Origin of the sequence: Rhodococcus erythropolis R138, assembly GCF_000696675.2 — a bacterium.
GTDB classification, from domain to species: domain Bacteria; phylum Actinomycetota; class Actinomycetes; order Mycobacteriales; family Mycobacteriaceae; genus Rhodococcus_F; species Rhodococcus_F erythropolis.
On the sequence record NZ_CP007255.1, the window covers coordinates 573,871 to 1,035,243 of the forward strand.

At 62.2% G+C, this 461,373-nt stretch carries 425 protein-coding genes, 3 tRNA genes and 2 pseudogenes (1 of these 430 only partly in view); 204 read left to right on the forward strand and 226 right to left on the reverse strand.

The window, feature by feature from the left end; all coding sequences use genetic code 11:
• Window positions 1-60 precede the first annotated feature (60 nt).
• Window positions 61-957 carry an oxygenase MpaB family protein gene (locus H351_RS02630; protein ID WP_021342356.1) on the forward strand — a complete coding sequence of 299 codons (897 nt, stop codon included), beginning with the start codon at window positions 61-63 and terminating at the stop codon, window positions 955-957.
• A 182-nt stretch (window positions 958-1,139) separates the two neighbouring features.
• Here the strand turns inward: H351_RS02630 and H351_RS02635 are convergent, their stop codons facing one another.
• Window positions 1,140-1,604 (reverse strand): GNAT family N-acetyltransferase, encoded by a 465-nt coding sequence (locus H351_RS02635; RefSeq protein WP_029254126.1) that lies wholly within the window; start codon window positions 1,602-1,604, stop codon window positions 1,140-1,142.
• A 150-nt stretch (window positions 1,605-1,754) separates the two neighbouring features.
• Here H351_RS02635 and H351_RS02640 point away from each other — a divergent pair, with 150 nt between their 5' ends.
• The gene (locus tag H351_RS02640; RefSeq protein ID WP_029254125.1) at window positions 1,755-2,330 is read left to right on the forward strand and encodes a hypothetical protein; all 576 of its coding nucleotides are present in this window, start codon (window positions 1,755-1,757) and stop codon (window positions 2,328-2,330) included.
• Between the two features lie 10 nt (window positions 2,331-2,340).
• On the opposite strand, the gene H351_RS02645 is transcribed toward H351_RS02640, so the two are convergent.
• From H351_RS02645 to H351_RS02655, 3 genes are read right to left on the reverse strand one after another with little or no spacing between them, the layout of a single operon-like run.
• Window positions 2,341-3,276, reverse strand: a complete 936-nt coding sequence (locus tag H351_RS02645) for a tyrosine-protein phosphatase (RefSeq protein WP_029254124.1) — start codon at window positions 3,274-3,276, stop codon at window positions 2,341-2,343.
• 51 nt (window positions 3,277-3,327) lie between these two features.
• Window positions 3,328-4,491 carry an Rv3169 family protein gene (locus H351_RS02650; protein ID WP_029254123.1) on the reverse strand — a complete coding sequence of 388 codons (1,164 nt, stop codon included), beginning with the start codon at window positions 4,489-4,491 and terminating at the stop codon, window positions 3,328-3,330.
• Window positions 4,488-5,711, reverse strand: coding sequence for a phosphotransferase family protein (locus H351_RS02655; protein WP_037120046.1), 1,224 nt, complete (start codon window positions 5,709-5,711; stop codon window positions 4,488-4,490). The genes H351_RS02650 and H351_RS02655 overlap by 4 nt, the downstream gene beginning before the upstream one ends.
• 124 nt (window positions 5,712-5,835) lie before the next feature.
• On the opposite strand from H351_RS02655, the gene H351_RS02660 reads away from it, so the two are divergent.
• The gene (locus H351_RS02660) at window positions 5,836-6,459 is read left to right on the forward strand and encodes a TetR/AcrR family transcriptional regulator (RefSeq protein ID WP_029254121.1); all 624 of its coding nucleotides are present in this window, start codon (window positions 5,836-5,838) and stop codon (window positions 6,457-6,459) included.
• A 30-nt stretch (window positions 6,460-6,489) separates the two neighbouring features.
• On the forward strand, window positions 6,490-6,966 hold the full coding sequence (rraA, locus tag H351_RS02665) for a ribonuclease E activity regulator RraA (RefSeq protein WP_003943552.1): 477 nt from the start codon (window positions 6,490-6,492) through the stop codon (window positions 6,964-6,966).
• A gap of 15 nt (window positions 6,967-6,981) precedes the next feature.
• Here rraA and H351_RS02670 read toward each other — a convergent pair whose 3' ends face one another.
• Complete coding sequence (locus H351_RS02670; protein ID WP_003943569.1) at window positions 6,982-7,209, reverse strand: RNA-binding S4 domain-containing protein; 228 nt, start codon at window positions 7,207-7,209, stop codon at window positions 6,982-6,984.
• Window positions 7,210-7,297: 88 nt separating this feature from the next.
• Here H351_RS02670 and lysX point away from each other — a divergent pair, with 88 nt between their 5' ends.
• The 4 genes from lysX to H351_RS02690 all read left to right on the forward strand — a co-directional run bounded on the left by lysX (window position 7,298) and on the right by H351_RS02690 (window position 13,651).
• Window positions 7,298-10,654, forward strand: a complete 3,357-nt coding sequence (gene lysX / locus H351_RS02675; RefSeq protein ID WP_019746266.1) for a bifunctional lysylphosphatidylglycerol synthetase/lysine--tRNA ligase LysX — start codon at window positions 7,298-7,300, stop codon at window positions 10,652-10,654.
• Window positions 10,655-10,667: 13 nt separating this feature from the next.
• Entirely contained in the window at window positions 10,668-11,558 is an 891-nt protein-coding gene (locus H351_RS02680; protein WP_020968026.1) for an alpha/beta fold hydrolase, read from the forward strand.
• A 78-nt stretch (window positions 11,559-11,636) separates the two neighbouring features.
• Window positions 11,637-13,046, forward strand: a complete 1,410-nt coding sequence (locus H351_RS02685) for a GGDEF domain-containing protein (RefSeq protein WP_029254120.1) — start codon at window positions 11,637-11,639, stop codon at window positions 13,044-13,046.
• Between the two features lie 5 nt (window positions 13,047-13,051).
• Window positions 13,052-13,651 (forward strand): histidine phosphatase family protein, encoded by a 600-nt coding sequence (locus tag H351_RS02690; protein ID WP_029254119.1) that lies wholly within the window; start codon window positions 13,052-13,054, stop codon window positions 13,649-13,651.
• Here H351_RS02690 and H351_RS02695 read toward each other — a convergent pair whose 3' ends face one another.
• The 6 genes from H351_RS02695 to H351_RS02720 all read right to left on the reverse strand — a co-directional run bounded on the left by H351_RS02695 (window position 13,652) and on the right by H351_RS02720 (window position 21,268).
• Complete coding sequence (locus H351_RS02695; RefSeq protein ID WP_021332638.1) at window positions 13,652-14,641, reverse strand: ABC transporter ATP-binding protein; 990 nt, start codon at window positions 14,639-14,641, stop codon at window positions 13,652-13,654.
• Window positions 14,641-15,738, reverse strand: coding sequence for an ABC transporter ATP-binding protein (locus H351_RS02700; RefSeq protein ID WP_020905655.1), 1,098 nt, complete (start codon window positions 15,736-15,738; stop codon window positions 14,641-14,643). Before H351_RS02700 ends, H351_RS02695 begins: the two co-directional genes overlap by 1 nt.
• On the reverse strand, window positions 15,735-16,829 hold the full coding sequence (locus H351_RS02705) for an ABC transporter permease (RefSeq protein WP_020968023.1): 1,095 nt from the start codon (window positions 16,827-16,829) through the stop codon (window positions 15,735-15,737). The genes H351_RS02700 and H351_RS02705 overlap by 4 nt, the downstream gene beginning before the upstream one ends.
• Window positions 16,822-17,778, reverse strand: a complete 957-nt coding sequence (locus H351_RS02710; protein ID WP_019746259.1) for an ABC transporter permease — start codon at window positions 17,776-17,778, stop codon at window positions 16,822-16,824. The genes H351_RS02705 and H351_RS02710 overlap by 8 nt, the downstream gene beginning before the upstream one ends.
• 92 nt (window positions 17,779-17,870) lie before the next feature.
• Window positions 17,871-19,490, reverse strand: a complete 1,620-nt coding sequence (locus H351_RS02715) for an ABC transporter substrate-binding protein (protein ID WP_020968021.1) — start codon at window positions 19,488-19,490, stop codon at window positions 17,871-17,873.
• A 182-nt stretch (window positions 19,491-19,672) separates the two neighbouring features.
• Window positions 19,673-21,268, reverse strand: coding sequence for a Na+/H+ antiporter (locus tag H351_RS02720; protein WP_020905652.1), 1,596 nt, complete (start codon window positions 21,266-21,268; stop codon window positions 19,673-19,675).
• Between the two features lie 26 nt (window positions 21,269-21,294).
• On the opposite strand from H351_RS02720, the gene H351_RS02725 reads away from it, so the two are divergent.
• Together H351_RS02725 and H351_RS02730 are read left to right on the forward strand one after the other, a co-directional pair.
• Entirely contained in the window at window positions 21,295-21,615 is a 321-nt protein-coding gene (locus H351_RS02725) for a UBP-type zinc finger domain-containing protein (RefSeq protein ID WP_029256849.1), read from the forward strand.
• Window positions 21,616-21,907: 292 nt separating this feature from the next.
• On the forward strand, window positions 21,908-24,220 hold the full coding sequence (locus H351_RS02730) for a transketolase-like TK C-terminal-containing protein (RefSeq protein ID WP_029256848.1): 2,313 nt from the start codon (window positions 21,908-21,910) through the stop codon (window positions 24,218-24,220).
• Between the two features lie 73 nt (window positions 24,221-24,293).
• Here H351_RS02730 and H351_RS02735 read toward each other — a convergent pair whose 3' ends face one another.
• A complete protein-coding gene (locus tag H351_RS02735) occupies window positions 24,294-25,913 on the reverse strand; it encodes an ABC transporter substrate-binding protein (RefSeq protein ID WP_029256847.1) in 1,620 nt (539 codons plus the stop codon).
• Window positions 25,914-26,274: 361 nt separating this feature from the next.
• Between H351_RS02735 and H351_RS02740 the strand changes: the two genes are divergently transcribed.
• A complete protein-coding gene (locus tag H351_RS02740) occupies window positions 26,275-27,177 on the forward strand; it encodes an SDR family NAD(P)-dependent oxidoreductase (RefSeq protein WP_029256846.1) in 903 nt (300 codons plus the stop codon).
• A gap of 1 nt (window position 27,178) precedes the next feature.
• Here the strand turns inward: H351_RS02740 and H351_RS02745 are convergent, their stop codons facing one another.
• Together H351_RS02745 and H351_RS02750 are read right to left on the reverse strand one after the other, a co-directional pair.
• A complete protein-coding gene (locus H351_RS02745) occupies window positions 27,179-27,904 on the reverse strand; it encodes a single stranded DNA-binding domain-containing protein (protein WP_029256845.1) in 726 nt (241 codons plus the stop codon).
• Window positions 27,905-28,054: 150 nt separating this feature from the next.
• The gene (locus H351_RS02750; RefSeq protein ID WP_020968016.1) at window positions 28,055-28,927 is read right to left on the reverse strand and encodes a hypothetical protein; all 873 of its coding nucleotides are present in this window, start codon (window positions 28,925-28,927) and stop codon (window positions 28,055-28,057) included.
• Between the two features lie 212 nt (window positions 28,928-29,139).
• Here H351_RS02750 and H351_RS02755 point away from each other — a divergent pair, with 212 nt between their 5' ends.
• The gene (locus H351_RS02755; RefSeq protein ID WP_029256844.1) at window positions 29,140-29,700 is read left to right on the forward strand and encodes a DUF732 domain-containing protein; all 561 of its coding nucleotides are present in this window, start codon (window positions 29,140-29,142) and stop codon (window positions 29,698-29,700) included.
• Here H351_RS02755 and H351_RS02760 read toward each other — a convergent pair whose 3' ends face one another.
• The 3 genes from H351_RS02760 to gltB all read right to left on the reverse strand — a co-directional run bounded on the left by H351_RS02760 (window position 29,701) and on the right by gltB (window position 36,824).
• Entirely contained in the window at window positions 29,701-30,597 is an 897-nt protein-coding gene (locus H351_RS02760) for a cutinase family protein (RefSeq protein ID WP_020905644.1), read from the reverse strand.
• A gap of 184 nt (window positions 30,598-30,781) precedes the next feature.
• Window positions 30,782-32,233 (reverse strand): glutamate synthase subunit beta, encoded by a 1,452-nt coding sequence (locus tag H351_RS02765; protein ID WP_020968013.1) that lies wholly within the window; start codon window positions 32,231-32,233, stop codon window positions 30,782-30,784.
• Window positions 32,226-36,824, reverse strand: coding sequence for a glutamate synthase large subunit (gene gltB, locus H351_RS02770; protein WP_020968012.1), 4,599 nt, complete (start codon window positions 36,822-36,824; stop codon window positions 32,226-32,228). The genes H351_RS02765 and gltB overlap by 8 nt, the downstream gene beginning before the upstream one ends.
• A 556-nt stretch (window positions 36,825-37,380) precedes the next feature.
• Between gltB and H351_RS02775 the strand changes: the two genes are divergently transcribed.
• Both H351_RS02775 and H351_RS02780 read left to right on the forward strand, forming a co-directional pair.
• Window positions 37,381-38,820, forward strand: a complete 1,440-nt coding sequence (locus tag H351_RS02775; RefSeq protein ID WP_029256843.1) for a phytoene desaturase family protein — start codon at window positions 37,381-37,383, stop codon at window positions 38,818-38,820.
• 683 nt (window positions 38,821-39,503) lie between these two features.
• Window positions 39,504-40,112, forward strand: coding sequence for a CPBP family intramembrane glutamic endopeptidase (locus tag H351_RS02780; protein WP_144440091.1), 609 nt, complete (start codon window positions 39,504-39,506; stop codon window positions 40,110-40,112).
• A gap of 30 nt (window positions 40,113-40,142) precedes the next feature.
• On the opposite strand, the gene H351_RS02785 is transcribed toward H351_RS02780, so the two are convergent.
• Window positions 40,143-41,165: a DUF4192 family protein gene (locus tag H351_RS02785; protein WP_144440092.1), complete on the reverse strand. Its 1,023-nt coding sequence runs from the start codon at window positions 41,163-41,165 to the stop codon at window positions 40,143-40,145.
• A 760-nt stretch (window positions 41,166-41,925) separates the two neighbouring features.
• Between H351_RS02785 and H351_RS31840 the strand changes: the two genes are divergently transcribed.
• Window positions 41,926-42,444, forward strand: a complete 519-nt coding sequence (locus H351_RS31840) for a hypothetical protein (RefSeq protein ID WP_144440093.1) — start codon at window positions 41,926-41,928, stop codon at window positions 42,442-42,444.
• Here the strand turns inward: H351_RS31840 and H351_RS32905 are convergent.
• From H351_RS32905 to H351_RS32750, 3 genes are all read right to left on the reverse strand, one after another.
• A complete protein-coding gene (locus H351_RS32905; RefSeq protein WP_144440124.1) occupies window positions 42,329-42,859 on the reverse strand; it encodes a Fic family protein in 531 nt (176 codons plus the stop codon). The genes H351_RS31840 and H351_RS32905 overlap by 116 nt on opposite strands.
• Window positions 42,860-43,303: 444 nt before the next feature.
• A complete protein-coding gene (locus H351_RS02805) occupies window positions 43,304-43,489 on the reverse strand; it encodes a hypothetical protein (protein ID WP_029256841.1) in 186 nt (61 codons plus the stop codon).
• Window positions 43,490-43,578: 89 nt separating this feature from the next.
• The gene (locus H351_RS32750; protein ID WP_256520213.1) at window positions 43,579-43,713 is read right to left on the reverse strand and encodes a hypothetical protein; all 135 of its coding nucleotides are present in this window, start codon (window positions 43,711-43,713) and stop codon (window positions 43,579-43,581) included.
• Window positions 43,714-43,944: 231 nt separating this feature from the next.
• Here H351_RS32750 and H351_RS02810 point away from each other — a divergent pair, with 231 nt between their 5' ends.
• Complete coding sequence (locus H351_RS02810; RefSeq protein WP_029256840.1) at window positions 43,945-45,174, forward strand: hypothetical protein; 1,230 nt, start codon at window positions 43,945-43,947, stop codon at window positions 45,172-45,174.
• Between the two features lie 1,647 nt (window positions 45,175-46,821).
• On the opposite strand, the gene H351_RS02815 is transcribed toward H351_RS02810, so the two are convergent.
• Window positions 46,822-47,208: a hypothetical protein gene (locus H351_RS02815; protein ID WP_051636614.1), complete on the reverse strand. Its 387-nt coding sequence runs from the start codon at window positions 47,206-47,208 to the stop codon at window positions 46,822-46,824.
• Between the two features lie 1,094 nt (window positions 47,209-48,302).
• Window positions 48,303-48,635 carry a hypothetical protein gene (locus H351_RS02820; RefSeq protein WP_029256838.1) on the reverse strand — a complete coding sequence of 111 codons (333 nt, stop codon included), beginning with the start codon at window positions 48,633-48,635 and terminating at the stop codon, window positions 48,303-48,305.
• Window positions 48,636-48,805: 170 nt separating this feature from the next.
• Between H351_RS02820 and H351_RS02825 the strand changes: the two genes are divergently transcribed.
• Window positions 48,806-50,482, forward strand: coding sequence for a DUF262 domain-containing protein (locus tag H351_RS02825; protein WP_029256837.1), 1,677 nt, complete (start codon window positions 48,806-48,808; stop codon window positions 50,480-50,482).
• A gap of 315 nt (window positions 50,483-50,797) precedes the next feature.
• On the opposite strand, the gene H351_RS02830 is transcribed toward H351_RS02825, so the two are convergent.
• The 9 genes from H351_RS02830 to H351_RS02865 all read right to left on the reverse strand — a co-directional run bounded on the left by H351_RS02830 (window position 50,798) and on the right by H351_RS02865 (window position 66,289).
• Window positions 50,798-51,457, reverse strand: coding sequence for a hypothetical protein (locus H351_RS02830; RefSeq protein ID WP_029256836.1), 660 nt, complete (start codon window positions 51,455-51,457; stop codon window positions 50,798-50,800).
• 26 nt (window positions 51,458-51,483) lie between these two features.
• A complete protein-coding gene (locus tag H351_RS32910; RefSeq protein ID WP_144440095.1) occupies window positions 51,484-51,771 on the reverse strand; it encodes a DUF2510 domain-containing protein in 288 nt (95 codons plus the stop codon).
• A 316-nt stretch (window positions 51,772-52,087) separates the two neighbouring features.
• The gene (locus tag H351_RS02835) at window positions 52,088-52,834 is read right to left on the reverse strand and encodes a hypothetical protein (protein WP_144440096.1); all 747 of its coding nucleotides are present in this window, start codon (window positions 52,832-52,834) and stop codon (window positions 52,088-52,090) included.
• A gap of 462 nt (window positions 52,835-53,296) precedes the next feature.
• Window positions 53,297-55,444 (reverse strand): BREX system Lon protease-like protein BrxL, encoded by a 2,148-nt coding sequence (gene brxL / locus H351_RS02840; protein WP_029256834.1) that lies wholly within the window; start codon window positions 55,442-55,444, stop codon window positions 53,297-53,299.
• Window positions 55,444-57,948 carry a BREX-1 system phosphatase PglZ type A gene (pglZ, locus tag H351_RS02845; RefSeq protein ID WP_029256833.1) on the reverse strand — a complete coding sequence of 835 codons (2,505 nt, stop codon included), beginning with the start codon at window positions 57,946-57,948 and terminating at the stop codon, window positions 55,444-55,446. Before pglZ ends, brxL begins: the two co-directional genes overlap by 1 nt.
• A 49-nt stretch (window positions 57,949-57,997) precedes the next feature.
• Entirely contained in the window at window positions 57,998-61,474 is a 3,477-nt protein-coding gene (gene pglX, locus H351_RS02850) for a BREX-1 system adenine-specific DNA-methyltransferase PglX (protein WP_029256832.1), read from the reverse strand.
• A 38-nt stretch (window positions 61,475-61,512) separates the two neighbouring features.
• Window positions 61,513-65,034, reverse strand: a complete 3,522-nt coding sequence (gene brxC, locus H351_RS02855) for a BREX system P-loop protein BrxC (RefSeq protein ID WP_029256831.1) — start codon at window positions 65,032-65,034, stop codon at window positions 61,513-61,515.
• Window positions 65,031-65,660, reverse strand: coding sequence for a DUF1788 domain-containing protein (locus H351_RS02860; RefSeq protein WP_029256830.1), 630 nt, complete (start codon window positions 65,658-65,660; stop codon window positions 65,031-65,033). Before H351_RS02860 ends, brxC begins: the two co-directional genes overlap by 4 nt.
• The gene (locus H351_RS02865) at window positions 65,657-66,289 is read right to left on the reverse strand and encodes a DUF1819 family protein (protein ID WP_037119987.1); all 633 of its coding nucleotides are present in this window, start codon (window positions 66,287-66,289) and stop codon (window positions 65,657-65,659) included. The genes H351_RS02860 and H351_RS02865 overlap by 4 nt, the downstream gene beginning before the upstream one ends.
• Window positions 66,290-66,923: 634 nt before the next feature.
• On the opposite strand from H351_RS02865, the gene H351_RS02870 reads away from it, so the two are divergent.
• Complete coding sequence (locus H351_RS02870; RefSeq protein ID WP_029256828.1) at window positions 66,924-67,265, forward strand: hypothetical protein; 342 nt, start codon at window positions 66,924-66,926, stop codon at window positions 67,263-67,265.
• Between the two features lie 53 nt (window positions 67,266-67,318).
• On the opposite strand, the gene H351_RS02875 is transcribed toward H351_RS02870, so the two are convergent.
• Window positions 67,319-67,404, reverse strand: a tRNA-Leu gene (locus H351_RS02875).
• 254 nt (window positions 67,405-67,658) lie between these two features.
• Here H351_RS02875 and H351_RS02880 point away from each other — a divergent pair.
• The 7 genes from H351_RS02880 (at window position 67,659) to pknB (ending at window position 77,353) form a co-directional block, all read left to right on the forward strand.
• Window positions 67,659-69,086, forward strand: a complete 1,428-nt coding sequence (locus H351_RS02880) for a DUF3662 and FHA domain-containing protein (protein ID WP_029256827.1) — start codon at window positions 67,659-67,661, stop codon at window positions 69,084-69,086.
• Between the two features lie 186 nt (window positions 69,087-69,272).
• Entirely contained in the window at window positions 69,273-69,737 is a 465-nt protein-coding gene (locus tag H351_RS02885) for an FHA domain-containing protein FhaB/FipA (protein WP_003943418.1), read from the forward strand.
• Window positions 69,734-71,155, forward strand: coding sequence for a PP2C family protein-serine/threonine phosphatase (locus tag H351_RS02890; RefSeq protein ID WP_029256826.1), 1,422 nt, complete (start codon window positions 69,734-69,736; stop codon window positions 71,153-71,155). Before H351_RS02885 ends, H351_RS02890 begins: the two co-directional genes overlap by 4 nt.
• Window positions 71,155-72,606, forward strand: coding sequence for an FtsW/RodA/SpoVE family cell cycle protein (locus H351_RS02895; RefSeq protein WP_007735775.1), 1,452 nt, complete (start codon window positions 71,155-71,157; stop codon window positions 72,604-72,606). Before H351_RS02890 ends, H351_RS02895 begins: the two co-directional genes overlap by 1 nt.
• The gene (locus tag H351_RS02900) at window positions 72,603-74,069 is read left to right on the forward strand and encodes a peptidoglycan D,D-transpeptidase FtsI family protein (protein WP_007735774.1); all 1,467 of its coding nucleotides are present in this window, start codon (window positions 72,603-72,605) and stop codon (window positions 74,067-74,069) included. Before H351_RS02895 ends, H351_RS02900 begins: the two co-directional genes overlap by 4 nt.
• A gap of 3 nt (window positions 74,070-74,072) precedes the next feature.
• A complete protein-coding gene (locus H351_RS02905; protein WP_019746232.1) occupies window positions 74,073-75,431 on the forward strand; it encodes a protein kinase domain-containing protein in 1,359 nt (452 codons plus the stop codon).
• Window positions 75,428-77,353 carry a Stk1 family PASTA domain-containing Ser/Thr kinase gene (gene pknB, locus H351_RS02910; RefSeq protein WP_019746231.1) on the forward strand — a complete coding sequence of 642 codons (1,926 nt, stop codon included), beginning with the start codon at window positions 75,428-75,430 and terminating at the stop codon, window positions 77,351-77,353. Before H351_RS02905 ends, pknB begins: the two co-directional genes overlap by 4 nt.
• A 57-nt stretch (window positions 77,354-77,410) precedes the next feature.
• On the opposite strand, the gene H351_RS02915 is transcribed toward pknB, so the two are convergent.
• Window positions 77,411-78,076 (reverse strand): aminodeoxychorismate/anthranilate synthase component II, encoded by a 666-nt coding sequence (locus tag H351_RS02915; RefSeq protein WP_003942537.1) that lies wholly within the window; start codon window positions 78,074-78,076, stop codon window positions 77,411-77,413.
• Window positions 78,077-78,098: 22 nt separating this feature from the next.
• Window positions 78,099-78,812, reverse strand: coding sequence for a DUF881 domain-containing protein (locus tag H351_RS02920; RefSeq protein ID WP_020905624.1), 714 nt, complete (start codon window positions 78,810-78,812; stop codon window positions 78,099-78,101).
• Between the two features lie 102 nt (window positions 78,813-78,914).
• On the opposite strand from H351_RS02920, the gene crgA reads away from it, so the two are divergent.
• A complete protein-coding gene (gene crgA, locus H351_RS02925; protein WP_019746229.1) occupies window positions 78,915-79,178 on the forward strand; it encodes a cell division protein CrgA in 264 nt (87 codons plus the stop codon).
• Window positions 79,179-79,285: 107 nt separating this feature from the next.
• The gene (locus tag H351_RS02930; RefSeq protein WP_029256825.1) at window positions 79,286-79,777 is read left to right on the forward strand and encodes a PH domain-containing protein; all 492 of its coding nucleotides are present in this window, start codon (window positions 79,286-79,288) and stop codon (window positions 79,775-79,777) included.
• Between the two features lie 8 nt (window positions 79,778-79,785).
• Here H351_RS02930 and H351_RS02935 read toward each other — a convergent pair whose 3' ends face one another.
• Window positions 79,786-80,634: a TauD/TfdA family dioxygenase gene (locus tag H351_RS02935; RefSeq protein WP_029256824.1), complete on the reverse strand. Its 849-nt coding sequence runs from the start codon at window positions 80,632-80,634 to the stop codon at window positions 79,786-79,788.
• A 106-nt stretch (window positions 80,635-80,740) separates the two neighbouring features.
• Entirely contained in the window at window positions 80,741-82,108 is a 1,368-nt protein-coding gene (locus tag H351_RS02940; RefSeq protein WP_024487653.1) for an FAD-binding oxidoreductase, read from the reverse strand.
• A gap of 126 nt (window positions 82,109-82,234) precedes the next feature.
• Here H351_RS02940 and H351_RS02945 point away from each other — a divergent pair, with 126 nt between their 5' ends.
• Complete coding sequence (locus H351_RS02945) at window positions 82,235-84,100, forward strand: helix-turn-helix domain-containing protein (protein ID WP_029256823.1); 1,866 nt, start codon at window positions 82,235-82,237, stop codon at window positions 84,098-84,100.
• Here H351_RS02945 and H351_RS02950 read toward each other — a convergent pair.
• A complete protein-coding gene (locus tag H351_RS02950) occupies window positions 84,091-85,434 on the reverse strand; it encodes an MFS transporter (RefSeq protein WP_029256822.1) in 1,344 nt (447 codons plus the stop codon). The two genes, H351_RS02945 and H351_RS02950, sit on opposite strands and share 10 nt — an antisense overlap.
• 304 nt (window positions 85,435-85,738) lie before the next feature.
• Between H351_RS02950 and H351_RS02955 the strand changes: the two genes are divergently transcribed.
• A complete protein-coding gene (locus H351_RS02955; RefSeq protein WP_029256821.1) occupies window positions 85,739-86,266 on the forward strand; it encodes a lipoprotein LpqH in 528 nt (175 codons plus the stop codon).
• Window positions 86,267-86,297: 31 nt separating this feature from the next.
• Here H351_RS02955 and H351_RS02960 read toward each other — a convergent pair whose 3' ends face one another.
• Both H351_RS02960 and H351_RS02965 read right to left on the reverse strand, forming a co-directional pair.
• Window positions 86,298-87,242, reverse strand: a complete 945-nt coding sequence (locus H351_RS02960) for a rhomboid family intramembrane serine protease (RefSeq protein ID WP_029256820.1) — start codon at window positions 87,240-87,242, stop codon at window positions 86,298-86,300.
• Window positions 87,243-87,259: 17 nt separating this feature from the next.
• On the reverse strand, window positions 87,260-87,787 hold the full coding sequence (locus H351_RS02965; protein ID WP_007729190.1) for a peptidylprolyl isomerase: 528 nt from the start codon (window positions 87,785-87,787) through the stop codon (window positions 87,260-87,262).
• A 90-nt stretch (window positions 87,788-87,877) separates the two neighbouring features.
• On the opposite strand from H351_RS02965, the gene H351_RS02970 reads away from it, so the two are divergent.
• A complete protein-coding gene (locus H351_RS02970; RefSeq protein ID WP_019746221.1) occupies window positions 87,878-88,330 on the forward strand; it encodes a hypothetical protein in 453 nt (150 codons plus the stop codon).
• Between the two features lie 57 nt (window positions 88,331-88,387).
• Here H351_RS02970 and H351_RS02975 read toward each other — a convergent pair whose 3' ends face one another.
• From H351_RS02975 to dnaA, 16 genes are all read right to left on the reverse strand, one after another.
• Window positions 88,388-89,665, reverse strand: a complete 1,278-nt coding sequence (locus tag H351_RS02975; RefSeq protein ID WP_029256819.1) for a lipase family protein — start codon at window positions 89,663-89,665, stop codon at window positions 88,388-88,390.
• A 127-nt stretch (window positions 89,666-89,792) separates the two neighbouring features.
• On the reverse strand, window positions 89,793-91,457 hold the full coding sequence (locus H351_RS02980) for an alpha/beta hydrolase (RefSeq protein ID WP_020905614.1): 1,665 nt from the start codon (window positions 91,455-91,457) through the stop codon (window positions 89,793-89,795).
• Window positions 91,458-91,519: 62 nt separating this feature from the next.
• The gene (locus tag H351_RS02985) at window positions 91,520-92,629 is read right to left on the reverse strand and encodes a baeRF11 domain-containing protein (RefSeq protein WP_003942559.1); all 1,110 of its coding nucleotides are present in this window, start codon (window positions 92,627-92,629) and stop codon (window positions 91,520-91,522) included.
• A gap of 262 nt (window positions 92,630-92,891) precedes the next feature.
• Window positions 92,892-92,964: transfer RNA gene (locus H351_RS02990), tRNA-Ala, on the reverse strand.
• Between the two features lie 176 nt (window positions 92,965-93,140).
• Window positions 93,141-93,214, reverse strand: a tRNA-Ile gene (locus H351_RS02995).
• 75 nt (window positions 93,215-93,289) lie between these two features.
• Window positions 93,290-94,690 carry a DUF3566 domain-containing protein gene (locus H351_RS03000; RefSeq protein WP_029256818.1) on the reverse strand — a complete coding sequence of 467 codons (1,401 nt, stop codon included), beginning with the start codon at window positions 94,688-94,690 and terminating at the stop codon, window positions 93,290-93,292.
• A complete protein-coding gene (gene gyrA, locus H351_RS03005) occupies window positions 94,690-97,221 on the reverse strand; it encodes a DNA gyrase subunit A (protein ID WP_019746215.1) in 2,532 nt (843 codons plus the stop codon). The genes H351_RS03000 and gyrA overlap by 1 nt, the downstream gene beginning before the upstream one ends.
• A gap of 86 nt (window positions 97,222-97,307) precedes the next feature.
• Window positions 97,308-99,344: a DNA topoisomerase (ATP-hydrolyzing) subunit B gene (gyrB, locus tag H351_RS03010; RefSeq protein ID WP_003942515.1), complete on the reverse strand. Its 2,037-nt coding sequence runs from the start codon at window positions 99,342-99,344 to the stop codon at window positions 97,308-97,310.
• Between the two features lie 197 nt (window positions 99,345-99,541).
• Window positions 99,542-100,465 carry an alpha/beta fold hydrolase gene (locus H351_RS03015; protein ID WP_029256817.1) on the reverse strand — a complete coding sequence of 308 codons (924 nt, stop codon included), beginning with the start codon at window positions 100,463-100,465 and terminating at the stop codon, window positions 99,542-99,544.
• A 26-nt stretch (window positions 100,466-100,491) separates the two neighbouring features.
• Window positions 100,492-101,613, reverse strand: a complete 1,122-nt coding sequence (locus H351_RS03020) for a PDR/VanB family oxidoreductase (RefSeq protein WP_029256816.1) — start codon at window positions 101,611-101,613, stop codon at window positions 100,492-100,494.
• Window positions 101,613-102,524 carry a metal-dependent hydrolase gene (locus tag H351_RS03025; RefSeq protein ID WP_007729174.1) on the reverse strand — a complete coding sequence of 304 codons (912 nt, stop codon included), beginning with the start codon at window positions 102,522-102,524 and terminating at the stop codon, window positions 101,613-101,615. Before H351_RS03025 ends, H351_RS03020 begins: the two co-directional genes overlap by 1 nt.
• A gap of 124 nt (window positions 102,525-102,648) precedes the next feature.
• Window positions 102,649-103,194: a DUF721 family protein gene (locus tag H351_RS03030; protein WP_003942471.1), complete on the reverse strand. Its 546-nt coding sequence runs from the start codon at window positions 103,192-103,194 to the stop codon at window positions 102,649-102,651.
• Window positions 103,187-104,416, reverse strand: a complete 1,230-nt coding sequence (recF, locus tag H351_RS03035; protein ID WP_020905610.1) for a DNA replication/repair protein RecF — start codon at window positions 104,414-104,416, stop codon at window positions 103,187-103,189. The genes H351_RS03030 and recF overlap by 8 nt, the downstream gene beginning before the upstream one ends.
• Window positions 104,417-105,325, reverse strand: coding sequence for a phosphogluconate dehydrogenase (NAD(+)-dependent, decarboxylating) (gnd, locus tag H351_RS03040; protein WP_029256815.1), 909 nt, complete (start codon window positions 105,323-105,325; stop codon window positions 104,417-104,419).
• A gap of 44 nt (window positions 105,326-105,369) precedes the next feature.
• Window positions 105,370-106,554 (reverse strand): DNA polymerase III subunit beta, encoded by a 1,185-nt coding sequence (dnaN, locus tag H351_RS03045; RefSeq protein WP_007729165.1) that lies wholly within the window; start codon window positions 106,552-106,554, stop codon window positions 105,370-105,372.
• A gap of 585 nt (window positions 106,555-107,139) precedes the next feature.
• The gene (gene dnaA / locus H351_RS03050) at window positions 107,140-108,702 is read right to left on the reverse strand and encodes a chromosomal replication initiator protein DnaA (RefSeq protein WP_003942491.1); all 1,563 of its coding nucleotides are present in this window, start codon (window positions 108,700-108,702) and stop codon (window positions 107,140-107,142) included.
• A 780-nt stretch (window positions 108,703-109,482) separates the two neighbouring features.
• On the opposite strand from dnaA, the gene rpmH reads away from it, so the two are divergent.
• The 11 genes from rpmH to H351_RS03100 all read left to right on the forward strand — a co-directional run bounded on the left by rpmH (window position 109,483) and on the right by H351_RS03100 (window position 118,199).
• Complete coding sequence (gene rpmH / locus H351_RS31330; protein WP_003942540.1) at window positions 109,483-109,626, forward strand: 50S ribosomal protein L34; 144 nt, start codon at window positions 109,483-109,485, stop codon at window positions 109,624-109,626.
• Window positions 109,627-109,652: 26 nt separating this feature from the next.
• Complete coding sequence (rnpA, locus tag H351_RS03055) at window positions 109,653-110,033, forward strand: ribonuclease P protein component (protein WP_019746209.1); 381 nt, start codon at window positions 109,653-109,655, stop codon at window positions 110,031-110,033.
• Complete coding sequence (gene yidD, locus H351_RS31335; RefSeq protein WP_007729147.1) at window positions 110,030-110,410, forward strand: membrane protein insertion efficiency factor YidD; 381 nt, start codon at window positions 110,030-110,032, stop codon at window positions 110,408-110,410. The genes rnpA and yidD overlap by 4 nt, the downstream gene beginning before the upstream one ends.
• Window positions 110,411-110,414: 4 nt before the next feature.
• Window positions 110,415-111,521: a membrane protein insertase YidC gene (gene yidC, locus H351_RS03060; RefSeq protein ID WP_019746208.1), complete on the forward strand. Its 1,107-nt coding sequence runs from the start codon at window positions 110,415-110,417 to the stop codon at window positions 111,519-111,521.
• 20 nt (window positions 111,522-111,541) lie between these two features.
• The gene (locus tag H351_RS03065) at window positions 111,542-112,105 is read left to right on the forward strand and encodes a Jag family protein (protein WP_003942504.1); all 564 of its coding nucleotides are present in this window, start codon (window positions 111,542-111,544) and stop codon (window positions 112,103-112,105) included.
• 122 nt (window positions 112,106-112,227) lie between these two features.
• Entirely contained in the window at window positions 112,228-112,554 is a 327-nt protein-coding gene (locus H351_RS03070) for a hypothetical protein (RefSeq protein ID WP_020971491.1), read from the forward strand.
• Window positions 112,555-112,810: 256 nt separating this feature from the next.
• Window positions 112,811-113,296 carry a DUF6301 family protein gene (locus H351_RS03075; protein ID WP_029256814.1) on the forward strand — a complete coding sequence of 162 codons (486 nt, stop codon included), beginning with the start codon at window positions 112,811-112,813 and terminating at the stop codon, window positions 113,294-113,296.
• A 1,155-nt stretch (window positions 113,297-114,451) separates the two neighbouring features.
• Window positions 114,452-115,132: a 16S rRNA (guanine(527)-N(7))-methyltransferase RsmG gene (gene rsmG, locus H351_RS03085; protein WP_019746204.1), complete on the forward strand. Its 681-nt coding sequence runs from the start codon at window positions 114,452-114,454 to the stop codon at window positions 115,130-115,132.
• A gap of 81 nt (window positions 115,133-115,213) precedes the next feature.
• Window positions 115,214-116,218: a ParA family protein gene (locus tag H351_RS03090; RefSeq protein WP_020909862.1), complete on the forward strand. Its 1,005-nt coding sequence runs from the start codon at window positions 115,214-115,216 to the stop codon at window positions 116,216-116,218.
• A gap of 1 nt (window position 116,219) precedes the next feature.
• Entirely contained in the window at window positions 116,220-117,260 is a 1,041-nt protein-coding gene (locus tag H351_RS03095) for a ParB/RepB/Spo0J family partition protein (RefSeq protein ID WP_029256812.1), read from the forward strand.
• Window positions 117,261-117,515: 255 nt separating this feature from the next.
• Window positions 117,516-118,199, forward strand: a complete 684-nt coding sequence (locus H351_RS03100) for a hypothetical protein (RefSeq protein WP_029256811.1) — start codon at window positions 117,516-117,518, stop codon at window positions 118,197-118,199.
• 20 nt (window positions 118,200-118,219) lie between these two features.
• Here the strand turns inward: H351_RS03100 and H351_RS03105 are convergent, their stop codons facing one another.
• The 4 genes from H351_RS03105 to nox all read right to left on the reverse strand — a co-directional run bounded on the left by H351_RS03105 (window position 118,220) and on the right by nox (window position 122,251).
• On the reverse strand, window positions 118,220-119,410 hold the full coding sequence (locus H351_RS03105) for an N-acetylmuramoyl-L-alanine amidase (protein ID WP_020909860.1): 1,191 nt from the start codon (window positions 119,408-119,410) through the stop codon (window positions 118,220-118,222).
• Window positions 119,411-119,538: 128 nt separating this feature from the next.
• The gene (gene trxA / locus H351_RS03110; RefSeq protein ID WP_003942530.1) at window positions 119,539-119,862 is read right to left on the reverse strand and encodes a thioredoxin; all 324 of its coding nucleotides are present in this window, start codon (window positions 119,860-119,862) and stop codon (window positions 119,539-119,541) included.
• A 38-nt stretch (window positions 119,863-119,900) separates the two neighbouring features.
• Window positions 119,901-120,908 (reverse strand): thioredoxin-disulfide reductase, encoded by a 1,008-nt coding sequence (gene trxB, locus H351_RS03115; protein ID WP_029256810.1) that lies wholly within the window; start codon window positions 120,906-120,908, stop codon window positions 119,901-119,903.
• 131 nt (window positions 120,909-121,039) lie between these two features.
• The gene (nox, locus tag H351_RS03120; RefSeq protein ID WP_029256809.1) at window positions 121,040-122,251 is read right to left on the reverse strand and encodes a 4,4'-dithiodibutanoate disulfide reductase; all 1,212 of its coding nucleotides are present in this window, start codon (window positions 122,249-122,251) and stop codon (window positions 121,040-121,042) included.
• Window positions 122,252-122,349: 98 nt separating this feature from the next.
• On the opposite strand from nox, the gene H351_RS03125 reads away from it, so the two are divergent.
• Entirely contained in the window at window positions 122,350-122,916 is a 567-nt protein-coding gene (locus tag H351_RS03125; RefSeq protein ID WP_020909857.1) for a helix-turn-helix domain-containing protein, read from the forward strand.
• Window positions 122,917-122,927: 11 nt separating this feature from the next.
• Here H351_RS03125 and H351_RS03130 read toward each other — a convergent pair whose 3' ends face one another.
• From H351_RS03130 to H351_RS03150, 5 genes are read right to left on the reverse strand one after another with little or no spacing between them, the layout of a single operon-like run.
• Window positions 122,928-123,644, reverse strand: a complete 717-nt coding sequence (locus H351_RS03130; protein WP_029256808.1) for a hypothetical protein — start codon at window positions 123,642-123,644, stop codon at window positions 122,928-122,930.
• Window positions 123,645-123,697: 53 nt separating this feature from the next.
• Window positions 123,698-124,324 carry an RNA polymerase sigma factor SigM gene (gene sigM, locus H351_RS03135; protein WP_019746195.1) on the reverse strand — a complete coding sequence of 209 codons (627 nt, stop codon included), beginning with the start codon at window positions 124,322-124,324 and terminating at the stop codon, window positions 123,698-123,700.
• Window positions 124,325-124,371: 47 nt separating this feature from the next.
• On the reverse strand, window positions 124,372-128,367 hold the full coding sequence (locus H351_RS03140; RefSeq protein ID WP_029256807.1) for a lipid II flippase MurJ: 3,996 nt from the start codon (window positions 128,365-128,367) through the stop codon (window positions 124,372-124,374).
• Entirely contained in the window at window positions 128,364-130,718 is a 2,355-nt protein-coding gene (locus tag H351_RS03145; RefSeq protein ID WP_020909854.1) for a DUF6049 family protein, read from the reverse strand. The genes H351_RS03140 and H351_RS03145 overlap by 4 nt, the downstream gene beginning before the upstream one ends.
• Entirely contained in the window at window positions 130,715-131,302 is a 588-nt protein-coding gene (locus tag H351_RS03150; protein ID WP_019746192.1) for an NUDIX hydrolase, read from the reverse strand. Before H351_RS03150 ends, H351_RS03145 begins: the two co-directional genes overlap by 4 nt.
• Window positions 131,303-131,413: 111 nt before the next feature.
• Between H351_RS03150 and H351_RS03155 the strand changes: the two genes are divergently transcribed.
• Window positions 131,414-132,865, forward strand: a complete 1,452-nt coding sequence (locus H351_RS03155; RefSeq protein ID WP_029256806.1) for a CCA tRNA nucleotidyltransferase — start codon at window positions 131,414-131,416, stop codon at window positions 132,863-132,865.
• Here the strand turns inward: H351_RS03155 and H351_RS03160 are convergent.
• Genes H351_RS03160 through H351_RS03175 form a run of 4 tightly spaced genes read right to left on the reverse strand, consistent with a single transcriptional unit; the run spans window position 132,849 to window position 137,420 of the window.
• Window positions 132,849-134,156 carry an MFS transporter gene (locus H351_RS03160; protein ID WP_029256805.1) on the reverse strand — a complete coding sequence of 436 codons (1,308 nt, stop codon included), beginning with the start codon at window positions 134,154-134,156 and terminating at the stop codon, window positions 132,849-132,851. The genes H351_RS03155 and H351_RS03160 overlap by 17 nt on opposite strands.
• Before the next feature lie 23 nt (window positions 134,157-134,179).
• Window positions 134,180-135,817, reverse strand: coding sequence for an acyl-CoA dehydrogenase family protein (locus H351_RS03165; RefSeq protein ID WP_029256804.1), 1,638 nt, complete (start codon window positions 135,815-135,817; stop codon window positions 134,180-134,182).
• Window positions 135,801-136,424 (reverse strand): TetR/AcrR family transcriptional regulator, encoded by a 624-nt coding sequence (locus H351_RS03170; protein ID WP_019746188.1) that lies wholly within the window; start codon window positions 136,422-136,424, stop codon window positions 135,801-135,803. The genes H351_RS03165 and H351_RS03170 overlap by 17 nt, the downstream gene beginning before the upstream one ends.
• A gap of 54 nt (window positions 136,425-136,478) precedes the next feature.
• On the reverse strand, window positions 136,479-137,420 hold the full coding sequence (locus tag H351_RS03175; RefSeq protein WP_029256803.1) for an NAD-dependent epimerase/dehydratase family protein: 942 nt from the start codon (window positions 137,418-137,420) through the stop codon (window positions 136,479-136,481).
• A 134-nt stretch (window positions 137,421-137,554) separates the two neighbouring features.
• On the opposite strand from H351_RS03175, the gene H351_RS03180 reads away from it, so the two are divergent.
• Both H351_RS03180 and H351_RS03185 read left to right on the forward strand, forming a co-directional pair.
• Window positions 137,555-138,250 (forward strand): TetR/AcrR family transcriptional regulator, encoded by a 696-nt coding sequence (locus H351_RS03180; RefSeq protein ID WP_020971476.1) that lies wholly within the window; start codon window positions 137,555-137,557, stop codon window positions 138,248-138,250.
• Window positions 138,251-138,303: 53 nt separating this feature from the next.
• A complete protein-coding gene (locus tag H351_RS03185; RefSeq protein WP_020909845.1) occupies window positions 138,304-138,909 on the forward strand; it encodes a YqgE/AlgH family protein in 606 nt (201 codons plus the stop codon).
• A gap of 266 nt (window positions 138,910-139,175) precedes the next feature.
• Here H351_RS03185 and H351_RS03195 read toward each other — a convergent pair whose 3' ends face one another.
• Window positions 139,176-140,156: a bile acid:sodium symporter family protein gene (locus H351_RS03195; protein WP_003942582.1), complete on the reverse strand. Its 981-nt coding sequence runs from the start codon at window positions 140,154-140,156 to the stop codon at window positions 139,176-139,178.
• A gap of 4 nt (window positions 140,157-140,160) precedes the next feature.
• A complete protein-coding gene (locus H351_RS03200) occupies window positions 140,161-141,330 on the reverse strand; it encodes an MFS transporter (RefSeq protein ID WP_029256802.1) in 1,170 nt (389 codons plus the stop codon).
• Between the two features lie 162 nt (window positions 141,331-141,492).
• Here H351_RS03200 and H351_RS03205 point away from each other — a divergent pair, with 162 nt between their 5' ends.
• Entirely contained in the window at window positions 141,493-142,188 is a 696-nt protein-coding gene (locus H351_RS03205) for a FadR/GntR family transcriptional regulator (protein ID WP_020909842.1), read from the forward strand.
• On the opposite strand, the gene H351_RS03210 is transcribed toward H351_RS03205, so the two are convergent.
• Both H351_RS03210 and H351_RS03215 read right to left on the reverse strand, forming a co-directional pair.
• Entirely contained in the window at window positions 142,157-143,116 is a 960-nt protein-coding gene (locus H351_RS03210) for a DUF1648 domain-containing protein (protein ID WP_029256801.1), read from the reverse strand. The genes H351_RS03205 and H351_RS03210 overlap by 32 nt on opposite strands.
• 5 nt (window positions 143,117-143,121) lie before the next feature.
• Complete coding sequence (locus tag H351_RS03215) at window positions 143,122-143,616, reverse strand: SdpI family protein (RefSeq protein WP_029256800.1); 495 nt, start codon at window positions 143,614-143,616, stop codon at window positions 143,122-143,124.
• Between the two features lie 101 nt (window positions 143,617-143,717).
• On the opposite strand from H351_RS03215, the gene leuS reads away from it, so the two are divergent.
• The 8 genes from leuS (at window position 143,718) to H351_RS03255 (ending at window position 153,399) form a co-directional block, all read left to right on the forward strand.
• Window positions 143,718-146,564 (forward strand): leucine--tRNA ligase, encoded by a 2,847-nt coding sequence (leuS, locus tag H351_RS03220; protein WP_029256799.1) that lies wholly within the window; start codon window positions 143,718-143,720, stop codon window positions 146,562-146,564.
• 279 nt (window positions 146,565-146,843) lie between these two features.
• Window positions 146,844-148,349, forward strand: coding sequence for an MFS transporter (locus H351_RS03225; RefSeq protein ID WP_029256798.1), 1,506 nt, complete (start codon window positions 146,844-146,846; stop codon window positions 148,347-148,349).
• Between the two features lie 63 nt (window positions 148,350-148,412).
• The gene (locus H351_RS03230; RefSeq protein ID WP_029256797.1) at window positions 148,413-149,093 is read left to right on the forward strand and encodes a hypothetical protein; all 681 of its coding nucleotides are present in this window, start codon (window positions 148,413-148,415) and stop codon (window positions 149,091-149,093) included.
• 65 nt (window positions 149,094-149,158) lie between these two features.
• Window positions 149,159-149,533 (forward strand): nuclear transport factor 2 family protein, encoded by a 375-nt coding sequence (locus tag H351_RS03235; RefSeq protein ID WP_003942502.1) that lies wholly within the window; start codon window positions 149,159-149,161, stop codon window positions 149,531-149,533.
• Between the two features lies 1 nt (window position 149,534).
• On the forward strand, window positions 149,535-150,491 hold the full coding sequence (locus H351_RS03240; RefSeq protein ID WP_029256796.1) for an alpha/beta fold hydrolase: 957 nt from the start codon (window positions 149,535-149,537) through the stop codon (window positions 150,489-150,491).
• Between the two features lie 33 nt (window positions 150,492-150,524).
• Window positions 150,525-151,481 carry an SMP-30/gluconolactonase/LRE family protein gene (locus tag H351_RS03245; RefSeq protein ID WP_029256795.1) on the forward strand — a complete coding sequence of 319 codons (957 nt, stop codon included), beginning with the start codon at window positions 150,525-150,527 and terminating at the stop codon, window positions 151,479-151,481.
• A 68-nt stretch (window positions 151,482-151,549) separates the two neighbouring features.
• The gene (locus H351_RS03250) at window positions 151,550-152,608 is read left to right on the forward strand and encodes a Dyp-type peroxidase (protein WP_044480584.1); all 1,059 of its coding nucleotides are present in this window, start codon (window positions 151,550-151,552) and stop codon (window positions 152,606-152,608) included.
• Entirely contained in the window at window positions 152,605-153,399 is a 795-nt protein-coding gene (locus H351_RS03255) for a family 1 encapsulin nanocompartment shell protein (RefSeq protein WP_020909834.1), read from the forward strand. The genes H351_RS03250 and H351_RS03255 overlap by 4 nt, the downstream gene beginning before the upstream one ends.
• On the opposite strand, the gene H351_RS03260 is transcribed toward H351_RS03255, so the two are convergent.
• From H351_RS03260 to H351_RS03270, 3 genes are read right to left on the reverse strand one after another with little or no spacing between them, the layout of a single operon-like run.
• Window positions 153,388-153,714 carry an SCO6045 C-terminal-like domain-containing protein gene (locus H351_RS03260; RefSeq protein WP_029256794.1) on the reverse strand — a complete coding sequence of 109 codons (327 nt, stop codon included), beginning with the start codon at window positions 153,712-153,714 and terminating at the stop codon, window positions 153,388-153,390. The two genes, H351_RS03255 and H351_RS03260, sit on opposite strands and share 12 nt — an antisense overlap.
• On the reverse strand, window positions 153,711-154,535 hold the full coding sequence (locus H351_RS03265; RefSeq protein ID WP_029256793.1) for an MbnB/TglH/ChrH family RiPP precursor modification enzyme: 825 nt from the start codon (window positions 154,533-154,535) through the stop codon (window positions 153,711-153,713). Before H351_RS03265 ends, H351_RS03260 begins: the two co-directional genes overlap by 4 nt.
• A 46-nt stretch (window positions 154,536-154,581) precedes the next feature.
• A complete protein-coding gene (locus tag H351_RS03270; protein ID WP_020971454.1) occupies window positions 154,582-155,052 on the reverse strand; it encodes an Lrp/AsnC family transcriptional regulator in 471 nt (156 codons plus the stop codon).
• A gap of 154 nt (window positions 155,053-155,206) precedes the next feature.
• On the opposite strand from H351_RS03270, the gene pdhA reads away from it, so the two are divergent.
• From pdhA to H351_RS03295, 5 genes are read left to right on the forward strand one after another with little or no spacing between them, the layout of a single operon-like run.
• Window positions 155,207-156,334: a pyruvate dehydrogenase (acetyl-transferring) E1 component subunit alpha gene (pdhA, locus tag H351_RS03275; protein ID WP_029256792.1), complete on the forward strand. Its 1,128-nt coding sequence runs from the start codon at window positions 155,207-155,209 to the stop codon at window positions 156,332-156,334.
• A gap of 2 nt (window positions 156,335-156,336) precedes the next feature.
• Entirely contained in the window at window positions 156,337-157,341 is a 1,005-nt protein-coding gene (locus H351_RS03280; protein WP_019746166.1) for an alpha-ketoacid dehydrogenase subunit beta, read from the forward strand.
• Window positions 157,338-158,561 carry a dihydrolipoamide acetyltransferase family protein gene (locus H351_RS03285; RefSeq protein ID WP_029256791.1) on the forward strand — a complete coding sequence of 408 codons (1,224 nt, stop codon included), beginning with the start codon at window positions 157,338-157,340 and terminating at the stop codon, window positions 158,559-158,561. Before H351_RS03280 ends, H351_RS03285 begins: the two co-directional genes overlap by 4 nt.
• Window positions 158,561-159,970, forward strand: coding sequence for a dihydrolipoyl dehydrogenase (gene lpdA, locus H351_RS03290; RefSeq protein WP_144440097.1), 1,410 nt, complete (start codon window positions 158,561-158,563; stop codon window positions 159,968-159,970). Before H351_RS03285 ends, lpdA begins: the two co-directional genes overlap by 1 nt.
• A 24-nt stretch (window positions 159,971-159,994) precedes the next feature.
• Window positions 159,995-161,101, forward strand: coding sequence for a Glu/Leu/Phe/Val dehydrogenase family protein (locus H351_RS03295; protein WP_029256789.1), 1,107 nt, complete (start codon window positions 159,995-159,997; stop codon window positions 161,099-161,101).
• Here the strand turns inward: H351_RS03295 and H351_RS03300 are convergent.
• The 4 genes from H351_RS03300 to H351_RS03315 all read right to left on the reverse strand — a co-directional run bounded on the left by H351_RS03300 (window position 161,030) and on the right by H351_RS03315 (window position 164,451).
• Window positions 161,030-161,938: a TIGR04222 domain-containing membrane protein gene (locus tag H351_RS03300; protein WP_029256788.1), complete on the reverse strand. Its 909-nt coding sequence runs from the start codon at window positions 161,936-161,938 to the stop codon at window positions 161,030-161,032. The two genes, H351_RS03295 and H351_RS03300, sit on opposite strands and share 72 nt — an antisense overlap.
• Window positions 161,935-162,849, reverse strand: a complete 915-nt coding sequence (locus H351_RS03305) for a TIGR04222 domain-containing membrane protein (protein WP_244891426.1) — start codon at window positions 162,847-162,849, stop codon at window positions 161,935-161,937. The genes H351_RS03300 and H351_RS03305 overlap by 4 nt, the downstream gene beginning before the upstream one ends.
• 5 nt (window positions 162,850-162,854) lie before the next feature.
• Complete coding sequence (locus tag H351_RS03310) at window positions 162,855-163,634, reverse strand: TIGR04222 domain-containing membrane protein (RefSeq protein ID WP_029256786.1); 780 nt, start codon at window positions 163,632-163,634, stop codon at window positions 162,855-162,857.
• A 139-nt stretch (window positions 163,635-163,773) separates the two neighbouring features.
• A complete protein-coding gene (locus tag H351_RS03315; protein ID WP_029256785.1) occupies window positions 163,774-164,451 on the reverse strand; it encodes an SDR family oxidoreductase in 678 nt (225 codons plus the stop codon).
• 77 nt (window positions 164,452-164,528) lie between these two features.
• On the opposite strand from H351_RS03315, the gene H351_RS03320 reads away from it, so the two are divergent.
• From H351_RS03320 to H351_RS03335, 4 genes are all read left to right on the forward strand, one after another.
• Window positions 164,529-165,455 carry a metal ABC transporter substrate-binding protein gene (locus H351_RS03320; protein WP_029256784.1) on the forward strand — a complete coding sequence of 309 codons (927 nt, stop codon included), beginning with the start codon at window positions 164,529-164,531 and terminating at the stop codon, window positions 165,453-165,455.
• Complete coding sequence (locus H351_RS03325) at window positions 165,452-166,183, forward strand: metal ABC transporter ATP-binding protein (RefSeq protein ID WP_019746157.1); 732 nt, start codon at window positions 165,452-165,454, stop codon at window positions 166,181-166,183. Before H351_RS03320 ends, H351_RS03325 begins: the two co-directional genes overlap by 4 nt.
• Window positions 166,184-166,186: 3 nt before the next feature.
• The gene (locus tag H351_RS03330) at window positions 166,187-167,065 is read left to right on the forward strand and encodes a metal ABC transporter permease (RefSeq protein ID WP_029256783.1); all 879 of its coding nucleotides are present in this window, start codon (window positions 166,187-166,189) and stop codon (window positions 167,063-167,065) included.
• Between the two features lie 149 nt (window positions 167,066-167,214).
• Window positions 167,215-168,747 (forward strand): GGDEF domain-containing protein, encoded by a 1,533-nt coding sequence (locus H351_RS03335; RefSeq protein WP_029256782.1) that lies wholly within the window; start codon window positions 167,215-167,217, stop codon window positions 168,745-168,747.
• Here H351_RS03335 and H351_RS03340 read toward each other — a convergent pair.
• Together H351_RS03340 and H351_RS03345 are read right to left on the reverse strand one after the other, a co-directional pair.
• Entirely contained in the window at window positions 168,744-169,496 is a 753-nt protein-coding gene (locus H351_RS03340; RefSeq protein WP_029256781.1) for a cyclase family protein, read from the reverse strand. The genes H351_RS03335 and H351_RS03340 overlap by 4 nt on opposite strands.
• Window positions 169,497-169,640: 144 nt before the next feature.
• On the reverse strand, window positions 169,641-170,051 hold the full coding sequence (locus tag H351_RS03345) for a TIGR03668 family PPOX class F420-dependent oxidoreductase (RefSeq protein WP_029256780.1): 411 nt from the start codon (window positions 170,049-170,051) through the stop codon (window positions 169,641-169,643).
• Window positions 170,052-170,111: 60 nt separating this feature from the next.
• On the opposite strand from H351_RS03345, the gene H351_RS03350 reads away from it, so the two are divergent.
• Window positions 170,112-171,113 (forward strand): PHP domain-containing protein, encoded by a 1,002-nt coding sequence (locus H351_RS03350; protein ID WP_029256779.1) that lies wholly within the window; start codon window positions 170,112-170,114, stop codon window positions 171,111-171,113.
• A 49-nt stretch (window positions 171,114-171,162) separates the two neighbouring features.
• Here the strand turns inward: H351_RS03350 and H351_RS03355 are convergent, their stop codons facing one another.
• From H351_RS03355 to H351_RS03365, 3 genes are all read right to left on the reverse strand, one after another.
• Window positions 171,163-172,524, reverse strand: coding sequence for an HNH endonuclease signature motif containing protein (locus H351_RS03355; RefSeq protein ID WP_029256778.1), 1,362 nt, complete (start codon window positions 172,522-172,524; stop codon window positions 171,163-171,165).
• Window positions 172,525-172,643: 119 nt separating this feature from the next.
• A complete protein-coding gene (locus H351_RS03360; RefSeq protein ID WP_029256777.1) occupies window positions 172,644-173,555 on the reverse strand; it encodes a cation efflux transmembrane domain-containing protein in 912 nt (303 codons plus the stop codon).
• Window positions 173,556-173,627: 72 nt separating this feature from the next.
• On the reverse strand, window positions 173,628-174,326 hold the full coding sequence (locus H351_RS03365; RefSeq protein WP_021342252.1) for a haloacid dehalogenase type II: 699 nt from the start codon (window positions 174,324-174,326) through the stop codon (window positions 173,628-173,630).
• Between the two features lie 110 nt (window positions 174,327-174,436).
• Between H351_RS03365 and ggh the strand changes: the two genes are divergently transcribed.
• The 3 genes from ggh to H351_RS03380 all read left to right on the forward strand — a co-directional run bounded on the left by ggh (window position 174,437) and on the right by H351_RS03380 (window position 183,175).
• Window positions 174,437-175,774, forward strand: a complete 1,338-nt coding sequence (gene ggh / locus H351_RS03370) for a glucosylglycerate hydrolase (RefSeq protein ID WP_019746148.1) — start codon at window positions 174,437-174,439, stop codon at window positions 175,772-175,774.
• 107 nt (window positions 175,775-175,881) lie between these two features.
• Window positions 175,882-176,577, forward strand: a complete 696-nt coding sequence (locus tag H351_RS03375; RefSeq protein WP_370334015.1) for a glycoside hydrolase family 25 protein — start codon at window positions 175,882-175,884, stop codon at window positions 176,575-176,577.
• A gap of 979 nt (window positions 176,578-177,556) precedes the next feature.
• Window positions 177,557-183,175 (forward strand): isopeptide-forming domain-containing fimbrial protein, encoded by a 5,619-nt coding sequence (locus H351_RS03380; RefSeq protein ID WP_244891427.1) that lies wholly within the window; start codon window positions 177,557-177,559, stop codon window positions 183,173-183,175.
• Window positions 183,176-183,254: 79 nt separating this feature from the next.
• Here H351_RS03380 and H351_RS03385 read toward each other — a convergent pair whose 3' ends face one another.
• Window positions 183,255-185,336, reverse strand: coding sequence for a PhoX family protein (locus tag H351_RS03385; protein WP_029256776.1), 2,082 nt, complete (start codon window positions 185,334-185,336; stop codon window positions 183,255-183,257).
• Between the two features lie 234 nt (window positions 185,337-185,570).
• On the opposite strand from H351_RS03385, the gene H351_RS03390 reads away from it, so the two are divergent.
• The 7 genes from H351_RS03390 (at window position 185,571) to H351_RS03420 (ending at window position 191,056) form a co-directional block, all read left to right on the forward strand.
• Window positions 185,571-185,807, forward strand: coding sequence for a hypothetical protein (locus H351_RS03390; protein WP_029256775.1), 237 nt, complete (start codon window positions 185,571-185,573; stop codon window positions 185,805-185,807).
• Window positions 185,804-186,742 carry an ABC transporter ATP-binding protein gene (locus H351_RS03395; protein ID WP_029256774.1) on the forward strand — a complete coding sequence of 313 codons (939 nt, stop codon included), beginning with the start codon at window positions 185,804-185,806 and terminating at the stop codon, window positions 186,740-186,742. The genes H351_RS03390 and H351_RS03395 overlap by 4 nt, the downstream gene beginning before the upstream one ends.
• The gene (locus H351_RS03400; RefSeq protein WP_021334418.1) at window positions 186,739-187,530 is read left to right on the forward strand and encodes an ABC transporter permease; all 792 of its coding nucleotides are present in this window, start codon (window positions 186,739-186,741) and stop codon (window positions 187,528-187,530) included. Before H351_RS03395 ends, H351_RS03400 begins: the two co-directional genes overlap by 4 nt.
• Window positions 187,531-187,551: 21 nt before the next feature.
• The gene (locus H351_RS03405) at window positions 187,552-188,694 is read left to right on the forward strand and encodes a sensor histidine kinase (protein WP_029256773.1); all 1,143 of its coding nucleotides are present in this window, start codon (window positions 187,552-187,554) and stop codon (window positions 188,692-188,694) included.
• Window positions 188,691-189,305 carry a response regulator transcription factor gene (locus H351_RS03410; RefSeq protein WP_019746140.1) on the forward strand — a complete coding sequence of 205 codons (615 nt, stop codon included), beginning with the start codon at window positions 188,691-188,693 and terminating at the stop codon, window positions 189,303-189,305. Before H351_RS03405 ends, H351_RS03410 begins: the two co-directional genes overlap by 4 nt.
• Window positions 189,306-189,458: 153 nt before the next feature.
• The gene (locus H351_RS03415; RefSeq protein ID WP_021346141.1) at window positions 189,459-189,866 is read left to right on the forward strand and encodes a YciI family protein; all 408 of its coding nucleotides are present in this window, start codon (window positions 189,459-189,461) and stop codon (window positions 189,864-189,866) included.
• Window positions 189,867-189,874: 8 nt separating this feature from the next.
• On the forward strand, window positions 189,875-191,056 hold the full coding sequence (locus tag H351_RS03420) for an RNA polymerase sigma factor (protein WP_029256772.1): 1,182 nt from the start codon (window positions 189,875-189,877) through the stop codon (window positions 191,054-191,056).
• Here H351_RS03420 and H351_RS03425 read toward each other — a convergent pair.
• The 11 genes from H351_RS03425 to H351_RS03475 all read right to left on the reverse strand — a co-directional run bounded on the left by H351_RS03425 (window position 191,042) and on the right by H351_RS03475 (window position 203,257).
• The gene (locus H351_RS03425; RefSeq protein WP_020909781.1) at window positions 191,042-191,788 is read right to left on the reverse strand and encodes an amino acid ABC transporter ATP-binding protein; all 747 of its coding nucleotides are present in this window, start codon (window positions 191,786-191,788) and stop codon (window positions 191,042-191,044) included. The two genes, H351_RS03420 and H351_RS03425, sit on opposite strands and share 15 nt — an antisense overlap.
• A 4-nt stretch (window positions 191,789-191,792) precedes the next feature.
• On the reverse strand, window positions 191,793-193,610 hold the full coding sequence (locus tag H351_RS03430) for an ABC transporter substrate-binding protein/permease (protein ID WP_020971432.1): 1,818 nt from the start codon (window positions 193,608-193,610) through the stop codon (window positions 191,793-191,795).
• A 151-nt stretch (window positions 193,611-193,761) separates the two neighbouring features.
• Window positions 193,762-194,703 (reverse strand): SMP-30/gluconolactonase/LRE family protein, encoded by a 942-nt coding sequence (locus H351_RS03435; RefSeq protein WP_029256771.1) that lies wholly within the window; start codon window positions 194,701-194,703, stop codon window positions 193,762-193,764.
• Window positions 194,704-194,734: 31 nt separating this feature from the next.
• Entirely contained in the window at window positions 194,735-195,934 is a 1,200-nt protein-coding gene (locus H351_RS03440) for a GTP-binding protein (protein WP_029256770.1), read from the reverse strand.
• 98 nt (window positions 195,935-196,032) lie between these two features.
• Complete coding sequence (gene nthB, locus H351_RS03445; RefSeq protein WP_019746133.1) at window positions 196,033-196,671, reverse strand: nitrile hydratase subunit beta; 639 nt, start codon at window positions 196,669-196,671, stop codon at window positions 196,033-196,035.
• Window positions 196,672-196,697: 26 nt separating this feature from the next.
• Window positions 196,698-197,321 carry a nitrile hydratase subunit alpha gene (nthA, locus tag H351_RS03450; RefSeq protein ID WP_029256769.1) on the reverse strand — a complete coding sequence of 208 codons (624 nt, stop codon included), beginning with the start codon at window positions 197,319-197,321 and terminating at the stop codon, window positions 196,698-196,700.
• A gap of 73 nt (window positions 197,322-197,394) precedes the next feature.
• Window positions 197,395-198,960, reverse strand: a complete 1,566-nt coding sequence (locus H351_RS03455; protein ID WP_029256768.1) for an amidase — start codon at window positions 198,958-198,960, stop codon at window positions 197,395-197,397.
• 114 nt (window positions 198,961-199,074) lie between these two features.
• The gene (locus H351_RS03460) at window positions 199,075-200,481 is read right to left on the reverse strand and encodes a substrate-binding protein (protein ID WP_029256767.1); all 1,407 of its coding nucleotides are present in this window, start codon (window positions 200,479-200,481) and stop codon (window positions 199,075-199,077) included.
• 45 nt (window positions 200,482-200,526) lie between these two features.
• Entirely contained in the window at window positions 200,527-200,895 is a 369-nt protein-coding gene (locus H351_RS03465; RefSeq protein WP_020909773.1) for an ArsR/SmtB family transcription factor, read from the reverse strand.
• A 115-nt stretch (window positions 200,896-201,010) separates the two neighbouring features.
• On the reverse strand, window positions 201,011-202,072 hold the full coding sequence (oxdA, locus tag H351_RS03470) for an aliphatic aldoxime dehydratase (protein ID WP_020971427.1): 1,062 nt from the start codon (window positions 202,070-202,072) through the stop codon (window positions 201,011-201,013).
• Window positions 202,073-202,276: 204 nt separating this feature from the next.
• Complete coding sequence (locus tag H351_RS03475) at window positions 202,277-203,257, reverse strand: helix-turn-helix domain-containing protein (RefSeq protein WP_021346131.1); 981 nt, start codon at window positions 203,255-203,257, stop codon at window positions 202,277-202,279.
• A 175-nt stretch (window positions 203,258-203,432) separates the two neighbouring features.
• Here H351_RS03475 and H351_RS03480 point away from each other — a divergent pair, with 175 nt between their 5' ends.
• Genes H351_RS03480 through H351_RS03490 form a run of 3 tightly spaced genes read left to right on the forward strand, consistent with a single transcriptional unit; the run spans window position 203,433 to window position 207,312 of the window.
• Window positions 203,433-204,068, forward strand: coding sequence for a TetR/AcrR family transcriptional regulator C-terminal domain-containing protein (locus H351_RS03480; RefSeq protein WP_007735239.1), 636 nt, complete (start codon window positions 203,433-203,435; stop codon window positions 204,066-204,068).
• Window positions 204,069-204,104: 36 nt separating this feature from the next.
• A complete protein-coding gene (locus tag H351_RS03485) occupies window positions 204,105-205,610 on the forward strand; it encodes a class I adenylate-forming enzyme family protein (RefSeq protein WP_029256766.1) in 1,506 nt (501 codons plus the stop codon).
• A gap of 10 nt (window positions 205,611-205,620) precedes the next feature.
• On the forward strand, window positions 205,621-207,312 hold the full coding sequence (locus H351_RS03490; protein WP_029256765.1) for an acyl-CoA dehydrogenase family protein: 1,692 nt from the start codon (window positions 205,621-205,623) through the stop codon (window positions 207,310-207,312).
• Here the strand turns inward: H351_RS03490 and H351_RS03495 are convergent.
• Window positions 207,309-208,187, reverse strand: coding sequence for a LysR family transcriptional regulator (locus H351_RS03495; protein ID WP_029256764.1), 879 nt, complete (start codon window positions 208,185-208,187; stop codon window positions 207,309-207,311). The genes H351_RS03490 and H351_RS03495 overlap by 4 nt on opposite strands.
• 146 nt (window positions 208,188-208,333) lie before the next feature.
• Here H351_RS03495 and H351_RS03500 point away from each other — a divergent pair, with 146 nt between their 5' ends.
• From H351_RS03500 to H351_RS03510, 3 genes are read left to right on the forward strand one after another with little or no spacing between them, the layout of a single operon-like run.
• The gene (locus H351_RS03500) at window positions 208,334-209,704 is read left to right on the forward strand and encodes an MFS transporter (RefSeq protein ID WP_029256763.1); all 1,371 of its coding nucleotides are present in this window, start codon (window positions 208,334-208,336) and stop codon (window positions 209,702-209,704) included.
• Window positions 209,704-211,419 carry an acyl-CoA dehydrogenase family protein gene (locus tag H351_RS03505; protein WP_029256762.1) on the forward strand — a complete coding sequence of 572 codons (1,716 nt, stop codon included), beginning with the start codon at window positions 209,704-209,706 and terminating at the stop codon, window positions 211,417-211,419. Before H351_RS03500 ends, H351_RS03505 begins: the two co-directional genes overlap by 1 nt.
• Window positions 211,416-212,645 carry a CaiB/BaiF CoA transferase family protein gene (locus H351_RS03510; protein ID WP_029256761.1) on the forward strand — a complete coding sequence of 410 codons (1,230 nt, stop codon included), beginning with the start codon at window positions 211,416-211,418 and terminating at the stop codon, window positions 212,643-212,645. The genes H351_RS03505 and H351_RS03510 overlap by 4 nt, the downstream gene beginning before the upstream one ends.
• Here H351_RS03510 and H351_RS03515 read toward each other — a convergent pair.
• On the reverse strand, window positions 212,567-213,361 hold the full coding sequence (locus H351_RS03515) for an LLM class F420-dependent oxidoreductase (protein ID WP_020971420.1): 795 nt from the start codon (window positions 213,359-213,361) through the stop codon (window positions 212,567-212,569). The genes H351_RS03510 and H351_RS03515 overlap by 79 nt on opposite strands.
• Window positions 213,362-213,698: 337 nt before the next feature.
• On the opposite strand from H351_RS03515, the gene H351_RS03520 reads away from it, so the two are divergent.
• Both H351_RS03520 and H351_RS03525 read left to right on the forward strand, forming a co-directional pair.
• Window positions 213,699-214,307 (forward strand): ClpP family protease, encoded by a 609-nt coding sequence (locus H351_RS03520; RefSeq protein WP_020909763.1) that lies wholly within the window; start codon window positions 213,699-213,701, stop codon window positions 214,305-214,307.
• Between the two features lie 4 nt (window positions 214,308-214,311).
• Window positions 214,312-214,899 carry an ATP-dependent Clp protease proteolytic subunit gene (locus H351_RS03525; protein ID WP_003945993.1) on the forward strand — a complete coding sequence of 196 codons (588 nt, stop codon included), beginning with the start codon at window positions 214,312-214,314 and terminating at the stop codon, window positions 214,897-214,899.
• Here H351_RS03525 and H351_RS03530 read toward each other — a convergent pair whose 3' ends face one another.
• Genes H351_RS03530 through H351_RS03540 form a run of 3 tightly spaced genes read right to left on the reverse strand, consistent with a single transcriptional unit; the run spans window position 214,900 to window position 216,645 of the window.
• The gene (locus tag H351_RS03530; protein ID WP_003946041.1) at window positions 214,900-215,268 is read right to left on the reverse strand and encodes a helix-turn-helix domain-containing protein; all 369 of its coding nucleotides are present in this window, start codon (window positions 215,266-215,268) and stop codon (window positions 214,900-214,902) included.
• 58 nt (window positions 215,269-215,326) lie between these two features.
• On the reverse strand, window positions 215,327-215,824 hold the full coding sequence (locus tag H351_RS03535; RefSeq protein WP_019746117.1) for a TIGR04338 family metallohydrolase: 498 nt from the start codon (window positions 215,822-215,824) through the stop codon (window positions 215,327-215,329).
• Window positions 215,821-216,645, reverse strand: coding sequence for a DUF2786 domain-containing protein (locus H351_RS03540; protein WP_029256760.1), 825 nt, complete (start codon window positions 216,643-216,645; stop codon window positions 215,821-215,823). Before H351_RS03540 ends, H351_RS03535 begins: the two co-directional genes overlap by 4 nt.
• A gap of 114 nt (window positions 216,646-216,759) precedes the next feature.
• Here H351_RS03540 and H351_RS03545 point away from each other — a divergent pair, with 114 nt between their 5' ends.
• The 6 genes from H351_RS03545 to H351_RS03570 all read left to right on the forward strand — a co-directional run bounded on the left by H351_RS03545 (window position 216,760) and on the right by H351_RS03570 (window position 223,862).
• Window positions 216,760-217,833, forward strand: a complete 1,074-nt coding sequence (locus H351_RS03545) for an ABC transporter ATP-binding protein (protein WP_003946073.1) — start codon at window positions 216,760-216,762, stop codon at window positions 217,831-217,833.
• Between the two features lie 170 nt (window positions 217,834-218,003).
• A complete protein-coding gene (locus H351_RS03550; protein WP_003946022.1) occupies window positions 218,004-219,293 on the forward strand; it encodes an ABC transporter substrate-binding protein in 1,290 nt (429 codons plus the stop codon).
• Between the two features lie 20 nt (window positions 219,294-219,313).
• On the forward strand, window positions 219,314-220,495 hold the full coding sequence (locus H351_RS03555; protein WP_029256759.1) for a carbohydrate ABC transporter permease: 1,182 nt from the start codon (window positions 219,314-219,316) through the stop codon (window positions 220,493-220,495).
• Window positions 220,492-221,328, forward strand: a complete 837-nt coding sequence (locus tag H351_RS03560; RefSeq protein WP_019746113.1) for a carbohydrate ABC transporter permease — start codon at window positions 220,492-220,494, stop codon at window positions 221,326-221,328. Before H351_RS03555 ends, H351_RS03560 begins: the two co-directional genes overlap by 4 nt.
• A 22-nt stretch (window positions 221,329-221,350) precedes the next feature.
• Window positions 221,351-221,560, forward strand: coding sequence for a hypothetical protein (locus tag H351_RS03565; protein WP_019746112.1), 210 nt, complete (start codon window positions 221,351-221,353; stop codon window positions 221,558-221,560).
• Between the two features lie 112 nt (window positions 221,561-221,672).
• A complete protein-coding gene (locus H351_RS03570) occupies window positions 221,673-223,862 on the forward strand; it encodes a transglycosylase domain-containing protein (RefSeq protein WP_019746111.1) in 2,190 nt (729 codons plus the stop codon).
• Window positions 223,863-223,886: 24 nt separating this feature from the next.
• Here H351_RS03570 and H351_RS03575 read toward each other — a convergent pair whose 3' ends face one another.
• Complete coding sequence (locus H351_RS03575; protein ID WP_029256758.1) at window positions 223,887-225,185, reverse strand: T3SS (YopN, CesT) and YbjN peptide-binding chaperone 1; 1,299 nt, start codon at window positions 225,183-225,185, stop codon at window positions 223,887-223,889.
• Between the two features lie 142 nt (window positions 225,186-225,327).
• Complete coding sequence (locus tag H351_RS03580; protein ID WP_029256757.1) at window positions 225,328-226,386, reverse strand: SDR family oxidoreductase; 1,059 nt, start codon at window positions 226,384-226,386, stop codon at window positions 225,328-225,330.
• A 91-nt stretch (window positions 226,387-226,477) separates the two neighbouring features.
• On the opposite strand from H351_RS03580, the gene H351_RS03585 reads away from it, so the two are divergent.
• Both H351_RS03585 and H351_RS03590 read left to right on the forward strand, forming a co-directional pair.
• Entirely contained in the window at window positions 226,478-226,789 is a 312-nt protein-coding gene (locus tag H351_RS03585) for an ArsR/SmtB family transcription factor (RefSeq protein ID WP_007735219.1), read from the forward strand.
• Window positions 226,790-226,939: 150 nt separating this feature from the next.
• Window positions 226,940-228,331 (forward strand): amidase, encoded by a 1,392-nt coding sequence (locus H351_RS03590; RefSeq protein ID WP_029256756.1) that lies wholly within the window; start codon window positions 226,940-226,942, stop codon window positions 228,329-228,331.
• On the opposite strand, the gene H351_RS03595 is transcribed toward H351_RS03590, so the two are convergent.
• On the reverse strand, window positions 228,323-229,054 hold the full coding sequence (locus H351_RS03595) for an MBL fold metallo-hydrolase (protein WP_003946042.1): 732 nt from the start codon (window positions 229,052-229,054) through the stop codon (window positions 228,323-228,325). The two genes, H351_RS03590 and H351_RS03595, sit on opposite strands and share 9 nt — an antisense overlap.
• A 96-nt stretch (window positions 229,055-229,150) precedes the next feature.
• Here H351_RS03595 and H351_RS03600 point away from each other — a divergent pair, with 96 nt between their 5' ends.
• Window positions 229,151-229,696: an ATP-binding protein gene (locus H351_RS03600; RefSeq protein ID WP_029256755.1), complete on the forward strand. Its 546-nt coding sequence runs from the start codon at window positions 229,151-229,153 to the stop codon at window positions 229,694-229,696.
• Here H351_RS03600 and H351_RS03605 read toward each other — a convergent pair.
• From H351_RS03605 to H351_RS03615, 3 genes are read right to left on the reverse strand one after another with little or no spacing between them, the layout of a single operon-like run.
• Window positions 229,664-230,323 carry an enoyl-CoA hydratase-related protein gene (locus tag H351_RS03605; RefSeq protein WP_029256754.1) on the reverse strand — a complete coding sequence of 220 codons (660 nt, stop codon included), beginning with the start codon at window positions 230,321-230,323 and terminating at the stop codon, window positions 229,664-229,666. The genes H351_RS03600 and H351_RS03605 overlap by 33 nt on opposite strands.
• A complete protein-coding gene (locus tag H351_RS03610) occupies window positions 230,320-230,979 on the reverse strand; it encodes a TetR/AcrR family transcriptional regulator (RefSeq protein ID WP_029256753.1) in 660 nt (219 codons plus the stop codon). Before H351_RS03610 ends, H351_RS03605 begins: the two co-directional genes overlap by 4 nt.
• Before the next feature lie 43 nt (window positions 230,980-231,022).
• Window positions 231,023-232,210 (reverse strand): CaiB/BaiF CoA transferase family protein, encoded by a 1,188-nt coding sequence (locus tag H351_RS03615; RefSeq protein ID WP_020971408.1) that lies wholly within the window; start codon window positions 232,208-232,210, stop codon window positions 231,023-231,025.
• Window positions 232,211-232,492: 282 nt separating this feature from the next.
• Between H351_RS03615 and H351_RS03620 the strand changes: the two genes are divergently transcribed.
• The 3 genes from H351_RS03620 (at window position 232,493) to H351_RS03630 (ending at window position 236,936) form a co-directional block, all read left to right on the forward strand.
• The gene (locus H351_RS03620; RefSeq protein ID WP_007735213.1) at window positions 232,493-233,608 is read left to right on the forward strand and encodes an XdhC family protein; all 1,116 of its coding nucleotides are present in this window, start codon (window positions 232,493-232,495) and stop codon (window positions 233,606-233,608) included.
• Between the two features lie 102 nt (window positions 233,609-233,710).
• Window positions 233,711-235,354 (forward strand): PucR family transcriptional regulator, encoded by a 1,644-nt coding sequence (locus H351_RS03625; RefSeq protein ID WP_003945987.1) that lies wholly within the window; start codon window positions 233,711-233,713, stop codon window positions 235,352-235,354.
• 148 nt (window positions 235,355-235,502) lie between these two features.
• On the forward strand, window positions 235,503-236,936 hold the full coding sequence (locus tag H351_RS03630; protein WP_029256752.1) for a uracil-xanthine permease family protein: 1,434 nt from the start codon (window positions 235,503-235,505) through the stop codon (window positions 236,934-236,936).
• Between the two features lie 96 nt (window positions 236,937-237,032).
• Here the strand turns inward: H351_RS03630 and H351_RS03635 are convergent, their stop codons facing one another.
• From H351_RS03635 to upp, 4 genes are all read right to left on the reverse strand, one after another.
• A complete protein-coding gene (locus tag H351_RS03635; RefSeq protein WP_020909751.1) occupies window positions 237,033-238,544 on the reverse strand; it encodes a carboxyl transferase domain-containing protein in 1,512 nt (503 codons plus the stop codon).
• Window positions 238,541-239,767, reverse strand: coding sequence for a CaiB/BaiF CoA transferase family protein (locus H351_RS03640; protein WP_020909750.1), 1,227 nt, complete (start codon window positions 239,765-239,767; stop codon window positions 238,541-238,543). The genes H351_RS03635 and H351_RS03640 overlap by 4 nt, the downstream gene beginning before the upstream one ends.
• 289 nt (window positions 239,768-240,056) lie before the next feature.
• Window positions 240,057-241,754 (reverse strand): PucR family transcriptional regulator, encoded by a 1,698-nt coding sequence (locus H351_RS03645; protein ID WP_003946020.1) that lies wholly within the window; start codon window positions 241,752-241,754, stop codon window positions 240,057-240,059.
• A 92-nt stretch (window positions 241,755-241,846) separates the two neighbouring features.
• A complete protein-coding gene (upp, locus tag H351_RS03650; protein WP_019746096.1) occupies window positions 241,847-242,470 on the reverse strand; it encodes a uracil phosphoribosyltransferase in 624 nt (207 codons plus the stop codon).
• 223 nt (window positions 242,471-242,693) lie between these two features.
• On the opposite strand from upp, the gene bar reads away from it, so the two are divergent.
• The 11 genes from bar (at window position 242,694) to H351_RS03705 (ending at window position 258,411) form a co-directional block, all read left to right on the forward strand.
• On the forward strand, window positions 242,694-243,803 hold the full coding sequence (gene bar / locus H351_RS03655; RefSeq protein ID WP_003946033.1) for a barbiturase: 1,110 nt from the start codon (window positions 242,694-242,696) through the stop codon (window positions 243,801-243,803).
• A 137-nt stretch (window positions 243,804-243,940) separates the two neighbouring features.
• Window positions 243,941-245,419 carry an amidase gene (locus tag H351_RS03660; RefSeq protein WP_029256751.1) on the forward strand — a complete coding sequence of 493 codons (1,479 nt, stop codon included), beginning with the start codon at window positions 243,941-243,943 and terminating at the stop codon, window positions 245,417-245,419.
• 41 nt (window positions 245,420-245,460) lie between these two features.
• The gene (locus H351_RS03665; protein ID WP_059016318.1) at window positions 245,461-246,684 is read left to right on the forward strand and encodes an aminotransferase family protein; all 1,224 of its coding nucleotides are present in this window, start codon (window positions 245,461-245,463) and stop codon (window positions 246,682-246,684) included.
• Between the two features lie 292 nt (window positions 246,685-246,976).
• Window positions 246,977-248,416, forward strand: coding sequence for a uracil-xanthine permease family protein (locus H351_RS03670; protein WP_020909747.1), 1,440 nt, complete (start codon window positions 246,977-246,979; stop codon window positions 248,414-248,416).
• Between the two features lie 89 nt (window positions 248,417-248,505).
• A complete protein-coding gene (locus H351_RS03675) occupies window positions 248,506-249,408 on the forward strand; it encodes an FAD binding domain-containing protein (protein ID WP_019746091.1) in 903 nt (300 codons plus the stop codon).
• A gap of 2 nt (window positions 249,409-249,410) precedes the next feature.
• Window positions 249,411-250,055 carry a (2Fe-2S)-binding protein gene (locus H351_RS03680; protein WP_029256750.1) on the forward strand — a complete coding sequence of 215 codons (645 nt, stop codon included), beginning with the start codon at window positions 249,411-249,413 and terminating at the stop codon, window positions 250,053-250,055.
• On the forward strand, window positions 250,052-252,574 hold the full coding sequence (cutA, locus tag H351_RS03685) for an aerobic carbon-monoxide dehydrogenase large subunit (protein WP_019746089.1): 2,523 nt from the start codon (window positions 250,052-250,054) through the stop codon (window positions 252,572-252,574). Before H351_RS03680 ends, cutA begins: the two co-directional genes overlap by 4 nt.
• Complete coding sequence (locus H351_RS03690) at window positions 252,571-253,242, forward strand: SRPBCC family protein (RefSeq protein WP_029256749.1); 672 nt, start codon at window positions 252,571-252,573, stop codon at window positions 253,240-253,242. The genes cutA and H351_RS03690 overlap by 4 nt, the downstream gene beginning before the upstream one ends.
• A 281-nt stretch (window positions 253,243-253,523) precedes the next feature.
• Entirely contained in the window at window positions 253,524-255,623 is a 2,100-nt protein-coding gene (locus H351_RS03695; protein ID WP_019746087.1) for a hydantoinase/oxoprolinase family protein, read from the forward strand.
• Window positions 255,623-257,563 (forward strand): hydantoinase B/oxoprolinase family protein, encoded by a 1,941-nt coding sequence (locus H351_RS03700; RefSeq protein WP_003946069.1) that lies wholly within the window; start codon window positions 255,623-255,625, stop codon window positions 257,561-257,563. The genes H351_RS03695 and H351_RS03700 overlap by 1 nt, the downstream gene beginning before the upstream one ends.
• A 14-nt stretch (window positions 257,564-257,577) precedes the next feature.
• A complete protein-coding gene (locus H351_RS03705) occupies window positions 257,578-258,411 on the forward strand; it encodes an NmrA family NAD(P)-binding protein (protein ID WP_029256748.1) in 834 nt (277 codons plus the stop codon).
• 6 nt (window positions 258,412-258,417) lie between these two features.
• On the opposite strand, the gene H351_RS03710 is transcribed toward H351_RS03705, so the two are convergent.
• From H351_RS03710 to H351_RS03730, 5 genes are read right to left on the reverse strand one after another with little or no spacing between them, the layout of a single operon-like run.
• Entirely contained in the window at window positions 258,418-259,428 is a 1,011-nt protein-coding gene (locus tag H351_RS03710; RefSeq protein ID WP_020909742.1) for a YdcF family protein, read from the reverse strand.
• Between the two features lie 25 nt (window positions 259,429-259,453).
• Window positions 259,454-260,260, reverse strand: a complete 807-nt coding sequence (locus H351_RS03715; RefSeq protein ID WP_029256747.1) for an ABC transporter ATP-binding protein — start codon at window positions 260,258-260,260, stop codon at window positions 259,454-259,456.
• Window positions 260,260-261,042, reverse strand: coding sequence for an ABC transporter permease (locus tag H351_RS03720; RefSeq protein ID WP_153212942.1), 783 nt, complete (start codon window positions 261,040-261,042; stop codon window positions 260,260-260,262). The genes H351_RS03715 and H351_RS03720 overlap by 1 nt, the downstream gene beginning before the upstream one ends.
• A gap of 2 nt (window positions 261,043-261,044) precedes the next feature.
• Entirely contained in the window at window positions 261,045-261,827 is a 783-nt protein-coding gene (locus H351_RS03725; RefSeq protein WP_020971398.1) for an ABC transporter permease, read from the reverse strand.
• A 10-nt stretch (window positions 261,828-261,837) separates the two neighbouring features.
• Window positions 261,838-262,842 carry an ABC transporter substrate-binding protein gene (locus tag H351_RS03730; protein ID WP_029256745.1) on the reverse strand — a complete coding sequence of 335 codons (1,005 nt, stop codon included), beginning with the start codon at window positions 262,840-262,842 and terminating at the stop codon, window positions 261,838-261,840.
• A gap of 195 nt (window positions 262,843-263,037) precedes the next feature.
• Here H351_RS03730 and H351_RS03735 point away from each other — a divergent pair, with 195 nt between their 5' ends.
• From H351_RS03735 to H351_RS03745, 3 genes are read left to right on the forward strand one after another with little or no spacing between them, the layout of a single operon-like run.
• Window positions 263,038-263,820: an IclR family transcriptional regulator gene (locus tag H351_RS03735; RefSeq protein WP_019746079.1), complete on the forward strand. Its 783-nt coding sequence runs from the start codon at window positions 263,038-263,040 to the stop codon at window positions 263,818-263,820.
• The gene (locus H351_RS03740) at window positions 263,817-264,629 is read left to right on the forward strand and encodes an alpha/beta fold hydrolase (RefSeq protein ID WP_019746078.1); all 813 of its coding nucleotides are present in this window, start codon (window positions 263,817-263,819) and stop codon (window positions 264,627-264,629) included. The genes H351_RS03735 and H351_RS03740 overlap by 4 nt, the downstream gene beginning before the upstream one ends.
• A gap of 42 nt (window positions 264,630-264,671) precedes the next feature.
• Window positions 264,672-265,058 carry a RidA family protein gene (locus tag H351_RS03745; protein WP_003946047.1) on the forward strand — a complete coding sequence of 129 codons (387 nt, stop codon included), beginning with the start codon at window positions 264,672-264,674 and terminating at the stop codon, window positions 265,056-265,058.
• Between the two features lie 13 nt (window positions 265,059-265,071).
• Here the strand turns inward: H351_RS03745 and H351_RS03750 are convergent, their stop codons facing one another.
• The 9 genes from H351_RS03750 to H351_RS03790 form a co-directional block, all read right to left on the reverse strand.
• Window positions 265,072-266,322: a reverse transcriptase family protein gene (locus H351_RS03750; RefSeq protein WP_029256744.1), complete on the reverse strand. Its 1,251-nt coding sequence runs from the start codon at window positions 266,320-266,322 to the stop codon at window positions 265,072-265,074.
• Window positions 266,323-266,562: 240 nt separating this feature from the next.
• Window positions 266,563-267,504 carry an ABC transporter substrate-binding protein gene (locus H351_RS03755; RefSeq protein WP_019746076.1) on the reverse strand — a complete coding sequence of 314 codons (942 nt, stop codon included), beginning with the start codon at window positions 267,502-267,504 and terminating at the stop codon, window positions 266,563-266,565.
• Between the two features lie 42 nt (window positions 267,505-267,546).
• Window positions 267,547-268,254, reverse strand: coding sequence for a class II aldolase/adducin family protein (locus H351_RS03760; protein WP_029256743.1), 708 nt, complete (start codon window positions 268,252-268,254; stop codon window positions 267,547-267,549).
• Entirely contained in the window at window positions 268,251-269,405 is a 1,155-nt protein-coding gene (locus tag H351_RS03765) for an LLM class flavin-dependent oxidoreductase (RefSeq protein ID WP_003946051.1), read from the reverse strand. Before H351_RS03765 ends, H351_RS03760 begins: the two co-directional genes overlap by 4 nt.
• Window positions 269,402-270,511, reverse strand: a complete 1,110-nt coding sequence (locus tag H351_RS03770; RefSeq protein ID WP_019746074.1) for an LLM class flavin-dependent oxidoreductase — start codon at window positions 270,509-270,511, stop codon at window positions 269,402-269,404. The genes H351_RS03765 and H351_RS03770 overlap by 4 nt, the downstream gene beginning before the upstream one ends.
• Entirely contained in the window at window positions 270,508-271,551 is a 1,044-nt protein-coding gene (locus H351_RS03775; protein ID WP_029256742.1) for an ABC transporter substrate-binding protein, read from the reverse strand. Before H351_RS03775 ends, H351_RS03770 begins: the two co-directional genes overlap by 4 nt.
• Window positions 271,535-272,377, reverse strand: a complete 843-nt coding sequence (locus tag H351_RS03780; protein ID WP_029256741.1) for an ABC transporter ATP-binding protein — start codon at window positions 272,375-272,377, stop codon at window positions 271,535-271,537. Before H351_RS03780 ends, H351_RS03775 begins: the two co-directional genes overlap by 17 nt.
• Window positions 272,374-273,231, reverse strand: coding sequence for an ABC transporter permease (locus H351_RS03785; RefSeq protein WP_020971388.1), 858 nt, complete (start codon window positions 273,229-273,231; stop codon window positions 272,374-272,376). The genes H351_RS03780 and H351_RS03785 overlap by 4 nt, the downstream gene beginning before the upstream one ends.
• 4 nt (window positions 273,232-273,235) lie before the next feature.
• The gene (locus tag H351_RS03790) at window positions 273,236-274,288 is read right to left on the reverse strand and encodes an NrtA/SsuA/CpmA family ABC transporter substrate-binding protein (RefSeq protein ID WP_019746070.1); all 1,053 of its coding nucleotides are present in this window, start codon (window positions 274,286-274,288) and stop codon (window positions 273,236-273,238) included.
• 247 nt (window positions 274,289-274,535) lie between these two features.
• Between H351_RS03790 and H351_RS03795 the strand changes: the two genes are divergently transcribed.
• The 4 genes from H351_RS03795 (at window position 274,536) to H351_RS03810 (ending at window position 277,984) form a co-directional block, all read left to right on the forward strand.
• Window positions 274,536-275,285, forward strand: a complete 750-nt coding sequence (locus H351_RS03795; RefSeq protein ID WP_020971387.1) for an IclR family transcriptional regulator — start codon at window positions 274,536-274,538, stop codon at window positions 275,283-275,285.
• A gap of 117 nt (window positions 275,286-275,402) precedes the next feature.
• A complete protein-coding gene (locus tag H351_RS03800) occupies window positions 275,403-275,873 on the forward strand; it encodes an NfeD family protein (protein ID WP_029256740.1) in 471 nt (156 codons plus the stop codon).
• Entirely contained in the window at window positions 275,870-276,685 is an 816-nt protein-coding gene (locus H351_RS03805) for a slipin family protein (protein WP_020971385.1), read from the forward strand. Before H351_RS03800 ends, H351_RS03805 begins: the two co-directional genes overlap by 4 nt.
• Before the next feature lie 60 nt (window positions 276,686-276,745).
• Complete coding sequence (locus H351_RS03810; RefSeq protein WP_029256739.1) at window positions 276,746-277,984, forward strand: HNH endonuclease signature motif containing protein; 1,239 nt, start codon at window positions 276,746-276,748, stop codon at window positions 277,982-277,984.
• Window positions 277,985-278,064: 80 nt separating this feature from the next.
• Here H351_RS03810 and H351_RS03815 read toward each other — a convergent pair whose 3' ends face one another.
• Complete coding sequence (locus tag H351_RS03815; protein ID WP_021334672.1) at window positions 278,065-278,772, reverse strand: pyridoxamine 5'-phosphate oxidase family protein; 708 nt, start codon at window positions 278,770-278,772, stop codon at window positions 278,065-278,067.
• Window positions 278,773-278,869: 97 nt separating this feature from the next.
• Here H351_RS03815 and pdxR point away from each other — a divergent pair, with 97 nt between their 5' ends.
• Entirely contained in the window at window positions 278,870-280,255 is a 1,386-nt protein-coding gene (gene pdxR / locus H351_RS03820) for a MocR-like pyridoxine biosynthesis transcription factor PdxR (RefSeq protein WP_029256738.1), read from the forward strand.
• Between the two features lie 59 nt (window positions 280,256-280,314).
• Complete coding sequence (locus H351_RS03825; protein ID WP_029256737.1) at window positions 280,315-282,432, forward strand: oxidoreductase; 2,118 nt, start codon at window positions 280,315-280,317, stop codon at window positions 282,430-282,432.
• Between the two features lie 8 nt (window positions 282,433-282,440).
• Here the strand turns inward: H351_RS03825 and H351_RS03830 are convergent, their stop codons facing one another.
• The 6 genes from H351_RS03830 to H351_RS03855 form a co-directional block, all read right to left on the reverse strand.
• The gene (locus H351_RS03830; RefSeq protein ID WP_229756703.1) at window positions 282,441-283,499 is read right to left on the reverse strand and encodes an isopenicillin N synthase family dioxygenase; all 1,059 of its coding nucleotides are present in this window, start codon (window positions 283,497-283,499) and stop codon (window positions 282,441-282,443) included.
• Window positions 283,500-283,643: 144 nt separating this feature from the next.
• Window positions 283,644-284,747 carry an inositol-3-phosphate synthase gene (locus H351_RS03835; RefSeq protein ID WP_003945979.1) on the reverse strand — a complete coding sequence of 368 codons (1,104 nt, stop codon included), beginning with the start codon at window positions 284,745-284,747 and terminating at the stop codon, window positions 283,644-283,646.
• On the reverse strand, window positions 284,740-285,303 hold the full coding sequence (locus H351_RS03840) for a PadR family transcriptional regulator (RefSeq protein ID WP_003946014.1): 564 nt from the start codon (window positions 285,301-285,303) through the stop codon (window positions 284,740-284,742). Before H351_RS03840 ends, H351_RS03835 begins: the two co-directional genes overlap by 8 nt.
• Window positions 285,304-285,419: 116 nt before the next feature.
• Window positions 285,420-286,190 carry a DUF1707 SHOCT-like domain-containing protein gene (locus tag H351_RS03845; protein ID WP_029256735.1) on the reverse strand — a complete coding sequence of 257 codons (771 nt, stop codon included), beginning with the start codon at window positions 286,188-286,190 and terminating at the stop codon, window positions 285,420-285,422.
• 9 nt (window positions 286,191-286,199) lie between these two features.
• Window positions 286,200-287,021 carry a DUF1707 SHOCT-like domain-containing protein gene (locus H351_RS03850; RefSeq protein WP_029256734.1) on the reverse strand — a complete coding sequence of 274 codons (822 nt, stop codon included), beginning with the start codon at window positions 287,019-287,021 and terminating at the stop codon, window positions 286,200-286,202.
• A gap of 9 nt (window positions 287,022-287,030) precedes the next feature.
• Window positions 287,031-287,870, reverse strand: a complete 840-nt coding sequence (locus H351_RS03855; RefSeq protein ID WP_029256733.1) for a DUF1707 SHOCT-like domain-containing protein — start codon at window positions 287,868-287,870, stop codon at window positions 287,031-287,033.
• Between the two features lie 128 nt (window positions 287,871-287,998).
• Between H351_RS03855 and H351_RS03860 the strand changes: the two genes are divergently transcribed.
• The 3 genes from H351_RS03860 to H351_RS03870 all read left to right on the forward strand — a co-directional run bounded on the left by H351_RS03860 (window position 287,999) and on the right by H351_RS03870 (window position 292,745).
• Window positions 287,999-288,418, forward strand: coding sequence for a DUF5318 family protein (locus H351_RS03860; RefSeq protein ID WP_042448217.1), 420 nt, complete (start codon window positions 287,999-288,001; stop codon window positions 288,416-288,418).
• Between the two features lie 562 nt (window positions 288,419-288,980).
• A complete protein-coding gene (locus tag H351_RS03865) occupies window positions 288,981-291,128 on the forward strand; it encodes a transglycosylase domain-containing protein (RefSeq protein ID WP_019746057.1) in 2,148 nt (715 codons plus the stop codon).
• A 39-nt stretch (window positions 291,129-291,167) separates the two neighbouring features.
• A complete protein-coding gene (locus H351_RS03870; RefSeq protein ID WP_029256732.1) occupies window positions 291,168-292,745 on the forward strand; it encodes a glycosyltransferase family 87 protein in 1,578 nt (525 codons plus the stop codon).
• A 2-nt stretch (window positions 292,746-292,747) separates the two neighbouring features.
• On the opposite strand, the gene H351_RS03875 is transcribed toward H351_RS03870, so the two are convergent.
• A complete protein-coding gene (locus H351_RS03875; protein ID WP_020909716.1) occupies window positions 292,748-293,047 on the reverse strand; it encodes a helix-turn-helix transcriptional regulator in 300 nt (99 codons plus the stop codon).
• Window positions 293,048-293,234: 187 nt separating this feature from the next.
• Here H351_RS03875 and H351_RS03880 point away from each other — a divergent pair, with 187 nt between their 5' ends.
• Window positions 293,235-297,077, forward strand: a complete 3,843-nt coding sequence (locus H351_RS03880; protein WP_029256730.1) for an nSTAND1 domain-containing NTPase — start codon at window positions 293,235-293,237, stop codon at window positions 297,075-297,077.
• 6 nt (window positions 297,078-297,083) lie between these two features.
• Here the strand turns inward: H351_RS03880 and H351_RS03885 are convergent, their stop codons facing one another.
• From H351_RS03885 to H351_RS03895, 3 genes are read right to left on the reverse strand one after another with little or no spacing between them, the layout of a single operon-like run.
• On the reverse strand, window positions 297,084-297,863 hold the full coding sequence (locus H351_RS03885) for a DUF4190 domain-containing protein (protein WP_029256729.1): 780 nt from the start codon (window positions 297,861-297,863) through the stop codon (window positions 297,084-297,086).
• Window positions 297,864-297,908: 45 nt separating this feature from the next.
• Entirely contained in the window at window positions 297,909-298,493 is a 585-nt protein-coding gene (locus tag H351_RS03890) for a GNAT family N-acetyltransferase (protein ID WP_029256728.1), read from the reverse strand.
• On the reverse strand, window positions 298,493-299,848 hold the full coding sequence (locus H351_RS03895) for a glycosyltransferase family 87 protein (protein WP_029256727.1): 1,356 nt from the start codon (window positions 299,846-299,848) through the stop codon (window positions 298,493-298,495). The genes H351_RS03890 and H351_RS03895 overlap by 1 nt, the downstream gene beginning before the upstream one ends.
• Before the next feature lie 210 nt (window positions 299,849-300,058).
• Between H351_RS03895 and rpsF the strand changes: the two genes are divergently transcribed.
• The 5 genes from rpsF (at window position 300,059) to dnaB (ending at window position 303,606) form a co-directional block, all read left to right on the forward strand.
• Window positions 300,059-300,346, forward strand: a complete 288-nt coding sequence (rpsF, locus tag H351_RS03900) for a 30S ribosomal protein S6 (protein ID WP_003941237.1) — start codon at window positions 300,059-300,061, stop codon at window positions 300,344-300,346.
• Window positions 300,347-300,410: 64 nt separating this feature from the next.
• Complete coding sequence (locus H351_RS03905; RefSeq protein ID WP_003941248.1) at window positions 300,411-300,935, forward strand: single-stranded DNA-binding protein; 525 nt, start codon at window positions 300,411-300,413, stop codon at window positions 300,933-300,935.
• A 39-nt stretch (window positions 300,936-300,974) separates the two neighbouring features.
• Window positions 300,975-301,217, forward strand: coding sequence for a 30S ribosomal protein S18 (gene rpsR, locus H351_RS03910; RefSeq protein ID WP_003941245.1), 243 nt, complete (start codon window positions 300,975-300,977; stop codon window positions 301,215-301,217).
• Window positions 301,218-301,235: 18 nt separating this feature from the next.
• Window positions 301,236-301,691, forward strand: a complete 456-nt coding sequence (rplI, locus tag H351_RS03915; RefSeq protein WP_007735531.1) for a 50S ribosomal protein L9 — start codon at window positions 301,236-301,238, stop codon at window positions 301,689-301,691.
• A gap of 508 nt (window positions 301,692-302,199) precedes the next feature.
• Window positions 302,200-303,606, forward strand: a complete 1,407-nt coding sequence (gene dnaB, locus H351_RS03920) for a replicative DNA helicase (protein WP_019746049.1) — start codon at window positions 302,200-302,202, stop codon at window positions 303,604-303,606.
• A 713-nt stretch (window positions 303,607-304,319) separates the two neighbouring features.
• On the opposite strand, the gene H351_RS03925 is transcribed toward dnaB, so the two are convergent.
• From H351_RS03925 to H351_RS03955, 8 genes are all read right to left on the reverse strand, one after another.
• Window positions 304,320-305,216, reverse strand: coding sequence for an SDR family oxidoreductase (locus H351_RS03925; RefSeq protein ID WP_029256726.1), 897 nt, complete (start codon window positions 305,214-305,216; stop codon window positions 304,320-304,322).
• Between the two features lie 90 nt (window positions 305,217-305,306).
• Entirely contained in the window at window positions 305,307-305,453 is a 147-nt protein-coding gene (locus H351_RS32065) for a hypothetical protein (RefSeq protein ID WP_153212849.1), read from the reverse strand.
• 65 nt (window positions 305,454-305,518) lie between these two features.
• On the reverse strand, window positions 305,519-305,764 hold the full coding sequence (locus H351_RS03930; protein ID WP_029256725.1) for a hypothetical protein: 246 nt from the start codon (window positions 305,762-305,764) through the stop codon (window positions 305,519-305,521).
• Window positions 305,761-307,269, reverse strand: coding sequence for a YhjD/YihY/BrkB family envelope integrity protein (locus H351_RS03935; RefSeq protein WP_029256724.1), 1,509 nt, complete (start codon window positions 307,267-307,269; stop codon window positions 305,761-305,763). The genes H351_RS03930 and H351_RS03935 overlap by 4 nt, the downstream gene beginning before the upstream one ends.
• 51 nt (window positions 307,270-307,320) lie before the next feature.
• A complete protein-coding gene (locus H351_RS03940) occupies window positions 307,321-308,334 on the reverse strand; it encodes an FUSC family protein (protein WP_029256723.1) in 1,014 nt (337 codons plus the stop codon).
• Window positions 308,335-308,412: 78 nt separating this feature from the next.
• The gene (locus H351_RS03945) at window positions 308,413-310,533 is read right to left on the reverse strand and encodes a xanthine dehydrogenase family protein molybdopterin-binding subunit (RefSeq protein ID WP_029256722.1); all 2,121 of its coding nucleotides are present in this window, start codon (window positions 310,531-310,533) and stop codon (window positions 308,413-308,415) included.
• The gene (locus H351_RS03950) at window positions 310,533-311,525 is read right to left on the reverse strand and encodes an FAD binding domain-containing protein (RefSeq protein ID WP_024488117.1); all 993 of its coding nucleotides are present in this window, start codon (window positions 311,523-311,525) and stop codon (window positions 310,533-310,535) included. The genes H351_RS03945 and H351_RS03950 overlap by 1 nt, the downstream gene beginning before the upstream one ends.
• Window positions 311,522-312,043: a 2Fe-2S iron-sulfur cluster-binding protein gene (locus H351_RS03955; protein WP_019749532.1), complete on the reverse strand. Its 522-nt coding sequence runs from the start codon at window positions 312,041-312,043 to the stop codon at window positions 311,522-311,524. The genes H351_RS03950 and H351_RS03955 overlap by 4 nt, the downstream gene beginning before the upstream one ends.
• Window positions 312,044-312,362: 319 nt before the next feature.
• On the opposite strand from H351_RS03955, the gene H351_RS03960 reads away from it, so the two are divergent.
• Window positions 312,363-314,162, forward strand: coding sequence for an alkyl/aryl-sulfatase (locus tag H351_RS03960; protein WP_029256720.1), 1,800 nt, complete (start codon window positions 312,363-312,365; stop codon window positions 314,160-314,162).
• Between the two features lie 502 nt (window positions 314,163-314,664).
• Here the strand turns inward: H351_RS03960 and H351_RS03965 are convergent.
• A complete protein-coding gene (locus H351_RS03965; RefSeq protein WP_276328033.1) occupies window positions 314,665-315,483 on the reverse strand; it encodes a MurR/RpiR family transcriptional regulator in 819 nt (272 codons plus the stop codon).
• 39 nt (window positions 315,484-315,522) lie between these two features.
• Complete coding sequence (locus H351_RS03970; RefSeq protein WP_029256718.1) at window positions 315,523-315,834, reverse strand: hypothetical protein; 312 nt, start codon at window positions 315,832-315,834, stop codon at window positions 315,523-315,525.
• 70 nt (window positions 315,835-315,904) lie between these two features.
• On the opposite strand from H351_RS03970, the gene H351_RS03975 reads away from it, so the two are divergent.
• Together H351_RS03975 and H351_RS03980 are read left to right on the forward strand one after the other, a co-directional pair.
• On the forward strand, window positions 315,905-317,320 hold the full coding sequence (locus H351_RS03975; protein ID WP_051636527.1) for an MFS transporter: 1,416 nt from the start codon (window positions 315,905-315,907) through the stop codon (window positions 317,318-317,320).
• 33 nt (window positions 317,321-317,353) lie between these two features.
• Window positions 317,354-318,592: a metal-dependent hydrolase family protein gene (locus tag H351_RS03980; RefSeq protein WP_029256716.1), complete on the forward strand. Its 1,239-nt coding sequence runs from the start codon at window positions 317,354-317,356 to the stop codon at window positions 318,590-318,592.
• Window positions 318,593-318,732: 140 nt separating this feature from the next.
• On the opposite strand, the pseudogene H351_RS03985 reads toward H351_RS03980, so the two are convergent.
• Both H351_RS03985 and H351_RS31340 read right to left on the reverse strand, forming a co-directional pair.
• Window positions 318,733-319,092 (reverse strand): annotated as a pseudogene (locus tag H351_RS03985) (alpha/beta hydrolase fold domain-containing protein); the annotation flags it as partial.
• Between the two features lie 137 nt (window positions 319,093-319,229).
• Complete coding sequence (locus H351_RS31340) at window positions 319,230-319,742, reverse strand: MerR family transcriptional regulator (RefSeq protein WP_081051188.1); 513 nt, start codon at window positions 319,740-319,742, stop codon at window positions 319,230-319,232.
• A gap of 226 nt (window positions 319,743-319,968) precedes the next feature.
• Between H351_RS31340 and H351_RS03995 the strand changes: the two genes are divergently transcribed.
• From H351_RS03995 to H351_RS04025, 8 genes are all read left to right on the forward strand, one after another.
• Window positions 319,969-320,217, forward strand: a complete 249-nt coding sequence (locus H351_RS03995; protein WP_029256714.1) for a hypothetical protein — start codon at window positions 319,969-319,971, stop codon at window positions 320,215-320,217.
• Between the two features lie 59 nt (window positions 320,218-320,276).
• The gene (locus tag H351_RS31860) at window positions 320,277-320,468 is read left to right on the forward strand and encodes a hypothetical protein (RefSeq protein ID WP_144440098.1); all 192 of its coding nucleotides are present in this window, start codon (window positions 320,277-320,279) and stop codon (window positions 320,466-320,468) included.
• A 353-nt stretch (window positions 320,469-320,821) separates the two neighbouring features.
• Window positions 320,822-321,010 carry a hypothetical protein gene (locus H351_RS04000; RefSeq protein WP_029256713.1) on the forward strand — a complete coding sequence of 63 codons (189 nt, stop codon included), beginning with the start codon at window positions 320,822-320,824 and terminating at the stop codon, window positions 321,008-321,010.
• 46 nt (window positions 321,011-321,056) lie between these two features.
• Window positions 321,057-321,644 (forward strand): type 1 glutamine amidotransferase domain-containing protein, encoded by a 588-nt coding sequence (locus H351_RS04005; RefSeq protein WP_029256712.1) that lies wholly within the window; start codon window positions 321,057-321,059, stop codon window positions 321,642-321,644.
• 14 nt (window positions 321,645-321,658) lie between these two features.
• Window positions 321,659-321,886 (forward strand): DUF6480 family protein, encoded by a 228-nt coding sequence (locus H351_RS04010; RefSeq protein WP_029256711.1) that lies wholly within the window; start codon window positions 321,659-321,661, stop codon window positions 321,884-321,886.
• Window positions 321,887-322,041: 155 nt separating this feature from the next.
• Window positions 322,042-322,197, forward strand: coding sequence for a DUF6131 family protein (locus H351_RS32195; RefSeq protein ID WP_099698487.1), 156 nt, complete (start codon window positions 322,042-322,044; stop codon window positions 322,195-322,197).
• A 123-nt stretch (window positions 322,198-322,320) separates the two neighbouring features.
• A complete protein-coding gene (locus H351_RS04020; protein WP_029256710.1) occupies window positions 322,321-322,950 on the forward strand; it encodes a hypothetical protein in 630 nt (209 codons plus the stop codon).
• A 203-nt stretch (window positions 322,951-323,153) separates the two neighbouring features.
• Window positions 323,154-323,528: a hypothetical protein gene (locus tag H351_RS04025; protein ID WP_029256709.1), complete on the forward strand. Its 375-nt coding sequence runs from the start codon at window positions 323,154-323,156 to the stop codon at window positions 323,526-323,528.
• Here the strand turns inward: H351_RS04025 and H351_RS04030 are convergent.
• Window positions 323,507-323,806 carry a MerR family transcriptional regulator gene (locus tag H351_RS04030; protein WP_051636526.1) on the reverse strand — a complete coding sequence of 100 codons (300 nt, stop codon included), beginning with the start codon at window positions 323,804-323,806 and terminating at the stop codon, window positions 323,507-323,509. The two genes, H351_RS04025 and H351_RS04030, sit on opposite strands and share 22 nt — an antisense overlap.
• A 375-nt stretch (window positions 323,807-324,181) precedes the next feature.
• Between H351_RS04030 and H351_RS32070 the strand changes: the two genes are divergently transcribed.
• Together H351_RS32070 and H351_RS04035 are read left to right on the forward strand one after the other, a co-directional pair.
• Window positions 324,182-324,319, forward strand: a complete 138-nt coding sequence (locus H351_RS32070) for a hypothetical protein (protein WP_156423136.1) — start codon at window positions 324,182-324,184, stop codon at window positions 324,317-324,319.
• A gap of 133 nt (window positions 324,320-324,452) precedes the next feature.
• Window positions 324,453-325,244, forward strand: a complete 792-nt coding sequence (locus H351_RS04035) for a SigB/SigF/SigG family RNA polymerase sigma factor (RefSeq protein WP_029256707.1) — start codon at window positions 324,453-324,455, stop codon at window positions 325,242-325,244.
• Between the two features lie 140 nt (window positions 325,245-325,384).
• Here the strand turns inward: H351_RS04035 and H351_RS04040 are convergent, their stop codons facing one another.
• Together H351_RS04040 and H351_RS04045 are read right to left on the reverse strand one after the other, a co-directional pair.
• Window positions 325,385-325,813, reverse strand: coding sequence for an ATP-binding protein (locus H351_RS04040; RefSeq protein ID WP_051636525.1), 429 nt, complete (start codon window positions 325,811-325,813; stop codon window positions 325,385-325,387).
• 134 nt (window positions 325,814-325,947) lie between these two features.
• The gene (locus tag H351_RS04045) at window positions 325,948-326,655 is read right to left on the reverse strand and encodes a PAS domain-containing protein (RefSeq protein ID WP_244891429.1); all 708 of its coding nucleotides are present in this window, start codon (window positions 326,653-326,655) and stop codon (window positions 325,948-325,950) included.
• A gap of 187 nt (window positions 326,656-326,842) precedes the next feature.
• On the opposite strand from H351_RS04045, the gene H351_RS04050 reads away from it, so the two are divergent.
• Entirely contained in the window at window positions 326,843-327,286 is a 444-nt protein-coding gene (locus H351_RS04050) for a low affinity iron permease family protein (RefSeq protein WP_029256705.1), read from the forward strand.
• A 104-nt stretch (window positions 327,287-327,390) separates the two neighbouring features.
• Here H351_RS04050 and H351_RS04055 read toward each other — a convergent pair whose 3' ends face one another.
• Entirely contained in the window at window positions 327,391-328,851 is a 1,461-nt protein-coding gene (locus H351_RS04055; RefSeq protein WP_029256704.1) for an aminotransferase class I/II-fold pyridoxal phosphate-dependent enzyme, read from the reverse strand.
• 341 nt (window positions 328,852-329,192) lie between these two features.
• Between H351_RS04055 and H351_RS04060 the strand changes: the two genes are divergently transcribed.
• The gene (locus H351_RS04060) at window positions 329,193-330,065 is read left to right on the forward strand and encodes a hypothetical protein (protein WP_029256703.1); all 873 of its coding nucleotides are present in this window, start codon (window positions 329,193-329,195) and stop codon (window positions 330,063-330,065) included.
• A 71-nt stretch (window positions 330,066-330,136) separates the two neighbouring features.
• Entirely contained in the window at window positions 330,137-330,757 is a 621-nt protein-coding gene (locus H351_RS04065; protein ID WP_244891430.1) for a hypothetical protein, read from the forward strand.
• Between the two features lie 103 nt (window positions 330,758-330,860).
• On the opposite strand, the gene H351_RS04070 is transcribed toward H351_RS04065, so the two are convergent.
• From H351_RS04070 to H351_RS04080, 3 genes are all read right to left on the reverse strand, one after another.
• A complete protein-coding gene (locus H351_RS04070; RefSeq protein WP_029256701.1) occupies window positions 330,861-331,211 on the reverse strand; it encodes a hypothetical protein in 351 nt (116 codons plus the stop codon).
• Window positions 331,212-331,391: 180 nt separating this feature from the next.
• Entirely contained in the window at window positions 331,392-331,853 is a 462-nt protein-coding gene (locus tag H351_RS04075; protein ID WP_029256700.1) for an Hsp20/alpha crystallin family protein, read from the reverse strand.
• 628 nt (window positions 331,854-332,481) lie between these two features.
• Window positions 332,482-333,447, reverse strand: a complete 966-nt coding sequence (locus H351_RS04080) for a DUF8129 domain-containing protein (RefSeq protein ID WP_029256699.1) — start codon at window positions 333,445-333,447, stop codon at window positions 332,482-332,484.
• Window positions 333,448-333,822: 375 nt separating this feature from the next.
• On the opposite strand from H351_RS04080, the gene H351_RS04085 reads away from it, so the two are divergent.
• Complete coding sequence (locus tag H351_RS04085; protein ID WP_309599333.1) at window positions 333,823-334,170, forward strand: hypothetical protein; 348 nt, start codon at window positions 333,823-333,825, stop codon at window positions 334,168-334,170.
• Here H351_RS04085 and H351_RS04090 read toward each other — a convergent pair.
• From H351_RS04090 to H351_RS04130, 9 genes are all read right to left on the reverse strand, one after another.
• Window positions 334,158-334,430 carry a hypothetical protein gene (locus H351_RS04090; protein ID WP_051636523.1) on the reverse strand — a complete coding sequence of 91 codons (273 nt, stop codon included), beginning with the start codon at window positions 334,428-334,430 and terminating at the stop codon, window positions 334,158-334,160. The genes H351_RS04085 and H351_RS04090 overlap by 13 nt on opposite strands.
• 122 nt (window positions 334,431-334,552) lie before the next feature.
• Window positions 334,553-335,065: a helix-turn-helix domain-containing protein gene (locus tag H351_RS04095; protein ID WP_051636522.1), complete on the reverse strand. Its 513-nt coding sequence runs from the start codon at window positions 335,063-335,065 to the stop codon at window positions 334,553-334,555.
• Between the two features lie 55 nt (window positions 335,066-335,120).
• Window positions 335,121-335,549: an Rv0361 family membrane protein gene (locus H351_RS04100; protein WP_139148462.1), complete on the reverse strand. Its 429-nt coding sequence runs from the start codon at window positions 335,547-335,549 to the stop codon at window positions 335,121-335,123.
• Between the two features lie 54 nt (window positions 335,550-335,603).
• Window positions 335,604-335,783, reverse strand: coding sequence for a hypothetical protein (locus H351_RS04105; RefSeq protein ID WP_029256695.1), 180 nt, complete (start codon window positions 335,781-335,783; stop codon window positions 335,604-335,606).
• Between the two features lie 192 nt (window positions 335,784-335,975).
• Window positions 335,976-336,368, reverse strand: coding sequence for a limonene-1,2-epoxide hydrolase family protein (locus H351_RS04110; RefSeq protein WP_244891431.1), 393 nt, complete (start codon window positions 336,366-336,368; stop codon window positions 335,976-335,978).
• A gap of 44 nt (window positions 336,369-336,412) precedes the next feature.
• Window positions 336,413-337,549, reverse strand: a complete 1,137-nt coding sequence (locus H351_RS04115; protein ID WP_029256693.1) for a PDR/VanB family oxidoreductase — start codon at window positions 337,547-337,549, stop codon at window positions 336,413-336,415.
• On the reverse strand, window positions 337,546-338,451 hold the full coding sequence (locus H351_RS04120) for a metal-dependent hydrolase (protein ID WP_021333229.1): 906 nt from the start codon (window positions 338,449-338,451) through the stop codon (window positions 337,546-337,548). Before H351_RS04120 ends, H351_RS04115 begins: the two co-directional genes overlap by 4 nt.
• Before the next feature lie 78 nt (window positions 338,452-338,529).
• Window positions 338,530-339,183, reverse strand: a complete 654-nt coding sequence (locus H351_RS04125) for a TetR/AcrR family transcriptional regulator (RefSeq protein WP_029256692.1) — start codon at window positions 339,181-339,183, stop codon at window positions 338,530-338,532.
• A 226-nt stretch (window positions 339,184-339,409) separates the two neighbouring features.
• Window positions 339,410-340,030 (reverse strand): TetR/AcrR family transcriptional regulator, encoded by a 621-nt coding sequence (locus H351_RS04130; RefSeq protein WP_051636520.1) that lies wholly within the window; start codon window positions 340,028-340,030, stop codon window positions 339,410-339,412.
• A gap of 169 nt (window positions 340,031-340,199) precedes the next feature.
• On the opposite strand from H351_RS04130, the gene H351_RS04135 reads away from it, so the two are divergent.
• Both H351_RS04135 and H351_RS04140 read left to right on the forward strand, forming a co-directional pair.
• Entirely contained in the window at window positions 340,200-341,213 is a 1,014-nt protein-coding gene (locus H351_RS04135) for an AurF N-oxygenase family protein (RefSeq protein WP_029256690.1), read from the forward strand.
• A 78-nt stretch (window positions 341,214-341,291) separates the two neighbouring features.
• Complete coding sequence (locus H351_RS04140; protein WP_153212861.1) at window positions 341,292-342,545, forward strand: MCE family protein; 1,254 nt, start codon at window positions 341,292-341,294, stop codon at window positions 342,543-342,545.
• A gap of 562 nt (window positions 342,546-343,107) precedes the next feature.
• On the opposite strand, the gene H351_RS04145 is transcribed toward H351_RS04140, so the two are convergent.
• On the reverse strand, window positions 343,108-344,121 hold the full coding sequence (locus H351_RS04145) for a GlxA family transcriptional regulator (protein ID WP_021346086.1): 1,014 nt from the start codon (window positions 344,119-344,121) through the stop codon (window positions 343,108-343,110).
• A gap of 149 nt (window positions 344,122-344,270) precedes the next feature.
• Between H351_RS04145 and H351_RS04150 the strand changes: the two genes are divergently transcribed.
• Entirely contained in the window at window positions 344,271-344,906 is a 636-nt protein-coding gene (locus H351_RS04150; protein ID WP_174531781.1) for an isochorismatase family protein, read from the forward strand.
• Window positions 344,907-345,323: 417 nt separating this feature from the next.
• Here the strand turns inward: H351_RS04150 and H351_RS04155 are convergent, their stop codons facing one another.
• The 6 genes from H351_RS04155 to H351_RS04180 form a co-directional block, all read right to left on the reverse strand.
• Window positions 345,324-346,307 (reverse strand): NAD(P)H-dependent flavin oxidoreductase, encoded by a 984-nt coding sequence (locus tag H351_RS04155; RefSeq protein WP_029256687.1) that lies wholly within the window; start codon window positions 346,305-346,307, stop codon window positions 345,324-345,326.
• A gap of 80 nt (window positions 346,308-346,387) precedes the next feature.
• Entirely contained in the window at window positions 346,388-347,524 is a 1,137-nt protein-coding gene (locus tag H351_RS04160) for a CaiB/BaiF CoA transferase family protein (RefSeq protein ID WP_029256686.1), read from the reverse strand.
• Window positions 347,521-348,618, reverse strand: coding sequence for a hypothetical protein (locus H351_RS04165; RefSeq protein ID WP_029256685.1), 1,098 nt, complete (start codon window positions 348,616-348,618; stop codon window positions 347,521-347,523). Before H351_RS04165 ends, H351_RS04160 begins: the two co-directional genes overlap by 4 nt.
• A gap of 50 nt (window positions 348,619-348,668) precedes the next feature.
• On the reverse strand, window positions 348,669-349,625 hold the full coding sequence (locus H351_RS04170; protein WP_029256684.1) for an ABC transporter substrate-binding protein: 957 nt from the start codon (window positions 349,623-349,625) through the stop codon (window positions 348,669-348,671).
• A 60-nt stretch (window positions 349,626-349,685) separates the two neighbouring features.
• Window positions 349,686-350,459, reverse strand: a complete 774-nt coding sequence (locus H351_RS04175; RefSeq protein WP_037120648.1) for an ABC transporter ATP-binding protein — start codon at window positions 350,457-350,459, stop codon at window positions 349,686-349,688.
• Between the two features lie 11 nt (window positions 350,460-350,470).
• Window positions 350,471-351,343: an ABC transporter permease gene (locus H351_RS04180; protein ID WP_029256682.1), complete on the reverse strand. Its 873-nt coding sequence runs from the start codon at window positions 351,341-351,343 to the stop codon at window positions 350,471-350,473.
• Between the two features lie 234 nt (window positions 351,344-351,577).
• Between H351_RS04180 and H351_RS04185 the strand changes: the two genes are divergently transcribed.
• From H351_RS04185 to H351_RS04195, 3 genes are all read left to right on the forward strand, one after another.
• The gene (locus H351_RS04185) at window positions 351,578-352,468 is read left to right on the forward strand and encodes a LysR family transcriptional regulator (RefSeq protein ID WP_029256681.1); all 891 of its coding nucleotides are present in this window, start codon (window positions 351,578-351,580) and stop codon (window positions 352,466-352,468) included.
• Window positions 352,465-353,391, forward strand: coding sequence for a LysR family transcriptional regulator (locus H351_RS04190; protein ID WP_029256680.1), 927 nt, complete (start codon window positions 352,465-352,467; stop codon window positions 353,389-353,391). Before H351_RS04185 ends, H351_RS04190 begins: the two co-directional genes overlap by 4 nt.
• Before the next feature lie 185 nt (window positions 353,392-353,576).
• Window positions 353,577-354,437 (forward strand): alpha/beta hydrolase family protein, encoded by an 861-nt coding sequence (locus H351_RS04195; RefSeq protein WP_029256679.1) that lies wholly within the window; start codon window positions 353,577-353,579, stop codon window positions 354,435-354,437.
• Window positions 354,438-354,500: 63 nt separating this feature from the next.
• Here H351_RS04195 and H351_RS04200 read toward each other — a convergent pair whose 3' ends face one another.
• On the reverse strand, window positions 354,501-354,989 hold the full coding sequence (locus tag H351_RS04200; RefSeq protein WP_029256678.1) for a hypothetical protein: 489 nt from the start codon (window positions 354,987-354,989) through the stop codon (window positions 354,501-354,503).
• Between the two features lie 68 nt (window positions 354,990-355,057).
• Window positions 355,058-355,957, reverse strand: coding sequence for a LysR family transcriptional regulator (locus H351_RS04205; RefSeq protein ID WP_029256677.1), 900 nt, complete (start codon window positions 355,955-355,957; stop codon window positions 355,058-355,060).
• A 119-nt stretch (window positions 355,958-356,076) separates the two neighbouring features.
• Here H351_RS04205 and H351_RS04210 point away from each other — a divergent pair, with 119 nt between their 5' ends.
• Together H351_RS04210 and H351_RS04215 are read left to right on the forward strand one after the other, a co-directional pair.
• Window positions 356,077-357,303, forward strand: a complete 1,227-nt coding sequence (locus H351_RS04210; protein ID WP_029256676.1) for an MFS transporter — start codon at window positions 356,077-356,079, stop codon at window positions 357,301-357,303.
• Window positions 357,304-357,342: 39 nt separating this feature from the next.
• On the forward strand, window positions 357,343-358,779 hold the full coding sequence (locus H351_RS04215; RefSeq protein WP_029256675.1) for an amidase: 1,437 nt from the start codon (window positions 357,343-357,345) through the stop codon (window positions 358,777-358,779).
• 26 nt (window positions 358,780-358,805) lie between these two features.
• On the opposite strand, the gene H351_RS32915 is transcribed toward H351_RS04215, so the two are convergent.
• From H351_RS32915 to H351_RS04225, 3 genes are all read right to left on the reverse strand, one after another.
• Window positions 358,806-359,123, reverse strand: coding sequence for a DUF202 domain-containing protein (locus H351_RS32915; RefSeq protein WP_078377326.1), 318 nt, complete (start codon window positions 359,121-359,123; stop codon window positions 358,806-358,808).
• Window positions 359,120-359,458: a YidH family protein gene (locus H351_RS04220; protein ID WP_244891433.1), complete on the reverse strand. Its 339-nt coding sequence runs from the start codon at window positions 359,456-359,458 to the stop codon at window positions 359,120-359,122. The genes H351_RS32915 and H351_RS04220 overlap by 4 nt, the downstream gene beginning before the upstream one ends.
• An 86-nt stretch (window positions 359,459-359,544) precedes the next feature.
• Complete coding sequence (locus H351_RS04225; protein ID WP_051636519.1) at window positions 359,545-360,957, reverse strand: pyridoxal phosphate-dependent decarboxylase family protein; 1,413 nt, start codon at window positions 360,955-360,957, stop codon at window positions 359,545-359,547.
• A 195-nt stretch (window positions 360,958-361,152) separates the two neighbouring features.
• On the opposite strand from H351_RS04225, the gene H351_RS04230 reads away from it, so the two are divergent.
• Window positions 361,153-361,785 (forward strand): TetR/AcrR family transcriptional regulator, encoded by a 633-nt coding sequence (locus tag H351_RS04230; RefSeq protein WP_020909688.1) that lies wholly within the window; start codon window positions 361,153-361,155, stop codon window positions 361,783-361,785.
• 38 nt (window positions 361,786-361,823) lie between these two features.
• Here H351_RS04230 and H351_RS04235 read toward each other — a convergent pair whose 3' ends face one another.
• Complete coding sequence (locus H351_RS04235; protein WP_051636612.1) at window positions 361,824-362,897, reverse strand: Lrp/AsnC family transcriptional regulator; 1,074 nt, start codon at window positions 362,895-362,897, stop codon at window positions 361,824-361,826.
• Between the two features lie 165 nt (window positions 362,898-363,062).
• Here H351_RS04235 and H351_RS04240 point away from each other — a divergent pair, with 165 nt between their 5' ends.
• From H351_RS04240 to H351_RS04275, 8 genes and pseudogenes are all read left to right on the forward strand, one after another.
• Complete coding sequence (locus tag H351_RS04240) at window positions 363,063-364,280, forward strand: M20 metallopeptidase family protein (RefSeq protein WP_029256671.1); 1,218 nt, start codon at window positions 363,063-363,065, stop codon at window positions 364,278-364,280.
• Entirely contained in the window at window positions 364,277-365,629 is a 1,353-nt protein-coding gene (locus H351_RS04245; RefSeq protein ID WP_020909685.1) for an MFS transporter, read from the forward strand. Before H351_RS04240 ends, H351_RS04245 begins: the two co-directional genes overlap by 4 nt.
• Before the next feature lie 46 nt (window positions 365,630-365,675).
• The gene (locus H351_RS04250; protein ID WP_019746000.1) at window positions 365,676-366,923 is read left to right on the forward strand and encodes a CaiB/BaiF CoA transferase family protein; all 1,248 of its coding nucleotides are present in this window, start codon (window positions 365,676-365,678) and stop codon (window positions 366,921-366,923) included.
• A pseudogene (locus H351_RS04255) lies at window positions 366,880-368,387 on the forward strand (carboxyl transferase domain-containing protein). Before H351_RS04250 ends, H351_RS04255 begins: the two are co-directional and overlap by 44 nt.
• 79 nt (window positions 368,388-368,466) lie before the next feature.
• Complete coding sequence (locus H351_RS04260; protein ID WP_029256669.1) at window positions 368,467-369,945, forward strand: amidase; 1,479 nt, start codon at window positions 368,467-368,469, stop codon at window positions 369,943-369,945.
• A 20-nt stretch (window positions 369,946-369,965) separates the two neighbouring features.
• Window positions 369,966-370,484: a MarR family winged helix-turn-helix transcriptional regulator gene (locus tag H351_RS04265; RefSeq protein ID WP_003943230.1), complete on the forward strand. Its 519-nt coding sequence runs from the start codon at window positions 369,966-369,968 to the stop codon at window positions 370,482-370,484.
• Between the two features lie 121 nt (window positions 370,485-370,605).
• Window positions 370,606-371,106, forward strand: coding sequence for a hypothetical protein (locus H351_RS04270; protein WP_029256668.1), 501 nt, complete (start codon window positions 370,606-370,608; stop codon window positions 371,104-371,106).
• 10 nt (window positions 371,107-371,116) lie between these two features.
• Window positions 371,117-372,028: an NmrA family NAD(P)-binding protein gene (locus H351_RS04275; RefSeq protein WP_244891434.1), complete on the forward strand. Its 912-nt coding sequence runs from the start codon at window positions 371,117-371,119 to the stop codon at window positions 372,026-372,028.
• 42 nt (window positions 372,029-372,070) lie between these two features.
• Here H351_RS04275 and H351_RS04280 read toward each other — a convergent pair whose 3' ends face one another.
• Entirely contained in the window at window positions 372,071-372,316 is a 246-nt protein-coding gene (locus tag H351_RS04280) for a DUF3253 domain-containing protein (RefSeq protein ID WP_007735598.1), read from the reverse strand.
• A gap of 108 nt (window positions 372,317-372,424) precedes the next feature.
• On the opposite strand from H351_RS04280, the gene H351_RS04285 reads away from it, so the two are divergent.
• Entirely contained in the window at window positions 372,425-373,051 is a 627-nt protein-coding gene (locus tag H351_RS04285; RefSeq protein WP_029256666.1) for a class I SAM-dependent methyltransferase, read from the forward strand.
• A 128-nt stretch (window positions 373,052-373,179) separates the two neighbouring features.
• A complete protein-coding gene (locus H351_RS04290) occupies window positions 373,180-373,647 on the forward strand; it encodes a hypothetical protein (protein ID WP_029256665.1) in 468 nt (155 codons plus the stop codon).
• Window positions 373,648-373,666: 19 nt separating this feature from the next.
• On the opposite strand, the gene H351_RS04295 is transcribed toward H351_RS04290, so the two are convergent.
• The 3 genes from H351_RS04295 to H351_RS04305 all read right to left on the reverse strand — a co-directional run bounded on the left by H351_RS04295 (window position 373,667) and on the right by H351_RS04305 (window position 375,807).
• On the reverse strand, window positions 373,667-374,104 hold the full coding sequence (locus tag H351_RS04295) for an SRPBCC family protein (RefSeq protein ID WP_029256664.1): 438 nt from the start codon (window positions 374,102-374,104) through the stop codon (window positions 373,667-373,669).
• Window positions 374,105-374,200: 96 nt separating this feature from the next.
• The gene (locus H351_RS04300) at window positions 374,201-374,890 is read right to left on the reverse strand and encodes a hypothetical protein (RefSeq protein ID WP_029256663.1); all 690 of its coding nucleotides are present in this window, start codon (window positions 374,888-374,890) and stop codon (window positions 374,201-374,203) included.
• Window positions 374,887-375,807 carry a LysR family transcriptional regulator gene (locus H351_RS04305; protein WP_029256662.1) on the reverse strand — a complete coding sequence of 307 codons (921 nt, stop codon included), beginning with the start codon at window positions 375,805-375,807 and terminating at the stop codon, window positions 374,887-374,889. The genes H351_RS04300 and H351_RS04305 overlap by 4 nt, the downstream gene beginning before the upstream one ends.
• Window positions 375,808-375,902: 95 nt before the next feature.
• On the opposite strand from H351_RS04305, the gene H351_RS04310 reads away from it, so the two are divergent.
• Genes H351_RS04310 through H351_RS04320 form a run of 3 tightly spaced genes read left to right on the forward strand, consistent with a single transcriptional unit; the run spans window position 375,903 to window position 378,880 of the window.
• Window positions 375,903-377,105, forward strand: coding sequence for a YbfB/YjiJ family MFS transporter (locus H351_RS04310; protein ID WP_029256661.1), 1,203 nt, complete (start codon window positions 375,903-375,905; stop codon window positions 377,103-377,105).
• Window positions 377,106-377,150: 45 nt separating this feature from the next.
• Window positions 377,151-378,179, forward strand: a complete 1,029-nt coding sequence (locus tag H351_RS04315; RefSeq protein ID WP_029256660.1) for an NAD(P)H-dependent flavin oxidoreductase — start codon at window positions 377,151-377,153, stop codon at window positions 378,177-378,179.
• On the forward strand, window positions 378,176-378,880 hold the full coding sequence (locus H351_RS04320) for a hypothetical protein (RefSeq protein WP_021333260.1): 705 nt from the start codon (window positions 378,176-378,178) through the stop codon (window positions 378,878-378,880). The genes H351_RS04315 and H351_RS04320 overlap by 4 nt, the downstream gene beginning before the upstream one ends.
• Window positions 378,881-378,898: 18 nt before the next feature.
• Here H351_RS04320 and H351_RS04325 read toward each other — a convergent pair whose 3' ends face one another.
• From H351_RS04325 to H351_RS04335, 3 genes are all read right to left on the reverse strand, one after another.
• Window positions 378,899-379,234, reverse strand: coding sequence for a hypothetical protein (locus H351_RS04325; protein ID WP_244891435.1), 336 nt, complete (start codon window positions 379,232-379,234; stop codon window positions 378,899-378,901).
• A 35-nt stretch (window positions 379,235-379,269) separates the two neighbouring features.
• Window positions 379,270-381,105 (reverse strand): acyl-CoA dehydrogenase, encoded by a 1,836-nt coding sequence (locus H351_RS04330; protein ID WP_020909669.1) that lies wholly within the window; start codon window positions 381,103-381,105, stop codon window positions 379,270-379,272.
• A gap of 397 nt (window positions 381,106-381,502) precedes the next feature.
• The gene (locus H351_RS04335; protein WP_029256658.1) at window positions 381,503-382,525 is read right to left on the reverse strand and encodes a zinc-dependent alcohol dehydrogenase family protein; all 1,023 of its coding nucleotides are present in this window, start codon (window positions 382,523-382,525) and stop codon (window positions 381,503-381,505) included.
• A 134-nt stretch (window positions 382,526-382,659) separates the two neighbouring features.
• Here H351_RS04335 and H351_RS04340 point away from each other — a divergent pair, with 134 nt between their 5' ends.
• A complete protein-coding gene (locus tag H351_RS04340) occupies window positions 382,660-383,556 on the forward strand; it encodes a helix-turn-helix transcriptional regulator (protein ID WP_029256657.1) in 897 nt (298 codons plus the stop codon).
• Window positions 383,557-383,583: 27 nt separating this feature from the next.
• On the opposite strand, the gene H351_RS04345 is transcribed toward H351_RS04340, so the two are convergent.
• A complete protein-coding gene (locus H351_RS04345; protein WP_037120637.1) occupies window positions 383,584-384,792 on the reverse strand; it encodes an MFS transporter in 1,209 nt (402 codons plus the stop codon).
• Between the two features lie 178 nt (window positions 384,793-384,970).
• On the opposite strand from H351_RS04345, the gene H351_RS04350 reads away from it, so the two are divergent.
• Complete coding sequence (locus tag H351_RS04350; protein ID WP_029256655.1) at window positions 384,971-386,056, forward strand: PQQ-dependent sugar dehydrogenase; 1,086 nt, start codon at window positions 384,971-384,973, stop codon at window positions 386,054-386,056.
• A gap of 109 nt (window positions 386,057-386,165) precedes the next feature.
• A complete protein-coding gene (locus tag H351_RS04355; protein WP_029256654.1) occupies window positions 386,166-386,570 on the forward strand; it encodes a DUF4259 domain-containing protein in 405 nt (134 codons plus the stop codon).
• A gap of 25 nt (window positions 386,571-386,595) precedes the next feature.
• On the opposite strand, the gene H351_RS04360 is transcribed toward H351_RS04355, so the two are convergent.
• Window positions 386,596-387,279, reverse strand: coding sequence for an SDR family oxidoreductase (locus H351_RS04360; protein ID WP_029256653.1), 684 nt, complete (start codon window positions 387,277-387,279; stop codon window positions 386,596-386,598).
• Window positions 387,280-387,356: 77 nt separating this feature from the next.
• Here H351_RS04360 and H351_RS04365 point away from each other — a divergent pair, with 77 nt between their 5' ends.
• The 3 genes from H351_RS04365 to H351_RS04375 all read left to right on the forward strand — a co-directional run bounded on the left by H351_RS04365 (window position 387,357) and on the right by H351_RS04375 (window position 389,705).
• Window positions 387,357-387,938, forward strand: a complete 582-nt coding sequence (locus H351_RS04365; protein WP_218959798.1) for a TetR/AcrR family transcriptional regulator — start codon at window positions 387,357-387,359, stop codon at window positions 387,936-387,938.
• Between the two features lie 128 nt (window positions 387,939-388,066).
• Entirely contained in the window at window positions 388,067-388,948 is an 882-nt protein-coding gene (locus tag H351_RS04370) for an MBL fold metallo-hydrolase (protein WP_029256651.1), read from the forward strand.
• 52 nt (window positions 388,949-389,000) lie between these two features.
• Window positions 389,001-389,705 carry an SDR family NAD(P)-dependent oxidoreductase gene (locus H351_RS04375; protein WP_029256650.1) on the forward strand — a complete coding sequence of 235 codons (705 nt, stop codon included), beginning with the start codon at window positions 389,001-389,003 and terminating at the stop codon, window positions 389,703-389,705.
• A gap of 49 nt (window positions 389,706-389,754) precedes the next feature.
• Here the strand turns inward: H351_RS04375 and H351_RS04380 are convergent, their stop codons facing one another.
• Together H351_RS04380 and H351_RS04385 are read right to left on the reverse strand one after the other, a co-directional pair.
• The gene (locus H351_RS04380) at window positions 389,755-390,132 is read right to left on the reverse strand and encodes a hypothetical protein (RefSeq protein WP_020971303.1); all 378 of its coding nucleotides are present in this window, start codon (window positions 390,130-390,132) and stop codon (window positions 389,755-389,757) included.
• Between the two features lie 25 nt (window positions 390,133-390,157).
• The gene (locus tag H351_RS04385) at window positions 390,158-391,528 is read right to left on the reverse strand and encodes an APC family permease (protein WP_420876483.1); all 1,371 of its coding nucleotides are present in this window, start codon (window positions 391,526-391,528) and stop codon (window positions 390,158-390,160) included.
• A gap of 155 nt (window positions 391,529-391,683) precedes the next feature.
• On the opposite strand from H351_RS04385, the gene H351_RS04390 reads away from it, so the two are divergent.
• Complete coding sequence (locus H351_RS04390; RefSeq protein ID WP_020909659.1) at window positions 391,684-392,355, forward strand: DNA alkylation repair protein; 672 nt, start codon at window positions 391,684-391,686, stop codon at window positions 392,353-392,355.
• A gap of 5 nt (window positions 392,356-392,360) precedes the next feature.
• Here H351_RS04390 and H351_RS04395 read toward each other — a convergent pair whose 3' ends face one another.
• Window positions 392,361-393,305 carry a GlxA family transcriptional regulator gene (locus H351_RS04395; protein WP_019745972.1) on the reverse strand — a complete coding sequence of 315 codons (945 nt, stop codon included), beginning with the start codon at window positions 393,303-393,305 and terminating at the stop codon, window positions 392,361-392,363.
• A gap of 205 nt (window positions 393,306-393,510) precedes the next feature.
• Between H351_RS04395 and H351_RS04400 the strand changes: the two genes are divergently transcribed.
• From H351_RS04400 to H351_RS04425, 6 genes are all read left to right on the forward strand, one after another.
• A complete protein-coding gene (locus H351_RS04400) occupies window positions 393,511-394,185 on the forward strand; it encodes a DJ-1/PfpI family protein (RefSeq protein WP_029256648.1) in 675 nt (224 codons plus the stop codon).
• A gap of 34 nt (window positions 394,186-394,219) precedes the next feature.
• Window positions 394,220-394,690: a DUF2269 family protein gene (locus H351_RS04405; RefSeq protein WP_029256647.1), complete on the forward strand. Its 471-nt coding sequence runs from the start codon at window positions 394,220-394,222 to the stop codon at window positions 394,688-394,690.
• Window positions 394,691-394,772: 82 nt separating this feature from the next.
• The gene (locus H351_RS04410) at window positions 394,773-395,438 is read left to right on the forward strand and encodes a HEAT repeat domain-containing protein (RefSeq protein ID WP_029256646.1); all 666 of its coding nucleotides are present in this window, start codon (window positions 394,773-394,775) and stop codon (window positions 395,436-395,438) included.
• 13 nt (window positions 395,439-395,451) lie between these two features.
• Window positions 395,452-396,486: a MerR family transcriptional regulator gene (locus H351_RS04415; RefSeq protein WP_029256645.1), complete on the forward strand. Its 1,035-nt coding sequence runs from the start codon at window positions 395,452-395,454 to the stop codon at window positions 396,484-396,486.
• Window positions 396,487-396,680: 194 nt separating this feature from the next.
• A complete protein-coding gene (locus H351_RS04420; RefSeq protein ID WP_029256644.1) occupies window positions 396,681-397,175 on the forward strand; it encodes a hypothetical protein in 495 nt (164 codons plus the stop codon).
• A gap of 132 nt (window positions 397,176-397,307) precedes the next feature.
• Window positions 397,308-397,802: a DinB family protein gene (locus H351_RS04425; RefSeq protein WP_029256643.1), complete on the forward strand. Its 495-nt coding sequence runs from the start codon at window positions 397,308-397,310 to the stop codon at window positions 397,800-397,802.
• Between the two features lie 33 nt (window positions 397,803-397,835).
• Here H351_RS04425 and H351_RS04430 read toward each other — a convergent pair whose 3' ends face one another.
• The 4 genes from H351_RS04430 to H351_RS04445 form a co-directional block, all read right to left on the reverse strand.
• A complete protein-coding gene (locus tag H351_RS04430; protein WP_029256642.1) occupies window positions 397,836-398,297 on the reverse strand; it encodes a DUF6389 family protein in 462 nt (153 codons plus the stop codon).
• 230 nt (window positions 398,298-398,527) lie between these two features.
• On the reverse strand, window positions 398,528-399,556 hold the full coding sequence (gene dmpG, locus H351_RS04435; RefSeq protein WP_020909650.1) for a 4-hydroxy-2-oxovalerate aldolase: 1,029 nt from the start codon (window positions 399,554-399,556) through the stop codon (window positions 398,528-398,530).
• Entirely contained in the window at window positions 399,553-400,497 is a 945-nt protein-coding gene (locus H351_RS04440) for an acetaldehyde dehydrogenase (acetylating) (RefSeq protein WP_020909649.1), read from the reverse strand. Before H351_RS04440 ends, dmpG begins: the two co-directional genes overlap by 4 nt.
• Window positions 400,494-401,321 carry a 2-keto-4-pentenoate hydratase gene (locus H351_RS04445; protein WP_029256641.1) on the reverse strand — a complete coding sequence of 276 codons (828 nt, stop codon included), beginning with the start codon at window positions 401,319-401,321 and terminating at the stop codon, window positions 400,494-400,496. Before H351_RS04445 ends, H351_RS04440 begins: the two co-directional genes overlap by 4 nt.
• A gap of 69 nt (window positions 401,322-401,390) precedes the next feature.
• On the opposite strand from H351_RS04445, the gene H351_RS04450 reads away from it, so the two are divergent.
• Window positions 401,391-402,152: an IclR family transcriptional regulator gene (locus tag H351_RS04450; protein WP_020909647.1), complete on the forward strand. Its 762-nt coding sequence runs from the start codon at window positions 401,391-401,393 to the stop codon at window positions 402,150-402,152.
• Here H351_RS04450 and helR read toward each other — a convergent pair.
• Entirely contained in the window at window positions 402,114-404,336 is a 2,223-nt protein-coding gene (gene helR, locus H351_RS04455; protein ID WP_029256640.1) for an RNA polymerase recycling motor ATPase HelR, read from the reverse strand. The two genes, H351_RS04450 and helR, sit on opposite strands and share 39 nt — an antisense overlap.
• A gap of 271 nt (window positions 404,337-404,607) precedes the next feature.
• Between helR and H351_RS04460 the strand changes: the two genes are divergently transcribed.
• Window positions 404,608-405,072, forward strand: a complete 465-nt coding sequence (locus H351_RS04460) for a hypothetical protein (protein ID WP_244891436.1) — start codon at window positions 404,608-404,610, stop codon at window positions 405,070-405,072.
• Window positions 405,073-405,085: 13 nt separating this feature from the next.
• Here H351_RS04460 and H351_RS04465 read toward each other — a convergent pair whose 3' ends face one another.
• The 7 genes from H351_RS04465 to H351_RS04495 form a co-directional block, all read right to left on the reverse strand.
• Window positions 405,086-406,003 carry a carbohydrate ABC transporter permease gene (locus H351_RS04465; RefSeq protein ID WP_029256638.1) on the reverse strand — a complete coding sequence of 306 codons (918 nt, stop codon included), beginning with the start codon at window positions 406,001-406,003 and terminating at the stop codon, window positions 405,086-405,088.
• Between the two features lie 8 nt (window positions 406,004-406,011).
• Window positions 406,012-406,962 carry a carbohydrate ABC transporter permease gene (locus tag H351_RS04470; RefSeq protein ID WP_029256637.1) on the reverse strand — a complete coding sequence of 317 codons (951 nt, stop codon included), beginning with the start codon at window positions 406,960-406,962 and terminating at the stop codon, window positions 406,012-406,014.
• A 9-nt stretch (window positions 406,963-406,971) separates the two neighbouring features.
• Entirely contained in the window at window positions 406,972-407,865 is an 894-nt protein-coding gene (locus tag H351_RS04475) for a phosphodiesterase (protein WP_029256636.1), read from the reverse strand.
• 22 nt (window positions 407,866-407,887) lie between these two features.
• Complete coding sequence (locus H351_RS04480) at window positions 407,888-408,640, reverse strand: tyrosine-protein phosphatase (protein WP_029256635.1); 753 nt, start codon at window positions 408,638-408,640, stop codon at window positions 407,888-407,890.
• Window positions 408,641-408,691: 51 nt separating this feature from the next.
• The gene (locus tag H351_RS04485; RefSeq protein WP_029256634.1) at window positions 408,692-410,050 is read right to left on the reverse strand and encodes an extracellular solute-binding protein; all 1,359 of its coding nucleotides are present in this window, start codon (window positions 410,048-410,050) and stop codon (window positions 408,692-408,694) included.
• Window positions 410,051-410,099: 49 nt separating this feature from the next.
• Window positions 410,100-411,230 (reverse strand): ABC transporter ATP-binding protein, encoded by a 1,131-nt coding sequence (locus tag H351_RS04490; RefSeq protein WP_029256633.1) that lies wholly within the window; start codon window positions 411,228-411,230, stop codon window positions 410,100-410,102.
• Between the two features lie 163 nt (window positions 411,231-411,393).
• Entirely contained in the window at window positions 411,394-412,272 is an 879-nt protein-coding gene (locus tag H351_RS04495; protein ID WP_029256632.1) for a MurR/RpiR family transcriptional regulator, read from the reverse strand.
• 180 nt (window positions 412,273-412,452) lie between these two features.
• Here H351_RS04495 and mbp1 point away from each other — a divergent pair, with 180 nt between their 5' ends.
• From mbp1 to H351_RS04510, 3 genes are all read left to right on the forward strand, one after another.
• Complete coding sequence (gene mbp1, locus H351_RS04500) at window positions 412,453-412,689, forward strand: microaggregate-binding protein 1 (protein WP_029256631.1); 237 nt, start codon at window positions 412,453-412,455, stop codon at window positions 412,687-412,689.
• 143 nt (window positions 412,690-412,832) lie between these two features.
• On the forward strand, window positions 412,833-415,001 hold the full coding sequence (locus H351_RS04505; RefSeq protein ID WP_029256630.1) for a catalase: 2,169 nt from the start codon (window positions 412,833-412,835) through the stop codon (window positions 414,999-415,001).
• A gap of 106 nt (window positions 415,002-415,107) precedes the next feature.
• Window positions 415,108-415,377: a DUF7218 family protein gene (locus H351_RS04510; RefSeq protein WP_020909642.1), complete on the forward strand. Its 270-nt coding sequence runs from the start codon at window positions 415,108-415,110 to the stop codon at window positions 415,375-415,377.
• 57 nt (window positions 415,378-415,434) lie between these two features.
• Here the strand turns inward: H351_RS04510 and H351_RS04515 are convergent, their stop codons facing one another.
• Window positions 415,435-415,740 (reverse strand): hypothetical protein, encoded by a 306-nt coding sequence (locus tag H351_RS04515; protein WP_019745955.1) that lies wholly within the window; start codon window positions 415,738-415,740, stop codon window positions 415,435-415,437.
• A 160-nt stretch (window positions 415,741-415,900) separates the two neighbouring features.
• Between H351_RS04515 and H351_RS04520 the strand changes: the two genes are divergently transcribed.
• Both H351_RS04520 and H351_RS04525 read left to right on the forward strand, forming a co-directional pair.
• Entirely contained in the window at window positions 415,901-417,049 is a 1,149-nt protein-coding gene (locus H351_RS04520; RefSeq protein ID WP_029256628.1) for a glutamate--cysteine ligase 2, read from the forward strand.
• Window positions 417,050-417,126: 77 nt separating this feature from the next.
• Window positions 417,127-417,654 carry a CinA family protein gene (locus tag H351_RS04525; protein ID WP_029256627.1) on the forward strand — a complete coding sequence of 176 codons (528 nt, stop codon included), beginning with the start codon at window positions 417,127-417,129 and terminating at the stop codon, window positions 417,652-417,654.
• Between the two features lie 8 nt (window positions 417,655-417,662).
• Here the strand turns inward: H351_RS04525 and H351_RS04530 are convergent, their stop codons facing one another.
• Together H351_RS04530 and H351_RS04535 are read right to left on the reverse strand one after the other, a co-directional pair.
• Window positions 417,663-417,875 carry a hypothetical protein gene (locus tag H351_RS04530; RefSeq protein WP_029256626.1) on the reverse strand — a complete coding sequence of 71 codons (213 nt, stop codon included), beginning with the start codon at window positions 417,873-417,875 and terminating at the stop codon, window positions 417,663-417,665.
• 72 nt (window positions 417,876-417,947) lie between these two features.
• A complete protein-coding gene (locus H351_RS04535; RefSeq protein ID WP_019745951.1) occupies window positions 417,948-418,667 on the reverse strand; it encodes a TetR/AcrR family transcriptional regulator in 720 nt (239 codons plus the stop codon).
• Between the two features lie 198 nt (window positions 418,668-418,865).
• On the opposite strand from H351_RS04535, the gene H351_RS04540 reads away from it, so the two are divergent.
• Genes H351_RS04540 through H351_RS04550 form a run of 3 tightly spaced genes read left to right on the forward strand, consistent with a single transcriptional unit; the run spans window position 418,866 to window position 422,367 of the window.
• Window positions 418,866-420,236, forward strand: a complete 1,371-nt coding sequence (locus tag H351_RS04540) for an MFS transporter (protein WP_029256625.1) — start codon at window positions 418,866-418,868, stop codon at window positions 420,234-420,236.
• Between the two features lie 14 nt (window positions 420,237-420,250).
• Window positions 420,251-420,715 (forward strand): MaoC family dehydratase, encoded by a 465-nt coding sequence (locus tag H351_RS04545; RefSeq protein ID WP_020909637.1) that lies wholly within the window; start codon window positions 420,251-420,253, stop codon window positions 420,713-420,715.
• 14 nt (window positions 420,716-420,729) lie between these two features.
• Window positions 420,730-422,367: an AMP-binding protein gene (locus H351_RS04550; RefSeq protein WP_029256624.1), complete on the forward strand. Its 1,638-nt coding sequence runs from the start codon at window positions 420,730-420,732 to the stop codon at window positions 422,365-422,367.
• Between the two features lie 7 nt (window positions 422,368-422,374).
• On the opposite strand, the gene H351_RS04555 is transcribed toward H351_RS04550, so the two are convergent.
• Window positions 422,375-422,737 carry a hypothetical protein gene (locus H351_RS04555; protein ID WP_020909636.1) on the reverse strand — a complete coding sequence of 121 codons (363 nt, stop codon included), beginning with the start codon at window positions 422,735-422,737 and terminating at the stop codon, window positions 422,375-422,377.
• 208 nt (window positions 422,738-422,945) lie between these two features.
• Window positions 422,946-423,671 carry a TetR/AcrR family transcriptional regulator gene (locus H351_RS04560; RefSeq protein ID WP_029256622.1) on the reverse strand — a complete coding sequence of 242 codons (726 nt, stop codon included), beginning with the start codon at window positions 423,669-423,671 and terminating at the stop codon, window positions 422,946-422,948.
• Between the two features lie 97 nt (window positions 423,672-423,768).
• Here H351_RS04560 and H351_RS04565 point away from each other — a divergent pair, with 97 nt between their 5' ends.
• A complete protein-coding gene (locus H351_RS04565) occupies window positions 423,769-424,146 on the forward strand; it encodes a VOC family protein (RefSeq protein ID WP_029256621.1) in 378 nt (125 codons plus the stop codon).
• Here the strand turns inward: H351_RS04565 and H351_RS04570 are convergent.
• A complete protein-coding gene (locus H351_RS04570; RefSeq protein ID WP_029256620.1) occupies window positions 424,134-425,747 on the reverse strand; it encodes a helix-turn-helix domain-containing protein in 1,614 nt (537 codons plus the stop codon). The genes H351_RS04565 and H351_RS04570 overlap by 13 nt on opposite strands.
• A 103-nt stretch (window positions 425,748-425,850) precedes the next feature.
• On the opposite strand from H351_RS04570, the gene fepB reads away from it, so the two are divergent.
• Genes fepB through H351_RS04595 form a run of 5 tightly spaced genes read left to right on the forward strand, consistent with a single transcriptional unit; the run spans window position 425,851 to window position 430,679 of the window.
• Window positions 425,851-426,864: a Fe2+-enterobactin ABC transporter substrate-binding protein gene (gene fepB, locus H351_RS04575; RefSeq protein ID WP_029256619.1), complete on the forward strand. Its 1,014-nt coding sequence runs from the start codon at window positions 425,851-425,853 to the stop codon at window positions 426,862-426,864.
• Window positions 426,865-426,868: 4 nt separating this feature from the next.
• A complete protein-coding gene (locus tag H351_RS04580) occupies window positions 426,869-427,915 on the forward strand; it encodes a FecCD family ABC transporter permease (RefSeq protein WP_244891438.1) in 1,047 nt (348 codons plus the stop codon).
• A gap of 2 nt (window positions 427,916-427,917) precedes the next feature.
• On the forward strand, window positions 427,918-428,967 hold the full coding sequence (locus tag H351_RS04585) for a FecCD family ABC transporter permease (RefSeq protein WP_244891439.1): 1,050 nt from the start codon (window positions 427,918-427,920) through the stop codon (window positions 428,965-428,967).
• A gap of 23 nt (window positions 428,968-428,990) precedes the next feature.
• Window positions 428,991-429,815 carry an ABC transporter ATP-binding protein gene (locus tag H351_RS04590; RefSeq protein ID WP_029256616.1) on the forward strand — a complete coding sequence of 275 codons (825 nt, stop codon included), beginning with the start codon at window positions 428,991-428,993 and terminating at the stop codon, window positions 429,813-429,815.
• A 21-nt stretch (window positions 429,816-429,836) separates the two neighbouring features.
• Window positions 429,837-430,679 carry a siderophore-interacting protein gene (locus tag H351_RS04595; protein WP_020909628.1) on the forward strand — a complete coding sequence of 281 codons (843 nt, stop codon included), beginning with the start codon at window positions 429,837-429,839 and terminating at the stop codon, window positions 430,677-430,679.
• A gap of 17 nt (window positions 430,680-430,696) precedes the next feature.
• Here H351_RS04595 and H351_RS04600 read toward each other — a convergent pair whose 3' ends face one another.
• A complete protein-coding gene (locus H351_RS04600; protein WP_029256615.1) occupies window positions 430,697-432,046 on the reverse strand; it encodes a lipase family protein in 1,350 nt (449 codons plus the stop codon).
• Between the two features lie 293 nt (window positions 432,047-432,339).
• Between H351_RS04600 and H351_RS04605 the strand changes: the two genes are divergently transcribed.
• A complete protein-coding gene (locus H351_RS04605) occupies window positions 432,340-432,981 on the forward strand; it encodes a TetR/AcrR family transcriptional regulator (protein ID WP_021333298.1) in 642 nt (213 codons plus the stop codon).
• An 81-nt stretch (window positions 432,982-433,062) separates the two neighbouring features.
• Here the strand turns inward: H351_RS04605 and H351_RS04610 are convergent, their stop codons facing one another.
• The 5 genes from H351_RS04610 to H351_RS04630 form a co-directional block, all read right to left on the reverse strand.
• A complete protein-coding gene (locus H351_RS04610) occupies window positions 433,063-433,800 on the reverse strand; it encodes an SDR family oxidoreductase (RefSeq protein ID WP_021333299.1) in 738 nt (245 codons plus the stop codon).
• A complete protein-coding gene (locus tag H351_RS04615; RefSeq protein WP_037119932.1) occupies window positions 433,797-435,272 on the reverse strand; it encodes an aldehyde dehydrogenase family protein in 1,476 nt (491 codons plus the stop codon). Before H351_RS04615 ends, H351_RS04610 begins: the two co-directional genes overlap by 4 nt.
• Window positions 435,273-435,405: 133 nt before the next feature.
• Window positions 435,406-436,590, reverse strand: a complete 1,185-nt coding sequence (locus tag H351_RS04620; protein WP_029256612.1) for a winged helix DNA-binding domain-containing protein — start codon at window positions 436,588-436,590, stop codon at window positions 435,406-435,408.
• On the reverse strand, window positions 436,590-437,165 hold the full coding sequence (locus H351_RS04625; protein ID WP_244891440.1) for a histidine phosphatase family protein: 576 nt from the start codon (window positions 437,163-437,165) through the stop codon (window positions 436,590-436,592). The genes H351_RS04620 and H351_RS04625 overlap by 1 nt, the downstream gene beginning before the upstream one ends.
• 78 nt (window positions 437,166-437,243) lie before the next feature.
• Window positions 437,244-438,659 carry an FAD-binding oxidoreductase gene (locus H351_RS04630; protein ID WP_029256611.1) on the reverse strand — a complete coding sequence of 472 codons (1,416 nt, stop codon included), beginning with the start codon at window positions 438,657-438,659 and terminating at the stop codon, window positions 437,244-437,246.
• Window positions 438,660-438,799: 140 nt separating this feature from the next.
• Between H351_RS04630 and H351_RS04635 the strand changes: the two genes are divergently transcribed.
• The gene (locus H351_RS04635) at window positions 438,800-439,699 is read left to right on the forward strand and encodes a LysR family transcriptional regulator (RefSeq protein WP_029256610.1); all 900 of its coding nucleotides are present in this window, start codon (window positions 438,800-438,802) and stop codon (window positions 439,697-439,699) included.
• A gap of 22 nt (window positions 439,700-439,721) precedes the next feature.
• Here the strand turns inward: H351_RS04635 and H351_RS04640 are convergent, their stop codons facing one another.
• Window positions 439,722-440,801, reverse strand: coding sequence for a helix-turn-helix domain-containing protein (locus H351_RS04640; RefSeq protein WP_229756694.1), 1,080 nt, complete (start codon window positions 440,799-440,801; stop codon window positions 439,722-439,724).
• A 9-nt stretch (window positions 440,802-440,810) separates the two neighbouring features.
• A complete protein-coding gene (locus H351_RS04645; RefSeq protein ID WP_021333307.1) occupies window positions 440,811-441,782 on the reverse strand; it encodes an alpha/beta hydrolase in 972 nt (323 codons plus the stop codon).
• Between the two features lie 93 nt (window positions 441,783-441,875).
• On the opposite strand from H351_RS04645, the gene H351_RS04650 reads away from it, so the two are divergent.
• The 3 genes from H351_RS04650 to H351_RS04660 all read left to right on the forward strand — a co-directional run bounded on the left by H351_RS04650 (window position 441,876) and on the right by H351_RS04660 (window position 444,335).
• Complete coding sequence (locus H351_RS04650) at window positions 441,876-442,469, forward strand: hypothetical protein (protein WP_029256608.1); 594 nt, start codon at window positions 441,876-441,878, stop codon at window positions 442,467-442,469.
• A 159-nt stretch (window positions 442,470-442,628) separates the two neighbouring features.
• Window positions 442,629-443,057 carry a YciI family protein gene (locus H351_RS04655; protein ID WP_007735729.1) on the forward strand — a complete coding sequence of 143 codons (429 nt, stop codon included), beginning with the start codon at window positions 442,629-442,631 and terminating at the stop codon, window positions 443,055-443,057.
• A 3-nt stretch (window positions 443,058-443,060) separates the two neighbouring features.
• Window positions 443,061-444,335, forward strand: a complete 1,275-nt coding sequence (locus tag H351_RS04660; RefSeq protein WP_029256607.1) for an RNA polymerase sigma factor — start codon at window positions 443,061-443,063, stop codon at window positions 444,333-444,335.
• Between the two features lie 15 nt (window positions 444,336-444,350).
• Here the strand turns inward: H351_RS04660 and H351_RS04665 are convergent, their stop codons facing one another.
• Window positions 444,351-444,764, reverse strand: a complete 414-nt coding sequence (locus H351_RS04665; RefSeq protein WP_020971251.1) for a hypothetical protein — start codon at window positions 444,762-444,764, stop codon at window positions 444,351-444,353.
• Window positions 444,765-444,916: 152 nt separating this feature from the next.
• Between H351_RS04665 and H351_RS32240 the strand changes: the two genes are divergently transcribed.
• The 4 genes from H351_RS32240 (at window position 444,917) to H351_RS04680 (ending at window position 448,264) form a co-directional block, all read left to right on the forward strand.
• The gene (locus H351_RS32240) at window positions 444,917-445,087 is read left to right on the forward strand and encodes a hypothetical protein (protein WP_021333309.1); all 171 of its coding nucleotides are present in this window, start codon (window positions 444,917-444,919) and stop codon (window positions 445,085-445,087) included.
• 76 nt (window positions 445,088-445,163) lie between these two features.
• Entirely contained in the window at window positions 445,164-445,835 is a 672-nt protein-coding gene (locus H351_RS04670) for a TetR/AcrR family transcriptional regulator (RefSeq protein WP_081051136.1), read from the forward strand.
• 144 nt (window positions 445,836-445,979) lie between these two features.
• Entirely contained in the window at window positions 445,980-447,413 is a 1,434-nt protein-coding gene (locus H351_RS04675) for a lipase family protein (RefSeq protein WP_029256606.1), read from the forward strand.
• A 152-nt stretch (window positions 447,414-447,565) separates the two neighbouring features.
• Window positions 447,566-448,264 (forward strand): type 1 glutamine amidotransferase domain-containing protein, encoded by a 699-nt coding sequence (locus tag H351_RS04680; RefSeq protein WP_021345989.1) that lies wholly within the window; start codon window positions 447,566-447,568, stop codon window positions 448,262-448,264.
• 97 nt (window positions 448,265-448,361) lie between these two features.
• Here the strand turns inward: H351_RS04680 and H351_RS04685 are convergent, their stop codons facing one another.
• The 3 genes from H351_RS04685 to H351_RS04695 are packed head-to-tail and all read right to left on the reverse strand — an operon-like array spanning window position 448,362 to window position 451,206.
• A complete protein-coding gene (locus H351_RS04685) occupies window positions 448,362-449,666 on the reverse strand; it encodes an HNH endonuclease signature motif containing protein (protein WP_059016320.1) in 1,305 nt (434 codons plus the stop codon).
• A gap of 56 nt (window positions 449,667-449,722) precedes the next feature.
• Window positions 449,723-450,577 (reverse strand): alpha/beta fold hydrolase, encoded by an 855-nt coding sequence (locus H351_RS04690; protein WP_029256605.1) that lies wholly within the window; start codon window positions 450,575-450,577, stop codon window positions 449,723-449,725.
• Window positions 450,574-451,206 (reverse strand): TetR/AcrR family transcriptional regulator, encoded by a 633-nt coding sequence (locus H351_RS04695; RefSeq protein WP_232253178.1) that lies wholly within the window; start codon window positions 451,204-451,206, stop codon window positions 450,574-450,576. The genes H351_RS04690 and H351_RS04695 overlap by 4 nt, the downstream gene beginning before the upstream one ends.
• Window positions 451,207-451,274: 68 nt before the next feature.
• Here H351_RS04695 and H351_RS04700 point away from each other — a divergent pair, with 68 nt between their 5' ends.
• Window positions 451,275-452,708, forward strand: a complete 1,434-nt coding sequence (locus H351_RS04700; protein WP_029256604.1) for an amidase — start codon at window positions 451,275-451,277, stop codon at window positions 452,706-452,708.
• On the opposite strand, the gene H351_RS04705 is transcribed toward H351_RS04700, so the two are convergent.
• The 4 genes from H351_RS04705 to H351_RS04720 are packed head-to-tail and all read right to left on the reverse strand — an operon-like array spanning window position 452,705 to window position 454,680.
• Entirely contained in the window at window positions 452,705-453,343 is a 639-nt protein-coding gene (locus tag H351_RS04705; RefSeq protein ID WP_019745916.1) for a DUF5701 family protein, read from the reverse strand. The genes H351_RS04700 and H351_RS04705 overlap by 4 nt on opposite strands.
• A 10-nt stretch (window positions 453,344-453,353) precedes the next feature.
• Entirely contained in the window at window positions 453,354-453,998 is a 645-nt protein-coding gene (locus tag H351_RS04710) for a TetR/AcrR family transcriptional regulator (RefSeq protein ID WP_019745915.1), read from the reverse strand.
• Window positions 453,986-454,249 (reverse strand): hypothetical protein, encoded by a 264-nt coding sequence (locus tag H351_RS04715; RefSeq protein WP_019745914.1) that lies wholly within the window; start codon window positions 454,247-454,249, stop codon window positions 453,986-453,988. Before H351_RS04715 ends, H351_RS04710 begins: the two co-directional genes overlap by 13 nt.
• On the reverse strand, window positions 454,246-454,680 hold the full coding sequence (locus H351_RS04720; RefSeq protein ID WP_029256603.1) for a hypothetical protein: 435 nt from the start codon (window positions 454,678-454,680) through the stop codon (window positions 454,246-454,248). The genes H351_RS04715 and H351_RS04720 overlap by 4 nt, the downstream gene beginning before the upstream one ends.
• A 154-nt stretch (window positions 454,681-454,834) precedes the next feature.
• On the opposite strand from H351_RS04720, the gene H351_RS04725 reads away from it, so the two are divergent.
• Complete coding sequence (locus H351_RS04725; RefSeq protein ID WP_020909604.1) at window positions 454,835-456,163, forward strand: diacylglycerol/lipid kinase family protein; 1,329 nt, start codon at window positions 454,835-454,837, stop codon at window positions 456,161-456,163.
• 112 nt (window positions 456,164-456,275) lie between these two features.
• Window positions 456,276-457,850, forward strand: coding sequence for a carboxylesterase/lipase family protein (locus H351_RS04730; RefSeq protein WP_029256601.1), 1,575 nt, complete (start codon window positions 456,276-456,278; stop codon window positions 457,848-457,850).
• Here H351_RS04730 and H351_RS04735 read toward each other — a convergent pair.
• Window positions 457,843-459,801 (reverse strand): AfsR/SARP family transcriptional regulator, encoded by a 1,959-nt coding sequence (locus H351_RS04735; protein ID WP_029256600.1) that lies wholly within the window; start codon window positions 459,799-459,801, stop codon window positions 457,843-457,845. The genes H351_RS04730 and H351_RS04735 overlap by 8 nt on opposite strands.
• A gap of 82 nt (window positions 459,802-459,883) precedes the next feature.
• Between H351_RS04735 and H351_RS04740 the strand changes: the two genes are divergently transcribed.
• A complete protein-coding gene (locus H351_RS04740) occupies window positions 459,884-460,762 on the forward strand; it encodes an alpha/beta fold hydrolase (RefSeq protein WP_029256599.1) in 879 nt (292 codons plus the stop codon).
• Between the two features lie 2 nt (window positions 460,763-460,764).
• On the opposite strand, the gene H351_RS04745 is transcribed toward H351_RS04740, so the two are convergent.
• Window positions 460,765-461,373, reverse strand: partial view of an ABC transporter substrate-binding protein gene (locus tag H351_RS04745; RefSeq protein WP_029256598.1) — the 3' portion only. The gene runs 369 nt beyond the window's last position; the window shows 609 of its 978 coding nt (coding positions 370-978); the start codon falls outside the window, past its right edge; the stop codon is at window positions 460,765-460,767.

Below are 461,373 nucleotides of genomic sequence, written 5' to 3' on the forward strand. Positions count from 1 at the left end.
TCGGTGGTGCAGCTCACACCTACCTCTGCAGCGCGCAGACCAGTCCCAGGGAGTGTTCAGATGAAGCGCTACGACCTCCGCAGTCGCACGGATCGACTCGATCCCGAAACCGATTACGAAGAGATGTCGCGTATTCTCGCGGCGCAAGAGTTTCCCTGGGACATCAATCAGGCGCTCAGTTTCGCCCTTTTTCGCACGTACGCGGTCCCTTCCATCGGCAAGCTCCTCTTCTCGACGGGCGAGTTCACCGACAAGGTTCAAAAGCGCTACGACGACACCAGCCTGATCCTCGACGCCATCCTCGAGCACGGCCTCAGCAGCACCGAAGGCCGCAAGAGCGTCCGTCGAATGAATCAGATGCACGGCTCGTACGACATCTCCAACGACGACATGCTCTACGTTCTGGCCACCTTTGTCGTCACGCCGGTCAGATGGCTCGACGAGTACGGCTGGCGGAAGATGACCGACAACGAGATCGTCGGGTCGACGAACTATTACCGCCACCTGGGTCGGTACATGAACATCAAGGACACTCCTGACACCTACGAGGGGTTCGTCAAACTTCTCGACGACTATGAGCGCGAACACTTTTCATTCGACTCCGGAGCGCGGGCCGTCGCTGATTCCACCCTCGACCTGATGTGCACCTTCCCGCCCAACAACCTGGCGCCGAAGGCTCTGGTCAAGGGATTCGCGTTCGCCCTCATGGACGACCACCTACTCGACGCCTTCCACTACAAGCACCCGAGCACCGCGATGCGCGTCGTCTCGCGCGGTGCGCTGAAGGTCCGTGCGCGTCTGCTGCGCTTCTTCCCGGTGCGCACGAAGCGGAAATTCGCCCGCGAGCTGCCCAACATCCGCAGCTACCCGAACGGTTACAAGGTCGAAGACCTCGGCACCTTCCCCACGGGATGCCCGGTCAAGCACCTGCAGGCAGACCAGCAGGCCCAAGCGTAGGTGCGTTGGGATACATCAGATTCACGGACGAGTTTGTCTGCGGGACGTTCAGGAGGCGATGGTCATGATTCCGATACCGCCGTACGGACTCGGTGACAGTTGGAAGATCTGGACTCCCTGGCTGGTTCCCATCGTGGAGTGGTGGAACTCCTGGCACCCTGCGCTGGGCTGAATCGCCTTTCTCAGGCCTGAATGAGGGACGAGTCGCGACCAGTACGACGCAGGGTGATCAATTCGTGGTTTGTCTCGGCATCGTGTCGGCGCCCCTCTTCTTCGAAGTCCATCAGCGCATAGAACCTGCGGGCGCGATCGTTGAGGGTGTAAACCTCGAGTGTCACCTCGCCGTGCATGGTTGTGGCGTGTTCGACCAACGCCCGACCGACACCCAACCTTTGCGACGCCGGCGCGACGAACAGTCCCCCGATCTCGGAGCCGATCATTCCCAACAGGCCAACAACTTCGGAGTTGTGCTCAGCCACCCAATTGTCGGCCTGAATCAGATAGACCTCTCGCATCTTCTGCTCCCGCTCACCGGTCCCCTCGCCTGCAAGGAATGGATGGGCTTCGCGGGCAGCGCGCGACCACAGGTCGACGACCACATCCTCATCCGAGGGTATGTAGCGGCGAATGATCAGATCCTGATTCACAATCCGACCATACCCTCCGGCATCAGAGAGATAGCCGGCGCTGAAAGTGACCAACTCTCGGATCAACGCACGACGGCCTCGACGTAAACCAGTGGCAACAATTCCATTCGTTGCCACCCCACAATTACTGCCTTGTGCAAGGGTTGTCCGATGACTGACGGTGATCCGACAACTGAGCGCGGAGGCCCGGCATCCTGGTGGAAGGTGACAGCGATTGTCGCCGCAGTGCTTGTCGCTCTCACATGCGGCGTCATCGTGTGGTCCTTCATGCCGCCGGTTGTGTACTTTCCATTCTTTGCGCTCGCCGCCTCAGTGTTGCTCGGTTTGGGTGGAGTGTGGTTGATACTCAGCCTGATTGGCTGGATGAAGTACAAAACGCTCCGGTTGAGCACGATCGCGCCGGTGATAGTCCTCGTCACCGGCGCGCTCGTGACCTTGTCCGTCCCTTCGCGTGTTGCGTTTGCATTGTCGAAAGATTCGCTCGAAGCAGTGGCCGCGGATTGCCAGAAGTCGTTGGACAACCGAACAATTGGCGTCTACCGGGTCCTGCAGGTCTGGCCCGTCGGCAACGGGTGCCGCTTCCACATCGAGGGCGGTCTGATCGATTCGATCGGACTGGCGTACTTACCCGACGGCGCACCATATCTCGGCAAGCCCCGCCGCGACGGCGAGATCGGATACCAGGAGTTCGACGGCGACTGGTACTCGTTCGTTCAACGGTTCTAACAGCGTGAAACTAGCCGACCAGCTTGGCCTTCAGAAGCGCGATCGTGTCCGCAGTGAGTCCGAGACCTTCGGTGAGATAACCGTCGACGGTTCCGTAATCGCTGGCTATCTGCGCGAGTCCAGCTTCCAGGTACGACGCATCGACACCGAGGGCCGGCTCGAGATTGGTCGCTACCTGCGGGCTCAGAGCCTGAGAGATCTGCGCAAGGATCTTCTCGTTGGTCGCCTGAAGGTAGGTGTTGCTCAACAGATAGTCGTCCATGATCGTCTGGGCGGGGACACCAGCGATGGTCTGCAGCAACATCGCGGTCCAACCCGTGCGGTCCTTACCTGAAGTGCAATGGAACAACTGCACCCCGTCACCAGCAGCGATGTCCGAGAGAACCTGCTTGAAGCCGGCACGGCGCACGGGATCGGTGACAAAACTACGGTTGGTGTCGACCAAGAACTGCTTGGCCTCTTCCGGCGACTTGATCGTTGTGGCGAGCTGAGTGAGATCCTTGAACTCGATGGGGATGTTCGTGTACGTCACACCGTCCGGGAGCTTGTCCGCGCCACCGATGAACGGGTTGGAGATCTCGGTTGAACCGCGGAGGTCATAGGCGTCGGCAAGTCCGAGGCCGGTGAGCGTCGCCTTGTCTGCATCGCTGGTCGCGGTCAGCGCATTGGACCGGTAGATGACGCCGCGCTTGAGGTGCGAGCCGTCGACGGTGGCGTATCCCCTACCGTCATTGCCGGCGACGTCGCGAAAGTTGGCCACGGAGGCCAAGTTCGGTGTCGGCGCGAGCACAGGATCGAGCGAGCCGAGATCGACCGATCCCGTGTTGAGAGAGCCCAAGTCGAGCGGGATGGCCGTGGCGGGAGCGGCAAACAACAGGCCTCCGGTGACAACAAGTGCGGCGGCCTTCGCAGTGCGAGCGAACAATATTCGTGAGCGTGTGGACATGTGGCAGTACCTCTCTCTGTGGTTTGGGATTTGTGGTTTGGTGAGCTGGAGTTACGGTGCGACGTCACCGATTCCGGTGAACCCGTATCGCTGATGGGGTCCGATGACTGCTACCTCGAACAGTCCTGTCCCGGTGCGAGTTACGCCGTCTTCTACAAGGGTGAACCGGGCCAAGTTGTCGACCGGGCACAGCATCTTCTTCCACGGTTCGATGTCCGAAACCTTCTCTCGCAGGCCCTGAACCACCAGTTCTCCCTGCCACATCCCGTGGCGCCAATCCTGCTCGAGTCCGTAGCCCGTACCGACACCGATGTAGTTGGGCAGAATCGGTTCGCAGGTTATCTCCAGGATGTGGTCGGATTCTCCTGGTGCACCGGGACGCCGGAAGTACAGAGTTCCGCTCTTCACCTCGCGGGTGCCGGAAATGAAGGTGAGCTGGTGGTCCGGTCGACCCAACCACTCCGGCTCGCGCGAACGATCCGCCCAGACGCGTGTCGCGTCTTCCAGAATTCGGCGTCCCTGCTGATCCTCTTGAACGACCGTGACGACGGTGAAGTCCCCGAATTGCATGATCGAGTAGATCCAGAAGAAGTTCTGACTACCGGCGATCGACGGATCCGCCTTGCGTCCAGGAGGTTCCGCCTCGCCGACCGGTCGAACACCCCAGGATCGATCGCGATTACCCCGCCACGTCTCCGGGGTAACCGGGATGACGTCGCCGTCGACGGTCAGGGATCCGGACCATGTTCCGGTCTGCACGAATCGTTGCGTGTCGAAGGTGACTCGTTCGAGCTGGCGATGGAAATGTCTGGCCTCGAGATTGGCGGGGCCGTCGGACTCGAAGGTGAGGTCGAAGCTCAGGTCCGGCGCTTCGGGACTCGGGTCCAACACCACCCGCAGACGGCGCAGACCCTCGATGATCTCGATCCTCAACGGGCCTACTGACAGGTCCATACGATCGTCACCCAAGGCGCGGGATGCCCGGAAGACGATATGGTCGTCGCCGCGCCGAAGAACCGCAAAGCCGTCGCACACACCAAGATTGGGGTACTGACCGAGACCGATGATGAGAAACAGCGGCTCGCTGTCGCCGTCGACGCCGGCATGGCAGTTGAAGTAGTAGCGGTCGTAGAAGTTTCGATCCGAGGTGCCCACGTGGCGGATAGTCTCGGCGATCTGATGTACCGGGTAGTCGTCGAGCGGGGACAGTGTCATCGTGCATCTCCTGTTGCGGCCGACGCTGTTGTGAGCGTGGCTGTAGCGAGCGATTCCCAATAGGTGCCGTCGAGCATGGCTTCGAGTGTCTTGTGGTGCAGGATCATCTCGTCCGGGTTGTCGGGGAGTTCGGCCTGACCGAAAGCCACTGCGCGACTTTGGACTCGGAACATGATCACCGCATGCCGCAGCGCGGCGTACACGATGTAGAAATCGAGATCTGCAACCTCGTGGCCCGAAAGCGAGCGGTAGGCCTCTGCCACGTCCTCACGACGAAGGAAATCCGGCATTCCGGGGAGTCCGGCCATGGCAGCGAGATCCTCGAAGAACCTGTGCTGGAAGATCATCCAGCCGAGGTCCAGCTCACGCGGCCCCAGTGTGGCCATCTCCCAGTCAAGGACCGCCGCTGGTTCGAAGTCGCGGTAGATGACATTTCCGATCCGCGAGTCACCCCAGCAGAGCACTGCGGAACCGGCATCGACGGGAAAGTTCGCTTCGATCCAGTCGAAGCCGCGCTCGATCAACGGAGATCCTGGTCCGTCGGCTGTTGCCCACTCGTAATAGCGTCGCTGGTCCTCGAGGTGCGCGCGAAGTGCTTCTGCCCCAGTCGGTTCGGTACCATCGCGGCACAACTCGGGGAGAGCCAGGTGTGGATCGGCCATAGTGTGCAACTCCGCCAGCACTCGGACCGAGGACTGCTGGAGCCGAGAACAGTCGTCCGCTGAAGCCTCCGAGAGCCAGGATCCGAACGTGTACGGCATGACGTCTGGCGGGATTTCGCCGTCGCGCCGTTCCATCACGAAGAACTCGCCGCCGAGCGCGTCCGGGTTGCTCTCGGACCAGTACACGCGCGGGATCGGCACCGACGTATGAGCTGCGACGGCGCTCATGACCCGAAACTGCTGGTCCAGGTTGTACGACGGGAAGATCGGCACCGCACTGTCTCGCGGAGCGATACGGGCGACCAGGCGATGCTCGGCTCGAATCCCGTCCTCGATCCACGTTGCATCGAACAGCACGGTCTCGTTGGACATGCCGTTCGCGGCGGGCACCTCGACCGAGGTCACGGAAGGTTTCGAGCCTCGCCACAGCACGCTCGCGAGCCAGCCTTCGAGGCTGCGCCGCATCTCGGCCGGGTCGTTGCGGGATTCGCCGGGCCTGGCGAATTCGGCGTAGTCGGGATCTCCGCCTGAGGTTTCTGTTTCCGTTCGAAGGTTCATCACCACTCCTCGTGGTTCGGTGGCGCCGATGCGCACGTGCCGATAGTCGATACAATATGTATCGACTAAAGCCGTGACAGAATGTAACGGCCATCACAGCGATACCGCAAGGGATTTGCCCAAAATGTCCAAAGATTCCGAAACTCAGCACCGCCTGGGCCCGCAGCGAAACCCTGCAATCGACGACGCAGTACTGGACGCGACCAGGCAACTGTTGGAAGAAAAGGGGTACGCCGGCACGTCCATCGACGCCATCGCCACGCGTGCCGGAGTGGGGCGTCCGGCCATCTACCGTCGGTGGCCGTCGAAGGCACACATCGTCAACGACGCGATCTATCCGGTACTCGACGTCGAACAGGGCGCGGACATCGACACCGAACTCGGCGCCGAGGGCACGATCGCGGATCAGATTCGCGCGCTTGTGCAGGGCGCGGTGGCACTGTTCGCCGCTCCCGCCACCCGAGCCGCGGCGCCCGGACTGATGAGCGAAGTGCGCACAAACGCGGAATTACGCGACGTTCTCGTGGTGCGGCAACTGGCCGGAGTCCGCGTCGAGCTGAACCGTCGACTGGAAGCGGCGAGGGAGCGCGGCGACATCCGAAGCGGCGTCGACGCCGACGCTCTTCTCGACATCATGGCGGGCGCGGCCATCTTTGCGATGTCGGTTCGCGACGTCTCGGACCCGGGACCGTTTGCCGATTCTCTTGCCGACATAGTGCTGAACGGCATACTCCCCGACGACAACTAGGCCCGAGCCCCGCCGACTATCCTGTGGGGCATGACCGAGCCTGTAGCGACCGCTGACCTTGCCGACGAGATCGGACCCGACATCCGTAGCTGCGACACGCAGTTCACCCAGTTCGGTGGACGTGAGGTTTTTGCCGGCCCCATCACCACCATCAAGTGCTTCCAGGACAACCTGCTCGTGAAGCAGACCCTCAGCGAACCGGGCAACGGTGGAGTCCTCGTCGTCGACGGTGACGCGAGCATCCACACCGCGCTGGTCGGCGACATCATCGCCGGCCGCGGCGTCGACAACGGCTGGGCCGGCGTCATCGTCAACGGAGCCGTCCGCGACTCCGCGATCCTGCGCACCCTCGACATCGGCGTCAAGGCTTTGGGCACCAACCCGCGCAAGAGCACACAAACCGGTTCGGGCGAGAAGAACGTGCCGATCGAAATCGGCGGCGTCACCTTCAACCCCGGCGAGATCGTCTACAGCGACCAGGACGGCGTCGTCGTTCGCGAAAGCTAGTCAGAAGTCGCGGGATCAGGCGGGGGCTTCCACTTTGGCGGCCATCCCGCCGATCTCGACGACATCGCCGTCACGAAGCTGGCGGCCCCGACGATCTTCGACCTCACCGTTGACCGAAACCATGCCGTCGGCGATCACTTCCTTGGCCTCCGCGCCCGATTCGATGAGGTTCGCGAGCTTGAGAAACTGACCGAGCCGAATCATTTCGTCGCGGATGGGTACTGCTGGAATGTTGTCGGTCATGTCAATCATCTTCCTCCTCCCACAAAACTGGACACGACAGACCACACTTAGCGTGAGGATCTGATCGACCGGTAGGAGAGGAAGCTCGATGGCACCATTGACCGAGGTATCGGACACCACTGCAGAGCTGGTGGAATCGCCACCCGAAAATCCGCGCCAGGCGCGGCGATTCCGCAAAGGGCGTTTCAGCCAGGTTCCCCATATCTCGGGATTGATCCTCGGAGTCTTCTCCGTACTGGTGTTCCTGTGGAGCATCTCGCCGGTTCTGCGGCACATCCTCCGCGTCCCACGCGAATACATCGACAGCTATTACTTCGATGCACCGGATACGAGCCTGTCGTGGGCGCTCGTCGTCGCCCTGCTCGCCGCGGCCCTCGCGAGTCGCAAGCGCATCGCCTGGTGGCTGCTGACGATCTACCTCGCGCTGATCACCCTTACCAACATCGCCTCCACGATCGTCGACAAGAACCCGAACAACGCAGTCGCCGCTGTCGTTTTGCTTGTCGTGATCGGAATCCTCATCGCCGCGAGGCCCGAGTTCTACACACGCGTACGACGCGGCGCCGGTTGGAAAGCGCTCGGCGTACTGATCGGCGGCATGGCTGTCGCGACCGTGATCGGTTGGGGCCTTGTCGAACTCTTCCCGGGCGACCTGCCGCAGAACCAACGATTCCTCTGGGCCCTGAACCGCGTCACTGCGGCGGCTTCGGTCGACAACGAGGTGTTCGACGGCCATCCACGCGTCTTCGTCAACACGGTCCTCGGTCTCCTCGGCGCCATCGCACTACTCGCCGCAGTTATGACGCTCTTCCGCGCGCAACGCTCCAACAACGCCCTCACCGGCAACGACGAATCCGCGATCCGCGGGTTGATCCAGAACTTCGGCGCCGACGACTCCCTCGCCTACTTCGCCACCCGCCGCGACAAGGCCGTCATCTTCGCGCCGAGCGGCAAGGCCGCGATCACGTACCGCGTCGAGATCGGCGTCTGCCTCGCCAGTGGTGATCCCATCGGCGATCCCGAAGCGTGGCCGCACGCCATCGAAGCGTGGCAGGACCTGGCCTCGCAGTACGGCTGGGCGACAGCCGTTATGGGCGCCAGCGAAACCGGGGCGACGGCGTACAAGAAGGCAGGCTTGAGCGTCCTGCAACTCGGCGACGAAGCGATCCTGCGCACCCGCGAGTTCAACCTCAACGGACGCGACATGCGCCCGGTGCGCCAGGCCGTCACCCGCGTCAGGCGCCACGGCGTCACCGTGCGGATGCGACGCCATCGCGACATCCCGCCGGAGGACATGGCGGCCGTCATCATCCGCGCGGACGACTGGCGTGACACCGACACCGAGCGCGGCTTCTCCATGGCACTCGGCCGACTGGGCGATCACCTCGATGGCGACTGCCTCCTCGTCGAAGCCGTCATGGGCGAAGGCACGGAGGACGAAAGCGTCGTCGGCATGCTTTCGCTCGTGCCGTGGGGACCGAACGGCGTTTCGCTCGACCTGATGCGTCGCAAGCCGACGGCGCCCAACGGTGTCGTCGAATTGATGGTCTCGGAGTTGGCCACACGTTCGGACGAGATCGGCGTCGTGCGGGTCTCGCTCAACTTCGCCGTCTTCCGCTCGGTGTTCGAGGAAGGTTCGCGCATCGGCGCCGGCCCGATCCTCCGCATCTGGCGCTCGGTGCTCGTCTTCTTCTCCCGCTGGTGGCAGCTCGAAGCGCTGTACCGCTCGAACGTGAAGTACCAGCCGGATTGGGAGCCGCGTTTTCTCTGCTTCGAGGACAACCGTGAGCTGCCGCGCGTCGGATTCGCGTCGGCCATCGCCGAAGGCTTTGTGGTTCTGCCCAGTTTCGGACGCAAGTCGAGCCAGGTCGTCAAGCACACCGGAACACATGCGGCGGTGCCGGCAGCTCTGGTGACTTCCGAAGGACTGCACGCCGACGGCAGCCCGCCGGACTCGGCGCCGTCGTTCACGACCAACGGTCCGCGTCGACCCGAGCAGGTTCGGGTGCGCATGAACAAGCTCGCGCAACTCGCCGACGAAGGGATCGCCGCCTACCCCGTCGCCTACCCGCCGACGCATACGATCGCCGCCGCAGCGAAGTCGCCGGAGGGCACCCGCGTACGCATCGCGGGACGCCTGCTGAGGGTTCGCGACTACGGCGGAGTCGTGTTCACGGACGTGCGCGACTGGTCCGGCGACATCCAGGTTCTGGTCGACCAGGACAACGTCGGCCGGGAGAAGCTGGCGGAGTTCGCCGCCGAGTTCGATCTCGGTGACCTGATCGAAGTGAGCGGAACCATCGGGCGTAGCCGCAAGGGCGAGCTGTCGCTCATCGCCGTCGAGTGGCGCATGAACGGCAAGTGCCTGCACCCGCTGCCGGACAAGTGGAAGGGCCTCTCGGATCCCGAGACCCGAGTCCGCCAGCGGTACCTCGACATCGCCCTCAACCCGAAGGCCCGCGAACTGCTCGAGGCCCGAAGCGCCGTCGTGAAGTCGCTGCGCGATTCACTCGGTGGTCGCGGATACCTCGAAGTCGAGACCCCGATCCTGCAGCAGGTGCACGGCGGCGCGAACGCCGCTCCGTTCCTGACGCACATCAACGCGTACAACCTCGACCTCTATCTCCGGATCGCACCCGAGCTGTACCTGAAGCGCTTGTGCGTCGCGGGTATGGAGAAGGTGTTCGAGATCGGCCGTGTGTTCCGTAACGAGGGCGTCGACTTCAAACACAATCCCGAGTTCACGATCCTCGAGGCCTACGAGGCGCACAGCGACTACGAGGGCATGATGCGGATGTGCCGCGAGCTCATCCAGGCGGCGGCCGTCGCAGCGTTCGGGCGCGAAATCATCATGCGACCCGGCCCGGACGGCGAATTGGTCGAGGTCGACATCTCCGGCGAGTGGCCGGTGAAGACGATGCACGGCGCCGTCGCCGAAAAGCTTGGTGTCGACGTCTCCCCCGAGACGAGTCTCGAAGACCTGCAGAAGCTGTGCGACGCCAACGAGATCCCGTACCAGTCCAGCTGGGATACCGGCGCCATCGCGCAGGAGATGTACGAGCACCTGGTCGAGGACTACACGGAGTTCCCGACGTTCTACACCAACTTCCCCACCTCGATGTCTCCGCTCACCCGGCCGCATCGCAGCATCCCCGGCGTTGCCGAGAAGTGGGACCTCGTCGCATGGGGTGTCGAACTGGGAACCGCGTACAGCGAGTTGACCGACCCCGTGGATCAGCGCAACCGGCTCACCGAGCAGTCGATGCTTGCGGCCGGCGGTGATCCAGAAGCAATGGAATTGGACGAGGACTTCCTTCAAGCCCTCGAACACGCGATGCCGCCGACGGGTGGTCTCGGGATGGGCGTCGACCGAATCGTCATGCTGATCACGGGTGGCAGCATCCGCGAGACGCTGGCCTTCCCCCTCGCGAAACCGCGTCAGTAGTCCGGATTCTCACGTGCCGGAATTGTTCCACGTGAAACCACCGGGCGAGATCTTGCAGGTCGGCGAGAGCCGACTGCATGTTCTTGCCGAGGGCGACGGCCCCGTCGTCGTCCTGTGCGGCGGACTGGCGGGCAACTGGTTCGACTGGGATGACTGCGCGCGTCATCTCCAGTCGGACCACACCGTCGTCCGCTTCGATCGCCCGGGCTTCGGACTCAGCGAGCCGTCTTCCGACGTGCCGACTGTCCGCGGCGAAGCTCAGCGGATCCGCGACGTGCTCGACACTCTGGGACTGACTGGTCCGGCCGTCGTCGTCGGCCACTCCATCGCCGGCTTCTACGCCGAAGGCTTCGCGCGACTGTTCCCCGATCGGGCGGCGGGGATGCTGCTCCTCGATTCCAGTGCCGAGAAAGAACCGAAACGTCTTTTCCCCCGCGACCTGCTGCTGATCGCCTCCCGGGCCGCCGCGGCCTCGTTCAGCACCACCGGACTCCAACGACTCCTCGGCACCACGACGCGCAAGATCCTCAACCAGTCCGTGCCGCCGAGCGGGTCGTCCGAAGCCACCCTCGAATGGGTCCGGAAGATCTACCGCGAGCCTCACTATCTGGAGGCGGCGATGATCGAATACGTCGCGTACACCGATATGGCGCTGGAGCTCACCGCTTTACGACGCTCGAGCAAGCACCCACTGCCCGACATCGACCTCAGCGTCGTTGCCGCACACACTGGCCACACCACTCCCTGGTCCATCGCCTGGATGGCAAAGCAGCAGAAACTCGCCACCTACCTCGGCGGGAGTTTTCACGTCCTGCGCCCGGCGCATCACCACGCGATGATCGATCAGCCCGAGGAGTTGGCGAACTTAATTCGACGCCTCACGCAGCCGAACCCTCGGGAATGACACTTCAACGTACAACTCGGACAGTAGCCGGATCATTGCTAGGCTCGGACAGCTTCTGCTTTCTACGACAGGCTGGCCATGGATCGTTCGACAACCCGGGTGCGCTCGTCGCTGATCTTCGTCGCCATACTCGTTGTCGCACTCGCCGGCATCGCCGCCCGTCCGCCCGGGTTTCTGTCGACCTTCTGGCCCGCCAACGCGATCCTTCTGGGCATTCTCCTTCGTAACCCACGCTCGTTTGCGCCGATCGGACTCGCTGTCGGCGCCGCCGCGCTGCTGACGGCGGATCTTGCGACCGGAAGCCCCGTGCAGAGGGCCTTCGAACTGAATGCGATCAATCTGGTCGGCGTCACGACAGGATTGATCGCCGCGAACTTGCTCGGCTGTTTTCCGCGGCGGATCTCCGAGACCAAGTACACGACCAGAATCTTCGTCGTCTCGGTTCTGGCGTCGTTCACGGCTGGGTCCGCCAGCGCGCTGCGCACTCAACTCCACGAAGGAAGCGGTGCGGGAACGGAATTGGTGGGTTGGTTCTTCGCCGACCTGTGCACCTATCTGATCGTGCTGCCCATCCTTCTTTCCGCACCTCCGTTCGACCACGTCCGTCGTACGTTCGGGCCGTCCGTGCGGCAGAATCTGCGACTTCGACGGGTCGCCCAGATCCTTCTGCCGCTGGCAGCCCTCCTCGCCTGCCTCCCGCTGGCCCTCGAAGTGCAGGGAGCCCTCGCATTGCTGCTTCCGATGCCGGCGCTCTTGTGGTGCGCGATGCGCGTCTCGCTGTTCAGCACTTCGCTCCTCGCGGCTGGGTGGAGCGCGTGGGCGCTGATCATGGCGGGCCAGGGGCGGTTGGCCCTGGCCGATCCGGTTCATCTGCTCAGCGAAGGTGTGACCACCAGAATCTCCGTCATCTTGATGGCGCTCTCCCCCATCGCGGTAGCCGTCGCCACGGGCGCACAGCGACGCGCTGAACGTGAACTCCAACGCATCGCCGAATGCGACGCCCTGACCGGAACGCTGAGCCGACATGCGTTCTGGACCCAGTCGCAGGAACTCCTCGACACCCAACACACAGCGCGAAAATCGATCGCCGTCATGATGCTCGATCTCGACCACTTCAAATCGATCAACGACAACCTCGGCCACCTCACCGGAGATTCGGTCCTCGAACAGTTCGGAAACACCCTCCTCGCCACTACCGAAGGGCTGGGACTGTCCGGTCGCCTTGGCGGTGAGGAATTTGCCGTCGCCGCCGCCGACTGCACATTCGAGGAAGCAATTGCCCTGGCAGAACGCATCAGGCAGAGACAGGAGGCGCACTCCCGATCCATCCGCGGCTTCGCCGGAACGGTCAGTATCGGAGTCGCCTGGGTAGATCAGGCAATGGCCGAGATGGACGCTCTGCTCGACATCGCCGACACCGCCATGTACCAGGCGAAACGCGAAGGCCGAAACCTCGTGGTGGCCGTCGATCTGTACATGGCAAGGTGACGTGGGTGCAACTACTCCTGATCCGACACGCGCTCCCCGAACTCGCCGAGGTCACCGAAGGCTTCGCCGATCCCTCACTGACCGACGCCGGTCGCGTGCAGGCACTTCGGCTGCCTGCGGCATTGGCCCCCTACCGGATCACCGGGCTCTTCAGTAGCCCGCAGAAGCGCGCACTCGAGACCGCGGACCCGGTAGCGCAGGCATTGGATCTTCCGGTCACCCAGCTCGAGGGTCTGGCGGAGTACGACTACGAGCAGCCCCACTACATCCCGATGCACGAGGTCTTGGAACGCGCACCGGAAACGTATGCGCGCATCAAGGCCGGATGGCTACCCGAGTCGGTGGACGGCGACACTTTTCGTGCGCGAGTCCTCGGTGCGATCGACGACGTCGTAGCCGCAACCGACAACAACGCCACCGTGGCGATCTTCTGCCACGGCGGCGTCATCAATATCGTTCTGCAGGAACTACTCGGGCTGGAGCGTCCGTTGACCTTCCCGATCGAGTACGTGTCCGTCACGCGAATTCTTGTTTCCCGGGACGGAAGCCGCAGGGTCGGGTCGATCAACGAAACCGGTCACGTACGCAACATGCTTCGCGTGTAGTCACACGTTGTGGCACGCCACCTGATGACCGCCCTGGACGAGACGAAGTTCGGGAACTTCCTCGGCGCAGAGATCCGTGGCCAGCGGGCACCGCGTGCGGAACCGGCAGCCGCTGGGCGGATTGAGCGGCGACGGCAGCTCGATAACCTTCTGCTCGACGTTCTGCGCTGCGGTGACGGTGGCATCAGGATCGGGAATCGACGACAGCAGTAGCTGCGTGTACGGGTGCAGCGCGCGGTTCTGCATGTCTTCTGCGGGAACGATTTCGCAGACGCGGCCCAAGTACATGATCATCACGCGGTCGCTGATGTTCTTCACGACGGCCATGTTGTGCGCGATGAACAGCAAAGACAGCCCGTGACGCTTCTTCGCATCCTCGAGCAGGTTCAGAATCTGCGCCTGCACGGAGACGTCGAGGCTCGAGACCGGCTCGTCACAGATCAGGACCTTGGGGTCCAGCATCAACGCGCGGGCGATGCACACACGCTGGCACTGACCACCCGAGAGTTCCCGCGGGGTCCGGTCCCACACCATGTCCGGGTCCAACCCGACCTCGGCAAGAACCTCGCGTGCCCGAGCTTCGATGGCGGCCTTGTCTTTTCCGCCCCAGATCGACGGACCCTCGGTGATGAGAGCCTTGACCTTGCGACGAGGGTTCAGGGAGGAGATCGGGTCCTGGAAGATCATCTGCAACTGAGTGCGACTGCGACGCAGTTCTTCCGCGCCCAGTGCCGTCATTTCGGTCTCTCCGAGGCGAATGGAGCCCGACGTCGGTGAGGGCAACTGCATGATCGCCCGGCCCGCTGTGGACTTGCCACAGCCGGATTCACCGACAACGCCCAATGTTTCACCCGGAGCGACGGTGAAGCTGATCCCGGACACGGCGTGAACGGTCTGCCCCTTGCCGACGTTGAATTCGACGACCAGGTCCTCGACCGTCAGGGCCGCGTCCACCGTCTCGGGCTTTCTGGTTTCGGTTGCTGCAGTCATCAGACCATCTCCTTCACCGCGAGCGAGAGACCCGCTGCGGTAGTGCCGGCCTTCTCGTTGGCGACCAATGCCGTTGTGCCTTCAGGGGTGTCGACCGGGTAGTGGCACGCGAACGTGTGGCTTTCGGTTGTGTTGTCTCCCAGGCCACCGGGAGCCAGAGCCGGTTCGCCGGTCAGGCAGTCGTCCTGGGCGTACCGGCAGCGAGCGGCGAAGCGGCAACCGGTGATCGGCTTCGTCATGTCCGGCAGTCCACCCGGAATTGTCTGCAGCACTGTGTGCGTCGGCGATTCGAGTCGCGGAATCGCGGCCATAAGCGCTTCGGTGTACGGGTGGCGTGGACGAGTGAACAACTCTTCGGTGGCCGACGTTTCCACGACGGAACCGGCGTACATGACGGCGACACGATCCGACCGACCCGAGACCACACCGAGGTCGTGGCTGATCAGGATGACGGCCATGTTGAGCTTGTCGTTGAGCGAGGCGAGCAGGTCGAGGATCTGCTTCTGCACGGTCACGTCGAGAGCTGTGGTCGGCTCGTCCGCGATCAGCAGTTTCGGCTCGCAGGCCAGGGCCATCGCGATGACCACACGCTGACGCATACCGCCCGAAAGTTCGTGGGGGTACTGATCGAGCCGACGCTTGGGCTCGGGGATACCCACCATCGACAGGAGTTCCGCAGCGCGATCGCGGGCCGCGTCCTTCTTCAGACCCAGGTGGAACTTCAAGGATTCGGTGATGTGGGTACCGATGCGCTTGAACGGATTGAGCGAGGTCATCGGATCCTGGAAGACCATGGCGATCTCGGGTCCCCAGAAGTGCTTCATCTCCGACTTCTTCATGGTCGACATGTCGCGGCCGGCAAACGTCACCGTCCCGCTGATGTCCAGAGCCGGACCCTTCTGCAGCAGACCCATGATGGTGCGTCCGAGAACCGACTTGCCAGAACCGGATTCACCCACGATACCGAGAGTTTCACCGGCGGAAACGTGGATCGAGACACCGTCGACTGCTCGCAACTGGCCACGCGGAGTGGCGAATACGGTCCTGATGTTGTCCGCCTGCAGTAGCGGAACGCCGTTCTGAACTGAAGTGGTCACAGCTTACTCCGATACTTCTCGCCGATGAGGTTGAAGGAGAACACCGTCAGGAAGAGGAAGACGCCGGGAACCAGAACGATGAACGGATGCTTCTCCACGATCCCACCCTGGCCCTCCGCAATCATGTTGCCCCAGGTCGGATCAGGTTGTGCGATACCGAGTCCGAGGAAGCTGAGTGATGCTTCCGCGACGATCAGGCCGGAGACGGCCACCAGGCCGAGCGCGGCGACCGGAACGAGGACGTTGGGAACCAACTCGCGCCAGATGACGCGCCATTTGGTGGCGCCCATGGCCCGCGCGGCAAGCACGAACTCCCGTTGGGCGACGACGATGGTGTTGGCCCTGGCGATTCGAACCATGCTGGGAATGCAGAGAATCGAGAGTGCGAGGGTGATGTTGCGCAGGTTCGACGTGAGCACCGCGGCCAGTGCGATCAACAGCACCAGAGAAGGAATGGCCAGCAGCGAGTTGGTCAGGATTCCGACGACTGCGTCGACCTTGCCGCGGAAGTAACCGGCCATGACGCCGATGGTGCCGCCGATGATCATGCCGATCAGTACGGCGCAGATGGCCACGGTCAAGGATGCCCTGGCACCGAACAAAGCGCGGGCAAGCAGGTCGAGACCGAAGTTGTTGGTACCCAACGGGTGATCGGAGAGCAGGCTCGGCGAGGCGAAGCCCGGCTCGGCCAAGGTCTTGACCGTGTCCTTGTACTCACCGAGCGGCAGCAGCGGTGCGAAGATCGCGGCCAGGATCAGCGCGGCCAGCCAGATGCACGCCAACCAGTACGAGAGATCGAACTGACTGCCCCACTTGGACGTACCGAGCTTGCCGAGACCCTTGAAGAGGAAAACCAGGGCAACGAGCGCGAGCACGATGCGGACGGTCATCATGATGGCCGAACCGAAGAGTGCGGTGCCGAGCAGCGCAACGCCGATCACCGTGAGAATCGATCCGATCAGGACCAGATTCTTGGGCTGTTCCAACGTCTCGACGGGACCGGGAGCCAGCAGGACTGTCTGCTGCCGGTATGTCATCACCTCGGACGGGGCCGGCGACGGGGCCGCTCCGTCTGGCGTCACTTCAGACATGGACACGACGACTCCTCGGGTCAAGATAGGTGTACAGAACATCGATCGCACTGTTGACGAGGACGTAGATGACCGCGATCACGACCACCGCGCCAAGCAGCATCGGCGAATCACCTTGCTGCGCTGCGCGGACGATGAGCGTGCCCATTCCGGGCAACGAGAACAGCGTCTCGACGATCACGGTGCTGCCGATCATGCCGCCGAGAGCCAGACCCATCATCGTGATGAGCGAGAACGACGACGGTCGGAGCGCGTCACTGAAAAGCACTCGCAGCGTGGGCATTCCCTTCGCCTTCGAAGCGAGGATGTAATCCTCACGGAGCGTCGTCACCAGATCGGATCGGAGAACGCGAGTGAACATCGCCATCTCGAGGAGGCTGATGGTGATAGCCGGGAGTATTGCGTGTGAGAGGTTTCCGGAGAGGCTGTCCCCGATGCGCACCCACTGTGATCGCGGGAACCAGCCGAGCCAATTGACGGTGACCATGATCAGCAACAGACCGGCGAGGAAGCTCGGGACGGAAAGAACACCGAACGTCGCGGCGCTGATGACGCGGTCGATGACGCCGCCTTCGTGGTGCGCCGACCAGAGTGCGAGCGGCACGGCGACGACGAGTGCGATGACCAGACCCATCACGGCCAACTGAACGCTGACGGGCAGTGCCGAGCCGATCGCAGTCAGAACGTCCTGCTGCGGGGGAACAAGCGAATTACCGAGGTCGCCCTGGAGAGCGCTGGTCAGCCAGTCCCAATAGCGAACCAGGAGTGGATCGTTGAGCCCGAGCTGCTGCCGAACTTCCTCGTACTCGGCGGGCGTTCGGCCTTCACCTAGAACGGAGACAGCAGGATCGCCGGGGATCAGTGATGCCAGCACGAAGGTTCCGAAGCTGACGATCAGGATCACAATGACGAGCTGGCCCAATTTCTTACCTATTGCGCCGATGTTCATCGATTTCGTCTCCTTCGGACAGCGAGCTCGCAATACACAGCAGTTCCTCTGATTTCAGGTCTTGGTTCAAGCTCTCCAGGACTTCAGGCTCTCTAGGACTTCCAAGCTCCGTCGAAGAGCACGATTCCGTCGAGACTCTGCTCGAGACCGTGAACGTTCTGGTTCCAGACGTCAAGTGCGGCGACGTTGCCCCACACCTGCCACGGGACGGTCTCGTTGGCGCGTTCCTGAATCTGTGCCAGGACTGCCTTCTTGTCGTCGTCGGTGGTTGCGACGCCCAACTTGTCCAGGAGAGCGTCCATTTCGGCGTCGGAGTAGCCGGTGGCGTTGTTACGGCCGCCGGACTTGATGCCCGTGTACAGACGCTCGTAGGGATCGGCCTCGGCGAGGCTCAGTGCTGCGGTGCTCATGTCGTAGTCGTGATCGGCATACATCCGCTTGACCAGATCACCTGCACCGGTGACGTATTCGATCTGAGCGTCGAATCCGACAGCGTTGAGCATTGCCTGGATGGCCAGAGCCGTTGCCTGGGCGGACGGTTCCTGGATGGAGAGGAAGGTGATCTTTCCGTCGTAGCCGTCGGCCTTGGCCTGATCGAGCAGTTCCTTCGCCTTGGCGGGATCGACGCCGATCGGTGCGACGTCGTTGTGCCAGCGCGAGGTGTCCTGGAAGATCTCCTGGCCGGGCAGTCCCTTGCCGTTGTTGACGCGGGTGTTGAGCGTTTCCGGATCGACGGCAAGCGCCATCGCCTGGCGGACACGAACATCCGAGCCCGGGCGACCTGGGGCCATGTTCACGTTGGCGATGTAACCGAGCGACGGGATGTCGACGAAGCCGGGGTAACCCGACTCGATCAGATCCAGGATCGGGGTGAGCGTACGCATGTACGCGGCGTCGATGCCGCCGGTCTTGAGGGCTTCAGCGGTGGGCTGAGCGCCGACGATGCTGATCAGCTTGAGCTTGTCGATGTTCGGTGCGCCGTCGTAGTAGTCGGGGCGAGCAGCCAACAGCAGTTCCTCGTTGGGAGCGAACTTCTCGAGAGTGAACGCGCCGGCACCGATCGGGGTGAACTGATCGCCCTGCTGGGCGCTCGGCGCGACGATCATGCCGGGTCCGGTAGCGAGCATCGACTGGATGCCCGTCCACGGATCAACGAGGTTGAAGACGACGGTCGTCGCGTCGGGGGTGTCGATCGAGGCAACCTTGGAAGCCCACAGGCTCGACTGCGGCCCCTTGTTGGTGACGTAGCGGTTGATACTGTCCGCCACTGCCTTGGAATCGAAAGCTGTTCCGTCGCTGAATTTCACACCGTCGCGGAGCTTCAGCGTCCAGGTCTTGCTGTCCGAACTCGCTTCGAGCGACTGGGCGAGCTTGGGCTCGAACTTCTGCCCGATGGGGTCGTAGCGCATGAGCACGTCGTAGATGGCGCTGAGCTCGCTGCCGCCGGTGGCGCCGGCAACCTGAGCCTTCGCGGGATCGAGAGTCGTGACCGCCGAGTAGCCGCTGAACGTCAGCGTGCCGCCCTTGGTGGGAGTGCCGGGGTCGGCCTGCTCGTTGACCATGCCGATCTTCAGCGAGGAACCGGAATCAGCGGATTCGCCGCCGCCATTGCTCGAGCCGTTGTCGGCGCACGACGCCAGGAACATACTTGCGGTGATCGCCAGCGCAGCCGCAGCCAATCTGCGACTTCCGCGGCGGGAACTACGACTCATTCGAATGCCTCCAAGGCGGGGTAAGACCGTGACGTGATGTTGAACACGAAACAGTCTGTGACGGGAGGCACAGAAAATTGGATCGAGTCTCGCTCAGTGGAATCGGTTAAGTTGCAGGCCTCAACGGCCAGGTAAACCGACCCTGGCCAGCGATTACCCTCACCGACATCAGACCAGCCGGTCTAGTCCCGGTCGAGCGTGGCTTCCTCGAGATCGAGCTCTCGAAGTACCTTGCGGAGAACCTCGTCGTCGATCCGGCCGGCATCGCGCTCGGCGATGAACACACCTCGCTCGGCATCGATCATCTCGAGGCGCAGCGAGCGGAAGGCGTTCGACGGGCTCTCCCCCAGATCCTCGTCGCTGCGTCCCAGTCGCTCCCACGCCGAGTTCGCGCGGTGGGTGTTCCAGCTCCGCAAAATGTCCGCGGCGCGATTGCGGACCTGAGGGACGTCGTCGGCGTCTGCTCCGACCAATTCGTCCAACCGGGCCGCAGCAGCGCGTGCAGCCTTGTCCTGAGCCGCAGCCTCGGCGCGTGCGTCGGACTGCTCCTCGTCTCCTTGCACACCGAGGACACGGATGACCCACGGCAATGTCAGGCCGTGCAGCAGCAGCGTGCCGACCACGACGACAAACGTCAGGAACAGGATCAGCGAACGGCCCGGGAAGTCTTCACCACTGTTGACCGTCAACGGAATCGCGAAGGCAGCAGCCAGCGACACGACCCCTCGCATACCGGCCCACGACACGACGAACACTGCCCGCGCCGAAATCTCCGGCTCCCTCGCTCGGATACGGGGCGACAGCCAACGCGGTACATACGTGAACGGGAACACCCAGGCGATCCGCACCACCACGACGGTCACGAGCACGGCAATCGACGCCCAGACGACGATCGAGGTGCTGTACCCCTGCAATCCGTTGACAACACTGGGCAATTGGAGCCCGATCAACAGGAAGACGAACGATTCCAGGATCAGGTCGACGGCCTTCCACACTGCAGTGTCCTGCAAGCGCGTCGCATAACTCGCGCGGGTCGAGCGCTGGCCGAGGAACAATCCGGCCACGACGACCGCGATGACGCCCGACGCGTGGACCTCTTCTGCAGCCAGGTAGGTGAAGAACGGCACCACCAATCCGATTCCACTCTCCATCACCGGATCCTGCAGTTTGCCGCGAACCTTCGAGATGACAAAGCCCACCGCGAGGCCGATCACCGTTCCACCGACCGCTGCGACGAGGAAGGTCTCGAAGCCGCCGATCAGTGTCGCACCGGTACCCACCGCCGCGGCGAGAGCAACCTTGTAGGCCGTCAGAGCGGTGGCGTCGTTGAGCAGGCTCTCCCCGCCCAGCAGGGTCATGATTCGGCGCGGCAGACCGAGCTTGCGTCCGATTGCACTCGCGGACACCGCGTCCGGCGGCGCCACGATGGCGCCGAGAACCAGTGCGGCCGCAATCGAGAACTCCGGCACGATCAGGTAGGCGACAAAGCCCACCGCTGCCGTCGTCGCCAGGGGCAGCCCCACTGCGAGAAATCCGATCGGACGCAGATTGGACCGCAGTGCCAGGTATGAACTGTCCAGCGCCGCCGAGTAGAGAAGTGGAGGCAACACGACGAACAGGACGAGGTCCGGATCGAGCTCCAACTCCGGAACACCTGGTATCTGGCAGGCGATCAAACCGACCAGGACAAGGATCAGCGGCGAAGACAATCCGAACCTTCGCGCGACCGCCGCCACCAGCAACGCCGCTACTACAACCCCCAGTAATATGCCGTTCACTCTGGCAGCATGCAGTATGGAAGGCGATGAAGAAAATCCTGAAGCGAGCAGCAGCTCGCACACAGCAGCCCGCACCCGCTCCGACCGGTTGCGAGGAACTAACCAATGCGCCCGAAACGGACCCGGCGGCGCTGACGCCCGGCGTCTGCCAGGAGTGCGCCGAGTTGGGCGAGGATAACTGGTCTCACCTGCGCATGTGCCTGTCCTGCGGCCACGTCGGGTGCTGCGATTCCAGCCCCCATCAGCACGCGACCAACCACTATCGCGACACCGCGCACCCGATCATGCGCTCGCACGAGCCCGGCGAATCCTGGCGCTGGTGCTACGTCCACGATCTGATGGATTGAGCGCGCACGACTCGCATTGTGCTGCGCATAGTGCCCACCTCGCACGGCGCACAGGGCCCGGTGTTGCGCACATTGCTCAATCCACTGGGTAGCTATTGCCCAATCTGTATGCCGATGATGGACTTTGACGCAGAATCTGCACAACAGATCGACAGGTGCGGCTGGACTTTGCCGCGCCGAACGGTTCGGCCTCAGGAAGTCCTGCCAAACATCACAACCACATCGTCGGCCCCATGATCTGGGGTACAGGCGGTGTGGCGATCGATGTCAACTATTGAAGGCAGGACCGGCCGTGAACAGCCCCAGCATCAACCAGAACGCTCCCGATCCACTGGCGGAGATCGAGAAGCGTGTTCTGTGGTTGTCGACCGCGATGATCCATCACGCCAACCGTGTCCGTCCGAATCCCAGTGGGCTCAAAGTCGGCGGCCACCAGGCCTCGTGCGCGTCGATGGTCTCGATCATGACGTCGCTGTGGTTCGGCCAACTTCGTTCCGGCGACCGGGTTTCCGTCAAGCCGCACGCGGCTCCGGTGCTCCACGGCATCAACTATCTGCTCGGTGAACTCGAGGAGTCGTACCTGACAACGCTGCGCGAGTTCGGGGGCCTGCAGAGCTACCCGAGTCGATCAAAAGATCCTGATCCGGTGGACTATTCGACCGGATCGGTGGGAATCGGTGCGACGGCTCCCATCTGGGGCGCCATCGCACGCCGATACGTCGACGCCTCCCTCGGCGGCGCCGGAACCGGGCGTCAGTACTCCCTTGTCGGTGACGCCGAACTCGACGAGGGCGCTGTGTGGGAAGCAGTTCTCGATCATTCGGTTGCCGAACTGGGTGAGATCGTGTGGATCGTCGACCTCAACCGCCAATCACTCGACCGGGTGGTGCCGAACATCGCGGCAACCCGCCTGGAGCGCATGTTCTCGGGCGCCGGCTGGCAGGTCATCACCGTGAAATTCGGCGCGCTCCTGGAATCACTTTTCACCCGGCCGGGCGGCACCGCGTTGCGCGAACGAATCCTGGACATGCCGAATCCGGAGTATCAGCGTCTGCTGCGATGCACGGCCGACGAGGTCCGTCTGAGGCTGCCCGGCGACGCGGCGGACGCCGACGCGATCACGTCGCTGATCAACGACCTCGACGACGCCACGGTGCTCGAGGCCATCCGCAATCTCGGTGGCCACGACCTCGACGCTCTGCGAGAGGCGTACGCGCAGATCGACGACACCCGCCCCACCGTGATCATCGCGTACACGATCAAGGGCCGGGGCCTGCCGACGCAGGGCCATCCGCAGAACCACTCGTCGCTGCTCACCACCGAGCAGTACGAGATTCTGGCGGCGGAACTCGGCATGGATCCGTCGAAGCCCTGGGAACGGTTCGAGGCGGACGGCCCGTCCGGCCGCATCTGCGCCGAAACCGCTGGGCGCCTGGCTCGCCCGAAGGTGGAGCATCTGGTGCCCCCGGCAGTTCCGGCGGACATCGGCCGTACCCCCTCCGGCACATCCACCACTCAGGCAGCTCTCGGTCGGGTGCTACTCGACCTGAGCCGAGAGGCGCCGGACGCCGCGAAACGTGTTGTCACACTGAGCCCGGACGTCAGTTCCACCACCAACCTGGCAGGGTGGCTGAACAAGGTCGGGGTCTGGTCCCCCAACGAGCGGCACAACTGGTTTGCCGACGACGCCGAAACGATCATGCACTGGCGTGAGAAGCCCACCGGTCAGCACATGGAACTCGGTATCGCCGAGACCAACCTGGTCGGGCTGATGGGCGAACTCGGTGCAACCTGGAGTCGCTGGGGCCAGCCGCTCTTCCCGATCGGCGTGATGTACGACCCCTTCATCGAGCGGGCTCTCGAACCGTGGTCGTACGGCATCTACGCCGGTGGACAGTCGATCATGGTCGGCACTCCGTCGGGCGTCACCCTGGCAGCCGAAGGCGGTGCGCACCAGTCGATCAAGACTCCGTCCATCGGACTCGAACAGCCGGGGTGCGTCAGTTTCGAACCGGCATTCGCCGTCGACGTGGAGTGGACGCTCCTCGACAGCATCGGACGCCTCGGCCGACCAGACGGCAGCTCGTCGTATCTGCGTCTGTCGACCCGTCCGGTCGATCAGGCCTTGGCCGCGGTGCCGACCGATCCGGCTGCGCGAGAACGCCGTCGACGTCAGGTGGTGGCCGGCGCGTACACGCTGCGGCACAACCCTGATCCGGCCATCACCCTGGTCGGTATGGGTGCCACCGTCACCGAAACACTTGTCGCCGCCGAAAGACTGGGCGAGCAAGGTATTTCCGCCGATGTCGTGTGCGTGACCAGCCCCGGCTTGCTCTTCGAAGCACTCCAGTCTCGGCGCGGTCTCGCGGACGGTCCGTCATGGATCCTGGATCAGGTCTTTCCGAGTAGCCGGTCCGCGCCGATGGTCACCGTTCTCGACGGGCACCCGCACACCCTCGCGTTCCTGACGGGAATCAACAACGTTCCGGGGGCTGCGCTCGGAGTGAGCCGGTTCGGTCAGGTCGGTTCACTCGAAGACGTCTACCGGTACCACGGACTCGACTCCGACAGCATCGTCCGCGCTGCCCTCGATCTCACTTCTTGACCAATCACACTCTCCGATGCCGAGAAGCGTCCCCGCAGGGACGCTTCTCGGGTTTGGTCACTTCTTCAGGTGTCTAGTTCTTCCAGGCCTTGTCGAAGAACATGATTCCGTCCAGGCTCTGCTGAATGCCGTGGACGTTCTGTCCCCACACACCGAGCCACGGAGTGTTGCCGTAAACCTGCCACGGCACAACCTCATTGGCGCGCTCCTGAATCTTGGCGAGCACCTCGATCTTCGCGTCGTTCGACGTCGCTACACCCAGCTGGTCGAGCAGCGTATCCATCTCGGGGTCGGAGAAACTCGCGGCGTTGTTTCGCCCACCGGTCTTGAGATTCGAGTACAGACGCTCGAAGGGATCGGCTTCCGCGAGGTTGGCGGAACCTGTTGCCATGTCGAAGTCGCGGTCGGCGTACAAACGCTTGACGACGTCGGCAACCGAGTTGACGTACTCGATCTGGAAATCGAAACCGACGGCGTTGGCCATCGACTGCAGAGCCAGAGCCATCGCCTGCGCCGAATTCTCCTGCAGCGTCAGGTATGTGATCTTGCCGTCGAAACCGTCGGCCTTGGCCTCGTCGAGAAACTGCTTCGCCTTGGCGGTGTCTACGCCGATCGGAGCGACGTCGTTGTGCCAGCGAGAGGTGTCCTGGAAGATGACCTGGCCGGGTAGACCCTTACCTTCGTTGAGTCGGTTGTCGAGAGCGACGGGATCGGTCGCGAGCGCCAATGCCTGACGCACCCGCACGTCGGCACCGGGACGACCGGGAGCCGTGTTGACGAGCGAGAGGTACGACAGCGACGGGATGTCGACGAAGCCTGGGTAGCCGGAGTCGATCAGATCCAGGACGTTCGGAAGCGAACGCATGTACGCGACGTCGGTGCCGCCGCTCTTGAGGGATTCGGTGGTGGACTGTGAACCGACGATGCTGATCAACCGCAGCTTGTCCACGTTCGGGGCACCGTCGAAGTAGTCTTCCCGAGCGTCGAGGATCAATTCCTCGTTGGGAGCGAACTTCTCGAGGGTGAACGCGCCCGCGCCGATCGGGGTGAACTGATCGCCCTGCTGGGCGCTCGGCGCGACGATCATGCCGGGTCCGGTGGAGAGCAGTGACTCGATACCGGTCCACGGGTCGACAAGATTGAAGACGACCGTCGACGCGTCCGGGGTGTCGACCGACGCAACCTTCGACGCGTACAGGCTCGACTGCGGCCCCTTGTTGGTGACGTAGCGATTGAGGCTCGCCGAAACGGCCGCCGAATCCACCGGAGTCCCGTCGCTGAACTTCACACCGTCGCGCAGTTCGAGAGTCCACGTCTTGAAATCGGAACTCGGTTCCATCGACTCCGCGAGTTTCGGAACAAATTCCTTCGACGCCGGGTCGTAGCGCAGCAAGGTGTCGTAGATGGCGCCCAGCTCCGAACCGGCGACCGAACCGGCGATCTGCGTCTTCGCGGGGTCGAGATTCGTGACAGCGGAATACCCGCTGAACGTGAGCGTGCCACCCTTGACCGCGTCACCCTCGTCGGACTGCTCGTTGACCGGGCCGATGGACAACCCTGAACCGGAATCCGGTGCGTCGCCGCTCCCACCCCCGTTCCCGCTGTCAGCGCACGACGAGACGAACAGGCCGGCGGAGACAGCCAGCGCGACGGCGGCAACCTTGCGGTGACCGCGCCGAGAACTGCGACTCATTCAAAACCTCCAGGTCAGAAACTGTGATGTGAAGCATTGTCGAGACAGTTTGTGACGTAAGGCACAGGGATTAGTTGCAGGTCCCGCTCAGTGGAATGTAGCGAGAAGATTGTTCAGTTTTCGAGCGACATTTGCAGGTCGGGCCGTTAGCGAAGGTCAGGAATTCATTCCGATTCGAGTGTCCTCAACGGGTGAACCGCCGGAGCACCGTCGAGGAGTGGGCAGCCGCGGCCAGTGCAACCTGCAGATGTGCGCACTCTAACGACTCGTACGACACGAAGCTCCCTCATCGGATACCTTTCGCAGAGGGGAAGTCAGCTAGAGACACACGCCGCAAACGTACACACGAAAAGGGCAACCAATGGGGCTACTGAAGGACGTCACCGGCTGGCGACGCGGCACGAAGTTGCAGCGTCGACTACGCGACCTCACCGGCACGCTCGTAGTTGTCACCGGTGCAGGCAGCGGCATCGGGCGTGAAACGGCCCTCGCCTTCGCGGCCCAGGGAGCTATCGTCGTCGTCTCCGACATCAACCTCGAAAGCGCGCAGGACACTGCGGCACTCATCAACACACCCACTCAGGCCAGCGGAGCCGAAGCGGTGTTCGGTGGCGGTTCGCACGCCTACCAGGTCGACGTGTCCGACGAACAGGCCGTGATCCGATTCGCGGAGACAGTCGCGGCGCATCACGGCGTGCCGGACGTCGTCGTCAACAACGCTGGAATCGGGTTCTCCGGGACATTCGCCGACACCGAGCAGCGCCAGTTCGAGCGCGTCATGGACATCAACTTCTGGGGAGTTGTCTACGGCTGCCGGGCATTCACCCCGATGATGATCGCCCGGGGAACCGGCGGACACGTCGTCAACCTGTCCTCGGCCGCCGCCTACACGCCACAGAAGGCACTCACCGCGTATTCGACAAGCAAGGCAGCGGTATTCATGCTCTCGGATTGCCTAAGGGCAGAGCTACTTCCACACGGCATCGGCGTCAGCACCATCTGCCCCGGCCTCGTGCACACGAACATCCTCAAGACCACCGAGTTCGCCGGGACCACCGCCGAAGAACAACTCGAAAATCAAACCAAGGTCGACAACTTCTACCGCAAACGAAACTTCACCCCCGACCGGGTGGCCAGTGCCATCGTGAAAGCAGTTCGCACGAACAAGGCCGTGGTGCCCGTGACCGTCGAAGCCAAGCTCGGACGCACGATCAGCCGGTTGTCTCCCGGGTCGATGCGCGTCGGAGCTCGGTTCGAGATCTAGGTCAGCTTCCGAAACTCAGGCTGCCCGTGAAACCCTGCTGCACATCGGCTTCCGAACGGGGAAGAACCTCGTAGGTGCTGGCGTACTGGCCGCTGAAGCCGGTGACGGTGATCGGGCGTCCGACTGCAATGGCGTCGACGTCGATTCCGGTCTGGGTGTTGACGAAGATGACGGTGTTTCCGTCGACGCCGGACACCAGGATCTTGTGGCCGTACGGCAGATCGTCGACGACGGGTCCGCTCACGATCCCGGACACCGTCACGAGACGGCCTTCGCTGCCCTCACCGATTGCATTGAGGGGCAATCGCGCCGGGCTGATCTGGGTGGTCGTGCCGATTACCTCGACGGCAGTCGGGCGGACGACGAGCAGGCCTTCCTGATCCGCGAGGACTCCGGTGACCTGAACCTGATCGCCGAGAGCAATCCCGGAGTTGTTCGGATCGCTGATGTAAATGCCCGAATTGCCGCTCTGGAGACCAAAGCCCTTGTCGTAGAAGCTGGATTCGAACACTCCGGACGGCGTAGTCGCGGTTCCGACGACGGTGACCGTCGTTCCGATGGCCTGCGCACGGGCTGCCGCGATGGAGTCCGCGGACACCTCACCGACAACTGCTGCCGGCTCCGCCGTTGCTGCGGTGCCGACAAACATGGTGGCTGCGGCAGCAACTGCCAGTGCCGTCACACCTCGACGCAGGACCGGACCGGCAAGAACGCTGTCTCGAAACATGTTTGAGGACTCCCCTGTGATTTCGTGGCCGCGCAGGTCCTCCTGATGGAGTGCCGCCTTCGCCCACCCTGAGGCACAGGTTATTACAGGTCGGACGCCGCAGCGGTGGTGACATTCCGTCACCACCGCTGCGTCTAGGCATCCGAGTTTCTAGGAACCGGAGCTTCCGGACGAACCGCTCGAGCCACTGGAACCACTGGATCCTGTTCCGCCACCGAGATCGTCGAGAGGATCGCTACCGGTGAGCCCGCCCGGATACAGGTAGGCGTCGGAGATCGTGCTGAGCGAGGTTCCGGAAGTGGCCGGCACCTTTGCTCGCCAGTTGACGATCGGATTCAGCACTCCGAACGGTCCGCAACCACTGGCAGCGGGCAGCGCGAAGCCGGTGGCCTCGTTCCCGACCGGGCTCACCTTCAGCGCAGTCGACGGAAGCACCGTGTAGGTCGGTACTACTGACGGGTCAGGCGCGAGACGGAGATTCACCGGTGCCGCCGCGGAACCCAGGTAGCAGTTGTCACCGAGGAACGCGTTGTTGATCTTCATCCGCACCGGGATGCTCAGATCCATGTCGGTGATGATTCCGTTGAGGGTCGGCGCAGCCGTTGCCTCCACCTCGGCCGTTACTGCGGCCAGGCCGAAGAGATTGCCGAACGGAAGATCGATTCCCAGAACGCCGCCGGGAACCGTCAGCGGCTTGGAGTAGACACCGTTGTGTCCGTCGTCGCGCGGGAGAAGAACGGTGGACTCACCTTCACCGGAGCCGGCCTCGGCGGCAATGATCATGTCGCCTTTTCCGATCGGGAGGTTGAAGCCGTTGTTGTCGAAGGTTCCGCTCTGAACCACTACCGACACACAGGATTCGGCAGTAGCCGGACACACTGCGGCGCCCGGTACCGAATTGTCGACCGGGTCCTGAGCCGAGGCCATCGGCGCTGCAAAAGCCAGCACTGCACCTGCGGTACCTGCAATAACGGCCACGCGCGTGCCGAGACGTCTGTTGCCGTTCTTGTGAGATTTCTGCACTGATTTCTCCCTGCCGTTTATGTGATGGGGGACGAAACTCGCAGTCATTGCTTGTGTTTCGACCGCCGCCGACAAGGTCTTGCGGTGTGCTCCTACTCACAAGTAACAACTGAACAGATGTATATCACAGGACTTCGACTTAAAAACAGGGCAAAAGGGAGTTTCCTTAAAACGGACAAACTAAGCGGTACGGTGTGTAACACTCACGGGTGATGAACACGAACAGACTGGTCCTCTGCGTCGCGGCAGCGGGCCTACTCCTCAGCGGCTGCAGCAGCCAATCCGACAGCAACGCAGCGGAATCCACATCTGCTGCCACCAGCACCACGGTGGCGGCAACGTCGAGTTCGACTGCTCCCAGTTCGCTCCCCGAATTGCCGACCAGCCCACTCGCCGAACCTGCGGAAGCAGCGCCGAGCGTCGTCGAATCGACGCCCCCGCAGGTGTCGCTTCCGGTAGCGCCACCGGTAGCGCCACCGGCGAACGCACCGATCGACGCACGCTCACCGGACGAGATCGTCGCGAACGCAGGCGAGAAGGGACAGCGGTACATCGCTGCACTACGTCTGGCCGGGATCCCGCCCGCCGGAATGGATTCCGCCGAGATCCTCTACGCCGACGGCACCTGCAAGGCTCTGGCCGACGGCATGCCGCGGTCCGAGGTGCTGGCGGAGTTCAACTCCGTCGGCGAGGTGTACTCACAGATCACGCCGATGTCTTCGCAGCGGATCGCCGAGATCTACGTCGACACCGCGGAGCAGACGTACTGCTGATCAGGCTTTGCCGGCCAACCAGTTGTGCAGCCAGGATGTAGCCGAATTGCCTGCGCCGTCAACAACGTAACGCGTGTAGTCGGTGTGAACCTGCGAGCCGTAGAAGGCGACCAGTTGATCGACGCGCCGCGAGTTCGCGCCTGGATCGAGCTGAGCCATCAGTGCGGGGAGTCCGCCTGCAGTGACCAGATCGTTCACGATCACGGCGGCCTCGTCGCGAAGCGAGAGAGCGTTTGCCGGAGTGGGGTCGGAAACCTGAGCCATGAACCCGGCCAGACGCATCACGAAATCGTCCTTGGGCGTCGAGCAGTACAGATCACCGACGGCGCACAGCGTCACCGTTTTGCCTGACAGCCAACCGAATCCACCGATGCGAGCGCCGCTGGCTCCGTTGCCTCCGACAGCAGGTCCGATCAGGACGTCTGACTCGGAGCGGCGGGGATCGGACAGGAGGCCGACGCCCTCGACGCGAGTCGGGGGAACAACGCCGATGCCGGTTCCGATCTCGGCTGCGAGATCGCCTGCCGCGTCGGCGCCCTGGCTGTATCCGACGATCGCGAAGCGGGTGTCACCGCACGAGGCGGCCATCGCGGCGATCATGCCGCGGGCGTTGTCGACTGCCTGCTGCTTCGACTTGGCGTAGACGTTGGACTCCCACGGGAAGGCCGTTGCCGAGTACGTGACGTAATCGGTGCGTACGGAACCGGGAAGGCCGTTGGTGACCGGGGCAAGCATGCCGGCACCGGGAGAAGTACCCGAAGGCTCCCAGGTTCCAGGAATGGCCACGACGTACAGACCGGGGCAGGGATCAGCCGACGCCACGGGAGAACTGACAACCGGTACCACTACTGCCGCAGCTAGTGCCGACAACACCGCAACGAGACGCCTCGCACGCATGAAACTCCCCTGATTTAACTTAAGCAACCCATACACCACTATCGATGCTCCGGAATCATACTGTCTGGGCGTTGTGTCTGTCCGATGCACGATTGATGAAGGTTTGTTACAGATCGTGCGAACTACTTGCAGAAACAAAGCCGCACCCCACCGAATGCGATGGGGTGCGGCTTTGTAAGAGCCTCTAGCGCTGCGGAGCCGCTGTCGGGTGGATCGGTGACGGAAGGGCGGTGACACCCTCGAGGTAGGTGTCCACAGCGGCTGCTGCGGAACGTCCCTCGGCGATGGCCCAGACGATTAGGGACTGACCGCGGCCCATGTCACCGGCCACGAACACGCCGTCGACGTTGGTGTTCCACTTCGACGTGCGGGCGACGTTGCCGCGCTCGTTCAAGTCGACACCGAGATCGGTGAGCAGACCCGGCTTCTCGGGGCCGACGAAGCCCATTGCCAGGAGCACGAGATCGGCTTCGAGCTCGAAGTCCGAGCCCTCGACCTTCTCGAAACGACCCGACTTCATCTCGACCTCGTGAGCCTTGAGTCCGGTGACCTTGCCGTTTTCACCGACGAAGTTCTCGGTGTTGACGGAGAACAGACGCTCGCCGCCTTCCTCGTGAGCCGAAGCCACGCGGAACATGAGCGGGTACGTCGGCCACGGAGTCTGCTCGGCGCGAGTCTCCGGGGGACGCGGCATGATCTCGAACTGGTGCACGCTGGCTGCGCCCTGACGGTGCGAGGTACCGAGGCAGTCCGCGCCGGTGTCGCCGCCGCCGATGATGACAACCTTCTTGCCCTCAGCGGTGATGGTGGGAGCGTCGAGGTCACCCAACTGCACACGGTTGGCGATCGGCAGGAACTCCATCGCCTGGTGGATGCCGTCCAGTTCGCGGCCCGGGATCGGCAGATCGCGAGCTGCGGTGGCGCCGCCGGCCAGAACCACTGCGTCGAACTGCTCGCGCAGCTCGTCCGCGGTGATGTCCACGCCGACATTGACGTTGGTCTTGAAGACGGTGCCTTCGGCTTCCATCTGCTCGAGACGGCGGTCGATGTGCCGCTTCTCCATCTTGAACTCGGGGATGCCGTAGCGCAGCAGGCCGCCGATGCGGTCTGCCCGCTCGAAGACCGTAACTGCGTGACCGGCGCGGGTCAGCTGCTGCGCTGCAGCCAGACCGGCCGGACCACTGCCGACAACTGCGACCCTCTTGTTGGTGGCGTGCGCGGCGCGAACCGGCTTGACCCACCCTTCGTCGAAGGCCTTGTCGATGATCTCGACCTCGACCTGCTTGATGGTGACCGGATCCTGGTTGATGCCCAGGACACAGGAAGCCTCACAGGGTGCGGGGCACAGACGACCGGTGAACTCCGGGAAGTTGTTGGTCGCGTGCAGACGCTCGATGGCGTCGTGCCAGTGGTCCTTGAAGACCAGGTCGTTCCACTCGGGGATCAAGTTTCCGAGAGGGCAACCGTTGTGGCAGAAAGGAATTCCGCAGTCCATGCAACGGCTGGCCTGGGTCTGGAGGGTTTCCTTCGGGAACTCCTCGTAGACCTCTTTCCAGTCGAGCAGGCGCAACGGCACCGGCCGGCGAACCGGAAGTTCGCGCGACGTGTGCTTCAGGAAGCCGCTTGGATCACCCACGAGCTGCCTCCATAACTGCCTCGTCCACGTTCTTGCCATCCTTCTCTGCGGCCGCGATGGCCAAAAGAACCTTCTTGTAGTCGCGGGGCATCACCTTTGCGAAGTGACCCACCTGCTGCGACCAGTCGCCGAGGATGCGCGTGGCAACCTCGGAGCCGGTTTCGTCGCGATGACGTTCGATGACGCTCTTCAACCAGGTGAAGTCGTCGCCCGAAAGATCCTCGAGGTCCACCAGTTCGGTGTTGAGGTTCTTCTCGAATGCCTTGTCGGGGTTGTAGATGTACGCGACGCCACCGGACATGCCGGCGCCGAAGTTACGTCCGGTGGCTCCGAGGATGACCACCTTTCCACCCGTCATGTACTCGCAACCATGATCGCCCACACCCTCGACGACGGCAGTGGCGCCGGAGTTACGGACTGCGAAGCGTTCGCCGACGACACCGCGAAGCAGAGCCTCGCCGCTGGTGGCGCCGAACAGGATGACGTTGCCACCGATGATGTTGTCCTCGGCGACAAAGCCTTCCGCTGCATCGAGCGGCGGGCGTACGACGATGCGTCCACCCGAGAGGCCCTTGCCGACGAAGTCGTTGGCGTCGCCGTGCAGGCGCAGGGTCATACCGCTGGGCACGAAAGCACCGAAGCTGTTACCGGCGGAACCGGTGAACGTGATGTCGATGGTGCCCTCGGGCAAGCCCTCTCCACCGAACGCCTTGGTGACCTCGTGGCCGAGCATGGTGCCGACCGTGCGGTTGACGTTGGTGATCGCGGACTCGAACGAGACCGCCTCACCCTTGTCGAGTGCGTTGCGGGCCGAGACGATCAACTGCTGATCGAGCGCCTTGTCGAGACCGTGATCCTGCGTACCGGTGCAGTGGACGTCCTGGTCCATGAACGCGGACTCGACCTGGGTCAGGATCGGCGACAGATCGAGATTGCCTGCCTTGCTTCCCTTCCAGTGATCGAGAGCGCGCGTGGTGTCCAGCATGTCGACCTGGCCGACGGCTTCGAGCAGCGTGCGGAAACCGAGTTCCGCGAGAAGCTCGCGAACCTCTTCGGCGATGAACATGAAGAAGTTCTCGACGAATTCCGGCTTGCCACTGAAACGCTGACGCAGCAACGGGTTCTGCGTCGCGACACCGACGGGGCAGGTGTCGAGATGGCAGACGCGCATCATGATGCAGCCCGAGACCACCAGCGGTGCGGTGGCGAAACCGAACTCCTCGCCGCCGAGCAGGGCAGCAACGACGACGTCGCGACCCGTCTTGAGCTGGCCGTCGACCTGCACGACGATGCGGTCACGGAGACCGTTGAGCAGCAACGTCTGCTGGGTCTCGGCGAGGCCGAGCTCCCACGGTGCGCCCGCGTGCTTGACGGAGGTCAGCGGGGTGGCACCGGTGCCACCGTCGTGACCGGAGATCAGAACGACGTCGGCATGTGCCTTGGAGACACCGGCCGCGACGGTTCCGACGCCGACCTCGGAGACCAGCTTCACGTGGATGCGGGCCTGCGGGTTGGCGTTCTTCAGGTCGTGGATCAGCTGAGCGAGATCCTCGATCGAGTAGATGTCGTGGTGCGGCGGCGGCGAAATCAGGCCGACGCCAGGCGTGGAGTGCCGAACCTCGGCCACCCACGGGTACACCTTGTGAGCCGGAAGCTGGCCGCCCTCACCGGGCTTGGCTCCCTGCGCCATCTTGATCTGGATGTCGGTGCAGTTGCTCAGGTAGTGCGAGGTGACACCGAAGCGTCCCGACGCGACCTGCTTGATGGCACTGCGTCGCAGATCGCCGTTCTCGTCCGGCGTGAAGCGCGACGGATGTTCGCCGCCCTCACCGGAATTGGAGCGGGCGCCCAGACGGTTCATCGCGATGGCGAGAGTCTCGTGAGCCTCGGCGGAGATGGAGCCGTAGCTCATCGCACCCGTCGAGAAACGCTTGACGATCTCGCTGGCCGGCTCGACCTCGTCGATCGAGATCGACGGCCGCTTGCCGATGTTGAAGTCGAACAGACCACGCAGAGCGGCAAGGCGCTCCGACTGGTCGTTGACCATGGTCGTGTACTCCTTGAACACCTCGTACTGACCTGTGCGAGTTGCGTGCTGGAGCTTGAAGACCGTATCCGGGTTGAACAGGTGGTACTCGCCTTCACGACGCCACTGGTACTCGCCGCCGACCTCGAGCTCGCGGTGAGCGCGCTCTTCGGGGCGATCGAGGTACGCGATGCGGTGACGTGCTTCGACGTCGGCTGCGATCTGGTCGAGGCCGATGCCACCGAGCTGCGACTGCAGACCGGTGAAGTACTCGTCCGTCAGCTCCTGCGAGAGGCCGATGACCTGGAACAGCTGAGCACCGGTGTACGACGCGAGCGTCGAGATGCCCATCTTGGACATCACCTTCAGGACACCCTTGCCGGCTGCCTTGATGTAGTTCGCGATGCCCTTCTCGAGGGTCAGGCCCTCGAGTTCCTTGTTCTGCAGGAACTCGTCGATAGTCTCGAAAGCCATGTACGGGTTGACCGCTGCGGCACCGAAGCCGATGAGGAGCGCCATGTGGTGCACCTCGCGGGCGTCGCCGGCCTCGACGATGAGGCCGACCTTGGTGCGCGACTTCTCACGAACCAGGTGGTGGTGCACGGCTGAGGTGAGGAGCAGCGACGGGATCGGCGCGTAATCCTCGGTGGACTCGCGGTCCGAGAGCACGACGATGCGTGCGCCACCCTCGATTGCCTGCGAGACCTGGTACTTGATGCCCTCGAGCGCACGACGGATACCGTCGCCGCCTTCCTTGACGGGGTACAGGCCGCGGATCACGACACTGCGGAAGCCCGGGAATTCGCCGTCGTCGTTGACGTGAACGAGCTTCGACAGATCGTCGTTGTGCAGGATCGGCTGCGGGAGCGCAATCTGCTTGCAGGAGTCCGCATTCGGGTGCAGCAGGTCGCCCTCGGGGCCGATGGTCGCGCCGAGGCTGGTGACAACCTCTTCACGAATCGCGTCGAGAGGCGGGTTGGTGACCTGAGCGAAGAGCTGCGAGAAGTAGTCGAACAGCATCCGGGGACGTGACGAGAGCACGGCGATCGGAGTGTCGGTACCCATCGAGCCCAGTGCCTCGGCACCGGAGAGTGCCATCGGCTTGACCAGCAGGTTGACCTCTTCGCTGGTGAAACCGAAGAGCTGCTGACGCAGCACGACGCGCTCGTGCGACATGTATGTGTACGGGCGGTCCGGCAGGTCGTCCATGTGGATCAGACCTTCGTCGATCCACTGCTGGTACGGGTGCTCGGCAGCGAGTTCGGACTTGAGTTCGTCGTCGCTGATGACCCGGCCCTGCGCGGTGTCCACGAGGAACATGCGGCCGGGCTGGAGGCGGACCTTGCGGACCACGGTGGACGGATCGATCGGCAGAACGCCGACCTCCGACGCCATGACGACGAGGCCGTCTTCGGTGATCCACAGACGCGACGGACGCAGACCGTTACGGTCCAGCACGGCGCCGATGACGGTGCCGTCGGTGAAGCACACCGACGCCGGTCCGTCCCAGGGCTCCATGAGAGCCGAGTGGTACTCGTAGAACGCCCGACGAGCGGGGTCCATGCTCTCGTGCTTCTCCCAGGCTTCGGGGATCATCATGAGAACTGCGTGCGGCAGGCTGCGGCCGGCGAGGTGCAGCATCTCGAGCACCTCGTCGAAACGAGCGGTGTCGCTGGCGCCCTGGGTGCAGATCGGGAAGATCTTGTCCAGGTTCTCGCGGCCACCGAAGACGTCGCTGTCGATGAGGGACTCGCGAGCGCGCATCCAGTTCTCGTTGCCGGTGACTGTGTTGATCTCACCGTTGTGAGCGACCCGGCGGAACGGGTGCGCCAGCGGCCACGACGGGAACGTGTTGGTGGAGAAGCGCGAGTGGACGAGTCCGAGTGCGCTCTCGACACGATCGTCCTGCAGGTCGAGGTAGAAACCCTTGAGCTGCGGGGTGGTGAGCATGCCCTTGTAGACGAACGTCTGGCCGGACAGGCTGGGGAAGTACACGGTCTCGCTACCCGGGCCACCCTTGCCGGCGCCTTCGGAGCCGAGTTCGTGCTCGGTGCGCTTACGCACCACGTATGCACGACGCTCGAGATCCATGCCGGTGTACTTGTCACCCTCGGAGCCGATGAAGATCTGACGGAACGTCGGCATCGCGTCGCGCGCCAATGCGCCAAGCGATGAGTCGTCGGTTCCGACCTCGCGCCAGCCGAGAACCTTCAGGCCCTCTTCGACGACGATCTTCTCGACTGCAGCAGCAGCCTCGTGTGCATCGGCGTCGCCCTGCGGGAGGAATGCGATACCGGTTGCGTACGCGCCTTCGGCGGGCAGCGCGAAGTCCACGACAGCTCGGAAGAACTTGTCGGGAACCTGCAGCAGAATGCCCGCACCGTCACCCGTGTTGGGTTCTGATCCGGCAGCGCCGCGATGCTCGAGGTTGACCAGAGCGGTGATCGCCTTTTCGACGATGTCCCTGCTGCGGCGACCATGCATGTCGACAACAAATGCGACTCCACAGGAGTCGTGCTCATTGGACGGGTGATAGAGGCCCTGGGGGCCTGGAAGTTGCTTCATACCCAGCCTTCGTATGCCATAAAGATGCACCGACGACCAGCAGCGCTGATGGCCATCAACTTGCAATGCAAGTCCTTCAAAGCACCGACACGACGATGTGTTCGGTACCACCGAAGTAGCCGCCCTGCGCAGACGCGATGGTGTGCGTTCTGGCACCCGGCGACGTGAGTCTTCGGTCGGTTGAAACTTTTGTGAGTCAACCGTGTAACGAAAACGATAATTCAGAACCCCGGCACGGGCGCAACTAAGGTAGCCCTATAATTGCTCTGAACTGCGGCGATGCAGGGAGCCAGAAGGCCCCTCGACAGATTTCGGAGCTGCGTCCGTGCAGAGAAGTTCCGATACACAGGATACCGAATCCGCAGGAAACAGGCGCGATGGGCGATGAATGCAACAACTGGCCGCAGCGATAAGAATCAGCTGCGGCCAGTGCGCCTCGAACTGTAACAAAAGTTGATCGATCAACCAAGGTCTAGGCCTGAATTGTTTGCTCGCGGAATGCCATCGCTGTAATTTCCGTAGGCTCACCCTTGAGAAGACGGGTGGCGAAGAGCAAATGACAACAGCAGTAGTGGTGGGCAGTGGCCCCAACGGCCTCGCGGCGGCGATCGAACTCGCCCGCGCCGGAATCGACGTCCATGTCATCGAGGGTGCGGACAAGATCGGCGGCGGTACCCGCAGTAGCGAATACATAGTCGACGGACTCGTCCACGACGATTGCTCCGCCTTCCATCCCACCGCTTTGGCTTCTCCTTACTTCAAGGAACTCGACCGCGAATTCGGGCTCGCCAAGCACGGCCTGACGTGGCTGTGGCCCGAGATCCAACTGGTCCATCCACTCGACGACGGCACCGCCGGGGTTCTGTGGCGCGACATCAACCGGACCGCTGAAGGATTGGGTGCCGACGGTAAGAGGTGGCTCGACGTCTTCGAATACCTCTCCGAGAACTTCGACGAGTTGGTGCAGGACGTCTTCCAGCCGATCGTGCACGTTCCGAAGCACCCGCTGATGCTCGCCCGTTTCGGGACGGGCGCTCTGCTTCCCGCGACGGGTTTCGCGCGAATGTTCAAGACCCCACAGGCGCGGGCGCTGTTCGGTGGCGTCGCGGCGCACATGTTCGGCACGCTGACCCTTCCACTCTCCAGTGCAGTCGGCTCGATGCTCACCGCGGCCGCTCATGCTCACGGTTGGCCTGTCGCGCAGGGTGGTTCGGGCTCAATTGCAGCCGCCCTCGCGTCGATCCTGCGAAGCCTCGGTGGCACCATCGAAACCGGGAACTGGGTCACCAACTACTCCCAGATCGCCGACTACGACATCGTCATGCTCGACATCGCACCCGACGCGGCCGGTCGTCTGCTCGACGGCCGGCAGCCCGACCGCATTGCCCGGGCCTACCGCAAGTTTCGCTACGGCACCGCCGCGTACAAGGTCGACTACGCCGTGCGTGGTGATTCCGACGGAAGCGTCGTGCCGTGGACGAATCCGCATGCCCGGAAGGCCGGCACCCTGCATCTGTCCGGGACGATTTCGCAAACTGCTGCTGTCGAACGTCAGACCGTACGGGGTCAGATGCCGGACAAGCCTTTCATTCTGTTGGGCCAGCAGTTCTTGGCCGACCCTTCCCGTTCCGTCGGAGACATCCATCCCGTATGGGCGTATGCGCATGTGCCGCATGGCTATCCGGGCGACGCGACCGATGTGGTCACGCGTCAGATCGAGCGGTTCGCGCCGGGATTCCGGGACCGGATCATGGGCGTCCACGTGCGCAATGTGCCGCAGATGCAGGCGTACAACCCCAACTACGTGGGCGGCGATATCTCCGCGGGGGCGAACACTGCGCGGCAGATCATCGCGCGCCCCCGGTTCGGACTCGACCCCTATGCCACCGGGGCCCCGGGCGTCTACCTCTGCTCGTCCGCAACTCCCCCGGGTGGCGGGGTCCACGGGATGGGTGGGTTCAATGCCGCGCGGGCGGCCCTGAAGGCGCGGGGTTGAGGCGTCCCCGATGGGGACGACATTTCGGACAAACGCCTTCGGAGGAGTCCCTAACCCAGTCAGCCAACATGGACGAAACAATGATGTACGGCGCCAAGTAGCGACGACAGAGCCACATCCAGAGCCTGGACTCGGGATCCACCAAAATCAGCATTGGGCCTATCAAAGGTCTCGAATCCTAGCTCGCGTGAACTCCTCCCAGATGGTCGAATTCAGTCACCACTTAACGACATGTCACGATTGCTTCCAGTAGATTGCTGAAATTTGTACCAGGGGGGCCGGTGGAAGCACATCCGCGCAGACTGAAGACAGTGTTCCGCAGCGATGTGCGGCCAAACTGTGGCGCGTAGACGCTCCTTCCAAGAAGGGGCTGGCGCGACGATCGGCGACGAAGCGGAGTGCGCTGAGCAAGGCCGCGCCGGCTACGAAGCCACCGACATCAGAACTGAGTGCATAGCGCAGAGCTGGTGACGCAGCAGAACGCGATCACGCGTTCGCGTTTGGTTCGGTGGAGGAAACTCGCGCCCCGTCAGACGCTGGTCCTGAGATTCGTAGTAGTGGCCTTCGTTGTTTCGGGCGTTACCTCGACCGCTTATGCGGTGGGCAATTCGACAGCAGAGTTGATAGCGACATCGATCATTTCGTGGACTCTGTCGATCTTTTTCGCGTGCATCGACCGATATATGAGGCATCAGACGCCGAGGATTGATCGCGCGGAGTTCACCCGAATTGGTCGATGGATGTGGGCGGCCCTGCGGCGCTCGTTGATGTGGCTGGGTTTCGTGACCCCGCGTCCGGAGTCCGGGAAGTCGGCCGTTTATCGAATAGCAGTGTGGGTGCTTTTCGTTCCCGCAGTGCTCGGTGTGGGGCTGTACCTGTTCCTCAAATTCGGGATCGCTGTTGGCGCACGGTGGCCGGTCACAGACGCAGATGAGATCGCGAACAATCAGGAACGCTTCGATCACACCGTCAGAGGCGGCTTGTGCACGGCACTGATTACAGCGTTCTTTACCGCTGCGCTGCCTGAGGAGGTGTTGTATCGATCCGTTGTGCTGGCCGCGCAACGGCGCAAATCGGGCACTTGGATTTCTGTTTCCGTAGTCGCAGTGTTGGCCTTGGCGGTATTCGCTTGGGTTCACATCGGGTTCGGAACAGGCAACGTCGTCTCCGGTTTAGTTGTCGGCACACTGTGTACGGCGATCGCGCTGTACACGCGCTCGTTGTGGCCGGCAATCGTTGTACATGGGGTGTATGACGCAATCATCATGGTCAGTTGGGCTCTTTCCGTCTGACGTGGACGAACCAAACGAACGGGATGTCGGTTATCGCCGATCGACAGCTCCACCGCCCGATCTGCGGTGGAGTCGGCGCTGTATCAGGCAACGAAGCATCTGCGCGTGATCACCGGCGCGGATCTCGCGGCCGTCGTCGCCGGCCAGACCGTCGAACCCGATTCCGCGGAACGGATGGATGTCGTGTTCCCTGTTCCCGGTACGACCGGCGGTTTGTTCGACTGACTTTCCTGCGAGGCGCTGCATTGTGGTTGCGCGGGGAGTTGGCGCAGCGGTTGTTCGGGCTCGATGCCCGAACAAGCGCCACCGCGTACGGGAGTAGCCCCGACTTCTGATTCGAAGTCGGGGCTGCTCTCTTTTGCGTTCAGCTCGCGGGGTTGTCGAAGTCGACGCCGAAGGACTCCGCGACGTCGATGTGTACCGGGGCGAGGACCTCGGCGATCGTGGGCGGGGAACTCCGTTGTGCAGGGCTCCGTCGAGCAGTCGGCGCAGGTTGGTCTGCGCAGGCGTGCAACCGGCGGCTGTGGCAGTGCTCATCACCGCCTCGAAGGCAATTGACGCCGTCGATCCGTCATTGGTGAGGTACGCGCAGTATCCGGTGAGGGTGAGGTCCTGCACGCGCGCGCTGCCACGCACCTGGCACGCGATCGTCGCGAACGCATCAGCGTCGCGCTCACCTTGGGTGAACACTGCCATCTGTGCATTGCGAGCTGACGCGCTGACGTTGGCGCACAGTCCGACACGGGCGGCGAGATCAGCGGTCGGGACCGCGCGGGCACCGATGACCGCTCCGAGTTCGAGGATGGTGATGCGTACGAAGTCGTCGCCCTGGATCCGCTTCGCCTCGTGCGTTGGCGCGGTGGGAGCTTGGGTGGTTTTGGTGAAGCGGTCGATGATTTCTTCGCGGCTACCGTCGGTGGCACGCACGTCCTCGACATAAGCCATGTTGATATCCGAGATGCGGTGATCGGCCGTCGATCCGGTCTCGAAACTGTCGAGGTCCGTCCACCGGGCACCGGCTTCGAGTGACGGGGCGTGCAATGCGCGGGGCACCTCGATTCCTGCGTTGGTGAACGCGTGGCGCACACCGGCAAGGCGACCTCGTCCGCTGCGAGAGCAACGATGATGACGATGTGGCCCTCGCCTGCTTCGCCGCACGGACCAGATGCGCGACGGGGAACCCTGGACTGACGTCCGCGCGGGCGGTCAACGCAACCGTCGTCGCTGACGCTCTCGCGAAGCATGAGCACAGCGATCGAGGACACCGGGACAAACCCGAGCACGGTGGAGATGGATGCGAGAACCTCGGTGGCGCTGGTCAAACGGATGGACTGCATGTCGTTCCCCTCAATGATGACATGTCGTTCCCCTCAGTGATGAAAGCGGCCGGGCCGGGTGCCCCGCCAATTCTTTTCGCCTGCTGGCAAAGGAGAATCGCGTCGGTAATGAGGGGCCGAAGTGCCACCCCTGGGTCGAGAAAAATTTCGACAGGACCCTACGAGTGACGAAAAATTTCTCGGAGCCATCGGCCGGCGCTTGCGCCGCCAGGGGTTTGCGCACAGGTCACCGCCGACGAGAATCGGAAGGCCAGAAGGAGAAAAGATGTTCTTCATCCCGGCGGAGCGCCGCGGAGTTCCAATTAGGGGACACCGAAAGTCGCCAGAAAAACCCACCAGATATTCTCGAATGAGAATTCACACCCCGGTGATATCAGGAAAGATCCGGTAACGAACCAGGCTGTACGTCACGGCCCGAGGCCTTATCCGCCTCACATATTTGCGAGAACAACACATATCATCGAAAGGGCCTCTACATGTCAAAGTTCGTGCGACAGTTCGGCATAACATTTTCCATCACTGCCGCTGCTCTAATCGCTCCGGCAGGATTCGCCCACGCTGCACCGAGCAGTGCCCCGACGGCATCGACTGATGTTTCCGAACACACGGTGATTACTACCTTCACCAACAATTCGGATCTCACGGTGACCTGCGCCGGCATGGGGGCCAAGCCAATCCCCGAAGGAGAATACGTACAGGACTACAGCCAAACCGTCTTCACCGTAGGCCAAACCGGAAGCGACTCACCGAATCCTCCAATCACCCTGATCCCAGGACAAAGCGAAAGTGTGACTGTCGTCGACGTTCCCGCAGGGACTTACACATTGGAATGGGCGTGCTCCACAGAATGGCAGCAAGGTGTTGACCAGCAAACGTGGGCTACACCGCTGCTTGACTTGGGGCCGGAGATCCATCGCGCACCAACATTGCCTTTTGTTGTGGTAGACGATTCACCGGAAACTTGCAGCGGTTCGATCTGCCTTTCGAATTCCTGAACGAGGAGCTCGATCCCGCACGGCTTTCACGATCGCTCGCGCGGCCTGCCCTCGTGTCGTGGTCGGCGGTGCCGGAAAAGCCAGGCGAACGGTGCGCATGAGTTCGCTGACTTCGGCAGACTCCGCCGATCCCGGTGGCTGGGTCCCAGCGAATGCCTTGTTCAGCGCCTCTTCGAGGCGGTCTGTTCGGGTGGTGGATTGATTGTAGAAGCGAGCGTGAACGAATTCCTCTCGCAATGGCCCATTTTCGGCGAACTGCATGATGTCCAGTTTCGTAGCCGGCGTGGCGGGCGAGTTCGGAGAAGAACACGAATTGGGTTCTGGTGTTTCCTTCTCGGAAGCTGTGGATGGAGTTAATTTCTCCCCAGTGTTCGGCGAGGCCGACGACGAATTCTTCGCGGTCTCGGCCGCGCAGGAGATCGTGTTTGGCGAGTCGCCGAAATTGAACGTTGGCGGCATCAGCTTGGCGGCATCAGCAATGGCCGGGGCGGGGTAGTAGCCGTAGCTCACCATCGGCGCCTGGGGATCGCCTGGCGGGTAATGGACGAGTCGGGTCCGCTTTTACTCATCTGACTGAGCGGGCCCGTGCGTTCTTCTCCGGCCCAGTCGTACACGCCTGAAAGAGTGCTCGGTGGATGGCTTTGAGGTGGTTGTAATCGAATGAACCACGAATGGGAACGAGTTTCGCGGCGACCAGGCGCACGGACGCGGCGCGCTCTTCGAACGGCCGGAGCTTGTCGGGATCGGTGGTTCCGTAAGGTTCGGTTGCGCTGGTCAGTTTGTTGCGTAGAACAGTTGGTCCGGGGATGTAATAGTCATCCCAGGAACGAAACTGTGGAGTTTTCCGCGGCAAGGGACGTCAGTACCCCAGTTCGCGGCGAAACGCGGCGACTTCTTCTTCCGGGGTGCGAGTTCCGGAAGCGACCCCGCGAGCGGCCGCTTCATCGGCCGGGGTGAAAGTTCCGCCGGCCAGGCAAATTCCCGCTGCGGCGAACTTGACGGATTCTTCGATGTCGCGCGAGGTGGTTTTGCGTGCTGCGGTCATGGGCGCTGCTCCTTGCGTTCGTTTCGTTCGTTCCGTGCTGCGGCGAGGGCAAGTTCGACGGCTTCGTCGCCGGGGATTTCTCCGCGTAGTTACCGGCGTCCGATGGCGATGTCCGCAGCGCTGGGCTCCATACCGGCCATGCGGTGACCGGCCGTGGCGGCGGCGATCGCGCGGTCGATCTGGGCTTCTGTCATGGGCGATTTCGCGTTGGATGCGATGCTCACCGGTGCCCCTTCGCCGTCGCAGGGAACAGTGCGGTCACACAGAGGGATCTATTCACTATTTTACCTGATCATTGCTGCTCTCCTGCGGTATCCGGGCCTCGCGGAGGCAGTCGGAACCGGTTCCCTGACTGTTCTGGCGGAGCTCGTACGGGCGATGTCAGTGGAGCAAGGCAGAATGCCATCAGAAGAACGTGAATATACATTCGCGTGGGCGGGTGGAAGGAGTCGCACGTGGGTGACCTGTCGCCGATCGAGCCGGACGGGCTAGGCATCGAGGGCTCCATGGAGCTGATGGTCATCGACGACGAGCTCGGTACCGCGCTTGTCGGTTCCGAAGATGCCATTGCGGCCTTTGCGCTCGAGTGGGACACAGCGCTCTCACCTGTCCCGATCGACTCCGGCACAATGTTGCCGAAGATGGCCAGTCAGGCATTCGGGGGCCGCGCGGTCGGAGCCGCATACGCGGTTGGCAAGCGATACCACGAGCTGTTCGCTCGGCCGAAATCCGGGGCGACCGTCACTTATCACAAGATGGTGCGTAATCCACAAAGCGGTAAGATCATCTCCAATGCGCGGATCGCGAACCCTGGCGCGATGGTGGCGGGGGTAGGACCGCAGATGGTTGCGATCGCCGCGTTAGAAGCGGCGATCAGCGCCCAGTTCGACCAGGTCCATGAGCACCTGGACGTGATCGAAGACAAGGTGGACGAGCTACTCCGATTGGCCGAGGCTCATCGGATCGGGGACGTGTACGGACAGCACCGTCTCCTCTCGGCCAAAGTGCGGGACCTGGCGTCGGGGCATGCATTGACCAACACAGATTGGTCATCGATCGCCTCGCTGGGGGCAGATTTGGAAGTCGGGATTGAGAGACTTCGGGTCCATGCCGTCAAACAGTTGGAAACGCTGGACGGACGCGCCGGCCCAGGCAAGCGATCCGAGCAACTTGAGCAGCTGTTGAACAAGAACAGACTCGGAGAGACCTTGCAACTGCTGGTCGTAGCCCAAAAATCACTGTTTCAGTGGCACAAGCTCAGGCTGGAACAGGTGCGAAACACTGAGGCGCAGCACGTGGACCAAACCATCACCAGCGCGCGCACAACCCTCCGCGAGCAGCATGAGGCCGACGTACAGCTAGTTACGCGGATGCGAGAGGTCTTGGAAATTAATACCGTGCTGCGCCTGAGCGAAGCGCATCACAAGATTGCCGCCCGCGGTCTTGGCCGGCACCGCGACGCGTTGCGCGAAATTCTGGATCAGTTCATCCAGGCTCGGAACCTGCAGATTACACAGTGGGACAGCCCGGAACACGCGCGGATCGCCGATGTATTCGTCGCGGCAAAGGACCGGACGTCTGAAGTATTGACGTCCGGGCGACGGCAGTTGGCACGAGGTGCCGCCAACGTCGCCGCGTGGGCCGAGCCCGAACCCAAGGAACCCAAGGAACCCAAGGACTGCTGACAGCGACCACGCGAACCATACGGGAAGAGCTCAGCTCCTCGATCTAGCTACGTAGGAGTTCCGTGCGGCGAGTCCGCCGGGACAGTCTCATCGCAGGCCCATGAACGTCCCGCTCGATGTTCAGGCACGTACTTCCAGCCCAGTTGGCCATCGACCGACGAACATCGATCGTCGCCGGAATCGGAGTCGCGCTGCTCTTCGGAGCACAACCTGCCGTTGCTTGTCGCGATCGACGCGGTATTCACGGGGGCCTTACGAGAACCTGTCAGGCCGGCCCGCTGTTCAGTAGCGCGTTCGGCACGGCCGCCGAGGCAGCTCGGTGGAGTAGCCAGACTTGGTGTTTCACAAGCCGTTTCCGCTGGCCCGGGCGATCCCTAAGGCGCCTTCGAAAGGGCACGGAACCGGAGCCGTCCCGCGGAGTAGCGGAGTGGCGCCCCTGGAAGCGTAGAGGTTTCCCCCTCGACGATATATCGGCCACCCCAGACCCCAGCCGCTTCCCTTCTCTAGAGCGCACCGCTCACGCACCGATGAAGGCGAGGACACTTGTTGCGGCACAACGATATTGCCGTCGAAAGTTCGCTACGCACCGACGAGAACCACGAATCCGGGTCGTAGGATCGGCACGGGACCTCTGCACTGTCCATGCCGCCATCCTGACATGAACACGAAAGTCCACATCGTTGCGGAAGGGCTTCTCGTCAAGTGTCCACAGCGAGAACCTGCACAAGGTGGGATCTCATTGTTCACGCGACTAGAAGCTCGACGAAAGCCTGCATACGCGGTCACCACGAAGAGAGGACACTCGGAGGTGGTTCGGTTCTGTGCTGAATCGAGTCGCTTGAACCCGTCGAGTGCTCTCCCATTCGTACTCGATGGGCACAGCACACGACGTTCTTCGGTGCTCGTCGATCTGGGTTGATCTCGAATGCGTCGCTGTTCCAGTCGAAACCAGGCGGAGTGGGCGCGCGGCGACGGTGCGTCGTGCTCCCGACAACGACGGCGCGAGGTGCTCCTCAAGAATAGTTCGGGGGTCCGACAGTGATGATGTCCTTGGTTCCTCGCGGCCGTACCTCCAGGTGCGCCTGTCGCCGAGGTAAGGCGTGTCTTCGCAGTGTTGTCTTTGGCCGGAGTACTTCCTGTGCGCAGCGCCTGCACCGTAACGCGCCACTATCAGGCGCGATGAACGAAGTAAGCCAGGGAAGGAAAGACACATGATCGGACGCCTACCTGGTTTTCCCGAAGAAATGCTGTTCTGGTACGCATTCTTGCTGCCACTGGCCGCCTATTGAAGTCCACTCTGAGGAGAAGAACAATGATCGGATACTTACCTGACCTGTTTGTCATGCCTCCCGTCTGGGGGTGGACCAGCACAACCTGGAACGCACTTGCCACATGGTGGAATCAGTTCTGACTTCGCTTAATCACCACCAACTCCGCCGAATTATCGACGTGAAATAACTCCGAAATCAAACCATCAGTCGGTTTTGCACTGAGATACCAAGAGGCCAAGAGAGGCTGTACAGGTCTGGAAGTCGAATGATTCAAAGAGAGGGCCGCGCTCTTCCTAGATTCTTCCTGGATTTTGGCGTGAGGGACGGTACAGACCGGGGCCGTCGATTCGTCCGCGGCGGACGCTCTGCAGGTAGTTCAGGTACGGTTTTCGAGTTTGTCTGCTACTCGCTTGCCCATGAGTTTGTCCACGGGGTGCCGATCGATCTGATTCAGTGTCAGGGACGACTCGGGGTGGGTCAATCGGGTCACGACCTCGGTCGATGGCTGCGGCACCTCCAGTGCCACCTCCCGTGCTTCGGTGGAGTCGATGTTCTCGTACACCCATTCGTTTGCATCGTCTTCTCGTCCGAAGTCCGCCGTCAGGAACCAGTTGGCGAGGAACATGCGGCTTTTCGGCAGCAGCGTCCACACTTTTTCGCGGTCGATCGCAGCGCGTGCACCCGGCCGCGTGACGGCGAGCCATTCCAATGCGCCGCTCGACGCATTGCTGACCCGCCAGAATTCCCAACCATCTTTAGCCACGTACGTCACTTCCTCGTTCTGATCAGTCCACTGGGTTCGCCGAAAACTTACCTTGCCGCACCTTCATCATTACCGCTGGCAAGTCAACGTCCTTCGCGATACGCCTGCGGCATTGATGAATTGAATTTGATTCCTCTCGCGATGTCGGCGCAGCTATCCGCAAAGGAAAGCCGGCCCCAGGTGTCGGAGAGGTGTGAGAACATCCGATATGGGCCAACGACGGAAGAAGCAAAATTCGGTAGAGCTGCCAAGTGAAAGCAAGCGTCAGAGGGTTGCACGTGCCGAGTTGAAGCAGGTGGAACAGTTCTTACGAACGGCGACCGACGTCGCATCTGCTCGCCCACTCTCAGAGCGTGAGCGCGAACTGGTTGCCGAAGCTCGTCGACTGCGCCGGCAACTGTACGTGCGGCTAGGCCCGAAGCCTCTTCCTGCGGCGAAGAAAGTTCCGCCTTGCGGTAGGCCGGCCCCGGCCGGAGGGATCCGCTCTGTCGTTTCCGGCGGTCTGCCCGGAACGGGTAAACGCCGATAACAAACGGCCGGCAGTTCCGCAGGGCACGCTTCCTACTGTGGTCCAGATCCGCCCACCGGCCGTCCGTGAGACGTAAAGCGCACTCGCGCTGCATGAACGGCACTGCGCAAGTTCGCCAGCCCACTCACCGACTTCCAAAATCACACCGCCGTTGTCCGAATCGCGTTCGACCGGGAAAGAGGGCATCGACCAGTGCAGCACTCAGCGTTGACTACTGGCTCTCATCTCGGTAGCCAACAGCATCTCTGCGACGGCGTAAACCATTGCTGTGCAACATCTCTCGCAGTTTATCTGACATAATCCATGTTATCGGCAGTATTTCTGCGATGCCAATTAGAAAGGTGGTTCGCCGGGAGACAAGCCTGTTGGCCCTCGGTATCGACGGAGGTGTGCTGCGGCATCTGCGAAGGAATCGTGCAGTTCACGAGCGCTAGCGAACCGTTCGATCTGTTCGGGTGTCTTGGTCTCAGGATCGACTACCCGAGAACCCCCTGGATAATCTCGTGGACAAAAATCCATACCCGATCGGGCTTGTGCTTAGTTTCCAATCGAGCAGTCGTCGCACTCAATCGTGCAGAGCTTCATTGCCGTCCATCTCGTACTGAGCGTGTAGCAGCGACAACGCGGTGTGCAGATCCGACACCGCAAGTGCCAGATACAGGCCGACCGAAATCTCCTGGCCCGACTCGGCCTCGCCTGCGCCAGCCGTAGCGGGTGTGGCGAACAGGATTTCGCGTGCATCGCTGATCCCGGCGAGGGCGTCATTGAGGACGGCGCGCATGACGCTGAGCTTGTGGTCGACTGTCTGGCTGTTCTCGCGCAATCCGGTGACGAATTCGCCGTTGCCGACTATGGGATTGGAGTCGCCCGGGAATGATGTGGAGCCTATGGATCTCATTTCTCGCTCTGAGCTCGGCCGCCTTCAACGTGTCGACTCCATACTCGATATGTGGAAACTACTCACTTCGCCGTTTCTCAAGCGCCTCGGTCTCACCGAAATTTATGACCCAGAAGCGTCTCGGTCACGTCGGAGGTAACGATAGGTTCCTGGTGGGAGATGATGTGAATGTGAAACAGCTGGAAGCGCATGAGGTACCCCTCCGCAAAGTATTTTGCAGTGACTACGATTTCCGGATCCCGGAGTACCAACGCCCATATTCCTGGGGAACGGAGCAAGCCTGCCAGCTTCTCGAAGACCTGACAGAAGCCCTCGATCGAGGTCCCGACGAACCGTACTTCCTGGGTTCGGTAGTCCTGGTGAAGTCGAGCGACGAAACGTCTGCCGACGTCATCGACGGCCAACAGCGTCTCACCACCCTGACAATTCTGCTGGCAGTTCTGCGCGACCTTACCGTCGATCCCGGCCTTGCTCGTGAACTCGAAGTGATGCTCCAAGAACCCGGCAGCAAAGTGCAGGGGCTGGCGTCGAAGCCGCGGCTTACCCTGCGTGATCGGGACTCCGACTTTTTCGCCGAGTTCATCCAGAATCCAGGGCAGCTCCAGGCACTCTTCGCACGGAAGTCGGAATCCTTGGCGACCGATGCGCAACGGTCAATACAGGTCAATGCGAGAGCTTTATGGGAGTCATTACAATCTCGCGACGAGAACTCCCGCCTCGGGCTTGTGCAACTTCTCGGGCAAAAGACGTTTCTCGTGATCGTGACCACGCCAGATCTCAACAGTGCTCACCGCATTTTCTCCGTCATGAATGCGCGAGGTCTTGACCTCTCACCTGCGGATATCTTCAAATCCCAGGTGGTCGGAGCAATGCCAGAAGGCCTGTCGAAGGTGTATGCGGACAAATGGGAAGACGCCGAAGCTGCTCTCGGTCATGACGATTTCGGTGATCTGTTTCTCCACATCCGCATGATCTTTTCTAAGGAACGCGGAAAACGAGAGCTGCTCAAGGAGTTTCCCGAGCAGGTCCTCAACGCGTATCTCCCGGACCGCGCGACGGAGTTCGTCGACGACATCGTCGCCCCGTACGCCAACGCCTATCGACAAATGCGCGATCACTCGTACGCCGCCATTCAAGGCGCTGACCTGGTCAACGCGTGGTTTCGCCGGCTCGACAAGATCGAGAACAACGACTGGCGCCCTGTCTCGCTCTGGGCTCTGCGGCATCACAGCGACGATCCAGTCTGGCTCGATACCTTCCTCAAACAACTCGAACGACTCGCCTCCAGCATGTTGATCCGTCGCGTCTACAACACTCCCCGTGTCCAGCGCTACGCGGAAATACTGCGTGAACTCGATGCCGGCGCCGGATTGGACGCCCCGTCCTTCGCTCTCACCTCTAAGGAGATCGAGGAAACTATCCAGGGCCTGGAAGGCGACGTTTACCTCTACACCAAGGGACGCCGCTATATTCTCTTGCGACTGGACGAGGCGTTGGCGAAAAGCCCCGGCGTGCGATACGAGCATCGACTCATCACTGTCGAACACGTACTCCCCCAGAACCCAGCCCCCGGATCGCAGTGGCTCAACGATTTCACCACCAACGAACGCAACGAGTGGACACACCGCCTCGCGAACCTCGTATTGCTCAACCAGGCAAAGAACTCCGAAGCGCAGAACTTCGACTTCGACAAGAAGAAATCGAAGTACTTCACCGGCAAGCGCGGCGTAGCGACATTCGCGTTGACCAGCCAAGTACTCAACGAACCAGAATGGACCCCGACTGCCATGCAGGACCGCCAGAAAACCCTGCTGGCAGCGTTACGCGACGAATGGGATCTCGGATAATCGAAAGCCGATCCGACATCCGCCGCATAGACGGGGATAGCGGCCGGTGGAGGCCGCCATGCCGACAGCGTCGCAGTCAACGCGGTGATGTGTCTTCGGCGGGGGGGCACTTCCCGTGCCCAAAACCTGCACCAGGTGGGTCAGTTACTCGGCGGCGAGAGCAAGCAACCTTCTCCGTTCACTGCAATGGCAAGATGACTTCTCCCATTTCTTGTGCACCGGTGGCAGGAATCGCCTCCGCCTTAGAGCCGCTCCTCGCCGAGCCCGGATACCTGGTTTCAGTCTGGGGTTCGTTTGTCATTTTGATGCCGCGCGCTATGAGACGGTGTGTATCTTGAAGCCGAATGATTCAAGAGGGCTTAATGCTCGTCCTGTATTTTGGTTGTTGGTGGCGAAGACCGTGATTCGTCCGCTCTCATCGATACTCGATGCATAGAAGCGCACGTGGTAGGCAACGAGGTCGTTCTGCATCTTGAAGTTCGAGTCGTATTCGAGAATGAAGATGGTCTCGCTGCCGGTGGTGATGCATGTCGCGCCGGCGATTGCGCCGCCGATCGGGTTTCCGTCGAAGAATTTTCCCGGCGCGCAGATCGCTCCTAACCAATCCTCGGCAGTTCCGTCAATCGCGTTGTCGTCGCTCGCGGCCGCGGATGCGGTGGAGTCCTGGGTGCCGCTGTTCTTTCTTTCTGATGACAGTGCAAGGCCGGCGAACACCGCGCCGGCCACAAGTACGCTCGCCGATCCGATAACGAGAGTGCGCACATGAGTGGCCCGCCCGGCGACCGGGCCGAGTGGATCGTGACGGGCCTTCGTGCGTGACTTGACGTAGAGGAAGAAGCCGCAGGCAGCCGCAACAAAGGGAAATATGCCGAGCCGGATGTAGGTGCCTTGGGTGCTGGTGCCCCTGACGATCTGACCCAAAGCGATGAATACCGCCCCGAGGGACAGCGCCAGCAGTATCAGTGCGAGTGACATGGCGGCAACTGTCGCCCAATGTCGATCTACAGGCCTGTGCCCGTGAGAGAGCGGTGTCGGGCGCGTCTGGGGACGCGTGGGCGCGTCTGGGGACGCGTGGGCGCGGTGTGCGATGACCACGCTGTTCCGTCCCACCACCTGAGCACGTGGGTGTCGTGATCGGCGTACCAGCCCGGATTCGCCTTCGGACCAGGGTTGCCTGCCGATTCGGAATCTATGGGTGTATCCCACAGATGTTGGAAGTTGCTGTGCGAGGACGTGTCACTTCCCGACCTCTTGGCGATTGGGTCACGTGGATCAGGGGTGGCGGGCATCTTCGGATCGTGGTGGGAAGTCACGGATATTGCCCTGTATTTCAGGTGTGGTCGTGTTCGAGATCGAAAAATGAATCAAAGCTAGGTAATGAAGGGCCTCAGGTATCTGATCAATCCGTCTCGCGGCGCGCGCTGTTCCGCGGTGTTACGAGTTCGAGTGGCGGGCGATAGTTGCTTGTTTTGCTGCGGCGAATTCGGCGACGTCGAGGATACCTTGATGATGGAGGTCGGCAAGGTTATGGAGTTCTTCCGCCAGACTTGTCGAAGGCGCCGCGGCGGTAGCACTTGGACTGTGCTGTATGTGGAATGTGGGGCGCTAGTAATCGATGATTTTCCTCTGAAGTTCGGTGAGGTGAGGAAGAGCCAGTTTGTGCTGCGCTTTGGGGAGTGGAAGGCAGTTCGAAAGAGTGAAGGGACTCTCAGCGGCCTTGTTGCGGCTGGTGCCGGCCGATCTCCAGTAGTCGTGGTTCGCGATTCCCTGGTAGCTCGGGGTAAGTACTTCGAGAACACCGCTCATCATCCCGCTGTTGTATTCGATGTTGGTGATCTCGGAGTAAGGGAAGGTGGTAACTCGTCCACCGCCCATGGATCCGGTCATGAAGCCGGCCATGCCGCCGACTTTCGCAATGATGAGACGGTCTTCGAATGCAGCGAGGATCCCTGCGGACCCGGAGTTGATGACGAACCAGGGCAATTCGTCTGGGGCTGTGTGCTCGTCTATGGTTCGCCACGCGACATCCTTGAGCGGCGCACCGATGATTTCGACGTCGAATCGGCCGGCGTCGCGTGCGCGCACGTTTTCGGTGGCGGCAGCATCGCAGGCTCGAAGAGTCTCACGTATCCCGGGAGGGAAACCTGCCGAAGCCAGGTGGTGGATGTAGTGACTGACGAAGTCGATGTCCGCGTCAGTGGTCGCGCTGAACTGATGCACTTGCTGGGCGAGGTCGGTGACGTGAAGTTGCTTCCCTGTCATCTTCTTGACGAACTCGAACCGGGATGTATTGTCGGCGTCGACGGCGACTCGGGGGCCGCGGGTAGCTATTTCGATGCTGCTGAATGCCATGACACGGGCATTTGTGATTGCCAGTCCGTCCAGCACAGGCCGGAGTTGATTGGTTTTCGACAAGGCCCAAATTTCCTCGCCCGGGAAGAGTTGCCCCCGCAAGTTCGCCACCCACTTCTCGGCCCCACGCAGGTTAACCCGAAAATTGAAAGCGATCGCTTACCCTCAGACGGACACCGTCGACGGGGGATTCGATTCTTTTCCGTAGAGGTTCTTTACCCCCGCTTCGCGAGCGCCACCCGTGACCAAATCGTGCTGCACGGCGGCACCCGCCATAACGGCGAAGCAAAAATTGACGCTGTCCGGCGAACGAGAATGAGGACGAATGACTGTAGACACTCCGATGTGGAAATCTCAATCGACTATCACCATTCCGGGGAAGGGCAACGCCGAGGTAACCATCACGGAGCTGCTGTCAAAGACGCTTGATGCCGCTCGTTCCGTCCTCATCGACGTCCGCCGTCAATCCACTTCCCGGATGTACGTCACGCCGAATGCCCTGACCTGACGGAACTCCTGTCGCGTACTGCCGAAGTCGAACCAGCCGCCTTCTTGCTTCTGAAATATGTCGAGGCCCCGGCCGAGGTTGATTCGCCATCCGTTGTCCGTGCGGATCCAGCGATCATGACCGCCAGGGTCCTTAGCCACGTCAAGCTTGATGCCCTGTTGTGCAGCCCCCTGAATGATCTGGCCGATCATCTGCAACTGTCTCTTCTGATACTCAGGGTCGGTTTCGAGCAGGGTGAAGAGCTTGAATGTGACCTCGTCGGCGGGGTCTTTGGCCGAGGCGATCAAAGCCAGTAACTCGACGAGATTCCGACCCTGGTGGTTCATCCGGATGTACGGGTCGTGCAACTCGATCTCGGACGCACCGCGCAAGTACGGCATAAGGAGAGTCTCGTAGGAGACGCCGCGTTGATTTTCGACGAAATCCCGGTGCCCTTGATACAACTCATCCTTTACCGGGACGGGAACGACCGCCTTCTCAGAGCCGGCAGCGGCAGGCGCGGGTACGACCGGACCGACAAGGTCCTCGATCTCTTCGACAGCGTCTGGGCGATCGCGGTAGTAGTGCCTGGGATACTCGTCTTCCTCCAGTGTCGTGACAGCGGTCCACTCACCCGCGAGCGATTGGTACCCGAACTTCACCGTTGCCATGGTGGCGTCCATGCGCAGGATCTGGCCCTTGACGCGTTTGCGACCCTCGATCGCGAATCGCAAGATCTCCTCGATCTCCTGGGCGGAGGCCTGCTCGTGCGGATAGAGCAGTTTCATCAGTCCGGAGAAAGTCTTGTGGATGCCGTCTCGGTCGCGCGTGGAGATGTCCGAGCCGAGTGTGTAGTACCGCTGGTAACGATCGGAGTAGTCGAGATTTCGCATCGACTTGAGGACTTCGGCAATGTAGTCGACGACGAAACCGTAACCGCTGGAGAACATCTCGCCGCGGATCGTGTCGATTTCCCAACCAGGGATGTAAAAGTGCAGGCGGTCGAGGTAGGCCGAATCGTGGTAGCTCTCGGGGAGCTCATCGAAGAGGTCTGAGTGCTTGAGCATGTACGGAACGGTGTGCGAGGTGTTGCCGACGAAAACCATCGACGCCTCCGCGCCTAGCGTCTCGACACCGCGGGAGAAGGACTTGTTCGCCATGTAGTTCTTCATGATGTCGACCAGCGCCTTGTCGGTGCGCTTCTTCTTGCCCGCGAACTCATCGAACGCGACGACGTCCCAGTAGCCGACGAGGCCGATCTTCCCGTTGGCGTTGTTCACGAACAGTTTCGGCACGGTGATCTCACCGCCGGAGATCAACATACCGTGGGGCGAGAACTCGGAGTAGATGTGCGATTTACCGGTTCCCTTCGGGCCCAGTTCGACGAGGTTGTAGTTACGTTCCACGAATGGGATCAGCCGGATCAACTGAAGTAGTTTCGCGCGTCGTCCGAACATCTCGGGGTTGAAGCCGATTGACTGGATCAGGAGGTCTATCCATTCATCGGTGGTGAACTCGGCCCGGGCGTCGAGGTAACCGGCGTAGTCGAAACTCGACATCTGGATCGGCTGCAATCGACCCAGAATCCAGGGCACCGCACGGGCGTCGTCACTGTGGAAGTACTCGATGTCGCACAGGCACCATACGCCCCCTACAAGTAGCTTCTGGTTCGCGGTCACCGTGCTCGAATCCACGAGCACCCCGCTGATGCCGACGTTCGCGAACGTCGCCTGATAGACGTCGTCCTTCTCGTTCAACGTCACGCTGACCCGGTCGATGATCCGGAAGCGACCCTTCTCGCGAATCTTCGACTTCACCAGCTCCGACTCGTTGCGGTGGACATAGTGCTCGGCAAGGATCCGGCGCACCTTCTCGATGCCCTCCTGGATCGTCGCCTCGTCATCGGACGCGGCGAACTGCCCGAGCAGGTACTCCAGCACGTACGACGGCACGATCGCGTTGCCTTTGACCGCCTTGACGAGGTCCTTGCGCACGACAGCACCCGGGAAATGCGCGTTGATTTTGCGGTCCAAGGCCGTCAGCTCGGGCACGGCACCAGCAGGCTCCTCCTCGGGAGCCTGCTCGATGAGGGCCGCCTCGGTCAGATCGACGTGGTCACTCATCAGAAATCCCATCCGTCGTCACTCGCAAAGGCACGTTTGACCGTGTAAGGCGCGCTCTTGTACTTCTTCCACTGATCGGTGCCCTCGATCGGCTCCGAGAGCCGGAACTCGACGCTGTGGTTGTTGGCCTCGTCCGCGTTCCTGCCGAGAAGCAGTGTCACGCTTTGGAACCGGTCGCGTCCGGCATCACTGCTCGAGTCGAAGGTCATCTCCTGCTCGTTGGAGATCAGTGTGTCTCCAAAGTAGAGCCCGACACGCAGCCGGCGCGCGGGTTTATGCGGCTCCATCTTGGCCGACTGGTACAGCTTGACGACGATCTGCCCGGTCGTGATCCGATCCGACTCGGGGTGGATATCGACGTTCACCGGCTCGACGGTGTCGATCCGCCTCTTGTTGATCTGGATCACCGGCACCACGATCTCCTGCAGGGAGGCGCCGCCGTGCACGAACTGGTATCCGGCTCCGGGCTGCACGATCCGCTGGATCGAGTTCGGAATCTGCACTTCCAGGTCGCTCGACAGTCCCACTTGGTCGGGCTTGAACGTCGTGAACGCCCCGTCCTTCTTCAGTCCTCGACCCAGTACGTAGCGGCGCTTCGACGTCACGATCTGCTCACCCTGCGGTTTCACCGTCAGGTTGAACTGCTCCGCCAGTTTGGAACGCTGATAGAGGAACCCGTGATCGGCGGTGACGATGATGTTCGTCGCGTTCGCGCTCGCGAGCTTCTTGACGATGTCGATCAGCTCACGGACCGCGTCGGCTGCCGCCGTGAACGTTCGATGCTCGGAGACGGCTTTGTCTCCGGTCGCATCGATCGTGTCGTGGTAGACGTACAGCACCTGATTCGACGAGTACAGGTCACGACGATCGGCCGGCTTCATCTCAACGAAGTCCTTCGCCTGAATCGCCGACCCTCCGGCTGCGCTGAGGATCTTGCTGCGGTTCGCGGTGCCGTCGGACTTCTGCCCGTCGACCAGCACCGGGTCACCGTCTGAGGAATGCGCCAGCGTGCTGTGCGGGAGCAGTGCCGCCATCCCGAGTTGGGTATACGACGGCAGAACGCCCAGCATGGCTTCGATGGATGCGGAGAACTTGTTCTCACCGCGGATCTTCGCACTCAGCTCGTCGGCAATCTCGTAGCGGAGTGCGTCGGAAACGATCACGACGGCCTTCTTGCGACCCTTGAGGATCGGGGCAACGTAGTGGTCGTAGAACGACGATTGCGAGGTCATATTGATGGTGCGCCACTGTGCAACCGCATCGACCTGCTGCTGCCAAGCCACCCCGAGCGGGGCGAGGAAATCGGTGACGTAAGCATTCTCCGCCAGGTCTGCCAGTGCCTCGATCGGCTGCTTAAACTCCGCCGTCAGATACGCCTGAGTGAACTGTCTATAGCGCTGGTCGATGCGGAACCACTGATCGCGATACCGTGTCAGTCCCTCGTCAAAGCTGCTGAAGTCGAACACGGCGTTCCGGATCGCTGGAATCAGTTCAGCTGCGGCGCTCAGCGCCTGGTACACGGTCGCGTAGTCGTCGAACCAGAAGCTGTCGCGGCGTCTGGCATTGATCGCGTCTGCGATGTCGCGATACGGCATCGTCTGCGCACTGATCCCCTCCACCAGGCGCCGGATCACCTCACGCTCACTGGCGGCGAAGATGTCCGTGTCCTTCAGTGTCTCCCAACCGATCTCACTGACGTGATCGGCGTAGTCGAGGTTACCCTCGACGGTCCGGGCCAGTGACTTCATCGCTGCACTGCTGCGCTTGGAGTCACGGAAACCGCGGAAGTCGAGCGCCAGGTTCCGTGCCTTGTTCGACTCGGCGACTGCGAACCCGTCGACGGCGCGCTGAAACATCCACAGCACGAACCCAGCCATCGTCGGCGTCTGCGAGGTGAACCCGTAGATGCCGGAGGCTCCGGCCCAGTAGAAGTCCGTGAGGCCGTGGGAGGTGAGCGCATCGAATCCGGTGGTATCGCCGTCGGCGTGCTGCATCAGCAGCGTGCGGGTCAGCTCTGAGAAGCTGTGTTCCTTCTGGTTCAGAAGCACGGCGCACATTTGTGCCTGCACCACCGTCAGGTCGCTGCCTCTCAACGGTAGCGATTTGAGCCTCGCTACCAGCTTCGCGTCGTCGAAGAACGACTGATAACTCGCAATCAACTCATCGGAACCCCGCGCTGTGAGCCCGAGATCGACCCTCATCAACGCGCCACGGTCTGCAGCGAACACCGGGCCGTAAGCCAGTTCGATGTCGAGCAACCAGTTCTCGACACCTTCGGGCACACCGCCGGATCGATAGATCAAGAACTTCGCCGTCGGCTCTTCACGCAGTACCCGATGCTTAACGGCGAACTCGTCATCGACGATGCGCAGCACCGTCACGTCGCTCGGCGCGAGCACGTCGAGTCCGGCGGCGTAGCCACCGTCGGGATCGTGCCATACGACTATGCGCTTGGAGTCGAAGCGATCCGCAAGGTGGTCCGCGATCGTGGGGGTCTTACTCATTCATCGTCCTTGTCGTCACGAGCCGGTCCGAGTGCGCACGTGCGACTCGTTACCCATCGCTGGACTCCAGACCAACAATCTTCTTCACCGCCGGGTAGAACTTCGGGTAGTTCACTTTGACGCCGGCATCGAGATCGATCTCGACCTGCTGGGTGGCGAGCGGATAGAGCACGTCATGCTCGTAGTCACGCAGTTCGGCAAGTACCTTGCGCAGCCGGTCAGCTTCCTTCTGGTCCTTCGCCGATTCGCCGCCGGCGGCCGCCGTCTCGGTGCGTTCGAATGCCTTCTGCAGCTTGTTCTCGTACTCGCGCAGGTACTCGTTGAGCACGGCCGAGACCGTCGACGGCGTGTAGCGGTGCAAGTAGATCAGCGCGTTGAACGAGCCCTTGGGGCTGGAGAACATCCAGTAGATGGGTCGCTTCTTGTAGCGCTTGACGTGATCGTCGTAGAACTTCGACCTGCCCGACTTGGTGATGAAGTAGTCGCGCAGCGTTTTCACGCCCAGCGACTCCTCCACAAACCGCAGGTTCTTCTCGAAGTGTTCTGTGCCGAACGCAACTTTCAGGAATTGTCGGAAGCGTTCGACGACATCATCCTCGAACCAGCCATCGTCGACGAATGGGATCACATTGTCAGCGTCCGGCATGAACGTCACGTCGATAGTTTCGCTTATCGAAACCTTCGCGAGGTAATCCTGAAGCGTCGCGCCTTGATCGGCGAGGATCAGACCCGGCTCATCTAGGCTGTACCGGCCGAACATGCAGCCCACGGCGTAGGAGATGATCTCCGCGGCGAGATCTACTCGCTCCAAGACTTCGTACTCGGTAGCGGACTTGCCAGGTCCATATCGGAACTCGACGTTGCGGGTCAGGGAGACCCGATGCAGAGGCACATCGATCGGGACCTCGTCTTGCAAGCCGTATGCTTCGGCCACGACGCGGTTGTTCGCCGTTTCGCGGTCTCCTTGTTCTTCGGCAGTTCGTATTTGATTCGCCGCCCAACTGGCATAGCATTCCAGGAGGGAACCTTGCCCAAGCGAGCTTTCCAACCACGAAGGACGCTTAAAACCCCACGAGGTTTCGAAGTCATCCCAATCACCTCGTGATGCATCAATCAGACTTGGCAGCGAATCGCTTGCGAAAGAATCTATTGCAGCCGATTCTAAGATCGGCACAGCTCCGATATTGATGGGCTGGAAATTGAGAGTAGGTGATATCGCAGCGAGGATGGCGTCAGCAGTTGATGAATTTAAAACCAACGCTGGAACGGATAGATCGCGATCAGAAAATAGTGTGCACCCACCGTTATCAAATGCGGCACCCTCGGGCGTATAACGCATCGACAAACCGCCAGATGTAACCGTCCCCCACGTCCATCCCGCTCGTCCAAAATAGCGGCTTCCGCTTCGGGTTCGCATCTCACTCCCACCATTCCGCCAATCCACTAGAAACTCGCGGTAGCCATACCATCTGCGGAATCCACCGCCTTTGTTGTATGGGTTCCAGGTGCCACTCCGGAACTCGGTCAATGAGGTTTCCCGTTGAGAAACTTCCCACCAGGCTCGAAGGAACCTGGCGTTGTCGCCTGTGTCCATCCCCTTCCGTGGTTCTGCGCTTATTCGCAACGGTTGCCCATCCCTAAAGGTGGCACGTATGGCGTCGGAGAGCCAGTACACGATCGGCATCCCAGGAATCCCGGCAAGTGCATCCTGGGGCACTTCAAATCGCTGAAATGAAGAGTCATTGAATAGTTCTTCAATCTTCGCGTTTGAACGAACCTCAACATGCTTGTCGAAGAGTTTCCGGTATATGCCGCGCCTTCCCACTGAAGGTGCACGATTTTCAATCACGAATCCAACGGATCCGAAATCGGAACCAAAGACACCCCGACCAAAATGCAGCATGGTGTCAATCGAAATGTCATTAAGGAGCCATCCACGGAGTTCCTCGAACGAGAATAGAGACATCCAGGATGGAAGGTTGATCATCCCCCACCAGCCGCCATGTCTCGTCAGCATTGCCGAGCGCTTCATAAACATCGTCATCAAATCGGACTTCGCATCGGGGTACTGTTCTTTTGCGAAATCTGTCAACAAAGAATCCATGTTCTTGCTACCCATATATGGAGGGTTGGCAACGGCCACTGAGTACGTCCTGCTAAGGATCTCCGCCTGCGTGACTGCCTTGTGTGCACGAATCAGCGTGTCGTAGTAGAGCGTCTCCTCCTGGTCCCTTATCCTCCCCAAGACCGCTCCCGCCTGCGCGGTCGCATCTGCGTCCGGTTGGATCAGCGAACCCAGAGTATCTGCATCGCGGAACTGGTTCCAGAACGCTATTTCGGCATCATGGTCGCCGCTCTTCGTGATGAGCAGGTCCAACTCATCCGGTCCGAACGACATCGGCTCGATCACGCAAACCTGCGGTTGAACTCCAGAACGAGTGAAGAAGCGGCGGTCTATTGCTCGCGCCTTCATCGTGAGGGCGAAGGCTGCGAGCGCCCCGGCGCGGGGGTCGATCTCAGTGCCATAGAGGTTGTGGGTGAGGATCAGGCTCGGGATCTCCAACGGCGCATAGCCCTCGTCATCATAGATCGCATACAGCAGGTCGAAGGCATAGGTGAGCATGTGGCCCGAGCCGCAAGCCGGGTCGATCACCGTCAGATCTTCCGGCCCCGAAATCTTCAGGAAGTCAGTCTTTTCGTCGATCGGCGCGATGTAATAGTCCATTTTCTCGACCAGTTGCGAAGACGGCCGGTTAAGCATCCAGAGTCGCCCGAGCGAGTTCTCCAGGAGATAGCGGACAATCCAGTGCGGAGTGAAAAGCTGAGTGGCAGCAGGAATTTCGTCGGCGCCGGCCTTCTTGTTTTTCTTGAACCCCGCGAAAACTTCATCTTTCCGCTCGGAGATGTAGAACTGGTAGAGCCAGCCGATCACCTCGACGTCGTCACACACATCCTCGGTGAGGACTTTGCGGGCCCGGGACAGCAACGCACCATCTGCGAGCAGACCTGCGGGCACAAGCAATTCGGTGTAAGCGCCCTCCGCCTCGAACATGAACGGCATCGTCTTGTGCCAATACCGGCAATACTCGGTGAGCAACAGTGCATAGGCCTCGCCCTCGGCATCGGTGCTGCGGCGGGTACCGTCCAACAGACCGATGATCGCCGTGTGAGCGCCGGCATTGGTGACGACCTCGGTGCTAATGTCACCACGTTTCGCGTCGGCCAGGATCTCCGGCTGGCCGTGGGCTTGGCCCAATACCGGCGAGACAATCCCGGCGTCGGTGTAGCCGCGGGCGTCCATGAAGCGCAGCGCGATAAGACGGTTGAACCAGGTGTACGCCACCCTGTCGATCACGTGCTCACGACCGTGGTCGGAGATCTCCGACTCGAGAAGGCGTACTGTCTCGGCGCGCTCGCTACGCGCGACGGATCCGGCGGCGAGCACCGTCGAAACCCGCGCCTCGACGGCGACAATCAGTTCGCGCCTGGCGGCCTTCGCGAAACTCTCCAACGGCTTGGTATCCATGCTGCGTCCTTAAACTCGTGCCCTAAAGGGCCTGGGCACTACAGGGTGATGCGTTTGTTGTCGTTGATCGTCGCGAGCAAAGTCGCGCGAAGTTGATCCAGATAGGCGTCAACCTGTGCCTCGTTTTCGAGCACCTCGCCGGCTCCCGGCAGCGAGAGTTTCCTGATCGAAATGCTCTGTCTTGCAGGAGGTGTCGGGACCCTCGGAGCCTTCGACTCGTCGTCGCCCGGAACCTCCGGTTCTGGGACCGGTGCAGCCTTTCCAGCCTCGAGCTCGTCGAGAATCGCGGGGTAGGTCGTGTCGTCAAACTGCGCAGCAAGGTGGCGGATCGCAGGGATCTGCATCTCCTGCTGGATACGCGCCAGCATCTGCTCGGCCTTGCGGGTCACCGACTGGCGAGCCGCCTCCGTCGCGGCCGCGTACGCTGCGCTGACCGGAACCTGCTTCCAGTAGTCGTCGATCTTGGCCGTCGCAGCGACACGTTCCGCGGTGATCACAGCCCTGAGCTGCTCCCGCAAGGTCGTAACTGCACTCCCGAGCTTCGTGGTTCTACTGCCGCGGAATATCTGGGCATCGTCCAGTGCGACCTCGATCCCGTCTGCGCATCCGGCTTCCAGGTAGGCGATGTTGGTACTGTTCGCCAGCATGAACGAGTGAGCGTCGTCGTAGATACCGCGCTGACTTCCGTTGAGGAACGCCTTGATCGGATCGATCACGTTGTCCTTGGCATCGAGCAGGTCGTCGGCACCAGCGAAATGCTCGACGAACCAAGCCGCCGGATTGCTGCTCAGCTCCGCGAGCAGCCCGATCGGTTCGTCTAGCTGGTCGATGAACGGGTAGGTGGCGGCGCCCGCGCGCAATGCCTTCAGCTCGGCGAGTTTGGCTTCGAGATGTTCTTTGCCGACGTGGCCGAGTTCGGCGGCATCCTTCGTAACTCCGCCGTCGTCGGTGAAGTCGATGACGAACTTGCGGAACAGGTTCACGATCTTCTGGTCGTAGACGCGTTGCGGGGCGACAATCAAGTTCGGGTAGCGCTGGGTGTTGCGCAGACTTCCGACGATCTCCGTCCGGGCGAGAGTCTTGCCGTCTAACTGGATCTCGATCTTTGCCTGCCCTGCAAGATGGGCGACCACGGCGGCGATGGACCACTGGTCCCAGCCGTACGACTTGGTGGTGTAACGGTCGATGAGGTCCTTCATCGTGACCATCTGGTGCCGCTTTCCGCGGATCTCCAGATGCCCGAGTACGTCGCCTGCGGGGACATCGAGGATACTGTCGACTTCGGAGAAGATGCCCTCGGCCGGGTTTACCAGTCCGGTCAGGCTCTGCTCGTTGAATGTTTTGTCGCCGAGCATGCTGAGGTTGGTGTAGGTGGCGGCGATGACCTTGCCGAAGCCGTCGTTGATGCGAGTTTGCGCATCTGTCGCGGTCACGTCGAGGACCCCGGCGTTGTGAATCAGGATCGATGCCCCGACCGCAGTCCGGAGACGTTCGACGATCTCCTTTTCCCGCTCGGCATTCTGGGTGCCTTTCTCGCTGAGGATCCTGGTCTCGATCGCGGTGCGGCTGGATCCCTGAGCACGCTTAACGTACTTCTCGGTCTTCAGGAGCAGGCGCAGGTCGGCGAGGATTCGGTTCGCTTCCGCCGGGAGTGCGACTCGGAGTTCGTCGAACCCGGCGCTCTGCATTTTGATCTGCTCCAGACTGAAATCTGTCTCGGGGCTGATGAAGTGCAGCGACAGCTCGTACTGCTTGCCGTAGGGGACACCGTCGAGTTTGTAGCCGAACGGGAAGTTCTGGCCGTTCCTGGCTGTGGTCTTCGTGGTCTTGATGACCGACTCGGCGAGCATCTTGTTGAGTTTCGCGGAAGCTTCGGAGCTGTCGATGTCGACGTCCTTGATCTCCTGCTCGATCTTCTGCTCTTCGTTGGTCAGGTAGTCGTACAGGTCGCCATTGCGCTGAATGTAGGTCTGCGCCTCCAGTGTGTTCAGCGCTTCGGTGACATCTTTGCCGAGCTGGGTCAGATCGGTGCCGAAGCGGTCGTAGACCAGCACAGTGAGGTTGCGGGGCGTGGTCTTGAAGCTGTCGACGTACTTCACCAGGAACAGCGCTTTGAGCAACCGCACCGCAAGTGGGCTGAGTTTGCCGCTGTCGCGGGAATTCTCGGCGCCCAGGATCGCGCGCTGATTCGCGGACTTCAGCGATGCCCGGATACCCTCGAACATCTGGTCGAAGGATGCGAGGGTGCCGATCGGTTGGTCGGCAAGGCCGGTGGCGACTTCCTGAACGACGCCGAGCATGGAACGTTCACCAACCGAACTATTTCGGCCCTCGAAGATGTTGTGGTCGCTGATCGACTCGATCGCGGCCTGGAAAAGCGGGAACTGGTAGCCCACGAACGGGTACGTGCCGACGAAGTGCCGCTCGTCGCGGTAGTTCGGATAGTGGCGGCCCTCGACGAAGTCGAACAGGGTCTTGAAGTTCGCATACTCCGCGTCGTATATCGACTCGATCTCGGCGCTCGCACCATCGGCCTTGGCCAGGAGACGTTTACGGATGACCTCCTCGACGTCTTGGCTGGTGAGTTTGAGCCGGTTCTTGAAGCGCGCCTGGATCTTGGAGAAGTCGTTGGCCTGCTGTTTGGTGCGGTCGCCGCCGACCTTCTCCATGTCCTCCTGGGAGGTCACGAAGATCCACGCCCGCCCCTGGCATTTGGTAGCGAGCGATTCGGCGATGGTCTGGAGGTTGAGCATGAGTTGGGTGTGGGTGCCGATGAACTGGCCGACCTCGTCGACGAAGAAGTTCAACCGGTAGCCGTCAGGCTGTTGGTCAAGCCAGGCGGCGACCTCGCCGGCGAAATCTTCGATCGAGACCGAGTAGTTCGCACTGTACTGGCGGATGATGCCGAGGCTCTCGGAGCCGTTGACCTCGGCAAAGGCCTTGTCAATGTTGCCTGCTTCAAGGGCCGTTTGCTCGCGTCCCTGTGACCAGGGGATTCCCGCAATCTGTTCGAAGGATTCTTGGAAGGCCACGTACTGGTCACGGAAGTCGAGGTCTCGTTCAAAGCGGGCGATGTGTCCCTGGTTGCCGTAGTAGCCGCGGGACTCGTCGAAGATCTTCACGAACACCTTCAGCAGGGCGTCGTTCTGGTCCTTCGAGATCAGGGTGGCCTTCTGGTCGATGTTGAACAGCAGGCTCTTCGCTTCGATTCGTTCGGCCTTGTCGATCAACGCCGGCAGGAACGCGTCGTCAGCCTTCGTCCGAAACTGGGTGCAGACCCCAGCGCGCGGGTAGTCGTGGCCGTCGATGTCGCCGAGCAGGTGGGCCAGCATCTTCAACAGGTGTGACTTACCGGAGCCGAAGAAACCGGAAATCCACACGCCGTTGGCGTTCGTGTAGTTCGTGTACGCCTCCAGCACCTGCTCGACACCCTTGGCGGCCTCGTTGGTGAGGACATACTCCTCCACCTCAGTGGCGAGTTGGGAGGTGTCGTCAGCCTTGATGACGCCCTCGATCGAGCGGTCGATCGGCTTGGCGAAGATCTCATTGATCACGGTCATGCTGATGTCTCCTGTTCCAGGATGTCCTTGGCCCGGTAATAGCTGTCGCTCGCGCCAAGGTTCAATGCGCGGAGCTGGTGTCCGGTCGACCGGGTGAACTCGTACGTGCCCGGGAACCACGCCAACATCGGGCGACCCACGACCACGCTCTGCAAGTTCTCCAGCACCGTGTGTGTACGGATGAAAGGAAACACCTCACCGATGCCGGTGAGGAAGACCACGGTCGTGTTCGGTTCAGTTGCCGGCTCGGTGTCGAGCCGAGCTCGGATCGCCGGGGCGAGATGATCGTGCGGGTCGAGCATGCCCTGAAGCATGTCGCGGAAGTCGGCCTTGTCCATCGTCGGCTCCGCCTGGAGAACGCGATCCCAGACGCCCCGTTCGTTGAGGAGTTCGACGGCAAGGTTGTATAGATTGATCTCGACCACATTGATTCCGTCATCGCTCTGGAGCTTCTTGGTGACCCGGTCGCGCATACCGTCGACGTCGAGGGCCCAGGCAGGAGGAAAGTGGTAGATGAAGAAGGGAACTTCCTTAGAGAGGCCCTCCATCCTCAAGAACCGGCCGCTACGCAACACGTCATATACGTGTTTCTCTTCGTGAGTGAGGTTTCGCTGGGTTGTTTTCATCGCTCCACCTGGTCGCCTGAGGATGTGAATGGTGTGACCATCGGAAAGAATCGGAGGTCGCTGGGCGTGCGGCGGTCCAGGACCTCTGTGACGCGCCCGGAGATCACGGCGGGGATGATGTTGCCGGCGTTGGTGTACAGACCTGCCTCGCGGAGCATCCGAAACAACGTCTGCCGAAGCTTCTGTCGCGTCGACGACTTCAGGCCGTCGAGCTCGGGGTGCCACAGGCTCTTACCGGTGATGAACCGGTCGAAGTCCTCGACGTCGAGCATCGGCCGCATCAGGAGGAATCGCTCGCGCAGCACCTCTTCGGCAAAGTCGCCGATCAGCACGTAGCGGCGGCAAGCCGCGGCCCACATCAGGTGATGCTGCTCCGAGGGACTGCCCTCGACAAGCAGTTCGATCTCGTCATCGCCGAGCGCAGCGAGCCGCTGAACGGTCTCGCGGGAGACCCTGCCGAGCGATGAGGTAGTGCGAGCCTGCAACAGGTTGCCGTCGACAACTCGGACACGGGTCGCCTGCCAGTCGCGAGACTCAAGGTATATCGCTGCGACGGACACACCCTCGCGGGCGAGGAGGCCACCACTGGTGAACGACAATGCATAGCGTGATTGCGCTTCGTCAGTCACGTGGTGCAGGGCCTCTCTTCCTGTCTTCAGAACAGCACCAAGACTATCGGGAGCCTGCGACAATCCTGGGCAGGCTGAGATCTCCCTCTGCGTGTCCAGCCGTCGACTTCGCTGGCGCGATGCTCCCTGGGCCTGCCTCGGACGAGGCCACGTCACGTGCAATCGGCGACCTGCGGTAGGCCCCCGTAGATCACAGCCGCGATGAAGCCGTTATGGAATTTCGCATGCTAGCCGATGGTGGTGCGGTCGGCGGCGTTCTTGCTGGTCTCGGGGTCTTTCTTCCGATCCCACTCTATCTTCGACGCCCAGACGTCTCACGGTCTTCTGCCGAGGAACCCGACTTAGTTGTACGCCAAGGGGATACGGATCGACGCTCTCGTAGTCCCCTTTAGCCGTCGCACATGGTAGGCGAACCGCGATCAAAGCGGTGACTACAAAACACATCATTGTGAAGTCCTGCAACGGTGATCAGGCTGCAACCCCCATCCCCATAGCTCCAGAACGACGAAGCACTTCGTGCCGAACCACCCCGCCATGGGGTGAATGTCCGTTATGTTCCTCGATAGTGGTTGCAATCTCCCCGCTGCTCGACGTCCCGTGCAGGGATGCTGTCAACACGAAAGGGAGCACATCTGTGAATGGACTCGAAACGCCCACTCGTTTGTCCCGGACCACCGCGGCCCTCGGTGTCGGCGCGCTCGCTGCCGCGATCACCTTCGGCAGTGCAGTTGGTACTGCATCGGCCGACACTCCGGTCGCCGACTTCGGCAGTATCTCTTTCGCGGTGACCAACGGTCCCGACAACACCATCTACGACATCAACGCCATCATCAATCTCCCACCCGGCACACTGCCGCCAGGGATGATGAACCCTCAGATCACTGCGCCCGCCGCGGCCCCTGAACCAGTCAACGACTCGTTTGCAGGCACCGCATTGGACTTCGTTCTGAGCTTCATTCAGGCTGCGGCCAGATAGCCGACAACAAAAAACGAGGCCACCAACTCTTGTGAGTTCGTGGCCTCGTCTTGTGGTGGGCGAAGGGGGACTTGAACCCCCACGTCCCGAAGGACACTGGCACCTGAAGCCAGCGCGTCTGCCATTCCGCCACTCGCCCGAGCAACGCCGAAACATTATCACGACAAACTTTGAAAGTTCTATTCGTGCAGCTCAGGGCACGAATCGATGAACACCGAGCACCCGAAAGCCCAGAACCGATACCATGCTGAAACAGCGGCCAGGTACTGCCGAAGCGACATTTGACAGTACCGTGGAACCTGTACAGCAGTTTGGACGACACGCGACAAGGCGGTGCCGGCGCTACTTGCCGAGCATTTTGCCGTCGTAGATGCGAGGCGAGAGGAGGGCCCGATGGGCATCGTGCAGCGTTTCGAACGAAAGCTCCAAGGAGCTGTCGGCGACGCATTCGCGCGGGTCTTCGGTGGTGGTGTTGTGCCGCAGGAAGTAGAGGCGGCGCTCCAGCAGGAGGCACGTGACCGCGTCGAGCACCTCGGCGGCGGAATCCTTCTCGCCCCCAACCACTACGTGATCACCATCAACAACTCCGATCACGAAGAGTTGGCAGCAGATCGCGAACTGACGACCAAAGCTTTCAGCCGACACCTGCAGGATTTCATCCGCGATCAGGGTTGGCAGACGTACGGCGACATCTCGGTCACTTTCGAGCCTTCGCCTACGCTCCACACCGGTCAGTTCCGCACCCGCGGAACCGTCGACCCGGATGGTGACGCCGAGCAGGCATCACCGCCGTCGCATGTTCCGCAGGTTTCGTCGCGGCCTCCACAACGGCCGCCTCAGCGACCCGCACCGATTGTTCCCCCTGTTTCCAATCCAGTCCCGTCACAACCAGGAGCCGGCCCCATGACGCAGAACTCAGGCTACGAACCAAGCCGCGAACCGGCGGGTCGCCAGCCCGAACCGCAGCAGCCGGCACGGAACGGGTACTCCCACGACGACGGCGGTTACGCCGCTCCGCAGGGCCAGGAAGCGCCGTACCAGAACGGTTACGACCGCGGCGACGGTTACCGCACGGGCGACGACCAGCAGGGCTACAACCAGCAGCAGGGTGGCTACGACCAGCAGGCGTACCCGAACCAGCAGCAGCCGTACGAGCAGGCCGGTTACGACCAGCAGAGCTATGACCAGCAGGGCGGCGGCTACGACCAGCAGGGCTACCAGCAGCAGCAGCCGTACGACCAGCAGGGCTACGGCCAGCAGGCGTACCAGGGTGGGTACGACCAACAGGGCTACCAGCAGGGCGGCGGTTACGACCAGCAGGGCTACCAGCAGCAGCCGTACAACGGCCAGTCCTACGATCAGCCGGGCTACGACCAGCAGAGCTACCAGCAGGGCGGCTACGACCAGCAGGCGTACACACAGCAGCCGTACGAGCAGGCCGGCTACGAGCAGGGTGGCAACTTCGAGCAGACGCAGGCCTACCCGCAGCAGGGCTATGCCCAGCCGCAAGGCGGTTACGCACCGACGGCCCAGAGCCTGACGGCAACCCTGCAGCTCGAAGACGGCAGCGGACGCCACTTCCAGCTTCGCGACGGCAGCAATGTCATCGGCCGCGGCCAGGAAGCCCAGTTCCGCCTCCCGGACACGGGCGTCTCACGTCGCCACATCGACATCCGTTGGGACGGCCGCACCGCGATGCTGTCCGATTTGGGATCCACGAACGGCACCACCGTCAACGGAGCACCGGTCCAGGACTGGCAGCTGGCAGACGGCGACATCATTCGCGCAGGTCACTCGGAGATTCTGGTTCGCATTCTCTGAGCTGAGAAACGGACGCCAGGATTTTTCCGATAACAATCGAACATTCGGCGGTCCGTCAGCGCGCCGCCGTCACGCGGCTGTCAGTATCGTGATCTTCGGGGCCCAGAGCCCCCTATGATGCTGCCAGTCGACAATGCTCGAACCCCGCTGCGGCGGGGCTCGAGCCATAGAAGGAGGTGGACAGCCGTGCAGGGCCTGATTCTGCAACTCACACGGGCGGGCTTCCTGCTCCTACTGTGGCTGTTCGTCTGGGCAGTCCTCCGCACTCTCCGCTCCGACATCTATGCCGGCTCCGGGGTCAGGGTTCCGCCGCGGTACACCCGCGCCGGAAAGGTCCTGCCCTCGCTGGGCAAGGCGAAGGTGCCTCGGTACCTGGTGGTCACGCAGGGCGCCCTCGCCGGTACCCGCATCACCCTCGGTTCACAGCCCGTCATGATCGGCCGCGCCGACGATTCGACGCTCGTTCTCACCGACGATTACGCGTCGACGCGCCATGCGCGGCTCTCGCAGCGTGGCGCTGACTGGTACGTCGAGGATCTCGGTTCGACCAACGGCACCTATCTGGACCGCGCCAAGGTCACCACTGCGGTGCGCGTCCCGCTGGGCACTCCGGTTCGCGTCGGCAAGACGGTAATCGAGCTACGCCCGTGACCCTTGTTCTCCGCTACGCGGCGCGCAGCGACCGCGGTCTCGTGCGCTCCAACAACGAAGATTCCGTGTACGCCGGTGCACGCCTGCTGGCTTTGGCCGACGGTATGGGCGGACACGCGGCCGGTGAGGTCGCGTCGCAGTTGATGATTGCCGCTCTGGCGCATCTCGACGACGACGAGCCCGGCGAGGATCTGCTCGGCAAGCTCGAGGCAGCCACCCGTGAGGGCAACGATTCCATCGCCGATCACGTCGAGGAAGAACCCGAACTCGACGGCATGGGCACCACGCTCACCGCGATCCTCTTCTCCGGCAGCAAGCTCGGTCTCGTGCACATCGGCGACTCGCGCGCCTACCTTCTGCGCGACGACCACCTGACGCAGATCACCCGCGACGACACGTTCGTGCAGTCGTTGGTCGACGAGGGCAGGATCACCGCCGAACAGGCACACACTCACCCGCAGCGATCCCTGATCATGCGGGCGTTGACCGGCAACGAGATCGAGCCGACGCTCACCGTGCGCGAAGCCCGCGCCGGCGATCGCTACCTGCTCTGCTCCGACGGCCTCTCCGACGTGGTCAGCGACGAGACCATCGAGAACACGATGCGCGAAGGCTCGCAGGAGCAGTGCGCCGATCGTCTCATCGAATTGGCGCTGCGCAGCGGCGGTCCCGACAACGTCACCGTCGTCGTCGCCGATGTCATCGACCTCGACTACGGCCAGTCGCATCCCATCGTTGCGGGTGCCGCGTCGACGGAAGAGGAAGAGGACGCCCCTCCCCCCAACACCGCTGCCGGCCGCGCCGCTGCCATGCGTCCGCCGCGCGCGACGCCCAAGCGAGTTGTCTCCCAACCCGAACCGGAACCGAAGAAGAAGCGGAACCGGTTGTGGTGGGTGGTCCTTGCCGTGGTGCTGATCGCGCTGGTCGGCGTCGGCGCAGTGATCGGCCGCGCCGTCATCCGCAACAACTACTACGTCGGCGAAGACAACGGCCGCGTGACGGTGCTGCGCGGAATCCCCGGTTCGGTGCTCGGCTACTCGCTGCAAGACGCGGATCTGGTGGGTTGCGTCGGCGACGACGACGTCCTGACCCTCGTCTCCCCCGACGCGATTCCCAGCAACTGCAACATCCTCGAAGTGACGGATCTGCAGCCGTCGGCGCAGGAGCAGGTGCGCGCCGGGCTACCGTCCGGCAAGCGTGAAGATGCGCAGAGCCAGATGATCCGTCTCATCGGCGGCGATCTGCTGCCTCGTTGTGAGCCGGTTCCGACGACGGCCACGCCCACTCCCCCGCCGGCACCGGAGACCACGCCGCCCCCCGCACCGCCCGCGGATCCTGCTGCACCGACGACGGCAGCACCCACGACTACGCCGACGCCGACCGAAGTTCCCGGTCAGACTTGCAGGACGGTCAACTGATGTCGTCCAACGCAGCTGCGGGGACGGCTTTTCCGAGTCCGCCCGGAGGTTTTGCCCCGGCGCCGGTCCAGTCGACCCGTCGAAACATGGAGCTTCTGCTCCTGGGCTTTGCCGTCATCATCACGACGGTCTCGCTTCTGCTCGTCGAGGCGAGCCAGGAACAGAAGATCACTCTCGATCTGGCCAAGTACGCGCTCGCGTACACGGGCCTGTTCCTGATCGCGCACTTGGCAATTCGACGGTATGCGCCGTACGCCGATCCGCTGCTACTGCCGATCGTCGCCCTGCTCAACGGCCTGGGGTTGGTGCTCATCCACCGACTCGACCTCGCCGACGAACAGACAGCGCTCTACAACGGCGTCGAGGCACCGTCACCGGATGCGAACCAGCAGGTCATGTGGACTGCACTGGCGATCACCGGTTTCGTGCTGCTGCTCGTGTTCTTGAAGGACTACCGCCTGATGGCGCGGTTCAGCTACACGCTCGGCCTCGCAGGTCTGGTGTTCTTGGCGATTCCCGCGATCCTGCCGGCGAAGTTCTCGAGCGTGAACGGCGCAAAAATCTGGATTCGCCTGCCCGGATTCAGCATTCAGCCAGGTGAGTTCGCGAAGATCCTGCTCATCATCTTCTTCGCGTCCGTGCTCGTCGCCAAGCGCGACCTGTTCACCTCGGCCGGTAAACACTTCCTGGGCATGGACTTTCCGCGTGCCCGCGACCTCGGCCCGATCCTGCTCGCCTGGATCGTCTCGGTGGGCGTGCTCGTCTTCGAAACCGACCTCGGTACGTCGCTGCTGCTCTTTAGCACCGTGCTGGTGATGCTCTACATCGCGACCGAGCGTGTGGGCTGGCTGGTGATCGGCGGCGGACTGCTCGCCATCGGATTCTTCTTCGCCTACAAGATGTTCGGACACGTGCGCGTTCGCGTCGACACCTGGCTGGACCCGCTCGGCGACTACGCCAACACCGGGTATCAGATCTCGCAATCGCTCTTCGGCCTGGCCACCGGTGGTATCGCCGGAACGGGTCTGGGCAGCGGCCGCCCCAACCAGGTGCCGTTCGCGAAGACGGACTTCATCATCGCGACCATCGGCGAAGAGCTCGGCCTGATCGGCCTGGCCGCTGTGCTGATGCTGTTCCTGCTTCTCATCGTGCGCGGCCTGCGTACGGCGTTGGCAGTGCGCGACAGCTTCGGCAAACTGCTCGCCGCCGGTCTGTCGTTCACCATCGCGATCCAGATCTTCGTTGTCGTCGGCGGCGTCACCAAGCTGATCCCGCTGACTGGTCTGACAACACCGTTCATGTCGTACGGCGGCTCGTCGCTGCTCGCGAATTACCTACTGCTGGCCATCCTCGTCCGGATCTCGGACGCGGCTCGTGCGCCGGTAGTGACGAAGAAGAAAGGTCCGCCCCCAATCGCTGACGCCAATACCGAGATGATGCCGCGCGTATGAACACTCCACTGCGCCGCGTCGCGATGGCCGTCATGGTGATGGTCGTCGCGCTCCTCGCCAACGCCACGTACGTACAGGTCATCAAGGCTGACGACCTGCGAGCCGACCCGCGCAACTCGCGGGTGCTGCTCGACGAGTACTCACGCCAGCGAGGTCAGATCTCGGCTTCCGGTCAGGTGCTTGCCGCCTCCCGCGCCACAGACGACCGGTACAAGTACCTGCGCGAGTATCCGAATCCGTACCCGTACGCACCGGTCACGGGCTTCTACTCGATGCAGTACGGCAGCGCCGGCCTCGAGCGCACCGAGGATCCGATTCTCAACGGCTCGGACAACCGGCTGTTCAGTCAGCGCTTCTTCGACTTGGTGTCCGGACGCGATCCGCGCGGCGGCAACGTCGTCACGACGCTCAATCCGGCCATGCAGCAGGTGGCGTACGACCAGCTGACCAGTAAGGGTTACACCGGTTCCGTCGTCGCCATCGAGCCGAGCACCGGACGCATCCTGACGATGGTCAGCACTCCGAGCTACGACCCGAACCTGCTTGCCAGCCACGACGGCGCCGAAACCACGAAGGCGTGGGACGAGCTCAATGCCGATCCCAACGATCCGTTGGTCAACCGCGCTATTTCGCAGACCTACCCTCCCGGTTCGACGTTCAAGGTGCTCACCACGGCCGCAGCTCTTGGCAACGGTGCGACGCCGGACGACCAGCTGACCGCGGCTCCGCAGATCACGCTGCCCGGCACCAGCACGACCCTCGAGAACTACAACGGCAGCACCTGCGGCCCCAACCCGACGGCGTCGTTGCGTGACGCGTTTGCGCGCTCGTGCAACACGGCTTTCGTCGAACTGGGCATCAAGGACGGCGCGGACGCCATCAAGGACGAGGCCAGCGCTTTCGGCATCGGGCCCAACACTCCGGCGATCCCGCTCCCGGTTGCTGACAGCACCGTCGGCGACATCTCCGACGACGCGGCTCTCGGCCAGACCAGCATCGGCCAGCGCGACGTCGCGGTGACCCCGCTCGAGAACGCAGTGATCGCCGCGACCGTCGCCAACGGTGGTGTGCGGATGCAGCCCAACCTGATCTCCCAGTTGCAGGCACCGGATCTGACCGATCTCAGTACGCCGTCACCGGTGTCGATGGGTCAGGCGATCTCGCCGGCAGTGGCCGCAACGCTGACTGATCTGATGATCGGCTCGGAGAACTTCACCGGCGGCGACGGCAAGATCCCCGGGGTTCAGATCGCGTCCAAGACCGGTACCGCCGAGCACGGCGTGAACCCGCGGGAAACCCCGCCGCACGCCTGGTACATCGCTTTTGCACCGGCGCAGAATCCGACGGTCGCCGTGGCCGTCATCGTCGAGAACGGTGGTGACCGCGGACTTGCCGCTACCGGTGGCTCGGTTGCTGCGCCGATCGGTCGTGCAGTCATCGCAGCCGGAATCCAAGGGGGCTGAACCGTGGCGTTGAACAACGGCGCTTTGATCGCCGATCGTTACCGATTGATCCGTCTCATCGCCACCGGTGGGATGGGTCAGGTGTGGGAAGCCACCGACTCCCGGCTCAACCGTCGCGTCGCCGTCAAGGTACTCAAGTCCGAGTTCTCTTCCGATCCGGAGTTCTTGGAGCGCTTCCGCTTCGAGGCCCGCACCACCGCGCAGCTCAACCATCCCGGTATCGCCGGAATCTACGACTACGGCGAGACCCGTGACAGCTCGGGCGATTCCACGGCGTACCTGGTGATGGAACTCGTCAACGGCGAGCCGCTCAACGCCGTCCTGGCACGCGTCGGCCGCCTGGCGGTTCCGCATGCCCTCGACATGCTCGAGCAGACCGGCCGCGCCCTGCAGGTCGCACACGACGCCGGTGTCGTGCACCGCGACGTGAAGCCGGGCAACATCCTCATCACGCCGACGGGCCAGGTGAAGATCACGGACTTCGGCATCGCCAAGGCCGTCGAGAACTCGCCCGTCACGCGTACGGGAATGGTGATGGGCACCGCCCAGTACATCGCGCCCGAGCAGGCTCTCGGTCAGGACGCGACCGCGGCGAGTGACGTGTACTCGCTGGGAATCGTCGGATACGAAGCACTTTCGGGTCGACGCCCGTTCACCGGTGACGGCGCGCTGACCGTCGCGATGAAGCACGTGCAGGAAACCCCGGCGCCGATGCCGGCCGACCTGCCGCCGAACATCCGCGAGCTCATCGACATCACGTTGACCAAGGATCCGGCCGGCCGCTACGCCAGTGGCGGTGAGTTCGCCGACGCCGTTGCAGCCGTTCGGGCAGGGAGGCGTCCACCGCCGCCCGGTCTGCTCGCCACCGGTGCCGCGAGCGCGTTGCCGGCTACGGGTGCCACGCAGGTCATGCCGCCGACGTACGCGGGCCCGGTGACGGGCGCAGCTGTTGCGGACGACGCGGCAGCCGGCGGAATGACCAGTGGGCAGAAGGCCGTGGCATGGGCCGGCGGCGGATTGATCTTGTTGGCGTTGATCATCGGCGGAGTCTGGATCGCGACCGACGGTCCGAGCGACCCGACGCCGCCCGTCGTCACGTCCACGACGTTGCCGACCACGACGACCACCAAGCCCACCACGACGACGACTCGGCCGACGACGACGACCACCGAGCCGACAACCACCACAACTCGGCCGACGACAACCACGACCGAGCCGACAACCACCACGACAACGCCGACCACGACAACAACAACTCCGACGACCACAACCACCACCACGACGACAACGACGACCACAACGACCACTGAGCCGTTGGCGGATCCCGGAGACGCTGAAGAACCGCTAGGACAAGACCAATGACGACACCCCGCAATCTCTCCTCCCGCTACGAGCTGGGTGAGATTCTCGGCTTCGGCGGAATGTCCGAGGTTCACCTGGCGCGCGACCTCCGACTCAGCCGCGACGTCGCGATCAAGGTGCTGCGTGCAGACCTCGCGCGCGATCCCACGTTCTACTTGCGGTTCCGTCGTGAGGCGCAGAACGCTGCCGCGCTGAACCATCCGGCGATCGTGGCCGTCTACGACACCGGTGAAGCCGAGACCGACGCCGGACCGCTGCCGTACATCGTCATGGAGTACGTCGACGGCGACACGTTGCGTGACATCGTGCGCAGCACCGGGCCGATGACTCCGCGCAAGGCGATGGAAGTGATCGCGGACGTCTGTGCCGCTTTGGACTTCAGCCACCGCAACGGCATCGTGCACCGCGACGTCAAGCCCGCCAACATCATGATCAACCGTGCCGGCGCCGTGAAGGTGATGGACTTCGGTATCGCCCGTGCCATTTCCGACGCGTCGAGCCCGATGACGCAGACGGCCGCCGTGATCGGCACCGCTCAGTACCTTTCGCCGGAGCAGGCGCGAGGTGAGCAGGTGGACGCACGTTCGGACGTCTACTCGCTCGGTTGTGTGCTGTTCGAAATTCTGACGGGCGAGCCGCCGTTCAAGGGTGATTCACCGGTCGCCGTGGCGTACCAGCATGTTCGTGAGGATCCGCAGACGCCGTCGGAGATCAATCCCGACATTCCGCGCGAGCTGGATTCGATCATTCTCAAGGCGATGAGCAAGAACCCGGCCAACCGCTACCAGAGCGCCGGCGACATGCGCAGCGACTTGGTACGCGTTCTGGGCGGTCAGCGTCCGAGTGCGCCGATGGTGATGAACGACGAGGACCGCACCACCATCCTCGGCGCCGTCGGCTCCGACACCGGGAACTACCGCACTGCTCCTGATCCGGTCGAGCCGGTTCCTGCACGGACAACTCGCGCTGCCGAGCCGCCTGCCAAGAAGAAGGGCGGACGCTACGCCCTGATGGGCATCGCGGCGCTTCTGGTGATCGGACTGGTGACGTTCTTCCTCATTCGGGTGAACTCGCCGAAGGTCGAGATGGTGACCGTTCCGGGTGACCTCACCAACCAGCCCGCTGATGTCGCCGAGGCGACGCTGACCAACGCCGGATTCCAAGTGGAGCGTCAGCAGAAGACGGACAAGGTGATCGCTGCGGGAAACGTCATCACGACGCGTCCGGTTGCCGGGGTGCGCATCGAGAAGGGGAGCACCGTCACCATCGACGTGTCCACCGGCCCCGAGCAGGTCGCGATCCCTCGCCTGACCGGCCTGAGCCAGGACGACGCCGAGAAGAAGCTCAACTCCGTCGGACTCCGACTTGATCCGACCATCGGCAAGGCCGCGTCGACCATTGCCGAGGTCGACAAGATCGTCAATCAGGATCCGGCCGTCGGAGTGTCGGTTGTTCTCGATTCCGCGGTCTCGATCACTGTCGGCACCGGTCCGGAGCAGGTTCGGGTCCCGGATGTGACCGGTCAGCGTGAAGAGGTGGCGAGGCCCAACATCGAAGGTGCCGGGTTCGTCGTCCAGATCACGGAGATCGATTCGGGACTGCCGAAGGGACAGGTCGTTTCGACCGATCCGACCGGCGGCACGTCGGCCACCAAGGGTTCGACCGTGACGCTGCGGGTTTCCAACGGCAACCAGGTCGCGATGCCTGATCTGACCAACAAGACGGTGTCCGAGGCGTTGACCACGCTTCGCGCAGCCGGCTGGGCGGGAACTGCTTCGCAGCTGGTGCAGAACCAGAGCACGACGCTCACCCCGGAGATGGTGGGCAAGATCGTCTCGCAGACGCAGCCTCCGGGCTCGGAGATCTCCAAGGACGCGGTCATCACCGTCAGCGTCGGAGCGCTCGGAATCCCCGGCCGCTAGCAAACTGAAAAAGTGCCTCCCGGAGATTTCCGGGAGGCACTTTTTTGTGGACAGGTGTCAGAGAATTGCGGGCAATGCGCCACCGAGCGCCGACGCGACCTCGGCCTCGAGGGCTGCGACGAGCCCTTCCGGGGGCGCCTCACCGCAGACTGCGAGCCAGTTCGCGAGCATCCGGTGCCCACCCTGAGTGAGTACGGACTCTGGGTGGAACTGGACGCCGTGAATCGGCAGTTCGCGGTGACGCATCGCCATCACGACGCCGCTCTCGGTGTGTGCGGTCACCTCGAGTTCCTCGGGAATGGTGTCCTCGAGAACCGTCAGCGAGTGGTAGCGGGTAGCGGTGAACGGATCGGGCAGCCCGGCCAGGACGCCGACGTCCTTGTGGTGAACCAGACTCGTCTTGCCGTGAAGCAGTTCGGGCGCGCGGTCGACGGTTCCGCCGAAAGCCGCGCCGATCGCCTGATGTCCGAGGCAGACGCCGAGCAGCGGGGTCTTGGTGTCGGCGCAGACCTTCACCAGATCCATCGTCGCTCCCGCGCGCTGCGGAGTTCCGGGGCCAGGGCTCAGGAGAATGCCGTCGAACTGCGCTACTGCACCCTCGAGGTCTGCCGTCAGTTGTGGATCGTCGTTGCGCCAGACCACGGCTTCGGTTCCGAGCTGGCCGAGGTACTGCACCAGGTTGAACACAAAGCTGTCGTAGTTGTCGACGACGAGAATCCTCATGAGAGCAGGGTAAACGCCCGTGCTATCCGCCGGTATAGGCGGGGACCGTGATCTGCGACGGTGTCGCCTGCGTGTACCCGAGGCCGAAGCGGGTCGCGTACTGCTTGTAGATCCGAATGCCCGGTTCGGCAGCGAGTGCCGCCTCGAGGCGCGCAACATCGCCGATCGCGCTCATCACGTACGGCGGGCTGTAGGTACGGCCGTGAAGAAGGAGGGTGTTTCCGATGCACCGCGGCGCCGACGTACTGATGATCCGTTGGTCCTGCATGCCCACCGCTTCGGCCCCGCCGGCCCACAGTGCGTTCAGCACGCTCTGGACGTCCTGCTGATGCACGACGAGGTCGTCCGGGGTGGCGTCGACCGGATACTTGCCTTCGGCGTTGCGCGGGGCGTCCGTCATGGTGACCACGACGCCGGGGCCGGTCATCTCCGTCAGTCCCGCGTCGGCGGAGATGTTCTTGATGTCACCGAGAGCCGCTGCCACGCCGGCGTCGGACCGAGCGGCGTCTTCCTGCAGCGAATCGAGCTGAGCGGCAAGTTCGTCCCGGTCGGCCGAAACTTTCTCGGCATTGGCCTGTGCACTGCGGACCAGATCGGAGAGCCTGGTGCTTTCGGTGACCTGAAGCTGGTTTTCCTCGGCGGATCTCTGCGCCGTGGCAACCATCAGACCGGCTACCAGGCAGACGGCAAGTACACCGATGTGCCAGACGGTTCGTGAAGATTCACCCGAAGACACGTGGCTCCTCCCGGATTGTGCAGGTCGGCCGGTGACCAACTGGACACAGCTACGTTAGCGTGTAGGTAACACATGCAGGTCACACCGTAGAGCGAGGACGCCATGCCCAAGTCGAAGGTCCGTAAGAAGAACGACTACACAGTCAACCCAGCAAACCGCACTCCGGTGAAGGTGAAGATGGGTCCGTCGAGCACGTTGTACGTCTCCGTGATGCTCGGATTCATGCTTCTCGGCCTGGCGTGGCTGATTGTGTACTACTTGGCCGCGGATTCGATCACGTGGATGAACGACTTGGGAAACTATAACTTCCTCGTCGGCTTCGGCTTCATGGTTGTGGGCCTTGTGATGACCATGAGATGGCGCTGACCAGCGATTATCTGATTCGTCTCGGATCGTGACCGTCTCTCAATTACATGGGTGTCATTCATCCCCATTGTGGATAACTCCTGTGGACAACCTAGGAAGTTATCCACATGCTCGAGGATGAATTTCATCCACAGCCTCGTGACAACGCCACAGAGGTCGTCTCGTGGGCCACTCCGATGGGTGTTGTCTACGCGATGTTCGGCGGCGGAATTGCCCTCGCGATCGCCTCGATCCTCGCGCCCACGGAGCCTGCCGGACGCTTCCTGCTCGCCCTCGCGGTGATCGGGCTGTTCGTGATGGGCGGCCTCGCCCTGCGTCAGCGCCCCCGCCTGGCGGTGATCGACAACGCAGGAACCAAGTCGATCGCGGTGCAGCGATTGCGCGCCCGCCACACGTTCACCCGCGAACAGATCGACCGCGTGCGTCTCGTCCGCTACCCGCGTCTGGGTCGACGCGTCCCGATGCTCGAGATCGACATCGTCGACCGACCCACCGACACGGAGAAGCTGTTGATCTTCGGACGCTGGGATCTCGGTACGACGCCGGAGGACGTCGTGGACGTGCTTACCGTCCACGGTTTGGTGCCGCCCGAGAAGTAGGCGCGGGGTTACCCAGCCAGCGCCGCGAGGTCCGGCTGCACGATGTCGAGTGCCTGCTGCGGCACCGCGACTGCGTCGCTCGACCATCCCCAGATCGAGTACAGCTCACGGCCGGGGTCGGTGTACCCGTCGCGGCCGTGAAGCACCCGGTAGTTGTCGATGCAGATCATCTCGCCGGCTTCGGCACGGAACATCGGCCCGCTGTCTCGCACGTGAATCACGGCCTCACTCCATTGCTTCACCAGCGGCCACTGCGCTTCTTCCGATTCGCCGGCGATCGGCGCGAGGTACGGGTGGTACCGAACCTGGTTGCGTCCACTCGGCACCGTCCGGGCGATCGGCGCAAATGTGTTCTGCGGGAAGTTCGGTTCCGAATGGTCGATGTCTGTGCTCCAACAGAATTCGGCCAGCTCCGCTGTTGCGGGATCGAAGGCGAGCAATCGCGTCAGTTTGACCGCGTCGATGAGAAACGAGTCGCCGCCACTCGGGTACGCCGGGCGCTTGCACCACAGAAACAGGTAATCGGGAGCGTAATCGCCGAAAGCGAAGCCGTCGTTGTGGGCGGTCATCCGCTCGCCGGAGATACCGAACGAGCGCTTGCGCCCGCGTTCGTCCACCGGTTGGGTGTCGACGACAGCGGCTTCGGCATCCTGACTTTTGGCGCTCGCCTCGAACTGGCGGCCGACGCGAATGCACTTCTCACCGAGCAACTTCGACGCGAACGCAATGGCATCTTCCTCGGTGTGCAGCCCACCGAAGACCGCAGCGCCGTCCAGCGCGATTGCCGCCCGGACGGCCTCGACCGTCTCCACGCGCCGCGGAACAACACTTGCCAGCGTCAAATCGGAAGAGAACATTCATCACTCCATACGTCGAGTTCGCCAAACGGTTCAACTCGAGCGTAGGAACTCGTCATTTCGACGGCGTAACTCCGGAAACCGATTCGGTTACGGAGCCAGCCTTTCAAATCACCTTGCCCGGGTTCATGATTCCGTGAGGGTCGAGTGCGCCCTTGATTGCATGATGCATCGCGACGACGGCCGGTGACAGTTCCTGTGCCAGGCCACCCATCTTCAGTAGGCCGACGCCGTGTTCACCGGTGACGGTTCCGCCCAACTCGAGGGCATTGTCGATGATCTCGGCAAAAGCCGCCTGAGCACGCCTCCGCGCCGCTTCGTCGTCGTGTGGCGTGATCAGCAGCGGATGCAGGTTGCCGTCACCCGCGTGCGCGATGTTCGCGATGTGCGTGTCGTGACGGGCCGAAATGGCCTCGATCCGTGCCAACATCTCCGGGACCGCTGCCTTGGGGACACAGATGTCCTCGGTGAGCACCGGGCCGAGCCGCTCGAGGGCGGGGTACGCCAGACGCCGGGCGGAGAACAGGGCGTCGGCTTCCTCCTGGTCGGTGGATCTGGCACTCCAGGTTGCCCCGGAACGGTTGAAACAGGCCAACATTCGCTCGGCTTCGGCGTCGCCGATCTCACCAGGTGTGTCGATGCGGCCGAGCAGGACCACCTCGGCGTCGGCCGAGAGGCCCATGTTCTTCCAGGCGTCGACGGCAAGCAGGCACTGTCGATCGATCAACTCGAGGGCCGACGGCGTGAGACCGTCCGCGGCGACGGCTTCGACTGCCTTGCCCGCAGCAACGATGGAGTCGAAGTATCCGACGATGGTGCGCTCGGGATCGCGCTGAGGACGTAGCTTGACGGTCACCTCGGTGATCACCCCGAGAGTGCCTTCGGAGCCGACCATGAGCGCGGAGAGATCAAACCCAGCCACTCCCTTGGCAGTTCGACGCCCGAGCCGAACCAGCTCACCGGTTCCGGTAACCACCTGCATGCCCAGCACGTAGTCCTTGGTGACGCCGTACTTGACGCAACACAGGCCCCCGGCATTGGTCGCGACGTTGCCGCCGATCGTCGACCAGGGTGCGCTCGCCGGATCGGGCGGATACCAGAGGCCGTGCTCGGCGCACGCGTCGCGGAGGTGATCGTTGACCACTCCGGGTTCGACCACGGCCAAACGCTCGAGGGTGTTGATCTCCTTGATGGCGTTCATCGCGTCGAAGGCGATCACGACGCCGCCGGCGACTGCGTTGGCTCCACCCGACAGACCGGTGCCTGCGCCGCGCGTGACGACGGGCGCACCGTGGGCGATGCACGCCTGCACAACTGTCTGTACCTGCTCGGCTGTGCGCGGACGGACCACGGCGACGGGCATCTCGTAGGGAGCCCACTCGGCGTCGTCGTGGATGTAGCTCGCCATGATGTCGGGGTCGGTGATCAGTCGATCCGCATCGATCTGCGAGCCGAGCGCCTCGAGGAGTGTCATGCCTCCACGATAGTGACGGCGGCTACACCACCCCATGTAGATTTACTCCGAGAAACCGGAAACCGTATGGACATTCTCTCCATACTCATCGTTGGCCTGACAAGTTGGCCTGACAAGGGGGTGCGGATGCACGAGAACTGGCTACAGCTTCTCCTGGCCGAGGCATCCACCGAGGAACTGATCGAACACCGCGATCAGTTGGCCGCCGGGTCAGCCCCCGAGGCCGCTGCCGAAATCGAGCGAGAAGCCCGATCCGCACTCCAACTGCGAAGTCTCCTGGCTCAGCGCCGACAACGTGCCACCGAACTGGGCGCGCTCAACGACATCGCGTCACTGCTGACCACGATGCACGATCACCACGCCCTTCTGCAGGAGATCGTGGATCAGGCCAAACGGCTACTCGGCGTAGACCTTTCGTACCTTGCTCTCATTCACGACGACATCTTGATCATCGAAGTCACGAGCGGGGCGTATACGTCGCAACTGCTCGGCCTGACGGTTCCGTTCCGAGAAGGCCTCATCGGTCGCGTGGTCGAGAACTCCTCTCCTGCTTGGTCTCCCGATTACCGCAACGATCCCTCGTTTGCACACATCGGGCCCGCCGACGACGCAGCACGAGCCGAGAACATGCGCGGCCTGTTGGCCGTTCCGCTGACTTTGAACGGCAAGATCCTGGGTGCCCTCTGCGCGTGCAAGCGTCAGGAGCGTCGATTCGGCAACGAGGAAGTTGCGTTGCTGTCCGCCCTCGCAGCTCATGCCTCGGTAGCCATCGAGAATGCCCGCTCTCTCGAACGCTATCGCGCGACGGTTGCAGAAGTGAATGCAGCGAACACCGAACTTGCCGAGCGCACAGCACTTCTCGAACAGACCCTGACCTGGGACCGATCGCTCACACAAGTTGTCCTGCGCGGCGGCGGTGTTCGCGAACTCGTGGAAGAAACCTCCGCGTCGACGGGTTCACCGGTGTTTTTCGTGACCGGAACGTCGGAGATCCCACCGGGACTGCAACGGGTGAGCGAGAGCGTGCATCGGGTCTTCGACATCTTTGCCGCTGATCGACGCGAGCAGGAGGTGACGCTCATCGTCGGTGAGCAGTTCCTGTTCGCCACCGAAGTACGCAGTGCCGGTGACCAACTCGGAGTTCTGTTCCTCCTCTCGCGTCATGAACCCACCGCCGCCATGAGGTTGGCACTCGAAAGGTCAGCCCCGGCCATTGCGCTTGCCCTGGTAGGCGAACGGGCGGCCAGGGAAGCCACTCGCCGAGCACGCGACGCATTTCTGGTCGATCTGATCACCAGGCCAGCGCCGACGCCGGCCGAAGTCACCGGTCAGTTCCGCCTTGCTGGACTCAACCCCGACCGCTCCTACACGGTCGTGGTGGCCCGCCCGGCCGACGCCGTAGACCGTACACGCCGCAGTATCGAGGAAATTGCATTCCCCTCGGGAACTGTTGTTGCCGAACATGGTTCACGGGTCATCGCTTTGATTCCGGGAATGTCACCGGCAGAGGTCGCGGCGGCGTGGGTGCAGCCGGCGGAGAACCCGACAGTGGGAATCGCCGATCCTGCGGTGGGAGCGGAAGGTCTGGCGCGAGCCTATGTCGAGGCACAACACACCGTCGACGTCCTCGAGACTCTCGGGCGGGCCTCCCACGTGGAACCGGCAAGTTCCCTCGGCATTTACCGAATTCTCCTCAGCCGCACCGGCCGCGAAGAACTCGAAGCGCTGACGCTGCGGTCCCTCGGTCCTCTCCTCGAGGAGGAGCAACGACGCGGCGTTCCGCTCTTGGACACCCTCGCGTCGTACCTGTCACACAATTGCAAGCATTCTGCGACCGCCGCCGCGCTCGCGATTCACGCCAACACTCTGTATCAACGCCTCGAATCGATCGACCGGTTGATCGGCACCCAGTGGCGTCAGCCGGACCAGGCGCTCGATCTTGCGCTCCTGATCCGGCTGCGTGCCAGTGCGGGGAAACTCGGTCAGATCTGAGCGGGCTTGCTCGATCGCTTGGCCAGTGCCACCACAAGAACTGCGGCACAGAGCATCACGGCGCCCACCACCCACAGGCCTGCCTTGGCATTTCCGGTCACATCGGTGAGCCAGCCGGTGATGTACGGAGCACCGAAGCCCGACGCATTGCCGATCGAGTTGATCATGGCGATACCCGCGGCCGCGCTGGCACCCGTCAGGAACGTGGTGGGCAGGTACCAGAAGACGGGGAGCGCACAGAGGACACCGACAGCGGTGAGCGAGACCGCGATCATGACGGTGAACGGCGAATCCAGATACAGCGCAATCGGAATGGATACCGCACCCAGGAGCGTCGGGGCAGCAACGTGCCACATTCGTTCACCGGTCTTGTCGGAATGGCGGCTCCACAGCACCATCGCGACAGCGCCGATCGCGTAGGGGACGGCCACGATCAGGCCGGTCTCGACGAGCGAGAAATCGGTGTTGAACGTCTGCTTGAATCCTGCGACGATGCTGGGCAGGAAGAAGCTCAAAGCGTAAAGGCCGTACGTGATTCCGAAGTAGACCAGACCGAAACCGATGACGCGGGGATCGCGCAGGGTCTTGCCGGCGGACTGGTGACCGGCGTCGCCGAGTTCTTTCTCCTCGTCGGCCATGGACTTCATCAGCCAGGTGCGCTCCTCGAGGGTCAACCACTTCGCGTCGGCGGGACGGTCGGTGAGGTAGAACCAGACGACAAACGCCAAGATCACGGCGGGCAGACCCTCGATCAGGTACATCACGCGCCATCCGGCCAACCCGAACAGGCCGTCGCCGTACTGGATGATGGCAGCCGAGAGCGGGGCACCGAGCGCCGACGAGAGCGGAAGTGTCAGCAGGAACAAGCCCATCAGGCGTACGCGGTACTTCTTCGGGAACCAGAAGGTCAGGTAGAGAAGAACTCCGGGGAAGAAGCCTGCCTCGGCGATGCCCAGCAGAATGCGGAGGAAATAGAGGCTGCCCACGTTGGGCACGAATGCCAGCGCAGCGGCGAGGATTCCCCAGGTGAGCATGATCCGCGCGATCCACAGCCGGGCGCCGAAGCGGTGCAGGGCCAGGTTGCTCGGCACCTCGAACAGCAGATAGCCGACGAAGAAGAGACCGGATGCGAGCCCGAACATCGTCTCGGTCATCCCGAGGTCGGCGCTCATGGTGAGCTTCGCGAAGGCGATGTTCGTACGATCCAGATAGTTCACGAAATAGAGCAGGATCAGGAAGGGAATCAGCCGGCGCGCTACCTTCTTCACCACGCGAGATTCGATCTCGCTCGGCGCAACCCCACCGTCAGTGGTGGTGCTATCGGTGGAGGTCATGGCAGGGGTACTCCTCGGAAAAGGTCAGCGTTGCTATCTACGAAGTGACTCAAGCCACAGTAGAAGTACCGATGTCCTCAACCTATGTGGACAATCTCTACAGAAGCCGTCCCTGCATGTGCATTTACTCCCAACGATCCGGTAAATGACCCTCGGCAGCCTGACAAACGTCCCTGAACAGTCGAAGGCGACAAACCCGCCTGAGCTGGGGATTTAGAGCGACGAACACCGAGTCACTGGTTAGTGTTGTCGGCGAAACAGCCAGAGCAAGTGCGGATGCACCGCGTGACTTGAAGGACAGAACATGACGAAGATGGTTCGGACCACGATGACCCGCCGGTCCTCCACCGCAGTCGCTGCCACCATCGCTGCGGTCGCACTATTCGCCTCCGCCTGCGGCAGCGACTCCGACAAGACCGACTCCGACAAGAGCGCTGCCGGCGCCTCGTCCGCTACATCCTCGGCCACCGTCGGCGGGAAGACGCTCGACGCCAAATTCGAGACGAAGTGCGCAAAGGACGGCGGCACGACAGTTATGACACTGCTCGACGCGGAAAATGCCACCTACGGCATGTTGACCGTCACAGCCATCATCGATGAATCCGGCACGGTTCAGACTGCTGGAATCGCCGGAAGCGAGGGTGGATCGAACGGTCTGCCGTACACCGCCGGATTCGCACCGGGACTGCCCGGCGGATCTGCCAGTGCCAAGCAGGACGGCAATACCTTCGTGGTGACGGGCGAGGGAATCGGCGCCCGGGACAAGGGCAACCCGACGGCGACGTCGAGCTTCGAGATCACGTTCGCCTGCGAGTCCATCATCGGCGGCTGATCCATAGAACGGCTGGGCCCTAGGATTCTTGCTAGCTGATTCCCAGCTGTTCGCGCAGTTGGACGACACGGAGCACGATGACTCCCAACGTCACCACGGTGACGGCACCAAAAGCGATCCAGCCGATCCGCACTGCTTTCACGCGGTTCTCACCGGCGCCCAACCACTGCGGGGCGTACAGGAAGGCAGCGGCCGTCGCGGCACCTGCCACCAGACCTCCCGCGTGACCCCAGAACGAGATCCCGGGCAGCGAAATGCTGATGATCACATTGATCGCGATCACCGAGATGATCGGGACCGGGCTTCGACGCAAACGCAGTAGAAGGACGGCCTGTGCGCCCATGATGCCGAAGATTGCACCCGACGCTCCAGCGGTCCAGGACAGGGCCGTGAGCGAGGAGAACACCGGCTGGAACGCCATCACCGAGGCGGAACCGCCGAGGAGCGAAACCAGGTAGATGCCGACGTACCGGGAGCGGCCCATCACGATTTCGGTGTCGCGCCCCAGGATGTAGAGGGCGTACATGTTGACCGCGAGGTGCAAGATGCCGAAGTGCAAGAACCCGGAGCCAATGAGCCGGAACCAGTCACCGCTGGCGACCAGACCCGGATTGAGTGCCCAGTTCGCGAAGATCGACGAGCCGACCTGATTGTTCATGATGCTTCGCGACTGCGCGAAGGTGGCGAGGAACGCCAGGACGTTGAGCCCCATCAAGGTGTACGTCACGATCGGGACCGCACGGGCGGGGCTCACGGTGTTTCCGGCGACGCCCCGAACGGGGCGGACATCGCGTTGGCCGGCAGCTACACAGTCAACACATTGGTATCCCACCGCCGCCTCGCGGAGGCAGTCCGGGCACGCCGGACGTCCACAACGATTGCAGGAAAGTGCGGTAGGTCGATCTGGATGGCGGACGCACCGCGGTTGGGGCGGGATGCCCTCACTCGCACCGCCGCCCCAACCGGGGTTCGTCATCTGCTTGTTTTACCTGTTCAGGAGATGGTGATGCTGTTGATCACGACGGGCTCGACCGGACGATCGCCACGATCGACGGCGGTGGAGGAGATAGCGTCGACAACCTTCTTGGAATCGTCGTCGAGAACCTCACCGAAGATGGTGTGGCGACGGTTCAGGTGCGGCGTCGGGCCGGTGGTGATGAAGAACTGCGAGCCGTTGGTTCCCGGGCCTGCGTTGGCCATGGCCAGCAGGTAGGAGCGGTCGAACTGCAGTTCCGGGTGGAACTCGTCACCGAACTTGTAGCCCGGGCCGCCGGTGCCGGTTCCGGTGGGGTCGCCACCCTGGATCATGAAGCCGTCGATGACGCGGTGGAAGATGGCACCGTCGTAGAACGGGCCGGTCTTGGTGCCGGCGGCGTTTGCGGTGGTGTACTCCTTCGAGCCGTCGGCGAGGCCGACGAAGTTCTCGACGGTCTTCGGCGCATGGTTGCCGAACAGAGCGATCTTGATGTCGCCGCGGTTCGTGTGCAGCGTTGCGGTTGCGGTCTGATGAGTTGAAGTCACACCACCATCGTGCCATTGCCGGCGTTCTCGCGGATGTCGCCCCGCAAAACTCTCCCTGTCCCCGCCTCACTGTTATGGCACAGTGAAGTCATGACACGAGTGACCGAGTCCCTCAGCACGCAGTTGCCCGACACCTTCGATCACGCGCGCGCCCGCGTCGAGGACACCTTCGACGAGACTGCCGCCTACCTCGAAGAGACAGCGGCTCGTATCAAGGAGTCCGAGGCAGCCGACAACGCTCGCCGTATCGCCGCGGTGGTCGCCACATCGGTCGCTCGCGGCGCCGGGCAGGTCGGGTTGTTCCTGGGTCGTCAGGGCAAAGTCCTCGCCAAGAAGGGCGTCGAGCGCGCAAAGGCTATCCCCACGAAGTCCGCGGAACGCACCGAGAAGCCTCGCGGCCGCAAGCGCGTCGCCGTGTTCGTCATCGCCGGTGTCGCGGTGATCGGTGGCGCGGTGTTCTTCAAGAGCCGCCGACGCGAGCATCCGCCGGTCGCTTCCGCACCCCCTCGGCTCGAAGAGAACTCGGCCGAGAAGACCGCTTAGTCGACACACGAAAAGCCCCGGAACAGATTGTGTTCCGGGGCTTTTCGATGTTCACGTTCAGCAGTTGGACGGTGCCGGGACGTTGTTGAAGCGATCGATCATGTACCCGACGGATTCGGGTGTACCCACCAGGTACGGCGTCGCATGATTGATTGCCATGCCCGGAATGATCGGGGGCAGTTCGTTGACGGAGAACTGCACCGCCGCGCCCTTGCCGCACCAGTCTCGCGCCAGTTGCTGTCCCTGACCGAACGGAACGATGTCATCGGAGCGGCCATGCTGAATGAGCACGGGCGACTCCGGCGTCAGCTTGCCGATCTTCTGCTCGTCGAGGATCGCCTGCGCCATGGGTAGACGCGCCAGAACTGCGGAGAGTGATTCACCGGAATTGGTGAAGCTCGACGACTGCTGGAAGCCGAACTGCAATCCACTTTCGGCGACGCACTGGTTCTTGGTGGCGGCCAACATCTGTCGGCCGCGATCGTTGATCTCGGCGTCGAGCAGCGGCTGAACCTCGGGGTACTGCGCAAGGATCCCGTTGAGCGCGTAGCCGATCACTCCGGTGAGGAACGTGCCGTCGACCTGCTGCAGCGTCGCCGCCAGATCGGCGGGCGGTGCACCTGCGTACGTGCCCTTGAGGTCAAGCTCGGGAGCATACGACGGCTTCAATTCCGTTGCGGCAGCGGCAGCTCCACCACCTTGCGAGTAACCCCACAGTCCGACGGGGCCGTCGGCGGGAATGCCCGTGTTCGGGAGCTGCTGAGCGGCACGCACCGAGTCCAGAACCGCGTGCGCTTCGGCTTCGCGGTTGACGTAGGTGTGATCGCCAGGAGTTCCGAGGCCCTCGTAATCGGTGACTACGACGGCAATGCCGTTGAGCAGCAACGTGTTCACCCAGATGGACTCGTAGCCGACCATGACGTCCGTCGGGAACTGGTACTCGATACCGGTGTTGAACAGTTTGGACGGAGCGCATTGATCGCCCTGCCCATGCGTTCCTACCGCTGCGGCAACCAGTGGACGCGCCCCCTGCCCGGTCCACGGGTTCGACGGTTCGAGGTAGGTCCCCGTCACGGCAACGGGAGCACCCTTGGCGTCCTCGCTTCGGTACATGATCTTGGTGGCGGTTGCCGGCCACGCACCGTTCGATCCGGGCACGCTCAGCAGCAGTGGTGACGGCTCACTCTTGATGAGATCTCCGTTGGCACCTGCCGGAAGCTCCGACGGCGGCGTGTAGAAATCCGCCGGGTCCGCCATTGCGGCAGGGGCCGTCACAGCACCCATGACCAGTGCCGCGACGGAAACCCCGGCCGCCCACCATGCTCTGCTCTTCACGTTTCGATCTCCCCACGCTCGCCTGCGCTGTGGCTTGGCACACAGCGAACGCAGAGTAACACATACCTCACGTAACACTTTTTCGTGAGGTTTTCGCCTTAACAGGCTGACTTACAACCGTTTACGACTACTTCGTGGGCTCCAGATTGGAGGTCAGCAGCGAACGAAGCTTGTCGGTATCAGCCGAGGTCCAGGCCTCGGGGTGCAGGATCTTGGCCCACATGTCCGCTGCATCCTCGCCGTAATTGTGACCGTGCCCGGACGGGACGTCAGCCGAGAAGACCATGTCGAGGGTTACCTGCCAGAAGGTCACGAGAGGTACCCACGTCATTCCCGGATCCACGTCGCGACCCAGCGGTTCCTTGAGCCAATCCGGCTTGTTGAGCAGCAGGTCGAAGGACCACCATGTGATCGGGTCGCTGGCGTGCTGCCAGTACACGATGCGATCGTCGTCCCAGTCGGACTTCAGCTCCAGATCTTCCGGATCACCGGCAAACCGAATCGCCTGGCCACCGTCGATCACCGGCAGGATCTCCGGTGAGCCCGAGTCGCGGCTGTCCGTAATTTCCTGCCACTGAGCAGTGAAGTTGGGGGTTCCGACCCACAGTGCGCCGTCGACGCGCGTCATCATGTCCTGAGCGCCGGCAAATGCGGCCTGGCCACCGTAGGAGCCGAGGCTCTCACCGAAGACAACCAGCTCGGGTCGCGTCTCCACGGGCAGGTCGATCCACTTGGCGTACACCGCGTTGAAGAGTGCGCGACCGGCAATCATCGGCGTCTCACGGTCGGCGATGAAGGCCAACGGACTCGGAAGGAACGAGTACTGCATCGACGCGATCGCCGTGTCCCCGCCCTCGACGTACTCGAACGCCGACGCGACGTCCTCGTTCACCCAACCGCGGCCGGTGGTCGTGACAACTGCGAGGGTTCCGCGGTCGAATCCGCCGGTGCGCTCCAACTCGTCGACGACCCGCTGTGCGACACCGTTGATCGAGTCCGAGGATTCGCGTCCGGCGTACACCCGGATCGGTTGCTTCGCTTCACGTCCGGTCAATGCGGTGATCTCGGCCGCGGTGGGACCGCTGCCCATGAAGGTGCGCCCCTCCTGGCCGAGCGAATCCCAGGCCTCCGCGGACATCGGTGAACCACTGCGCTCAGCGATCAAGGGTTGTTCGATGCCGTCCGGTGTTTCGTGATCCGCACCGGAGAAACTCCAGTTCGCGAAGGCAATCAACCCGTTGTACAGCGCACCGTTCACAATGAAGATGCCGAGGGCGAAGATGACGATCAAGCTGCCGACCTTCGCCGCTTCGAGGGGAACGAACCGAAGTGCGACGGCGGTGAGCTTGTTGGTGGTGAAACGAAGACCACGGCCTGCCTCGAGCAGGATGAACCAGATTCCGAGCGCAATCAGCAGCACCAGAAGGTAATTCGCCTGATTGGTGCGAGGAGCTTCGACAAGATCGCGAACGATCTGCTGCCACCACGAACCGAGGACCAAGAACGTCGGAACCAGAATGACGGCCGCGGCCAACAAGACTCGCCAGCCGATCTTCTTGGTGCGATCCGACCACTGCGGTTCGACGCCGCACTTGCGGATCATCCAGGCAACCGTCACGCCGACGCCGTATCCCATCGCGAGCGAGATGCCCGTCGCAACGCCCTGCAAGTACCAGGCGCGCGGCAACAGGGACGGACTCATCGACCAGGTGAAGAAGACCAGAGCAAAGGCAAGCCCGACCGGGTGCAGCGTCTTGCAGTAGAGGCGCAGCCGTTCCCACACACGTTTCATGCCGGAATCGTATGCGCCCCGTGCCCGAATCAGGTCACGAAGCGCACACGCGTCCAGTCTGTTTACGGGGCGAAGCGCAAAATCGCGGCAACTGCGCCGCCGCCCGGAATGTCCTCGGCGCGAACGGCGAGGACCCGAGCACCCGTCAGGAGCGCGCGACGAGCGATCTCGTCGACGACCCCGTATGTGCTTCCGTTGGTCGACTCACCGGTCGTGAGAGCGCCCGTCTGGGGATCGAGACTTCCAGGTACTACGGAATCGATGTCGATGAAAACGGTGTCGACCTGTCCGTACGTCGCGGCCGTTGCCACGTCGGCGACGTCGGTTTGAGTGCGTCCCTGTTCGGTGCGCACATTGAAGGTGTCCCGCACCGCCGCCAACTGCTCGGCGTGGAAATCGTCGAGCGCCGGACGCGAACCGTCCGCCACCTCCTGCGTCGACAAGGCTTCCGGGTTTCCCTCGACGGTTTTGTCGACCAGGTGGCGGTACGAATTCACGGAGCGATACACCGACGCGATGGGTTCGGCAGCGGCCAGGATCAAGGGGACGTCGCGGCCGGCGAGGACACCACGGACCTCGTGATCGACTGCGCGGGCGTACTGATTGACGCGCAGCTTTCGGCTGTCCGAACCCGAGAGCCGACCGGCTTCCGTTCGGCTGTTGATCGAGGACTTACCCGCGTGATCGGCAGCGTTCTTCGGCATTCCCTGAACACGAACCTCGTCGGCCGGTTGATCGGCGGCGATCTCGATCAATCGCACCGAACCTTCGGCGAGAGCGAGAACAAACGCCGTCTGGGGGAAGGTCACCGAACGGAGCAGTGGCTTGAGATGAAACCGATCGCTGACCGTTTCGAGCGCCTGCAGACGGTTGGGGAGGCGGAAGGTCACCAGACGCTCCGGCGTCGCGTACGTGACCAATGAGCGCGACTGGAAGCGCCAGAAATCGTCGTCGTCGTCGAGCTCTGCGTATTCGGCCTCGAACAGCTTGCGCTCGGCCGGATCCTCCACCGATGCGAGTGCCGAGCGGACCTGGTCCTTGAAGGCGATGCGCGCTTTGTCATGATCCTGCGGCGCATCTTCAGTCGGAGTCACGATGGTGATGCAGGTGGGCCCTTCCACCTCCGCGAGTGCGGCAATTTCACCGTGGCTGGGAATGTCGTTGTGAAGCACTACGAACCTCCTGAAATTGGGTTCTCCTCACGCTACGCCCGGCTGGTTATGACCACTAGACTTTCCGGAGAATTCGGGACGAACGGTCCATAGTGGGCGCTGTTCTGGCCACCCCACTCCGAGCGAACGGCATGTTCATCGCCTTGAGTGCGCCGAAAGTGCCGTTCGCTCAAAAGGGGAGGACCACGAGTCGGGCACCGGCTGGTCGGACATCGGCATACAAAAACACCCTCCCGGATCCCGGAAGGGTGTTTTCTTACTGTGGAGCCTAGGAGATTCGAACTCCTGACATCTGCCTTGCAAAGGCAGCGCTCTACCAACTGAGCTAAGGCCCCGTTCGGTTTTCTGACCGGAGTCAGAGTACCTAGGTTCTATCCTGTTTCCAAATCGTGCCAAACCTTGTCTCCGCGCTGACTTTTGATCAGCTTGGTGACCCCGAGAGCTACCAGAATTCCGGCCCCGACAAGCAGGAAAACCTTCATTCCAGCAACCCTTCTTCGGCACATGGGAGTGGGCCTAGGAGGACTTGAACCTCCGACCTCTTCATTATCAGTAAAGCGCTCTAACCACCTGAGCTATAGGCCCCTGAACCGATTCCAAAGATTACCCCACCGGGCCGCTGACACCAAAACGGGCCCGGCGGAGCAATGTTTTCGCAGGTCAGTCGCGGTCGGCGAGAGTTACCTCGACGCCGCCAACCAGGTCGCTGCAGAGGTTGTAGATGAACGATCCGATCGTGACGAGTGCCGTGAAAAGCACCATGTTCGCGATACCGATCAGCGCGGCGTAGCCGAACACCTGGCCGGCCGTCACCAGACCGTCGGAGCCGCCGTCGGCAACGATGTCGGTGAACGCGTTGTTCAGGCGATCCCAGACGCCCATGCCGTCGAGAACGACGTAGAGCAGTCCGACGGCCACCATCCACACGAAGAACAGCGATACCGAGATCACGGACGTGATCTTGAGCGTGGACCACGGGTCGATACGACGGATCTGGACCGTTGCGCGCAGTGGCGCACCGTCGACGACCGAGGCCGATACGGCGTGAGTTTTCTCACCCTTCACCGCAGCAGGCAACGGATGCTTGGCCTCGGAGAGGTCAGGCATGTCCTTCGGCAGATCCTTGCGATCGATGTGCCGAGTCGGCCCGTCGATCGCGGCGGCTTTTGCTTTCGGATTAGCGACGGTGGGATTGGCGACCGTGGCGTTTGCAGCCTTGGGATTTGCGCCCGAGGGTGCAACAGCCTTGGCTGCCGCTGCGCCGGCGACGCCACCAGTAGCTGCGGCAGCTGCCGTTCCTGTCACGACAGGACGCGCCGACGGGTTGCCGGCAGGACGACCTGTCTGTGCACCGGCAGCAGGGCGACCCGCCTGCGGCTGTCCCTTCGGCGCACCACCCTGTGCGGGGGTTTTGGCCGGACCACCCTGTGCCGGACCACCCTGCGCCGGGCCTGCCGCAGCAGGACGCTGCGGACCCGCAGGCGGCTTACCCCCAGCAGGAGCTGCCTGTCGACCTGCAGGAGCACCAGCGCCGGCCGGGCGCGTGATGTTGGTCTGCGGCTGACTTTGCGGAGCCTGATTCTGCGGTGGCTGAGCCTTCGACGCCGGGGCCTTGGACGCCGGATTCTGAGCAGCGGGGTTCTGAGATGGCTGACCCTGAGGCTGGCCTGACGGCTGGGGTCCCCGTTGCCACGGCGGTGCCTGGCTGCCACGAGCCTGATTGGCAACCGGTTGCGGCGGAGCCTGACCATCACCCTTCGCCGGGGTTACCGGCGCAGCCGGAGCCACAGAAGGAGCGGAAGGAGCCTGACCCTTGGCCGCACCCGCGGCGTCGGGAGCCGCAGCCGCCGGTTTCTGGGCCGAATCCGACGGGCCGCGAGGCGGCTCCGGTGCCTTGGGCGCCGGAGCTGCCTCGGAAGCTTTGGGTCCGCCGTCCGCTGGAGCTGCAGGTTTCGAGGTCTGCGGCCCCGCCGGAGCAGTTGCCTGCTCCGGCTTCGGTGGCGTCGAACCTGAAGTGCTTTCACTCTTCTGGTCACTGCCCGGCTGGTTGGGAGTGCTCACTAGGACTCCTTAGCTCCATCGGCATTGTCTGCGTTGTCGGTGGTCTCTGCAGCGAGCTCTTCGGGCTCGTCGGCGTTGCGCGCAATCGCGAGCAGTGTGTCGCCTTCGCCGAGGTTCATCAGACGCACGCCCTTGGTCTGGCGTCCCGCCTTACGAACCTGCTTGGCAGCCGTCCTGATGACGCCGCCGCCCGAGGTGATCGCGTACAGCTCGTCGTCGTCGTCGACGATGAGCGCACCGACCAGAGTGCCACGTTTCTTGTCGTACTGAATCGTGAGCACGCCCTTGCCGCCGCGACCCTGCACCGGGTAATCCTCCATGCCGGTTCGCTTGGAGTAACCGCCCGAGGTGGCGACCAGGAGGAACGTTCCTTCACGAACGACGTTGAGCGAGAGCAGCTCGTCGTCACCGTTGAAACGCATGCCCTGGACACCGGACGTGGCGCGGCCCATCGGACGCAGTGCCTCGTCGGTGGCCGAGAAGCGGATCGACTGGCCCTGTGCCGAGACCAGGAGCAGGTCGTCGTCGGCGGAGCAGAGAACAGCGCCGACCAGTTCGTCTTCACCGCGCAGGTTGATGGCGACGATGCCACCGCTGCGGTTGGAGTCGAAGTCGGTGAGCTTGGACTTCTTGACCAGACCGTTGCGAGTGGCGAGCACCAGGTAAGGCGCGTCTTCGTACGTCTTGATCTGGATGACGGACTGGATGCGCTCGTCCGGCTGGAAGGCCAGGAGGTTGGCAACGTGCTGACCGCGAGCGGTACGGCTCGCCTCGGGCAGCTCGTAAGCCTTCGCGCGGTAGACGCGGCCCTTCGTGGTGAAGAACAGCAGCCAGTCGTGCGTCGACGTGACGAAGAAGTGCGAGACGATGTCGTCCTGCTTGAGGCCGGCACCCTGAACACCCTTGCCGCCGCGCTTCTGCGAGCGGTACAGGTCGGTCTTGGTGCGCTTGGCGTAACCGGTCTCGGTGATCGTGACGACGACGTCTTCGCGGGCGATCAGATCCTCGTCGTTGACGTCTCCGTCGGCGGCGATGATGCGGGTACGACGGTCGTCGCCGTACTTGTCGACGATTTCCTTGAGCTCGTCACGAACGATCGCGCGCTGACGCTCCGGGCGAGCCAGAATGTCTTCGAGGTCCGCGATTTCGAGTTCGATCTCGGCCAACTCGTCGACGATCTTCTGACGCTCGAGGGCGGCCAGACGACGCAGCTGCATGCCGAGGATGGCGTCGGCCTGGATCTCGTCGACGTCGAGGAGTTCCATCAATCCGGCGCGAGCGATGTCGACGGTCTGCGACGCACGGATCAAGGCGATGACCTCGTCCAGAGCGTCGAGCGCCTTGACCAGACCGCGCAGGATGTGGGCGCGCTCCTGTGCCTTGCGAAGCAGGTACCTGGTACGACGAACGATGACCTCGAGCTGATGCGTCGTGTACAGACGGATCATCTGGTCGAGGCGCAGCGTGCGCGGCACTCCGTCGACGATGGAGAGCATGTTGCAGCCGAAGCTGGTCTGCAGCTGGGTGTGCTTGTAAAGGTTGTTCAGCACGACCTTGGCAACGGCGTCACGCTTGACGGTGACGACGATGCGCATGCCGACGCGGTCCGAGGACTCGTCGTGGATGTCGGAGATGCCACCGATCTTCGCGTCACGAACCTGCTCCGCGATGGAGGTGATCAGGTTGTCCGGGTTGACCTGGTAGGGCAGCTCGGTGATGACGATCGTGGTGCGGCCCTTGGCATCTTCCTCGATCTCGACGACGCCGCGCATACGGACGGAGCCACGGCCGGTGGTGTAGGCATCCTGGATGCCCTGTCCACCGACGATGAGCCCGTGCGTCGGGAAGTCGGGTCCCTTGATGCGCTCCATGACGGCCGCGAGGGTGGCTTCCTCGTCCGCCTCGAAGTTCTCGAGCGCCCAGTAGATGGCCTCGGCAACCTCACGCAGGTTGTGCGGCGGAATGTTGGTGGCCATACCGACGGCGATGCCGTTGGAACCGTTGATCAGAAGGTTCGGGATACGGCTGGGCAGAACCGTCGGTTCCTGCGTCTTGCCGTCGTAGTTCGGGGTGAAATCGACTGTCTCGTGGTCGATTTCGCGCAGCATTTCCATCGCGAGCGGCGTGAGCCTGCACTCGGTGTAACGCATGGCGGCTGCGCCGTCGTTGCCGCGGGATCCGAAGTTTCCCTGACCGTCGACGAGCGGGTAACGCAGTGACCACGGCTGGGCCATACGGACCAACGTGTCGTAGATCGAGGAGTCGCCGTGGGGGTGGTAGTTACCCATGGTCTCGGCGACCGGTCGGGCAGACTTCACGTATCCGCGGTCTGGGCGATATCCGTTGTCGTACATCGCGTAGAGCACGCGGCGGTGCACCGGCTTGAGTCCGTCGCGGACATCCGGCAGAGCGCGACCGACGATGACGCTCATGGCGTAGTCGATGTAGCTGTTCTGCATTTCCTGCTGGATGTCGACCGGTTCGATCCGGTCGTGTTGCGGACCGTCCGGTGGCAACGTGGTGTCGGTCATGAGCTCACTTTCTTAAAAGAGGGGGCAAGCCCCTGTGCGCGGAAAAGGAGTCCGGGGACTCCGCAACCGCTCACAGGGCCGCAGGCCTACACGTCGAGGAAACGAACGTCCCGGGCATTGCGGGTGATGAAGCTGCGTCGTGCTTCGACGTCTTCGCCCATCAGCACGCTGAACAGCTCGTCGGCAGCAGCCGCGTCGTCGAGCGTGACGAGACGCAGAACGCGCACCGTCGGGTCCATCGTGGTTTCCCACAGCTCCTTGGCGTTCATCTCGCCGAGGCCTTTGTAGCGCTGGATGCCGTCGTCCTTGTTGATCTTCTTGCCGGACTCGAGGCCTGCCTTGACCATCGCGTCGCGCTCGCGGTCGGAGTACGCGAATTCCGGCTGCGCACCCTTCTGCCACTTGAGCTTGTACAGCGGCGGCTGCGCGAGGTAGACCTTGCCGTGCTCGACGAGCGGCCGCATGAAGCGGAACAGCAGCGTGAGCAGCAGCGTTGCGATGTGCTGACCGTCGACGTCGGCGTCGGCCATGAGCACGATCTTGTGATAGCGCAGCTTGGCGATGTCGAACTCGTCGTGGATGCCCGTGCCGAACGCGGTGATGATCGACTGGACTTCGGTGTTCTTGAGGACGCGATCGATACGCGCCTTCTCGACGTTGATGATCTTTCCGCGAAGCGGGAGGATCGCCTGGTACATCGAGTCTCGGCCGGACTTGGCCGAGCCGCCTGCGGAGTCGCCCTCCACGATGTAGATCTCGGACTTCTCCGGATCGTTGGAGCGGCAATCGGCGAGCTTGCCTGGCAGGCCACCGAGGTCGGTCGCACTCTTGCGACGGACCAGCTCACGCGCCTTACGTGCGGCAACGCGGGCCTGCGCCGACGAAACAGCCTTGTTCACAATGGTTTTCGCGTCGGCGGGGTTCGCCTCGAACCAGTGCGCGAGGTGCTCGTTGCACGCCTTTTGTACGAAGGACTTGACCTCGGTGTTGCCGAGCTTGGTCTTGGTCTGACCCTCGAACTGGGGTTCACCGACCTTCACCGAGATGATGGCCGCGAGTCCTTCACGGATGTCGTCACCGGTGAGCTTGGGATCCTTGTCCTTGAGCAGCTTCTTTTCGAGCGCGTACTTGTTGACCGTTGCGGTCAGTGCGGCGCGGAAGCCCTCTTCGTGGGTACCACCCTCGTGGGTGTTGATCGTGTTGGCGAAGGTGTGCACGGACTCCGAGTAGCCGGAGTTCCACTGCATTGCGACCTCGAGCTCGTGGCCGGTGCCCTTGGCGGTGAATCCCACGACCGAGTTGTGGATCGGGGTCTTGCTCTTGTTGATGTGCCGGACGTAGTCCTCGAGTCCACCGGGGTAGTGGTAGATACGGGTCTTGGACTTACGCGGCGCTGCCTGAGCAGCTTCTTCGGCTTCTTCGGCAGCAGACTTGGGAGCCTCGGCTACCTCGGCAGCTTCGTCGTCGATGACCTCGGCGCGCTCGTCGGTCAGCGTGATGGTCAGGCCCTTGTTGAGGAAGGCCATTTCCTGCAGACGACGCGCAACGGTCTCGAAGTTGTAGCGGGTGGTCTCGAAGATCTCGGGATCAGCCCAGAAACTGACGGTGGTGCCGGTCTCCTTCGTCGGGTCGCCCTGTACGAGCTCTCCCGGCTTGGAATCGGTGTACGTCTGCTGCCACCGGTAGCCGTCGACCTTGATGTCGACGTCGAGCCGGGTGGAGAGCGCGTTGACCACCGAGATACCGACGCCGTGCAGACCACCTGAGACGGCGTAGGAGTCGGAGTCGAACTTGCCGCCGGCGTGCAGCTGGGTCAGCACGACCTCGACGGTGGGTACTCCGGAGGCGTGCATGCCGACCGGGATGCCGCGGCCGTCGTCGATGACGCGGATTCCGCCGTCTTCGAGGAGGGTGACCTCGACCTTGGTGGCGTGTCCGGCCATCGCTTCGTCGACCGAGTTGTCGACGACCTCCCAAATGAGGTGGTGCAGGCCGCGTTCACCGGTGGAACCGATGTACATGCCTGGACGCTTACGTACCGCCTCGAGTCCTTCGAGGACGGTGATGGACGACGCGTTGTAGTCCTTGCTGGAAGTGCTTGTATCTGACTTCTGGGCAGCCACGGGTGGGTAGCTCTCCTTCTCCGTCAATACTCGAGCGCAGCCGTCAGCAAGCCCTTGCGGGTGTCGTCGGAGCGGGTTCGAGAATGTTGCCGCTAGTTACCGTTGACCATCTTACTGGTAAGCACCGACTAGAAGCGGCCAATGACACCCCTGGCTGCGCCGCAGACGAATTTTTACGATCCCCTGAAGGTGAAACGCTAGGAACTTTGCTTCTCCGAGCGACGCTCTCTCAGGCTCGCGATAAATGCCCGCGCATGTTCGGCAACCTCGCTCGGATGTGAAAACGGCGACCAGTGTCCCGCGGCAATTTCACGTCGCTGCAGGTCGGAGACCCATTTTTCGGTGTCTTCGTATCCCACCGGACGAACGGCTTTGTCGTACTTGTTCAGAATGAGCTGAACAGGCACGTCCGTGTACCGATCCCGCGGCTTGCCGAGAGACGGCCGGATGTTCGCGCGATAAAGCTTGAGTCCGTTCACCATGTCGTCGGCGATGGTGGGCGCGGTGTTGACCACACGGGGGTCCAGACCGTCGAAGAAGCCCAGAAATGCCGGCCAGTGCTTGGAGAACCACAGACGCAACGGGAGGGTACACAGCCCGGGAATCTGGAACAGAACGGTGTAGGCCGACGCAATTCCCTGCGCCGCTGGGCCGAGGAAACGACGCTTGGACACGCTCGCCCGGACCCACTTGCCGAGATGATCGAGATTGGGGCCCGAGATGGACGAGAACGACGCGATCTTCTCTTCGGCACCCGGCTCGCAGACCGCTTCCCACGTTTCCACGGATCCCCAGTCATGTGCCAGGACGTGCACCGGCTTGCCCGGGCTGACCGCGTCGATGACGGCAAAAAGATCGCCGGCCAGTGCGCTCAGTTGGTAGTCCTGCACCCTCGAGGGGATCGTGCTCTCACCGGCCCCGCGGCTGTCGTAGCTGACGACGCGGAAGTCGTCTGCCAGCAAAGGCACGATGCGGTTCCACAATTCATGGGTGTCGGGCCAACCATGCACCAGGACGATGGTCTCGCCGTCTGCCTTGCCCTGCTCGAACACTGCCAGGCTGACGGAACCGTTGGTCACGCGACGCGCGGTCACGGCATGGACAGGAGAGTGCTTGGACATTGTCGAACCCTTCGGAGTCGGAATATCTAGAGATCGAGAACGAGACGTCCACCGTCGGAACGGGATACGCAGATGAGCATCTCCGTTTCCTGTTCGGTGTCGGTCAGACGCCTTTCGCGGTGATCGGGCTTGCCCGCGAGTACCTTCACACGACAGGTTCCGCAGAAACCCTGCTGACACGAGTACCCGACACCGGGCAATGTCTTCTTGATGACGTCGAGCGCGGACTCGTCGGCGGGCACGGTGAGCACCTGACCCGAATTGACCAGCTGCACTTCGAATTCCTTGCCGTCGATCACCGGCGGAGCCCCGAACCGCTCGAAATGCAAAGCAGTGGAGGGTGTATCGCGGAATCCGCGGCGGACGGCGTCGAGCATCGGCGTCGGGCCGCAGCAGTACACGGCGCCGCCGACCGGCGCTCGTCCGAGAAGGTCTGCGGTGGTGGGCAATCCGAACTCGTCGTCCGGGCGCACGAAGACACGCTCGGGTTCCCAGCTCGCGATTTCGTCGAGGAACGGCATGGATTCACGAGAGCGGCCCGAGTACACGAAGTACCAGTCCATTCCCAATTCTCTTGCCGCACGGACCATTGCGATGATCGGCGTGATACCGATACCGCCGGCAACAAACAGTGCACTGCCTTCACCCACAAAGGGAAATCCGTTGCGAGGGCCGCGTACCGTGACGTGCTCACCCGGCTTGAGAGCGTGCATCTCGATGGAACCGCCACCGCCGTCGGGGATCCGACGAACCGCGACGCTGTATCCCGTGCGATCGGCAGGGTCGCCGCACAGCGAATACTGACGCCGCAGACCCGAAGGTAGATGGAAGTCCAGGTGCGAACCCGGATGCCACGGCGGAATCGGTGAACCGTCGGTGGATTCGAAGCGCAGGCGAACGACGTTCTCGTCGGTCGCCACCACCTCACGCGTACTGACCACCATGTTCATGGCCGTGTCGGGGTTGTGGCCAGCGATCTCGGGGTTGTAGTCGTAGGCCGTCAACACCCGAAGGTACTTGTCCGCCAATAACTCCGTGATGCGCATGGCACGGTCGGGACGGTTCTTTCCGGACAAATCGGGTGGCGCCGGAAAACGCGGCAACCCGTCGTGCCCGGAGATGACGTCCTTGACCCTCGAGAGTGAAATCACCGTGCAGCCGCCTGAGCTGCGGGTGACGACGCCAGGTACTGCACCGCCTGGGCGGTCGAGCCCTCGTTACTGGGGTGATAGGACTTGCTGAAGTACGTCGACATCCGCTTGACCAGCTCGAACGACGTGGGAACTGTGCCACGCTTTCCGGCCGCGATGAAATCGGACAGGTGGGGTCGTCGACGGCTGGGAGCCTGAGCGGCAAGCTCGGGATCGTTGCGCATCAAGAACCGGGTTCCACGAATCCACAGCCACACGATTGCGGGCGTGACGAGGATCTGGGTACGGATCCGGCGGGTCTCACGCTTGTCGAAGTAGCGCATCACGTCGTACGCGACGGCGCGGTGTTCGACTTCTTCGGCGCCGTGCCAGCGAAGAAGATCAAGCATGGTCGGGTGCATGCCGGCTTTGTCGAGCCCCTTGGCGTTGAGCACCCAGTCGCCGAGGAAAGCAGTGATGTGTTCGATGGCCGCGATGATCGCCAAGCGCTCCACCAGGTGATTCTCGGCGCGCAGTCCCGTCATCGGGCGCGGGCCGAGCAGTTTCGAGAATGCCCACTCCATCTGCTGGGTGTACGGCGTCGGATCCAGGCCGTTTTCCTTCAGATGGACGAGGACACCCGAGTGCGCGTTGGAGTGCATCGCCTCTTGGCCGATGAATCCGACGACGTCTTCACGGAGTTTCTCGTCCTCGATCAGAGGAAGAGCTTCCTTGAAGGTCTCGACAAACCACTCCTCACCGGCTGGGAGGAGGAGGTGAAGTACGTTGAGAACGTGTGTGCTGAACGGATCGCCCGGAATCCAGTGCATGGGCAGATCGGACCAGTCGAACTCGACATTGCGAGCCTGCAACAGGATGTGATCCGGCTCGGCGAACGACGAAGCGGGTGTCGATATCTTCTGCGACATCTAGCTACTCCTTCATGCCTGCCGATCGGTAGGGAACGACAGCCTTGTGACACAGTTCACTCACTAGCGAGTTTTAACTGTAACACGAAGTAATAGGTAGAACCAGGTCCTGGTTGAGTTTTCCTCAGCCGTACGTATCGCGAGGTCCGCGGCCTTTCACATGCCTTTCACCCTTGCGCCAGCTAGGCGCACTCGGACCGGTGATGCGCAGTGTCTTCACGACGCCGTCACCGACGGCAGCAGCGATCTTGGCCAGAATCTGGGACTGCATCATGCGCAACTGGGTAGCCCACGCCGTCGACTCGGCGGAGATGCTGAGAACACCTTCTTTCAGAGAGATCGGCTCGGCGTGCGCGGAGATGTCTTCACCGACGACCTGCGGCCACCGACCGAGGACCGTGCCCTCGGACACCTTGGGGGACCACCCACGCGATTTGGAGATAGCGCTGGTGAGAGCACCGAACGGCTGAGGGTCCCGCGCATCCGGGCCGGGGCCGGACCAACCGCTGCGTCGACGCGGGCGGCCACTTCCGTATTTGGGCGACGAGCGCCCCTGCCCGACGGCCTTGCCGTTGGCTTTGGCTGTCGCGCGTGCCTCCTCGAGGGCACGGCGCGCCAGATCGATCCCCTTGAGCTCGGGCTCCGGGGCCGCGCTGCTGTCTTCAGTCATCGAACTCGACCTCCTGATCCGTCGAGCCTACGGGCACTATCCGGGATATCCGACCGTCTCCGGTATCGGAGGCTTCGACGCCGAACTTGGCCGCCTCGAGTTCGTCCGGTACGTCCTCGGGAACGGCGGCCGTGATCAGCACCTGTTCTGCGGTAGCCGCAACGGTGGCGAGCGCACGACGCCGACGACGGTCCAATTCCGCGAATACGTCGTCGAGCATCAGGACCGGGTCGCTGCCGTCCGCGCGCAACAGGGCAAAACCTGCCAGTCTCAGCGAAAGCGCGAACGACCACGATTCACCATGACTGGCAAAGCCTTTCGCCGGACTGTCGCCGAGAACCAGCTCCAGGTCGTCCCGATGCGGACCGACCAGACACACTCCGCGATCGATTTCCTTCGACCTCATCTGTGCCAACTCGAGATGGAATCTCTCCTCGAGGTATGCAACGTCGTCGATTCCGGAAATCCTTGCAGGATCGGTGAATTCGGGATCCAACGACGAACCCAGGCTGCTCTTATATCGGATCGACGCCGGCCGGGACTCGGGTGCGATGGAACGATACGACTCCGCCAGGTGGGGCGCCAGATCATGGACCAACTCGAGGCGCCCGGCCAACAATTGTGCGCCGTGAGCGGCCAGATGCCCGTCCCACACCTCGAGGGTTGAGAGGACGTTGTCGGACTCGCCACCACGAGAACCGCGGCGCAAAGCCGCACCAGCAGTTTTGAGTAGGGCTGAGCGCTGACGCAGCACTTTGTCGTAATCCGCACGGACGGCAGCCATTCGGGGAATCCGCGACGTCAACAACTCGTCGAGATAGCGCCGACGATCGCCAGGATCACCGCGAACCAACGACAGATCTTCCGGCGCGAACATCACCGACTGAAGAATCCCCAACACTTCACGCGGACGACGTGTCGGCGACTGATTTATCCTGGCGCGGTTGGACTTTCCCTCGATCAGTTCGACGTCGATGGTCAGTTCGCGCCCGTTGTTGACCACCGTTGCACCAGCAAAAGCACTGGCGGAACCGCTGCGGATCATCGGTGCATCCGTGGACACTCGATGAGAGGACAACGTGGACAGATACCCCAGTGACTCGAGGACGTTGGTTTTACCGTGCCCGTTCGAACCGAGGAAGACAGTTGTTCCCGGCGTGAGGTCCAGCGTCAGCGAATCCCAGGATCGGAAGTCCCGCAGCGAAAATCTACGAACGAACACTTAGCTTCCAGAAGCCGAATTCTTGGGCGAAGCGCTCTTGACCGCGTGACCACCGAACTGATTACGCAAGGCCGACACCGCCTTCATGGCCGGTGAATCATCCTGTCGTGAAGCAAATCTCGCGAACAGAGCAGCGGAGATGACGGGAGCGGGGACAGCGTGCTTGATAGCTTCCTCTACCGTCCAGCGGCCCTCACCGGAATCCTCGGTATAGCCCGTGATCTGCGCAAGCTCCGGATCCTCCTCGAGGGCGTCGACAAGCAGATCGAGCAACCACGAGCGTACGACGGTTCCCTTCGACCAGGCTCGGAGCACACCGGGAACGTCCGCGATCAGGCTTTCCGCCTCGAGGAGCTCGTACCCCTCGGCATACGCCTGCATCAGGCCGTATTCGATGCCGTTGTGCACCATCTTCGCGTAATGACCAGCACCGACGGGACCGGCGTGGACCAAGCCGTCTGCAGCGTCGCCGTCGGGGCGAAGGCCGTCGAAGATCGGCATTGCCTTCGCCACGTCGGGCTCGGATCCGCCCACCATCAGGCCGTAGCCGTTCTCACGGCCCCAGATGCCACCGGAGACACCGCAGTCGAGGAAACCGATCCCACGGGCGCCCAGAAGCTCGGCATGGACAGCATCGTCGGTGTAACGCGAGTTCCCACCGTCGATGACCAGATCACCGCCCTCGAGGGCATCCGCCAGCTCGGCAATGGTGCTCTGGGTGATTTCACCGGCCGGAACCATCACCCAGACGACTCGAGGTCCCTCGAGGGAAGCAGCGAGTTCGGCAAGTGACCCGACATCGGTGACTTCCGGTCGAGGGTCGTATCCGATCACCTCGAGGCCATGCGCGCGCAAGCGCTCACGCATGTTGAAACCCATCTTGCCGAGACCTACGAGTCCGATCTTCATACTGTTCTCCCTGGTCAGGCGCGAACTGAAGTGCGGGGTACCACTCAGCCCGGGAGGCGAACCGGCATCAGCAGGTACGTGTACTCGCTCGAGGGCGCAGCGAAGTTACCGGACTCGTCTGCCGTGGGCTCTTCCTCGGCCGCGGGGCGAAGAACAGCCGGACGGCTGGGAGTGGTGAAGCCGAACAGAACGTTTTCGCTGTGAAGCGAGTTCAACCCGTCGATCAGGTAACCGGGGTTGAACGCAATGGTGAGTGCTTCGCCCTGGAACGACGCGTTGAGTGTCTCTTCTGCGCGGCCGGCGTCGTCGCCACCCGCAGAGAGGAGCAGGCCGTCAGCGGAGAACTGCATGCGAACCTGTGCGCCACGCTCGGCGACGAGTGCTACACGCTTGATGGCCTCGATGAGAGGCGTGACCTCGACCGTTGCCATCGCGGTGTGCTGAGCAGGCAGCAACTGACGGAACTTCGGGAACTCGGCGTCGAGGAGGCGCGTCGTGGTGCGGCGTCCGTCGTTGACGATGCCGAGGAGTCCGTCGTTTCCGATGGTCGTACCGGAACCGAGAGCCAACTCGACCGGCGAATTTGCATTGCCGGCAAGCGTTTTCGCGGACTCGGACAGAGTCTTGGCAGGGATGAGAACAGCAGCCTGGACGTCGGGGTTTGCCGGAGTCCACTCGAGTTCACGAACAGCGAGACGGAAGCGGTCGGTAGCGGCGAGGACGATCGAATTCTGTTCGATCTCGACACGGATACCCGTGAGCATCGGAAGGGTGTCGTCCTTGCCGGCTGCTACGGCTACCTGGCTGATGGCTTCGGAGAACAGGTCGACGGGAATGGACCCGGACTGCTGCGGAAGCGTCGGAAGCTGGGGGTAGTCCTCGACCGGCATCGTGGGCAGGGAGAACTTGGCGCTTCCGCACGAGATGAGCACGCGAGTGCCCTCGAGGGTCACATCGACCGGCTTGTTGGGAAGCGACTTGGTGATATCGGCAAGGAGGCGTCCGGAGACGAGTGCCTGACCTGCAGTCGTGACATCTGCCGAGACGCGGACCTGCGCAGATACCTCGTAGTCGAACCCGGAAACGGTGAGGCCGGCTTCGGTTGCGTCGAGAAGAACTCCGCCGAGAACCGGCACAGGCGGCCTCGAGGGCAGGCTACGAGCAACCCACGCTACTGAATCAGCGAACTCTTCCCGGGAAACGCGAAACTTCAGGCTTCCAAGCTCCATCGCCGGGTTATTCCTCTCGGTAGGCATGTTCGTCTGCTGCGGATCTGCATCAGCTCACTTGAAGTCTGACACAGACCAAGCGATGCCCACCGTATGCCCTCGAGGGCGCAAGTGGAAAGCCGAAGCCGGGACGAGCGCAGCCTGAGGCGAGGTTCTCAACAGGAGTTGTCCCCAGAACTATTTTCAAAGAGCTTTTCCTAGGAAATTCTCAGTAGTAGTAATAAGTCCTGTGCAATCTGTGGAGCAACGGTTGTCGACGCTGGTAGGTCCCCTCGAGGGCCTGTGCACTTCTCGAGGACAGACTCGAGGACCAAGCGACCCCCTCTGTGCACTCTCTGAAAGTTTTCGGATTCCTCCTCGAGAACTCCACAGACTTTCGGAGTTATCAACACAGTTATCCACAGATGTGAATACTTTTCACAAGAAACGAAGAGTTTGTTCTCATCGGCGTGTCCGACTCCGGCGTGTCGTCCCTCGAGGTGGACAACCGCCCTCGAGGGGACCGCACGTGTAACCCTTCGAATACACCGATGCCGCTCGAGGGAAACCTCTGCCTCGAGCGGCATCGATCGAAATAAGTGCAGGTCAACGCTTGGAGCGCTGCTTGATCCTTGCGGTCAACTCCTGAACCTGGTCGTACACCTTGCGGCGTTCCGTCATTTCCTTACGGATCTTCTTGTCGGCGTACATGACCGTCGTGTGGTCACGGCCGAACGTCTGACCGATCTTCGGCAATGACAAATCAGTGAGCTCACGGCACAAATACATCGAGATCTGGCGGGCCTGAGCGAGTGGCCGGGCCTTACCCGGCCCACACAGGTCGTCGATCGACATGTTGAAGTATTCGGCCGTCACCGCCATGATCGTCGCCGCGTTGATCTCGAGGCTCGACGAATCGGGCATCAGATCGCGCAGGACCACCTCGGCCAACGTCAGATCCAACGGCTGGCGGTTGAGCGAGGCAAAAGCGGTGACGCGGATCAACGCGCCCTCGAGTTCACGAATGTTGCGCTCGATACGGCTGGCGATCAACTCGAGGACGTCGTGCGGGACCTCGAGGCGATCCATCCTCGCCTTCTTGCTCAGAATCGCGATACGCGTCTCGAGCTCAGGCGGCTGAACGTCGGTGATCAGGCCCCATTCGAAGCGCGTCCGCAGACGCTCCTCGAGGGTTGCCAACTGCTTGGGCGGACGGTCCGAGGAGACGACGATCTGCTTGTTCGCGTTGTGCAAGGTGTTGAAGGTATGGAAGAACTCCTCCTGGATACCTTCCTTGCCTTCGATGAACTGGATGTCGTCGACCAGCAGGACGTCCGTTTCCCGGTATCGACGCTTGAATGCGACCTTGCGGTCGTCACGAAGACTGTTGATGAAGTCGTTGGTGAATTCTTCGGTCGAGACGTACTTGACCCGCATGCCGGGGAACAGTCGCTGTGCGTAGTGGCCGGCGGCGTGAAGAAGGTGCGTCTTGCCCAGGCCCGAAGCTCCCCAGATGAACAAGGGGTTGTACGCACGCGCCGGCGCCTCCGCGATCGCGACGGCAGCGGCATGAGCGAATCGGTTGGACGATCCGATCACAAAAGTGTCGAAGGTGTACTTCGCGTTGAGACTGTTCGCGCCGGACCCAGAAGCAGAAGGAGTAGCGGGCGGCTTCGTGAAGTACGACGGCCACGATTCGTGAACGCTCGCGAGTGCTTCGCGGTCGTCGTCGACTTCTTCGGTCTCGGCAGTCTCGGAGTCCGAAGGTTCGCCGTCGCCTTCGGTGAATCTGCGCCGTCGGTATGCGCCCGATGAGTTGACCGACTCGAACTGACGGCTGCCCGTGCGCTCCTCGACCGGTTCGGCGGGTGCGTCGGCATCGTCTTCGAGTGCGATGCGGACACCGAGTCCCTCGACCTGGCCGCCGAGGTGGCGTCCGAGTGCCTGCAGGATCGGCTCGCGTAGATCGCGCTCGATCGTCTCTTGAGCAAATGGCGATGGAACCGAGAGGAGTGCAAAACCCTGAGCAAGTGTGAGAGGCCTCACCAGACGGACAAATGCCTTCTGCTTGCTGCTCAAAGCCGGAAGATTACTTCCGGGGTCATCACTCGTGAGTTCTGCAACCACGTCGACCCAGACCCGTGCGAGCGCGTTGGGATCGTCGTTCACGTGGTTCCTTCCCGTGTTTCGCCGACAGTGGGTGTGCTGCAGCTGCCGAGCGTATGGCTGCGGCGTCGAATGATTCGGTGGATTACCACCCGGGGTGAGAACCCCGTAACAGGCTACGAATATGCCACCTGGGCTGTGTTTCCACACAATTATCCACAGATGTGGACAAACCTGCACTGAGTCGGTTTTTTCGTCAACCAAATTCGTCAAAGTGATCGAGAAATTGATCTACCTGCAACTTTGTCGGAACTCGAGGCGTTCGCCACTTGGTGTCGGGGATGCGTCAACACTCACAGCCCTGTGGATGAATGTGGAAACTCGGGATTCGGGGTCGCGTCCGGCGCTCGTGCCCGTATGTGCTGATGAGGCCTTGTCGGGAGCATGCGCCGGTGGAACTGTCCGGGTTGCCTTCAGGTCACCTGCAGTCCGTAGCGGAACTGTTGCCAAGGTCACACTTGCCGCCTCGCTCGAGGTCACGGCCGTATGCACACCGCGAATGGAATCTGCGGAATGATGGAAGTATCGGCGTGTCGTCGCGGTTGCCGCGAGAGGGCTACGAATCGGGCTGGTTTGACCTTGGCAACGGTGGTAAGTAACCTCGAACGGTCACCCGCTGGTGGTGATCGCTTCGTGCTGGCTACATATGTCAGGTCGGATCGGTCTTCCAAGCCACAACGAGTGAAGTTGATTGTTCTGTACCTGTTGGATCCAAAGGCGCCGTAAGGCGTCGATCACTGAATGACGCCGGGAGGCGTCAATGAACTTCGAGGAGTGTTGACCGTGGCCAAGGGCAAGCGGACGTTCCAGCCGAATAATCGCCGCCGCGCGCGTGTTCACGGCTTCCGTCTTCGTATGCGTACCCGTGCGGGTCGTGCAATCGTTTCGGCGCGTCGCCGTAAGGGCCGCGATTCCCTCACCGCCTGATCTGATTTCGAGTTCAGGAGCTCGGGGTGTTGCCTGAGCCGTCTCGGTTGCGTCGCCACGCGGATTTCTCCGTGGCGGTGCGACGCGGGCGTCGTATGGGAAGACGCGACCTTGTCGTGCACGCGTTCGATCGCGAGCAAGTAGAGGCGCTGGTAGTAACAAATCACGGTCCCCGTTTCGGGCTGATCGTGAGCAAGGCTGTCGGGCCGGCGGTGATTCGACATCGAGTCGCACGCCGGCTTCGTCATATCTGTGCAGATTTCGTCGGGCAGGTTTCGCCGGAGACGGACGTGGTTATCCGCGCACTTCCGGGCGCAGCTACCGCCAGTTCAGCCGAACTGGCCAAGCAGTTGCGTGGGGGCCTGACCAAAATGAACCTATTGGTGTCGGTAAGTGAAGAGCCATGAGTACTCCGCTCTCTGAGCAGATCGAGACTCCCAGAGCCTCCCGTGTCATCACGGTGTTGAAGGCTGTGCGTCGCGCTCCCGCCACTGTTCTCATCTTCTGTATCGAGTTGTACCGGACGTATGTGTCGCCCTTGAGGATGCCGACCTGCCGGTTCACCCCTACCTGCAGTGAATACGCGGTCGAAGCGCTGCGCACTCACGGGGCGATCAAAGGCCTTTTCTTGACTGTGGTGCGGTTGGCGAAGTGTGCCCCCTGGCATTCTGGAGGGTGGGACCCTGTCCCTGCCCGTCGTGACCGTGATGCGGGTAGCCGCCATAGCTGTCCGGAAGCACGCGCAGCGTGTCACAGTCCGACGGACGAACAGAGGAGTACTTAGAGCCGTGCTCAATTTCATTTACTATCCGGTATCCGCGATTCTGTGGGTCTGGCACAAGGTCTTCGGGTTCATTCTCGGCCCGGACAACGGAATAGCCTGGGCGCTCTCCGTGGTGTTCCTGGTGTTCACCTTGCGTGCGGTTCTGTACAAGCCGTTCGTGAAGCAGGTCCGCACGACCCGCCAGATGCAGGAACTGCAGCCGCAGATCAAGGCATTGCAGAAGAAGTATTCGGGCGACCGTCAGCGCCAGGCCGTCGAGATGCAGAAGCTCCAGAAGGAGCACGGATTCAACCCGATCATGGGCTGTCTCCCGGTCTTGGCTCAGGCTCCGGTGTTCATCGGTCTGTTCCACGTCCTGCGCTCGTTCAACCGCACCGGTACCGGCATGGGCCAGCTGGGCATGAGCGCCGAGGACAACCTCAACACCCCGAACTACGTCTTCTCGGCCACTGACGTCCAGTCGTTCCTGGATGCTCGTCTGTTCGGCGCGCCCATCTCGGCCGCGATCACGACGCCGGTTGCGCAGCTTCAGGCTTATGTCACCGAGAACGTTCCCGAGCTTCCGTCACGCCTGAACATCATTCTCGTGGCCGCTCCGCTGATGATCATCGCCAGCATCGCGACCCACTTCAACTCACGCGCTTCGGTTGCCCGTCAGAGCGAAGCAGCTGCCGCGAACCCGCAGTCCGCGATCATGAACAAGCTCGCGCTGTACGTCTTCCCACTCGGTGTTCTGGTCGGTGGACCGTTCCTTCCGATCGCGATCCTCCTGTACTGGGTGTCGAACAACATCTGGACCTACGGTCAGCAGCACCTCGTCTTCCGCAAGATCGATGCCGAAGAAGAAGCGAAGAAGCAGGAAGCGATCACTCGCCGCAACGACAATGCGCCCAAGCCCGGTGCCCGTCCCGATCCCGGTAAGAAGAAGGGATCCCCGGCTGCGCTGAAGACCGCGGATTCAGCCGACGACGACGGTGACGCCCCGGAAGTTTCGCTCAAGAAGCCACAGCCGAAGCCCTCGGGTTCCAGTGGTGGTTCTACCTCGAAACCGAAACAGAACCGGCCACAGAGCAACCGCGGCAACTCCCCCAAGCGCAATAAACGGCGCTGATCCAGGAAAGAGAACGACCAATGTCCAGTGAAGCTGACATCGTTGTGGATGGAGAGAACGCAGACGTGAGCACCGAGACCACTGCGCCGGTTACCGATGTGGATGTAGACATCGACGATTCCGATGACGATTTGATCGAAGAGGGCGAGATCGCCGGCGACTACCTCGAGCAGTTGCTCGACGTGCTCGATTTCGACGGAGACATCGACCTTGACGTCGAGGGCGATCGGGCGATCGTCAGCATCGACGGCGGCGACGACCTGACCAAGCTTGTGGGACGTAAGGGTGAGGTTCTGGATGCTCTCCAGGAGCTGACTCGTCTGGCTGTTCAACAGTCGACCGGCGAGCGCAGCCGCTTGATGCTCGACATCGCCGGCTGGCGGGCGGGCCGCCGCGAGGCACTCAGTGCTCTCGGTGCGGAAGCTGCACAGCGTGTTCTCGAGACCGGCGAACGCGAAGAGCTTGCTCCGATGACGCCGTTCGAACGCAAGATCGTGCACGACGCCGTCGCCAAGGTCGCCGGTGTTTCCAGCGAGAGCGAAGGCGCTGAGCCGTCTCGCCGAGTGGTTGTCCTCAAGGACTGACACTCCCCCCTGATCGAATGCGGGCCCCGGATTTTCCGGGGCCCGCTTTTGTGTCCGAGAGGTGTTTCACGTGAAACCGAATCCGGCAGCACGGTGAAGGTCAGGTGCCTATCGTTGTCGACATGTCCAACGAGCGCTCCGGATTCCCTCTCGGATTGATGACCCTTGGGGCCTTGATAGGGATGCTCGTGTGCGGCCTGAGCTATTGGCCCGTGGTCTTCGAACTACAGCAGAAAATGGAAGTCCAGTCCTTTCCGCCGGGCGGTCTGAAGTATTGGCTCTGCTGGTTGTTGCCGCTGGGAGTAGTCGCCGTCGTATTCATTCCACTTGCACTGGCATGGCGATCCGGGAGACCGGTCATGCTCAGCTTCGCGATTGCCTTCTTGTTCGTCGGGGGTGCACTGTGCATGTTCGGATATTCGATCGACAACATGCCGTATTACATGTGAGCCCCTCCCCTCCCCCAGGAGGAATAGTCGGCCTTCGTTTCACGTGAAACCGGATCGATGGTTGTTGCCCCGAGCCCTCGAACTCCGCCCCAGATTGCCGCCACAATGGATCACCGACCTGATGTCGTCAGGCCTGCTGGCAAGGTCGTCACCTTCGGCGCTGGCATCCGATGACCGACAACCCGCCAGCCCTCACTTCGACGGCCCCCGGATTGGGGCGTCATCAACAACGATCAAGAAGGAGCAGCATCCGCACATGCACGTCGACATCGAAGGCGCCACCCGGATCGCCCGCCTCGCCGCAGAATTCGACTGGACCTGGGCCGTCGACGACCTCGAACCCTTGTGCGCACAAGCTGGATGGGAACTCGTCGAACTCAGGCAAGGTGGCGGCTCGATACGAACGAACCTTCATGTCAGTCGGCCGAAGGCGAACATGTTCAGGCGGAACCGTTCGATGCACTACATCTCAATCTTCGTCTCGGACCTGGCAGATCTAGGTATTCCCAAGGCAGAAGTTCGCCCGTTGCTGGTCGAGGGGTTCACCAACCTCGATGTTGCATTTACCGCACTCCTGGGGACAGCCACGAGCGCCGAACCCGGACCTGAGGCAACTATGCGGTGGGATCTGCCGAAAGCGGTCATCACACTGCACCGGGGTTTCAGTGCAATCCACCTCGCTCTGAAGAGTCCGAAGTATCAGGCATGGATGGATGAGCCCGAACCGGAGGACGAGGACTAGCGATCGAGGGCGGCGAGATCGCATCCGGTGTGGGAACAGGTTTGCGCACTCCTCACACGAATCGGACCACTCACATCGAATGGGCTTCGTCGCCACGCAAAGTCGATGATGCTGTTGCGGGCTTCGGGGTGAGATCGGCGGCGACTACTTTGCCAAGCAAACCGGAATCGACCTCATCTACACGGGCTCCGGTTCATAGACTGCGGACCGCGTCGGGGTAATCACGGGACCGCCCTGAGTTCGGTTGACTCGCGGGGTGTGCGATCGGCGTCGCGCCCACACCTGCTGCTGGTCTCGTCATGAGGGCGGATCCGGGCTGTACGAGGTGGAAGGACTTCGCGGTGCCCGGATCGAACTCGTAAGCGATCATCTTGTTGGTTCCGGGTTCGGTATGCACTAACGGGTAGTCGTAGTCTTTGCCGTCCAACAACTCCTGCACCAAGCGCAGATCTTAATCGCGCAGAGCCTGCAGCGCTTTCGAGTCCAGGCGCAGGAATTCATCCTGCGCATCGGGCAGGTCCCCTGCTCGACTTTGATCTTCCCGCCGACACCGGTATCCACATCGAAGGCGAACTCGCCATGCGCATCCTGTGATGCGAAGCTCCTTGGATTCGCGGTTTGTGATGCCAAGTCTCCGGTGTCCCGCAACAGGAGTGTCAAGCCGCCGGATGTATGGCTCGCAACAACCGGCGATGAGATAACGATGCTGTCCGGGACTTGGACTCGAAGCTCATCCGCGTCTAACAACAGATTGCGTCAGACTGACAGAGTCCGTTCGGCTGTCCGACGGCGGCAATTCTCTACAACCACTTTTCGTAAAAAATTGCCCATTTTGGGCCCGAATTCCATCCATGTAACTACCTACGGCAGTTTCGTCACTGTGATGATATTGAAAATCGACCGACTATCTCCATGCGACCTTCCGGCTATGTTTCACGTGAAACGGGTCAGATTTCGGCGAATTGTCAGCGCAATGTTTCACGTGGAACGTGAACCCCTCCCCTCCCCCACTTGAATTTTGGGCGGAATACTTCCCAAAGAATGAACGAGTCGGCAGACTCACAGCGAGTCGGTGTGCAGAAGCGAACACATGTCGGCTCCAGAGCGGATAATGATTTCGGTCTTGATTGTTGATTTCGCGGTTTACGCGGGAGGATGTTTCACGTGGAACAGAATGGTGCGGCGTCGGTTGACTGGGACGAACAAGAGACTGCGCGCGCAGTGTTCGGTGACAGATATGAGATCGCGGAACGGTACTACCAATCCCTGGCAACGGATGGTGTCGAGCGCGGGCTCATTGGTCCCCGTGAGGTTCCCCGACTGTGGGAGCGTCACCTTCTCAATTGCGCAGTGATCGGTGAACTGATCGCCGAAGGTGAGTCGGTTGTGGACGTAGGAAGCGGTGCCGGCCTACCCGGAATCCCTCTCGCGATCGCCCGCCCGGACTTGAAGGTGACTCTCGTCGAACCGTTGCTTCGACGCTCGGTGTACCTCGCGGAGTTCATCGAGTCCAACGGATTGGACGTATTGGTTGTCCGAGGGCGAGCCGAGGAATCGGGTGTTGTGAAGGAAGCGGGCGGTGCGGACGTGGTCACTTCGCGGGCCGTGGCGCCTCTCGAGAAGCTCGCACGTTGGTCCCTCCCACTCATTCACGAGCACGGTCGGATGCTGGCACTCAAGGGTTCGAGCGCCGCCGAGGAGATCGAGCGGGACCGAACGGCGCTCACCAAATTGGGCGCAGGTAAGTTGGAAATACTCGAATGTGGAGCCAAGATTCTCCGCACCCCCACCGTGGTGGTGAAGGCCGAACGTCTCCCGAAGCGTCGCCAGCGTTGATGATTTACACGCATGCAATCGAGAGCAATGTACAGATGATGAGAGCACCTAGTGATCGATTCCCAATCGAAGGAGCAGTCAATGTCGGGTCGATCTGAATCCGCCGTTTCACGTGAAACACCGAAGCAGCACACGGGCGCGGGTGCGGATCAGATCGTCAACGACGACGACGACAATTTCACCGCCCCCTACGCGGCGATCTCCTCGGAGGAGACTCCCATCGGGGCGGCCGCGCATCGAGCGAGCCAGGTGCTTCACCCCCATTCGGTGACGCTGCCGAAGCCGGCGTTCCGCCGCGTGATCACCATCGCGAACCAGAAGGGCGGCGTCGGGAAGACGACGACCACGGTGAACCTTGCGTCGGCGCTCGCTCTTCAAGGACTCACTGTCCTTGTGGTCGATTTGGACCCTCAGGGCAACGCCAGCACGGCTCTGGGCGTCGTCCATACCTCGGGCACCCCCTCCAGTTACGAGTTGCTCATAGGCGAAGTGAAGGCCCCGGAGGCGATCCAGACCAGCCCGCACAGTGAGCGCCTTCTCTGCATCCCGGCAACGATCGATTTGGCGGGCGCCGAGATCGAATTGGTCTCCATGGTTGCCCGCGAGAATCGACTCAAAGGCGCGCTCAACGACAAGGTGCTCGCAGAGCTCGACGTCGACTTCGTCCTCATCGACTGCCCGCCCTCGCTGGGGCTGCTGACCGTCAACGCGATGGTCGCTGCCAAGGAAGTCCTGATCCCGATCCAGTGCGAGTACTACGCCCTCGAGGGGGTCGGTCAGTTGCTCCGCAATATCGAACTCGTCCAGGCTCATCTGAACCCGGATCTGCATGTCTCCACCGTTCTTCTGACGATGTACGACGGGCGCACCAAGCTGGCCGACCAGGTCGCCGAAGAAGTACGCAAGCACTTCGGCGAGGCCGTCCTGCGCGCTGTGATTCCACGCAGTGTGAAGGTTTCCGAGGCTCCCGGATACGGAATGACAGTTCTCGATTACGACCCCGGTTCACGCGGCGCCATGAGTTACCTCGACGCCGGACGCGAACTTGCCGCCCGCTCTGCCACCACGACGACCCAGGAGCAGTGAGATGAGTCAAGCACGCAAAGGTGGATTGGGCCGCGGCTTGGCTGCTCTCATCCCCACTGGGCCGGCCACGGCACCGGGTCTGGGTTCGGCTGCAGCGGACGTCGTAATCGGCGTCGACAAGCGCAACCCCTCCCCTCCCCCACCGACGAAGGCGGCTCCGAAAACACCGAAAGCCACCAAGGCGACGGCGGCGAAGGCTCCGGTGGAAGCTGAGCCGGAGACCGAACTCGAGCCGACCGGCGCGGTCTATCTCGAGATCGAACCGAGCCTGATCGAGACGAACCCGAAGCAGCCTCGCAGCGTTTTCGACGAGGAAGCACTCGCGGAGTTGGTTCACTCGATCCGTGAATTCGGTTTGATGCAGCCGATCGTGGTCCGTCGTCACGGTGACAAGTACCAACTTGTCATGGGTGAGCGTCGCTGGCGCGCGAGCCAGGAAGCCGGGGTGGAGAAGATTCCGGCGATCATTCGTGAAACCGATGACGACTCGATGTTGCGCGACGCGCTCCTCGAGAACATCCATCGAGTGCAGTTGAACCCCCTCGAGGAGGCAGCGGCGTATCAGCAGTTGCTCGAGGAGTTCGAAGTAACCCACGAAGAATTGGCCAATCGGATCGGACGTTCGCGTCCCGTCGTGACCAACATGATTCGTCTGCTGAAGCTGCCGGTGGCGGTTCAGCGCCGCGTTGCGGCTGGAGTACTTTCGGCCGGCCATGCTCGCGCACTGCTGTCCCTCGAGGCGGGTGCCGACGCTCAGGAAGTCATGGCGGCACGCATCGTCGCCGAAGGAATGTCGGTTCGCGCGACAGAGGAAGCCGTCACTCTTGCCAACCGGGCGGACAACGAGATCGCTCCCCCGCAGAAGCGCAAGCCCATCGTGATGCCGGGTCTGCAGGATGTGGCCGAGCGGTTGTCGGACTCGTTCGACACCCGGGTGACTGTCAGTCTGGGCAAGCGGAAGGGAAAGATTGTGGTCGAATTCGGCTCGGTCGACGACCTACAACGCATCGTCGGAATGATGGAAGCGCAGAAATCGACGTAGTGAACTCGGATGCCCGTTTGGTGACGTAATGACGATGACCGGGCACACCACCTATTTTCATCACTGTGACGAAAATAGGTGGTCCGAGCTTCTCGAAATCTTGAACCGGGACGAAAGATGTTGAACAGCAATACATTAGAGCGATCAACTCTCGCGCCACTGCCGACTCGGTACAGCTGGCCTATCCTGGAGAAGAAAAAAGCGGCGGGCGAACATCAAAACCGCTTCGGGGACCTACGGAGAGTGAGTTAGTCAGTGTCGACTCACGTCATCACCTCTCTCACGCTCGACAGCCTCGATCAGCTTTCCGCCCATGCGCGTCGATGCGTGTTCTGGGAGATGGACCCGGGCGCGCTTCACGATGCCCGAGGATTCTGCGATCAGGAGTTCGAGAAGGAAGCCTGGCTGTCGATGGTCATGCTCGAGTGGGGTTCGTGCGGACAGGTCGCCGTCCGCGACGGAAAGCCGCTCGGAAGTGCGTTGTACGCCCCTCCCCGCATGATCCCGCGCGCGCAACTGTTTCCGACCAGCCCGGTCAGCTCGGACGCAGTGCTTCTGACAAGCCTTCGCCTCGAGCCCTCGGGCGTAGAGGAAGAACTGGGGCCAAGCCTGCTGGCCGCTGTCGTGACAGATCTGGTTCGACGAGGAGTTCGTGCGCTCGAGGCATTCGGTATCCGTAGCGACGACTTGGGACCTGCTTCCGACGTGGCCAGTGCAACTGCCGCTCTGGAATGTTCACCCGCAGAATGCATGATCAGTGCCGAGTTCCTCGAGGACTACGGTTTCGAGGTCGTGGCACCGCACCATCGCTATCCGCGGCTTCGTCTCGAACTCAATCGAGATCACGAATGGAAAGTCGACGTCGAAGAAGCCCTCGACCGTCTACTGAAGGCCGCAGCTCTCGAAATGGTGGAGATCAGCGAGCTCGCCAGAGTGTGAGCAGGTGCCGACCGCAGGACCTACGAAATGCGGTCGGCTACCGAAAGTTCTTCTGCGAGAAGCTCGGCGAAGGTGAAGGTGCCGGTCGGCTGATCGTCTTGACCCAGCAGGTACAGCCGCTTGACCGAGATCAAGATGGCTTCGGCAATGGTGTCCCTCATTCGCGGATTCGTCAGTACCGCAACGTCGGACGCGTTGGACAGGTAGCCCAGATCGATCTGCACCGTAGGCATGTTGGTGAGGCGCAACAACTCCCACGTCCGACCGTGAGTTCTGCAGTCCCGCAACGGAGTTCGCGCAACGATCTCGCGCTGAACGAAACCGGTCAACACCTGCCCGATCATCGAGACCGAACCGTGCGAATTTCCGAAGTGGAAGCTCGCGACGCCGTTTGCCGACGGGCTCGAGTTGCTGTCGCAACGCAGGGAGATCATCAGATCCGCGTCGAACGCATTGGATGTCAGTGCGCGCTCGGCCTCGGTGGGATCGGCGTTGTGCGGGCGGGAGAGGAAAGTTTCCATCCCGGTTGCAGCCATCCGCCCCTCGAGGCGCATAGCCAGATCCCAGAGGATGTCAGCTTCGGAGATGCCGTTGACGATGTTGCCCGTCGACGGCCCGCCGAGGCCGGGATCGATGACGATGCGCTTACCGCCAAGCTGCGGGCCCTTACGCCGCACCAGCTCCTCTTCGCTGATCGCATGTGGGGAACCACCGGTGACGCGGGTTCCCAGAAGTTCCAGCGAACGGAGTGTCTGTGGGCCGCAGATACCGTCGGCAGCGATCCCGATTTCACGCTGGAAAGACGAGAGAGACTCGTGGGTTTGCGGACCGAAGAAACCGTCGACCCGGCCGGCGTAGAAGCCCAGATCTTGCAGTTTTGCCTGCAGCGCTGCGACGTCGTCGCCGTACAGCGGCGCGGACAACTGGTAGATCAACGTACGGGCACCCAGGCGGTACGAGGCCTCACGAAGTGACCGATAGGTTGCCGGGCCCACAATGCCGTCGACAAGAAGCCCACGCTGCTGCTGGAAGGCACGAACGGCGCTGTCGAGTTGATGATCGAAGATGGCGTCGGGTGCAACCCAGTGGGCACCGTCGGCGCTTTCACGTCGAATGCCGGAAGTTCCGTGATGGAGGTATCCCAGCTTCGTCAATGTGCCCCGAATCTCGGCGACGGCCGGGCCGTGATCGCCGTGTCGGAGTCTGTGCATGCGTGAAAGCCTCTCGGATCGGTTAACGAATTCGATCGATGTGCCTGGTCGTAGACCCGATCAGGCACATCGATCGATTATCTCAGAAATTCTGTGGATTGCGAGAATCCACGATGCTCACCCAGCCGTCAGAGAACGTCTGCGAGGTCCTTGAGCAGCGCGGCCTTGCCCTTGGCGCCGACGATCGTCTTGATCGGCTTGCCGTCCTTGAACAGGATCATCGTCGGGATCGACATGACCTGGAAATCGCGCGCGGCCGCGGGGTTGGCATCGATGTCGAGCTTGGCGACGGTCAGCTTCTCGCTGTTCTCGCCGGCGATCTCCTCGAGGACCGGGGCGACCATCTTGCACGGGCCGCACCAGGTTGCCCAGAAATCGACCAGAACGGGCTTGTCGCTGCCCAGGACGTCCTGCTTGAAGGAATCGTCGGTGATGGTGACGGTATTCGACACTGTTACTCCTCGAGGGTTGGGTACGACAGCTTGATGAATCAGGGAGCGCCGACGACGTCGACCGTGTGGCCGGCTGCGTCGAGCGTGTTGGCGGTGATGTCGCCGCGGTCGGCCAGCCAGCGTTCGGCGTCGATTGCTGCGGAGCATCCGGTGCCGGCAGCGGTGATCGCCTGACGGTACGTGTGATCGACCAGGTCACCGGCGGCGAAGACGCCGTCGACGGAGGTCGCGGTGGAACCGGGAGCGACGCGCACGTATCCGGCGTCGTCGAGATCGACCTGGCCCTTGACGAGTTCACTGCGCGGGTCGTGGCCGATGGCGACGAACATGCCGGTGATCTCGAGTGTGGAGGTCTCGCCGGTGACGGTGTCGCGCACGACGAGGCCGGTGACGCTGTTCTCACCGAGCACCTCGACGGGCTCGGCGTTGGTCAGGAAGCGGATCTTCTCGTTGGCCTTGGCGCGCTCGAGCATGATCCGTGAGGCGCGGAACTCCTCGCGGCGGTGCACCAGGGTGACCGAGCGAGCGAAGCGGGTGAGGAAGGTTGCTTCTTCCATCGCGGAGTCGCCGCCGCCGACCACGACGATGTCCTGGTCACGGAAGAAGAAGCCGTCGCAGGTGGCGCAGGCGCTGACGCCGCGGCCGAGGAGGCGTTCTTCACCGGGAATGCCCAGGTAGCGGGCTGCTGCGCCCATGGCGAGGATGATCGCGTGCGCGGTGTAGGTTTCGCCGTTCGCGACGACCGTCTTGATCGGGCCGCTGAGATCGATCTCTTCGACGTCCTCGGTGCGGATGTCGGTGTCGAAGCGCAGTGCCTGCTCGCGCATCTGTTCCATCAGATCGGGGCCCATGATTCCTTCGCGGAATCCGGGGAAGTTCTCGACCTCGGTGGTGGTCATGAGGGCGCCACCGAACTGGGTTCCCTCGAAGAGCAGGGGCTGGAGCTCAGCGCGCGCGGTGTAGACACCAGCGGTGTAGCCGGCCGGTCCGGAACCGACAATGATGACGTCATGGACCGCGGGCGTGGTTTCCAGCTGGGTGGTCATGCGAGCCTTCCAATAGTGAGTGCAGACCCTCCGCTTCTTGGAGAGCCGTACCGATCAACACCAGGATAAGGGGTGTTGTTCCCGCACTCCGATGGAAAGTGGCTCACAGCCGGCAGCTCACAGCGCGGGACTCACTGGCCGAGGCGCGGTGCCTCCCGAACCACCAGCGCGTCCCGAACCACACAGCGCGTGCCGGTGTAGATGGTGGGCATGCACTTGTTGCAGTGGATACACAGACCCTGGTCGACGCTCTCGGCCTGAAATTTGTTGACCAGTTGTGGGTCCCTGAGCAGTGCGCGCGCCATGGCGACGAACTCGAATCCTTCATCCAGTGCGTGCTCGATGGTGTCGACGCGGTTGATGCCGCCGAGCAGGATCAGTGGCATCCTCAGCGCCTGTCGGAACTGACGGGCGAAGGGCAGGAAGAAACCCTCCTCGAACGGGTACGTCGGAAAGATTTTGGGACCGTAGAACTTCAGCCCGTACCCGACGAGTTTGGGTTGGGAGGCGACAAACTCAGCCAGTGGGACCTCGCCGCGGAAGAAGTACATTCCGTTGAGAAGTGAACTGCCACCGGTCAATTGCATCGCGTCCAGGTGGCCGTCGGCTTCGAGAATCTGGGCTATCGGCAGGCTCTGGTCGAGCCACAGACCTTTCGGCACCCCATCGGACATGTTGAATTTCGCGGTGACCGCCACGCTGGATCCAGCGGCCACTCGCACCGCTTCGATGACTCGACGCGGATACTCGGCGCGCTTGGCGACGCTGCCACCGTATCGGTCGTGGCGTTTGTTCAGATTGGGGCTCATGAACGAACTGAGTAGATAGTTGTGACCGAGATGGACCTCGATGGCGTCGAATCCTGCGTCCACTGCGACGCGGGCGGTCCGTTCGAAGTCGGAGACGACACCGTCGAGTTCGGCGAGCGTCGCGCCTTTGACGAGGCCCATTGCGGGCGGACTCAGCCGGGTTGACGGCGCGAGGGTCTTCGTCTTGTTGGAAAGCGTGTTGGCAACCAGTCCCGCGTGGCCGATCTGCGCCGCGGCAAGCGCGCCTTCGGCGTGGACTGCGTCGGTCAGTCTGCGCAGTCCCGGCAGTGCGCGCTCGTCCATGACAAGGGTGTCGCGGTGGACTCGTCCACCTGGTGAGACGGCGCAGTAGGCGACGGTGGTCATCGCGGCCCCGCCCCTGGCGACTTCAGCGTGGAAGTTGATCAGATCGTCCGAGACCGCTCCCCGGGGCATGACGCCCTCGAACGTTGCAGCTTTGACGATGCGGTTGCGCAAGGTCAGAGGGCCGAGACGTGCGGGTTCGAATATCGACGGTGTGGGCGCTGTGGTCATTTTCAACTTCCTGCGGCGGCCTGATCTTTACGATGCCAGTGGACTCGTAACTACGACGATATAGCGCCTACTCCCAATCTGTCCGACAATTCGACACGATGAACGCCACAGGATCAGGTCGCCCACGAGACCCACGCATCGACGACACAGTCCTCGAGGTCACCCGAGCGATGCTCCTCGAGGTCGGATGGGAGCAACTCAGTCTCCGGGCGATCGCGGCACGGGCAGGGGTCAGCCGAGCCTCGATGTCACGACGATGGCCGTCGAAGGCACATCTAGTTCTCGGGTCGATCCTGGGTGCGACACCTGACCTGACACCGTTCGAGGGCACCGATCGCGACGGCTGGATCCGTTGGGTGGTGGAGGGAAGTGCTCAGCTCTTCTCGCGGCCCGAGGTTCGTGCTGCGTCGCCGGGACTGCTGGCTGCGCTGCGCGACCATGACGACCTACGCAACGAATTGTGGCGCGGTTTCAGTGGGCCGAGCACGCAACTGTTCCTTCAGAATGCCGAAGATCCCGAATCGGCACTGCTCGATGCCAAGGCCGTGCTGGTATTGGCGGCCGGAGCAGCGATGTTTTCGAGTCTGATAGCGGTCGAGGACGATACGGATGCATTGCGCGGGAGAATCCTCGAGCTCCTGCTGCCCGCGGCAACACCGCGCTGACACCGTCGACGTCAACCGATGTTCTTGATTGACAACGTATTCGGATTACCGTCGCTGCAGTTGATGCCAACAGTGAGTGCAGTGATCTGACGCGGCTGCGATCCCGCGAAGAGTAGGACTATCGCCGGTACACCGTCGATGCGAACCTCACCCGAGCCGAGCACAGGCCTGCCCTCGTCGATGCCATTGGCGCTCAGGCAGCCGGCAAGCTTGGACGGATCATCCAGTGGTCCAAGGTTTTTGGATCCGATAAGTGAAAGCAGGGACGCCGAATCCGGATCGTCCACAGCAGATGTCGCCGGTGTGCTTGGTTGAGCGACAACGCTTTCGGCAGGTTCGGAATCTCGGGTTCCGATCACAACGATCACGAAGGCCACCAACACGGCTGCTGCGGCACCGAGCAGCCACGCTTGTGGGCGTCGCCGGAACGGCACGACGGTTGTCTCTACTGACGGCTCGTCCTGACCGGACTGTAGATCCAGTGCCGAATTGATTCGCTCGGCAAGCGAATTCGGAATCCGTTCGTGAGAGGCCTCGCGCGAGTTCAGTGTCGCGAGTGATGCTGTGACGCTGTCGAGAGTAGTGACAAATGCATGGGCGTCGGCGTCTGCGTGTACCAGCGGCCACAGAGCTGCACTGGTTTCGGGATCGAGAACCCCGGCGTGAAGATCCGCCAAGAGGTCCTCCGAAAACGGAGGCGACGGAACGCGAACAGACGGATCTGTCATGAACCCTCCCTCGGCAGTCGGTGTGGACGCTTACAAGATAGGACGCGGCCGGTTCACGAATGGTTCCCGCCTTCGCGAAAGTCCTCCAACTGGGCGGCGAGGCGCTTGCGCGCGCGGGCGCAGCGACTCTTCACGGTCCCTACGGGCACTCCCAACCTCTCGGCGGCCTCGGCCACCGGATACCCCTCGACATCGACGGCGACGACGGCAGCGCGCTGCTCAGGAGGCAGCGATGCCAGCGCTTGTTCGACGGTCAGGCTCATGTCCACTCCCGCCGCGTAATCGCGATGATCACGGGGTTCCTCCGCATTCTCGGAAGACAAAGAGAACGCGGCGCGCGATTTGTTGCGTCGGATCCGGTCAAGGCAGGCATTGACCACGATGGTGTGGAGCCAACTACGCACCGCCGCGTCGCCGCGGAACTTCGCCGCCTTGCGGTGCGCGGAGAGCAGACCCTCCTGGAGTGCGTCTGCCGCGTCCTCGTCCGAGTAACTCGTACGCCGGGCAACGTGCCACAGATGATCCTGATGCCGGACCAGTAGTTCACGGAACGCGTGTCGATCGCCCGCGACATGAGCGGTCAACAATTCGAAATCCGTCGGCTCGAGATTTTTGTTCTCGAAACTTCTGGATTCGAAATTTCCGGCTCCGCCCCCGGTGCCCCCCCGATAACTGTGCACGGGCGGATATTAGCCCAGTCGGTAGGTTTCAGAAGGGCCAAGGGCGATCACTTTGCAGCAGTGAATGCAATCTCCGAGATCGATGTCTGGTTTTGTCCGGATTCGGTGCTGAGCTGCGTAATCCAAACCAGGACATACTGACCCGAGCCGTCCGACGAGAGCGGAATGTCGGTCACACCGTTCTTCAGTACACCGGATCCGATTTCCTTGGTCTGATCCAGCGAAGTATTCGCAGAAGGGGCAGAACGGATTTCAACGACGGTTCCGGGCGAATCGGACGTGATCGCAATGTTCTTCAGGTTGGCCGCATCGGCGAGCGTCACCATCAGGCCGACGCCGTTCTTCAGGGACGGGAAGGGCTGGAAGTACGAGTCCGACGACCATGCGGTGGCCGGATTGCCGTCGATGGCGTTCTTCGCCGTTGCCGGCTGATCCGGCGTGCCCTGGGGCGAGAACACCGTTACGGCCGAGGCGGCTACCGGCACGGTTGCCGCCGCCGGTGCGGGGGCAGGTGAATTGTTCTCGGGCGCAGTAGCTTCGGTGGTCAGGCCGAAACTCTGCTCGCTGAGCGGGGTGTCGTTACTGCCGCCCGAGAGGAAGCTCGCTACCCACACCACAAGGAGAATCAGGACGATCACGGTGAAGACACCGAGCGCCGTCAGTGCCGCGAGCATCCGCGTCGACTTCTTCTTCTCGGCCTCGATGGCTTCAGGGTCGTTCAGTGCGTGACCCGACGCACCCTGTTCGCGGTGGCCGAGACGAAGTGCCGGAATCATTTCCGTCTTGTCGTTGACGACGGACGCCTGATCGAGAATGTGCTGCACGGTGGCAGCAGTGCGGATTCCACTCTCCGACTGCAACGCTCGAACTGCGACGGCCGAGATGTCGAACGGAACCTCCGGACGGACGACCCGAGGCTCGACGATGTTGCCGTCGGCGCCGCGGCCTGCGGGAAGCAAACCACCGACGGGACCGGCGGACGGATCGGCGAGCGGCCAGCGCGCCGTGATGAGCGAGTACAGCATGGCGCCGAGACCGCGGACGTCGCTGGTGGAATCGGCGTCGGCAAGCGTCGCCGGGAACGCCAGTACGGCGTCACCGTTGATGCTGATGCGAACGCGGTCCGGGTGATCGATGGACAGCGCGCCGCCGGTGCGGTGAGCAGCTTCGGCAGCGGCCGCCAGGGCACGGATGGCGCGGGCTGCACCGATCGGTGACGGCGTGGTCTCGGCCATCTCACGCAGCGAGCGACCGGGAGTCCATTCGGCGACGACGATGCCGCCCGAACTTCCGCGGACGACGTCGAGGACGCGAGCCAGACCGGGCGAGTTGATTCGTCCCAGGCGCAGAGTGCGTGAGAGAACTGCCTGCGGTCCGGACTGGCTGTCGTCGTCACCGCGCTGATCGGCGTCGACGAACGTCAGGGCTACTTCACGGTCGAGCTTGACGTCGAGAGCTTCCCAGAACTGCAGTCCACGGGTTCCGCCGTGCGGCGCGAGCAGACGGTAGCGTCCGCCGGCGACAGAGGCGCCCGGGATGAGCTTGGGTCCACGGGGCATCGGTCGCTGGGCCGGTCGTGATGCGGATCCGGCGGCAGGTGTGCGAGGCGCAGCGGGCGGCGGTGTCTGAGCTGCAGCCGTCTTCTGAGGTTCGGATGCCTTCTTGTCCGGAGCAGGCGTCTTCGACGCGGGTGTCTTCGACACGGGAGCTGAAGGTGTCTTCGACACACTGACCGGAGGCACCGGCGGTGCGGCCTTCTGCACCGGCGGCTGTGGCTTCTGGCCCTGCTGTGGCTTCTGGACCGGCCGCTGCGCGGGCTGCTGTGGCCTCTGACCCTGCTGTGGCTTCTGGCCGGCAGATGCGGAGGAACTCGTGGATGCAGGTGTGCCCGACGATGCCGTTGACTTCTGTTCGGACGCTTTCACGGCAGAAGTCCCGGCACTCTTGTTGCCGGAAACGTTGTCGTCGCTCACCCTCGCTCCTTCTCCATCGATAGCCCGTCCCCGAATACGCGCGGGTTGCGATCCTGTACGCCCATGACCAGGGTACGGGAGCGCACCCGGTCGTTCTTGCTCGTTTGATTCCGTTCTGATTGCAGGAATCAGCTCGGTGACGTCGTCGTCGGTGTTGTTACGTGTGTCCGGTTCGGCGCGACCTGTCAGTGAACGAATCTTGCGGGAGACCGCAACCGTTACCGACAGAACTTCCGGAACCTTCTTGAAGTAGAGAATCGTGAAGGTGATCGCGAGCATCAGGATGCCGCCGACGGCGACGCGAACCATCGAGCCGGGTCCGCCGAAACGCTCGGTGAGTTGATCGAATCCGAGGACGCGGTCGACCGCGAGCATGGTCAGCGAACCGGCCAGCGAGGCGAGTACGACGGACCAGACTGTCTTGCCCACGTTGGCCATCTGCAGGTTTCCGAGGCTGCGGTGCAGGAGGTATCCGCCGATGACGGCGCCGGTGATGTATCCGAGACCGTTGGCCGCACCGAGCAGGATCACGACCTGATCGCTGTTGGAGGCGAAGACCGGAGCGAGCGCCGAGAAAGCGATTTTCACTGCAGTGATGCCGAGAACGATCCACGTCGGCGTCCAGGCTTGTTCGCGGGCGTAGAACACACGAAGTTGGATCAGGACCAGCGCATACGGAATCAACGTGAATGCCGACCAGCTCACGGCAGTGCCGAGACGTTCGGCCTGTTCGGGCCCGAAGCGGCCGTAACCGTAAAGCGCTTCACCGACCTGCGGACCCATGAAGGTCAGGAACATGATGATCGGAACCAGCGTGATCATGGTCAGACGTGTTGCCACCGACAGGTCGTCCACGACGGCCGGGGTGTCGTCGGCCGCAGCGTTGCGGCTCAGGCGCGGCATGATCGCGGTCAGAACCGTCACTCCGAGCACGCCGTAAGGGAGCTGCAGGAGCAACCAGGCCTGGCTGTAGATGGCAGGGCCGGCTTCGTCGGCATGTGAGGAAATCTTGGTCGCGAAGATCATGCCCATCTGGCTGATCAGGACGTACAAGACGATGGCGACGGCCATGCCGCCGAACTGGCGCAGGCGATCGTCGAGACCCCACAGCGGCTTGAGCGAGATCTTCTCGCGGCGAAGCGCGGGGATCAGGCTGGCTGCCTGCACGATGACGCCGATGGTGATGCCGATGCCGAGGGTGAGCAGCTTGGCGTCGCCCATCGAGACCGGATCAAGCGAGATCTCGCCCGGAGTCAGGCGGTAGACCACGAGCACCACGAGGACGACGACGTTGTTGAGTACGGGAGCCCAGGCTCCGGGCTTGAAGATCTGCCTTGTGTTCAGAAACGCTGTGAACAGTGCCGACAGCCCGTAGAACAGGATCGCCGGCAGAAGTAGATACGACAGCGCCGTGGTCAGGTCGGTGCTGACCTTGCCGTCTTCGGACAGGAAGACGTATTTGGTGAGTACGGGTGCTGCCAGGGTCGCGAGCAGCGCGGCCATTCCCAGTAGAACGAGCGACGCCGTGAAGAGGCGTCGGACAAATGCTTCGCCGTGATCGGCGTCCTCCCGCTCGGCGCGGACCAGCACGGGGACGACGATCGCGGTCAGAACGGCGCCCAGGACGAGCTCCGCGATCATGTTCGGGATCTGGCTGGCCACGGTGAACGAACTGGCGATGGCCGGGCCGAGGACCATCAGGATCATCAACTGCTTGGCGAATCCCGTGATGCGGCTCGTCAGCGTCGCGATCGCGATGGAACCCGTCGCCGCGAGGAGGCGGGAGTTCGTCTCCTTACGATCACCGACCAGGGCGTGCGCGTCGGTGTCGAACTCGTCCGACTTGGTCGCCTGCCGATCGGCGAATTCCATCTCGGCTTCGCGATATCTGGGATAGTCGCGGATCACCGGGATGGTCATGGTGGGTGCGTCGTCGAAACGTGCGTCCGGGTTGACCGGCTGAATCGGGTAGCCGCGCTCCCACGGTGGCATCCGAGGATGCGAACGGGTCGTGGCACTCTTGCGGGTGATCGCCGATCGGCGACCCTCCTCGGGTGGATTCCCGGTCATGAGCGTTCGTACCCTTCATCTGCTGGGTCCGGCTGACCCTTGAATCGATGCCACAGCCGTCGCCCTGCCAGGAACAGCAGCAACCCTCCCGCTGTCGCCGTCACGGCGGCCAGGGGACGACCGTACGCATTCGACCGTACGGTCACGCTGGTCGGCGTACCCAATTGGCGGCCATCTGTCGTGGTCAGCGAGAAGTTGACTTCCAGCTTGCGAGAATCGTTCATTTCCGCGGGCACAGTCAACTGTCGGCTACCTCGCGGCGGCAGCTGTTTGGGACCGATGTCACTGATCTGCATCTCGGGTGGGGCTTCCACACGCAGGTCGACGTTGATGGCGATGGGCAACTCGTTGCGCGCCACCAGCAGGAGCGGACTCTGCCCCGACGCGAGGGTGTAGACGCCGCCCGGCGACACCACACTGACGGCCCGGTACATCCCGTCGACGGCTTCGGTGACGTTGTCGGCGCGGATGGTCGCAGCTCGCTCCGCCCGATTGACCGATGCGGAGTCGACGTTGCGGCGATCCGCCAAGGTCATCGAGCGAAGTAGATCTTCGCGGAGCGGCGCCGTGAATCCCCGGGGGGTGAGCGAAGCCGCCGGATCGTCCACGAGCGAAGCTTCGAGCCCGTCGATACGCGGAAGTTGGGTGGTTGCGGTCTCGACGACGGACGTCTGCGGACCGTCCTGGGTGGCTCGGTCCGGGTAGTCGAGCGTGGCGGCGTCAGTGGCCCCCGGTTGTCTGCCGAGTAGTGCGGGCAGGGCCTGAGGTGAGGCGAGGCCAGAGCGAATGAGGGTCGCGAGCATCGAGAGCACGGCGGTGGCGTCGTTGCTGTCCGCGGTCCACAGTTGCGGCGGCGCGAAGATCTGATTGCGCGGCAGAGAAGTCGGCGTCAGCGCGGCCCACGCCATCGCTCCCAGCGCGTCCTGGCGCCGGGCGCTGCGCGATTCGATGTCGATGGTCGGCGCGGTGTCGTCGGGGATGTACGACGGGACCTGCGGCTCCGAGCCGGTGGCGGCCAAGGCTGCGGCTGCCGAAGTGTCGAACGCAAGCGCGTCGAGTGAGCCGGTTATCCGCGACGACAGTTGCGGGGCTGCCGAGTCGACGGAGGTGTCAGCCACCATCGCTGTGGTGGGATTCACGCTCAGCACCTCTGCGGTGGCCGAGTCGAGGACACCCGAATCCGGCCAGACGAAATCTCGCAGTGACGTCACGCCGAGGATGTTGTCGACGATGTCTGCCGGGCGTGCGAGCGCGGTAGCCGTCAACTCCGGATTGGCCACCGAGGTGACTGCGGCGAGATCGGCCTGGGCGAACGGAACCGCCGTAGTGCACATCGAGGAGGCGAGGGTCTTCACCCGGCCGAGCCATTGGTTGGCGGCGTCGCTGCCACGGCCTTCGTGCGACGGTCCGGTGGGATCTGACGAGTTGTCGGCCACGAGGTATCCGCGAGTCATGTTCTCGACGGTGATCAGAAGGTCGGGGTCGATTGCCAGGCAGAGCGCATCCGTGACGCGGCGATCGGTATCGCTCTCGGGCTTGGTGGCGTTCTCCACCGCATCGACCAACGCGTCCAGGCGCCCGCCGTCGGAAAGTTCGGTGGCAAGTTCGTCGTCGATCAGGCGCACGGGCTCGTTGACCGCGCCCGGGATTCCGCCGACGAGTCGTGGCGCGTCGGCCAGCGGCCACATGAGCGTGACGCCGATCGGGGCGGACGTGTCGGGGGGAACGACGGCCGTCGCGGACGAACTGGGTGTTCCGGATGTGGCGTTCGATTCGGCCGCGGCCGGCACACCGAGCACTGGGAGCAGGAAGCGTGCGTCGTCGAGTCGGGCGGCCCCGCCGTATTCCGGGGTGCCGTTCACGTTGACGAGCATCGGGTAGACGCCCGGTTCGGTGATGTCGAGAGACAACCCGGTTGTGCTCCGGAGCGGCAAGGTGAGTGTGAACTGCTTGGACTGGCCGGTGTCGAGGGTGGTGGCAACGGTGTCGAATTCGCCGACCGTGTCGAAAACAGCCTGGTCGAAATCGAGTGCTGCGCGCACGTCGGAACTGGAGTCGATCGCGGGAGCGCGTTGCAGCCTCACTCCGACGTCCTCGACGGGACGGTCACCGACGTTCTTCACCGTGCCCTTGACCACGACGTTGCGGTCGCTGGTTGTCGTCACGGTGGTCGGTGCGGTGGAGTCGATGGTCAGCTGCAGAAATTTGGCATCGTTGGTGTTTCGCGCCGGTGCACGCTCACTGGGCTGGCTGGACGGAGCGGCCCAGGAGACGGCCGTCGTCGCGGGCCCGAAACCGACAGCGGCCATCACCAAAGCGGCCACACCGGCCCGCCGCAGAGCCATTCTCATCCGGCGTCCGGTTCCTTCGGGTGCTGTACTCGCGGGATTTCAGGTCGGTGCATTTCAGGTCGCGGCATTTCGGCGATCATCTGCGATGCAAGTTCGGCCAGCTTGCGCTCGTCGGCGTATGCGAGTCGCTTGTGCAGTTCCGTCAGCGGCACCCAGGCGACTTCGGTGACCTCGATGTCCTCGTCGGAGAGTTCACCGCCGAGAAAGCGGAGGAGATAGTGGTGCACGGTCTTGTGGACGCGCCGACCTTCGGTCACGAACCAGTAGTCGATGCTGCCCAGCGGTGCCAGGACGGTTCCCTGGATACCGGTTTCTTCCTCGACCTCACGCATTGCGGTCTGTTCGGCCGTCTCACCCTGCTCGATATGGCCCTTGGGTAGCGACCAGAGCAGGCGTCCGCGGCGGTCGGTTCGGCCGATCAGTGCAGCGCAGAGGCGTTCGGGAGGTCCGCCCCAGCCGTCGACGACCAAGCCGCCCGCAGAAGTTTCACGGACGGTTCGCATCAAAGGTTTATCGGGGTTGCCGACGGCAGGTCGACGCCGCGGGTTGCGGCGACTCCTGTTTGTTCGTTCGGCACCAGACACCTCATCGATACTAGTTGGCCTTGCAGCGTTGCCCGGTAACCCGCGCAAAGCGGTCTATCGCGTTCGTATGCGCGTTCTGCTATTTGCGCACCTTAAGTAAGCTCCTTTCACGTGACTGTCCCTACCTCCGACGCTGATCGCCGCCTACGACTGCTTGCCGACGCCACTGCAACGCTCGGCACGTTGTCCGACGTGTTGAACCCGCTCGGTGAGCGTTTTGCCGAGGCCGGTCACGAGCTGTTCCTGGTGGGTGGCAGTGTTCGCGACGCGATCCTGGGCCGCTTCAGTGGCGATCTGGACTTCACGACGGACGCCAGGCCGGAGAAGGTTCAGGCTCTGCTCAAGGGCTGGGTGGACAAGCAGTGGGACACCGGCATCGAGTTCGGGACCATCAGCGCCATCAAACACGGCCAGGAGATCGAGATCACGACCTTCCGGGCCGACGCTTACGACCGTGTCTCACGTAATCCGATAGTCGAGTACGGAACGACGTTGGCCGACGATCTGGTGCGCCGCGATTTCACCGTCAACGCGATGGCGATGAAGATCGGCGCGGACGGTTCCTACACGTTTGTCGATCCGCTGAACGGCATGGACGCCCTGCTGGCCGGGGAACTCGATACGCCGTCGGCGCCGGAGAACTCGTTCAACGACGATCCGCTGCGGATGCTGCGCGCAGCCAGGTTCGTCTCGCAGCTTGGTTTCACGTTGAACAATCGCGTTTTCGAGGCCATCAAGGAGATGGCGTCGCAGATCGAGCGGATCACCGCCGAGCGTGTGCAGGTGGAGCTGAACAAAATGATGCTGGGCATGTACCCGGTGGACGGCATCAACATGATGGTCGACTCCGGACTGGCTGCATACGTGCTGCCCGAGGTTCCGCAGATGAAGCTCGAGATCGACGAGCATCACCAACACAAGGACGTCTACCAGCACTCCCTCACCGTGCTCCAGCAGGCGATCGATCTCGAAGAAGGCGATCCCGACCTCGTATTGCGTTGGGCTGCACTGCTTCACGACATCGGCAAGCCGGATACCAAGCGTAACGAGCCAGGCGGTGGCGTCAGCTTCCACCACCACGAGGTGGTTGGCGCCAAGCTGGTGCGCAAGCGCATGCGTGCCTTGAAATTCTCGAAGCAGATGGTCGACGACGTTTCGCAACTCGTGTTCCTGCACTTGCGTTTTCACGGCTACGGCAAGGGGCAGTGGACCGACTCCGCGGTGCGGCGGTACGTCACCGACGCGGGCGAGCTGCTCCCCCGGCTGCACAAGCTCGTCCGGGCCGACTGCACCACGCGTAACAAGCGCCGCGCCGCGCAGTTGCAGGCCACATACGACGACATCGAAGAGCGGATTGCGCGCATCGCGGAGCAGGAAGACCTCGCTCGCGTGCGTCCGGACCTCGACGGCAACGCCATCATGGAACTGCTCGGCATCCCGGCCGGCCCGCAGGTGGGCAAGGCATGGACGTTCCTCAAGGAACTACGTCTGGATCGCGGCCCGCTCGAACGTGACGAGGCCGAAGCCGAACTGCTGAAGTGGTGGGCTACCCAGCAGGGCTAGTTTCTCGTTTCTTGCGGTTGATCAGCACCGCTGACAATCCGGCGGCATAGACACCCGCGCCGGCAAGGGCCAGGCCGACGCTCTTGCCGGCGGGTGCGATCACCGTCGACGCTGCCGCGATCGCACCGATGAACGCGACGTTGAACACGGTGTCCTGCAAGGCGAATACCTGGCCACGACGGTCGTCGTCGATGTCGATCTGCATGGCCGCGTCGCCGCTGAGTTTCACGGACTGCCCGGCGATGCCGAGCAGGAAGGCGGCGATCAGCAGCGATCCCTGCGTCAGGGTGGTCACGAAGACGAGCTGGACGGCCACCGCGCACACCAGGGCGTACGTGATCGTCCGTGAGCGACCGATCCGCGGGATGAGGAATGGTGTGATCAATGCCGCGATCAGCATTCCGATGGCCGTTGCGCCGACGGCGACGCCGAATCCGGCCATCCCTCCAGGTAATTGGGAGCCGTTCGAGGTGTCGCGTAGGACCAGCACCATGATGAGGGTGTTGATGCCGAAGCAGATGCGGTGCGCTCCGATCCCGATCATTGCCGTGGTGACGCCAGGCGCCTCCCAGACAGCGGTTGCCCCGGTGCGCAGTCCGGCCGTTACCGAACGGACGGCGCTGGCACGAATCACTTCGTCGGCCACTGGACCAAGTGAGCGGGCGGTGAACCTGGCCGCGGCGAGGGCTGCGATCACCGATCCCAGTGCTGCGATGGCCACGGCGGCGCCTGACGCTCGATCCCCCGCGCCGATCACGCCAATGATCGCCACCGCTGCCGAAGCACCAAGAGCGGCTACCACCGAACCAGCCGTTGTGAGAACGGAATTGGTTGCCACCAGCCACGATTGTCGAACGACCTTCGGCAGGGCTGCGGATACGCCTGCCCCGACAAAGCGGCTGACCCCGATCGCAGCAAGCGCACACGTCAACAACAGAGTGTCACCGCCGCCGGCGACCAGCAGCACCGCGGTGGTCAGGATGAAGAGCCCGCGGAGCACGCTCGCCCACAGGAGCACCAGGCGGCGGTCCCAACGATCCAGCAGAGCGCCGGCAAAGGGGCCGATCACCGAATAGGGAAGGAGCAGTACGGCAAAGCCGGCCGCTATCGCCACCGGATCGGTTTCACGTTCCGGGTTGAAGAGGATTGCGCCGCCGAGCGCGGCCTGGAACATTCCGTCGCCGAACTGGCTGGAAAAGCGGACGAGCGCCAGCCTTCCCAGGCCGGGTGATTCACGCAGGGTGTGCAGTACGCGCTGCCAGGCCTCGCGGCGGTTCGAGGCTCGGTTCATAAGCGGAAACTGTAGTGGGTGGGTCAGGCGCCGATCTTGACGGTGGCCCGCTCGAGGATCGGCGCGATGTCGATCCCCCTCGGCAGGGTCCCGAACACGCTCCCCCAGCTATCTCCGAGCCGACTCGCGCAGAATGCGTCGGCCACCGCGGGGTGCCCGTAGCGGAGCAGCAGCGAGGCTTGCAGTGCGAGTGCCATGTCACCGACGATCTTTCGTGCCCGGTATTCGATGTCGTCGAAATCGCCGAATGCCACCTCGAGATCCCGCACGGTCTGATCGAAGCGGGCGTCCACGCCACTCGCTTGTTTCAGTTCGTCGAAGAACACCTGCAGCGTTTCGGGTTGCTTCGCCATCGCCCGCAGAGTGTCGAGCGCCGCGACGTTGCCCGACCCTTCCCACACCGAGAGCAGCGGAGCCTCGCGATAGAGGCGCGGCATCCGGGATTCCTCCACGTATCCGTTTCCGCCCAGACACTCGAGTGCCTCGGCAGCGTGGATCGGTCCGCGCTTGCAGACGAAGTACTTGCTCACGGCCAATGAAATGCGTCGTAGGGCGCTCGCGTGGGCATCGCCCGACGTTGCGCGGTCGGTCAGAGCGGCCAGCCACATCGCGACGGTAGTCGACGCTTCCGATTCCACCGCCAGATCTGCGAGAACATTGCGCATCAAAGGTTGGTCGATCAGGTTGGCGCCGAACGCACTTCGATGATTCGCATGGTGAACTGCCTGCAGCGTGCCGACGCGCATGCCGGTGGCCGTTCCGATCGTGCAGTCCAACCTGGTCATGTTGACCATCTCGATGATGGTGCGCACGCCCCGGCCTTCCTCGCCCACCATCCACGCGAGAGCGTCGCGGTACTCGACCTCGCTGCTCGCGTTGGAATGATTTCCCAACTTGTCCTTCAGACGCTGCAGGTACATGTTGTTGAGCGAGCCGTCCGGCAGGACCCGAGGAAGGAAGAAGCACGACAGACCGCCCGGCGCCTGGGCGAGGACGAGGAACACGTCCGACATCGGTGCGGAGGTGAACCACTTGTGGCCTGTCAGGAGATAGCTACCGTCGGATTGTGGCACTGCCCTTGTGGTTCCGGCACGCACGTCCGAACCGCCCTGTTTTTCCGTCATCGACATACCGGCGATCAATCCGGGTTTGGTGAGGGGAGCTTTCAGCGCCGAATCGTAGTGCCGGGTGGTCAGGAGGGGTTCGTACTGAGCGGCAAGATCCGCGTTGTGCCGCAGCGCTGGGATCACGGCGTACGTCATGGAGATGGGGCAGCCGTGGCCGGCGTCGGTTTGACCCCACACGGCCATCTTCGCGGCGCGGACGAGGTGTGCGTGTGGATTCGGGTCAACCCACGGAGCGCCGTGCAATCCCAATTCCACTGCGGTGCTCATGAGTTGGTGATAGGCAGGGTCGTAGCGGACCTCGTCGATGCGGTTGCCGTAGCGGTCGTGGGTTCTCAGGACAGGTGGGTGCTCCTCGGCCAGGTCGCCCCACTCCTGAGCTTGCGCGCTGCCGGCGCGGACCCCGACGCGATGAACCTCTTCGGCTGCGTCCGAAGCTCCCTCGCGGTGTAGTGCCTCGAGGATCGGCGCGTATTCGGCTGCGTCGTAATCGATCAGGGGCGGTACCTGATTGGTGACTTCATGCGTGGGTGTCATCGAAACTCCCTAACGATCGAAGGGTGAAGGCGAGGATGGCATCGATCGCAGCGGGATCCGTGGTGCCGCCGCGCAGCGGAAGGATCAGGGCCTCGCCGATTGCCCCGACGATGCACGCTGCCGTCAGAGTGGCGTCCTGCGACGGTATCTCACCGGTGTCGACGGCCGAGCGGATTGCGGTGGCCAGGCAATCGCGGAACGATTCGCGAAACATGAGTCGCTGTTCGTCGACGAGTGGATCCACCGGCTCCACCAGCAGGGCATAGGCGAGAACCGGTGCACGCATGGCACGTTCGGCGAAGGTTCGAACCGACGCCGATACCGCGGAGCGGTGGTTGCCTTCCAGACTTCGGGCATTGTCTCCGGCGTCGCGGGCCGCGGATACCTCACGGCTGCAGACAGATTGGAACACTTCGGCGAACAATTCACCCTTGCCGTCGAAATGTCGATACAGCGTCCCGGTGGCGACGCCGGCGTTCTTGGCCACCGCGGCGATGGAACACCCCGCATAACCGTGGGTTGCCACTGCCGTCGTGGCCGCGTCGAGCAGTCGGGCGCGTTGGGCGTCCAGTCTTTCTTGTACGGCCGGAGTGCGGCGATAGGCCATGTGAAGAAGTGAACACCCGTTCCGTTCTTGCGTCAAGAGCCCCCACCTGCAGATTCAGGCAGCAGCGGTGCGAGCCTGTTCCGCGCGCCACCACGTGACGGTCTCTTCGGCGGCCTGATCGAGCGGCGTCGGCGAGAGTCCGAGCAGCACTTCGCTGGCACTCGAGTCCATGACAAACGGCTTGGTGAACTGGTAGTTCATCTCCGCGAGTTCGCGGCTGTCGGTGTTGATCTTGCCGACGGCGTCGAGCACCCAGGCGGGCAGGACACCCACCTTGGCGGGGGTCGCCCCGGCGGCTCGGGCGAAGGCCTCGGCGATTTTGCGCTGAGTGAGCGCGGGGCCGGTGGGTGCGTGGATGACGGAGTTCCAGAGTTCGGGGTTGTGTGCTGCTGCGATCATCGCCGCCGCGAGATCGGGGATGTAGGTGAAGGAGTGCGGCTGGTCTGCGGATCCGATGACACGAATCTTCTTACCTGCCATGACCTTCGGAACCATGCGCTCGCCGGCGTGGGCGGTGCGGACGCGGGGGCCGAAGAAGTCCGAGGCCACGACGCTGACGGTGGGTGTTGCGGAGGCCTCGCGAGCACGCAGCAGCGCGGTGCGCACTCCGCGCTTGCCGCCGGTGGCGTTGCGTGGATCGGATTCGGTCATCAGGGTGTCGGAGTTGTAGGCGTAGAGGCTTTCGGGGAAGACCACGACGGCTCCGATGGATGCGGCCGCGTCGAGCACAACCTTCTCGGCCGCCGGGAGTTCCCGCTCCCAATCGGCTGCGTTGTAGGCGGCGTGGATGCAGTGGTAGATGGCCGTGGCGCCCTCGCTGACCGAGCGCAGGGCCTCGGAATCCGAGACGTCGACGCGTCGGCGGTCGATCAGAGGGTGCTCGGGCCCGCTGCCGGACCTGGTCAGGAGCCGGACGTTGATTCCCTGCTCGGCGAGCTGTAGCGCGACGGCGGATCCGACGGGTCCTGCTCCGGTGACGATTTCGAGGTTCGACATGGTGTGCTCCTTCTCGTTTCGGGTGAACTGAGAGCACTGCTCTCGTTTTCAAGAATGCACCCGCGCCTCAGCGCTGTCAAGAGCAGTGCTCTCTTTTGTTGATACTGCTCTCGGTCATGGGGCAAGATGGACTCATGGTTGGGACTCCCCGAGAGCGGGCGCGCGAACAGACGCTGCAGGACATCACCCGGATCGGGCGCGAGCATCTTGCTGCCGTCGGCGCCGCCGCGTTGTCCTTGAGGGCCGTCGCGCGTGATCTGGGAGTCGTGTCCTCAGCGGTGTACCGCTACGTCGCCAGTCGCGACGAACTGCTGACCTTGCTGGTGGTGGACGGGTACACGGAACTGGGCGCGGAAGTGGACTCCGCCGTGAATGCCGTTGCAGCAGAAGATTTTCGCGGACAGTTCATTGCTCTCGGGCGTGCCGTCCGGAGTTGGGCGATCCGGGAGCCGGCTCGATACGGATTACTGTTCGGTAGCCCCGTCCCCGGTTACGACGCTCCGGGCGAGCAGACCACCGGCCCTGGCACCCTCGTCGTGACCCGGCTGATCGGGATCATCGACGCCGCCCATCGCGCGGGTGCACTCACGGTGCGAGAGGGCCCGGACCTGAGTGACACGCTGGCAACGGACCTCGAGGGAGTGCGGAAAGAACTGGGCACCGACCTGCCGCCGGATGCCGCGGTGCGCGCAACTCTCGTCTGGGTATCGCTGTTCGGTTCGGTGAACTTCGAGGTGTTCGGGCAGTACGGAAGCGATACGTTCACCGATGCGAGTGAGATTTTCGAGCGGCATCTGGCACTACTTGCCGATGTGGCGGGTCTGACCTGAACACGCCTGTGTCTCGTTCCTCCGCACGCAGTTGTCGGTGAGATGATGTCTTTGTGGCGCACGCAGAAGAACCCGAGGATCGAATGGCCTGGATAGAACCGGAGGTTCGTCCGGGCAGTTTGTTGGTGTCGTCGACCGATCTCACGGAACCCGCATTTCGCCGCACCGTCATCTACATGATCGAGCACAACGACGCCGGGAGCCTTGGTGTCATCGTCAATCGGCCGAGTGAGACGGCCGTGCAGAACGTGTTGCCGCAGTGGTCACCGCTGACCGCGCATCCTTCGGCCCTGTATATCGGTGGACCCGTCAAGCGTGACTCCGCGCTCTGCCTGGGGATCGCTCGCAACGGTGCACGAATCGACGGCGTCGCCGGCCTGCGGCGGGTGGACGGCAAAGTTGTCATGGTGGATCTGGACTCGGACCCGGAGGTCATCGCTCCTCTGGTCGAAGGGATCCGCATTTTTGCCGGTTACTCGGGTTGGACTCTGGGCCAGCTGGATTCGGAGCTCGAACGTGAAGACTGGATGGTGATCAGCTCACTGCCGTCCGATGTGCTGACGCCGCCCCGAGTCGATGTCTGGGCACGGGTGCTACGACGCCAACCGCTCCCCGTGGCAATGCTGGCCAGCCATCCCATCGAAGTGGAACGAAACTGATCTGTCGGAGGTCGATGATATTCCTGTGTCATCGTTTTCGAGAGAGGTGGCAGCAATGATCGCTGAGCGTCAGATCCAGTGCGCGGATTGTGTTTCGGATGTCGATCACTGCCACGATTCTTTGCTGCGACATGCGGACGGATCACTCGAGTGCACCGGCGTGAACTGCGTCGACCTGGCATCGAGTCGCCATGCGTTGTCCATCGATTGTGCTGAACTGCAGGGCGGTTGTGGCTGCGTCGACGCGACCCGAGGCGAGTTGCTCGCTAGCTGACGCTCACCGGATCCCGATTCGCGAAGCGTTGCGCCATCGCAGCACAGACGATCAGTTGGATCTGATGGAAGATCATCAGCGGCAACACGATCAGGCCGACGGGCTGGCCCGCGAACAGTACAGCCGCCATCGGTAGGCCTGTCGCCAAGGACTTCTTCGACCCGCAGAAGATGATGACGATCTGATCGGGAAGGTCGAACCCGAGCTTGCGCCCCGCGAGAGTGGTCACGCCGAGAACCAGCGCGAGGATCAGGCAGCACACGATTGTGAGGATCACGATCTGCCAGATCGTGATGGTGCTCCAGATCCCCTCTTTCATGCTCTCGCTGAAGGCGGCGAAGACAACGAGGAGGATCGATCCGCGATCGACGTACTTGGTGGGCTCGGCATACTTCTGCAGCCATCCGATCACCAGCGGGCGGATCAGCTGGCCCACGATGAACGGGATCAGCAGCTGCACGACGATGTCGAGGATCGACGAGAAGTCGACCGTCGCCTGGCCCGTTGTATTCATCAGCAGAACCACCAGCAACGGGGTGACGAAGACGCCGATCAGGTTGGAGAACGACGCACTGACAATCGCGCCGGCGACGTTTCCCTTGGCGATCGAAGTGAATGCGATCGACGACTGAACCGTCGACGGAACGAGGCACATGTAGAGGATGCCGGTGTAGAGCTCGTCGCTGATCAGGGTCGGCGACAGGAATCGCAGCGCAAGGCCGATGAGCGGGAAGAGCACAAACGTCGCGGCAAGGACGACAGTGTGCAGTCGCCAGTGCTTGACGCCCTTCCAGGCTTCCTGCGGCGAGAGCCGTGCACCGTAGAGCAGGAACAGGAAGCCGATGGCGATCTTGGTGGCCCAGTTCAGAATGCTCTCCGCGGTACCCGATACCGGGAACACACTTCCGAGCACGCCGGCGATGATGATGCCGAGGATGAACCCGTCGATGTAGAACCTACTGAGAAACTTCACCTGGCTAAGGATAACGGCGTGCGTCGACGGGCTCTCGAGCCCCACGAAGGTTGAAGCCCATCACGGCCAGGCACAGCAGCGTCCCGACGATCGACAGTTCGATGATGGCCGTCTGCATTCCCTGGATGGTGATGGCGATACCCGCGATGATCGACGGGATCGCCAGTCCCGCGTAGCTGACGGTGAAGAATGCCGCCAGGACTCCGCCGTGGCTCTCGCGGGCGTGGATTCGGGCGGCGGCGTTGACGCGTTTCATGCCGCCGGCAAACGCCAGACCGTGCCCGGCGCCGACCACCACGGTGATGACGCCCAGCAGCGCAAGGCTGGGGACGAGGTCGACCACGAGTAGGCCGATCATTCCTAGAGCGAGGATTCCCAGGCCGGCGGTGACGGACGTCCGCGGGTCCATACGACTCCCGCCGAGCTGCGCGATCACCGAGCAGATCATGACCAGTGCAGCTGCTCCGCCGCCGAGTAGGAGGTTGTCGATGTTCAGCAGGCTGGTCATCCACGACGGGACCACCGACTGGAAGAGTCCGACTGCGCCCCACGACAGCGCGACGGCGAGCGAGCTGAGCCAGAACGTCTCTCGAATGGTGGCGGGAACATGTGGCATCTGGAAGAACCGCTTCGGGCGTGTGATGTCCCCGATCCGCGGCAGTAGTAGCAACACGATCAGTGCCGGGATGAACGCGACGAGGAAGATCAGATACGGCAACCGCAGCGGTTGCGGAAGGTACTGGGCGATCGCACCGGACACGAGTGGTCCGAGTGCACCGCCCAACGCGCCCGTCACCGTCGATACGAGCGCTGCCCGTCGATGATCGAACTTCGGTTCCTGCTCCACCAACGCGGCGCTGCCCGCCGCACTGGCCGCGCCCACCGCGATTCCCTGAGCAACGCGTCCGACGAACAACCACACCGTCGCGTCGGCGAATGCCAGAACGAGTGTGCCGACGACGCTCAGCGCGAGTGCAGTCAGAAGCACGGTGCGTCGGCCGAGGGCGTCGGACAGCGGTCCGAAGAACAGCAACGCCGGAACGAGGCCGGCGACGTAGACGCCGTAGATGAGCGTCTGGATGGTTGGCGTGAATCCGAACTCGGTCCGGTACAGCCCGTAGACGGAGGTGGGCATGTTCGCGCCCAAGAGGATCACGGTGAGGACGTAGCCCACGCCGTAGAAGTGTCGATTGGTGCGGCGTGTGCGTTCTTCGGTGGCGACAGCTGTGGCGGACGTGGGAAGCCCCTCCTGATGACAGAGTTCGAAAATACATGGGTCGTCCTACGTATCGTAGGTGAGTGGAATGATCGTCGCGAATGCTGTGAGGATGAGTAGATGACCGTTGTTCGCAAGGAGTCCGCGTACGAGCAATCCCTCGATTGGATGCGCGCGCAGATCTCCGACGGCGCCTGGACCGTCGGGAACCGTGTTCCCACCGAGCCGGAACTGATGAGTGTTCTCGGCGTCGGCCGGAACACCGTGCGCGAAGCGATCAAGACACTGACGTCGACGGGAGTCCTGGAGATCCGTCGCGGATCAGGGACCTTCGTGCGCGCTCGGACCGACATCGGCGGACTGCTCGGCAAACACGCGTCCGTGGACGAGATGAAATACGTCTTCGAAGTGCGTCGTGCGCTCGAGATGGAAGCGGTCCGGTTGGCGTGTGAGCGTCGTAGCGACGACGACGTTCGGATACTTCGTGAGCTGGCCGCCAAGCGTGACGTGCCGGCCGAGAACTTCGTCGACGTCGATCTGGCGTTTCACATTGCCGTCGTCGATGCCGCTCACAATCCGGTTCTGACCGATCTGTTTGCCGGAATCCTCGAAACGGTCCGCGCCACCTACGAGGTGACCGAAGGCGTTCATCCGCCGTCGCTGACGTCTTCGCATCATCAGGGAGTTGCCGAAGCCATTGCCGAACGCGATGTCACCAAAGCCAGGGCGGCGGCATGCGGGTATCTCGAGAAGACTCAGGAAGCGATCGGTTCAGGTTCGGCGGTTACCGAGTCCGGGCGTCGGCCAATCGGTTGAGGGACCCGGCGATGTCTTCGGCCTTCGGTGTCGTGATCGTGAGGCGGTCGCCACCGGCGAACGTGATGACCACCGCTGGCCCGGTGCGGGTGACGACGCCGTAGTTACGACGACCCTTGGTCTTGAGTCCCCAGCCGCCGAAGTCCGCGAACGGTTTGATCTCCGCGACGTCGGCTCCGACAACTTCGTCGATGCCGTAGGTCATCGCAGCCATCCCCATGTTGATCACCCGGATTTCCGGTTCGTCGACGATCACCCGGAAGCGAACCAGGCTGACGACGAGCAGTCCGAGTGCACCGAAGATGAACAGCGGCCAGAGTGACCGCATCGCCAACGCCATGATGACTCCGGGCGCCAGAGTGATCGCAGTGAGGATCACCGAGCCTTTGGTGCTGAATCCGACGTCGTCGGAGATAGGTAGAGGGCAGCTGCTTCGCGGCAACCCGGCCGAGGGTTCGATCGTGGCAAGAGTGCGGACGCGGTAGTCACGCAGGAACGAGGCGCCGATCCACCCCAGCACCCCGCCGACTGCAAAGCCGACACCGATAGACCACAGCGGGAGTGACGTCGTGGACGGATCGGCGACATCGAGTTGGGTGTAGAGCAAAGCGAAGTTCACTGTCGTGATGAGCCCGACCACGCTCAGCCCGACAACCAACATGAAGCGACGCATCATCAACATCGCGGGAGCAAGAGCAGCAATCGCGCTGAGACCGCCACCGAAGAGCAGTGTCAAAAGTGCAATGGTCCATGCGTTGGCCGACGGGGTGGAGAAGCCGTCCGGCGAGGTGGCGGTCCAGTGAGTCGCGATCTGTTCCGGGAGGCGAGGCTCCCAAATTTTTGTCAGGACGAAGCCGAAGACCGCACACAACAGCGGAACCACTAGTCCGAATACGACCCCGGCCGGGTCGACCACGCGATGTTTCACGTGAATCAATGAGCCGGCTGGCAAGCATCCTTGAGCGCGCAGGCACCGCAGGAAGCGGTACCGCAAGCGGCAGCGTTCGCCTTGGCCTCGGGGGTCTCCGCCGCCGGCTCGTCTGCGGCAGGCTCGGAGTGGCCGCCGCAGTTGCAGTCGTTACCGCATCCGCTCTGCTGTGGGAGCGCGGCGGCCGCGCGGGTGCCGATGCCTCCACCGAAACCGGCAGTGAGGACGGCGACGACGACGGCGATGATCGCGACCGCGACGCCGAAGACTCCGCCGATGGTCAGTGCTGCGACTCCGCCGATGACCAACATTCCAGCGGCCGCGAGCATGGTCGGACCGGCCACCTTGTTGGCGAGGGCGAACGACTCCTCGCTCCGCAGGGAATCCTCGGTGCGGACACCGGCCCAGCGGTTGCGCGGGAGTTTGCCGATCAGACCGGCGACACCAACTCCACCGACGGCGACAGCGAGCACGAATAGCACCACAGCGACAACGATCACCCATACAGGATAGGCGCGAGTGGAGTTGATGGTATGCCCGGGTCGCACAGGCTCTACCCTGGTTATCGGTATTTCCGTCAGCCAAGTAGATAGCGACCACAGTGACCGAGTCTCCGCAGTCCCCCGATTCACCAGCCGACGCAACTCCGCAGCACCGCTACACCGCGGAGCTCGCCGGCCAGATCGAGCAGCACTGGCAGGACCGCTGGAGTGAGGACGGCACGTTCAACGCGCCTAATCCGGTCGGTCCGCTCTCCTCGCCCGACGGTGTTCCCGCCGACAAGCTCTTTGTTCAGGACATGTTCCCGTACCCCTCGGGTTCGGGCCTGCACGTCGGTCACCCGCTCGGATACATCGCTACGGACGTCTTCGCGCGCTTCCATCGCATGCAGGGGCGCAATGTCCTGCACACCCTCGGTTACGACGCCTTCGGTCTCCCGGCCGAGCAGTACGCCGTACAGACGGGTACCCACCCGCGGACGACCACCGAGTCCAACATCGCCAACATGAAGCGCCAGCTGCGACGCCTGGGTCTGGGGCACGACGAGCGTCGTAGCCTCGCGACGACGGACGTCGACTTCTACCACTGGACGCAGTGGATCTTCCTGCAGATCCACGGCGCCTGGTACGACAAGGCTGCAGGCAAGGCCCGTCGTATCTCCGAGCTGGAAGCCGAGTTCGATTCCGGTGAGCGTGCTCTGGAAGACGGACGCGAGTGGGCGTCGCTGACAGTCGCCGAGAAGGCAAAGGTCGTCGACTCGTACCGCCTTGTCTACCAGTCGGATTCGATGGTCAACTGGTGCCCCGGTTTGGGCACCGTGCTGGCCAACGAGGAAGTCACCGCCGACGGTCGTAGTGACCGCGGAAACTTCCCCGTGTTCCGAAAGCACCTCCAGCAGTGGATGATGCGCATCACCGCGTACTCCGATCGCCTGGTCGACGATCTCGAGTACCTGGATTGGCCGGACAAGGTCAAGGCCATGCAGCGCAACTGGATCGGACGCTCCTACGGCGCCGAAGTTACCTTTGCCGCAGGCGAGTACGGCGTCGATGTGTTCACGACGCGCCCTGACACGCTGTTCGGCGCCACCTATGTGACGCTGGCTCCTGAGCACGACTTGGTGGACAAGCTCGTCGCGGACGAGTGGCCCGAAGGTGTCGACGCACGCTGGACTGGCGGTGCCACGACTCCGGCGGAAGCTGTTGCTGCATACCGCAAGTCGATTGCCGCCAAGACCGACTTGGAGCGTCAGGAAAACAAGGAGAAGACGGGCGTCTTCCTCGGTTCCTACGCCGTCAATCCGGTCAACGGCCACAAGGTCCCGATCTTCATCGCCGATTACGTTCTGACGGGCTACGGCACCGGCGCGATCATGGCAGTTCCAGGACACGATCACCGTGACTGGGAGTTCGCGAACGCGTTCGGACTGGAAATTCTCGAAGTTATTGCCGGTGGCGATGTTTCGGAGGCTGCGTACTCCGGTGACGGCCCGCTGGTGAACTCCGACTACCTCGACGGTTTGGACGTAGCCGAGGCCAAGGCGACCGTCATCAGCCGCCTCGAGGAGAGCGGCCAGGGCAAGGGCACTATCCAGTACAAGCTGCGCGACTGGCTCTTCGCGCGTCAGCGTTACTGGGGCGAGCCTTTCCCGATCGTCTACGACGCGGACGGCAACGCACACGCCCTGCCGGATTCGGCTCTGCCCGTTGTGCTTCCGGAGGTCGAGGACTACGCACCCGTGTCCTTCGATCCGGATGACGCCAACTCCGAGCCCTCTCCCCCGCTGAACAAGGCGACCGACTGGGTCAACGTCGAGCTCGATCTCGGCGACGGTCTGCAGACCTACCACCGCGACACCAACGTCATGCCGCAGTGGGCTGGTAGCTCGTGGTACCAGCTGCGCTACATCGACCCCACCAACCAGGACGCCTTCTGCGACCCGCAGAACGAGGCGTACTGGACGGGTCCGCGTCCGGAACTGCACGGCCCCAACGATCCCGGTGGAGTCGACCTGTACGTCGGCGGCGTCGAGCATGCGGTGCTGCACCTGCTGTACTCGCGCTTCTGGCACAAGGTTCTGTTCGACCTGGGCTACGTGTCCTCGAGCGAGCCGTACCGTCGCCTCTACAACCAGGGCTACATCCAGGCATTCGCGTACACCGATGCCCGCGGCGTCTACGTGCCGGCAGAAGAGGTCGTCGAGCGTGACGGCAAGTTCTTCTTCGAGGGCGCCGAGGTCAACCGCGAGTACGGCAAGATGGGCAAGAGCCTCAAGAATGCCGTTGCGCCGGACGAGATCTGCGCCGAGTTCGGTGCAGACACCTTGCGTGTGTACGAGATGTCGATGGGCCCGCTGGACACCTCGCGTCCGTGGGCGACCAAGGACGTCGTCGGTGCTGCTCGATTCCTGCAGCGAGTGTGGCGCGTCGTCATCGACGAGGAGACCGGCAAGCCCCGTGTCACCGACGAAGCGCCCGGTGAGGAGACGCTGCGTGCGCTCAACAAGGCGATTTCCGGTGTCATCGAGGATTACACCGCGCTGCGCGACAACACGGCCGCTGCGAAGCTGATCGAGTACAACAACCACCTCACCAAGGCGTTCCCGGGTGGCGCGCCTCGTGCTGCCGTCGAGCCGTTGGTGTTGATGCTCGCTCCCCTGGCGCCGCACCTCGCGGAAGAGCTGTGGTCGCGTCTTGGACACGCGGAATCTCTTGCACACGGCCCCTTCCCCGCTGTCGAGGAGAAGTGGCTTGTCGAGGACACCGTCGAGTACCCGATCCAGGTCAACGGCAAGGTTCGTAGCCGCATCAGCGTGCCGGCGGATGCCGATCGCAAGGCTGTGGAGGAGATCGCCCTGGCCGACGAGAAGATCGTCGCTCTGCTCGAGGGCAACGCACCGCGCAAGGTGATCGTTGTGCCGGGCAAGATGGTGAACATAGTTCTGTAGGCGCTTCGCGCACGTGCGCCGTTTTGGTAGTTACCGCTACCGAAACGGCGCACAGTCGTATCTGGGGCTGTATCCGGGGTGCCAATCAGTCGTTGTCCTGATTGTCCCGCTCCGCGGAACATTCTGTAGCGCGCGTTCGACGCGAGGGCTGTGATGCAGGTAACACGTTGCCGAGAACGGTAGCTGTCGTTCCACTGCACTTCCCCGCAAGGCCCCGGCCGACGGTATTCGGCAGGGGGTCAATCGAATTCGCAGGTGTCCCGAAAGGATTCTTCAGCCATGGCGTCTCATGTCCACAGCGACGGTTCGTCTCCCAGTCTGCCCGAATCGACGTCGATACCGGAGCGGTGGACTCCGCGACTGGTGTTCTCGCTGGCGTCGATCGTTCTTCTTCTCGAAATGCTCGCGGTGAGCTACATGATGATTTCCACGGCGCTACCCGCCATCTCGGTGCATTATCAAACGACGCAGGGAGCTTGGCTGCTCACGTCGTTCCTGCTGCTCGGGGCGGTCGCGTCTCCGCTGCTCGGCAAGCTCGCGGACATGTACGGCAAGCGAAAAGTCCTGCTCTTTGCGGTCGCCGGTGCAGCGGTCGGATCCTTCATTTCGGCGATTGCGCCGAGCTATGCAGTCTTGATTCTGGGCCGGTCCCTGACTGGTCTGCTCGTTCCCTGCCTCTTCCTGAGCTACTCCCTCATTCGAGATGTCTTTCCGCCGAAAACCGTTGCGCTGGCTGTCAGTATTGCAACCTCCGGCATGGGCCTGATCGCTATTCCGGCGCCGTTCCTCACCGGTTGGTTGATCGACAACCACGGGTTCCGGAGCATCTTCTGGTTCTTCGTCATCGGTTTGGTTTTGCTCGGCGGCATGATCTTCGCTTCGACGGCGGAATCAGCTGTACGACTGCGTTCTTCGCTGGACCTGATCGGTGCGGTACTACTCGGATCGGGCATCGCCGGAATTCTGATCGGCGTCAGCTTCGGACCGACCTGGGGCTGGAAGAACGGTTCGACGCTGGCCTATCTGATCGGTGGCGTCGCACTGCTGGCGGCGTGGGTTGCCTCTGCCCGAGCCATCCGTGAGCCCTTGATCGACCTGCGCTACTTCGGCAAGCGTTCGGTGATGCTCACCGCCGTCGGTGCCGGGTTCTGCTACGGCGCGTCGGGAGTCTTCACGATTTTGCTGCCGATGATGGTGATGACGCCAGCAGTTCTCGGCCTGGGATACGGATTCGGCGTGACAGCAGAGGGATTCGCGATCTTCCAGGCGCCCCTTGGCGGCATGGTGGTGGTCGGCGGCTTGATCGTGGGCTTCCTGGTCGGCCGCAACATTCGACCCCGTCTGCTGATGATCATCGGAATGATACTCATGGCAGTCGGATTCACCTTGACGGCCACCATTCACGACAACAAGCCGCTGCTCATCATCTTTGCCGGAATCTTCGGTGTCGGTATGGGTATGGGTTACGCCTCCATTCCGAACCTGCTCATCGAGGCAGTGCCGCCGCAGTTGCAGGCAACCACGGCGAGCATGGTCGCGGTCTTCCAGAGCATCTTCCCCGCAGTGCTTCCCGTCATCGCCTTCACGGTCTTGAACTCGCACATCGCGATGGCGATGGAGGGCGCTGTGTTCTACACCGACGAGGGCATGCGTATCGCGTTCCTGATCGGTGCTGCTGCAGCAGTTCTCGGTGCGATCGCAGCCGTATTCCTGCCGCGAAACATCGTCCAGATCGGCGCAGAAGACGGCGCGGCGCAGGAGACGTCCCTTCTCCCTGCTCACTGATCGGAAATGCTGCGCGTGTAGATCCGGGCTGACAGGATTGGGTGTACTGAGGAAAGGACGCCCATGACATTCGCGGATCTGGACGGCGATGAACTGTGGAGTTATCTGCAGGAGCGTTCAGGATTGCCCGGCCCGCGCGCGAACCTCGCGCTCATGCTCGAGTTCGCGCGCGGCGCCGATAACGAGGACATCCTGCGGGCGGTGGAGTCCGAAGACGAATACATCCGCTGCTGTGGGATCGTCGGGCTCGGATTCATTCTTGTTCGTTCGCGCGACGAGGCTGTTCTGGACAGTCTGACGGAGGCAACCACCAGTGCGTCGTGGCGTGCACGTGAAGCTGCCGCGATGGCCGTTCAAGCGATAGGCGACACGGATCCGGAATTGTTCCGGGCGATCATCGAGCAGTGGGCACGCTCCACCCATCCTTTGACGCTGCGCGCAGCGGCTGCCGGGATCTGCGAGCCACGGTTGCTGAAGGACAGGACCAACGCTGCGCTGGCCGTCCGGGTGTGCCGAGACGCTACCGAGTGGATCGTCTCGCAACCAGCTGATTCCCGTCGTGAGGCCGACACACGTACTCTCCGGCAGGCGCTCAGATACTGCTGGAGCGTCGCGGTCGCGGCGGATCCGGAGAATGCCCTGCCGGCATTCGTCTCCCTGGAGGCGTCGGACGACGCCGATGTCGTCTGGATCGTCCGGGAGAACCGGAAGAAGGCTCGCCTGCGCAAGGTGCTCGAAACCTGACCCGTGGACCAGAGACGTAGGTTATCCTCAGAATTAGAACCTGTTCTAACTACGAGGGGTAGACCATGGCACCGTCCGCAGAGGTAATCCGCAAGACCGTCGACGCCTACATCGAGACAGTTGCCACGGGCACTGCCGCCCAGGTTGTGGCCCTGTATGCCGAGGGTGCAACCGTTGAAGACCCGGTTGGTACCGACGTGCGCACCACCCGCGAGTCCATTCTCGAGTTCTACTCCGTGATCGAGAATTTCGACCAGGAAGCTCACCTTCAGACCCTCCGCATCGCCGGAAACGAAGCGGCATTCCACTTCTCGCTGATCACCAAGCTCGGCGAGCAGACCCTGACCATCGCACCCATCGACGTCATGACCTTCGACGACGACGGAAAGATCCTGTCGATGCGTGCATTCTGGAACCAGGAAGACATGATCACCGCCTGATATGACGGTGAAGACGATCGACGTCGACGGATTCCGTTGGCAGATTGACGATTCCGGTTCGGGGACAGCTGTGGTTATGTGTCACGGCTTTCCCGGTCTCGGGTACAGCTATCGGCATCAGTCGGCAGCGTTGACGGAAGCGGGTTTTCGGGCGATCGCACTCGACATGCCCGGTTACGGCGGCACTACCCGCCCCGAAGCGGTCGAGGACTACACCAACGATGCCGTCGCGAACCGGCTGATCGACCTACTCGACGCTCTCGGAATCGACAAAGCGGTGGTCGTCGGCCACGATTTCGGCGCGCCCGTCGCGTGGACCACCGCTCTGCGCCATCCCGATCGTGTTGCGGGGCTTGTCTCGTTGGCGGTCCCCTATGCGCCCGACAGGTTCCCCGCAAAACCCTCGACCATCTACGCCGCGATGGCGCGCAAGCATTTTCTGCACATTCACTATTTCCAGGAACCGGGTGCCGCGGAGCGCGAACTCGACGCCCGTCCACGTGAGTTTCTTCAGCGGCTCTTCCATGCCCTCTCCGGGGCTTACCGGTACCTCGACGTCTGGAAGAACCCGTCCGAAGGAAACGGCTACCTCGACGTACTGCCCGAGGCGCCTGCATTGCCGTGGTCGTGGCTCACCGAGGACGATCTGGATGTTTATGTAAAGGCCTTTACTGCAACAGGTTTCACAGGCGGCTTGAACTGGTACCGTGCGTACGACGCCAATTGGGAACGCAGTGCGGATTTGGACGGCGCGCACGTGAACGTCCCGACGCTCTTCGTCGCGGGCGCCGAGGATCCGGTCATCGCGATGAGCGGCCCCAAGGCATTGGACCGCATGAAGGACACCGTCCCCGACCTGCGGGGTGTGCACCTTCTCGGCGGCGCGGGGCACTTCGTACAGCAGGAACGTGCTTCCGAGGTCAATGAACTTTTGATCTCTTTCCTTCGGTCGCTCTAGGCGAAATCGGGCCGAAGGTCTAGCGTTGCGCAGATGCGCACCAGGATCTTCGATCGCGGTATTCGGGTAGGTATCACCGGTGCTCTTGTTGCCGGTTCGCTTCTGGCTCTGGGTGTGTCCGGTGCCGCGGCCGCGCCGCCCTGCCCTGGATCGTCCCCCGCAATCCTCAGCGCCCAGATTCCGGGCGCGGCCCTCGAGGGTGTCACCGTGGACGGGCAGGGTCGCCTGTACACGACAGACCTGGTGAGTGGTCGAATCTTCCGCGTCGACGCGCCTGGTCAGGCCGCAGTTCCGATCGCGACGGTTCCCGGCGGTGCGGGCGCACTCGCGTGGAGCCCGGACGGTTCACTGCTGGTGGGAACCGGAGCAAACGCCGGCGTGCTGATCGGTGATCTGACGCGTGCTGCGTCGGTCGCGCGGGTGGACGTGAACTCGGGTGCCGTGACGCCGATCGCCGGTGGTCTGAGCGCTGCAAACGGCCTCGCCGTCGCGCACGACGGAACGATCTATGCCACCAACGATTTCGGTTCGTTGATCGGTAAGGTCAGCCCAGGCGGTGCCGTCGACCCGGCGTGGGCGACTTTCCCGAGTGCAAACGGCGCAGCCCTGAGCGCCGATAATCGCTGGCTCTACGTCTCGCGCACGTTCGCAAACCCGGGTGTCAGCCGCATCTCCGTCGACAATCCAGGGTATTCGGAATCGTTGGTCGATCTCGGCGGTCTCGAAACCTTTTCTGCCCCAGATGGTTTGACCCTGGACTCGCGAGATCGCGTAATCGTTCCCACGGACATCAGTGGTGAGGTGTGGCGGATCGACGGACCCGGCCAGTACTGCTCGCTCACCAGCGGACTGCAGGCGTCGAGTGTGTTGACCTACGGGCGTGGCAATTCCGGTTTCGCGAGCGGGCATCTCTACCGCGCTGGGTTCGACGGAAAGATCTTCGAGATTCCGGCTGGCTTCGATGCGGGCGCCCAGGCCGCGACACCGTAACGCGACACCTTCACTCGTCTTACCCACTACTGATGCCGGGACTGCCGGAATCGTCCATACTGGTCTGCATGGCGGAAACGAGTGAGATCGACGAGGCCGAAGTGGCCCTTCCCGCGATACCGCAGCCGTTGCTGACCCCGCTCACCGAAGCTGCGATCTTCCTGGTTTTCACCATCGACGAGGGTGGTGAGCAGGCAGTTCACGACGTTCTGGCCGATATTTCCGGACTGCAACGCTCGATCGGATTCCGGGTTCCCGCCGGTGGCTTGGCCGCCGTCGTCGGCATCGGTTCGGATGCGTGGGACCGTCTGTTCGAGGGTCCACGGCCGGCAGAATTGCATCCTTTTGTCGAGTTGACCGGTGACAAACACCACGCTCCCCGCACACCGGGCGATCTGTTGTTCCACATCCGGGCCCGTCAAATGGACCTGTGCTTCGAGTTCGCCACGGTCGTGACCAACAGGTTGGCCGGCGCCGCGTCGGTGATCGACGAGGTCCACGGGTTCAAGTACTTCGAACAACGCGACCTCATGGGTTTTGTCGACGGCACCGAGAACCCGTCCGGGCAGGCCGCCTACGTCGCGGTCACCGTCGGTGACGAGGATCCGGACTTCGCGGGCAGCAGTTACGTCATCGTCCAGAAGTACCTCCACGACATGTCGGAGTGGAACTCCCTGCCCGTCGAGGAGCAGGAGAACGTCATCGGACGCTCCAAGCTCGAAGACCTCGAGATGGACGACGACACGAAACCGGCCAACTCGCACACCGCGCTCACCGTCATCGAAGACGAATCCGGTGAGCAGATCCAGATTCTGCGCGACAACATGCCGTTCGGCCACGTCGGCTCCGCTGAGATGGGTACCTATTTCATCGGTTACTCGGCGTCGCCGACGGTCACCGAGCAGATGCTGACCAACATGTTCATCGGGAATCCCGTCGGCAATTACGACCGCATTCTCGATTTCTCCACCGCCGTCACCGGAATCAATTTCTTCGTTCCGACGGCGGACTTTCTCGACGATCCCCCGGACGCGCCGACCAGGCTCGTTCCCGAAGCGACGTTCACAGCGCCCATCTCTGACGGTTCTCTCGGAATCGGCAGCCTCAAAAGGAGTGCCCAGCAATGACAAACCTGCACCGCGACCTAGCACCCATTTCGGCAGCAGCCTGGGCCGAGATCGAAGAAGAGGCGAGCCGTACCTTCAAGCGCCACGTCGCCGGTCGTCGTGTGGTGGACGTGGAGGGCCCGTCAGGTGACGATCTTGCGGCCATCCCGCTCGGACATCAGGTGCCGATCAATCCCTTGGCCGACGGCGTCATCGCACACGCTCGTCAGTCGCAGCCGGTCATCGAACTGCGGGTCCCGTTCACCGTCAGCCGTCAGGCCATCGACGACGTCGAACGCGGCGCCAAGGACTCCGACTGGCAGCCGGTCAAGGATGCCGCCAAGCAGATCGCGTTCGCCGAGGACCGCGCCATCTTCGAGGGATACCCCGCAGCCAGCATTACCGGCGTGCGGGCGAGCGGTTCCAACCCGGAATTGAAGCTGCCCATCGATGCCAAGGATTACCCGGAGGCCATCAGCCAGGCGATCACGTCACTGCGCCTGGCCGGCGTCAACGGACCGTACTCATTGCTCCTGAACGCCGACGCGTTCACCGCGATCAACGAGACCTCCGATCACGGCTACCCCATCCGCGAGCACCTGCGACGCGTTCTCGACGGCGAGATCATCTGGGCCCCGGCCATCGACGGCGCTTTCCTGCTGTCGACGCGTGGTGGTGACTACGAACTGCATCTGGGCCAGGACCTGTCCATCGGTTACCTCTCGCACGATGCGAACTCCGTCGAGCTGTACTTCCAGGAATCGATGACGTTCCTCATGTACACCAGCGAAGCCGTTGTCTCACTTGCGTAAGAGCCTTCGAAACCTCTGATGCCAGGGCGAGCGAGGCAGTTCGCCGATGTCCTGGAGGTGGGCGACAAAAGCCTGGGCGTCCGCGTGCGAAGACGTCTTCGGCCGCCCGTCGGCCCACGCTGTGAACAACCGAAGATAGCGATCGCCGAGAGTATGGCGCACGACCGGAAGGTGGTGCGCCACTTCTCCGGCGCGCTTTCGGAGCAGTGCCGTCGAGACAACGGCAGCATCGTCTTTGTCGAAGCCTTCGGGTAGTTCGCCGCCTGCCACCAGTGCGCGAATCAGCGCCGCTTGCCGCTCACCGAGCGTGCTCATGTGCGTGACCAATCGGTGCCCGCGGTGATGCGATCGAGCCCCGCTGCGTCGGCGACGGCATCGAGCTCGTCGAGCAATTCCAGTGCCGGCGGATAGTTTCCGTCGCGCTCGAGCATGATGGCGGGATGGTGACCGGCGGCGGTGAACTGCGCAAGGAGTTCCAGCACGGCTTCGGGTACCGGATCGGTGTGCGTGTCGTGGTATTTGCCGTCGCTGATGCTGCCACCGGCGATGTGGCAGTATGCGATTCGCTCGAGTGGTAGCCGGATCAGCTCGGCCCAGGGATCACGCCCTCGGTTGAGGGCATTGGCATAGACGTTCGCGATGTCGAGAACCAGCAGAGCCCCGGTGCGTTCGACGATCTCCGAGAGAAACTCCCCTTCGGTCAACTCGTCGTCGGGCCAGTCGAAAAGGGCGGCAACGTTTTCGACGGCAAACGGCACCGGTAGACCGGCCTGAGTGCGGGTGATGTTGCGTACCAAGACATCGATCGCTTCGTAGGTGCGTGGCAGTGGGAGCAGGTGCCCGGCCTCTATGCCGCCCGCCCGCACGAATGCAATGTGCTCACTCGCCAAGGGGGCGTCCAGTAGCTGGGCTGCATGCGCAAGGTGATCGATCCGTGCCTGATCTACCGCCTCGGCCCCGCCAAGGGAGAGCGAGATTCCGTGCGGGATCACCGGAACTCCCAGCGAACCGAGGTGCGGCGGTATCTCGGTTCCGATGGATTCCGCAATGACTTCGCAGAACGCCAGGCCGTCGAGCTGCGCGATGATTCCGGATACCTCGGGACGCAAACCGATTCCCAGGCCGTACAGGGTCATTCGAGTCACCTCCCGTGTGCAACTGCTAACGGCGACTATAGACGGATCAGCCGGGCAGCCAGTTGGGTCCCGGACCGTTGCCTTCTTCGAAGATCAGCCACGTTTTGGTCGAGAGAACCCCGTCGAGTCCCTGGAGTTCTTCGAGAACGGTGTGGCGTAGTTCCTGGTTGTCCGGGGCTCGAACCAGCACCAGAACGTCGAAGTCGCCGCCGAGGAGGGAGAAGTGCTCGACAAACGGCAGGGCCTTCAAGGACGCAGCCAGACCTCGCCACGAGTGCTGCCTGATCGAGAGCGCCACGTACGCCGAGGAGCCGAGTCCGGCCTTCTCATGGGCGATCCGCGTCGTGAATCCGGTGATGATTCCGGCGTCCTCGAGCCTTTCGATGCGGACGTAGGCGTGAGCGCGAGATATGTGCGCCTTCTCGGCCAGTGCACGCATGGAGATGCGACTGTCTGCGACCAGTTCGGCGATGATGCGGCGGTCGATCGCATCGAGAGCGTGCGGTTCGGTGGCCATCTGTCCATTCCTGCTTCGGTCGTCGAGTCGGTTGATGGACATATTGCTGCCCGAATCCTCATGATAGGCCGTTTGTCTTGAATCTTCGACGCCTTCTGTCATTACGTCGCCGAAGTGCGAATACTGATGGACACAACGTCTTCTGGAGGTAGAAGTGACTCTTGTCGAGCCCGTGGGGGAACTGCGGTATCAAAAGTTCCTGCCGGCCGATTCCGCGGTGCAGTACCTCGACCCTGCTGGAGAACTGACGCGCAGCGAGGCGCGCTACGCAAAACCGAGCGACGATCGCCTGATCGAGATGTATCGAAAGATGTTCCTGGGCAGACGCTTCGACCAGCAGGCGACGGCGCTGACCAAACAGGGGCGCCTGGCCGTGTATCCGTCCTCGCGAGGGCAGGAGGCATGCCAGATCGCGGCAGCGATGAGTCTGGAGCCGAGTGACTGGCTCTTCCCCACCTATCGGGATTCGATGGCGTTGGCTGCCAGGGGTGTCGATCCGGTGCAGATTCTGAGCATGCTTGCCGGCGACTGGCACTGCGGGTACGACCCGGTAGCGCTGCGCAGTGCGCCGCAGTGCACTCCGCTGGCAACGCAATTGCTGCATGCAGCGGGGGTGGCCTACGGGGAGTCCCGACGGGGCCTGAACACCGTCGCGCTGGCGCTCTGCGGCGACGGGGCCACCAGTGAGGGTGATTTCCACGAAGCGCTGAACTTCGCCGCCGTCTTCAAGGCACCGGTCGTCTTTCTGGTGCAGAACAACGGATTTGCGATCAGTGTGCCGTTGTCACGTCAAAGCGCAGCACCGACGTTAGCGCACAAGGGTGTCGGCTACGGGATCGGCAGCGAGCAGGTCGACGGCAACGATCCTGTTGCGATGATGGCCGTCATGGCCGAGGCGGCGCGCTTCGTCCGCAGCGGAAACGGGCCGGTGATCGTCGAGGCACACACCTATCGCATCGACGCACACACCAACGCCGACGACGCCACCCGCTACCGCGACAGCGCCGAGGTGGAAAGCTGGCTCGGGCGAGATCCGTTGCCGCGTCTCGAAAAGTATCTGCGCGCACACGATCTGATCGACGACGCGTTCGTGGAATCACTGACCGCAGAGGCAGAAGCCGAGGCCGCCACACTGCGCGCCGGCATGAACGTCGACCGCCCGCACGATCCGCTCGATCTGTTCCGGTACGTCTTCGCGGAGCAGACACCGCAATTGCGTGAGCAACAAGCCCAACTCGAAACCGAACTTGCTGCCGAAGCCGCTGACACAGGGGGACACTGACCATGCCCATGCTCACGATGGCTCAGGCCCTCAACACCGCGCTACGTGACTCTCTGGCTGCGGACGACAACGTTGTCGTCTTCGGTGAGGACGTCGGCACCCTGGGCGGCGTTTTCCGCGTCACCGACGGCCTCACCCGCGACTTCGGCGACGACCGATGCTTCGACACTCCCCTCGCCGAGTCCGGCATCATCGGATTCGCAATCGGCATGGCCATGGCCGGTTTTCGTCCGGTCGTGGAAATGCAGTTCGACGCGTTTGCCTATCCGGCATTCGAGCAGATCGCCTCGCACGTCGCAAAGATCCGCAACCGCACCAAGGGTGCACTGTCGATTCCGATAGTCATCCGTGTTCCTTTTGCCGGCGGTATCGGCGGGGTGGAGCATCACTGTGATTCCAGCGAGGGATACTACGCACACACACCCGGCCTGAAGGTCGTGGCGCCGTCCACGGTGGAAGATGCGTACTCACTGCTACGTTCGGCGATCGAGGACCCCGACCCGGTGATCTTCCTCGAACCCAAGAAGCTGTACTTCTCGCGAGCCGATGTCGAACTGACCGCACGGGAGCCGATCGGGCGCGCCGTCGTCCGGCGCCCCGGTCGTGACGCGACGCTCATTGCCTACGGCCCGTCCGTGGAGGTTGCACTGAAGTCCGCCGAGGCCGCTGCGGCCGAGGGCCGCGACATCGAGGTGATCGACATCCGCTCGATAGTGCCGTTCGACGACGAGACGGTCACCGCGTCGGTGCGAAAGACCGGACGCTGCATCGTCATCCAGGAAGCGCAGGGCTTTGCCGGTGTTGGTGCGGAAATTGCTGCTCGCGTGCAGGAGCGATGCTTCCACCATCTCCACGCTCCGGTGCTCAGGGTCAGCGGATTCGACATCCCCTACCCCGCGCCGAAGCTCGAGCGTCACCACCTGCCCAGCGTCGACCGGGTCCTGGACGCCGTCGACCGTCTGCAGTGGAACGACGCCCCGGACACCCGTTGGGCGGTGACGGCATGAGCAATCAGGTATTCATGCTCCCCGACCTGGGTGAAGGTCTGGCCGAGGCCGATATTGCGGAGTGGCACGTCAAGGTCGGCGACGTGGTCACCATCGATCAGATCGTCGTCGAGGTCGAGACTGCGAAAGCTGCTGTGGACGTGCCTATCCCGTTCGCCGGGACCGTCGTCGAATTACATGGCAAGGACGGCGACACCTTGAAGGTTGGCACGCCGTTGATCACTGTGAGTGGTGGCGGCAGTGTCGACGCGGTCGTTTCGGCCAACCACGAGCGTTACCGTGAAGAGGAACGCGCGGGTTCGGGCAACGTCCTGATCGGCTACGGCACCAGCGAGGATGCACCGAGACGCCGACGTCGGACTCCTTCGTCGGTACGCGTGATCTCACCAATCGTTCGTAAGCTGGCTGTCGACAACGATATCGACCTCTCCTCGCTCTCCGGATCCGGTGCCGGCGGGGTGATAACGCGCGCTGACGTCGAGGCCGGGTCGAACACCGGCCCGGAGACGGAAACGTCGTACGTGAGCGACCAACGCATCCCGATCAAGGGGCTTCGCAAGGTGGTGGCCGACAAGCTGTCCACCAGCCGCCGTGAGATCCCTGACGCGACAACCTGGGTCGACGTCGACGCCACCGAACTGTTGGCGGCGCGAGCCGAGATCAACAAGTCACTGCCCGATTCCGACAAGATCAGCCTGATGGCGCTGCTGGCTCGACTGACCACCGCGGCGTTGGCGCAGTACCCCGAACTGAACTCGTCGGTCGATACTGCGCGAGGCGAGATCGTTCGACACGCCCGCATCCACCTGGGAATCGCCGCACAGACACCGAAGGGATTGATGGTGCCGGTCATTCGCAATGCCGATACCCTGAGCACTGTCGAACTCGCACAAGCACTTCGGGTGACCACCGACCTTGCGCGCGACGGCAAACTCGAACCCGCCCGCCTGACCGGCGGCACGTTCACGCTCAACAACTACGGGGTATTCGGGGTCGACGGATCGACTCCGATCATCAACCACCCCGAGGCGGCGATACTCGGCATCGGACGCATCATCGACAAGCCGTGGGTGGTGAACGGCGAGTTGACCGTCCGTAAGGTCACTCAGATCTCGTTGAGCTTCGACCACCGCGTCTGTGACGGAGGCGAAGCCGGTGGATTCCTGAGGCTGTTCGGTGACTACGTCGAGAACCCGATCCGCGTCCTGGGAAGGCTCTGATGACCAAGGCTCCGATGATCAAGGCTCCGATGACAACTGCAGAACCCCACAGCGAAGTCCTTGTCCTCGGTGGAGGATCGGGCGGCTATGCCTGCGCCATCCGCGCCGCCCAACTCGGATTGTCGGTCACGCTGATCGAGGCGGACAAGGTCGGCGGAACGTGCCTGCACCGCGGATGCATCCCGACCAAGGCGCTGCTGCATTCCGCCGAGGTCGCCGATTCGGCACGCACCAGTGAGCAATTCGGCGTCCGAGCATCTTTTGACGGCATCGACGTCGCGCAGGTGCACGACTACAAAAACGGGACAGTCGAGCGGCTGTACAGCGGGCTGCAAGGTTTGTTGGCGCAACACAAGATCACTATCGTCAACGGATACGGAACGTACGTCGGTGGGCGAAGCATCGACGTCGACGGAACCCGCTATACCGGAACATCACTCGTTCTGGCCACCGGATCGTATCCGCGGGAACTGCCCGGCATCGAACTCGGCCGCCGGATCCTCACCAGTGACCAGGCGCTCGAACTCGACCGGGTGCCCACCAGCGCGACAGTGCTCGGTGGCGGTGTCATCGGCGTCGAGTTCGCGAGCCTCTGGCGCTCGTTCGGTGCCGAAGTGACGATCGTCGAGGCACTCCCGCGACTGATCGCCGCGGAGGACCCGTGGTCGTCGAAGCAGCTGGAGCGGGCTTACCGGAAACGCGGAATCGTCTGTAAGACAGACACAAAGATCGTTTCCGCGAAAGAAGCAGCCGATTCGGTCCGCATCGAACTAGGTGACGGAACGATAGTCGATACCGACCTACTGTTGGTCGCCGTCGGCCGCGGACCCCGCACGGACGGTAACGGTTTCGAAGAAAACGGAATCAGCCTCGACAAGGGATTTGTCGTCACCGACGAACGCCTCCGTACGTCCGTGGACGGTGCGTACGCGGTCGGCGACATCGTGCCCGGTCTTGCGTTGGCGCACCGAGGTTTCCAACAAGGAATCTTTGTGGCTGAACAGATCGCCGGGAAGGACCCGATACCGGTCGCCGAACACTTGATTCCTCGCGTGACGTACTCACATCCCGAAGTTGCGTCAGTCGGACTCGGCGAAGAGGCGGCGCGCACGCAGTACGGTGACGTCTCCACCGTCGTCTACGACCTGTCGGGTAACGGCAAGAGTCAGATCCTGCGAACCACCGGGGGAATCAAAGTGATTCGCAGCGGAACCAGAGGTCCCGTCGTCGGCGTCCACCTGGTAGGCGACCGGGTTGGTGAACTGATCGGTGAGGCGCAGTTGGCCGTCGCCTGGGAAGCACTTCCCGATGAGGTGGGGCGTTTCATCCACGCACACCCCAGCCAGAACGAGGCGTTGGGCGAGGCCATGCTCGCACTCGCGGGAACACCACTGCACGCGCACAGCTGAACCATGACCAGAAGAGGATCTGCAATGAGCATCGACGACGAACTGCGCTGGGACGGTGAACTGACCGTCACCCGACATGATCGGGAGACCGGCACGACCTTTGTGATCCGAATCGACTCCACCCGTCTGGGACCGGCGTCGGGTGGCACGCGGGCGGCGCATTACCCCTCGATCGGTCACGCGCTGGCAGACGCCGGGAAGTTGTCCGGCGCAATGACTTTGAAGATGGCGGTCTCCGACCTGCCGATGGGTGGCGGGAAGTCGGTGATAGCACTGCCCGCGCCGCGCAATCGGATCGACTCGGCGACTTGGTCTCGTATCCTCGACATTCACGCGGAGAACATCGACAAGCTCGAAGGAAACTACTGGACCGGTCCTGACGTCAACACCAACTCGTCCGACATGGATCAGCTCAGTCGCACCACCAAGTACGTCTTCGGGCGTTCGGTCGACAACGGTGGCGCCGGTTCCAGCGCGCACGCCACGGCTCTGGGCGTGTTCGAAGCGATGAAGGCCACGGCGCGTCGTCGTGGACTCGGAACACTCGACGGCCGAAAGGTGCTGGTTCAGGGGCTCGGCGCCGTCGGCGGGGATGTTGTACGTCTCGCAGCGCAGGCTGGGGCACGCCTGCTTGTTGCCGATACGGACCCGCAGCGCCTCGAGGCGGCTTCTCTTGCGGGGCACACGATCGTTCCTGCGGACGAGGTACTTCGAACGTCGTGTGACCTCTTTGCTCCCTGTGCGATGGGAGGCGTCATCGATTCCGCTGCTGCTGCGTCGATTCCGACTCTGGCCGTGGCGGGCGCAGCAAACAACATCTTGACCGATGCCGCTGCGGGCGAGGTTCTGCGAAGCCGCGGGGTTCTCTGTGCCCCTGATTTCGTCGCGAACGCAGGCGGAGCCTTTCACCTCGTGGGGCGAGAAGTCCTGGGGTGGAACGAAGACGACGTCGTCGAACGAACCCGAGGGATCGGTCGCACTCTGGACGAGGTGTATTCGTTGAGCGAGGAACGTGGCATCACTACCGAGGCCGCAGCGCTTCTGCTCGCCCGGACGCGGCTATCCCCCGCATCCACCACCGCCGCCGCCACATCCGCCACCCCCGCTGCAGCTGCCGCCTCCCCCGTCTGAACCGCCACCGTCCGAACCCCCGCTACTTCCGCTGCCGTCGGCACCGATTCCGGCGGCGGAGGCCAAGGCGGGATTGATCATCAGCATCGCCGAACCGGCGAAGAGAGCGGCGGACATCCCCGCCAAGCGTGGGCCGTAGGCAGAGAAGGCAGGCTTGTTGCGCGGGGACAGGTAGGCGTGTGCCGTGGTCAGTTCCGAACGTGCCGCACTGCCCGAGGTGGTGCGATCGAAGTTGAGCCCGAGCAGCGGGATGCTGAACCCGGTGACGAGTACGGCGAGAATCAGAAACTCGACGGGCTTGTCGTTGTGCAGTCCGAAAGCAACGCGGACGATACCCACGGCCACCAGGATCTTCAACGGAACTGTGGAGAGAAAGATTGAACGCCTGGTGCTGTCGGAGGTCAGGTATCCCCGGTCCGCCAAAGAGTTTCGTAGGCGAGCTGTTTCCACCGTCATGCGCTCGGCGAGTTGCCGCCGACGATGGGGTAGGGCCTGCTGGGCCAGGCGCTGGTACACGGTGAGGGTGTACCAGTCCAGGGTCTCGTCGCCAGGCCCCAACGGGCGCAGGACAGCGCCGTCGGTGGTGATCAGATCAGCGCTACGCAGGATTGCCAACGATGCTGCGATGGCGCGTGACTCGTCTGTCAGCATGCCGACTTCCGGAGGGGTCAGTTGCTCGGCGGAATACCCGTGCCCGGCGGAATACCTGCACCGGCGTGCCCGGATCATCAGACGCCACCCCAGAGTGAGAACCATGAGCGTGGCCGAAACGGCTATGTAGCCGTAGAGGAAATCCTCGCTGGGGATCCCCCACGTGTCGGCTGCATGCGTGCTCATCCCCCACACCCCCCGCCGCCGCAACTGCTACCGCTGCCGCCACCGCCGTCCGAGCCGGATGATCCGGATGAGGAGCCACAACTGTAGTAGCTCGAACCCCCGCCGCCCGGGCTGTACGCGGCGCCCGCAGCCACTGCTCCCGCCAGCGCGGGATCGATCAGAACCAGAGCTCCCGAACCGAAGAGCGCCGCCGAGAGTCCGGCGAGCGAGGGACCGTAGCTCGAGTACGCGGGCCGCAGTTTCGGTGAGAGGTACGAGTTTTCGTGCTTGAGGCGTCGAAGCTCGCTGTCGCCCAAAGCTGTCCGACGACGCTTGATGCGGAGAAGTGGAATCATCAGCGCGAGAACGATGATGGTGAGGAGCAGAAACCCGACCGGCTTACCGACGGCGATGCCGGCGACGAGACGGACTACGCCGAGACCAATTACCGCCAGGATCGGAACGGTCCGAAAGGCAGCAGTCAGCCCGTCCTGCGGGCGTTGCAAGTATCCCTCGTCGATCAGCGTCGTACGTAGTTGTGCGAGTGCGACGTTCAGCCGTCCCATCAGACGCACCTGCCGCAGCGGGACCTTTCCGTTTCCGAGCCGCTTGTGCACCGTACGGGTGAACCAGTCGAGACGACTCTTGTCCTCCGCACTGAGTGCCTGCTTGGTCTTGCCTTCGGTGCTGATCAGCTCGGCGCTGCGCAGAATAGCCATCGACGCCAGAACGGCCTGGTAATCACTGGTCAAGGCGCCGATCTCGGGAGGAGTGAGCGGCCGACGGACCGAGTCGACGACCACGGGCGACCGGCGCGCAGTCATTCGGCTGTACAGCGAGAGTCCGATCGCGACGGCAGCCGCCACCAGGTACCACTGAAGGAAAGTCTGGCTGGGGATCCCCCACGTGTCGGCTGAGTAGTAGTTGTTCACCGCACTCACCCCCCACAGCTCACGGTGCTCGAGAAGGTCGAGCAACTGGACGGTGAAGACCCGCCGCCGCATCCGGGTGCCCAACCGCCGTCGCGGCCCGGACCGAAGAGTGCCGCGGCAATACCCGCAGACGTCGCCCCGTAGGTGGCAAACGACGGTTGGAAATTCGGTGTGAGGTAGGAGTATTCGTCCTTCAAGCGACTCAATTCGACCTGGCCGAAACGAGTGCGTCGGCTCAGGCGGAGAAGGGTTACGACAATCAGGGCGAGGCAGACGACAACGAGCGGAAGGTATCCCTCCGGGCTCTCGTTCACGACAGTGAATCCGGTCCTGATCGTGCCGACCACGGCGACGATAACGACCGGTACCACGGACAATCGCGTCAAAGTGTGTTCACGATTGCCGTTCAGGTAGCCGGCCTGCACCAGGTCGCTACGAAGCTCCAACAGGGGCAGCGGAAGTGTCGGCACGAGCCGGGAGGGCACGGCAGTTCCACCGGCGTCGTCGATCCGCTGGCGGACGATGCGGGTGAAGCGGTCATGCTGACCCTGGCCGGCAGAATATGCAGCACTCTCGAGTTCTGCCACGGCAGCGCGTACCGCACGCTCGTCGCTGGTCAGTACACCCATCTCCGGTGGTGTGAGTGTGCGCAATGCAGGTGTGGGCTTGCGCATGGCGACGCCTCTGATCACAAGTGCGATCACCACCGCTCCGGTGGCAGCGGCGACGTACCACCCGAGGAAAGCCTCGGTGGAAATTCCCCACGTATTCGTATGATCATGCATCGCACACCACCTCTCGATGAACTCCTGAGAACCAGTCCAGTCTCTTTGTCCGACAACTGATGTCAGTATCGGGCCAGTACCGGGAAAAGCGATATCCGGGTGGCCATCGTCATCATTCCGTTACCGGCGAACTGGGGATTTACCGGCCGGTAGGTCGAAGCACGATCTCCGTGGGGTGTGCGTCGGACGGTGTTTCGACGGCAGTGAGTACGGCACGCGCCACAGTGGAGGCCTTCAGGAAGCGCTCCGGGTCGTACTCGTCGCCCTCGCCGGCGACGATGTTGCGCTGCATATCGGTGTCGATCCGTCCGGGGTGAATGGAGGTGACCCGCAAGGACGGCTCTTCCAGGCGCAGTGCGTCTCCGAAAGCGCGCAGGGCGAACTTGCTGGCCGCGTACGAGCCCCAGCCGGCGTTGGCGCGCAGTCCGGCACCCGAATTGATCAGTACGACGTGGCCACCGGCTGCCCTGAGGGCAGGAAGGAGGGCACGAGTGAGTTCGGCGACGGCGATGACGTTTGCCTCGAGGGTGCGTCGCCACTGATCGACCGAGGATTCCTCGATGGTTCCGATGTCGGCCACGCCGGCGTTGTGTACCAGCACGTCGAGCGTCGTGATGGACGAGGCGGCGACCGCGACGGCGTCGTAGTCCGTGAGGTCGAGGGGTAGGGGCGTCGATCCGGGTAGTTCCGCGCAGATCGGTTCGAGGGCCTGCGCGGATCGTGCACCGAGCAACAGGTCGTGTGTCGGCGCCAGTTCGCGTGCGATGGCAGCTCCGAGGCCGCGACTGGAACCGGTGATCAAGGCAGTAGGACGCATGGTCCGAGCCTATCGAGTGTGAATTGTTCGGCTATACGAACTTGTGTATTTGTTTACCCACATATTAGAGTTCGACCATGACGACTCGCGACGCGAAGAACTTCCGCCGCCTGGGAATTGCCGCCCTCGCCGCCCTGCTTCTCTCCAGCTGTTCTGCGGTGAATTCCGGCTCCGACGACGACCGCCCGGTGGTGCTCACCACGTTCACCGTGCTGTCGGACATCGCCCAGAACGTTGCCGGCGATCACCTTCGCGTCGAGTCGATCACGAAGGCGGGGGCGGAAATTCACGGCTACGAGCCGACGCCCGGAGACATTCGGCGGGCGAGCGAAGCCGATCTGATCCTCGACAACGGCATGAACCTCGAGGCGTGGTTCGCGAAATTCGTCAACGGTCTGGACGTGCCACACGTCGTGGTCAGCGACGGCGTCGAAGGCATTCCGATCGCCGGCGACGCCTATGCGGGCAAGCCCAATCCGCATGCATGGATGTCTCCGTTGAATACACAGATCTACGTCGACAACATGGTGACTGCTTTCAGCGACCTCGACCCGGACAACGCCTCGGCATTTGCGGAGAACGGCGCGAAGTACAAGGCGGAACTGCAAGCAGTTCAGGACGGCCTGGTCAGTGGGCTGGCGGCATTGCCCGCAGGTCAGCGCGCACTCGTCAGTTGCGAGGGTGCGTTCTCCTATCTGGCCAGGGACGCGGGACTCAGCGAGGCCTACATCTGGCCGGTCAATGCCGAGCAGCAGGCGACGCCGCAGCAGATCATCGCCGCGATCGACTTCGTCCGGGCCAATTCCGTTCCCGCCGTCTTCTGCGAGTCGACGGTCTCGGATGCCCCCATGCAGCAGGTTGTCGGGGCGACCGGTGCGAAATTCGGTGGGACGCTGTACGTCGACTCGCTGTCCGAATCCGACGGTCCCGTGCCCACCTACCTGGACATGATTCGCCACGACACCGACGTCATCCTCGGCGGTCTGACCGGTGGTAAATCATGAACGAAGCCATTCGCGTCGAAAACGTCAGTGTTCACTACGGCGAGGTCCACGCACTGGACCATGTCGATCTGACGTTGAATTCCGGAAGCGTCTGCGGATTGATCGGTATGAACGGTTCAGGAAAGTCGACCCTGTTCAAGGTGATCATGGGAATGATCAAGCCGGACAACGGTTCTGTGAGAATCGCCGGTCTCGACGCAGCCGCTGCGCGCAAGAGCGGGCGCGTCGGATACGTGCCGCAGAGTGAAGACGTCGACTGGACCTTCCCGATCAGTGTCCGTGACGTCGTGATGATGGGTAGGTACGGCCACCTCGGGTTCTTGCGACGTCCGCGGCGTGCAGATCGCGAGGCGGTGGCAGAGGCCCTCGAGCGGGTAGAGCTCACAGAATTTGCGGATCGTCAGATCGGTCAGCTCTCGGGTGGTCAGAAGAAGCGCGCCTTCGTCGCACGCGGTATCGCACAGGACGCGTCGATACTGTTGCTGGACGAGCCTTTTGCCGGCGTCGACAAGCGTTCCGAGGCAACGATTTCGACGCTGCTACGAGAGTTGGCTTCCGACGGCCGATCGATCTTGGTCTCGACTCACGACCTCCACGCCGTGCCGAAACTCTGCGACGAGGCGGTACTGCTCATGCGCAAGGTTCTGGTGCACGCCGACCCGGACACCGTGCTTCAACCGGAAAACCTCGCCCTGGCTTTCGGTCTCGACGTGATGGACAGGACCTGATCGATGAACCTCGTAGAACTGCTACTTGATCCTCTCCAGTACGGATTCATGGTGCGCGCGTTGGCCGTTGCGGTTGTGGCCGCGGTTGTCTGCGCCGTGCTCAGTTGTTGGTTGGTGCTCATCGGGTGGTCACTGATGGGCGATGCCGTCTCGCACGCTGTCCTGCCCGGTGTTGTCCTCGCCTACGTCGTCGGCGCTCCATTTGCCATCGGGGCCTTGATCTTCGGGCTGATCGCCGTCGCACTGATCGGACTGATCCGTAACACCAGCCGCGTCAAGGAAGACGCCGCGATCGGTATCGTCTTCACGACTCTCTTTGCGTTCGGTTTGGTTCTCATCTCGGTGACCCCCAGCCAGACCGATCTCAACCACATCATTTTCGGCAACCTGCTGGGGGTGAGCTCGTCCGATCTTCTGCAGGTCGCGATACTCGGCGCGTTGGCGTTGAGCATTCTGTTGATCAAGCGTCGCGATCTGACGTTGTTCGCCTTCGACCCGATCCATGCCAACGCGATAGGTCTTTCGCCCAAGCGTCTCGGAGCGCTGCTACTCGGCGTCCTCGCACTCACGTCCGTTGTGGCGCTGCAAGCTGTCGGAGTCGTGCTGGTGGTGGCGATGCTGATCATCCCCGGCGCGACGGCCTACCTTCTCACTGACAAGTTCTCGCGGATGCTGGTGATAGCTCCGGTGGTTTCCGCAATCTGCGCGATTACGGGTATCTACGTCAGCTACTACCTCGACACAGCTTCCGGGGGCATGGTTGTGATGACGCAGGGCATCCTATTCGCCCTGGTGTACCTGTTCAGCCCGTCGCAGGGGGTCATCGCGAAATGGACTTCGCAGCGGAGTAGGGCCCGAGCGGAATACAGCGCCGTGGCTTGACGGGCGGTCTTGATCGTTCGTCCAGTTAACAATCCGCTACCAAATCGGGTAGGTTCGTACGGGCATTCGTCACCACAAACATTCCGGCCGCAACGATGCCGGCTGCAAGACAATCGGTGGTGACGCCTTGAACACCGATGGGCCCTTCGATGACGCAGTTCCGAGCACGACGCACGTGGCTGGTTCTCGGCGTCGTTGTTGCGGTCATCGTCCTCGCCGGATCCGGGCTGCTCAGCCCACGAACCTCGGTTCTGGTGGACGATGTCGCCCAGCTCGTCGGCGGCGCCACTGCGACTGTGGTCTGTTGGTGGACGTCGCGGCGCCATCACGGAGTCGAGCGTCGTTGGCGAACTCTGATGGCTCTCGGTATGGCCGGCTGGACCCTCGGAATGTTCTTCTGGGCGTTCTACCGCTCGGTTCTCCACGTACCACTTCCGTCGCCGTCGATCGCGGACATCGGTTTCTTCATGTTCCCGGTGTTTGCCGTACCGGCGCTTCTGTCGCTGGTACGTGAGTCTCCCCGGCGTGAGGCGATCGGCCCGATCCATCTCTGGCTCGTGCTGACGCTCGACGGTCTTGTCGTTGTCGGTGGATTGTTCATCCTCACGTGGACGACCGCCCTGGGCGCCGTCGTTCATACCGGTCCGACGGGATCTCTCGGGTTTCTTGTCGCGGTGATGTATCCGATCACCGACTTCGTTCTGATCGCGATGGTCTTGCTGATGGTCATCGGGCCGAAGGCCGTTGCCGAGATCCGCGAACCGCTGACGTTCCTCGGGTGCGGGTTGGTGATGCTCTCCCTTTCGGACAGTTTGTACGCGTACTTGGTCGCGATCGGCGCCGAGAGTATGCCGACCATCGCCGATGCCGGGTTCATCGCGGGGCCGCCTTTGATCGCCTTGGCGGCGCTGACGAAGCGAACCGAGCCTCGGAACCGCGACGCGCCACAGCAGTGGCGAAGTGATCGGACTCAGTTGCTGCTGCCGTATCTGTTGATCGCGGTGATCGCGACGATCGTGACTGTTCAGGCACTGATCGTCGGCAACCTCGATGCCGTGGTCGTGATACTCGGCGTCGGCGTGCTGGTTCTCGCGCTGGTGCGCCAGATACTCACGCTCCTCGAGAACGACGCGCTCCTCCAACAGATCTCCGCTGCGCAGGACGAGCTCCGGTACCGAGCGCATCACGACCCACTCACCGAGCTCGCCAACCGGGCCGCATTCGACGAACACTTCGCGAGCGCCATCGAGAACTACCGCCTCACGAACTCCGATTGGGTGCTGATGCTTGTCGATCTGGACGACTTCAAACAGGTCAACGATCGTTACGGGCACCCGGCCGGTGACCGGTTACTGGTTGCCCTCACGGCGCGTCTGCGCGAAGCGGTTCCCGAGAGTGCATTTGTCGCTCGATTCGGCGGCGACGAATTCACCGTGCTTCTGCAGGGCCCGATCGACGACGCCGTCGTCGTAGCCCGCCGGATCGTCGACGCGCTCAGTTCTGATCAGACTGCAGACACATCGGTGTCGGTAGGTGCGAGCGTTGGTGTCGCGCAGTTCGAGTTAGCCGACGAGCCGCTGAGTGCACACGCTCTTCTCCGCCGAGCCGATGCGGCGATGTACGAGGCGAAGAGAAGCGGAAAGGGCGCTGTTGTCGTCTACTGCGATCGTCGCGAAGACTAGCGCCGTAAGAGTGCGAAGATCGTTGCCGGTGAACCCGATCCGGCCTTGTTGATCGCGCCACCGACAAGGATGCTCGCCCCGGTGGTTGGCAGGGCGGCAAGATTGTTCAAGTTCTCCAGGCTGATTCGATGCTTGTCGTACAGGAGCGTCGAGACGGGGTAGGTCTCGTCGTTTCCGAGGTCGGGACCGAAGGTGTCGGTTCCCAATGCTCCGCGGGTGCCCAAGCGTCCGGTGTCTATCAGCCACCGCGCCGCGTCCACCGAGAAGCCGGGTTGGTGGGTGACACCCTCGGCATCGGCGTTGGCATATTCTTCGCTACCCCAGCGCGATTCCCAACCGGTCCAGAGAACCACGGCCGCTCCATCGGGGATCTTGCCGTTGCGCGTTTCCCACTCCTGAAGGTCCGCGACCGTGAGCGCATAGTCCGAATCGGCGGCAGCCTTGTCCCGGATGTCGATCTTCACTGCGGGAAGGAAGAGGTCGGCCGGATCGAGTTGGCCGGCTGTGAGTCCACCTTCCTGAAAGTGCGCGGGTGCGCCCCAATGTGTGCCCGTGTGTTCACCCTCCTTGACGTACTGGAGGTAGTAGCCGTCGTCTGCGATGGTTGCCGCTGTGTCGAGAGTGAACGCGGGATCGCCGGGAAAAATCGGCGTGGTCGCGGGGTCGTTCACGTGGGAGAGCGAAACGACTTGCAACAGCTCATCCAACGGGGTTGTTGCGTCTTGGCTGCTTCCGGAACTGCTACCCATGTCGATCACCTGAGGTCCCGCTACCAGCGCCAGGCCTGTGGCTGCGCGCTGAAGTAACTGTCGTCGTTTCATCGATCCCCCGCCAATTTGCCCGAATTGAGAGTGTTGCAATCACTTTCGCTCCTTGAACACTAGGACAGAACCTTAGGCTGCGGCGGACCATGACGACCAATCCACATCGCGGACGGCTATCACCTGTCCGTGCGGTCGGTGATCTACGTACTGCGGATACTTTGCGGCCAAAGCGTCGATTGCGTTCTCGGACTCCTTGGTGCCGGGGCCGAGGACCTCCGCGCGTCCGTCGACGCGGACCCACCAGAGCGCGGACCAGTTGTCGTCGTAATGATCGACGAGCAGGCTCGCACGCCCCGTCTCGGTGATGTTCCGGAGCCTGCGAAGTGCGGTGGTGGTCTTCGGTTTGTGGTCGACGCAGGAATAGACGGTGTCGCCGACCAAAACGAATACCAGCGGCACGATGTGCGGAACGCCGGCCGCATCTGCCGTTGCCAGGTGAGCCACCCGCGCGGCTTCGAATCGTGCTCTCGGGTCGTCCATATTCACAGCGTAAGGGGATCAAGGCTTGCCGCGAGCCGCTGCTGACGGAACAGTGGTCTCATGGAACCGGATGAAGCGCTTCGGGAGATCGCCTACTGGCTCGAACGATCACGCGCTGAAACGCACCGCGTCAAGGCCTATCGCCGAGCTGCGGAGGTCTTTGCTGGATTGACCGACGAGCAGAAGGAGTCTCGCCGGAAGGCCGACAGTTGGAAGGCTCTCACCGGCATCGGGCCCAAAACGGCAATGATCATCGCCCAGTCGTACGACGGCGTCCCCGAGTATCTCGAGGAACTGCGGGGGCAGGCCGAGCCCATCGGCGACGGCCCATTGCGCCAAGCGCTGCGCGGCGATCTCCACACACACTCCGACTGGTCCGACGGCGGAAGCCCCATCGAAGAGATGATGCGACGCGCAGCAGCACTCGGCCACGACTACTGCGCCCTCACCGATCATTCGCCTCGCCTCACTGTTGCCAACGGGCTGTCCGCGGAGCGTCTACGTTCGCAACTCGACGTGATAGCCGGGTTGAATGCCGAACTGGCTCCCTTCCGCATCCTCACGGGAATCGAGGTGGACATCCTCGAGGACGGTTCACTCGATCAGGATCCCGATCTACTCGACGAACTCGACATCGTGGTGGCGAGTGTGCACTCGAAGCTGCGGTCCGAGCGCGAGGCGATGACCCGCAGAATGCTTGCTGCAGTGCGAAATCCGCGTGTCGATATTCTCGGGCATTGCACTGGGCGTCTTGTCGAGGGTGCTCGCGGAACCCGGCCCGAGTCGCAGTTCGATGCGGAGAAAGTGTTCGAGGCTTGCCGAGAATCAGGGACCGCCGTCGAGATCAACTCCCGACCGGAGCGTCGTGACCCGCCTTCGCGTTTGATCGAGTTGGCCCGCGATCTCGATTGTCTTTTCTCCATCGATACCGACGCCCATGCCCCCGGTCAGCTGGCTTGGCAGGGCTACGGCTGTGACCGGGCCGAAAAGTGCGGCGTCGAAGCGGATCGGGTGATCAATACGTGGACCGCCGAAAATCTTCTGGAGTGGGCGAGCAATTGAGAGCACGCCGGAATGGGTCACCGAGGCGTTTGCTCGGTGACCTCCGGGTTCAGCGTCGTGTGGTGGAGCGGCGGGGTTTCTGGTCGGGGTCGATGCCCGGTGGTGGGATGAACCAGGGCAGGTGATCGGTGCCCATTCGGATTTCCCATTTGCCGGTGAATCCGGGTTTTCGGTGCATCAGGGTGTGGTGGGTTCGGCAGAGTAGGACCAGGTTGTCCATGACGGTTGGTCCTCCTTTGGCCCAGTGTTTGATGTGGTGGGCGTCGGTCCAGGCGGGGACGCAGTCGCAGCCGGGGAAGGCGCAGCCTTTGTCGCGGGCGATCAGGGCGGTGCGTTGTGCTGCGGTGACAAGCCTTTTGAGTGGGGTGACGTCGAGTGGGGCACCGTTTTCGTCGAGGAGGACGGCGCCGAGCATGCAGTCGCAGGCGATCATGCGGGTGCGGCGGACGCTCAGTGGTCCCATCCAGGGCATGTGGCCGACATCGAGATCTTGTTTGTCGAGATCGGGAATGTCGAGATCCGGCATGCCGGGATCGTCGTCCTCGGACGGACCAGGTGTTGAGCCATCACCCGTTGTGGCGCATTCACGGTGGTAGGCCAGGTCTTTGGCGTTGATGTGCACGTTCAGGTGTGGGCGTTGGCCGCCGTCGATACCGGTGGCAGCGTTGTCGAGGTAGCGACGGATCAGCTCTGCCATGGCGTCTGCGTTGCGTGTGGCGGCGGGTCGTTTGTCGGGTGTGCCGTCCTCGGCGGGGGTGGGCATCGAGAGGCTGGAAAGGGCGGAGAGAAGCATCTCGCCGGTCACTCCGTCGAAATCGCCTCGGAGGGAGACTCTTCCGTTGAGGGTCGGGGAGATGCGCAGTTCGTTGCGATCGGTGTCTTCGCTTGGTGGTATGTCGTCGGATTCGAACATGTGCTCGAGGACGCTGATGGCGTAGCGCAGTTTGACGGTGGTCGCTTCGGTTCCGGATGCTGCCGCGAGGAGTGTGTCGCGGCAGTACGGTAGCGCGGCGTCGGGCATTGTTTTGGGTGGGGATTCGCAGAACGCCACGATCAGTGCCGCGTGCTCGAAAGTGAGGTCGCCGGCATCGAATTGGTCTTCGATCTCGGGGAATGACCGTAGGGCTTTTCCCAGGGTTGCGATTCTTCTGCCGGTGGAGATTTGCAGCATGGTGTGGTTCGCGAGCCATTGTCCGGTGCCGCGGTAGCAGAGTACTTGTTCGTCCGGGTTCAACGTCAGGGTGTCGACGGCGGCCACTCGAATGGCTTCCAGGCGAAGGATTTCCGCTGACGCGGTGATGGCGATCTCGCGGACGTCGGTGGGGTGCAGCCGCCACAATCGTCCGCGCACACCCACGGCGGAGCTGTTGACCACGGCAGTGACAGCGTCGTCGGTGATGTCGATCGTCATGAGAACCCCCCGTTCCACCTTCCATCATACTCGAACATACTTTCGAGTCAAGGACGTTTTCGAGAAGGTGAGGTGGGCCCGGCCGTCGCGATTCTATTGTTCGAGAGGAGATTCCGCCTCTAGAGCATCAGCGCCGGATCTGTAGTCAGTTCGATGTTCAGCCACGGTTCGTAGGGGAGATCGGCGAGGCTGTTGGCGAACGAGCGTCGAACTGCGTCTTCACCGTCGATGTCCCAGCTGTGTGGCGCGACCATGAACGTCGCTTCGATATACAGCTTGCGACCCACCTTGCTCATGGTGAGAGTCGGTTCGTCCAAGCCGAATTCGTCGCGGACGGCGGTGATGGCCTCGTGCACGCGGGCCTGAACGTTTTCGCCGGGAGCACCTTCGAGGAGTTCGATCAGTGCGGTTCGCAGAAGTGCGTACGGTTGCGGGACCAGCATCGCGCAGCCGAGGAGGACCAAGACGGAGTCGACATATCGGTCGGCGTCGGAGAAATCGGTGCGGCCCAGGATCATTGCGACGACAGCACCGACTGCGACCAGCGCGCTGAAGGCAGCCGACGCTCCCCATTGCCTGGCTTCGGCGACGAGCAGATCAGATGTGCGGTCGACTTGTCCGACGTAGCGCCAGGTGATGATCGACACCACTGCGCTGACAGCGCCGTATGCCACCAGCGACCCCGCGGTGACGTCGGCCCCGCCCGCGAGGATGACACGAACTGCCTCGACTGCGGCGTAGGCGAGCGTCGCCAGTAGCGCCATGCCCTGGACAGCGATGACTACCGGGATCAATGCCTCCTTACCGAACGGGAAGCGTGCGGTGGGGCCCGAGTCGGCTATCCGCGAGACCCGCAGCGACAGCGCCGTCAACACCATTCCGATGAGGGCGTACACACCGTCGAGCAGGATCACCTGGGACTGCGAGATCCAGCCCCAGAATGCGGCGAGCACAGCCAACGCCGTTGCGACCACGAGCGAGTACCGCAGAGCCTTGCGTTCGCGGGTAGCGCTGTCTTCCTTGGTGCCCATGAAATCCAAACCGCCTGTCCGTTTCGATATTCCTTCACGTAGGAATACCAGCAACGACGCGCAGGCACGGCATCAGTGGACCAATTGCGCTGCCAGATCGAGAAAGTCCTCGGCGTTGATGTCGAACTCGTCGGAGAATGACACATCGGGATTGCCCCTGGCTCCGAATTCGAGTGGTCGGGCTATGAAGGCTGTGCGGAACCCGAGAGCTTTGGCCGCCCGGATGTCATATTTGTGGCTGGCAACCATCATGATCTCGGCCGGGTCGAACCCGAGGTATCGAGCAGCCAGGTGGTAGATCTTCGGATCTGGTTTGAAGACACCGGCCATTTCGGCGGTGAAGACGGCATGCCATGGCAGATTTCCGTGCCGGGAGATGCTGACTGCGGCATTCACATCGGCGTTGGACAAGGCAGCGATTGTGTACTGCTGGCGCAGGGTTGTCAGGCCTGCGACGGTGTCCGGCCACGGGTCCAGGAATTTCCAGGCGGTGGTGAGTTCTTCCTGTTCGGCATCGGAAAGTTCGATGCTCTCGCGGGCCAACAGCTTGCGCAGAGCCTCGCGGTACACCGAATGTACTGTCACCCATTCGCCTGTGGAGTCGTCGGCCTCGGAGGTGTTCGCGAAGTACTCAGCGCGCCAGAGATTGACGAATCTTGGCCAGTCGACGTCGGCGTCGGTGATCCGACGGGCCTCTCGGCACAGGGTGTTGTGAAAATCGGTCGCTGTGCCCTGGACGTCGAACAGCAGTGCTTTGATCTTCTCGCGCACAAGCCCTCCACTTCGAGATCGCCTGACGGTGTTGCCACATTATCGCGGTTACGGCGCCCGATTCGTGCTCGATGAGCGCAAAGGCGCCGCGCGTCGCAAAATAGACATCTATGGCCGACCGCGGATTTACCCCGACTCAGCTCGCCGCCCGAGCTGCCTACCTGCTGCGCGGAAACGACCTGGGCACGATGACCAGCGCTGCCCCGAAGCTGTATCCCCACATGTGGAGCTGGGACGCCGCGTTCGTCGCGGTAGGTTTGGCGCCGCTCAGCGTCGAACGGGCGGTAGTAGAGCTCGATACCTTGCTTTCGGCTCAGTGGAAGAACGGAATGATTCCGCACATCGTGTTTGCGAACGGTGTCGACGGCTACTTCCCCGGCCCGACGCGTTGGGATGTCAATGCGTTGGCAGCGCATGCTCCTTTGGGTACCGCTACGTCGGGAATCACCCAACCCCCCGTTCACGCGATTGCGGTGCAGCGGATTCTCGATCATTCGCGTCGGCACGGACGTACGACGCGTGCGGTCGCGGAAGAGTTCCTCGACCGGCGCTGGAGTGATCTGGTTCGGTGGCACCGCTGGTTGGCGGAGGCCCGCGATCTCGACGGCAACGGCCGCATCGCGCTCTATCACGGGTGGGAATCGGGGATGGACAATTCTCCGCGATGGGATCTGGCGTACGCGAATGTTGTTGCGGGACAAGTGCCTGCGTATCAGCGCGCTGATCTCGCTGTGGTGACCGACTTGTCTCAGCGACCCACGGATCACGAATACGACCGCTACCTTTGGCTTCTCGAAGAGATGAAGGCCGTGAGGTACGAGGATTCTCAACTCGCCACTGCCATGAGTTTTGCCGTGGAGGACGTGTTTGTCAGTGCGGTTTTCTCGATGGCATGTGACGTTTTGGCAACTATCGGTGAGGAGCATTCGCGACCAAACTCCGACGTCCGTGATCTGCGCGGTTGGGCAGATCGATTCCGGCAGGGCGTAATTGCCACCACCGATGAACGATCGGGTGCAGCAAAGGATTTCGATCTTCGCACCGGACGATGGGTTCATACCGAGACCATCGCGATGTTTGCGCCGTTGCTGTGTGGCGGCCTGAGCCGCGATGCCGAGCGCGCTCTGTTGCGCACTTTCGAGGGGCCCAAATTCTGTGGTCACCCGGACATGCGATTTGCCGTCCCACCGTCGACGTCTCCGGTTTCCGGCGATTTCCGTCCTCGGGAGTATTGGCGTGGCCCGGTGTGGCCGGTGATCACGTGGTTGTTCTCGTGGGCGTTCGCGCGTCGGGGGTGGGCCGAGCGATCGCACGTCTTGCGTTCGGAGGGGTTGCGGCAGGCCAGTGACGGCAGTTTTGCCGAGTACTACGAGCCTTTCACCGGTGAGCCGCTGGGCAGTATGCAACAGTCGTGGACCGCGGCGGCCGTTCTCGATTGGCTCGGTTGAGTGAACATTCCCTGAATTAGCGGACAAAACGGACTAGTCGACCTTACTCTCGGGAAATGGTCGAGCGACGGATCGTCAGGACACTGGGCAAGCTCACCCCGATCGCGATGGCAGCTGCCATCGCGATCACGGCACCTGGCCTCGCCGCTGCCGACGCTCCCCGCGGCCCGGACGTCTCGTCGTGGCAGCACGTGGACGGAACCGGAATCGACTGGTTCCAGGTCAAGGCGTCAGGGCACGAGTTCGCGATGGTCAAGGCCACCGAGTCGCTCAACTACGTCAATCCGTACTTCATCCAGGATTGCCTGGTCATGCGCGCCGCCGGCGTCTCGCGCGGGGCCTACCACTACGCAGATGTTCGCCAGTCCCCCGAAGCCCAGGCCGCCTTCTATTCGGCGATCGTCCTGGGTATCAACGGACCTGGTGACCTGCCGCCCGTACTGGATCTCGAGGACGCGAAGGGACTGCCCGCCGGTCAGGTCATCGACTGGACTCATCGCTACCTGAATACAGTCCAGGCACTTACCGGGCGGCAGCCAATCATTTACACGTATCCCAACTTCTGGCGCACTCAGATGGCCAACACCACCGAGTTCAACCACTACCCGCTGTGGATCGCCGATTACAACGGGCAGAACGCTCCGGGCCCGCTGCCCGGCGGTTGGTCCAACTGGACCTTCTGGCAGTACACCAGCACCGGACGCATCCCCGGGATCACCGGAAACACTGATATCAACGTCTACAGCGGAGCGCAGGGCGATTTCGATCGCTACGCCAACAGTGTGGGGTTCGGCAGCAGCTAGTTTGCGGCGGGGGCCCTTGGCTCCGTGGTGCCCGGTTCGGGCCCTTTCGCCCTCGATGCATTTGCCTCGAGGCACGCGGAAGGGCCCTTTTTGGCACTCTTGTGACGCTTGGCTGGTTAGTCCGGTTGTTGCTCGTCAGTTACGAGAATTCTGCCGAGTGGTAGCCACGGTCGCTGAACTTTCGACTAGCTGAGCAGGATCAGAAAATAGCTATGGCAGAAAATGAGCAGGACTGCTCCAACCGAAAAGCTACAAAACGGACTTGAAGTTGGGTCTGGATCGAAGGTGCCGACCCGGTTTCGGTCGAAGATGGCGCCTCGCAACCCAATTATCGGAGCGCCGGAGTGCTTCGTTACCGGCAGCCGTCGCCGGGTGCGGTCTGGACCAATTCGATAAATTTCTACGTGCTTGCACGGGCGATTGGACTCCATTCAGTACGGAGTTTCCGTTCATGGTTCGAGGGGCTGTGGCGCATCCAACAGGCCTTATCCATATTGGGCATTTGTCCAGATTCCTGGTCGCCTCGAAGTTGGTCGTCACCCGATCTGGTCAGCGGAAACGCTGAATGCCATCGCGTCCGGCGCAGTGCCGTGCGCCGAGGGCTGAATTGTCCGCTTGAACAACGCTGCTCCTCGAAGCTTGTCCGATCTACGAACAAAAACGTCGATCGGTCTGCTTTGTCTGACTTTCAATGGGCAAGCTCCCGGTTATCTGTTATCTTGAATCAGATAACTGGAAGGTTGCTCTCGATTTGCACGGATTTCGAGGGCCAAGGTCCTGTTCAGGGCGGCTCTTCCAACACGCAGGTGTTTCCGAAGAGGAGCTCGAATGACAGGACCGGCAACAGCGTCCGGTGTGAGGTCGATCAGCCGAAAACAGGCGGATCGACCCGAACCAACCGATCAATCGGGAGTTCGCGCCAGCGCTCTCGCATCTCCGTCCACCGAACATCGATCAGGCACATCCTGGGGAGTAAGAAATGCCTAACGACATACCGCCGACAAGGTCGGCCTTATTCACCGCAGGGCTCCCGCCCTGGGTGCGAGCGTGGACGGTGGTGTGGACCGCCATCGCGATGATTCTCGGCCTCTCCGGCGCGACGGCAGTAGCTGCATCAGCGCAGCCGGCCGCGACGCTCGGCGGTCCCGTTCAGGCTCAGACGCCGGCTCGTGCTGCTGTCCTGCCGGACGAACAGCCCGCAAAGGGCTGTGCCTTCAGCGCCCCTAACACTGGCCCTTTCTCGCAGAACATCTGTTGGATCGACATGTCGGCGCTCAACGAAGCCGCGGCCACATCCGCGGCCGGGCAGTCGATGGAAATCCAGCTCACCGAGGGCTACAAGATCAACTTCAAGGCTTTCCTCACCGACTCGGTAGCAGGAAAGACGCATCAGGGGGTCGAAGCGAAGGCACTCCCCACGTTGAGTTACTCAGCGCTGGGAACGTCCGCCTACACGGGTGTGCCGTCGACGATCAAGCCCGCGATCTACCAGAAGTCCTCCGTGAATGGACAATCCGGCGGGACGGTGTCGCTCAAGAACATCGTGATGACCGGGCCCAATGGCACGGTGTACAACTACGGTCTCGTAGCAGCCGATGCCGAGTCGACTGACGCAAACACATCAACCGACAAAGAGTTCCTCACCTTCAATTCGGACAAGCCGCTGCGACAAATCGCGCGCACAGTTGGTGTTGACGAACCTGGCTATCCCGGAATTCGCGCTTGTGACGGTGGGCTGACGGCTATGCCCGCCACCACCGTCCGATGCGATTCTTGGAACCTGGTCAACAACCAGGAGTATTCGCCGGGCACTTTGGTTGTTGCATCGACCGCTCCAACCAACTTCGCGGCGACGTTCGGTAATACCGTTCTGGCGACCTCTCGTCAGGGTCTGGCTTTCGGTGTCCTGCTCTCGAAGGTCAAGATCGACAAGGACCTCACGCGCGTCACCCCCGGTGACGATTTCACTATCGGCATGAGCACCGGCCACCACGCAAACGCGGGTGCTGCTGCAGCGACCGAGATCAAGAGCACCACGACCGGCGCTACAGATACGACGGCATCGACTGGCTGGCGTACGCTCCTCGCAGATACGACACCTACTCCTGTCACGTTCTGGGAGAAGCCAACTACCTCGGCGACCAAGACCGCGAACTATGCGACGTCATGGGATTGCCAGGTAAACGGTGTGACCCAGGCGCTCAGGGTCGGGGACGTTGCGCAGGCAGCACTCACACCGGGCGACAACGTGTACTGCAAGGTCAAGAACACTCCGGTTCTCGTGAAGAAGTCGTCGTCACCACCTACCGGTGAGACGGTCAATATCGGCCAAACAATCACCTACACTCTGAATTTCGAGAATCCCGGCACTGCGCCGGCAACGATCGACTACACGGACTTCCTTGCCGACGTCATTGATGACGGAACGGTTGCGGTCGGTGCTGCTACAGGCGGACTCACCGCTGCATTGGACAGCGCCGACAAAATCAAAGTCGGCGGCACATTGCCAGCCGGCGGCAAAGGGACAGTCACCTACACCGTCACGGTCAAAGACGGTGGCAACAAAGTCCTGAACAACTACCTCGTTCCGGGGACAACAACTCCTCCCACAACATGCGATCCTGCAACCAATCTCTGCACGACGCATCCCATGCCCGGGTTCACGGTCGCGAAGACCGCTGTGCCCGCGACAGGTTCGACGGTTCAGGCCGGCGATACCATTACGTACACGGTCACCGGTGCTAACACCGGCAAGACGGCCCTAACTCCCGCGACGATCAAAGACGATCTGAGTGCGGTTCTCAACAATGCTGCTGTCGTTCCGGGCTCGCTGAAGGCGACCGTCGACGGTGCTGCTGTCGCTGCTCCGACCCTGTCGGGCAGCATTTTGTCGTGGTCCGCCAATCTCCAGGCTGGTAAGTCTGTTGTTCTGACCTACCAGGTGAAGGTCAATGCCGGCGTTGCCGCGGGCACGGTTCTGAACAACAAGGTCACCGGTACTGCGAAGCCACCCACCGGTCCGGACATCACTCCTCCTACGGTGGAGACGAATCACTCGGTTCCCGGCTTCAAACTGGAGAAGACTGCTGATCCGATTTCCGGTTCGACGGTTCAGGCCGGCGAGTCGATCAAGTACACCGTCACCGGAACCAACACCGGTAAGACGAAGCTCGATCCGGTAAAGATCAACGATGATCTGGGTGCGGTTCTCAATAACGCCGCTGTCGTTCCCGGTTCGCTGAAGGCGACCGTCGACGGTGCTCCTGCCGCTGATCCGACTCTGTCGGGCACCACCCTTTCGTGGACTGGTTTTCTCGAAGCCGGTAAGTCCGTCGTTCTCACCTATGAGGTGAAGGTCAACGACGGCGTTGCCGCGGGCACAGTCTTGAACAACAAGGTCACCGGTACTGCGAAGCCGCCGACCGGTCCGGAGATCACTCCTCCTTCTGTGGAGACGAATCACTTGGTTCCGGGTTTCACGGTCGCGAAGACTGCGGATCCGGTGTCGGGTACCAATGTTGCTGCTGGTCAGACGATCACGTACACGGTGACGGGTGCCAATACGGGTAAGACGACTCTTGATCCGGTGGTGTTGACCGATGATTTGTCGAAGGTTCTCGACAACGCGGCGTTGGTGGACGGTTCGCTCAAGGCGACGGTCGATGGTGCTCCTGCGACTGTTCCGACTCTCGAGGGCACCATGCTCTCGTGGACGGGTGCACTCGAGGCCGGTAAGTCGGTTGTTCTGACCTATCAGGTGAAGATCAACGACGGTGTTGCCGGCGGCGTTCTGGTCAACAACAAGGTCACCGGTACTGCGAAGCCGCCGACCGGTCCGGAGATCACTCCTCCGCCGGTCACGACCGAGCATCCGGTGGTGTCTCCGAAGATCGCTGTGGTGAAGTCCTCTGATCCGGTGTCGGGTTCGAATGTTGTTGCCGGTCAGGACATCAAGTACACACTCACGTTCACGAACACCGGTAACGGTGCGGGTGAGGTCGCGTACTTCGACGATCTGCGTCAGGTTGTGGACAAGGGTGCATTGAGTGGTTTGACTGCTGATGCTCCGTTGGCTGCGACGATGGTCGGCAGCGATGGTTTCTCGGTGACGGGGACCTTGGCGGCCGGCGAAACGAAGACGGTGACGTATTCGGTGAAGGTCAATGCCGATGTGGTCGGTGGGGTGTTCGTGAACAACTTCGTTGTTCCGGGGACGACTCCTCCGGTTGATCCTCCGGAGGTGTGTGATCCGGCGACTCAGCTGTGCACGACGCATCCGGTGGTTTCTCCGAAGATCGCTGTGGTGAAGTCCTCTGATCCGGTGTCGGGTTCGAATGTTGTTGCCGGTCAGGACATCAAGTACACACTCACGTTCACGAACACCGGTAACGGTGCGGGTGAGGTCGCGTACTTCGACGATCTGCGTCAGGTTGTGGACAAGGGTGCATTGAGTGGTTTGACTGCTGATGCTCCGTTGACTGCGACGATGGTCGGCAGCGATGGTTTCTCGGTGACGGGGACCTTGGCGGCCGGCGAAACGAAGACGGTGACGTATTCGGTGAAGGTCAATGCCGATGTCGTCGGTGGGGTGTTCGTGAACAACTTCGTTGTTCCAGGGACGACTCCTCCGGTTGATCCTCCGGAGGTGTGTGATCCGGCGACTCAGCTGTGCACGACGCATCCGGTTCAGGTTCCGGGGTTCACGGTCGCGAAGACTGCGGATCCGGTCTCGGGTACCAATGTTGCTGCTGGTCAGACGATCACGTACACGGTGACGGGTGCGAACACGGGTAACACGACCCTCGATCCGGTGGTGTTGACCGATGATCTGTCGAAGGTTCTCGACAATGCGGCGTTGGTGGACGGTTCGCTCAAGGCAACTGTCGACGGTGTCGACGCGACTGCGCCGACCCTCGAGGGTACGACGTTGAGTTGGACGGGTGCACTCGAAGCTGGTAAGTCGGTTGTTCTCACCTACCAGGTGAAGATCAACGACGGTGTTGCCGGCGGCGTTCTGATCAACAACAAGGTCACTGGTACTGCGAAGCCGCCGACCGGTCCGGAGATCACTCCTCCGCCGGTGACGACCGAGCACCCGGTGAAGGTTCCGGGGTTCACGGTCGCGAAGACTGCGGATCCGGTCTCGGGTACCAATGTTGCTGCTGGTCAGACGATCACGTACTCGGTGACGGGTGCGAACACGGGTAACACGACCCTTGATCCGGTGGTGTTGACCGATGATCTGTCGAAGGTTCTCGACAACGCGGTGTTGGTGGACGGTTCGCTCAAGGCAACTGTCGACGGTGTCGACGCGACTGCTCCGACCCTCGAGGGCACCACGCTCTCCTGGACTGGTGCACTCGAGGCGGGTAAGTCGGTTGTTCTGACCTATCAGGTGAAGATCAACGACGGTGTTGCCGGCGGCGTTCTGATCAACAACAAGGTCACGGGTACTGCGAAGCCGCCGACCGGTCCGGAGATCACTCCTCCGCCGGTGACGACCGAGCACCCGGTTGATGGCACTCCCGCAATCGAGGTACTGAAGTCCTCTGACCCGTCCACCACGAACCGTGTGGTTGGCGGCCAGGAGATCACGTACACGCTCACGTTCAAGAATGTGGGCACCGCGGATGGTGAGATCAGCTTCTACGACGATCTGACCGATGTTCTCGACGATGCAGTAATGACGAAGAATCCGGCTACTACTTCCACGCTGGTTGTTTCGGGTGTCGTCGACAACGTCTTCACGGTCACCGGAAAGCTGGCCAAGGGTGAGAGCGCGACGGTGACGTACACCGTCAAGGTCAATCCTGAGATCGGAACGTTGTCAGGTCCCGGATTCACTCCGGGCGTCCTGAACAACTACCTGGTGGTTGGTGGCGAGAACCCGCCGGTGGACTGTGTCCCGGGCGACGCTCTCTGCACCGAACACCCGGTGGACCCGCCGGAGACCACCACCACGGTGCCTCCGACGACCACCACCACGACGCCGCCGGTTACGACGGAGCCCTGTGTTCCTCCGACGACGACCACGCGGATGGTTCCGGCCACGACGGTTGCGACGACGACGGCTAGCGCGACCACTGCCGGTGACGCTGATGTGACCGGTACGGAGGAATCCACCACCACGGAGGAGACCACCACAGAGGAGACCACGACAGAAGAAGTTGTCGCGGAGGAGATTGTGGATCCGTGTGGCGTGACGACAACGACGCCGCCGACGACAACGCCGCCGGTCACGACAGTTCCGCCGACCACGACGGTTCCGAACACGACGGTGCCGGTTACACCGACGATCATCATTCCCCCGATCGTCGTTGTGCCTCCGATCGTCGTACCGCCGACGGTTCCGGGTCAGCCGGTTCCGAGCACGGTTCCGGGACAGCCGAAGCCGCCGACAGCAAACCCGGGTCAGCCGGGTCAGCCGAAGCCGCCGACGTCTGCTCCTCAGGGTGGAACGATCAACTCGGGTGGTGGCGCTGGTGAGAGTGGCGTGAACACCGGGTTGCTCGCGGCAGGCGGTTTGGTTCTGCTGCTGGCGCTGGGAACGGGTGTTGTTCTCCTGACGCGTAAGCGTCGCGAGGATGGTGACAACTGATTCTCTTGAGAATCTGAGGTAAACGACGTGGGGCAGATCGCAGAGTATGCGATCTGCCCCACAGTCGTTTTCGTGTGTGTTACGAGCCGAGCCGAGATCCGTCCTTCTTCCAGGCTGCAACTACCGACGGGCGAGGCTGGGCGGAACCACCGTCGGGCCAATGGGATGCGGGGCTTTCGATGCTGGCGTCGTCGGTCTCGCCGGGGTGCTGGACGCAGACGATGACGCGCTTCTCGTCCACGATGGGGCCGCAGGTTTCGGCGCCGACGGGAACGGTGAGGAACTGCTTTGTTTCACCGCGGTTTTCGCCTTCGAGGACAACGCTGAACAGTCCGTCGTTGGACTTGAGTGCGTTGCCGTCGGTGGAGATCCACAGATTGCCGTGCGGGTCGAAGGCAAGGTTGTCCGGGCATGAGATGGGGCTGACCTTGCTCTTGTCGAACCCGCCGAAGTAAGTATCGGCTGTGGCCGGATCTCCGCAGACGAGAAGAAGATTCCAGCCGAAGGTGGTGCCGGCGTGGTCGTCGGTGATTTCGAGGACCTGGCCGTTCTTGTTGTTGTTCCTCGGGTTCGCCTCGTCGGCCGCGGCACCACCGTCGACTCCGCGCTTGGTGTTGTTGGTCAGTGCGACGTAAACCTTGCCGCTCTTCGGGTTTGCCTCGAAGTCCTCGGGGCGATCCATCTTCGTTGCCCCGACCTTGTCACCGGCCTGGCGGGTGAAGACGGCGACCTCTTCGGCGCTCATACCGTCTACCAGCGATTCGCCCTTGCCGTCTTCGCCGGTGCGCAGGATGGCTACCCACTCGCCGGTTCCGTCGAACTTGCCGTCCGACGGGAGTTTGCCGGTTCCGTCGATCTCGCCGGCGGAGTTTCCGCTGAGCTTTGCAACGTACAGTGTTCCGGCGTCGAGCAGAGTCATGTTGTGGCGCATGGCTGCCTGACTCTTGCCGTCCTGCATCTTTCGGCTCGAAACGAACTTGTACATGTAGTCGAAGCGCTCGTCGTCGCCGCTGTAGGCGACGACGGTACCGTCCGACGTGATGTAAATGGTGGCGGCTTCGTGCTTGAAACGTCCGAGCGCTGTGTGCTTGATCGGAGTCGACGACGGATCCCAGGGATCGATCTCGACGACGTATCCGAATCGGTTGACCTCGTTGGGTTCTGCGACCAGATCGAACCGCTTGTCGAAGCGTTCCCACTTGCGCTCGGAAGCGGCTCCGGCCAGACCGTAGCGCTTCAGCCGGGCTGCCACCGTGGGATCGGTGACACCCTCGGCGTTAGCGAAGTACTGGTTGAAGTTCTCTTCGCCGGAAAGCACTGTGCCCCAGGGTGTGACGCCGCCAGCGCAATTGTTGAGGGTGCCGAGCACTTTGGTTCCCGTGGGATCGGCACTCGTCTTGAGGAAGTCGCTACCTGCAGCGGGGCCGGTCACGACAAACTCCGTGGTTCCGGTGATGCGGCGGTTGTTCGATCCGATCTCCGGTACCAGCTTGCCGTTGTCGGATTCGCCCTTGACCTGGACGACTGACAGTCCGTGGCTGGCCAGGCCGATCTTGAACTGCTCCTCGGTCGGGTTCTCCGCATCGTAGCCGCGGAACATCGCCGGCTCGGTGGAGTATTCGTGATTGACCACGAGGAGGTAGGTGTTGGGCTGCCCGTCGACCGGGAGCAATCCGGCGAAGTCGTTGTTGAATCCGAACTGCAGTTCCTGTGCTGCTGCAGTCTGCTTGTCGAAGTCGAATGCCGGGGCTCCGGCGAGAACGGCGTCACCCCAACGGATGACGACGGCCTGATCGTATCCGTCAGGGACCGTGACCTTGTCTTCCTTGTTGGGCGCGACGGCGTCGAAGTTCGTCCCCGCTGGTGTGGTTCCGCCGCTGCTGCCGCTCGCTGATCCGGTTCTCGGTTCGGCACTTGCGGATTCGTCCGAACATGCGACGAGGGCGCTGCCCGCTCCCACCGCGAGCACTGCCATGCCGCTGCCCCGGAGCATGCCGCGACGAGTCAGTGCCGTGCGTGCGATATCGCGGAAGTATTCGCCGCCCGAGGTGTTGGGGACCTCATGAGAGCACGCGTTTCCGCACTTGTACTGGCAGGTGATCGACGCGCGTGCAGACACGCCGTCGTGTTTGACGAACAAGGCCAAAGGCTTGATAGCCACCGTGAACTCCCGAGATTCGATGTACGGACTTCGGGAACCGTAGAAGCTCTAAGCGAGGGTAAAGGAACGTAAAAATGAACGGCAAAACAACGAGGCGACCCTTACCTGCAATTTACGACGCGTCCCCGCGGGGACGTCGCATGACATTTGTCATCGCCGATCCATGACGGTGTCACCGCAGGTGATGACGCTGTGCACTGTTCTCGTCGCGGACTTCCCGCGAGGCTTGGAGGCATGAGAGAACCACATGAGGGAAGCCTCCTGACGGACCTGATGGACATCGGACCCGCACCCACGATGGGCCGCGAACTTGTTGTGATCGTGGTGAACATCGCGATCATCGGAGGGGTGTTCGCGATCATCGGCTCCAATCCGGTGTCCTGGATTCTTGTTGCCGCTCTCGCTGTCTATGCGGGCATTCGATTGGCGATTGGACTGCGCAGCTGGAACCGAGAGGAGGCGCAGCGATGAAGGGCGATCCCGTGATCGACGTAGTCGGAATGTCGCGGCGCTACGGCTCCGGCAAGGAGGCGTTCGATGCTGTTCGCAATCTGGATCTGAGTGTTCAGGAAGGCGAGCTGTTCGGCCTCCTGGGAACAAACGGTGCCGGCAAGACATCCACTCTCGAAGTGATTCAGGGCCTTTCGCGAGCCAGTGCCGGTACGGTGCGCGTTCTGGGAATGGATCCGGTGCGCAACCGCAAGCAGATTCGACCGTCGCTTGGCATCATGCTCCAGAAGGGTGGGCTTCCCCAAGACCTGACTGCTCGTGAGAGTTTGGCGATGTGGGCCGGAACGTGCTCGAATCCGCTTCCCGTCGACGAGGTGCTCGAGCGCGTGGACATGCGTGACCGTGGCGATACCCGCGTGAAGTTCCTCTCGGGCGGTGAAGCGCGCCGACTGGATCTGGCGTGCGCGATCGTCGGCCGGCCACTCGTACTGTTCCTCGACGAACCGACTACTGGTTTGGATCCCGAAAGTCGTCGTAACACTTGGCAATTGATCGCTGACTTGAAAGCGTCGGGCGTCACCATCATGTTGACGACGCACTATCTCGACGAAGCTGAATCCTTGTGCGACCAATTGGCGATCATGCACCGTGGATCGGTCGTGCGCAGCGGAACCGTGGCGGACGTCGTCGCAGATCATCCCGCCCAGATCAAACTGCACCGCCCAGGCCTTCCGCTCCCAGCGCTGGCCGGCGCCGAGGTGCGCGTCGAAAACGATCTGGTGCTGATCACCACTCGCACCGTCCAGGAGACGCTGACGGAACTGCTGCTGTGGGCGCAGCACAATGATGTCTTGCTGACCGGCTTGGATGCCCGGGCGGCGTCCCTGGAGACAGTATTCCTCTCCATTGCAGACCAATTCGATCATCACGCAACTCTCGAAGGAGCGTCGGCATGAACCGCATCGCAACCCTGTCTCGTTCGGAGTTCACGCTCCTGGGACGAAATCGACTGTTGCTCTTCAATGCAATCGTCCTCCCGCTGATCTTTCCCGTGGGAATGCTGTACCTGTCGCGAGACGGCGGGCTGTCGGACAAGTCGGTGTCGGCAGGCCTCGAGGTATTTGCACTGTTCCTTCTCGTCTTCGTGGTCTTCTACAACTTGCTGTCGGTGTACGCGACGCGCCGTGACGAGTTGGTTCTCAAGCGACTACGGACCGGGGAATGCAGCGACGCCGAGATCCTGGCGGGCCCGGCAGTGCCGTCGTGGGTTCTCACCGCGCTGTTGACGGTGGTCATCGGAATCGCTGTGATGGTTCTGGGCGGTAGTGCTCCGGTCAATCCGGTGCTGGTGCTGGTCGCGGTGATCGGCGGCGCCGCGCTCTTCACGGCGCTGGCGTTGATCACTTCGGCTGTCACGCGAAATGCAGAGGCGGCGCAGATCACCTGCATGCCGATTCTGATTCTGGCGACGGCAGGTATGTCCTCGATCAGGAATGTCGTGCCGGACAACGTTGCTCGCATTCTCGATTTCACTCCGCTGGCCGCAGTAGTCGACCTTCTCAATCTCGGATGGCTGGGGCGGACCACTGGCGAACTGGCTGATCTGGGCGATGCGCCCGGTGCGGCGGCCGGATTTGTCGACACCTTCGGTTCGGCTGGGCAACCGCTGTTGGTCATGCTGGCGTGGATCGTCGGTTCGGTTCTGATCGCGAACGTCCACTTCCGCTGGGAACCGCGTTCGTAGAACTCTGAGAAGGTAGTGGGCATGATCGCGCAGAACTTCGGACGCTGGAATCCGAGACGGACGTGGCGAACCGCGTCGAACGTCGACAAGGTTCGCCTCTACACGCGGCAATCGTTCATCATGGTCGCAGTGGTTTTCGGTGGCTTCGGTGCGGTCACCGAGATCGTTGCGGATCGGTACCTGTCGGGTGTCTTCCTCGGGATCAGTGCCGTTGCGTGCGTCATCGCCGTGTCTCGGATGCCAGATCTGGGTGGAGTCGTGGCCAAGCCCGTCCAGATTCCTCTTGCCGTGATGACGTTGTCGGCGTTCTGCTCGGCGGGAATCGCCTTGGGAAGCAATGCCGAGAACGGCCCGTACTTCTGGCTCGCGGCAATCCTTGTCGTGCCCCTTGCAGGGTTGACGTCGTTGCGCTGGCTGATCGTGGGCTCGGTGGCTGCCGGGGTCGTATTGGGACTGCTTGCGGGTCCGGAAAGCGGCGTGTCCGTCGGAATCGTCGCCGCCTTCATGGGGCTGACCGTCTACATGTCGGTGTGGCTGCTTCGCATGGTCACCGAATTGGACGAGGCTCGCGGAGCTGCCGCTGCCCTGTCCGTCGCCGAGGAGCGGTTGCGATTTTCACGCGATCTCCATGACGTCGTCGGGCGGGCACTGTCTGCAATTGCGGTGAAAAGCGAACTAGCAGCGACACTTTCACGACGCGGCGACGATCGTGCAGCCGCGCAGATGGACGAAGTGCGCGAACTTGCGCAAGATTCTCTCGACGAAGCGCGCGAGTTGGTTCGGGGATACCGGTCCATCGCCTTGGCGTCCGAGTTGGCTGGTGCGCAGTCTCTGCTCGAGGCCGCCGGAATCTCCACCGCGATACGTGGATCGGCAGATCAACTGCCGGTGGAACTGGCCGAGGCCGCCGCGTGGGTCGTCCGTGAAGGCGTGACCAACATTCTCCGGCACTCCAGTGCCGAGAATTGCAGCATCGAGGTGTCCGCGGACGGCGTCGTGATTGCCAACGACGGCGCACGGATCGCAGAGCCGAACAACGGAACCGGCCTGAACGGCTTACGCGAGCGCGTCGGCGCCGTCGGAGGAACTGTCGAAACCGTGCAGGACGAAGATCGCTTCACCCTCACCGCCCACTTTCCGTCCCGAACGAAGGAGTCTCGGTGACCGAGCCGATCAAGGTACTGCTGGCTGACGACGAGAACCTGATCCGCTCGGCTCTGGCCATGATGTTGTCGCTCGAGGACGACATCGTTGTCGTGGCAGAAGCCGAATCCGGCGAGGATGCCGTGATCGCTGCTGCAAAGCATCAACCTCACGTAGCCGTGCTCGACCTTCAGATGGCGGGTATCGACGGCATCGAGACGGCGCAGCAGATTGCTCAGACGGTCTCGGGGTGCGTCTCGATCATCGTGACGAGCCACGGGCGTCCTGGGTACTTGAAGAAGGCACTGTCAGCAGGTGTCCGCGGATTTCTACCGAAGACGACGCCTGCGGCGACGCTCGCCGAGGTGGTCCGCAGCGTCCATGCCGGTGGGAGGTACGTCGACCCGTCGTTGGCTGCCGAGGCGATCGGCGCCGGCGACTCACCGCTTACTCCGCGCGAGGCGGACGTACTCGAATACGCGGCCGACGGGGCATCCATCGAGCAGATCGCTTCCCGGGCACACCTGTCTGCGGGTACCACCCGAAACTATTTGTCGTCAGCTGTCACCAAACTCGGTGCGGCCAATCGGCACGAAGCTGCAGTGATCGCTCGCCGGCAGGGGTGGATTTAGGGCCTCCGGCCCCCGTGCGCCTTTCTGGTTGCGGGCACTACCAAAAAGGCGCACAGGGCCGAAGGCCCTGCGATGTCGAGAATCCCCGACTTGCTTCGTCCCTGTAGTGAAGTGCGACCAGAATGGGTGGCACCGACACAGAGGAGATTCACGATGGCCAAGTACTTGCTGCTCAAGCACTACCGCGGCGCTCCGGCTGCAGTCAACGACGTGCCGATGGACCAGTGGACACCGGAAGAGATCACGGCCCACGTGAAGTACATGCAGGACTTCGCGGATCGGCTCGAGAAGGCGGGCGAGTTCGTCGACGGTCAGGCTCTCGCTCCTGAGGGCACCTTTGTCCGGTACGACGGTGAGGGTCGCCCGCCGGTCACCGACGGCCCGTTCGCGGAAACCAAAGACCTCATTGCCGGCTGGATGGTGATCGACGTCGACAACTACGACCGAGCCGTCGAATTGGCCGGGGAGCTCTCGGCCGCGCCCGGCGCAGGCGGGAAGCCGATTCACGAATGGCTCGAACTGCGCCCGTTCCTGACCGAGCCGCCGACCATCACGGACTGACGACTCTCATGGACGACGCGCTGCTTCGAAGTCTGACTCCGAGCGTGCTCGGCATCCTCGTCCGCCGCGGAGCAGATTTCGCGTCGGCCGAGGACGCCGTGCAAGACGCTCTGCTCGAGGCGGTCAGGACCTGGCCGGACAACCCGCCGCGGGACCCCAAGGGCTGGCTGGTCACAGTGGCCTGGCGGCGGTTCCTCGACGGGATCCGGTCGGATGCGGCTCGTCGCAAGCGGGAGTTTCTGGTTGACGAGCAGCCAGGCGAGCGGCCGGTCAGCGGGTCGGTGCCGGGCGTGGACGACACACTCCAGCTCTACTTTCTGTGCGCTCACCCGTCGTTGACGCCGTCGTCCGCCGTTGCACTCACGCTGCGCGCTGTCGGTGGGCTGACCACTCGCCAGATTGCGCAGGCCTACCTGGTGCCTGAGGCGACGATGGCTCAGCGCATCAGCCGAGCCAAGCGCACGGTCTCCGGCGTCCGGTTCGAGCAACCCGGCGATGTCGCCACCGTTCTACGTGTCCTTTATCTGGTCTTCAACGAGGGGTACTCCGGCGACGTCGACCTGGCTGCCGAGGCCATCAGGCTCACCCGGCAGCTCGCCGCTGCGATCGATCATCCCGAGGTGGCGGGGTTGCTCGCTCTGATGCTGCTTCATCACGCTCGCCGCGCCGCGCGCACTGCCGCAGACGGCAGCCTGGTTCCGCTTGCCGAGCAGGACCGCGGACGGTGGGACACCGAGACGATCGCGGAAGGGGTCGTGATCCTTCAGGGAGCCCTCGCTCGCGACCGACTGGGCGAGTTCCAGGCCCAGGCCGCGATTGCCGCACTTCATGCCGACGCTCTCACAGCAGACGAGACCGATTGGGTGCAGATCGTGGAGTGGTACGACGAACTCGCAGCCCTGACCGACAGCCCGATCGTCCGGCTCAACCGAGCGGTGGCCGTCGGCGAGGCGGACGGACCACGCGCCGGCTTGGCAGCTCTTGCAGCGCTGGACGATTCACTTCCGCGCCATGCCGCAGTCGAGGCCTATCTCCGTGAACGCGACGGAGACGTGGAGACGGCGGCGAGGTTGTATGCCGATGCAGCGCACAAGGCATCCAACCTCGCCGAACGTGACCATCTGATGCTTCAGGCGTCGAGGACCAACGCCCGTCGATCTCTGAAGCGTCCTGGGTCAGAGAACCTGTGACAGGAACGCCTGCAGTCGATCGGTCTCGGGATCGTCGAAAAGCTGTTCAGGAGTACCGGTTTCGACAACGGCGCCGCGGTCCATGAAGAGCACCTTGTCGGAAACGGAACGCGCGAAGCCCATTTCGTGCGTCACGACGACCATGGTCATACCGGACTTCGCGAGATCGGCCATCAACGCCAGAACGCCCTTGACCAGTTCGGGGTCGAGAGCTGACGTCGCCTCGTCGAAGAACATGACCTCGGGCTTCATCGCCAAGGCGCGGGCAATGGCGACGCGCTGCTGCTGACCACCGGAAAGGTTGCCGGGCCGCGAGTCCGCCTTCTCCTTGAGCCCCACCAGATCCAGCTGCTCGAGCGCGAGCGCCCGAGCTTGTTCCTTGGACAACCCCTTGAGCTTGTTCGGCCCGAGCGCGATGTTCTCGGCGACGGTCTTGTGCGGGAACAGGTTGAAGTGCTGGAACACCATGCCGATTCGCTGGCGAAGCTCGTCGGGATTGTCCTTCAGGACGGACTTCCCGTCGAGCAGCACGTCACCCTGCTCAGGCTCGTGCAGACGGTTCAGCACGCGCAGGAGCGTCGACTTGCCCGAACCGGAGGGCCCGATGACGGTGACGGTGTTTCCGGCGTCGACGTGCAGGTTGACGCCGCGAAGCACCTTGTTTGTGCCGAAGGACAGATGCAGGTCCTTGCCGGTGAGCGATACGGACTTCAGTTCAGAGCTGGTGGTCATGTCCTCAGCCCCTTTCCACGACGATGGCCTGCTCGAGCGGATCCAACGTGCCTGAGGTGTCGGCGCGTCCGGTCCGGAGCCGGTTGTCGATGTAGTTGACGAGGTGCGTCAGCGGGATGGTCAGAGCAAGGTAGAACAAGCCTGCCGCAACGAGCGGGGACAGGCTGCCGGTCTGGGCGTTGAGATCACGTCCGACGGCAAAGAGTTCCCGCTGGGTGACGAGGAGACCGAGGAAGTAGATCAGCGACGAGTCCTTGATCAGCGAGATGAACTGGTTCATCAACGCCGGCAGAACGCGTCGTACACCCTGCGGGATGACGACAAGCGACATGGACTTTCGGTAGCTGAAACCGAGGGCACGTGAAGCCTCGAGCTGTCCGGACTCGACGCTCTGGATTCCGGATCTGAAGATCTCACCGATGTATGCCGACGCGAGCAGTGACAGCGCCGCGACACCGAGCCAGTACGGATTGCTACCGGTGATTCCCTTGACGATCGGTCCGACGCCGAGCCCGATGATCAAGATGATGACGACTGCGGGTAGGCCACGGAAGATATCGGTGTAGACGCGGGCCGGCCAGCGCAGCCAACGGGTGCGCGAGATACCGGCGACAGCGAGCAGCATGCCGAGGATCGTGCCGATGATGCCGGACGCGAGCGCAAGGATCAGGGTGTTGGGAAGACCGGTCTTGAGGAGATCGGGGAATGCCTTCTTGTACAGATCCCAGTCGAAGAACGTGTCCTTGAGCTGTTCGAGCGTCGACTTCGGTTGGTACGACGCGGTATCGCCACCGTCACCGTTTGCTGCGTTTTCCGCGGCAATGGCTGCGAAGTCGGGCAGTTCCGGAGTGGCCGCGGCCTTGGATCCGGGCTTCCAGCCTTCAGGGAGTTGGCGCGGTACCCAGTCGGCGTACAGCTGAGACCAGGTTCCGTCGTCGATGACTGCGTCGAGGCCGGAGTTGAGGGCGTCGATCAGCGGCTGGTTCTCCTTGTTCACCGCCCAGCCGACGAAGTTGTTGACCGAGAAGGTGTTCTGGATGATCGAGGTCGGATCACCCGGAGCGATTGCGCCTTCGGCCTGCTGAGACGGAGCTACCCAGGCGTCGATCTGTCCGGACTTGAGGTTCGCGTACGCCGTGGCGTAGTCGGGAAACTTCACGGGATCGAGCTTGAGCGTGTTCACGACGTAGTCGTCCTGCACGGTTCCCTGCACGACGCCGATGCGCTTGGATGCGTCCAGGTCTCCGAAGCCGGTGATCGGGCTGCCGTTAGGCACGACGAGGGAGAAGTATCCGAAGTCGTAACCGTTGGTGAAGCCGACGGTGTTGCGACGGTCGTCTGTGGTGGTGATGGACGACGAGCCGACGTCGAAGCGTCGACCGGCAACCTGGGCGAGAAGCCCGGCGAACTCGGTGCCGACGAACTCGACCTTCAGGCCCAGCTTGTCCGCGACGGCCTTCAGCAGCTCGTTGTCGTATCCGGTGTACTGATTATCGGAGTTGACGCAGATGCTCGGGGGCGCGTCACCGAGCGTGCCGACCGTGATGACCCCGGGTTTGATCAAGTTCAGCTTCGAGGTGTCGATCCGATCGACCGGGGTGACGGTGGCCGTGGTGTAGCGGTCTTCGGCGCCCGCACCCGCTGCCGCATCCAGATTGGTGGGGGCCGCGGTTGCGGCTCCCACTCCCGGAGGTGCACACAGGTCTGTGGGGGCTGCCGACGAATCCGAGCCACTCGAGCACGATGACAGAGTCAGCGCCAGGAGGGCAGTGAGGAGCAGTGCCACCACCAGGCGGATCTTCGCTGCGACGGAAGAAAACATGCGAGCAGCGTAAACCTAAGGGTAGCCATTTCTCCGTGTAGAACTGTTGACAGTTTCCGGACAAGCGGCCGTTGCGCTGCGGGCATGCCTTCAAATCAGCGTGATTTTAAGTATCGCCAGGTCGGAGAATCCCGTCTCGAAGAGAACGGAGTTACCGAACGGGTGCGAGTTCGACGCCCGCCGGAGGTACCAGGCGGCGCAGTGTCCCGTCGAAGCCGGTGACGTAGAGCGCCCAGCCGTCGCCGTCCCGGCCGATACGCACTGAACTCGGCCCGGTCCACCCACCCGACAGACCCGAAGCGACGACGCAGGACTTCCCGGTCTCGGGATCTACACGATAGATCGCGCCCTCGAGGTGAGCAGCGACGTAGAGCATCCCATCCCGCGACACGGTCAGATCGTCGAGACCGGGTACCGGGCTCGGGACGGTTGCGACAACGGCCCACGCATCAGGGGTATCCACAGGGACTCGAATGATCTGACCTGTGAACAGATCATCGGTGTACACGGCTCGATGATCCGGACTGAGCGCGAGCCCCTCCGAACGTGGCACTGCGGCCCAATTGGGTACGACGGCTCCGGAGTCGTTCAGATAGCGCGACACGCCCTTCGACTGGCCGCCTTCTGTTCCGACCCACGTGGTCAGTAGATCGCCGTCGGGTAGGCGGAGCAGGCCGTTGCCCGCGAAGTCGACGGGTGCGGACAGCTGATCCGTCGTGGTGTCCAGGTGCCACAGCTTGCCGTCCTGTCTGGTGAGGAAGGACAGCCTCGAACCGTCGAGTTGCAAACCGCCAGGGGCACCCATGCCGTCGAGGACTGTTCGTACCTGTCCTTCGGCGTCGACGTGATAGATCTTCGACTCGCCGGAGAGGTAGAACCCGCCGTTGTCATCGGTCTCGAGGTTTTCGAGCTGTTCCAACCCTTGGGCTACGGTCTCGACCTGCCAATCGCCGCACATCGGCGGTGTTGTCCAGGTGGCCTCCGCCGGCGTCGCCGCGGCAGCGGTCCCGGCTGCGATTGCCGCGGCAGCGGTCCCGGCTGCGATTGCCGCGACGATCAACAACGCCCGAGTTCGGTTGCGTGATAGCCCCATTGCGCACAACTTACGGCAAATCGGACCAATATCAAACGGTCTGGTCGGTATAGCCGACGCCCAGGGGGTCGCTCCAGGTGGTCCACACGTCTGGCCCGAGTTCGATCTCGGCTGTGGTGAGTAGACACGCGTCGAGTTCTCGGTGCAGTCGAGACGGGTCGATGGATTGGCCGATGAAGACGAGTTCTTGTCGGCAGTCACCGACAGGTTCTTCCCACTTGTCGAGGATTCCGTCGCGACGGTAGTCGTCGGCCGGCCACTCGTCACGGGGTAGAAACTTCCACCAACGGCCGACGTATCCGTGGCGAATGAGATGACCGGCCTGAGAAATACTCCCGATCTCGGTGAACCGGCCGGCATTCCAGTAGTAGCCCTTGGCCCGAAGTAACTTTCCGTTGGTCCACTCGCTGCTCAGGAAATCATGCAGGCGTTGTGGGTGGAAGGGCGCGCGCTCGCGGTACACCACCGAACCGATTCCGTACTCCTCGGTTTCGGGGGTGTGTTCACCTTGGAGTTCTTGTAGCCATCCGGGGGCCTGAGCAGCTTTCTCGAGCGAGAACAAGCCGGTATCGAGAATCGTGTCGAGTGGGATACGGCCGAGAGTCATCGGAACTATCGCAGCAGTTGCGTTCAAAGATCGTAGGACCGAGGTCAATTCGACCAGGTGCTGGTGCGAGACGAGATCGGCCTTGCTCACCAGGATGACGTCGGCAAATTCGATCTGATCGACAAGCAGATCCGCGATGTCGCGTGCATCTTCCGGGGCATCGGCTTCGACGCGACCGCCAGCCGTGTAGTCGCGCAGAAAACTGTTGCCGTCGACGACTGTGACCATGGTGTCGAGTCGGGCGACGTCGGCCAGGGCATGGCCGTCGGTATCGATGAAAGTGAACGTCTCCGCGACGGGCAGCGGTTCGGAAATGCCCGAAGATTCGACGAGAAGGTAGTCGAATCGGCCATCGGCGGCCAAGGCGCTTATCTCGGAAAGAAGATCCTCTCGCAGAGTGCAGCAGATGCAGCCGTTGGTCATCTCGACCAGTTTCTCCTCGGAGCGACTGAGCGAGATCTCACGCTCGACTTCTGCACTGTCGATGTTGATTTCGCTCATGTCGTTGACGATCACCGCAACCCGGCGGCCCTCCCGATTGCGCAGGATCTCGTTGAGTAGCGTCGTCTTCCCGGCGCCCAGGAAACCTGACAGCACCGTGACCGGAAGTCGTGTGTCGACCATGATTTCCAGTGTCCTTCCGAATGAGTGAATCGTTGTGATCAGGCGGCGGTCACGCGAACCGCTGCGATCGCGTGACCGCCGCCTGGAATGCTGGAAGATCAGGCCGCAGGCTCGAGGTAACCCTCGAAGAGGTCGACAACGACGCTCCCGCCGTCGGTGTCGCTGCCGAACAATTCCTCCGCAGCGAACGTCACGTGGTAGGTGGGTTCTTCGCCGGCGTCGTTGCGGCCGTGACCGATTGCGTCGGGGAACGGCCACTTCTCGGTGGTCCGGTGAGCGATGGTCCCCACCCGTCCTCGGCAGTAAGCAGGCATTCGAATATGCCCGGGAACGTATTCGTCTCGCACACGTACTCGCTGACCGACCTCGAAGGTGGTTGTGTCGATGCGAGCCGGTCGGCCTTCGGATTCGCTGGGCCGTGAGAGTGGGAACGGCCCTCCTGCAAGGCTTTCGAGCTCTTCCTGCGTCAGGATTCCCTTTTCGACCATCAGTGCCGCGACGCCGATGACGTACCGCTCGTAGTACGGGGTCATCATGTAGTGGCGGGGCTCCATCCGCTCGACGACGTATCGAACTTCGTCGACGCTGAAGGCCCCGAGTTCGGCGACACCGGCGAACATCAGGCTGTACGGCAGGTGCTCCCACTCGGCGTGGAAGGTGGGGCCGATGTCGGCGTTGACGGTATGCGGGACTTTGCCGAAGCCTTGAACTCCGGCAAGATCGTGTACTCCATCCATGGTGTGCTTCTTTCTTGTCGGGGTGGTCAGACGGTGGTGACCTGCGGGACTGCGACGCCGATCAGGCAGTCCTTGGTGACGATTTCCTGCAGTTGTTCCTGGCTCCAGCCTTCGGTGCCTGCGGGACGTTGCGGTAGGACCATGTACCGAGTTTCGGCGGTGGTGTCGTAGACGCGGATCTCGACGTCCGACGCGATCTCGGTTCCCATCTCGGAGAGAACCTTCCGTGGCTCGCGGACCACGCGTGCACGGTATTCGAAACTCTTGTACCAGGTCGGCGGCAGACCGAGGATGGGCCACGCGGTGCATGAACACAGCGAGCACACGATCACGTTCTTGAGGGTCGGGGTGTCTTCGACTGCCACGATGTATTCGCCCTGGGGGCCCAGATATCCGTACTGGGCAACCGCGGCGGTACCGTCGGTGAGAAGCAGCTGCCGGAAATCGGGGTCGGTCCAAGCCCGCGCGACCAATTCCGCTCCGCGCCTTGGACTGAAGTCCTCCTCGAAGGTCTTCTTCCATCCCTCGACGTAACCGTCGGGTACCAATCCCTTACCGTCGAGTGCGCGGAACAGGGCCCACGCGCGATCGGAGACCGGCGCCTGGGCCGGTGCGGCGTTCTCCGTTGTGTGGTCGATCGTTACTGACATCTGGTTCACCTTTTCTATGCGGGCTGATCATGTGTGAATCGGTGGAATTTTTTGTGCAAGTGCGGATACAGGATTAGGTGAGGCTGAGTTGTGGTGCAGAGTCGGAGATGTGGTCGGCAGGCGTCGGAAACGCGCCGCGAAGCTTTTCGAATGCGCGCCCGACTCGGAGGACCGTCGCATCGTCGAAGGTCTTGCCGGTGATCATCATTCCGACCGGAAGCCCGTTTACCAGGCCGGCCGGAACGGACAGGGACGGATGTCCGGTCACGTCGAATGGTGCCGTGTTGGCGATCATCCCGAGAGCCTTCGTGATGAAGGTTGCACGATCCACGTCCTTCGCCGGCAATTCGGATGCGACGTAGGGCAGTGTGGGCATCACCAGGACGTCGAATTGTCTCAAGGCAGTGTCGTAGGCGGCGCGGGCGAGCGGTACGAGGTTCCGGGCTTTGCCGTAGCTCGCGCCGCCGAGGGTGGTGATGCCGTGGTGGCCGGTCAGGGCCACTAGTTTGACGGTTTCGGACAGAGCGTCGGCGTGCTGAATGCGTCGAGAAGCAAAGTGTGCCATCAGTTCCGGATCGTACAAACCTTCGGCGTTCATGCCGTATCCGTTGCCGTCCAACATCTGGTAGGCACCACCGTCCGTGGCGATCACGTTCCAGATGTGGAAAGCATGCAGGTGCCACGGGATGTTTACTTCCTCTACCGTGCAACCGATTTCGGTCAGACTGTGTGCCGCTGCGCGAACTGCGTCGTCGACCTCGGGCTGTGAGACCGCGTGCCCGAAACCTTCTCGAACGATCCCGATTCGCAGACCATCCACATCGGAGTCGAGAGTGGACAGGTAGTCACCTGCTTCGACGCTGTCGGCTTGGCGTGGGTCGTTACCGTCGCGACCGGCGATGACCGAGAGCAGCAGTGCGGCATCGTGGACCGTGCGTGTGATCGGGCCGAGATGGTCGATTGTTCGCTCGATGGGAAATGCGCCGGTATACGGGACGAGCCCGAACGTCGGCTTGTGTCCGACGACGCCGCAGAATGCCGCCGGGATCCGGATCGATCCGCCTTGATCCCCGCCGATGGCAAAATCGACGTCACCGTTTGCAACGAGAGCTGCACTGCCACCGGATGATCCACCTGCTTCACGCTGTGGGTCCCATGGATTGCGGACCGGTCCGCTTGCCGGTGTGAAGCTCGAACCGGAGAAACACAGGTCTTCGCACACAGCTTTGCCTGCGACGGTTGCACCGGCCGCCAGTAGTCGAGTGACCACAGTCGCGTCGCGAGACGGAGTGAATCCCTCTACCGTCCGAGATCCGTTCATCATCGGAACTCCGGCCACGGTCACGTTGTCCTTGATCGCCACGCGTCGGCCGGTCAGGACGCCGTCCGACGTCGGCGGGATGCTTGTGGTCACATACCAAGCGCTCAAGGGGTTTTCGTTCGCAGTTGGCACGGCGTGCTCGCGTGACGTGGTCGGCGGGGTTGCCTCGTCGGCGTACAACTGGTCGACGACGTCGTAGGAGCCCAGTGCTCCGTCGATCAGTGCCGGCCACTCGAGCCGGGCTGATTGGTCGAGAGTGATGCCGTAATGCCTTGCAGCGGTGTCTATTGCATTGTCGTCAGGTCGGATTGTCGCCATGAGAAGTGTGCTCCTGATGTGATCGGCTTCACTTGTCTTTCAGACTAGGGCCAGATCCATAATTGCGTCAATAGGTATCGACATATTGACTCGTTAAGTTCGGGTTACGGGCGCTCAGAGAGAGCGGGGGTACAGACGCCCATGGCGTGATTCAGCGATCAGGATCGGGCGATGCAGTGGAACGCCGGTGTCCGTCGAGCCTTTCGACGTTGTGACAAGCTGCCGAAGTACTGTTTCCGGATCGCCCGCCGACGTTCGTTCGACTGCGCGTGCGTAAGCGACGATCGCTTCGTACGTTGTCTCCGACAGGGAACTGAGCGGAGGCAGGAGTTCGTTCGAGCTTGCGCTGTATCGCTTGTCGAGGTCGTGTTCGCCGGCTGCGGATTGAAAGTAGCCGAATGCCGCCCAGACTCCGTCGGCATCGGAATTGCCGATGAGCTGCTGAGTGGCCTCGTCGAGGACCAGCGCGAACGTCCGCGTGGTGGCCCGCAGTCCGTGCTGGGCGCATTGCCGTTCGAAGAAGACCTCGTCATGGCCCACCAGGGTGGAAAGAATCAGTTCCGCCCCGGAGTCGACTATCGACTCGATGATCCGTGAGAAGTCGGTTGTTCCCAACGGTACGTAGACTTCGCCGGCCACCGAACCTGTGGATTCGGCGATCACACGCCGAGCCGCCCAATGTGCTCCGAACGACCACGAATACTGCTGACCGACCAGGAACCAAGTGCGAGAACCGGTCTCGGACATCATTGCGGGTATGCCCGCTCGCGTCTGGTCGAGTGGCCGCTCACCCAATCGAAGGATCCCCGGACGCGATCGACCTCCTTCGTTGAGAACTGTGTGTACCAACAACACACCGGTGTTTTGCAACGCAGATGCGGCGGCGTTGAAGGTCGACGACGTCACGCACGCAAAAATGGCGCGACATCCGCTTTTCATCAATCGCAGTGCGGTCGCCGCTCCGGCCGCCGAGTCGGAAGCGTCATCGCCGATCACCAAGTCGACGAGAACGCCGCCGACACCGCCGTCGGCATTGATCTCTTCGACCGCCAGGGCAGCGAGTGTTTCTGTGGCCTGGGCGAATACAGCCGCCGAGCCGGATTTGCTGACCAGCAGTCCGATCCGATGTCGGTCGGAGCGCGGAGGTTCGGGTGGAGCAAATCCGCGCTTGTTGGCAAGCCAGGAAATGCCGTCCTGATCGAGGCTGGACTCGAGAACGAGTCGGGTGCCGGTGCCGTCGGGAAAGAACCGGATCGTCAGACGGCCGCGCCACGGTTGGTGGTGCACGATTACGACCGAGCGGCCCCGCTTCACGCCGGCGACATACCCCAACAGAGTGATCGGCATTCCGGCTACATCTGCGCGTGCGCCGTCGCCGACGGGAAGGGAGATGGCGACGGCGGCCCCGACCGTCAGTTGCTCACATTCGAGTTCGAGCAGTTGCCCCGTTTCGAAGCGCTCGAAGGCTGACCCTGGTGGGTCCGTCGTCACGATCTGTGCCGTTACGGAGAGACCTGGCACGTTCTACTTCCTGCCTGAAATAGATGCTGGGGCTCAAACAGGGCCTCAAGCCCGGCGACGCACCGAAGCCGCGTCGGAATCCTCAGTCGCCGTGGTCGGCAACTCGGAGGCGTTCGAACCTGCTTCCAGCGCTCGCCCGAGGACGTCGCGCAGGAACTGGAGTGCATCGTTGGCGGGCCCAGACGGATCGATCGAAAACAAGCGATGACGTCCTTGACGGCGTTCGACGATAACTCCGGACAGCCGCAGCGCCTTGAGATGTGTGGATACCGTGGTGCGACCGACCGTCGAAATTTGATCGCTGATGAAGCCTGCGTTGCATTCGCCGTGGGTAGCCAGAGTGTCGAGAATCTGTCGGCGCACCTGGTCGGCCAGCACAGCAAACGCCAACTCTTCGTTTCTTTGAGTAGTCACTGTGTGCTGTCCGCGCTTCCTCGATGGCCTCTACTGAGATATGTCGACACTCGTCAACATATCTCGAGTTGCCTCCGAGGGAAAGAACGTGGCCGAAGATTTCCGGCGGCTTCGGTCAGTGCGCGGCGGTGGTCACCGCGTCGCGCAGCATCCCGGTCCCGGGATGGCAGTTGATGTACTCGTACAGCTGATCGGCGGCATCGAATACCGAGACCTCATGGTAGAGACGTAATTTCGACAGGCCCTCGGCCACCCGGAAGAACGTCGTGAAGATCCGCAGATGGGTCGGGTGGGATTCCGACCACCGCTCGAGTTGGTCGAGTGAGGCCCAGTGACCGATGTTGTAGCTCAGGTCGAGGAAGTTTCCGTCGATGTCGATATTGCGTACGAAACGGTTGCTGTAGCACCCGACGGCCGGGCCGTTGTCGCGGAGGAAGTCCATGCCCGATTGAAGAGTGGGCAGGATTTCGTCGAGGTAGAGGCTGCGCTCGTCTGCTTCCGCGTCGGCCCAGTCCTGCCCGGATCTGATCAGTGCGATGTTGTCGTGTCCCCGCACTACTACGCGTCCACCTGCGGCGGGGTCACCGGCGACGACCCGTAGTTCGCCCGAGGCCTGCATCCAGTCGGTCTGAGAGATCGGAAAGCGCTCGCGCATCGAACCCCAGTAGCCGTGCTCGTTGATCTCGCCGCTGACACCGTCCATGACGGCTCCCACTCCGGGGAGATCGTCCTGGAACGCGTAGAGCGTCTCGAATTGTTCGGCTCTCGGTGCCACGATCTCCCGGAAGAACCCCAATCCGTCGGACAAGCGGTCCTCGGACTCCCACCAGGAGGCCACCGGAGCTGATGTGCTCCAACGATGTTGGGAAGAAACATCTTTCCAGTACCCGACCACGATCAGATTCTCGTAGCCCTGGTTGTCGATGTGGTGGGTCAGATCGTGGTGTGCCGGTCCGTCCGGCAAGTCGAAGCCGGCGACGATATCCCGCATGGACTGCAGTGCTGCCGAGCGCTGATCCTCGCCGCGGAACTGCACGCCGAGATAGCCCATCGCGACCTGGTGCAATGTGTCGTCCGCACGCCCGACCCACATGGGAAATGGTGGCGAATAGGTATCCGGAACGCGCCTGGTCAGCGTGCGCGGGCATTGAAGATGTTCACCGATTGCAGATTCCATGAGTGCTCCCTGTGATGTAGGTGGTCGGATCGGGTGCCTGGCACTTGGCAACGCCGTGCCGAAAATCTACGCCCGCGAGGCCGAGCAAACTTGGCCGTCAGCGCCCGATACTTGGCCTACCGCGCCGAGAATTGTGGATAGGCGTCGGCGACCGAACGTTTTGAACATCATGTTGAATGGGTAAGTGTCCGAGGATGTTACAGATCAGCGGGCAGTACTTGTGGGGGCCACTGCTTGCGACCGGTATTGCCGCGGGCTGATCCCGAACTCCGCCTTGAATGCGCGACTGAAGGCGGCCAGGTCGGTGAATCCCCAGCGGTGAGAAATCTGGGTCAGCGACCGCTCTACGCCGTGGCGTTGCACGATCTCACGACGGCAACCGTCGAGTCGACGGCTGCGAATCGAACGCGACACCGTTGTGCCGTGTTCGGCGAAGGCTCGGTGCAACTGGCGAATGGAGACTTTGACTGATCCCGCGATGTCCACCGGTGACAGGGCCGGGTCAGCGATGCGGGCGTCTATGGCCGACAGAGCGGATTCGTACAGGCCAGTTCGCCGGGAGACGATCGGACGCGCCGTTGCGTGGAGAACCGACTTGACCAGGCTGCCGATCTCGTTGACGACTTCCTCCTCGTCTCCGCTCGCGTCGGACGTCATGCGGACGGAGGCAAGATCGTGAAGAAAGCGACCCAGCAGGCCACTCAGGCCCGCGTGTCCGTCGAAGGCAATGGCTGTCAAGCTCGTGACCTCCGCGTCGCTGAGGGACAGGTATGACCGTGGCCAGGTGAACACCTCGAGTCCCCAGATGCCGTCGTGTGCGTGTCCCTCGATCTGCCAATCGAAGGGGCGCGTGGTGTCGTACAGGACGTAGTCGCCACGTCGTAGGACGCATTCGCGGTCGTCTTGCCGCACTACCGCGCTACCGCGGCGGATCATTCCGATTTGCAGATAGTCCGCACCGTCACTCTTGATCAGGCTGCTGCTACGGACTATTCGTTGTTCCATCGATTGAACTGCGGACACCCGAACGTGTGCGAGTTGGGCCGAGTGCACGGCCCCACTGAATCCATCGCCGTCTTCGATATCGGATACGTCGAGCGCGACAAAATGCTCACGCAATAAATCTGCCCAGTCGCCCGTGAGAGTCGTGCGTGTGGGCAGGGAGAAGCCGGATCGCGCGAGCATTGCAGGGCGCCTCCTCGCAGAAAAGCCGAAGTTCTCGGGTGCTCGATGTTCAGAGAGTAATCCCGCACATCGGACATGTCGATAGGAGTCGACATGTCATCACGTCGGGAGAAATTGTTTGCCATACAAACAACGCCGAGTTATTGTTTGTCATACAAACAAGTAGGAGTTCGTGATGGTCACCGAGTCAGTTCCCGCAGCGCGCGCGACGCGTGAGTCGGGCAAGCAGACGCGCATGGCACTGTTCAACGCTGCAACCGAGCTCTTCCTCGAACATGGCGACAGCGTGTCCATCGCGCAGATCTGCACCGCCGCCGGCGCCCATCCCAACCAGGTGACCTACTACTACGGCTCAAAAGAGAAGCTCTTCGTCGAGGTGGCGTGTGCAGCCGTTCTGCGCGCAGGCAAGCGTGCCGAGGTCGACGCCGCCGACGCCGACACCGTGGGTGACTACACCGAGAAGCTGGTCGGATCACTCCTCGGCTCGGGCGCTCCCAGTGTCGAACTGTTCGTGGAAGCGATGATGATGACGGGTCGCCGTGGTGAACTCCGCGATCTGATCTCCGAGACGCTTCGCACTCTGCATTCCTCGGGTGAAACAGCCCTCCTCCGTACCTTGATCCGCACCGGCTGGCAGCTGCGCGCGGGCATCGACGTCGAATCCAAGGCCTTCTGGTCTGCGATCTTCGGCCTCGTCATTCAGAAAACTGCCACCGGCGAGAGCTTCGGTTACTCCCTCGAGGAGGCGGTCGCCGTCATCTTCGCCACTCTCCAGATACCCGACGCCGTACTCAACAGCTCGATGGAATGAACTCTCTTCGAGCGTGATTCTCCGACAAGGACTTCGATGAACATCGTTCGCGTATTCGACAGCAACGTCACCAAGACCCCGGACAAACCCTTCCTGATATTCGACGGTCACGATCACACGTACTCCCAGGTTCAGGACGGAAGTCGACGCGCCGCAGGCTATTTGCAGTCGCTGGGCGTGCAGCCGGGCGACCGCGTCGCGCTGATGTGTTACAACACTCCGGGATTCGTGTACGCGATGCTCGGTGCCTGGCGCTTGGGCGCCGTCGTGGTCCCCATCAACCACAAGATGCAGACTCCGGAAGTTGCCTACGTGCTGGGACACGCGAAGGTGTCGGTGTGCGTCTTCGACGGTGAGTTGGCGCCGGTTGTCGGTCGACTGGAGACAACGGCCAAGCTGATCAGCACGGACTCTGTCGCAGACGGTTTCGACTTCTTCGACGACGCCATCACCCGCCAAGAGGGCGTTGACGGTATCGACATCGACGAGAACGATCCGGCTGAAATCCTCTACACCTCGGGGACCACCGGCTCGCCCAAGGGCTGCGTCCACAGCCACCGCAACGTCGTCGGTGTTGCCGTCACCGCGGCCCTCGCCGTGTCGACGACTCGGGACGAGCGCCTGCTCATGGCCGTCCCGATCTGGCACGCTTCCCCGCTCAACAACTGGTTCATGTCCACGCTCTACATGGGCGGAACCGTCGTGCTGCTGCGCGAGTACCATCCCGTCAAATTCCTGGAAACTGTTCAGGAACAACGTATTACCCTCTGCTTCGGCCCGCCGGTCATCTACACCACTGCACTCAACCTCGTGCCGAACTTTGCCGACTACAACCTCGGTAGCGTTCGTGCGTGGTTGTACGGCGGCGGACCGATCGGCGCGGATGTCGCTCGGCGACTGGTGGAGTCGTACGGCACCACCGAATTCCGGCAGGTCTACGGCATGACCGAGACCGGGCCGGTGGGCACTGTGCTGTACCCCGAGGAGCAGTTGAGCAAGGCGGGCTCGATCGGCCGCGTCGCGCTGGCCGGCGTCGACCTGCGCCTGGTTGCCGATGACGGCACCGACGCGGAGCCCGATCACATCGGTGAGATCTGGCTGCGCGCCGACACCGTCATGCAGGGGTACCTCGACGACCCCGCTGTCACGAAGGCTGCTTTTGCCGACGGAGGTTGGTATCGCACCGGCGATCTGGCGCGCAAGGATGCGGACGGTTACCTCTTCATCGTCGACCGCGCGAAGGACATGATCATCACGGGCGGTGAGAACGTCTACTCCAAGGAGGTCGAGGACGTGATCTCCGGCCACCCGGACGTCGTCGACGTCGCCGTTGTCGGAAAACCCAACGAAGAATGGGGCGAGACCGTCGTCGCACACGTCGTCTGGCGTGAACCGGATGTCATCAGCGCCGACGACATCAAGGACTACCTCTCGGACAAGTTGGCGCGCTACAAGATTCCGCGTGAAGTCGTGTTCGCGACCATTCTTCCGCGTACACCGACCGGCAAGATCCAGAAGCACCTCATCCGCGCAGCGAGCTGAAAGGCCTGTCATGACTGATATTTCCGAGAAGACCGTCACCCACCCGGCTCCGCATCGCACCCATGCAGTGCTCAACCAGTCGGTACCGCGCACGGACGTCAACGAGTTCCAGCTCGATACGGTCCTGGTCGAAGGCGTCGCGCGCCACGACGCCGATTGGGCCACAAGCGAACTCGCCGACATCGGTGAACTGGTTGGCAGTGCCGGGTTCCAGCACGACGCCGAGCTGGCCAACACGGTGATCCCCGAATTGAAGACTTTCGATCGTTGGGGAAACCGCATCGACGAGGTCGAATACCATCCGTCGTATCACCGGATCATCTCTGCTGCCGTAGCGCACGGTGCTCACACCTCTGCCTGGGCTGACCCCAAGCCGGGTGCCAACGTGGCTCGGGCCGCGGCATTCATGCTGTTCTCCCAGGTCGAACCGGGCCACGCGTGCCCGATCTCCATGACGCACGCCGTGATCCCCTCGCTCGAGCTGCAACCGGACGTGGCCGCCATCTGGACCCCGCGTGCCCTTTCTCGGAGCTACACCCCCGAGTTGGATGCTCCCGGAAAGGCATCCGCGATATTCGGAATGTCCATGACGGAAAAGCAGGGCGGCTCCGACGTGCGAGCCAACACGACCATCGCCAAGCCGGCCGGACGTGGCGGCCCGGGTGCGGACTACCTGCTCACCGGACACAAGTGGTTCTGCTCCGCGCCGATGTCCGACGCGTTCCTGGTTCTTGCTCAGGCCGAAGGTGCAGCCGGTGAGGGACTTTCCTGCTTCCTTCTCCCCCGCATCCTGCCCGACGGCACACGCAACATCTTCCGCATCCAGCGTCTGAAGAACAAGCTGGGGAACAAGTCCAACGCGTCGTCCGAGATCGAACTCGACGGCACCGTCGGCACCATGATCGGCGAACCGGGTCGTGGCGTGCGGACCATCATCGAAATGGTGTCCCAGACGCGACTCGACTGCATCCTCGGCAGCACGGCAGGTATGCGTCAGTCGGTCGCCGAAGCAGTGTGGCACGCACGGCACCGAAGCGCTTTCGGTGCCGTCCTTGCAGATCAGCCGGCGATGACGTCGGTGCTCGCCGATCTGGCTCTCGAATCCGAAGCCGCAACCATCACCGCACTGCGATTGGCTCGCGCGCAGGACGAGGACGCGGACGAGCAGGAAAAGGCGTTCCGCCGACTCGCGACGGCTGTTGCGAAGTACTGGATCTGCAAGCGCGGCCCGCACCACTCCTACGAGGCACTCGAATGCCTGGGCGGTAACGGTTACACCGAGGACTTCCCGCTTGCCCGTCGCTACCGTGAGCAGCCCGTCATGGCCGTGTGGGAGGGGTCGGGCAACGTCATCGCACTCGATGTCCTGCGCGCGATGACCCGTGAACCCGATTCCGTTGCCGCCTTCGACCACGAGGTCAACCTCGCTCGCGGCAACAACCCGGTCCTCGATCAGCACCTCGATCGGGTACGACGCCAACTCGGTGAGCTCGCCACGATGGCACCCGCCGACGCCCAGCTCCGCGCTCGGACCGTCGTCGAGGCAATGGCGTTGGCGCTGCAGGCTTCGCTCATGGTGCGCCACTCCCCGGCCGCCTCGCCCGATGCGTTCATTGCCGCTCGCCTCGGCGCCGACCGTGGTCACGAGTACGGAACTCTGCCTGTGGGAACAGATTTCGCGGGAATTCTCGCCAGAGCCTAAGGCTGCTCCCTCAGTACCCTGGTGACGGTGTGTACTGCCGGCGTCGGATTGTTCGGTCGCCATGCCATCGCGATTTTCAGCGTGGGCGTGGCCCCGGCGATCGGCAGGTACACGACCCCGTCCATGGACAGATGCGCCGTCGACTCCACGACGACGGCGATCCCGACCCCCGCTCCGACCATGGCCAACAGGCTGTACGGATCGGGGGCTTCGTGCGCGACGGTGGGCGTGAAACCTGCTGTGGTGCAGACGGACAACGTCGCATCGCGCACCACCGAGCCGTGCTCGGCGGGATACATCACGAATCGCTCGGTTGCCAGGTCTTCCGGTGACACCGAGTCCCTGGTACTGAGGTGATGCCTGGCGGGGACCGCGACCATCAAGGTTTCCTCGCGCACAGTGTGAGTCTCGAATCCGCGCGGAATGGGCAGGCCGACTATGCCCATGTCGAGTGTTCCGCGTCGGAGAGCGTCGAGCACCTCACCCGAGTACATCTGCGGCCGTAGGTCCAGTTCGATTCCCGGATGGGAGTCGGCCAGCGATCGTGTGAGGGCCGACAGCACCGTGTAGCCGCCCGTTCCGCCGAAACCCACCGTGACACGGCCTGTTTCCCCGGTCGACGCCGCTGATGCGATATCTCGTACGACGGCGATCTGCGCTTCGATGATTCGTGCGGGCGTGACCAAGGCTTCGCCGGCTGCGGTCAATTGCACTGATCTGGTGGTCCGGATAAACAGGTCGGTGCCGAGTTCGCGCTCGAGCGCCCGAATGGTCTGGCTGAGCGGGGACTGCCCGATGTGGAGTCGCTCGGCGGCCCGGCCGAAATGAAGTTCGTCGGCGACTGCGAGAAACGCGCGCAGCTGACGCAATTCCATGTCGCTCCTCCCGGGTTTCATTATGTGGTTCTTCCACATAAATGAGTCGAACTAAGTCTTGGACTCTACATGGATTTCGGACGATAGTGATTCACGCCTCACATTGCATCCCTTGGTGATGCCCGACGCGAGAATCAGGGAGAACCGTGGATCAACACCCAGGTCAAGACATCAATCCGCCTGAATACAACACCAAACAGGCACGCAAGGCCGGAATCACGGCGTTTGTCGGAACGACTATCGAGTGGTTCGACTTCTACATCTACGGAACCGCATCCGCCTTGGTGCTCGGCCCGCTGTTCTTCCCGGATGCGTCGCCGGCGGTGGGAACACTCGCAGCCTTCGCGACTTTTGCCGTGGGATTCGTGGCTCGTCCGGTCGGCGGAGTGGTGTTCGGTCATTTCGGAGACAAGTTCGGTCGCAAGAACGCCGTGATCATCACCCTCGCGCTCATGGGGTTGGGAACTGTCGGTGTCGGCCTCCTCCCTACGTACTCCCAGATCGGGATCTGGGCACCGATACTGCTTGTGGCACTGCGTGTTCTCCAGGGCATTGCCATGGGCGGCGAATGGGGTGGCGCCGTATTGATCGCCACCGAGTTCGCTCCCCCGAAGAAAAAGGTGCTCTACGGTGCGTTTGCGCAGCAGGGTTCACCGGTCGGCAACCTGCTCGCGACGCTGGCCTTCCTCGGCCTGACGTTGATGTCGGATTCCGTGTTCGAGTCGTGGGGTTGGCGTCTGCCGTTCCTCGGATCCGCAGCTTTGGTGATCGTCGCTCTCTACATCCGACTGCACATCTCCGAGACACCCGAGATGAAGAAGGCTGTTGCGGCACAGGAACGTACACGGATGCCGCTGGTCGAAGTGTTGCGTTCGCATCCCGTCGAACTTGCTCTCGGCGTCGGCGCTGTGGTTGCCGGTGTTGCCATCACGTACGTCAAGACAACCTTTGCGCTCTCCTGGGCGACAACGGATCTCGGCTTCGAGCGCAGTGACTTTCTCCTCGTGATCACCGTGGCACTGGTAGCCCAGGCGCTCGTACAGCCTTTCGGTGCTGTGCTGGCCACGCGGATCGATCCGTCGAAAGCGGTCCGTTGGATGCTGCTTCCGGAGATCGTGCTCCTACCACTGATGTTCGTGCTGGTTCAGACGGGCTCCGTGCCCTTGGCGATTCTGGGTATGGTCCTCGCGACGGCGCCTCACGCAATGTATTACGCCGCGTTGGCCGGCATCCTGGCGCAGGTTTTCCCCACCAATGTTCGGTATACCGGCATCTCTCTGTCGTACCAATTGTCGACAGCCGTATTTGCCGGAACGGCCCCGATGGTCAGCCAGTATCTGCTGACGCGAACCAACTCGATCTGGCCGGTCGTCGCTCTTGGGCTCGTGTATGTCGTTCTCTCCCTTGTCTGTATGACGGCACTGTTGCGCAGGAGTGCGCTGCACGCGCAAGGGCTGGAGTCGACGAGCTCCTCGAACATGACCGATGTTTCCACCCTGAAAGGCGTTGACCACTGATGAACTTTGCATACACCGACCCCGCTCTGACAGCGGTAGTGGACAGATGGACCGCCGGGGCGGACCGAGAGACGTTGAACGGATTGCTCGACCGACTGGGCCGAGATGCCGCCGGCCGTTTGTCCGAGCTTGCCGACATCGCAGACAAGAACCCGCCGGTGCTGCAGCAATTCGACAAGGCCGGTGACCGCGTCGACCGGATTTCCTATCACCCGGCCTACCTGGAACTGTGCCGGGCGGCGTACAACGAGTACGGCCTGTCCGCGATGTCGCACCGAAAAGGGTTGCACGGATGGGACTCCGTGCATCCGCCACTCGCGAAGTACCTCGCGTCGTACATCTTCGTGCAGGCCGAGTTCGGGCTGGCCTGCCCGGTTTCGATGACAGATGCTGCTGCGCGGACCCTGCGTATGTTCGGTGATCCGGCCGTGTTCTCGCCCTGGATCGACGCGTTGACGTCGACGGACCCCGAGCAGGCGAAGACGGGTGCGATGTTCATGACCGAGATTCAGGCAGGCACCGACATCGCCTGCACCGAAACACGCGCCGAGCGCGACGGTGACGGATGGGTTCTGACGGGCAAGAAGTGGTTCGCCTCCAACCCGGATGCCGATGTGATCATCACCCTCGCGAGATTCCCGGGCGGACAGGATGGTTCGACGCGTGGAGTTGGAATGTTCATGGTGCCCAAGACCGTGGGATCCGGCGAGCGCAACAACCTCACGATCGATCGTCTCAAGGACAAGCTGGGTACGCGTTCGATGCCGAGCGGCGAGGTGACGCTGAACCGCGCGCACGCACTCCAGGTCGGTGAACTCGATCGAGGGTTCCGCCAGATGGCGGAGATGGTCAACACGTCTCGCCTCTCCAATGCGATGCGTTCGAGCGCTCTCATGCGCCGAGCAGTCCGCGAAGCCGTCGAACATTCGAAGAGCCGAGTCGTGTTCGGTAAGAAGCTCTTCGACCAGCCGCTGATGCGGGCGACGCTTCTTCCCCTTGCACTCGATGCCGAAGCTTCGCTGGCACTGGTCGCGTACAGCGCGCAGTGTCTTCAGGCTGCAGACGGCGGAGACGATCAGGCGCGAGCACTGATCAGGGTGCTGACGCCGATCGCCAAACATTTTGTCTGTAAACGTGCGCGGGCGGTCACTGGTGAAGCTATGGAGGTGCGCGGTGGCAACGGTTACATCGAGGAATGGGTGAACGCGCGACTCGTGCGAGACGCCCATCTCGGCTCGATCTGGGAGGGCTCGAGCAATGTCATTGCGCTGGATGTACTTCGGTGCCTGCGCAAGTTCGGCTCACACCGCACCGTCGCGGCAGCGATGACGGATGTCCTGTCCACTGTCGGACCTGACTGTGACGCCGGGGCCGGAGTTCTGTTGCGGCGCTGGGAGGAACTGGCCGAGGAGGGAGATCGTCTGATCGCCGGATCTGACGATGCCGCCCAGGCCGTTAGTGCAAAGTATGCCGACGAGTTGGCTCGTACCGTCATGGCGACCCTGCTCTTCGACCTTGCGGATCACGGCATCCGAGAAGGTAACGGGTACCGGTCACTGCTGGTGGCGAACTCCTACCTGGCAGGTCTTGCCGGGAAGGTGCCGTCGGCTGCGCTCGGTAATCTCGACGTGATTACCGATGGCGGCGACGTGGAGTTGGATGACGCACGCGAGGTCGTCGCCGAGTTCCTCTCTGTGGCAGGAGTTCACCGGTGAATTCTTCCCAAGGCCCCGCTCCTCTCGCCGGTGTCCGCGTTCTCGATCTGTCGAAGATCCTTGCCGGACCGTACGCAACTATGTCGCTTGCCGATCTCGGGGCGGACGTCACCAAGATCGAGCACCCCGAGGGCGGCGACCCAACACGTTCGTGGGGGCCTCCCTTCGTCGGTGTCGATGCCGCCTACTATCTCGCGATCAACCGCGGCAAGAAGTCGGTGACGATCGATCTCAAGTCTGCCGAAGGACAGGAGATCATCCACCGCATGCTCGAAGAGACCGATGTGGTCGTGGAGAACTTCAAGCCGGGCAGTGGATTACAGAAGATCTTCGACTACCAGGCACTGTCCGAGCGATACCCACATCTGATCACCCTGCACATCTCTGCCTTCGGTGAAGAAGGGCCGTTGCGCGACGAACCGGGGTACGACATGATCGCGCAAGCCGCGGGTGGGCTCATGTCGCTCACCGGTGAACCGGGTGGCGCTCCGATGAAGTCCGGATTTGCGTTGGGGGACTTGGGTGCAGCGCTGTTCGGACTGGTCGGGGTGCTGGCTGCATTGGTCGAGCGGGGCCGGACCGGACGCGGACAGTACGTGACCACGTCGCTGTACGAGTGCCAACTCGCGATGCACGTGAACTGGGCGACCAGTTACTTCGCCACCGGTGAGCGCCCGACTGCGTTGGGCTCCGGCCATCCGAATCTTGCTCCGTATCAAGCATTTCCTGCCAGCGACGGGTACTTCGTCATCGCTGTCGGCAACGACGGGATGTGGACGTCGCTGTGCGAGGCAATCGGAAGGAGTGAACTGGTCACCGATCCGCGTTTCGTCCACAACCGCGACAGAGTGGAGAACCGCGAGAGTCTGGAACGAGAACTCACCAGCGCCTTCGCATCGGAGACCGTCGAACACTGGTGCGCTCTTCTCGCCGAACGCGCCGTACCGGTCTCACCGATCCGGCATCTCGACGAGATCTACTCCGATCCCCACACTGCCGCGCTCGGCATGGTCGGAACCGTCGACCATCCGACGCTCGGACCGCTGAAGCAAGTGGCCTTTCCGGTCAACTTCTCCGGCCAGAGGCCACGTCTGACGTCGGCGCCGCCCGTTCTCGGCGCCGACAACGACGAAGTCCTTGGTACCGCTCAGGCCAGCCCGCTCAACGCAGGCGGTGTGTTGTCGTCGCGCCAAGCGATGGCCTCGGCAAGCGTCGTGAGGTCGTAGTCCGGTCCGCTGACGCCGACGGTGAAGAGCGAGACACCGTCGGCGACCAGGTCAGCAGCATTCTCGAGCCCAGGCCACGGAACCGAGTGCTCTACTTCCAGCGGGTTCCGGCCTACGTCGGCGCAATGGTCGGAGAGGATGCCTGACTTGCGCAGGTGTGTCTCGCGGTCACCGAAGCTGTGCCAGACGTCGGCGTACTCGGCGACCAGGCGCAGGGTCTTCTTCTCGCCGCCACCGCCGATGAGGACCGGGATGTTGCGCGTCGGCGGCGGGTTGCCCTTCGCCAGGCGGCCCGTGATGCGGGGGAGGTATTCGCCCAGCAGTTTCAGCCGTGAACCGGGAGTGCCGAAGTCGTATCCGAACTGGTCGTAGTCCTTCTCGAACCAGCCGGCACCGATGCCGAGGATCAGGCGCCCACCGCTGATGTGGTCGACGGTTCGCGCCATGTCGGCGAGCAGATCCGGATTGCGGTAGCCACCACCGGTGACCAGGGCGCCGATTTCGACGCGTTCGGTCTGCTCGGCCCAGGCGCCGAGCATGGTCCAGCATTCGAAGTGGGCGCCGTCGGGATCGCCGGTCAACGGGTAGAAGTGGTCCCAGTTGAAGACGATGTCCACCCCGGCGTCCTCGGACCGCAAGACGGCGTCGCGTATCAACCCGTAATCGGGTGCGTGCTGGGGTTGGAGTTGAACACCGATGCGTACCGGACGAGTCATGCCACGCTCCTGACGAGAGGAATGGTTGTCTTCTCCCATCATGGCCGGGTGTGCGCGGTACCGCTACCGCCGCCGTCGGTGACGGGTATGCCCGCTCTTGTACCCACCCCTTTTCGAGCGAACGGTACTTTCGGCGCCTTAGATCGACTGAACGTGCCGTTCGCTCAAAAAAGGGGGGCAGGCAAAAAGGGGGGCGGGCAGAAACAGGGGGCGGGCAAAAACAGGGGGCGGGTAAAAACAGGGGCGGGCAAAAACAGGGGGCAGGCAAAAACAGGGGTGGTCTGCCCACAGCAGACAGGCGGGGCCGCGGCACTGCCGCGCCGGTAGGAATGGATTCATGACTACTGAAGCGCCGACCGATACCGGCTACCGTGACCTGTTGACAGACAGGCTCTTCCGACAGCGAACCATTCTGCTCACCGGCGAGGTCAACGACGCCATGGCCGAACGTGTGTGTTCGGAACTGGTGCTCCTCGCCACCACCGACCCCAAGCGCGACATCGTGCTCTACATCAATTCACCCGGCGGATCGGTGTTTGCCGGCCTGGCCATCTACGACACGATGAAGCTCATCCCCAACGACGTCGTGACGGTCGCGATGGGCTTCGCCGCCAGCATGGGCCAGGTGCTTCTCTGCTCCGGCACCCACGGCAAGCGAATCAGCCTGGCGCACAGCCGCATCATGATGCACCAACCTTCGGCAGGTATCGGTGGCACTGCGGTGGACATTGCGATCCAGGCCGAGAGCCTCGAGCTGATGAAGCGTCAATCGCAGGAAATCCTCGCCGCCGAAACAGGCCGGACCGTCGAAGAGATCGAGACCGACAGCGATCGGGATCGCTGGTTCACCGCCGAGCAGGCGCGTGAGTACGGAATCGTCGACCGCGTCGTGACGTCCTTCGCCGAGATCGCACCGCAAGCCACCTTCCCCAAGATCGGATTGTGACGTCATGTCCCAGTACACGATTCCCAGTGTCATCGAGCGAACACCAACGGGTGAGCGATCTTTCGACATCTTCAGCAGGCTGCTCAACGAACGCATCGTCTTTCTCGGCACAGAGATCGACGACGGCGTCGCCAACGTCGTGATGGCTCAGATGCTGCATCTGCAAGCCGACAACCCGGATCGCGAAATCGGTTTGTACATCAACTCTCCCGGCGGTTCCACCACGGCGATGCTCGCGATCTACGACACCATGCAGTTCTTGAAACCGACGATTTCGACGTACTGCATGGGTCAAGCGGCTTCGGCTGCTGCAGTGCTTCTGGCCGCAGGTACTCCGGGCCATCGGCATGTTCTTGCCCATTCGCGGGTGCTGCTGCATCAACCGTCGACGCAAGGTAGCGGCACCATCTCGGACCTCGCGCTTCAAGCAGCCGAGATCCTGAGAATCCGGGAGCAGACCGAGGCGATTCTGAGTAAGCACACCGGTCAGAGCGTCGAGCGGCTCCGTAAGGACACCGATCGCGACAGGATCTTCACTGCCGACGACGCTATCTCCTACGGACTGGCTGACACCCTCATCGAAGGGAACTGATCAGGCTGCCATCAGGACGGGACCGGAGATCGGGGCGGGAGAATGTCCGAAGGTGAGGGAGTTGAGCGCAACGATCCTGTTGCCCGCTCGGAACAGCAGGTGCTCGAGCGGCATCCCGAGCGCTTCGCAGATGGCGCGCAGAATTTCCGACGACGGTTCCTTCTTGCCCCGTTCGATCTCGGAGAGGTACTGCTTCGACATCCCGACCTTTGCGGCTACGTCGTCGAGAGTTCGGTCCTGATCGCGTCTGACCTCCCGCAGCACTCGTCCGTAGGCTTCACGAATCAGCGGGGGTTTGCGCACGGCGACAGCCGGATCGGGGAGTTCCGACTCACCCTTGACCAGGACCAGTCTGCGCGGCGCATCCATAGGCCGAGTATTCCAGCCGACCGGTTCGCACACCACCCGGTTCACCGAGGGCTGACATCTAGTCCGTTCGAACACCACCAGCAAGAAACATCGCTCGAAGAACGAAGGTCGCCTCGGGTCCGATGATCTCACCGACCAGGCTCGTATAGCGGTCGACGAACTCGGGCCCGTGGGAGGCCTCGTCGGAAGTGGGGTCGCCGAGGTGGTGCGCAAGTTCGTGCAAGACAACGAATTCGCGTAGCGCCCACCGGCCGTCACGGTCGTCCGGGACGGCGATGACGTCGTTCGAGTAGTGAGCGGCGGCATTGCCGGCGCGGGAGCGTACGGACACCGGAATGGTTGCGCGAGGCCAGGTCGCGAGTACCCAGTTCAGCCCGAGTAGCTGATCGCAGTACGCCTGGACCGACTCCACGGAACCGAATTTGCGCTCGACCGGCAACGTGATGGTGGAACCCATGACCTCGACGCTCCGAAGTCCGCGCTCGTCGGCGCGATCGAACATGGTGCGCACCAACGTCTCTGCCTCGTAGACGGCGCTCCGCTGCGTATCCCTCACGAGTCGAGCTGCCCGCGCACCCCGCCGATCTCCGGCAGGTTTCCCAGACGTGCGGAGCGCGCCGCCCGATCACCCGCTCGTCGAGCATGCGAGGAGTGCCCGGCACTCGTGCGACCACCGCCCCGCCACGTCCCACGTGCCTGGGAGTTGGACGAGTAGTAGTCCTTGAGCTCGATTTCCTTGTTGCGCAGCACGAGTGCGGTTTCCGAAGACGACGTGGCAGATTCTGCGATCGCCGCCTTCTCCGTCTCCTGCTTCGTCTCGGCCAACCGAGCGCCGATGCGGGACGCGTACGCCATCTGGAAGTTCAGGCGCGCCGTCACTCCGGCCACCGGCTTGCGGACCTGCGTGTTGACGCGTCGTCGTCCACGAGTTTCGACGACGGTCCGCACGGATGTTTCGCCGCGGTACGCCCCGGAGCGCACGTACGCGTCGGAGTCACGGACCATCTGGAAGAGCAGGCTCGAGTACAGCGCTTCGCACACGTCGATGTCACCGGCGAAGCCGTAGGCGTAGATGACGGCCGACGTCTGCGCGATGTCGCACTGTACGTCGTTGGCAGCGGCGATCGCGATGAACAACTGGGCGTACGTTCGCAGCCCGCGCTTGCCCGGTTCGCCGATGGTGATGAGCCGCTGAGTGGGTGTCGCACGTTTTTCCGAGGACGCGGTGTGCGCCCGCGCGACCGCCAGGTCGATCGCGGAACCGGTGGCCAACCGCTGCGCGGCGGCCATGAAGGCTTCACCTTCGTGTGGATTGTCGGTGGACTCCGCTTGGCGAAGCAGCGCACCGATGCGGGTCAGCATCTTCTCCGAACTCACCGTGAAAGACTACGCTCGCGCGCCGACACGGACGTTTATGCTGCTAGCGCACACGCTCACCCTCAACTTGGATCGTCCGGCACGTTCCTGCCGGTAGAAGGGATCAACCCCGTCATGGCTTCAGTGACTTTCGAGAGCACCACCTGCCTGTTCCCCGGATCGAACACCCCGGCAGTGGACAAGCTCGACCTCGAGATCGAGGACGGCGAGTTCCTCGTCCTCGTCGGACCCTCCGGCTGCGGAAAGTCGACCACCCTGCGCATGCTCGCCGGGCTCGAAGACGTCCACAGCGGGCGCATCCTCATCGGCGACCGCGACGTCACCGGTCAGGAACCGAAAGAGCGCGACATCGCGATGGTCTTCCAGAACTACGCGCTGTACCCGCACATGTCGGTGGCCGAGAACATGGGTTTTGCGCTCAAGCTCGCCGGAACCAACAAGACGGAGATCCGCGCCCGCGTCGAAGAGGTCGCGAAGATGCTCGATCTCGAGCCGTACCTCGACCGCAAGCCCAAGGCGCTGTCCGGTGGCCAGCGTCAGCGAGTGGCGATGGGCCGCGCCATCGTCCGCCAGCCGCAGGTCTTCCTCATGGACGAGCCCCTCTCGAACCTCGACGCGAAACTCCGTGTTCAGACACGCACGCAGATCGCTCAGCTGCAACGACGCCTCGCGACGACGATGGTCTACGTGACCCACGACCAGGTCGAGGCCATGACGATGGGTGACCGCGTCGCAGTCCTCGAAAAGGGAATCCTGCAGCAGTGCGCCTCGCCGCGCGAGCTCTACAACAAGCCGAAGAACGTCTTCGTCGCCGGCTTCATGGGTTCACCCGCGATGAACCTGTTCACCCTCCCCGTCGTCGACGGCGGCGTCGCATTCGGTGACGGGATCGTTCCGGTTCCGCGCGAGACGATGAACGGTGTCGTCGAAACCGAGGTTGTTCTGGGTATTCGCCCCGAGCACCTCGAGATCGCCGCCGAAGGCCTGCCGATGGAGGTCGACGTCGTCGAGGAACTCGGTTCCGACGCCTACGTCTACGGACGCACCACGATCGGCGGACGGTTGCAGCAGATCGTTTCGCGTGGTGACTGGCGCAACCCGCCGCAGAAGGGCGAGCGAGTCAACCTGCGCGTCGACCCTGAGAAGGTGCACATTTTTGCCACCACCGACGGGCGTCGCCTGGGTTAGGCGGACCTGTCAAACGACACATGACCGATTCAGGTTCGGCGTAATACCCACAAGTAGGGGTGTCTCGTGCCACAGTAGGGGCCGATGCCGGGAGCCGGCACCCATGGCGCATGCCGTGAGCCGGCTCTCGGTGACCGTCTATTTGTCATACACATACGGGGAGCGAATCCATGGTTCTGAACTCGAAGGCGATGCGCCGCGCTGCAATTGCAGCCACGGCAGCGTCCATGCTGGTACTGGCAGGCTGCTCGTCCGATTCGGACAAGGACAGCGGAACCAGCACCACGGCCGCATCCGGGGGATCGTCCTCGAGCGAAGGCCGCGGACCCATCACGATCGTCGAGGGGCAGGATGCCCTGAACGAGGCGCTCGAAAACATCATCACCGACTGGAATGCGGAGCATCCGGACGAGAAGGTCACGCTCAAGCCGCTGGCCAAGGAAGCCAACGCGCAGGTCGACGACATCACCCAGCGCATGCAGGCCAAGAGCGACGAGTACGACCTCATCGGCGTCGACGTCGTCAACACCGCTCAGTTCGCCGCAAACGGCTGGCTGCTGCCGCTCGAGGGTGACCTCGCGATCGACGAGTCCGGCCTCCTGCCGTCGACCGTCGCTTCGGGCACCTACAACGGCAAGCTCTACGCAGCGCCGAAGAACACCAACGCCGCGTTCCTGTACTACCGCAAGGACCTCGTCGAGAAGGCTCCCACCACGTGGGCCGAGCTCAAGGAAAACTGCCCGAAGGCTGTCGAAGCCGGCATCTCCTGCTACATCGGTCAGTTCAAGAACTACGAGGGCCTGACGGTCAACACCACCGAGATCACCAACGCTTTCGACGGCCCGTGGGTCGGCCCGGACGGACTCACCCCGGCCATCGACGACAAGACGAAGGCAGGCGTTCAGTCGATCGTCGACAACTTCGCCGACAACACCATCCCGCAGGAAGCACTGACCTACTCCGAGGGCGAGTCGCAGACCGCGTTCGGTGACGGCAAGGCACTCTTCATGCGCACGTGGTCCGGCTTCTCGGTCGACGGTGAGAAGACCTCGGTTGCCGGCAAGTACGGCTACACCGTTCTTCCGGGTGTCGACGGACCGGGCGCTTCGACCGTCGGCGGCTACAACGTCGGCATCAGCGCGTACTCCGACGCGCCGGCAACGGCTCGTGACTTCCTCGAGTTCATGCAGACCAAGAAGTCGCAGACGTACTTCACCGAGGTCGGCGGCGCACCCGTCCTCTCGGCTGTCTACGACGACCCGGCAGTGCTCGCCCAGTTCCCGTACTTCGCGACCCTGAAGGAAGCACTCGCTACCGCTCAGCCGCGCCCCGTCACGCCGTACTACACGCAGGTGTCGAAGTCGATCTCCGACAACACCTACGCTGCTATTCGCGGCGAGAAGACCGTCGAGCAGGCTTTGGCGGACACCAAGGCCGGCATCGAAACCGCCGGTAACTGATCTACCAGGAGCAATAAGCAATGGCAGAACCGCAGGATCCTTCCGCGGCTGTGCCTACCAACCCCACGGTCGGGGCCGGTTCAACCGGTCCCGACCGTTCGGGCGTTGGTGGGAGACACCGTGCACCGGAACCGCTAGAAGAGCCGTCGGCATCCGAGGCAGCAGGGACATCCCTGACCAAGGTTCTGCCTGACCTTGCAGCTACTCCACCCCCACCGACCTCGCCCCCGCCCCCGCCTGCGTCGGCCGACAAGCCGAAGAAGCGTCGACGAGTTCCGGTGTGGGCGTTCGTCGCACCGTCGCTGATCGTTCTCGCCGTCATCATTCTGTATCCGCTCGGACGAGCGATCTGGATGTCGATGCACAGCGACGGCAAGAAGCTCGACCCCGAGACCGGCATGTTCGTCACCGGTCAGTTCACGTGGTTCGAGAACTACAAGAACTGGATCACCCAGTCCTGCAACACCGCCAACGGCTCGATTCCCTGCCCGCCCGGCACGCTCGGATCGCAGTTCTGGCAGTCGATCGGAAATACGTTCGGCTTCACCGTCGTCACCGTTCTGCTCGAGACGGTGATCGGTCTGTCGATGGCGCTGATCATGGCCAAGACGTTCCGCGGCCGCGGTTTGCTCCGCGCCTCCGTGCTGATTCCCTGGGCCATCCCCACCGCCGTCACCGCTAAGCTCTGGTTCTTCATCTTCGCCAACGACGGCATTGCCAACAAGATCCTCGGCACCAACATCCTGTGGACGGCGGATCCCTGGCCGGCACGATTCGCGATCGTCGTCGCCGACGTCTGGAAGACCGCGCCGTTCATGGCGTTGCTGATTCTCGCGGGTCTGCAGATGATTCCCGCCGACGTCTACGAGGCCGCCAAGGTCGACGGCGCGACGGCCTGGCAGCGATTCCGCATGATCACGCTTCCGCTGGTCAAGCCCGCACTCATGGTGGCGGTGCTCTTCCGCACGATGGACGCGCTGCGCATGTACGACCTGCCCGCGATCATGATGGGATCCAATCCCGCCACCTCCACCATCTCGGTTCTGGTGGTCGATCAGATGCGCGTCGGCGCCAATTCGGCGTCGGCCCTGTCCACCATCACGTTCCTCATCATCTTCGCTGTGGCCTTCATCCTGGTCCGATTCCTCGGAGCCAATGCGGTCAGCACGCAGGAAAAGCAGCGGAAGGGGGAGCCGGTATGAACAAGGCACTACGCGGCAAGATCGGCACCTACATCGGCGTCGTACTGATCATCGTGTGGGGACTCGCTCCCTGCTACTGGATGATCGTGACGGCGTTGCGCGACCCGGCGGACACGTTCTCGACGTCGCTGTGGCCCACCAATCTCACGCTGTCCAACTTCACCGCGGCGCTCGATCCCGACGCGAAGGTGAACTTCACCCGGGCACTGATGAACAGCCTCATCATCGCGGGTGCGACCACGCTGATCGCCTTGGTCATCGGTGTGTTCACGGCGTACGCGCTCTCGCGATTCGATTTCCGTGGCAAATACTTCGTCACCGGAATCATCCTCGGCGCGTCCATGTTTCCGGTCGTCGCCCTCGTGACCCCGCTGTTCCAGTTGTTCACCGACATCGGCTGGATCGGCAGCTACAAAGCGCTGATCATCCCGAACATCTCGTTCGTGCTGCCGCTGACGGTCTACACGCTGACGTCGTTCTTCTCCGAACTTCCGTGGGAGCTCGAAGAAGCGGCGCGTATCGACGGCGCCACCCGTGGCCAGGCCTTCCGTCTGATCATGCTGCCGCTCGCCGCGCCGGCACTGTTCACCACCGCGATTTTGGCTTTCATCGCAACGGTCAACGAGTACCTGCTTTCGCTGCAACTCTCGAGTGACAAAACCGCGCCCGTCACGGTGGCGATGGCCAAATTCTCCGGAACCGACCCATTCGTCACGCCGTACACCTCGATCATGGCCGGCGGAACCCTTGTGATGATCCCGCTGGTCATCATGGTTCTCATCTTCCAGCGACGCATCATCGCCGGTCTGACCGCAGGCGGCGTCAAGTCGTGATGCGCGCCTGCGCGCGGTTTCGATGAGGCGGGCTTCGCGCGCCCAGCGCATGGAGCTGATTGCCGGCTTCATCTCGGTCTTCGCCCTCATGGCGTTGATCGGCGCTGTGGTCGCGATCGTCAAGGGCGACCCCGGCGTGATGCCGTCTTTGGTGCTGCTCGGTTGCGTCGTCGCTCTCGGGCTGGCGTTCCGCGGATATCGGAACGCGGTCCGAGCAGAACGTCGCGAGTAGCCAGCCCGGTAGGGTGACATTTCGGTATCGCAGTTGCCGGGAGTTATCTGATCGAGATATCACCCTGGTGGAATGGTGCCGGTAAGTCCGGATCCACGACCGGGAGTGTTGAGTGAGTCCATCGAACAGATCGAGTGCGACGGGTGGCGATCAGTCGTCGGCTCGATCGGGCAAGTCGGCTAATTCCCCACGGTCGAGCAAGTCGGCCAAGCCGGAGAAGAAGCAGCGCTCCAAGTGGCGGTACGTCCGGCGGACCATCTACGTTCTCGTGCTCCTGATGATCATCGTGCCTGCGTCGGTTTTTGCTGTCGCGTACAGCCGGACCGATGTCCCGCGCCCCTCGGACATGCAGACCAATCAGGTGTCCACCATCTACATGGCCGACGGCACGACCGTGCTCGGCAAGGTGGTGCCGGCGGAGGGAAACCGCACCGAGGTCGCGTTGTCGGCCATCCCGATTCACGTCCGCGATTCGGTGCTCTCGGCGGAGGATCGCAACTTCTACACCAACCCCGGCTTCTCGATCTCCGGATTTGCTCGCGCTGCCCGAGACAACGTGATGGGCAAGGAAAGCGCCGGCGGTGGCTCGACGATCACTCAGCAATACGTGAAGAACGTCTTGGTCGGTGACAAGCGCAGTATCGACAGGAAGCTGCGTGAGCTTGTCATCTCCGCCAAGATGGCGCGCGAATGGTCCAAGGACGACATTCTTGCCGCGTATCTCAACACCATCTACTTCGGTCGCGGTGCCTACGGCATCGCCGCCGCGTCGAACGCGTACTTCGACAAGCCGGTCAGTGAGCTGAGCGTCGAGGAAGGCGCAGTTCTCGCTTCCGTCATCCAGAGCCCGTCGTTCCTGGACCCCGAGACCAATCTGTCCGCGCTGCAAGCGCGCTGGGACTACGTTCTCAACGGCATGGTGGAACTGGGCAGCCTGACCAAGACGGATCGCGACGCGATGCAGTTCCCGGCTGTCGCCCCCGCCAATCGGCCGACCGATCTGAACCAGGCGCCCGGACCCGAAGGCCACATCAAGACTCAGGTACTCAAGGAACTGGCCGAGGCCGGTATCAGCGACCAGACGCTGAACACCGCTGGTCTGCAAATCACGACAACCATCGACCCGGTTGCGCAGGAAGCTGCGCTGGGCGCCGTCAAGCGGAATCTCGAGGGCGAGCCCGAAGACCTGCGGACCGCAGTAGTGTCCATCGACCCCAAGACCGGTGGCGTCGACGCCTATTACGGCGGTGACGACGGAGCGGGATTCGACTACGCCCAGGCGCCGCTGCAGACCGGTTCAGCGTTCAAGGTCTTCGGCCTGGTCGCAGCATTGATGGAAGACATTCCGCTGTCCGCACGGTTCGACAGTTCACCGCTCACGATCAACGGTGTGACCATCGGAAACGTCGGCGGCGAATCCTGTGGTCGATGCACCATCGCCGAGGCACTCAAGCGTTCGCTGAACACCAGCTTCTACCGGTTGATGCTCTCGATGGAGAACGGTGCCCAGAAGATCGCCGACGCCGCCCATCTGGCCGGCATCCCCGAACAGATTCCCGGACTCGACTACCCGACGCTCACACAGGAGGGTGGCCCGCCGGAGAACGGAATCGTGCTCGGCCAGTATCAGTCTCGTGTTATCGACATGGCATCCGCGTACGCGACGCTCGCCAACTCCGGTGTGTACCAGCAGCCGCACTTCATCCAGAAGGTCGTGACGGCCGAAGGTGAAGTCCTGCTCGATCGCCCGGTCTCTCCCGGTGAGCGTCGTCTCGATGCTGCCGTTGCCGACAACATCACGCAGGCAATGCTGCCGATCGCGTCGTACTCGAACGGTCACGCGCTCGCCGGTGGACGCCCGTCTGCTGCCAAGACCGGCACCGCGCAGTTGGGTGACACGGGGCAGAACAAGGATGCGTGGATGGTCGGTTACACGCCGTCGCTGTCCACCGCGGTGTGGATCGGAACTTCCGACGCGCAGGCCATCACCAACTCCTACGGCGGCTTGATCTACGGCTCCGGAGTGCCTGCGGACATTTGGAAGAGCACGATGGACGGCGCGTTGAAGGGCTCCGACTGGGAGAGCTTCCCGTGGCCCGATCCCATCGGCGGGCAGGCCGGCGTTCCCGCCAACTCCGGTGTGACCTCGGGTGATGGGACGGGCACACCCACGACGGGCGCGGCCGCTCCCCCAGCGCCCATCGAGGTGCCCGGCCTGCCGCCGATCGAAGTGCCGCAGCTTCCCCAGTTGCCGCGTCAGATCGAGATCTTGCCTGGCATCGTCATCCCGCTACCGGGCTGAGCCGCAGCGCTCGATTTCCGGCTCTCAGGCCTGATCGTCGAAGAGGCCGAGCTGGGTCGGCGCTGCATCCTTGGCGGGAAGTACAACGACGCGCAGTCCGCGCCTGAGGTTGCGGATCGCGTGCGTCCACGCGCGCTTTTCGCCCGCGCACAGGTCGGTGTCGTCGTCCTTGCGCCGGATGGACTCGGTCAACGCCTCGTGCCAGGCCGTCTCCTGCTCCTGGCTGATCCTCAGGTAGTCGAGAATGGTGTCGCGGTCGTGCTCACAGATCACGGCAACCTCTTCGGCGCTGAGCTCGCCCGTTCCGTCCGCGTCGAGTTCGAGGAGCGCCATGAGCGCCGGAGGAAATTCGTGGCACTCGTGTGATTCGTATTCGGCACCGGGATCTTCGTGCTCGGAGGCCATCCCGTCGTTGAAGGCGGTGTCTCCGGTAGCGCGAATGGGTTGCCCGCCCAGTTCTTCGGCGAGTTCGTCCGATGCTTCGGCCAATTCGGCGAACGAGCGCAGAGCCCGGAGGAGGTGCTCGGCGACGAAGGGTGCGCCGTCCACCCGCACAGCGCCCAGCACACTCTGCTCGACGAGAATGAGTTTGATGGTCGGCCACTGCCGATTGAGCTGGGCGAGAACAACAGCAGCGTTATCGAGGTTCTCCACCGAATGCACGACCCGCGAGAACACCTCCACGTACTCGTCGTCCTCGAGGACACGAACATAGGTGACCTGCTCACCGCGGACGAGCGGGATGTCGCCGTCGTCGTCACGCTTGGGTGGATGGCCGAGAAGGCGTTCGACGGCCCCGTCGACCAGGATCCGCAGCATGTCACCCGAACCCGAGGGAGCGTGCGACGGCGTCGTGGCGAACGCCGGCGTCGACTCGCGTCCACTGGTGCTGGCACGCAGGAATGACGGGTGCGCAATGCTCCACATCTCGCGGAAGACACGCAACACCTTTGTCACCAGTTCCTCGGGACGAGTGCGGTCGACGTCGATGTAGAAGGACATGGACCCGTTGCCCTCGGGCTCGTGCTCGCACAGATCGGGAGCGCTGAACCCCATGTCGAGCAGCGCTGAATGGTCTTCCGGTTCGAGCATCCGCAGTGGATGCAGAAACCTGTTGGAAGGGACTTCACAGCGCACGGAGGTCTGGTTCCACGCGAAGAACTGGATGCACGCGGGTGCGTCTGCCAGTTCGTCCATGCTGTCGTAATGCGACTCCACCACGAGAGTGTCGTCGTCCTCCATCACGGAGATGTAGCGAGCGAGATGAGTCTCGAAAGTAGTCCAGGCACTCAGGATTTCCAGATCGAAAGTATTGTCCGACATCGTCGCTCCTCTGGTCCGGGGGGCGCATGGGGCCCTACCGACGACTCGCCGAAACCCCTGCTTTTCAAACCCCGCCTACGACGGTAGTCCCGGGGTCCGACAGTGACAGTGTTCGTAGGATCCGAAGTGACGATGTTCGTAGTCAGGGGATTATCTTCCGAGCCTGCAGATTGGCGAAGATGTCGAGGAACATCGCTTCGGTGTCGACGTGGCGGTGAAATCCGAACCGCCGAGCTTTCGATCCGTCAGCGAAAAAGTCGTAGTCCCATCCGAATACGAAGTCACCGAACCCCCAGGACGAGACATCGGAATACGGGGTCCGAGCAAGTTGGTGTTCCTCGACGAGTTCATCCCACACCGACTCCTTGTCCGCCATTGCGACATCGAGGGACATCGGGAGCGGAGGTGCGGCGTCCATGTCGAAGAAGGCTGCGATCTTCGGCCACATCTCCTGCCAGCGAAACAGGTCGCCGTTGTTGATGTTGAACGCCTGATTTGCGCACTCGGGATTGGTCGCGGCCCAGACCGTTGCCTCGGCCAGGAGTCCGGCGTCGGTCATCTCGATCAAGCTGGTGTACGCGCCGGGTTTGCCGGGGAATCGGAGTGGGACACCCAGTTTCTTCGAGATGGTTGCGTAGACGGCGATGACCATCGCGAGGTTCATCGGGTTGCCCAATCCGAATCCGGAGACGACCGAGGGTCTGATCGCCGACCACGTCCACGACTTGCCGAGCTGCCTGCGTTCGAGGAACTGCTGTTGGTCGACGTTGAACTCGGGTGGCATGTGCGGTGGATCGCTCTCGCGGGCCGGAGTTTTGAACGGTCCGAGATGTGCCCCGTAAACCTTGTAGCCCTGCATCAGGCTGACGTGCTCGAGTCCGCCGGCAACGGGTTCGATGGCGTCGAGAGTGTTGACCAGCATCGCCAAGTTGGGCGGAACCAGCTCGGCCCATGTCGGGCGGTCTTGATAGGCGGCGTAGAAGACGTGGGTGACGTCGTCCAGTCCGCTCAGTGCCGCTGCAGTCCGGGAAGGATCGAGCAGGTCGACTGCGATGTGTTCGACCCGGTCGGTGTTCGTGCCGCCTCGGCGCGAGAGTCCGATGATCTTCCATTCGCCGGTTGATTCGAGGTGATCGATCAAGTTCCCACCGATCACACCTCGGGCTCCGACCACGAGTGCGACTTTATTGTGATGCACCATTTCAGCCTCCCATTGGAATATCGCGATGTTGCGATATAGGGAGTGAACCATATATATCGGCATTTCGCGATCTAGCGGTATGATCTCGAGCATGGAAGACGCAACAACCGAGTGGGAAACGGCGTTCAAGGCGCTGGCCAACCCGATGCGTGTACAAATCCTGCAGTGGTTGAAAGACCCCGGGAGCTTTCCCCCTCAGCTCGAGCCTGCCGAGGAGGTCGGAGTGTGCCTCAAGCACATACAAGCGAGGGCGAAGGTGTCGCAATCGACTGCGTCTCAGTACATGGCCGCACTCCAGGCCGCGGATCTGGTCACCACCACACGAATCGGCCAGTGGAGGCATTACAAACGAAACGAGCAACAGATCGAGAAGCTTGCTGCATTCATCAGGCAGGGCTTGTAGGTACCAGCACCTGACCGATCCCTCTGGAACCGCGGACGTTGTGGCAAAACCTCACATCGCCGGAGCCGTCGGTATGTGCATTGTGGTCGTTTCTCGGGTTGCTCGCGGTCCTTACGCTCGGCAGAGGAGTCCGGCGAGGAGAGGCATGCGATGAGTCGTGAGAGCTGGGTGGGCCGTGATGCCCGATCCATCGCCGAAGCCGTGCGGTCGGGTCAGGCGTCGGCGCGGACCGTCGTCGAAGATCATCTCGCACGGGTCGACGAATGCAACGGCGAACTCAACGCACTGGTCACCGTGTGCGCCGAGGAGTCTCTGGCGGCCGCGGACGACCTGGACGAGCGTCGCCTTCTCGGCGAGGCACTCGGCTCCCTTGCCGGGGTTCCGTTCACGGTCAAGGACTTGATCGCCACCGCCGGCGTGCGTACCACCGCGGGTTCTCGCACTCTGGCGGACAACGTCCCGGCCGTCGACGCCCCGGCCGTCGCCGCGTTCAAGGCTGCCGGCGCAATCCTGATCGGCAAGACCAACACCCCGGAATTCGGCGCGTGCGGCCTGACTCGCAACGAATTGTTCGGAACCACGGCCAGCCCGGTGCGACCGGACGGCGTCGTCCGGTCCCCCGGCGGATCGAGTGGCGGCGAGTCCGCGTCGGTTGCTGCCGGAATGAGCGTGCTCGGACTCGGTACGGATTTTGGTGGTTCGGTGCGTTGGCCCGCCCACTGCACCGGGCTCACTTCGGTTCGCCCGACGCTCGGCCGTATCGACCCTGAAGGGCAATACCCCGGCGTGCTTTCGGATGGACGGGTACTCGCCAATCCTGCGACGATGCACGGCACGATCCAGACCATCGGCCCACTGGCCCGCAACCTCGGTGATGCGACGCTTGCGCTGCGCGTCCTGTCGAAGCCGCATCTCGCGTGGACCGAGCCGGAGTCGGTCGACGTCGAACACCTCGACATCCGCTGGGCACCCGGCGAGGGAACCATGCCTGTCGACGAAGAAATCCTGGCGGCGGTTCGCTCGGCGGCGAACAGTCTGGATGCGAGCGAGTACGACGGTCTGGCTCTGCCGCGGGCTAACGTACTGTTCGGCGCGTTGCGATCGGTCGAGACTCACGCGGACATCCACTCTCTCGCAGCAGGTTCAGTGCACTCTTTCGACGCGGACATCACCGCCATGCTTGCGGCAGGCCATGATCGGAGTTCCGCCGAGGTGGAAGCGCTGTGGGCGGATCGCGCGGTGTTGATCACCGACTTCCTCGGCGAGGTGGGCGACGTCCTGATTCTGCCGGTTGCGTCGGTGCTCGCTCCGCCGCTCGGTGTGGAGAGCTTCGAGGTGGGCGGTCGCGAACTCACGTGGATGGACGCGCTCGCGAGTTGCCGGGCGATCAGTGTGCTCGGCCTTCCGTCGGTCGTGGTTCCGGTAGGACTCTCCCGCAATGGTTTACCGGTCGGAGTGCAAGTGGTGGCGCGGCCGTTCCACGAGCACGTTGCGCTGTCCGTGGCGGCGCGAATCACGTCGAACGCGCAAGCTTTAGTCTGACTTCCATCTTTCGGTTTCGGCTGCGAAACGTGTTGCGTACGAGTCGGCCAGGTCGTGAAGCGTGGTGACGCAGTCGCCGTAGTACGTGGGTGCATGCATGGTAGCCAGAATCCGCGGCTCGAGGTCGGCCAGGGCGCGGATCGTGGGTTCGAGATCCGGGGTGAGGCAGGTGGCGTGGCCCAAGTCCTCGGCTTCCAAAGCGGGACCGACGATTTCGTGCTCGGTAGTCGCGGGGTGGTGCCCGAACGCTGTGAAGAGGTCTCCGCAGAACAGCGTGGACGTCGTCTCCTCGAACATCAGGCCCGCGTCCCAACCGTGCGGGACGTGTGGGGTGTCGATGTGCCGGACTCGGCGGCTGCCGGTTTCCAGTACGTCGCCGTCCTGCAAGGGAAGTGGCGCCCGATCGGCCAGGTCGTTGACCTGAACGAAACACCCCATCGCGCCGTGCGCCACTTGTGCTTCGGGGGCCGCCGCAAGCCAGGAGTTCATGGACCCGCACTCGTCGGCCTCGACGTGACCGAACGTGATCCATTTCAGACGGTCGATGTCGATCAGCGTGGAGAGTGCGTCGGAAGCCGAGGTGAACAACGCTCGCTGCCCGGTGTGGAAGAGCAAGGGTTCCTCGCCGTCGACGAGAAACTGGTTCATCGTGAGGTTCGCTTCGTCCACGAAGGTCGACAGTCGGTAGATGTCCGGCGCGATTTCGGTGATCGTGGTGGTCATCGCTGTGCTCCGATCAGGGCAGTTGTGCACGTCAATCTGTCTTCTCCAGCCTTCTCGCCGCCCCGCGCCTGCACAAGGCTCTGGAATAGTGGAGGCGTGTTCGTACTACTGCTGACAGGCCCGCCGGGCGCGGGGAAGAGTTCCGTGCTGACCGCGCTTCACGATCGACTCGGCGAGGCCGGTGTGAGCAACGCGATGATCGAGGTGGACGAACTCGAGCGGTGCTACCCGCCGTTGGGGACCGAACGGGCAATCGCACATGTCGGGATGCTGTGCGCGTCGTACCGGGAAGCGGGGTATGAACTCCTCTTCCTCACGGCGACTGTCGAAGACGACGACTACGGGCATGCCTTGCTGGCCGCGACCGGCGCCGAGGGGCACCTGCTGGCGCGCCTCGAGGCCGATCCGGATACGTTGCGCACCAGAATCGTCGAACGTGAACCGGCCGGCTGGGCCGGGTTGGACGATCTGGTGGAAGCGTCACAACTGCTGGCCGGTTCGATGTCGACGCTCAGTGGGGTCGACGTGGTTCTGAGCACAGAAGGCCGCGATCCCGAAAGTGTTGCCGATGATCTGGAAGCGGCTCTGCGAGAACGCAGTCCAGCGCTCCTAGCTGTCGGTGTTCAGAGCGGTGACCACTGAAGCGAACATCGTCGATTTGATTGCCCCAAGTGTGCCCGCATTCTTCGGGCCGATCGGCGCAACCATTTCGATGGCCTTCGCGGTCAAAGCATCGACGGAAGCGGTGAAGTCCACCAAACCGGCTGCGAATGCGTCACTTCCGCCGTATCGCCGCCCCGTGGTCATGGCGACGATTGCCGACGCCGGGCTGAGCTTGGCCTGGATGAGAGCTGCCATTCCTTCGGTGAAGGGGATGTTGATGTCCACCTCCGGGAAGCAGTAGTAGCCGCGATCATCGCGCATGACGCGGTAATCGTGCGCGATGCCGAGCATGGCGCCCGCTCCGAAGGCGTGGCCGTTGATCGCCGCGACGGTGGGCATGGGGAACGTCAGCATCCGGGCGAACAGCGACTGCACCTGTTGCACATACCACTTCGCCTTGTCGCCGTTCGCGCCCAGCCAGTCGAGGTCGAGTCCGTTGGAGTAGAACTTGCCCGTCGCCGTGGTGACCAGGGCGTGTGCGCCTTCGCTCAGAGCCTGGTCGAGTAGCTGGTCGACGGAATCGAGCCAATCCGGCGAGAATCGATTCTCGTCCTCGCCGAGATCGAGAACGGCGATCTTGTCTTCGAAGCGCAGAGTTGCGGTCATGATTGGCCTTTCCTGTTGCGGAGCTTGGGCAGTGGTGGGTCGAGATGCAGAACCGCTCGAACGGCGGCATCCAACCGCGCGCGTGCTGCGGCGTCGGGGACTCGCCAACCGTCGGCGCGTTTGGCGGGATGAATGAGCAGTCCGGTAGGCAGGCCGACAACACAGGCTTCGATTGCTTCGACGGCTCGGCCGTCCTTGCGGCCCCAGAGCGCGGTCGACAACCGGATGAACAACTCGACCAGAGACCGGTCGAGTTGTGTGAGTTTCTCGGCGATGTCGGCGGGGACGTCGGTGCCGAGCAGTTCGTCGCGCTGAATCGTCAGCAGCAGCAACGCGGATTGTGGGTAGTCGAGCGCGAAGACGGCCGGAACTTCGGCGGCTGCGACGACGGCGGAAACCGCGGAGGTCGGCGATGGGTCCGCGAGAGCGTCGTCCACTCTCGATTGCTGAAGCGCGAGAAATCGTTGCGCGGCACGCAGCCACGCGCTACCGACCAGTCCACTGCGAGAGCCGAATGCGTGATAGATCGCCCCGTTGGATACACCGGTGGCGTCGGAGACCGCCCTGACCGTGACAGCGCTCGGCCCGGCAGTGGCGGCAAGTTTTTCGGCAGCGTCGAGCAGCGTGTCGAGATCGTGGACGCGTGGCCGAGGCATGAACGCACAGTAACAGAGCGTCTGCTCTGTTACTAGTGTGCGGTCAGATCACCGAATTTGCGCGAAGATCCTCGATCTCCTCCGGGCGCAGGCCGAAGTCGGTGAGTACGCCGTCGGCGTCACCGCCGAGAGTCATGGGTGGCGCATTCCTGACGGGAAGGGTCTTGCCGTCCACCCAGAACGGTCCGCGGACAACGGGAATCGATGTTCCGTCGGCGCTCTGGGTCTGCTCGACCATCTGCAATGCCTCGACCTGCGGGTCGGAGAACACCTGATCGATCGAATGAATCGGGCCGCAGGGGATTCCGGCACCGCGGATCTCGGCGATCCACTGTGCCGCGCCCTTCGTGGTCAGTAGGTCCTCGAGTTCTTTGGTCAGTTGGTCTCGGTGCGCCAAACGTTCTTTACCCGTGGCATATTCGGCACGGAAGGCGAGATCGGGGTCGCCGATAACCGAGCACAGCGCGATCCAGTGCTTGTCCGAGCCGGTGGCAATGTTGATCGGGAAGTCGGCAGTGTCGAAAGCGCCGTACGGCGTGATCGTCGGGTGCGTATTGCCGTTCGGCGTCGACACCCGCCCGGTGCTCAGGTAGTCCTGCGCCTGGAAGGTCATGATCGAGATCGCGGATTCCAGCAACGAGGTCTGCACGCGGTGCCCACGACCATCGCGTCCGCGCGAAGCCAACGCCGCCGTGATACCCAGCGCCGCGTAGATGCCCGAGACCGTGTCGATGATGGGGATACCGACCCGCATCGGGGTCTGTTCCCCGGCGCCGGTGACCGACATCAACCCGGACATGCCCTGGGCCACCTGATCGAGTCCGGGCGCGAACTGGTCCGGGCCCACCGGGCCGAAACCACTGATGCTCATCACGACGAGACCCGGATTCTCCTGCTCGAGCGAATCGGGATCGAGCCCCATGTCGGCCAGCACTCCCGGACGGAAGTTCTCGACCAGCACATCCGCGTCGAGGGCCAGGCTGCGAAGCAGTTTCCGCCCGCGGTCACTGCGCATGTCGATGGCGATCGACCTCTTGCCGCGGTTCACGGAAGCGAAGTAGAGGCTTCGATCGCCGTCGAACGGCGGCCACTGACGCGAACTGTCGCCGGAGCCACGGGTTTCGACCTTGACCACGTCGGCGCCGAAGTCCGAGAGCAGCGACGTGCACAGAGGGCCCGCGAGAGCGCGGGTGAGGTCGAGAACTTTGATACCGCTGAGCAATTGGTCCATGGGAGAAACCTCGGTTCTGTGGTGTGCAACGTCGCCCACTCGATCCGTCGCACCATCTGCGTGAATTACCGCTGCAGTGATCGTCGGAGAGGGGAAGAATGAAGGTCAGGCCTGCTTTCGGCTGGGCTCGGTGACAACACTGGTCGAGAGCGCACGGTGATGCGACGGCGACATTGCACAACTGCAGGGCCCGGATTTAGGCGCATTGTGTGACAGGCAGGATTGCGGTGGGCCGATACCGTGAACTCTCTACGGACGGCGATGCAAGCGGGAGGCGAGGCGATGCGCGACATTTCCACTCAGCTGGCGCAGTGGCACGCCCGCGGCGAGGATTTTGCACTGGCGACGGTTGTCCGTACCTGGCGATCCTCACCGCGCATGCCCGGTGCTTCGATGGCCGTCTCACGCTCCGGGGAGGTAGTCGGCAGCGTCTCGGGCGGGTGTATCGAGAGTGCACTGTACGAGATCGCCCAGGAGGTTCTCGCCGACGGCACCAGTCGCGTCGAGGTCTTCAGCGTCTCCGACGACGACGCCATCGGAGTAGGTCTGACCTGCGGCGGAACCATCGAAGTGTTCGTCCAGGCCGTCGGAGCCGATTTCGTCGAGTTCGGTCAGGTCTGTGAACGGATCGAAGCCGATACGCCCGTCGTCGTGGTCACCGAAGTGCGTCCGGGAGCGCCGGCGCGGCACCTCGTCGTCGAGCACGGCCGACGAAGCGGGGATCTGGATGCCACGGAGGACGAGGTCTCCATCCTGTTGCGCACGATGGACACCGGTGAGTCCGTAGCCTTTGTCGCGCCGGCGGGAACCCTCATCGATTCGCAGCACGACCTGCTGGTCGAGATCTTCGCGCCACTACCGCGGATGTACGTGTTCGGGGCCATCGACTTCGCGGCATCGATGTGTACGTTGGGCGCCTTTGCGGGTTACCGAGTGACCGTCGTGGACGCACGGCCGGTCTTCGCGACACGGGCGCGCTTTCCCGACGCCCACGATCTGGTCGTGATGTGGCCACACAAGTTCCTCGAAACCGCACCGATCGACAACAAAACCGTCCTGGCCGTGCTCACGCACGACGAGAAGTTCGACATCCCCTTGCTCGAGATCGCTCTGCGTTCGCCGGCTGCATACGTCGGCGCGATGGGAAGTCGTGCGACGCATGAGCGTCGGGTGGCGCTGTTGAAGGAGCGAGGCGTTACCGACGCCGAGTTGGGGCGTCTGCACTCACCGATCGGGTTGGATCTCGGCGCCAGGACGCCGGAGGAGACTGCAGTGTCGATCCTCGCCGAGATGACCAAGACCCTGCGCAATGCATCCGGTTTGGAACTGCGGGATCTGCAGGGGCCGATCCACCCGCCACCTCAGGAGAATCCGACCGCCCTGCATCGAACGGCCTGAGTCGACTGCGCTGAATTCGGACATCTTGTGTTCGGTGGGGATAGGATCGTTTCTTTCGTGAACCATCTTCCGTGATCCGAATGAAATCGAGGTGCCTGCCAAGTGGCAAACCCGGCCGTACCGGCATCCGAGGTGAATGCTGTTCTCTCCGAACTTCTTCGAACCCCGCTCCTTCCTGGTGTTCGAAAGGTCGCCGGTGGCTGCGAAGACCCGACGGTAGCCCGGGTGGGATTCATGGCGGTTCCGGACATCGGACCGTGGCTGCGACACGGACAGTTGCTGATCACCACGCCGGAAACCCTCGCCCGGGTCACCGAAACCTTCAAAGCATTTGTCGGACGGTTGTCGACGCGCGGAGTTGCAGCGCTCGCCGTCCAATTCGGAGCAGACGGGGACACTCTCGCGCCGGAACTGGTCGACGCGGCCGAAAGCGCCGGCTTCCCGCTCCTGGTTTTTCACGGTGCGTGCGATCACCCGGCGGCGAGAGACCGTGAGCAGACGGAGTCGGCCCAGATCGACGCCATGTTCGGGGCCGAGCGCTTGCGACGGCTGCTGGTCGACGTCGTGATGGGCGGCGGTGGCCTCCCACAATTGACCGAGGTCATCGCACGGGAGATGAAGGGCGCCGCCCTGATCACCACCTCGGACGGACGCGAGATCTGCCGCGCCGGGGATGCGGCGGAGCGCAAGCATCTGTCTGCCTGTCCCGCCGTCGATTCCACCGGTCGTCTGCGGACCGACACCGTCGAGGGCGGGTTGGGTCTGCACGAGTTCGACGGTCAATTCATCGCGGTGTCCGCGATTTCCGCCAATCACATCGATCACGGGCGTCTCGCGTTGTTCACCGGTGAGCGCGTGATGACGAGTTACGACCAGTACCTGGTCGAGCGAGCGGCGTCGGTGTGCGCGTTGGTCATCACCCGTGAGCAGGCCGTGGCGTCGGTGGAAGAACGCCATCGCGCCAACTTCGTTCACGACCTGCTCCTCGGCCGGGCCGGGGACCACGATCACGTTGTCTCCCACGCCAAGACGTTCGGTTGGGACTTCGATCGCCCGCTGGTGATCGTCTCGATCGAGCCGGACCCGATCGACGAACCGGCCTCTGCGGCGCCCGCTCGGCTGCCCGTCGTCGATCGCCAGGCGATGGCGTTCTCCGGGGCGATCGCCCACCGCGATCCCGGTGCGGCGGTGACCGCGCTGACGGGCGAGACGGTGATCGTCATGGGCGTCGGCACCGACACGATGGCATTGGTGCGGGACCTCGTCACGGTCGTTCGCGGTGAAGGTGGCGGCGGGAGAAGGCCGTTCAGTGTCGGGGTGTCCCGGCCGACAGCGGCGATCGACGCCGTCCCCGCGCTCTACAGTCAGGCGCGCACCGCACTGACCGTCGGACGCCGGATCTCCGGTCCGTGGACGGTGACTCAGTTCGACGATCTCGGTGTGTACAGACTGCTCAGTCTGGTCGAGGACGAAAACGAGCTGGAGACGTTCGCGCGGGAGACACTGCGGGAACTGACGGAGGAAACTGCCGAAGCGCAGGACATGCGCAAGACATTGGAAGTCTTGCTCGCGACCAACATCAACATCGCCGAGACAGCGCGCAAGCTCCACTTCCATTACAACACACTGCGTTACAGGGTCGTTAAGCTGGAGAAAATGCTTGGACCCTTCACGGCGCAACCCGAGCTACGGCTGGATCTGTCTCTAGCACTGAAGATAACCGCGATGCGCGGCATCAATCACTAATATTGCCAATCCGGGTCCGTGGGTTCTGGCAGATTGTCATCACGTCGATACCCCGGCGCTGTAATAGCGTTTCACTCCAGTCACGGTGTTTTGTGAGCTGGAGCACACTCAGCGTTCGGACACCTTCCTCTGCACGAAAGGTCCCATCATGCCGATTTGGACGTTGCACGGAGATGGAAAGAACATCAGACCGGGTGAAGTGGTCGCTCCCGGCGAGCGGCTCAGCTGGGGAAGAACCATCGGGCTGGGCAGCCAGCACGTGGTGTCGATGTTCGGCGCGACGTTCGTCTTCCCGATCATCATGGGGCTCAATCCTCAACTTGCCGTGATGATGTCGGGCTTTTGTACGCTCTTCTTCCTGCTGGTGGTCAAGGGACGCATTCCCAGCTACCTCGGTACGTCGGCGGCCTTTGTCGGCGGTATCGCCGCCATTCGTGCCCAAGGCGGAACGTCCGCAGAGGTGACCGGCGCGATCCTGGTGTCCGGACTGGTCCTGGCAGCCATCGGTATCGCGATCCACTTCCTCGGTGGCCGGGTCGTATTCAAGGTTCTTCCCCCGGTGGTGACCGGCGCAGTGGTGATGCTGATCGGATTCAACCTGGCACCCGTCGTCGCGGGGCTGTACTGGCCGCAGGACCAGTGGGTGGCTCTGATCGTCATGGTGGCCCTGATCGTCGTGAGTATCGCGCTACGCGGCTTCATGGCGCGCATCGCCATCTTCCTGGCGCTGATCTTCGGCTACGTCCTCTCCTGGATCCTCGACCGGGTCTCGGGCACGATCACCTCGTACGACGCAGGCACTGGTCAGATCACCGAGCACTTCCGCGTCAACTGGGATTCGGTGCAGTCGGCGTCGTGGTTCGGCCTACCCCCGTTCTCGGACGAGGCCAACGGAATCGTCGGCATCCATGCCCCGTCGTTCAGCCTGACGTTCATCATCCTGGTTCTTCCCGGTGTCATCGCGTTGATCGCGGAGAATGCCGGCCACGTCAAGGCAGTCGCAGAGATGACCGGCGACGATCTCGACCCGTACATGGGACGCGCGCTCGCCGGTGACGGTTTCGCCACCGCTATCGCCAGCAGCGTCGGCGGTTCGCCCACCACGACGTACGCCGAGAACATCGGTGTCATGGCAGCGACCCGTGTGTACTCCACCGCCGCTTACGCAGTTGCCGGCATCGTCGCGATGATGCTCGGCTTCTCCCCCAAGTTCGGTGCCGTCATCTCGGCGACGCCCGGCGGTGTTCTCGGCGGAATCACCGTGGTGCTCTACGGCATGATCGGTCTGCTCGGCGCCAAGATCTGGAAGGAGAACGGCGTCGACTTCGGCAATCCCCTCAACCTCATGCCGATCGCGGCCGGCCTCATCATCGGTATCGGCGACACGGCTCTGAAGTTCAGTGACACGTTCTCGCTCAGCGGGATCGCGCTCGGCACCATCGTCGTGATCGGGATGTACCACCTGTGCCAGTTCATCGGTTCGAAGAACCCGGAGCTGAATGCGAAGAATCCGGAACCGAACAAACCGGATTCGAAGGCTCCCGGCGGCGAACGGGAAGAACCCGCCCCGCAGCTCACGTGACACTTGGCTGAGTGTGCTCGATTGTCGAAGGCCGGACATCCTCCTTGGAGGATGTCCGGCCTTTCGCGGTGTGTGCGTGTTCTGTGTACTGATCGATCAGACGGCAGTGCTGGCTTCGACCAGGCCGATACGGTCGATGCGTTCGGTGCGGGTGATGAGCCGTTCAGTCGCATCGGTAGCACTGAGCACGCTCAGCTCGTAGTGCAGTACCGCTCCGACGCGAGTGCAGAAGGCGGCGGATTCGTCCGCGGCATCGGGAAATTCGGGGATGACCCGATCGACGATGCCGCCCGTGAGCAGATCGAAGGACCGTATCCCTTGACCGGCCGCCATCTCCGGAGCGTGCGTGATGTCGTGGAACATGATCGCGCTCGCCCCCTCGGGAGGTAAGGGCGAGAGCCAACCGTGGCGGGCCGCCAGCACTCGATCGGCCGGAATCAGTGCCAGGGCGCCGCCGCCGGTGCCCTGCCCGAGCAGGAGGGAAATGGTGGGGACCTCGAGTGAAATCATGTCGGCTATGCACCGAGCGATCTCGCCGGCCAATCCACCTTCTTCGGCTTCCTTCGACAGTGCCGCGCCTGCCGTGTCGATGATCGTCACCAACGGCAGGTCGAGCTCTGCGGCAAGCCGCATCCCTCGCCGAGCTTCCCGCAGAGCGCCGGGGCCGAGTGGGGAGTGAGCAGTCTGCCCGCGTCGGTCCTGTCCGAGAAGGACGCAGGGCATGTCGCCGAAGCGAACGAGCGCGAGCATGATGCCGGGATCGTTCTCGCCTTGGCCGGTTCCGTTGAGCGGGAGCATGTCCGAGGCGGAATTGAGCAACACTTCCCGGATCCCCGGTCGGTCTTCGCGTCGGGATGCGACGACGGATTCCCACGCCGACGTATCGGGTGGGCAATCGTACGAGCACGGGTCACTCGGCAACGAGTACCCACGACGTCTCGAGGTGATGATGCGCAATGCGCGGTCGACGATTTCGGCGAGCTGGTCTGGCGGCCTCACCGCATCGATGAGTCCGTGCTCGTGAAGGTTCTCCGCTGTCTGGACACCGACGGGGAAAGGTGAGTTGTACAAAGCCTCGAACACCCGGGGGCCGAGGAATCCCACGAGGGCTCCTGGCTCCGCGATCGTCACGTGACCGAGTGACCCCCAGGACGCGAATACGCCTCCGGTGGTGGGGTTTCGGAGGTAGACGATGTAGGGCAGGTGCGCTTCTTTGTGCTTGATGAGCGCCGCGGTGATCTTGACCATCTGCAGAAATGCCGTTGTCCCCTCCTGCATACGCGTTCCTCCGGAGGTGGGAAGCGCAAGAAGGGGCAGCTGCTCTTGCGTCGCTCGACGGATGGCGACGACGAGGCGTTCGCCCGCCGCCACGCCGATCGATCCGCCGAGAAAACCGAACTCGCAGACGATGATTGCCACACGGCGGCCTCGGACGGAGGCGCTTCCGGTCAGGACGGACTCGTCGAGCCCGGTCTTCTCCTGCGCCCGCAGAAGTGCTTCGGCGTAATCGGAGTCGGTCGCGACGGGGATCGGAGGGGTATCCCACGACTCCCAGGTGCCGGCATCGATCACCAGGTCGAGCAAGTCGCGAGCCGTCAGGCGGTTCATCGGGTGAATCCTTGTAGCCACGACATGACTTCGTCAGTGTCTTCACCGAGCACCGGCGGTGCCGTGTGCCGGGTCTCCGTCACCTCGGTTCCGTCCGGATCGAAAAATCGAAGCGGCGGACCGGGCAGAGTGATGTTGCCGAGCGTGCTGTGGTCGACGTCGACGAGCAATCCCTGTGATCGGGTCTGTTCCCATTCGTACACTTCGGAGATCGTCCGAACCCGTCCTGCCGGTATTCCGATGCGGTCGAGTTCGGTCAGAAGCTCGTCACGCGAATACGGTTTGAAGGTACGTTCGATCAATTCGACTACCTGGAAATGATTCTCGACGCGTTCGGCGTTTGTTGCCATACCGGGGGCGTCGGGATCGAGTTCGAACCCTTCGCAGAATCTTCTCCACAGGCTTTCGCTGCCGACCGAGATCTGTACTGCGCCATCGCCGGTACGAAAGAGTCCGTACGGTGCGATGGAGGGATGGTGGTTGCCTTGCGCTGTGCCTACCTCGCCGGCGACGGTCCACTTCGTTCCTTGAAACGCGTGAACACCGACCACGCTGGCCAAGAGCGACGTTCGAACGACACGGCCTCTCCCCGTCTGTTCGCGTTCCTTCAAAGCCGCGACGACACCGAACGCCCCGTACATTCCGGCGAGAAGATCGGCGATCGGAACTCCGACTCGTTGAACGTCGTCCGGGCTCGAGCCGGTCAGCGACATGAGTCCGGCTTCCCCCTGGGCGATCTGGTCGTAACCGGCGCGGCCACCTTCCGGGCCGTCGTGGCCGAAACCGCTGATGGACAGGACGATCAGTCGAGGATTGAGTTCGGCCAGCCGCTCGGTGGAGAATCCGAGTCGATCGAGAACTCCGGTGCGGAAGTTCTCCATGAGAACGTCGGCGCGGCAGACAAGATCTTCGAGGGTTGCGCGCCCGCTGTCGGATTTGAGGTCGAGCGTGATCGACTTCTTGTTCCGGTTCGTGGACAGGAAATACGTCGATTCCCGTTGCGTGTTCGGTGGTTCCAGCGGTGGCTCCACAAAAGGCGGCCCCCACCCACGGGTGTCGTCGCCACCGTGAGGTGATTCGACCTTGATCACGTCGGCACCCAGATCGCCGAGCATCATTGCCGCGTGAGGACCCGCGAGTGCGCGCGTGAGGTCGACGACAATCACGTCGTGTAGCGGACCACTACGAGCACTTGTGTTGTGAGGCTTCGAAGTCGAGTTCATGTCGCACCGCCGTGTTCTGGTGTAATTGGCTGAGCCAGTTGGTGGTTGAGGCCTCCGTAGTTCGGTCGACTCCGGTCCGCTGGACCGAGAAATCGGCCAGGGCCACTGAAGGAGGTATGTGCGGCCCGTCTTTCGAACCGTAAGCGCGCACCGGTCAACGGCACATGGGTAACCTTGCCGATGACGGGTATCAGTGGTGGGTAAGAAGTGACGAACGCTCACCGCATCGCGCGATTGCGGTTGTATCGAACCGTAATTGGGGCGCTCTGTCAGCCTATTGGGCGCATCTTCATGACATTTCGTGCATCTTCATGACCTGCAGGGCGAGTGAGACGTTCAATCGAAGGACGGGGTCGTCGGTGAACGATCCGACGACGCTCTCCAGCTTTCCGATTCTGTATCGCAACGTGTTGTAGTGCATATGCAGTGCCCGAGACGCCTCGGCGACATTGCAATTGCAGTCGAGCAACGTCTGGAGTGTCAGACGCAAATCTGCGGCTTCGGCGTTGTCCGCCGACAGTGACTTCAGAACGTCATCGGTGAACGAACGCAGTTCGCTCTTGTCCGTCTGGAGCGAGAGGAGTCGGTGTACGCCGAGTTCGTCGAAGTGCGCGATCTGGCCCGGCCCGTTGATACGTCGGCCGACGACCACGGCCGTACAGGCCTGGTCGTAGGCAGCAGGTAGATCGGCCAGGGAGTAGATCACCCGGCTCACTCCCGTGCTGAAGGAGCGGCGGCCGCTGGTGCGATCTCCGGCAACCTTGCGCACCAACCCTTCGATGTCCCGAACCGCACGGTCGGTGCTGGTGGGGAAAAGCGTGACCACCTCGTGTCGAAACCCGACGGAGGGTGCCGTCCGCTCGTGGGTGCGTACCACCTGTTGCCAGCCGTCGCTGAGTCGATCTTGGTCCGTGCGCGTGGAATTCGCGTGCTGGGATTCCGGGTGATCGACGTCGAGTTCTGCAACCACAACGGCAAGTGGACGAGTGACATCCCACCCCAACTGGGTGAAGTGCGCGCTCACTTCCGCCGGCGAGCCGGCTTCACCTATCAGCGCGTCGCGGAGGAAGTCGCCGCGGAATTTGGATTCCACTGCCGCAACTGCCAGCTGCTTGGTGACGGCCAGCGCAGCAACGGTGGCCGCTCGCTCCAGCGCTTGGACGACAACTGCGCCGAGTTCGTGGGTGCCGGCGTACGCGACCATTCGGCCGTGGTCGGTGCCGCCGGCCACCACCCGGGTGAGCGCCAACTGACCAGGAAATCCTTTGGGCGCGTTCTGTAAACCGACAGCGACCCGTTCGGTCAGGAACCGACCGGTGCTTTCGAACAACGGAAGCGCGTTCAGCGCGGCTGAATCTCCGGCCTCCGTCAACACTCTTCCGTCCGGCGAGCAGATGAGAACGCTGACGTCGAAAAGCGCGGCGAATTCCGCGGCAATCTGGGGTAGATCGCCACCTTCCAAGACGATCGACGTCAACGAGCGGTGAAGACGATCGGCAATGTCGAGTGCCGCAGACTGCTTCGCCACCAACTTGGTGAAGACCTCCGAGATCACCTCGTCGAATCCTGCGGTGACGGGAAGAACCAACAACGGCAGCCCTCGCTGCTCTGCCATGTGCAGCATGGCTTCCGGCAGTTCGTCGAGATAGCGGCCCGTTTTAACGGCAAGTGCCGCGACTCCTCGGCGTGCGAGACCGTCGACGAGGTCGCTGAGATCTGTATCGTCGAGAAGCTCTCCGGTTCGCCCGTAACGCAGCGGGAACCCGGTTGTCACCAACAGTTCGTTCGGCTTCACCCAAGCGAGGATGTCCGGTACTTCCATCACGTTCACCGATTGAACGAGGTGGCGCAAGCCCCCGTGCCCGGCAAGGACTTCGGCTCCACGCAGACTGGGCAGCTCGAGGACATCCCGAACCGTCAGTCTGTAGTCGCCACCTTCTGGCAAATGTTGAAGCTCTTCGCTCGAATATTTGGCAGATCTATCCATGTCGCGAGACTACGCTCGATCACGCGACGAACATTGTCAACAGTTGACGAAAATAGCCTCTCGAAATGAGTGGTTCTCCGTATGTCTGCCAACTACCGTGGTCCGAATTGGCGATCGCCCGCGTCTCCGAGTCCAGGTACCAGGAAAGCATTTTCGTTCAGGCCGTCGTCGATGCTCGCAGTGAGGAGCCTGACTGGATGTCCGGAGTTCCTCAGTGCTTCGATCCCCTCCGGAGCCACGACGACACATATTGCAGTCACATCGGTGGCTCCGCGTGCAATGAGCAGATCGATTGTGCGGATGATGGATCCACCGGTCGCCAACATCGGATCGAGGACGTAGACGGGGGTGCCCGACAGATCAGCGGGAAGGGACTCCAGATACGGAACCGGTTGGTGTGTCTTCTCGTCTCGTGCCATTCCCACGAAACCGACGCCTGCCTGCGGAATAAGGGCACTCGCCTGCTCGACCATGCCGAGGCCTGCTCGCAAGACCGGTACCAGGAGCGGTGGATTTGCCAGCCGCACTCCCAGCGTCGGAGCAACTGGCGTCTCGATGTCGAACTGTTCCACTTCTGCGCCGCGCATGGCCTCGTAGACCAACATATGGGTCAGTCTGCGCAAGGCGGACCGGAAAGTTGCGTTGTCGCTGCGAGCGTCGCGCATGGTCGTGAGCAGCGATGCCGCCAGCGGATGGTCGACAACAGTGGTGTCCATGGTCGAATCGTAAGTGAGAACCGATGGGGCGGCGCACAACCGGTGAATTGGAGTCGAAATAACCAATCGCGGTTTTCGTTTGGGCAACTATTGACGATGCCGAAGGGTTCGAGTCGTCATAGCGTGGTCGGCATGGCAGTTCCGAACCGCTCGGCTGGACTGGGCGCCAGGAGCTGTCAAGGCCCAATTTTGCCTCCACGATTCCCTATACAAGGAGATGCCAATGCCCGAAGCAATCGAGGTCCGTAAGGTTCCGCTACACAGCGTCTCCGACGCCAGTGAGCTCGCCAAGCTGATCGACGACGGTGTCCTCGAGGCCGACCGCGTCATTGCAGTCATCGGCAAAACCGAGGGTAACGGCGGCGTCAACGACTACACGCGAATCATCGCGGACCGAGCGTTTCGAGAGGTTCTCTCCGCCAAGGGTAATCGCAGCCCCGAAGAGGTGGCGGAGGTGCCGATCGTCTGGTCAGGCGGCACGGACGGTGTGATCAGCCCGCACGCGACGATCTTCGCGACGGTACCGGCAGACAAGGTCACCAAGACCGACGAGCCGCGACTGACCGTGGGTGTCGCCATGAGTGAGCAGCTGCTGCCCGAGGACATCGGTCGTACCGCAATGATCACCAAAGTAGCTGCGGCAGTGAAAGATGCGATGGCCGATGCCGGAATCACCGATCCCGCCGACGTGCACTACGTACAGACCAAGACTCCGTTGCTGACAATCCACACCATCCGTGACGCCAAGAGTCGCGGCAAGACCGTGTGGACCGAACAGACTCATGAGTCGATGGACCTGTCCAACGGCGGTACGGCGCTCGGAATCGCGGTTGCACTCGGCGAAATCGACATGCCGACCGACGAGGATGTCATGCACAGCCGCGAGCTCTTCTCCTCTGTTGCATCCTGCTCGTCCGGCGTCGAGTTGGACCGTGCTCAGATCGTTGTCGTCGGTAACGCACGTGGCGTCGGCGGACGCTACCGGATCGGCCACAGCGTGATGAAGGATCCGCTCGACCAGGACGGCATCTGGGCGGCGATCCGTGACGCCGGACTCGAACTTCCGGAGCGGCCGCACTCGAGCGACCTGGACGGTCAACTCGTCAACGTGTTCTTGAAGTGCGAGGCCAGCCAGGACGGAACGGTCCGCGGCCGTCGTAATGCGATGCTCGACGACTCCGACGTGCACTGGCACCGCCAGATCAAGTCGTGCGTAGGTGGAGTCACGGCAGCTGTCACCGGTGATCCGGCAGTGTTCGTCTCGGTCTCGGCAGCGCATCAGGGCCCCGAGGGCGGCGGTCCTGTCGCCGCCATCGTCGATCTCGGTCAGTAGCCGGTAAGAACCTCGCTGGAAACTTCGACAGTCGCGCGCCGCCACCGGTAATTCGTCCTCGAATCAGTTGCCGGTGGCGGCGAATCCGACCGAGATTCTGCCGGCGCAACCCACTTCACTGCTTGAAAGGATTCACGATGGTTCATGCTGCTGACCCTGTCGACGAGAGCGTTTCCGGTGCGCCCGAGAATCGCGAGCTCGTCATGGCCGATGCGGTCACGCTCAGTGGTCTGATACGCAGGCGTGAAGTGTCGTGTGTCGAGGTGATGGACAGCTACCTCGACCAGATCGAAGTTCATAACCCGGCGGTGAACGCGATCGTCGCATTGCGGGATCGGGAAGCGTTGACGGCGGAGGCGCGCGAGCGTGATTCGCAGTTGGCGAGTGGGCAGTATCTCGGTTGGATGCACGGGTTTCCGCATGCGGTGAAGGATCTTTCGGCAGCCAAGGGTCTGCCGTTCACGTCCGGGTCGCCGATGTTCGCGGATCGAATCGCCGAAGAGGACGACCTGTTCGTCAAGCGGATCAAGTCTGCCGGTGCCATCGTGATCGGCAAGACGAACACACCGGAGTTCGGGCTCGGATCGCAGACGTACAACCCGGTGTGGGGTACGACGGTGTCGCCGTACGACAATTCGCGCACTGCCGGCGGTAGCAGCGGAGGCGCAGCAGCGTCGTTGGCGCTTCGCATGCTGCCGGTGGCTGATGGAAGCGATTACATGGGTTCGCTCCGAAACCCGTCGGCGTTCAACAACGTTGTTGGGTTTCGACCTTCCTGGGGTCGGATACCGGAGACGGGATTCATCGCTCAGGGCGCTGTTGTGGGTCCGATGGGCCGAACCGTCACCGACGTGGCTCACCTGCTCTCCACGATGGCGGGACCGGATGCCTATGCACCGTTGGGGATTCGTGAGAATCCCGCTGTGTTCACCGAAAGCCTCGCACGGGATCTGAAGGGCTCTCAGATCGCATGGGTCGGTGACTGGAACGGCTACCTGGCAACCGAACCTGGAGTTCTCGAGTTGTGCGAATCCTCGTTCGAGGTCTTCGAACAGTTGGGGTGCCGCGTCGAGGCTGCGCTTCCCGACTTCAAACCCGAGGACATCTGGCAACTGTTCCTGCGATGGCGTTGGTGGGCGCAGCTCGGTTTGATCGATCAGTACAACGATCCGAGTTTGCGTGAGTTGATGAAGCCCGAACTGTTGTGGGAACTCGGGCATGCGGTCACCCTCTCGGCACTCGACGTGACCAAGGCTGCGGAGGCCCGCAACGGCTGGCTGTCGGCCATTACCAAGATGTTCGAAACCTACGACTACATTCTCGCGCCGAGTGCTCAGGTGTTTCCTTTCGACAAGAACACTCACTGGCCCGAGACCGTCGACGGGCGGTCGATGGACACGTATCACCGGTGGATGGAGACGGTTGTTCCCTGGACGATGGCCGGGGTTCCGGTTGCGGGGATGCCGGTCGGCTTCGACGATCGTTCGCTTCCCATGGGTATCCAGATCATCGGTCGGCACGGAGCCGACGTGGACGTACTCCAACTCGCCTACGCATTCGAGCAGGCAACCCAGTGGGTCGAGCGGGTTCTTCCTCCCGCACTCCGCGTGAACTGACCTAATCTATTTCGAACGTATCCAGTTGGGAGAGAACGACGATGGCTTCGGCATTGTGGCACGGGTTCGCGGACATGGGCGCTGTGGAGAAGAACGGCGCGTTTGTCGTCTCTCGCGGTGAGGGCGCGTACATCTGGGACCGCGAGGGCACTCGGTATCTGGATGCGACGGCGGGCCTGTGGTTCACCAATGTCGGGCACGGGCGCACGGAGATCGCGGACGCGGTGGCGGCTCAGTTGTCGAAGATCGCTCATTTCTCGAATTTCGGTGATTTTGTTCCCGAGACCACGCAGGTGTTGGCGGAGCGGTTGGCGACGATCGCGCCGGTTGCCGGGAGCAAGATCTTCTTCACTTCGGGTGGTTCGGATTCGGTGGACACTGCGGCGAAGCTCGCTCGCCGGTACTGGCACGAGGTGGGGCAGCCGGAGAAGGCGATCATCGTCGGTCGTCAGAAGGCGTACCACGGAATGCATGTTGCGGGAACGGCTCTGGCGGGTATTCCGGTGAACCGTGAGGGTTACGGCGAGTTGATGGCGGATGCGGCCACGGTCGGCTGGGATGATGCGAAGAGTCTGCTCGAGTTGATCGAGAGGATCGGTGCGAACAGGATCGCCGCGTTCTTCGCGGAGCCGATCATCGGTGCCGGTGGGGTGTATCTTCCGCCGGAGGGGTATCTGGCGGAGGTGCGCGACATCTGCCGCGAGCACGACATTTTGTTTGTCGTCGACGAGGTCGTGACCGGTTTCGGTCGTATCGGCGGCGAGTGGTTCGCGTCTAGTCGTTTCGATTTGCAGCCCGACATGATGACCACGGCAAAGGGTTTGACGTCCGGTTACGTTCCGATGGGTGCGGTGTTCATCGCGCCGCGGGTGGCGGAGCCGTTCTATGCGGGTTCGTGGTGGCGTCATGGTTACACGTATGGCGGGCATGCCGGTGCTGCTGCGGCGGCGATGGCGAACCTCGACATTCTCGAGCGTGAGAATTTGCTTGGGGAGTCGAAGCGTCTGGAGGCGTCGTTGCATACGCATCTGCAGCCGTTGGCGGAGCATCCGCGGGTGGCGGAGGTTCGTAGTGGGCTCGGTGCGGTCGCTGCGGTGCAGTTGGTTGATCCGGCGGAGGCGTTGCCGTTTGTGAAGACGTTGCGTGAGCACGGTATTTCGGGTCGCGCGGCGGGTCAGGGTGCGATGCAGATTTCGCCGACGTTCGTGATGACCGATGATCAGGTCGCGGAGATGGCAGCAGGGATCCTCGCAGCCCTGGGCTAGGTACCTCGTTTTCCGTTGACAGACATCGTGTTACGGAATCATTAAGCCGAAGAAAATGTTTGGACCCTTCGCGGCGCGGTCCTCATTTCGGTCGAAACTGTCTCCAGCACTGACGATGACCCCTGCCCGCGTCATCTGCCATCATTGTTGCCAATCTCGGCGAGTGGGTTCTGGCAGATTGTCATCACGTCCAAATCTGATTGCTGCATTAGCGTTTCACTCCAGACACGGTGTTTGTGAGCTGGGGCACAAAGCATTTCGAACACCTTCCTCCTTCGCGAAAGGTCTCGTCATGCCGATCTGGACGTTGCACGGAGACGGAAAGAACATCGGACCCGGTGAAGTGGTCGCTCCCGGCGAGCGACTCAGTTGGGGAAGAACCATCGGGTTGGGTGGCCAGCATGTCGTGTCGATGTTCGGCGCGACGTTCGTCTTCCCGATCATCATGGGGCTCAATCCTCAACTCGCCGTGATGATGTCGGGCTTTTGTACGCTCTTTTTCCTCCTGGTGGTCAAAGGACGCGTCCCCAGTTACCTCGGTACGTCGGCGGCCTTCGTCGGCGGCGTTGCCGCTATTCGTGCCCAGGGTGGAACGACGGCGGAAGTGACCGGTGCGATTCTGGTGTCGGGGTTGGTTCTGGGATTCGTCGGCATCGCCATCCACTTTCTCGGCGGTGGCGTCATCAGTAAAGCGCTACCGCCGGTGGTCACCGGCGCTGTGGTGATGCTGATCGGTTTCAACCTGGCGCCCGTTGTCGCGGGGTTGTACTGGCCGCAGGACCAATGGGTGGCACTGATCGTGATGGTTGCCCTGATCGTGATGAGCGTTGCGCTACGCGGCTTCCTGGGACGTATCGCCATTCTCGTCGCGCTGGTTTTCGGCTACATCTTCTCGTGGGTCCTCGACCGGGTCTCCGGTCCGATCACGTCCGCCGGCGGTAGTGGAGCACCCACCGAGCACTTTCGTGTCAACTGGGATTCGGTGCACTCGGCGTCATGGTTCGGGTTGCCGCCGTTCTCGGACGAAGCCAACGGAATCGTCGGTATCCACGCTCCCTCGTTCAGCCTCACGTTCATCGTTCTGGTCCTTCCCGGTGTCATCGCACTGGTCGCGGAAAACGCCGGTCACGTCAAGGCCGTCGCCGAGATCACGGGCGACGATCTCGACCCGTACATCGGACGCGCAATTGCCGGTGACGGTTTTGCCACCGCCATCGCCAGCGCAGTAGGCGGCTCTCCCACGACGACACACGCCGAGAACATCGGTGTCATGGCGGCCACTCGGGTGTACTCGACCGCCGCGTACGTGATCGCGGGTGTCATCGCGATCCTGCTCGGCTTCTCCCCCAAGTTCGGGGCGGTCATGGCGGCGACTCCCGGCGGCGTTCTCGGCGGAATTCTTGTGGTTCTGTTCGGCATGATCGGTCTGCTCGGCGCCAAGATCTGGAAAGAGAACGGTGTCGACTTCGGGAATCCGCTGAATCTGATGCCGATCGCCGCCGGTCTGATCATCGGTATCGGCGACACGGCTCTGAAGTTCAGTGACACGTTCTCACTCGGAGGCATCGCGCTCGGCACCATCGTCTTGATCGTGATGTACCACTTCTGCCAGTTCGTCGGGTCCAGGAACCCCGAACTGAACAGGCCGGAGCCCGGCAGGCGACCGGGCTCCACGACGGGTCCGGATACGTCAGATGACGAACGGGAAGAGCCCGTGGCGCAGCTCACGTGATGCCAAGTTGAATGTATGCCAGGTATGACCCGTGACCGTTGTCACATCTGCACAAAACGTGAAGTGACTCATAGAGGCAGGATTGAGTAATGAAACCGTCGCCGCTGACTTATCACCGACCGTCCTCGGTCGAGGACGCGTGCCGAATCCTCTCCGAGGTCTCTCACGAGGGGAAGGTGCTCGCCGGTGGGCAATCGCTTGTGCCGTTGCTGTCCATGCGCCTCGCCGCGCCCGCCCACATCGTCGACATCGGATCGATCCCGAACCTCGCTTCGGTGACCTCGTCCGAAGACGAAGGAGTGCGGTTCCAGGCCCTGGCCACGCACTCGGTGCTGGCGGCCGACGAAGGTGCTCGTCGAGTTCAGCCTCTACTGAACCGTGCTCTGCAGTTGGTAGCGCACCCCACGATCCGTAACCGCGGGACGAGCGTCGGTTCCATCGTCCACGCCGACCCGTCGGCGGAGATGCCGGCAGTCCTGACACTGCTCGGCGGCAGCGTGACCGTCCAGTCGGTGCGTGGCACCCGCGAGATCGCGTCGACGGATCTCTTTGCCGGTCCTCTCGAATCGAGCCTGGAATCGGACGAGATCGCGGTGTCGGTGTCGGTGCCCGGCGCCGAACCCGGAGTGGGGACCGCCATCGACGAGATCGCGCGTCGTCACGGTGACTACGCACTGGTCGGCGTCGTCGCCCGGATTCGCGTGGTCGACGGTCTGGTGGCCGAAGCGCACATGACGTACGTGTCCGCCGGAGAGCTGGGGCAGGTCGTGGACTACACGGACGTGCTGGCGGGGGCGTCCGCGACGGATCAGCGAGACCCGCGATGGCGCACTCTCGGAGAATGCGCCCGCGCGCAGATAGATACCGAGGCAGACATTCACGGGACGGCGGCGTACCGCTCGCAGTTGGTGTCCGCGCTCACGGCGCGGGTCGGCTTCGCGGCGGCAACGGATGCTCTCAGTGAGAACGCAGTACTGGCAGGAAAGTGGTGACAATGTCCAAAAACGATCGCTCCATCGATGATCAACTTGCCGAGTTGGCAGCAGACACCGGTGAGCACCATGTGGCCGTGACGTTCACGCTCAACGAGGTGACGAGCACCGTCGTTCTTCCCTCCCGCACTTTGGCTTCGGATGCCATTCGTCACCACCTCCGTAAGACGGGCACGCACGTCGGTTGTGAACACGGCGTGTGTGGTGCGTGCACCGTGCTGCTCGACGGAAAGCCGGTTCGGTCCTGCCTCGTCCTCGCTGCCAGCCTCGAAGGTCGATCGATCACGACCGTCGAAGGCCTCGTCGAGCCGGACGGTACTTTGCATCCGGTTCAGCAGGCGTTCAAGGATTGTCACGGTCTGCAGTGCGGATTCTGCACTCCGGGATTCGTGACGACCATCGCGGCGTTTCTCGAGGAGAACCCCAATCCCACACGTGAGGAAGCAACCGACGCGATCGCGGGAAACCTTTGCCGTTGTACGGGATACCAGAACATCAGGGCGTCGGTTCTGCGCGCAGCCGAGATCAAGCGTGAACGGGCCGGGCAGTTCCCGCTCGGAATCGACGACGCGTCCACTCGGGAGGCGTTGGATCGCAAGGTGCGGGGAACGACGAATCCCGTCGGAGGACGGGCGGGTAAGGCATGAGTACTCCGGTCAAACCAGCAAAGCGCAACGGGGCGAAGCACCCCGCTTCCGATCATTCGACGGCCGATCATTCGGTTGCCGACGACGGCAAGTTCTTCGGTAAACCGATTCCGCGCGAGGAAGATACGCGTCTGCTCAGTGGTCAGGGGCGATACCTCGACGATCTGGGCCACAACGCGCTGATCGCGGCATTCGTCAGGTCGCCGCACGCTCATGCGCGAATCATCGACATCGACATCGACCAGGCGCTGGAAGTGCCTGGTGTGCATGCCATCTACACCTACGAAGATCTCCTGGCCGACACGCCGGAAATGGCGGAGAACCTGCCACTGCTCATTCCGCATCCGGGAATCATCGCTCCGCGCAACGGGTATCCCCTCGCGAAGGACGAGGTGAAGCATGTCGGCGAAGCCATCGCCATGGTGGTCGCCGATAACCGGTACATCGCCGAGGACGCGTGCGCGAAGATCGACGTCACCTACGAGGCGCTGAAGCCTGTAGTGGGGATCGACGTCGCTCGCACTGCCGCCAACGCCGTCCACGCCGACGTTCCGGACAACGTCGCCGCTCACCTGCAGCACGGGTTCGGAGATCTGGATGCCGAACTGGCCGCCGCGCCGCACCGACTGACGCTGGATCTCGAAATCGAGCGTTCGGCTTCCATGCCGATGGAGGGCAAGGGTGTCTACGCGCGCTGGGACGGCGACGAGAACACCCTCACGTTCTGGACCTCCACCCAGACCTCCACGTCCGCCCGCGCCGCAATCGCCGCGCGATTGGGGATGGCGCTGAACAAGGTTCACTGCATCGCTCCTGACGTCGGCGGTGGATTCGGCGTCAAGATCGTTCACCCGTGGCCCGAAGAAGTGATGATCACGTGGGCCGCTCGACGCCTCGGCCAGGCCGGCATCTCCTGTGAGGTGAAGTGGGTCGAGGATCGCCGTGAGCACTTCATCTCGAGCGCGCACGAGCGTGGGCAGATCCAGAAGGTCGACATCGGATTCGACGACGAGGGTCGTCTGTTGGCGTTCGACTTCACGTTCTGGCACGACAACGGTGCCTACCTGCCGTACGGGATCATCGTCATGATCAACACCGCGACGCAGGTTCTCGGGCCGTACAAGCCGAAGTCGTTCCGGGTCAACGCCTATTCGCTGTACACCAACACGGTCATCGTGACCCCGTACCGCGGCGCCGGACGTCCGCAGGCAGTGTTCGCTATGGAGCGATCCATGGACGCCATCGCCAAGTACCTGAACAAGGACAAGATCGCGGTGCGGGAGGCGAACTTCATTCGCCCTGAGGACATGCCGTACGACTTCGGCCTGATGTTCCAGGACGGACGCCCGTTGATCTACGACACGGGCGACTACCAGGCAGGCATCGACAAGCTCAAGAAGCTCATCGACTGGGACGGATTTCCCGAGTACCAGAGGAAGGCTCGCGCCGAAGGGCGGTCGGTCGGAATCGGTATCGGTGCGTACGTCGAGGGAACCGGCCCGGGACCTTACGAGGGTGCCCACGTCGTGGTCGAGACGTCCGGAAAGGTCAAGGCGGCAACAGGCTTGACGACGCAAGGCCAAGGCCATCAGACCGCGTTCGCCCAGATCGTTGCGGACGATCTCGGAGTCAAGGTCTCCGACGTCGAGATCGTCACGGGTGATACCCGCCGGTTCGGTTATGCCGTAGGCACTTTCGCCTCGCGTGGGGCGGTCATGTCGGGTTCGGCCTTCCATGTCGCGGCGCAGATGGTCGCGGAGAAGGCGAAGAAGATCGCCTCCGGAATCTTGGATCTGCCGGAAACCGAACTGGAACTCCGGGAAGGCCACGTGTGCAAGATCGGCACCGAAGCCGGTGTGGAAGGTACGTCCGTACCGCTGAGTGTTGTTGCCGTGCTGTCGAACCCGCTACGATATGCGTTCGACCGTGAGTCGAAGCTGGCCACCGGTTTCGCCAAGACCGACACGGACATGTCGAAGCCGCCGATTCCCGAGGGTGAGCAGCCCGGTCTGGAAGCAACAGGCTACTACTCGCCGCCCAGTTCCACCTTCGCTTCGGGAGTGCACGCGGCGATCGTCGAAACCGATCCCGTGACAGCCGAGATCACGGTCCGTCGTTACGTTGTCATCCACGACTGCGGAAACGTGATCAACCCCCGCATCGTCGAAGGTCAGGTCATGGGCGCCGTCGCGCAAGGTATCGGCGGCGCACTCTACGAGCGGATCGTCTACGACGAGCACGGGCAGATGCTCAACGCGTCGTACATGGACTTCTTGATGCCGTTCGTCACCGAGATGCCGGATTCGCTCGAGATGGATCACACCGTCACGCCGTCAGGGCTCAACCCACTCGGCATGAAGGGTGCCGGTGAGGCCGGTGTGATCCCCACCAGCGCCGTCATCGCGGCCGCCATCGAGGACGCCGAAGGAATCTCGATCACGTCCATGCCCATTTCACCGTCCGAACTGTTCGAACTTCGACTCGCACATGCGGGTTCGTCATCAGAGGAGAATGCATGAGAATCGCCGGCACCGCGCAGCTGACGGCACCTCGCGAAGAGGTCTACGACAAGCTCCAGGACGGTCGTGTACTGGCCGCGACCATTCCCGGTGTGCAGTCGCTCGAGCAGCTCACGGACAATCACTACAAGCTCTCCATCATGGCCGGAGTTGCGTCGATCAAGGGCGTCTACGACGGCGAGGTTGTTCTGTCGCAACAGAATCGGCCCAATTCGTTTGTCATGACGGCTTCGGGGGCTGGTGCTCCCGGCACGGTGAAGGCGGACGTCACGGTCACCTTGACGGAGAACGAGGGTGGCACGCTGCTTTCGTATGACGCCGACGCCGTGGTCGGCGGGATGGTCGGCGGCGTCGGGCAGCGCATGATCACCGGTGTAGCCAAGAAGATGGCCGGGGTGTTCTTCAAGAGCATCGACGGCGTCATTGCCAACGGCATCCCCGAGAAGGTCACTGCCGCCGTGGCCGCGGCAATACCGGCGGCGTCGGTCGAGGCGGTGCCGGTAGTCTCCGGAGCTGTCGCGGCACCGGCGATTCTTCCGGCCGCTGCACCGACAGCGGGTGGCACAGATGCTCGCACGGTGATGGTCAGCGCCGTCGTCGGCGCAGCCATTGCTTTGTCAGGTGTTGCTATAGGCGGATTCCTGGCGCGTTCTGGTTGTCGCGAGTAGTTCACTCAGGTGTCAACAGCTGATTCACGATGAGGGAAACGCCCCGAACCGACCAGGTTCGGGGCGTTTTTCACGTCCGCGTAACCCACGGGGGCGCCGGCGAAGATCCGCTCGTGATCGTGCGCCGAACCTTGGCCCCCCGATTCGGCGAATTGTGACAAAGAATCCGCCCTTCCGAACCTGTGGAATAGCACTACACGTCAGGTACGAGCCACTCACCGGCTAGGCCGCAACCGTCGATCGGTACCAGACGAGACGAGCCAAAGATCTCAGGAGGAAGCGTGGAACCCAGGAAGATTCGGGTCGGTATCGATACCGGCGGAACGTTCACCGACATCGTGGCAGTGGACGACGAAACCGGCGCCATCGTCACCACCAAGACCCCGTCCACCCCGGCGGATCCCGCCGAGGGCTTTCTCGCCGGTATCGAGAAAGTGCTCGCCAAGCTCGGCGAGAGCGGCGACTCGATCGGTGCGGTCAGCCACGGCACGACCGTTGCGACCAACAAGCTGCTCGAAGGCAAGGTCGAGAACCTCGGCTTCATCACCACCGAAGGCTACGAGCACGTTCTCGAAATCGCTCGTCAGTCGGTGCCGGACGGCTACGGCAACTCGTACTTCTGGGTCAAGCCCGAACGCATCGTTCCCGCCGATCGTGTACGCACCGTCGGTGGACGGCTTTCCTTCGACGGCAGCGAGATTCGTCCGCTCGACGAAGAGAGCGTTCGCAGCGCAGCGCAGTTCTTCAAGGACCGCGGCATCCGGACCATCGGCGTCTGCCTCATGCACTCGTACGCCGATCCGACGCACGAGGAGCGCGTTCGCGACATCCTCTTCGAGGTCTTCCCCGATGCGACGGTGAGCATCTCGAGCCAGGTGCTTCGTGAGTACCGCGAATACGAGCGGTCCATCACCACTCTCGTCGACGCCGCGGTCAAGCCGAACATCCGAAACTACGTGAACAACATCGCGAATCGTCTGCGTGAGTTCTCGACCACCGACGGCGAACCTCGCGACATCCCGTTCTACGTCATGAAGTCCAACGGCGGTGTCCTTTCAGCCAAAGAGGTTGTTCACCAGCCTATTACGACAGTTCTGTCGGGGCCGGCTGCCGGAGCTCTCGGTGCTGCGCTGATCGCCGATGCGGCCGGCGTCGAGCAGGTGTTGACCTGTGACGGCGGCGGAACGTCGACGGACGTCACCGTCGTGGTTCGCGGCGAGCCCGCGCTGACCACCGAAGGGCGAGTGGGCAACTACCCGTCGAAGATCCCGATGATCGACGTCGTGACCGTCGGCGCCGGCGGTGGCTCGATCGCGTGGATGACGCCGGAACGCACCCTCCGAGTCGGCCCTCAGTCGGCGGGCGCCGATCCCGGACCGTTGTGCTACGGCAAGGGCGGCAGCGAACCGACCATCACCGACGCGCACGTCCTGCTCGGCCGCATCCCACCTCACCTGCTCGGTGGCGAGATTCCTCTCGACACGGAATTGGCACGCAAGGGCCTCGAAGAGCTTGCAACACAGCTCAGTCTGGGCTTCGAGGAGTGCGCGGTCGGCGTCCTCGAGGTTTCGGCGTGGAACCAGGCCAACGCTCTGCGTCAGATCACCGTCAAGCGTGGCCTCGACGTTCGCGACTTCACCCTCGTGACGTTCGGCGGCTCCGGCTCCCTGCTCGCCTGCCGTCTCGTCGACATCCTGGGTCTGAAAGACGTTCTTGTCCCGCTCAATCCGGGTAACGTCTCCGCGTTCGGTCTGCTGACGGTCGATGTCCGCAACGACTACGTCCAGACGCATGTCAGTCGTCACGACCGGTTGAAGGCTGAAGACCTGCAGAGCCAGTTCGACGCGTTGGCCGGCGAGGCCGAAATCGCGCTTGCCGAAGAAGGATTCGACGAGACGCAGCGCAAGTACTCCCGTACTGCGGATCTGCGTTACCTCGGTCAGGCCTTCGAGGTACGCGTCCCGGTGGCGGAAGGTACCGTCACGGCGCAGATCATGGACGACGCGGCCGAGGCGTTCCATCAGGCGCACCGCGAACTGTACGGCTACGACTTCCGGGGAGACCCGTCGCAGCACGTGGAATGGGTCAACCTGCGCGTGAGCGGCATCGGCCCGATCAAGCGTCCGACGCTCAAGGAGATCCCCGCCGGCACTGGCGCCGACACCGCCCGAACCGGTTCGCGGCAATCGTATTTCGACAGCTGGGTCGAAACTGCTACCTACGACCGCACGCTGCTCGGTGCGGGTGACGTCATCGAAGGACCGGCCGTGATCGAGGAGTTCAGCTCGACTGTCCCGATCCACCCCGGATTCTCGGCACGTATCGACACCTTCGGGAACATTCGTATCTCGAAGTCTTCCGACTCGAACGGAGTGAAGTGATGACCGCCATTCTCGATGCTGCTGCTGCCACCGCGGCCAAGCCGTACCGACTCACCGCTACCGACGGCGCGTCACCTGATCCGATTCTGGTCGAGATCGTCGCCGGTTACCTCGCCAGCGTGGAAATGGAGGTCGAGACCTCCATTTCGCGCACCTCGCGTTCGCCGATGATCCGTGACGCTCACGACTTCCGCGCGGGTATTCACGACCGGAACCTCCGCAAGCTCACGGGCCGTTCGTATTCCGCCCTGGTTCATCCGATCGCCCGGGACTTCCCACTCGAGACGATGAAGCCGGGAGACGTGTACTTCCACAACGACGTCTACCTGTCCGAAGGTGGCATCGGCCATCTCCCCGACCTCTGCGTCACGGTGCCTGTCTTCGCCCGCGTCACTCCCGATGCCGAGCCGAAGGTTGTTGCGTTCGTTCAGGCATTCGGTCACCACGACGACATCGGCGGTTGCTGCCCCGGCTCCATGCCGTCCGGCGCCACCACGGTGTACGAAGAGGGTTTGATGGTTCCGCCGATCAAACTGTGGGACCAGGGAGTTCCCAACGAGGCGGCGCTGCGCATCATGACGCGTAACTCCCGCATGCCGGACGCTCTCGCAGCTGACCTCGACGCCGAGTGCTCGGCGTGCCTGATGGGGGCGCGTCGACTCACCGAATTGTTCGAGCGCTACGGCGTCGACACCGTCGAGTCGTGCTTCGACGCGATGATGGACGCGACCACCGAGACGTACCGCCGCGAGATCCTCAGCAAGATCCCGGTCGGTGAGTACACGTGGGAGGACTACGCCGAGCACGACGGCGTCGACGAGCCGATGCTCCACATCCAGCGGATCACGCTCACGAAGACGCGGCCGGAGGACGAGGGCGGCGAGCGACTCATCCTGGACTTCAACGGAACCGGACCGCAGGCAAAGGGCCCGATCAACCACTGCGGTGACTACGCGGACGGAAACTTCCTCATCAAGTGGTTGGCCCCGATTCTGCGTAACCTCGCGGACACCCCGGAGCGCATGGCCGAACTGGATGTCAACGAGGGCGTCGTACCGCTGATCGAGATGAAGTTCCCCGAAAAGGGAACATTGATCACCCCGATCTTCCCTGCCCCCACCAACGCTCGCACCTTTGTCATCCTCCGTCTGCTCGGAGTGCTGGCCGGCGTCGTCGCCAAGGCTGTGGACGGCAACATGCCCGCCGACCAGGAGACCATCAGGTACACCGGTGTTTACGGTGAGGACTTCGAGGGTCACTCGTACCTCATGCGTGAGGTGCTCGGCGGCGGTTCGGGCGGACGCTATTACGCCGACGGTGAGGACACGATTCACGTCGTTCCCGATTCACGGAACCTGCCGACCGAATTCACCGAGAGCCGTTTCCCCTTCATCGTCGAGAAGCTCGGTCTGGCCATGGATTCCGGCGGAGCCGGACGCTACCGCGGCGGCCTGGGATACGAGAAGCACATCCGGATGCTCAAGGATGCGCACTTCATGTCCATTGCGGATCGTTCGATCCTCGCCTGCTGGGGAGTCAAGGGCGGCAAGGCCGGTCGGCCGTTCTCCGTGGTCCTGGATCCGGGTGGACCGAACGAGCGTGAGTTCGACGCTCTGACCGATGCCGAGCCGATCAAGGCCGGCGAGGTCGTACGGATTCGCACCACCGGTGGTGGCGGTTGGGGAGATCCACTGGAGCGTCCGATCGAAGAGGTCTTGCGAGACATTCAGTGGCGCAAGGTTTCCGTGGAGGGCGCACGCGACGACTACGGTGTTGTCGTGATCGAGGGTGACGAGCCGTCGGTCGACGAGGCTGCTACCACGGAGCTACGGGATCAGTTGCGCTCGGAGCGCGGTGAGAACGAACCCTTCTTCGATCGGGGTCCGGGCTACGCGCAGCTTTCCGGTGGCGCCACCTCAGCGGTCTACGACTACGTCTAGGACGGAAAACTCTCATGGAGAACGGAATTGCTCGCGGCGCCGACATCGCGGTGATCGGCGCCGCGGGTAAGACCGGTGAGGCAGTCGTCGCTGCACTGCCGCAGAGCGTGACAGCTCGGCGACTGGTGCGAAAGGCGCGTGTCGACGGGGACTTCGAGGTAGAACTCGAAACGGGAAGAGGGCTGCGCAAGGCGCTCGCCGGGTGCCGAGGGGTGTACTTCATTGCCCCGAACGTCCATCCCGACGAGCCGGCGCTGCTTCGCAATGCGCTGACGGCAGCGGCTTCGGCGGGGGTGGAGCACTTTGTCTATCACTCCGTGGCGTGGCCGTTCAGCCCGTCAATGCCGCATCACCTGGACAAAGCCAGGTGTGAGGACGAACTGCATCGTTCGCCCTTGAAATGGACTGTGCTGCAGCCATGTGCATACGCGCAGAATTTCGAAGCAGTACTCACGGGTCGGTCAGAGACCATCGTCGTGCCGTACAGCGCGGACACGAGGTTCTCGTTCGTGAGTTTGGCGGACGTGGCAGCTGTTGCCGCGGTCGTCCTGAGCGAGGGCCCGGGCGAGCATCACGGAGCGACGTACGAGGTGGGCGGCCCGCAAGCTCTGAGCGTCATGGAGGTGGCACAGATGGTGGAGAAGCAGACGTCACGTACCGTCGCGATAGAACAGATCAGCGTGGATCAATGGCGTGAACAGATCGGCAGCGGCCTGGACGTCAACGCCAGCTCACGATTGGCGGCGATGTTCGAGTTCTACAACCACCACGACTTCCTTGCAGGCAGTGCTGCCGTGGAACTGCTTCTGGGTCGCCGACCGATGGGCGTCGAGAGCCTGATTCGGTGAGGCTTGCTACGCAATGCCTCCTGCCGCCCAGACAACCAGTGGGGGCAGGGCGGCGAGTATCAGGCAGACCGTTCCGTTGAGCCACTTGTGTTCCACCGTGACGGCGGCGAACTCGCGCAGAATAGCGCTCGGCAGGTAGTACCGGGCGGTGTGGGAACCGATGACTTCTGCGTCCAGATCGAGGCTTCGGGCAAACGTTGCGGTTCGGAGTATGTGGAAGTTGCTGGTGACCAGAACCATTCGAGGCTTCGTGGTGTCGGCTCGGAGAAGGTCCCTGGTGTACTCGAGATTCTCGAGCGTGGTGGTCGAACGGTCCTCTAGCATCACGTTCTCGCGCGGGATCCCGTGATCGACGAGGTAGACGCACATTGCCTCAGCCTCGCTGACCACCTCGTCCGATCCCTTCCCGCCGCTGACGACCAACAGCGGTGAACGTCCTTCGCGGACCTCGGCGCGGAAGATGTCCGCGGCCTTGTCCAGACGGCTGGCCAGCAGGGGCGTCACGTCGGCACCCGAAAGCCCGGCGCCGTGCACCACTATCGCGTCCATCCCGGGCTGGTACTTCTGGCGTCCGTACACGTAGGAGTAGAGCAGAAAGCTCGTGAACAGAAACCCCAGGTACGACGCGACCAGGCTGAACGATCCGAGAACGACTGCGAGCCAATATCTCTGCGTCAGCAACGCTGATGCGAGCAGTACGTAGGGAACGAGCAGTCCGAGTCCGGCGACGAGGGAGAGCAGGTTCGCCACGCTGAATCCCTCGCGCCGCAGCATCGTGACCCCGTTGACGATCAGGAATCCTGCAAGCAGGAGCACCAGCAACGGCGAGAGCAGAGCGATCGTCGCGATGACGAACGACGGGATCTCGGTCCCCGGTGCACCCGACTGCAGCATCCACAGACCGGTGAAGATCACTCCGAGAAGTAGATAGACGCCGTTGCTCAGCCTCCGCCGATCCTGCCTGAACCGGTAGCCGCAGAATCCGAGCAGCGCGAGGCCGATGAGGAGAAGGATCACGGAGCCAGACTAGGCGAGGTGCCCACTACACGGGCGCCACCGTTTTGGACTGCTGGATTGCGGACAGCACCCTGGTACGGCACTCGATGAACAGTGGGTCCGCCTTGGTGGTCAGTTGATCTCGAGCTCCGGTCAACGGGACGTCGACGATGTCCTGCATCAATGCCGGCGTTCCGCCGAGTACGACCACTCGATCGGACAGGTACACCGATTCGTCGACGTCGTGGGTGACCAGGAGGACGGTGATACCAAGATCACGTTGAAGCGTCAGCAGCAGGTCTTCGAGTTCCGCGCGGGTCTGCGCATCGACCGACGCGAAGGGTTCATCCATGAGGAGTACCTGCGGCCGATAGGCGAGAGCGCGAGCTATCGCTACCCTCTGCTGCATTCCGCCGGACAACTGCCAGGGGTAGGAACGCGCAGCACCGCCTAGACCGACAACGGCGAGTGCATCGGTAACCCTTTCGTTCTGAACCTTCCGCGCCAGACCGTTGCCCCGCAGCGGCAGGCGAACGTTCTCGCCCACTCGAAGCCACGGCATCAGTGTGCGGCCGTAGTCCTGTGACACGAGAGCCAGAGTGGCCGGCGGTGCATCAATCGCGATCCCGGCGATGCGGACCTCACCGGTGGTCGGCTTCTGCAGACCGGCGATGCAACGAATCAGCGTGCTTTTGCCGATGCCGGAATGGCCGACGATGCAGACGATTTCTCCCGGTGCGACCGTAAGGTCGATCCCGCGGAGCACTTCGCGGCCGGTGGGGCCGCCGTAGGTCACCCCGAGGCCGCTCAGTTCGACTGCGGGTATCGATGCCGCAGATTCTGTGGATGACATCAGTTTCCTTTCACTGCGAGAGCGTCGTGGGTCCGCGGCTGCCATCTGAGCAACCATCGTTCGATCACGCCGTATCCGAGGTTGAGCACGTATCCGATGATTCCCAACAGGAGAATTCCGGACCACATGTCCGCGATGGCGAATGTCTGTTGCGCGACGATCACGAAGTGGCCGATTCCTGCAGTGGAGACATACATTTCGCTGCCGACCATGATGACGACACCGATCGCGAGACTGGTACGGATACCGACCGTTATCTGTGGCATCGCTCCGGGGAGGAGTACCTGCGTCACCAGGAGGGGTGTACGGATCCGGTAGCTGCGCGCCACCAATCGGATACTCGGGTCGATGGAGCGAATGCCGTCGAGGGTGTTGAGGAGTATCGGCCAGACCGCACCGAAGGCGATGGCGGCAACGTTACCCGTCGAACCGGTTCCGAAAACGATGAAGAGGGCGGGCAATACGGCCAGCGCCGGAATGGCGCGGAAGAACTGGAGAAACGGATCGGCAATATCGGCAGTCAGCGGGAACAGTGCCAGCAGGAGACCGGCGCCGATGCCGACCACCAGTGCCACGGCAAGACCGAAGGCAAGGTTGGTCAAGCTCGGTACGACGTCGTGGGCGAATCCCGGACCGAACCAGTTGTCCACAAACGCTTTCCAGATACGCGACAGTGGCGGGAAGTAGGGTGACTTGCTCGACTCCGAACCGAAGTACCATACGACGACGATCAAGATCGGCAGCCACAACTCCCACGCGAGGAGTCGAAGTCCTGACATCATCTTCACGTCGTCATCCTCCTCGGGATGTAATGCCAAGCAAGTAAACGATTCTCGATCGCCATCACGGCGAAGGCGAGCAGCATTCCGAGTAGTCCGGCGACGATGATCAGTGCGAACATTCGATCGGGGACGGATTGGCTCAGCAAGATCTCCTTACCGAGTCCCGGCACGCCCGCGATCAATTCTGCACCGATGGTCAGCAGCAAGCTCAGTGTTGCCGAGATGCGAATCCCGGTGAAGATGTAGGGCATCGACGCCGGTGCGACGACGAGAGCGAGTCTGCGCCACAGCGGAAGTCGGAAGGAGCGTGCGGTCGCCAGCAGTTCCGGGTCGACGTTGCGCACACCGTGAATCGTCTGGAGCAGAATCGGCCACACACTTACTGCCACGATCAGTGCCACCGCCATCCGTTGCGTCGGGCCCATGATCAGCAGAAAGAGCGGAATGATTGCGAGCGGCGGAACGGTTCGGCAGAAGTCGATGACGAAACGGGAGGAGACCGTCAGGAACGGGTGCGCGGCGAGCAGCAGTCCTGCCGGGATCCCGATGACCAGGCACAGCGCCAATCCGATCGCTGTGGTGGTCACCGTTTGTCCCAGTGATGTCCACAACGAGGACGTGCCGAGTTCGTTCACAAGTGCCACTGCCACGTCGCTGAACTTCGGAATACCTTTGACGTCCTCGTCGCCGAGCATTCCGAAGATCTGCCAGGCGGCTGCCAACGCGAAGAGCGTCAGCAGCCGACCGAGCAGAACCTGCCTGCGGCGAGTCTGCAGGGTTGTCAAGGCGGACAACTCAGTTGGCCGGGGTCAGCAAGGAATCGGCCTCGACCGAATCCGTCAGTACCCCGTACTTGACCAGCAGTTCGATCTCCGTGCCGAGAGCACCCGGTTCCACTACTGCGACGAACTGAGGATTCTTGCTGTTGGCCAGCATTTCGAGCGGAATCTTGGCTTGTGTCGAGAGTGCAGCCTTGACGGCGCCCGGATTCTGATTGGCGTAGTCGACGGATTTGGCAAGCGCCGTACGGAATTTGGCGAGTGAGTCCGGGTTCGCGTCGACAAACGATTCCGAAGCGACCAGCGAGGTCCCTGGCACACCGGGCGCGGCCAAGGGGAAGGGGTGGCCGAGGATCTTCAGCCCCGAGTCGGTTGCTTTGCTCAGGAACGGATCGATGAGGAATGCCGCATCGGCTCCGCCAGTGGAAACAAGGTCACCGAGGTTGGGCATGGGCGCCTGAATGAACGAGATCTTGTCCGCTGCTCCACCGGACTTCTCCACCGCAGCAGAGATGACTGCCTCGCTGACGGACTTCAATCCGCTGATCGCAACGGTTTTGCCTTCGAGGTCACGGAAGCCGCTGATGGAACTGTCTTTGGCGACAACGAGGCCGGACTGGTCGACGCCGTCACTCGCGGCAAAATTCGTGAGCCCTCCGACGATGGTGACGGGCATGTTCTGGCTGCGTGCCTGAATTGCGGCGGCGGCGGTCGTGGCTGCCATATCTGCATTTCCGCTGAGCAGCAACGGAATTTGAGCCGAGGAACTGGCGCCGCCCTCGACGAGCTGGATGTCGAGTCCTTCGTCGGTGAAGTATCCCTGCTCCATTCCGAGCCAGATCGGTGCGAAGTCTGCGATCGGCTGAGGTGCGATTCGAATCGTGGTGGTCTGGGTGCCCCCGTCGTCGGAGGCCGTGGCGTCGCTCGAGCAGCCGGTCAGTGCCAATGCTGCGGTCGCGACCGCAGCTAGGGCAACAACTCTGAACCGTGGTGTCGACCGAAGGGTATGTCCAACCGTCATGTCCGAAAGCCTCTCGCTGGGAAAGATATGACTTCCTTGCCGGTAATCCGGTGGGAAGGTGAAGACGCTCAAAGAATTCCGTACGCCGGAACGATTGTTGTGACTATAGTAATTTCCAAGACGAATGCCAAGGGTTTTCCAAGAACACGAGATTTCGGATCGCCGGGTACATCCACGGCACCGGGAGGGGATCGGATGACGAAGGGTTCTGCGTCCGCCGTCGACAAAGCGCTGGATCTACTCGAGGCCATCGCGCGCTCGACCACGCCGATGAAGCTCAGCGAACTGGCAGAAGAAGTCGGGATGCTCCGCCCGACTGCGCACCGAGTGCTCGGAGAACTCGCGAACCGTGGTTGGGTCTTCCGCTACGACGGTCGCTATCTCCCCGGCCCGGCTGCACTGCAGGTTTCCCACGAAGCGGCAGCGCACTCGTTGGCGGCCTTGTGCGATCCGACCATGCGGGTGCTGTCCGAGAGCACCGACATGATGGTGAATCTGCAGGTTCTCGAGAGCGGCGGAACGCGGATCATCGCGGCGCTGCGTCCCGAGAGACTCAAGATGATCACTCGGATGCTCGGGGATCTGCTTCCGCCGCACCGGTTCGCGGGTCCGCTCGCGTTGGTCGCGGCACTCGAGGACAACACCCGGGCGCCCTACCTGGCGATGGTGGAGAAGAGCGGCTATCCACTGGAAGGCCCCACCGGCTTTCTCGCCGACATAGCCGAGACGCAGAAAACCGGATTCGCCGTTGTACACAAACGATCTCAGGACATCATCGGTTCGGTCTCGCGTGCAGTGTCTTCCCGCAAGGGATCTCCGCTCTGCGCGTTGACGGTGATCGGGTTCGATACCGACTTCGATGCGAAAACGACGCGAATGGTCGAAGAACACCTGCTGCGGGCCACCGATGAAGTGCAGCAACTCCTCACTGACCACACTTCGGGCAAGCGCCCGTCCGACACAGGAGAAGAAGGATGATTTCACGGACCGAGGGCTTCATCACCGTCGCAGACGGCGAACGGGTCTGGTACGAGACTGCCGGCGAAGGCCCGGATCTGATTCTCACGCACGGTCTCGGCGGCAACGCCGCGGTCTGGTACCAACAGGTACCGTACTTCGCTCAGCATTATCGGGTAATCAGCTGGGATCAGCGAGGATTCGGACGGTCCACCAACGAAAAGGGCAACCACGGCCCGGTAGCGGCAGTCTCGGATCTGATCGAAATCATGAACCTGTTGGAGGTCGATCGAGCGCACGTGGTCGGCCAGTCGATGGGCGGTTGGGCCGCATTGGGGACCGCGATCGCTGTTCCGGAGCGGGTGGAGTCGGTAGTCCTGGCCTGCACGACCGGCGGCATTCCCGTCGGATTCGGTCCGGACGGCACACCTCCCCTCACCGCGGCGCCCGTCACGGCGCGGCCACTGGGGGAACACCCCGCTGTGGGCGGACGGTTGCCGAGCTTGGACATGGCGAGGGCATACCTGTACCAAGCTCTCGGCACCTTCGGTCATCGCCCACCTGACACCGAGTTCTTCCGAATTCTCAAGGCCCACAACTACTCGCCGAGCGATCTTGCCGCGGTGACGGCGCCGGTTCTGCTGATCGCGGGTGAGCTGGACGATTTGATGACACCCGAGCGGATTCGCAGCGCCGCCGAGTTCCTGCCCCACACCGAAGTGGTCGAACTTGCCGACCGCGGCCACTCCCCCTACTTCGAGGACCCACACGCGTGGAACGAGTTGGTGGCGCACTTCCTGGCCGATGTTCGTGCCCGCCCAGTGCGCTGAAACACCAACTCGTCACGCATATTCCAACTCCGAGGAGATCTAATGGATTCATCTCAGACCGTCGAGTTCATCCCACCCGCTTTCGATACGCCGTTCTCCACCGGAGTGCGCGTCGGAGACGTTCTGTATCTGTCGGGTCAGATCGGCATGCTCCCGGACGGGACTTTGGCCGACGGCTTCGAAGCGCAGGCTCGACAGACCATGGAGAACATCGTGGCTTCGCTGATCGCTTACGGTTCCGGCGTCGAAGCAATCTTCAAATGCACTGTCATGCTTGACGACATGTCTCGTTGGCAGGAGTTCAACAAGGTCTACCTCGAGTACTTCCCGGCGTCGAGACTGCCGGCCCGCAGTGCGTTCGGAACAGATGGACTGGCGCTGGGTGCGCACATGGAGGTCGAATGCATGGCGTACACACCGCGGGTCTGACTGCTCGCGGACACTAGCCGTCCCAATCCACACGTTCAGCCAGGCGCAGCAATGTGTGTCGGCGCGTAGTGCTGGTTTCGCCGATGTGCGCGATCCGGCCGTAGACGTGGGCGCGGAAGTTCTCGATACCGTCCCGATTCTGTTCCTGCGCAGAAGTACTGGCGGCATTGTACAGCAGGGCACGCAAGCGATCGTAGTCGTCACGCGGATACGACGGTTGGTCGTTGATCACCAGCCCGGTGAGGTGTTGGCGTCGATGAGGGCGCATCACCTTGGTCTTTCGTGGATGGATGGCAAACCCTTCGTCCCTGGCGATCTGCTCGACGCTCCAGAGGAGGGTTCCGACGTCGGCTACTTCGATTCCGGAGAAGGCGAGGTCGTCGGCGTATCGGGTGTAGGTGAGCCAGTTTGCTTGTGCGAGTCCACTCAAGCGGATATCGAGTTTGCGCGCGACGAGATTCGCCAGTGCAGGCGAAGTTGGCGCGCCTTGCGGAAGATGCGCGGTGCGTAGCTGTGATGCCTGTGCATACGGTAGGCCGCGCAGGGTATCGGCAGGTGTTGCAACAGTGCACAATCCGGTGAGAACTCCCGCCACTGCGGGTGGATAGCCGAGGGCTGTGAAGACGGCGTGAACGCGGCTGCCGCTGATCGAGGGGAAGAACTGCGCGAGGTCGACACCGATCACGATTTCCGACTGTGCGTGCGGCGCTGCAAAAGTCAGAGGGCTTCGACCACGGACGAATCCGTGTGCCGCGTCGTGCGGGGGCACCAGGTCGAGTATGCGGCGCAGAATCTTGCGCTGAATTTCGCGCAATCGAGGTTTCGGTACCTCGAGGAGGCGAGCGCCGGTCTTCTTGCTGATCTGCATGGGCCGGTAGTGGCGTAGCGGTAGGGGTTTCGTGCGGAGCCATTCCCCTCGGTCGGCAAACCACTCGAGTTCGGAGATCGTCAGATCCAGTGCACGAGCCAGGTCCACACTGGTGTTGTAGCGGGGAACGTCGAACCGCCACACCGAGGATTCATTGGTGTCCAGTGAGAGAGGAACAGGCCGCAGGCGAGGTAGTTCGCGAAGCAATCGGTACAGAGTCTGCGGTTCGAACGGTGGGGCGGGCATGAGGTCGAGAACGCGCACGGCCAGGAGCGTCGGGGAAACACCGAAGACGGTTCCGAATGCCTCCTCGAGGCCGCTGAGGGTCCACGGAGCGTCAGCAGCCGCAACGGCCAGACGACGCGCCAACTCGGGATCGAGCTCGAAGTCACGCATGATTCGACTCCGGGATGCGACGGGGCGGGGTGACCAAATCCTTTGTCCGGTGCGGCGGCAAGCACGCGGAGCGTGCCGAACGCCGGTGGACGCAGTATCCAATTCTTCTGGCCGACCCAGGGGTTACCCCTGAGACTGGTCGCGTGGACCAACTCTCACCCACGCGCCGCCGCATCCCTTCACAATGGCAGACCGTCCGGTATCTGTCACGTGTGAAGCGGATCTGCTAGGTGTGGGTTCTCAGATCGACGAACGATCCGAACCGACGAACTCGCTGATCCACGGCACGACTGCTTCGCGGACGGTGACCGCCTTCGGCAGTAGCCCGTTGCTCAGCAGGAGATCGGCCGCTCGCTGCTGCTCGTCGAGGAACTCGTCGGTGACCGGGTTGACACCGAAAGGACGCCCGCGCAGTGCAGCTTCCCAGGCATCGATGCTCGCGGACCCGCCACGCTTCTCGATGTCGTCGACGAAGATCTGCGCGGCTTCGCGGGGGTTGGCTTCGATCCAGGCGTCGGATTCCTGCAGGGCCTCGATGATCGCCTGGAGGGCCTCCGGGTTGGTATCCGCGAAATCGCGCCGGGTGAACCACAGTGAGGGGTGGCTGAAGAGTCCGTCGGTGGCGATCAGCGTGCGCAGTTCGTGGTTCGCTTCGATGTCGGTCAGCCCCGGGTACGCCCCTACCCAGGCATCGATGGTGCCGTCGAAGAGGTCCGCTCCACCACCGCGCACGTCGGTATCGACGGGGACGATGTCGGACCAGGTCAGCCCCGCCTGATCCAAGGCGAACAACAACAGTGTGGTCTGCCACGATCCGTGCGCGATGCCGACGCGCTTGCCGCGCAGGTCCTCTACCGTGTTGATCTCGGACTCTGCCTTGACTACCAGGCGCCCGTTCTCCACGCGGGGGCCGGAGATTCCGATGTAGACGAGATCGCGGCCCTGGGCCAATCCGGTGACCGGCGGCGTGAATCCGGTTCCGATCACATCGTATCCGCCCTCCTCGAACAGCCAGTCCGAGTGCAGGGTCGGCAAGGCGTTTTCCGGGTTCACTGCAGGCTTGGCGGGAAGCTCACGCAGGTCCACCCACTCGACGTCCGGGAGACGACGTTCGAGGATTCCGGTGTGGCGCAAAACGAACAGTGAATTGTTGTGTGGGAAGTATCCGACGCGAACGGTCATGAGATCTACGGTTTCCTGTTCTGAATCAGTGATGGGCGGTGGCTAGATGAGGCCGCGTCGACGCGCCTCGTCGGCGAGTCCGCTACGGCCCCACTGGACCGTGAGGTTGGACGGATCGAATTCGACTGAACCGCCGAGGGTTTCGGCGATCGCCTGGAACTGCGCGCCTTCCTCGAGGAGGACGACGAACTTCGCGAGGTCGAGCAACCCGCTGCGGCCGATGACGTTGACCCCGCCGTTGGCTTCGAAGATCGCCACCAGATCGGGATCGTGTTCGAGACGCTCGAGAATGAACTCGCCCGCAGACCGGGATCGATCGATGTGCGGCGGAATCTCTCGGGAGAGCGTCAGCCTCTGCGAAGCCGCATAGCGGATGGGCAACGTCCGATGGGTCTGGGCCCAACCGCCGAGCCACGGAGTGTGGATGTGGACAACGCTGGTGATTTCCGGATGCTCACGGAACACTGACGCGTAGCCGGTGACAAAACCGGCCGATCCGTTGCCGGACAGCACCTCTCCATCGAACGTAGCAACAACCGGTGACACCGACGGATCGTCCGCCCACGGTCCCGGGTCGTTCAGGGCGACCGCGATTTCGGTGCCGGGTACGCGTTCGACGAAGTTCACGGTCCCGTTGGCTGCAACCGTTCCGGTCTTGCGGAAGACGTCGAATGCTTTGTCTGCTGCTTTGCGCGCTTCTTCGACGAATGCTGCGGTATCGGCGTCGAGTCGAGTTTCGGTGGTGGTCATCGAGTCTCCAGTCCAGAAGGTGTGATCGGGGTGCGCTGCAGGAGGGGAAGAACTTCTTCGCCGACGCGGTATGCCTCTTCGAGATGCGGGTTACCCGCGAGGATGAAGGCGTCGACGCCCAGTTCGCGGAGCTCGTCGAGTCTTTCGGCGACCTGTTCGTAGCTGCCGACCAGTCCGAACGCTGGTCCGCCGCGGATGAGGCTGAAGCCACACCACACGTTGGGCTGCACTTCCAGATCTCGGTAACCGGTGATGTGTTCGGGCACCCACCCCTTGATGCGGGCGGCGCCCACCGAATCACCCTGCGCTGCGCGGTCGGCGGCCCCCTTGTCGACGAAGGCCCAGCCTTTCTCGATCTCGGCCCAGGCGGCTTCTTCGGTGTGCCGGGCAACGACGTCGATGCGTACGGCGAACTTCGGGGTGCGTCCCAGCTTGGCCGAGTTCTCCCGCACGCCGTCGATCTTGGCTCTCAGATCGGCGTACGGTTCCAGCCAGGAAAGGTAATAGTCGGAGTGCAGTCCGGCGGCGGCGACGGCTGCTGCCGAAGATCCGGAGAAGTACACCTCGGGAAACGGCTGGCCGGCAAGCCCGGGTGGCAGTGCAGCGCCGTGGGTTTGGAAGAAGCGACCGTCGAAGTCGAAAGGTTCGCCGTCCCACACACCCTTGAGTACATCGAGGAACTCGGATGTCCTGGTGTAGCGATCGTCATGGTCGACCTTGTCGCCCCACCACAGCTGAGGCGCTCCGCCTCCACCACTGATGATGTTGTAAACCAGACGTCCGCCGGTTGCTCGCTGCAGACTGGCCGACATCCGCGCGGCCTGTACCGGGTGAAGGAACCCCGGTTGGAACGCGACCATGAAACGGTACGTGGTGGTCTCGGCGGCCAACGCTGCTGCGGTCGCCCACGGATCCTCGGTCATCGGGAAGGACGGCAGCAGTCCACCGAGGAAGCCGGCAGACTCGGAAGCCTTTGCCACTGCGGCCATGTGGTCGATGTAGCTGTATCCGTCCAACTCACCGCCGCGGATCGCGGGAGCGATGTTGCCCGGCCCGTATCCACCGGCATCGCCGCGGTTGTAGCGACGCGGAGTACGCAGCGACGCGTGGTCGCCTTCCATCCCGATCCGCCAATAGAAATCGATGCTCATGCGGTGGCCTTCTCTTCTGTGGTGGCCTTCTCTTCCTTGCGGATCCGACCCTCGGGATCGACCAGGTGGAGGAGATGCTCGCCCGCCCGGTGCAGCTCTTCGATGTGTGGTCGACCGGACAAGACGAAACCGTCCACGCCGAGATCGCGATACGACGACAATCGCTGCGCCACTTCCTCGTAGCTTCCGACGAGGCCGATACTGTGCTCGTAGCCGATGCGGTCGAATCCGGACCACAGGATGCCGCCCCGATCGATCTCGAGTGCCGCGGAATCGGCCTCTCTCAGTTGCCGTTCGACGCGAGCCCAGGCTTCGTCGGCTGTTTCCCTCGCGATGATCGGGATGCGCAGGACCTTCTCGACGGTCCTGCCGAGTTCGGATGCTCGGTCGTCGAGGGTGGTGATCCGTGTCGACAACTCGTCACCGGCAAGGGTGAACTGATGGACATCGGCATGGTGGGCCGAGAGTTCCAGAGCTTCCGGTGAGTCTCCGGTCAGATGTACTCGGGGAAAACGGAGTCCCGACAAGATGCCTCGGAATCCGCCGCCGAGTACGTCGTAGTATTCGCCGTCGAAGTCGTAACCCGTGCCGCCGAATCCGCCGGGGAGAATCTGTTCCTCGTTCCACACACCGCGTGCGACGGTCAGGAACTCCGCGGCGCGCGCGTAGCGGTCGGCTCCTCGAACCACGTCTCCGCGAGCAGCGGCGTCTTCGGGGTCCGTCTCTACCTTCACTCGCCATTCGAGACGACCTGCCGACAGGCGCTGAAGTGTCGCCGACATTTTGGCGGCGTAGACGGGGGTGCCGAAAGTGGGGTGAAACTCCACGACCACTCGCGAATGACGCGTCTGACGTAGGGCGGCGGCAGCAACGATCCAGGATTCTTCGCCATTCGGATCGTACGGTGCGACAACGCCGTCGACGCCCGACAGTTCGGCTGCGAGAACGATCTGTGCCAATTCGTCGAAGGGCCCGAAGTTTCCGGGGCGAACATCGGTCGCGACGGTAGTCGGTCGCTGTGGCCCGAAGCCGCCGCGACTGTTCAGCGCGGCCACTGCTCGACGTCCGTCACCGCGCGAGGGCAGCTCCCAGTAGACGTCCGTCATTCTTCTGTGCCCTTCTGCGCGGCGACAAGTGCGCGTGCCTGTTCCAGTGGTTCGTGCGCCACCCAGGACTGTAGGTCGAAGTCGGCGGCAAGGAAGCCGTGCGCATACAGGAATTGTTTCTGCACGCCGAGCAGGTCCACACGCTCGTCCGACAGGCTCAAATGCAGTCCGGTGTGGAAGTTCTCGCCGTAGGCTGCCACCACACCTTCGGGCCCGGACTGTGTTTCGGTCTGCAGCACGGCTCGGACCTCGTCGATGTTGGCTGCGGCCCAGTCCGCTGCTCTCAGGCTCTCGGCGAGGAAACCGACGACGATGTCCGGGCGCTGTTCGAGTAGGTCGGCATGAACCGTGATCGGTCGTGGGGTGCCGTTGTTCACGCGATCACGGAGGGATGCAGTGGAATCGAGATCGACGGCCACGGCGAGGCCGTGTTCGCGGGCAACTTCCTGGGCGCGGGCACCCTTGACGTAGATGGCATCGACGTCGCCGCGGAGCAGGGATTCGACACCCCACGTCGTGTTGCGGGTGGACGAGGCGGTGCGGACCTCGGGGGCTGCGGTCGTCGCAACCTCGACGAGGGTGACGTCGGCAAAACTCAACTCGCCCAGTCGAAGTGCGGAGGCGAAGCCGTGCAGGGCCATGGCGCGAGGAAAGCTCCTGGCCTGATCCGCAGCCCAGGCCGGGATACCGATCCGAGCGCCGGCCAGAAGACCTGCTTCTCGGATGTCGGAGTCTCCGCGCACCAGGATCGCCTGGGCCTCGTCGATCCAGGTGAGCCCGATGAGCCGCGTCGGAGAACCACTGGCACGCGCGGCCAGTGCGGGGACGTTGCCGCCCTCACGAATGAGTCCGGAGAGATGGTGATCGAAATGGCGCACTGCCAATTCCGGTCCGGCATCTTGCAGTACGCCGAAACGCACTCCGGATTCGTTTGCCGTCCGGTCGAGCCAACCGAGACTGTTGGCGAGACCGCTGGCGGTGGGAACGGGGCAGCGGGTGTACCAGAGTGTGTCGATTGCGGAATCAGCGATCAATGTCATGACTGTCCTGTCCGTCGGGGAAGGTGCGGCCGACACCGAGTTCCTTCAGGAAACTCGCTCGGTAGCGCAAAGATTCGGGATCGTTCCGATCGCGGGGGCGTGGCAGGTCGATGTCGACGTCCACGGCAAACCCGCCCTTGTCGAGGATGAGCACGCGGTCGGCAAGTCGTACGGCTTCGTCGACGTCGTGCGTGACGAGTAGTACAGCCGGACGGTGGCGGGCGACCAGATCGCCTACCAAGTCTTGCATTTGGAGCCTGGTCAAAGCGTCGAGGGCCGCGAACGGTTCGTCGAGCAGTAATAGTTCAGGTTCGCGAACGAGAGCGCGAGCCAATGCGACGCGTTGGGCCTCGCCGCCGGAGAGGGTGGCCGGCCAGGCACGGTGCTTGTCCGCGAGGTTGACCTCGGAGAGTGCGTTGCGTGCATTGTCGGTCACCTGACGTGACCGCTTCTGTCCGACTGTGACATTGGCCAGAACTCGCTTCGACGGGATCAATCGCGGTTCCTGGTAGACGACCGTGCGGTCGCGCGGAACCAGCACCTCGCCGCTGTCCGGTGCTTCCAAACCGGAGAGCACTCGCAACAGGGTCGTCTTGCCGGTGCCGCTGGGGCCGAGGAGAACGACGAACTCTCCGCGTGTGATCTCGAGGTCGATACCTCCCAGAACAGTCTTGTCACCGAACGACTTCCGCACTCCGGTGAGTGAGACTGCCACCGGTGATCCGGCTCGTCGTTCGGCCGCAGTGGTGCCGGTCCGCTCACGCGTTGCCAACGGCGGCAGAGGTGCTTCGGAGGTAGGCAGCGAGCCGACGGTCGTGTTCGTCACCGCGCCACCGACAATCTCCGCCACGGCATGGAGTACCGCTCGATCAGCCTGACCACGGCGTCGAAGATGAGACCCAGCGCCGCGTACATGACGATGCACAGAACCATGTAGTCGGTGCGGTTGTATTCCTGCGCCAGGGTGACCAGGTATCCGATCCCCTCACGTGTGCCGACCTGTTCGGCGGCGATCAATCCGGTGATGCTGAGCGACAAGCAGATTCGAAGCCCCATCAGAACACCGGGGAGGGCGGTCGGAAGAATCGCTCCGAACACCAGTCGCCAACCTGTCAGTCCGAAACCCTGTGCCGCTTCGACCATCTTACGATCGACCCCGCGCACACCGAGGTAGGTGTATGCGTACATGGGGGCGACGGTCGCGACTGCGATCAGGACCACCTTGAAAGTTTCGTCGATACCGAACCAGGCGATGAACAACGGAACGAGCGCGAGGAACGGAACCGCGCGGTTGATCTGCATGGTCGAGTCGATCAGTTCTTCACCGAGCGAGGAGAGACCGGACAGAACCCCGAGCACCAATCCGACGATCACACCGACCGAAACACCGAGTGCAGCACGTTGAAGCGACGCGAGACCGAAGTCGACCAACTGACCCGACTGGTACAGCTCGGCGAATGCCGTCCACACCGCCGGAGGTCCGGCCAGGATCTCTTCGCGGATCAGTCCGGTAGCGGATCCGATCCACCATCCGGCAACCAGCAGCGCGGGCACGAGGAAGCGGAGGGGGATCGAGACCCACTTGGGCCTGCTGCGATTGCGCCGGTAGCGGGGCGTTTCGAGTTGCGGATGTTCCACTGACTGCGACGCCGTTCGTGCGGGGCGGGTCAGCGTCACCATCGGGTCACTTCCCCTCGGTGGTGGGCGCTGCCGCTGCCGAACCTGCCACAGCACCCTGGAGGTCGAAGATCACGTCGCTGCCCTTGAGGGGCTGCTGGATCACCTTGTTCTCGGCGAACAGCGTGGAGATGGATTCGAGGTCGGTGGCGTCGGCTGCAGTCGGGTAGCGGAAGTTGGTGATCTGGCCGCCGAGGGTGATCGCGTCGTCGAGTCGCTGTCCGGAGAGTGCACGCGGACCGGTCTGTTCGAAGACGTTCTCGAAGGCTGCTGGGTCGGCCTGCTGCTTCGCGGTGAGTTCCTGAGTGACCTCGAGGAACTTCTGGACCACCTCGGGATGCGCTTCGAGTACTGCGGTGCGGCCGGCGATGATGGTGCTGTCCACGGAGTCGATGCTCGCCTCGGTTGCGATCTCGACTGCGCCCTTGGCCTTGGCCTCCTGATACGGAATCAGGAACGATGCCCACGCGTCGACCTGCCCGGTGGAGAACGCCGACGCCGCGTCAGCCTGTTGCAGAGGAACGCGTTCGACGGAATCGATCGGCACTCCGGCCTGTGTCAGGGCCTTGAGCGTGATGTACTCGCCCTTACCCGCAGGGTTGACGGCGATGCGCTTGCCGGCCAGGTCTGCGACGGTCTTGATTCCGGATTCCGGAGTGGCGATGATGCCGGCCTGGTCCTTGTTGTACGGGTCGGACGTGGCGAAGATGCGGACACCCACGTCCTTCGACAGTGCGCCGACGACGGGACTGTATGCGCCGGTTTGGATGTCGAGCTCACCGCTGTTGAACAGTTTGAGGTTGGAGCTGAATCCCGGTGTGGTCTTGACCCATTCGATCTTTGCGCCCAGCGGTGCCAGCGCCTCGTCGTAGGTTCCGTCACGCTTGCCGACGGCGATGGCACCGGAGTTTCCGGGATCGAAGACTTTGAGCGTGAAGTCGGCGCTGGAATTGCCTGCGGCGCTGTCGGAATCGGAAGACCCACACGCCACCGCCAACCCGGCCAGCGGGATCATGGCGAGCGCAGCGGCAGCTCGTGGCAGTCGGCGGAAGCGGGACATGTATGTGGCTCCTTCAGGCGTTGATTCGTCAGAACTGACGACGATGACGCTATTGGGTGCGTGTCTGTTTTACCCCCGTTTGTTTTCTGGAGATTGGAAATCTTGACAACATCGGAAGTCTGTTCATCTGGGCTTTTGTGGGTCCGCGTCTGGTTCCTTTCCACCTGATGGAAAGGATGGCCGGACTGCTGGGTCCGTGTTAGCGTCCGATTCTCAGGTCGATCAGGCCACAGCGAAAGGATCGTTCGTGACGGACGCACGCGGCGCGGGAGTTCAGACGGTAACCCGTGCCCTGACCATGCTCACATGTTTTCGCAGTGGCGAAGAACTGGGAGTCTCGGAAGTTGCGCGGCGACAAGAGCTTGCGGTCAGCACCACGCATCGATTGCTGCAGTCGCTCGTCGACGCGGGGTTCCTCGAGAAGGACGACGCAACCAGTCGGTATCGCATCGGCGCGGCGCTGGCGGCTTACGGACAGGTCTCCTACCGGCAGCATCGGATCTATCTGTCCGAGCCCTATTTGGAGCAATTGGCCGCGACGACAGGAGCATCCGCCTCCCTGGCAGTGCGAAGCGGAAGTGAGGTGGTGTTGCTCGGATTCAGCCGATGGCGCGAGGCCGACGGGCACGTGCTCCAGGGTGTCCGCCTTCCCTTGCATGCGAGCGCACTCGGGAAAGCGTTTCTGGCGTGGTCCGATGTCGACGATTCCGAGCTCGCTGCGCTGCCACGTGAAGCGACCACTCAGCGTGCGATCACCGATGTTGCCGGTATCCGCCGGGAATTGGAACTGACTCGTGAGCGAGGATACGGATTCAACGACGAGGAGTTGACCCCGGATTACCGAACGATCGGAATTCCGATCATCGATGGATCCGGCACTGTGCGTTACGCTCTCGGGCTTCGTGGTCCGGTCGAGCTGATGATCGACGAACGGATTCCGTTCCTCGCCGACCTTGCCAAGGTAACTGCGCGACAGATCGGTGAAGTGCTTCTCTGAACTGGCGTGAAGTGCTTGTGGCAGATCCGGCCGAACGTGATTACCGTTGAAGCCGAGGGCGCGATCGCACAATGGCTACGCGACGTGACCGCGTCCTCGCGAGCGTGGAGACGAGTGATGACGACGATCGGTGTCGTTGCCCTGCTGCTGGGCGTCCTGTTGATCGTGGTCGAGGCGCATGCCCCAACCGCGGGGGTGCTCGGTGTGCTTGGAGCACTCATGATCGGTGCCGGCGTCTGGATGCTTTTCACATCCGACGGTATCGGCCAATTGATCGCGATCCCGGTGACGGCGGGAGTCGCGGTAGTCGGCCTGGGCGTGGTGGCGGTAGCGAGTCGAAAAGCGCTTACCGCGCGCCGCGCTCCCGTGCGTACGGGGACGGAATCTCTTGTCGGCTCCGACGCGACCGTTCGCAGTTGGACCGGCGCGCAGGGTCAGGTCGAGCTTGATGGCGGATTATGGAGTGCTCGAATGGAATTCGGGTACGACGACTCTGTGCCTGCCGTGGGCGAATCCGTCGTCGTAGAGCAGGTACGAGGCCTGACTCTGAAAGTGCGCCGTCGTGAACCGTGGGAGCTGCCGCTATGACCACCGTGCTTGTCGTGTTGTCCGTGTTTGTCGTGCTGATTGCAGTCCTTGTGGGAATGTCGGTGAGAGTTCTGCGCGAGTACGAGCGCGCGGTGGTGTTCCGCCTCGGCCGATTGATCACCTTGAAAGGCCCAGGCCTGGTGATTCTGGTGCCGGCGATCGATCGTATGGAACGGGTCAGTCTGCGAACCGTCACGCTGAAAATACCGGTCCAAGAAGTGATTACCCGCGACAATGTTCCGGTGAAGGTCACCGCCGTCACCTACTTTCGGGTCGTCGACGCTGACCGTTCGATAGTCGAAGTCGAGGACTTTTTGGCCGCCACCTCACAGATCGCCCAGACCACACTGCGCTCCATCCTCGGTAAAGCTGAGCTGGACTCGCTGCTATCCGAACGTGAACGCCTCAACGAGGATCTGCAGAAAGTCATCGACCAGCAGACCGAACCGTGGGGCGTCAAGGTCACGACCGTCGAGATCAAGGACGTCGAGATTCCAGCCAACATGCAGCGCGCCATCGCCAGGCAAGCAGAGGCCGAACGTGAACGTCGAGCCAAGATCATCAACGCCGACGCAGAGTTTCAGGCTTCGGCCAAGCTCGCCGAGGCGGCCGAGGTGATCAGCCGCAATCCGACCACTCTGCAATTGCGATATCTGCAGACACTTCACGAGATCGGTAGCGAGAACAACTCCACCGTTGTCTTCCCCTTGCCGCTGGATCTTGTCCGGCCCTTCATGGGCGGCCAAGCGGAGGTTTCCACAGCCACCCAAGAACATGCCCGTTCTGTCTGGAATGCGAAAGTTGTTGATTAGCAGCTAGTTTCATCTCGATATTCTCTTGTATTCGAAACTGTGTTCGAATATGATTGCTTCATGGACAGTCGGGAAGCGTGGCAGCTGGATGGCGAGGACCTCAAGAGTGAGGTTCTGGATCTGGTGCGTGTCCGGCACGAGTTGCAGTCGCGGATGGTGTTGCTGATCGTGGAGATGTTTTCCCGTGAGGTTCTCGGCGGGAAGGGTTTTCGGGCGATCGCGCAGTGGTTGCATGGTTCGACGAATCTGGAGATCGGTGAGTGCAGTCTGCTGGTCGGGTTGGCGCGGTTGTTGATGCTCGAACCTGTGGTGGGCGATGCGTTTCATCGTGGGGATGTGGATGCGTTGAAGGCGCGTCAGGTGGCGTCGTTTTGTCAGCATCCGCCGAAGAACATGACCCTGGCGGATGTGGACAAGGCCCGCGGGATTCTGCTCGGGTTGGCGTCGAAGAACATCGCGGATTGTGATGCGGTGCGGGCGGCGATTCGGCGGATCGAGAAGCAGTACGGCAAGCGTGAGGACGGTGTTCCGGTCGGCGAGGATTCGGAGCGCAACGAGTTCTACGCCTCGAAAGGCTTGTACGGCAGAGTGACTGTGAAGGGTGATCTGGATGCTGTGAACGGGGCGCGGTTGATCACGTTGTTGTCGAGCCTGTCCGCTCCGACACCGGAGAAGGACGGCGTGAAGGACACCCGCACGCCTGCATTACGACGGGCGGACGGGTTCTGCGAATTGTTGCGCCGCTACGAGCGGGCGGGGTTGGGTCCGATCGAGGGCGGAGTGAAACCGCACATCACGGTGACCGCGTCCGCAAAAGATATGACGGACCTGCAAGCGTTGAAGGACTTGCTGCCGTCGACCGATGAACTCGGGTACGCGTGGACGGATTGGGTGGGCCCGATCAGTATCGACACTGCCCGGATGCTGGCGTGCGACTGCACCGTCACCCGGATCTTGTTGGATGAGAACGGTGTTCCGCTCGACTGCGGTAAGGAAGCGAGAACAGCAACGGTGCCGCAGCGGCGGGCGTTGGCGGTTCGGGATGGTGGGTGCGCGTTTCCGGGGTGCGGGACTCCGTCGGGGTGGTGCGATGCCCATCATATTGTTCACTGGAACGATGGTGGCCCAACAGATCTCGACAATCTGATCTTGTTGTGCGGTCATCACCACCGGACGATGCACCACACGGAGTGGCGGGTGGAGATCGGCCCGGATCGGAAGACGGTGTTCTACCCACCGATGTCGATCGATCCGCACCAGCATCCGATCGGCGGGAACAGCCCGCCCACAGCAGCCTGAACGGGCGCAACTGAATACGTACACACCGGGGCATAGCCATGCCCCGGTGCGAGCTGCGTTTGTCGGAGTCGCGTGTGCGGTCAGAGCATCGTCGAGATATGGTCCGGAAGCGCGACACCTGAGTCGAGATCCTCGGACGGGATCGGTTCACCGAAGTGCGTAGCTGCGGGAACTACTCCAGCCCAGACGGTTTCGACACCAATATCGGCGGCATCGTCGCCGGGGCCGCCGGTGCGGGCCTTGACGGAAGCCTCGTACAACGGCAGTGCAAGAACGATGGTTGCCGCCATTTCCTTGCGCGTGTGATCCCGCAAGTGTTGGGAACGTCCGGGAACCACCTGGTCGACGATCAGATTCAAAGCCTTCACTCGCTCGTCGCCGTCGGTCACGACTCGAGGTGATCCGATGATGACGCCGCTGCGGTAGTTCATCGAGTGGTGGAAGCCCGACCGCGCCAACACGAGCCCGTCGAGGATCGTGATGGTGATGCAGATTTCGCTGTCGGGAGCCAAGCTTCGCGAGGCCACCGAGCCGTGAACATAAATAGACCCGCCGCGGTCAGGGCCGTCGAGGTCGAACCCGTACGCGGTGGGAAACACCATGGGAACTCCGCCGACGTTCACGCCCATGTGGCACAGCTTCGCGGACTGCAAGACGTCGACGAGTGCCGCGCGTTCTGCGACGCCGTGGTGGCGGGCGCGCTTGTGCGTCGTACGTGCTGTCGGAGACAGCGGAATAGGTGCAGTGGGGGCAGGAGCAGGGGCAGCAAAGACAACGGAATCTGTCATGCAGACAATGCTGGTGGCAAAGTGGCTTCAAGTCATGGTCCAATCAGTGGAGACTTCGATAGGCCACTTCGATTTGCCACTTCCGAGAGGGTTCTGAATGTTTCTTCCTTCGGCGGTAGCCGTCGTCCTCGACCGGACAGATCGGCGGGCGCTCCCGATCCAGATTGCCGACCACCTCAGAGCTGATATCCGTAGTGGTAAGGCGGCAGTGGGACTGAGGTTACCCAGCTCCCGGAAGCTGGCGGCGGAGCTGGAGGTGGCGCGGGGCGTCGTGGAACGGGCGTATGAGCAGTTGATCGCCGAGGGTTGGCTTGTCGCTGTGCACGGCTCGGGTACCTTCGTTGCCGAGGCGCCCTCTCCCGTGGTCACTCCCACGACTACACCGAAGAAGACCGCCGACAAGATGTCGCCCAGGGTGCAGCTCCGGCCGGGCGTGCCGTGGACGCCGCCGCGTGCATCGGCAGCGTGGCGGCGGGCGTGGCGTGACGTCGGGTCCAAACCGCCACCATTCGAGGATCCCGATCCTGCGGGTGACTACGAATTGCGTTCGGCACTCTCGGAATTGCTGGCAAGAGCCCGCGGAATGTCGGTTGAACCCGAGAGAATCCTGATCACCTCAGGTGCCACGCATGGTCTCGGCCTCGCCCTGTCGGCTCTGCGTACCCGCGGTGCTGTTCTGGCGATGGAAGATCCCGGATACCGGTATGCGTCCTCGGCCGCAACAGCCTGTGGATGGTCGCTGCTCGACGTGCCCGTCGACGCTCATGGTCTCTGTGTCGACCAACTCGAAACGGCGTCGGAGAGCGTCCGCGGTGTGTATGTGACACCGTCCCATCAGTATCCGACGGGTGGGCTGCTGCCGGTAGGTCGGCGCAACCAGTTGATCGAGTTCGCACGCGCCCGCGACGTCGTCCTGTTCGAGGACGATTACGACTCCGAATTCCGTTACGACGTAGCGCCTTTACCTGCGCTTGCCCAGCTGGCTCCTGATCGGGTGGTGTATCTCGGAACGGTTGCCAAGACGCTCGGCGCCGGAATTCGATTGGGCTGGTTGGTAGCTCCCCTCGACCTGGTCGACCGCATAGCAGTACACCGCAAGCGAATCGGCGACTTCCCGTCGGTTCCGCTGCAGCAAGCACTCCTGTCCCTGCTCCGTGACGGCGAATGGGATCGGGCGGTACGTACCGCCCGGCGCAGGTACCGGGAGCGCGATCGGGCGGTCGAGGAAGCGCTGTCATCGTTCGGTGAACTGCGGGGTCTCGGCGCCGGCATGCACACGACGCTCATGCTCGACGCGGATCTGGCAGCCACCGTTGCTCGTGAGGCGCTCCTGCAAGGCGTCGAAGTGCCCACCCTGGTCGAGTCCACCCGAACGCACGGAGACCCCGGCGGATTGGTCATCGGCTACGGGCGAGTGGAATCCGCGGACCTCGAATATGCGCTCGAGGTGATAGCCGAGTGCCTCGCACGTCACAGCGCGTGAAGTCTCGTTGATCGGGAGTGCGGCAACGGATGGGCGTGGTCCAGTTCTAGCGTCTGCTCGTGACGATCCGAAGCCAGACCTTTCCGCACCTGCTCGCACCAGGCACCATCGGCCCGATGACCGTGCCCAATCGCGTGGTTCTCCCTGCGATGGACATGAACCTGTGTGAAGACGGGGAAATCGAAAAGGGCGACATCGACCACTTCGTGGCTCGTGCGGCCGGTGGAACGGGTCTGATCATCACCGGTTGCTGCGCTGTTGCGTACCCGCTGGGCTGCACCAGCCGCAAGGAACCGGGGCTCTCCGAAGACCGGTTCATCCCCGGACTCAAAGCGCTGGCCGACGCGGTGCACGACGCAGGCAGCAAGCTCTGTGTGCAGATGACACACCACGGCAAGGTGGCGCGCATCGATACCCTCGACGGCCGACCGCAGCTGGTCCCGTCCACACCGAAGCCGCCGGGTGACATGAGTGCGATGGCCGATTGCACGCCCGAAGAACTGGGCAAGATGGCTGCCATCAACGAGGGCAAGAGGGCGACCTACCACGAGGCCACCAAGGAAGATCTTGATTGGCTCGTCCGCATGTTCGCCGAGGCTGCCGGACGGGTGAAGGCGGCGGGCGGCGACGCCGTCGAGATTCACTGTGCCCACAACTACGTCCTCGGAGCGTTCCTGAGTCGGTACACGAATCAGCGCAGCGATGAGTACGGAGGTTCCATGGAGAACCGTGCTCGCCTCGCTTGTGAGGTCATTCGGGCGGTCAAGGAGGAGGTCGGTGGTGCGCTTGCCGTCATCGTGCGTCTGGCCGGTCAAGAGTACGGCGAAACCGACGGGCTGACCGTCGACGAGGCTGCTGCGGCCGCCAAGATGTTCGAAGAGGCCGGCGCTGACGCCATTCACGTCACCGGTACCGCGCTGAATGCTTTTGCCAACTTCACCGACGGCCCCCTGCCCGACAAGGTTGGCTACTACACGGACAATGCAACGCGAATCAAGCAGGTGATATCGATCCCCGTGATCACGGTCGGACGTATGCTCCCCGAGGTCGGCGAGAAGATGATCGCGGAAGGTCGTACGGACTTCGCCGCGATGGGCCGCCAGCTCCTGGCCGATCCACAGCTGGTGAACAAACTCAAAGACGGTGTACCCGAGCGGGTTCGGCCGTGCATCAATTGCTACGTCTGCGTGCAGGAGAACTTCTGGGACGAGACCCCGCTGTGCGCGGTGAACCCTGCCCTGGGCAACGAAGCGCTGCTCCCCTTCGTTCGGACCAGCACCCCGAAACACGTTGTTGTGGTCGGAGCGGGCCCCGGTGGTCTCGAAACGGCTCGCGTGGCCGCTGAACGTGGGCACCGAGTCACGGTGTTGGACAAATCCGATCGCCTCGGCGGCACCCTGTGGTTCTCGAGCCTCACTACCCCGGACAACGGGCGTCTGCTCAGCTGGTTGAAAGTGGAAATCGAGCGTCTCGGTGTCGATGTTCGACTGAAGACCGAAGCCTCGGTTGCTTCGATCCGGGCATTGAACCCCGACGCCGTAGTCGTGGCCACCGGTGCAGTTCGTGAGCGGCCTAGCGTTCCGGGCGGTGATCTCCCACACGTGCACACCGGTGATTCGTTGCGCGCGTTGATGACCGGAGCGGGAGACGTCTCACAGGTGCCGCCGTTCCTGCGGACGATGGCCAAGTTGGGCAAGCTGTCCGGTATCACCAAGAGCCCCGCGGCGATCCGAGCTGTGACCCGCAAGTTCCTGCCCATGGGTAAGGACGTTGTCGTGATCGGTGGTTCGCTTGTCGGACTCGAGCTTGCGGAGTTCCTGGCCGAGCGAGGTCGCAATGTGACGCTGATCGAAGAAGGCCAGCAGTTGGGTATTCCGATGGCGATGCCGCGCCGCTGGACGGCTGTGCGCCACGCCAAGCATGTCGGTGTGGACATTCACCGCAATTCAACGGTGCAGCGAATCACCAAGGAGCACGTCGAATTCCGTTCCGGTGACAAGACACTGACCGCTCCAGCCGACATGGTTGTCGTCGCCTCGGGGGTGTCAGCGCAAGCGCCGCTGGCCGACGCTCTGATCGGCGTCGTCTCCGACGTGCACGTGGTCGGTGACGCGGTGAACGTCGACTACATCGAAGGTGCGATGCACACGGCGTGGAAAGTTGCGATGGATCTTTGACCCATCCCCTAGATAGCGCTTTGTGCCGCAACGATGTCCGGCCACCATCGGGCCGCGACATCGGGGTGCGCGCGTAGTCGACTCTTGAGGGCGTTCGCCCCGTAGGAATCGTGGATCGGGTTGTTCGCGTCCACGGTGACGCCGGTGGCGCGCGCCGCCAGCTCGGGCGGTAGGTCGAACTCCGGGATCTGCGCTGCGTAGTTCGGGTTGAAGAAGAACGGCACCGAGATACGTTCACCGTCACCTTCGGGTGAAACTACCCGGTGCACAGTCGCTTTCAAGTAGCCGCCGGTAGCGACCTCGAGCAGTTCGCCGATGTTGACCACCAGCGCCCCGTCGATCGGCGGGGCGTCGATCCAGTCGCCGTCGTGCTCGACCTGCAGACCGCCCTTGCCCGGTTCGACATAGAGCAGTGTCAGTACACCCGCGTCCTTGTGCCCGCCGACGCCCTGGGAGCCGGCACCTTTCGGGCGGCCCGGGTAACGCACCACCTTGATGAGGATCGACGGATCGTGAGCGAACGCGTCGTCGAAGATGTTCGCATCCTGGCCCAGGGCTACCGCCCATTCGCGTAAGAGGCTCAATGCGATCGAGGTGAGTGTGTCGTTCCACTCGGTGATGACGTCGCGGAGTTCGGGAAGGGCGTCGGGCCACTGGTTGGGACCCTGCAGGATCTCCCAGGCCGGTGAGGTGTCGGTGCGCTCGGCCGCGGGCTGTTCGGCGCCGATGTCGATCTGCTCGCGCCAGTCCTGCTTGCCTTCGGTCAGTTCGCCGCCGAGCCTGGTGTACCCACGGAAGTGCGGGCTGCGGACGTTCTCGATCGCGAGCTTCTCGGCAGTCGGAAGTGCGAAGAACTCGCGGGCGACGGCGAGGAGGCGTCGCTGCAGTTCGTCGGGAATTCCGTGGCCGACCAGGTAGAAGAATCCGACCTCGTGGGTGGCCTCGCGGAGCTGAGTGCGGAACTGCTCGGCGGTGTCGGGGTTCTGCGCAAGCGACAGATCGAGCACTGGCAGCGACGTAATCGACATGGGGTCCTCGATCCGTGTGATGGTTCTGATGTCCATCATTCCACGCTGATCGGCACCCGGACCCGCGCGGCGATTCGGCAGCCGCAGGCGTGATTACCCGCGCGTATGCGGAAACACCCTGCGGATAACAGAATCGGGGCCTTGCGCCGTTGGCGCAAGACCCCGAATCAGCGTGAACCTAAATCAGGCCTCGTCGGCTCCGATGATGAACGCTTCGAGCTCGATGCGAGCCTTGTCGTCGGCCATCTGGACCGGCGGGGACTTCATCAGGTAAGCGGAAGCCGGGTAAACCGGTCCACCGATGCCGCGGTCCTTGGCGATCTTGGCTGCGCGCACGGCGTCGATGATGATGCCGGCAGAGTTGGGCGAATCCCAGACCTCGAGCTTGTACTCCAGGTTCAGGGGAGCGTCACCGAAGGCGCGGCCTTCGAGGCGGACGTATGCCCACTTGCGGTCGTCGAGCCACTCCACGTAGTCCGAGGGACCGATGTGGACGTTGCGGTCGTGGACCTTGCCGGCAAGTGCGCCGGTCAGGTTGGACGTCACGGCCTGGGTCTTGGAAACCTTCTTGGACTCCAGGCGATCACGCTCGAGCATGTTCTTGAAGTCCATGTTTCCACCGACGTTGAGCTGGTAGGTGCGGTCCAGCACGACGCCGCGGTCTTCGAACAGTTTCGCCATCACGCGGTGGGTGATGGTGGCGCCGACCTGGCTCTTGATGTCGTCGCCGACGATCGGGACGCCGGCGTCCTTGAACTTGGCAGCCCACTCCGGATCGGAAGCGATGAAGACGGGCAGGGCGTTGACGAATGCAACGCCCGCGTCGATCGCGCACTGTGCGTAGAACTTGTCAGCGTCGTCGGAACCGACGGGCAGGTAGGAGACGAGGACATCGACCTGAGCGTCCTTGAGTGCCTTGACGACGTCGACGGGCTCGGCGTCGGACAGCTCGATGGTCTCGGCGTAGTACTTGCCGATGCCGTCGAGGGTCGGGCCACGCTGAACGGGAACGTCCAGGGGCGGGACGTCGGCGATCTTGATGGTGTTGTTCTCGCTCGCGAGGATCGCCTCGGAGAGGTCGAAGCCGACCTTCTTGGCGTCGACGTCGAACGCAGCGACGAACTGCACGTCGCGGACGTGGTACTTGCCGAACTTGACGTGCATGAGGCCGGGGACCGTCTGGGTCTCGTCGGCATCCTTGTAGTAGTGGACGCCCTGAACCAGGGACGAGGCGCAGTTACCCACGCCCACAATGGCTACGCGTACCGCGGTGCTGTTCTCACCCATGGTCGGGTTCTCCTTCTTTCCGGGATGTTCCTGTTGTCGATTGCTCGGCTGCGATCAATTCGTTGAGCCAACGCACTTCGCGTTCACTCGATTCGAGTCCGAGCTGATGGAGCTGACGGGTATAGCGGTCCAGCGATCCGCTGGCCCGACCGACGGCCTCGCGGAGCCCCTCACGGCGCTCCTCGACCTGGCGTCGCCTGCCTTCGAGGATCCGCATCCGCGCTTCTGCGGGGGTGCGGCTGAAGAAGGCGAGGTGAACGCCGAAACCGTCGTCGGTGTAGTTCTGCGGCCCGGTGTCGGCGACCAGTTCGGTGAACCGTTGCCGACCTTCCGGAGTGAGCTGGTAGACGCGACGCGCCCGACGCTTGAGCGTGCCGGTGGCAGTGTCGACGTCTTCCGAGATCAATCCGTCGGCTTGCATGCGCCGCAGTGCCGGGTACAGCGATCCGTACGAGAACGCGCGGAATGCGCCGAGCAGACCAGTGAGCCGCTTACGCAGCTCGTATCCGTGCATCGGTGACTCGAGGAGCAGCCCGAGGATTGCGAGTTCGAGCAACTGACAAACCTCCCGAGTCGTTGAACCTAACCGCTTGATGCGATAACCAACTATATCGCGCCGATATATAAAACCACACTGCGGCCCGATACGTGTACCAAGGTGTCACGGCTAGATCAGGGGGTGAACGGGTAGATCGACATGATTTCCCCGTCGAGGCCAGCGGTCAGGTACCCGCTTTCGTCGAGGTCGTTGCCGACGTGGATCTCGATGGTCGGCACGGTTTCGGTGCTTCCGACAGAGACGTACCGAGTGGTCGGATTTTGCACCGACGTTGTGGTTCCGGCGCCGTCGAGCAGGGCGATCACGATGCGAGGATCGAGCTGTGTGACGTCGATCTGTGTCACGCCGGGTTCGCGCGATCCTCCCGAAGTCGTGTCCTCGAGGTCGCCTCGGTAGTAACTGTCGAGGCTCTTGCGCTGCGCAGCAGGATCGGCGCGCGTTACGCGTGCATAAGTGGGATAGATGGTCATCTCGTCGACCAGTCCGCTGCCGTACTGCGTTTCGATGGCACGGAACATCGCCCCCAGGCCGTCGACGGTGTGCAACTGTGGCTCGGGGCTGGAGAAGATCGTGACGTCCGACGCCACATATTTGATTCCGAAGCCGATTGCCGACACCAGTGACAGAGCGATGATCGCAAGGGCGATCAAACGCGTGTCGAGCGAAGGTTCTTTCCGGAGAACAGGCAGAGACGCTTCGGTCTGCAGATCGGACGTCAAATCTTCGAGATCGCCGAGAGTGACAGCCACCGCGGCGAGTTCGGTCAATTCGTCGTGCTCGGTCGCCGTGAGTTGCCCGTCGGCGAAGGCGGAGTCCAGCACTGCGCAGGTAGCCTCGCGATCGGCATTGCGAGCGCGGGTGGTCCTGGTCAGATCGTTCGGCATGTCCGGGGCCTATCGAGGAGTGAAGGGAGACAAGCGGATCGGGCGGCCATCCGGGGTCAACTCCATCGAGGCGCTCGCGCCGAGGTCGTTGTCCACGTAGATGGAAATGCGTGGCTCGTTGCTCGACGAGCTCATGCCGATGTGTGAGACCTTGGCGTCGGGGACGTTGAGATTGGCGGACGCTCCGGCCAGGTATCCGGCGAGTTTGTCGATGTCGACCGAGGCGAGGTCGAAGGTAGTCGTGCTGGCCGCCCGGGATGTGGAGCTCTCGCTTGGTGTGAAACCTCCACGAAAGTCGATGTCCTCCTTTAGATTCGGCGAGACAGCCGCGGCGCGAGTGACGCTTGCATGGCCGTCGTAGAAGTTAGCGGAATCGATCATCGTCGTGCCGAACTTGTTGTTGTACCGGGTGATGAACTCCCGTATTCCGCTTGCTGTGACCGTATCGAGCGTCGAACCCACAATGGGGGCAAGCGGTTCGATTGCCTGTGGTGAAACCGGCGGAGGCGCAGGGGGTGAATCGTCGGCGGACAAGGTGAGGTACCCGATCAGGCCGGCGAAGATAGTCGATGCGGCTGCGAGGTACCAGATCTTGTCGATACGACGAACTTTGGCAACGGCGTTGCGCAGCGTTGCTTTCTGCAGATCGCGGACCAGTAGATCGAGCTGGCCGAGGGTGGTCGCGGTCATCGCCGCAGCCGTCCGGTTGGCGTGCTCGTCGACCGTGATCTGGCCGTCGGACAGAGCCGTATCGAGAACGGCGCAGGTATCGGAACGGTCGACGTCGCGCGCACGGGTGCGCGTAGAGGTAGTAGTCGGGGACCCACTCACCGGCTCACCCTAGCTCCCGTACGGGTAGGAACGAGAGATCTCGCCCCACGGCGTGACCTCGATTCGTCCTTGGTGGCCGAGTCCGTTATCGCCGTAGATCCTGATCTTTGGTACGCCGTAGTTCACGTCCACGATCAAGTGCGTGATCGCGGCGTCCGGCACATTGATGTAGCCGCCGATGTTCACCATGTACGGCGCGAGCTTGTCGATCTGGATGGAACCGAGATCGAAGGTCGGCTGGCCCGTTCGCCGCGGAATGGATGTCGCTTCCCGCTCGAAGCCGTCGCGAAAACTGATGGACTCGGTGAGGGCTGGAGTGTCGGGGACCGCCCGGCTCACCACGGAGTAGTCGCCGTGGAAGCTGGCGTCATCGATGAACATGTCGCCGAACTCTTCTCGATACCTCTCGATAAATGCGCCGATACCCTCGGGAGTCAATGTGTCGATGTGTGCGATCAGGATCGGTTCGACGGTCGGCTCCAGCACCAGGGTGGTGGTCGGCAACGGTGGCGCGAGGGAAGTAGTGCTGGCATAACTGGCGGTGATGTCTTCCGAAGGCGTCAATGGTGAGCGACTCCAGGCCACCGCGGCGACCGCGCCGACGACGATCAGAGCAGCGCCACCGATGTACACGGCCTTGCGCGTCACCGACGTCCGAGGCGCCGTTGTGGTATCGATCTTCGGCACCTGCAGATCGTTGACCAGGCGCGCGAGCTCGAGCATTGTTTTCGCGGACCTCGCCTTTTCGGTCCGTTCGAAGTAGTCCTCCGCGCTCAACTGCCCTTCGGCGTACGCGGCGTCCAACACATTGCACGTTTCGACGCGATCAAGATCACGAGCACGCGTCATCGGGGAACGGGAAGACTTCACAGGAAGTGATCGTAATGGCTGGTCGCCATGCGTCCGGACCGCAAAATGTGTTCATCGTGACCCTCCCGAACCGTCCGTGGCGGCACGGACGCACGTACGCTGGTCAGGTGCGGATACAGCGGCAAGTTGTGGACTACGCGCTCGCGCGTCGGTCTGTGCTGGCCGAAGTGTCTGCGGGTAGGACCGACGTCAAGCAAGTGTGTGACGCCGATCCGTACCTACTCAGAGCCGCGAAGTTCCACGGCCGGGGCAGCGACGTCGTCTGCCCCATTTGCCGCAAGGAACAGTTGACGCTCGTGTCCTGGGTGTTCGGCGACAAGCTCGGTCAGGTTTCGGGATCGGCCCGAACCTCGGACGAGCTCGCTCGGCTTGCGGAAACAGCAGAGGAGTTCACGGTGCACGTTGTAGAGGTGTGCCGTACCTGCAGTTGGAACCACTTGGTGCAGTCCTATGTGCTCGGCGCAGTACCTGCGCCGCCGCGACCGCGGCGAGCACGCCCACCAAGCCGGCGCACCGCCAGCGAGTAACGCCACACCCGAAGAAGGGCCCGATCGAAGTCTGCACGTGATCGGTCCGTGACCACTGGAGATTTGATTCGTGAGTTCCCCCAGCAACAACAACCCGGGAGGCAACAACCCGGGTGGCCGTCCCGTCGGTCCCAACCGTCCCGCCGGACCTCCTCAGGGTCGTCCGCCGCAGGGACGTCCGATGGGTCCACCACCGCAGGGACGCCCTCCGATGGGTCCGCCCCCTCAGGGTCGTCCGCAGCAAGGCCGTCCGATGGGACCCCCGCCGCAGGGTCGTCCGCCGCAAGCCCGACCTTCGGGCCCGCCTCCTCAGGGCCGCCCCGCCGGTCCCCCTCCTCAGGGTCGTCCGCCGCAAGGCCGACCTGCCGGCCCGCCGCCTCGGGATCGCGCCGCAGGCGCTCAGGCAAACGAACCGACCCAGCGCGTCGCGGCAGCAGCAGCGACCACCCGTACCAACGCGGGCACCCGCCCGCCGGTCGGACCTCCGCCGACGAAGCCGCCGACAGGTGGCTCCGGTGGCGGTGGCAACGACGGACAACCCCCGAAGGGAAGAAAGAGCACCGTGAAGAAGAAGTCCAAGTGGCGCACAGTTCGCCGCTCGGCCTACGTCTTGGTGGCGCTCGGTCTTGTTCTGCCCGTCCTTGCCTTCATGGCGGCGTACATCGTGCAGGATGTCCCCAAGCCAGGTGACCTCAAGACCAATCAGGTGGCGACGGTCTTCGCCGCCGACGGCACCACGGTGATCAGTACTGTCGTCCCGCCGGACGGCAACCGCGTCGAGGTTTCGCTCGATCAGGTACCGCTTCACGTTCGGAACGCCGTTCTGGCCGCAGAGGACCGCGATTTCTACTCGAACCCGGGCTTCTCGATCTCCGGTTTCGCACGCGCAGCCCGAGACAACGTCCTCGGTCGCGACAGTGCCGGTGGTGGCTCGACCATCACGCAGCAGTACGTGAAGAAGGCGCTCGTCGGCTCGGAGCGTTCGCTGACGCGAAAGATGAAAGAGCTCGTCATCTCCTCGAAGATGGCCAACGAGTGGTCCAAGGACGACATCCTCGCCGCGTATCTGAACACCATTTACTTCGGTCGCGGCGCATACGGCATCGGCGCAGCATCCAAGGCTTACTTCGGTAAGCCCGTCGACCAGCTGACCATCGAAGAAGGCGCCGTCCTGGCATCGTCGATTCAGCTTCCGTCGCTCCTCGATCCCGAGACCAACCCGACCGGCGCGAAGTCCCGTTGGGATTACGTGCTCGACGGCATGGTGTCCGCCGGCACGCTGGATCAGGCCGCGCGCACGCCGATGCAGTACCCCGCCTACATCCCGCTCGCCCAGGTCGACAACAGCAGCCAAGGCTCGACCGGACCCGAGGGCCTGATCAAGCGTCAGGTGCTCAAGGAGATCGGCGACGCTGGAATCAGCGAGCAGTTGCTCAACACCGAGGGCTTGCAGATCACCACGACCATCGACCCGCAGGCTCAGGCCGCAGCGGTCGAGGCAGCCCGTTCCAACATGGAGGGTGAGCCGGAGAACCTGCGCACCGCCGTTGTATCGGTCGACCCGAAGACCGGAGCCGTCAAGGCGTACTACGGCGGTGAGGACGGCGCGGGATACGACTTCGCGAATGCCGGACTTCAGACCGGTTCCTCGTTCAAGGTGTTCGGTCTCGCAGCCGCCCTGGATCAGGGGATCCCGCTCTCGCAGATGTACGACAGCTCGCCGCTGACCGTCAACGGCATCTCCATCGGCAACGTCGAAGGTGAAAGCTGCGGCACCTGCACCATCGCAGAGGCGCTCAAGCGTTCGCTGAACACCAGCTTCTACCGCCAGATGCTCAGCCTCGACGGCAACGGCCCGCAGGCAATCGCGGACATCGCACACCAAGCAGGCATCCCGAAGGACATCCCGGGCGTCGGCCCGTCGCTCACCGAGGCTGACGGTTCCGGTCCCAACAACGGCATCGTGCTCGGCCAGTACCAGGCCCGCGTGCTCGACATGGCGTCGTCGTACGCGACGCTCGCCGCATCCGGCACGTATCACGCACCGCACTTCGTCCAGAAGGTCGTCGCGGCTGACGGCACCGTGCTGCTGGACCGCGGCGCACCCGCCGGTGAGGACCGCATCGACGCTGCCGTGGCGGACAACGTGACGGCTGCGATGCAGCCGATCGCGGCGTACTCGCGCGGTCACAACCTGGCCGGCGGACGTCTGTCGGCGTCGAAGACAGGTACTGCGCAGCTCGGTGACACCGGAGCCAACAAGGACGCATGGATGGTCGGCTACACGCCGTCACTCTCGACCGCGGTCTGGGTCGGAACTCCCGATGGTGAAGCGATCACCAACTCGGGCGGCGCGATGATCTACGGCTCGGGTCTGCCTTCGGACATCTGGAAGGACACGATGGACGGCGCCCTCGACGGCACCGACAACGAGAAGTTCCCGACGCCGGGCAAGATCAACGGCCAAGCCGGTGGTGTTCCGGAGTACACGGCACCTGCACCGCCCAAGACGTCGGCGCCGCCGACCACCGCACCGACGACGACGGAAACCACTCCGCCGCCCGTGGTGACGACGACGCAGGTCGAGGTTCTGCCGGGCATCACCATCCCGATTCCGGGGATCTCCCGGCCGACGACAACCACGCCGCAGGTACCAGGGGCAGGCGAGACCACCGAGGAAGAACCGGCAGGTGTGAGCCCCGGCCAGTAGTTGGAGGGTGGTCGGTTCGAAAGACGGTAACCTCGCGGAGTGGCCGCGAATGCTGATGATGCCGAACCGACCTCCCCCGCTCCGCTGGCCGAAGATCTTCGTTCGGCGGATTGGCGGGACGTTCCCAGTCGCAACGACGCGATGGTGTCTGCGCTGTCGGGAACCGTCGGCGGTCCGGTAGGTCGTCACGCACTGATCGGACGCACTCGCTTCTTCACCCCGATGCGAGTGATCCTTCTGCTCGCCGTGGTGTTTTTGGCTTTCGGCTGGTTCGCGAAGGCCGGCTGTATTCAGCAGGCGCCGGTCGGCGAGAGCGGGCAGGTCGGCCTCGACTGGAGTGGCAGCCGTCAGTACGTGGCGATGTGTTACTCCGACACCGTTCCGCTGTACGGAGCCGAACGCCTCGATCAGGGAGCATTCCCGTACAAGACGTCGTGGGAAGAAGTACGCGGCGACGGTTCGATCCAGATGCGGTACATGGAGTATCCGGTCATCTCGGGGCTCTATCAGTACGGCGCGATGAAGGTCGCCAAGGCGTGGGATTCGATCACCTGGCTGCCGGGCGCGATTCAGGTGGCGCTCTATTTCAACGTCGTGGCGTTCGGGTTGGCGTTGGCGTGGCTGGTCACCGTGTGGGCGAGCACCCTGCTGGCCGGACGACGAGTGTGGGACGGCGCGCTCATCGCGTGTTCCCCGTTGGTGATCGTGCACGTGTTCACGAACTTCGATCCTCTGGCGACGGCGTTCGCGGCTGGCGGGTTGTTGGCGTGGGCACGCAAGCGGCCAGTGCTCGCGGGAATCCTGCTCGGCCTGGGCGGCGCCGCGAAGCTCTACCCGCTGCTCCTACTCGGACCGCTTTTTGTCCTGTGTCTGCGCGCGGGCAAGACGAGGGACTGGCTGGTGACCGCACTCAGTGCCGTCGCGGCATGGCTTGCGGTGAACCTGCCCATCGCCGCGCTGTACCCGCATGGTTGGTACGAGTTCTTCCGGCTCAACTCCGAGCGCGGGGCCGATCCAGATTCCCTCTACAACGTGATCGCGTCGTTCACGTCGTGGAAGGGCCTCGACGGTCCTCTCGCACAGGGCGAGTCACCGTCGAATCTCAACGCCGTCTCTCTGCTTTTGTTCGTGGCCGTCTGCATCGGTGTCGGATACGTCGCCCTGACGGCGCAGCGTCGTCCGCGCGTTGCGCAGTTGTGCTTCCTGTTGGTGGCGGGCTTCTTGCTCACCAACAAGGTGTGGAGCCCGCAGTATTCTCTGTGGCTGGTGCCGCTGGCCGTGTTGGCCTTGCCGCACCGCAGACTCCTGCTCGCGTGGATGACCATCGACGCCCTGGTCTGGGTTCCTCGAATGATGTATTACCTCGGGGTGTCCAACAAGGGGCTGCCCGAGCAGTGGTTCACCGGAACCGTCGTGATCCGGGACATCGCGGTACTCGTTCTGTGCGCGCTGGTGCTCCGTCAGATCTACCGGCCGTCGGAGGATCTCGTGCGGTACGGGTTCATCGACGATCCGGCGGGCGGTGTTCTCGATCAGGCTCCGGACAAACAACCTGCCTGGCTACCCGGTTGGTTGAAGCCGTCCAAAGCGAAGGAACCGGAAACCGTCGCGGTCTGAGGTCACCACTCGTCGAGGGTGGTGTACCCGTCCTGGACCGCGCGGGCGAACAACGCTGCCTTCGTGGGAGCCGGCCGCCCGACGTCGCTGTACTTCGTGCGTACCCGAGTGATGTGTGTGTTGACGGTGCAGACGCGTAGGCCGAGTGTCTCGGCGACCTCGGACTTGGAATCCGAACGAAGCCAGGCGAGAAGTACTTCGATCTCGCGGACGCTCAGCTTCGGCTTGTGCTTGCCGTGCTTGGGGTTGCCGACTCGGGACACGTTTGCCTCGATCTTCGGAGAAAAGCCGATTGAAGACATGCGCGCAGCGCCTTTCGACGGAGGGAATGGGCGTCGACTGCCGTATTTGCAGAAGGGCTGCTGAGATGGGGCGCGACTGAGAACGAGTATTTCGATCTAGGCGTCTCAGTGGAACGGACGCAACTCTCTCGATACAGAGTCCATACAACGGACAAATCTCCTACCTGCTCCGATAGAGTGCCTCGCTATGAACTCGAAGGCGGAAGCCGGTAGGCACAATCAGGTCGATCCGGGCCAGATCGAGTCGCGTGGACAGTTTGCTGAGGCGCTCACGGCGTTGCGGAAGGCAGCCGGACTGACGGTCCGCGAAGCCGTCGAGCGTTCGGGTGGTTTGCACGGAACCGTCAGCGGATGGTTCGCCGGCCATCACCTGCCGACGCCGGCGAGTACCCCGATGTTTTTTGCGCTCCTCGAGGCCTGCGGTGTCGACTCCGAGGATGAGCGGCAGCGCTGGATCGGTGCGGTGCAACGAGTGAGGCAGCTGACGGCCAGACGACGCGGCGACGCCACCGTTCCGTATCGAGGTCTCGAATCTTTCCGACAAGAGGACGCCGAGTGGTTCTTCGGTCGAGACGAACTCACTGCCAACTTGGCCCAACGGGTGGCGTCGGCGATACGAGGTGTCGGCCGCAGTCAGTTCATGGTGATCGGTGCTTCCGGATCGGGTAAGTCGTCGTTGCTGCGGGCCGGACTCGCCCCCAAGGTTGCCGAGGGCGATTCACGGTTCGACGGCTGGCGGGTGGAAATCCTGCAGCCGGGTACGGGAGGAATTCCGTCGTCGATTTCCGACGAACCAACCGTCTTGATCCTCGACCAGTTCGAGGAACTGTGGACGCAGTGCGACGGTGATCGGCGCGAGGAAATACTGCGGACTCTCGCGGAACTCGGTGAGAACACCATCGCCGTCATCGGAATGCGCGCCGACTTCTACGGTCTCGCGGCGGAGGAACCGCTTTTGGTGCCGCTGCTCGACGATTCGCCGATGGTGGTCGGGCCACTGACCGACGAACAATTGCGCGAGGTGATCGTCGAGCCGGCGGTCAAGGCCGGGATGACCGTGCAGAGCGAATTGGTTCAGGTTCTGGTCTCCGAGCTGACACCACGCGGCTCGCGTACGGCGAGCGACCCCGGAGCTTTGCCCTTGCTGTCACACGCACTGTTGGGGACCTGGCAACGGTCGACGCGTAAAACTCTGACCGTCTCGGATTACTACGCCACCGACGGGATTGCCGGAGCCGTCCAGCAAAGCGCGGAGGAAGTGTACGGCGAGCTCACAGAGCGGCAGCAGCAGTTGGCGCGCAGGATCTTCCTCCGATTGGTCAACGTCGACGAAGTGACGCAGACGCGTCGGCGTGCACCGCGCACCGAACTCTTCCTCGGTGACGACGTCGACGACGTGAACACCGTCATCGACCGGTTCGCCTTACGGCGCCTTCTCACCGTCGACGAAGAGACGGTCGAGGTTTCGCACGAGGTCTTACTGTCAGCGTGGAGTCGGCTTCGCGATTGGATCGACTCGGACCGCGCCGGCCTGGCGGTGCATCGCCGGTTCACCTACGCGGCGCAGGTGTGGGAAGACAGTGGACGCGACCCCGGCGCGCTGCTCGGACCCGCACGTCTTCACCTGACGGAAGAATGGCTGAACTCGGGTGAACTCGGTCTCCCACTGGAACCGAGTCGGACCCGCGCCGCCGACCTCAACGCCACCGAGCGGGAGTACCTCGCTGCGAGCATCGAGCATCGTGATCAGCAGGAGTTTGCCGATCGCCGACGTACACGCGTTCTGCGACGGCTCGTGACTGCGTTGGCAGCTGCGTCGGTGATCGCTCTGGTGTTGGCGGTGGTTGCGACCGTCGCCGGTATCGGAGCCAATCGTCAACGTGTCCAAGCAGATACCGCGCGAGACGAGGCGATGTCGCGTCAGGTGGCCACCGAGTCGATCAGGATGCGCGAGCGGGATCCGTCGCTGGCGTCGCAGCTTGCTCTGGCGGCATTTGCGGTCAACGAAACGACCGAAGCCCGCTCGGCGTTGCTGGATGCGTCGGGCATTCATTCGGCTACTCGCATCATCGGACCGCCCGGCGCGATGAAGGCCCGGATAAACCCAGCCGGAACTGTTGTGGCGGTGGGTGGTTCGGATGGGAAGGTCAGACTTTATCCGATGGTCGACGGTGTGGCCTCAGCTGTTCCGCAGGCGGAGTTCCTCGGAGTCTCGGAGGGCACGGCCCTCTTTGCTGTCGCCTACAGCCCGGACGGACGGCTCCTTGCGACCGGTGGTGCCGGCGGCGCTGCACTCTGGGATGTGTCGGACCCGAAGAATCCGGTCCGTGGAACACTTCCCGTCGACGGTGAACGCGTAGTGCAGGACATGGAGTTCAGCCCAGACGGAACCAAGCTGGTCGCCGGTACCTCGACGCCCGACGTCCTGCGATGGAACATCGACACCTCCACGAATGCCGTTGCTTTGCCTGCTCTTCCGCATCCAGCTGACGGCATTGTCACCGCGACGTTCAGCCCCGACGGACGTTTCCTCGTGACGGGCGGGCGTCAAGCGACTCTGCGCGTGTGGGACGTCGCGAAGTGGGGTGAGGAATCGGCGCCGATCTTCGCGACCGAGCCCAACGGCACCACCGTCCACTACCTCGGCGTCGCCTTCAGTCCGGACGGACGCGAGCTCGCGGCGGGAACCACTGGCAGGGAGGTGGTTCGGTGGGACATGAGCGATCCGGCGCGCCCCACTCCCCTGCCGGCACTGACGGGATTTTCCAGCTACGTCAACGAACTGAACTACGGCAAAGACGGAACACGTCTTGCCGCAGGAAGTTCCGACAACTCCGTGCGCGTGTGGGACCCCCGAACCGGGGCATTGATCGAAACACTTCCGGACAGTGGGGCGGTGACCACCGTCGACTACAGCGATGACGGCCGCAATCTGGTCACCGGGGGACTCAACGGTGTGACTCGCGTGTGGGCTCTTCCGGGTCCGGTCTGGGCGGGAGCTCGGGACACGATCTTCACCAGTCCCTTTGCCGCGGACGGCTCGCGTCTGGTGGCCGGCGTCGGTGCCAGGGGTGGCGCGATGTTGGCGTGGAACACCGAGGATCTCGATCGCCCCGCGGTGATGCCGGAGTTGAAACCGCAAGGGGCCGACTCTTTCAGCGGTGCGTCGGCGGTGTCGGCAGACGGGAACCTGGCTGTGAGCGGCACCGGCGGCGGCGGTGCCTATCTTTGGGACCTGAGTGATCCGGCGTCGCCACGGATCTACAGCGAACCCGCGGTGTACGTGAAGGGCATCGTGGCGGTCGTCGCGTTGAATCCCGCCGGAGATCTGCTGGCGGTGTCCTCGCAGGACGACAACAGCATTGCGTTGGTCGACGTTTCCGATCCATCGGAACCGAAGCTGCTGTCGTCGACCGATGTCGGCTCTTACCCGCAGATGATGGCATTTCAACCGGGCACCGACATCTTGGCGATCGCGAACGCCAAGAACGAAGTGGATCTGTGGGACGTGTCGAACGCAGCGTCGCCCCGGGTGGCGGCGACGGTGGGTGGATTCGAAAGCTACGCATTAGCAGTGTCTTTCAGCGCCGACGGAACGCTGTTGGCCGCTGGAAGTGCGGATCACGGTGTCGCCGTGTGGGACGTACGCACACCGTCGGCACCCGAGGAACTCGCTCGTCTCGTCGGCCCCGAGGGCGCAATCTATTCGATCTCGTTCAACCGCGCCGGTGATCGGCTCGCTGCCGGTGTCGGCGACGGAACCGTCTGGCTCTGGGACATCGAGACTCCCTCGCAGGCAACACGATTTGCGACGCTGTCCGCCTACCCGGGTCGCGTCAACGACGCTCAGTTCGCCGGCGAGAGTGACATGATCGCGGGTAGCGGGTCGGACAAGACCGTTCGCTTGTGGGGAATCGACCCCGACGGCGTCGTTGATCGATTGTGCCGCACCGCAGGATCTCCCATCACGGAAGCCGAATGGGAGCGGTACCTGCCCGGTGTTCCCTATCAGGATCCGTGTGCCGGCTGACGTGGGTCAGTTCATCCAGAACTCGAGCGCCGGTTCCCGACCCAGCTCGCCTCCGCTGCCGGTGATCACCAGTCCGGCGGAGGTGAGCTTGTATGTCACGTCCTTGTTGGTGACGGTGAATCCGTTGCCGGTGGGCGTCGGATCGTCGAGTTCGATGGTGGCGCCGTCGCTCAGCCGTTGACCCTTGTAGTAGTAGCGGCCGACTCCCGTTTCGCAGATGACGATTCGTGATCCGGTCGTGACGGCGATGGCGACGGCAGGATTGGTGGAGTTGCAACTGGGGCCGCCGGAGATGAAACCCTGACGGTCGGTGCCAGAGACGGTCGGCGCCGGACCGATCGAGGTTGTGACGCGTGGTGGCGTCGTCGTTTTCGGCGCTGTGGTGGGTGCACTCGGTGCCCGAGTCGTGGTCGTGGAGTACGAGTACGGCGTCGTGTAGGTGAAACTCCGCGAACTCGCTTCATCGGCGGCGTTGCCGAAAGCGGCGGCGAGCAGCCCGAAGAACGCGATCCACACGATCACGGCCAGGATGCCGAGTGCGGTGAAGATGTAGCCGATGATCAGTCCGGCAAGGGCGAGTCCGTCGCCTTCTTCGCCGGTCCGTTTGATCTGGCCGCGAGCGATGTGCCCGAAGACGATCCCCAACGGCGCGATGAGGAACGCGAAGACGAGGGCGAGTACCGCGAGTGTGTTCGTCGGGCGCCTGCCGTACGGATCGGGCTGCCCGTACGGAGCCGGTTGCCAATTCTGATTGCCCTGGTACCCGTACCCACCCTGATCGCTCATGAGGTGAATCTTGGCATGGACTTGGCCGAAGAGTGCAGGTGATCGCTAGTTTCGGGTACGTGTCTCGAGCTGAGGTGCGATGGTCGGCCAGTCGTCGTCGGTCATCGCGAACAGCGCTGTTGTACGCCAACTGCCGTCGACGCGGCGTCGGTGCTTGCGCAGCAGGCCCTCGAACTGAGCGCCGAGCTTTGCGATCGCTGCCCTGGACTGTTCGTTGAACTCGTCCGTGTGCCACTCGACGCGTACGGCTTCGAGCTGGTCGAAGGCGTGACGAAGCAGGAGCAGTTTCGATTCGGGATTGATCCCGGTTCCCTGAACAGATCGCGACAACCACGTGTATCCGATTGCAAGACTGCGGTTTACCGGGTCGATCTGGTACATGGACGTAGTGCCGACCACGGCGTTCGTCGCGATGTTCACCTGCGCGAAGGCGATCCGATTCGGGTCGTCGGTTGCTGCAGCGATGTACGTCTGTGCCTGTTCCCGATCGGTGATGGGCGATGCGGTCCAACGAAAGATCGCCGGGTCGTCGGCCGCCGCGAGCAGAGCGTCGGTGTGCGCGACGCCCAGGGGTTCGAGTCGGACACGATCACCGGTCAGCGTCGGTGATTCGAACCATGATGCAGTCATCAGGCGTGCTCCCGTGAGTGAGTCGGAAGGTTGTTGTCGGAGTTCGCAATCTGATCGGTCCCACCGGCAAGCGGATACCGCAGTGGGACTCGCAGGAACAAGAAGAAGAACACGGCGAGCAGGACGACGTGGCCCCACACACTCGCCTGGACGACGGCTTCGTACTTGCTCGGATCGAGATTCATGTCCAGTTGGTAGAAGTACCGGAAGATGCCGATACCCAACGCCGCGTCGGCGATCAGATAGGCGACGATCCAGAACCACCGGATCTTGAACAGTACGAGGAACGGCAGGATCCACAGTGTGTACTGCGGTGAATTGACCTTGTGCAGCAACACGAATCCGCACAACATCGCGGCACTGACTGCAATCCACGGAAAGTAGCCGTCGCGGACGTATCGTCGCCAACCCAGATACATCGCGAGCGCGAACGACAACAGGATCATGACCGGAGACAGGATGCTCACCAGTGCGTCGTAGTCGGCGTTGAGTTCGCGAACTCCGAAACCGTAGAACGGGCGCAACCCCCAGAACCACACCGAGTTGGTGGTGATGTCGGCGCTTCGCTTCTCCTGGAAGCTGAACGACGCGCGCCAGCCTTCGTAGGAAATGAGGGCGAACGGCAGGTTGACGAGGACGACGGTGACGATCGCCGCGCCCGCCGTCATCAGCGCCCCACGAACGTCGTAGCGCTTGCCTTCGGTGCCGCGTAGGAGCACATAGGCCATGAGCGGCAGCACGAACATTCCCGGGTACAGCTTCAAACAGAAACCGATCGCCAGGATGACGGCCGCCAGAACCGCGCGAGTTCGCAGTGGAATCCGCTCGAACGTCATCAGGAAGATCGCGCCGACGCTGGTGGCCACCACCGGGAGCTCCCAGTTGTGGAATGCGTACAGAACCAGGGGCGGAGTCGCCGACCACACGAGCGCGTACGCGCCGCTCATCTTGCCGAGCATCCACGCCGTGAGCAGTCCGAAAGGAGCCAGGATCAGTGCCGAGTGCAGAAGGAAATCGGTGTCGGTGTGTGAGCCGATACCGCCCAGCCACATCAGAATTCCGCTGAGCACCGGGTATTCGACGGTTCCGCCGGTCAGGAATCCTTCGGGCGTTATCCCTCCGGTGACAAAGGGGAACAGATGTTGATCGATTCCTCGTCCGAGCCAGAGCAACTGGATATCGGAGTAGCAGACGTCGATGTTCTTGTTGACGTCGAAGTTCAGGCTTCGGCCGTCGGGCGCGAACGGTGCACCGCCGCATCTGGCCTTGTTGAAATAGCCCAGCGCCATCGTCAGCCCGCACAATCCGACGACCAACGCCAGGATCGACGCCGGGGTCTTGCGGTCTGTTCGCATGATTCTCACCCTAGGGGGCGCAGTGGCTCGCGGGGTGATGCGTCTGCGCCACGCGTCGCGCATCGATCTGGTGGTCTTCTCGGAGGGCCGGGACGATTTCCCTGGTCAAGGCCCCTCGTGTAACCTACGAGGGTTGCTGACGCAACGACCCTCCTGCCACGGATAGTCCGTGGCCGTTTTCACTTAGTCCACAGGAGGTGATGAGGTCTTATGCGTCATTACGAATTGATGGTCATCCTTGACCCCAGCCTGGACGAGCGCACTGTCGCTCCTTCACTGGATACGTTCCTCAATGTTGTGCGCCAGCACGGCGGCACGATCGACAAGGTCGATGTCTGGGGTAAGCGTCGTCTCGCCTACGAGATCCTGAAGCATGCTGAAGGTATCTACGCGGTGATCGACATCAACGCCACTCCCGCCACCGTCGCTGAGCTCGATCGTCAGCTCGGTCTGAACGAGTCGGTTCTGCGCACGAAGGTTCTGCGCCACAACAAGTAATTACTGTCGGTAGCGAGCTCTACTCTCGCGCCCAACGGTCTTACATCAATGCAGGAGGAACCACATGGCTGGCGACACCATCATCACCGTCATCGGAAACCTGACGGCTGATCCTGAACTTCGTTTCACCCCGGCGGGTGCCGCGGTTGCAAACTTCACGGTTGCTTCCACGCCCCGCACCTTCGACCGTAATTCCAATGAATGGAAAGACGGCGATGCGCTGTTCATGCGTTGCAACATCTGGCGCGAAGCAGCCGAGAACGTCGCGGAGAGCTTGACCCGTGGTTCACGAGTAATCGTGAGCGGCCGGCTCAAGCAGCGTTCGTACGAAACTCGCGAGGGCGAAAAGCGAACTGTCGTCGAGCTCGAAGTCGATGAAATCGGTCCTTCACTGAAGTACGCCACGGCAAAGGTCAACAAGGCCAACCGTGGTGGCGGCGGTGGAGGCGGCAACTTCGGCGGTTCCTCCGGCGGATCGGGTGGCGGACGTCCGAGCGCTGCACCTTCGGGTGGAGACGATCCTTGGGGCAGTGCGCCTCAGGCTTCGGGCTCCTTCGGTGGTGCGGGCAGCGACGAACCGCCCTTCTGATCCGTACCTGATCAGGAACATCCAGAAAAGAGCAAAGACATGCCGAAGCCGCCCTTGCGCGACAAGGTTATGAAGAAGAAGGTCTGCACCTTCTGCAAAGAGAAGAACACGCAGATCAACTACAAGGACACGACGTTGCTTCGTAAGTACGTCAGCGATCGCGGAAAGATCCGTGCTCGCCGTGTCACCGGCAATTGCGTCCAGCACCAGCGCGACGTTGCCATTGCCGTCAAGAACTCACGTGAGGTAGCACTGCTGCCTTACGCCACCGTGGCTCGCTAAGGAAAGGGAGGAAAGAACATGAAGCTCATCCTCACCGCTGACGTGGACAACCTCGGTGCGCCTGGCGACACCGTGGAGGTCAAGGACGGCTACGGCCGTAACTACCTGCTCCCCCGCGGACTGGCAATCGTCGCCACCCGTGGCGCCGAGAAGCAGGTCGAGGGCATCCGTCGTGCACAGGAAGCGCGCGCTGTGCGCGGCCTGGATCACGCCAAGGAGCTCAAGGCAGCTATCGAGGGCCTCGAGTCCGTAACGCTGACGGTCAAGACCGCCGGTGGCTCGGGCAAGCTCTTCGGTTCGGTTACCGTCGCTGACGTCGCTGCTGCGATCAAGGCTGCCGGTGGACCGGTTGTCGACAAGCGCTCCATCGTGTTGCCGAAGGCTCACATCAAGAACACGGGCAAGCACGCCGTGGTCGTGAACCTGCACCCCGATGTGGTTGCCAAGTTCAACCTGAACGTCGTCGGCGCATAGTCGACTGTTCGTCTCGTCGGGCCCCGCACACTTCGGTGTGCGGGGCCCGACGTTTTGTTTCGGGGTGCGGTGTGCCGCCTGACAGCGTCCCGAATCGGACCTGGGGATAACTCTCACACTGTGATGTTCGACTTGGTGATCAGTGACGAATCGGGCGAGGCAACACGCCCGACACGCCGACGCGCCGACTGTGGAAAAACTATTTTCATCAACAGGCCTGTGAAATTGGGGATAGCCATCTACCTGGTCTTTTGTGGTTGCTAGGCAAAGTAGTCCCCAAATGCTCCACAGGCGGTGCACACCGTGGGGCGGGAGTTTCCACAAAGCATCCACAGGTTTATCCACAGTCCGGTTTGTATGCGGACCTACTAGTCCCTAACGTCATCTCGGCGTCTATCTACAGCCCGGCCGAATGCGGCTAGGGGATGTCGGTGGGGGCAGGTACAAATGATGAGGGCGCTGCGGTTTCTGGCAGTGTCGTCGAGTGTTTTACGGGAAGGTCTCGCTTGTGGCTGTTGTAGATGATCGAGGACCTTCCGACTTCTCGGGGCCGGACTACCCGGGCCCTCCCGAGGCCGAGCCCGACCAGGAGTTCGGACGCCAGCCACCTCAGGACATGACTGCCGAGCAGTCGGTGCTCGGCGGCATGCTGCTGAGCAAGGACGCCATCGCTGACGTCCTCGAGGTACTGCGTCCGGGTGACTTCTACCGGCCCGCCCACCAGTCCGTCTACGACGTGATCCTGGACCTCTACAGCCGTGGCGAGCCCGCCGACCCGGTGACGGTCTCCGCCGAGCTCGACCGTCGAGGTGAGCTCCGCCGTATCGGTGGTGCTGCCTACCTGGTGACGCTGACCCAGACAGTGCCCACAGCCGCCAACGCCGCCTTCTATGCCGAGATCGTGGCCGAGAAGTCCGTGCTGCGTCGTCTGGTCGACGCCGGTACTCGCATCGTCCAGTACGGCTACGCCGGCACCGAGGGCCAGGACGTGGCCGAGGTTGTCGACCGCGCGCAGGCCGAGATCTTCGAGGTCACCGAGCGTCGAACCACCGAGGACTTCGTACCCCTCACCGAGCTCCTCCAGCCCACGATGGACGAGATCGACTCCATCGCCAGCCGCGGCGGAATTTCCCTCGGTGTGCCCACCGGATTCAAGGATCTCGACGAGATCACCAACGGTCTTCACGCTGGTCAGATGATCATCGTCGCGGCTAGACCTGGTGTGGGCAAATCGACCCTTGGAATGGATTTTTTGCGTTCCTGCTCCATCACGCACGGCATGGCCAGCGTCATGTTCTCGTTGGAAATGAGTAAAACCGAGATCGTCATGCGTCTGCTGTCCGCAGAGGCAAAGATCAAGCTCGGTGACATGCGTTCCGGCAAGATGACCGACGACGACTGGACCAAGCTCGCGCGTCGTATGAGTGAGATCAGCGAGGCGCCGCTATTCATCGACGACTCCCCCAACCTCACTATGATGGAAATTCGCGCAAAAGCGCGGCGGCTCAAGCAGAAACACGACATTCGCCTGATCGTCATCGACTACCTCCAGCTGATGAGCTCAGGTAAAAAGGTCGAGTCCCGTCAGCAGGAAGTCTCCGAATTCTCCCGTAGCCTAAAGCTTTTGGCGAAGGAGCTCGAAGTTCCGGTTGTCGCGATCTGTCAGCTCAACCGTGGTCCCGAGCAGCGAACCGACAAGCGTCCCCAGGTCGCCGACCTTCGTGAGTCCGGTTCCCTCGAGCAGGACGCCGACATGGTGATCCTGCTGTACCGCCCCGACGCGACCGAGCGGGACGATCCGCGTGGCGGTGAAGCCGACCTGATTCTGGGTAAGCACCGTAACGGTCCGACCGCCACAATCACTGTGGCGCACCAGCTTCACCTCTCGAAGTTCGTCGATATGGCGCGGGGATAGCTGCTGCTGCCGCCATCGCCCGATAATGAGACAAAAAATCGGTCATGGTGGGATTTTGGGACGAGTACCAGCGGTTATGTCGGTGCTGGGACAAAGCGCGGATGTAGGCCCAGCACACACCGTCTGGCTCTGGGGTAGTTGCGTGCCGTACTCCAAATTGAACTCCCCCCATGTAGACGGACTGAGAAAATCAGTTCCGACTATATGGGGCAGTTTGATTCGTGTACGGAGCTCGTCGACCTGAGATACAGCGCTGCGACTGGGTCGAGTTGAAAAATCGTGAGCGTGGTTCTTCAGCGTCTAGTCTGTGCGGGGCAGTTCGTAGCTGGCGATGGGGCGGAGTTTGTCGATGTTCGCCCGGGCGAGGTTGTACAGCGCAGTGCCGGTGGGTGTGAGGTCGCGAGGCCCATTGTGCATTCTTCGAGTGAAGATTTCCGTTCCGAGTGACTTGGAGAATTTCGCGCAGGTTTCCTTCCGCTACAAGCTGCGTTCGAATCGTTGGGTCGAGGCATTCGCGAGGGCAATCCTCCTTCAAGGATCCTGACCTCACGTGGAACCGCGGGGGGTAGATGATTGCGCAGGTATTCCGCTACCTCGTGGGTGCTCCCCGTATCGGAGGGGTCCGCCGGGCCGACCACAGCCTCCCCGACTGAGGGGCTTGCAGGTTCAGCTGAGTTTTCCGATTTCGGTACGGCGTTTGTCGAATCGCATATTCAGGTGAGCGGTTTGCCACCCGTCACACCGATGACTTCCCCAGTGGTGTAACTGGATTCGCCGGACGCGAGAAATACATAGGCGGGGGCAAGCTCGGCCGGCTGACCTGCCCGCCCGAGTGGAACGTCGTCCCCGAACGTCTCGAACTTCTCCTTGGGCATCGTCGCTGGAATCAGTGGCGTCCAAATCGGCCCAGGTGCAACGGCATTGACCCGGATTCCCTTTCGTGCGACATCGGCGGCCAGCCCCTTGGTGAAGTCGATGATGCCCGCCTTTGTGGTGGCGTAATCGAGCAGTTCGGGAGATGGGGACGCACCTTGGATGGATGAGGTATTCACGATCGTCGAGCCGGGCTTCATCTGCGCAATCGCTGCTTTGGAGAGCCAGAAGAGTGCGTAGAGGTTGGTTTTCATCACACGGTCGAATTGTTCGGTGGTTATGTCGGCGATTCCGCCCATCTGCACCATCTGAAACGCAGCGTTGTTCACCAAGATGTCGAGTCCGCCGAGTTCACGCACCGCGGTTTCGACCAAAGCAGAACAATGTTCCTCGCTTCGGAGATCTCCAGGTACCGAGACGGCTTTGCGGCCTGCCTCCTCGACCCAGCGAGCTGTTTCTCGAGCGTCCTGGTCTTCCTCGTCGAGATAACTCAGGACGACGTCAGCGCCTTCCCTCGCAAATGCAATCGCGACCGCACGTCCGATGCCCGAATCTGCTCCGGTGACAATCGCGCGCCTGCCTTCGAGTCGACCACTTCCCCGATAGGTGTTTTCGCCGTGGTCTGGAGGAGAGACCATGTCTGCGGTGAGACCGGGGTGTGCGATCTCCGCCTGCCGTTCACGCACAGGAGCGGGGAACCGCGTGGTCGGGTCTTGCATTGCGTACTGGTCCGGCATATCGATACTCCTCGGGTGACGCAGTTTCTCGTGGGCTTCTGGATGGATGCACTGCACATGCCTCCTTCCCGCCGAATAGAAATCGAAACCTCAGGATGGCCGGGTGCCGCCGTCGAGCGTGCAGTGGGCGTTGCCGGCGAATCGGCTCAGTCGTGATGCTGCAATCTGTTCGCCGGCGAGTGCGAAGTCGAAAATACCTGTCATAGCTTCGGACGGGAGAATTGCAAGGAGCTTCATCGTTGGAATCTTGTTCGAATCCGGGACATCGTGCCGATCGTTGCCGCAAACGTCGACGGCGCTCGCTAGTTGTGCTTGGTGAGGCGGGAACGCTGCTTGCTGCGGCGGAGGACAAGTACGAACACCACTAAGAGACCGAGCGCCGCCGCGACGGCTGCAGGCCGCTGCTTTACCCGTTCCACGTCACGCGACACCTCACCCTTGACGCGGGCCGGTACGTTCGCCTTTTCGGCGAGTGCGCCTACGGTTGCGGCTAGAGCCTCACGTTGGGCTCGAACATTCTCGTCGGGTCCGTCTGCGGTGGTGCTCATTTCACGCCCTTCTTGGCAGTAGCGATGTCAGCTTTGACGCTTTCGACGGTCTCTTCCGGAAGTGGTGGCGCCGCGGACTTCGCTCGTTTGGCTCCCACGAGTGCGGTTATTGCTCCGATGGCGATCACGATTGCCGCGATGATCAGAGCTGCAAGCCAAGGTTCGAGGGTTGTGGCCAATCCGAGTACTGCTGCCGCCAGAAGTACCGCGAAGCCGTACAGCAGCAGCAGTGCGCCGGCGCCGGAGATACCGACCCCTACACCGAACCGGGTGCTCTTCGTCTTGACTTCGGCTACTGCGTGCGACATTTCGGCCCGTACGAGGTCGGACACCTGCTCGGTGAGGCGCTCGACGAGTTGTACGGTCGACAGTGCGTGCGGGTCTACGCCCTCTGTGTCGACAGTTTTCGGCGGCGCGGTGCTCGGAACGGTTGCCCGGCTATCGGATCGCTCGGTCATGGTCGACGTCCCTTCGTTGTCTTCGCCGCCGTGCGTTTCGCGAAGTTCGCGACCGGCGGCGATATCGTGTGCGTGCAGACGAGCGTTCTTTTCCGAAACGCTGGTGTCCCGAGGAGGCAGTCGCAGGAATTCTTCGGCTTCGATTCCGGCCTGTAACTGCCGGCCGCGTTCGAGTTCCGCGTCAACTTCTGCTCCGAACAACAACGCAAGATTGGTGATCCACAACCAGAGGAGGAAGATGACCGCCCCGGCCAACGATCCGTACGTCTTGTTGTAACTACCGAAATGACTTACATAGAAAGCGAATCCGACTGAAGCCACGATCCACACTGCAATAGCGAGTGCTGCTCCGACGCTGATCCAACGAAATTTCGGCTGTTGCACATTGGGAGTCACGTAATACAGCACCGCCACCGCCAACGCGACACAGATCAGAATGACGGGCCACTTCGCAATATTCCACGTCGTCACCGCGCCGTCTCCGATGCCGAGCTGATCACCCAGCGCCTTGGCGACAGGTCCGCTGACGACCAGCATCAAGATCACCGCGGCAACCAACAGAAGTCCTGCGAGGGTGACGACCAGTTGCAGAGGACGAAGTTTCCAGACCGGCCTGCCTTCCTCCACCTCGTACATACGATTCATCGCTCGCCCGAATGCGCCGACATAGCCGGAGGCCGACCACAACGCACCCGCGAGACCGATGATCAATGCGAAACCGGCGGTAGGGGCCGCCACCAGTTGTTCGACGGTGCCACGCATCGTGTCCACGGCCGAGTCCGGTCCGACAGCGGCCACCAGTTCCATCACCGTGTCCACACTGGCACGCCCCTGGCCGACAACTCCCAGCAGGGACACCAGCGCCAGAAGCGCCGGGAACAGTGACAGCACAGCGTAGTACGTCAAAGCCGCCGCCAGATCGGTGCACTGATCGCGAGTGAACTCTCGGGCAGAACGTCGTGCTACGAACTTCCACGACTGCGCCGTCAGGTCGGTCGGATCGGAAGGCTTACGCGCGTCATCCGCATCAACCGTGTGTGTCACCATGCCCGAGTTGCTACCCAGTGAGCCGGGTGTCGAAACTCGGTCGAGACTCCCCTAGCTTCCGTACTCCTCTCGATCGAGGACAGCGAGCGCCGCAAGTAACCCACGGCTGGAGAGAACTATCGAAGGTGCGACGGACGTTGTGACTGTTCCCTGCTGCACGAGCTTTTCGAGTGCGGTCAATCTTTCACGGGCAAGGGGCAAGGTCGTGACGGAACGATGGTCGGTAGGGTCGTGCACCGGACCTCTTCCCGCATCGGCAAAGGCTATGGCCATCGCTTCGAGCAACTCCGAGACGGCACTTTGCAAACTCCCGTTCTCGTTGAAATCGCCGTCCTCGACGGCAAGGATCAGGCCCATGAGATGTAGCGCTGCTCGATCGAGTGCTTCGGCGGCCGGGCGAAACAACTCGGATCCTCCTATACGCAACCACCCACGTTTGCGAAAGTTTCCGACCAGGCTGGCTTCACCGTCCATCACCGCGGTCTCCGCGGCAACGGATTTGTTCACCGACAGAGCGCGTTGACGCCATGAACCCTGTGTTTCAGCACTGGCTTTCACGTCCGCGGCCATCTGTCGGAGAATGTCCGCGACCTCATGCGTACGTGCCACCAAGAGGTCTCTGGCGTCGGAGAGATAGTCCGGCGGCACCAACACGGCATTGACCGCGATGCCCACGAATACTCCGAGCACTACGTCACCAATGCGGTGCATCACCAAGTACGGGTTGGTTGCTGTTCCGTACAGAAGGACCAATACGGCGGTGACGGCGACCCAAATCCCGTCAGGCGACAACCGCGGAATGCGGCCGACGAGTATTCCTGCACCCGTTGCGATGGCCAATGCAGCGACGGTCGGAAGGGTCACCGCCGCGACGGCGGCCACAACAACTCCGAGGACGACCACACTGACCTGGCGGGCGGCCACCCGCATCGAGTTCCGCACGGTGTTCCCGATGATGAAGAGTGCAGCGTACGGAGCGAGAAATGCTTCAGGGCTATGAAAGACGCTGTTCGCGATCACCCACGCGATGACTACGGCGACTGCGCCTTTCAGAGCTGTGATCAAGCCTATGCTTTCACATCGCTGAATGAGGGGATGCTCGAGAATTGCTTGCTCCTTAACCTTCTACGGTCGTCCGAAGACTCATCTGAACAGGACCTTGTCCGCTGTTACCGGCAAGTCGCGTACCCGCACACCGGTAGCATCGTAGATAGCATTGACAACAGCGGCTGCTGCCCCGACGATCCCGATCTCGCCGGCGCCCCGCGATCCCATCGGGTTGACGTGTGCGTCAGTCTCGTCGAGCCAGAAGGCTTCGATGTCTTGCACATCCGCGTTTGTGCTGATGTGGTAGCTCGCCAAGTCGTGAGTCATCACGTGGCCGAACCTGTTGTCCCGGAAGCTTTCCTCGTGCAACGCCATCGACAATCCCATCGTCATTCCTCCGATGAGCTGTGAGCGAAGCGTTTTTGCATTGATTGCGCGTCCGATCGAGAATGCACCGAGCATCCGGGGGATCCTGATCTCGCCGGTCTCGCGATGTACGCGCGCTTCCACGAAATGAGCACCGAATGAATGCATGGAGTAAACGTCCTCATCCGGATTCTCCGGCGTCTCAGTTGTCGTCTCCACGCCGGCAAGGGGAGTGGCGCTGTGTTCCGCGCGGAACTGACGGGCAGCCGCGACGATAGTAGAGCCCCACGACGAGATACCGGCGGAGCCACCGGCAACTGTGGCGAAAGGGAATGTGGTGTCGCCGATTTGGAGCCGAACTTCCTCTATGTGGCATTCGAGAGCATCGGCGGCGATCTGAGTCAGAGCGGTCCAGGTTCCCGTGCCAATGTCGGCCGCCCCGATCTGAACAGTGTAAATTCGATCGGCTCCGAAGACGATGCGCGCTTTCGAACCGGGGTTCGTCATTGCCGGATAGGTTGCCGCTGCCATGCCGGTACCCACCATCCAGTTGCCGTCCGGACTGAGACCACCACGCACCGGACGTCGTCCATCACGCCGACTCCGATCTTTCCACCCGAATCTCTCCGCGCCTGCGTACATGCAGTCGATCAAATTCCGCCCTGACCAAGGTTTTCCGCTCTCCGGATCCACTTCGGGTTCGTTCCGAACACGAAGTTCGATCGGGTCGAGGCCACAAGCTACGGCAAGCTCGTCCATCGCTACCTCGACCGCATACATACCCGGAGTCTCGCCCGGGGCACGCATCCAGAACGGGACTGCAACATCGAGGGCTGCAACCCGGTGCGAGGTAGAGCGATTAGGTGTGGCGTACATGATCCGGGTGGCAACAGCAGTCTGTTCCGCGTATTCCTTGATCTTCGACGTTTGCTCGATTACGTCGTGGGACATCGCCGTCAGAAGACCGTGGGAGTTCGCACCGAGGCGCAGGTGCTGAATGGTGGATGTGCGGTATCCGACGATCGCGAACATCTGCTGCCGCGTGAGCGCGAACTTGACAGGTCGCCCCGCCGTCCTGCGGGCAGCAAGAATCGCTAATACGTTGTGCGCGTGAGGTGATCCCTTCGAACCGAACCCTCCGCCGACATGTGGCGCCACGACTCGCATCTGCTCGAGTTCGAGCCCGAACATGGGCGCCAGGGTCTCGCGAACGACATGAACGCCCTGAGTAGAGTCGTACAGGGTGACGCACGCCCGCCCACCCTCGGCGTCGTCCTCCCAGATTGCAATGCAGGCGTGCGGTTCCATCGGATTGTTGTGTTCGAGTGGAGTGGTGTAGGTCTGATCTATCGTCACATCCGCAGCCACGAATGCCGACTCGACATCGCCGTCGGTCGTGTCGGTCGCGAATCCGTTGACGTCCTCCGGGGCGTAGAGGTCGTCGCGATCGGCTCGTAGCTCGGAATCATGAGGGAGTTCGTCGTACTCGACTTGTACCAACCCGGCTGCATGACGGGCTGTCTCGGGTGTTTCGGCAATCACAGCACCGATGAATTGTCCGCGAAAGTGGACGGCTGGGTCCTGGAGTACGGACAGCTCTCGGTCTTCGGTATCCGCCAAGCGTGGGGCATCGAAAACGGTGATCACGGCGACGACACCCTGAAGTGCCTCTGCCAGTTCCGTTTTCATGCTGACGACGCGGCCACGCGCAACCGTCGCCTGGACGGCGTGCAGGTAGGTGGGATTCTCCACGGGATGTTCGAACGCGTAGAGCGCCGTCCCCGTGACCTTCGCGGACCCGTCGAGACGCTCCATCGGATTTCCCAGGTAGCCCGGTTCGATCATCCTCATCACGTCGGCCCTCCGGTGGTGAGTGACCTCAGCACCGAAACCATGACGCCGCGTGTCAGGGGAATCTTGAAAGCATTGCCCGACTGTGGGTTCGCGTTCGCCAACTCGGCATCTGCGGCTTGCACGAACACTTCCTCGGTAGGCGGGGATCCCAGCAAGACCTCTTCCGCCTTGTACGCGCGCCAGGGGCGGTGCGCCACGCCTCCGATGGCGATTCGGGCGCCCGCGACAATACCGTTTTCGAGTTCGATCTCAGCGGCAACCGAAACCAGAGCGAAAGCGAAGGAGGCGCGATCGCGTGTCTTGACGTACGTCGACAGCGCCGCCGGTGCAGGCACGGGCAGCTCCACTGCAACGATCAACTGGTCGGGTTTCAGAACTGTGTCATGTTCCGGTGAATCTCCAGGGAGACGGTAGAATTCGTTGACAGGAATGTTGTGCTCGCCACGGCGGTCCCTTACGACGACCACGGCGTCCAACGCAGCCAGCGCGACCGCCATGTCGGACGGGTGCACGGCGATGCATTTGTCGGAAGCCCCCAGGATTGCGTGGTAGCGCACGTGGCCGCCGACGGCGGAGCAACCAGATCCGGGTTCCCGCTTGTTGCACGGAGTTGTCACGTCCTGGAAGTAGACGCAGCGGGTAGCTTGCATCAGATTGCCGGCTGTTGTCGCGGCATTACGAAGCTGCCCTGAAGCTCCGGCCAGGAGAGCGCGAGCAAGCACCGCGTATCGGCGGCGGATGACGGGGTGGGCTGCGAGATCGCTGTTTCGAACTGTCGCGCCGATGCGGACTCCTCCATCCGGAAGCATCTCCACTCCGGCGAGGGGCAGCCGACTTACATCGATCACCATGCGCGGGTTGGTCACGCCGAGTTTCATACGGTCGACCAGATTCGTACCACCTCCGAGAAAGGCGGCGCCGGGGTTTTCAGTCACCAGGGCCAACGCGCCGTCGACATCCTCGGCGCGTCGGTACTCGAACGGCATCACGACTGCACTACCTGTCGAATCGCTGCGACGATGTTGCCGTACGCAGCACAGCGACAGAGATTCCCGCTCATGCGTTCTCGAATCTCGGCGTCGTCCAGATCCGGGTCAGCATCGAGGTCCTCCGTGACATGACTGGGGTGCCCGGCCTTCACCTCGTCGAGCATCCCCACTGCCGAGCACACCTGTCCCGGGGTGCAGTACCCGCACTGGAGCGCATCCTGGTCGAGAAAGGCTTGTTGTACGGCATGCAGACCGTCGTGGCCCGCCAAACCGTTTGCCGTGGTGATCTGTGCGCCGTCCTGTGCCACTGCGAACGTCAAACACGTAACGGCGCGCCGCCCGTCGAGGAGGATCGTGCACGATCCGCACTGCCCGTGGTCACAACCCTTCTTCGGGGACGTCACGCCGAGGCGATCCCGCAGCGCGTCGAGCAGCGTGGTTCGAGTGTCGACCGTCAGGGTGTGGCTGCTGCCGTCTACCATCAACGTGATCTCGGCATCGATTCGCGAAGACTCCATGACGAGCACCTACCCAGCTCCGGATTACTCAAACGGGTAGCGTCACGATCTGACGAGGCGGCGTTTGCAAGATCCCTCACAGGGTAAGGCGTTTTTGCCCGATCTCAGCGTCAGAAGATCCGATCACCGCGGTAGCCTGGGTCATCCGCTTCGGGTGATGACCGATCGCGGCGTGATCGCGATTATGAGTCGAAGAGTTCACGTGGAAGGTGATGTCGGCACCGGTTTGCGAAACATTTCGTGCGCACCGTCAATCCGGAATCCCGTCCGGCAATGTGTTCTCGCTACGGAACCGCCGACAGTCTCGCGAGGAGTCCTGATGTCCGCTGATTTTGCCGACCGCACCGATTTCGACAATGCAGGTCGTGGCCTGGTCGCGAAGCTCGAACCCGCGCAGATACATGCCGGTGACGGCCGTGTTGTCTACGACGCGGCGGGTTTCGCCCAGGCGACTACAGGAGACTGTCCAGACACCGTGAATCCGAGCCTGTGGCGTCAAGCGCAGCTCACTGCAATACACGGGCTCTTCGAGGTCACCGGAGGTATCTATCAGATTCGGGGTTACGACCTGTCGAACATGACTCTCGTAGAGGGCGAGACCGGGGTGATTGTGATCGATCCGCTCGTCTCCGCCGAGTGCGCATCGGCGGGTCTGGCACTGTATCGAGAACACCGCGGCGATCGCCCTGTCAGCGCAGTCATCTACACCCATTCACACATAGACCACTTCGGTGGTGTGCTCGGCGTTGTCGCAGCTGATACCACAGTGCCGATCATCGCTCCTGAACATTTCCTCGAACACGCGGTCTCCGAGAACGTCTATGCAGGGGGCGCGATGTTGCGGCGTGGGATGTTCCACACAGGCATCGTGCTGCCGGTCGGTGCAACTGGCACGCTGGGCGCGGGCCTCGGGCCCAGCACATCCACCGGGACCGTCGGCCTTCTTGCGCCGACCTTGGACATCACGCACACCGGTCAGGAGGAGACATTCGACGGTGTGCGCATGATTTTCCAGGTCACTCCCGGTACCGAGGCTCCCTCGGAAATGAACTTCTTCTTCCCCGATCACCGCGCATTGTGCCTGGCGGAGAATGCAACTCACAACTTGCACAACCTCCTCACCTTGCGCGGCGCGGAAGTGCGCGACGCGCGCAACTGGTCGCGCTACCTCGCCGAAGCAATCGAAATGTTTGCCTACGACTCCGACGTTGCATTTGCCTCGCATCATTGGCCAACCTGGGGGACCGACAATCTGATCGGGTATCTCACCGAGCAGCGCGACCTCTACGCCTACCTCCACGATCAGACGTTGCGTCAGCTGAACCAGGGACTCGTAGGGGCCGAGATCGCCGAAAACTTCGACATGCCACCCACTCTCGATGCTGCATGGCACACCCACGGATACTACGGTTCGGTCAGCCACAATGTGAAAGCGATCTACCAGCGCTACCTCGGGTGGTACGACGGCAACCCCGCTCACCTCTGGCAGCATCCGCCGGAAGGCGCAGGCGCGCGCTACGTACGCGCAATCGGTGGGATAGAGGCAGCCGTCGCAAAGGCCCGCGAGTTCGCCGACGAAGGGGACCTGCGCTTCGCCGCCGAGCTAGCCAGTCACGCTGTGTTCGCCGAGCCCGGGCACGCCGGTGCGAAAGAGGTTCTCGCTGAGGCATTGACGCGGCTGGGCTATGGCTCCGAGTGCGCCACATGGCGTAACAACTACCTCGTCGGAGCCAGTGAAGTCGACGGCCCACCGCATCCTGCCGAAGTCAGCGCAGCCGGGATGGCGACTGCACTGACCATCACGCAAGTCTTCGACAGCGTCGCCATCCGGATCAACGGCCCGAAGGCCTGGGATGTGACGGCATCGATACGCTGGCACTTCACCGACGTGGACCAGACGTATCGAATGGAACTCTCCAACGGTGTCCTGATTCATTACCCGACGGGGCGGTCTGATCCCGCCGATCTCGTTGTGGCACTGACGAAACCGCAGCTGCTTGGTCTGCTGGCAGGTTCCGGTACCGATGACATCGCGATGGATGGCGACACAACGACGATCAGCAGGATCGTCGGGCTGACCGATAAACCCGATCCGGCCTTCCCTATTGTGACTCCGTAAGCGGTTGGAACGGCGTTAGAATGCAGATCACTCGCGCCTCATTCCCTGTATGAGCTTTCCTGCCGCTAGGTGCGGAAAGCGAGCTCGTGCCAAGTCCAAACTGCGGTCAACGGTGTTACCGCAGAGCAGCTTTCGCGTTTTCGTCGTCCGCGCCAGCCCTTGCGGGGGCCAGTTGGACGCTCACGAGGCCGAGGTCCATGCTATGGCGGGGGTCGAGCTCGAGGACGTGACGTCTTCACCGTGAAGGTCACGGCTTCGATCGGCGAAAGTCGCGCGATCCTGAGGGGCGGGCAGCGTGCCCGGGGATGAATATCGAGTTGTATCCATCGGTTTGACCATCTGATCGAAAAGGGCCCGGACTATTTTGCGGAGAAGCAGTGCGCGCAGGACCGCGAGCGGCCGACTGCGGTATTCCTTTGGATCCGCGCACAGTGGTCAGTAATACCACGGTCATCCAGGGCAAAGAGGTGAGGTTGTCGCCGTTGCAGTGGAGGCTCTGGCGTCAGGGCTGATCGTCCATGAGATCAAGTTGTTCCCAAGCCTTTTCGATGTTTCTGGCCGAGGAGCGCACATCGGAGCTTTCGAGTTGAGCGAGGATGGACTGCACGACGGCGACCATGGCGGTCAAGGACGGGGTGGGGTTGATGCCTTCGATCGGCGTGATCACGACGTGGTCGGCATACGTGTTGAGGGGCGATGAATGCAGGTCGGTCAGCACGGCGATGGTCGCGCCTCTTTCGCGGGCCTGGCGTGTCAGTCCCCGCAGCGCGCGGGTGAGCCGCCAGACGTTGACAACGATCAGGCAGTCGCGTTCGTCCAGGTGCGACACGGGTATTGCCTGCGACGTCGCGGGGCCGGCCGCGACGTGAATGTCGAAGCCGTAGATGGATGCCAGGTAACTGAGGATATGAGCAGGTCCTATGCCGGATCCGCTTGTGATGACCACGATTCGGCGGGCTGAGATCATCGCGTCGGCGATGCACTTGATGGCGGTGATGTTGGCGTCGGTCGAAACGCTGGCGAGGTTTGCCGCGTCCTGCCTCAGCATTTGCGTTGCTGCATCCTTTGAATCGGGATGGTCGGGGCTCGTTGTGACGAGCGAATTGAGATATTCGGTGCGGAGCGCCTGACGTAGGTCGCTCCATCCGTCGAAGTCGAGCTGCTGTGCGGTTCGCACCACCGTAGAGACATTCACCCCCGCACGCTCGGCGACTTCCCGGCCCGAAGCGTAAGAGGCGAACTGCGGCATCTGCGCGAGAACCTGCATGACCCGATCGGCCTGCGCTCCGAGATTCGCGTGCTCTGCTCGTTGTGCGAGCATCGTCCCCACTGTCACTTCGAAGCGCCTCGTTTCACCGGATCAACTACAAGGGCCTCGAGTGTCGATGGCGACCTGAAACACCTCACTGCTCGCCGTCACGCTACCACCCGCTGCTTCCAGGATTCCCTGCGAGAACTCAGCGCGAAGGGGCGCATTCTGCCAGGTCTCGTAGGCGCAAGCATCCGGCCATGCCGCGACGGCGATCACAGTACCGACGTCGTTCGACTTGAGGCAGAGCTGTGAAGACTCCGCACCAGACAATTCGAGGACTCGTGCGCTCTCGTAGTAGCGAACGACGTCGTCTCTGCGGTCTGGCGAGACGTGAAGTGTGAGGATCGTGAAAACAGTCATGATCAAAGTGTTGCACAGGTCACGTGAATGCGCTTAATGTTGCACGCACCAACTTTGAAACGGAGATCGCATGACTACTTCTGCGGGTGCGACACGGGCGCAGGGTGATGCTCTTTTGGCCAGACTGGACAATCTGGAGCCGGGGAAACCTCACCGGCGTCTGATGTTCATGGGCGGCCTGGGCTACACGTTCGACTCGTTCGACGGCGCCCTGATGGGGTACGCGCTCTCGGCGCTGATCATCATCTGGCACATCCCTTCCGAGACCGGCGGTTGGTTGTTGTCGTCGATCTTCTTCGGGTATCTCGTCGGTGCGTTGGTCGCGGGAGTTCTCGCCGACCGTTTCGGTCGGCGCAGGCTCATGATGAGTTCGTTGCTCATCTTCTGCGTGTGCAGTTTGCTGATGGGCACCGCGAACTCGCTGCCGGAACTGTTCGTCTGGCGTGCACTCGCCGGTGTCGGAATCGGTGCGGAGACCGCGCTGATTGCGCCCTACATCTCCGAGTTTCTTCCTGCCCGGGTCCGCGGCAAGTTTGTCGCCAGGACTGTTGGGTTCCTCGCGTTCGGGTACGTCCTCGCCGGAGTGGTTGCCCCGCTGGTCATCTCGCCCAATCCGGCGGTGGGTTGGCGCATCGCAGCGGTTCTGTGTGCGCTTCCGGTGGTCTTGTTGCTGTGGTGGCGACGCCGGCTCCCCGAGTCCCCCCGTTACTTGCTGTCGAAGGGGCGTATTGCAGAGGCGGCTGAAGTCGTCGAAAACATGGAACGCGAATCCGGGGCCAAACCATCGGCAGAGCCCCTGGAGACAGTCGACTCGGTAACGGATCCGGCAGCGTCGTCGCCTGCCGTCACCCCCGATCGGGGGATGCTGGCTCCCTTGGCGGGATTGTGGCGAGGCGGTCTTGCCCGCACGACGATCGTGATCTGGCTGTTGTGGTTCATTCTGATCGGAGTGAACTACGGCTTTTCGTCATGGCTTCCTACCTTGTTGGTGTTGGAGAAGGGGCTCACGCTGACGAACTCCTTCCTGATCGCTCTCATCACCTCTCTTGCGCAGGTCCCGGGTTACTACATTGCCAGCTTGTTGATCGACAAGATGGAGCGAAAGTGGCTCCTCGCGATCTACGCACTCGGCGCGACAGGCGGCGCGGTGGTCGTGGCATTCGCCGACAACACCCCGGTTCTCGTGCTCGGCTCTGCGCTGTTGGCAGCGTTCACAAACGGAGCGGCCGGCGTGTACTACACCTACACCGCAGAGCTCTACCCGACGGCGGTTCGCGCTACGGCGATGGGCGCTGCCTCCGCTGTCGGCCGCCTGGGCGCGATCTTCGCACCGATCGCCATCGGCTACCTCTTCGCACGTATCGGCTGGGTGAATGTGTTCCTGGTCTTGGTAGGTGCTCTCGCCGTCGCTGTCGCTGTGGTGGTGATCTTCGGTGCACGTACCTCGGGCCGCAGCCTCAACGAGAGCGTTCCCGCCGGTCACTGACCACCATTGCGAGTTCTTCAAAGGAGACAGATCATGCACGTTCGTGTAGTAAACGCCCACACCCTCGAACCCTCGTCAGGGGTGCGGCAACAGAATGCCTGGATCGACATCGTCGACCGAATGATCGTCGACAGCGGGATCGGAGAGCCTCCGACGCCGCACGGTGGTGACTTCCGAATTATCGACGCCGGTGGGGGCACGGTCATGCCCGGCCTGGTCGATGCCCATGTGCACATTCTCGTGACCTCGACGAACGCTGCGGAGCGTGCTCAGTGGACGCCGGGTTACGCGACGGTCAGGGCTCTGCGCTCCGCCGGTGACATGCTTCGCCGAGGTTTCACCACGGTGCGCGATGTCGGTGGCGCCGATCACGGGATGGCCCGTGCCTTGAGAGAGGGCTTGGCCCCTGGCCCACGTTTGATCTTCGGCGGTAAAGCGCTGTCCCAGACGGGCGGTCACGGCGACTTCCGCTCTCTCAACGACGATTCTCAGCCCTGTTGTCAGCTCAAACCCGACTTCGGGCGCATCGCGGACGGCGTCGACGCCGTCCGCCACGCCGCCCGCGACGAGTTTCGAAAAGGTGCGCACCATCTCAAACTCGTTGTTTCCGGAGGAGTTGCGTCCCCGACCGATGAAATCTCGGCGGTGCAGTACACATCGGACGAAATTCGTGCGGCGGTGGTCGAAGCCGAGAACCACAACCGGTACGTCACGGTGCACGCCTACCATCCTCGCGCGGTGAATCAAGCCTTGAAGGCCGGTGTTCGATGCGTCGAGCACGGGAATCTCATCGACGAAGAGTCGATTCGTCTGCTCGTCGAGAATGATGCATTCCTCGTACCGACGATCATCACATACGAGGCAATGTACGAGGCCGGTGCAGCCTCCGGTCTTTCGGCAGGATCACTGAAGAAGCTCGACGAGGTCCGCATCGCCGCCGTCGGCGCTCTCGAACAGGCCCACCGGGCGGGAGTGAATCTGGTCTACGGTAGCGACCTTCTCGGGGATCTGCAGGCGCGGCAACTCGACGAGTTCACCATCCGTGGGCGCGTCCAGCCGAACATCGACGTGATCCGCAGCGCCACCAGTACTGCTGCGCGCCTGCTCGGCATGGAAGGACAGATCGGTACTCTCGCGCACGGTGCTCACGCGGATTTGCTTGTGCTGGAAGGGGATCCGGAACAAGATCTAGCGGTCCTCACCGCGCCGGTGAAGTACTTGCGCCACGTACTCCATGCCGGAGTGGTCACCGACATCGCTGCGGCACGCTAACTGTCGAAACTTGCCGGGCATTCCTCGCGTAGCAATGCCCGGCAAACTCGCGCCTCCGGTTCGAAGCGTTGGAAGAGTGTCGATTTCAACCCGCAGTGATCAGGGCTGACGGTTGCGTCATCATGTGGTTTTCTGTGTGTTCAGCTGCCGTGCAGTGCCGTTCGAAGTGCGTTGACCGCGAGGGTCCGTGCGACGTTGGCTGCTCGGGTGTCTCGGAGGCCGTCGAGGAGCAGGAAAACGTGAACCATTCCTGCCACGCGCACCGAAGTCACATCGACACCGGCTTCGCGGCGCCTGTCCGCGTACGGTTCGCCTTCGTCTCGTAGCACGTCGGCTTCGTCGGTGATGACCAGCGTGGTCGGAAGTCCAGTTAGTTCGTCGAGGGAAGCCTGTAGGGGTGCTGCGTGCACTTCTGCACGCAGCGCGGGGTCTGACGTGCATGCATCCCAGAACCGCTTCTTTCCGTCACGCGTGAGGTAGTAGCCCTCGGCGAATCGAAGGTAGGACGGAGTATTGAAGCTGCGTCAGTGGGAGTGTTCGGACTCTGTGGACCAGGGCGCGATGCACGTCCCACTGGCCGCCTTCCCTGCACTTGAATGCCAAGCAGGCTGCAGGACAGGAGGTATGGCGGCGGCAGTCAGTAGTCGTCGACTGGGGCAGGGATCGACTGCTCGATCAGGTCACCTTCGGGCGCAGGCCACACGGCGTCGTTGTCGATGGTGATGGGGTCGTTGTCGAGAGCGTCACCGTCGATAGTGATTGTCTGCTCCACACGATCGACATCTGGTGTCGCATCGTGCGCTGCGTGCGGGATGGATGTCATGGCCGAGTTCCTCTCCTTACGTAGTTCCGTGTTGTCGCGGGTGAGCCGTTGATTGTCCTGTTGCAGTGAGGCGGTGTGTGCTTCGAGTTCGAGCACTCGCCCGATGCCGACCAGATTGATGCCGTCTCCGATCAGTTCCGCGATGCGACTAAGTCGCGTGAGGTCAGCGTCGCTGTAACGGCGTGTGCCGCCCCGTGTGCGGGCCGGGGTGATCAGCCCATGCTGCTCGTAGAGGCGCAGTGTCGCGATGGTGAATCCCGACAGTTCGGCGGTTACCGAGATTCCATAGAGGCCAGGAATGGCGGGGAAACCAGGTGTATGCGGCACCGTGCCTCCTGTCTGATCGAGTTCTCCGCGGAATCTTGAACTGATCTGATCCAAGTGATATACCAAATCTACAGTATTTACGATAGAAATTGGCTGGGTGCGGCGCCGCTCGAATGTTCGGGCACCGGTCTTCGCGGTAGGTGTGCTACTGCGGGGCCGATGGGCGCCGGAATGTCGAAAGACTCTGCCTACAAGACTGTTTCGCGTTGAAGATGACGGTGGCGTGATGGAGCGATACAAGATAACGCTCGCGGACGGATCGAGCGGTGACGAGTTCTTCGAATCCGACAACCAGGCGATTCTTGCTGCAACCGACGCCAACGGCGGAAGCAGTCAAGGGCTGCATGTGCAGCGCTACGACGATCGTGGTCGATTGCTGCCTACGAAGCTGCCGCCGGGCGGGCATCGCGGTACCCGATGCTCTCGTGCCCACACCCAGAACGACCCAAGAACTGCGTGGACACGCAGCAGGTGAAGTCACGTTTCCTCAACGCGTGAGTTGGGTAACAAATCGGGGTCGGTGAAGGAGGACTCGTGGTGGATGTCGTGGTGTGGACGGAATCCGAAGAGCGCGAAAGGTGGTGGCGCGAGATGGTGGGAATCGCGCCTTCCGGAGACCGTTGCGTAGCAAGAGATGTCGGAGAGCAGCCGCGTGCCAAGATTTCCACGGCCTCGGCAAGGCGTGAATCGACGCCCACTGCGCTTCGCGGCGTGACCGCAGCCTGACTGCCGGCCCAACAGGAGGGTGGAAACACGGTGCTGAACATTGTTCTGTTGCTTGTGATGCTGAGTATCGGCATGAGCGTGGTGATGTATCTCGACTTCCGATGGCTTCGCCCCTCCGTGCGAGATGATCGCCGACGGTTTGCCTATCGGGGGCATGGGGGGATCACCAAGTCGTAGATCCATATCTGTCGACCCAGGTCGCCATCAGCGGTATCCCCCATCCCTCGGGTGTGAACCGGACAGTCGGAGTGAAGACGCGTTCGGCCGGCACCTGACGTAATTGATGCGGTGCGGCGTTGATTCGTCGTCGCGGTCGATGATTGAAGAAACGTCGGCTGGGGAAGGTGAGCGGAATGGCTACTTACAGAGTGATCAATCCTGCAGGCGACGTCACCGCGACGCGAGACATCGAGAGCGCTGACGATGCGCATGCTTGGTTCGTGGATGCCCGCGCCGACAACTCGGAACTGGGATGGCGTATGGAAGTTCGCCATGATGGCGAATGGTCGTTCTTCGACGACACCGAGGGCGCATCCAGCTGAGCAGTCGCTCAACGGGTGTGACGAAGATGAGGAAGGACGTTCAAGCATGAGTCAATTACTCGCAGGAAAGAAAGTGGCATTCCTCGTGGCGACGGAGGGAGTCGAACAGATCGAGTTGACGGATCCCTGGGATGCATTGGTTGCCGAACACGCTCAGCCGTCGATTGTTTCGACAGAATCCGGCACCATCCAGGCGTTCAACCACCTCGACAAAGCTGACGTCTTCGACGTGGACGCGGTGGTCGAGTCGGCGGAGTCGTCCGAATACGACGCTCTCGTCCTGCCCGGGGGTGTGGCCAACCCTGATTTTCTCCGCATGAATCCAGAGGCGGTGGCGTTCGCCCGGAGTTTCTTTGATGCCGGGAAGCCTGTCGCAGTGATCTGCCACGGACCGTGGACGCTGGTCGAAGCTGGCGTGGTGGCCGGTCGTACGCTGACTTCGTGGCCTAGTTTGCGTACCGATATCACGAACGCCGGCGGCACGTGGGTTGACGAAGAAGTCGTGGTCTGTGCTTCTGGCCCGAATACGTTGATATCGAGCCGCAAGCCCGATGATTTGCCGGCGTTCTGCGCGAAACTTACCGACGCGCTCCGGCAGCCCGAGGCATCGACGAGGACTTCCGAGGGAAGTTGACCGGGAGGTAGATCGTGACTTCTACACCGCCCGAACCAGATCCGGAAAATACCCCTGACCTGGAACCCGGAGGCGGGGTCAAGCCGGGGAGCACCCCACCCGACGCTCCCCAGACGTCGGGATTGTCCGAACCCGAACCCTCGACCGTCAAACGCTTTCCAGTAACCGGGATCGCAGCGATCGTCGCGGTCGCGTTGGTTGTCATCGTTTTCGTCATCGCTGCGGTGGCCATACTGGCATGATTTCTGCGACTGGAAGCCTTTGCCCGGGAACCTTTGTCGCGTGCACAGGAACCGAACGTCCAGGCTGCCCGCATGCCAACGGTGAGATTCTTGTTTGGGGGCTGTGACCAGCGGGTACGTCGGCCTCAATGGGTGATTGGATGAAGGAGTACGCCATGATCATTCTTGGAATTGTCTTGTTGATCGTCGGCTTCTTGACTGGGATCTCGATTCTGTGGACGATCGGCATCATTCTCGTCGTCGTCGGGGTCATTCTGTTTGCGCTTGGTGCTGCCGGACATGCTGTAGGTGGTCGGCGGCACTACTACTGACGCTGCGGCTCCCGGGCGCCAGGGCGGGTCTCGTAACCCGATTTGTCCGCAATTGGTGGCCCTCGGCCATCGCGGATCCCACGTCCGACGCGTATCCGACAAGTCACGGCTGAGGAGTGGAGCATGTTTGATCGGAACGCATCTCGAAAAGATCGCGAGGCCGCTCGCATCGACAATGGCGAAGGTCGGGAACCCGTGACCGGAACGGTTCACGATGTGAGACCGCCCGGTCGGATGTGGGTGCCGCGCAGCCGGGGCGCTGTCAGCGGCATCTTGCTGATTGTGCTCGGACTCTGGGGAGCGCTCATTCCCTTTGTGGGACCGTACTTCTCGTTCTCTTTCGTGCCGGATCAAGCATGGACGTGGACCTCGGGTCGAGGTTGGCTCGAAGTGCTTCCCGGGGTGGTCACAGCCATCGGCGGGATTTTGCTGTTGTTCAGTGCGAATCGCGCTGTCGCCAGCTTCGGGGCGTGGTTGGCGGTCGTCGGGGGCGCATGGTTCATCGTTGGCCCGACACTGGCGCCGGTGCTGCATCTCGGGGAGGCGGGGCCCCCGTCGGCGACCGAACCTGTGATGAGGGCAGTGCAGCAGTTGGCATTCTTCGAAGGCCTCGGTGCGGTGATCTTGTTCCTCGGATCGGCGGCGATCGGACGGTTGTCGCTGCGCAGTCATCGTGACGTTGTACGCGCACAACGTCAGGTAGAGAACGAGAATGGGCCTACTGGAGTGGGGACAGCGCCGCCCACTGCCTGAATTCGGGCAGGCACTCCTGGTGAGTTCCCCTGTCGCCGCAACCGAACAGCCATGGGACGACTGGGGATTATCACCGACTGAGACGCCTCCAGTGGCGTGAGCGGCGCAGGGTTAGGATGCATTTCAGTTCCGGTCGTTGCCGGGGCAACTGACCGTTTACGCCGTGCCCGGTGCATGGCGGTGTCGAGTACGGGTAGGACGGCATGCCTCTCACGAAGAAGTTTTCCGAGATGTACGACGACGCATTGACTGCACTGGCCGCGGCGTCCCAACGACCTGCCAACGTCGTGAATGTGGACGGCCACTACGCTATTCGCGTCGACCTCGAGTACAACCGCTACGTCCTGGCCACGAACACTCCGCGAGGACTATGGGACGAACCTGACGCCAGCGAATCCTGGTTGGTGCGTATCTTTCAAACCGGCGACGACGGTACGGACACGCTGCTCGGCGAGGCGAAGAAGCCGTGGCTCATCGACGCATTCGACTCCGCGGTCGAACAGCTTGAATCTGACGGAAACATCGTCGTTGCAGATGCGGAATTCGGTAGCATTCGTTACACCCGCGAACTGGGCTGAACAGTCTCGGGCGTGACTTCCGGTGGTGTGTCCACGGCCGTTTCGCTCAGCTGAGCGATCCGTTCAGCCAGGATCGCGTTCTCGGTTTCAAGTGAGAGAATGACACCGATTCCGGTCAAGTTGATTCCGTCGCCGATCAACGCGGTAATACGGCGCAGTTTGTCGAGGCCCGCCGCGCTGTAACGCCGCGTCCCGCCACTGGTGCGTGCGGGGGTCAACAGTCCGCGACGTTCGTAGAGTCTCAATGTCTGTGGGCCGACTCCGGACAGTTCCGACATCACGGAAATTCGGTAGACCCCTCGGTGGGCGTGCGCTGGATCCTTCAATGCCTCAGCACTCTCCTTTAACCCAGCCGAATATCTCTCGACCTTAACATGTTGGTGCGCCGCCCCCCGCCCTCCCGCACCTAAAACCTGATCTCCGACGCCACAGATTTCATCTGACGTGCGAAACCGATCTAGCCGGGAAAGGAGCCGAAAAGATTCCGCGCATGCTGGTTTCGTGCATAAGTGGGCACGTTTGGGCCCGGAAGTCGTATTGCTGTGGGTCGATCACTGTTTCACCTGTTGCCTTTTATCTGCATCGGCTGATATAGATTTATGACAGTCAATTACTTAGATGCATGCTGGAGCACTTGCACTTCGGGAGCGTGAATGACCACTGCCATGGCCACCGCCCGCGACGGCGACGGCATCACCTGCCCGGCGCTGGGGCCGCTCTCCGGGCCTGTGGTCGCTCGGGCCGCGGCGATGGTTTTCTGGAGCGTTCTGCCGATCAACACCCGAAAATGAAGGAGACGACGATGTCGGCAACACGATCTGTACGCCGTTCCGGCAACACGACGGTGTCTTCACCTCAGCGAGGGGCCACTGTCCCTAGGCACTCTGCCAGGGCGATGACAAGGGGAAAAGGATTGGCATTCTCATGAGCACCCACACGCGAGACGCCGACTACACGCACCTTGCGGCCCTTTTCGAACAGATGGCTTCAATACCGAATGACGACGAGCACCGCGAGCGTCTACGTGCGCAGATCATCGAGTCGTGTCTACCACTGACCCGGAACATCGCCTTGCGATACCGCGGTCGCGGACAAGCCCACGAGGACCTCGTACAGGCCGCCAGCGTCGGTCTGGTCAGTGCGGTGAACCGCTTCGATCTCGCCAAGGGCAAAGACTTCCTAGCCTTCGCGATTCCGACGATGGTGGGTGAAGTGCGCAAACATTTCCGGGACCGCGGCTGGGACGTCCGTGTTCCGCGCTCGTTGCAGGAAAACTATCTCGCGCTCAACAAGGCCCGCTCTTCCCTCACCCAAGCCCTCGGACGCGAACCCACCGTGCCGGAACTGGCAAAAGAACTCGAAGTGGAACCTGCCGAGATCGCGGAGATCGTCGCCGCCGGCGATTCCTATCACGCTGCGTCCCTCGATGCCGCAACCGTCAACGACGGACGGACGATCGCAGACACCTTGGGAGACTTCGACTCTGCCCTCGAAGGCATTGACAACCAACAAACGCTCCGACCGGCACTACTCGCACTTCCTCAACGAGAACGCGCAATCGTGCTCTACCGATTCTTCGGTGAACTGACCCAAGCGGAAATTGCCGAGAAGGTTGGTCTCTCGCAAATGCATGTCTCCCGACTGCTTGCACAATCGCTCAAAGCGCTCCGACGGACGCAGTCCCTCGCAGCCCTCGAGGCCGCCGTCGCAGCGTGAGCTGGATGCCAAGAAAAGTGGACTCGTGTTGATCCCGGTACAAAGCAACTCGTGATCGGACGCGTCGTCGGTTACGGCGACGAGACACACCAACTGTCCGGTGGCCGGCGCTTACTCGTTGCCCTCCTCCGCGCGCGGGATCAAGAATCTGCCTGCAAGACCTTGGTCAGTGTGATTGTCACAGCCCACTTCTCCTCGGGTGCGGTAGCCGGGAGCTCCTCGAGGACCACTTCGTCGGCCAGGGTCTCGAGGACGCGCCACCCGAAGGACGAAGTGCTCGTGGTGATCTGACCCGTTGTTGCCGCAGAGAGGATCACCTGCGCAGCGGCGGTATCGTCGCCGAACGTGCACGTCAGGGTGCTGGAGGGGAGGGCGTGGCCGATGAGGATGGTCGCTGCTTCGTCGGCGGCGAGTACGAGATCGGACAACGCGTCCAACGAGAGCGCATAGTGCGCGGCCACGGTTCGCACCAGCGATCGCAGCACCGGCAGTTGATCCGGTGATGCAGAGACGGACAGTGAAGGTGAAACGGCGACCGGGGAAACGATCGCCCGCGCGAAGGACGTCACGTGAGATTTGCTCCTGTACTTAATCGGATGCAGCCAACCCCATTGGTGGGATCTTGGTAGCCGCATTCGAGAAGGATGATCAGCACTCAGCTACCCAACTGAAGTGCCGCCAAACATCGAGCTTAACGCCGTTGTCAGAGACCCAGCAGGGCGTGGTCGGAGTGTGTTGGTACGGCGTCGGCCATGTGGAAGTCCGTTGCCAGCCCCGTGAGGAGCTTTTCTGCGACATCACGAACTTTCACGAGTGTTTCCTGCGAATGCCAGGTGAGGACGTTGAATGCCCGGTTCGCCGATTCCGTGACCGTGTCATCGATAGTTTCGGTGACATCGACGTAGAAGCCGGAACTGCCGATGATCTCGCCGGACTCGTCGACCAGTCGTTCGCCGACTATCGCCACCGAGCGCGTCGTTCCTCTAGTGTCGACGATGCGGTGCCGGCTGCTGAACGAGCCGCCGGAAGTGCGGAGCGCTTCCAACGTCTCAGCGACATGAGGCCGATCGCCGGAATGTTTCTGGGAGAGACGCAATTCCGTGGCGGGGGTGATGGCGCCGGGTTCGTAGCGGTGTATCCGACTACTTCCACTCGCCGGCGCGGCGATAGAGGAATCCTCCCACCCGTTGTAGCGCAACGGATTTCGCCGTCGGACCCACGCCCATGTCGTCCGGTACAGCATGTCCCTTTCGTTCCTCGCCCAACCCTGGGCTTGATGCAGCGATGTTTGCCCGCCGAACTGCCTGGGCATCACCACCGAGCGCAGGCGCAGCGCGGATGCTCCGCGTCGGAGCTGGTGGGCTCGCCGTCGGGCATGGACCGGCACCCGGTCGCATGTCTGGGCTGTCATGCATAATCGGTGCCGGTCCGACCCGCCGCCAGCAACTCCTGAACTACGTTCTGTAGCGCAAGATTTGACGATCCCAGGGCCACCCCGGGTTGATGGACCGGATGGGCGGCGATATAGACGTAGGGGACAAGCGCCCTGGGGCGATAGTGAGCGGTACTGGAAGATGTTCCGGCGAGAGGACAATCAGATGAACGGCGGGAAAGAGAAGGCAACGAGCGAGAACTCGTCGGAGAAAGCGGACGTGATATTTCCATCCGAGGTATCGACGAAACTCTCCGTCTTCGACCGGTTCGCCACCTACGTCAGTGCACGCACCTCACAGGCATGGTTTTTCGTGGTGTGCGTGATAATCGTGGTGCTCTGGGCTCCGTCGTTCTTCCTGTTGGGCACTATCGACACCTGGCAACTGATCATCAACACCGTCACCACCATCGTCACATTCCTCCTCGTGGCGTTGCTCCAAAACACACAGAAACGCTCCGACGACGCCGTTCAGCACAAACTCAATGCCATCGCGGACGGCCTCGCGGACCTGATGAAGCAGCTCTCGAAAGAGCACCCCGAACTCGACAAAGACCTTCAAGAATTACGAATGGCCGTTGGACTCGAAGATCACGAAAGTGCGTCCTGAGCCATCATGTTGTCCACCGTGTGCTTCCGCTTTGCCTGCCGAACCTATGATGCGGTCTCGGATCAGGCGGAACTCAGGGGGCACACGATCGAATCGGGAGCACGTCACACCATCACCCGAAAGCAATCGAGTGAGGAGTCGGTGGCATCGGGCACGGCCATACCCGCGCGCAGTCCGGACTGAAGGTAGCCGATGACTTCCGCGTCGAGGCGCTCTCCGGGCACCACGACCGGAATTCCGGGTGGGTACGGGGTGAGTTGCTCAGCGGCGATACGTCCGGCAGCGTGCGCACCGGGGACCATTTCAGTTCGGCCGAAAAATGCCTCGCGTGGCGATGACACAGTTTCGAGTTGAAGGCTCGCAGGAGAGGGTAGCTCGATGCGGGGGGTGTCGGGGAAACTTGGTGCTGCGCCGCAGAGAGCTTCGAGGCCGTCCAGCAGTCGTCGGGTGGTCTCGCGATCGTCTGCGGTGGAGACGGTCGCGAGAATGCGCCGATGATCGCTCATGCCTACATCGATCGAGCGTTCGGCTCGGAGCCAATCCGCGCACTGATAGCCGGTGGCTCCCGTCCGTGAAACGTCGATCAGCACTTGCATTCTGTCGAGGTCGTGGGAAGCCTGGTGGCCCAGCAATTCAGAGTCGAGAACCTCGAGATCTGGGAGTTGTTCGATGTCGTCACGAAGCGAGGTGACCAATGTCAGCGCTGTATCCAACAACTCGTGTCCGGTCTCGACCATCTGACGGCGCCATCCGTCGAGAGCTGAATAGATCATGACGTTGGGGCTCGTGGTCATCAACAGATCGGCGCACGCCGATAGGTGAGCAGTGTCGACAAGATCTCCCTGGACGTGGAAGACCGACCCCTGTTCGAAACCCATCCCCATCTTGTGCACACTGACCACGCAGACGTCCGCTCCTGCATCCATCGCCCAGGTGGGCAATCCTTCGTGAAAAGGGAGATGTGCACCCCACGCCTCGTCGACGATCAAGGGTTTACCCCTCCGGTGGCATGCGCCTGCGATCGCGGCTAGGTCTGCACAGGTACCGTACGGACTCGGGCTGACGATCAGCGCCCCCGCCGCGTCCGGGTTCTTTTCCCACGCGTCGCGCACTTGGGAAGGGGAAGGGGGATGCGAAATATGGTGCGCAGCATCCCATTGCGGGGTTATCCATCGGGGAGTGATGCCGGCAAAGATCAGCCCCGCGACGATCGACTTGTGACTGTCTCGACTGAGCAGCAGCCCACCGGGATCGTTGCCCGCGACTGCCATCATTGCTGCCTTGACGGACAGTGAACTACCGCAGGTCGAGAAGAACGCATAGTCCGCGCCCACCGCGTCGGCCATCAATCGTTCGGCATCTGCAAGGTAGTTGTTCGATGATCGGCGGTCGTCGAGGCCGGACGTAGCGAGAACGTCGTCGTGGAATGGATCCCGCCCGAGTACATCGAGTACCCGCCGGTCTGTGCCGCGCCCTTGTCTGTGCCCCGGTGGGGTGAACCCGTACCGATCCAACCGACGGTACTGCTCGAGGGCCTCCAGCAACGGTGCTCGGTTTTGATCCATGCGGCGGGACTACCCCGCACTCGAGGAAAACAATCGAAACAATCATCACATCAGCCTGTTCCGACACTGGTGGCCGCATCTAGGAAGGGTAGCGGGAACCCGGAACGGTCCCTGATCGATTGGCCGATGACGTGGCAGCAGAGGGTAGAAGGTCCTCGCATAACGCGGATGAAACGCCACCGAAAGTACGAGCGCGTCCCCGAAAGGGTTGAACTTTCTCCGGTTTGTGTGACTTCGAGTACTACTGGTCGGTAGCCTTCGCTCCGAGCACATAGAGGTGACTCGCGACACACCGACAAGAGTGGTGTTTCGGTGTGTCGATTCCATGCCTGAGGAGCCCAATGTCCAAGAATGCCTTGAGAACCCGAGTTGTCCCCACGATGGCGATCGCTGCAGCCCTTGCATTGATAGGAGGAGGCGTCGCTACTGCTGAGGAGAATTCCTCGCTCGGTTCGTCCGGTACACCCGCCGCTACTCCTTTGACGTTCGACGGGTGGTCGTCATGCCCCGTTGAAGACCTCGATGTCGCAACCTGCGCGACTGTTGTGGTGCGCGGCGGTTCGATGAAAATCGGGGGGTTGACCGTGCCCGTCCCCGACGGCGGACTGAAGATCGCCGGCGGAGTCAAGTACGCCACTCAACCCGACGGCAGCTTCGTCGAAACCTTCGTCCGCAAGCCGGACGGCCGCAACGGGGTGTACTCGAACCCGATCTCCGTGCCGGGTGGGGCCATCGGAATCGACACTCCACTGAATCTGACCCAGATCACGGCAACAGTCGAAGCTGTTGGGCTGCCGAACATCAAGGTGCTCGATCAAGAGCTGACGATGCCGGTACGACTGAAACTGTCGAACTCGTTGTTGGGTAACAACTGCTATCTCGGCTCCACGGCGAACCCGATCAACCTGCACCTCACGACCACCGGTAACCCGCCCTCGGAGCCCATCGGCGAATATCCCGGAGCGGTGTTCCCTGCCGTTCAGCACACCGACAATCTCTTCGCAGCGCCCGCCGCTAGCGGGTGCGGGGTCTTCGGTGCACTCAACTGGGCGGTGAACCTGCGAGCAGGAACCCCCTCGGCCAGCGGAAAGAACTCTCTGACCACTTCCAGCGACGTCTACACCGTCGCCGCGCGCAAGGTACGACCGCCGGCAGCTTCCGCTGCGCAGGCAGCCGAACCTGCAGCTGTGGCGCAGATGGGAGCCGCCGGGTAGAGATCACACCCGCCTGAATTTCTTTCGACTGACGGTTCGCCCCAAAGGTATTCGACAGAAAGGCACATCACATGTCATCACGCACAATGCTCGGCAAGGCCCCCGCGATCGTCGGGGCAGCAGCCGCATTGACCATCGCTGCATCCGGGGTCGCAGCAGCGTCCACCACGATCAGCCCCGCCACAGCCACTCCGGTGACGGCCACCAGCAGTGGGCTCAGTTTCGTGACAACTGGCGGTCTCGAGTTGTACTGCACCAGCGTCAGCGGAACCGGAACCACCCCTGCGGCGCCCGGTAACGTGAACTCCGGAACGGGCGGCATCAACATCAACATCGCGAGCGTGGGACTGTCCGGATGTGACCTCGAAGGTGTGCCGGCAACGATCACCACGTCGGGTTCCTGGGCTCTGAACGTCAACGCCGACAGTGGATCACCGATGGGAAGTATCAAAATCCCCAACGGTGGAGCTCACGTAGTCGCTGGTAGCTGCGTCATCGACGTCACCGCCAGCACTGCCGGCCCCGTGCCCTACAGCAACACAACACATACCGTCACCGCCAACAACACCGGAACGGTGAACTTCACCTCCAACGGGGGAAGCGCATCCTGCCCGGCAGCAGGAGCCGGAACGGCGAAGATGACCGGGGCGCTCAAGTTCAACTCCGCGCCCGGCATCACCGTCACTCCCTGACCCGGAATGTAGTTGCGCCACAGCCACACCCGCCCTAAGAGGTCGCCACTTTCCGTAGGGTACGTCGCTGCTTCTTGCGATGGAAATGCCGAATTCGGTTTGTCTACAGGTGGGGTAGTGCTGCGGTGAGGAAGACGACGCCGAAGGCGATACCGGCGAGGCCGGTGAGGATCCCGACGACACCGACGGTGTTGTCGCTGGGGTCGTGTCCGGGGGTGTCGGGTCGGCGCGCTGCCAGTGCGGTTCCGATGGCGGCGGCACCGAGGAGGATGCCGAGGCCGAACATCCAGAACGTCAGGATCGAGAGGGCACCGAGCATCAACGCCATGTCGCTGTATTCGTCGCTGTTGATCGGGCGGTGGTGATCCCACCAATCGGGCGAGGTGTGCGGGCGGGATTCGGTGTTGCCTGTGTTGTCGGATTGCTCGTGCGGGGGGAAGGTTGATGCAGTCATGACGGCTAAAGGGTTCTCGTGCTGATTCTTTCGTGTGGTGGATGGGCCGCTCGGCCATACGGGTACAGAGGGGATCGAACGGCGGTGGGGATCGAACGGGCGGTGGGGTGAGTCCCGAGCACGCATCGCGTGTCTTCGGAACCCACCCCACCGTGGGAACGCTCGTCCGGGCCAGCAGGATCAGGCTTCGACCTGCACCTGCTTTGTCGCTTCGATGGTTTCGGTACGTGAGGGCGGTCCGGAGGAGACCTCGATCCGCCGCGGTTTCGCCTTCTCCGCGATCGGCAACGTCACCGTCAATACACCGTTGTCGTACGAGGCGACGATCTGTTCGGCGTCGATGTCGTCGCTGATGGACAGTTGCCGTCTGTATGTTCCAGCGAAACGCTCACTCGCCAGCCAACTCACACCCTCTTCGGAGAGGGCCGTGCGATGCGCGGTCAACGTCAGGGTCGAGCCGTCGATGTGAACGTCCACCGAGCCGGGATCGACGCCGGGAAGATCGGCGTGCAGGACGTACTGGTCCTCGACCTTGTAGAGGTCCATCGGCATGAACCGTGGACTGCGTCCGTTGCCGGTTCCCGCGGCGAGGACGGACTTGGTGATCGCATCGATGTCGGTGAAAGGATCGAAACGAAGCACAGCAACACACCTCCCATGTCGTGAAACGAAAGGTCTCCGCCACTGTGGCGGTCGACCGAACTCACTGTGCGAGAACATGATAACCACACGAATTAGCACTCTGCAACTGAGAGTGCCAGATTTTTTCGAGGAGTGTCTCGGTCGCGAACAAGGCAGCATCGGAGCAGGAACAGCGGCGGTTGCCAACCCCATGGGGTTGGGGCGGAACGGGAATTGCCGGTGTCGAGATGCTGTCAGCTGCCGGTCGAGTTCGTGCGGGATTACGACTGCCGCTGCGCCCAGCCAGATCGATGTTCGCGTACAACGGCGATTGCTTCAAACCCGTATTCTTGCAATGTGTTTCGATTCAGAAACTGCCGCGTCTCGTAGATTTCGAGCAGACAGGCGCGTTCTTCCATGGTGAGTTTGCGCTGACAGCCCTAAACTGCAGAAACGGCGGCGGGGGCTGACTTTGATGCGTGGTCAGCCCCCGCCCCGTATGCCCGGAACCTGTCGTGATGAACGCGTATCGCCGATTTCGGGAGTGCTTTGTAGTTGTGTTCGGGGCGGTCTGGCCTTGCTCGGTTCTTCGGGACACGAAGCAATACAGAGGCTGTTTTCTCTCGCCCTCCTCAGGCGGATACGAAGGTCAGTTAATTCCGACGACTTCCTGGGCGATCGCCGCAAGTCTTGCCTGTGCAGCGGATACGACGCCGTGTCGGTTCTTGTGCGCTTCCTCGTACGCAACGATGTCTCGTACCTGTGCGGCGTCGGTCAGTTCCTTGACCGCGGAGACGGCCTGGGCGACGTTGAGTTCGTCGAAGTCTTCGATGGGAAGTTCGGCGGGGTCGAGTAACCCACTCGACTTGCGTACCGAACGGAAGACGTCCGCGGCACCGTCAGCACCTTCTCGGCGAGTGACTTTCTCAGCCGTGGCGATGGCCGCATCCCTACTGGCCGACAGTGTTTTCACAGTCACGTCACCGGCATATGCGCCCCAGCTGATCAGCTCACCCAATACCGGCGGCGACGTGCGAACAGCGTCGATGGCACGGTCAAGACTGCGGGTGGACCAGGAGACCGGAACATTGACCAGTCGAATGGCTGCTCCGGTGGCCGCTTGGAAAGGAGTGCGACGCAAAGCTGCCGGCCCCCCGAGTGCCTCCTCGGCAAGGACGGTGGTCAGCCAGTCCACAGTCGCGGAGTGTGCAGTGATGAGGCGGTCGGCCAACGCCGCGACGGTCTGATCGCCACCGGCAGTGGCCAGGGCCTTGAGGTAGCGGGAGCGGTCGAGGAGTTGATGTTCGAGCGCAAGGTCTCCCAGTACAGCTTCGTCGAAGGGCTGGGCCTGTTCGACCATCGCTTTCACGCCTGCTGTCGCTCGTCCGAGGAACGGACCGACCGATTCCGGAACGCCACCCAGATCGCGAATCGTGGACTCGATGGAACTGACCCTTTCTCGACCGTTCTCTGCGTTTTCCGTGAGTTCGCGTCGAACCGCTTCGGTTCTGGCTTGAGCGACGCGTGTTTCGGCGACCTGGATCTCGGCATGTGTCAGACCGAGGATGATGCGCAGCTGGTTGATCAAGGCGGACGTGGTTTCGGAGTTGCTCATATCGGGGTCGTCCCTTCGTCGGTGCGTGCTTTACATGATGTTCAGCTTGTGCTCGACGAGTGCTCCGCGGACCGCGGAGCCACCGCCGATACGCGGGCTACCCCGACCTACCTCCTAGTAACCACCGCAACTTTGCTGCGGATGTCGAACCGCATCGACGAGTAATTGGGCCAAGGGTGGCGGTGCCGATTTCATGGTGGGGCGGCCTGATTCGTCCGCGAGGATCTCGCAGTCCCTGTACCACCGCGCGTGTAGGTCGTTGGATACCGTGGACCAACATTCCGGATTCGCCGTGCGGCGGACGGGGTACCTCCAATGCGTCGTGACCCCGCAACTGATATGTCGGCGAAACGGGCTGCCGAGCAACCCGTTCGAGTGTCGGCAGGTTGCCTGAAGCGACGACCGGTCGGTGTCGATGCAGAGAGTGGGATACCAGTGAACGTGGAAAGTTCCGGGCACGTTGATGCCGGCCAAGAGGGTACGACTGGATCCGAAACAAGTCCCGACACCGCTGACGGGGCGAAAGAACTCGCGGACGAGATGGACAAAAGATACGAGCCTGGATCAAGAGAGACGGTCACGGTGCCCGGGACCGGCGGCACAGTCGCCGGGACAGCTTTCGCCGACCACGTCACGGAGATGTCGGACGAGAAGGTCGAAAACCTCGACGAACAGTTCTCGGAATTCCAGACTCGTGCTGACGACAAGCATCATGAGGACTGACCCGGGGTCCATGCTGCGGTGTGCCAGATGGAATCGTGCGGAAACCCGACAGTCCAGGCGTCGCCGAATGCGGCGTTGATCAGATTGCCCGCCTTGATCTGGCTCGCGACGACCGTCTCGTGGTGATCGAGAATGACTCCGACGTAACCGTCTCCCGATACCGGAGTCGCCGCCGAGGCAGATCCTGCGCCGGCAACCGCCACAGCTCCAGCAGCCGCTGGGATGGCCAGAGCGGCAACGATCTTGAGTGCACGTGTCATCGAAAGGGCCTTTCTTCGTTCGGATCTAGTCAGGGGCCGAATCCGGTGTCTCGAAACCAAAATAGGTGGAGGGGGCGTGCCAGTGAACGCCATTTGGCAAATAGTCGGCAACCCCTATGGGTTTACTTGGGGGTCAGATCACATCGGTGGGATTGATTCGCCGCGGTCGTGGTGCCGGTTTTCGGTCGATCGGGTGTAGGACGTTGAGTCCGTGTGGGCGTCTTCCGACGGCTTTCGGAGATACGTAGTGCGGCAGCCAGATTCGACAACAGTTCAAGTGAGGTCGCCGAGAGTCCGTTCGCGGCCCGGAGCAACTGTCTCAGTTCCGGGTCGGCGAGATGAGCGACTATCTCCGCGTCCCCGTCGTGAATGCGCGCGCGATCGCCGGACCAGGGGATGGTGAAGAAATAGCCGGGAGGGACATCGAAGTAGTCGGCCAACGCTGACACCACCTCATCCGATGGGCTCGAGCGGACGCCGTGTCGAAGCTGTGAGAGATACGGTGTCGAGATTCGGTAGCCCCGTGCGAGAAGGCCGTTAGCCACAGCGGTGTTCGTCAGGCGCCGATCGGAGCCGGAGAAAAGCTCGTTCAACCGGAGTTGAAAGACGTTCTCGTCCGTCGCACGGCCTACCATCACCGCTACCTCAATTCTCTCGTTCCTATCCTGTGCTTGCCGAAGCGGTGCAGGCTTAGCAGATGAGCCAGTGGCCACTGGTGGAGGTCAACGACACGACCTTGCCGATCGAGGTCTCCGGAGCGTCATCCAGATGTCCGCGTACGGTCGCTGTGGCTGTCGATCCTTGGAGGGTGACGTACTCGACTGCATCGAGTGTGATTGCCGGCAACACCTTTCCAGTGGTCGTGGTTGATACCTGCTTCTCGGCGCAGACGGTGGCAGCAGCGCTCTCGGTCGAGCCGGTACGGAGTGCATCGAGGTGAGATCGGATCACCGTGGTGATCTGCTCGGAGTCGGTGGGCATCTTCGACGACTGCCTGCCTTCGGTAGTGGGGCCTGCTGAACTGATCGTGCATCCCGAGAGCAGCAGTGCTGCAACGACTCCGCCGAAGAGGATCGATTTCACCGATCGCCGGCGGTAGTGGTTTATGGGTGGATTCACCGAAACTCCTTCGTTCGTGAACATGTTGCGCCCGGAAAGTCATCCAGCCGTCGGTCAGAAGACAAACGCGGCGGACAGCAGAGCAAGGCTGAGGACCGCGGTGGCATTGGCGGCGCGAACAAAGACGTACCGCTCCGCGTCCTCGGCGCCGAGACACAGCGCGGTCAGTTGCAAGGCCAGCGACAACATCCCGGTACCGAGCGCGCCGAGGGCGAACAATTGTCGTGCATCCATCAGCGGTATCCAATCCCGTTGCGGTCCAACGGCACAACGAGCCGGTCACATACGCGACCGTGAACTCGGTGAGAGTTGCCCGCACCAGCAGCCGAACTCCTGAGCCGAGGATGTAGTCGAGAGGCCGCAGGGGGGAGATTTCAGCATCTGGTGAGGACTCCCCGGCAAAATGCGACACAAAACGTCGCTACTTCAGGTGGTTGGGCCGAATCGCAATCCGCGGAGCAGTCGGTGGTAGGAGAAGCGGTCGTCCCAAATGCGAAGCAGGCCGTTTGCGAATGTGTAGTGGCCGTCTACGTCGAGGTGCATGGCAAACCATCCGATGCGGATGATCTCTCTTCGCCGGGAGGACACGGTGTTGTGGTCGGTGGTCATCGTGAGCACTTCCACGACCTCGTACCTGGTGATCAGGCGAGAGACGATCGTGAGCGCCCGTTCGACGCGTTTGCTTCCACGCACGCTGGGCAGGCCGGTGTTGCGCCATTCGATGTCGGGATCGACGAGTGCGCGCACGGCATCGGCGTCCATTTCCTCCAGTGCGATCAGCAGGTCCACCACCCGCGATGTCAGTTGATCGTCGTTCAACAGGTACTCCGGTCGTCTGGAATTGTGTTTTCTCATCGGTGGATTCATGTGGTGACCGTCAGGCAGGGACTGTTGCTCCGCGAAACGCACAGGAGCATCTTGCCGGCGGCGCGCTCGGCTGGGCTCAACGAATTGTCACGATGATCGACGTCGCCGTCGCTGACGTGGACCATGCAGGTGCCGCAGAAGCCCTGACGACATGAATAGGGGGCTTTCGGGTTCACACGCAGGACCGCGTCCAGTGCGGTCTGGTCGGCGGCGACATCGATGACCTGACCGGTGCGAGCCAGTTGGATGCGGAAGGGTCGTCCATCGACGACCGGTGCGGCGGAGAAGCGTTCGGCGTGCACTTCCACACCGGGCTCGTTGCGCACACAAGCTGTGATCAGGTCCATCATCGGGACCGGACCGCAACAGTAGATCGCGTCGCCGCTGCGGACATTCGGCGGGAGAAGATCGTTCGCTGCGGGTAGGCCGTATTCGTCGTCGGTGCGGATGGTGACCCGATCACCAAACGGCGACAATTCCTCGCGGAACGGTAGTGTGCGGCGCTCGCGACCGACGTACACCAGCGACCAATCCAGGCCCATACGCTCCGCCTCGCAGACCATCGGGAGTATCGGTGTGATGCCGATGCCACCCGCCACGAAGTGAACGCGCTTCGCGCGCTCGATTCGCCCGGGTTCGACGAACCCGAACGCGTTGCGTGGACCGCGAACGCCGACGACGGTACCGACTTGCAACTCGTCGTGCACCTCGTTCGATCCGCCGCCACCATCAGGAATCCGGCGTACCGCGATCCGGTAGCAGCGTCGATCGGCGGGATCGCCGCACAGCGAGTACTGACGTATCCGTCCCGAGGGCAGGTACAGGTCGAGGTGTGCCCCGGGATACCACCGTTCGAGGTCGCTGCCGTCAGGTGCTCGCAGTTCGAGACTGACCACGTCGTTGTCGGTGGCCACCGTCGTGCGCTCCGACACCGTGAGTGTTGTCTTGTACTCGTCGATCCGGTTTTCCGTTGGCTCGTCGCGATGAATCAAGACCGCCAACTTGACCTGCGTGGAGACCAGGACATCCAGAATGCGCAGAATCGAGTCGCGGCGCTTGCCGCGGCATAGGTCGACCGGGATCTCGTGGGGGGCCTGCCACCGCTGTGTGAGTTCGGGCGCGTTGGGTGTCATGTGTTGACCCGCTTGGCCGCTGGCGATTGCGCGACGTAGGCGAGGGCCTGGGCGGTGGACCCCACACTGTCGGGGTGAAATCCCGGCACGAACGTCGACACACCGCTCCAGAACCATTTCGATACACCAGGCACCAGTCCGCGGCGTCCGGCGCGGACGAATTCCAGTAGCAATCGCGGATAACCGATGTTCGGCGTGTTGGGGTCGTTGCGGCTCAGATACATCGCAGCACGGAGCAACCACCCCAAAAAGATTGGCCACGTGATGATCATGGAGATACAGCGGCGAAAGTAGCCGACTCCGAAGTACGTGGCGACCTCGTGTGCCACGGCACGATGCTCGACCTCTTCGGCCCCATGCCACCGATAGAGGTCAAGCATCTGCGGATCCGCGCCGAATTTCTCCAAGTCCGCGTTCAACGCCCAGTCGCCCACGAACGCGAACATATGCTCCGAAGACGCGCAAATCCCGAGACGCTCGATCAGACGCTGCCGGATGGCCTGCGGATCGGAGTCGTCACCGATGCCCAAAGTTCTACGGAAGAAATACTGCATCTGGCGGTTGAACGGGGCCGGGTCGATCCCGTGCCGTGTGAACACCTGATTCATGACCTCGTCATGCGCCTCTGCGTGCAGCAATTCTTGGCCCATGAAACCGAGCATGTCCTCGCGAAGCTTCTCGTCGTGCACGTCCGGGAGAGCCTGCTCGAAGGCCTGGATCATCATCCGTTCGCCCTCCGGGATGACGAGGTTCATCGAGCCGAGGAGGTATGAGGCGATCGGCTCGTTCGGCAACCACACCAAAGGCGCTTTCTCCCAGTCGAAATCGACTCGCCGCGGACGGATCGCTACCCGGCCGGGCGGTGCGATCGGACGCTGTGTCAGTCCACTCGTAATTCGCATGACCACTCCTCACTCATAAGTACGCAGCAGTACTTATGAATGAGCATGGCGATCTACCCGTGGCTTGTCAACACCGGACTACGAAGGGTCGGACGAGAGATCCAGTACCCGTTCAAGGAAGGACATGATCGGCGCATGAAGATTCATGTACGAATTCGACCCGTCAACCACCTGGCGGTAGAACAACTCGTTGCAACCGCCGATCGCCGCGAGAAACACTTCACGCCCCGGGGCTTCTGAAGACTTGGACGAGTAGCCGACGAGCAATGCATGGGCGAGCAGTTCCACGTACTCGTTGCGCTTCGCCACCCCTGCCGGGCCGGCCACAGGTAGGTCCACCACCCAAGCTCGCACGAACTCCGGTTCGGACGAACACGTCTCGAGATACTTCTCGATTACAGCCGAAAGCTGTTCGTGTAGAGACAAATTGGTGGTCGAGCTTTGTGTCGAGGTGATGTTGGAGACGATCACCTCGATGCCTGCGTCGATCGCTGCGATCAAGCACGCTTCTTTGCTCTCGAACTGCTTGTAGAAAGCTTGGCGAGATACCCTGGCACGCCCGACGACGTCGGCGATCGTGGTCGAGGCGATCCCCTTCTCCGCAGTCGACGAGATCACCGCACGCAGAATGCGATCACGTTGCGCGTCTTGGACCTCGCCCGCAGCGAGGCGGCCGCGGCCACGCGGCAATCCGGGGAGGTCACGATCGAACGATCCGGCCAGCCTGCGCATACTGCATCATAACCTGCCTGGCGCCATCGGTTCTCTCGTTGAGCCGTCGACGTGGCCTGACGGAGAACCGGTTCAGGCAACGTCGACGGTCCAAGGAGGCGGTCGAGCGCCGCCGGGAGTGATCATTCTCGTAGTGGCACGCGCCGTTATCAGCAGCCATTCGATTTTGTATGAACTGCATGGTTCGGAGAGACGCTCTGCTGCTGATCGGTGGTCGGCGAGGTAGTCAGTTTTGTTGTCGGAGAACAGGTTCTCTCTCGTGATTTTCGCTGAGATGCGCCTCGAGGAGCTCGGTGAGGTGCTTGCTGACGCGGTCGAGAGGCCTGGTGGAGCGTGTTGCGACGGACATGATGACGGCGCCTTCGATTGCTGCGATCGTCATTGTCGAGAGGGATTGCGCGAGGGCATCATCCAGGTTTGCAGCTCGAAAATTGTTGGCTAGCATCGATTCCCACTCTTCAAATGCTATTTTTGCCGCGTCAACTGCGCCGGGTATTTCATTGCCGCCGAACGTGGCAGCGGCGATCGGGCATCCGGCGGTGTAGTCGCTGGATACGATCATCGACTTCCAGTAATCGATGAATGCCTGCAATGCCTCCAGGGGAGGGGCGGAACAGAGTTGCTCGATCATCGCGCTGATCCACGATCCGGCGGCTCTGGCAGAGGCTTCGATCAACTGATTCTTGCCTTGTGGAAAGTGCGTGTAGATCGATTGACGTGCGGTTCCGCTGCGGTCGAGTAGCTCGGTCACGGCCACGCCAGAGACTCCCCTGCTTTGGATGAGTTCGACTGTGGTGCGAATGAGGCGTTCTCGCGGAGCGGTAACCAATGTGCTCCCCTTCATCATCGATCTGTCTAGGCATCGAATCTATCAGCCGCGCTTCCTCTGTGTTCGCCGGTGGAAGTGCTCACCATTGCCATAGACCGTTTGTTCTACTACCCTACTTATCTGTTACTTGAAGTCATATCTACTGAGTTATAGGCCTCCTGTTTGCCCTGGAAGGGACACACCTGCCATGACGACCACCGAACCGAGATTTTCCGACGCGCCTGACGACGAAACGTACGAGGACATGCTCAATCGACTCTCGGATGCTTCTGTGCACCGGAGCTTCAGTCCGTATACCGACATCGATTGGGAGGCACCGGAATTTCAGGTCGTGGACAACGACCCACGATGGATTCTTCCCGAGGTAGAACTGCTGGGAACACATTCTTGGTATCTCGCGCGCACCCGGGAGCAGCAGATTGCCATAGGGCAGTATCGGCAAGCGAACATCGCCAAGGTGGGTCTGCAGTTCGAGCAGGTGCTCATTCGTGGTTTCATGCAGTACGTTTCCATGCTGCCTAACCGGTCGGCGGAATTCCGGTATGCCACTCACGAGGTCATCGAAGAGTGCAACCACACACTCATGTTCCAGGAACTGGTGAATCGGTCGGGCGTCGACGTACCGGGATTCGGCCCGGTTCTGCGACGCGTCATGCCGTTCCTCGGGCTTGCGGCTTGGCCGTTTCCGTCGATTTTCTTCATGGGGGTGCTGGCTGGGGAAGAGCCCATTGATCACATCCAGAAGAGCTATCTTCGCAGTGAAAGCAACTATCACCCCATTATTCGCGGAGTGATGCGCATTCACGTCGCCGAAGAGGCGCGACACATCTCGTTTGCGAACGAGTTCCTACGGCAGCATGTGCATCAGAACGGCCCGGTGGGTAAGTTCCTTCTCTCCCTGGCTTTTCCGGTCATCATGCGGGTCCTGTGCGACGTGATCGCCGTTCCACCGAAGTCGTTCTTCGAAACCTTCGAGATCCCGAAGTCGGTGAAGAAGGAGCTGTTCTGGGAGTCCCCTGCATCACGTAAGGCGTTGAGCGGGTACTTCGGCGATGTCCGATTACTCGCGGACGAACTCGGATTGATGAACCGGGTCTCGAGAGTCCTGTGGAAGGCTCTCAAGATCGACGGGAAATCTTCACGCTTCAGGAGCGAACCCGATCGGGCGTCTGCAGCTGATTTCGATAATGCTCATGCGTAATTCCGCATTGAACAGGGACCGCAAGTCGAACACTCCGGCGCCGGTGGGGCGCTCAGCCGAATCGACCCGAGGCACGCGATGGTGATGTCGAAGCTCGCCAAGTGGCAGCTGGTCGCACTCGTCGTGGTTGCACTCCTGGGTTTGATCTACGTCGGAGCGAAATACGTACGGCTGGACAATCTTCTGGGATTCGGCCAATACACGGTCAAAACCGAACTGGCGACGTCCGGTGGCATCTTCACCAACGCCGAAGTGACCTATCGCGGTGTACCCGTCGGACGCGTCGGCGACATGTCGCTCACGTCCGACGGAATCGAAGTCGACCTGTTGATCGACAGCAATGCTCCACAGATTCCCGCATCCGCGCGAGCCGTGGTGGCCAATCGCTCAGCCATCGGTGAGCAGTACGTCGACCTTCAGCCCGATACCGACCAGGGCCCGTTCCTCGAAGACGGCTCGGTGATCGCCGTGGGCGACACCACCACGCCGATCCCCATCGAGAACGTCTTGACCAGCGCCAACGGTCTGGTGCACTCCGTTCCGGTCGACGCACTCCACACCGTCGCGAAGGAACTCGGCGCGGCATTCAACGGCAAGGGCGAAGATCTGCAGGTACTTGCCGACTCGCTGTCGGGGATTTCCCAGTCGGGCCTCGACACCCTTCCCCAGACCCTCGGACTGATCCGTGACAGCCAGACGGTACTCACGACGCAATCCGATCAATCGTCGGCGATCAAGCAGTTCAGCACCGACCTCGACGCACTGGCTGCGCAATTGCGCACCAGCGACCCCGACATCCGACGCGTGATCGACAACGGCATACCGGCCAGCGAACAGGTCGGGGCTCTCGTCCTTGACGGGGGTCCGAGTCTGACGACAGACCTGAGCAACCTTGCTTCCACAGCACGAACATTGGCGCCACGAACCATTGCACTGCAACCCCTTCTGATCTTCATGCCCGGCCTCGCCGCCGGAATACCGTCCGCCATTGAGGCAGACGGACCGTCTCAACGTCAGGGACTTGTCCTCGAGACCAATGCGCCGTTCCCCTGCACGGTCGGATACGAAGGGACTATGGCGATCCTCGACGAGATGAAGCGCAAAGACCCGAACTTCGACGACACTCAGCAGGACTTCCCGGTCAACGTCGCGGCCAGCTGCCTGGCGCCGCAAGGCAGTGAAACGGGGGTTCGGAGCGCCAACCGCATCGTATTCGCGGACCCGAATACCCCCCAGCCTTGGGACGACAAGCCCAAGGTGGACCCGGACAAGCTCAACCTGAACCCTATTGCCACACAACTGGCACCATCGTTCGGTGCGACACCGAAGTGAGATGCTCACCAGCTTCGGGAGGTGACAACGGTGAAGTGGGCCGGCCAGACGCTCATCCCGGGGCTCAACTCTCGGTGGACTGCCTCGCACTCGATGCCGGACAACCCGAAACGGCAATCCTGGGATACGCCAAACGGTCAACACGGGATCGCCAAAGCGAATGCGAGAAACTCCTACCGAAACTAGGGCGACGCCCACGCTCTCAACATGCTTCGCCAGTGCTCCAAGCTTGAGAAATCCGATAGGTGCATGATCCCGTCCGGGTTCACCGCATCGTCTAGCAGCGCGCGCCAGAACGTCAGTACGAGTGGAAAGAGCTGTGCGTGCGTCAACTCACCCGTTGGTGACATTGAAGCGACGCGATACGCGCGATGGAATTCGAACAGAGCGTCGAGGCATTTTTGGGCGGGCGTCCGGCTTCGTATTAGTCCAAGAGCAGTTCAAGTACACGTACTCCCGACGTATGTGGCTGGAGCGGGCCGCTCGCTAAGGGCAGAGAGCTGGCCTGCTGCTTCACATAGTGAGGGCAAGCGAATCGGTCGTATCCAGGGCGCGCGGCGCATCATCCCCTCCGTATTCGCCCTCCTGAACCAACGGACGTCGCGGTTTCTCCGACGCGATCGTTGTGGGAGTGGTCAGCGAACTGCTTCCGGTAGGCGGAAGGTGCGGTCGCAAACGCGGATGTGAAGTTCTGTCGAAAGGTCACCGTGCTTCCGAACCCACACGCCAGCGCAATTGCGTCAATGCTCCAACCGGTCGTCTCCAGGAGAACTCGCGCCTCGCTCAGTCGTTGCTGGAGAATCCAGCGTGCCGGAGTGGTTCCCGTGACAAGACGGAACTGCCGTATGAAGTTTCGTCGACTCATCCGCGCCTGACCTGCGAGGCGGTCGACAGACAGCGGCTCGTCCAGGCGTCCGAGCGCCCATTCCAGCACGTCTGCAACAGCTGTGTCGCCCGCAGGTTCCGCAAGCGGTCTCTCGATGTACTGGGCCTGACCACCCTCTCGATGCGGCGCGACGACCAGGTTTCTCGCCACGCGGGTGGCAACTGCGGATCCGAGGTGCTTGCGCACAAGGTGCAGACAAGCATCGACCGACGACACCGTCCCCGCGGACGTCATCACGTCGCCGTGGTCGATATAGAGCACCGACTCGTCCAAGCGGATACTTGGATGGTTTTTAGCGAGCGCGGGCATCATCTCCCAGTGCGTGACGGCCGAGCGACCATGGAGGAGTCCGGCGTCGGCGACGGCAAAAGCGCCGAGACACAACCCCACGATCGGGGTGCCGCGAGCGTGCGCCCGGCACAGCTTGGCTCGCAATGACTCGCTGATCGGTGAAAGTGGTAGCGGCCAGGAAGGGATGATCACGATGTCGGCCCAATCGAGTGTCCGCGGTCCCGCCACATCGCCGACCGAGTATCCCTCGACGGTCCGAACCGCGCCCGCGCGATCGGACCACAACCTGGTTTCCCAGTCAGGTGCGAGCCCGAGCCTGCCCACCTCACCGAACACCATCAACGGCGCTGCGAGATGAAACATCGTGATGCTGTCGAACGCATAGACGGCGATTCGCATTTGGTCTCTTCCACATCATGGCGCAAAGTCATCGAAAGTATGCACCCGTGCCACTCACGGATGCATAGACACCTACCGAACAATGGAAGACGACCGTCAGGATCGCCGATACGAAACCGAACCCGACCGACCTTCCAGGAGTGATGAAAGTGCCTACACCTCGCCGTGCCCTTATCGTCGTCGACGTACAGCAGGAATACTTCGACGGTCCACTGCAGATCCAGTACCCGCCGCGTGAGGAGTCATTGGCCAACATCCTCAGCGCCGTCAAGGTCGCTCGCGCGAATGACCTTCCCGTCGTCGTCGTGCAACATCGGATGCCCGAGGCCGCCCCGGTCTTTGTCGAAGGTACGCCCGGATGGTCACTTCACCCAGCGCTCGAGGATCACCTCGATCCGGAAACCAAGCGCATCCACAAGCAGTACGCGAGCGTCTTCGCCGGCACCGATACAGCCGATTGGCTGCACGCGAAAGACATCGACACCATCACGATCGTCGGGTACATGACCAACAATTGCGACCTCGGCACCGCCGTGGAAGCGGAAGCTCTCGGGTTCGCCGCCGAGATTTTGTCAGATGCCAGCGGTGCGATCCATCTGGCCAACGAAGCAGGTCAGGTATCGGCGCAGTCCCTGCACGAGACCCTCATGATTCTTTTGCATTCGAACTTCGCTGCCGTCGCAACAACAAGCGCATGGGTCGACGCCGTAGATTCCGGAACGAGTTTGCCCAAGAGCAATCTTGTCGTCTCAGCCATCCAAGGACGCGAGGCGGCCCTCAGTTGATGCAATGCTGCAGGCCCGCAATAGATTCGGGACGCCTTAATCCCTGCCGGTGCAGACCGAACTCTCATCGACACCTTGGATGCCGCGAAACTTGAAGGACGATAGGTCCTTTGAACGCGGATGTCGGCGCCGGCGGGCCGTGAGCAACTTCTTCGGGGCGCCGGATGGGCAGAAGCTCGAAACATTCGTCTCGTCGGCTCCGCCCTGCGCTTTCCTCGTCCTAACGTCAATGATCGTCCGGATGCACCCGAAACGATCGAGCGCGATGACAAGCCGCGAGGCGATCCGGAAGAGCTCACCGTCACCGCACGACGCATCGAGGACGAGGTATCGGCGGCATGCGGGTCGGCGAGCGCAACGGCAGCGATCATGCGCGAAGGACTGGCCGACTGTAGCGCTCAGCGGGTTCGGACAGCGTCAGGCGCTGACAGGATCCAGGAGGCCGGTAAGCCGTCCGGCAATCAGTGCTTCGGACTCTGCGACAATACGTTCCACCAATTCACCCACAGTGGGGACGTCGTGAATCAGTCCTTGCACAGTCCCCGCCGTCCAGATGCCAGCCTCCGGGTCGCCGCTGTCGAACACCGCTCTGCCCCGCGCACCGGCAACAAGATGTCGAACGTCTTCGAATTTGCCACCACTGGAGAGAATTTCGACAACTTCTTGGCTGATGCTGTTGCGTGCTACGCGAGCGGTATTGCGCAGTGACCTGAAAATCAGCTCGGTGTCCACCTCGGAGGCAGCAACTATCGCCTCTTTGATGTTGCGGTGAATCGGAGACTCCTCGGTACACATGAACCGGGTGCCCATGTTGATGCCGTCGGCGCCAAGCGCCAGAGCGGCCACTAATCCCCGCGCATCGGCAAATCCACCGGACGCGATCATGGGAATGCTGATCCGCTCTGCTGCTGCAGCGATGAGAACGAGACCAGGTACGTCGTCTTCCCCTGGATGCCCGGCGCATTCGAACCCGTCGATGCTGATGCCGTCGACGCCGAGGGCCTGGGCTTTGACCGCGTGGCGGACGCTGGTGCACTTGTGGAGAACCTTGATGCCGGCGGCGTGAAAGTGCGGCAGATGGGGTGCGGGAGAAGAGCCGGCTGTCTCGACGACTTTCACTCCGCAGTCGATGATCACGTTGCGATACTCATCGTAGGGCGGGGGCGTGATCGTGGGGAGGACTGTGAGATTGACTCCGAACGGTTGGTCGGTGAGCTCGCGCGTGCGGGAAATTTCTCGGGCAAGATCGTCAGGTGTCGGCTGTGTCAGAGCAGTGAGCATGCCGAGCGCGCCGGCGTTTGCAACTGCCGCTACGAGTTCTGCTCTCCCCACCCACTGCATGCCGCCTTGGACGATGGGGTGACTAACTCCGAACGTCTCGGTAAATGCGGTTGTCAGCACTGGACATCTCCTCGATGATGCATGGATATCGGTTTGTCAGTTACGTTGTTGCCAAGCCGTTTTCGGCCAGAGTGACGCATTCAGCCCATCGACGACGCCCACTCGTTCAAGGCCGGGACCTGCGAGGGCTCAGTTCGTGCCATCGGAGGTTCGGCGCGATAGGGCATGGCAGGCGTCAAATATTGCTCGCCACGTTCGTTGGTGCCGGGGATGAAGGTACGGTTCGCAATCACGTCGTCGGCGCAGATTACCTGGTCGTAGTCACGCACAAGCGCGGCAACCACTCCGGCTGCGGTGAGATGCTCTACCGCCTCAGCGGCGCTGCGGTGGCACAGTTGCTTCTCGATCGTGGCGACGAGGTCAACACGGTTTTCCACGCGCAGTGTGTTGGTGGTAAACCGCGGGTCGTCGGCCAACTCTGGTAAGTCGATCGCCTTGCATAGTTCAATCCAGGCTCGCGGTTGGTAGCCGCTGATCACCAGCTCGCCATCGACGGCACGAAAGACGTCTGCGGCAGGTGCGACGCTTGGTTGTCCGTTCCCTTTGCGGCTCATAGCCTTTCCAGACACTTGCCACTCGATCCAGTTGGCGGTCTGCAAGTGGATCGCAACGTCGAGCAGGGAAACTCGGACGGAGGAGCCCTTGCCGGTGCGATCGCGCCGCAGTAGCGCTGCCAGTACCGCTTGGGCGACGACGTAGCTCGTTGCATGATCTATGACCGGTGCGCCCACACGCTGTGGCGGGCCATCCGCCTCACCCGTCACCGACATCAGTCCGCTCTCTGCTTGCGCAGCGATGTCGAGCCCGGCGCGGGTGGCGGACGGGCCCTCCGCCCCGTACCCGCTCACCGAGACGGCGATGATTTCCGGTCGCAGGCGTTGGAGTTCGGCAGAGGAGAATCCCAATCGATCGAGGGTTCCCGGGCGAAGATTGTGCAGCAAGATGTCGCTCGATGCGATCAGATCCCGAGCTCGCTGCAGATCGGCGGAGTCTTTGAGGTCGAGGCAGATTGAACGCTTTCCACGGTTGTACCCGTAGAAGATGCCGCGCGCGTAGTCGGCGTCGATTTGTCGGGCCGGTTCACCACCTGGAGGCTCGAGCTTGATGACCTCGGCGCCGAGATCGGACAACTGCTGCCCGGCGCTGGGGATTGCGATCAGTTGACCGATCTCCACTACTCGGACACCTGCCAACGGCAGGTCTACTTCGTCGGTCATCGAATGATCTCCACATGAGGCGAAGTGACATCCTCAGCGGGCTCCAGGCAGCGCGCCAACAAGATGCCTTCGGTGTGGTTGCAGGGGTTCAGTCGGTTTCTGTCGCCTTCTACTCCCCCGATTCGGATCGTCACGGTTCCATCGTCATTGCGCTCGAAGTGTGCGTCGTTGAGGTTGACGGTGTGGTCGCGGTACTCGAAGGACTCGAACCAGTGGTTGTACAGCATCACTCCGAAGTAGGTGCAGTCCGGGAGAGTAAATGTAATATCCACGGCAGTAGCGTCTTTCAGTGACCACCAGCCGGCAATGTATTGGTTGGAGCTGGTGCCGTAGAAGTCTCCCCACCCTCGCTGCTCCGAGGTCACGCGAATCTCGTTGGGAGACTGACTGAGTGTTTCGATGAGCTGAAGACTGCGTCGAAGGCTCACGTCCATGCCACGAGCAAGTTTCGTGAGGCGCTGGGCCAGCCACGCCGTGTCGAGATCGGGGCGTGCACCAGGCGGCGGACCTAGGCGCTCGATGTGGAGAACGGGATCGATCTCCGCGTTACGCGTCTTGTGATACACACGCACTACTACGTCGAAGCAGCGCTCATCCAGCCGAATGCCGCTGCGCCCCTCAAGTTCTTGTGCGACGAAGATCTCGAAGTTGCCGTCCGTATCACACACCTTGTCGTCGATGACGATGTTGTCGGCGACCCTGTCGGTCCCAGACGCGCCCACACGATTGGCGAGGACGGCGACGTAGGGCACTGTGCCACGGTTACCGTGAATGCGATATGTCTCGTTGGGGTCGATCATCGCAGTCCAGTAGTCGACGTCGATGCCGTCTCCCCAGAACTTTCGCATCGGTGACATCAGGGTGAAGAGTTCAGGCCGGAGTACGTCTTGGCGCTCGATGTTCATCTCGGCGAGGTATCCGAACAGACGAAGTGCGTGCCGTACGCCTTCGGCGCTGTCCAGCGGCGATCCGGTAGCGGCAGCGGTCGAACCGAATGTCGCAAGACTGTCGGTGACTGCAGACCAAGCCTCGGTGAGCTGCCGGCGATCGTGCTGGGACTCGGATTGTGTTGACTGGTCAGCGAGTTGTGTCATCGTTTCTTCTCTTTCGTAGTAGACGAACTGGATTGTGTGTGGGGCGTTGGTCAGCAGAGGGGGTCGAAGGGGACGTCTGCGTCGGACTTGCCCGAGGTCTGGTTGTTCACCCATGCGACGTTCTGGGTCCATCGGTCGGCTGAAATCTCGACCGGCCAGAGGGCCTTCTGCGAAGCCCACACCTGGTTGGCTTTGTCAGCAGGAACATTCATTCGCTCGGTGAGAAGTTGAGCTCCTGCTTGCTCGTTCGCAGGATCGGCTATCCACCCTGCTGCGGCCTCGAGCGCCGCACACACGGGGGCGGCAGCATCGGATTCAGCGAATGTGGCTGTCGTGACGAGCACAGTGCCCAGGCCGTATGAACTCACGCCGTCAGAGCCCACCGGGTCTACTTCTGTAATCGCCGTCATCGGTATTCCTTGAGCGTCGAATACGGCCTGGCTGGCAGCGGTGAGAACGGCGGCATCTATGTCGCCCTTTCGTGCGAGTGGTATCTGACTCGCGGTAGGTGCCGCTGCGATGAATTGCACCGTGGATGCGTCGATGTTTCGTTCTGCGAGAAGCTGATTGACGAATTGCTCGGCCGCGCCGCCACGTGACGGTATGGCGATCCGCTTGCCGGGCAAATCCTCGATGGTGGTGATGCCGCTGTCTTTCGTCACGGCGATGGCAAGATCGATCGACCCGTACGGGGACAGTGGCCGCAGACTCTGCCCTTGCTCTATGGCCGGCACGACGGTTCCGGGTGCACCGACCGCGAGATCGGTTGTGCCGCCGATGAGACCGCTGATGAGTTCGGGCCCGTTCTTTCCGTCGATGAGCTCGACGTGGAGGCCTTCCTTGTCGAACATTCCTTGTTGGACAGCGACGTAGACAGGCAGGGACAAAGCACTCGCAGGGTAGACCCCGATGGCGACGCTACCGTCGTTCGGACGCCCTCCCCCTCCACACGCGGAAAGCAGTAGGGCCGCTGCAATGACTGTGCCGACAAAAGGTCGAAGTTTCATGGGATTCCTGTTCCTTGATGGCTGGGCGCATCAGAAATCAAGCTGAGTTGGCTGGGCACATCAGTGGTCGAGCTGACCACGCAGCCGGTTGAAGATTTCGATGTATCGAGGTTCGGCGGTGAGGGTTTCGAGTTCGCGGGGGCGTTCGATGTCAATGCTGACGTCGTCGATCACTCGGCCGGCCCCGAGCAGCAGAACGCGGTCGGACAGACAGATGGCTTCACCGAGGTCGTGGGTTACGAAGATGACCGTCCGGCCGACCTCGGACTGCCAAAGCTCGAGGAATTCGCGCTGTACTTCGACGCGGGTTTGCGCATCGAGGGCGGCAAACGGCTCGTCCATCAACAAGATGTCCGGATCCAGAGCCCACGTCCGGGCCAACGCGACACGCTGGCGCATCCCTTGGGACAGCTGCCAAGTCCACAGCTGTGAGGCCTCGGACATTTGAACGGCAGCAAGCCAGCGCGCTGATTGAGTTCGTCTCTCCGCCTTGGGTACTCCTCTCAACTCGAGGCCGTACTCGACGTTCTTCCGCGCTGTTCGCCACGGGAACAGGGCATCTCGGGCCATCATGAAGCCCATCCGGGAGCGAGCGTCGAATGGTGTTGTGCCGAGGACCTCAGTCTTCCCTTCTGTTGCGTCCACCAATCCAGCGAGCGCGTTGAGCAGAGTGGTCTTTCCGCAACCGCTCCTGCCGACCAAGCTCACGAACTGTCCGCGAGGGATGGTGAGGTCGAGATTGTCGACCACAGTTTTCGTCGACCCGTCGGGTGAGGGGAAGGATATCGTCAGTCCGTCGAGTTGTACGGCGGGTGTAATCACGTTGGTATCCATGATGATTCCTGTCATCGTCGAGCCGGCGGCTGCCACCGAAGGAGGTAGCGCTCGGCGAAGTTCATGACCTGGTTGAGGACGACTGCGACGATTGCGAGAAGTATGAGGATCGCGTAGACCGCTTCCATCCGGAACTGGGCCGAGTAGATCGACACAAGCTGGCCCAGCCCGTCCCGTGACGAGATCAGTTCCGAACCGACAACGCCGAGTAGCGAATAGATCAGCCCCAACCGAAGACCGGCAAAAATGCCAGGTGTTGCGACGGGGAGGAGGATGTGCCAGAACACCTGTGTCTTACTGGCATTCAGGACAGTGGATAGTCGGAGCCATTCGTCGTCCACCGACTTCACACCGGCTCGTGCACTCGAGCAGACGATGAAGAAGACGAGTGTGAACGCGAGAGCGACCTTCGCCGTCATCGTGATCCCGAAGATGACGATAAGCAGAGGCGCCAGCGCAAGACGTGGCATGGCATTCGCCGCATCCAGGAACGGACTCATGATGCGTTCGAGGGTCGGAAGCAGTCCGAGAGAGAGTCCGACCGCCACCCCGACTGCGCTAGCGAGGATCCACGCGATCACGACGGCAGTCATCGTGGCACGCAAGTTCGACGAAATCTCGCCCGACTGCACCGCTGCGGTGAAGTAGGCCCAGGCCTCGCCTGGCGTTTTGGCCAGAACTGGCTCGATCCAACCTTGCGATGCGACGAGCTGCCACGCTCCGAGTAGGACCAGAAGCAGCGCGACCTGGGCCAGTCGTACCCCGATGGTGAGTCGCGTACCGGATCGACGCTGTCGAGCGGGCTTCGGCTCAGAGCGTGCCCGCCTCGCAGAACGGGGTGACGTAGCACCGGATGGCGAACTTGCGGTGATGGTTTCGGTCATTTCGGCGCCTCCTCCGTGGTGCTCGCAGGCGGCGATAGGTGCTCGACAAAAGCAGACGGGTGCCTCTGGTCGAAGCTCCCCGGGTTGTTGCTCACTGCGTTCATATGTGAAGCAGATCACGGGATTCTTCTTCCCGTCTACGCCACATTCGAGAGGTATGCCATAGGGTTTCCCTATGCCTGACGGGCGCAAAATCGGGCGCGCGCGAGGACTGCCACGAGAAGGGAACCCCGAATGGACCGGCGTCATCTGGAATACTTTCTCGCCCTTGCTGATCGGGGCAGCATTTCCGCTGCGGCTCGCGGACTGGGGGTCAGCCAGCCGACAATCTCGGAGGCTCTCGCCAGAATGGAGAAAGAGTGCGGCCTGACGCTCGTCCGCCGTGGCTCGCGGGGAGTCACCCTGACCGACGCTGGACGCGATCTGACAGGTCCGGCGGCCCAAGTACTTCGGGCATACCGGGATTTGGATCACGCTTTGCATCCATTGAACGTCGTGCAGCGGGGTCGGCTGACGGTCGTATGTCCACGAACATTGGCGCGTGATCCGGCGGCCACGGCCCTCGGTGCGTTCAAAAGCAAGTTTCCCAATGTTGCGGTGACGATGCTCAGCAATGACACCGACGGAATCGGAACGGTGGTCGCCTCGGGTCAGGCTGATATAGGCCTCGGGGTGGACGAGGTGTTCGACGAGGGTGTTGAACGTATCCTTCTCGGCCGGCAACGAATCGTTGCGCTGGTGCCCGCCGCACGAAGTGAAGGCGAGGGGGTAGCGGCGTTGACGGATCTGTTGCGAATCGGATTGATCGCCAGCCCGCGTGATGATGTCACTCGGCGCCTGTTGGCGGAACGCTTGGGCGAAGGCACTGTGGACGGGGCGGTGGTTGCGGAGACTATCTCTGTGGCCTCGATGGTCCCACTTGTACGCGCGGGAGTCGGCGTCGCCTTCCTTCCCGAATCTGTCGCCGATACAGTCGGAGAAGGTGTGGTGCTGTGTCGTACTCGGCCCCCGCTCACTCGTGATATCTGGATGTTCCACGGTTCGACGCCATCGCCTGCGGCACAAGCGTTTATCGAGACGACCAGCCGATTACGTGACGAAGGTGGAATGGGGAACGCCGGATGAGCAACTTCGGAGAGTCCGCGCCCCCGCGAATCGATCCGCGGCAGCTACAAGACTTCCTCGCGGTCGTCGAACACGGCAGTATCACGGCAGCAGCGGCAAACCAGTTCACAGGAACATCGAGCGTCTCTCAATCAATTGCGCGACTCGAAAGACGCGTCGGAGGACGACTTTTCAATCGGGGCCGGGCCGGCGCGACGCTGACTGCGCGCGGACGGAATCTCATTGATCCAGCACGCGAAGCGCTGGCCGCGCTCGACCGATTAGTGGTCGAGCGCGAGTTCTTACTGTCAGCAGTCCCCCACCTCAGTGTTGCCACGACAGCGAGCCTTGCGGACGATCCGACAGCGGTGCTGCTCGGAGCGCTGCGCTCGGAGGTGCCGAACCTGAGAATCACCATCTCGGTTCCGCCGGGGTCATCTGTGGCCGATGCGCTTCACCCGGTCATGGCCGGCACCGCTGACGTGGCAATAATGGAGTCGCCGCCCACCGGCGTTCCCGGGACTCGAATGGTGCGCCTTCCGGACCACAAGTTGCGCCTTGTCTGCCCGCCCGGCACCCCGCCACCGGTGGGCGGGGTATTCATCGGCGAGGACCTCATGCGCATCGGCTTGGTCGTCGCACCGCGGTTCGAAACTTCCGATGTCTATCGCCATCTGCGTTCGATCGAACCGCGAATCGACCACGCCTTCGTGATGAGGTCACAGCATCGCGATGCCTTCGCGGATTTCGCATACGAAGGGATCGGTGCTGTCATCCTCGAACTCTCCAGTGCTGAGCGAGCATCCGAACGGGGCTGCACTGTGGGCGAGATACTCGAACTGCCGCCACGGACGATCGCAGCCGTGGCAAAGGACGGCCAGAACACGCAGGTCGTCGAACATTTCCTACGGCTGTGTGCCGAGCAATCGGCGCGGAAGCTGTAGGCGGAGTCGATCTCTCTGGGACTTTGCGTATTCGCGACGGCTGCTCATACGCCGAGAACGATGATTTTTGTCTACAGACACAACACTTCTGGGATAGTCCGTTTCCTGGGACAAAGCCGACGGGTTGCCTTCCCGTGAATATGTAATACACGTCACTCCGGATCAACTTCGAAAGGTTGACTTTCATGCGAAAGTCTCTGAAACATTTCGTGAATGCTGCAGCGGCGGTTGCGTTGTGCGCGACGCTAGGACTCACGGGCGCAACCGGAACAGCGGCTGCCGATACGCCCGGCATCCCGAGCGTCGGGCACGACTGGGCGAGTGCAGGGCCGTACACGCCGAATGTCTCGATCGGGCTGGTGCACACTCTGTACTACCCGCGCCAGCTCGGCGCGCGCGGCGAGAAGCACCCTGTTGTGATCTGGGGGAACGGGACCGGGGTGCTCCCCGGTGCGTACACCTCCTTGTTGCGCCACTACGCCAGCCACGGATTCATCGTGGTCGCCGCCAATACCCCGGCAAGTAACTTCGCCATCACCATGCGGTCGGGAATCGACCTCATCGCGGACAAGGCGGCCAGCCCGTCGAGCGTCTTCTTCGGCAAAGTCGACCTGGAACACATTGGTGCGGTGGGGCACTCGCAGGGCGGGTCTGCGGCGATCAATGCTGCGATCGACGACCGCGTCGACACTGCCGTCGCGATCCAGCCAGGCCCGCTCAATGATGTCGACCTCATCGACGAGCCGGTTCTCTATCTGGCCGGCCAGGCCGACGCAATCGTTTGGCCGGCGATCGTGCGGGCGATGTACGAGGACGCCGACCACGTACCGGCCGAGTATCTGGAACTGCGCGGCGCCACGCACTTCGGTACGGCGATCAATGGCGGCGATATGCGCGGGCCGAGCACGGCGTGGCTGCGGTACTGGCTACTCGACGATCCGAACGCCCGCACCGAGTTCTTCGGAGCGAGCTGCGGATACTGCACTGACACCCAGCAGTTCTCCGACTTCGACCGCAACGATCTGGCCATGCAGATCCCGGGGTGACGGTAAGTCGGGAGTTGTCGAAGACGAACGGCCTGTCCGTTCAGATCGGCGGAATTGAGAAGCTCAAATGACGACGTAGCCATACATCCGTTCGCCCTGAGCCACAGCTCTGGTCGCTAGTTCGGCGAAGGCGGTCAGGAACGGCACTGAGTCCTCCGACGGTTCACTCGTCTCGTCGATTGCCCAGGCCGCCGCAGCGGCGGCGACATCGTCAGCGTTCAATTCCGCTAGTGCATCGCGTAATTCGTCGGTAACCGTGAGCACGAGGGTGTCGCCGTCGTCGCTCATTGCGACGAGTTTCCCGCAGCGTGGACCTTTTGCGACCTCGTTGTAGGGGCGAGCGGTGAGGGCTGCCTCCAGTCGGCCGAGCGCGACAACTGGATCGACGCCTTTCGCCTGCAGAACTGGAGTCCCACCCGCAGCCAACTGAACCCGCGGGCGAGAGGCATCGTTCGCCTCGATCACCGCTGGTTCCAAGTCGACGAGTCCCTCGAGGGCGGAGGTGGCGTGCTCATCCGTGCGCGCGGTGAAGTAGTCGGTGATCGCAGACATGGCGCGATCATTCCACACACGATGCATCCCCACGTCCCGGAGTCCTTCCGCGACTTGGCTGATCACCGTCAGACGGGGCAGGAGTGGGCTTCCTCGATCGCCTTCGCGAAAGCGCGGAGTCGTGGGCTTTCGAGTTCGGTACGCCACACGAGGCCCAAAGCAGATTCGGGTAATCCGTTGATCGGTACGAATGTGATGTCCGAGCGCTGGCTGTATGTAGCGGTTGCTGCGCACAGGATGAGGCCGACCTGACTGAATGCGACCTGCGACAGGCCTTCCTGGACGGTGCTCGCCCCGCCCTGCGTGGGAATAGTGGCTCCGCCCGGCGTCGTGCTCGGGGAATTCACACGCTGCCAATAGTCGGGGGCGGGTCCGGTGATGGGTACGAGACAGATCTGCGCCAACTGCTCGGCGTCGATCACGCCCAGTTCACTGAACGGGTGATGGACTGAGACGGCCAGGGTCTGGGGCTGTCGAGAAAAGACGAGCCCGGTCGTCAGCTCGGGCTCATCTACGGGGAGAAGTGCCACTGCCGCATCGATTCGCCCGGCGAGTACATCACTGAACGGATCACCCAGGGGTAATTCTTTGATGGTCACGCAAGTTTGCGGATGTTGTATCTCGAAACGAGAGACAGCAGCCGCGATCGAATCGTAAATTGCTCCTTGGAAACCCACCCGAAGCGGCGTCGGCATGTTGCGTGCTCTTGACTGAGCGTCCTCGATTACTCCGACAAGCGCACGATGCGCGGGAGCCAACGACGCAAGAAATTCGGCGCCGAATTCAGTCAGGTGTACGCGGCGACTGGTGCGCGCCACCAGGCTGGTGCCGATACGGCGCTCCAACCCGCTGATCAGCTGACTGACTCGGCCCTGGGAGATGAACAGTCGTTCGCCGGTGCGACCGAAGTGCAGTTCTTCAGCGAGAACGAGGAAACACTCGATCTCACGCATCGGAGGCTCCGACATTTTCACTCCGACCTTCGACTCATTCGACCACTCCATCATGGCTCATCGATGAATTGAGCTAATGGTTGGATGAGCGATTCGCCGTTGATCCTTGGGCGTGCGGGAGCTTCTCTGGTTACATGCCACATTCCGCGCCCGAGCAGAACAGCCCCGCGCCCACGTCCTCAATCCACGCACACACCATCGAGAACCACTGGGCTGCGGTCGCCCTGATCGCAGCGTCCACCTTCATCGTTGTCGCGGCAGAGATGATGCCGGTCGGGCTACTCACCCCGATCGGTGCTGACCTGGTGGAAAGCGAAGGGACCATCGGGCTCTCACTGGCCATTACCGGATTGGTGGCAGCGGCAACTGCCCCGTTCGTGCCCATCGTGACCCGGCGCTTCGATCGTCGGTCGACGCTTATCGTTCTGATGCTTGTAGTCGCCGCGGCGAACGCCCTCACGGCTCTCGCACCAAGCTTCGCTGTCCTCGCTGTTGCTCGCGTCCTACTCGGTGTGAGCATGGGCGGAGTCTGGGCACTCGCCGCTAGCCTGGCACCCAAATTGGTGGGTTCCAGATCCGTCGGGTTGGCGACCACGATCACCTTCAGCGGAATCGCGGTTGCCTCAGTTCTCGGTGTCCCTGCGGGGACGTATATCGGAGCAGCGGCCGGGTGGAGCGTGGCATTCTGGACTCTCAGCTGCGCCGCGACGCTGATCGCGCTCGCCATGTTCGCTGTCCTACCCGTGATGCCAGCTGATCAAGCTTTGTCGCTCGGCAGTCTCGTGGTGGCTTTTCGGAACCCGGGAGTCCGGGTCGGAATCGCGATTACCGCGCTCATCGTCACCGCTCATTTCGCGGCGTACACCTATGTGCGTCCGGGGCTGGAGTTCTTCGCAGGATTGCACCCTGCGCAGATCGGCACGATGCTCTTGATCTACGGGGTTCTGGGCGTTGTCGGCAACTTCATAGCCGGGCCATCTGCCACCAAGTCTCCGAAGACTGTGGTCGTCATCCTCAGCGCGGGAGTAGCGATCACCCTTGCCCTGTTCCCGATCTCGGCTACCACCTTGATCACAGCTGCTCTGCTCATGGCGGCTTGGGGCCTCTTCTACGGTGGTGTATCGGTGAGTACTCAAACATGGATCGCACAAGCAGCCCCCGTTCACCGAGAGGCCGCTGCGGCTCTGTGGGTTGCAGTCTTCAATGCAAGCATCGCCCTCGGCGCGTTCGCGGGTGGACGCATTCATGACCACTCCGGTTCCGAAACGGTCTTCTGGATAGCCGCGGGAATCGCCACTCTCGCAATGCTGCTCGCCACATTCCGCAATCCCGTCGTGGCAAAGCACGAACTGACAACCTAGCCGCCTACACGAAACCTTCATAGAGGCAGGACAACAGATATGCGCCAGACACCCGTTTCAACCTTCATGGATGTGACCGAGATGCTCGAACGCTACCGGGACAAATCGCTGTCTCCGGTGGAAGTGCTCGAGTCCGCCATCGAACGTATCGAGGCGCTCAACCCGACCTTGGATGCAGTGGGACACACTTTCTTCGATACTGCGCGGGCACAGGCGAAGTCAGCGGAACGCCACTACGTCCGCGGCTCGGATGTCAGCCTTCCGCTCGCCGGTGTTCCCGTTGTGGTGAAAGAGGATGAACCGGTACAAGGCCAACCGTGGACTCAAGGGTCCAAGGTCTATGAGGATTTGATCGCCACCCACACTTCGACTTTCGTGCAGCGGATCGTCGACGCCGGTGCCATTGTCCACGCGCGATCGACGGCCCCGGAATTCTCCTCGGCCGCGTTCACACAGTCCGAGTTGTGGGGCGTCACTCGCAATCCGTGGAACACGAAATACTCCTCCGGCGGGTCTTCCGGTGGATCGGCAGTCGCACTTGCCACCGGTATGACGCACTTGGCTACCGGTTCCGATGTTGCAGGATCGATCCGAACTCCGTCGTCACTCAACGGAATTGTCGGGTTCAAGCCACCGCACGGCCGTGTCCCCGTCGATCCGCCCTTCAATCTCGATCGCTACTGCCACTGCGGTCCGATGGCTCGCACCGTAAGTGATTGCCTCACACTGCAGTCGGTCATCGCGGGACCGACCTCCACTGACATTGCCTCGCATGTGCCGGCATCGCCGCTGCCCGGCCTCGCAACGCATTCGTTGACAGGAATGCGTATCGCCGTGATCCCCGCGTTGGGTGACTGGCCGGTTGATCCGGACGTTGCCGCCAACACCGCCAAGTTGGTGGACACCCTCACTGCGCTGGGCGCACGCGCGGAGATCATCGAAGTCGACCTGTCACGCGCTGCAATCATGCGTGCGGCCGCCATTCACTACGATCACGTGTTCGGTGCATCGATCTCCGCCGAAGCGTCCGCGCACCCCGACAAGGTCACCGAGTACGCGCAGGAATTCGCCCGATGGGCACGCCGCACCCGTGGTGATGCGACTTTCCTCGACGGACTCGCGATCGAAGCCGAACTGTATTCATCGGTCGGATCCCTGTTCGACACCTATGACGCGTTGATCACTCCGGCAGTGGTGACCGATGGCTTTCTTGCCGGCGACGACTACGTCGAACACGGAATCAATGTGGCTGGAACAGAATTGGGATTCTATCTCGAGGCCGTACCGGCCATCACCTTCAACATCCTGAGCAGCTGCCCGGTGCTGACAATCCCCACCGGTTTCGCTCGGAACGGAATCCCCACCGGTACACAGATAGTCACGCGGCCGTACGACGACCACACGGCCTTTGCGATAGGGCTCGCCCTCGAGAAGGTCCTGCCGTATCCGAATGAGCATCCGAACCCTCGGACGTAGACGGACCTCCGACGGCAGCGGTCCGTCTACGTGCCGACAATGCGTATTGCCGCTGTGCCGACCGCCGTAGCTGCGGTTGCGCAAGAAACCGCGAATGCCGTTGATCGAGAAAGTCTTACGCATCCACTCCGCAATGTTCGGTCCCGTATGAATGCAGCGCACGCCGTCCCGAGCAAGGTGAAGGTGGCCAGGAGAGGGACGATCGCAGATGCCTCCCATCCTTCCTTCGCGGCCTGGTGGATGAACAGAGCGGCGATGGATGTAGATGCCAAAGCAGTTCGCCGCCAGGACAATGCCGTGCGCTCCAGTTGAAGTCCGGGATCGCGAGCTGTGACGCCGTTCATGGCAGAGCCACCGACAGCATCGCGATAACAGCGATCATCCCACTGGCGCAAGCGATTGCTGGCATCAGCGCGGACTTCGGCAGCGGCTTGTCTTGCCGCATCGCGCGTTGCACACGGCGCCAACGGGTATAGGCGCCGGTCGCGAGCACTGTCGCCATCGACAGACATGCAATCGAGCTTGCGGTCCTGGCCGGTGACGGTGCAATCAGTTGATCGATCGCCACGCCACCTGCCAGAAGGCCGAATGCAGTCCTGATCCAGGCAAGAAAAGTTCGCTCGTTCGCCAGAGTGAATCGATAGTCAGGCTCGTTCTCATCGGCTCTGTCCGGATCCACCAACGATCTCCTTCGAGTGAACAGGAGGTCTTTGAAGTCGCGGTATGACCGAGTTGTTGTCTCGTCGATCGAAACTGATCGCCGGCTCACGTGAGTGCATCGAAGTACGCGAGCATCGCCATCTCTCTCAGCGGCATCGGCAAGGCGTCGAGCACGAGGTGAGTCTTCGTCGACGGCTTGCCGTCCTCGAAGCTCTCCATCACGATGGGCACGATGTCGGCGAAGGTCGTGTCCGCCGGAAGGGCGTGAATCTCGGCGAGGCGCTCCGCCGGAATCAAGGGATCACGAAGGCGCGCTGCGTCCAAGGCCTCTCGCATGACCTCGATGAACTCGGCCATGTAACTACCGTGCTGTTTCGCGATCGTGAAATGGATGCTTGGAGGAACGCCGGGCTGCGTCAACTGCGGCTGCATGGTCCAGTTCCGCTTCGCGAGTTCGTCGATCCAGAGGAAGAAGTCGACGCCCTCGTCCGCGTCTGGATCGGTGGTGATTGCAGCGAGTGTGGATTCGGGCTTCCCCATGATTCGCAGCCCGGGTATCGCGGCGACCCCCGCTTCCAGTTCCCGGCGAATCCGCAGACCCTCCTCGACGAGATGCATGTAGCCGTCGTCTCCGATGTGTTTGACGATCGACCATGCTGCGGCGAGCAACCCGCCTGGTTTCGAACTCATCACCGTGGAGTTGACGATCGGGTAGCCAGTCCAATTCGCGTGTGCGAAGAACTGCGGAAGACGCAGTTCGCGAGTGCGATACAGAACGAGCGAGCATCCCTTGTTCGTGTACCCGTACTTCTGCAGGTCGACGGTGATCGAGCTGACGCCGGGAACTCTGAAGTCCCACAGCGGAATTTCGCATCCTTGGCGTTCAGCGAACGGAAGAACCCAACCGCCGATGCAGGCATCGACGTTCAGGCGAATCCCCTGTTCCAGGCAGAACTCACCGATCTCTTCGATCGGATCGATCACGCCCTGGCCGTACTGGGGGGCCGACAGAACCACGAAGATCGTGTTCTCGTCGACGGCCGCTTTGATTGCAGCGACGTCAGCCTTGTACGTCTCCGGATCCACCGTCGTGGTTCGAGCTTCGACGCCGAGGTAGTGCGCTGCCTTCCACCATGCCGCATGGGCCGAGATCGGAAGCACCATGTTCGGCCGCGTGATGTGCTTCGCCCCGTCTCGGGCAGCCTTCGTGGCCATCATGATGCTTTCGCTGCCACCCATGGTCCAGCTGCCGGTGGCGTCGTTGGGCGCGTGCAGCATGTCGTTCGCGGCGCGGACCAACTCCTTCTCCAACGCATAAACACTCGGAAACGTCGACGAGTACAGGGGATTCACATGGATGTACATTCCGAAGGCGTCCGTTGCGACCTTCTCGACGGTGTCGAGACCAGTGTTGTACATGTTGACCATGCCCGGGCGATCTGCGTACGGATCATCCATTCGATGCCGTTCGGCTAGCTCCGCCAGTACCTGGTCGATCGGCACACCGTTTTCCAACACGTCTTGACTCCTCTTGTGTGTCAACTTGATTGGGTCGTCGGCGATGTCAGGCCGAACTGATCGAAGTGGATCGTCAGCGCACCGGCGAACAGTCGAACCGATACGTGAGAACCTTTCACATATGGTGAACGTGACAGTCTGTCATGTCAAGCGGTGAAGGCCGTATATTCTCGTATCCATGACGGAGACTGCACGATGACGCCCGACGCCGTTCCCTCCCGTCGCCTCCCGGAACAGCAGCGCAGCAAGGTGCGCGTCGAGGCCATCTTGGACTGTGCGGCAGAGCTCATCGCGCGCGACGGAATCGATGCCATGACCATGAGTGAACTGGCATCGGCAGCAGACCTTCGGCTCCCGTCGATTTACCGGTACTTTCCGGGAAAGACCGCCATCGTGCAGACGCTGCTCGAGCGATACGAAACTCTGGTGCGTGCCAGGCTCATCGAATCGATCGCTCCCGCCGGGACGGTGCAAGACGCTCGCGAAGTCATCAGTTCCGTGGTCCGCGGTTACTGGCAGATCTTCCGCGACGACACCACGTACGCGGCGGTGTGGTCAGCCGCCGTCGCAAACCCCGATCTCGCTCGGATCGATGTGGAGAACACGCGTCAGACAAGTGCTCTCATCGCTGACGTGATCCGGGGTGTCGTGCCGGAGTCCATGCAGTACGACGTCGATCAGCTTGTCTTCACCTGCAATCACATCGCCGGTTCGACCGTCCGGTTCGCGACCCTCCTCGATCCCGACGAAGCTGAACGCATCGTCGACATGCTGGTCGATCACATACTGCCGACTGCGCTCGGTTTGTCCGGCACCGCAAAGAGTTGATCGTCCTGCTTTCCAAGGGCTTTCGAAGAGCGCAACATTCAGCTCGAGCTGGAAGGTTCCACACTGCGACGGGCCGGTTCACCGGGGCTGATCGGTACCGCTCCCACGCGGTACCCTCGCTCGTCGAGTAGATGACCGTTGAGCTTCATCGTCCACAGCGAGATCGCGCGATCTGCGATCGAGAGCCCGGGTAGTGCTTCGCACAACCGACCTTCGAGCCGTTGCGCGTCGTTCACGGACCGTGCCCACGCGACAATCAGCAAGTTGTCGCGACCAGTGACCCCCGTGCACCGGCGGACCTCGGGCATAGCCGAGATCGTCAGTGCAGCATGGCCGATCTGAGACGGTGAGACCTGGGCCCAGAGGATGACGGTCACTTGGCTTCCGGAGAGGGGGCGGGCCACTTCGCAGCGGGGTCGTGCCATTCCAGCGGCAAAGAGGCGCCGCGCGCGTCGTCGAATCGTGTCGATGCTGGCGCCACATTCCTCGGCCAACTCTGTGTACGACGCGCGTCCGTCCACCGACAGTGCAACCATGATGCGTCGGTCCATGTCTGTCGGCCGAAATGCGCCGTGGTGATCGACCGTGATGCGCGTTGCGGCCAGAGCATCTGCCTGACTCGAACTCAGCGCACGCAACCTCCACCGACTACCGCCGGTGTAGATCGTCCCGGCGAGCTGGATGCGGCTCGATACGACGCCGGCAATGGCACCCAACTCCTCGGTGACCCACTGCGACAGGACGCTCAAATCCGTCACCATCACCGTGACCAGCAGATCTCGTGCGCCCGTCACGTGTTCGATGCCGGTCACCATCCGCTGCTCACTGAGCGCGTGCGCCACGGCTTGCACGCTGCCGTTGACGCAGTCGATTTCCACGAAGGCAAGGTTTCCCAGACCGGAGGCGGCCAGGATCGGGCCAGGATTGCACCCTATCCACGCTGCACCGCGGTCGACCAGACGGATCCATCGACGCGACAGCGTCACCGGGTCGAGCTCGAGAGCTTTCCCGATCTGCGCCCAACTTGCCCTCGGGTTGATCTGCAAAGCGTGAACCATTGCCTGGTCCGCCGCGTCGAGCATGTCGAATTCCTTCATTGATTCATCACTCATGCGAAATTCCTGCGAATTCTCGATCATTCCTAAGGGAAGCTTCATCATAGCTATCTAGATCGTTACCTACGACACACCGTGCCGCGCTGCAAGAACTGCAGATCGCACCTGCGTCTGTATCCGGAACTTCGCGAGTCTTCCCCTGCCAATGAAAGGCCAAATTCTGTGAACCTGAAAGATGACGCAGACGAGATGCAGGGCGACCTCGTCGCGCTGCGGCACAAGTTACACCGTGAGCCGGAGATCGGTCTCGAGCTGCCACGAACCCAGGAGCGGGTGCTCGAAGCGCTGCAGGGTCTCCCACTCGAGATCTCCACCGGAACTTCGAGTACCTCGGTTACAGCCGTTCTGCGAGGTGCAGCAAGGGATTCAGGCGATACGACGACGGTGCTGCTGCGAGCCGACATGGACGCGCTTCCGGTCGACGAGCGCACCGGGGTGGACTTCGCCTCCACGAACGGAGCCATGCACGCGTGTGGACACGACTTGCACACAACCGCATTGGTCGGCGCGGCAAGGCTGCTCTCACATCACCGCGATCACTTGGCTGGTGACGTCGTGTTCATGTTCCAACCCGGTGAAGAGGGCTGGGGTGGGGCCAAGAACATGATCGACGAGGGCGTGTTGGATGCATCAGGTAGCCGTGCCGACTACGCGTACGGACTGCACGTCATGGCCAACGGGATCCCGGCCGGACTCTTCGTGAGTAGGCCGGGGCCGATCATGTCGGCGTCGCACACGCTCGACGTGACGGTGCGAGGCGCGGGCGGTCACGGTTCGTCGCCGCACCGCGCGAAGGACCCGATCACGGCTGCGGCGCAGATGATCACGTCGCTGCAGGTCATCGTGACACGGGATTTCGACGCATTCGATCCGGTTGTCATCACCGTGGGTGTCGTGGATGCGGGCACGGCAAACAACGTGATCCCCGATTCCGCACATTTCGGTGCCACCGTTCGTCACTGGTCGGCTGAGAACGAGGAACAACTCGGCGCAGTGATTCGCCGTGGACTGGAGGGCATTGCCGCCGCGCACGGCGTAGAGGTGGACATCGACTTCCGTGCCCAGTTCCCCTTGACCGTCAACAATGCGGAGGAAGTTGCGTTCAGTGAGGGCGTGATCCGCGAATTGCTCGGCGAGGAGCATTACCTGGAATCGCCAAGGCCGACAAGTAGTTCCGAGGACTTCTCCTATGTCTTGGACAGAGTCCCGGGAGCGTTCATCGGGCTCGGAGCTGCAATGCCGGGCTGCGATCCGGTCGCTGCTCCGACAAACCATTCGCCGCGTGCACAGTTCTTCGAGGGTGTGCTCGGGGATGCGGCCGCGGTCTATTCGGCACTGGCCGTCGAAAAGTTGGCCGTCACCGCTGGAGGTACACGATGAGCGATCACCACAAAGAAACCACACTGCCCTCGTCGAGGAAGAAGAACCTCAAGGTTCTGTTCGGAATCGGCACCGGCAACGCGATGGAGTGGTTCGACTGGAACATCTACGCGCTTTTCGCGGTGTTCTTCGCGCCACAGTTCTTTGCCAGCGGAAGCCCGATGTCCGATCTGCTGAAGACTTTTGGAGTCTTCGCTGTCGGGTTCGTCGCTCGTCCTTTCGGTGGAGTGCTCTTCGGATTGATCGCGGATCGCCGTGGCCGACAGTTTTCGATGACGGTGGCAGTCGGGCTCGCCGCAGTGGGGAGTCTGATCATCGGACTGACCCCAACGCACGAGACGATCGGGGCTTGGGCTGCCGTCGTGTTGGTGACGTGTCGAATGATCCAGGGTCTTGCTCATGGCGGAGAGTTGCCTTCGGCCAATACGTATATCTCGGAGATGGCGCCGCGAGAGAAGCGTGGCTTGTGGGCCAGCTTGATCTACTTCTCCGGAACCATCGGCATCATCTGCGGCGCAGTTCTGGCGGCGGTCCTCTCGGGAATCCTCACCGACGCCCAAATGAGCAGTTACGGTTGGCGAATTCCGTTTGTGCTCGGCGGTGTGTTCGGACTGTTCGCGCTGTACTTGCGATCACGGTTGCAGGAAACAGAGATCTTCGAATCATCTGCCAAATCACAGAAGTCGGAATCGCAGCAGTCCAAGCCCTCGCTGTGGTCGCAGATCCGTGAACACCGTCGCCTGCTGGTGCGAGTCGCCGCCATGACGGTTGGATCGACGGTCAACTATTACGTGTGGGCCGTCGCAACTCCGGCGTATGCCATCAGTGTCCACGGCGTGGATCCATCGGGAGCAATGTGGGCGGGAGCCGCCGCCAACGTGGTGTTCATCATCATGCTGCCTGTTTGGGGAACCGTCTCGGATCGCATCGGCCGGCGCCCGGTTCTGATCTTCTCGGGAATCATGATGATCACCTTGCTGTTTCCGCTCACCTCCATCATTCGGGGGCAGGCGTGGCAGTTGTTCGTGGCGATGGCAATTGCCCTGGTATTCATGGCCGGCACCGTGTCCATCGGTCCTGCTGTGTTCTCCGAGATGTTCCCGACTCGCATGCGTGCGGTGGGAATCGGATTGCCGACTTCCCTTGCCGTCGCAATTTTCGGTGGCACGACGCCGTATCTCCAGGCTTTCTTCGCCGACAAGGGAATTCCCGGCGTCTTCAACTGGTACGCCATTGTTCTGATGGCGATCTCGGTCGCTACCGTGATCTTCTTCCTGCCCGAGTCGAAAGGAAAGGACCTCACTGCTGCTGGAGAAGTTTCCGAATCCCTCTCTCCTTCCAGTGTTTAGCTCACAGATACGGAGCAGGTCTCCCATCGCCCGAGAGGATTTGGCAGTGCCGGCAGAAGCAGCAGTGACACCGAATTATCAAGGACCGCTGGCAGGTACAGTCGTCGTGGATCTGAGCAGGGCACTGGCCGGTCCGCATGCGGCCATGATGCTCGGGGATCTTGGAGCGCGCGTCGTCAAGGTCGAAACACCTGACGGTGGAGACGACACGCGTGGGTGGGGTCCACCTTTTGTCGACCCCGCCCGTGGCGAACGTGAATCGACGTACTTCCTGTCGGCAAACCGAAACAAGGAATCAATCGCCTTGGATCTGAAGTCCGAGAACGGTTGTCGAACTCTCACAGCCCTGATCGCACGCGCCGACGTTCTGATCGAGAATTTTCGCACCGGCGTGATGGACCGCCTGGGATTCCCGATGGAAAGGTTAGCGGAGATCAACCCCGGACTGGTCGTGCTGTCGATCAGCGGATTCGGCCATGACGGTCCTGAAGGTGGTCGCGCCGGGTACGACCAGATCGCCCAAGGTGAAGCCGGATTGATGTCTCTGACCGGTTCGTCACCCGATGACCCACAACGTGTCGGCGTTCCTATCGCCGATCTCCTTGCGGGAGTGCACGGAGCGTTCGGAATTCTTGCAGCACTTCGAGAGAGGGAGGTGACGGGCAGGGGACAAGTTGTCCGAACCTCCCTGCTGGCGAGTGTTGTCGGGGTGCATGCTTTTCAGGGGACGAGATGGACCGTCGCAGGGGAGATCGGCGAGGCTCAGGGCAATCATCATCCGTCGATCTGTCCGTACGGACTATTTCCGACGGCAGACGGTGCTGTACAGATCGCAGTCGGCAGTGAAGGTCTGTGGAAACGTTTCTGCGACGGATTCTGGATCGACCCGGATACACACGGTATGGCGACCAACCCGGAACGGGTCGAGAACCGTAAGAAGGTCAACGAATTGGTCGAAGCGGTCTTCGGGGCCTACGGGACCGAAGAACTGTTGACGAAGCTGGAGGCCACCGGCGTTCCGGCAGGAAAAGTCCGAAACCTGCGTGAGGTCTACGAGTGGGAACAGACCCGCTCGCAGGGGCTCCTCGTCGACGTCGATCATCGAACGCTCGGGAGGCTGACCATCCCGGGACCACCGTTGCGGTTCTTCGATCCTGACGGAAGTGAGGTCACCCGAACCGCACATCGACCGCCTCCTGTGCTCGGTGCGGATGGCGAAGAAATCATGAAATGGCTAGGAGAGCAAGGCAATGAATCGTCTGACGGCACACGAGTTGATCGATCTCACGTTTGATCCTGACTCGTGGGAGTCGTGGGATTCGAGTGTCCGTCAGAGCATGGCGCGTGGTGCGTACACGGACGAACTGGCCGCGGCGCGCGAGCGGACCGGACTGGACGAGTCCGTGATGACCGGGTCCGCAACGGTACGTGGACGCCGAGTCGCGGTACTGATCTGTGAGTTCGGATTTCTGGCGGGGTCGATCGGTGTAGCGGCCGGCGGACGCCTCGTCGATGCCATCGAGCGGGCGACGAGAGAAGCACTACCCCTTGTCGCCCTGCCGGTTTCCGGTGGAACACGGATGCAGGAGGGAACGACGCGTTCCTTCAGATGGTCAGGATCACCGCCGCTGTCACCGCGCACAAGGAAGCCCACCTTCCCTACTTGGTGTATCTCCGAAATCCCACCACAGGTGGAGTTTTCGCTTCCTGGGGCTCGCTCGGTCACGTGACGATCGCGGAGCCCGGGGCGCTCATCGGGTTCCTCGGTCCCAGGGTGTACAAAACTTTGTACGGCGTCGCGTTTCCACCTGGGGTCCAGACGGCCGAGAACCTCCACGCGCACGGGCTGGTGGATGCAGTGTGCTCTCCTGACAAGCTCGCGGAGACACTGGACGTGCTACTGCGGGTTTTGACCTCGCGCCCGACACTTGACGAGCGCGGACTGGCGCTTCCGAATGTCAGTGACCCCGCGACACCCGCCTGGGAAACGGTCCTTGCGTCCCGCCGTTCCGGACGGCCGGGCGTCCGCGAGCTACTTGGCCATTCGGCTTCAGACATGGTGCTCCTGAATGGAACCGGGCAAAGCCAACAGAGCCCCGCTCTGATTCTTGCGTTGGTCCGCTTCGGGGACATCTCGTGCGTTCTCCTCGGGCAGGATCGCCGTGCCCAGACCGGGCAACAGTCGTTCGGCCCGGCATCACTGCGTCAGGCGCGCCGGGGAATCAACCTTGCTCGAGAGCTTGACCTGCCGCTCGTGACAGTCATCGACACACCCGGCGCGAATCTGTCGAAAGAAGCTGAGGAAGGCGGACTTTCGAACCAAATTGCGAAGTGCCTGGCAGAACTCCTGGCGCTGAGGACGCCGACGGTATCGCTGCTCCTCGGCCAGGGTGCGGGTGGAGGCGCACTGGCGCTGTTGCCGGCGGACCGCATTCTCGCCGCTCAGCACAGTTGGTTGTCCCCGCTACCGCCGGAAGGTGCAAGCGCGATCATCTACCGCGACATCGTCCATGCGCCGGAGATGGTCTCGGCGCAGAACATTCGATCAGCAGATCTACTGGCAGACGGCATTGTGCATGCGGTGATACCCGAGTACCCCGATGCCGCCGACGAACCTGACCAATTCTGTGAACGCGTCGGCCAGTCATTACGTGCCGCGCTGGTCTCCTCTCTGAGAGAGACGTCCGAACAGCGCCTGAGTGGACGGCTGACGCACTTCAGTCGCATCGGGGAATCCCCTGTGGCGGTACCGATGTAAACCGGTCCGCGCTCCAATTCACCGAACTACTGATCAGCACCGACTCGAGGAGCATCACTTGAAGTCTTCACAGCCCACTTTGCCCGTTGGAAACGACATCGTTCGACTCGACGCATCCGATTTGTCGGCGGCAATTCATGATCGGCAAGTGTCATGCGAGGAGGTGATGAATGCCTATCTCGACCGGATCGAGTCCGTGAACCCTTCGGTCAACGCGATTGTCAGTCTTCGCCCACGACAGGAATTGGTGCAGGAGGCACAAGAGCACGACAAGCTCCTGGCCGATGGCCAGGATATGGGATGGATGCACGGGTTCCCTCATGCGGTCAAGGACACTGCCGATGTGGCGGGATTCAAGACGACTCGAGGGTTCTTTCGGGGTGAGTTCGACATCCCTGCAGCGCAAAGTGATTCGATTCACGTTGCTCGAATACGGGACGCGGGAGCGATCTTCGTCGGCAAGACCAACGTTCCGGAATTCGGTCTGGGCTCACACACCTACAACGAGATCTTCGGTGCAACCGGCAACGCCTACGACCCGAGCCGATCGGCGGGCGGAAGTAGCGGCGGTGCTGCCGTCGCAGTGGCTCTCCACATGGTTCCGGTAGCGGACGGCAGTGATTTCATGGGATCACTTCGAAATCCAGCCGCTTGGAACAACATTCTCGGACTTCGTCCATCCTTCGGCCGCGTACCCGCGAAGGGGCCGGATGTGTTCGTGCAACAGGCGGGGGTTCCCGGACCGATGGCGCGCACCGCTACAGATCTCTCGATGTTGTTGCAAACGATGTCGGGATACGATCCGCGCACTCCGTTGTCCATCGACTCGGACGGAGGCCTGGCGTCGACGTTGGAGCGAGATTTCTCCGGCGCACGGGCAGTGTGGATGGGTGACCTCGGTGGGTATCTCCCGATGGAGTCGGGAGTGCTCGATCTCTGTGAATCATCACTACCGATCTTCGAAGCACTTGGAATCGAGATGGATTCACAACATGGTCTGCCGAAAGCGGGCGGGTTCAACGGAAATGAGGATCTCTGGCCGCTATGGCTGACGTTCCGGCACTGGCTCGCCGGCTCTCAGCTGTACCCCCTCTACTACAACGCGGTCACGCGGGCGGCGCTCAAGCCCGAAGCTCGATATGAGGTGGAGGGCCTGGTCGATGGAACGGATGGGCGTCCGCCCATCGGGGCGCTGGACGTTTACGAGGCTTCGGTGAAGCGCACCGCGATGTACAACGCGTTCCTGACTCTCTTCGATACGTACGACTTCATCGTGCTACCGAGTGTCCAGGTGTTTCCGTTCGACATCGAAATGGACTGGCCCACATCGATCGACGGCAGGGCCATGTCGTCGTACCACCGGTGGATGGAGGTTGCAACAATCGCAACGCTTCTCGGTGTGCCGGCCATCAGCCTGCCTGCAGGCTTCAATTCTGAGGGGCTGCCAATGGGTATACAGGTTCTGGCTCGCAGTCATGCCGATCTGGACCTGTTGCAACTCGCGCACGGCTTCGGCAGCGTTGACACTCGCTCTGGTGAAGGGTTGACCAGAATGTAGTTAGGTGCCATATTAGTTGCATGGCAGTGGACGGAACCGATCACGACTCACCCACGTTGGATCAGGCGCGGCGGCAGTTGGAGCATTACGGCCTCGGGTCCGATCCGCAGGCGGTGCTGGTTGCGGTGCGGCTGATCTCGGCGGGCGCGCGGCTCGGTCGAGCAACCGAGGTTCACTTCGCGAGGTATGGACTGTCGACCGGCCGTTACCGACTGCTTGCGGATCTGGAAGACCATGACGGGGAGAAATCTCCCTCGCGACTGGCCGCTGATCTCGGCGTCTCGCGAGCCACGGTGACCGGGCTGGTCGACGGCCTCGAGCAGGAGGGTTTGGTCGCTCGGCGTCCGTCCGCGGAGGACGGGCGTGGTGCGGTGGTCGTCCTGACTGCTCGCGGCGCTCAGCGTTTACGTGACATGGCGCCCGAACACTTTGCTCGTCTCGAGGAAATGGTCGACGAGCTCACTGTCGACGAGCGTGCGGTTTTTCTGGATCTGCTCTCGCGGGTCGTTCGCGGTATCGGTGCGCTGACTGCGGAGTAGTCGGCTGGGATTCGAGGCATTCGTGTAGCGATTCGAATCGTCGCCAATTCTCGACAAAGGCTTCTCTCTCCATGCCCAAATAGTTAGCTACCTAATTAAAATCGGAAAGTTGGTCTCCTTCATGTCCGGACTCACCCCGCCGATCCGTCGCGAAAACAAAAGGGAGATAACCGATTCCAATCGACGCGTCGCGGTTGCCGATCGTCGCGCCGCACGACCTTTCACCCTGTGGAGAGAGGTGCTGGTCGCCTACCTTGCCCCTGCGCTGATGGCGGGTGCGGGCGGAGTCGCATCCGGCCAATCGGGCCTCACGATGGCGGCATTTACGTCCATTGCGGGCACGTCGGCAGCGGTGGCGTTGCTGATCGGCTCCTGGCTGCAGCGTCGCGGGAGGTCACGGCCGTGGACCACGGCCCTGCCTCGCATCATGGTGGCGGCAATTCTTGCCGTCGGAGCCGCTGCAATTGCTGGCCTCGTCGGGTGGTTCGCCTCCCGTTGGCTACCAGCTCACACGAGTGTGGTCGACACCGCTCGGCTTGCTCGCCTGCAACTCGATCTACCGATATCTGCCGCTGTGGCTGCCGTCATCGTCAGCTGGCGATGGCGCCGTCAGAATCCCTGACAGACAACACATGTCAAAGATCCCCGGCTTCGCGGGGAAGACCGAAAGGAACACGATGATCGTCATCATGGGAGCGTCCGGAACCACAGGCGGCGCGTTGCTACGCAGTCTCGCATCCTCGGGTGTGCCGAGCCGAGCGCTGTCCCGCGACCCGGACAGGCTGCGCGCCCACCTCGGCGATTTGGCCGACGGTTTGGTCGAAGTAGTGCCGGCCGATGCCGCAGACTCAACTTCGCTACGCACGGCTTTCGAAGGGGCTGAACAACTTTTCCTTGCCATGGCCAACGGACTCGATCAGGTCGAGCTCGAAACGCGTGTGATCGACATAGCCGCCGAGAGCGGCGTCGAACACATCGTCAAGATCTCCGATCCCGCCGCCGCGGCCGACTCCCCCATCGCTCTCTCCCGCGGCCACCATGCCGTCGGCGAACACCTGCGCGCATCCGGGATCCGCCACACTCTGCTCCGCCCCTATGCGTTCATGCAGAATCTGTTGCTCCTGGCTCCGGCGGTGGCTGCGCAAGGGGTGATTCTGGGCGCGATGCGGGACGCGCCGTGCAACTGGATCGACTGCCGAGATATCGGTGACGTCGCCGCGGCCGTGCTCACACGCGCCGACCTCGCCGGCGGTACCTACGTCCTGACGGGTAGCGAGGCAGTCGGCTACGGCGGCATCGCCGATTCTCTGACCCGCATGCTCGATCGCCCCGTCCAATATATCGACCTGCCACCGCACGAACTGCGGCAAAACCTCGTCGATCATGCCCACATGCCTCCGTGGCTGGCCGAGCACATTCTGGAGATCCAGCAACTTGCCGTCTCGCGCCCGGAGTCACCCACCGACACGGTGGCACGTGTCCTGGGGCGTGAGCCACGAAGCCTGGATGCGTTCCTGCGTGAGCATCTGGACCGTTTCCGCTGATTCACGCTGCGAGAGCAGTGCCGCCAGAAGTCACGCGGTTGATCAACGAGCCCACCGAATCCTGATCGGACCTCGTACGGATTCCGGGTCGACGACTTCGCCGCCCTGGGTGATCTGTACTTCGCCGTCGGCCACCATGTGGCGGGCAGCCTCTCGGACGGGTTCCATCAGCGGACGCCAATTGTCGGGTGCCGCTGCGCGGGCCACGTCGGAGGGGCAGATGCTCGACTCGGCCGATCGGGCACTGAGTAGTTCGCGGATCTTCGCCGCCAGTTCTTTCTCTTCCACCGTGTGACCTCAGTTTCCGGTCGTGACCGTAGGCCTTCAACAGAGTATGAACCTCCGGTTCGGCGAGTTGTGGCGAAGGAATGGTGCACATCGATAATTATTGACGGCGTGGAGAATTCGAGTGCAACGCGCCGCGACGTAGTCAGAAAGTCGTATTCGGCCAGATCCCAGGAGTACGCGGACCTCTTCGGTTCGATGGATTCGACGCACGTATCTGATCGGGCCCTGGTGACCAGCTGGGCTGCCACTTTGACCGGCCCCGTGCTCGACGCCGGGTGCGGGCCGGGGCAGTGGACAGACTTCCTGGCCCAGGGCGGGCTGGCTGTGTGCGGGATCGATCTCGTGCCCGAGTTCGTCGAACGAGCCCGCACCCGATACCCGGATCTTTCCTTCGAGGTCGGGGGCTTCGAGGCATTGGACGCGAAAACGAATTCACTGGGCGGCGTGCTGTCCTGGTACTCGCTCATTCACCATCACCCGCAAGATATCGAGGCACCGCTCGCTGAATTCGCGCGCGTGATCCGCCCAGGCGGTGGATTGTTAGTCGGCTTCTTCGAAGGCGCAACGGTAGAGCCTTTCGATCACGCCGCGACGACTGGTTATCGATGGCCGGTGACCGAACTTGCCGAGGTGCTGGTCACAGCGGGTTTCGACGTGATCGAGACCCATACCCGGACGGGGAGCGGTTACAGGCCGCACGGCGCAATCACTGCCAGCCGGCGCGGCGTCGAATAGCGGATCGAGACAGCGGATCGAGACGGGGCGAGCAATTCTCTTTCATTCATTTCGTGTGAGTGGTGTGCTGGATGAGTCACTCCCCGGCTTTTTCAGCACCGGATCATCCACAGTTGAAAGAAGGCGCCATGACCACGATCCATCTTCACAAGACGACCACTGCGACGCCCGAACAGGTCCTTGCCGGCCTGACCGACTTCGGCCCGGGCCGTGAGGAAATCTTCGGCCGCAGTGCGGACAGCTACCTGAAAGTGCACCAACAAGGACCCCATGATGCTGATGTCACCGAGGGCTCCAGTGGTATCTGGGAGCGTCTGCACTACGACTGGACCGACCCGCACCGCGTCGTGATGACAACCACCGACTCCAACCTGTGGGGCGGGGCGTCGAGCCATACCTACACGCTGACCCGGCAGCCGACGGGCCTGACCGATGTCGAGGCCGTCGTGGTCCGGGACGGCAAGAACCTCAAGGGAAAGCTCCTGGCGTCGGTACTCGGACTCGTCGGCACCCAAGTGCTGGGAAAGTCGTTCACGAAGTCCATCGATGCCATCGAAGCTCGCAACGGTGGCGCGAGCGGCGGCAACACACAGTGACAAGAACCTGACGGACTTGTCAGAGCGCTTCGAGGGCTTCCGTCATCTTCTTCACCGTCTCTGGTGCCACTTTGGCTTCGAATCCCGCCTTCAGGAGAGGCGACGCAATCTTGGCGGCACCGTTGAACTCGACGTTCGCGTGATATTCGATCTCGGTCGAGTTCGGACCCACCGAAGTCAAGGTGATGTCGTCGGTACTGGTGGCAGTCTTGTTCTTTCCTTCGAGAACAACGTGATTCAGCTCGTCGGTCACCAGCGTGTACGTCAGTTCCGTGGTGACGCCGAACAGCTTGGACACGTTGTGCCACTGGGTTCCGACGCCGACAGGACCGTCGGAGATCTGTGTGCAGCTCTCGGTGCCCGGATCCCACGTCGGCGCATTGGCGAAGTCGCGGAGAAACGCCGCAGCCTTTTCGATCGGTGCCTCGGCGGTGAATTTGCGGGTGACGTCAACCATGCGGTGGGCCTTTCGGTTCATTTTTCGGCGGTAGTGCCGCGGTGAGAGTTCGTTCCGACGCCCGGGCTACCCATACTCGACAAACGGTAACCACCTTCAGAAGACTGCGCGGTCCAGTGGACGCGGAAGCGGATCGAGTGCGCCGGTCTCGCGCAGGCGCTCGTACGCCCGAACGACCCCATCGACGGCCCCGATCTGTAGCAACACGCCGCCGCCCGGTAACGCGGCAACGCTTGCTGCCAGGTCATCCGGGATCGCGTCAGCGCGAGCGGACGAGAGGTAGCCGACTCGGCCGATCACGGGATCACCGACGCGATAGTCGGACTCGTCTTCGAGAGCGTCGAGGATGTTGTCGTCGGTGACGTCTCCGAAGTCCGGTTCCCACACCGCGGCGAGCATCCGAAGTAGTTCTGTCTCAGGAACTTCGGCGGCGTCCGGCGCGCTGACGGCAATAATCATCGACTGAAGGACGATTTCAGGTTCGCCGCCCGCCAACCCGGAGAGTTCGAGCCCCCATTCGGACCCTCCACTGGATGCGAGCCTCAATCCGATTCCCAGACGATCCGACCAGTCTTCGGCGGCCTGCGCGTTCTCGAGGACCTGCGCCAACTGGTCGACGGTCACGGCAGTAGCAGGTCCAGCGGAATGGATCTGTTGCCACGACCCGCCGACCACCTCGGGCAACAGGGATTCGACTTGCTCCAACGTCCGACGCCACCGGGAGGCCACGGCCTGCACCGATTCCGGCCGTCGTCCCCAGAAAACTCGAATAGCGCGTCGTGTCATCGAGTCCTCCGGTAAGGATCGTCCATGGGTAGCCATATCCCGTCTTCGTGGATTTCGAGATCAGTGACGCCGCGGGTGAGAGCGTCGACGGCCGCGAGAACTGCAGGGCGCGTTTCGTTCTCGCGGCACAGGAGAGACCACGTCCAGATCGCCGCGGGGTCGATCACCGGACGTGCAGTGAGATCGCTTGGCAACGTGATGGTCTGCCCTTTGGGCGAGTTGACGACCGGACGGCCGACGGCACGGACGTGATCGAAGAATGCCGGACCGGTGATACCACCGTCGTTGATGCGCAGGATCTGTGCGCCGGTATCGCGAGCGAATTCTTCGGCGTAGACGTTCCACGAATACCAGGAGGTGGTGTCGTCGTCGACGAGTACGACGACGTCGCGTGCCCGCACCGGTGTGGTGTCCTCTCCGGTGGAGACCGCGTACAGCCGATCCGCACCGAGCAGTTTTGCGCTCAGAGCATGTTGGGCGACATCGGTTTTCCGCACCCAGGCGATCGCCAGGTCGAGGCTGCCGTCCGCTACCCGCGCGGCCTGCGCGTGCGAAGGCACCACCCAGGCGTCGACGTGCAGTTGCGCGACCCCTGAAGTGCGCGCGATCAGATCCGTAGGGAGCCAATTGACGTAGCCGATCCGGACGGGCTCCGCTCCGGACAGACGCTCCGCGCGGCGTCGCAGATTCTCGGCACTCTCGAGTAGCGCACGGACATCAGGGAGCAAGGCCGCGCCGGCTGGCGTCAGAGCGACGGAACGGCGGTCGCGGACGAACAGCTTGACGCCGAGGTCGCGCTCGAGTGCCATGATCTGCTGCGACAATGACGGCCCGGCTATCAGTAGCCGCGCCGCGGCTCGGCCGAAGTGCAGTTCCTCGGCGACGACCTCGAAATATCTCAGCTGACGCAGCTCCACGATCCTTCATGCTACGTGCGGTGGGAGGTTGTGCCTATCAGTCAGGAGCAAAGCGGTCGTGGCGGTCCGGCGCGGCCGGGGCACACGATAAGACCATGACCACAATCCACAACGGCGTCTCCCCGCGAGCGCACGCTGTCCAAGCTGCCGCTGCGCTGGCGGCGAGCATGGGAATCGGTCGATTCGTCTACACACCGATCCTGCCGTTGATGCACACGCAGGCCGGTCTGTCCGCCTCGCTCGGCGCCACCCTGGCGACGGCCAACTACGTCGGGTACCTGATCGGCGCGCTCGCGGGAATCCTCATTCCCGGCGTGGTGCGCTCGGCAGCGGTGATGCGTACGTCGTTGGTGGTCCTCATCGCGACTTTGGCGCTCATGCCCACTACCCACGACGGATCCATCTGGTTCGCCCTGCGGCTCGTCGCAGGCATTGCCAGTGCCCTCGTATTCATGATCGCCGTCAGCGCTTTGCACGCGCACCTTCGGGGGCAGTCCCAATTCTTGGCCGGATGGGGATTCGGTGGAGTTGGGTTGGGTATCGCCCTGTCCGGGGTCCTCGTGTTCGTCGTCCGCTTCATCGGTACCTGGAGTACAGCCTGGCTGGCATCTGCGGCCCTTGCGGTGGTGTGTGCGGTCGCAGCCTGGGGATTGACGCCGGAACCGCGTCCGATCATCACACCGGACGCGCCGGGAACTCCCAGTTCCCAACGCGGGTTCACTGCCTTGTTCATCAGTTATTTCCTGGAAGGCATCGGCTACATCATCGCGGGCACGTTCCTTGTTGCCGCAATCGATCTCGCCGCTCCAGAATGGGTCGGCAGCGGCGCTTGGATAGTGGTCGGTCTGGCCGCATTTCCCTCGTGCGCCCTGTGGGCTTGGCTCAGCCTGCGTTGGTCGAGGCCGACTCTGCTTCTCGTTGCCCTGTTGATTCAGGCGGTGGGCATAGCGCTTCCTGCTGTGATCGGAGGCGTCGGCCCCGCACTGATTTCAGCTTTCCTGTTCGGTGTCACCTTCCTTGGTATCGGGTCAATTGTGTTGGCAATCGGCGCGCACCTGCAGTTCCCACGCGCAGTGGCGTTGCTGACCGCTGGATACAGCGTCGGTCAGATTCTCGGCCCACTCGTTGTCACTCCGTTGCTGCGAGACGGGTATCGCGACGCTCTGCTGTTGGGTGCGGCCGTCGTCCTGGGCGCGGCAGTGGCCGCCGCGGTTTTGCGGTTCCGATTCCCTTCCGATCTCGATGCGGACCCTCGGACGGCCACCTCGACTGAGGAGGTAGTTTTTGATGTCAGATGACGAAACCGCCGGAGCACTACCCGACGTAGGACTGGAGATGTTCGAATGAGCGCACTCACAACCGATCTCGACCTGAAGGTCCCTGTCATCGCAGCCCCCATGGCCGGCGGCGCTTCCACACCGGCACTTGTTGCTGCTGCCTCTCGCGCAGGCGGTCTCGGCTTCCTCGCCGCCGGGTACAAGACGCCTCAGGCTCTGTCCGACCAGATCGACGCCGTGCGCGCCGAGGGAGTGTCGTTCGGTGTCAACGTCTTTGCGCCCAACCCGGTGCCTGTCGACGTCGATGCCTACCGTGCCTATACCAGGGCGATCCAGGTCGAGGCGGATCGCTACGGCATCACACTGGCTGACGGTGAGCCGGTCGAAGACGACGACTACTTCGAGGACAAGATCGATCTGCTCCTGGCCAGCCCGGTTCCGGTGGTCAGCTTCACCTTCGGCTTTCCCACACCCGGCGTCATCAAGGCGCTGCGCGCTGCCGGTTCACTTGTCGTCCTCACTGTGACTTCGAAGGCAGAGGCGCTCCTTGCCGTCGACGCCGGTGCCGATCTGCTTGTTGTGCAATCGTCGGCTGCCGGCGGCCACTCCGGAACGCTCACTCCCCTGCAGGTTCCGGCAGAAACACCGATCACCGAACTGATCGCACAAATCCGTCATCGCACCTCTGTTCCGCTATTGGCGGCCGGTGGACTGGCGACCTCCGCCGACGTCGCTGCAGCCTTACGTGCCGGAGCGGACGCGGCAGTCGTCGGTACCGTACTGCTGCGCACCGAGGAGAGTGGTGCCTCGGCTCCGCACAAGGCAGCTCTGGCCGACACGTCACGCGGGAACACGGTCGTCACAAGAGCTTTCACGGGACGTCCTGCACGGGCACTTCGGAACGAGTTCATCGATCGCTACGACGCACAAGCGCCCATCGGGTACCCGGCCATACATCACCTGACCAATCCGATGCGCAAAGCCGCTGTTGCGCAGGCAGATCCCGAGCGAATGCACCTGTGGGCCGGCACTGGCTATCGCCATGCGACGGAGGAACCAGCCGGGGTAGTGATTTCGCGATTGGCTAACCTGTGACGGCGCGGACACCGGAAGCCGGATTGCCGGAAGTAGTGACATACGACGGGTTGCCCGGGTCCGCCGGTGGTGCACACTCGCTTCGAGTCAAGCGTCCCGATGTTGCATTTCAGCGGCTGCAGACATTCCTGGAATCCTGCACCGAACCAGTGTCTTTGCCGTCGTGGACGTTCGAGATCTACCAGAGTGGGCCATCCGAGCCGACCGCGCAGTTGTCATCGTTCGCTACCGAGCTCTTCGGTGGGCCCCGCTACAAAGCGCAAACCCATACCGAATGGAACGTCCCACCTGGTTCTGTCAACGAAGCGCTCGATGCCCTCGTTGGTTGCGATGCGGTCACAACCCACGGACGTTCTGTGGCGGCGCTGACCTGCAGCGCGCCCGTACGCCTGATCGACCCCAACACCCGCGCGCCGTACCCCGACATCACCCCCGACACGTTCGGCCGTTTTGCCGTAGATGGATACGGCCGGATTCTCGGCGAGTCAGGCATACGCGCAACCCTCGGCAACGCGACATCCTCACTGTCCCTTTGGCTCAACCTGCCTGCAGACGAACGGTTGTCGTCCGGTGCTCGTCACCTACAAGACCATCTCCCGTTCCGGTTGTCCGCGAAACACTGGCGTCTCTGGCGGCCGAACCGGAGCGGAGACTCGTATCGTTCCAACAAGATTCCGTCGCCGGTTCACGACCACGTTTGAATCACGCAGCAAGCATTTTCATCTCGGGCAGAGTTCGCCGATCTCGGAGACAATGCGATCAGCGTTGCGAACCACCCATACCGCGCGTCCGCCACGCAATGTCGGCATCAAGAGTCGGTCCTTCTCGATGGGCCAGTGCACAAAGGGAAATCCGCCGGCCAGCTCGTCCTGGACTTCGCCGGCGATCAGGGCCGTCAACTCCTGTACAGGCTGTTCGATGTGCGGCCCGACGACCCTGACGCCGATCAGGGGACTGGTTCCTGCACTCTTGCCCTTTGGCCGTGGTCCAGCGTCGAGCGCGAGGTGGCACTGACCGTCATCGAGCAACGAGACCGTCCACACGCAGTTCTGCATGTACGTATCAGGGCTGCTTTCACTATGGCACGTTGTCAGAATGCGTCTTCCTCGAGTTCCATGATCTCGTTGTCGAGGGAACCCAGGATTTCTTTCGTCGACGCCAGGATAGGCAGGATGTTCTTGGCGAAGTACGACGCGATGACCACCTTGCCCCGATAGAACGACCGGTCCTTTGCCGACGCGTCACGGTCCAAGGCTGCCAACGCGACTTCCGCTTGCACCAACAGGCGCCATCCGATGAGCAGGTCGCCTACCGCGTACAGAAAGCGCACCGAGCCGAGGCCTATCTTGTACAACTCGGAGGGTTGGTCCTGGGAAGCCATCAGATAGCCGGTGAGCGTCCCGGCCATCTCCTGCACGTCGGTCAAGGCGGTCTCGAGTAGGACTCGCTCGGCCTTGAGTCGACCGTTCCCGGCCTCACTGTCGATGAACTCTCGTATGCGACCGGCTACGTGAGCGAGTGCAACGCCGCGGTCGCGTGCGATCTTTCGAAAGAAGAAGTCCTGCGCCTGGATCGCCGTGGTGCCCTCGTACAGGGTGTCGATCTTGGCATCGCGGATGTACTGCTCGATGGGGTAGTCCTGAAGATAACCGGAGCCGCCCAGGGTCTGCAGGCTCTCGGTGAGCAGTTCGTAGGCCTTCTCGGAGCCGACGCCCTTGACGATCGGCAGCAACAGATCGTTGACCCGCGCCGCCAATTCGGCATCCGCACCCGAAACCAACTCGGCGACATCGGCATTCTGGTGTGCAGCGGTGTAGAGGTAGACCGCTCGGAGGCCTTCGGCGTAGGCCTTCTGCATCGCCAGGCTGCGTCGGACGTCGGGGTGGTGCGTAATGGCCACACGGGGCGCGGTCTTGTTTGTCAGCTCGGTGAGGTCTGCGCCTTGAATTCGTTCTTTTGCGTACTCGAGGGCGTTGAGATAGCCGGTGGACAGTGTTCCGGTAGCCTTGGTGCCCACCATCATTCGAGCATTCTCGATGACCTGGAACATCTGGGCGATACCGTTGTGGACATCACCCACGAGCCAGCCGACGGCAGGAACGTCCGTCGCTCCGAAGGTGAGCTCGCAAGTTGGGGAAGACTTGAGGCCCATCTTGTGCTCGACGCCGGTGACGTACACACCGTTGCGCTCTCCCAGTTCAAGTGTGTCCGAGTTGAAATGGGACTTCGGAACGTAGAACAGGCTCAAACCTTTGGTTCCTGGACCGGCTCCCTCGGGCCGGGCAAGGACCAAGTGGAAGAGGTTCTCGGCCGTGTCTCCGACGTCACCGCCGGAGATGAATCGCTTGACGCCCTCGATGTGCCAGGTGCCGTCGTCCTGCGCGATTGCCTTTGTTCGGCCTGCGCCTACATCGGATCCGGCGTCTGGTTCGGTGAGCACCATCGTTCCGGCCCATCCGCGTTCGAATCCTTCTTTGGCCCAGTGTTTTTGCTGTTCGTTTCCGATGGTGTAGAGCACGCTCGCCATCAGTGGACCCATGTTGAAAAAGCTTGCGGATCCGTTTGCCGCGACCAACATTTCGCCGATCGCCCAGACCAACGGTGCCGGAGCAGGAACACCACCCATGTCTTCTGGTAGGCCGAGTCGCGACCAACCGGCCTCGTTCACAGCCTCGACCGTCTTGCGTAGAGGTTCCGGGACCACAACTGCGTGATTGGGTGCGTCGAATTCGACAGGGTTCCGATCCGCGTCGGCGAAGGACGCGGCGACCGGGCCTTCTGCCAGTCTCGCTACTTCCGCAAGAATGTTGCGCACAGTGTCGGTGTCGAGGTCCCCGTATGCGCCGGCATCCAACAGTTCGCCGATCCCGAGCACCTCGAACAGATTGAACTCGATATCACGCACGTTGCTTTTGTAGTGACCCATTGTTCTCCGACCTTGGTTCGTCAGCAATACGATTCGTCAGCAGATACGGCTCGTCAGCAGTACACAAGAAAGCCTGCCCCACAAGGAATTCAGTACGCAACCGTAGGTAGAGACGGGTTTCGTTGCTGCAAAGTAGCGCCGAGTCGATCTCATTGAAACATTCACTCGTACAATCGGTTTCCGCTGGTGGGGGTGCATATCAGTTGTGTAGCATCCTTTTGAATCAAAGCAGCTGCGCACCAATCGAAGTGCCCATCCTCACCTTCGGTGTCAAACGCATTCGCTGTGATCAGTGAACATGCTGCTCGGTAAACCAAGAGCGCCTCTCGTTGGTAGCCGAGACGTTCCTCGATCGGCGTGTAGAGCCCAGTTCTGTCTCGTGAGCCTTTGGTATCGGTCAGAGGGTGAGTAGCACTTTGGTGGCACGCCGCTCGTCCATCGCCTGATAGCCGGCGGCGGCGTCCTCCAACGGGAGAGTGAGGTCGAAGACGATGCCTGGGTCGATCTGGTCGGTCATGATGAGCTCGATCAGTTCGGGTAGGAATCGCCTGACCGGCGCGGGACCGCCGAGCAGGCTCACCGTCGCGAAGAACAGGTTCATGCCGTCGAGCTCGACGCCGTGGGATACCCCGACGTAGCCGACATGTCCGCCGGGGCGGGTAGCTCCGATAGCCTGCATCATCGATTCTTGGGTGCCTACGGCTTCGACGGTCGAGTGGGCGCCGTAGCCGCCGGTGAGTTCCTTGATTTTCGCGATGCCCGCGTCGCCCCGCTCTTCGACGATGTCGGTGGCGCCGAATTGCGTGGCGAGTGCCTGCCGGTCGGCGTGACGTGACATGGCGATGATCCGCTCGGCGCCGAGTTGTCTGGCAGCGAGGATCGCCAGGAGTCCGACTGCGCCGTCGCCGACGACGGCGACTGTTTTGCCAGGTCCGGCTTCCGCAGCTACGGCGGCGAACCAACCGGTGCCGAGCACGTCGGAGGCTGCAAGGAGGCTGCGAGCCTGCCGCTCGGTCGGCTCTCCGCGGACAGGGACGAGGGTGCCGTCCGCGAGCGGGATGCGAGCGTATTCGGATTGGGTGCCGACCGAGCCCATCATGACCTGGTGGATACAGCGAGACTGAAAGCCGGCCTCGCAGATTTCGCAGGTGTTGTCCGACGCGACGAACGAGCCCACGACGAAGTCCCCAACTTCGATGTCTTTGACCTCGGGGCCGACCTGTTCGACGACGCCCACGTATTCGTGTCCCATCGGCGTCGGGCCATTCAGCTCTTCGATGCCGCGATAAGGCCAGAGGTCGGAACCGCAGACGCAGGTGGCTGTAACGCGAATGATCGCGTCGGTCGGTTCGACGATCACCGGCGCATCGATCTCTTCGACCCGGACATCGCCGGGGGCATGCATGACGACAGCGCGCATGACGTGGCTCCTCACCATCGGTTTCTTCGTGTCACTTCAACCTGATCACGATTCGGCGGCGTGCGGGAGTCCCGCGCGATAGTGGTACTGCGAGGGACTCCCTCGCTACCGGTCACTGACTTACGCTCGATGGCATGGACGATCGAGCGCAAGTACGCGAATTCCTGACCTCGCGGCGCGCCCGAGTCACGCCCGAACAAGTTGGACTGCCGGCCGGATCGAACCGCCGCGTGGACGGTCTACGTCGAAGTGAAGTGGCAACCCTTGCCGGAGTGAGCGTCGAGTACTACACCAGGCTCGAGCGCGGAGCGATCAGCGGCGCATCGCCGGGAGTACTCGACAGTATCGCGAAGGCACTACGACTCGACGACGCCGAGCGCGCCCACCTATTTGATCTCGCGCACGCGGCAAGCCCGGTAGCCAGGCCCCCGCGTCGGCGAAATGCGAAGGGCTGGAAGCCCCATCAGAGCCTGCAGTGGGCGCTCGATGCAGTCACTGCAGGACCCGCTTTTGTGCGGAACGGTCGCATGGATCTTCTTGCGGTCAACCCACTCGCGCGTGCGTTCTACAAGGACCTCTACGACATGCCGGGGCAGCCCCCGAACATCGCGCGCTTCACGTTCCTCGACGAAAGGGCTTTCGAGTTTTATCCGGACTGGAACGCGTTTGCCGAGGTGACCGTCTCGATTCTGCGAACCGAGGCTGGGCGAGATCCTCACAACAAGGAATTGCACGATCTGATCGGTGAACTCAGCACTCGGAGTGAGGAATTCCGGCGTCGGTGGGGCGCGCACGACGTCCGCCATCACGGCACCGGATTCAAGACTTTTCACCACTCCGCCGTGGGGGAGCTGACGCTTGCCTTCGAAGGTTTGGAGATGGCAGCCGAGCCGGGGTTGACGCTCACGATCTACACCGCAGAGCCGGGATCGCCGTCCGCGGAACGGATGCAGTTACTCGCCTCGTTGGCAGCCAGTGAGAATGCGGACTCTGCGCCTCACGTGTCGGAGCGGTCGCTGACGGACGGCTGACGAACTGCGCGACGGTTGATCGGGTCGTCAGTTGACGACTTCGGCGGCGGTGCGCTTCGTGCGTTCCTTGCGCAACAGGATCATCAGCGGCAGAAAGTAGAGAGCGGCAACGCCGGTGCCTACCAACACCGGCCCAGCGGCACCGAGACTCGAGGCGAACGCGAACCCGGCGATCCAGGAGCCGACCGCCGTGCCCAGATTGAACGACGAGGTGCTGAGAGCAGAAGCCATCGTCGGTGCCTGATCGGCATAACGCACAGCCATCCCGATCAGGATGGGATTGGTCGACATGCCGAATAGTCCCAGCATGACTACGAGAATCACCGTCACGATCACGTTGTGCGAGAAGAGGCAGAGCGCCCCGAGTACGAGAAACGTCATCGCTGCCGAGACGAACAAGACCCCGTACTGATGCTTCGCACCGAGTCGACCGCCGAGATTGGAGCCGACGAACGCACCGAGTCCGTAGCCGACAAGCACTAGCGGCACTGCCGACGCAGCAAGTCCCGTGTTCTCGGTCAACAGCGGAGAGATGAAGCTGTACGCCGCCAGCGACGACCCGCACACGACGGCGCAACCGGACAGAACGAGCCAGATGCGTTCGTCCCGTAGGCTCGCGATCTCCGCTCGCCAGGACGGCACCGCACCGGAGTCGGTGTCGGCGGGTACCAATCGGTGGACGACGGCCGCGGCGACGAGCGCGAGGGCGGCGAGGGCCCAGAAAGGACCACGCCACCCGATGCTCTGACCGGCCAGAGCGCCGAGCGGAACACCGATGACGTTCGCGAGCATGCCTCCGCCCAAGACGATGCCGAGCGCGCGCGAGGAAGACGCCGGGCCGGCCGCTTTTGCTCCGACCACTGCGGCGACTGCCCAGAATGCGCCCGTCGCCACGGCTGTGAGGAAGCGGGCGCCGAGAATGAGTCCGAAGTTGGACGAGAGCGCGACGATGACGTGTCCGATCGCGAAAACAACCAGCGCCGAGCTCAAGGTCACGCGTCGGGGAACCCTGAGTGTCAAGATCGCCATCGCCGGCGTGCCGACGATCATTCCGATCGCGAAGACGGTGATCATCAGGCCGACGTTCGCGATCGACGTACCGAGGTCACCCGCGATTTCGGGAAGAATGCCGGCGACGACGAATTCGGTTGTGCCCATCAAGAAAACTCCGACGGCCAGCACGTAGATCACGAGCGGCAGGCGGCCGGTTTCTTCGACGGTCGGGGCGGAAATCATGAGGTGGTCAGTTCTCTTTCTGTTGACGACGCGCATGTCGTGGCGCACCCGTCCAGGGCATCACGCCCGTCGCCTGCGAGGGAGTCCCGGTCGTTGGGGGTACTCGAAGGGACTCCCGGTGTGGCCGATTGCGCGCTACCGTCGGCGCAAAGACTGCCTGAACCCGGGAGACGCGCCCATGACACGACGACAGATCCGAGGACTGGGCGCCGCCGTGCTCGTCTCGGCCTTCCTGACGGCTTGCGGTAGCGAGGATCCTGAAGGGCCCCGTCAGCAGGCAAGCACGACAACACGATCGGCGCCCGCCGCGGCCTTCGGTGAACCCGAGACCGTCGCCGACGGCTTGGACGCGCCCTGGTCGATCGCATTCCACGGCGACACACCACTTGTCAGTGAGCGCGACAGCGCGCGAATCCTCGAACTCGACGCCGGCGGAAACAGCCGCGAGGTGGGAGTCGTCGACGGCGTCAGCCCCAGAGGTGAGGGCGGTTTACTAGGGATCGCAGTACGTGAAAACCGCCTGTACGCGTACTTCACCGCGAACGGGGAGAACCGGATCGAACGCTTCGACATCATCGGTGCTCCGGGGGAATTCGCGCTCGGGCCGGCCGAGACGATTCTCGACGGGCTCGCTTCGGCCAACTACCACAACGGTGGTCGCATCGCGTTCGGCCCGGACGGGATTCTGTACGTGACCGTCGGTGATGCCGGTAGTCGAGACAGGGCTCAGGACCTCGACTCGATGTCCGGGAAAATCCTTCGAATGACTCCGGATGGCGATGTGCCGCTGGATAATCCATTTCCGAACTCGTTTGTCTACAGCTACGGCCACCGCAACTCCCAGGGCATTGCCTGGGCAGGGGACGGCACGATGTACGCCAGCGAGTTCGGGCAGGACACCTGGGACGAGCTCAACAAGATCGAAGCAGGCGGAAACTACGGGTGGCCCGAGGTCGAAGGGATTGCGGGTGAAGACGGATTCATCGACCCGCTCCAACAATGGTCACCTGACGATGCCAGCCCCAGCGGAATCGCCATCCACGACGGCACGATCTACATCGCCAATCTTCGTGGTGAGCGACTCCGCACGGTGCCCTTGACCGATCCCGCGACCGCCGACGAGCAATTTGTCGACGAATACGGGCGCCTCCGTGATGTTGTAGTCGCACCGGACGGGGCGCTCTGGATGCTGACGAACAACACCGACGGACGCGGCGACCCCAACCCCGGTGATGACCGCATCATTCGGGTGCCGTTGCGCTGACGTCGATTTCCGGCGAACGCAGTACTTCCAGCCCGAGGAACCTCGCTGAAGCCGGTGATTCACTAATATCGTTACGACAGATGACGCGGGTACGGATCGGAGAGACAGCATGGGAACTTGGGGTTCAGGACCTTTCGACAACGACGTAGCGGGCGACCTGCTCAGCGCGGTACAGGCGGGTGACTACGATATCGACGATTACGCACGCCACCCCGACGACGGCTACCTCGATGCCGATGATGCTCAAACAGCTATTGCCGTCGCCGAGATCCTTGCGGTTGCGCACGGGGTTGCACCGGCGCCTGTGCAGCTGGCCGAGATTGATGCCGCCGGGTACGCCGGAAGCTTGAGTCCGGAGCAGAAGGCATGGGTTCTCACCGCACTCGAGCGTGCCGTCGCAGACAGCGACACGTCGGAGTTGTACGAGTTGTGGGAAGAAAACGGTCCGGAAGACCTCGCGGCTTGGCGGGCACCGATCCTGGGCAGATTGGCGAGTCTCAAAACGGTGGGATGAGTGTCACTCGTCAACAGCCCCTTGGTTACTCTGAGTTCGACGACGACAGACTCCCCTTGACGTATCGGGTGGTGTCGTCGGCGAGGATCTCAGCCAGCCCACGTTCGATGCCGTCCAGGGCCTGCGCGGCGACATCGGCCGGATCGATCTTCTGTTCGGCCGGTACGCCCGCAGCCATGTCGGTGTCCATGTATGCAACGTGCAGTGCCGAGACGGCGATTCCCCGCGGCGCCAGTTCTTCTCGAACGGCGTCGCTCATCGCCCACGCCGCAGCCTTCGATGACGCGTAAGACCCGAGCGCAGCCGGATGGAACCAGGACAGCACCGAAAGAACGTTGAGTACTGTTCCGCCTCCGTTGTTTTCGACGACCGGAGCAAACGCCCGGGTCACGGCAAGCGGGCCGTAGAAATTGACGTCCATCTCGCGGCGAACGTCATCGATGTCGCCCCCGATCAAGGGTGCCGAGGTAGAGATTCCGGCGTTGTTGACCACCAAGGTCACATCCGATGCGATTTGCGCTGCGGCGGTGATCGATTCGGCGTCCGTCACGTCCAACCTCAGGGGGATGACGCCGGGCAGATCGACAGTTTCCGGATTGCGGGCAGCCGCGTACACCTTCGCGCCGCGCTCGACGAGCCCTGCCGCCAGATGGCGGCCGAGTCCGCGATTGGCTCCGGTGACGACCGCAACCGTCTTGTTCAGGTCCATGATTCTCCCAGGGTTGTGACTGTCGGTGACATTTAGATTATGAATCAAATCTAAGTGTGGGCTAGGATAGATGTCAAGTGAAATCCAAACTGGAAGGCGTTGTGATGGGCCGCGTATCGCAGCAACAAGCGGAAGAGAACCGTCGGCGCGTCGTGGAAACCGCAGCTCGTCTGTTCCGAGAGAAGGGCACTCACCTCAGCGTCGCCGACTTGATGAAGGCGTCGGGGCTGACCCACGGTGGTTTCTACAAGCAGTTCGCGTCCAAGGACGCGCTCATCGACGAAGCGACCACCCATGCCTTCGCTGAACTGGCGCAGCTGCACGCAGCAGGTCTCGAAAGGCACGCTGGGCAGCGTGACGAGGCTCGACAAGCCCTGATCGACAACTACCTCTCCGTGGAGCATCGCGACAATCCGGCAGACGGATGTCCCGCTGCTGCACTCGCCGCCGACATGGCACGCGAGCCGGCAGACAGTGAGGCCCGTCGGGTGTATGTCGAGGGGGTCGGTGATTTTGCCAAGGCGCTCGCGGATAAGGAGCATGACGGGCTCGTGCGTCTCTCGACCATGATCGGCGCTCTGGTCCTCTCGCGAGCCACCAAGGGATCGTCCCTCTCCGAGGAAGTCCTTGTCGCTGCTCGTGAAGAGCTCACCGGGTAGTCCAGGACGATCCGCGTACGGCCCGCTGACCCGGCCATGCATACTGACTGAGGTCTCTGTCAGCGATACCTTCGATTGCTTCGAGATCTACAACTTCACTACCCGATGGCCGCAGGGAGAAGCGAGAGATGTTCACACCCAGGGAATTTGGCAAAGTCTCGGTGCTGGTACCAGAGAACGGTGGGACCGTCCCCTTCGGAAACACCGTGGTCGTGCACGGATCCGAACGCACGCTGGTGATCGACCCGTCCCTCTCCCTCGACCGAGATCCCGTGGGCGCAGACCTCGTCTTCATCAGTCACGGCCACGAGGACCACGTTGCCGGTCTCCGGCATTTTCAAGCACCGACGTACGCGCACAACCTCGACGCACCGTCGGTCGCCTCCCTTGACACGATGCTCACAAATTACGGCCTCCGCCCCGAGGAGCGAGCTGAGGTCGAACATTCAATAGCAGCGCAGTACGGCATTCCCCCGACGCACGATGACGTTTCCGGGATCGCCGACGGCCACGTCTTCGACCTCGGAGACCGCACGGCGACGGTCATTCACCTACCTGGTCACACTCCCGGACATTGTGGCCTCCTCATCGAGCCCGACGGCTTCTTCTATGTCGCCGACATCGATCTCACCTCCTTCGGCCCGATGTACGGCGACCTGGGCAGTAGCGTCGACGACTTCCTCGCCTCCATCGACCGCGCCGCGGGCATCGACGCTCGGTGGTACGGCACCTTCCATCAAAAGGGCGTCGTCGAAGGCAGCGACGAGTTCCGTCGCCGGCTGACCGCCTACCGCGACAAATTGCTCAGCCGCGAAGAAAGACTCGTCCAATTTCTCGGTGAACCAAGGCAGTTGGAAGACATCGTCGCGCATCGCCTCGTCTACCGTCCACACGTCACCGCGCCGTACGTCGATGCAGTCGAACGACGAACTGCGCAGCTGCACCTTCAGCGGCTCGTGGCGGCCGGTGCCGTTGTCACGCTCGAGGGCAACGTATTTCGGCGTACATGAATGTGTCGTGTCATCCATTGGATGTGAACAGAGCGGGCAGAAGGGTGCAATTGTGGCGAGGGTAGTTGTTGTCGGCGCGAGCCGGGGACTTGGTCGTGCATTGATCGAGGGCTTGAGGAGCGATGGTCACGACGTTGTCGGTATTTCTCGTCGGCGCCCTGACGGGTTCGACGTCTCCGAGTGGATCGAAGCAGATCTGACCGACCCTGTTGCGGCAGCGAACTCGATCGACCAGGAGCTTGTCGGAGGTGTAGACACCCTGATTTGCAACGTCGGAATCTGGGAAGGGGACGCCTTCACTTCCGATTATGTGTTCACAGATCAATCCGACGTCGAAATGCTGGAAATGATCAACGCCAACATCACCGGCACGATCCTTTTGTCGAAGCGCCTGATCCCACGGATGATCGGGCGTCCTCGGCCTCGGATTTTCTTGACCGGTTCTACCTCGGGGCTCCCGCGAAGCGGTAGGCCGGAAGTTGCGTTCGGCGCATCGAAGTCCGCGATCAACGGTATTGCCGACGCCTTGAGAGAGGGCTACCGGAAGGACCGACTCGCAGTGACGGTCCTTCACCTCGGATATCTCAACACGGAAGATCGACTCGATGTGCCCCGAGACATCGCTGCTGCCCGCGGAGATGGGTCTCTGGTTCCCGTGCACGACGTCGTGGATACCGTGCGCTCCATCTCGAATCTGTCGTCTTCGTCATCGGTTCGAGAAGTGGTCCTTACTGCCATCGACGACACACGATTCTGAACGACAGCTACCGCTTCGGTCTGTGAATCCGATTGCCGAACAGATGTATTCAGAGAATATTGCCCTCGATGAAGATGAAGGCTCCCGCCAGGTACACCAGGGTGAGCCCCGTCAGGAGCCACGCCATGTACGGCCGGATGTAGAGGCGCCGCAGACGGTGCAATCGCAGGGAGGCTCGCAAGAACGCGCCTACGGAGCCGAGTAGCAGCATGAGGCTCGGGACGAAGACGGCCAGTCGGCGATCTTTCTGTGAGCACAGCAAGGTGTCGGTACCGAAGCATTCGCCCCGCCGGGAGCCCAACCAGACGATCGCGACAACCAGTGCCGCGGTAGCCAGAACGACGGACAGGCCGTACGTCAGGGTTCGCCTGTTGATCTTTCGCTCTCGACGCTGAATTACATCTGGTGTGTCAGAACTGTCGGTCATCACACCCCCTTTCGAACATCGCACCTTACTTCGTGGATCGACGACGGGAGAGGGCGTACAGCACTACTCCGACCGCCAAGAGTAATGATGCGCGCAACCACGTTGCGGCGCTCTGCTGGGTGAGCAACGCAACGCACGTACCGAGGGCGAGGATCGGAAAGATGATCGGTGTCCGGAAATGGCTGTGTTGCACTGCGTCACGACGCAGAACCAGGACCGCGATGTTGGTGCTGATGAATACGAAAAGCAGCAGGAGTACCACCGTCTCTGCCAGGGCTGACAACGATCCGGTGACGCAGAGAGCCATGGCAACGGCTGTGGTTGCGATGATCGCCACCCAGGGGGTCCGGCGCCGCGGCAGCACGCGCGCGAATGCGCTGGGGAGCAACCCTTCCGACGCCATTCCGTAAGTCAGCCTGCTTGCCATGATCATTGTCAGCAGTGCGCCGTTGGCGACGGCTACCAGAGCGATCAGGCTGAACAGGCGAGGCGGAACACCGACGTCGGCGGCTGACACCACTGCCAGTAAGGGGCCGGAGGACGCGGCGAGCTCGTCGGCGGGCAGCACCACCGAGACAGCCAGGCCGACAAGGACATAGGCGGCGCCCGCCGTCAACAGGGCTCCGAACAGTGCGCGTGGGTAGACCTTGCTCACGTTCTTCACTTCTTCGGCGACGTTCGCCGACGTTTCGAAGCCGACGAACGAGTAGTACGCGAGGAGCGCCGCTGCCAACACGGCGAGTGCAGGCGATCGACTGTCGTCGAACTCCACGACACGGCTCAAGGTTCCGTCGCCGTGCCCGAGAACTACGCAGGCGAGGACGACAACCATGACGAGGCCGGTGACCTCCACGACTGTCATGACGACATTTGCGCGCATCGACTCCTTGATGCCTCTGGTATTGAGAAGCCCCACCAGGAGGAGGAAGACGAGCGCGGCTGGAACGGTCGGGACGTCGATGAAGGCTTTGAGATAGTCACCCGAGAATGCGAGGGCTAGTCCTGCTGCACTCGTGACACCGGCCGCCAGCATCGAGAAGCCGACGAGGAATGAGATCAGAGGTTTCCGATACGCCCGTTGGGCGAATACTGCTGCACCGCCCGCCCGCGGATATTTGGTGACCAGTTCGGCATACGACGTTGCTGTCAGCAATGCCATGACGAGCGCTACGAGCAGTGGTACCCAGACGGCTCCACCAACTTCACCGGCGATGACGCCCACCAATGCGTAGATACCGGCGCCCAGGACGTCTCCGAGGATGAACACGAAAAGGAGTGGGCCGGTTATAGCCCGAGTGAGAACGTTCTTACTGCCGCCTTCATCTCCGCCTGCGGTTTCGTCCACGTTCTCGGCACCCGCGGCGCGTCGCATATGCAAGGTTCGTCCTGTCTTCATGGTGACGTGCCGCCACCTCAGGAGCAGACATGTACCCATTGGTCGAAGTTTCAAACACGGGTCGGACGTGGATGCGTCGGCGCGTGCCGTCCCGTGCTTTCCTTGTAGGTGACTTGCCAGTAGGTGAATCGCAGAAGTAGTGACTGGAGGACGACGTGGCTGAATCGACGGTTGCCGAGGTGATGGACGAGTTGGCTGCGCTCGAGGATCCGAAGGTGCGCGCAGTGAACGAGAAGCACGGTGACGATCACGGTGTGAACCTGACAAAACTGCGGGCAGTCGCGAAGCGACTGAAGACTCAGCAAGAACTTGCACAACAACTTTGGGCGACGGGCGATACCGCAGCGAGGCTGCTTGCCCTCTTGATCTGTCGTCCGAAGGCGTTCGAGCGTGACGAGTTGGACGTCATGTTGCGTGAGGCTCGTACTCCCAAGGTGCATGACTGGCTCGTCAACTACGTGGTGAAGAAGAACCCGCACGCGGAGGATTTGCGGGTGGCCTGGACCGCCGACTCCGATCCCGTGGTTGCGAGCGCCGGTTGGGCCCTGACTACCGAGCGCGTAGCGAAGAAGCCCGAGGGCCTGGATCTTTCAGGATTGCTCGACGTCATCGAGGCAGAGATGAAGGATGCCCCTGATCGCCTGCAATGGGCGATGAACCACTGCTTGGCCCAGATCGGGATCGAACATGCCGAGTACCGGGCCCGCGCAATCGGCATTGGTGAGCGTCTGCGAGTGCTCGAGGACTACCCGACTCCCCCGAACTGCACCTCGCCGTTTGCGCCGATCTGGATCTCGGAGATGGTGCGTCGACAGAGCGAGAAGTAGGTCAGCTAGCGCGACGTTCGAAACTGCGTCCGGTATCGCTGTGGACTGGTGCCGACCAAGTCTCGGAAGCGTTCGCGGAACGTGGTGACGGCATTGAATCCGACTTGTCCCGCAACACGTTCGATGGAGTGGTCGGTGGTCTCGAGCAGAAATTGCGCTTGACGGAGCCGCGCGTGATGGAGCCACTGCAACGGCGTCGTACCGATTTGTTCCTGGAAGCGGCGGTTGAGCGTGCGGGTGCTCATCGTTGCCTTGGCTGCGATTGTCGTGATGTCGAGTTGCTCCCCGAGGTTCTCTTCCATCCAGTTCAGTAGCGGCCGAAGGGTTGTCCCGCTGGGTACGGGAGGTTCGTGGACGATGAATTGTGCTTGCCCACCGGCACGTTCGAGCGGCATCACGCTCAGCCGCGCCGTGTCGGCGGCGACCGCGGACCCGTAGTCCTGACGGACCATGTACAGACACAGGTCGAGTGCGGCCGCGGCGCCGGCGGAAGTCAGGACGTGCCCGTTGTCTACGTAGAGAACGGCGGCATCGACGTCGATGGCCGGGTGCCGGCGGGCCAACTCCGACGCAGCCGCCCAGTGCGTCGTCGCGCGAAGTCCGTCGAGCAAGCCTGTGTCGGCGAGTGTGAATGCACCGACGCACAGTGAGGCGATGCGCGTGCCGCGATCCGCGGCAGTTCTGAGGGCGTCGATGATCTCGGGGTCGATCGGCACGTCGAGATCGGCGGTGCCCGGGATGATGATCGTGCTTGCCTGGGCGAGGCGTGAGAGTCCGTGCGGTACTCGCATCGTGAACGTTCCGGTCTCCACCTCCTCGGTGAGCGCGCACACGGAGGTCCGGTACGCCGGTGCACCTGAGGGGAGCCTGCATCGTCCGAAGACTTCGAGGGGTGCCGCCAGGTCCATCGGCACCACCCCGGGCAACGCGAGAACTGCAACGTCATGCATGTCTGAAACGTAGCGTATGTGGCGCGAGATTCGGTGATCTCGTGTCTTGAAATATCCTCTCAACTGGTATTTCACGGAATGTGTGAGGTTGGCTGAAAGCCGTCGAAGGTTGGCTTTCAGCCGTCGCCATAGAGGTCAACTTCCTCCTACTGTCGTGGGAACAGCGACGTGCACAGGAGCGCGTCGCACAAAATCGGAGGTTGCAGTGCACGCGCAGATCGTGTTGTTCGACGGATTCGATCCCATGGATGTCGTGGGCCCGTACGAGGTGCTTTACGCCGGGGGTCTCGCCAGCGGTGGGGCGTTGAGCGTCGAACTCGTCAGCGCGGAGGGGCCTCGGACCGTCGTGAGCGGGAGTGGTGAACTCGCTATGACCGCCACTGCAACCCTCGATGTCGAACACGCGGATCTGATCATCGTTCCCGGAGCATCGGGTCTCTTCGAACCCAATGCGGACCAGCCGGGTTCCAGCTTGCCGGAAAGGCTCGCGGCCACAACGGAAACCGAACTGCCTGTCATGATGCGCCGTGCACTTGACGATCCTGGTGTTCTCGTTGCGACCGTCTGTGGAGGATCATTGGCGCTGGCGATGGCGGGGCTTCTCGAAGGGCGCCGCGCCGTGACGCACCATCTTGCCGTCGACGCACTGGCGGCCGGCGGTGTAATTCCGATCCAGGCGCGAATCGTCGACGACGGTGACCTGATCACCGCCGGTGGTGTGACATCCGGTCTCGACCTGGGCCTGTATCTGCTGGAACGATGCCTCGGGCCCCGGATAAGTCTCGAGGTCGAAGCGCTCTTCGACTACGAGCGTCGAGGAACGGTGTGGTCGGCCAAGGGCGCCGAGCCTGTAGTCACCTTCGCCCCGGACGCCGCGTGAATACGCTTGTGCGTACCGAAACGCGAGAAATCCCATGACCGGAATCCTGCTGTCCCTCCATGTGATTGCGGCCATTCTTGCCATCGGCCCTGTCGCTGTGGCAGCGAGTATGTTCCCGGTGGCGAGCCGCGCCGCGCTCGCCGATCCGGACAGCGCCAGTGTTGCGACGACGGGCATGCTGCATCGCATCGTTCGGGTGTACGCCACGATCGGCGTTGTCGTTCCGATGCTCGGTATCGCCACCGCCGTCAATCTCGGAGTGCTCGGTGACCTGTGGATCCTCACCTCGATCGCACTCACCGTCGTGGCCGCCGTGATACTCACCGTGGTCGTGCTTCCCGCCCAACGGCAGACAATGGCGGCGATCGAAGGAACCGGGTCCGTTGTGGACGTCGCAACGCGGCTCACCCGTCGACTGGGCACCGCGACGGGAATCTTCAATCTGCTCTGGGTCGTTGTCGTCGTGCTGATGATCTTTCGGCCAGGATCGACAACCGGCGTGTGATCCGAGGCGACATTTCACGTGTCGGAGGCAGTGACGCTTGACCTTGACACAGTGACAAGGGTTTCACTGGTCGGTGAAGGAGGTGGTTGTCGTGAACACAACCAACCACGGTGGGCAGAATGCCCACCTCGTCGACGCCGTGGCCGCAGCCGATCCCTCGGTTCGACTGCGCGCCGCGCTTGCGGTCGGCACACGCCCGGATCCTCAGTTGACGGATGCCCTGATCCATCGGTGCGCCGTCGAGCCGGACTTCTTCGTCCGCGACATGCTGACCTGGGCGTTGTGCCGCTTGCCGGCCGAAATCACGGTGCCGAGGCTGATCCGTGAGCTCGGGTCTGATGGCTCGCAAGCCCGCAGTCAGGCGCTCCACACTTTGTCCAAGATCGGCGATCCGATCGCGTGGCCCGAGGTCTCCGCGCTCGTCCACGACCAGGACGACGAGGTTGCGCGCAGTGCGTGGCGCGCGGCTGTGGCTCTCGTGCCGGCGGGAGACGAGGGCGCACTCGCGGCCGATCTGGCCACAGAACTCGGTCGGGGTGAACTGCAGATGCAGCTCAGTCTGAGCCGCGCCCTGACCGGGCTCGGCGAGGCTGTGCTCCCGGTGCTCGACGCGGCCGGTACGAGCCCGATTCCGCGTGTCCGAGCGCATGCTGATGCTACAAAGCAACTCTGGCACGATCCCGACGGTGGATTCGCTCTCTCACACGAGTTGGCGAAGCGCGTCGCGGCAATCGGACCGGACGCGTAGGAAGGGGAGACGGATGTTGATCGGCGAGGTCTCGCGGCGTTGTGGTGTCAGCACACGGATGCTGCGTCACTACGACACTTTGGGGCTGGTGAAGCCGACGGGCCGCACGTCCGGTGGCTACCGCGAGTACTCCGCTGACGACATCCGTCGCCTCTTCCACGTCGAGAGCCTGAGGACGTTGGGGCTCTCGTTGAACGAGGCCAAGCGTGCACTCGACGAATCAGACTTTGCACCGGCCGATTTGGTGGGTGAACTCATGCAACACACTCGGCAACGGATCGCGGCGGAGGAGGAATTGCTGACCAAACTCGAAAGGGTCGACGCCACCGCCCCTTCGGAGTGGGACGACGTCCTGCGCATGGTCTCGCTGTTGCGTGCACTCGAATCCGAGTTCGCCGCCCACCGCCAGCAAGCGATTCTGTCGCAGGACGCAAATGCGGCATTGCCGGTCGACGCACTCGTCGAGGCCATCCTGTCGGAGAGGGATGCCAACGTGGCGGGAGCATTGCAGTGGGCGTTGGCGAGGACCGAAGGTGCAGGCCTTGCAGGTCTGACGAAGGGGCTCGAATCGGAGGACGTCGAGGTTCGACGCCGCGCGACGTCGGCCATATCCGGGATCAACACCGAGGAAGCAACTCGGTCTCTGAAGCGAGCTCTCGATGATTCGGACGCGATAGTCCGCGCTGACGCCGCTCTCGCCCTCGGATCTCGCGGAGAGGCTGTCTCGATGCCCGCTCTCCTCGAGATGGTCGCCGACGGGCGCCGCGACGTCGAGGCAGGCGAGGTGCTCGGTCTTCTCGCGGAGCACTCACCTACAAGCGGTGAGGTCGTCGATGCCGTGCAGGCAAGACTGGACGGCACTGACGACGCCCCGACGAGGTTGCGAATTACGCAGGCGCTCGCCGAGATTCCTGGCGCTGCAGCACGCGAAGCGCTCGCCCGGATCACCCACGACGACGACAAGACGGTCGCGTCCACGGCAGCAGCGATTCTCGAGATGCGCGATCGAGGACCACGTCGGCGCGAACGACCGCGTATCGGGGACTGACAACGGCGCAGCTAGTGCGGATCACCCACGCAGAAAAGGTTTCCCACCGGATCCGCGAGAACGTCCCAGGATGATCCACCTGCCTTATGGTGCTCGAGATCGAAGTCGAGATGAAGTGTATTCCCCACGCGCGCTGCAGAATCGGTCCGACCACCACGTGGCAAGCGATGGTGATCAACGGATAGGGTTCTTACGTGGTGGATCAACGGCGACAGAGTTTGAGACGCAGGTACCTGAGCCTCGGCCTCGGCGAACTGGCTGCCGCGGCCGTATTTGCCGCTGTGGCGGTCGGTGTCGTGATGCCCCGGCTCGAAGGTTCGCAAGACTCCGCGGCGTTGTGGTCGGCGCTGGCCCCACTGCTTGTGATCCTCGTGCAAGCAGGTGTTTATTGGCTGCTTGCGCGGGGCTGGGTCGAGTTGGAGTCGATGCCGGCCCGCCTCGCAGCGCTTTACCGCGTGTTTCGGGTTCTCGATGTTCTCTTGTTGGCGATAGCTCTTCTCGGCGTTGTCATCTGGTTACCAGATCACTCCGGCGCGGCGGTGGGCGTCGTGGCGGTGTGGGCTTTCGGCGTCGTCGAGTACGTCAATTACTTCGTGGCTCGTCTCGCCTATCCGCTGCGGCGGTGGCCTTTCGAGGTCGGCAAGTGGCGGAGACCCCAACTTGTGCGCGACCTGAACTCGGCACGCTGACACCGGCAACCAAGTTGTCTTTGCTGTAACGGCAAAATTTGATGCGGGATCGGAGTGAGTTCGGAAGGATCGGTTCTGCCCATCCAGGAATGAAGCCTCTTCATCGTTCTTCGCCGAGGAAGGAGAACCGCCATGGCAACGTCGCGTCGCAGCCGCCGAGATGCCCCACCACCCCGGACAGGGAATAGCGAGGCAGCCACACTACGAGCGTTTCTCGACTACCTCCGTGATTCGATTGCCGCCAAGGTCGAGGGTGCTCCGGAACCGCAGGTGCGCACCACAATTGTTCCGTCGGGAACAACCTTGCTCGGGCTGGCCAATCATCTGACCTTTGTCGAACGGTCGATGTTCCTTGCAGAAAACGTGACGGATTGGAAAGCGACGTTTCAACCGTCATCGGAAGACAGCGTGGACGGTGTCGTCAGTCGCTATCGCGAGACGGTCGAGCGCGCCAACGCAGTTCTCGACGGATGCACAGATCTTGCTGCGGCCATCCCGCGACCGGGGGCGAAACGACCCGCTCCCAGTGTCCGCTGGGCGCTCGTGCACATGATCGAAGAGACCGGACGCCATGCCGGGCACGCTGACATCCTCCGCGAATTGATCGACGGTTCGACCGGACGCTGACGCTGCAACGTGTTCGCCGATGCTTCCGCGCTTTCATCGAGGCGAATGTCCACGGCTGATCTCTGGGCCCACGAGTACACCGTCGACAGTTCCGTCGGGAGTCGTTACTTCCCAAGGTAGTTCGGTGGCGGTCGAGGGAATGAGCCCGTCGATCCATTTGGCCACGACACCGACGACCACTTTCTCGAGTTCCACACGTGACCACTTTCGCGGTCGATGCGGAACCGGCGGTTCCCAGCCCTCCTCGCCCCAGATCACGCCGAATAGCTCTCTCTCGTCACCGATCTGCTGATTCAGACTGAATGCGTCGGGACCCTCGTATCGTGCCCAGACGCCGAATGTTCCCTCGCCGTCTTGGTCGAGCGAGACGTCGATGACGATCCCTTCGGTGCGCGGGGTTGCCGCGTTGTGGATCGCAGCCAGTCGATCGCTCACTACCCCCGACGCGGTATCGAGGACAGATCTCAATTCGTCACGGTATTCGGTAGGTTCCACGAGCTCAGCATATCGAAGGTATCACCCTGCAGGTCTTGCATCGATGAAGCTGGTTTCCTGAATTCGTCTGTAGCGGAGAAGTTTCTACCCTGAGCGACAGAGATGTCGTGCGACGAACTTTGCCAGCTTTTCGAGTGCCGTGTCGGTGGGCTCTCTCGGCTGAAATGGCAAGTCCCGCCCCCGTCCGGAGACGGGAGCGGGACTCGGGTATCAGCGAACTCGGCAGCGCGTCAGACAGCTTCCTTTGTTGCCTGCGCTGCAAGGGTGAGTGCAATGTCGACGATCATGTCTTCCTGGCCACCCACCAGACGGCGGCGGCCGGCTTCGAGAAGCAGTGTGCGAACGTCGATTCCGTAGCGCTCCGAAGCGGCCTCGGCGTGGCGCAGGAAGCTCGAGTACACGCCGGCATAGCCGAGCGTGAGGGTCTCTCGATCGACGCGGACCGGCCGATCCTGCAGCGGACGGACGATGTCGTCGGCGGCATCCTGTAAGGCGAACAGGTCGCAGCCGTGCTCCCACTCCTCGATGTTCGCGACGGCGATGAAGGCTTCGAGGGGGCAGTTACCGGCGCCGGCACCGTGACCGGCAAGCGAAGCATCGACGCGGGTGACGCCGTTCTGCACTGCGACAACGGAATTGGCAACCGAGAGCGACAGGTTCTCATGCGCGTGGATACCGATTTCGGTGCCCTCGTCGAGGATGTCGCGGTATGCGCGAACACGATCCGCGACGTCGTTCATCACCAGACGTCCACCCGAGTCGGTGACGTAGACGCAGTGCGCGCCGTAGGACTCCATCAGCTTGGCCTGCTTCGCCAGTTCTTCGGCCGGCGCCATGTGGCTCATCATCAGGAAGCCCGAGACGTCCATGCCGATCTCGCGGGCGGTTTCGATGTGCTGCGCGGAGACGTCGGCCTCGGTGCAGTGCGTGGCAACGCGAACCGAGCGAACACCGAGGTCGTAAGCGTGCTTGAGTTCACTGATCGTGCCGACACCCGGAAGCAGCAGCGTGGTGAGACGAGCGTGCTCGAGTACCTCGGCCGCTGCTTCGATCCATTCCCAGTCGGTGTTCGAGCCGGGGCCGTAGTTGAGCGAGCCGCCGGCGAGGCCGTCGCCGTGTGCAACTTCGATCGCGTCGACGCCGGCAGCATCGAGAGCTGTGACGATCCGCTTGACGTCGGTGGGTGAAATGCGGTGGCGGACAGCGTGCATGCCGTCGCGAAGGGTGACGTCCTGGACGAAGATCTTGCGGTTGCTCACTTGGTTGCTTCCTTCTGCTGGGCGATGCGCTCCGCGATCTGCATTCCGGCGGACGTCATGATGTCGAGATTGCCGGCGTACGCAGGCAGGTAGTGTGCAGCACCCTCGACCTCGAGGAACACCGACACCTGATGGGTGGGGCGATTGCCGTCGACGAGCAACGTCTCGACGGGCTGGTCGGCCGGGATCTCGGTGATCTGGACTTCCTGCTTGAGGCGGTAGCCCGGAACATAGGCGGAGACGTCGCCGACCATCTTCTCGATGGACTGACGGATCTCCTCGTGAACAGCCGGGTCCGGGGCGTCGACGAGGCAGAACACCGTGTCGCGCATGATGAGCGGCGGCTCAGCGGGGTTGAGGATGATGATGGCCTTGCCGCGGCGGGCGCCGCCGACAGCAACGATCGCCTCGGATGTGGTCTCGGTGAACTCGTCGATGTTGGCGCGCGTTCCGGGACCTGCAGACTTCGAGGCGATGGACGCGACGATCTCCGCATACGCCACCGGGACGACCCGAGAAACAGCCGCAACCATCGGGATCGTGGCCTGGCCACCACACGTCACCATGTTGACGTTGGGTGCGTCCAGGTGCTCGTCTGCGTTGACGGCCGGCACGACGTACGGGCCGATGGCGGCAGGCGTCAGGTCGATCATGCGCTTGCCGAGGGGAGCCAGCCGCGCGTTGTTGGCGACGTGAGCCTTTGCCGAGGTGGCGTCGAAGACGATCTCGATCTCGTCGAAGTTCGGCAGACCGATCAAACCCTCGACACCTTCAGCCGTGATCGGCACGTTCAGACGCGCTGCGCGGGCGAGGCCGTCCGACGCCGGGTCGATGCCGACCATCGCGCCCATCTCCAGGTAGTCGGAGTTGCGCAGCACCTTGATCATCAGATCCGTGCCGATGTTGCCCGATCCGATGATCGCGACCTTGACCTTGCTCATGCGTTGTCCTCTTCGCTGGAAAAACTGGTGGTGACGGAACCGAACCCGGAGACGGTCACGGTGACTTCGTTGCCTGCGGTGACCGGTGCCATGGGGCCGAGTGCGCCGGACAGGATCACCTGGCCTGCAGTCAGCGGCTGCCCCAACTCGCGTGCCGTGCGGGCGAGCCAGACGACTGCTTCGATCGGATCGCCCAGGCAAGCGGTTCCGACGCCGGTGGACACCTCGGTGCCGTCGACGGACATCGACATGACGACGCCGGCGGGTTCCACCTCGTCGAGGGTGCGACGTTCGGTTCCCAGGACGTACACGCCCGAGGACGCATTGTCGGCGACGGTGTCACCGAATTTGATGTCCCACGACGCGATGCGGCTGTCACAGATCTCGATCGCTGCGACGGAGTAGTCGATCGCCTCGCGCACCTGCGCACTGTCCAGCGGTCCGTCCACGAGGTCGGCACCGAGCACGAAGGCAACTTCCGCTTCGACCTTGGGCTGGATCAAACGACTCATGGGGATGGTGCCGCCGGCGGGGAACTCCATGTCGGCGTACAGAACGCCGAGGTCGGGTTGGTCGACGCCCAGCTGTTGCTGGACTGCCACCGAGGTCAGGCCGATCTTGCGGCCTACGACGACGGCACCCGCCTGCCGACGGATTTCATCGACGCGGCGCTGGACAGCGTAGGCAGCGACGAGGTCGTCGGCGCCGATCAGATCGCGCACCGGTGCGCAGGGAGTACCGCTCGCGATGGCGGCTGCGAGGCGGTCAGCAGCAGCTGAGATGTCCGTCTCGCTCGCTGTACTGGTATTCGTGGGCTGGCTCATGGCCATTACTTTCGCCGTGGCGCCGAGATTGCGCCAGGGAACTGTCTCACTCAGCGATACGCTGGGCAGGTGACTGGCGGCGCAAACCTCGACACCGTGCTCGGCAAGGCGGTGACGATCCTGCGTGCCTTCCGGGCTGACGACCACGTGTTGCCTCTCGCCACCCTGGTCCAACGGACCGGACTGCACAAGGCAACGGTGCACCGCCTGGCCAACGAACTGGTCGCGAACCGTTTACTCGACCGAATCGACGGTGGCTACCGGCTCAGCGGCGGCCTCTTCGAACTCGGCATGCTCGCCTCCCTCGAACGCAGCCTCCTGGAAATGGCGATGCCTTTCCTCCAAGACTTGTACGAGCGGACCCACGAGACAGTCCACCTGGGGGTCCGCGACGGCCACGACGTCGTATACGTCGCGAAAATCGGCGGACACCGGCAAGCCAACTCGCCGTCCCGGACCGGTGGCCGGATACCGCTGTATTGCACCGCAATCGGCAAGGCACTCCTGGCATTCTCCGACAACGAATTTCGTCGCGAGGTGCTGTCGGAACCGATGACCAGACGCACCCCGCACACGATCGTTGCGCCCGGCATTCTCAATACCCAACTGAACCGAGTGGTCGAGACCGGTATTGCGTTCGAGCGCGAGGAATCAGCGCCGGGTCTCGCGTGCGTTGCGGCGCCGGTATTCGGGACCAACGACAAACCCGTCGCCGCCATCAGTGTCACCGGTCCCACCAGTCGCTTCGTTCCCGAGAGCCAAGTGCCTTACGTTCGCGCCGCTGCCGAAGGCCTACACAGCACCATCGCTCGCCGCGAACGACTGCGGTGATCCGGCCGTCCCGGCCTGGACGAGCCCGGTCAATGCCTGCGGCAAAGGCCCCTCGTGTAAGACGCCGAGACGTTGGGTTGCGCGGGTGAGGGCGACATAGAGTTCCGACGCGCCGCGTGGGCCGTCGGCGATGATTCGCTCCGGTTCCACGACGAGCACGGCATCGAACTCCAGCCCCTTCGTTTCTGAAACAGGCACAGCGCCCGGCACGTCCGCAGGTCCGATGACGATGCTCGTACCTTCGCGCCCGGCCTCGTCCTGATTGAATTCGTCGATGGCGGAGGCTAGTTCGTCGGCGAATATTTGTCTGGACCACGGCGCGATCCCGCAGGCGCGGACGGACTCGGGTGGCTGCACGTCCGGCGCGAACTCGGCGAGCAGGGCGGCGGCGACGCTCATGATCTCGGCAGGGGTGCGGTAGTTCACCGACAGGGATCGGTAGATCCAGCGGCCGGGGACGTACGGCTCCATCATCGTCGCCCACGAGCGGGCACCTGCGGGTGAACGTCGTTGCGCGAGATCGCCTACCACCGTGAAAGACCGGTCTGGGCAACGGCGCATCAGGACTCGCCAGTCCATCTCGGACAGCTCTTGGGCCTCGTCGACCACTATATGCCGGTACGTCCAGTCTCGGTCAGCGGCAGCACGTTCGGCGAGTTCCCGGGTATCGCGTTCGACGAAACGATCCGCCAGGTCCTCGGCGTACAGCATGTCCTGGGCGAGAAGGTGATCCTCGTCGTCCATCAGATCCTCGCGGCTGATCATCATGTCCAGCACGCCCGCTGCATACGCGGCTTCGTCGCGGCGTTCACGTTCGGCACTCTGGTCGACGGGCTTGTCCCGGCCGAGCATGTCCACCAACTCGTCGAGTAACGGAACGTCCGAGACAGTCCAGGCGTCACCGTCCTGGCGAAGCAGATTCTCGTCCGCGCCTGCCGCGCGTAGTCGCGCTGGAGAAGTAAACAGCTGTGTCAGTAGCTCTTTCGGAGTCAGGATCGGCCAGAGCGTGTCGAGCGCCGCGGTAAATGCGCTGTTTTCCACCAGCTCTGCGGTCAGGTCCGTCCGCACTTGCTCCCAGGCTTCACGGTCACTGCGTGTCAACCACCCCTTGCCGATCCGCGCTATCGCCCGTTCGGTCAGCGCCCAGGTGAGGATTTCGGTGAACACAGTGCGTGCGTCGTTGTGGGGGAGTCCGCTCGAACGGGCTTCTTCTCGGGCCCACTCCGCGGTTTCGGCGTCGATCCGCACCGTGACGTCCGCCAATTCGATCAACAGTGGGTTCTCGGGCAATCGCTGATGATCGGCAATCGCTGCGCCGAGAACGTCCAGGATCTTCAGCGAACCTTTGAGCCCAGCGGCCTCCGGAGTGTCCTCGGAGGTGACGCGTAGACCGGGAACGAGATCACCGGTGGTCATGAACACCACGTCGGACTCTCCCAGCGAGGGCAGTACGCGGCCGATGTGGTTCAGGAACGCCGGGTTCGGCCCGACCACGAGAACGCCGTGACGTTCCATCCGCTCTCGCTGGGTGTAGAGCAGGTAGGCGACGCGGTGCAAGGCGACGACGGTTTTCCCGGTACCTGGGCCACCTTCGATCACCAGCACCCCGGGGTGTTCGAGTCGGACGATGTCGTCCTGTTCGGCCTGGATGGTTGCCACGATGTCCCGCATTCCCTCGCCGCGGGGTGCGTTGACTGCCGCGAGTAGGGCGGAATCGCTGTGCGTGTCGTGTTCTACGCCGTCGGGGCGCCCGAGTACCTCGTCGGTGAAATCGACCACGCGCCGACTCCGGGTGCGGAACTGACGGCGTCGACGCATGTTCTCCGGGTTGGCAGCGGTGGCAACGTAGAACGCGCGAGACGCCGGCGCCCGCCAATCGAGCAGCACCGGTTCGTAGTCGTTGTCCGCATCGAGAAGGCCGATCCGGCCGATGTAGGAGGTCTCGCCCGAAAGCGAGTCCAACCGGCCGAAACAAAGTCCGTTGTCGGCTACGTCCAGCCTTTTCACCTCTTTGGCAAGCGCGCGCACCTCGGCGTCGCGTTCCATGAGTGCTTCGCCGTTTCCGCGCAGAGCGGTGTTGTACCTGCCTTGGACTCGGGCGCGCTCCGCATCGAGGCGTGCGTAGAGCCCCTCCACATAGTTCCGCTCGGAACGCAGTTCTTCTTCGTATCCCTGGGTTGGCACGTGCCCTCACTTCCGCTGGCTGTTCCGATCCCGTAGTCGGTCGTGCGGGATCGGAAGAGCCATTCTGCGGCACTACCCGGGCCTTGCCGCAAGGCCCCCAGTGGGATATATATTGATAGTGGAAGGGAGTGTTGATCCTCCCTCACAGTTCCTGTAACAGATCCCCCAGACTGACGTACGGCTCCCAGCCTGGTCGATGTTTGGACCCTGAACGCCACGGGTACAAATCTAGTGGCCGGTGTTCCAAAATCGGTTGCCCTCATGAACTTACGTGGATCGAGGGATTGTGAAGGCGATACTGGCAACGGCCGCAAGCATCCTTCTGGTGGTTGCCTTGGCCGTTGCCATCTTGCTTTTCCTTTCCGGATCTCCGCGCGAAAGCACCTCACACGAGCTTGCCGATACGGTGCACACGATCGGCGGAAAGCCGACCACCTGCAGCGAGTTGTTCGGCGAAACGTGCAGCTTCGCTTTGCAGTCGGACTACAACCAGTGGGGACAAGACCTCGACAGTTTCGTCAATGCGGGAACTCTCGGTCCCTTCGCCCGCAGCATCGGCTTCGTGGCGGAGGCAAAGCTGAGCTTGCAAGCATGCGAGGTCAGCGCCGCAGCTGGTCGGACGATTCTCGATTTCTACACTCTCGCCGAGATCGACCACCCCACGGCAACCACCACCGATCTCTTCCCCTTCTGGAACGAGTCCCGCCAATTCCTGTGCCCGGTAAACAGTTTCTGAGAACGGTTGATCGCTACTTGAGCCCGGACTGAACAAACGCGTCGCGCACGTAGCGCTGAAGGAATAGATAGATCAGGAAGATCGGCAGGCACGCGAGTCCGGACGCCGCCATGATGGCACCCCAGTTGTTCCCCTCGGCACCGAGGAAGCTACGGATTCCGATCTGCAGCACGGAATTCGACTGACGCATGATCAGCGCGGGCCAAAGGTACTCGTTCCAGGCCGAGATGAACAGCATGATGCCGAGCGCTGCGAGAGCGGGCTTCATGTTGGGCAGCACAACCTTCCACAGCGTTGCCCACGAGTTCTGGCCGTCGATCTGGCTGGCGTCCAGCAACTCCCGTGGGAATGCCTCCATGTGCTGACGCATCAGCAAGACTCCGAAAGCCGAGCACAAGTTCGGGATCACGATGCCTGCAACGGTGTTGAGCAAGCCCATCTGGGAAATGAGAAGGTAGTTGGGGATCATCGTGACCTGAAACGGAACCAACCACGACCCGACGAAGAGCAGAAACAACGCTTGTTTGCCGAAGAAGTTCCACCGCGCGAACCCGTAGGCGGCGAGGATGGCGACGAACAGTTGGCTGACCGACATGGCTAACGCCATGGTGAAGGTGTTCACCATCATCGACGCCATCGGGATCGTGTTCCACACGTAGCGGAAGTTCTCGAGGCTGAAGGGCGAGGGGAGGGGGCTCGCCGACAGAGAATCGTCAGGGCGACGAAAGGCCGTGGCGAACAGCCAGTAGATCGGGAAAATGCTGAACACGGTCACGGCCGCGAGGACAACATGTCCGAGCACTCGCCGTGTTCGAGATCGGGACCGGACGGGTCCGTCATTGTTCTTGCTCCGGGTGTCGAGGTGTTCCACCGCCGAAGTCGCACCGGAACCATGCGTATGGCTGGGTGCATCGACCAGAACAAATGCCATGTCAGTTCCTAATTGTCGTAGAAGCTCAGTCGGTCCGACAGGCGGACGAAGATGACGGCGATGATTCCGAAGCCGACGAAGAAGAGAGTGCCTGCGGCAGCTGAAAGTCCGGCATCGAAGTTCTGGAAACCGAACTGGTACAACAGGTAATAGATGTTCGTGGACGCACCGCTCGGCCCACCCTGGGTGAGAATGTCGATCACAGGGTACGCCCACTGCGCACCCAGCAGAATCGTCATGAGGGCGAGGAAGACCAGTGTCGGGGACAGCAATGGCAGTGTTATCTTTCGGGTGATCGTCGCCTCGGATGCACCGTCGAGCGATGCTGCCGAAGCGTAGTCCGGATTGATGCCGGCCAGCCCAGCCGAGATGACCAGGACTCCGAACCCGAGCATTTGCCAGCCGACGATCACGACCACACCGAGGAGCGCGAACTTCGGATCACGAAAGATGTTGCCCATCTCTATTCCCCACGTCGCGGCCACCCGTGGGATGGCGCCGCCGTCGGGGTTGAAGAGCCAGCGCCACACGGCACTGCCGGCGATCGGCGTCACGAGAAAGGGCACAAAGATGAGAGCTTGATAGATGGTCTTGGAACGTCCGGAGATCCGCTTGGACACCATTGCGATGACGATGGGCAGCAACAGCGAGAACAGCATGAAAGCGAGTGTGTAGACCACGGTGTTCCGTAGTGCCTGGTGCAGCTCGGGCAATGAGAGCACCCGAGTGTAATTGTCCAGCCCTACAGCTACTTTGGGAGTAGTTAGTACCATGTTCCACTTGTAGAAGGAAAGATTGACAGTCTCGCCGAGCGGTTTGTAGATCCAGACGATCAACAGCACCACTGCAGGCAACAGGTACAGGTACGGCACCAAGGTTCGGGGCATCCACCCGGAACGGGCCGGGCGCGCCGCTACGGCACGCTCCGGCCCGCCGGTACTTGGAACTTCGACAAACATATTCGAGACTCAATTCACCAGTGCAGTAGCGGAATTGGAAGCATCGCTGGCGGGGACCAGTTTGGCTATAGCCTCTGCGAGGTACTCGGCGCTCATTTCGTACACAGTGGCAGACTCCTCGACCGGAACTACCGTGTGCAGAACGCGATCTCGGAAGACATGGACCATGTTGAACGCCTGAGCGCCGTCGCGGCCGCGCATGCTGCCCTTGTCCGTGAGAAGGTCCTGTGTGTAGCAGGTGGCAGAGGCAACCGAGACGGGAATTCCGGCGAACGTGCAGGTGGTCGAGTAGTGCAGATGGCCACCGAGAATGCCGCGGACATCCGTTCCCTCGAGCACCGTGGCAAGTTTGCTCTGTTCCTTGAGTTCCACCAAAGTGAGCACGTCCAGAACCGACGGGACTGGCGGATGGTGCAGTGCCAGAAGAGTGCCGTGTGGAGCCGGTACGGCAAGGACCTCTTTGAGCCAAGCGAGCTGTTCGTCGGTGATCAGGCCGTGATGGCTTCCGGGAACAGTGCTGTCCAACACGATGATCCGGAGGCCGTTCACGTCGACCACGGAGTCGACGGACTCCTGCGTCGGAGCGGAATCCAGCAGCCCGCTTCTGAACGCCGGGCGTGCGTCGTGATTTCCCATGACCCAAATCACCTTTGCGCCAAGCCGTTCAGCCGCCGGCTCGACGATTCGGCGCAGTCGGACGTACGCCTCGGGCTCTCCCACGTCGGCCAGATCGCCGGTGAAGACAATAGCCTCGGGGCGCTGGCCGGCCCGCTCCAGTCGCTCGAAGATGCGTGCCAAGTTGGCATCGCTGTCCACGGAATCGTGGAGAAGATCTCCGTCGGTGACAAAGTGCGTGTCGCTGAGGTGCAGGATGTAGTGATCGGGTTCGCCGTACTGGGACATGAAATTCTCCTTCAAGTGTGTGTCAGTTGACCAGTGCAAGATGTAGGCGGTCGAGTTCTTCGGAGCTCAATCCGTGGGCAAGAAGGTATTCGGAGGCACTTCCGTACGAGTCGTCGATGGATTGCAGGCTTGCCCGCATGAGCGCAGCCGGGCTTGCTCCGACGAGCTGGGCGAGGTTCTCCCCGTCGCCGATGCCGTATTCGCGCATCTTGACGGCCATGGCCGATGCCCACTCGCCGGCCAACATGACCTCGGAGAGCGAATAGTCTGCGACGATGTCGCGGTAGTCAACGCCGACCGCTGCAAGAGCGAGAGCAACGACGAGGCCGGTACGGTCTTTGCCTGCCGTGCAGTGCACGAGTACTGCGCTGTCGTCGGACTCCGCGATGGCGCGCACCGCGCGAACCAGCCGGACTCCGCATTGGTCGATGACCTTCGCGTAGATCGCTGCGAGGTCCAAACTTGTCTCTCGAGAGTTTATTTCGCTCTCGAAGATGGGAAGGTGGAATTGCTGGAGGTCCAGCCCTCCGAGAGCGTTCGGTGCTGTGTCCAACTCTTCCTGTTCGCGCAGGTCGATGACGAAGGCCAGCCCGCGCGCTCGGAGAATCTCGCGGTCAGCTTGATCGAGTCGATGAAGAGCGTCCGCACGAAAGAGCTTGTTCCACTTGGTGCTGAGGCCGTCGCGGGTAGCGTATCCGCCCACGTCGCGAAAGTTGTAGGTACCGTTCAGATCGAGCCGACGATTGGCCCGCTGAACCGGAAGAGCTGTAGTCATAGTTTGTTCCCGATTCGGAAGTGATGTTCGCTGGAATTGGAATGGACCGTGTCAGCCGATCAAGTCCTGAGCCCGTTGCTGCGCGGCTTGCATGGTCGACTTCGGGTCCTTGCCGTAGAACACGGATTCCTCGATGGCTTGCGCGAGAATGTCGTCGACCTGGACATAGCTGTTACCGGGGTACGACTGCCACGGCTGAAGCGAGTCGAGTTGCTTGAGGTTGGGCGCCAGTAGCGGATTGCTGTCGGCCCATGGCTTGAGTGCAGCGGGATCCTGTGTCAGCGAAGAGCGGAGAGGCAGGTATCCGATCTTGGTGGAGATCTGTGTGTATGCGTGATCGCTGGTCATGAATTTGATCAGTTCCCAAGCAGCGCGAGCCTTTGCCGGGTCTTGCGAGAAGACGGAGAGGACCGAACCTGAGTTGGTGGGAACCGCTGCCTGCCCGTCGAAGGCAGGTAGCGCGGTAGCGCGCAGATCCCAACCAGCCTTGGCCGCAGAACTGACAAACATGCCTTGCAGCGCAGACGTGTTGAGATCGATCGCGATGTCGCCCTTTGCGAAGGCTTCGTACTGTGTTGCCGAATCAGCGTTCACCAAGACTCCGTCCTCGTAGAGTCCACGAAGCATGGTGACTGCCGAGACCGAGGCAGGCTCGCCGAATTCGATGGTCTTGCGATCTTCGGACAGCACACCCCCACCGGCCGATTTGAAGAGTGCCTGCATGCACCAGCTGCCACCCTTGACCGAACAGCTCACTCCCAGCGACGGCTTTCCTGTCTTGGCGGTCACTGCCTTGGCGGCAGCGGCAACCTTGTCCCAGGTGGAGAGATCGGTGTCTGCCGGGAGCCCGGCCTCGGTCAGCGCGGTGGAGTTGTAGAACAATGTCGGGGTGGAGAACACATACGGAACGCCGTAGGTTTCCCCATTCCAGTCGCCGAGTGTTGCAGCTCTGGAGTGGAAGGGATGGTCGCCGCCGAAGTTTTCCTGGACTGCGTCCTTGCCGACCAGTTCGTCGAGATTTCTTGCTTTCAGTGCGGTGACGGCGAAATCAAGTGTGTCGAAGGTCAATTGAGCGACATCGGGTGGCGAACCGGCGAGCATCTGTGTTTGCACGCTGCTCGCGGTGCCGGAACCGGCCGCACCACCGCTCTGCGGCGGCTGAGCTTTGACGTGAATGTTCGGGTGGGCGGCCTCGAAGTCGGAGATGAGACCGGTGATGGTGTCTGTCCACAAACCTGCCTGGGCAAGGTTGTAGGACTCGAAGACGATGTCGACCTGCTGATTCGGGTCGAGTTCCGGTACCTGTACTGCGGAATCGGAGCCGCCGGTGGTGGCACCTCCCGTGGCGCATCCGGCAAGGGCGAGGGATGCCGCCAAAGCTGTGGCGATCTTCCATCGTGTTTTGCGCATGACAATTCTCCTGGTGGTGAAATGCAGTGTCAGAGGACGAGTTGAAGGTTCAGCTGAGAACGGATGAGTCGAGATCCAATGTTGCTGGTATGTCCAGCCATTCGAGTCTTCGTCCGCTGGATCGGTCGAAGAGATGAAGATGACGCAGTTCGGCGGACAGCACCGCGGGTTGACCCTCGTGAAGTGCGATCGGTCGCGGAGCGCGCACGCAGATCGTGGTCGACCCGACCATGCAGTAGGCCACCTGCTCGCTTCCGAGATTCTCGACAGAAGTGACGTCGACGGTGATACGCGCACCGGTCTCGGAATCTGCGCCCGGATGTAACGGTGTGAGGTGTTCGGGACGAATGCCGAGCACGACGTCGCGGGAATCGGACTCCCCTGGCCAAAGTGAGGCTTCGATTCCTTCTGCCGACACCCTCACTCGCCCGCCAATCGAGAATGCCCTCGCATCAACAAGATTCATGGCGGGACTGCCCAGGAATCCTGCGACGAACACCGATGCCGGACGATCGTAGACATCCTCAGGGGTGCCGAGTTGCTCGAGTCTGCCGTGGTTGAGCAGTGCGATACGCGTCGCCATTGTCATCGCCTCGACCTGGTCGTGGGTGACGTAGACGAAGGTGGCGCCCAATCGTCGGTGGAGGTCGGTGAGCTCACGACGGGTGGCCGTTCTGAGCTTCGCGTCGAGATTCGACAGAGGTTCGTCCATCAAGAACGCCTTGGGATTTCGAACGATCGCGCGTCCCACTGCCACTCGCTGGCGCTGGCCACCCGACAATTCCTTCGGCTTGCGTTCCAGCAGATGTGCGATCTCGAGCTGCTGTGCTACCTCCTCGACACGCGCTACTGCGGAGGCTTTGTCGATCTTCTTCACCTTCAGGGGGAATCCGAGGTTCTTGGCCACGGAGAGGTGTGGGTAGAGCGCATAGTTCTGGAACACCATGGCGACGTCGCGTCGACGCGCGGGAGCGGTGGTGATGTCTTCGTCGTCGAGCAATATCCGGCCGCTGGTCGGTTCCAGCAGGCCGGCGAGCATTCTCAGCAGTGTCGTCTTGCCGCAGCCGCTGGGGCCGAGGAGGACCAGGAAATCGCCGTCACGAACATCGATGTCGATGTTGTCGACTGCGGTGACATCTGCGAACTTCCGACTCAGATTCTCTATTCGAATCCTGCCCATTGGCTTCTCCCGATGAAATGACGTTACCCAATCGCATCGAATTGGGGATTTTCGTTACATCGGAAGTTAGCCAGTCGAAGATGAACGGTGATCGAACGCCGTCGTAAATGTCCGTAATTCTCAGGGCAACTATTCGGGCCGGAACGTATGGAAGATCCGAATTTCAGCTAGTGGAAACGTGATTGAGGATTCCGATCACATGCTCGAGAGTCTGGGCGGCAGCTTCCGCCGACCCGCCGCGTCGTTCACTGACGGCGATCTGCAGGCCGATCAGAAAGGTCAGCTGGATGACGGTCGCCGAAGCTCCGTGCGCGCCCCACGGCCCGGTTCCGCCACCGAGAACCAGGCCCATGTCGGCCAGTTCCACCAGTGGGGACCGTGCGTATCCGGTCACGCCGATGACGATAGCGCCGGCTTCTTTCGCGGCGTGGGCGGGCTGGAGGGTCAACGAGTTGAGTCCACTGTCACTGATCGCGAGACAGACGTCTCGCGAGGTGAGGTGGCGAGCTGTCAGTTGCTGCATCACCGCATCGGTGGGTGCTTCCGCGGTCCGTCCGTTCAGGATGAACCGAACAGCCACTGCAGATGCAGATGGCCCGGATACCCCGTTTCCCACGACGAGCACGCGGTCGGCGTCGGCGATGGCCTCTACCGCCTGGTCGAAAGCCTCGCGATCCAGTGGTGTGAGTGCTCCGCCGAGATCGGCAGCCACTTCGCCGAATACCGCTTGCATCAGCCCGATGCTGTCCTTGGTGTGCGAAGCATCCTGCACGCGGGATTCGGATGCGCCGAGGTCTCTGAGCAGGAGCATGCGCAGATGCTGAAAGCCCTTGAATCCGAGATTCTGACACGCTCGAATAACCGTTGCTGTCGACGTAGACGCGTGCTCGGCCACATCTGCCGCCGACCACCAGGCGAACTCTTTGGGCCGGGCTATGCAGATGTCGGCGACGCGTCGCTCGCTCGGGGCCAGGTTGGGCGCAAGCGCGCGAATCGTGGACAGCGTTCCGCCCACGGGGGGATCGGTCTGTAACTGGCTCATGTGCACTGAATAACACACGAGAGTGAACGGCACTCCCCTCGGCGGTCGCTACCCGTACGCGTTGTGGCGTGTCGGTGCACGGATGTTTATGCGAATTTCGACGGGGTAGGGCCTTCTGTGTGGGAGTCCTGCCTGTGTGGGAACCCTGAGCGAGAATCCGAAACGTATTGGAGGGTCAACGTGCCAGATGACAAGAGCGGTCCCAGCGAGGGAATCAAAGGCGTAGTAGAGGACGTCAAGGGTAAGGCCAAGGAAGCCGTTGGTGCGGTTTCCGGAAACGACAGTTTGACCCGAGAGGGCCGCGCCCAGCAGGACAAGGCCGAAAGCCAGCGAGAAGCCGCGAAGAAAGAGGCGGAAGCCGAGAAGGCTCGCGCCGAAGCGGCCGCAGACGAAGCGCGACAGAAGTCCGAGCAATAGCCCTGACGCACTCGTCACCCTCGGCCTGGGATTGATCCCAGCCCGAGGGTGAGTCGTGGCTCCGCGTTCAGTTTGAAATCTCTACTTACTTAGGGCGTAACAAGATTCGTGCGCCCAGCATGACGATCAAGAGGAGCTGTTCGATGCCTTCATCTCAGTCCGTCCCAGGTGCACCGGCCCCGAAAGCGCCGGACCTGAAAGAACCGGTCAAGCCTCGACAGCCGTTGCCGCCCAAGGACGACCAGCGGCAGCCGGAGGTGCGTACCGTCGCGGGTGCCGAAGAGAAGGTGAAGGGAAATGGACGTGGCCAGCGGGGGGAGTACCTCACCACCGCCACCGGTACACGGCTTTACGAGACCGACCACTCACTGACCGCAGGCGAGCGGGGCCCGACTCTTCTGCAGGATCACCATCTGCGCGAGAAGATCACACACTTCGATCACGAGCGAATTCCGGAGCGTGTCGTCCACGCCCGCGGGGCGGCCGCGCACGGCACGTTCCTGGCGAATGGCGCAGCCGAAAACATCTGTAAAGCCTCGTTGTTCGCTTCAGGTGCCAGAACCCCGGTATTCGTACGCTTCTCGACAGTTCTGGGTTCACGCGGTTCGGCGGATACCGTCCGAGACACACGCGGCTTCGCCACCAAGTTCTACACCGACGAAGGTGTATTCGATTTGGTGGGCAACAACATCCCGGTGTTCTTCATCCAGGACGGAATCAAGTTCCCGGACATCATCCATGCCGCGAAACCCCACCCGGACCGGGAGATTCCGCAGGCGCAGAGCGCGCACGACACGTTCTGGGATTTCGTGTCGCTGCACACCGAAGCCACCGCGCACACATTGTGGAACATGTCCGATCGAGGCATCCCGCGCTCCTATCGCATGATGGAGGGCTTCGGCATTCACACGTTCAGGCTCGTGAATGCCGACGGCGAGACGAATCTGGTGAAATTCCACTGGAAGCCGGCCGCCGGAGTGCATTCACTCGTGTGGGAGGAAGCGCAGATCGCCGGCGGTGTGGATCCGGATTTCCATCGACGCGATCTTGCCGACGCCATCGAGGCGGGCGCATATCCGTCCTGGGATCTGGGCGTGCAGGTGTTCCCTGATACCGAAGACGAAATGTTCGAAGGCATAGATCTATTGGATCCCACCAAGATCGTGCCCGAAGAACTCGCGCCGGTTCAGGTCATCGGAACGATGACACTCGACGCCAATCCGACGAACTTTTTCGCCGAGACCGAGCAGGTCGCATTCCACCCGGGCCACTTGGTTCCGGGCGTCGACATCACCAACGATCGTCTCCTGCAGGCGCGTTTGTTCTCGTACCTCGACACCCAGATCACGCGACTCGGTGGCCCCAACTTCGACCAGATTCCGATCAACCGTCCTCACGCGCCTGTCAACGACATGCTTCGCGACGGCTTCCATCAGGACGGCGTGCATACCGGAGTCGCTCCGTACCATCCCAATTCGTTGGACGGTGGGTGCCCGTTCATGGCCTCGGCGGACAGCGCGGCCTATATCGAGGTGCCTGAGGAAGTTTCAGGGCGAAAGGGGAGGCAGGCGCCGGCATCGTTCGACGATCACTTCTCGCAAGCTCGACTCTTCTACCGCAGTCTCTCCCCAGTCGAACAGGAGCACGTTGCGCAGGCGTATACCTTCGAATTGGGCAAGTGCTACGAGGAGAACATCAAGACCCGGAATCTGGGAATCTTGGCGAACATCGACGCGGGTCTCGTGTCGATTGTCGCAGGGGGGCTCGGCCTTCCGGTTCCCGAACCGACGGAGCCGTTGAGTGATCCGGAGCTCAGCCCTGCACTGTCCCAGGTTGGCGCGGAATGGCCCGTCGACGGAAGGATCATCGCGCTACTGGTCGACGAGAACTCCGATCTCGACACCGTGGTCGCCATTCGAGACAAGATCTTCGACGCCGGCATGGTGCCGCTGATCCTCGGCCCGCACGGCGGAACCATCGGGGACGGTGACGACGCGGTGACGGTGCAGCGAACGTACCTCACGGCTCGTTCGATCGAATTCGATGCAATCCTGCTGAGCGGCGACGTTTCTCGGATCGGCGAGGGCAAGTTGGATCCACGGGTGGAGACTCTGCTGAACGAAATGTATCGTCACAGCAAGGCAATTGGTGGTTGGGGTGAGAGCATGAGTGCGCTGGCTGCCGCCGGTATCGACGAGTCTGCATTGGGAGTCGTCGTCGATGCTGACGCGGAAGGAGCCCTCGCCTCACTCGCTCAGCTTCTGAAGACGCACCGCGTGTGGGGGCGTTTCGAGGTGCCGCCCACATCCTGAGTGCCGGCGTACGTTCGAACTTGCGGTGTGGCCGAACTGCCAACTCGGCCACACCGCAAGTTCGGCCACACCGTCGGAGTGAAGACACGAGTGAAGGGACGAAACAGTGGCTCGCAAGGACTCACAACCTCAACTCAAGGATCAAGAACTCTACGAAGAGCTACGTGAGAAGGGTGATTCCAAGGAGAAGGCGGCTCGAATCTCCAATGCGGCCGCCAATCGAGGGCGGTCGACTGTCGCCAAGTCCGGCGGACAATCTTCGCCGTACGAGGAGTGGACGGTCGACGATCTGAAGAAACGCGCCAAGGAACTCGATCTGCACGGGTACTCGAAACTGAACAAGGGTGAGCTGATCGAGAAACTCCGCGATCACTGAGCCGGATTCTGCTCGAGTTGTATTCTGCTTGTGCAGAATACAACTCGAGCGTTCGGTTCAGTGCCCTTCTTGATCGAAGAGTTCCTGACCTTCCAGTCGCTTGACCCGACGGTGTTCCATCAAGATGGCCAGTGTTCCGACGACGAAGGACACGACGCACACCGCGCCGGCGATGACTGCCCATCCGCGAAATCCGTAACCTGCTGCCACCAAGGTCAATCCGAGTGTTGCCAGACCCAGCCCGATCAGCAGGTATCCGGGATAGTTGCGCCCGTCGCTGATTGCCTCCCCGACGTGCGATCGATTGGTATGTTCGTCATCTACCGGTGAACTCCCGCTCATGTTGGTCACGGCGCACTCCATCCTTCGCTCATGAAGACTTGCGATTCTTCGCTCGTCGTCGGTTCACAGGGCAACTACCCGATCAATGGGTGAATGAAACGGATGGAGTAGTGCCGAAGCGCGGAGAAAGCCGTACGCTCGAAGTATCGGGTGTGGAGGAAAACCGGTGCGAGGAAGGCCTATGAATGGGAAGTCGACTCCTGACCTATTCTCGGTAGGTACACCGACTCTCGGTGTCGAGGAGGAGTTTTTGCTCTGTGATCCGCAGACTGGGCGTCCCAGTCTGCGCAACTCCGAGGTTGCTGCTGCCGGGCGAGAACTCGGTATCTCGTTGCAACTCGAACTCACACGTTGTCAGGTGGAGACTTCCACTTCGATCGGCAACCACATTCGTGACCTTCGTGATCAACTCTGTGAGTCTCGTGCCCTCACCGCCGATGCCGCTGCCCGCGTGGGATGTCAACTCATCGCTGTCGGAACGCCTTTCTACGATCCACCGGTCGACGAGATCACGCAGAAGTCGCGGTACCAACGGATGGCCGGTCAATTCGGTGCAATCACCGAAGGTGTGATGTGCGGTTGCCACATTCACGTGGGCGTCGAAGATCGAGAACGATCGGTCCAGATCATCAATCATCTGCGTCCATGGTTACCAACCTTGTTGGCATTGACGGCGAACTCGCCGATCAGCGGGGGACGCGATACCGGTTATGCGAGTTGGCGTTACGTTCTGTTCGGCAGATGGCCCAGTTCGGGTCCGCCGCCCTTCTTCGAGTCCGTGGGGCACTACGAAGATGCCGTTGCAGCGATGCTGGAGACAGGGGTCATCCTCGATCCGCACATGGTCTATTGGGACGTGCGCATGTCGGATCACCTTCCCACCGTGGAGATTCGGATCAGCGACGTGCCCGCCACCGTGGAGGAGACGATGACTCTGGCCACACTGGTGCAGGCACTCGTCGGCACCGCATCCGCTGCGATCACCAAAGGTGAGGTTGCGCCTGCCGTCGATCAGGAGCTACTCCGCGCGGCTTGCTGGCGTGCAGCACGCGACGGACTCGACGGCAGGTCGCTGGACGTGGAATCCCTGCGCTTGCTGACTGCACACCAGGCGGTTCGGCGGTTGGTGGATCATGTCGAACCTGCTCTGACCGCATTCGGAGAGTTCGAGCAGGTCACGGCTTCCTTGGACAAGGTCTTCAGCAACGGAAACGGGGCGATCGTGCAGCGCCGGCAACTCGCACGCCGGTCACGGGTGGCCGATGTGATCGACGAGTGCGCCCGACGCACTTTCGAAGGGTGCAGTTCACAAGGTGGCAGTGAGCTGTAGGGCACGGTTGGAATTGGCATTCCAAGACTTCCAATTTCTTATCGAGGTCACCGATCGGACAGCAGGAGGAGCAACATATGAATGGCGATCCACGACCCGAGCTTCCGTCGGACAAGGATCTCGACGATATGTGCAGGCAGTTGGCCGCAGTAGTAGAGGAACACGGTCTGTCGGTGGCGACGGCGGAATCGTTGACCGCCGGGAACATCGCCGCACATCTAGGAAAGGCGCCGAACGCCGGTTCCTGGTTTTGTGGCGGGATCGTCGCATATACCCGAGCGGTCAAGCATTCCGTTCTTCATGTTCCTGACGGCCCAGTCGTCTGCGAGGACGCTGCTCGGGTCATGGCACGCAGCACTGCCACACTGTTCGGCGCGACGTTGGCACTGGCCGTCACCGGCGAAGCCGGTCCGGATACCCAGGAGAACGTCCCACCGGGAACTGTGTGGTTCGGAGTCGTCGACCATGGGACCGCTGAAACAGAGAAACAGGTTTTCTCAGGTGACCCCGAAGCTGTCCTGGGAGCAACCGTCGAGCATGCGATCCATCTACTTTTGCGTCACGCGTCGGGTCGTCGCACACCAAGTTCGACAGGCGTGGTGTAGTCGAGAATTCAACTGTTCGAACGATTCTTGTGATGTCCCTTGTGTTTCGCAGGAGCCTGAGCAGTAGGAATCAGACGGCCGTCGGCCGCGTATTTCTCGACTACGAGGTGCTTGCTGACGCCTCGATTGGCATCCACGGCGCACGCGATTGCTTCCTTGTCGGAGTCGAAAGGTTCCTCGGTCGAGGAGCCGTCGGGCATCGTGATCTTGTACCGATCCATACATCGACTATTGCGGGTAGATCCGCCTCCGGCAACCGTCCTCACACAAAGGGCTAGGGATTCCTGGCCTGATTACAGTTCGGACTGGCGTACGAAGTCGCTCTGTGCGTGGGTGCCCCAAATTTCGGAGGACTGAGTCTCGGGTTCGCTGTCCAGCTTTCGAACTTCGTGAATGAATTCCACTCCGTTCAGTTCGTCGGACGGAACCGACAGAAGCTTGCATGTGGTGCTGACGAAGAATCGCTGGACATCTTCCAACTCGAGACGCCCACCGGGCCGGTACCAGTGCGCAACCCCGGTGCACATCTCCAGTATCGCGAGTCGGCTCAATGCCAGATCTTCGATGTCGAAGGCGCCCACGCGTTGTCCGCGTTCGAGGATCTGTCCGAATAGAAGCTCGTACTCGTCGCGCAGCGTCTGCAACTCGATGCGGTTGTCTCCGGTCAATCCGCGCATCTCGTACTCGGCGACGCGGGCAGTCAGTTGGTTGACAGCGGTAATGCCGACGTGCGACGACACCAGGCCGGCGAGTTGGACCACGGGATCGGCGCTGCGGCGCATCGCCCGCTCTCCCGACTGTGTCAGCTCGTCGAGGCACGACCGAATGATCGAGGCCAACAGTGACTCTTTGCTGCCGACGTAGTGATAGAGCGTTGCCGAGTTGATGCCGGCTTCTGCTCCGAGTTCACGAATGCCGGTAGCGGCGAACCCTTTCGTCGCGAACAGCGTGACTGCCGCCCGTTGAACGCGCCCCAGGTCCATGATCCTCATTTCGGTTGGTTGCCCAATCATGCTAGCATCGTCGCCGAAATCGACTGACCGTCAATCAATTGATTGATAGCTACCTGTGTACTGGCAAAATGCATTTCGATTCATCAATCGATCGATTGAAAAATGCTTGACTGTGCGTTGGGTCACTGCATAGTGTTCTTGTCGAGCCTCCCCCTCGGTGCGCGAGCTAACAGGGCACTCCATACAAGGAGCAATGACATGAACGACGCGAATCCCCCATCTCCCGCAACTGTCGACAGGCCTGCCCTGCGGCGTGTAGCCGGATCAGTTCTGGTCGGCACCACGATCGAGTGGTACGACTTTCAGATCTACGGCGCCTCCGCAGCTTTGGTCTTTGCGCCGCTGTTCTTTTCGGGCGCAGATCCCGCGCTGGCGACGATTCTCTCCTTCGCTACCTTTGCGGTCGGCTTTCTGGCGCGGCCACTCGGCGGTGTTGTGATGGGCCACTTCGGTGACCGCATCGGACGCAAGAAGGTTTTGGTGCTTGCACTTCTCTTGATGGGAGCTGCAACATTCCTGGTCGGCGTCCTTCCGACGTCTTCCCAGATCGGTGTGTGGGCCCCGATTCTTCTCGTTGTGTTGAGGCTGATTCAAGGATTCGGCGTCGGCGGCGAGTGGGGCGGTGCAGTTTTGACTGCTGTGGAGTACGCACCCAAGAATCGCCGCGGCTTCTACGGCAGCATGCCGCAGGTGGGTGTGCCCGCCGGCCTTCTGCTGGCGACGGCCGTCATGTTCGGCACCAAGGCGCTCACCGGAGACCAATTCCTGGTGTGGGGATGGCGAATTCCGTTCCTGCTGAGTATCGCTTTGGTTGCAGTGGGGCTGTACATTCGCACGACGTTGGAAGAGACTCCGGCATTCGCTCGCGTGAAGCAGCAGAACACCGCGGTCAAGATCCCGATGGTCGACGCGTTCAAGAACTATCCTCGCCAGATCATTCTTGCCGCAGGTTCGATGATCAGCACCGGCGCCTACTTCTACATCCTGAACACCTACAGCCTGACGTACGCCGATCAATTCGATCTGCTGTCCGGAAACCTCATGCTCGGCGCGGTCATGGTCTCCGCCCTCGTTGCCGTCATCTTCATTCCGATCTTCGGTCAACTGTCCGAAAAATTCGGACGACGCCGGATCCTGATGGTCGGCATCACCGGCATGGGTCTGTGGGTCTTCGTTGCATTCGCCGCGATAGATACCGGCAACTTCTGGATCACCACCGGCGCATTGGCGGTCGGCGCCTTCATGCTCAGCATCTCGTACGGGCCGCAGGCGACGTTCATCGCCGAATTGTTCGACGCCCGGGTGCGCTACAGCGCGGCCTCGATCGCTTTCCAGATCGGTGTGCTCTTGGGTGGAGCAATCGCGCCGATGGTCGCGGCCATGTTGGTTCGCGCGACAGGTGGATCGTTCGCGGTGGCTGTGTATATCGCTGCCCTGTCGGTTATTTCGCTGATCAGCGTCTACTTCGTCCGTGACACCGACCTCGACGAAGGAAGCCGCGACATGTACATCGATGACAACGGGGCCTATCTACCGCCGGTCGATCAACGCTCAACGGTTGTCAACTAATAGAGGAAACTTCAATGATCACAAAGAGTTTCGAAGAGATCTCTGTCGGAGACATTGCGGTAACGGACCCGCGGGTCGTCACCGAAGACTATGTGCGAAGTTTCGCCGACCTCACCTGGGATCGCCATCCTCTTCACCTCGACCCCGACTACGCACAGCAGACGCGCTTCGGTCGCCAGATTGCCCACGGTGCTCTCATGCTGTCCACCTTGCTCGGCCTGGTGGAGTTGGATCCCCGTTACCTCCAGTGCTTCTACGGACTTGACCACGTCAGGTTCCACCGGCCGACCTACCTCGGCGACTCGGTGCATGCGGTGTCGGAAGTGCTGTCGGTTCGCCCTCGCTCGGACGGTGAGACCGCGATCGTGACATCGAAAGGCTCACTCGTCAACCAAGACGGAGACCTTGTTTTCTCCGGCGAATTCTCTTTCCTGGTAGGCGAGACCCATTCCCTCGACCTCGAAGTGGGTGCTCGGTGAGTTCTCGGCCGCATATGTCATGGTGGCAGGATCTCGAAGCGGAACACTTCGAATGGACTGTGCCAGAGCAATTCAACATCGCGCACGCCTGTGTCGATGTGCAGAATCCCGATGATCTAGCCCTCGTCGTAGACACCGGTGGACACTGGAGTCGGTACACCTTCGGTGAAGTCGCCACGACAAGCCGTAAGTTCGCAACCGTGCTTGCGGATCTCGGCCTTGTCTCAGGGGATCGCGTCGGTGTGATGGTCCCACAGGGGATCGAGGTTCTCGCGACACATCTGGGCGCCTTCCGATCCGGAATGGTCACCGTTCCGCTATCGGTCAAGTTCGGGTCGGATGCGGTCGTTCATCGAATGCGTGACTCGGGAGCGAAAGTGCTTGTGGTCGACAAGGACTGTTACGAACGAGTTGCCGACGGAATAGGTGAGATACCCGGCATCGAAGCCGTCATCGTTGTCGGAAAGACGGATCAGCCCTCCGATTCGACCCCCGTTCGACTTCTCGATTTCCACAGCCTCGTCGACAGTGCCGCAGAAAGCGCGGAATTGGCGGCGACGGGCCCCGATTCACACGCCATCATCATCTATACCTCGGGAACGACGGGGAATCCGAAAGGCGCCCTCCACGGGCACCGAATTCTCTTGGCGCACATGCCCGGTATGCGGACGGCATTCGACAATGCGCCGCAGCGGGGAGACGTCTTCTGGACGCCGGCAGACTGGGCCTGGATCGGCGGTCTGTTCGACGTTCTGTTTCCAGCCCTTGCGTTGGGGTGCCCCGTTGTTGCGACGCCCGACAAATTCACACCGGCGCGTGCGGTCGAGATTCTGAGCCGTCACAAAGTAACGGGTGCCTTCATTCCTCCGACTGCGCTCAAGCAGATGCGGAGTATCGGCGTCGACGGCACCGCTGCGCGTGGTATTCGGCTGCGAGCATTGGGAACTGGTGGTGAAGCCCTCGGTGACGCATTGCAGGCGTGGGTTGCAAACACACTCGGCGTAGCTGTCAACGAGTTCTACGGGCAGACGGAAATGAATCTGACCATCGGCACTTCGCGTTCGAAGTGGACGCCCGTGAGCGGCTCGATGGGTCGCGCTTTTCCTGGCTTCGACGTCACCCTCCTCGATCCGCTCGGCGAGCCGGTAGCGGTGGGGCAGGTAGGCGAGATCTGTGTGAAGGCAGGCAACCCCGGACAGTTCCTCGGCTATTGGAACCAACCGTCGAAGACTGATGAAAAGGTCTACGACGGGTGGATTCATACCGGTGATCTGGGTCGGACCGATGAAGCGGGGAACTTCTGGTACCAGGGGCGTGCCGATGACGTCATTTCGTCCGCGGGGTACCGGATCGGCCCCGGCGAGATCGAAGAGTGCCTGCTCTCGCACGACGAGGTAGCCATGGCCGGCGTCATCGGTGTTCCGGATCCGTTGCGCGGGGAAGCCGTTCACGCTTTTGTCGTTCTGTCCGAAGGAACGAACTCTTCGGAAGAGCTTCGCCAGGAGTTGCAGACCCACGTGAAAAGCCGCCTTGCTTTCTACCAGTACCCCAGGCAGATCACCTTCATCGACAGCTTGCCGCTCACCACCACGGGCAAGATCCTACGACGGGAACTCCGAACATTGGCCACTGACGCGAACGGCCTTGGCTAGCAGACGCCTACATGTTGGGTAGGACCACGACGAAGAACCAACCGCTCAGGGCAAGACCGATGACGCCGGTGAAGAGGCCGACTATTGCATCCCACGGCAGCTGGCGGGCATTCGAGAGCAGATGCCCGCCAGACTTCTTCGGGTGACGTCGGAGCGCAAAGATTCCTGTTGTAATCGCGCCCGCACCCAGAAGGATGCCGAAGCCGAAAGCCCAGAACAGGAGTACCGACAGCGCGCCCAGCATCTCCGACCTCTCACTCCAGCGTGCGACGCGCTGTGTTTCGGTCGGGGGAGGCCACTTGTGTGAAGGCGACAGAGCTGCACCGAAACGGCGGGTGTGATGACGAATTGACTGGTCGCTGAGAAACATTGTCCACCACGCCTGGAGTTGAGTCGATGTGCCGCCGGTATCTACTCGTCTACCCCTTCTCTGCGGATATATGCCGCTGAATTCGGGGCTAGCTGGTTGCGTCGCGCAGCGGAATCTCGATCAGAAGCTCACTGGAACCCCGTACCTCTCGGGTCGATTGATTCTCATAGGCGTGCAACAGCTCTCGCGGTTTCGAATTGCAGGAATGTCATTCGATGTGAACAAGACCTTCCAGGGCGTCGAGGACCCGGTCCAGCCCGAATTCCCAGGCTGCCTCGGGGCTGTACGGGGTGTTCTTGGCTTCGCCGGCCGCTCCTCCGACTCGCTGCGCCAGCGGGAAGTTGTCGCCGAGATAGGCGGCCAGACGCTGGTTCCAGGACGACCACACGTCGGCCATGTCGGCCGCTCGGGGGTCGGGGCGCCGTGCTTGCGCCGAGGACCGGGCGAAGTCGGCGACAAACGTCAGCGCGGAATCCCGCTCGATGTCGCTCAGCCCGGTGCCGTCGAACGCATGTAGTTCGTGGTCGTACTTCGCGATAGTTCCCGGACCCAACGCGGAGCGCTGATCGGTGATGTCCAGGAGCCACCAGTGCTCCGAGTAGAGGGCAAGTTCCTCCTCGGCTACCCGGCGCACGCGCTTGCGCCACGTCATGTTCCCGTACGACAGGCGCGGACTGTTGCCGCGCACGGTGTCGACCATGAGCACCAGGAGATCGTCACGGGACCCGACGTGGGTGTACACCGCCATGCCGGAGATTCCGATCTCGGCGGCCAATCGGCGCACCGTTACCGCGTCCAGCCCTTCCACGTCCGCGAGGGCGAGAGCGACGTCGACCGCCTGTGAGGTGGTGACCTTCGCGCGCGGGCCGCGGGCTCCGCCCTTCGGTGCGAGGGGGTGATCGCGCCACAGTAGGTCGATCAGTTCGCGTGCCATCAGCCGTCTCCAGAAATCGGGAATACCTCAACAGTGGTATACCTTATACGGTGCATACTGTATGCACTGCACAAGGTTTATGATCATGGAGGCCACGATGAAAATCACCAGCACTGCTCTGTCCTTGAACGTTGCCGACACGGACGCGTCGGCCCACTTCGCGAAAACCCATTTCGGCTTCACCGAGGCCATGTCCGACGATGGATTCGTTTCTCTGAATCATTCGGATGCCGGGGTCAACGTGGTCTTCCTGCGCACCGGTCTCGGTACGTTCAAGCCGGACTTCGTCGCAGGTTCGGCCGGGCAAGGCATGCTCATCGCATTCGTGGTCGATGACGTCGACGCCGAGTTCGCCCGCATCGCTGCCGAAGGTGCCTCCGTCGTCACAGAGCCGGAGACCGAACCGTGGGGCGAGCGCTACTGCCAGTTCGTCGATCCCAACGGCATCGTGTGGCAGCTCGTTCAATGGGTGTGAAGAACCCGAGCGCTCGGCTCGGCGGCGCGCGGCACAGAACGTAACCAGAGGGCGCGTTCGACGGACTGAGCTTGGAAGCGCTGCGGTGAGATCCCGTGCGCAGTGCGAAACGCTCGGCTGAATGCGGGCAGGTGCGCGTAACCCAGGTTCCTCGACACCGTTCCGGGTGCAACCCCGAGTTGGAGTTGGGTGCGTGCCTGGGTCATCCGTGAAAGCGATCGCCATTGCGGATACGTAGTACCGGTCTCGATACGGAACTCCCGGCGCAGCCTGGCCGCGTCGGTACCGAACTCTTGCGCCCACTCGTCCAGAGTGCGAGGGTCGGCCGGCCGGGCGGAGATTGTCGCTGCCAGTCGTGTGGCAATCGAATCGGCGGCAGACCCGTTCGAAACCGATTGTGCGAGAGGGCCGGTGGCGATGATGTCGAATGCTGCGGCGCTGTCGTGGCCGCGCGGGCGCAAGGGTGTGTAGGCGGCGACGAAAGTGTGCAGCAATGCCAACTCGTCATCGTGGGAGAACTGCACGGTCTCGAGGGCGTCGGCAGATACGGTCGACCCGTTCGAGGAGCGGAAGCCGAGCGGTAGCAGCAGTGAACCCGTCGGAACCGTGACGGTATTGAGGACGCCTGCAGGCAGAATCATGGCCTCGCCGGTGCGCAGTTCCCAGCTGCGGTCCGCGACGTCCACCCGGGCTTGGCCTCGGTAAACCCACACTGCGACGTGGGCGCCGTTGACGCGCGGCCACGTCGCGTTGGCCGGTATCGGCGGCGCAGTTTCTCCGGGCTGCCTGGGCTCTGCGAGCATGCGGACCAATGCTTGATCGTTGTCGGTGTCCACGCTGCGATCGGTTGGACCGGAGAGGGCCCGTCGACGGTAGTCGCTCGGGCTCTCTCCCATCTGGGCCCGGAACGCGCGGGTGAATCCGCTTCCTGTTTCGAAGCCGACTTCGTTTGCAATCCAACCGATCTCGCGGTCCTGCTTCAGATACTCCAGCGAGGCGGCGATCCGAGTTCGTAGCCGCCAGTGCGTGAAGGTGAGGCCGGTTTCTTCCACGAAGTACCGCTGGAGCGTTCGAATGCTGATCCCGGCACGCTTCGCGAATTGTCCCTCGGTGTCGTCGGTGCCAGGCGTTCGCAAAAGGGCGTGCGCGATCTCGAACGCTTCCCGTGACTGCGGCAATCGCGGCAGCGAGGTGGCCCCGTCGTCAGCCCGGGCGATCATCTCGAACAAGGACGACGGGTGTGCAGCGTCGCCGCGCAGATAGCCCAGGTTGTGAACGAACTCGTGGATCAGTCTGTCTTCCCATCCGGGCGGAACGCGCAGGCGCGTCACGGTAGCCGGCCCGGCGCTGACGCCGTTCGAAGGCGGAAGCAGGATGGGAAACGCGACGGAATCCGAGTCCGTCTCCATTGCGTATCGCGCACCCGCCGGGATCCACAGCGATTCGCCAGCTGGTATCTCGTGGACCGTCGATCCGACTCTGACGCGTCCGCTGCCTGCAAGAACCCAGAACAACAGCGGCGAGCGGGCGGTGCTGGGCTCGGTGGCGCTCGCACGGACCGGCGCCAAACCGATCGCGTCCGGCTCTGATAGTGGTAACACGTTGGCGCTCCTGGACAACCCTTGCTACTTAAGTATGGCTAACTTTACCTCTGCTGTCTGCGTTCGCAGCGGCGCACTCTCGTACCTTCAGAAAGCCATACTCATGCGCAGATCACTTCGCCCGACGGCGGCAATACTCGCCGCGGTCGTCGCCCTCGCTCTTGCCGGCTGCTCCAGCTCGTCAGATAGCGATACCGGAACCGAGGACACCCAGAAAACCTCAGGTTCTGCCGAGGGATGGCCGCGCACCGTCGATCACGGCGACCGCAGTACCGAGATCACCTCGAAGCCGACCCGAATCGTGTCCACCTCGCCGTCGTTGACCGGCACGCTGCTTGCAATCGGTGCGCCGGTCGTCGCCAGCGCGGCAACAACGCCGTCGGGAATGACCGATGACCAGGGGTTCTTCTCCCAGTGGTCGGAGGTGGCAGCTGATCGTGGAGTCGAGGTTCTCTACCGAAATCTCGAGCTGAACCTCGACGCGATCGAGATGTTCGAACCCGATCTGATCATCGGGTCCGCCAACGGAGGTGACTCGACGCTCGACGCCTACGCGCAGCTGAGCGACATCGCACCCACCGTTCTTCTCGACTACGGCGCCAGCTCCTGGGAGGAGCTCGCAGATCAGCTGGGGACTGTCACCGGACTCGAGAGCGAGGCAGACAAGACCGTCGACGAGTACGACAGCTGGGTGACGACGCAGGCCGGGAAGATCAAACTTCCCGAGCAGCCGGTGACGGCGCTGGTCTACATGGGTGCCGACGGTGTCTGGACGTTCCGGGCCGACAGCCCACAGGGCAATCTGCTGACCTCGCTCGGCTTCACCTATGCCGAGCCCGCTGAGCAGTTTGTCGCCCCGGACAAGCGGGGCGCCTCCGGCGTCGCGATCGTCAGCTCCGAGAACATGTCTGCCGCCCTTGACGGCTCACAGACGCTGTTTGCCGTCTCGATGGGACCCAAGGATGTGGAGAAGCAACTTGCTGCCGATCCGCTTCTCGCGAATCAACCTGCTGTCAAGGGTGATCGGGTCTACGCGATGGGAACGGCGGCTTTCCGCCTCGACTACTTCAGTGCCAAGCAGACAGTCGAGTCGCTGGTGTCCACGTTCGGTGAATGACGGCGTGAGCGCTTCTTCACAGTCCCGGACCGAAGCACCGCTGCGGTCCGGGACAGCCGCGCGTGCGGGGTTGTTGGTCGTGGCCTCCGTGGTCGTGATCGTGCTGGCGTCCGTTGGTGGGCTGGTACTCGGCTCTCGCAACATCCCCGTCGCCACCGTGCTCGACGCGATCCTTTCCTACGACGCCGGCAACAACGAACACCTCGTTGTGATCGGATCACGCTTGCCCCGAACAATTCTCGGGCTGGTGGTCGGGGCTGCGCTCGGACTGGCCGGCGCGCTGATGCAGTCGATCACCCGCAACCCACTGGCCGATCCGGGGCTACTGGGTGTGAACGCCGGAGCATCAGCGGCAGTCGTGATTGCGATTGCCTATCTGGGGGTGACTTCGGTCGGCGGTTATCTGTGGTTCGCGCTCGCCGGCGCGGCCGTTGCCTCGGTCGGTGTGTACATGTTGGGGTCTGCGCATCGCAGCGCCGCGACCCCAGCGCGCATGGCGCTCGCCGGTGCCGCTGTGGCAACGGCGATCACGGCGCTCACCAGCATGGTTCTCATCAGCAATGAGGCTGCCTTCAATCAGTTCCGATTCTGGGCAGTGGGTTCGTTGCAGGGGCGCGGCGGAGACGTGATCGTCACCGTTCTTCCCTTCATCGCGATCGGTATCGTGTTGTCGTTGTTGCTGATTCGTCCACTCAATGCGATTGCTCTTGGTGAGGACGTCGCCAAAGGGCTCGGCGCCCGCACTGGTCCCGCCCGGGCCGGATCCGCTGTAGCAGTCATCCTGCTCGCGGGGGCGGCCACCGCGGCGGCAGGCCCACTCGGATTCGTGGGGCTGGCTGCGCCGCACATCGTGCGCGGCGTGGTCGGACCGGACCTGCGTCTTCTTCTGCCGTGCGTGCTCGTCGTCGCGCCGGCGTTTCTTCTCTTGGCCGACGTGCTCGGTCGCGTTGTCACCGCGCCGGGAGATCTGCAGACGGGGATCGCGGTGGCTGTGCTCGGCGGACCGTTGTTTGTCGCGCTCGTTCGTTCACGGCGGGTGGCGTCACTGTGAACATGATTGCAGCGCAGCCGGTCCCACCGCTCTTTCGCGGTTGGGTGGTTCGAATCGGGTCGTGGTCGTGGCGCATAGTCCCGCGAGTGCTGTTCGTTGCCATATCAATCAGCGCGGCATTGGCGGCGCTCTCGTTTGCCACGCTGATGTACGGAACCTTGGACCTGTCCTTGGGCGAGGTGTGGCGCGCTCTGAACGGCGAAGGCACCCCAGCGGCGGTTCGGTCCGTCCAGAATCGCCGTCTTCCACGGCTGATCACCGCGATCGGGGTGGGTGGAAGCCTCGGGGTGGCCGGCGCGGTTTTCCAGACGCTTTCGCGCAATGTTCTCGGCTCGCCGGACATCATCGGTTTCACCACCGGCGCTGCGACGGCGGCGGTGGTCCAGATCGTGTTCTTCGGCGGCGGGGTACTGCAGACCGCGGGCGCTGCTGTTCTCGGCGGCATGCTGACCGCATTGCTCGTGTACGCGCTGGCACGCAAAGACGGAGTCAGCGGCGGTCTTCGACTCGTCCTGGTCGGCATCGGAGTTGGGGCGATGCTGAGCGCCGTGATGTCGTTCCTGGTGGTACGCGCGGATATCGACGACGCCACTGTGGTGCAGCAGTGGACGGCCGGTTCGCTGACCGGGCGCGGTTGGCCACACGCGATCAGCGTTGCGATTGCCGTCGGTGTTCTCGTTCCTGCTCTCGTCGTGGTGTCCAGGTGCGTCACCATGATGGAAATGGGCGACGACGCAGCGTCTTCGCTCGGAATCTCCGTGGAGCGATACCGATTCGCCGGCATTCTGCTTGCGGTCGCGCTCACCGGAGCAGCAACTGCAGCTACCGGTCCCATCGCCTTTGTGGCGCTCGCAGCTCCCCAGATCGCACGCCGGTTGGCTCGGCGCAGCGGTGTTCTTGTCGCGACCTCCTTCCTGCTCGGCGCGGTTCTGTTGGCGGGCGCCGACTTGATTGCCCAAGCGGTCGAGGTCGGCCTCCGAACGCCGGTCGGTCTTGTCACCAGTCTGCTCGGCGGTGCCTATCTGATCTGGCTGTTGGCCCGTCAGGCCTGAAAACCTTGCTACGAAAGAGATTCATGACTACAGCTACTCCGGTATCGCGGCTACACGCCGAGAAGATCGAGCTCCGGTACGCCGATCGAACCATCGTGGACGAGTTGAGTCTCGAGATCCCCGACGGCGGTTTCACCGTGGTCGTCGGACCGAACGGGTGCGGCAAGTCGACGTTGTTGCGTGCGCTCGGCAGAATGCTCGCGCCGCGATCGGGTCGGGTTCTGCTCGACGGTAACGACATTCGGTCCTACCGCACCAAGGAAGTGGCTCGGCGCATCGCTCTGCTGCCGCAGTCTCCGCTCTCACCCGGAGCGATCACCGTGGCAGACCTCGTGGCTCGCGGCCGATATCCGTACCAGAGCATGCTGCGCCAATGGTCACCCGAAGACGAGCGTGTTGTCGCCGAAGCGCTTGCCGAGGTCGGAATGCGCAATGCAGCAGATCAATTGGTGGACGAACTGAGCGGTGGACAACGGCAGCGGGTATGGATCGCCATGACACTCGCGCAGCGCACCCCGGTGTTGTTGCTCGACGAACCGACCACCTTTCTCGACATTGCCCACCAGATCGAGGTTCTCGACCTCTGTTCCCAACTGCACCAGTCTGGTCGAACGTTGGTCGCGGTCCTGCACGACCTGAACCTCGCGGCTCGATATGCCACGCACGTAGTTGCCATGCGGTCCGGAAAAATCGTCATGCAGGGCAGTGCCTCGGACGTCTTCACCCCTGAGTTGCTGCGTGAAGTGTTCGACCTCGAGGCTCTGGTCCTCGAAGATCCCGAAACCGGACGGCCACTTGTTGTTCCGCGTGATCGAAGAACTGCCAGTCAGCTACCCGTCCACAACTGAACCATCGATCAGGAGATATCAATGACTACCGCATCTCGACCTGAAGAAACTGAAACCTCTGCGTCGGCAAAGGCGCCACGCGGCGAAGATCACGACCGCGGTCTCAACGACGTGGTTGCCGTCGTCGAAAGCGTCGAACGTCCGACCGAGAGCATCTTGCGCATCACCGTCCAGCTGACTTCGTCGGCGGACGACCCGAATTGGCTGCGTCCCAACGTCGCATTCCGCATCCAGCTAGGTCCGCAGTACGGCGACGTCTCTCGTGTCTACACGGTGCGCACCTTCGATGCGTCGAGCGGTTCGATGACCTTCGACGTCGTGCTGCACGGTCACACCAGCCCGATGATGCGGTGGGCCGACGACCGTCGTGTGGGTGACACGTTCTCGCTCACCGGCCCTCGCCCGCACTTCCTCGTTCCCGAGATCACTGGTCGCCGCGTCGCACTGTTTGCCGACGACACCGCGATACCTGCCCTCTATTCGATTCTGCTTCAGTGGCCCGAGGGTGTGACCGGTGTTGGTTGGGTCGCCACCGGTGACGCCGAGGCTTTCGCGGAACTGCCCGTGATCCCCGGCCTCGAATTGCATCATGTCGAGGATCGCCTTGCCGAGTATGCCCTCGAGCTCGAGAACCCAGGAGACTATGCGGTGTGGGGAGCCGGCGAGCGAGACGAAATGCGCTCCATCCGAGCGCATTTCCGTAAGACAGTCGGCCTGGCGAAGGACGATGTAGTTGTCTTCGGGTACTGGAAGCGCGGGGTCAGCACTACCGAAATAGATCAGAACAGACTTCGGAACTACACGAGCATCCTCGAAAACGGCGGCACACTCGCGGATATCGACGATCTCGCCATCGGGATCTGACCCGGCGGTTGGATACTTCAACTCGCCGCGTGTTCTTCCGGCGCCAGTGAATTGCCCGGTGCGATGTTCGAGCAGTTGTTCGGCGCCGGATTCCCGTTGAAACGGTCGTTGAGCCAGGTGATGGCGCCGGGGAGCCAAAGCGCGCCACCGGGAACGTGACTGATGGTGTCGTACTGGTCGTACTGGATCGACAAACCTGCGTCGCAATAACGAGTGGCGAGTGTGCGGACGTCCCCGGCAACCATGACTCCGTCGCCAGGGCCGACGCCGGGTCCACCTGGCTGGGTGCCCTCGAGGGCTCCGTTTGCGGCTTGAGCGATGAACATAGGGATGGTGGGTATCGGCGCGTTGCCCATGTTGATTTTGTTGGTGACGTCGACGTACTCGGGCACCGAGTTGGGGTTCGCATACTCTGGTTTGGCAAGGTCCTGCCAGGTCACCCCCGGGTACTGCAGGATGACGTTCCCGATCGAGGCATCCTCGATGCGAGGTAGGAGTTCGCGTCCGCGATCGCCGAGATACGGATCGAAATCTATGTCGTAGGCACGGGCAAGTCCGACGACTGCCATCCCGACAACGCCTGCCCAGCCGATGCTTCCGTTTGCGTACCGGAGGTTGTTCGCCGGGTTGACCAACAGTCCACCCTGGGCGGCGCCGATCAGGTCCTCGTTGATGTCCGGGGCGTAGTCCGGAGCGAGGATGGACGCCCAGTTGGTGGCGATTGCTCCGCCCGAGTATCCCATCAGGCCGATCTCGGCTGAGTCGGCAATACCTGTCTCGGGAGTGTTACGGGCGGCGCGAAGAGAGTCGAGAGTCATCATTCCGTATTCGGGTCCCGCCGCGAAGTCTGCGTTCGGCCCTTCGGTGTCGGGAATGACGACGGTGTAGCCCAGTGCCAGTAGGGGACCGAACATGGCAGCTTCGCCGGAAGCGAGAGTCCCGCCGAAGGCGACGTTCCGTCCGCTGGCGGTCAGGCTGCCGATCGGGGTGTCCCCCGCGACAGCTCGTGACGGACCGTCTTCCGGGTTCAGCGAATCGTAGGCCGACTGGAACGAGACAACTTTGTCCGGCTGGGCATTGGGTGGTCGAAGAATCGATGTGACATTCGCAGACGGCCGGCCGAGAGCGTCGGTCGACCGGTACAACACCTGCACGGCTTGCAACGGGGTCGGAATGTTGACGACGTGATAGGGCAAGGTCCTCGTTTTGAGAACGGCCCCAGGCTGATACGACGACAGCGGTGCCGAACCGTCGTACTGATAGAAGGAATCCGCCGACGGTTGCGCGGCGACAGTAGGTGCCGTGATGCCTGTGAGTGCAATGGCTGTCAGCGCCACCGCTCCCTGAAAGAGAATCCTCGATGCCACGATCGACCCTTCGGTTTCGTATGTCTCTCGGTACTTGACGGGCTGGTGTGATGACGACCACACGCTATCTTACTTTTGAGTAATAAACGAGAGGCTTGCGCTGGTTGTTTGAATCATGCGCGGACGCAATCAGATTGGGCTTGTTGTTGTGACCATGCTGATTCGGTCCAGGGCGCCATGTGTACGATACGACTAGTAGCTATCGCGACAAGTTGCTGCCTTGGGCTGTGCCGGGTCCTCCGATGCCGGGAAATGCTCTGTGCTGCAAGGTCTTGAAGGACTAAGGAGTGGACATGGGTAAGCGCGCTCCCGACGACGGCGTGTTTCGGGGATCGGGTGATGCCGAGACGGGATTGCTGACTCCTCCGAGCGGTGCACGTAGTGAGGCGGCTCACGAGAAGGCCCTCAGATCAGCAGAAGCTCTTCTGAAATCCGGTGGAATGAAGGCCGCGACCATCGATGCGATCTCCGAACAATCCGGTGTCAGCAAGGTGACTCTGTATCGGCACTGGCCGTCGCGGCAAGCTATCGCTGCTGAAGCATTCGGCGTGCTCATGGCTCGTCATCTGACATTTCCCGAGACCGATAGTGCGCAAGCCGATTTGAACGACTATCTAGGTGACATCGGAAAGTTCTACCGAGGTCCACTCGGGTCGATCTTTGCCGAACTTGTCGGCGCGTGTGCCAACGATCCGACGACGGCGGCATACTTCCGCACTTTCTTCCTCGACGAACGTCGTCGGGGTTTCGCCGCACTGATTCGGCGGTGTGTGGATTCCGGCTACTTTCGCGAAGACATCGACACCGAGGAAGCGATCGATCTGTTCTTCGGGCCGTTGATCTACCGGATGTTGGTCGGGCACGCGGGTATCGACGACAACACTGTGCGCTCGATCATCGATCACGCAGTTCGTGGACTCCGCAGTGGTGCATAGACGGGTTCTCCGTTGAGAATCCGCAGCGCAGGGAGGGCGAATTGCCCTCCCCGCACTGCGATGTGCCTCAACACTCGGGTGTCAGCTGAGCATCTTCAGTACTAGCTGGTACTCACCGTTGATCTCGGCGTTGCGAAGCGGCTTGGCGGCGTCGACCACGATTTCCGTGGCGTCGTCGTGCGCCTTCAGTAGGCCGATGGTCTCGGCAATGTAGTCATCAAGTGGCAGAGCTGATTCCGAGTTCTCCTGACCCATCAGCGTGGTGCGGACTCCTGGCGGGATGAGTTCGATGCACCGGATCGAGGTATCGGCGAGTTGTACGCGCATGCTCTCGGTGAAGAGATGAACCGCCGCCTTTGTCGCGTTGTACGTGGGCGTGACGGGCAGCGGGACGAAGCCGACGGCGGATGAGACGGTGACGATGGTGGCATTGGGCTTCGTCATCAGATGCGGGATGAACTGGCCGGCCAAGCGAATTGTTCCGAGAAGGTTTGTCGTGACCGTTCTCTCGGCGATGTCGAGGAAGTCCGGGTTCTTCAAGTCTTCCGGGTACATGATTCCCGACATCGTCACGAGGACGTTCAGATCGGGAAATTCCTCCGTGACGGATTCATGTGCGGTTCGAATGGATCTCGGGTCGTCCACGTCGATGACGACCGTGCTGATGCCCGGGTACTTGTCCGAGATCTCTTGGAGCAGAGCGGATCGACGCCCTCCGACGATTACCTTGTTCCCCTCGTTCTGCAATCCCACTGCAAGTGCGAGGCCGATACCGGAGGTTCCGCCGGCAATGAAGATGGTATTTCCCGAGATTTTCAATTTGTGCTTCCTTGGTTTGTCGTGGGCGTCGACGTGGCGACAGTGATGGATTTGAGTTGGGTGTATTCGTTGAGCGTCTCGAGGCAGAACTCTCGCCCCAGGCCGCTTTCCTTGAATCCCCCGAAGGGGACACCGCCTCCCAGATTGAAGTACTGATTGATCCAGACACAGCCCGCATCAAGACGATCCGCGGTTTCCATCGCGTTCTTCAGGTTGGAGGTATAAATCCCAGCAGCGAGACCGTACGGAGTGTCATTGGCTTCTGCGATCACGTGCTCGTAGTTGTTCCATCTGAGGACGCACAGGACAGGTCCGAATATTTCGTCCTGTGCGATTCGCATCGAGTTGGCGACCTCGAGAATCGTCGGCGCGACGAAGTTTCCGGCTTCGAATCCCGGCACTTCTACCAGATCACCGCCTGTAAGTAGTTGTGCGCCTTCGTCGATACCGGATCTGATCATGGAGATCACACGTTCGGCGTGTTCCTGGTGGATCAATCCGCTCAGTTCGGTGTCCTCGTTCAGTGGCGGCCCGACTCGCAACGATCGGAATCCTGCGACGAGTTTTTCCACGAAGGTGTCATAGATGTCCTCGTGGATGAAGAGACGTGTTCCGGCCAAGCAGGATTGGCCGTTGCACATGAGGACACCTGCGGTGGCATCGGCGACCACTGCATCGATGTCCTCGATATCAGGAAACACGATGCTGGGACTTTTGCCTCCGAGTTCGAGCGTGGTCGAGATCAGCCGTGAGGCTGCGGCGTGTGCCACGAGTCGGCCGACTTCGGTGCTTCCGGTGAAAGCGAGTTTGCTGACCTTCGGATGGTCTATCAGGGCTGCGCCGGCTTCCTCGCCAAGACCAGGGACAACATTGAAAACGCCTGCGGGAAACACGTCGGCGGCGATCCTGGCCAGCTCCATGACGGAAACGCAAGCATTTTCATCAGGTTTGAGGACCACTGTGTTTCCCGCAGCCAGAGCAGGTGCAATCTTGAACGCCGTCATTACCACGGGATCGTTCCAGGGAATGATCTGTCCACATACGCCCAATGGCACTCGCTTCGCGACCAGGTATCCCGATGCCAACTCGCGGCCGAAGCCATGGTGGGCCAACGAGATTGACGCGAAGTATCGCAGATGTGAGACGGCGGCTCGATAGTCCTCGCGCATCTCACTGATATGGCGCCCGGTATCCATACATTCGAGCTGGGCAAGCTCTTCGGCCTGATCCTCCACGAGCGCGGCAAACTGCAAGATTTTGGCGGATCGTTCTTCAGCGGTCAGGTTCGACCATGCAGGAAATGCCCGCCTGGCGGCTTCGACCGCGTCGTCGATCTCTGTGGGCCCGCACCGAGACAGTGTGGCGAGTAGAGCGCCGGAAGCGGCGTCACGCGCCTCGAATGTGGATGTGCCCATGGCTCGGAACGCTCCGTTGATGAACGCACCGTATTCACGAACTGCTTGACCCTCCATGGAACCTCCTAGATCGGTCAATCACTGACTGACAAAGTGTACTGTACGTTTCGTACACTTGTCGATGGTTGCCTTACCGCCCATGGATGGCGTCAGCAGAAAGACCAGCTAGAACAGTGTTCTGGTTACGTCGTCAAGGCGTAGCTGCAGCAATTCCAACCGCTTGCTTCATAGCCTGCGAGACATAACCGGTGCCGATCTTGACGCCACCCAGCCACTCGGTCAGGCGAACTGCCTCGGCGTCGAGCGCCCGTTGCGCATCCGCGGACACGGATTCGAGTACTCGAACGTGGACCACTCCGGCGGCGTCTTGGATCCAGCAGCCCACGACACGACCGTCGACCCAAGCTGTGGTGCCGGCATTACCTCGGGTGTCGAAGAGTTGGTTGCGGTGCGGGCCGAGATAGAAGTCACGGTTCTTCCACCCCATGATCGTCGGGTCGAGCACCGGTAGGAGTGCCACCCAAGGACCTGGATCAGGCACCGTGGCGACGTCATCCGGTAGTAACCAGCCGGTGTCGCCTCCGTCGAGTGAGACTGCAACGGCTTCGAGTTCGGCGAGGGCGGCCCGGACGACCGTCTTGGTCGAGCCCAGCCACCAGACGATGTCGTCTTCGGTCCCCGGTCCGAAGGAGTGGAGCCAGCGTCGGACTATTTCTCGGTATCCGTCTGCAGATTCGAGATCGATGGGGGCGTCGTCGAGCCAGTGTCGAGTGAGAGTCCACAGTGGGCGTGAGACGGGGAATCGGGCGGTGTTGGCGCCGCGCATGATGTCTGCGGTCGCCCCGAGGTGTGTGAGAACCCTGGGTGCCGACCAGATTTCGCCTGCCGAACCCTCGACCTTGACGTCTGTCATCGGTACTGCCTGACGGACCTCGAGTGCGGAAAGTCCTTCAGGGGCATCGGTGAGCAGTGTCAGAACCTCCGCCCGCGCGCGATCGAGCCAGTCGTTGCCGTCGACGGCGATTCCGGCCTTGACGACATCCTTGGCCATTCGTGCGCGCTCGGTGTTCGCGACGCGGGCGGACGCACTCGACCACGCGGCCGGCAGCAAGTCTCGGGGAAAGGTGAAGAGCGTGCGGCGCATAGCCAATTGCTTCACGAGACTGCGTTGGTCGTACAAGGCGTTGTCGACGTCAGTGGCGTCCAATGACCGAACCCTCGCCCAGCAAGACAGATAGACCGTCGCTGATTCGGTGGCGTGCAGTACCGTCATCGCCCGCGTGGCAGCTTCCGGAGAATCGACGCGGAACGAAGGCGCCAGCGCGTGACGTACTCCTATGCGTGCACGGCGTTCGTCGTCGGAAACATGGCGCATCAGGCCATCGTGCCACAGGCCAAGTGCGTCGTATCGGCTAGTTGCGCGAGAGTTCGATTGCGCCAGTAGTCGTCGTGTTGGAGATGTGTGATGGCCCCGGGCGTGGTCGCGAAGTTCGCAAACCCTGTGGCTTCGACGGGGATCTGCAGCCAAGCGGAGACGACGAATGTGTGTGCAAATCCGTGTGTTACGACGATGTGATCGTGATCGAGTTCGGTCATCAGTTCGCGCACGCACTCGCCGACCCTTGATGCGATGTCGCGGCGGGTTTCGGCACCGGCAACGGGGCCACGGTGATCGAGGCGGTTGTTGTCAGGAGCCGGAACCTGCCGCTGGGTCAGCCACGAGTTCGGGCGCCCTTCGGCTTCTCCGAAGCTGATTTCGCGCAATCGAGAGTCTGTTGTCGCCGGAACATCGAGCGTCCGGGCGATGATCGCGGATGTCTCGGCGCACCGTTCGAGGTCGGAAGAGGTGATGCGGATCGGGCGCGAAGTTCCTGTGCGTCGACGTTTCAACTCTTCGGCGATCAACTCTGCATCGCGCCTGCCGGCGGGCGTGAGAACGGAATGTGCCAACCTCCGACGATGTCCTGTGCTGTGTGTTCGGCATGAGGATGAGTGACGACGTAAAGATCCTGCACGAGACCCCTTCTGTTACCCGACCGTTTCGGGCAACAGTATTCCAGGATTGAGGATTCCACGCGGATCCCAGGACGATTTGATCAGCTTCATGGCGGCGATGTCGGTTTCCGTGCGCCCCAGCGCTATCCACGGTGACTTCGCGCGACCGATCCCATGCTCGGCGCTGATACTTCCGTGATGGGCGGAGACGAGTTCGAAGACCGTATCGGTCAGTTCGTGGGCGATGCTCGGTTCGGCGTCAAGAAGATTCACATGGATGTTCCCGTCGGCGAAGTGTCCGAACAACATTGGACGCACATGGACGAATCGTTCGGTGAGTACTTCGCGGAGGCTCTCGATGAACATGCCCATCACGGACAAGGGGACGGAGATGTCGAGTTTGACCACCGGCGTCGTCGATGAAGCGCTGATGCTTTCGGTATGGCTTTCTCGCAGAGTCCACAGCTTTCGAGCGGGGCCAGGCTCCACTGTCGCGTCCTCGATGAGATCGGCAGAGGCAGAGAGAACTTCCAGGAGCGACTCTTCCGTCTCGCGCGGCGATGACACCTCGATCAGGGTGTACATCGGTGACGGTGTGCCGAACGGGCGACGGGCATCGGTGTGCGCGCAGACGAGGGAGATGCCGTCGTCGGTCATGATCTCGGCGGCCTCCACGGTCAACCCGCTCTGGTGCACTCGATTACACAGCTGCAGCGCTTGATCGACGTCGCGCACACCCGCGAGCACGACCTGGGTGTCGGTCGCCGGGGTGACCAACTTCATCAGAACCTTGGTGACAATCGCGAGCGTTCCCTCACTGCCCGCAAGAAGACCTGGGATATCGTATCCGACATTGTCTTTGACGAGTGGAGTCCATCTACTCAGTACCGAACCATCGGCAAGTACTGCCTCGATCCCGAGTATCTGTGCCCGTGTATTTCCGTATCGGACCATGCGGGTACCGCCGGCGTTGGTTGCGACGATGCCGCCGAGAGTCGCGGATTCCTTTGATGCCAAATCGATTCCGAATCGGAGGCCATGTGCGGAGGCCGCCAGGTCGGCGCGAGCGACGGTCACGCCCGCACCGGCCGCGATTGTCCGGCCGATGGGGTCGACGGTCTCGATCGAATCCAAACGCCTGGTGCTCAGCACCACTGATCCAGCCGATGGTATTCCGCCACCGACAAGTCCTGTATTTCCACCTTGCGGGGTGATGGGAATCCCGGCCTCGAAGCAGGTCGTGACGACGGCGGACACTTCGGCGGTGTCGGCCGGACGGACCACAGCTATTGCGTCACCGATCCAACGTCCCGTCCAGTCCCGTGTGTAACCCTCGATCAGCTCTGGATCGGTGAGAACATGCGCTTCGCCGACGATCTCTGCGAGCGCGTCGAAGAACCTCGCGTCCGTTGCAGATTCGCGTGCTTCGACGAGTGTTCGGGAGCTCATGTTCAACCTTGTGATCGTTCGGGGGACAGTTTTCGGGAGACGAGCGGTAGAGCAATCTGCACTCGATCCTCCGACCTCAGGTGATGCGCTGTCCAAGACCAAGTAGTGACACCACCATCTGTTCTTCTTATAATCGCCGTATGAACCTGCAGCGCGCCCGCTATCTGATTGCTCTGTCGGATCACGGCAGCTTCACTCGCGCCGCCGCGAACGTCCACGTGGCGCAATCTGCACTCAGTCAGCAGATCAAGGTTCTCGAGCGCGAACTCGGAGTTCCTCTGGTGGATCGCCGAGGTCCGCAGTTCACTTTCACCGACGCGGGGCGGGTAGCGGTACGAGAGGCACGCTTCTTGCTCGGGTGCGCAGACCGGGCGGTCGAACGAATTCGATTGGCTGCTCGCGGTGTGGACGGGGAACTGCGCATCGCGTACACCCGTTCGTGGGCGGGTGGCGCCGTCGGGGATCTGGTCAGCACTTATCGCAAGCTCTATCCAGGCGTCGAAGTTGTCGTGCACCGGGGCACTTCGGCGCAGACTGTCGACCTCGTCCGAACCGGAGCCGTCGACATCGCGGTTGTGCGACCGCCGCTCGATGACGACGATCGTGAACTTCCCCTGATCGTCCTCGACACCGAACCTATCCTGGTCGCCGTTCCCGTGGATCATCCGTTCGGGGATCGAACGACACTGGAACTCGGAGATCTGGTGGACATCCCCGTCGTATTCTGGCCCGAGGCGAATGCACCCGGGATGTATTCGCGGACGCTCGAACAGCTTTGGCCCGACAGCACTCCCAATATCGTTCGATTCGAGGCTGACGACGAGCAGGTTTTGCACGCCGTCTCGGACGGGGTGGGAATTGCGCCGATCCCGCAGGGGCGGGCCCGGATGCTCCGAATTCCGGGTATTCATCTGTGTGAGATCGCCGGTGTGCAGCCGACTCTCGAAGTTGCCGTGACCTACCGTCCGGACAACCCGAATCCCGCGCTTGCACCCTTCGTTGCGCTCGCCGAACGCGAAAGATCGTCAACCACTGCGTAGCGCAAGTGATGCGCGGTGGGCCTTATCCGCCATCAAGGACCAGCATCATGGCCGTTGCGCGTGCCCGGTTCTCGATGGTGTCGACGTGGAATCCGACGTGCTGGGACAGCTTCGCCAATCGGTGCGCGACGCTGCTGTGATGAAGATGCATGGAATCGGCTGCGGCCCTCAATGTTCCGGATTGCAGGTATGCCCTCAAGGTTTCGAGTAGTTCCAATCCCTGTTTGGTATCGCCGATCTCTTCGGCAAGAACCAGATCCGGTATTCGCGAGTGATCGATGTGTGATCCCGGTGCCAGGAGGTTGAGGGCGCCGAGATCGTCTGCGTTCACGATCGGTGTTGTTGCTGACGCCTGTGCACGAGCGAATCGTGCAGTGCTGAGTATTGTATTCACTTCGGAAGCGGAAGCAGCCAAAGATATTCCGGCGCGAATGGATGACGACAGTGCTGACTCGGACAGCTCGGGTGTCGGTGCAAACGAACCCGCCACGAGATTCAGATACTCGCCATCAGCTTCTATCCCAACAGCTTTGCCAGGTGTGCAATCTTGCGAAATAACAAGGTGTGCAGTGCCGCCGGCCGTGTCTGAGACTGCCTTGGTTGCCATGACGCGGACTGGGGTTTGGGGTTCGATACCGAGACCGGCGCAGGAGGTGAGCACCGCGAGTTCATCCATCGGGAACAACAGATTTCGAGTGTGCTCGGCTTCGGTAGGCAAGCGTCGGGGTTGCAGGATTATCGCCGCGGTCAGGGCCATTCGGTCGACGAGCATTTCGTCGAGCGGCAAGTGCGCACCAGGACGCTCGATCCATACTTTCCCGAGAACCTCGTCGTCTACAGCGATGTCCCTGGCCATGCTCGGAGGGAACTGGGGTTCGGGCGACCATCGGCCGCGTGGGTCACAACGGCGCAAATTCTTCTTGCTTCTACCGTGTTCCACGATCTCGATACCTACAACGCAGTCCGCCAACTGCGCGCTCGCGCGAAGCAGAGATGCGGTGTCGGAGCCGTGCCGCACGAGCGTGTCGAAGTAATCGATGACACGTACCAGGCCTGCCGAGTCTGCATCGAGCTCGGCAAGCCGGTACATCAGTCCTTGCATCTCGCAACGCTACGAGACAGGCGACAGCGAACGCAACCCTCTCCGGAGCGCAGTGAGGGCTTCGGCGGCACTTCTTTCGCTGACTGCTGCGGTCGCCACTAGTGCCGACCCGTGAAAGGTTCCGGGGAAGGAGTGCAATTCGACGCTGACTCCCGCATGCAGCAGTCGAAGGGCGTATTCGATTCCTTCGTCGCGGAGCGGGTCGAGTTCCATGGTGGACAGGTAGGTCGGCGGCAGACCGGTGAGGTCGGTCGCCCGGGACGGCGCAGCGTAAATGGAGACGTCAGGATCTTCGGGACCTGAATACGACTCGCCGAGGTAGTACTTCCACGACAGGATGGCGTTGGGGCGGTGCCACAACGGTGTGTCGACGAAGTTCGTCATCGAGACAGTCGCCAGACGGTCGTCGAGTTCAGGAATTTCGAGGAATTGGAATGCCACGGGCACAACGCCCTCGTCGCGGGCTTTGAGGACAGTGCCTGCGGCCAATCCGCCGCCTGCACTCTGCCCGCCCACTGCGATGCGGCTGGGATCGACCCCCAGTTCCTCGGCATGGGCGTGGATGTAGAGGAGTGCGGCGTAGCAGTCGTTGACGGGACCGGGAAAGGAGGTTTCGGGGGCGAGGCGGTACTCCACGTTTGCAACGGCGAATCCGAGTTCGCGCGCTACCTCGACACAAAATGGATCGCTGGACTCAGCGGTGCCGATTGCAAATCCGCCGCCATGGATCCAGAGCAGAACGGGGACAGGGCCGGCGGTGTTGTCCGGGGTGAAGAAACGAATCGTGACTTCCGGATCGCCGTCCAGGCCAGGAGCGGACAGTTCCCGAAGCGAGACTCCGTCGAATGGCAGGTCGGCCAACATGGCGCCGATCAGAGCGTCGTAGGTGGCCCGCGCGTTGGGGAGGTCAGCGAAGTCCACCTTCGGGAGCATGGTGAGTGCTGCGGCGAGTTCGGGGTCGAGAGTGGGGAATGTTGTCATGCACTCATCATCGATCCTGAATGTGGCCTACGTCACCAGTGGTTTGTAGGAAATCGGAAAGTCTTCTTCCGACGCGCGTCGGATCTCCCTAGGATGACGCCGGTGGACAGCGTACATCTCGGGGTGGGTTCGAGCGATTCGGAAGTTGGGTCCAGGATCGGTGGACGCCCGCCGCAGGTTGTCGCTGGTCAGCCGATTTTGCAGACGCATGAGTATCTCTTGACGCTCGAGGCGCACACGGCTTCGTGGCTCGGTGCGCGAGAGCTTTCCGTCTTCATCCGTCGGGGATTCTCCATCGGCGACGACGACCTCGAATACCCGGACATCGGGTTCAGTGCAGTCCTGCACCCGCCGTCATCACGAAGTGCGGAATCGGCCGGCACTCACGAGGGCCTGGGGAGCGCGGCGTTGGTCAATCTTCCCGCAGACGACGAAGTGATGCCGTTGGTGTTGATCGCGCCGCAACCGGTACTCATACAAAATGAACCGTCCTACGCCGATGCCGTCGAGGCGGACGGGCATCGCTTCCTGTTCCAGATCAATGAAGAGGGATGGCCGGTGGTTGCCGAGCCGCAACCCGAGTTCGTCGAGGAATACCTGTTTGGCTACGGCTCGGTGTATTTCTACGGGAGCGCTGACGCGGCCGGGCTCGCCGATGAAGTCGTGCCGGGATTTCTCGATTTCTGAGCTGCCAGACGACCCTTCTGCCGATACCGTGGGCAACGTATTCGACCGGCGGATTTGTCCTTCGAAAATTAGTTTCGGAAGTTTGTCGATCGGCGTCTTTGCCGTTCGACGTGTAGGCAGAGGGACCGAATGAGCGGTCCACAAACGAAGGAGATTCTCATGAAGTACATGCTGATCATGCGTTCCACCGACGAAGCCATCGAAGCATCCAAGGACATGGACTTCGACGAGATCATCGCCGCGATGGGGCAATACAACGAATCCTTGATCAAGGCCGGTGTGCTGCTGGCGGGTGAGGGATTGGCGATGGAGGAGGGATTCATCGTCGATTTCGAGTCCGATCCGCCGCTGGTCTCCGATGGCCCGTACGGCGAGACGAAGGAGTTGTTCTCGGGATTCTGGATCATTCAGACGTCGACCAAAGACGAAGCCTTGGAATGGGCGAAGCGCTGCCCGCTCGGGCCGGGAAGCAAGCTCGAGGTGCGCCGCGTGAGCGAGATGTCGGACTTCGATCAGGACAACGAGTACATCCAGAAGGAAGCCGGCTGGCGCGAAGAGCTCGGTACCGATCGTCCGGTCGCAGGCTGAACCATGACCGACGAGACGGTGCGAGAAGAAACGAGAAAGGCTGTCGACGCGGTCTGGCGAATCGAATCCGCGAAGATCGTCGCCACGTTGACTCGCACCGTCGGAGATCTTGATCTCGCCGAAGACCTGGCAGCGCAGGCTCTGCTCGAAGCTGTCGAGCAGTGGCCTGCCACCGGCGTTCCCCGAAATCCCGCTGCCTGGCTGACTTCCGTTGCGACGCGTCGAGCAATCGACGGGTGGCGACGACGTGAGAGGTTGGACGAGCGCTACGCCCACTTTGCGCGTGAACTCGAGAACGACGCTTCGCATTTCGACGACGTCAGCTGGGATCCGGATCGGATCGACGACGATGTCCTCCGGCTGATGTTCATCGCCTGTCACCCGGTGTTGAATCGAAAAGCGCAGGTGGCCCTGACTCTTCGGGTGGTGGGCGGGTTGACAACCGAAGAAATTGCGAAGGCGTTCCTGACGCCGACCGCGACAGTTCAACAGCGGATAGTCCGTGCGAAGAAGGCGTTGACCGCTTCGAAAGCGGTTTTCGAAGTTCCAGGACGAGAAGAGTTTTCGAGCAGGTTGAGCGCCGTCCTCGGAGTCCTGTACCTGGTGTTCAACGAAGGTTATGCAGCCAGCTCGGGGGACGAGTGGATGCGGGCGGACCTGAGTGCTGAAGCTCTGCGGCTCGCGCGAATACTCGCCGAATTGGTCCCCGGGGAATCCGAGGTACACGGCCTTGTCGCGTTGATGGAGCTGACAGCCTCGAGATTCGGCGCTCGGACAACCTCGACAGGTGCGCCCATCCTGCTGGCGGACCAGGACCGGACTAGGTGGGACCGCCTACAGATCTCGCGTGGGCTTGCGGCGCTGGAACGAGCTGACGCCGTCGGGCGTGGACGTGGCCCGTACGGTTTGCAGGCAGCGATAGCCGAATGTCATGCGCGAGCAGCAACTTTCGATGACACCGATTGGAAGAAGATAGTCATCCTCTACGAGGCGTTGGCGCAACTGGCCCCATCGCCCGTGGTCGACCTCAATCATGCGGCGGCGGTATCCATGGCATACGGTCCTGGCCCTGCGCTCGAATTCGTCGACAAGCTTGTCGCTTCAGGTGAATTGACCGGGTACCACCTGCTTCCCAGTGTTCGGGGGGAGTTGCTCAGTCAGCTCGGCCGATCCGAGGAGGCTAGAACCGAACTCCTCGAAGCAGCGAGGCTGGCCGGAAATGAGCGTGAGCGTGCAGTATTGGTCGCGAAAGCGGATGCGCTGCTGTCGGATCAGTAGTCACACGATTGGTAGTCAGGGCTGAGTCGGATCATCATTCGGCACCATGGGCGGCATTCCGACTCCGTAAGGATCGAGCATGTCCGATACACGTCGACCCCACCGTTCATGGGCGGACTGACGGGTCATGCCGGCAGCGCGGCCGATGGTTGCCCATGTTGCGCCGAATCTTCGCAGGCTCATGACGCTTGCCGTCGAATCGATGCCTGCGGCGAGCTGGATCCGGAAACTTGCCAATTGCCACGCCATCTGACGCTGCGCCGGGATGTCGGTGTCCTGTTCTGCCTCCCATTCGGGGCTGCCAGGTAATGGATCCGTTCCGACAATCTTGTCCGCCTGCGCGCCGGCCTCGGCGATTGCGACGTTAGCCGTCGAAGTTGCGGCGGTCTCGATCTTTGCGGTCAGGGCGGTCTCGATCAGATCTTGCATGAGAAGTTCTCCATTCGTCAGGTTTAGCCTGACAGTTTCAATTGAATGTTGTCAAGAATTTCCTGACTGATTCAATTTGATTAATGCACGATCTATTTGTGTACTATCTAAATGGCCTTCGGTTCTGTTGGCCGACGTCGAAGGGGTTGCTGGTGAAGATCGTGGTTCTGTCATTCCTGATGGCGCTGACCTTGATGACGGTCGGGATCATCGCGGCGCGCAACTGCAGCACTCGACCTGCCGTGACCGGGGCAGTTACTGCGGCGTCGACGGTTCTTGCTGCCGCCTGGACACTTTTTGCCGTGGCCTTCGTACTGACCTGATCGCACTTCGGCGTGAGCGCGCCAGCGTCGGCGACTGAACTGCGCAGCAGGTCAGGTGCGTTTTGTCTGCAGCGCGATGCCGCATACGCTGGCAGGCGTGGCAATTGCTGAAACAGACAGGAACTATGGAGGAAGGTCGGTCGCGGCCCGCAAGGCCGAGCGCCGTTCCCTCTTCTTGAATGCTGCTCTCAGTGTGTTTGCCGACAAGGGGTATGCCGGAAGTTCGGTGGCGGATATCTGTGCGTCCGCGAGTTTGGCCAGAAGGCAGTTCTACGACGAGTTCGGTAGCCGCGAGGATCTACTCCTGGCGCTGTATGACCAGATTCAACTCGACGCCAGAATTGCAATGGTCGACGCACTCGACGCGGAGCCTTCGGTCAATCTGCGGGACAAGGCAGCAACGGCCATGGCTGCCTTCGTCGAGTCGGTCGGAAGTGACCCGCGACGTGCACACGTTGCCTTCATCGACGTCGTGGGTGTCAGTCCTCGGGTGGAAAAGCATCGTGTGGACCAACGTTCGGTTTGGGCAACATTTTTCGAGTCGATCATCAAAGGGATTGTGGGCGACGATTACGAACCGCCGGGTGGTTACCGGTGGGCGTCCACTGCCTTCATCGGTGCGCTTACCGCGCTGGTGCACCAGTGGAGCACTACGGAGCCTCGTCCCCCTGTGTCGGTACTGGTGGATCTGATGACGGTGCTCCTGAACGCGTTGATTGACGACGCGCCCCTTCGTGCCGGCGAATAGGTCACGAACACCGGGGATTGTAATCCAGCCCACAACGCTCTACTCTCGTCCTCAATATGTTAGACACTCGCATCTAACTTGTGCGCCCGTGATGAGAACTGCGGCAACACAAGGCAATCTGTGCTTTTTCGGGGAGGAATTGGTATGGGACGACGCTGGACAACTGACCGACAACGCGGGGGCTTCGCGATTGCCGTGATTGCAGTAATCGGGCAGATCGCACTTTCGGCACCTGCCTCAGCGGCACCGGACGGAGGTGTTCCTACCCACGTTCAGGTCCAGCCTGCCCTGCCGCCTGCGGTTGCGCCGCTATTGCCTGCGCTGGACCAGGCCTTTTATGAACCGCCCGCCGGGGTCGTCGAATCCAAGGAGCCGGGTGAGATCATTGCCGCGCGTACAGTGAATCTCGGTACTCTCAATCTGATTCCGACCAATGTTGATGCGTGGCAGATCTCATATCGTTCCAATAACGCTGCGGGTGAGGCGATTCCGGCTGTCACCACAGTGATCAAGCCTCGCGGCGACACTCGCGACGGCGGGCCGCGTCCGCTGCTGTCCTTTCAGATGGCCGAAGACTCGCTCGGAAGTTACTGCGCACCTTCGTATGTCATGCAGCAGGGCGCATTGCCGTGGCTGGTGACGGGCGCTGCCACTGGTGGGGCGCAGTTCCTCGAAGTGCAAGCGGCGCTGGCGCAGGGCTGGGCACTATCGGTGCCCGATCATCAGGGGCCGAATTCTTCTTTCGCGTCCGGCCCGGTAGCCGCGCGGATCACGCTCGACGGTATTCGTGCCGCCGAGAACTTCGAACCCATGGAGCTGCAAGGTCGGTCGACTCGAGTAGGGCTGCTCGGGTACTCGGGCGGGTCGATTCCTACTGGTCACGCGGCTGAAATGCGGCGCACCTATGCCCCGGAACTGAATGTCGTCGGAGTCGCCGAAGGCGGTGTTGCAGCCGATCTCGGTGCTTTGCTCGACAATGCCAACAACGCTCTAGGGGCCGGGATCGTCGCTGCCGGTGTCATCGGAGTGAGCCGAGAAGATTCTGAACTCGCAGGCTTCATAGATCAGCACATAAACCCCGCCGGCCGAGCGCTTTTCGCTGCCAAAGACAACCTGTGCATGCTCTGGACGTCGGCTGCTGTGCCCTTCCTCAACATCAAAGGTTTCCTCGATGTACCGGGAGATCCCGTCCAACATCCCACGGTGAGAGCCGCGCTCTCTCGAGCTGCAATGGGTAAGTCCGTTCCTGACGTGCCGATGTACATCTACCAGTCGAATCCCGACTGGTTGGTGCCTGTGGGCCCGGTGAACAAACTCGTCGATACCTATTGCCAAGATCCTTCTGCGAGTGTCGTTTACACCAGAGACCACTTCAGTGAGCATGTCAGCATGGAAGTCGTCGCATTGCCGAGTGCTCTGCTGTGGCTTCGTGATCGGTTCGCCGGCGTCCCGGCCCAACAGGGGTGCAGTACCTTCGATGCTGGATCGATGGCGCTTGATCAGAGAACGTGGCCGGTCTGGGAAGACGCAGTGGGCGAACTTGTCGCAGGCCTGTTCGGCAAGCCGATCGGAAACTAGCAGGGGACGTGATGTTGTGGTGAGGAATTCTCCCAGGGGCAAGGTGTTGCACTGACTGGACGTTGTTTCACTGATCGGGCCTGACGATGGAGTCTTGTCACAACTGGCTTCTTGTCACAATTGGGTTCCTGTCACCGACGAAAGGTTGCGCGATGACAAAGCTGTTGTTTGCAGTCACTTCTGCAGATCACTGGACGCTGAACGACGGGACAGCCCACCCAACCGGATACTGGGCGGAAGAACTGGTCGAGGCGCATCGCGTTTTCGTCGAGGCCGGCTACGACATCGTGATCGCGACGCCTGGCGGTAAAGCCCCCGTTGTGGATGAGGGAAGCCTGGCGCCTGAGGTCAACGGCGGGCAAGAAGGCGCTGATCGTATGCGCAAGTACATCGCCGATCTGCAGCCGGTGCTGGATTCGCCGGAGATTCTGGAGAACGCCGATGCTGCCGACTACGACGTGGTCTTTGTGCCAGGTGGACATGGACCGATGGAAGATCTTGCGGTGTCGGCATCCTTCGGCGAGCTTCTGGTGAAGTTCTTGGACGCCGACAAGGTGGTTTCGGCGGTCTGTCACGCACCGGCGGCACTTCTGCCCGCCCAGAGATCCGATGGAAGCTGGCTGTTCGACGGCTATCAGCTGACGGCGTTCACCAACGAAGAGGAGACGCAGGCTGGTCTGGCGGACAAGGCTCCGTGGCTGCTCGAAACTCGGCTACGCGAGTTGGGCGGCAAATTCTCGAAGGCTGACGCCTGGTCGCCTTATGTCGTGGTGGACCGGAAGCTATACACCGGCCAGAATCCGGCTTCATCGAAGCCGCTCGCCGAGCGGATCGTCGCCGACTTGGGCTGAACGATCACCGGCTAGGCCTGAGCACGGCTTTCGGCACCGCATCGAGGACTCCTTCGATGCGGTGCTGGGCCGTGTTCTGTTGTGCCTGAGGTTCTTCTCAGGTTTTGAAGGTGGTGTTCGCCGGTCGCGGGTGCTGCTGCGGGTCGATCGAGGGCGGTGGGATGAACCAGGGTTTGTTGTCGACGCCGATGCGGATCACCCATTTCCCGACGAACCCGGACTTGCGGTGCATCAATCGATGATGTGAACGGCACAGCAGGACAAGGTTGTTCATCACCGTCGGGCCGCCGTTGGCCCAGTGCCGGATGTGGTGCGCATCGGTCCACGCGGGCACGCATGTGCAGCCGGGGAACGCGCAGCCCTTGTCTCGGGCGATCAGCGCCACTCGCTGCTCGGCGGACACCAACCGTTTCCCGGGTTTCGCATCCAACGGCGCGCCGTGACCGTCGAGCAGCACCGTGGACAGGAAACAATCACACCCGAGAAGCCTTGTCTGCGAGACGGACAGTGGTCCGAGCCACGGCATATGTCCGACATCAAGATCCGACACAGCCACTCCGTCACCAGAAGCAGCGGGTGCGGCGGCGCAGTCCCGATGCTCCGCGAGATCACGTGCGTTGATGTGCACGTTCACGTGCGGCCGCTGACCACCATCGACACCGGTCTTCGCGCAATCCAAATACCGGCGGATCAGTTCCGTGAACCCGTCCGCGGTCCGCTTCGCCGCAGACCGAGAATCCGGGGTTCCATCGGGTGCTGGGGTGGGCATCGTCAGATTCGACAACGCCGACAACAACATTTCCCCGGTGAGAGCATCGAAATCTCCGCGCACCACCACCCGACCATTCAACGTCGACGCGATCCGCAACTCGTTCCGATCGACATCTTCGGCGGGCGGAATCTCATCGGACTCGAAGATTCGCTCCAAGGTCGCGATAAGACTCCGCACCTTCGTGGTCGTCGCCTCCACACCCGACGCAGCAGCCAACAACAAATCGACACAGCGAGGCAACGCCTCCTCCGGCATCCCCTTCGGTGGTGACTCGCAGAACGCCACGATCAACACCGCGTGCTCGAAGGAGCAATCCCCGCCATCGAACCGAGCAGCCACCGCCGGAAAAGGCCGAAGCGCCGCACCCAACGCGGCGATCTTCTTCCCGTCCCGGACCTGCAGCATCGTGTTTGCCGCCAACCAGCACCCCACCCCGCGGCTCGCGATCACCTGATCATCCGGCCGCAACGACAACTCGTCCACCACCGCCACACGCACAGCTTCGAGACGAAGAATCTCCGCACTCGCCTCGATAGCAGCAGCACGCAACTCAGAAGCAGACAACCGCCACAGACGTCCGCGCAACCCCACCGCAGAACCAGACACCACATCCGACAACAGAACACTCATTGAATCCCCCGATCCCCACCTCTAACAATACTCGAACATCAGTTCGAGTCAAGAGGTTATGTGAGGGCGCGAATGAGTGGAGTGGGGTCTGCGACTACGAACAGATGACCGCCCCCGCTGACCTCTTCGAAGCGAGAGTGGGGGATCATCGAGTGGGCCCAGCGGGCAACTTCGATGGGTACGTTCCTGTCATCGGTTCCGTGCAGGAAAACCGTTGGTACCGAGATGGATTGAAGCAACCCTGGCATCTCGTGGCGATACCGAGCCAAGTCGACAACCCCTGCGGATCCGCCCTGTGCGATCCCTTCGGATGAATCCAATTGGAGAGCAGGGCGATGCGACTCGTCGGTCATGACGGCCTGATCGGCGGCCGGCCAGATCGAGACGGAGTCGCTGCGCAACTTGGAGAACACTCCGGTTCCCGCAAGCATTGCGCCAGCCATGCGGGGAGCCCAGTTGGCGGCAAAGTACAGCGCGGATACCAGTTTTATCCTGCGCCGCAAAGTATCTCGTGGGGCTCCGGGAATCATGGCGCACGCCAGCACCAATTTCGAGACTCGTTCGGGTACGGCCGCAGCGACTGCGAGCGCGTAACCGCCGCCTCCGGAGAAGCCCATCAGTGCGGCCGAGTCCAACTCGAGATGATCGATCAGAGTGACGTAGTCGTCGTCCCAGGAATGAAATCCCTTGTCCGTGTGTGGATCTGTGCGACCGAAGCCGGGGCGATCGGGGACGATCAGCCGTAGACCCGCCGTCGCAGCCGCGTTGTCGAGCGAGAGCCCCTCGTATCGGCTGCCAGGTGATCCATGAACCACGACTACCGGCCGGCCAGTCGGATCGCCGTACTCGCAGAACGCGATACGGCGCCCCGAGGTGCCACGAATTTCGGTTGTCGCCACGCTACTTGTCATGTTGTGCTTCCTCGCTGCGCGATCGACGCCACGCCATCCAGAATGAGCGTGACTCCGAATTCGAACCTTCGGGCGGGATCGTGATGAAGCGCGAACACCGATGCCTCGCGTCGATCGGCGGGTGCACTGTCGAAAGCTCCGCGTCCCAATTGAATTGCGACGTGTCCGGTCACGAAATCATGCACGGCGCCGTACGCGTAAGTGGCCTGTTCGTCATCGAGGCCGGCCTGCGAAAGCGCTCGCACGACTCGGTGGGCGGTATCGTCGGCGCCGGGCGCTTCCAGTGATGCCTGCCGATGGGCTTCCAGAACGAGAGGATGCTTCATCAGAAGGTCATGTAGACCGTAGGCGAACGTGCGGGCAACCCCGCGCCAGTCGGTCGGCCAGTCGATCGACGAGACGGCTTCTCCCACGAGGGTGGAAATCAGGTCTCGCCTCAACGCGTCGATGCCGCCGGTAGTGCGGTGGACGGACATCGGCGATATGCCCAGTCGCTCGGCGAGCACTCGAAATGAGACCGCGTCCAGGCCGTCCGTATCGGCGATCTCGGCCGCAGCATCGAGTATCTGTCTGTGACTCAATGCTTTTGGTCGACCGGCCCTTGCGGAGCCGGCGGATTCGGATACCATGCTGACAACAATAGCGATACGCGTATCGAAATTACAAGTGCCGATTGACCTACAAGGAGTGCTGCCCCATGACTGATCTCCATCAATTGTCCGCTGTCGAACTCGCCGCAGTGATCGCCGCGAAGCAGGTCTCGATCCCCGAGGTGGCACGGTACTTCGTCGATCGTGCGACCACTTCCGATGACGTGGGTGCATTCACGACGATCGCCGGGGAACATGCGATCGAACTCGCCGAGCAGGCCCAGCGAAGGTTGGACGAGCGGGACGCCGGACCGCTTCCGCGCCTGTTCGGCGTCCCGACGGCCATCAAGGACCTCGACGCGACTCGCGGCATCCGCACGACATTCGGGTCGGCGCTCTTTCGGGACTTCGTGCCGGACGCCGATGACGAGATCGTCGAGGCGATCCGAGAAGGTGGTCTGATCGATATCGGCAAGACGACGGTGCCCGAGTTCGGGGCAGCGTGTTACACCGAGCCGGAAGTTGCTCCGCCCGCGCGCAGTCCGTTCGATCGCACACGAAGTGCTGCCGGTAGCAGTGGTGGCGCCGCGGCCGCCGTCGGCGCTGGTCTGGTGCCGTTTGCTCAGGGAAGTGACACCGCCGGTTCGTTGCGTTCACCGGCAAGTACGTGCGGAGTCGTGGGCCTCAAGCCGAGTCGCGGTCTGATCACGATGGGGGTGGCAGGTCACGACAACTTCGGTTTTGCGAGCAAGGGGCCGATCGCCCGAACGGTTCGCGATACCGCTGCACTGCTGGATGTTCTGGCGACGCGACCTGGCGCCGGGACGATTCACCCGCCCCGGCCGAAGTCGTTCGAAGAGTTTGTCGTCCAGGCAGAAGGATCGCACTCTCGCCCCCTGACCGTCGCCCTCGCTCATGGCTCGGTATCCGGCGGCACGGTGGACCCACGAGTCTCCGAGGCGGTATCGAGGGTGGGCGTCGTTCTCGAGAGCCTGGGACACAACGTGTTCGAACGTCCTCAGGCCCGAGACGACGCCTTCGTCGATGCCTTCACCACGATGTTCTCGTCCTTGGCCGGCACCAAGCCCATTCCCGAAGAGTACGAACACCTTCTCCGTCCGATAGTGCAGCACTTACGTGTTCGAGCAAACGAAGTGCCGTCGGGCGATCTGGCCGCGGCAATCGGAGTTGTTCAGGCATGGGCGCGGCGGTGGAGCCTGGATTACGCCGACGCCGATCTTGTTGTCACCCCGACGGTGACAACACCGCCGTTGGCAGTCGGTGAGCTACGCAATGACGAAGACCCCGCGACCGAACTGATCGACATGGTCGCTTTCACGGGAAACACCATCGTCGCCAACGCAACTGGATTCCCGTCGATCAGCTTGCCGCTCGGGTGGACGGAAGACGGTGTTCCACTCGGCGTGATGATCTCGGCGAAATGGGGTTGCGACGCAGAATTGCTCTCTGCCGCTGCAATGCTGGAGAACGCGATGCCGTGGAAGGATCGATACCGATTCGACCGCGCAACCGTGCTCTAACCCGGGAGCGACGTCCGCCCGCCGGCCGATGCAAACCCCAACCACGTGTGGCGGTTACCCCACCAACACCACCCGACTTTCGGGGCGTTGCGGTTGTCTTTGCCGTCCCGGCCGGTTCCGTTGCTGATCCACACAGCCGGGGTTCTGGTGTCGAAAGTTCCGTCAGGCTTACGCAATCGGGAGCCGATGGTCATGAAGCACTTTCCGCGTTCGAGGACGTCGGGGCGCTGCAACAGCCAGTGAATGCCTTCGGTGAGGGTCAGCGGCGTACGGTCGGCATCGACGATCGCGGGAAGCGCTTCGTCCGGGCTCCAATTGGCCAGGTGATCCCCGCGGTCGACTTCGCCGAGCAGATACATCGCGGTATCAGGCAACGCGGCCGGCTCGGTAGGAGCGAACAGATCGACGTCGGCCATGTCGACGACAATGAAGCCCCGCTTGTTCTTGTGCTCGAGCAGGGGAGTCAAAATGGAAGCTGGAGCGAGTTTTTCGTGCACGGTAAGCAGTCCAGCCTCACCTTTTCCGGCTGCGGCGGCTGCCCTGACGTCGCCGGCAGAAAGCCCGGCCATCTCGTGTACCCCGAGTTCGATCAATCGCTCGGCCTGCTGATCGATGGGCGGGAGGTCGAAGTGCATACCTGCGATACTACCGATCGTGAGCAGGCCGAGCGGTGGGATCGGCGGTGAGGGAAGTCGGCCACGAGACGCCCAACGCGCGCATGATGAACGGGACGGTGGTCGCCACGACGGTGTCCACTCGGTCGCCGGCCATGAGCATCGGGCGACGGCTTTCCACGCAGGCGAGGATGAGTTGCGCGGACGCGGCAGCATCGGAATCGACAAAGACGCCGGCGTCGACACCTTCCTGGACGAGCTGTTCTACCAGAACCGACAGCGGGACAATATGTTCGAGGAAGCTTTCGCGATCCTGCGCGGACAGCAATTCGACCAACGCGATTCCCGTGAATCGCTGCAGTGAGAACTCGACGAGCGTCAGTTTGACGAGGATTTCGATTCGGTCGACAGGATTCTCGCGATCCGCGAGTTCACGCTCGGCCAGGAGCAGGAATCTGTCCATCTCGCGGGTGGACCAGGCAAGCAGTAACGCAGATTTGTCGGGGAAGTAGTTGTACACCGCTGTCCGTGAGACACCGGCTGCCTGGGCCACAGTCTGCAGCTTCACGTTCTGCCAGCCCTGCTCGTGAAGTTCGCGAATGAACGCGTCCAACATGGCTTCTCGGGTCGCGATCTTGTGTTCTGCGGTTGTCGCGCCACCGGTCAGCTTCGGCATGGTCGATCCTCCTGTGTCTGATTCATGGTCACGGGGAGGTCGAACAGATCCGCAACAAGGCGTGGATCACCCTGCCACATCGAGACGGGTACAAGCATCATCTGCTGCGCGATCGAGCGTACGGATCGGCAGACTTCCTGCGCTTCGGCGGCGGTGAGCGTCGTGCGTTTGCGCAACCGCTCCATCTCCGCGGCAGTCAGATCGGTGATCCATTCTTCGGCCGCAAGCGAGAGGGGTGAATCCGGTGTCACGGCCGATCCAACTCGGCACTGGAGAACCTCGAAGTCATCACGGACAGCATGACGACGGCGACGACCGAAACGGCGTGTGCCGCCGCCAGCCAGAGCGACTCGGGTGCATGTTTGTGGAGGGTCGGCGCCATCAGCATGGCCATGAGGAGGGCGAGACCCGACAACATCGCGGGGCCGTTGGGTCGGCCGACAAGCAGGCTGACCAGGAGAACGAGCGCGACAACGCTGCAGGCCACGTCTACAGGCGGGTACGTGGTCGGGACGATTCCGTGGACGGTGTCGGTTAGGTTCAGCCCGATCGACACCAATTGTGCGAGGCCTGTCGCGCCGGCCAGCCAGGCCGTCCACCGCAGTCCGTGAAGACCGGCTTTCCGCACCACGGTCAGAGGCTCCTCCGAAGATCCCCATGCTGCGGACGTCGGTGTTGTCACGGGCCTTCTCCTTTTTATGACGAGGTGTCGTCATAAAGTATCAGCGCTGGAAAAGTGGGTTTCCGAGGGTAGGTAATTGGCTAGTCCTGAGGAGACAGACACGGCAATATCAACAGTTGAATATCCGACGAGGCGAACTGCGGGAGGTGGCTCGATGACGACCCCTGTCCGCACGGATCGGCCCTCGTCGAAACAGAGTTGGTTGGCGCGCGCGGCATTTGCTGCGCTGGTTCTTGCCGTCGTGGTGCTCCTGATTTTCGCCGGACTGAAAACCTTGACCATGCTGATCCTGGGGATCGGTGGGGTGGTCGTGTGCGTCGTAGCGGTGTACTGGTTTCTGACCACCCGCGGATTCCTCCGCTGGATCTCGTTGGCTGTGGCGGTTCTGACGCCGATCGTGGTGCTCGCCTTCCTGATCCGAGAACGCCTCTTGTGGGTGGTGCTGCTCTCGATCGGATTGTTCGTCATAGCCGGTATCTGCGCCCGCGCCGCTTTGGAGGGGGAGGAGAAGGAACTGCCGGTGGTCGAGCGACCGGCGCCGCCGCCCGCCAAACCGTTCTTCGTGATGAATCCGAACTCCGGCGGTGGCAAGGTCGAGAAGTTCGACTTGAAACGCAAGGCCGAGGAACGAGGGGCCACGGTCGTACTGCTCGAGGGGCCGGAGAAGATCGACGTGACGGCCTTGGCCAGGCAGGCGGTCGCGGACGGCGCCGACCTACTCGGTGTTGCCGGTGGCGACGGAACTCAGGCGTTGGTTGCCGCTGTCGCGGCCGAACACGACCTGCCCTTCCTGGTCGTCAGCGCCGGGACGCGCAATCACTTCGCCGCGGATCTGGGTCTCGACCTCGACGATCCGTCACGGTGCCTCGACGCTCTTGTCGACGGCGTCGAGGTGACGGTGGATCTGGGTAATGTCGGCGGTCGAACCTTCGTCAACAACGCATCGTTCGGGGCATACGCCGAAGTTGTCCAGAGTCCGGAGTACCGCGACGCCAAGACCAGCACCTTCCTGCAGAAACTCCCGGATCTGCTCGCCGGACGCGCCGGAGCGGTGCTGACCGCGCGCTCCCCGAGCGTGTCCGCGGTGGGTCCACAGGCGGTTCTGGTCAGCAACGGACCGTACGAGATGAACGACCTGGCGGGGCTCGGTCATCGCCCGCGATTGGACCGGGGCACTCTCGGGATCGTGGCGATCTCCGTCGGCAGCGCCCGTCAGGCCGTCGGGTTACTCCATCGGGCGCATCAACGAGGCCTGGCTCAGGGCACCGGATTCGAGGTGATCATCGACGCCGACACCGACGAGATTCCGGTCGGCGTCGACGGTGAGGCTCTGGTGATGCCGACTCCCGTCAGGTGCACGGTCAGCCCGCAGGCACTGAGAGTCAGAGTCCCCCGAGACCGTCCGGGCGTCCGTAGGCCCAGGCATGCCTGGGATCTGGTCCGATTGCGAGAGTTGGCTAAGTTCACGAAATCCGGCGCATGACCTGGCGATAGCCTTGCATGACTGCCAGCAGAGTGAATCCGGCAAACATGTCCGATTTGCACCGGATGCTGGCAGCATTGAGGGCCGGTACGGATCCTCGAGGAGCAATCGAATGACGATCACACCCAGCGAAGCGCCGGTAGTCGAGACAACGTACGGGCCGGTTCGTGGATCCACGGAAGGTGCGGTATCGAGTTGGAAGGGGATCCGCTACGCGGCACCTCCGGTCGGGTCGTTGCGTTTCCGCGCACCGGTTCCGCCACAGCCGTGGACCGAGATTCAAGACGCAACAGAATTCGGTCCGTGTGAACCGCAAAGTCGACTTGCGATGATCCCGCTCGGTGAGAACGTTCCGATGGATGAAGACTGCCTGTTTCTCAACGTGTGGGCGCCGGGCTCCGCCGGCTCTGATGCGCCGGGTAAACCGGTCATGGTCTGGATTCACGGCGGTGCGTACTTTCGCGGAGCATCCAGCCAACCACTGTTCGACGCAACCACATTGGCTGAAAATGGTGACGTTGTCGTCGTCTCGATCAACTACCGCATCGGTGTGTTCGGCTTCGTCGATTTCTCGTCCTTCAATTCGGAAGAACACACCTTCGAGCCCAATGTCGCTCTCCGCGACATGATTGCAGCGCTGCAATGGGTTCAAGGCAACATCGCGGCCTTCGGTGGTGATCCGAATCGGGTGACGTTGTTCGGCGAGTCGGCAGGTGGCGGCGCTGTGACGACGCTGATGACCGTGCCGTCCGCCCGTGGCCTGTTTCATCGCGCTATCGCCGAGAGTTCCCCCGCCACTTCGGTGTACGGGAGTGAACGTGGCGAGATCGTCGCGAAGCTGTTTCTCGAGATCTTCAGCGGCGGGGGCGATCTGGGTCTACTGCGGTCCACGTCTGCCGAAGACTTGATCGGGCCGTCAGACGAACTGTTTGCTCGCGTCCCTCAGGAGACGCCCGGCACTTTGGCGTTCGCGCCGATCGTCGACGGTGATCTGCTCCCTGATTACCCGGTGCGCGCGTTCCGTCACGGCAACGCACATCCGATTCCGCTTATCATCGGAACCAACAAAGACGAATCTTCGCTCTTCCGGATGATGAAATCGCCGTTGATGCCGATCGATCCCGTCGTGATCACGTCGATGTTCGCGGAGATCGCCGACGAGCACCCTGGGCTCGAGCTACCCGATCATTCGCAGATCGAAGGCGCATATTCGGGGCTGTCCAAGCTGGGCGCTGGTCTCGGGCTGACCCGTGACTTCGGATTTCGTTTGCCCACGCTGTGGATTGCCGAGGCGCACAGCAAGATTGCACCGACCTGGTTGTACCGATTCGACTACGCGCCGCCGATGCTCAAGGCGCTGAAAATTGGTGCGACCCACGGGACCGAACTTGCCTACGTCTTCGGCAACATCAATCACGGAGCGCGGGACATCACCTACAAATTGGGTGGGCTGAGCGCGGCGCGTCACGTGTCAGAGCGCATGCAGGCTAGGTGGCTGGATTTCGCCAGAGCTGCAGGTGATTACGGCACCGGAGCCGATCGTGAACTGGGTGCGGACCCGGGGTGGCCCACTTACGACACCGACACACGCTCGACACTGTTGATCGACAAGCACGATGCCGTCGTCGCTGATCTGGATTGCGAGATCCGGGAGGCGTGGGGTGACACGGTGATTGCATTCACCTGATGGTTCCGGTCCACTGCAGTGTGGCGAGATAGTGCGAGACGGGTCCCGCTGTGAGCATTCCGCTTCCGGCGCCGGCAATTTCGGCGGCGGCAGGTAAGAGCGCCGCTCGAGCACGCTCCTTGACTCGACTGTCGCCGACTGCAGTGGCCGCCGCGGCAGTGAGGCACCACAGTGCCTCGGAGAGTAGGTCTTTGGGCGGGTCCGGCAATGCCTCGACAGCCTTCGCTGCTTCGTTCGCCTGCCCCTGTGCGATGAGCAGGTGTGGCCGGGCCCAGGGTTCGTACGGGCCCCATTGCGTAGCCGGGTCGAAAATTGCCGGCAGTCCCCGCCACACGCGGAGGGCGAGAATTGCGAGAGGGAATATGCCGTCCTCGAGACCCGGCATGCCGGAACCGGAAAGGTTCACCGCCGCAGCTTCGTACAGCTTCTCGCAGTGCGCCGCTTCTGCGCCGGTAGTGGCCGTTCGCATAGCGCGAAACCAGGTGGTGAACACCGCTGCCAACGGCCGTTCGTGACGTCCGGCCAATCGATCAACTGTCTCGGCGTGTAGCTCGGCTGCGTCGAATTGCCCCAGTGCACTGAGGGCTTGCATACGGATCAGATGGCCGAGAATCTCGAAGGTGGACAGTCCGTGTCGAGCGGAGAGGTCGACCAGTTCACGGCCGATGCCGTCGCGCTCGGAGGCCAGACCGGTAGTCCAGAACGTCTGCATGAACAATCCGTTCAGAGCGAAAGCCAGGGGACCTGGATCGTCGAGAGCGCGACTGATCTGCACTGCAGCGCGGGCACATTCGAGTCCACGATGACCGGACAGTCCTCGCGATTCGAGTGCAATTGTCGCCAACAGTCTGGCCCGAGCGGGTTCGTTGCCGACCGGAAGTCGATCGAGGGTGCGCTGAGCGGCCGCGACGATCTGCGCAGCCTGTCGAGGATCGTCGGATCGTGTCCAGATTCCGGGCACGTCGTAGTTGCCGATGATCCGTGCGGTGAGTTCGACATCGTCCAATTGTTCAGCGGCACCGATGATTGTCAGTCGTTGGTTTCGGGCAGTCTCGAGTCCGCTTCCGCCCGTAACTGCCAAACTTCGGAGCAGGCCGACGGTTGACTCCAATCTCGATTTCGACCCTGCCGCTACGGTCCGGTCGTACGCTGCCGAAACCTGAGTGAAGATCTGTTCTGCCGCTACAGGATCCAGGTGGTTTTCGCGGCGGAGAATGTCGGACTCGAGGTCGGTCAGTCGTGGCCCGGGGTCGATGCCCAACTCTTCGGCGAGTAGCTCGCGTGCGCGACGTAGGACTGCCAGAGCATCGCCTTGACGGTTGGACCGGTACAGCGCGAGAGCGAGTAGTCGCCAACCGTCCTCGCGCCAAGGGTGTTCCGTGACGTGGGCGTCCAGATCGGGAATCGCTTCGGCAGTTCGCCCGAGATCGAGTTGCGCGGATGCGAAGCGTTCGACGGCAGTCAGACGCAGTTCCTCGAGGCGTGACCGCTCCGATCGAGCCCACGGTTCTTCGGCGAACTCCGCGTAGGCCGGCCCTCTCCACAGTTGGAGCGCGGTTCGGAGCAGTTCGAGTGATTGCGCCGGCGTCGAATCGGCGGCTTCACGTACCAGTCTTTCGAATTCCCAAGCGTCGACCGCGTCGGGTGCAGCACGAAAGGCGTAGCCAGGGCCTTCGGTGACAATGACTTTCGGCTTCGTTCGCGGGGCGCGATCCGGTTCGAGTGCGCGCCTCAGTGCGGAAACGAACGTACGTATTGCACTGGTCGCCCCGGCTGGAGGATCGACCCAGAAGTCGTCGACAATCACGTCCACCGGAACAACACGTCCTCGGGCAATGATCAGACGAGCGAGAACCGCTCGGTGTCGCGGGCCCTTCAGATCGATCAACCCTGACGAATCGTTCCACGCGACCACGGGTCCGAGAACTCCGAAAAATATGTGGTCTCGCATTTCCCCACGTTATCGCGCTCATCGAATGCTCATCGACTACGGCGAAGCTGATTGCCATCACCCCGACCAACGAGAGCGACCGATGACGATCACCATTCCAGGCTTCGACTACCAGCAGATTTCCACAGCAGACGGAGTGCGGCTCAACGTCGCGGTCGGCGGAAACGGAACACCACTCGTCCTTCTTCACGGTTTCCCCCAGACGCACCTCATGTGGCGTCACGTCGCCACTGCGTTGGCGTCGGATCACACCGTCATCTGCCCGGATCTCCGCGGATACGGAGCCAGCGACAAACCGGTCGAGGAAAACCCGGACACCTACTCCAAAAGAACAATGGCTGCCGACATTGTCGAGGTGGCGAAGAAGCTGGGACACGAGAAGTTCGCCCTCGTCGGCCACGATCGTGGTGCGCTGGTTGCCGTCAGAGCTGGGCTGGACCACCCGGATGTGATCACACAGCTCGGTTCGCTGGACGTGCTCCCGACCTTGGATATGTGGGACATCCTGCACGGATCGAATGCTGCTGTGGCATTCCATCTCTATCTCATGGCTCAGCCACCCGGTCTCCCCGAGCAGATGATCAGCGCCAGCGCCGACGCGTTCTTCGAGTACTTTCTCGACGTGTGGACGCAGAACCGCGAAGCGATTCCGGTAGACGTGCGGGCGGAATATCTGCGGGCCTCACGGGAGGCGGTGCCGTCGATCGTTGCCGATTACCGGGCGTCGGCAGGCATCGACATCGAACACGATCGGGTCGATCGGGATGCGGACAACCAACTGCACATGCCGGTCACGGTCATTCAGCAGGACTGGGGTTCGATGCTCGGTTACGACGCCGAGGCCCTGTGGAAAGCGTGGGCGCCCGATCTCGAGCACCGCACGCTGTCCGCAGGTCACTTCATGGCAGAAGAGGCGCCTGCCGAAGTGGTCGAGGCGATCCGCACTCTGCTGAAAAGGTAGTTCTAGCGCTTGACCCCGGCCGCCAAGTCGTCGACCAGGACCTTGGCGGTCAAGGCGTATCCCGCGGCCTTGTAGTAGTCGAACGGAATCACGCGACCGGCCTGTGCGGCGGGCAGGCGCTGCCACGTCGGCGAGGTGTACGCGCTGCCGGAGGCGCTGCGATCCAAGGCGAAGATGACGTCGGCTTCTTCGAGACGGTTGAACTGCTCCGACCCGAGCATCACGCGAAGGTCGGGGCCTTCACGGAGCACCTCGAACCCGAGGTCCTCGGCGACGGCGGTGCGGAAATCGTTCTGGAACCACGCGATCTGATCCTCGGCGGCGGCAACGAAGGCAACCTTCTTGCCGGCCATCAGCGGTTCGACGGTCGGGCGGACCTGAGCTACATGGGCGTCGTACTCGGCGAGTACTTCTTCGGCGCGATCGCTGCGCCCGATGCCGGTGAGGAAGTCCGACATGACCTTCCGCCATTCCGGGGTGAAGTCCTTGCCGACGGGCAGGACCGGTGCGATCTGCTGCATCCGGTCGTTGCCGTACGACCCGTTGTCCCACCAGCCGGCGCTGAGGACGAGAAGGTCCGCGCCGAGGGTCGAGATGTATTCGAAGTTGGG

What these genes read in the sequence shown, in the direction of transcription:
- H351_RS02630 (WP_021342356.1), top strand. Translation starts at nt 61, where the DNA reads ATGAAGCGCTACGACCTCCGCAGTCGCACGGATCGACTCGATCCCGAA.
- H351_RS02640 (WP_029254125.1), top strand. Translation starts at nt 1,755, where the DNA reads ATGACTGACGGTGATCCGACAACTGAGCGCGGAGGCCCGGCATCCTGG.
- H351_RS02645 (WP_029254124.1), bottom strand. Translation starts at nt 3,276, where the DNA reads ATGTCCACACGCTCACGAATATTGTTCGCTCGCACTGCGAAGGCCGCC.
- H351_RS02650 (WP_029254123.1), bottom strand. Translation starts at nt 4,491, where the DNA reads ATGACACTGTCCCCGCTCGACGACTACCCGGTACATCAGATCGCCGAG.
- H351_RS02655 (WP_037120046.1), bottom strand. Translation starts at nt 5,711, where the DNA reads ATGAACCTTCGAACGGAAACAGAAACCTCAGGCGGAGATCCCGACTAC.
- H351_RS02660 (WP_029254121.1), top strand. Translation starts at nt 5,836, where the DNA reads ATGTCCAAAGATTCCGAAACTCAGCACCGCCTGGGCCCGCAGCGAAAC.
- rraA (WP_003943552.1), top strand. Translation starts at nt 6,490, where the DNA reads ATGACCGAGCCTGTAGCGACCGCTGACCTTGCCGACGAGATCGGACCC.
- H351_RS02670 (WP_003943569.1), bottom strand. Translation starts at nt 7,209, where the DNA reads ATGACCGACAACATTCCAGCAGTACCCATCCGCGACGAAATGATTCGG.
- lysX (WP_019746266.1), top strand. Translation starts at nt 7,298, where the DNA reads ATGGCACCATTGACCGAGGTATCGGACACCACTGCAGAGCTGGTGGAA.
- H351_RS02685 (WP_029254120.1), top strand. Translation starts at nt 11,637, where the DNA reads ATGGATCGTTCGACAACCCGGGTGCGCTCGTCGCTGATCTTCGTCGCC.
- H351_RS02695 (WP_021332638.1), bottom strand. Translation starts at nt 14,641, where the DNA reads ATGACTGCAGCAACCGAAACCAGAAAGCCCGAGACGGTGGACGCGGCC.
- H351_RS02705 (WP_020968023.1), bottom strand. Translation starts at nt 16,829, where the DNA reads ATGTCTGAAGTGACGCCAGACGGAGCGGCCCCGTCGCCGGCCCCGTCC.
- H351_RS02710 (WP_019746259.1), bottom strand. Translation starts at nt 17,778, where the DNA reads ATGAACATCGGCGCAATAGGTAAGAAATTGGGCCAGCTCGTCATTGTG.
- H351_RS02715 (WP_020968021.1), bottom strand. Translation starts at nt 19,490, where the DNA reads ATGAGTCGTAGTTCCCGCCGCGGAAGTCGCAGATTGGCTGCGGCTGCG.
- H351_RS02725 (WP_029256849.1), top strand. Translation starts at nt 21,295, where the DNA reads ATGAAGAAAATCCTGAAGCGAGCAGCAGCTCGCACACAGCAGCCCGCA.
- H351_RS02735 (WP_029256847.1), bottom strand. Translation starts at nt 25,913, where the DNA reads ATGAGTCGCAGTTCTCGGCGCGGTCACCGCAAGGTTGCCGCCGTCGCG.
- H351_RS02740 (WP_029256846.1), top strand. Translation starts at nt 26,275, where the DNA reads ATGGGGCTACTGAAGGACGTCACCGGCTGGCGACGCGGCACGAAGTTG.
- H351_RS02745 (WP_029256845.1), bottom strand. Translation starts at nt 27,904, where the DNA reads ATGTTTCGAGACAGCGTTCTTGCCGGTCCGGTCCTGCGTCGAGGTGTG.
- H351_RS02755 (WP_029256844.1), top strand. Translation starts at nt 29,140, where the DNA reads ATGAACACGAACAGACTGGTCCTCTGCGTCGCGGCAGCGGGCCTACTC.
- H351_RS02760 (WP_020905644.1), bottom strand. Translation starts at nt 30,597, where the DNA reads ATGCGTGCGAGGCGTCTCGTTGCGGTGTTGTCGGCACTAGCTGCGGCA.
- gltB (WP_020968012.1), bottom strand. Translation starts at nt 36,824, where the DNA reads ATGAAGCAACTTCCAGGCCCCCAGGGCCTCTATCACCCGTCCAATGAG.
- H351_RS02775 (WP_029256843.1), top strand. Translation starts at nt 37,381, where the DNA reads ATGACAACAGCAGTAGTGGTGGGCAGTGGCCCCAACGGCCTCGCGGCG.
- H351_RS02780 (WP_144440091.1), top strand. Translation starts at nt 39,504, where the DNA reads ATGAGGCATCAGACGCCGAGGATTGATCGCGCGGAGTTCACCCGAATT.
- H351_RS31840 (WP_144440093.1), top strand. Translation starts at nt 41,926, where the DNA reads ATGTCAAAGTTCGTGCGACAGTTCGGCATAACATTTTCCATCACTGCC.
- H351_RS02805 (WP_029256841.1), bottom strand. Translation starts at nt 43,489, where the DNA reads ATGACCGCAGCACGCAAAACCACCTCGCGCGACATCGAAGAATCCGTC.
- H351_RS02820 (WP_029256838.1), bottom strand. Translation starts at nt 48,635, where the DNA reads ATGAGATCCATAGGCTCCACATCATTCCCGGGCGACTCCAATCCCATA.
- H351_RS02830 (WP_029256836.1), bottom strand. Translation starts at nt 51,457, where the DNA reads ATGTCACTCGCACTGATACTGCTGGCGCTGTCCCTCGGGGCGGTATTC.
- H351_RS32910 (WP_144440095.1), bottom strand. Translation starts at nt 51,771, where the DNA reads ATGCCCGCCACCCCTGATCCACGTGACCCAATCGCCAAGAGGTCGGGA.
- H351_RS02835 (WP_144440096.1), bottom strand. Translation starts at nt 52,834, where the DNA reads ATGGCATTCAGCAGCATCGAAATAGCTACCCGCGGCCCCCGAGTCGCC.
- brxL (WP_029256834.1), bottom strand. Translation starts at nt 55,444, where the DNA reads ATGAGTGACCACGTCGATCTGACCGAGGCGGCCCTCATCGAGCAGGCT.
- pglZ (WP_029256833.1), bottom strand. Translation starts at nt 57,948, where the DNA reads ATGAGTAAGACCCCCACGATCGCGGACCACCTTGCGGATCGCTTCGAC.
- pglX (WP_029256832.1), bottom strand. Translation starts at nt 61,474, where the DNA reads ATGGATACCAAGCCGTTGGAGAGTTTCGCGAAGGCCGCCAGGCGCGAA.
- brxC (WP_029256831.1), bottom strand. Translation starts at nt 65,034, where the DNA reads ATGACCGTGATCAATGAGATCTTCGCCAAGCCGATCGACCGCTCGATC.
- H351_RS02860 (WP_029256830.1), bottom strand. Translation starts at nt 65,660, where the DNA reads ATGAAAACAACCCAGCGAAACCTCACTCACGAAGAGAAACACGTATAT.
- H351_RS02880 (WP_029256827.1), top strand. Translation starts at nt 67,659, where the DNA reads ATGGGCATCGTGCAGCGTTTCGAACGAAAGCTCCAAGGAGCTGTCGGC.
- H351_RS02895 (WP_007735775.1), top strand. Translation starts at nt 71,155, where the DNA reads ATGTCGTCCAACGCAGCTGCGGGGACGGCTTTTCCGAGTCCGCCCGGA.
- H351_RS02900 (WP_007735774.1), top strand. Translation starts at nt 72,603, where the DNA reads ATGAACACTCCACTGCGCCGCGTCGCGATGGCCGTCATGGTGATGGTC.
- pknB (WP_019746231.1), top strand. Translation starts at nt 75,428, where the DNA reads ATGACGACACCCCGCAATCTCTCCTCCCGCTACGAGCTGGGTGAGATT.
- H351_RS02915 (WP_003942537.1), bottom strand. Translation starts at nt 78,076, where the DNA reads ATGAGGATTCTCGTCGTCGACAACTACGACAGCTTTGTGTTCAACCTG.
- crgA (WP_019746229.1), top strand. Translation starts at nt 78,915, where the DNA reads ATGCCCAAGTCGAAGGTCCGTAAGAAGAACGACTACACAGTCAACCCA.
- H351_RS02930 (WP_029256825.1), top strand. Translation starts at nt 79,286, where the DNA reads ATGCTCGAGGATGAATTTCATCCACAGCCTCGTGACAACGCCACAGAG.
- H351_RS02935 (WP_029256824.1), bottom strand. Translation starts at nt 80,634, where the DNA reads ATGTTCTCTTCCGATTTGACGCTGGCAAGTGTTGTTCCGCGGCGCGTG.
- H351_RS02940 (WP_024487653.1), bottom strand. Translation starts at nt 82,108, where the DNA reads ATGACACTCCTCGAGGCGCTCGGCTCGCAGATCGATGCGGATCGACTG.
- H351_RS02945 (WP_029256823.1), top strand. Translation starts at nt 82,235, where the DNA reads ATGCACGAGAACTGGCTACAGCTTCTCCTGGCCGAGGCATCCACCGAG.
- H351_RS02950 (WP_029256822.1), bottom strand. Translation starts at nt 85,434, where the DNA reads ATGACCTCCACCGATAGCACCACCACTGACGGTGGGGTTGCGCCGAGC.
- H351_RS02955 (WP_029256821.1), top strand. Translation starts at nt 85,739, where the DNA reads ATGACGAAGATGGTTCGGACCACGATGACCCGCCGGTCCTCCACCGCA.
- H351_RS02960 (WP_029256820.1), bottom strand. Translation starts at nt 87,242, where the DNA reads ATGACGAACCCCGGTTGGGGCGGCGGTGCGAGTGAGGGCATCCCGCCC.
- H351_RS02970 (WP_019746221.1), top strand. Translation starts at nt 87,878, where the DNA reads ATGACACGAGTGACCGAGTCCCTCAGCACGCAGTTGCCCGACACCTTC.
- H351_RS02980 (WP_020905614.1), bottom strand. Translation starts at nt 91,457, where the DNA reads ATGAAACGTGTGTGGGAACGGCTGCGCCTCTACTGCAAGACGCTGCAC.
- gyrA (WP_019746215.1), bottom strand. Translation starts at nt 97,221, where the DNA reads ATGACCGACACCACGTTGCCACCGGACGGTCCGCAACACGACCGGATC.
- H351_RS03015 (WP_029256817.1), bottom strand. Translation starts at nt 100,465, where the DNA reads ATGTCCAAGCACTCTCCTGTCCATGCCGTGACCGCGCGTCGCGTGACC.
- H351_RS03025 (WP_007729174.1), bottom strand. Translation starts at nt 102,524, where the DNA reads ATGTCGCAGAAGATATCGACACCCGCTTCGTCGTTCGCCGAGCCGGAT.
- H351_RS03030 (WP_003942471.1), bottom strand. Translation starts at nt 103,194, where the DNA reads ATGACTGAAGACAGCAGCGCGGCCCCGGAGCCCGAGCTCAAGGGGATC.
- gnd (WP_029256815.1), bottom strand. Translation starts at nt 105,325, where the DNA reads ATGAAGATCGGACTCGTAGGTCTCGGCAAGATGGGTTTCAACATGCGT.
- dnaN (WP_007729165.1), bottom strand. Translation starts at nt 106,554, where the DNA reads ATGGAGCTTGGAAGCCTGAAGTTTCGCGTTTCCCGGGAAGAGTTCGCT.
- yidD (WP_007729147.1), top strand. Translation starts at nt 110,030, where the DNA reads ATGAGTACTCCGCTCTCTGAGCAGATCGAGACTCCCAGAGCCTCCCGT.
- H351_RS03065 (WP_003942504.1), top strand. Translation starts at nt 111,542, where the DNA reads ATGTCCAGTGAAGCTGACATCGTTGTGGATGGAGAGAACGCAGACGTG.
- H351_RS03070 (WP_020971491.1), top strand. Translation starts at nt 112,228, where the DNA reads ATGTCCAACGAGCGCTCCGGATTCCCTCTCGGATTGATGACCCTTGGG.
- H351_RS03075 (WP_029256814.1), top strand. Translation starts at nt 112,811, where the DNA reads ATGCACGTCGACATCGAAGGCGCCACCCGGATCGCCCGCCTCGCCGCA.
- rsmG (WP_019746204.1), top strand. Translation starts at nt 114,452, where the DNA reads ATGTTTCACGTGGAACAGAATGGTGCGGCGTCGGTTGACTGGGACGAA.
- H351_RS03090 (WP_020909862.1), top strand. Translation starts at nt 115,214, where the DNA reads ATGTCGGGTCGATCTGAATCCGCCGTTTCACGTGAAACACCGAAGCAG.
- H351_RS03095 (WP_029256812.1), top strand. Translation starts at nt 116,220, where the DNA reads ATGAGTCAAGCACGCAAAGGTGGATTGGGCCGCGGCTTGGCTGCTCTC.
- H351_RS03105 (WP_020909860.1), bottom strand. Translation starts at nt 119,410, where the DNA reads ATGCACAGACTCCGACACGGCGATCACGGCCCGGCCGTCGCCGAGATT.
- trxB (WP_029256810.1), bottom strand. Translation starts at nt 120,908, where the DNA reads ATGACCACCCAGCTGGAAACCACGCCCGCGGTCCATGACGTCATCATT.
- nox (WP_029256809.1), bottom strand. Translation starts at nt 122,251, where the DNA reads ATGACCACAGCGCCCACACCGTCGATATTCGAACCCGCACGTCTCGGC.
- H351_RS03125 (WP_020909857.1), top strand. Translation starts at nt 122,350, where the DNA reads ATGAACGCCACAGGATCAGGTCGCCCACGAGACCCACGCATCGACGAC.
- H351_RS03130 (WP_029256808.1), bottom strand. Translation starts at nt 123,644, where the DNA reads ATGACAGATCCGTCTGTTCGCGTTCCGTCGCCTCCGTTTTCGGAGGAC.
- H351_RS03140 (WP_029256807.1), bottom strand. Translation starts at nt 128,367, where the DNA reads ATGACCGGGAATCCACCCGAGGAGGGTCGCCGATCGGCGATCACCCGC.
- H351_RS03145 (WP_020909854.1), bottom strand. Translation starts at nt 130,718, where the DNA reads ATGAGAATGGCTCTGCGGCGGGCCGGTGTGGCCGCTTTGGTGATGGCC.
- H351_RS03160 (WP_029256805.1), bottom strand. Translation starts at nt 134,156, where the DNA reads ATGAACCGAGCCTCGAACCGCCGCGAGGCCTGGCAGCGCGTACTGCAC.
- H351_RS03165 (WP_029256804.1), bottom strand. Translation starts at nt 135,817, where the DNA reads ATGACACCCACGCATGAAGTCACCAATCAGGTACCGCCCCTGATCGAT.
- H351_RS03170 (WP_019746188.1), bottom strand. Translation starts at nt 136,424, where the DNA reads ATGGCCTATCGCCGCACTCCGGCCGTACAAGAAAGACTGGACGCCCAA.
- H351_RS03175 (WP_029256803.1), bottom strand. Translation starts at nt 137,420, where the DNA reads ATGTCGAACCTCGAAATCGTCACCGGAGCAGGACCCGTCGGATCCGCC.
- H351_RS03180 (WP_020971476.1), top strand. Translation starts at nt 137,555, where the DNA reads ATGGTTGGGACTCCCCGAGAGCGGGCGCGCGAACAGACGCTGCAGGAC.
- H351_RS03205 (WP_020909842.1), top strand. Translation starts at nt 141,493, where the DNA reads ATGACCGTTGTTCGCAAGGAGTCCGCGTACGAGCAATCCCTCGATTGG.
- H351_RS03225 (WP_029256798.1), top strand. Translation starts at nt 146,844, where the DNA reads ATGGCGTCTCATGTCCACAGCGACGGTTCGTCTCCCAGTCTGCCCGAA.
- H351_RS03230 (WP_029256797.1), top strand. Translation starts at nt 148,413, where the DNA reads ATGACATTCGCGGATCTGGACGGCGATGAACTGTGGAGTTATCTGCAG.
- H351_RS03235 (WP_003942502.1), top strand. Translation starts at nt 149,159, where the DNA reads ATGGCACCGTCCGCAGAGGTAATCCGCAAGACCGTCGACGCCTACATC.
- H351_RS03240 (WP_029256796.1), top strand. Translation starts at nt 149,535, where the DNA reads ATGACGGTGAAGACGATCGACGTCGACGGATTCCGTTGGCAGATTGAC.
- H351_RS03245 (WP_029256795.1), top strand. Translation starts at nt 150,525, where the DNA reads ATGCGCACCAGGATCTTCGATCGCGGTATTCGGGTAGGTATCACCGGT.
- H351_RS03250 (WP_044480584.1), top strand. Translation starts at nt 151,550, where the DNA reads ATGGCGGAAACGAGTGAGATCGACGAGGCCGAAGTGGCCCTTCCCGCG.
- H351_RS03255 (WP_020909834.1), top strand. Translation starts at nt 152,605, where the DNA reads ATGACAAACCTGCACCGCGACCTAGCACCCATTTCGGCAGCAGCCTGG.
- H351_RS03260 (WP_029256794.1), bottom strand. Translation starts at nt 153,714, where the DNA reads ATGAGCACGCTCGGTGAGCGGCAAGCGGCGCTGATTCGCGCACTGGTG.
- H351_RS03265 (WP_029256793.1), bottom strand. Translation starts at nt 154,535, where the DNA reads ATGACCCTGTACGGCCTGGGAATCGGTTTGCGTCCCGAGGTATCCGGA.
- H351_RS03270 (WP_020971454.1), bottom strand. Translation starts at nt 155,052, where the DNA reads ATGGCCACCGAACCGCACGCTCTCGATGCGATCGACCGCCGCATCATC.
- H351_RS03280 (WP_019746166.1), top strand. Translation starts at nt 156,337, where the DNA reads ATGCCCATGCTCACGATGGCTCAGGCCCTCAACACCGCGCTACGTGAC.
- H351_RS03285 (WP_029256791.1), top strand. Translation starts at nt 157,338, where the DNA reads ATGAGCAATCAGGTATTCATGCTCCCCGACCTGGGTGAAGGTCTGGCC.
- lpdA (WP_144440097.1), top strand. Translation starts at nt 158,561, where the DNA reads ATGACCAAGGCTCCGATGATCAAGGCTCCGATGACAACTGCAGAACCC.
- H351_RS03295 (WP_029256789.1), top strand. Translation starts at nt 159,995, where the DNA reads ATGAGCATCGACGACGAACTGCGCTGGGACGGTGAACTGACCGTCACC.
- H351_RS03300 (WP_029256788.1), bottom strand. Translation starts at nt 161,938, where the DNA reads ATGAGCACGCATGCAGCCGACACGTGGGGGATCCCCAGCGAGGATTTC.
- H351_RS03310 (WP_029256786.1), bottom strand. Translation starts at nt 163,634, where the DNA reads ATGCATGATCATACGAATACGTGGGGAATTTCCACCGAGGCTTTCCTC.
- H351_RS03315 (WP_029256785.1), bottom strand. Translation starts at nt 164,451, where the DNA reads ATGCGTCCTACTGCCTTGATCACCGGTTCCAGTCGCGGCCTCGGAGCT.
- H351_RS03320 (WP_029256784.1), top strand. Translation starts at nt 164,529, where the DNA reads ATGACGACTCGCGACGCGAAGAACTTCCGCCGCCTGGGAATTGCCGCC.
- H351_RS03325 (WP_019746157.1), top strand. Translation starts at nt 165,452, where the DNA reads ATGAACGAAGCCATTCGCGTCGAAAACGTCAGTGTTCACTACGGCGAG.
- H351_RS03330 (WP_029256783.1), top strand. Translation starts at nt 166,187, where the DNA reads ATGAACCTCGTAGAACTGCTACTTGATCCTCTCCAGTACGGATTCATG.
- H351_RS03335 (WP_029256782.1), top strand. Translation starts at nt 167,215, where the DNA reads ATGACGCAGTTCCGAGCACGACGCACGTGGCTGGTTCTCGGCGTCGTT.
- H351_RS03340 (WP_029256781.1), bottom strand. Translation starts at nt 169,496, where the DNA reads ATGGGTAGCAGTTCCGGAAGCAGCCAAGACGCAACAACCCCGTTGGAT.
- H351_RS03345 (WP_029256780.1), bottom strand. Translation starts at nt 170,051, where the DNA reads ATGGACGACCCGAGAGCACGATTCGAAGCCGCGCGGGTGGCTCACCTG.
- H351_RS03350 (WP_029256779.1), top strand. Translation starts at nt 170,112, where the DNA reads ATGGAACCGGATGAAGCGCTTCGGGAGATCGCCTACTGGCTCGAACGA.
- H351_RS03355 (WP_029256778.1), bottom strand. Translation starts at nt 172,524, where the DNA reads ATGACGATCGACATCACCGACGACGCTGTCACTGCCGTGGTCAACAGC.
- H351_RS03360 (WP_029256777.1), bottom strand. Translation starts at nt 173,555, where the DNA reads ATGGGCACCAAGGAAGACAGCGCTACCCGCGAACGCAAGGCTCTGCGG.
- ggh (WP_019746148.1), top strand. Translation starts at nt 174,437, where the DNA reads ATGGCCGACCGCGGATTTACCCCGACTCAGCTCGCCGCCCGAGCTGCC.
- H351_RS03375 (WP_370334015.1), top strand. Translation starts at nt 175,882, where the DNA reads ATGGCAGCTGCCATCGCGATCACGGCACCTGGCCTCGCCGCTGCCGAC.
- H351_RS03380 (WP_244891427.1), top strand. Translation starts at nt 177,557, where the DNA reads ATGCCTAACGACATACCGCCGACAAGGTCGGCCTTATTCACCGCAGGG.
- H351_RS03390 (WP_029256775.1), top strand. Translation starts at nt 185,571, where the DNA reads ATGAGAGAACCACATGAGGGAAGCCTCCTGACGGACCTGATGGACATC.
- H351_RS03395 (WP_029256774.1), top strand. Translation starts at nt 185,804, where the DNA reads ATGAAGGGCGATCCCGTGATCGACGTAGTCGGAATGTCGCGGCGCTAC.
- H351_RS03400 (WP_021334418.1), top strand. Translation starts at nt 186,739, where the DNA reads ATGAACCGCATCGCAACCCTGTCTCGTTCGGAGTTCACGCTCCTGGGA.
- H351_RS03405 (WP_029256773.1), top strand. Translation starts at nt 187,552, where the DNA reads ATGATCGCGCAGAACTTCGGACGCTGGAATCCGAGACGGACGTGGCGA.
- H351_RS03415 (WP_021346141.1), top strand. Translation starts at nt 189,459, where the DNA reads ATGGCCAAGTACTTGCTGCTCAAGCACTACCGCGGCGCTCCGGCTGCA.
- H351_RS03420 (WP_029256772.1), top strand. Translation starts at nt 189,875, where the DNA reads ATGGACGACGCGCTGCTTCGAAGTCTGACTCCGAGCGTGCTCGGCATC.
- H351_RS03425 (WP_020909781.1), bottom strand. Translation starts at nt 191,788, where the DNA reads ATGACCACCAGCTCTGAACTGAAGTCCGTATCGCTCACCGGCAAGGAC.
- H351_RS03430 (WP_020971432.1), bottom strand. Translation starts at nt 193,610, where the DNA reads ATGTTTTCTTCCGTCGCAGCGAAGATCCGCCTGGTGGTGGCACTGCTC.
- H351_RS03435 (WP_029256771.1), bottom strand. Translation starts at nt 194,703, where the DNA reads ATGGGGCTATCACGCAACCGAACTCGGGCGTTGTTGATCGTCGCGGCA.
- H351_RS03440 (WP_029256770.1), bottom strand. Translation starts at nt 195,934, where the DNA reads ATGGTCGACACACGACTTCCGGTCACGGTGCTGTCAGGTTTCCTGGGC.
- nthB (WP_019746133.1), bottom strand. Translation starts at nt 196,671, where the DNA reads ATGGATGGAGTACACGATCTTGCCGGAGTTCAAGGCTTCGGCAAAGTC.
- nthA (WP_029256769.1), bottom strand. Translation starts at nt 197,321, where the DNA reads ATGTCAGTAACGATCGACCACACAACGGAGAACGCCGCACCGGCCCAG.
- H351_RS03455 (WP_029256768.1), bottom strand. Translation starts at nt 198,960, where the DNA reads ATGGCGACAATCCGACCTGACGACAATGCAATAGACACCGCTGCAAGG.
- oxdA (WP_020971427.1), bottom strand. Translation starts at nt 202,072, where the DNA reads ATGGAATCTGCAATCGGTGAACATCTTCAATGCCCGCGCACGCTGACC.
- H351_RS03475 (WP_021346131.1), bottom strand. Translation starts at nt 203,257, where the DNA reads ATGCTCGCGCGATCCGGCTTCTCCCTGCCCACACGCACGACTCTCACG.
- H351_RS03480 (WP_007735239.1), top strand. Translation starts at nt 203,433, where the DNA reads ATGGTCACCGAGTCAGTTCCCGCAGCGCGCGCGACGCGTGAGTCGGGC.
- H351_RS03485 (WP_029256766.1), top strand. Translation starts at nt 204,105, where the DNA reads ATGAACATCGTTCGCGTATTCGACAGCAACGTCACCAAGACCCCGGAC.
- H351_RS03490 (WP_029256765.1), top strand. Translation starts at nt 205,621, where the DNA reads ATGACTGATATTTCCGAGAAGACCGTCACCCACCCGGCTCCGCATCGC.
- H351_RS03495 (WP_029256764.1), bottom strand. Translation starts at nt 208,187, where the DNA reads ATGGAATTGCGTCAGCTGCGCGCGTTTCTCGCAGTCGCCGACGAACTT.
- H351_RS03505 (WP_029256762.1), top strand. Translation starts at nt 209,704, where the DNA reads ATGAACTTTGCATACACCGACCCCGCTCTGACAGCGGTAGTGGACAGA.
- H351_RS03515 (WP_020971420.1), bottom strand. Translation starts at nt 213,361, where the DNA reads ATGACTCGTCCGGTACGCATCGGTGTTCAACTCCAACCCCAGCACGCA.
- H351_RS03520 (WP_020909763.1), top strand. Translation starts at nt 213,699, where the DNA reads ATGACTACTGAAGCGCCGACCGATACCGGCTACCGTGACCTGTTGACA.
- H351_RS03525 (WP_003945993.1), top strand. Translation starts at nt 214,312, where the DNA reads ATGTCCCAGTACACGATTCCCAGTGTCATCGAGCGAACACCAACGGGT.
- H351_RS03530 (WP_003946041.1), bottom strand. Translation starts at nt 215,268, where the DNA reads ATGGATGCGCCGCGCAGACTGGTCCTGGTCAAGGGTGAGTCGGAACTC.
- H351_RS03545 (WP_003946073.1), top strand. Translation starts at nt 216,760, where the DNA reads ATGGCTTCAGTGACTTTCGAGAGCACCACCTGCCTGTTCCCCGGATCG.
- H351_RS03550 (WP_003946022.1), top strand. Translation starts at nt 218,004, where the DNA reads ATGGTTCTGAACTCGAAGGCGATGCGCCGCGCTGCAATTGCAGCCACG.
- H351_RS03555 (WP_029256759.1), top strand. Translation starts at nt 219,314, where the DNA reads ATGGCAGAACCGCAGGATCCTTCCGCGGCTGTGCCTACCAACCCCACG.
- H351_RS03560 (WP_019746113.1), top strand. Translation starts at nt 220,492, where the DNA reads ATGAACAAGGCACTACGCGGCAAGATCGGCACCTACATCGGCGTCGTA.
- H351_RS03565 (WP_019746112.1), top strand. Translation starts at nt 221,351, where the DNA reads ATGAGGCGGGCTTCGCGCGCCCAGCGCATGGAGCTGATTGCCGGCTTC.
- H351_RS03575 (WP_029256758.1), bottom strand. Translation starts at nt 225,185, where the DNA reads ATGTCGGACAATACTTTCGATCTGGAAATCCTGAGTGCCTGGACTACT.
- H351_RS03580 (WP_029256757.1), bottom strand. Translation starts at nt 226,386, where the DNA reads ATGGTGCATCACAATAAAGTCGCACTCGTGGTCGGAGCCCGAGGTGTG.
- H351_RS03585 (WP_007735219.1), top strand. Translation starts at nt 226,478, where the DNA reads ATGGAAGACGCAACAACCGAGTGGGAAACGGCGTTCAAGGCGCTGGCC.
- H351_RS03590 (WP_029256756.1), top strand. Translation starts at nt 226,940, where the DNA reads ATGAGTCGTGAGAGCTGGGTGGGCCGTGATGCCCGATCCATCGCCGAA.
- H351_RS03595 (WP_003946042.1), bottom strand. Translation starts at nt 229,054, where the DNA reads ATGACCACCACGATCACCGAAATCGCGCCGGACATCTACCGACTGTCG.
- H351_RS03605 (WP_029256754.1), bottom strand. Translation starts at nt 230,323, where the DNA reads ATGACCGCAACTCTGCGCTTCGAAGACAAGATCGCCGTTCTCGATCTC.
- H351_RS03610 (WP_029256753.1), bottom strand. Translation starts at nt 230,979, where the DNA reads ATGCCTCGGCCACGCGTCCACGATCTCGACACGCTGCTCGACGCTGCC.
- H351_RS03615 (WP_020971408.1), bottom strand. Translation starts at nt 232,210, where the DNA reads ATGGACCAATTGCTCAGCGGTATCAAAGTTCTCGACCTCACCCGCGCT.
- H351_RS03620 (WP_007735213.1), top strand. Translation starts at nt 232,493, where the DNA reads ATGCGCGACATTTCCACTCAGCTGGCGCAGTGGCACGCCCGCGGCGAG.
- H351_RS03630 (WP_029256752.1), top strand. Translation starts at nt 235,503, where the DNA reads ATGCCGATTTGGACGTTGCACGGAGATGGAAAGAACATCAGACCGGGT.
- H351_RS03635 (WP_020909751.1), bottom strand. Translation starts at nt 238,544, where the DNA reads ATGAACCGCCTGACGGCTCGCGACTTGCTCGACCTGGTGATCGATGCC.
- H351_RS03640 (WP_020909750.1), bottom strand. Translation starts at nt 239,767, where the DNA reads ATGAACTCGACTTCGAAGCCTCACAACACAAGTGCTCGTAGTGGTCCG.
- H351_RS03645 (WP_003946020.1), bottom strand. Translation starts at nt 241,754, where the DNA reads ATGGATAGATCTGCCAAATATTCGAGCGAAGAGCTTCAACATTTGCCA.
- upp (WP_019746096.1), bottom strand. Translation starts at nt 242,470, where the DNA reads ATGGACACCACTGTTGTCGACCATCCGCTGGCGGCATCGCTGCTCACG.
- bar (WP_003946033.1), top strand. Translation starts at nt 242,694, where the DNA reads ATGCCCGAAGCAATCGAGGTCCGTAAGGTTCCGCTACACAGCGTCTCC.
- H351_RS03660 (WP_029256751.1), top strand. Translation starts at nt 243,941, where the DNA reads ATGGTTCATGCTGCTGACCCTGTCGACGAGAGCGTTTCCGGTGCGCCC.
- H351_RS03665 (WP_059016318.1), top strand. Translation starts at nt 245,461, where the DNA reads ATGGCTTCGGCATTGTGGCACGGGTTCGCGGACATGGGCGCTGTGGAG.
- H351_RS03670 (WP_020909747.1), top strand. Translation starts at nt 246,977, where the DNA reads ATGCCGATCTGGACGTTGCACGGAGACGGAAAGAACATCGGACCCGGT.
- H351_RS03675 (WP_019746091.1), top strand. Translation starts at nt 248,506, where the DNA reads ATGAAACCGTCGCCGCTGACTTATCACCGACCGTCCTCGGTCGAGGAC.
- H351_RS03680 (WP_029256750.1), top strand. Translation starts at nt 249,411, where the DNA reads ATGTCCAAAAACGATCGCTCCATCGATGATCAACTTGCCGAGTTGGCA.
- cutA (WP_019746089.1), top strand. Translation starts at nt 250,052, where the DNA reads ATGAGTACTCCGGTCAAACCAGCAAAGCGCAACGGGGCGAAGCACCCC.
- H351_RS03690 (WP_029256749.1), top strand. Translation starts at nt 252,571, where the DNA reads ATGAGAATCGCCGGCACCGCGCAGCTGACGGCACCTCGCGAAGAGGTC.
- H351_RS03700 (WP_003946069.1), top strand. Translation starts at nt 255,623, where the DNA reads ATGACCGCCATTCTCGATGCTGCTGCTGCCACCGCGGCCAAGCCGTAC.
- H351_RS03705 (WP_029256748.1), top strand. Translation starts at nt 257,578, where the DNA reads ATGGAGAACGGAATTGCTCGCGGCGCCGACATCGCGGTGATCGGCGCC.
- H351_RS03715 (WP_029256747.1), bottom strand. Translation starts at nt 260,260, where the DNA reads ATGTCATCCACAGAATCTGCGGCATCGATACCCGCAGTCGAACTGAGC.
- H351_RS03720 (WP_153212942.1), bottom strand. Translation starts at nt 261,042, where the DNA reads ATGATGTCAGGACTTCGACTCCTCGCGTGGGAGTTGTGGCTGCCGATC.
- H351_RS03730 (WP_029256745.1), bottom strand. Translation starts at nt 262,842, where the DNA reads ATGACGGTTGGACATACCCTTCGGTCGACACCACGGTTCAGAGTTGTT.
- H351_RS03735 (WP_019746079.1), top strand. Translation starts at nt 263,038, where the DNA reads ATGACGAAGGGTTCTGCGTCCGCCGTCGACAAAGCGCTGGATCTACTC.
- H351_RS03740 (WP_019746078.1), top strand. Translation starts at nt 263,817, where the DNA reads ATGATTTCACGGACCGAGGGCTTCATCACCGTCGCAGACGGCGAACGG.
- H351_RS03745 (WP_003946047.1), top strand. Translation starts at nt 264,672, where the DNA reads ATGGATTCATCTCAGACCGTCGAGTTCATCCCACCCGCTTTCGATACG.
- H351_RS03750 (WP_029256744.1), bottom strand. Translation starts at nt 266,322, where the DNA reads ATGCGTGACTTCGAGCTCGATCCCGAGTTGGCGCGTCGTCTGGCCGTT.
- H351_RS03755 (WP_019746076.1), bottom strand. Translation starts at nt 267,504, where the DNA reads ATGACCGTTCGCGTCGGATACTTCCCACACAACAATTCACTGTTCGTT.
- H351_RS03760 (WP_029256743.1), bottom strand. Translation starts at nt 268,254, where the DNA reads ATGACCACCACCGAAACTCGACTCGACGCCGATACCGCAGCATTCGTC.
- H351_RS03765 (WP_003946051.1), bottom strand. Translation starts at nt 269,405, where the DNA reads ATGAGCATCGATTTCTATTGGCGGATCGGGATGGAAGGCGACCACGCG.
- H351_RS03770 (WP_019746074.1), bottom strand. Translation starts at nt 270,511, where the DNA reads ATGACGGACGTCTACTGGGAGCTGCCCTCGCGCGGTGACGGACGTCGA.
- H351_RS03775 (WP_029256742.1), bottom strand. Translation starts at nt 271,551, where the DNA reads ATGACATTGATCGCTGATTCCGCAATCGACACACTCTGGTACACCCGC.
- H351_RS03785 (WP_020971388.1), bottom strand. Translation starts at nt 273,231, where the DNA reads ATGGTGACGCTGACCCGCCCCGCACGAACGGCGTCGCAGTCAGTGGAA.
- H351_RS03790 (WP_019746070.1), bottom strand. Translation starts at nt 274,288, where the DNA reads ATGTCCCGCTTCCGCCGACTGCCACGAGCTGCCGCTGCGCTCGCCATG.
- H351_RS03800 (WP_029256740.1), top strand. Translation starts at nt 275,403, where the DNA reads ATGACGACGATCGGTGTCGTTGCCCTGCTGCTGGGCGTCCTGTTGATC.
- H351_RS03805 (WP_020971385.1), top strand. Translation starts at nt 275,870, where the DNA reads ATGACCACCGTGCTTGTCGTGTTGTCCGTGTTTGTCGTGCTGATTGCA.
- H351_RS03810 (WP_029256739.1), top strand. Translation starts at nt 276,746, where the DNA reads ATGGACAGTCGGGAAGCGTGGCAGCTGGATGGCGAGGACCTCAAGAGT.
- H351_RS03815 (WP_021334672.1), bottom strand. Translation starts at nt 278,772, where the DNA reads ATGACAGATTCCGTTGTCTTTGCTGCCCCTGCTCCTGCCCCCACTGCA.
- pdxR (WP_029256738.1), top strand. Translation starts at nt 278,870, where the DNA reads ATGTTTCTTCCTTCGGCGGTAGCCGTCGTCCTCGACCGGACAGATCGG.
- H351_RS03830 (WP_229756703.1), bottom strand. Translation starts at nt 283,499, where the DNA reads ATGATGGACATCAGAACCATCACACGGATCGAGGACCCCATGTCGATT.
- H351_RS03835 (WP_003945979.1), bottom strand. Translation starts at nt 284,747, where the DNA reads ATGGGTGAGAACAGCACCGCGGTACGCGTAGCCATTGTGGGCGTGGGT.
- H351_RS03845 (WP_029256735.1), bottom strand. Translation starts at nt 286,190, where the DNA reads ATGCCGAACGATCTGACCAGGACCACCCGCGCTCGCAATGCCGATCGC.
- H351_RS03855 (WP_029256733.1), bottom strand. Translation starts at nt 287,870, where the DNA reads ATGACGCGTGCTCGTGATCTTGATCGCGTCGAAACGTGCAATGTGTTG.
- H351_RS03875 (WP_020909716.1), bottom strand. Translation starts at nt 293,047, where the DNA reads ATGTCTTCAATCGGCTTTTCTCCGAAGATCGAGGCAAACGTGTCCCGA.
- H351_RS03880 (WP_029256730.1), top strand. Translation starts at nt 293,235, where the DNA reads ATGAACTCGAAGGCGGAAGCCGGTAGGCACAATCAGGTCGATCCGGGC.
- H351_RS03885 (WP_029256729.1), bottom strand. Translation starts at nt 297,863, where the DNA reads ATGAGCGATCAGGGTGGGTACGGGTACCAGGGCAATCAGAATTGGCAA.
- H351_RS03890 (WP_029256728.1), bottom strand. Translation starts at nt 298,493, where the DNA reads ATGACTGCATCATGGTTCGAATCACCGACGCTGACCGGTGATCGTGTC.
- H351_RS03895 (WP_029256727.1), bottom strand. Translation starts at nt 299,848, where the DNA reads ATGCGAACAGACCGCAAGACCCCGGCGTCGATCCTGGCGTTGGTCGTC.
- rpsF (WP_003941237.1), top strand. Translation starts at nt 300,059, where the DNA reads ATGCGTCATTACGAATTGATGGTCATCCTTGACCCCAGCCTGGACGAG.
- H351_RS03905 (WP_003941248.1), top strand. Translation starts at nt 300,411, where the DNA reads ATGGCTGGCGACACCATCATCACCGTCATCGGAAACCTGACGGCTGAT.
- rpsR (WP_003941245.1), top strand. Translation starts at nt 300,975, where the DNA reads ATGCCGAAGCCGCCCTTGCGCGACAAGGTTATGAAGAAGAAGGTCTGC.
- rplI (WP_007735531.1), top strand. Translation starts at nt 301,236, where the DNA reads ATGAAGCTCATCCTCACCGCTGACGTGGACAACCTCGGTGCGCCTGGC.
- H351_RS03925 (WP_029256726.1), bottom strand. Translation starts at nt 305,216, where the DNA reads ATGCCGGACCAGTACGCAATGCAAGACCCGACCACGCGGTTCCCCGCT.
- H351_RS32065 (WP_153212849.1), bottom strand. Translation starts at nt 305,453, where the DNA reads ATGAAGCTCCTTGCAATTCTCCCGTCCGAAGCTATGACAGGTATTTTC.
- H351_RS03930 (WP_029256725.1), bottom strand. Translation starts at nt 305,764, where the DNA reads ATGAGCACCACCGCAGACGGACCCGACGAGAATGTTCGAGCCCAACGT.
- H351_RS03935 (WP_029256724.1), bottom strand. Translation starts at nt 307,269, where the DNA reads ATGGTGACACACACGGTTGATGCGGATGACGCGCGTAAGCCTTCCGAT.
- H351_RS03945 (WP_029256722.1), bottom strand. Translation starts at nt 310,533, where the DNA reads ATGAGGATGATCGAACCGGGCTACCTGGGAAATCCGATGGAGCGTCTC.
- H351_RS03955 (WP_019749532.1), bottom strand. Translation starts at nt 312,043, where the DNA reads ATGGAGTCTTCGCGAATCGATGCCGAGATCACGTTGATGGTAGACGGC.
- H351_RS03960 (WP_029256720.1), top strand. Translation starts at nt 312,363, where the DNA reads ATGTCCGCTGATTTTGCCGACCGCACCGATTTCGACAATGCAGGTCGT.
- H351_RS03965 (WP_276328033.1), bottom strand. Translation starts at nt 315,483, where the DNA reads ATGCTCGCACAACGAGCAGAGCACGCGAATCTCGGAGCGCAGGCCGAT.
- H351_RS03970 (WP_029256718.1), bottom strand. Translation starts at nt 315,834, where the DNA reads ATGACTGTTTTCACGATCCTCACACTTCACGTCTCGCCAGACCGCAGA.
- H351_RS03975 (WP_051636527.1), top strand. Translation starts at nt 315,905, where the DNA reads ATGACTACTTCTGCGGGTGCGACACGGGCGCAGGGTGATGCTCTTTTG.
- H351_RS03980 (WP_029256716.1), top strand. Translation starts at nt 317,354, where the DNA reads ATGCACGTTCGTGTAGTAAACGCCCACACCCTCGAACCCTCGTCAGGG.
- H351_RS03995 (WP_029256714.1), top strand. Translation starts at nt 319,969, where the DNA reads ATGGAGCGATACAAGATAACGCTCGCGGACGGATCGAGCGGTGACGAG.
- H351_RS04000 (WP_029256713.1), top strand. Translation starts at nt 320,822, where the DNA reads ATGGCTACTTACAGAGTGATCAATCCTGCAGGCGACGTCACCGCGACG.
- H351_RS04005 (WP_029256712.1), top strand. Translation starts at nt 321,057, where the DNA reads ATGAGTCAATTACTCGCAGGAAAGAAAGTGGCATTCCTCGTGGCGACG.
- H351_RS32195 (WP_099698487.1), top strand. Translation starts at nt 322,042, where the DNA reads ATGATCATTCTTGGAATTGTCTTGTTGATCGTCGGCTTCTTGACTGGG.
- H351_RS04020 (WP_029256710.1), top strand. Translation starts at nt 322,321, where the DNA reads ATGTTTGATCGGAACGCATCTCGAAAAGATCGCGAGGCCGCTCGCATC.
- H351_RS04025 (WP_029256709.1), top strand. Translation starts at nt 323,154, where the DNA reads ATGCCTCTCACGAAGAAGTTTTCCGAGATGTACGACGACGCATTGACT.
- H351_RS04030 (WP_051636526.1), bottom strand. Translation starts at nt 323,806, where the DNA reads ATGTCGGAACTGTCCGGAGTCGGCCCACAGACATTGAGACTCTACGAA.
- H351_RS32070 (WP_156423136.1), top strand. Translation starts at nt 324,182, where the DNA reads ATGACCACTGCCATGGCCACCGCCCGCGACGGCGACGGCATCACCTGC.
- H351_RS04035 (WP_029256707.1), top strand. Translation starts at nt 324,453, where the DNA reads ATGAGCACCCACACGCGAGACGCCGACTACACGCACCTTGCGGCCCTT.
- H351_RS04045 (WP_244891429.1), bottom strand. Translation starts at nt 326,655, where the DNA reads ATGACAGCCCAGACATGCGACCGGGTGCCGGTCCATGCCCGACGGCGA.
- H351_RS04050 (WP_029256705.1), top strand. Translation starts at nt 326,843, where the DNA reads ATGAACGGCGGGAAAGAGAAGGCAACGAGCGAGAACTCGTCGGAGAAA.
- H351_RS04055 (WP_029256704.1), bottom strand. Translation starts at nt 328,851, where the DNA reads ATGGATCAAAACCGAGCACCGTTGCTGGAGGCCCTCGAGCAGTACCGT.
- H351_RS04060 (WP_029256703.1), top strand. Translation starts at nt 329,193, where the DNA reads ATGTCCAAGAATGCCTTGAGAACCCGAGTTGTCCCCACGATGGCGATC.
- H351_RS04065 (WP_244891430.1), top strand. Translation starts at nt 330,137, where the DNA reads ATGTCATCACGCACAATGCTCGGCAAGGCCCCCGCGATCGTCGGGGCA.
- H351_RS04070 (WP_029256701.1), bottom strand. Translation starts at nt 331,211, where the DNA reads ATGACTGCATCAACCTTCCCCCCGCACGAGCAATCCGACAACACAGGC.
- H351_RS04080 (WP_029256699.1), bottom strand. Translation starts at nt 333,447, where the DNA reads ATGAGCAACTCCGAAACCACGTCCGCCTTGATCAACCAGCTGCGCATC.
- H351_RS04090 (WP_051636523.1), bottom strand. Translation starts at nt 334,430, where the DNA reads ATGACACGTGCACTCAAGATCGTTGCCGCTCTGGCCATCCCAGCGGCT.
- H351_RS04095 (WP_051636522.1), bottom strand. Translation starts at nt 335,065, where the DNA reads ATGGTAGGCCGTGCGACGGACGAGAACGTCTTTCAACTCCGGTTGAAC.
- H351_RS04105 (WP_029256695.1), bottom strand. Translation starts at nt 335,783, where the DNA reads ATGGATGCACGACAATTGTTCGCCCTCGGCGCGCTCGGTACCGGGATG.
- H351_RS04115 (WP_029256693.1), bottom strand. Translation starts at nt 337,549, where the DNA reads ATGACACCCAACGCGCCCGAACTCACACAGCGGTGGCAGGCCCCCCAC.
- H351_RS04120 (WP_021333229.1), bottom strand. Translation starts at nt 338,451, where the DNA reads ATGCGAATTACGAGTGGACTGACACAGCGTCCGATCGCACCGCCCGGC.
- H351_RS04125 (WP_029256692.1), bottom strand. Translation starts at nt 339,183, where the DNA reads ATGCGCAGGCTGGCCGGATCGTTCGATCGTGACCTCCCCGGATTGCCG.
- H351_RS04130 (WP_051636520.1), bottom strand. Translation starts at nt 340,030, where the DNA reads ATGATGAAGGGGAGCACATTGGTTACCGCTCCGCGAGAACGCCTCATT.
- H351_RS04135 (WP_029256690.1), top strand. Translation starts at nt 340,200, where the DNA reads ATGACGACCACCGAACCGAGATTTTCCGACGCGCCTGACGACGAAACG.
- H351_RS04140 (WP_153212861.1), top strand. Translation starts at nt 341,292, where the DNA reads ATGGTGATGTCGAAGCTCGCCAAGTGGCAGCTGGTCGCACTCGTCGTG.
- H351_RS04145 (WP_021346086.1), bottom strand. Translation starts at nt 344,121, where the DNA reads ATGCGAATCGCCGTCTATGCGTTCGACAGCATCACGATGTTTCATCTC.
- H351_RS04160 (WP_029256686.1), bottom strand. Translation starts at nt 347,524, where the DNA reads ATGACCGACGAAGTAGACCTGCCGTTGGCAGGTGTCCGAGTAGTGGAG.
- H351_RS04165 (WP_029256685.1), bottom strand. Translation starts at nt 348,618, where the DNA reads ATGACACAACTCGCTGACCAGTCAACACAATCCGAGTCCCAGCACGAT.
- H351_RS04170 (WP_029256684.1), bottom strand. Translation starts at nt 349,625, where the DNA reads ATGAAACTTCGACCTTTTGTCGGCACAGTCATTGCAGCGGCCCTACTG.
- H351_RS04175 (WP_037120648.1), bottom strand. Translation starts at nt 350,459, where the DNA reads ATGGATACCAACGTGATTACACCCGCCGTACAACTCGACGGACTGACG.
- H351_RS04180 (WP_029256682.1), bottom strand. Translation starts at nt 351,343, where the DNA reads ATGACCGAAACCATCACCGCAAGTTCGCCATCCGGTGCTACGTCACCC.
- H351_RS04185 (WP_029256681.1), top strand. Translation starts at nt 351,578, where the DNA reads ATGGACCGGCGTCATCTGGAATACTTTCTCGCCCTTGCTGATCGGGGC.
- H351_RS04190 (WP_029256680.1), top strand. Translation starts at nt 352,465, where the DNA reads ATGAGCAACTTCGGAGAGTCCGCGCCCCCGCGAATCGATCCGCGGCAG.
- H351_RS04195 (WP_029256679.1), top strand. Translation starts at nt 353,577, where the DNA reads ATGCGAAAGTCTCTGAAACATTTCGTGAATGCTGCAGCGGCGGTTGCG.
- H351_RS04200 (WP_029256678.1), bottom strand. Translation starts at nt 354,989, where the DNA reads ATGTCTGCGATCACCGACTACTTCACCGCGCGCACGGATGAGCACGCC.
- H351_RS04205 (WP_029256677.1), bottom strand. Translation starts at nt 355,957, where the DNA reads ATGTCGGAGCCTCCGATGCGTGAGATCGAGTGTTTCCTCGTTCTCGCT.
- H351_RS04210 (WP_029256676.1), top strand. Translation starts at nt 356,077, where the DNA reads ATGCCACATTCCGCGCCCGAGCAGAACAGCCCCGCGCCCACGTCCTCA.
- H351_RS04215 (WP_029256675.1), top strand. Translation starts at nt 357,343, where the DNA reads ATGCGCCAGACACCCGTTTCAACCTTCATGGATGTGACCGAGATGCTC.
- H351_RS32915 (WP_078377326.1), bottom strand. Translation starts at nt 359,123, where the DNA reads ATGAACGGCGTCACAGCTCGCGATCCCGGACTTCAACTGGAGCGCACG.
- H351_RS04230 (WP_020909688.1), top strand. Translation starts at nt 361,153, where the DNA reads ATGACGCCCGACGCCGTTCCCTCCCGTCGCCTCCCGGAACAGCAGCGC.
- H351_RS04235 (WP_051636612.1), bottom strand. Translation starts at nt 362,897, where the DNA reads ATGAGTGATGAATCAATGAAGGAATTCGACATGCTCGACGCGGCGGAC.
- H351_RS04245 (WP_020909685.1), top strand. Translation starts at nt 364,277, where the DNA reads ATGAGCGATCACCACAAAGAAACCACACTGCCCTCGTCGAGGAAGAAG.
- H351_RS04265 (WP_003943230.1), top strand. Translation starts at nt 369,966, where the DNA reads ATGGCAGTGGACGGAACCGATCACGACTCACCCACGTTGGATCAGGCG.
- H351_RS04270 (WP_029256668.1), top strand. Translation starts at nt 370,606, where the DNA reads ATGTCCGGACTCACCCCGCCGATCCGTCGCGAAAACAAAAGGGAGATA.
- H351_RS04275 (WP_244891434.1), top strand. Translation starts at nt 371,117, where the DNA reads ATGTCAAAGATCCCCGGCTTCGCGGGGAAGACCGAAAGGAACACGATG.
- H351_RS04290 (WP_029256665.1), top strand. Translation starts at nt 373,180, where the DNA reads ATGACCACGATCCATCTTCACAAGACGACCACTGCGACGCCCGAACAG.
- H351_RS04295 (WP_029256664.1), bottom strand. Translation starts at nt 374,104, where the DNA reads ATGGTTGACGTCACCCGCAAATTCACCGCCGAGGCACCGATCGAAAAG.
- H351_RS04300 (WP_029256663.1), bottom strand. Translation starts at nt 374,890, where the DNA reads ATGACACGACGCGCTATTCGAGTTTTCTGGGGACGACGGCCGGAATCG.
- H351_RS04310 (WP_029256661.1), top strand. Translation starts at nt 375,903, where the DNA reads ATGACCACAATCCACAACGGCGTCTCCCCGCGAGCGCACGCTGTCCAA.
- H351_RS04315 (WP_029256660.1), top strand. Translation starts at nt 377,151, where the DNA reads ATGAGCGCACTCACAACCGATCTCGACCTGAAGGTCCCTGTCATCGCA.
- H351_RS04325 (WP_244891435.1), bottom strand. Translation starts at nt 379,234, where the DNA reads ATGCAGAACTGCGTGTGGACGGTCTCGTTGCTCGATGACGGTCAGTGC.
- H351_RS04330 (WP_020909669.1), bottom strand. Translation starts at nt 381,105, where the DNA reads ATGGGTCACTACAAAAGCAACGTGCGTGATATCGAGTTCAATCTGTTC.
- H351_RS04335 (WP_029256658.1), bottom strand. Translation starts at nt 382,525, where the DNA reads ATGCGCGCTGTCGTCATGCATGCCCCCGGCGATGTCCGGGTCGAAGAG.
- H351_RS04340 (WP_029256657.1), top strand. Translation starts at nt 382,660, where the DNA reads ATGGACGATCGAGCGCAAGTACGCGAATTCCTGACCTCGCGGCGCGCC.
- H351_RS04345 (WP_037120637.1), bottom strand. Translation starts at nt 384,792, where the DNA reads ATGATTTCCGCCCCGACCGTCGAAGAAACCGGCCGCCTGCCGCTCGTG.
- H351_RS04350 (WP_029256655.1), top strand. Translation starts at nt 384,971, where the DNA reads ATGACACGACGACAGATCCGAGGACTGGGCGCCGCCGTGCTCGTCTCG.
- H351_RS04355 (WP_029256654.1), top strand. Translation starts at nt 386,166, where the DNA reads ATGGGAACTTGGGGTTCAGGACCTTTCGACAACGACGTAGCGGGCGAC.
- H351_RS04360 (WP_029256653.1), bottom strand. Translation starts at nt 387,279, where the DNA reads ATGGACCTGAACAAGACGGTTGCGGTCGTCACCGGAGCCAATCGCGGA.
- H351_RS04370 (WP_029256651.1), top strand. Translation starts at nt 388,067, where the DNA reads ATGTTCACACCCAGGGAATTTGGCAAAGTCTCGGTGCTGGTACCAGAG.
- H351_RS04380 (WP_020971303.1), bottom strand. Translation starts at nt 390,132, where the DNA reads ATGACCGACAGTTCTGACACACCAGATGTAATTCAGCGTCGAGAGCGA.
- H351_RS04385 (WP_420876483.1), bottom strand. Translation starts at nt 391,528, where the DNA reads ATGAAGACAGGACGAACCTTGCATATGCGACGCGCCGCGGGTGCCGAG.
- H351_RS04395 (WP_019745972.1), bottom strand. Translation starts at nt 393,305, where the DNA reads ATGCATGACGTTGCAGTTCTCGCGTTGCCCGGGGTGGTGCCGATGGAC.
- H351_RS04405 (WP_029256647.1), top strand. Translation starts at nt 394,220, where the DNA reads ATGACCGGAATCCTGCTGTCCCTCCATGTGATTGCGGCCATTCTTGCC.
- H351_RS04415 (WP_029256645.1), top strand. Translation starts at nt 395,452, where the DNA reads ATGTTGATCGGCGAGGTCTCGCGGCGTTGTGGTGTCAGCACACGGATG.
- H351_RS04425 (WP_029256643.1), top strand. Translation starts at nt 397,308, where the DNA reads ATGGCAACGTCGCGTCGCAGCCGCCGAGATGCCCCACCACCCCGGACA.
- H351_RS04440 (WP_020909649.1), bottom strand. Translation starts at nt 400,497, where the DNA reads ATGAGCAAGGTCAAGGTCGCGATCATCGGATCGGGCAACATCGGCACG.
- H351_RS04445 (WP_029256641.1), bottom strand. Translation starts at nt 401,321, where the DNA reads ATGAGCCAGCCCACGAATACCAGTACAGCGAGCGAGACGGACATCTCA.
- H351_RS04465 (WP_029256638.1), bottom strand. Translation starts at nt 406,003, where the DNA reads ATGGCATTTGTTCTGGTCGATGCACCCAGCCATACGCATGGTTCCGGT.
- H351_RS04470 (WP_029256637.1), bottom strand. Translation starts at nt 406,962, where the DNA reads ATGTTTGTCGAAGTTCCAAGTACCGGCGGGCCGGAGCGTGCCGTAGCG.
- H351_RS04475 (WP_029256636.1), bottom strand. Translation starts at nt 407,865, where the DNA reads ATGTCCCAGTACGGCGAACCCGATCACTACATCCTGCACCTCAGCGAC.
- H351_RS04480 (WP_029256635.1), bottom strand. Translation starts at nt 408,640, where the DNA reads ATGACTACAGCTCTTCCGGTTCAGCGGGCCAATCGTCGGCTCGATCTG.
- H351_RS04485 (WP_029256634.1), bottom strand. Translation starts at nt 410,050, where the DNA reads ATGCGCAAAACACGATGGAAGATCGCCACAGCTTTGGCGGCATCCCTC.
- H351_RS04490 (WP_029256633.1), bottom strand. Translation starts at nt 411,230, where the DNA reads ATGGGCAGGATTCGAATAGAGAATCTGAGTCGGAAGTTCGCAGATGTC.
- H351_RS04495 (WP_029256632.1), bottom strand. Translation starts at nt 412,272, where the DNA reads ATGAGCCAGTTACAGACCGATCCCCCCGTGGGCGGAACGCTGTCCACG.
- H351_RS04505 (WP_029256630.1), top strand. Translation starts at nt 412,833, where the DNA reads ATGCCTTCATCTCAGTCCGTCCCAGGTGCACCGGCCCCGAAAGCGCCG.
- H351_RS04515 (WP_019745955.1), bottom strand. Translation starts at nt 415,740, where the DNA reads ATGGAGTGCGCCGTGACCAACATGAGCGGGAGTTCACCGGTAGATGAC.
- H351_RS04520 (WP_029256628.1), top strand. Translation starts at nt 415,901, where the DNA reads ATGAATGGGAAGTCGACTCCTGACCTATTCTCGGTAGGTACACCGACT.
- H351_RS04525 (WP_029256627.1), top strand. Translation starts at nt 417,127, where the DNA reads ATGAATGGCGATCCACGACCCGAGCTTCCGTCGGACAAGGATCTCGAC.
- H351_RS04530 (WP_029256626.1), bottom strand. Translation starts at nt 417,875, where the DNA reads ATGGATCGGTACAAGATCACGATGCCCGACGGCTCCTCGACCGAGGAA.
- H351_RS04535 (WP_019745951.1), bottom strand. Translation starts at nt 418,667, where the DNA reads ATGATTGGGCAACCAACCGAAATGAGGATCATGGACCTGGGGCGCGTT.
- H351_RS04540 (WP_029256625.1), top strand. Translation starts at nt 418,866, where the DNA reads ATGAACGACGCGAATCCCCCATCTCCCGCAACTGTCGACAGGCCTGCC.
- H351_RS04545 (WP_020909637.1), top strand. Translation starts at nt 420,251, where the DNA reads ATGATCACAAAGAGTTTCGAAGAGATCTCTGTCGGAGACATTGCGGTA.
- H351_RS04550 (WP_029256624.1), top strand. Translation starts at nt 420,730, where the DNA reads ATGTCATGGTGGCAGGATCTCGAAGCGGAACACTTCGAATGGACTGTG.
- H351_RS04555 (WP_020909636.1), bottom strand. Translation starts at nt 422,737, where the DNA reads ATGTTTCTCAGCGACCAGTCAATTCGTCATCACACCCGCCGTTTCGGT.
- H351_RS04560 (WP_029256622.1), bottom strand. Translation starts at nt 423,671, where the DNA reads ATGGCACGCGAACTGATCGACCTACTGTGGCGCGATCACCCCCTCGCA.
- H351_RS04565 (WP_029256621.1), top strand. Translation starts at nt 423,769, where the DNA reads ATGAAAATCACCAGCACTGCTCTGTCCTTGAACGTTGCCGACACGGAC.
- fepB (WP_029256619.1), top strand. Translation starts at nt 425,851, where the DNA reads ATGCGCAGATCACTTCGCCCGACGGCGGCAATACTCGCCGCGGTCGTC.
- H351_RS04585 (WP_244891439.1), top strand. Translation starts at nt 427,918, where the DNA reads ATGATTGCAGCGCAGCCGGTCCCACCGCTCTTTCGCGGTTGGGTGGTT.
- H351_RS04590 (WP_029256616.1), top strand. Translation starts at nt 428,991, where the DNA reads ATGACTACAGCTACTCCGGTATCGCGGCTACACGCCGAGAAGATCGAG.
- H351_RS04595 (WP_020909628.1), top strand. Translation starts at nt 429,837, where the DNA reads ATGACTACCGCATCTCGACCTGAAGAAACTGAAACCTCTGCGTCGGCA.
- H351_RS04605 (WP_021333298.1), top strand. Translation starts at nt 432,340, where the DNA reads ATGGGTAAGCGCGCTCCCGACGACGGCGTGTTTCGGGGATCGGGTGAT.
- H351_RS04615 (WP_037119932.1), bottom strand. Translation starts at nt 435,272, where the DNA reads ATGGAGGGTCAAGCAGTTCGTGAATACGGTGCGTTCATCAACGGAGCG.
- H351_RS04620 (WP_029256612.1), bottom strand. Translation starts at nt 436,590, where the DNA reads ATGCGCCATGTTTCCGACGACGAACGCCGTGCACGCATAGGAGTACGT.
- H351_RS04630 (WP_029256611.1), bottom strand. Translation starts at nt 438,659, where the DNA reads ATGAGCTCCCGAACACTCGTCGAAGCACGCGAATCTGCAACGGACGCG.
- H351_RS04635 (WP_029256610.1), top strand. Translation starts at nt 438,800, where the DNA reads ATGAACCTGCAGCGCGCCCGCTATCTGATTGCTCTGTCGGATCACGGC.
- H351_RS04640 (WP_229756694.1), bottom strand. Translation starts at nt 440,801, where the DNA reads ATGCAAGGACTGATGTACCGGCTTGCCGAGCTCGATGCAGACTCGGCA.
- H351_RS04645 (WP_021333307.1), bottom strand. Translation starts at nt 441,782, where the DNA reads ATGACAACATTCCCCACTCTCGACCCCGAACTCGCCGCAGCACTCACC.
- H351_RS04650 (WP_029256608.1), top strand. Translation starts at nt 441,876, where the DNA reads ATGACGCCGGTGGACAGCGTACATCTCGGGGTGGGTTCGAGCGATTCG.
- H351_RS04655 (WP_007735729.1), top strand. Translation starts at nt 442,629, where the DNA reads ATGAAGTACATGCTGATCATGCGTTCCACCGACGAAGCCATCGAAGCA.
- H351_RS04660 (WP_029256607.1), top strand. Translation starts at nt 443,061, where the DNA reads ATGACCGACGAGACGGTGCGAGAAGAAACGAGAAAGGCTGTCGACGCG.
- H351_RS04665 (WP_020971251.1), bottom strand. Translation starts at nt 444,764, where the DNA reads ATGCAAGATCTGATCGAGACCGCCCTGACCGCAAAGATCGAGACCGCC.
- H351_RS04670 (WP_081051136.1), top strand. Translation starts at nt 445,164, where the DNA reads ATGCCGCATACGCTGGCAGGCGTGGCAATTGCTGAAACAGACAGGAAC.
- H351_RS04675 (WP_029256606.1), top strand. Translation starts at nt 445,980, where the DNA reads ATGGGACGACGCTGGACAACTGACCGACAACGCGGGGGCTTCGCGATT.
- H351_RS04680 (WP_021345989.1), top strand. Translation starts at nt 447,566, where the DNA reads ATGACAAAGCTGTTGTTTGCAGTCACTTCTGCAGATCACTGGACGCTG.
- H351_RS04685 (WP_059016320.1), bottom strand. Translation starts at nt 449,666, where the DNA reads ATGAGTGTTCTGTTGTCGGATGTGGTGTCTGGTTCTGCGGTGGGGTTG.
- H351_RS04690 (WP_029256605.1), bottom strand. Translation starts at nt 450,577, where the DNA reads ATGACAAGTAGCGTGGCGACAACCGAAATTCGTGGCACCTCGGGGCGC.
- H351_RS04695 (WP_232253178.1), bottom strand. Translation starts at nt 451,206, where the DNA reads ATGGTATCCGAATCCGCCGGCTCCGCAAGGGCCGGTCGACCAAAAGCA.
- H351_RS04700 (WP_029256604.1), top strand. Translation starts at nt 451,275, where the DNA reads ATGACTGATCTCCATCAATTGTCCGCTGTCGAACTCGCCGCAGTGATC.
- H351_RS04705 (WP_019745916.1), bottom strand. Translation starts at nt 453,343, where the DNA reads ATGCACTTCGACCTCCCGCCCATCGATCAGCAGGCCGAGCGATTGATC.
- H351_RS04710 (WP_019745915.1), bottom strand. Translation starts at nt 453,998, where the DNA reads ATGCCGAAGCTGACCGGTGGCGCGACAACCGCAGAACACAAGATCGCG.
- H351_RS04725 (WP_020909604.1), top strand. Translation starts at nt 454,835, where the DNA reads ATGACGACCCCTGTCCGCACGGATCGGCCCTCGTCGAAACAGAGTTGG.
- H351_RS04730 (WP_029256601.1), top strand. Translation starts at nt 456,276, where the DNA reads ATGACGATCACACCCAGCGAAGCGCCGGTAGTCGAGACAACGTACGGG.
- H351_RS04735 (WP_029256600.1), bottom strand. Translation starts at nt 459,801, where the DNA reads ATGCGAGACCACATATTTTTCGGAGTTCTCGGACCCGTGGTCGCGTGG.
- H351_RS04740 (WP_029256599.1), top strand. Translation starts at nt 459,884, where the DNA reads ATGACGATCACCATTCCAGGCTTCGACTACCAGCAGATTTCCACAGCA.